The organism is Microbacterium sp. STRO-2N, from assembly GCF_057747775.1.
In genome coordinates, this window is the sequence record NZ_CM173223.1 from 1,075,900 (window position 1) to 1,523,543 (window position 447,644).

Sequence of the window (447,644 nt, forward strand, 5' to 3'; positions counted from 1 at the left end):
CCCCCCGGTCGCGGCGTACGTGCCTGCGAAGGCCCACGGCGACCTCGTCTACACCGCCGGACAGCTGCCGATGGTGTCGGGTGCGCTGCCCGCCACCGGCAAGGTCGGCGAAGGCGACGGCCTCGTGCCGGCCGCCGACGCCCAGGGCTACGCGCGCCAGTGCGCGCTCAACGCGATCGCGGCCGCCGCGGCCGCCGCGGGCGGGGTCGATCGCCTCACCGGCGTCGTCAAGGTCACCGGGTTCGTGGCGTCCGTTCCCGAGTTCACCGGGCAGCCCGGCGTCATCAACGGCGCGAGTGAGGTGCTCGGCGAGATCTTCGGCGATGCCGGACGTCACGCGCGCTCCGCGGTGGGCGTGCCGGTCCTCCCGCTCGACGCCCCCGTCGAGGTCGAGGTCGTCTTCTCCCTCGCCTGACGAGCACGACAGAGACGGATGCCGCGGCCCGGGGCCGCGGCATCCGTCGCCGTCTACTTCACCTGAGCCGAGATCACCGACATCACCGCGGTGTCGGCGAGGGTCGTAGTGTCGCCGACCTCGCGGCCTTCGGCGACGTCGCGCAGCAGGCGGCGCATGATCTTGCCGGAGCGGGTCTTGGGCAGCTCGCCGACGATGTAGACGTCGCGCGGCCGAGCGATGGGTCCGATCTGCTCGCCGACCCACTGTCGCAGCGTCTGTCCGAGGCCCTCGACCGGGTGCTCGTCGAGGTACGACTGCTTGATGATCACGAACGCGACGACCGCCTGACCTGTGGTCTCATCCGACGCGCCGACCACGGCGGCCTCGGCCGTGGCCTCGTGGGCGACGAGGGCGGACTCGATCTCGGTCGTCGACAGGCGGTGCCCCGACACGTTCATGACGTCGTCGACGCGGCCGAGCAGCCACACGTCGCCGTCGTCGTCGAGCCGTGCGCCGTCGCCGGCGAAGTAGTAGCCCTGCGCGCGGAACTTCTCCCAGTACGTCTCGACGAAGCGGTCGGGGTCGCCCCAGATGCCGCGCAGCATCGACGGCCACGGCTCGGTGACGACGAGCAGTCCGCCGTTGCCGCTGCCGACGTGCGTGCCGTCCTCGTCGACGACGTCGATCGAGATGCCCGGCAGCGGCACCTGCGCCGAGCCCGGCTTGGTCTCGGTGACGCCGGGGAGTGCCGAGATCATGATCGCGCCCGTCTCGGTCTGCCACCATGTGTCGACGATCGGCGCGGTCTTGCCGCCGATGACCTTGCGGTACCACATCCACGCCTCGGGGTTGATGGGCTCGCCCACCGAGCCGAGCAGGCGCAGCGACGACAGATCGAACTGCTTCGGGATGGCGCGGCCGAGCTTCATGAACGAGCGGATCGCGGTGGGCGCGGTGTAGAGGATCGTGACTCCGTACTTCTGCACGATCTCCCACCAGCGACCCGGATGCGGGGCATCCGGCGTCCCTTCGTACAGCACCTGCGTCGCGCCGTTCGCGAGGGGACCGTACGTCACGTACGTGTGGCCGGTGACCCAGCCGATGTCGGCCGTGCACCAGTAGACGTCGGACTCGGGGTGGATGTCGTGCACCACCTTGTTCGTGAAGGCCGCCTGGGTGAGGTAGCCGCCGGAGGTGTGCAGGATGCCCTTGGGCTTGCCCGTCGTGCCGGACGTGTAGAGGATGAACAGCGGGTTCTCGGCGGGGAAGGCCTGCGCCTCGTGCTCGGCGGGCGCCTGTGGCACGACGTCGTGCCACCACAGGTCGCGGCCCTCGGTCCACTCGACCTCGTTCTCGCCGCGCTTCACGACCAGCACGTGCTCGACGGTCTCCTGGGGGCCAGAGCCGTTGCGGTCGCCGAGCGCGAGGTCGACGGCGGGCTTCAGCGGCGAGACCTTGCCCTTGCGGTAGCCGCCGTCGGCGGTGATCACGAGCTTCGCGCCGGCGTCGTCGATGCGGGCGCGCAGACTGTCGGCCGAGAACCCGCCGAAGACGACGGAGTGGATCGCCCCGATGCGCACGACCGCGAGCATCGCCGCGACGGCCTCGGGGATCATCGGCATGTAGATCGCGACGCGATCGCCCTCGCCGATGCCGAGTCCCTCGAGCACGTTGGCGAGCCGCTTGACCTCATCGGTCAGCTCCGCGTAGGTGACGCGGCGCTCATCGCCGGGCTCGCCCTCCCACAGCAGCGCCACGCGATCCCCGAGCCCTGCCTCGACGTGGCGGTCGAGGCAGTTGTATGCGACGTTCAGCTCGCCGTCGGCGAACCACTTCGCGAACGGCGGGTTGGACCAGTCCAGCACCTCGGTGAAGGGCCTGTGCCAATGGAGCGCGCGGGCCTGGTCGGCCCAGAAGCCCTCGCGATCAGCTTTCGCCCGCTCGTACAGCTCCGCCGTCCCCACGGCGTCGCGGGCGAAGTCGGGCGCGGGCGCGAAGCGCCGCGTCTCGTCGAGGAGGTGATCGATCTGGCTGCTGGGCGCCTGATTGGTGCTCATAGGGAGCGCGCTCCTTTGCGGGCTGAGGGAGGACGGGATGGGATGCCGGGGCTCCGGCGAGTCTTTTCGGCAATGTACCCACGGCCGCCGGAAGTCGACTACCCCCGATAGTAGGTGGACGCGGAGTTCTTCGACTCGAGTGATATATCGGTGAGAATCCTCTCCTTTTCGTTTTGTACGGCGGCCTCCCTCGCATATGCTGTCCCCCGGCCGAACTTCGATTCTGGCATTGCGGCGCCCGACGTCACCCCCCGAATTCGGGCTCCGCGCGTGGCGGCATCCCATTCCCCCCATGGGATGCCGCCCTTTATTTTTGGGAGCGGTCTCGCGAGGCGGCATCGCCCCTCCTCCCCAACGTCCCGATCGCGGTGCTTTTCCACCGATCCGCGGCGTTCGCCTCGGCGATCCGCGGCCCGCTCCTAGCGTCGGACCATGTCCGCGCCGTTCGTCGTCCGCCCCCGGGATGGGGGTGCCGGCGAGCGCACGGTCACGCACGTGACGGATGCCGCGACCGCGGCGGTCGCTTCGCCCAGCGTGCGAGAGGCCACGGTGGCGAAGCCGTGGACTCCCGTGCCGCACGCACTGGGGCACAGGCCGCCCGGGTGGAACCGGGATGCCGCAGCGGACTCCGCGCCGGTTCGCGAGACTCGTGCGACGCGCCCCGTGCGCGAGGACCGGCATCCCGTGCTGGCGCCCTTCGTCGCCTACCTCGACGACCCCGAGGTGACCGACCTGTTCGTGAACGGTTCGGCCGGGCTGTTCGTCGATCGAGGGTCCGGTCCGCTGCGTGCATGCGAGTGGCGGGCGACGGACGAAGAGGTCCGCGACCTCGCGGTGGCGCTCATCGCGGCGGGCGGACGGCACATCGACGACGCGGCCCCGTGCGTCGACGTGAGGCTCGACGGCGGCATCCGCGTCCACGCCGTGCTGCCGCCGATCGCTCCCGCCGGGACGGCGATCTCGATCCGGGTGCCGCGACTGTCGAGCGCGGGGCTCGACGACCTGCGGGAATCCGGCATGTTCGATGCACCCACGCATCGGCACCTCGACGACGCGATCGCGGCTCGCCGCAACATCCTCGTCTCGGGAGCGGCGGGCGCGGGCAAGACGACGCTGCTCGCTGCGCTCCTTCGCCAGGCGCCCGCCCACGAGCGCATCGTCACCATCGAGGACGTCGCCGAGCTGCAGATCGCCCACCCCCACCACGTGCGGCTCGAGGCCCGGCAGCCGAACCTCGAAGGAGCGGGCGGCATCGGCCTCGCACGCCTGGTGCGAGAGGCGCTTCGGATGCGCCCCGACCGGCTCGTCGTCGGGGAGTGCCGCGGCGACGAGGTACGCGAGCTGCTGTCGGCGCTGAACACCGGTCACGACGGCGGGGCAGGGACCGTGCACGCGAACGGCCTGCGCGATGTGCCGGCGCGGCTCGAGGCGCTGGGCGCTCTCGCCGGGCTCGACGATCGGGCTCTCGCGCGGCAGGCGGCGACTGCGATAGACCTCGTGCTCCACGTGGAGCGCCGACGTGACGGAGCGAGACGTCTCGCCGCGGTCGGGCGCCCGATCGTCGACTCGAACGGGCGCCTCGCGATCGAGGAGGTGCCGTGGTCCGCCTCCTGAGAAGACCGGCGCCCCCCGATGACACCGAGGCGGCCGAGACCGTCCTGCGGCTCGCGGTGATGCTGCAGGCCGGTGTCGCGCCGGCGCCGGCGTGGCATCACCTCGCCGCAGCGCGCGACGCCGCCGCGCTGCGCGTCACCGCCTCGGTCGCGGACGGGATGCCGCTGCCCCGCGCGATCGCGGCGGCCGGGAGCGGGGCCTGGCGCGATGTCGCGGTGGCATGGCACGTCGCGACCACGGTGGGCGCGCCGCTCGCCGAGAGCCTGCGCGGGCTGGCCGCCGCGCTGCGGGACGCGGCCGAGGCCGCCGACGACGTGCGGGTGGCGCTTGCCGAGCCGGCGGGCACCGCGCGACTCATGGGATGGCTGCCGCTCGTCGCACTCGGCCTGGGCGCGGCGCTCGGTTTCGACACGTTCGGCACCCTGCTCGGGCATCCGGCGGGGATCGCGTGCCTCGTCGCCGGCGGCGCGCTGATCGTCGTGGCACAGCGGTGGACGACCCGCATGGTGCGGCGCGCCCGGGCCGAGAGCGGCGTGCCCGGACTGCACGCCGAGCTCATCGCGATCGCGCTGAGCGGCGGTGCGTCGATCGATCGTGCGACGGCCGTGGTCCGGGCGGCGCACGCCGCGGCCGGCCCGGTCGACGTCGGGGCGGAGGCTCTCGACGGCTCCGCCGGTTCCGACACCGACGTGGACGCGGTGCTCGCCCTGTCGCGCTCGGCAGGAGTGCCGGCGGTCGAGCTGCTGCGCGCCTCGGCGGCGCACGCCCGCCACCGCGCGCGAGTCGACGGACGCCTGCGGGCCGCACGTCTCTCGTCGCGCCTCCTGATCCCGCTGGGCGTGTGCACCCTGCCCGCGTTCCTGGTCCTCGGCGTCGCGCCGATGCTGCTGAGCGTCACCTCGACGATGTCGCTCTCGCTCTGAACCGCCGCCGGTCCGTCCGGCCCACCGACCGTGCCCGCACACACCTCGAACGAAACGGAGACTCCGATGTTCCCCTCGATCACCCCGTTCCTCCCTCGCGACCTGGGGCGTCGTCGCCCGGTCCCGGCTCTGACCCGTCGGCGCGCCGAGCGGCTGTTCGCCGCGCGCGGCGCCGACGAGGCCGCATTCGGCGACGACACCGGTGCCGCGACCGCGGAGTACGCGATCGCCACGATGGCGGCGGTCGCCTTCGCCGGCCTGCTCGTCGTGATCATGAGGTCGGACGAGGTGCGCGGCATCCTCACCGATCTCGTCCGTCGAGCGCTCACGGTGGCATGACCGGCCGGCGCGGGAGCGATGATCGCGGATCGGTCGTCGCCGAGTTCGCGGTCGCGCTCCCCGCGGTCGTCCTCGTCCTCGCGCTCGGCGTCGGAGCGCTGACGACGGCGTCACGCCACGTGCGGCTGCAGGACGCGGTGGCGGATGCCGCGCGCCTGAGTGCGCGGGGCGAGCCCGCGCAGCGCGCGCACGAGGCCGTCGCGGCGGCGGTGGCCGGGGCATCCGTCGACATCGCGCCTCGCGGCGATCTCGTGTGCGTCACGGCGTCCGCGGCCTCGATGCTGGGCCTGCGGATCTCGGCGACCGGCTGCGCGCTGGCGGGCGGCCTGTGAGGGTCGTGCGGCCGATGCGGCGGGCGTCCTGATGGCGGGCGCGGCGGCGTCGGTCGGTCTCGTCGCGGCCACCGCCGCCCTCGCGGTCGGACTGGCCGCGGTGGGTGCGGCCGCCGTCGCGGGTCAGCGCGTCGCAGCTGCGGCCGATGCGGCCGCGCTCGCCGCAGCCGACGCCGCGTCAGGCGCGGTCGCGGGCGTGCCGTGCGACCGAGCCGCCGAGGTCGCCGCGACTTCCGGGGCTCGCATCGAGGAGTGCGAGCTCGACGTCCTGGTCGCGACGGTGACCGTCGCGGTGCGGCTCGGACCGCTCACGGCGACGGCGTCCGCGAGAGCGGGACCGCCGCCCTGATCGCTCCTCACAGCCCCCGCACCGAGAAGCGGCGTGTATGGTGTGCGTCGAAGAAAGGACGCCCCCGTTGGCACAAGGCAAGAAGCTCGTCATCGTCGAGTCACCGACGAAGATGAGGTCGATCCAGGGCTACCTCGGCGAAGGCTACGAGGTGCTGAGCTCGGTCGGCCACATCCGCGATCTCGCGGATAAGAAGGACATCCCGGCCGACAAGAAGCAGGCGTACGGGAAGTACTCGATCGACATCGAGAACGGCTTCGACCCCTACTACGTCGAGAGCGACCGCGGCAAGAAGACCGTCGCGGAGCTCAAGCGCGCGTTGAAGGGTGCCGACGAGCTCCTGCTCGCCACCGATGAGGACCGCGAGGGCGAGGCCATCGCGTGGCACCTGCTCGAGACGCTCAAGCCCAAGGTGCCCGTCAAGCGCATGGTGTTCCACGAGATCACCAAGGGCGCGATCCGTGCGGCCGTCGAGCACACGCGCGAGCTCGACCTCGCGCTCGTCGACGCGCAGGAGACCCGCCGCATCCTCGACCGCCTGTACGGCTGGGACGTCAGCCCCGTGCTCTGGTACAAGGTGCAGCAGGGCACATCGGCCGGACGCGTCCAGTCGGCCGCGACGCGCCTGGTCGTCGACCGCGAGCGCGAGCGCATGGCGTTCGTGTCGGCGTCCTACTGGGACATCGAGGCGCTCGCCGCCCCGAACCGTCCGCAGGGCATCGACGACTCCTTCTCGACCCGGCTCGCGCGCGTCGACGGCGCCGTGCTCGCCCGTGGCACCGACTTCGACGACCGCGGTGAGCTGAAGAAGGCCGTGCTGGTGCTCGACGAGGCCCAGGTGCGCGAGCTCGCGACCGCGATCGAGGCCGCCGGCGAGGCATCCGTCACGAATCTCGAGTCCAAGCCCGGCACCCGCAGCCCGAAGCCCCCCTTCACCACCTCAACGCTGCAGCAGGAGGCCGGCCGCAAGCTCTCGATGAGCGCGAAGCACGCGATGAGCGTCGCCCAGCGGCTCTACGAGAAGGGGTTCATCACCTATATGCGCACCGACTCGACCGCGCTGTCGACGCAGGCCGTGCAGGCCGCCCGCGCACAGGCTGTCGAGATGTACGGCGACAAGGCGGTCCCGCCGAACCCCCGCACCTACCGCAACAACAGCAAGAACGCCCAGGAGGCGCACGAGGCGATCCGTCCGTCGGGCGAGTCGTTCCGCACGCCGGCTCAAGTGTCGGGTGAGCTCGACCGCGACGAGCTGCGGCTGTACGACCTCATCTGGAAGCGCACGATGGCCAGCCAGATGGCCGACGCGAAGTACGAGACGACGACCGTGACCCTCGAAGTCGCAGCGGGCGGGCGTCGCGCCGAGTTCACGGCATCCGGAACCGTGTACACGTTCAAGGGCTTCCTCGAGGCCTACGAGGAGGGCCGCGACGAGAAGCGCGGCGACGCCGACAAGACAGACGACCAGTCGCTGCCGGCGATGGCGGTGGGTGACGTGCTGCGGCTGCGGGATGTCGAGCCGAAGGGTCACGCCACCAGCCCGAAGCCCCGCTACACCGAGGCGAGCCTCGTGAAGGCGCTCGAAGAGAAGGGCATCGGCCGTCCTTCGACGTTCGCGAGCATCATCGACGTGATCCTGAACCGCGGCTACGTGACCAAGCGCGGGCAGGCGCTGATCCCGACGTGGCTCGCGTTCAGCGTCATCCGGCTGCTCGAGCAGCACTTCGCCGACCTCGTCGACTACGACTTCACCGCGGCGCTCGAAGACGACCTCGACGCGATCGCGCGCGGCGAGCAGAAGCGCCAGGACTGGCTGAAGGAGTTCTACTTCGGCTCCCAGGAGCAGGTCGGCCTCCGCAACATCGTCGACAACCTCGGCGAGATCGACGCGCGGGCGCTCAACTCCACGCCGATCGGCGACGTCGCGACGCTGCGGTTCGGCAAGTACGGGCCGTACCTCGAGGTGCCCGACAAGGAGAACCCGGATGCCGAGCCGCGGCGCGTCAACATCCCCGAGGATCTCGCCCCCGACGAGCTGACCCCCGAGCGCGCGCAGGAGCTCATCGACGCCCCCGTGGCGGGCGACCGCGTGCTGGGGGAGAACCCCGCCAACGGCAAGCTCGTCGTGGTCAAGGACGGACGCTTCGGTCCGTACGTGCAGGAGACCGACCCGCCCGCGGCCGAAGAGGTCGACGAGGAGACCGGTGAGGTCGTCGCCGTCGAGCCGGAGCCCGCGCCGAAGAAGCGCGGCGCGAAGAAGGAGGCGGCGCCCAAGCCGCGCACGGCGTCGCTGTTCTCCACGATGTCGGTCGACACGATCGACCTCGAGACCGCGCTGAAGCTGCTCGACCTCCCGCGCACCGTGGGGATCGACCCCGAGACCGAGACGCCCATCACCGCGCAGAACGGCCGATACGGCCCGTACCTCAAGAAGGGCACCGACTCGCGCACGCTGCAGAGCGAGCAGCAGATCTTCGACATCACGCTCGAGGAGGCGCTGGCGATCTACGCGCAGCCGAAGTACGGCGCGCGCGGCGCGAGCTCGGCGCTCAAGGAGTTCGAGGCCGACCCGGTCAGCGGCAAGCCCATCAAGCTCAAGGACGGCCGCTTCGGCCCCTACGTGACCGACGGCGAGACGAACGCCACGATCCCGCGCGGCGAGGAGGCGATGGAGGTCACGTTCGAGCGCGCCGTGCAGCTGCTCGCCGACAAGCGGGCGAAGGGTCCGGCCAAGCGCCCCACGCGACGCACCACCACGAAGAAGGCGCCGGCGAAGAAGTGACGACGGACGCTGGCCTGTTCATCACCTTGGAGGGCGGCGACGGCGTCGGCAAGACGACCCAGGCGGCGCTGCTGGAGGAGTGGCTGACGGATGCCGGACGCACCGTGGTGCGCACGCGCGAGCCGGGCGGCACCGAGGTCGGAGTGCTGGTCCGCGACATCGTGCTGCACCACCGGGGCGAGATCGCGCCGCGCGCCGAGGCCCTGCTCTACGCGGCCGACCGTGCCCACCATGTCGAGACGGTCGTGCGTCCCGCGCTCGCGCGCGGCGACGTCGTGATCCAGGACCGCTACCTCGACTCGTCCGTGGCCTATCAGGGCGCCGGCCGCATCCTCGGGCGCGACGAGGTGCGCGACCTGTCGCTGTGGGCGACCGAGGGCCTGCTTCCCGACCTCACGGTGCTGCTCGACCTCGATCCCGTCACGGCGCGCGCACGTCTCGACGCCGACGACAAGCCCTTCGATCGGCTCGAGGCCGAGCGCGAGAGCTTCCATGCGCGCGTGCGTGAGGAGTTCCTCGCGCTCGCCGCGGCCGAGCCGGGGCGCTTCCTCGTGCTCGACGCCGCGCGCCCGGCCGCCGAGCTCGGCGCCGCGGTGCGCGACCGGGTGCGGTCCCTCCTGTAGCCCTTGGCACGACGTCGCGTGCAGCATCCGTAGTGCGTCTGCTCGGGTGTCACGACACGCGGGGTGTGTTCGGTGATTCCGCGTGTTGCGCCACTCGAACGTTCGTGCGCGAGGCTCGGCGCGGGCTCGGGTGTCACGACACGCGGGGTGTGTTCGGTGATTCCGCGTGTTGCGCCACTCGAGCGTTCGACGTCTCTCGCGCGCGCTGCGGCGTCCGGGCCCGCCGTTAGGCTGGGCGGCATGGAAGCCGCCGCCCCCGTCGATCACATCGCGGTCCCGTGGGGTGCGGTATGGGGGCAGGAGGAGGCGGTCGCGGCGCTGCGCGAAGCGGCATCCGATCCGGCGTCCATGACCCACGCGTGGCTCATCACGGGCCCGCCGGGGTCGGGCCGCTCGACGCTCGCCTATGCGTTCGCGGCCGCGCTGATCGCCGAGCCCGGCGACGAACCCGCGATGCGGCAGGTGCTCGCGGGCACCCATCCCGACCTCACCGCGTTGCGCACCGAGGGCGTCATCATCTCGATCAAGGACGCCCGCGCGCTCGTGGAGCGCTCGTACTTCTCGCCGTCGCTCGGCCGGTATCGCGTCATCGTCATGGAGGACGCCGACCGCATGGCGGAGCGCACGTCGAACGTGCTGCTGAAGGCGCTCGAAGAGCCGCCCGAGCGCACGGTGTGGGTGCTGTGCGCGCCGAGCGACGCCGACCTGCTGCCCACGATCCGCTCGCGCGTGCGCACGCTGCGGCTGCGCGAACCCGACATCGACGACGTGGCGTCCCTCATCGTGCAGCGCACCGGCAGCGATCCGGCCGTCGCCGAGCAGTCGGCGCGGCACGCGCAGCGTCACATCGGCATGGCGCAGCGACTGGCGACGGATGCCGCGGCCCGCGCGCGCCGCGATTCCACGCTGCGCGCCGTGCTGAGCGTGCGCGGCGTGGGCGATGCGGTCGAGGTCGCCGGCGCGATCGTGGCCGCGGCGACCGACGACGCCAAGGCGCTCACCGCCGAGCGCGACGAGGCCGAGCGCTCGGGCCTGCTGCGCACGCTCGGCATCGCCGAGGGCGCCGCGGTGCCGCCGGCGGTGCGGTCGCAGCTGTCGGCCCTCGAGGACGAGCAGAAGCGCCGGGCGACGCGGAGTCTGCGCGACGGCATCGATCGCGTGCTCACCGATCTCGAGTCGATGTTCCGCGACGTGCTCATGCTGCAGTTCGGCCGCGACGCGGTCCTGATCAACCGTGAGCTCGAGCCCGAGCTGCGCGCCCTCGCGGCGGCGTGGTCGCCCGAGCGCACGCTCACCGTCGTCGACCGCATCGGCGTCACACGCGAGAACCTCGAACTCAACGCCGCGCCGCTGCTCGCCCTCGAGAGCATGCTCATCACCGTCGCAAGCGGAAGGACTCCGTGAACGCTTCCCGCCCCCGCCGCCCCCGGTCTCTGAGCCGACGCCCGCGCCTGTCGAAGGCCGCCTTCGTCGCGGCGCTGGCTGCGGCATCCGTCCTCCTGAGCGGCTGTCTCTACGCCGCGATCCCCGAGACGGCGCCGCGGCCGACGTCGAGCAAGCCGGCCGACACGTCGGACGTGCCGGCCGAGCTGATGCCGTACTACGGGCAGGAACTCGATTGGACCGACTGCGGCGGGTTCGACTGCACGACGGTGACGGCGCCCCTCGACTGGGCCGACCCTGCCGCCGGCGAGATCGAGCTGTCGGTGATCCGCAGCCGCGCCGAGGGGTCCGCCGAGCCCATCGGGTCGTTGCTGACCAATCCGGGCGGGCCGGGCGCGAGCGGCGTGGGCCTCGTCCGCGACTCGCTGTCGTTCGCTGTCGGCGACGCCGTGCGCGAGCGGTTCGACACGATCGGGTTCGACCCGCGCGGAGTGGGGGAGTCGACGTCGGTGCGCTGCTTCGACGCCGCCGACATGGACGCGTACCTGTTCGACATCCCCGAGAACGAGCGGGGGACGGATGCCTGGGCCGACGAGCTGCTGGATCGCCACGCCGAGTTCGCGCAGGCGTGCGACGACAGCAGTGACGGCATCCTGCCGTACATCACCACCGAGAACGCGGCGCGCGACATGGACCTGCTGCGCGCCGTGCTCGGCGACACCGAGCTGAACTACCTCGGCTACTCGTACGGCACGTTCCTCGGTGCGACGTACGCGAAGCTGTTCCCGGAGCGCGTGGGACGCCTCGTGCTCGACGGCGCGATCGACCCGTCGGTGTCGGGTCTCGATGTCGGAACGACGCAGGGGGTCGGGTTCGAGTCGGCGCTGCGCGCGTACATGGCGGACTGCCTCGACGACGACGAGTGCCCGTTCCGCGGCAGCGTCGACGAGGCCATGGCCGATCTGGGCACGCTGCTGGCGACCGTCGACCGCGACCCGATCCGCAATGCGGACGGCCGCATGCTCGGGGCCGATTCGCTCATGACCGCGATCATCTCGGCGCTGTACGCCCAGGACAGCTGGAGTTACCTCACGACCGCCCTCACCGGCGTGCTCGAAGGCGACGCCGAGATGGCGTTCCTCCTCGCCGACTTCTACTACAACCGCCAGGACGGCGCGTACCTCGACAACTCGACCGAGGCGTTCCGCGCGTACAACTGCATGGACTACCCCCTGGACTCGACGCCCGAGGAGGTCGCCGCCGCAGAGGCGCTGCTCGAGGCCGAGGCGCCGACGGTGGCGCCGTACTGGGCGGGCCCCGACCCGTGCGAGGAGTGGCCCTACCCCGCGACGGGAGTCCGCGAGCCGATCGCGGCCGAGGGCGCGGCGCCGATCGTGGTCGTCGGCACGACGAACGATCCCGCGACGCCGTACGAGTGGTCGGTGTCGCTCGCCGACCAGCTGTCATCGGGCGTGCTCGTCACCCGCGTGGGCGAGGGGCACACCGGCTACAACAAGGGCAACTCGTGCGTCGACGCGGCGGTCGAGACCTACCTGCTCGACGGCACGCCGCCCGAGGACGGCCTGCGCTGCGAGTGACGGTCGACGAGGGCAGCGGATGCCGAGCCGTCGTGGTTCGCGAGCACCCCGGAGACCCTGTAAGATCGTTGATCGTGCATCGCGCAAGCGAGGCGCGCCACCTTAGCTCAGTCGGCAGAGCGATTCACTCGTAATGAATAGGTCAAGGGTTCGATTCCCTTAGGTGGCTCAGAACCGGATGCGGCCGCTGCGGCGGCCGTTTTCCGTATTCGAAGGACGGTGGCCGCGGTGCACGAGACGATCGACGCCCTCGTCGAGATCTTCTCGTGGGTCGGCTTCGGAATCGGCGCGCTGCTGGCCGCGTTCGCCCTCCTCCTGCGTCTGCTCGACGGAACGTGGCTCCCCGCCCGCGCCGTGGTCGAGACCGTGCCGGACGGTCGCGTCGTGCGCTGGTTCGACGACGACGGCGGTGTCAACGAGGCGCTGCTCACTCATGAGCAGGAGCACGCGATCGGCGGCAAGGACATGGCCGACATCTTCTACCGTCGCGGAGTCCGGGACAGGATGCGGCTCACCCACGGCTCTCCGGCGGTCCGCGCGGTCGCGCTGCTCGCGGTCGGGCTGCTCGCTCTCGGCGTCATCGCGTCGACCGTGTCGCTGGTCCTGCTCTTCTTGCGCGGCTGATCGCGGCCGTCACGCGACGGCGAGCATGCCGCCTGCCACGAGGGCCAGCACGAGCCCGGTCCACTGCACGGCCGCGACCCGCTCCCGCAGCACGAGCGCCGCGAGGAGGATCGTGCCCGCGGGGTACAGCGCGGTGAGCGCCGAGACGATCGACAGATCGCCCGCACGGAGCGCGACGAGCATGAGGGCGTTGGCGGCGGCATCCGCGATCCCGCACACGACCGCGAGGGTCCATGCTCGGGCACGGGTCACGCGAAGTGACGTCTTCTCGGCGGCGTGCTCGAGGTCGGCATGGCCGGTGGGGGTCGCGCCGAGCGCCGGTCCCGACACCTCGAGCACGGATCCCGCCGGGCGACCGCGGCGCACTGCGGCGATGACCAGCACGCCGATCACGACCACAGTGACGACGACGCTGGTGGCACGGCCCATGATGAGCGGGACCAGTCCGCTCGCGGCATCCGTCTGGTCCACCACGATGAGGAAGGCGCCGATCGCGAGGCCCGCCCCCACCGCCATCATCAGACCTCGGGTGCTCGGGCGCACGATCTTCTCGCCCGGGATGAAGCCGACCAGCACAACGGCGACGAGGGCGACTCCGAGTCCGGCGTAGCCGACGGGCGCGAGCGCGTCGCCCTTCACGAGGAGTCCCCACAGCATCGGCGCGATCGCCGAGACGACGGCGGTGAGCGGCGACAGGATGCTCATCGGCCCGATCGCGAGGCACGCGTACAGGAGCGCCACCGCGATCACGCCGACGACGCCGGCGAGGACGCCCCACGCCGCGTCGGCGCTCGTCCACACGCCGCCGACGAGCGGCTGAGCGACCGCGAGGGCCGCCAGACCCGACGCTGCGGCCGCCGCCGTCACCACGATGGATCGGAGCCGTCGGGCGGCGAGCCCGCCGAGGAAGTCGGCGGAGCCGTAGACGAGGGCGCCGAGGAGCGCCAGAGCGGCAGAGACCATCGCGAACAGCATAGGGATGCCACCGACCGGGCAGGTCGCTAGATAAGTTAGCTATATGAGGTCTTCGCGCACGCGACGCCGTCCCTCCCGATGGCTGCGGATCGGCATCCCCGTGGGGCTCGTCCTCGTCTGGCTCGCCATGGGGTCCATCGGCGGACCGTATTTCGGCAAAGTCGACGAGGTGTCGACCAACGACCGCTCCTCGTTCCTGCCCGAGAGCGCCGACGCGACGCAGGTGAACGAGCGGCTGGCGGACTTCCAGGGCGACGAGTCGATCCCGGCCGTCGTCGTCGTCACCGGAGATCTCTCGCAGGACGACCTCGACGCGATGCAGACGCTCGCCGATGACATCGCCGAGCTCGACGGCGTGCAGGACGACGTGTCTCCGCCCATACCGTCCGACGACGGCGATGCGGCTCAGATCTTCGTGCCGATCGACTCGGCGGGAGAGGTCCGCGAGGTCGTCGAAGCGATCCGGGCGCTCGTCGCCGAGGATCTGCCGGCGGACCTGCAGGGTTGGGTCACGGGCCCCGCGGGCTTCACCGCCGATCTCGTGGCGGGGTTCCTCGGCATCGACGGGCTGCTCCTCGCCGTCGCCGTCGTCGCCGTGTTCCTGATCCTCGTGATCGTGTACCGCTCGCCCCTGCTGCCGGTGCTCGTGCTGACGACATCCGTCTTCGCCCTGTGCGTGGCGCTGCTCACGGTGTGGTGGCTCGCATACGCGGGCATCGTGGTGCTCAACGGGCAGGTCCAGGGCATCCTGTTCATCCTCGTGATCGGCGCGGCGACCGACTACGCCCTGCTGTACGTCGCACGGTTCCGTGAGGCGATCGCCGGGGGTCTGCAGCGATGGGATGCCACGATCGCGGCGTGGCGCGGATCGGTCGAGCCCATCCTGGCCTCGGGCGCCACGGTGATCGCGGGTCTGCTCTGCCTGCTGCTGTCGGATCTCGCCACCAACCGCGCCCTCGGCCCGATCGCGTCGATCGGGATCGCGTTCTCGATGCTGTCGGCGCTGACTTTCCTGCCGGCTCTCATGGCCCTGTGCGGACGCGCCGCCTTCTGGCCGTTCATCCCCAAGGAGCCGCTCGCTACGGTGCCCGATGACCCGACCCAGCCCGTGAAGGGACTGTGGCCACGCCAGGCGCGCTTCGTCGCCCGCCATGCGCGCGTCGTGTGGATCGTCTGCACGGTGGTGCTGCTGGCCGGCGCCGCCGGGATCACGCAGTTGAAGGCAGACGGCGTGCCCACGAGCGAGCTGGTTCTCGGCGCATCCGAGGCGCGCGACGGGCAGGACGTGCTCGCGGAGCACTTCGCCGCCGGATCCGGGTCGCCGGTGTACGTCATCGTCCCTGAGGCCGACCTCGCCCCCGCGGTCGAGGTGCTCGAGGGCTCCGACGGCGTCGAGTCGGTGGCGGTGGCATCCACGGAATCGCCGACCGGTCAGGCCGCCGTCGAGGTCGACGACGGGGAGGCGGTGCTCACGCCAGTCGGCCCGCCGGGCACACCGGCGCCGGAGCCGACGGTCGCGGACGGCGATGTCCTCGTGATCGGGACGCTGACGGATGCTGCGGACTCGCTCGCCGCGGAAGACACCGTTCGCGAGCTTCGCGCGGCGCTCGATGACGAGCTCGGGCCCGGCACGGCGATCGTCGGCGGCGAGACCGCGACCGACATCGACACCAACGACACCTCCACGCGCGATCGCACCCTGATCATCCCCGTCATCCTCGCGGTGGTCCTCGTGATCCTGATGCTGCTGCTGCGCTCGCTCGTCGCGCCGGTGCTGCTGATCGCCACGGTGATCCTGTCGTTCGGCACGGCCCTCGGCGTCAGCGCGCTGGTGTTCAACGGCTTGGGGTTCCCCGGCGCCGATCCCGCCGTGCCGCTGTACGGCTTCGTGTTCCTCGTGGCGCTCGGGGTCGACTACAACATCTTCCTCATGTCGCGCGTACGAGAGGAGTCCCTCGTCCACGGCACGCGCCCCGGCATCCTGCGCGGTCTCGTCGCCACCGGCGGCGTCATCACCTCGGCGGGGCTCGTGCTCGCGGCGACCTTCGCGGCCCTCGGCGTCATCCCGATCCTGTTCCTCGCGCAGATCGCGTTCATCGTCGCGTTCGGCGTGCTGCTCGACACCTTCGTGGTCCGCTCGCTCCTGGTGCCCGCCCTGTCGTACGACATCGGCCCGGCGATCTGGTGGCCGTCCAAGCTGTGGCGGCGTGACGACGCGAGCCATGAGTCCGCGTCGATCGGCTTCGAGACCGGCGGCGCGCCGGCGACAGCCGAGGCCACGGCCGGTGCAGGCGGAGTTGCGGCACGGCGCGGTGCGCTCCCTGCGGAGACGGCTCCCGGCCTGGTCGCCGACGATGGGCACCCGCTGACCCGCGAGGAGTACCGGCGTACCCTCGAATCATGAGCAAGGCACTGTTCATCGTCGACGTCCAGAACGACTTCACCGAGGGCGGTGCGCTCGGCGTAGACGGCGGTGACGCGGTCGCGCAGCGCATCTCGCAGTACCTGGTCACGCACGCCGAGGAGTACGTGGTCATCGTGGCGTCCCGCGACTGGCACGACGGCGACAAGGACAACGGCGGTCACTTCCATCCGCAGCCCGACTACGTCGACACGTGGCCCGTGCACTGCGTGAGCGGCACCGACGGGGCCGAGTACGATCCCGGTCTCGACGTCTCGCGCGTCACGCACCACGTCAAGAAGGGTCAGGGCCGGCCCGCGTACTCGCTGTTCGAAGGCACCACCGACGACGGGATCACGGTCTCGCAGCTCCTCGAGGAGCACGGTGTGGTCGACGTCGATGTGACCGGGATCGCGACCGACCATTGCGTGCGCGCCTCCGCCCTCGACGCGATCGAGCACGGCCGCCATGTGCGTGTGCTCACCGATCTCATCGCGGGCGTTGCGCCCGAGTCCAGCGACGCGGCGCTCGCCGAGCTCGCCCACGCCGGCGCCGAGCTCGCCGAGTCCGGTGTCAGCGCGAGTGACTGAGGCGTCCGCCGAGAGCGTCCGCATCGCGCTCGAGGCCGAGGCATCCGTCGACGAACGTGCCAAGATCCAGCGGCGCATGACCGACGATCGCATCGAGGTCATCGGCGTCCGCATGGGCACCGTCTTCGACATCGCGAAGGCAAATGGACGGATGCCTCTGGCCGAGGTGGAGCGGCTGCTCGAGTCGGACGTCTACGAGCTGCGGATGGTCGCGGTTTCGGTGCTGGACTTCAAGGCGCGAGCACGCGACGCCGACCGGCAGGCGCTGTACGACGTGTGGATGCGGCAACTCGACCACATCGACACGTGGGACTACATCGACCGTGCCGCGCCGCGCGTGGTCGGCTGGTACCTGCTCGACAAGCCGAGGGACGTCCTGTTCGACCTCGCCCGGTCGAGTGACCGCTGGCGTCGTCGCACCGCCATCACGGCGGCGTTCTGGATCATCCGGGCCGGCGACCTCGACGATCCGCTCGCGCTGTGCGAGATCCTCGCCGCCGATCCCGAGCGTCTCGTGCAGACCAACGTCGGCGTCGCGCTGCGAGAGATCGGGCGGGTCGACCCCGCACGTCTGGAGGACTTCCTGGAGCGGCGTGGCGGCGACCTCAGCGCCGCGACGTCGCGCACGGCACGAACGGCGCTCGCATGACCCGGGCGAGGCGCTAGCCTCGGATCCGTGACCGAGATCCACGCGCTGACCGCTGCCGACCGCGACGCGTGGCTGCCGCTGTGGCAGGGGTATCTCGAGTTCTACGAGGCGACGCTGCCGGGAGAGCAGACCGACCTGACCTGGAGCCGGCTGCTGGATCCGCAGTTCCCGATGTGGGGGGCGATGGCGACGGATGCCGAGGGCCGGGCCATCGGCTTGGTGCACTGGCTGACGCACCCCGCGACGTGGTCCGCCGGTCCCTACTGCTACCTCGAGGATCTGTTCGTCACTCCCGGCACCCGGGGGACCGGCGCAGGCCGGGCGCTCATCGAGCACGTCGCCGAGTGGGCTCGGGAGCGCGGATCCTCCAAGGTGTACTGGCTGACGCACGAGACCAACACCACGGCCCGTGCGCTCTACGATCGCGTCGCGACGCACACCGGCTTCGTCCACTACGAGATGGGACTCGATCGATGACGACCACGCCCGCCCGCTCCGGACGCCGCACCGGCGACCTCATCGCGACGCTTCTGCTGATCGGCCTCTCGGTCGGCACCGCCGTCGTGCTGTTCTTCAACGCGCTGCTGTGGGCGATGGGAGGCACCGACAACTCCGGCGCGATCGCGCTGGGCGGCTACCTGCCGCTCGTGTTCACGGTGCTCGGCGCGGTCGCCGGCATCGTCGCCCTCGCACGCCGCCGCACCGCGTTCTGGTATCCGCTCGTCGCACTCGCCTTGGGCGTCGTGGTGTGGCTGATCGCGGTGGCCATCGTCCGCTGAGCGACAGAGAGTGGGCCTTCCCGGAGGTTCTCAAACATCCGTCCGTCGTTGAAAACGTCGATTCGCCGTGTTCTCAGGGGGTCGGAGGGGCGTCGCCCGCGTGCGCGGGGGTCTGAGCGACACGATACGCGAGGTCCGGTGACGAAAGATCGGGTGCAGCCTCAAACACGGTTGAGCCCTTCGCGGCGCGCCGAGCGGCTGGCTGACTACCAGGCAGGTGCGCCGGCGCAGACGATCGCGGCGAAGTTCCGAGTGCATCGAGCCACCGTGTTCGAGGCTGCTCGCCGTGCCGATCTTCCAGCGCGGGAACCGGGCTTGTCTGCGCAGGACCGGGATCGCGCGCAGCGTCGCTCTACTGCACGGGTCTGACGCTGGCGCAAGTCGCGGCGCAGATGACGGTTGGCGTCGATACGGTGCGCGCCGCGGTGGTGGCCGCGGGCGGTCAGATTCGACCGAGAGGCCGTGTGCCTCGTCAACTCCGCGGTGAGCGAGCTGACTCGTGAGGATGCACGGATCAGGGCGGATTCGGTGAGACGAGGGGCAGCAAAGAGGGAGGCGGACGGTGGAGCCGGTGGCGATGATGACGTCGTCGAAGGTGACCGTCTGGGGCCGCCGGCGGTGAGGGCGACGCCAATAGCGCCGGAACCGTGGAAGGTGTCGTGGCCGTCGATCTCGGTGATGGTGTTCTTCTTCATCAGGAAGTGCACGCCCTTGACGCGCCCGTCGGCGACTTTGCGGGAGCGGTCGTAGGCGGCCTGGTAGTCGAAGGCGACCTCGCCTCGGATGCCGAACAGGTCGGACTGGTGGTGAAGGTATGGGCGAGTTCGGCGGGCCGATACGAGTTTCCATGCCGATCTCCCTTGACAAATTGATTGAGTGCACTCATGATTGAGTATGCTCGGATTGATTCGGGGAGGAACCTCCGCGAATCGGTCGGCAGCGGAATCAGGAGAGAGCGGTCATGACAGGGGCACAGCAGGCAACCAGTAACCGGCCGGTGCGTTTCGTTGACGCGCCGACCAGGGCCGCGGATGCCGCCGGTGCCACGGTGGTGTATCGCGAGCTCGGTTCCGAGCATGGCGGGGTGCCGTTGGTGGCGTTGACGCATCTGGGGGCGAACCTGGACGGTTGGGACCCGGAGTTGGTCGACCCCCTCGCGAAGCACCGGAGGGTGATCCTCCTCGGCTACCGCGGGGTGGGGGCGTCCACCGGGACGGTGCGGGACCGGTTCGAGGACATGGCGGCCGATACGATCGCCGCCATCCGCGCGCTCGGGCTTTCCCGGGTAAACCTGTTCGGGTTGTCGATGGGTGGCATGGTCGCCCAGGAGATCCTTCGCCAGGCTCCGGACCTGGTGCAGCGGGTGGTCCTCGTAGGCACCGGCCCGCAAGGCGGCCCAGGCCTGACCGTGATGACCGGAGTGACGGTGCGGGCGATCTTGCGGGGTGTCTTTACCCTCACGAACCCCACCACACTGTTGTTCTTCACCCGCACTCCTGCCGGCCGCCAGGCCGCGAAGACGTATCGGGGGCGGCTGAAGCTGCGTCGCACCGGGCGGGACAAGCCGGTCACCCCGGGTGTGTTCCGCGCCCAGTTGCGCGCCGTGAATCGGTGGGGCCATCAGACGCCACCGGCGTCGTCGTTCACAGGCCCGGTGCTGATCCTGCACGGCCACCGTGACCGGATGGTGCCGTCAGGCAACGCCGACGCACTCCTGGCCCGGTACCCGGAGGCAGACGTACGGGTCTTCGCCGACTCCGGCCACGGCGTCGCCTTCCAGAACCGTCACAGCGTCGCCGGCACGGTCGCCCGGTTCCTGCAGCGCTGACCAGAACCTCCCAGATTCAAGGAGAAAGAGCATCATGCGAGCGTTCGTGTTCGACAAGTACAAACAGCCCCTCCACGAGGCCGACGTCCCCGAGCCCACGGTCGGCGATCAGGACATCCTGATCCGGGTGGAGGCCGCGGGGCTGAACCATCTCGACGAGCGGCTGAGGGCAGGAGAGTTCAAGGCGATCCTGCCCTACAAGACCCCCCTCGCCCTCGGCCACGACCTCGCCGGCACCGTCATCCGCACCGGGTCGAACGTGACCGGCTTCACCGCCGGAGACCGGGTGTACGCCCGGCCGCGGGACTTCCGCATCGGCACCTTTGCGGAGCGCATCGCCGTCGACGAAACAGACGTCGCCATGGCTCCGACCTCGGTCAGCACCGTGGAGGCCGCGTCCCTGCCGCTGGTGGCCCTGACCGCATGGCAGGCCCTGGTGGAGAAGGGGAACGTGCAGCCAGGGCAGAGGGTGCTCATCCATGCCGGTGCGGGCGGGGTCGGATCGATCGCGATCCAGCTCGCCAAGCACCTGGGTGCGCAGGTCGCGACGACCGTGTCGGGCAAGAATGCGGACTTCGCCCGCGAGCTCGGCGCCGACGTGGTGATTGACTACCGCACGCAGGATTTCGAGACCGCGCTCTCCGGCTACGACCTCGTCCTGGACCCGCTCGGCGGGGACAACCTCACCAAGTCGCTCAAGGTCTTGAAGCGCGGCGGAAAGGCTGTCGGGATCTCCGGGCCACCCACCCCCGCGTTCGCGAAGGCCGTCGGCCTGAACCCGGTGCTGCGCCTGGCCATCACGGCTCTCAGCCGCAAGACCCGCGCACTCGCGAGGAAGCTCGGCGTGTCCTACGAGTTCCTCCTCATGCATGCCTCCGGCGACCAGCTGCGCCAGATCACCGAGCTCGTCGACGCCGGCGTCATCCGCCCCGTCGTCGGCGCGACCTTCCCCTTCGACCAGACCGTGCAGGCCCTCGCCTCGCTCGGCACCAGCAGGATCCGCGGTAAGGCGGTCATCACCGGCGCCGACCAGCCCGCATGACCCCTATCCGCCAGTCCGCTTTCCGAGCACACTCAGATCCTCAGGGAGCACCCTCATGAGCACCACCGAACCCGTCATCACGTCGTACGCCAAGGCACCGGCCAAGTCCGTCACCGTGGACGGGGACACCTTCGCCTACCGGGAACTCGGCCCGAAAGAAGAGATCCCCGTGATCTTCTTCGTCCACCTCGCCGCAACCCTGGACAACTGGGACCCGCGCATCATCGACCAGGTCGCGAAGACCCGCCACGTCATCACCTTCGACCAGCTCGGCGTCGGCGCCTCCTCCGGGCGGGTTCCCGACACCCTCGAAGAAGCCGCGGCCGACGCCCACCGGTTCATCACGAAGGGCCTGGGCTACGACAAGATCGACATCTTCTCCTTCTCGATGGGCGGCATGATCGCCCAAGACCTCGTCGTCGCTCACCCCGAGCTGGTGCGCAAGCTCGTGCTCACCGGCACCGGCCCGCGCGGTGGGAAGAACATCGACAAGGTCGTGGGCACCACCTACTGGGACATCTTCCGCTCCGTGGTCACCCGGTCCGACCCGAAGGAGTTCCTCTTCTTCAACCGCGACACTGCCGGCGAGCAGGCCGGCAAGGCGTTCGTCGAACGCCTCAAGGAGCGCACCCAGGACCGCGACAAGCCCATCAGCAACGCTTCGTTCAGCCGCCAGCTCAAAGCCATCCAGCGGTACGGGCGCTCGGCCCCCTCGGACCTGTCGGTCATCACCGGCCCGACCCTGATCGCCAACGGCGACAACGATCGCATGGTCCCCTCGGCGCTCTCCGAGGACCTGCACCGGCGCATCAAGGGCAGTGAGCTGATCATCTACCCGAACTCCGGCCACGGCGGCATCTTCCAGTACTGGCAGAAGTTCGCCCCGATCGCTGCGAAGTTCCTCACCGGCTGACCCACCGAGCCGTGACCCCGAAGGAGCCTTCATGACCGACACCACGCCGACAAAACCGGACGTCTCGAAGCACTTCACCTCCTCCATCCTGCTGTGGATGCGCACCGACAAGCCCCGCCAGGCCGGGGATGGACCGGTGGAAGGGCCCGCACTCAGGCATCATCGCCGCCACCCCCGGCCTGTTCGAGTACCGGCAAATCCACCTCGCCGAGCACAACCCCGGCCGCTGGCCCGACACCCCGGGAGTTGAGACCGCGATCCCCGCGGGCCGCCGGATCGACGGAATCGCGGAAGTCACCGTCGAGAACGCCCTCTCACCACTGGTAGGACGCAAGCGGACCGCGCTGGCCCTCGAGGACGAGGTCAACATCTTCCGTCGCACACTCCTCCACGCCGGCCTTCCCGGCAACTCACGCTGGTACGACGTCGCCCCCGGTCATATGCCCGACTCGCGGGCGATCATCTACCTGCGCCGCGGCGAGGACGAGGGCACGGTCGCGTTCCACAAGTTCCTCAAAAGGCAGCTCACGCCCGCCCTGATCGCCACCGGCGTCCTCACAGAGTTGCGCACGCAGGTATTCCTGCCGTGGAGCGATAAGACATGGGACACCCCAAACGTCGCCCACGACAACCCCACTGACCAGCATCTGCACGCCTCGGTCATCCTCGGATTCGGCGACGACAGTGCCCGCGACCGGTTCTATGCCGGCCACGCCCCGGATCTGTCGACGCTGCTGGCCCCGCACGTCGCCGCGATCCACGCCTACGACGTCACCGACGCGCTCACCTACGTCAAGGACAGGCAGAACCTCCCGCACTACGAGAACTGACGCCGCTCGCGCAGCTCACCACCATGTTCATCGGCAGATTGGCGGATGCGGCTCGGGCCGCGTCCGCCGATCCGTCTGCGGGCCGGGGCCCTCGACGCTGGCTCACCGTCACTGAGGTGTTTGCGGTCGATTGCCTTTTCGGACCTCGGCGGTCAGCAGGACGGCGACGGCGATGGCGAGCACGGTGACCGCGATCGCGGCGGCTCCGACGGCGGCGCGGAGGGAGATGGCGGTGGCGACTGCGCCGACGCCGATCGCCGTCGCGGCCTGCAGTGTGTAGGCGATGAGATAGAGGAAGGACAGGGTCGAGCCGCGGTGGTGTTGGGGGGCGAGTCGGTTGATGAGGCCGAGCCCACCGGTGAACGCCAGCGCGTAGGCGATGCCGCCGACGACGCACCACGCCAGGAACAGTGCGAGCGATTGGAGCGCGCTGGCGGCGGCCATCAGGGCGAGGCTGGCCAGCGTCAGTACCGCGCCGGTCCAGATGAGGGAATGGGCGTGGAATCGGGCGAGGAAGAGGCCGGCGATCCCGATGAACGCAGCGGAGGCGGCCAGCAGGATGCCGACGAGAGCGGTGTCGTCGGTGTGCGTGAATTGGTCGATCATGTGCGCGCCGAGGGAGAGGAAGATCGCCCCGACACAGTAAGCGAGACTGACCGAGAGCGTGGCGATGACGAACCCGATCCGGATCCCCGCGGGGACGAAGGGAGCCTGCGGTCGCCACCGGGCATTCGCCGACGGCTGGTCGTCGGGTGTGGCCAGCAGCGCCGCGGTAGAGGCGGCGGCGAGGGCGAAGAGGACGATATAGCTCCACACCAGCGGCAGAGGCAGATGCTCGGCGAGCACTCCGCTGAGAAGCAACGCCACGGTGAGGCCGGTCGCGGTGGCGACCGTGGCGGTGGTGCTCGCGAAGCGGGGGCTGTGTGTGGTGTTGTTCTCGATCAAGGATGCGGTGGCAGCCCCCATCGCAAGACCCGCCCCGGCCCCTTGCAGGACGCGGCCGACGTAGAGGAAGCCGACATGAGGTGCGAAAGCGAACACCAGCGCAGACACGCCGATGAGCGCGACACCCGTGATCATGACCCACCTGCGGCCGAACAGGTCGGACAGGTTGCCGAACAGCGGGAGCACCACGATCAGCGCCAGCTGATACGTCGCGAACACCGTCGTCACGACAACCGGAGTGAGATCCCACTTCGCGGCGTAGATCGGGTAGAGCACGCTCGGTGCGCCCGATGACCACAGCGCCAGAGCCAGGACCGACGCGGCAGCCCAGAACGCGCCACGCCGACCGAGACGCGTCACGCGGCAGGGTCCGGGCGGACGACGAGACAGGTGCTGGACGCGGTCGCGAGGACCCGTCCCTGGCTGTCGCGGATGTCGGCCTCCGCGAACACGGCACTGCGGCCCGTGCGGGTGACCCACCCGTGCGCGGTGACGGGGCCGGTGTCCGCGGTGATCGGACGCAGGAACGAGACCTTGATCTCCAGACTGGTGTATCCGACGCCGCCCGGGAGGGTGGAGTGCACGGCGCACCCGCACGCGGAGTCGAGGACGGTGGCGAAGAAACCGCCGTGCACCGACCCGATCGGGTTGTAGTGGGACTCGTCCGGAACCGCCGTCAGCACCACGTCACCCTCGGTCACGGCGACGAACTCGAGCCCGATGTGACTGCTGATCGGCGGGGCCGGCGCTTCGCCTGCGGCGACGGCCCGGAGCTGTTCGAGCCCGGATCGGGCGAACGGCGTCCGCTTGTCCCTGCCCGGGATGTGGTAGCGGATCGTGCGCGACCGCTCGGAATCTTCTTCGTGTGTCGTCATGATCGGAATCAGCGCGGCAGGATGGCTGCGACCTGGGCGCGGATGCTCGAGAGCAGATCGGGGACCGTCGAGTCGCTGTTGACGCTGGCCGCGAGTTCGAGGAATTGGATGGCCGAGATCACCCGGGCGAGCGTGGCCGCTTTCCCCGCGGCGATACTCGCCCGCTCGACGAGGATGTCGGCGACCGCTTCCTCCGTCTGCGCCACGATGGAAAGCGCTTCGGCATGGTGCGGTTCAGAGGGGTCACCGAAGACCATCTCCCGCAGGTAGGTGCGCCCGTTGTCCACCTGGACGCGATTGCACTCCGCGATCGGCGCGAGAAGCGCGAGCACCGCATCGAGCGCAGTGGACTCCCGCGCGGCGGCAGCGCGGCCGCGAGCCAGGGCGTCGACGTAGTGAGCGTTCTGCACTAGCAGGAGCAGCTCCCCCTTGGTCTTCGCGTACAGGAACAGCGTGCCGGTGCCGATGTCGGCTGCATCGGCGATCTGCTGCGTGGTGACCTCATCGACACCGTGTTTCGCGAACAGTTCGCTGGCCGCCGCGGTGATGCGCGCGAGCTTGGCCTGCTTCTGGCGCTCGCGTCGCCCGAGCGGCGGTGGCGCCACTGACATCGTGTTCCTCCCGGGAATAGACTCTGACTTAGCTCAGTTCTGAGTATAGTCACTGTTGTGTGGGCTCGAATGTGGTTTCCCTCATTCTGCCACGTCCGGCCAGACGCCCCGCGCCCGGCCGGCGGCGAAGTGACGCCCCTTCGATGTAAAGGAATGACACCCGTTATGGCCTCTCTGACCTCCCTCTGGCAGCCGTTCACCCTCGGACGTGTCGAGCTCCCGCACCGGCTGGCGCTGGCCCCGATGACCCGCAACCGCGCCAACCCCGACGGCACTCCAGGCGACCTCGCGGCGGAGTATTACGGTCAGCGGGCCTCACTCGGGCTGATCATCACCGAGGGCACGCAGCCGTCCGAAGACGGACAGGGGTACTTGAACACCCCCGGCATCTATACCCCCGAGCAGGTGGCGGGGTGGGCGAAGGTCGCCGATGCAGTGCACGAGAACGGTGGGCACGTGTTCATCCAGCTGATGCACGTGGGTCGCATCTCCCACCCCGACAACACCCCGCACCACCGTCAGCCCGTGGCCCCGTCGGCGATCTCCGCCGAGCAGGACATGTTCACAGCGGAAGGCCCGAAGAAGTCGCCCGTGCCGCGTGAGCTGAGCGTCGCCGGCATCCGGGGCGTGATCGGCGAGTTCCGTCACGCCGCCGCCTCTGCGATCGCCGCCGGAGCCGACGGGGTGGAGATCCACGCCGCCAACGGGTACCTGCTGCACCAGTTCCTCGCTCCCAACGCGAACCAGCGCACCGACGAGTACGGCGGGTCCATCGAGAACCGGGCCCGGTTCGTGATCGAGGTCGCCCAGGCTGTCGCCGAGGAGATCGGCGCGGACCGCACCGGCATCCGCATCTCGCCCGCCTTCCCGCTCGGCGGGCTCGACGAGGGCGACACCGAGGCGGTGCGCGCGCAGTACTGGTACCTCGTGAGCGAGCTCGCGACGCTGAACCTGGCCTATCTGCACGTGCATCACCTCGGCGACGACGAGTTGCTGCAGTCGTTCCGGGACGTGTGGCCGACCGCCGTCCTCGTCGTCCGGTACGGTCGCGACCGCGATGGCATCGCCGCGGACATCGACGCCGGGCTTGCAGACGTCGCGCCGCTCGGACGGTTCGCGCTCGCGAACCCGGATGTCGTCGAACGCCTGCAGCAGGACTCGCCGTTCAACGAGGTGGACCCGGCGACCCTGTACACCGGCGGCGCGCACGGGTACACCGACTACCCCGCCCTCACCCGCGTCTAACCCCGAGACACGGTCGGGGCAGGCGAACCCGACACCTCCCCGGCCGCTCCTTCGCCCATTCGACCATCACATATCAAGGAGATCCATCCCATGACTTCACTCAACGGCGCTGTCGTCCTCATCACCGGCGCGAACGGCGGCATCGGCCGCCACTTCGTCCGCGAAGCCCTCGCCCGAGGAGCCGCCAAGGTCTACGCCACCGCCCGCAACCCCCGCGAATGGGACGACGAGCGCATCGTGCCCCTCACCCTCGACGTCACCAACCCCGCCTCCATCCAGGCCGCCGTCGACCAGGCCCCCGACGTCACCGTGCTCATCAACAACGCCGGCGCCTCCGTCTCCTCCGCAGGCATCCTCGCCCATACCGACGAGGAGATCCGCCAGAACGTCGAGACCAACTTCCTCGGGCCCCTGTTCCTCGCTCGCGCCTTCGCCCCGACCCTCTCCGCGAAGGGCGGCAACACCGCCATCATCGATATCCACTCGGCGCTGTCGTGGTGGGCCGTCGCCGGCATCTACTCGGCGACGAAGGCGGCACTGTGGTCGGCGACGAACTCCCTCCGCCTGGAGCTGCTGCCCGCAGGCGTGCAGGTCGTCGGCGTGCACGTCGGATACGTCGACACCGCGATGGCCGCCCACGCGGAAGGTCCCAAGCTCGACCCGGCCGACCTCGTCACCCAGACCCTCGACGTCCTCGAGGCCGGCGGCTACGAGGTCCTCGCCGACGAGAACTCGGTACGGCTCAAGGCCGGTCTGTCCGCCCCCCTCGAAGCGGTCTACCCGCAGCTCGCCACCAACAAGTGACCCCTACGGGGAGGCCGCCGCACTTCGCGCCGGCCTCCCTGTCCCGTATTCCGCTATTCCGCGCGTGCAGTGCACACCACGACAAGGAGTCAACGATGACAATCTCGGACACCGCAGAACGATCCCCGCGCAACGCGACGCGAATCTCCGCAAGGCCCGCGACCTGAACGCCATCGTGAGCGGGGAGTTCGTGGACGCGGGCGAGTCCGCCCGCAAGGCCGCCGGCCCGAGCTGATGCGGATGATCGAGTACGTCAAGACGCACCCGGTCGCGTACTGCATCGTTCACAAGGTCGACCGGCTCGCCCGGAGCCGTGCGGACGACGTGGCGATCCACCTCGCACTCAAAGTGGCCGGGGTCATGCTCGTCTCCGCCACGGAGAACAACGACGAAACCCCGAGCGGGATGCTGCTGCACGGCATCATGTCCACGATCGCGGAGTTCTCCTCCCGCAACCTCGCCAACGAGGTCGCCAAGGGCATGACGCAGAAGGCCCCCACCGGCGGGACAGCGCCGAGGTCTGGTACCGGGTGCAGAACGTCCTCACCGCGCACCGGGTCTCCGGCGAGAAGACCCAGACGCACGAGCACTAGCTGAAGGCACGATCTGGTGCGGGGACTGCAGCTCCCGGCTCATGGTCACCCACGCCAAGAACCGCCACGGCAACGTCTACTCGAAATTCATGTGCGCCAGCCGCCACTCCAAGCGGACCGCCTGCACGCGCCAGGCCATGCCGATCCACGACATTGAGGGGAACATCAAGGACTACTACCGGAGCGTGCAGATTCCCGAGCACATCGTCACCGCGCTGCGCCACGTGCTCACCCACCAGTTCGATGACCTCCACGCAGCGAGCAGGCCGAACGACACACCCTCGCCGTGGAGCGCGAGAACCTCCGCGACGAACGGAGAAGCCTGCTGCACGCCCACAACGCCGGAGCCGTCCCGCTGGACCTACTCAAAGAGGAACAGGATCGCATCGCCCGCCGACTCGCCTTCCTCGACTCACGGATCGACGCCGGTCAGGTCGAGTACGACCAGGCCAAGGCCCGCTTGGAAGACTGCCTGGCTTTCGCTGGCGACGTGCATGCGATCTATATGAGCATTGGCGACTCGCTCCGACCCATATGCAACCAAGCGTTCTTCGACCGCATCAACGTCTACGAACTCGACGGCGGCGACATCGTGGATGCGGACCCAGGCGAGCCCTTCGACACGCCGCTGGACCCGTCACTCCACGCCGCAGCGCTGACCTACGAGGCTAGCTGCGTGCGGGAGAGGACGTAAAGCCCGCCGACGTCGCGGGTTTGAACATCCAATTTATGGTGGGCCCCGTGGGGCTCGAACCCACGACCCGCGGATTAAAAGTCCGATGCTCTACCGACTGAGCTAGAGGCCCTCGACCACCAAGCTTAACGGTCGGAGGGCGGGGATGAAGCCGCGCGCGAGGTCAGCCGTTGCGGCCGCCGTTGCCCTGGCCGCCGTTTCCGTTGCCGCCGTTGCCGTTGCCGTTGCCGTTGCCGTTGCCGTTGCCGTTGCCGGGGCCGCTGTTGTCGCCGTTGCCGTTGCCGTTGCCGTTGCCGGGGCCGCTGTTGTCGTCGCCGTCGTCGCCCTCGTCGTCGTTCACGACGGGCGGCGGGGCCTCTTCGGTCGGCGTCTCGCTCGGTATCACGGAGGGCACGACCGCCGGGGTCGAGGGTTCCGGGTCAGGCGTCGAGCCCGCCAGCGTCATCGCCCAGACGGCGGCCGCCAACGCGATCGCGGCGAGGCTTGCCACCACGAGCAGGGCGATGACTCGCCGTCGGCGGCGCGTGTCGTCCGGGGCTGCCGGGGGCGACCCGTCCATCGTCGATGCCGCCGCGGACCCCGTCATCCCCTCGACGGGGGTCGCATCGCCGCTCGCCGGTTCGCCGGACGTGCCCGCGGTGCGCCCCGCGACGTCGGCGCCCGCCGCGTGTGCGCCGGCCGCGGTCGCGCCGAGAGCGCCGGCACCGACCGTACCCGCGACTGCGGCAGGCAGCACCATCGTCGGCAGAGTCCGCACCTCGACCGCCTCAGTGGGGTGATCTACGGTCGTGGCATTCGGACTGCCGTCCGCGAGTCGCGTCGCGACGGTGGCCACGTCGAGCGCGGTCGGGCGATCGTCGGGGCGCGTCGCCGTCATCCCGCGCAGCAGGCCCTGCCAGACGGGGTCGAGCGTCTCGGGGATCGGGGGCGGGGAGACGAGCCGGGCGGTGATCGCGCCGATGCCCTCGGCATCCGCATACGGTCTCGTTCCGGTGAGAGCCTCGATCAGCATGATCCCGAACGAGTACACGTCCGACGGCGGCGCCGGCGGCGCGCCCTGCGCCTGCTCGGGCGCGATGTACGCGGCCGTGCCCATGACGAGCCCGGGGGTGGTGACGCGGGTGCTGTCGAGGAGGAACGCGATGCCGAAGTCGGCGAGCTTCGCGTGCCACGTCGGGCCCGGGAGCGGCGAGGGCCCGAGCAGCACGTTCGACGGCTTGACGTCGCGGTGGACGATGCCGGCGGTGTGCGCCACATGGAGCCCCTCCGCCACGTCGACGGCGATGCGCGCCACGTCGCGTTCGTCGATGGGTCCGCGCCGGATGAGGTCCCGAAGGGTGATGCCCTCGACGAATTCCATCGCGATGTAGCTGCCGTCGGCGTCCGAGATGCGGGCGTCGAACACGGTGACGATCGAGTGGTGGTTGAGAGAGGCGAGCACCCTCGTCTCGGCGCGAGCGCGCTCGAGCACGGCGTCGCCGTCGACGGGGCCGCGGAGCAGCTTCACGGCGATCGTGCGGTCCAGGTGGGTGTCTTCGGCGCGGTATACGCGCGCCATGCCGCCTTCGCCGATGCGCTCCTCGAGGCGATAGCGCCCGTCGAGCAGCTCGCCTGTGGAGATGTCATCGGCCTCGCGCAGGTCTGTCACTGTTCCCTCCCCGCTGCGAAGCGCCGTGTACGGGGGGTCGCGGCGCTTCGAGCTGGATTCCAACGTAGGCGGGCCCCTCTCCGGTGACACGCCCCTTGACGCCGGACGCGATCGGTGCAAACACCCTGCGTGCCGGGTAGGGCATGCTGGATGACATGGTCATCGAGGGCCTCGACGTACCGGACGACGGGACGACCCGCATCGATCGCGTGGGCGTGCTCCTCGGTCGCATCGCGCAGGGCGACGAGTCCGCGTTCGCCCGCCTGTACGACCTGCTCTCGCCGCGCGTCTTCGGGCTCGTCCTCGCGACGCTCGGCGACCGCCCGCGGAGCGAGCTGGTCCTGCAGGAGGTCTTCCTCGAGGTGTGGCGCGCCGCGGCGCGCTTCGCTTCGTCGAGCGAGCGCGGGCGTCCGTGGGTGCTCGCGATCGCGCAGCGCCGCGCCGCCGAGGCCGCTCGCGCGCAGCGCTCCGAGGGTGAGCCGCTGCATTGGCTGACGGATGCCGCGACCGCGGCCTCCGCGGCGGATGCCGCCGGCGATGTCGCGCCGCCGCTCACGATGCGGTCGAGCCTGCTCACGCAGATCGCCGCCGCTCCCCAGGTGCCGCCGACCCCGGCATCCGTCGCCGCGGCGGCGTTCGAGCAGGGTGAGGCGATACCGATCCCGCAGCGGGTCGTCGCGCCGAGTCGCCCCGACACGCCGATGGTGGAGCCCGCGCCGACGACCACGACGATCCAGGCCGTGTCGCGCCGCAACTGGACACGCGGAGTCGTCGGGCTCGCTGCGGCGCTGGTGGTGCTCGTCGGCCTCGGCTTCGCGGCGGCGACGGTGAACGAGATTCTGACGCGCCCGCCGGCACTCGCGGCACTCGACCGGATTGACGCTGCACCCGACTCGGTCACGGCGACCGCCGCGCTGGATCAGGGCGGCTCGGCGACCGCGCACTGGGCGCCGTCGCTCGGCGAAGCCGTGCTCGTCACGACGGACCTGGCCGATATCGGCGACGACGAGGTGCTCCAGGCCTGGTGGGTGCGCGACGGCGACTACGCACCCGCGGGCTCGTTCGATCCGGGACCCGACGGATCCGCCACGGTGCTGCTCGAAGGCGAGTGGCAGGAGGGTGTCGTGATCGCGGTGACCGTCGAACCGGAGGGCGGGACGCCCGAGGGGACCCCGACGGAGCGCCCGATCATCGAGATCCCCACGGGGTGACCCCGCCGCCTGATCGCACGCCACGGATCCCGCTAACGTGGTGCCGTGGCATCCGCCCCTCAATCCCCGAAGACCCTCGTGCACCTGCGGCGCGCGCGCGACCTCATCGACCGTGACTACGCCTCACCCCTCGATGTGCCGACCATGGCCGCGAAGGCCCTCATGTCGCCGGCGCACTTCTCGCGCGAGTTCAAGGCCGCGTACGGAGAAACGCCCTACGCGTACCTCATGACCCGTCGCATCGAGCGCGCGATGGCGCTGCTGCGGGGCGGCGCGACCGTGACGGATGCCTGCATCGCGGTCGGCGCGACCTCGCTCGGCTCGTTCAGCTCCACGTTCACCGAGATCGTCGGCGAGACGCCGAGCGCCTACCGGGCGCGCCCGCACGATGCGGCCGAGGCGATGCCGCTGTGCATCGCGAAGATCCTCACGCGGCCGACGCGCTACGCCTGACGGGGCGTGGCTGACGGGTTACGCGGACCGAGCAGGATCGGAGAAGCACCGTGGCGACGCTCGCCCTAGCGTTGATGTCATGACCAGCATCTCTCTCGCATACAGCCCCATCACCGTCGACGACGTCGACGCCGCGATCCCGTTCTACCGCGACGGACTGGGCCTCGAGATCGTCAACGACGTCTCGTACGACGGCCACCGGTGGGTGAGCTTCGGATTCGCGGGGCAGCCCGGCCTGTCGCTCGTCGTCTCCGACCCGGTCGCCGGCCGCTCGCCCGAGGACGGCGAGGCCCTCCAACGCCTCGTCGTAAAGGGCTCGGGTCCCGGACCCTACGTGTTCACGACCGACGACCTCGACGCGACCTTCGAGCGTCTGCGCGCCTTCGGCGCCGAGGTGCTGCAGGAGCCCATCGAGCAGGGCTGGGGCGCGAAGGACTGCGCGTTCCGCGACCCGTCGGGCAACCACATCCGCATCAACCAGGCCTGAGGCCGAGTCCCGTCATGTGCGTGCCATGGGCCGCAGCAACGCGCCGGCCGGCTCCCGTGCTCGCGGCGGCGGGTAGCCTGGAGCAGGTGAGCGAGGAGTCCAGGGAGTACCACAAGCCCGTCCGCCGGCCGGCCGAGCTCTTCGACCGGCTGTATTCGGCCGAGGACCCCGCGGAGGTGTCGCGGGTCGCGCACTCGACGGCGCACGCGCTGCTCGCTCGCGCCCGCACCGACCCCGATGGCGGCGTCGTCGACCGGCTCGTCGCCTTCACCGACCAGCACGGCATCGACGACATCGCCGAGCTGTGGTCGCGGTCGCCGGCCAAGACGCTGCCGGGCGCGCTGTGGCGGCTGTACCTGCTGCAGCTCATGATCCACGACGACCCGCACACAGCCGCGCTCCTCTACGAGCGCGGCCGCGCCGAGCTCCCGTCGGCCGACGAGGTCGTGGCGGGCGCGCCGTCGCCGGCCGGCCCGGACGAGCTCGTCGCGCTCGTCGACACGATCATGCGCGGCCTGTTCGAAGGGGACTTCGCGGTCGCCCTCGACCGCGCCGCGGCCTTCTGCCGCATCGAGGCCTCGGGCGCGACGCACGTCGCCGACGACTACGAGGCCACCGAGCCCGAGCGGGCGTCGTCGTTCACGACGCGGGCGCTGCGCCTCTCGGACTACGCCGCCGACCTCACCGCGTGCGCGGGGCTGTGGCGGCGCGAAGCTCTGAGCTGAGGCATCCCGGGCGGTCGTTGTGCCGTGGGAGCGGGTACGAAAGTGCCGGGCCGCAGAACGCCGCGGTGCTCGCGACCGCGGCGCGGTGAGAGGCATTCTGCCTGGAGTCGAGGGCGTGCGTCGGAAGCGGGTACGAAAGTGCCGGGCCGCAGAACGCCTCTCGGCGCAAGGCCGCTCGCAGCGGCAGAAGATGGAGCCCGGGGTTACTGCGGCCCGGCCATGACAGTCTAACGGAGTCGTCGGGAGGAGTATTCCCGCGCTCTAAGCTCGTGGCATGGCCTGGCGTTTCGCGCTCGTGATCGACCCTGCGGCATCCGACGACACCCGCACCGACTTCAGCGGCACCTTCACTCCGATCGACGTGGCGGCGCCGGCGCTGAGCGTGGGGGAGCTGAGCACCCAGCGAGGCGACGGCATCTTCGAGTCGATCGGCGTCGTCGACGGCCACGCGCAGGAGGTGGGGCCGCACCTCGACCGGCTCGCGCACTCCGCGGCGCTGTGCGACCTGCCGATGCCCCATCGCGAGCAGTGGCGCCAGGCGGTCGAGGTCGCGGCGGCGCACTGCCCGCCGCACGGCGAGGCGGTGATCAAGCTCATCCTCAGCCGCGGCGTCGAGCACGGCCCGACCCCGACCGCGTGGGTCACCGCCGCCGACGCGCCCGACAACACGCGCGTCCGCGAGCGCGGCATCCGGGTCGTGACGCTCGACCGCGGCTACGGCATCGACACGCCCGCGCGCGCGCCGTGGCTGCTGCTGGGTGCGAAGACGCTGTCGTACGCGGTGAACATGGCCGCGATCCGCGAGGCGCGGCGGCGCGGCGCCGACGACGCGATCTTCGTGAGCTCGGACGGGTTCGTCCTCGAGGCGCCCACGGCCTCGCTCATCCTCCGCGTCGACGGCCGCTTCGTCACTCCCGCCCCGAACGGCGGGATCCTCCACGGCACGACGCAGCTGAGCCTGTTCGCCCATCTCGCCCAGCAGGGCCACGAGATCGCGTACGAGATCATCCCGGTCGCGGCGTTGACGCAGGCGGATGCCGCATGGCTGGTGTCGAGCGTGCGCCTGACCGTGCCGATCACGGCCGTCGACGGCGTCGAGGTGCCGGTCGACGCGGAGTTGACGGCATCCTTCAACCGGTACCTGCTGAGCCCACGCGACTGAGCTGCCGCGACTGGGCGCTATCCGTGTCTCGATACGCTCGCCGGCGCTCGCTGCTCGGCAACTCGCTTCGGGCGTCCGCCCTCGGCGGTCAACCGAAGCGTCCGGAGACGTAGTCCTCGGTCGCCTGCACGGACGGCGTCGTGAAGATCGTCTTGGTGTCGTCGTACTCGATGAGCTTGCCGGGCTTGCCGGTGCCGGCGATGTTGAAGAACGCCGTCTTGTCGCTCACGCGCGACGCCTGCTGCATGTTGTGCGTGACGATCACGACGGTGTACTCGTTCTTCAGCTCGCCGATGAGCTCCTCGATCGCGTAGGTCGAGATCGGGTCGAGGGCCGAGCACGGCTCGTCCATGAGGATGACCTCGGGCGAGACGGCGATCGCCCGCGCGATGCACAGACGCTGCTGCTGGCCGCCCGAGAGACCCGACCCCGGCTTGTCGAGGCGGTCCTTGACCTCGTTCCACAGGTTCGCGCCGCGCAGCGACTTCTCGACGAGCGCATCGGCGTCGGACTTCGACATCTTCTTGTTGTTCAGCCGGACGCCGGCGAGCACGTTCTCGCGGATCGACATCGTCGGGAACGGATTCGGCCGCTGGAAGACCATGCCCACCTGGCGCCGTACGAGCACCGGGTCGACGTTCGGGCCGTAGAGGTTCTCGCCGTCCAGGAGCACCTCGCCCTCGACACGAGCGCCGGGGATGACCTCGTGCATGCGGTTGAGGGTGCGCAGGAAGGTCGACTTGCCGCACCCCGACGGGCCGATGAAAGCCGTGACGCTGCGCGGCTCGATCTCGAGCGCGACACCCTCGACGGCCAGGAAGTCGCTGTAGTAGACGTTGAGGTCGTTGACTTCGATGCTCTTGGACATGTTCCCTGTCAGTTCTTTCGGGTGGGGATGCTCAGCGGCCGAGCTTGGGGGAGAAGACCTTCGCGACGATGCGCGCGATGAGGTTCAGGAGCATCACGATGACGATGAGGACGAGCGCGGCGCTCCACGCCCGGTCGATGTAGGCCTGGGCGGGGATGCCCTGGTTCATGTACTGCGAGTACGCGAACACCGGCAGCGTCATCATGCGGCCGTTGAAGAGGTCGTAGTTCATGGACGTCGCGACGCCCGCGGTGAGCAGCAGCGGCGCCGTCTCGCCGATGACGCGCGAGATCGACAGCATCACGCCGGTGGTGATGCCGGCCATCGACGTCGGCAGCACGACCTTGGCGATCGTGCGCCACTTCGGCACGCCGAGCGCGTACGACGCCTCACGCAGCTCGTTCGGCACGAGTCGCAGCATCTCCTCCGTGGAGCGTACGACGACGGGGATCATCAGCACCGACAGGGCGATCGACCCCATGATGCCCATGCGGATGCCGGGGCCGAAGATGAGGGCGAAGACGGCGTACGCGAACAGGCCCGCGACGATCGAGGGGATGCCGGTCATCACATCGACGAGGAACGTGATGCCGCGTGCCAGGCGGCTGCCTGCGCCGTACTCGATGAGGTAGATGGCGGTGAAGATGCCGATCGGGATCGAGATGATCGCGGCGGCCACCGTGATGAGGAGCGTGCCCACGATCGCGTGGAGCGCGCCGCCGCCCTCGCCGACGACGTTGCGCATCGACGAGCTGAAGAACTCGGCAGACAGCCCCGCGATCCCGTTCACCAGCACGGTGACGGCAACCGACACGAGCGGGACCATCGCGATGCCGAAGGCGATGGTCACGACGCCGGTCACGAGGCGGTCGACGCCCTTGCGGCGGCCCTCCACGACGCTCGAGATCACGGTGACGAGCACGAGGTACAGGATCGCGCCGACGACGGCCCATCCGGCGAGGTTGAACGCCTCTCCGGCGGCGAGAGCCGGGATGGCGAAGACCACGGCGCTGATGAGGGCGCTCGCGACGAGGATCGCCCAGGGCGCCCACGTGGGAAGGCGCCCGCTCGTGAGACGCGGGCTCTCGCGGACGAACGACTGCTGTGGTGCCTGCGGGGGAGCGGTGGTCACGGTCATGTCAGTTCGCTCCCGAGAATTCCTTGCGGCGGCTGACGATCCATCGGGCGATGGCGTTGACCACGAAGGTGACGATGAAGAGGATGAGGCCCGTGGCGATCAGCACGTTGATGTTGACGCCGTACGCCTCGGGGAAGGTCAACGCGATGTTCGCGGGGATCGTGCCCGGGTTCTCCGACGTGAAGAGCTCGAAGGTCACGATGTTGGCCACCGAGAGCACCATCGCGACCGCCATCGTCTCGCCGAGTGCCCGCCCGAGGCCGAGCATCGACGCCGAGACGATACCGCTGCGGCCGAACGGGAACACCGCCATGCGGATCATCTCCCAGCGCGTCGCGCCGAGGGCGAGCGCCGCCTCTTCGTGGAGGACGGGGGTCTGCAGGAAGATCTCGCGGCAGATCGCGGTGATGATGGGCACGACCATGACCGCCAAGACGATCGCGGCGGTGAAGATCGTGCGGCCGGTGCTCGACACGGTGCCGCCGAAGAGGGGGAACCAGCCCATGTTCGCGTTGAGCCACGCGTACACCGGCTGGACGGCCGGAGCGAGCACGAGGATGCCCCACAGGCCGAAGACGACCGAAGGCACCGCGGCGAGCAGGTCGACGATGTAGCCGAGACCCTGCGCGAGACGACGCGGTGCGTAGTGCGAGATGAAGAGGGCGACCGAGACGGCGAGCGGCACCGCCATCAGGAGCGCGAGGAACGATGCCCAGACCGTTCCGAAGGCGAGCGGCCAGACGTAGTCCCAGAAGCTGCCGCTGAGCAGGCTCGCGTCCTCGCTCGTGGCGGCGAGGCCGGGGATCGACTGGACGATGAGGAAGATCGCGACGGCGGCGAGGGTGACGAGGATCATCACGCCGGCGCCGAGCGCGGTTCCCGAGAACCAGCGGTCGCCTGGCCGCTGCTTGACCTTGCCCGCGGCCGGGGCGGTCGTCGTCGTCATGGTGTCCTTCTGCTGGTCCGGGTTCTCGAAGGTGTACCCGGCCCGGTCCGAGGACCGGGCCGGGTACGACGGTATTACTCCGCGACGATGGTGTCGATCGCGGCGTTGACCTGCTCGCGCAGCGCGTCCGAGATCGGCGCCGAGCCGGCGGCCTCGGCGGCCGCGTCCTGGCCCTCGGGGCTCGCGATGTACTCCAGGTAGCCCTTGACGATCGGGGCGACCGACGCGTCGGCGTACTCCTGGCACGCGATCATGTAGCTGATCAGGACGATCGGGTACACGCCCGCCTCGGTCGAGGTGCGCTGCAGCTCGATGGCGAGGTCGGCCTCGCCGCGGCCCTCCTCGAACGGCGACGCGTCGACGATGGCGGCGGCAGCCTCGGGCGAGTACTCCACGAACTCCTCGCCGACCTGGACGGCCGCGGTCGACAGACCCTCCTCGGCAGCGCGCGACGCGTCGGCGTAGCCGACCGTGCCGTTGCCGCCGGCGACGGCCGACACGACACCCGAGGTGCCCTGCGCGGCCTCGCCGCTCGAGAGCGGCCAGACGCCGTCGGGCTCCGAGGTCCAGACGTCAGGGGCGGCCTGGAAGAGGTAGTCGGTGAAGTTCTCGGTGGTGCCCGAGTCGTCGGCGCGGTGCACCGGGGTGACCGGGAGGTCGGGCAGCGTCGCGTCGGGGTTCAGCGCGGCGATGGCCGGGTCGTTCCAGTTCGTGATGGTGCCGGCGAACAGGCCCGCGATGGTCGCGGCGTCGAGGTTGAGCGCGTCGACGCCCTCGATGTTGAAGATGACGGCGATCGGCGAGATGTAGGTCGGGAGCTCGACGATGCCCGAGCCGTCGACGCAGCCGTCGAAGGGGCCCTCTTCGATCTCTTCGACCGTGAAGGCGCGGTCCGATCCCGCGAACGGGAAGGCGCCGGCCTGGAACGACTCGCGGCCCGCGCCGGAGCCTGCTGGGTCGTAGTTGATGGTCACGTCGGGGTTGGCGGTCTGGAAGCCGGCGGTCCACGCCTGGACCGCGACCTCCTGCGACGAGGCGCCGCCGCCGGCGATCTCGCCGGAGAGGTTCGACTCGGGCGCTTCGGTGTTGCCGCCCCCGGGAGTCTCGTTCGAGGCGCAGCCGGCGAGGGCGAGGGCCGCGACTGCGGCGACAGCGCCCACCTGGGCGATGCGAGAGATCTTCACTGTGTGAATCCTTCACGTGTCAGGGATGGATGCCCGGATTTCGGGCTTCCGGGGCGAACCCGGTGCGGGGTTCGCTCTGAAACGTAGGCGCGGACTCTTAAGAGAGTGGGCTCAACGGGTGAACGGAAGGTGAACGAGCCCCAGCGAGCGTGTGGTGGCGTGCGACGATACAGGGTCGCCCGTTCACCCGGAGGCCTCAGATCTTCGGTATGTGCGTCTCGATCGCGACGATCCCCGACCCGGGTGTGTCGGCCGAGAGGTGCACGACCGAGAAGGCGGCGGGCTCGAGTGCCGACGCGCTGCCGAGGTAGGAGCCGCGCAGCGTGCCGGTCGCGAGGGCGATCTCGTTCAGGATGTCGGGCAGCACCGGTCCGTGACTGCACAGCACGGCGGGCTTGCGGGCGCGCACGCGCTCGCCGACGATCCGGCGCGGGTCGGACGTGCCCTCCTCCCACGCGTCCTGCCCGATGAGCTCGGTGGTCTCGATCTTGCGGCCGGTCGCGCTCGACAGCGGCACGATCGTCTTGACGCAGCGGGTGGCCGGGCTCGAGATGAGCTTGCGGGCGCCGAACGACGCCAGCGGCCCGACGATGGACTTCGCCTGCTTCTTGCCCCGCGGCGACAGCGGGCGCTCGGCATCCGTCCCGTTCCAGTCCTCGCGGTCGACGGCCTTCGCATGGCGCAGCACGATGATCGGGAAAGTGCGCAGCACCCCCTCCTCGACCAGGCGCACGAAGTTCTCGACGATCTCGACGTCGACCGGGTAGCTGAGCCGGGCGATCGCCTTCTTCGGGGTGACCCACTCCAGCGCCGCGATCTCGCGGTTCGGCACGAACGACGACGCCCGGATCGCGGCATCCGTCGCCTCGGCGGCCCAGTAGTGCACGATCTTGGTGCGCTTGCTGGGCAGCCGGTAGCGCGAGACCCCGACCGGCACGCCGAGCGAGACGCGGATGCCGGTCTCTTCGTGGATCTCGCGGGCCGCCGTCTCGGCGAGCATCTCGCCGGGATCGACCTTCCCCTTGGGGAGCGTGACGTCGCGGTACTTGGTGCGGTGGATGAGAAGGACGCGCAGCTTGTCGTCGACGACACGCCACACGACGCCCCCCGCCGCGTAGACGGCGGTCTCGGTCATCGCACCGCCCGCGCGCGTCGCCGGCGCTGCACGTTCGCCATGGTCTTGTCCTGCAGGTCGACGAGCGGCCGGCCGTCTTCGCCGACGTTGTGGCGCACCCACTCGCCGTCGGGGCCGAGGTGCCACGAACTGGTGCCCTCGCTCATCGCGAGGTCGAACAGGTCGCCGAGCTCCTTGACGTGGGCGGGCGACGACACGCGCACGAGCGCCTCCACCCGCCGGTCGAGGTTGCGGTGCATCATGTCGGCGCTGCCGATGTACACGACCGGGTCGCCGTCGTTGTGGAAGGCGAAGATGCGCGAGTGCTCGAGGTAGCGGCCGAGGATCGAGCGCACCGTGATGTTCTCGCTCATCCCCTCGACGCCGGGCTTGAGCGAGCAGATGCCCCGCACCCACACCTCGACCTTCACGCCGGCCTGGCTGGCGCGGTACAGCGCGTCGATGATCAGCTCGTCGACCATCGAGTTGACCTTGATGCGCACGCTCGCGGGCTTGCCGTCGAGCGCGTTGCGGCGCTCCTTCTCGATGAGGCGGAGCAGTCCCTTGCGCAGGTGCAGCGGAGCGACGAGCAGCCGCTTGAACTTCTTCTCGATCGCGTACCCGCTCAGCTCGTTGAACAGGCGCGTGAGGTCGCGGCCGACCTGGTCGTCGGCGGTGAACAGGCCGAAGTCCTCATAGATGCGGCTCGTCTTCGGGTTGTAGTTGCCGGTGCCGACGTGGCTGTAGCTGCGCAGGACGCCGTTCTCCTCCCGGATGACGAGCGCGAGCTTGCAGTGGGTCTTGAGGCCGACCAGGCCGTAGACCACGTGCACGCCTGCCTTCTCGAGCTTGCGGGCCCACACGATGTTGTTCGCCTCGTCGAAGCGGGCCTTGATCTCGACCAGCGCGAGCACCTGCTTGCCGGCCTCCGCGGCGTCGATGAGCGCCTCGACGATGGGGCTGTCGCCCGACGTGCGGTAGAGCGTCTGCTTGATGGCGAGCACGTGCGGATCCTTCGCGGCCTGCTCGAGGAAGGCCTGCACGCTGGTCGCGAACGACTCGTACGGGTGGTGGACGAGCACGTCGCCCTTGCGGATCGAGGCGAAGATGTCGGCGCGCTCGTTGTTGTCGCCGGGCTGGAACGCGAGTGCCGTCGTCGGCACATGCGGCTTGTACCGCAGGTCCGGGCGGTTGATGCGCGACAGGTCGAACAGGCCCCGCAGGTCGAGCGGTCCGGGCAGGCGGTAGACCTCCTGCTCGGTGATGTCGAGCTCCTTGAGGAGGAGGTCGAGCGTCAGCTCGTCCATGTCGTCGGTGATCTCGAGGCGGATGGGCGGGCCGAACCGCCGGCGCAGCAGCTCGGCCTCGAGCGCCTGGATGAGGTTCTCGGTCTCGTCCTCCTCGATCACGACGTCCTCGTTGCGCGTGAGGCGGAACGCGTGGTGATCGAGCACCTCCATGCCGGGGAAGAGGTCGTCGAGGTGGCTCGAGATGAGGTCCTCGAGCGGGAGGAGCCGCACGATGCCGTGGACGCGGGGGAGCTCGATGAAGCGCGGGAGCATCGGCGGCACCTTCAGGCGCGCGAACTCCTGCCGGCCGGTGCGGGCGTTGCGGATGCGGATCGCGAGGTTCAGCGACAGTCCGGAGATGTACGGGAAGGGGTGCGCCGGGTCGACCGCGAGCGGCATCAGCACCGGGAAGACCTGCGCCTGGAAGTAGTCGTACAGCCGCTCGCGCTCGTCCTCGTCGAGGGCGTCGTACGAGACGACCGAGATGCCGGCATCCGCCATCGCGGGCTTCACCAGCGTCGTCCACGCGTCCGCGTGGCGCACCTGCAGGCGGTGCGCCTCGGCCGAGATGTCGGCGAGCACGTCGGCGGGGGAGCGGCCGACGTTCGTCGGCACCGCGAGACCCGTGACGATGCGGCGCTTCAGGCCCGCGACGCGCACCATGAAGAACTCGTCGAGGTTGCTCGCGAAGATCGCGAGGAAGTTGGCCCGTTCGAGCACCGGGAGGTTGGGATCCTCGGCGAGCTCGAGCACGCGCTGGTTGAACGAGAGCCAGCTCACCTCGCGGTCGAGATAGCGATGATCCGGCAGCTGCGCGTCGAACTCCTCCGACTGGTCGAAGTCGTCGTCGTCCGCGTCGCCCAAGCCGGCGTCGAGCACCTCGGGTTCGATCATCCCCTCATCATTGCAGGGTCGAATGACCGGGGTGTGAACAGTCTGAACAGATGACCGGTGCCGATTCCGGCGGCATCCGGGGCGTCAGGCGTCGCTGCGCTCGCGCGGCGCGGGGATCTGGTCGTCCTCGTAGACGTTGAAGCGGTAGCCGACGTTGCGCACCGTGCCGATGAGCTGCTCGAGGTCGCCGAGCTTCGCGCGCAGGCGCCGCACGTGGACGTCGACGGTGCGCGTGCCGCCGAAGTAGTCGTAGCCCCACACCTCGCTCAGCAGCTGCTCGCGCGTGAACACGCGCGAGGGGTGGGTCGCGAAGAAGTGGAGGAGCTGGAACTCCTTGTAAGTGAGGTCGAGGGGCTTGCCGTGCACCTTGGCCGAGTACGAGGACTCGTCGATGGTGATGCCGGAGGTCTGGATGCGCGTGGAGACCTGCTCGGTGGTCTGGCGTCCGATCGCGAGCCGGATGCGGGCGTCGACCTCGGCGGGACCGGCGGTCATCAGGATGACGTCGTCGATGCCCCAGTCGGTCGACACCGCGGTCAGCCCGCCCTCGGTGACGATCAGCACGAGCGGCGCGTCGAGGCCGGTGGTGTTGAGGATCTTGCACAGCGACTTGGCGCCGACGAGATCGACGCGGGCGTCGACGAAGATGACGTCGGCGCTCGGCGCGTTCACGAGCTGGGCGGGCTCTGCGGGGATGAGACGCACGCGGTGGCTCAGGAGTTCGAGCGAAGGCAGGACGGGACCGCCTCCGTGCGTGGAACTCAGAACCAGGAGCTGTGCCAAGAGCGTCGCCTTCCGGGCGCGTGCGGGCGCGCCGTGCACCCAGTGTAGGGCGTGGGGCGAGGGCGCTCTGCTCGTGAGTCGGCCGGCAGGGGTCGGGCCGCGATGCGTCGGGCGCAGATCTGCGCGATGATAGCCACGTGGCCGTGCCAGAACTCGCTCCTCGCCGCACCTTCGGCGGCATCGTCGCCGTGTGGGTACTCGCGGCGGTCGTCGCGGTGGTCGTCGGCATCTTCGCGACCGCCGACTGGCAGGCGGCGTGGCTCGGAGTCGGTCTCGGCGGCTGCCTGATCGTCGCGTTCGCGGTGCAGCTGTGGTCGGGCCGCTCGCAGGGGTTCACCGAGCGGGTCGCGGCGAGCATCTTCGGGGCCGCCCTGGTGATGGGCGTCATCAGCCTCGGATTCGGGCTGGCCGCCGTCGTTCCCGGCTAGCCCCGCCCGGCGCGGGGGATGGTTCCCTCTATTAGACTGCTTCCATGGATCTCGTCGCGCTCGAACTGTTCTTCGTGGGCCTGCTCGGGCTGGCCATGCTCGCGATCGCCTTCGTGTCCGTGGTCGTCCTCAAGAACCTCTACCGCGGCCAGCGCTGACGGGCGTCTCGTGATCGAGCTGCCGACCGACCTCCCCGCCGAGCTGGTGCCGCTGTCGTGGCTCGTGGGCGTGTGGGAGGGCACCGGCGTGATCGACTACGGCGATCACGCCTATTCGGGCGAGTTCACGCACCGCGTGAGCTTCAGCCATGACGGCGGCGACTACCTGAACTACTCCGCGGAGGCGTGGCTGCACGGCGAGGACGGCGCTCGCACCCGCCTCGTCGCCGAGCTCGGCTACTGGCGACTCTCGCGAGCCGCGACCGACGCCGACCCCGGCCCCGGCCTGCTGCCACCCACGGCCGAGCCCGTCGCGCGGACCGTCGACGACATCGAGCAGCTCCGCAACAGCGAGGGCGGCTTCGACATCGAGGTCGCGCTGGTGCACGCGGACGGCGTCTCCGAGCTGTATCTCGGCCAGATCCGCGGCCCCCGCATCGACATCGCCACCGACGCCGTCGTGCGTCCGGCCGGCACGAAGGCGTACGCCGCCGCGACACGCATGTACGGGCTCGTCGACGCGCACCTGCTGTGGGCGTGGGACGTCGCCGCGCTGGGATTCGAGCTCGGCTCGCACGCGTCGGCGCGCCTCTCGCGGGTGGACTGATGAACAGCCCCTTCGCGGATCTGCCCGGTGCCGTCGTGGACGACACCGGGGTGCGTCACCTCGGCAGCCCGCTGGTCGAACAGCGCCGCCTCCACGACGGCGACGCCGTCGCGCCGCTCGGCGACCGCTCGGTCATCGCGGTGCCGGGCGAGGACCGCCTGTCGTGGCTGGACTCGCTCTCGTCGCAGGCGCTCGCGCGGCTCGAGCCCGGCGTGAGCACCGAGTTGCTCGTGCTGGATCCTCAAGGGCACGTCGAGCACGCGGCATCCGTCGTTGACGACGGCGAGACCGCATGGCTCATCGCCGACCGAGACGATGCGGCGGGTCTGCTGGACTGGCTGCGCAAGATGCGGTTCCGCCTGCGCGTGGATCCCCGCTCGGCCGACGAGGAGTTCGCGGTGATCGGCGGAACACCGAGTGCGCTCGGGAGCATCGTGCCCGCCGCCCCGGCCGGCGTGCCGCTGGTGTGGACGGATCCGTGGCCGGAGCCGACCGCCGGCGGGTACGCGTACGCCGCCGTCGACCCGCACCCGGGCTCGGAGCGATCGTGGGCCGAGGCGATCGTCACGCGCGACGAGGAGCGCCGCATCGCCGATGCCGCGGCGGCCGGCGGTATCCGGCTCGCGGGACTCGCCGCCGTGGACGCGCTGCGCATCGCGGCGTGGCGCCCGCGCTGGTCCGCCGACGTCGACGAGCGGGCGCTGCCCCACGAGCTGGACTGGCTCCGGACGGCCGTACATCTCGACAAGGGCTGCTACCGGGGTCAGGAGACCGTCGCGAAGGTCCACAACCTCGGCCATCCGCCGCGGCGGCTCGTGGCCCTGCAGCTCGACGGCAGCGACAGCGTGCTGCCCGAGCGCGGCGCGGCGGTGCGCGTCGGCGACGACGCGGTCGGCGTCGTGACCTCGGCCGCGCTGCACTACGAGGAGGGGCCGATCGCCCTCGCGATCGTGCGCCGCACGACGCCCGTCGACGCGGGGCTGACCGTCGACACCCCGGACGGCCCCGTGGCCGCTGCCCAGGAGGTCGTCGTTCCCCCCGATGCGGGGGCGACGGCGAACATCCCGCGGATCACGCGGTTGTCGCGCCGCCCGTCGGCGCAGCAGTAGGCGCGCGTGGACGGCGAGGCCGAGCCGGCTCCGGTCACCCGGCCCGTGCCGACGGGCTGGCGTGCGCGTGTTGACCTTCGGCCGAACATCGGGCGTCTGCGCGACTCGGCGATCGCGATCGTGCAGATCACGGTCGCTGCGACGGCCGCGTGGGCGTTCTGCCTCACCGTGCTGGGGCATCCCGCACCGCTGCTGGCAGCGACGGTCACCATCTCCAGCCTCGGACTGGTGCGCGACGCACGGCCTCGCCGGGTGCTCGAGACCGTGATGGGCATGCTGGTCGGCATCCTGGTCGCCGACGGCTTCGTGCTCGTCGTGGGGCCGGGCTGGTGGCAGCTGGCGCTCGCTCTCGGGGCGACCCTGCTCGTCGCACGGTTCCTCTCGTCGTACCCGCCGTTCGCGATCATGGCCGCGGTCCAGGCGGTCATCGTCATGTCGCTTCCTGCCGCCGAGCCTTGGAGCCGCTTGGTCGACGGCGCGGTGGGCGGCGTGGCCGCACTCGTCGTGACCGCGCTCATCCCGCGCAATCCGCGCCGCGAGGAGATGCGCGACGGCCGGGCGGTCTTCTCGGCGATGGATGACGCCGCTCGCACGATCGCGCAGGCCCTGCGCCGTGGCGACGCGATGCGCGCGGCGCGAGGGCTCGAGAAGGCGCGTGCCATCGCCGCTCGTGTCGACGACTGGCGCGCGTCGCTGGATTCCAGCCTCGCGGTGGCCGGTTTCTCGCCGTGGCTGCGCCCTCAGCGGGCGGAGCTGCGGCGTCACCGCGCGATGCTCGATGCCATGGATCTCGCGACCCGCAACCTGCGCGTGGTCGCGCGACGCGCGGTGTACCTGTGCGACGACGGCGAGCGGCGGCCGGTCCTGGCGGACCTCATCGCCGACCTCGTGCGCGGCGCCGGGCTCGTGGACGACAGCCTCGGCGACATCGCGCTGCAGCCGGCGGCGCGCGAGGCGGTCCGCGCTGTCGCGGTCCGGCTCGACCCGCTCGCCATCCTCCCGCACGGGTCGGTGAGCGAGCAGAACCTGATCACGGCGCTCCGTCCGCTCGCGGTCGACCTGCTCACCGCGACGGGCATGGCGCCGGCCGAGGCCCGCGCCGTGGTGCCACGGGTGTGATGCTCACGCGGGACTGACCGCGGCCCACGGCAGCGTCAGCTCGCCGAGCCGCCAGCGCGAGCGCTCCTGCAGCGGCCACCCGGCCGTCGTGAGCGCGGCCAGGGTCGTGCGCCAGCGGTGCTCGACGCCGAACGGCGATACGGCGGCAGTGCGCTCCCACTCGGTGTCCAGGGCGGCGAGCAGGCGGTGCACGCGCTCGCCGTGGACGTTCCGGTGGATGAGGGCTTTCGGCAGCCGCTCGGCGGCGATCGACGGATGCTGCAGCCCGGCGAGGCGGAGCGAGATCGTGAGCGTGCGCGGCGTGGCGTCGGGTCCGACGGCCACCCACGTCACGACGCGGCCGATCTCGTCGCACGTGCCCTCCACCAGGAGGCCCCCGGGCGCCAGCCGCCCGGCCATGGTCGCCCAGGCCTCGGCCACTTCGCCCTCGTCGTACTGGCGCAGGACGTTCATGGCGCGGATGACAGCGGGTCGTCGGCCTCCCGGGACCGGCACCTCGAATCCGCCCCGCGCGAACGACACACGTGAGTCGGCGGCGAACGTCGTGCCGCCCGCACGTACCTGATCGAGCTGCGCACGGGCACGTGCGACGCGCGCCGGGTCGATCTCGAGGCCGAGGACCTCGACATCGGGGCGCGCGCGCACGAGGCGCGCATACTGCTCGAAGGCCGTCACGCCGCTGGCGCCGTAGCCGAGATCGACGACGAGCGGGTCAGGCGCCCGGCGCAGCGCCGGGTGGCGTGCGATCCAGCGGTCCACGCGCCGCAGCCGGTTGGTGCCGGTCGTCCCGCGGGTGATCTGTCCGACCACCCGCCCGGGGACGGAGCGCGCACGAGCCATCCCCCTATCGTCGCACCGACGGGAGGCCCGTCCTGCCGCCGATATCATGGGGCGCATGACCGCGCCCTATACCCTGATCCTGCTCCGACACGGCCAGAGCGAGTGGAACAAGACCAACCAGTTCACGGGCTGGGTGGATGTCCGCCTCACCGACCAGGGCAAGGCCGAGGCTCAGCGCGGCGGCGAGCTGCTCGCCGAGTCCGGCATCCTGCCCGACGTCCTCCACACGTCCGTGCTGAGCCGCGCCATCCAGACCGCCGACATCGCGCTCGACGCTGCCGACCGGCTCTGGATCCCCGTGAAGCGCTCCTGGCGCCTCAACGAGCGCCACTACGGCGCGCTGCAGGGCAAGGACAAGGCGCAGACCCTCGAGGAGTTCGGCCAGGAGCAGTTCATGCTGTGGCGTCGCTCGTTCGACGTGCCGCCGCCGCCTCTTCCCGCCGACGACCAGTACAGCCAGGTCGGCGACCCGCGCTACGAGGGCATCGACGGCGAGGTGCCCGCCACCGAGTCGCTCAAGATCGTGATCGACCGCATGCTGCCCTACTGGCACGACGAGATCGTGCCCGATCTCGAGGCCGGCAAAACGGTGCTCGTCACAGCGCATGGCAACTCGCTGCGCGGCCTCGTGAAGCACCTCGACGGCATCAGCGACGCCGACATCGCCGAGCTCAACATCCCCACCGGCATCCCGCTCGTCTACCGCCTCGACGAGGACCTGAAGCCCATCGCGCCGGCGGAGTACCTCGACCCCGAGGCCGCCGCGGCGGGCGCCGCCGCCGTGGCGAATCAGGGCAAGGCCTGAATCGGCCTCAGAACATGAAACGAGCGGATGCCTCCCCCAGAGGCATCCGCTCGCTTCGTCTGTGCGGGCTCACTCCTGCGGCGGCACGATCGGGATCGCGTCGGTCGCAGCGGTCCACTCGCCCGTGGAGAGATACAGGACCTTCTTGGCCACCGAGACGGCGTGGTCCGCGAAGCGCTCGTGGTAGCGGCTGGCGAGGGTCGCGTCCACCGTCGCCGCCGCCTCGCCCTGCCAGCTGTCGCTGAGGACTTTCTCGAAGACAGACAGGTGCAACTCGTCGAGCTGGTCGTCGGCGTTGCGGATCGGGTCGATGTAGGTCAGGTCCTGCGTGCGCAGCAGCTCGGCGAGCTGGCGTGCGGCCTCGACATCGAGCTGTCCCATCTTCAGGAACGTGGACTTCAGCCCCTTGGGGATCGCGCGCTCGGGGAAGCGCATGCGCGTCAGCTGCGCGATGTGCTCGGCGATGTCGCCCATGCGCTCGAGCGACGCGCTCATCCGCAGCGCGCTCACGACGATGCGCAGGTCGCGGGCGACGGGCTGCTGACGCGCGAGGATCTCGATCGCCAGCTCATCGAGTGCGATCGCCTTCTCGTCGATGACGGCGTCGGACTCGATGACCTCCTCCGCGAGCGCCACGTCGCTCGTGCCGAACGCCCGCGTCGCCTTGTCGATCGCGACGGTGACCAGCTCGGCGATCTCGACGAGACGGCCCTGCACGTCCTCGAGAGACTGATGGAAGACTTCGCGCATAAGACGCACCTTTCCTGGTTTCGGGCAGGCATCGCCCCGGGCCCCGTGATTCTCGCCACCGAAGGTTAACGAACGGTGCCTTCGCGGTGAATAGTAGTCGGCGCCGCATCCGGGGTCGCCTCCGGCGGCGGGAGACCCCTTCGGCGTGCCCTTACGCTGTGTGCATGGACACGACGCAGCTCGCGCTGCTCGCCCTCCTCGCGGGGGTGGTCATCGGCAGCTCGATCTCGGCGGTCATCGTCGCCTCTCTGCGTGCACGCGACCGCGCGCGGGCCGACACGTCGCTGCACGTGCCCGAAGGCGTGCGCGAGGTGCTGCACGGCATGGACGATGCCGCGGTCGTCGTCGACGCGTCCTTCACGGTGCTGGCGGCCTCGGCGGCCGCGACGCCGTTCGACCTCATCGAGGGCGGCACCCTGCCCACCGACGATCTGCGCGCGGTGGCGCGCCGCGTCCGCTCGGCCGAGACCCCGGCCACGACCGAGACGATGCGTCTTCGGCGTGGCGCCCCTCCGGCGGAGCCGCGCCTGGTCGTGGTGCGTGCGACGCGGATCTCGCCGCGGCTGACGCTGCTCGTGCTGCGCGACATCACCGAACGAGAGCGCGTCGAAGAGATGCGCCGGGACTTCGTCGCCAACACCAGCCACGAGCTGAAGACCCCGGTCGGGGCGGTGAGCCTCCTCGCCGAGGCGATCGAGTCCGCGGCCGACGACCCGCCGCAGGTGCGCATCTTCGCCGCCCGGCTCTCGGCCGAGGCATCCCGGCTCGCGCTCCTGACGTCGCGCATCATGAACCTCTCGCGCCTGCAGGCGTCGGACGAGCTGACCGAGCAGGACGTCTCGATCGACGAAGCGGTCGCCTCGGCGCTGGACGCCCATGCGATCCAGGCCGACTCGGCGGGCGTCGAGGTCGTGCGCGGGGGAGTGCGCGGACTCTACGTGCGCGGAGACGCGCAGGTGCTGAGCGAGGCCATCGGGAACCTCATCGCCAACGCGATCGCCTACTCGCCGCAGGGGTCGAGCGTCGGCGTCGGCGTGAAGGCGGCCGACGGCATCGTCGAGATCGCGGTCACCGACCGCGGCATCGGCATCGCGGAGGGCGACCAGGACCGCGTGTTCGAGCGGTTCTACCGCGCCGACCCGGCGCGCGCCCGGCGCACCGGGGGCAGCGGACTGGGGCTGTCGATCGTGAAGCACGCCGTGCAGCGCCACGGCGGTGAGGTGAAGCTCTGGTCGCGCCCCGGCCGGGGCTCCACCTTCACGATCCGGCTGCCGCAGATCGAGGCGCCCGCCACCGACCCGACCCCCAAGCGCGGCCGCAAGAAGAAGCGCGCCACGGCGACGCCGGCCCGCGCCGTCACCACCACGCCAGCCGGCACGAACGGAGATCCCGCATGACCCGCGTCCTGATCGTCGAGGATGAGCCAGACCTCGCCGACCCCCTCGCCTACCTGCTCCGCCGTGAGGGCTACGACGTCGAGATCGCCGAGGACGGCCCGACCGCGCTCGCCTCGTTCCGCGAACGCGGGGCCGACATCGTGCTGCTCGACCTCATGCTGCCCGGGATGCCGGGGACCGAGGTGTGCCGGCAGATCCGCACCACGTCGTCGGTGCCCATCATCATGCTCACCGCGAAGGACTCCGAGGTCGACATCGTGGTGGGCCTCGAGCTGGGCGCCGACGACTACGTCACCAAGCCCTACTCGGCGCGTGAGCTGCTGGCCCGCATGCGGGCCGTGCTGCGACGCTTCTCGCAGCTGGACGCCGACCTCGAGGACCGGGTGCTGGAGGGCGGGCGCGTCGTGCTCGACATCGACCGGCACACGGTGGCGGTCGACGGCAGCGAGATCAACATGCCGCTCAAGGAATTCGAGCTCCTCGAGGTGCTCATGCGCAACGCCGGCCGCGTGCTCACCCGGGGCCAGCTCATCGACCGCGTGTGGGGGAGCGACTACTTCGGCGACACCAAGACGCTCGACGTGCACATCAAGCGCATCCGCTCGCGCATCGAGCAGAACCCGGGATCTCCCGAGATGCTCGTGACGGTCCGGGGACTCGGATACCGCTTCGAGGGCTGAGGGCTCAGGGGGCGAGCGGCGCGAGGTAGTCGAGCGTGCCGTCGAGGACGGGCACCGACGTGAGCTCGCCCTCGGCGTCGCCCGACTGGAAGAACGCGGCGATGTCGGCGCCCGGCGGCGTGTCGAGGTCTTCGATGAGGATCGGCTCCTCGCCGTCCTCCGCGCCGAGGCTCAACGTCGTGTTCGCGGGGACGCGCACGTCGAGCGAGACGCGGGATGAGCCCTCGCCGAACTCGATGCGCAGCGTGTGCGACTCGTCCGTCTCGTTGAGGAGCGCTGCGACGAAGTTGCCCTCCGAGCCGCTCTCGTTCGCGATGATCTGCGCATTGCGCACCTGCACGGGACCCGACTCGAAGACGTTCGTGCCCTCGGCGGCCGCGTAGCTGATCGTGGTGGCCTGCGGTGAGACCATGCTGCAGCCGGTGGTCCCGAGGACGAGCGCGGCTCCGATGGCGAGCGACGCGATGAGGCGCGAGTTCCTTGGATTGAGTGCCGCCGAGGAGACCTTGGCCGCCGGTGCAGTGTGGCGGTGTATCGAAATCACAGATCCTCCCAGGACGGACGACGGCTTCCTCAGCATTCTAGGGGGTGCCCTGCCGTCGCCGTGATCGTCGCGCGGCGGCGCGGCCGGCGGGAGGGCGGAGAACCTTAGCGTATTTCTCCTGTGGTATCCTGGAGGTTGCCGAAAGGACATAACTCCATGCTTTTTGAGGTTGGCGAGACGGTCGTCTACCCCCACCACGGGGCGGCAACGATCATCGAGGTCAAAGACCGGATCATCAAGGGCGAGACGAAGAAGTACCTGAAGCTCAACGTCACGCAGGGCGACCTGATCATCGAGGTCCCCGCTGAGAACGTCGATCTCGTCGGCGTCCGCGATGTCATCGGCAAGGAGGGTCTCGACAAGGTCTTCGAGGTGCTGCGCGCCCCCTTCACGGAGGAGCCGACCAACTGGTCGCGCCGCTACAAGGCCAACCTCGAGAAGCTCGCCTCCGGTGATGTCATCAAGGTCAGCGAGGTCGTCCGCGACCTGTGGCGCCGAGACCAGGACCGGGGTCTGTCGGCCGGCGAGAAGCGCATGCTCGCCAAGGCCAAGCAGATCCTCATCTCGGAGCTCGCGCTCGCAGAGAAGACCGACGAGGAGCAGGCGAGCGTCATCCTCGACGAGGTCCTCGCAAGCTGAACGGCCAGAGACGACGCCCCACGGGGCGTCGTTTCGCTTTGCGGGCACCGCGCCGCATCGTCCGCGCCGCGTCGCGCGCGCAGGCGTCCGGTGCGGTCGCGATAGCGTGAACGCGTGAGCATCACTCCCGTCCCGCGCGTCGGCGTCGTCGTCGTCGCGGCGGGCTCCGGCACCCGGCTCGCGGCCGGCGCGCCCAAGGCCTTCGTCGGCATCGACGGTCACACGATCCTGAGACATGCCTTGGCGCGCGTCTTCGCCGCCCCCACCGCGCAGGTCGTCATCGTCGCGCCGCCCGAGCGGCAGGGCGATGCGATGAGCGAGGCGCTCGCGGCGGCAGGCGACCGCCGCGATCTCGTGTCCGTCGTCGCCGGCGGCGCGACACGTCAAGCGTCCGTCGCCGCAGGACTCGCGGCGCTGTGGGCGGATGTCGAGCTCGTGCTCGTGCACGACGCGGCTCGCGCCCTCACCCCGCCCGAGGTGTTCGAGCGCGTCGTCTCAGCCCTCGACGGCGGTGCGGCCGGCGCCATCCCGGTGCTTCCGGTCATCGACACCATCAAGCGGGTCGCCGGCGACGAGATCCTCGCGGCCGTCGACCGATCCGAGCTCGCCGCCGCGCAGACGCCGCAGGGGTTCCGGCGGGACGTGCTCGATGCGGCATACGCCGCCGCGACAGAGGACTTCACCGACGACGCCGCCCTGATCGCGGCGTCCGGGCATGCCGTCGCGGCCGTGCCGGGGCATCCGCTCGCGTTCAAGATCACCACCGCTGCCGACCTCGAGCGTGCCCGCCACCTGCTGGCCGCCTCGACGGTTCCGGCCCCCGCTGCCGGTCTCCGGGCGCAGGCGGTGCCGCGCGTCGGGTTGGGCACCGACGTCCATGCGTACGGCGGCGATGGGCCGCTGTGGCTCGCGGGCCTGGAATGGCCGGGCGAGCGGGCGCTGTCGGGTCATTCCGACGGGGATGCCGTCGCCCACGCGATCGTCGACGCGCTGCTGGCGGCGGCCGGTCTCGGCGACATCGGCACGCATTTCGGCACGGACCATCCCGAGTACGCCGGCGCGCATGCGCACGCCTTCCTCGTCCGCACACTCGCTCTCGTCGGCGAGGCGGGCTGGCGGATCGGCAACGTGTCGGTGCAGGTGCAGGCGAACCGGCCGCGCTTCGCGGCCCGCCGCGAGGAGGCCGAGCGCGTGCTGTCGGAGGCGCTGGGGGGTGCGCCGGTGTCGATCTCGGCGACGACGACCGACGGGCTGGGCTTCACGGGCCGGGGAGAGGGCGTCGCCGCGTTCGCGGTCGCCGTCGTCGTGCCGGCCTGACCCGGGCGGTCACAGCAGGCGGGTCATGAAGACCGAGAACGGGTCCGGCGCGTAGTCCTCGAAGGGACCGCACGGCGCGAACCCCTCGCTCTCGTACAGACGCTGCGCCGGCACGAAGTCCTCGGTCGTGCCGGTCTCGAGCCACAGGCTCGACATGCCGCGGTCCCGTGCCCTGTCGACGATGTGACGAAGCAGCGCGCGGCCGACGCCGTGCCCGCGGAATCGGTCGTCGACGCGCATGGACTTGATCTCGCCGCGGTGCGCGTCGAGCGTCTTGAGCGCGCCGATGCCCGCGAGCTCCCCGTCGATCCACGCCGTCCAGACCGAGACGGCCGGATGCCGGAGCGCGTCGATGCCGAGCGCGTGGACGCTCTCGGGAGGCGAGGTGTCGTGCATGCCGGTGAGGTGGAACTCCACCAGTCGACGTGCGGCCTCGGCGGACAGGTCATCGGCGCGGATCTCGATCGTGGTCTGCATGTCGCGCCCCAGTGTGCCACCCGCCCGTTGCGGGCATGTTACGGCGCCGACCGCGTCATGCCTCGACCGCGAACGGCTTCGGGTCGTGGGGCGACCGCGAGCCCCACGCGAGCAGCGCGAGTCCCGCGGCGAGCACGGCCAGCCCGACGATCGCGAGCACCGAGAGTCGCTCGCCGAGCACGACGATGCCGAGGACGCTCGCGGTCAGCGGCTCGCCGAGCGTGAGGGTCGCGGCCGTCGCGGCGGTGAGGCCGCTGAGGCCCCACGTGAACAGCACGTACGCGACCGAGATCGTGGCCAGGCCCAGCCACAGCGCCATCGTGAGTCCGGCCGGTGCGGCCAGCCACGCCAGGTCGACGAAGGGGAGCGCGAGCGCGCTGATCACCGCCGAACTGGCGCCCATGCCGCCGACGACGGTGAACGGGTCCCACCCCTCGTCGAGCAGCCGCCGCTGCGCGTTCGCGATCACGGCGAAGGACGCGCCGGCGCCGATCGAGCCGAGCAGCCCGAGCGGATCGGTGCCGCCCGCACCGGACGCATCGCCCCCGAAGCCCAGCAGCACGACGCCGAGCGTCGCGAGCGCGGTCGCGCCCATCCACGTCGTGGTCGGCATCCGTCGCGTCAGCGCCCACTCGAGCAGCCCCGCGAGGATCGGGGCCGACCCGAGGGCCACCACCGTGCCGACGGCGACGCCGTTGCGGGCGGTGCCGAGGAAGAACAGCGGCTGGTACAGCGCCAGGCACAGACCGGTCAGCACCATGAGGGACAGAGGGCGGATGCCGGCCCTCGGCCGCACCGCGCCGGCCGGTCGCCTGCGGGCGTGCCGTGCAGCGAGGAGGAACGCGATCAGCGCGAGGCCGGTGCCGCCGATGACCATGCGCATCACGCCGATGGACAGCGGCGTCGTGCCGTCCGGGCCGAGCGCCTGCGAGGTTCCCGTCGTGCCGAACAGCACTGCGGCGGCGAGGACGGCGAGAACGTGCACGCTTTCCTTTCTACTGCCTCCTGTCCCCGAGTCCGTCCAAGGTCGGCCGGTAGGCTGGACCGGTGACGGTACAGCTCTATGACACCAAGGCGCAGGCCCTGCGCGACTTCGTGCCGCTTCACCCGGAGAACGTCACGATCTACGTCTGCGGGCCGACGGTGCAGTCGGGCCCGCACATCGGGCACCTTCGCGGAGCGCTGAGCTTCGACATCCTCCGTCGCTGGCTCACCCATCGGTTCGGACGCGTGACGTTCGTGCGCAACGTCACCGACATCGACGACAAGGTTCTCGCGAACGCCACCGACGGCGAGCCGTGGTGGGCGCTCGCGTACCGCATGGAGCTCGAGTTCACCCGCGCGTACACGGCGATCGGCATCCTTCCGCCCACGTACGAGCCCCGCGCGACGGCGTCCATCCCGCAGATGCAGGACATCATCCAGCGTCTGATCGACACCGGGCACGCGTACGCCGCGGCCGGCGACGTGTACTTCGACGTGCGGTCGTGGGCGGACTACGGATCGCTGACGCGCCAGAGTCTCGACGCGATGGAGCCCGCCGCCGACGCGGACCCCCGCGGCAAGCGGGATCCGCGCGACTTCGCGCTGTGGAAGGGCGCCAAGCCCGACGAGCCGGAGTCGGCGTCGTGGGACTCGCCGTGGGGTCCGGGGCGGCCCGGCTGGCACATCGAGTGCTCGGCGATGTCGCGCCGCTATCTCGGCGCCGAGTTCGACATCCACGGCGGCGGCCTCGACCTGCGCTTCCCGCACCACGAGAACGAGCTCGCGCAGTCCACCGCGGCCGGCGACCCGTTCGCGCGGTACTGGGTGCACAACGGCCTGGTGACCGTCGGCGCCCAGAAGATGTCGAAGTCGCTGTTCAACTTCGTGCTCGCCGAGGACGTGCTGCGCGAGCGAGATCCCCTCGTCGTGCGCTACGCGCTCGCCGCGGCCCACTACCGCTCGAGCCTCGACATCACCGCATCGACGTTCGATGAGGCCGAGGCCGCGATCGGGCGCATCCGCACGTTCCTCGAGCGGGCGCTGCGCACCCTGCGCGACGCGACCCACGACACGCGCGTGGATGCGACGGTGCCGGAGTCGTTCGCGGCCGCGCTCGACGACGACCTCGGAGTGCCCCAGGCGCTCGCGGTGCTCCACGAGACCGTGCGGGACGGCAACGCCGCCCTCGATGCCGGCGACCACGAGGCCGCGCTGCGCGCGTTCGCCGACGTCGCCGTCATGACGGGCATCCTCGGCATCGACCCTCTCGACCCGCACTGGCGGGCGACGGATGCCTCGGACCAGGCCCGCGCCCTCGACACGCTCGTGAAGACCATGATCGCCCAGCGCGCCGACGCGCGCGCCGCGAAGGACTGGGCCAGCGCCGACCGCATCCGCGACGCGATCGCGGCGGCCGGCATCGTCCTCGAAGATTCAGCAGACGGAACACACTGGAGTCTCAATGACTAAGCCTGGCCGCCCCGGCGCAAGCAAGGGCAAGAAGAAGGGCCCGACCAAGGGCACCGGCGGGAAGAACAAGCGCTCGCTCGAGGGTCGCGGGCCGACTCCCAAGGCGGAGGACCGCGCCTGGCATCCCGCCGGCAAGCGCAAGGCCGCGGCCGAGCGCTACGCGGCCGCAGGCGGCAAGGGCGCGCCGGGCTCGTCGCCGGGGCGCTCATCACGGGCCGCGAAGAAGGACGACGACACCGAGACGGTGACCGGTCGCAACTCGGTGCTCGAGGCGCTGCGGGCGAAGATCCCCGCGACGGCGTTCTACATCGCCCAGCGGGTCGAGATGGACGACCGCGTCAAAGAGATGCTGTCGATCGCGACCCACCGCGAGATCCCGGTGCTCGAGGTCACGCGCCCCGAGCTCGACCGCATGGCCGGGTTCGACGGCGTGCACCAGGGCGTCGCGCTCAAGGTGCCGCCGTACGAGTACGCCCACCCGCAGGATCTGCTGGAGCAGATCGTCGACAGCGGCCAGACGCCGCTGCTCGTCGCGCTGGACGGCGTGACCGACCCGCGCAACCTCGGCGCCATCATCCGCTCGACGGCGGCGTTCGGCGGACAGGGCGTGATCGTGCCGCAGCGCCGCTCGGCGAGCGTCAACTCCGCCGCGTGGAAGACCAGCGCCGGCGCCGCCGCGCGCATCCCGGTCGCCATCGCCGCCAACCTCACCTCGATGCTCAAGGAGTTCAAGAAGCAGGGCGTGTTCGTTCTGGGCCTCGACGGCGGCGGCGACGTGTCGCTCCCTTCGCTCGAGCTCGCCGACCGCCCGGTCGTCATCGTCGTCGGATCGGAGGGCAAGGGGCTCTCGCGCCTGGTGACCGAGACCTGCGACCAGATCGTGTCGATCCCGATCTCTGCAGCCACCGAGTCGCTGAACGCCGGGATCGCGGCATCCGTCGCCCTTTACCAGGTGTCGACGATGCGCTCGAAGGACTGATCCCTTTCGCCGTGAGGACGCATTCGCGGGAATGAATCCCACGCGTGCGCCCTTGCACCACGAGGAAACGTCTCAGATCGCCGAAAGGGAGAACATGGCTCGCATCGCTGTCATCGGAGGGACCGGATACGCCGGTCGTCACATCGTCGAAGAGGCGGTGAACCGAGGGCACCAGGTGCTCGCCATCGCACGTCGCATCCCGAGCGAGCGCCTCCGCGGCGCGACGTACATCGAGGGCTCGCTGACCGACGTGCCCGATCTGCTGGCACAGCTGCAGGGCGTGGACGTCGTCATCTCGGCCGTGGCGCCGCGCGGCGACATGGAGGGCCTCGTGCGCCCGAACCTCGTGGCGCTCATCTCGCTCCTCCCCGCCGACGTGCGCGTCGGCGTGATCGGCGGTGCCGGCGGCAGCCTCATCGCGCCCGGCGGCGAGCGACTCGTCGACCAGCCGTCGTTCACCGAGGAGTACAAGCCGGAAGCCCTCGAGGCCATCGGTGTGCTCGAGGACCTGCAGTCGGGCCCCTCCGACCGCGACTGGTTCTACATCCACCCCGCGGGCGGGTTCGGCGCGTTCAACCCGGGGGAGCGCACCGGCTCCTACCGCGACGGCGGCGACGTCCTGGTGACCGACGAGAACGGTGACTCGTTCATCTCGGGCGCCGACTTCGCGATCGCCGTGCTCGACGAGATCGAGAACCCCAAGCACTCGCGCGAGCGCTTCACGGTCGGCTACTGACGACCTGACGAGGGCGGCGAGGCGCCTCAGACGAGGTCGCGCCAGTCGATCTCGTCGTCCTCGTCGTCGATGATCGGGCTGCTCGACGTGATCACGGGCAGGGACATCGTCTCGGTGTTCGGGCCCATGAGCGTCGCTTCATCGCGGCGGTGGCGCAGCACGTCGTCGATGTAGCTCGCGAGCGCCTCCGCGAGCGGCACCGACTTGCCGTTGGCCTGCGACAGGTACCAGCGGTGCTCGAGCAGCTGGTGGAACACCTCGGCGGGCTCGAGCTTGGCGCGCAGGTCCCACGGGATCGCCTTCACGACCGGCTCGAAGACGCGTGTCAGCCATTCGTGCGCCGCCATGTCCTCGTCCTCGAAGCGTGAGATCCGCGCCCGGAACTCGTCGAGGTCGTTCAGCAGGCGCCGTGCCTGGTTCTCTTCGACGTCCAGCCCTGTCAGCCGCAGCAGGCGTCGCTGGTGGTGGCCGGCGTCGACGACTTTCGGCTGGATCGACACGCGGGTTCCGTCGGCCGTCGCCTCGATCGACATCTCGCCGATGTCGAATCCCAGGGCGTTCAGCCGTTGCACGCGCTCGGTGAGGCGCCACGCCTCGTCGGCCCGGAAGGTCTCCTTGTCGGTGAGCGCCGCCCACAGCGAGTGGTAGGACGACACGATGCCGTCGGCGATCGCGATGGCGTCGACGCCGCCCTCGAGCCGGCCGCCGGCCTCGAGGTCCATGATCTCGCCCGCGATGTTGGTGCGTGCCACATCGAGGTCGTGGGCGCGCTGACCCGGGGTCAGCCCGCTCTCGTGCAGCTCTCCGGTCTCGGCGTCGACGAGGTACGCCGCGAACGCGCCCGCGTCCCGGCGGAACAGGGTGTTCGACAGCGACACGTCTCCCCAGAAGAAGCCGACGTTGTGCAGCCGCACGAGCAGCGCCGCCAGCGCGTCGACGAGCCGCGTCGCGGTGTCGGGACGCAGCACCTGGGTGAACAGGGCGCGGTAGGGGAGCGAGAACTTCAGGTGCGCGGTCACCAGAGCCGCCGGGAGCGGCTCGCCCGCGGCATACGTCCGCCCCGCGATCACCGCCACGCGCTCGACGCACGGAGCGTCCAGACGCGCGAGGTTGCCGAGCATGTCGTACTCCCGGCGGGCCATCGCCTCGGTCGTCTCCTTGATCGCGACGACGCGGCCCGAGAGGTTGGCGAAGCGCACGAGGTGGCGTGAGATCCCCTTGGGCAGGTACACGATATGGCTCGACGGCCAGTCCGCGAGCGTCGTCGACCACGGCAGCGTGAGCAGGCCCGGATCCACGCTGCTGGCGGTGATGCTCAAGGCGTCGGGCACATGGACTCCGCAGGTTCAGGGGATGGGGACGAAAAGCGCGACGGCGCGGGGGGAGTCTCTCCCACCCGCGCCGTCGCGAAGGAACCGCTTACGCCGAGGCGATCGCCTTGTCGGTGAGGCGCTCGCCCGACTCGATGTCGAACACGTGCACGTGACCGGGCACCGGCGCGAGCGTGACCTTGTCGCCGGCGATCGGGTGACGGCGGCCGTCGACGCGAGCGACGATGTCGGTGCGCTTGCCGTTGACGTCGGTGTGGCCGTAGAGGTAGCCGTCCGCGCCGAGCTCCTCGACGAGGTCGACGACGACCTGCAGACCCTGGCCGTCCTCGGGAGCGACCTGGATGTCCTCCGGGCGGACGCCGATCGTGACCTCGGAGCCGTGCGCCTTGCCGAGAGTGTCGGCCTCGACGCCGACGACCCTGTCGCCGAACTGCACGCCGCCCTCGGCGATGTGCGCGGGGAAGAGGTTCATCGCGGGCGAGCCGATGAATCCGGCCACGAAGACGTTGTTCGGCTTCTCGTACAGGTCGCGCGGCGTGCCGACCTGCTGGAGGAGACCGTCCTTGAGCACCGCGATGCGGTCGCCCATGGTGAGCGCCTCGGTCTGGTCGTGCGTGACGTAGACGGTGGTGACGCCCAGGCGGCGCTGCAGCGACGCGATCTGGGTGCGCGTCTGGACGCGGAGCTTGGCGTCGAGGTTCGACAGCGGCTCGTCCATGAGGAACACCTGCGGCTGGCGCACGATCGCGCGGCCCATGGCGACGCGCTGACGCTGACCGCCTGAGAGGGCCTTCGGCTTGCGGGTGAGGTACTCCTCGAGGTCGAGCAGCTTGGCGGCCTCGAGGACGCGGGCGGCGCGCTCCTCCTTGCCGACGCCGGCGATCTTGAGCGCGAAGCCCATGTTCTCGGCGACCGTCATGTGCGGGTACAGCGCGTAGTTCTGGAAGACCATCGCGATGTCGCGGTCCTTCGGCGGGACGTCGGTGACGTCGCGGTCGCCGATCAGGATGCGGCCCGAGTTGACCTCTTCGAGGCCGGCCAGCATGCGCAGGGACGTGGACTTGCCACAGCCCGACGGGCCGACGAGGACGAGGAACTCGCCATCGGCGACCTCGAGGTTGAGCTTGTCCACAGCGGGGCGCGTGCCCCCGGGGTACAGGCGAGTTGCGTTGTCGAACGTGACGGACGCCATGTTCTCTTCTCCTTCACCGGCAGGTACGTGCCGGACGATCCGTAGTGATGGAATGAGCGGGGGCTCTCCCGCACGCCCGCCGTCGGGCGCACGAACAGTATGACACGGCGCGCGCGGAGGTTGCGTCTGGGCATTTCCCAGGGTGGCTGGCTAGCATCGTGACGTCCGCCTTCCCGTGCGGACCTGCCGGAAAACCGGCCCCCTTCCGTCCCGAGAGGTTCCATGTCGAGCGACGAGTCACAGAACGCCGCTGCCAGCGAGCGCCGCGACGCCGTGCGCGAGAAGGCGCAGCAGGTGAAGGCGCGACAGTCGCGCGCCCGCCTGATCCGCCGCACCACTCTGGGCGCCGTGGTCATCGCGGTCATCGCGGTCGTCGCCGTCGTCGTCACGTGGACGGTCTCGTCGAGCGCGTCGAAGCCCATGATGAGCCCGCAGAACGTCGTCGACGACGGCTTCATGGTCACCGGCGTCACCGGTGTCGGCATCACGTCCGGCGACAGCGAGACCGGCGGATCGGTGCAGGGCGCCGAGACCCCCATCGCCACCGCCCCGCCGGCCGAGGAGCCCGTGGCCACGCCGACCCCGACGCCGACCGACACCCCGGCCGTCGACATCCGCGTCTACGTCGACTACCTGTCGACCGGCTCCCGCGACTTCCAGGTCGCGAACGTGAAGCAGCTCACCGAGTGGGTCAACGAGGGCGCTGCGACGCTGACGTACTACCCGGTGGCGATGCTCACCGCGAAGTCGAACGGCACGAAGTACTCCCTGCGCGCGGCCGGCGCCTCGGCCTGCGTGGCGCAGCACGCCCCCGATTACTTCTTCGCGTTCAACCAGGCCCTGCTGACGCAGCAGCCGGAGGTCGACTCCGACGGCTACAGCGACAGCGAACTGGCGGCCCTCGCGATCGCGACCGGGCTCGACGGCGCCAAGGTCGTGCGCGCGTGCATCGAGGAGCAGTCCTACGCCTCGTGGGCGAAGCTGGCCACCGAGCGCGCACTGCAGGAGCTGCCCGACACCGACGGCATGGCGCTCACCGGCACGCCGATGGTTCTCGTGAACGGCAACCAGTACGTCGGGAAGCTCGACGACCCCAAGGAGTTCGCGCAGTTCGTGCTCACGATCGCGAGCGACGCGTACTACAAGGCGAGCCCGACGCCGACGCCCACCGTCGCCCCCTGATCGGGAGCCGGGCGGAGCGCCGGTAGACTGGGCGCTCTGCCGACTTGGCGCAATTGGTAGCGCACCGTACTTGTAATACGGGGGTTACGGGTTCGAGTCCCGTAGTCGGCTCCAGACAGTCCCGGCTCACTCCGCGGGTTCGAAAGTGATCGTCACGGGCGTGGCTCCGGAGGCGCGATCGAACACGAGGGTCCCCGTCACCCTCGCGGCTCCCGTCGTCGAGGGGCCGATCGACGCGGTGAAGGTCTCGCCTTCGCCGGAGCGGTTGAACTCGCCGAGCTCCCGGTCGAGCGGATCGAGCTGCGACGCGTCCCAGCCGAACTCCGGCGCGAGCGCTCGCAGGTAGTCGAGGGCGCCTGTCCAGCCCCGCACGACGTCCGGCCTCAGCGTCAGCGACACCAGTCGACCGCGCTGGGTGACCGCGGTGAGCGAGGCGATGTCGTCGAGCGCGTGCACTTCGTCTCCGGCCGCGACGAGAGCCCGGACCGGACGGCGGAACTCCGCCGACTTCTCGCCATCGGCCGGCAGCCCGAGGTCGGTCGCCGGCAATCCGCCCTCACCGACGCGCACGCGGACGACGCCCTCCACGTTGACGTAGTCGAAGCCGGCGTCGGTGAGCATGCTCGAGCCGTCCGATGCCTTCTGGTCGGCGGAGGCGGGCGGGTTCTCCTGCGTCCACCACGATTCCTGGACGGCGAGCGAGGCGACCACGACGACGCCGATCACGACGGCGAGGATCGTAGCGGGGAGCCACGCGAGAAGCGTGCGCGTGCGAGAGGAGATGGCCACGATCCAGCGTAACCGCGGCCGGTTCGGGGGCCCGCCCCGACCACGGCAGGATGGGACGGGTGACCGCACGCCGCACCTCCAACGCCCTGGCCCTCGGCGGTGCCGTCGCCATCGGCGTGATGACGGCGGTGCAGGCCCGGATCAACGGCCAGCTCGGCATCCGTCTCGACGACGGCTTCGCCGCCGCGGTGATCTCGTTCGGCTCGGGTCTGGTGATCCTGATCGCCCTCTCGGCCGCGCTTCCCGGGGGTCGTGCCGGGTTCGGCCGCCTGGTCGCGGGCATCCGCGAACGGCGGATCCCGTGGTGGATGCTGGCGGGCGGTGCCGCGGGCGCCCTCACGGTCGCCACGCAGGGCCTCGCGGTCGGGCTCATCGGCGTCTCGCTGTTCACGGTGGGCGTTGTGGCGGGGCAGACCGTGAGCGGGCTGCTGCTCGACCGGGCCGGATTCGGTCCGGCGGGCGTCGTGGCCGTCACCGTACCGCGGGTGCTCGGCGGCGCGCTCGCGCTCTTCGCGGTGAGCCTGGCGCTCGCGGGCGACGGGCTCGCCGGCGTGCCGCTGTGGATGGCGGCGCTGCCGGTGATCGCGGGCGCCGGCATCGCGTGGCAGCAGGCGACGAACGGGCGCCTGCGGCAGCGCGTGCAGACGCCGCTCACGGCGACGCTCGTGAACTTCACCGGCGGGACGATCCTGCTCGTGATCGCCGCCGCCGTGCACGTGGGCCTGGTCGGAGCACCGCGGGCGCTTCCCGCCGACCCGTGGCTGTACGCCGGCGGTGCGATCGGGGTCGTCTACATCGCGCTGGGTGCGGCCATCGTCCAGTACACCGGGGTGCTGCTGCTCGGCCTCGGGACCGTGGTCGGACAGTTGTGCACGTCGGTCCTGATCGACGCGCTGTGGCCGACGCCGGCGGGTCCGGGCTTCGCCCAGGAGCTCGCGATGGTCACGATCGCGCTGCTATCGGTCGTCGTGGCGGTGGTGCCGTGGCGCAGGCGCGCCCGCTGACGCTCAGGGCTTGGCGGGCTTCTTCGGCTGCGGCATCCGCGTGATCACCTTGCGCGCGTCGAGGGGCTTGCGGTGTCCGGGGCGCTCCCGCGACGGCTTGCCGCCGACATAGAGCCACCCCAGGAGCTCCTCGTTCTTCTCGAGCGCGTGCGCCTTGGCGACCGCCTTCGACCTCGTATAGTGGCCGGTCCTCCAGATGACACCCCAGCCGGCCTCGTCGAGCAGCAGGCTGAGCATGTGCGCGACGCCCGAGGCGACGGCCTCCTGCTCCCAGCGTGGCACCTTGCCGCTCTTGCGGTAGCTCGCAACGATCGCGATGAGCAGCGGCGCACGCAGCGGTTTCGTCGAGGCGTGCTTCTCGCCCTCGGCCTTCGCGATCGCGCGGCCCAGGCGTTCGCGGTCCTCGCCGCGGAGCTCGATGAGACGCCACGGCTGCAGTGACGAGTGGTCGGCGACCCGGCCGGCGGCCGACACGAGCTCGAGCAGCTCCTCGTGGCTCGGTGCCTCGTCGCTGACCTTGGACCACGAGCGGCGCGAGCGCACAGCCTCCAGAGCGCTCGCCATCACGCCTCGTCCGGGGCGGCCTCGCCCCGGCTCTCCTCGGCCGGCGTGAACTGCAGCGAGATCGAGTTCATGCAGTAGCGGTCGCCGGTCGGCGTGCCGAACCCGTCGGGGAACACGTGGCCCAGGTGCGAGCCGCAGTTCGCGCACCGCACCTCCGTGCGCACCATGCCGTGGCTGTCGTCCTCGAGCAGCTCGACGGCCTCGGGCCGCACCGACTCGTAGAAGCTCGGCCACCCGCAGTGCGAGTCGAACTTGGTGCCGCTGCGGAAGAGCTCGGCGCCGCACGCGGCGCACGTGTACAGGCCCGCGCGATCCTCGTCGAGCAGCTCACCGGTCCAGGGGCGCTCGGTGCCCGCCTGCCGCAGCACCGCGTACTGCTCGGGGGTGAGCTCGGCGCGCCACTGCTCGTCGGTCTTGTCGACGGCGTACGTCATGGATCCTCCTCGGTCCCTTCCATTCAACCCCAGTCCGCGCCGCGCGGGTCCGGTCCGGCTGGACGTTGCCCTTGAACGGCGGCGGTGCGGCAGGATGGCGGGATGCGCGAGACGGATGCCGCAGCCGCCGCCGACGCCGTCGTGCGCCGGTACGACCGCTTCGCCCGCGACGAGGCACCCGGCCGGTCCGCGCTGTACGCCGAGTGGGCACGCGGCGTCGCCGAAGAACCCGCGGTCGCCGCGATCCTGGCCCGCATCCCCGATAACCACCGCCAGCCTCCGCTGGTCTTCGCGGTGACCCGGATGCTGGGCGCTCCGGAAGGCCGGTTCGAGGGGTGGGCGGACTGGCTCCGCGAGAATGCCGATGCGGTGGTGGCCGAGGCATCCGTCCACCGCGTGCAGACCAACGAGCCGCAGCGCTGCGCCGTCCTGCTGCCTGCGCTCGCCACGGTGGACGGGCCGATCGCCCTCCTCGAGATCGGCGCGAGCGCCGGGCTGTGCCTCTACCCCGACCGGTACTCGTACCGGTTCCGCGGACCCTCGGGCGTGCAGGCGCTCGATCCGGCGGACGGCCCCGGCGAGGTCGTGCTCGAGTGCGAGGTGTCGGGCGATCCGCCGCTGCGCATGCCCGACATCGTCTGGCGCGCAGGAGTCGACCTGCAGCCGCTGGATGCCGCGGATCCCGACGACCGCCGGTTCCTCACGAGCCTGGTATGGCCGGGGGAGCCGGGGCGGGTCGAGCGCATCGAGGCCGCGCTCGGGGTCGTCGCGGCCGACCCTCCGCTGCTGCGGGCGGGAGACGCCTCCGATCCGCAGGTGCTGCGGCACGCGGCGGGACTCGCCCCCCGTGACGCGACGCTCGTCGTGACGACGCCCGGCGTGCTGCCGCACATTCCCCGCGCCGGCCGCGAGCGGCTGATCGCCACGGTGCAGGCGCTCGACGCCGTGTGGATCACGATCGACCCGCCGTCGCTGCACGAGGCGTGGGCTCCGCCCGTCGACGGCGCCGCGTGGGGCGGGTTCGTGCTCGGTCGCGACGCGGTGCCGCTCGCCGCAGTCGATCCTCTCGGCGCATTCGTCCATTGGCGCGCGTGGCGCACGGAGGGGACGGATGCCGCGGGCTAGCGTTGCCCCGTGCCCCTGACCGACCGCGACCGCGCCATCCTCGACTTCGAGGCCGAGTGGCGACGGCACGCGGGAGCCAAGGAAGAGGCCATCCGCGCGGACCTCGGGATGTCGCCTGCGCGCTACTACCAGCTGCTCGGCCGTCTCATCGACACCGCCGAGGCCCAGCAGCACGACCCCATGCTCGTCAAGCGACTGCGCCGCGTGCGCGACGAGCGCCTGCGCGAACGCGCCGGCCGGGCCGCCGACGCGCGCTGATCCCGCGCTCACGGGACGCACGGGTTTCGCCCGGTAGCATCGACGAGTGCCGAGATCGACCTTTCCCCGGGATCGCTTCGACGACCTTCCCGAGACGGATCGCGTCGGTGCGCACCGCGCAGAGAACCCGCGGATGCGCGGGTGGGTCGTGCTGCTGTGGGCGGCCCTCGCAACGGTCGTCCTCATCGCGATCGGGATCTTCGGCACGCTGCTGGCCTCAGGTCGCATCGACCTCGTGCCGACTCCCACGCCGACGGCGGCGCCCGAGCCCGAGGTGACCCCTGTCGTCGACACGAGCTACCAGGTGCAGATCCTCAACGCGACGCCCGAGGAGGGTCTCGCGACGCAGACCAAGGACATCATCGTGGGCGCCGGATGGGCGCCCGACAGCGTGCTGGCGAGCGGCGCCGGGTCGCAGGACTTCCCCGAGACCACGGTGTTCTACGTCAACCCCGAGGACGAGGCGGCGGCCGCGGGGCTCGCCGGGGTGATCGGCGGGGCCGCCATCGAGCAGAGCGAGGCGTACCAGCCGGTGTCGCCCGAGGTGAAGCAGCTCACCGTCGTGATAGGCCTCGACCGGACGGCCGCGGGCCCGTCTCCGACACCGACCCCGTAGCGGAGCGCCGGTGCGTGTTTCAGACCGGTAAACAGTTGTGTGCGTGCGTGTCAACAAGTGACGAATGCAGGACGCGGCGTGCGTCGGCCTGAATAGCATGAAGCCGAGTACCGCCGGCAACAGGAGATTCGCATGACGCAGGGCACCGTGAAGTGGTTCAACGCCGAGAAGGGATTCGGCTTCATCACCGTCGCCGACGGCGGGGACGTGTTCGTCCACTACTCCAACATCGACATGACCGGGTTCCGCGTCCTCGAAGAGGGCCAGACGGTCGAGTTCACTCTCGGGACGGGGCAGAAGGGTCCGCAGGCCGAGTCCGTGCGCGTCGTCTGAGCGCACCATCATGAGACGGGATGCCGGGAGGCGTCCCGTTTCGGTGCGTTTCGGCATCCCTCCCACGGCTTGCACTCGATAGGGTCGAGTGCCAGAATGATTTAGCACTCGTGATTGTTGAGTGCTAATACCCAAAGCCAACGTTCCGGAGGGACGACACACACATGGCAAAGATCATCGCTTTCGACGAGGAGGCCCGCCGTGGTCTCGAGCGCGGCCTGAACACTCTCGCCGACGCCGTCAAGGTGACGCTCGGCCCGCGCGGTCGCAACGTCGTGCTCGAGAAGAAGTGGGGCGCCCCCACGATCACGAACGACGGCGTCTCGATCGCCAAGGAGATCGAGCTGGACGACCCGTACGAGAAGATCGGCGCGGAGCTCGTCAAGGAGGTCGCCAAGAAGACCGACGACGTCGCCGGTGACGGCACCACGACCGCGACCGTGCTCGCCCAGGCGCTCGTGCGCGAGGGCCTGCGCAACGTCGCGGCCGGCGCGGACCCGATCTCGCTCAAGAAGGGCATCGAGAAGGCCGTCGCCGCCATCACCGCCGAGCTTCTCTCCAGCGCCAAGGAGGTCGAGTCCAAGGAGCAGATCGCTGCGACCGCCTCGATCTCGGCCGCTGACCCCGAGATCGGCGCGCTGATCGCCGAGGCCATCGACAAGGTGGGCAAGGAGGGCGTCGTCACCGTCGAGGAGTCGCAGACCTTCGGCACCGAGCTCGAGCTCACCGAGGGCATGCGCTTCGACAAGGGCTACATCAACCCCTACTTCGTCACGGACCCGGAGCGCCAGGAGGCGGTCTTCGAGGACCCGTACATCCTCATCGCGAACCAGAAGATCTCGAACATCAAGGACCTTCTGCCCGTCGTCGACAAGGTGATCCAGGACGGCAAGGAGCTCGTCATCATCGCCGAGGACGTCGAGGGTGAGGCGCTGGCCACGCTGGTGCTCAACAAGATCCGCGGCATCTTCAAGTCGGTCGCCGTCAAGGCCCCCGGCTTCGGCGACCGCCGCAAGGCGCAGCTGCAGGACATCGCGATCCTCACGGGTGGCCAGGTCATCACCGAGGAGGTCGGTCTCAAGCTCGAGAACGCCACCCTCGACCTGCTCGGCCGTGCGCGCAAGGTCATCGTCACCAAGGACGAGACCACGATCGTCGAGGGCGCCGGCGACGCCGCCGCCATCGAGGGCCGCGTGACCCAGATCCGCCGCGAGATCGACAACACCGACAGCGACTACGACCGCGAGAAGCTCCAGGAGCGTCTCGCCAAGCTCGCCGGCGGCGTCGCCGTCATCAAGGCGGGTGCGGCGACCGAGGTCGAGCTCAAGGAGCGCAAGCACCGCATCGAGGACGCCGTCCGCAACGCGAAGGCGGCCGTCGAGGAGGGCATCGTCCCCGGTGGTGGCGTCGCGCTCATCCAGTCGGGCAAGACGGCGCTGGACGGCCTGCAGCTCACGGGCGACGAGGCGACCGGCGCGAACATCGTGCGCGTCGCGATCGAGGCCCCGCTGAAGCAGATCGCCCTCAACGCCGGTCTCGAGCCGGGTGTCGTCGCCAACAAGGTGGCGGAGCTCCCCGCGGGCCACGGCCTCAACGCCGCCACCGGCGAGTATGGCGACCTGTTCGCGCAGGGCATCATCGACCCGGCCAAGGTGACGCGCTCGGCGCTGCAGAACGCCGCGTCGATCGCCGGCCTGTTCCTCACGACCGAGGCCGTCGTCGCCGACAAGCCCGAGAAGGCCGCGGCTCCGGCCGGCGACCCGACGGGTGGCATGGACTTCTGATCTGAAGTCCGGCGTCGCGTCATAGCGTCACACGAATGGCCCCTCCGCACGGAGGGGCCATTCGTCGTTCCGGGGGTCAGCGGAACAGGCTGGTCGCCGCCAGCTCGGTGTCGGCGTACTGGCGGCCGGCGGCCGACAGCGCGGCGTTGATGCCTGCGAGCGAATCCTCGACCTGGCGCTGCGTGGCCCGCCACTGGTCGACGACCCCGTGGAAGGCGATCGAGGCCGACCCCGTCCACGACGATTGGAGCTGCGTGAGCTGCGCGAGCATCGCGTTCGACTCGGCCTGCAGCCGGTCGATGGTGCCGCGCACGGCGGCGGTGGAGGCGAGGACGGCGTCGCTGTCGACGGAGAACACGGCCATGGGGGCTCCTTGCGCTGCAGGCGGGCGGCCGGATGCCGGAACCCGCGGTGGCTGCAACGCTAAGCGCCGCCCGTACACCGGTTGCGGCATCCGTCGTCATCTGTGCACAGCGGTGCGACGGCCTCGGCTGGGGAGGAGCGTCGGCTCACTCCGAGGCGTCGGCGAGACGCGGGAGCGGCTGCGTCGGGATGTCGAGGTGCTCGGCCGCATCGCGCGCGTCGGCGAGGGGGAGGGCGACGCGGAAGGTGGCGCCGCCACCCGGAGTGTCGACCACCTGCACCGCGCCGTGGAGCGCCTCGACGATCGACGCCACGATCGACAGGCCCAGTCCCGAGCCGCCGGTCTCGCGCGTGCGCGACGTGTCGGCGCGCCAGAAGCGCTGGAAGATCTTGTCCTTGATCTGGTCGGGCACGCCTTCGCCATGGTCGACGATCTCGATCCAGCCCATGCGGTCGCGGGCGTCGACGCCGATGCGCAGCTCGATGGGGGAGTCCTCGGTGGTGAACCGGCGCGCGTTGCCGAGGAGGTTCGCGACGACCTGGCGGACGCGGTTCTCATCGCCGAGCACGACGGGCTGGAGAGCCTCTGTCGCGGACGGGCTCTCGGGCGCCGGGAGCACCGACGGCAGCGCGTCGGGCCGGGCGCCGTCCGGCTGGAGCGCGGGGACGGGCTTGGGCCGCCGCCGGAGCAGTGACAGGGTGGCTCCGGCGCGCGCGATCGCCGACGTGTTCGGCGCGCGACGCTTCGTCTCCGCGCTCTCGGGCGAGGCGTCGTCGCGCGAGGCTTCCGCCGGGGGCTCGTAGACGGTGGTGTCGATGACGGTGACCGGGCGCAGCGGCGCCGTGGCCCGGACATCCATCGCGGCATCCCGCGCCACCGGCCGCAGGTCGACGGGGCCGATGACGACATCGCGCCGCTCGTCGAGGCGCGCCAGGGCCAGGAGGTCCTCGACGAGGAGGCCCATGCGGATCGCCTCCTTCTCGATGCGGTCCATCGATTGCGCGACGTCCTCGTCGCCCCGCACCGCGCCCATGCGGTACAGCTCCGCATACCCCCGCACGGTCACGAGCGGCGTGCGCAGCTCATGGCTCGCGTCGCCGATGAAGCGGCGCATCTGCCGCACCGTCGCGTCGCGCTGCGAGATCGCGGCATCCACGTGGTCGAGCATCGCGTTGATCGCGGTCTTGAGACGCCCGACCTCGGTCGTGGTGGGCTCGATGTCGGTCATGCGCTGGCTGAAGTCGCCGGCGGAGATGGCGTCGGCGGTCGACTCGACAGCTGCGAGGCTGCGGAAGGTGAGCGTCACGAGCCAGCGGGTGAGCACCGCTCCGCCGACCACGATGACGATCGCGAGGATGCTGTAGATGCCGATGTAGTTCGCGATCGTGCGGTTGACGGTGGTGAGCGGCACCGCGACCATCTGCGAGTAGAAGATCCCGGTGTTGGAGAGCTCCTGCACGCTCACCGTGGCGCGGAACTCCGTTTCACCGTCGGCCGACGGCAGCGTGTCGATCTCACCCTCCTTCGGCAGCGCGACATCGAGCGGGAAGCGGTCGGGGAACGTGGGCTGCGTCCCTCCACGGCCTCCCGCGGTCGCCACGAGCTCGCCGTCCTCGGGTTCGTAGACCGCCACGAAGTACTCGGTGGACGGCATGTTGTCGACGCGCTCGACGACGAGGCGCCCGTTCTCGACGCTCAGCTCGAGCAGCGCGCTCGCGGCATCCGTCCCCGCGAGCGCCTTGACCTGCGTGTCGACACCGTCCACGAGGGAGTTGCGCAGGAACGCCGCCGTTCCCACACCGGCGGCGAACAGGCCCACGGCCAGGAGCACGACAGTGACCCCGGTGACCTTCGCGCGCAGACTCGTGCCGCGCCACCACCGGGTGACCGCGTCGGGCTTGTGCGCCAGGTCGCCCCCTCTGCTCGGAACCGCGCTAGGCGGTCTTGCCCGCCTTCAGCATGTAGCCGAAGCCGCGCTTGGTCTGGATGAGCGGCTCCGACGAGTGGGGATCGATCTTACGTCGCAGATATGAGATGTAGCTTTCGACGATGCCGGCGTCGCCGTTGAAGTCGTACTCCCACACGTGGTCGAGGATCTGCGCCTTCGACAGCACGCGGTTGGGGTTGAGCATGAGGTAGCGCAGGAGCTTGAACTCGGTCGGGCTGAGGTCGATCGAGACGTCGCCGACCTGCACGTCATGGGTGTCCTGGTCCATCGTCAGCTCGCCTGCCCGGATGACCGACTCCTCGTCGGCCTGCATGGTGCGGCGCAGGATCGCCTGGATGCGGGCGACGATCTCGTCGAGGCTGAAGGGCTTGGTGACGTAGTCGTCGCCGCCGGCGTTGAGTCCGGTGATCTTGTCCTCGGTCTCGTCCTTGGCGGTGAGGAAGAGGATCGGCGCGGTGTAGCCGGCCCCGCGGAGGCGCTTGGTGACGCTGAACCCGTTCATGTCGGGCAGCATCACATCGAGGATGATGAGGTCGGGCTCCTCTTCGAGGACGGCCGAGATCGTCTGGGCGCCGTTCGAAACGGCCCTGACCTGGAATCCGGCGAATCGCAGGCTCGTGATCAGCAGGTCGCGGATGTTCGGTTCGTCGTCCACGACGAGGATGCGCGGTGCGGTCATGGGCCCATTATGTCGGCGGATCCGCCGGGCTCGCTGGATATCGGCGCCTCGGGCGGGATTTCTTCGCGTCCCGCCGCCCCCACGTGCACGCAGCAGCGCCCGGCGGCGGGTGCGAGGACGGGCGTCCGGGGGTCGCCGGTCGCGGCGCCGATTCCCCGCACCAGCTCGACGTTCGCGCCGCAGATGAGGGCGGTGTGGCGCGTGGCGAGGACGTGGAAGGGGCAGTTCTCGAGCACGAGGTCGCCGGATGCCTCGGCGCGGGGCGCATAGCCGCACGCCGTCAGCGCGGACTCGAGGTCGTCGTGGGCGGCGCCGATCGCGGTGCCGGCGGCGTACGCCTCGGTCGCGAGAGCCTCGCGCACCGGGATCCCCGCCTCGTCGGCACGCAGGGCGGCGGCGGCGAGCACGTCGCCGACGAGTTCGTAGTGGCGCTCGGGGATGCTCACCGACAGGTCGCCGGCCGCTGCGACGTACAGCTTCGCGGGGCGCCCGGCGCCTGGGCCGGTGCGGCCGGAGCGCCGGGCGTACGAGACGGTGAGGACTCCGGCATCCGCGAGCCGGTCGAGGTGGAACGCCGCCGTGGTGCGCGGGATGCCGAGGGCGTCGGCCGCCTCGTCGCGGCCGATGGCCCGTTCGGCGGCGAGGCGATAGAGGCCCCGCCGCACCGGGTCGGCCAGCGCCGCGACGGCGTCCGCGCGCTCGGGGATCAATGCGCTCATGTCGCCGAGTCTAACTCTAAAAACGAAAACCTTGACAAAAGAATGTGCCCGCTCTAGCGTCAGGGCCAGAGGAAGGGAGGCGCGATGGCGACCACGGCCGGCACTGCGGCTCTCCACGCCGTCCCCCACGACGCTCCGTTCGATCGTGAGCGCGCGATCTCGGCGGTCGTCGAGCTTCTCGCGGCGCTCGGGCACGACGCCGACGACGAGGACGACCTGGCCGACACGCCTCGGCGCGTCGCGGATGGGTTCATCGAGCTGCTGAGCCCGGCGCCGTTCGAGATGACGACGTTCCCCAATGACGACGGCTACGACGAGCCGGTGGTCGTGCGGGGCATCCCGTTCGTGTCGCTGTGCCGCCACCATCTGCTGCCGTTCCGCGGCATCGCGACGGTGGGGTACCTTCCGGCCGATCGGATCGTCGGGCTGTCCAAGCTCGCACGCGCCGTCGACCACCACGCCCGAGGACTGCAGGTCCAGGAGGCGCTCACGATGCAGGTGGCGCGCACGCTCGAGTCCGCCCTCGCGCCCCGCGGGGTCGGCGTCGTCATCGAGGCCGAGCACCTGTGCATGTCGGTGCGCGGCGTGCGTGCCGAGGGCGCCACCACGGTGACGGCGGCGTTCCGGGGCGAGCTGGCCCTCGACCCTGCGCTGCAGGCGCGCTTCACGGCGCCCGCTCGTGCGAACTGAACCGCCGTCCACGACAAGAGGAGCGAGCAGCCATGACGCACATGCTGATCATCGGGGGAGGCATGGCCGGCGGCACCGCCGCCGAGGCCCTGCGCGACGAGGGGTTCGACGGCGACATCACCGTCGTCGCGGCGGAGCCCCATCCGCCCTACCAGCGCCCTCCGCTGTCGAAGGGATATCTCGGCGGCGAGGAGAGCCTGGATGCCGTGCACCTGCACCCGTCCGACTGGTACGCCGAGCACGGCATCCGTCTGGTCACCGGTGTCGCGGCGACCGCCCTCCATCCCGCGGAGCACGCCGTGGAGCTGGCGGACGGCGCGACCCTGCGCTACGACGCGGTGCTGCTGGCCACCGGCGCTCAGCCCCGCGTGCTGCCGCTGCCGGGACACGAGCTCGAAGGTGTCATGACGCTGCGGCGCATCGACGACTCCGACGCGCTCGCCGCGGCGCTGCGCGAGGGCGGGAAGCGCCTGGCCGTGATCGGCGCCGGCTGGATCGGCATGGAGGCGGCGGCCACGGCGCGCGGCTTCGGCAACGAGGTCGTGATCCTCGAACGCGACCCGGTGCCGCTGCGCGCGGCCCTCGGCGACGAGATGGGGGAGGTGTTCCGCGCGCTCCACCTCGAGCACGGCGTCGACCTGCGCACGTCCGTCGGGGTCGAGCGGATCGTGGGCGACGACCGTGCGCGGGGCGTGGTGGTCGACGGTGAGACTCTCGACGCCGACCTCGTGCTGATCGGCGTCGGCGCCGTTCCCGACACCGCGCTCGCCGAGAGCGGGGGGCTCGAGCTCTTGAACGGGATCCTCACCGACGCGGCCCTGCGCACCAGCGCACCGGACGTCTATTCGGCCGGCGACGCCGCGAACCCGTTCCACCCCGTGTTGCAGCGGCACCTGCGCAGCGAGCACTGGGCGAACGCGCTGAATGCCGGCAAGGTCGCTGCGCGCTCGATGCTGCGGCTCCCGGCCGCGCTCTCGGACATCCCGTACTTCTACACCGACCAATACGACCTCGGCATGGAGCTGTCGGGCTACGCCCCGCTCATGACGGATGCCGAGGTCGTGGTCCGCGGCGACCGCGAGGCCCGTGAGTTCATCGCCTTCTGGGTCGACGACGGCCGCGTCGTGGCGGGCATGAACGTCAACGTGTGGGATGTGAACGAAGCCGTGCAGGCGCTCATCCGGTCGGGCGAGCGCATCGACCTCGAGCGGCTGCGTGATCCCGGGGCGCCCCTGGAGAACCTGCTGTCGTGACGATGCCGGCCACCGTGCTCGAGCTGCCCCGCGGCGCCCTCGACCTCACGCGGCACCTGGCCGTCATGGCCATCGTCAACCGCACGCCCGACTCCTTCTACGACCGCGGTGCGACGTTCGCGCTCGATGCGGCGGTGGCGGCAGGCGTGGCCGCCGTCGAGGCGGGGGCCGACATCGTGGATGTCGGGGGCGTGAAGTTCGCGCCGGGACCGCCGATTTCCGTCGAGGAGGAGATCGCCCGTGTCGTGCCCGTCGTGCGTGAGCTCGCCCCGCTCACGCGCGTGAGCGTCGACACGTTCGAGCCCGAGGTGGCGCGCGCGGCGATCGCCGCCGGCGCCGCGATCGTGAACGACACGACGGGTCTGCGCGACCCGCGCATGGCAGGCGTCATCGCGGACGGGGGCGCCGGCGTCGTGATCGCCCACAGCCTCGCGGCGCCGCGGACGCAGCACCCGCTTCCTCGGTACGACGACGTGATCGGCGATGTCGCAGGGTTCCTTCGCGAGCGGCGCGACGTGGCGCTCGAGCGCGGCGTTCCGGCCTCGCGCATCGTCCTCGACCCCGGGCACGACCTCAACAAGAGCACGCGCCAGTCGCTCGAGCTGACGCGGCGGCTCGGCGAGCTCGCCGGCCTCGGATCGCCGCTGCTCGTCGCACTGTCGAACAAGGACTTCGTCGGAGAGACCCTCGATCGCCCCCGGGACGAGCGGCTCGCGGGGTCGCTCGCCGCAGCGGTGTACTGCGCGCTGCACGGCGCGCGCGTCGTGCGCGCGCACAACGTCCGTGAGACGGTCGACGCGCTGCACATGGTCGAGGCGATCCTCGGATGGCGTGAGCCGGCGTACGAGATGCACAACACCAGACCCGAGGGGAACCACTGATGCCCACGCGCGAGGAGCTGTTGGCGGCGTACGCGCTGCCCGACCGCGCACACACCCGTGTGCGCATGAACTTCGTCGAGAGCGCCGACGGGGCCGTCACGCTCGGCGGCCGCAGCGGTGCCCTTGGCGGCGAGACGGACCGCGCGCTCATGCAGGTGCTGCGTACCATGGCCGACGTCGTGCTCGTGGGGGCGGGGACGGTGCGCGCCGAGGGGTACGGCGGGATCCGTGTCGGCGGTGCGGGCGTGGCATGGCGCCGCGACCACGGACTCGCCGACCAGCCGGTGCTCGCGATCGTGAGCGGCGGCCTGCGGCTCGAGCCGACCGACGACGTGTTCAGGAAGGCCGTCACGCCGCCGGTGGTCGTGACGACGGATGCCGCCGCCCGTGCCCGCGGCGGGCTCTTGGCACCCGTGGCCGAGGTGCTGGCGCGCGGCGAGGGATCCGTCGACGAGCCCGCCATGCTCGAGGAGTTCGCGCGGCGCGGCTGGAGTCAGGTGCTGTGCGAGGGCGGGCCGCACCTGTTCGGGTCGCTGCTGAAAGCGGGCGTGGTGGACGAGGTCTGCGTGACGCTGGCGCCGCGGTTCGTCGGAGGCGACGCCGGCCGCATCGTGCAGGGTGCGCGCGAGTCGGACCGCCGCTTCGCGCTCGCCGGGGTCCTGACCGACGATGAAGGGTTCGCCTTCCTGCGCTACGTCCGGGAGAACCGTCACTCCGCCTGAACGCGGCGTCAGGTCCCCGCGCGCGCCGGAATCCTCGACCTCTCCGGTCTCAACGGCGGATCGCGGCGGCGTCGTGGTCCGGCGGAGCGGCCCGCGAGGCTACGCCGCGAGGCAGCCGCGGATGGCGACGGCCACGCTCTCGCGCACCGGCGCGCCGGGGTCGACGCTCAATCGGTGCAGGACGATGCCGTCGCTGAACGCCATGAACGCGTGGAGAGCGACGTCGGGATGCTTCGCGCCCAGCGTCACGAGCAGCTGGCGTGACCACGCCTGCATGCCTTCGCGCTGTGCCCGCAGCGGCGCGAACAGCTCGGGGTCGGACGCCGCCTCCAGGAACAGCGCGTACCGCGCGCGCGTGCGCACCGCGTGGGGACCGGTCAGAAGCTCGACCGCCGAGCTGAAGACGTCGATGAACCCCTCGAGGTCGTCGAAACGCTGCGTCAGGACAGGCCCCAGGTCGCGCGTCTCCTGCTCGGCGATCCACTGACTCACGCCCGAAAGCAGCGCGGTGCGGGTGCGGAACCAGTTCGAGGTCGACCCCTTCGGCAATCCCGCCCGTTCGTCGACCCGGGCGTGCGTGAGCGCCCGGATGCCCTGCTCGCCGACGAGCGCGACCGCGGCGTCGAGGGCGCGTTCGCGAGTCGTCGTCACCCGGAGAGCGTAGCAGTCACACTATGATCGTAGTGACAGAATACTATGAACGTAGTACCCTCGGGGCCATGACCGAGACCACCGGCATCCGCTCGCGTACGGTCACCGCGAACGGGTTGCGCATGCACGTGACCGAGGAGGGCGCCGGTGCCCCGGTGCTGCTGCTTCACGGCTTTCCCGAGAGCTCCCGCGAGTGGGCGCGGGTCATGGCGACGCTCGCGCCGCGCGCACACCTGCTCGCGCCGGACCTTCGTGGCGCGGGACGCACCGACGCGCCTCCGGCGGGGTACGACACGGCGACGGTGGCGCGCGACATCATCGCGCTCCTGGACGGACTGGGCCTCGAGCGGGTCGACCTGGTGGCGCACGACTGGAGCGCGCTCGTGGGGTTCGACATGTGCCTGGAGCATCCCGATCGCATCCGCAGGTACGTCGCGATCGCCGTCCCCGCCCCTTACATCCGCATGAACCGCGCGCTCATGGCCGCGATGATGAAGGCGATGCCGCACCTGTGGTTCCAGTGGGCCATCGCCACTCCTGGGCTCGGGCCGGCGCTGCTGTCACGCGGACGGCAGCGCCTCGCGCACTGGCTGCTCCGCGGGTTCGAACGTCGACCCATGGATGATGCGGATGTCGCGGCCTACGTCGAGGCGCTGCGCGACCCCGCACGCGCGAAGGCGGCTTCCAAGCTGTACCGCGGTCTCATCCTCCCTGGCTTCATGAAGGCGGTGCGGGGTGCGTACCTGGGCCGCGTGCTGCACACGCCGACGCTCGTGCTGTTCGGCGCGGATGACGCGCTGCTGCCGAAGGACGCGCTGGAGGTCAGCGCGGAAGACGCGCCTCACACGACCGTGGAGTTCGTCCCCGGCGGAGCGCACTTCCTCGTCGACGACAATCCCGACGAGGTCGCGCGGCGCATCGCCCGGTTCCTCCTCGAGTGACGGTCGCACGTCAGGCCGCGAGGGAGTGGGCGTCCAAGATCGTGTAGGCGTACCCCTGCTCGGCGAGGAAGCGCTGGCGGTTCTGGGCGAAGTCCTGGTCGACGGTGTCGCGGGCGATGAGCGTGTAGAAGCTCGCGGTGTGATTCGACTGCTTGGGTCGCAGCAGGCGTCCGAGCCGCTGCGCTTCCTCCTGGCGTGAGCCGAACGATCCCGAGACCTGGATGGCGACGGATGCCTCGGGCAGATCGATCGAGAAGTTCGCGACCTTCGACACCACGAGCACCGAGATCTCGCCCACGCGGAACGCCTGGTAGAGCTCCTCGCGCTCGTCGACGGGCGTCTGGCCCGTGATCTTCGGCGCGTTCAGGGCCTCGGCGAGCACGTCGATCTGGTCGAGGTACTGGCCGATGATGAGGATCCGCTCGCCCTCATGCCTCTCGACGAGGCGGCGCACCACGCCGATCTTCGCGGGTGCGGTCGCCGCGAGCCGGTACCGCTCGTCGTCGGCGGCCGCGGCGTACTCGAGGCGGTCGCCCGCCGGGAGGTCCACGCGCACCTCGTAGCAGACGGCCGGCGAGATGAAGCCCTGCGCCTCGATCTCCTTCCACGGCGCGTCGAACCGCTTGGGCCCGATGAGGCTGAACACGTCGCCCTCGCGGCCGTCCTCGCGCACCAGGGTCGCGGTGAGCCCGAGACGGCGCCGCGCCTGCAGGTCGGCGGTGAGCTTGAACACCGGCGCCGGCAGCAGGTGCACCTCGTCATACACGATGAGGCCCCAGTCCAGAGCGTCGAGCAGCGCCAGGTGCGCGTACTCGCCCTTCCGCTTCGCCGTGAGGATCTGATACGTCGCGATGGTGACCGGCTTGATCTCCTTGGCCTGGCCGGAGTACTCGCCGATCTCCTCAGGGGTGAGCGACGTGCGCTTGAGCAGCTCGTCGCGCCACTGCCGGGCGCTCACGGTGTTCGTGACGAGGATGAGGGTCGTCGTCTTGGTCTCGGCCATCGCCCCCGCACCGACGAGCGTCTTGCCCGCGCCGCACGGCAGCACGACGACGCCTGAGCCGCCCTCGGTGAAGGTCTCGACGGCCTGGCGCTGGTACGGACGCAGGTGCCACCCGTTCTCGGCGAGGTCGATCGGGTGCGGTGTGCCCGGCGTGTAGCCGGCGAGGTCCTCGGCCGGCCAGCCGATCTTCAGCAGCTCCTGCTTGATGTGGCCGCGGGCCCAGGCGTCGACCACGAAGACACCGGGGGAGGGGTGGCCCACGAGGAGGGGCTGGATGCGCTTGTTCTTCGACACCTCGGCCAGCACCGCGGCATCCGTCGACCGCAGGATCAGCTCGCCGTCCTCGTTCCGCTCGATGACCAGGCGTCCGTATCGGCCGACGGTCTCGGCGATGTCGATCGACACCGAGGGCGGCACCGGGAACCGCGACCAGCGCTCGAGGGTGGCGAGCATGTCGTCGGCGTCGTGCCCGGCCGCGCGCGCGTTCCACAATCCCAGCCGCGTGATGCGGTACGTGTGGATGTGCTCGGGCGCGCGCTCCAGCTCGGCGAAGATCGCGAGCTCGTGGCGCGCGCTCTCGGCGTCGGGATGCGCGACCTCGAGCAGCACGGTGCGATCGCTCTGGACGATGAGGGGGCCGTCAGCCATAACGTGCCAGTCTACCGGGGGTGCCGGCGGTCCGGCGCCGTCGTCCGGACGGCGTCACCCGGCGTGCACGCTCACGATGCTCGAGACGGGCAGCGTGCGCTCGATGTCGGCGGCGCGGTCGCGGCCGCGCAGGCGCCCGCCGCCGAGGCCGGACGCCTCGAGCGTGAACGAACGCTCCGTGCCGTCGGGCATTCGCACCACCACGACGATCTCGGAGCGTGCGCGCACGGCCTGCTCGAGCTCTCGCTCGAGCCAGCCGGACTCTCCCTCGGTGCCGTGACCGCTGCGCAGCGTCGCGAGCAGGCGCGCGTACGTCTCGATGGGAGTGGCGGTCGGCTCGGAGACGGCCGCGGTGGTGCGGCGGTGCACCGACTCTGGTGCTCCCGACTCGTCGAGCGCGACGACGGGGTAGCGCGCGTCCGCGAGCGACCAGTACACGGCGTCGCGGGTGACGCGCGAGACGAGGTCGTGCCCGTCGGCCAGGAGCCCGAGCGGTCGCAGCGCCTGGTCGATGGCGATGGCGTCGAGCAGGCTCGCGTCGGGGCTCTCCACCCGGGTGCGCCCGGTGGCGCTGTCGCTGCGCACGCGCACCAGTCCGTGCCGGGCGGCCGTGCTCTCGATGAGGTACTCGAGGGGCTGCGGGATGCCGGTGAGGGACAGCGCCGACAGGAACTCGCGCACCGACGCCGCCGTCTCGCCCTCCGTCATGCCGGCACCGAGCGAGGCGGCGGTGAAGCGGTAGGTGGATGCCTGTGCCCGCGACTCGCGCACCGCCAGCGAACGCAGCCGCAGGTCGAGCGCGGGCGCGAGCGGACCGGGCGCGATCGCGGTGAGGTCGGCCTGCAGATAGACCCGGTCGATCTCGGTGGGAAGATACGGCGCCATGGTCGCGGCATCCGCCGTGTCACCCGCGCGGAGCGCCGCCGTCCAGGCGAACTCGGCGTCATCGTCGCCGAACAGACCCCACAGCACGCCGATACGCCGAAGGCGCGCCGCGCGCATGGGCCACTCGTCGTCGAGGGGGTACGCGTCAGCCCAGGTCGAGGGTGCGGCGAACCCGCCTTCGGAGGTGCGGATGCCGCTGGGCAGGGCCGCCCGGAACCCCTCGGCGATCACGGCCCACCGCCGCGGTGTCGAGGTCTCGAGCCACGACTCGCCCGCGCTCGTGACGACCCACTCGCGGTCGTGCGCGACGGCCAGCCCGGCGGCGGCTCCGGACGACAGCAGGTCTTCGAGATCGTCGACCGCCGCGATCGCGCCGGCCTCGGCGAGACGGCGGCGGTCCACGGCGCTGACGGAACCCGCACCGGTGCGCGCGAGCGGGCTGTGCAGGCACGTGAGCAGCACGTCGGCGAGCGACCCCGCGGTCGTGAACGCGCGCTCGGCGGCCGCAGCGGCCTCCACCGGAGCGGCGGCACGCGGGGCGGAGGGGGCGCCGGCGGCAGGCACGAACGCCTCCGGGCGGGCGGTCGCCGTGAGCGCGATCCGGTCGGCCACGGCGCCGAACGGCCGACCGTCGTCATCGACGAGCCCGAGCCTCATCGCAGGCCCGTCCGGCGTCGCCGCGCCGACGGCGAGGGCGGCGAGCTCGCGGCGCTCGAGCCGCGTCAGCGCCCGATCGAGCGACGACGGATCGAGCAGACCCTCGGCCGCATCGAAGAAGTCATGCCACCCGGCCTGCGGAGAGACGCCGCGGGCCGCGAGCGTCTCGGCGAGCGCGGCATCGCCGCGAGCGGCGAGCCACGTCGCGAGGGCGCGCGCGTCGGAGACCAAGCGGTTCAGCCCCCGCGGTTGGCCCGCGCCCTTCGCGCGAAGCTCATGATCAGCACCGTGAGCATGAGGACGAACGCCACGATCGGCGCGATGTAGACGAGCACGCCGATGAAGACCCAGATGCCGGTCTGCATGTCGGCGCCCGACGCGGTGCCGATCATGATCGCGAAGAAGCACACGATCGAGAGCACGAGCAGGCCCAGCGACATGAAAGCGAGGATGCGATCGATGCGGCGGACCGGTACATCGCCGGAGGTGTTCGTGCTCATCCGCTCCAGCCTACTCGCCGGTCGCCGCCTGGCGCCGCGCAGGTGCGGCTCGGCGGCGTGCGGGGTGCGGCGTGACGGTAGGCTACTGGCGTGGGGACGGACGATGTCTCCGCGTTCGTCATGCTCTGTTTCGCCCGCGATGATTCGCGCGGCGCCGTTTTCAGCGAGGTTCCGATGCCCACCGGCAAGGTCAGGTTCTACGACGAGGAGAAGGGGTTCGGCTTCATCACCTCCGATGAAGGCCAGGACGTCTTCCTGCACGCCACCGCCCTGCCCGCCGGCACACCCCCGCCCAAGGCGGGCACGCGGCTCGAGTTCGGCATCGCGGAGGGCAAGCGCGGCCCGCAGGCGCTGTCGGTCCGCGTCCTCGAGGCGCCGGTGAGTCTCGCGAAGCGCTCCCGCAAGCCCGCCGACGACATGGCGATCATCGTCGAGGACCTCGTGAAGCTGCTCGACGGCATCGGCGGCGACCTGCGCCGCGGCCGCTACCCCAGCGGCTCGCACGCCAAGAAGGTCGCCGCGGTGCTGCGCAAGGTGGCCGATGAACTCGACGCCTGATCCCGCCGAGTCCGGCGAGGACGTCGACGTGCCCGAGGCCGTCGGCGAGGTGGCGCCTGAGGTGCTGCCCGACCCCGCGCTGCTCGAGGCGCACGACCTCGCGCTCGCGGCACTGCGCGAGATCACGCCGGAGTCGACGATCGGCAACCCCGCGGGATATCGGGTGGAGGCGGACGGCGTGGTGTCGCTGCGCTTCGCCAACCGCCTCGCCGGCTACCCCGGCTGGTATTGGACCGTGAGCCTCGCTCGCGTCGAGGGCGCTGAGCCGACCGTCCTCGAGGTCGAGCTGCTGCCGGGCGACGGCGCGCTGCTGGCGCCCGACTGGGTGCCGTGGGCGGTCCGGCTGGCCGAGTATCACGCGGCGCAGGCGGCCCTCGCAGAGGCCGCGCGCTCCACCGCCGAGGGCGACGAGGACGCCGTCGACGTTCTCGACGCCGAGGACGATCTCGATGACGTCGACGACCTCGACGCCGCCGATTTCGACGACGACGGCTCGCCGATCCTGCACGCCGGCGACGTCGACGGCGTCGACATCGACGAGCTCGACGGAGCATCTGACGACGAGGATCTCGACGACGACGCGGACGACGATTCGGACGACGACGATCTCGACGACGAAGAAGACGACGACGACCTCGACGAAGAAGACGACGACCTCGACTTCGACGAAGACGATGACGACGACGAAGACGACTCCGACGACGAAGAAGACGACTCCGACGACGAAGAAGACGACTCCGACGACGACTCCGACGACGAAGAAGACGACTGACGCGTCCGCCGGGACCGCGCCGCGCTGAGCCGCTCAGCCGCGCTCGGCGGCGGCTCCGGGGGCTCCCACGACGGACGGTGCGGCTGCGGGGACCACGAAGCGCGCGCTCAGCAGCGCGTCGTCGCGTGAGGACGGTCCCACGAGCAGCTCGAACTCGCCGGGCTCGACGACGCGGCGGCCCGCGGCATCCACGATCGTGCAGTCCGCGATGGGGAGCGTCACCTCGACCTCCGCGGTCTCGCCCGGCTGCACGTCGACGTGCCGGTACGCCTTGAGCTCCTTGTCGGCCCAGCTGACCGACGTCACGCTGTCGCGCACGTACACCTGCACGACCTCGTGCGCCGGTCGTCTGCCGGTGTTGCGCACCGACACCCGGGCACGCACGACGTCATCCTCGTCGAGCACGTCGTCGACGAGTTCCAGGCCGGTGTACTCGACGGTCGAGTAACTCAGCCCCTCGCCGAAGGCGAATGCGGGACTCTGCGTGAGGTCGGCGTACCTGTCGCCGTGCTGTCCGCGGATCTGGTTGTAGTAGACCGGCAGCTGGCCCGCGTGCCGTGCGAACGAGATCGGAAGACGCCCGACCGGCTCGATGAGGCCCAGCAGCAGCTCCGCGATGGCCTGCCCGCCGCGCATGCCGGGGTTGGCCGCCCACACGAGGGCTGCGGCATCCGTCACCGCATGCGGCAGCACGTGCGGCTTCGACGCGAGCAGCACGACGATCATCGGCTTGCCGGTCGCCGCCAGCGCCTCGAGGAGAGCCCGCTGGCCCCCGAGGAGCTCGAGCGTCGCGGTCGAACGGCCCTCGCCGACGACCTCGATGCGGTCGCCCACGACGGCCACGACGTAGTCCGCCCGCTCGGCCGCCGCGACGGCCTCGCCGATCAGGGCGGCGTCGGGCGGTGCCGGCACGACCACCTGCGGTCGCGGCTGGCCGTCGGGGAAGAACGCGCCGGCCGGGTCCGGTTCGAGGGTCAGGATGCCGGCGCCCCGCGCGTGCTCGATGGTCCAGTCCGCCGGAGCATGGGCGCGCAGGCCGTCGAGCACCGTCGTGATCATCGCGCGCGGGTGACCGTCGGGCATCCAGTCCACCTGTCCCGACGACCCGGCCCAGTCGCCGAGCTGCGTCTGCGCGTCGTCGGCGAGCGGACCGACGACGGCGACCCGCCGCGGACCGGTGGCGGCGGGAAGCGCACGGCCCGCGGCATCCGGGACCAGACCTCCCGCCAGCGGGAGCGTGCCGTCGTTGCGCAGCAGCACCAGCGAGCGCCGTGCCGTCTCGAGATTCAATCGGGTGTGACCGGGCGCCGCGACCTGCTCGCGGATGCGTGCCGCGTCGGGCAGGCGCGGGTCCTCGAAGAGCCCGAGCTCGAACTTCAGCAGCAGGATGCGCGTCACCGCGCGGTCCAGCGCCTCCTCGGTCACGAGCCCCTGCTCGAGCGCTTCACGGGCACCGTCGAAGAAGCCCGGCGTGGTCATCACCATGTCGTTGCCGGCGGCGACCGCGGCCGCGGCGGCATGGGCGTAGTCGGGCTGCACGCGCTGCTCCCACACCATGCGCCCGACGTTGTCCCAGTCCGTGATGAGCGTGCCGGTGTATCCCCACTCGCCGCGCAGCACGTCGTTCAGGAGCCAGTCGTTGACCGTGATCGGCACGCCGTCGATGGACTGGTAGCCGAGCATGAAGGTGCGGCAACCCTCCTTCGCCACGCGTTCGAACGGAGGCAGGAACCACGAGCGGAGCTTGCGCTGCGACATGTCGGCCTCGCTCGCGTCGCGGCCGCCCTGCGTCTCGGAGTAGCCGGCGAAGTGCTTCGCGGTCGCGAGGATCGCGGTCGGATCGTCGGGCCCGGCACCCTGATAGCCGCGCACCATCGCGGAGGCCAGCTCGCCGATGAGGAACGGATCCTCGCCGAACGTCTCGTCCACGCGCCCCCAGCGCAGGTCGCGCGCGATGCACAGCACGGGCGAGAACGTCCAGTGGATGCCGGTGGCCGACACCTCGACCGCGGTGGTTCGGGCCACGCGCTCGACGAGGTCGGCATCCCAGGATGCGGCCATGCCGAGCTGCGTCGGGAACACCGTGGCGCCCTCCCAGAACGCGTGGCCGTGGATGCAGTCCTCGGCGACGAGCAGGGGGATGCCGAGCCGCGTCTGCAGCGTCAGCTCACGGGCGTGCAGCACCCGCTCGGGTGACGCGTGCAGGATCGAGCCCGCATGCATGCGCAGCACCTGCTCCTCGAGGTCGTCGCGCGCGTCGAGCTGCAGCATCTGGCCGATCTTCTCCTCGACCGTCATGCGGCCGAGGAGGTCGGCGATCCTGTCGGCGACGGACAGCGACGGATCGAGGTAGGGGAGGGTGGGGGTCACGCGTTCTCCTGGGTCTTCGCGTTCGTGCGCACGGCCGTGACGGTGTCGTTCACGTTCATGCCCTTCTTCTTCATCGCGCGGGCGCGCTCGCCGGCGGACCGCAGACGCGGGTTGACGTACTCGTCGATGCCGAAGTTGATGAGTGACAGCGCGACGCCGATCGCGGCGATGCACAGGCCCGGAGGCAGGAACCACCACCACTGACCCTGGCGGAACGCGCCCTGGGCGCTCGCCCAGTTGAGGATCGTGCCCCAGTTGTACGTGGTGACCGGGATGATGCCGATGTACGACAGGGTGGTGAGGCCGATGATCGCCGCCGTCACCGTGCCGACGAAGCTCGCGGCGATGAGTGCCATGAGGTTCGGGAGCATCTCGACGGTGATGATGCGGTGCAGCGGCTCGCCGTTGGCACGCGCGGCCAGCACGAAGTCGCGGCTGCGCAGAGACATCGTCTGCGCGCGGAGCACGCGCGCGCCCCACGCCCACCCGATGAGGCCCAGCACTCCCGCGACCAGGATGAGGGGCGGGTCCTCGAACATCGACGCCACGATGATGATGAGCGGGATGCCGGGGATCACGAGGAACACGTTGGTGAGCGCCGACAGACCCTCGCTGCGCCACCCACGGAGGTAGCCCGACGTGACGCCGACGACGATGGCGAGGACCGTGGCGATGATCGCCGCGAGGAAGCCCACCACGATGACGCCGCGGGTGCCGTGGATGACCTGGCTCAGCACGTCCTCGCCGATGTGGGTGGTGCCCAGCCAGTGCGCGGCCGACGGCGGCTGGAAGCGCGCCGTGTTGTCGACCTTCGTCGGCGAGTAGGGGGCGAGCACGTCGGCGAGGATCGCGACGAGCACGAAGAACCCGAGGATCGACAGGCCCGCGATCGACTTCCTGTTGCCGAACATCGCGAACGCAGAGCCCAGCTTCGACCAGAAGCCCGGCTTCTTGGGCGCGCCCGTTCCGCCGGACGGGCCGGTGCCCCGGATCGTGGCGGTCGCGGGCGTGTTCGCGGAGCGCTGCGCCGTGCTGTCGGTGACGATCGTGTCCATGCTCAGGCCTCCGTCTGGCGCGTGCGCGGGTCGAGGAATGCGTAGGCGATGTCGGCCAGGAGGTTCGCCACGAGGACCGAGATCGTGAGCACGAGGAACACGCCCTGCATGAGCGCGTAGTCCTTCGCGTTGGTGGCGTCGAGCAGCAGCTTGCCGACGCCGGGGTAGCTGAACACCACCTCCATCACGATCGTGCCGCCGACGATGAATCCGAGCGCCAGCGCGAAGCTCTGGATCTGCGGCAGCACGGCGTTGCGCGCGGCGTAGCGCCAGAGGACGCGGCGGTTCGGCATGCCCTTGGCCTGCGCGACCATGACGTAGTCCTCGTCGAGCACCGTGAGCATCATGTTGCGCATGCCGAGCATCCAGCCGCCGAGCGACGCGATGATGATCGTCGCCGCAGGCAGGAAGCCGTGGTGGATGACGTCTCCCACGAACTCCCACGACCACTCCGGGGTCACCCCGACGCCGTAGGCCTTGCCGATCGGGAACCAGCCCAGCGTCACCGAGAAGACCGAGATGGCGACCAGGCCGAGCCAGAAGTAGGGGATCGTGCTGAGGAAGGTGGTGATCGGGATGAGGGCGTCGAGCCGGCTGCCGCGGCGCCAGCCGACGATCGCGCCGCCGATGGTGCCGATCGCGAACGCGACGAGCGTCGCGAAGCCGACGAGGCCCACCGTCCAGATCAGCGACTGGCCGACCACCTCGGTCACCGGCCGCATGCCGTGCAGCAGCGAGATCCCGAGGTCGCCGCGAAGGAGCAGGCTCCAGTAGTCGAGGTACTGCTGCCACAGCGACGTGTCGGTGTCGAGCCCCAGCAGCGCGCGCAGCGCCTCGGCAGCCTCGGGCGTCACGTTGCGGTTGCGGGCGAGATACGCCGTCACCGCGTCGCCCTTCATCAGTCGCGGCAGGAAGAAGTTGATCGTGATCGCGGCCCAGAGGGTGAACAGATAGAACAGGGCGCGGTTGCCGAGGAAGCGCCACGGGATGCGCACGCGGGCCTTGACGACGCCGGTCGCCGTCGTGCCCGCCTCGACCGCGTCGAAGTCGGGGGCCGGGAGCTGGGGAGCGACAGCGCTCACTTCTCACCTCCGAGGATGCCTGCTGCGTGCGCGAAGTAGGTGTCCGGATCGGGCGATGCGGCGCGCAGCTCTTGGGTGTACGGGTTCTGAGGATGCAGGATCACGTCGTCGGCGGGACCGCGTTCGACGACCCGCCCCTGATTGAGCACGAGGATCTCGTCGCTGAAGTGCCGGGCCGTGGCGAGGTCGTGCGTGATGTACAGCACGCCCAGTCCCTCGTCGCGCTGGAGTTCTGCGAGCAGGTTGAGCACCCCGAGGCGGATCGACACGTCGAGCATCGAGACGGGCTCGTCGGCGACGAGCAGGTTGGGGCGCGATGCCAGCGCCCGGGCGATCGCGACGCGCTGGCGCTGACCGCCTGAGAGCTCGTGCGGCCGGCGGTCGATCACCGCGTCGGCGTCGAGGCGGACCCGGTTCAGCAGGCGGCGCACTTCGTCGTCGAGCTGGTCCTTCGGCACGACGCGGTCGAGCTGGAGCGGCCGCTGGATCGCGTAGCGGATGGAGTGGTACGGGTTGAGCGACGCGAACGGGTCCTGGAAGACCATGCGCAGCTGCTGGCGGTACGCGCGAAGGCCCTTGCCGCGGCGGGGGATCGGCTCGCCGTCGAGACGGACCTCGCCGCTCGTGGGCCACTCGAGCTGCGTGAGGATCTTCGCGATTGTCGACTTGCCGCTGCCGGACTGGCCGACGAGGCCGATCGTCTGGCCGGAGCGGAGCGTGAAGCTCACATCGTCGAGGGCCTTGATCTGGCCGGCACCCCGCAGGGAGTACACCTTGGTGACGGCGTCGAATTCGAGGACGGTCATCGGTGGACCACCCCCCTCGCTCCGGTGAGTCGTGGGAACGAGGCGAGGAGCGTGCGCGTGTAGTCGCTCCGCGGGTCGGTCCAGATGCGCTCTGCGGTGTCGAGCTCGATGATCTCGCCCTCGCGCATGATCGCGATGCGGTCGCTGATCTCGAGCAGGAGCGGAAGGTCGTGGGTGATGAAGATCACCGAGAACCCGAACTCGCGACGCAGGTGCGAGATCTGGCGGAGGATCTCGCGCTGCACGAGCACATCGAGGGCGGTGGTGGGCTCGTCCATCACCATGAGCTGCGGCCGGAGGGCGAGCGCCATGGCGATCATGACGCGCTGACGCATGCCGCCCGACAGCTCGTGCGGATAGGTGCGGGAGCGCTGCGCGCCGACCTTGACGAGCTCGAGCAGCTCGGCGACGGCGGCACGCCGTTGCGGGCGCGAGAGGTCGGGGCGGTGGACCTCGAAGACGTCCTCGAGCTGAGAGCCGATCGTGGCGACCGGATTGAGCGAGTTCATCGCGCCCTGGAACACCATCGAGATCTTGTCCCAGCGGAAGCGACGCATCTCCTCGGCCTCGAGGCCGTTGAGGTCGACGTCCTCGCCGGACGCGTCGTGGAAGACGACCGAACCGGTCGTGATCACGGCCGGCGGCTTGAGCAGGCGCTGGATGCCGTAGGCGAGCGTGGTCTTGCCGCACCCGGACTCGCCGGCGAGTCCGAGGATCTCGCCGCGCTCGAGCTCGAGGGTGACGTTCCTGACCGCGCGGACGGGGGGATCGACGTCGTAGACGATGGAGAGGTCGTGGACGGAGAGCAGCGGATCTCTCATCGGTGCTGGTTCGCTTTCGTGAGGACGATGTGCGGGCGGGACGGATGCCGCAGCAACTGTGCTGATGCGGGCGGGACGGATGCCGCAGCATCCGTCCCGCCTGCGGTGCGTCAATCGGCGGGCTGCAGCTTCGTGAGGATCTGCACGATCGCGGGCTGGGTCGGATCGGCGGACGCGTACTGGTCCTCCTCCGACGGCCATCCGACGTAGTTGCGGGTGTTGAACTCGCCCAGGAGCGGGTGCGCTCCGAGGGGGATCGCCGGCACGTTCTCGACGAAGGCCGTCTGCATCACCTCGAGCGCGGCCTGGCGGTCGGCGTCCGACGACGCGTTCGCGTAGGTGTTCAGCGCGTCTGTGACCACGGGATCGTCGAAGCGGCCGAAGTTGAACGCCGCCTTGCCGTCGACGATCCACTTCGGGTCCATCGTCGACGTGTACAGGCCGTACGCGTTGCCGGTGTCCTCGAGCCAGTGGATGATCGCCTGGAAGGTGCCCTCCTGGCGAGCCGCGTCCCAGCCGCCCCAGTCCGGCTGGTCGATCTTGACGTCGATGCCGAGGCCCTCCTTGAGCTCCTCGGCGATGAGCGCCTGCTCGGTGTTCCAGTCGCTCCAGCCCGCGGGCACGGAGATCGAGAACGTGACCGCCTCGCCGTCAGGGTCGATGAGCGTCTCGCCGTCCCACGTGTAGCCGGCGTCGGTGAGGATCTGACGGGCCTTGTCGATGTCGACCGAGTAGTTCTGCCCGGCATAGGCGGGGATGACCTCGTCCTCCAGCAGCGCGCCGAGTCCGGTCACGCTCCACACCGCCTCGCTCGCGCCCTCACGGGCGATGTCGACGTAGGCCTGTCGGTCGATCGTCCAGGCGAGGGCCTGGCGCAGCGCCGGGTCGTTGAACGGCTTGGTCTGCAGGTTCATGAAGAGCGTTCCCGCTCCCGCGGTGGGGGAGACGAGGAACTGGTTGTCGGGGTCGGCCGACAGGTAGCTGTCCTCGATCTGCGGGATGAAGGCCTGCGCCCAGTCCGCCTCGCCGGTCGCGAGCGCCGTCGTGAGGGCCGCGTTGTCGCCGTACGAGACGTAGTGCAGCTCGGGAACGGCAAGCTCTCCGCCCCAGTAGTCGGGGTTCGCCGTGAGGGTGACGGACTCGGTCGTCCAGGAGTCGAGCACGTACGGGCCGGTGCCGACGACCTGGCCCTCGCCCGTGAGCGGGTCGGTGTTGGGGTCTTCGATGTCCTTCCAGATGTGCTCGGGCACGATCTGGAAGTGCAGCACGCGAGCCTGCTGCGTGTACTTCGAGCTGTTGAAGTCGATGGTGACGGTGTCGCCGTCGACGCTCACGCTCTTGAGGTCCAGCGCGTTCGTGTCGTTGAGCTTGCCGTCGAGCACCTGGTTGAACGAGAACGCGATGTCATCGGCGGTGAAGTCCTCGCCGTCGCTCCATTTGACGCCGCTGCGGGCGACGGCGGTGAGCTGCGTGTAGTCGTCGTTCCACGTCACGGACTCGGCCAGCCACGGCGTTGTGCCGAGGTCGCCGGTCGGGTTGACGAGTGCGAGCGACTCGAAGATGACCTTGCCGTAGGCGTACTTCGAGGCGGACGAGTCGCCCAGGTACGGGTTGTTCGACTCGGTGGTGATCGCCCCGTCGGGCTTCGCGATGGTGAGTGCCGCGCCGGACGTGCCGGAGTCGTCGCCGCCACCGGCACAGCCGGTGAGCACCAGCGCCGCCGCGACACCGACGGCGGCGAGGGATGTTCTGAGCCTCATTGCTTCTCCTTGGAATGTGTGCACGACATCGTGTCTCCCGGGGGTGACGACGGCGTCAGGGTGATTGCCGGATCAACTTACAATCAAGTAAGTAATCTTTGCAACTATGCTTCATCCGCGGGGCGGAGAAGGCCTGCGGATAAACTCGCAGGCGCCGGTTCACGCCCGGAGACGCGCATGAGAAGGGGGCGGCCATGACTGGTCAGCGACGACAGCCGCGTTCGCGACCCGAGACCCTCGCCCGCCGGCGCGACATCCTCGATGCGGCGGTGGAGATCTTCGGCAGCAAGGGCTTCACCGGCGGCACCCTCCAGGAGATCGCCGATCAGGTGGGGATGACGCACGCCGGGATCCTCCACCACTTCGGCTCGAAGGAGCAGCTGCTCCTCGAGGTGCTGCAGCACCGCGACGAGACCGACGTCGCGGATCTCGAAGAGAAGCACATCCCCGACGGCATCGCCCTCTTCCGTCACCTGGTGCGCACCGCATTCGTCAACGCGCACCGCGCCGGCATCGTCCAGGCGTATGCCGTCCTGTCGGCCGAATCGGTCACCGACGCGCACCCCGGGCGCGAGTTCTTCGACAAGCGCTACCGGACCCTCCGGTCCGAGGTGGCCCACGCGTTCCAGGTCGTGTGCGCCGAGCACGGCGTCACCGAGCCCGCGACGGTGGGCCTCGCCTCCGCCAGCATCCTCGCGGTCATGGACGGCCTGCAGGTGCAGTGGCTGCTCGCTCCCGACGAGGTCGACCTGGCGCGCGCGTCGGAGTTCGCCATCGAGGCGATCGTGTCGGCGGTGCTCGCCCCGCAGCCCTCGCCTCTCGCCGAGCCCGCCTCGAGCGCGCCGGCCTGAGATCCAGCGGGCACCTCGTTCGAGGCATCCGCTCGATCCCGGCGGATCAGCCGAGCCGCTCGACCGTGTAGTCGATGCAGCGGATGAGCTGGCGCACGTCGTCCGGCTCGATCGACACGAACGTCGCGATGCGCAGCTGGTTGCGGCCGAGCTTGCGATACGGCTCGGTGTCGACGATGCCGTTGGCACGCAGGCTCTTCGCCACCGCCGCGGCATCCACCGACTCATCGAAATCGACGGTCACGACGACGGGGGAGCGGTCGGCGGGGTCGGCGACGAAGGGCGTCGCGAACGCGGAAGCCTCGGCCCAGTCGTACAGGGCCTGGGACGACTCGCGCGTGCGGGCGTCGGCCCACTGCAGCCCTCCGCTGGAGTTGATCCACGCGAGCTGCTCGTTCAGGAGGAACAGCGTCGTGAGCGCCGGGGTGTTGAGGGTCTGGTTCAGGCGCGAGTTGTCGAGCGCCTGCTTCATGCTGAGGAATTCCGGGATGTACCGGCCGGATGCCGCGACCCGCTCGATCCGCTCGATCGCGGCGGGCGAGACCAGGGCGAACCACAGGCCGCCGTCGGACCCGAGGTTCTTCTGGGGCGCGAAGTAGTAGACGTCGGCCTCATGTGCCGAGAAGTCGATGCCGCCCGCCGCGCTCGTCGCATCGATGACCGTGAGGGATCCTTCGTCGCCGTGCACGCGGCGCACCGGCGCGGCCACGCCGGTGGACGTCTCGTTGTGCGGCCAGGCGTAGACGTCGACGCCCTCCACCGGCTCGGGCGTGGTGCTCGTGCCCGCGGCGACCTCGCGGACGTCGGGAGCCTCCAGCCACGGCGCCTTCGCGGCTTTGGCGAACTTGCCCCCGAACTCGCCGAACACGAGGTGCTGGCTGCGCTTGTCGATGAGCCCGAACGCGGCGGCGTCCCAGAAGGCGGTCGACCCGCCGTTGCCGAGGATCACCTCATACCCCTCCGGCGTGCGGAAGAGCTCGCGCAGCCCCGCGCGCACGTGCCCGACGAGATCCTTGACCGGCGCCTGCCGGTGCGACGTGCCCACGAGGGCCGCCCCGCGACCCGCGAGCGCCTCGAGGTGGGCGGGGATCACCTTCGCCGGGCCGCACCCGAAGCGACCGTCGGCGGGCAGGATCTCCCGGGGCAGGACGACATGGGGCTGCGCGGTGTGGGACATGGCTCGATTCTAGGGAGCCGCGGTGCCGGGCTCTTCGTGCATGACGTGCGGTGACCGGGGTTCGAGACTGCGCTCCGCAGGATGAACCGCCCTCCGCAGGACGGATTCGCGTGGACGCCCGGCCCAGGTTGACTTCTCCTGCGCACGCCGTGGCGGCCGGCTCCTCCACATGCCGCCCACCGAACCACTTGTGCACCGTTCGCGGAACTCACGCCAGGTCGCGGGCCCGGGGCGACGAAAGTTCTGTTCATGGATGCACTTCTCGTGTTCGTACGCGGTGCCGGCGGCCTCGCTCGCACTTCCGCCGTGCGGGACGCCGGATTCCGCCGCGCCGCCGTCAGCGCCGCGGTGGCAGCAGGCCGGCTCGTGTCGCCCCGACGCGGGTGGATCGCAGTCCCCGATGCCGATCGCCAGCTCGTCGCGGCGGCTCGGGCCGGTGTCGTGCTGACCTGCATCACGAGCGCGCGTCGCCTCGGACTCTGGGTGCTCGCCGAGGATCGCCCGCACGTCGGCGCGCCGCCGACGGCCTCGCGCCTCGATCTGCCGAGGGCGAGGGTGCATTGGTGCAGTCCCGCCGTGCCCCGCCCGCCGGGGGCTCTTGAGGACGGCATCCTGAACACCCTCCTCATCGTCGCCACTTGCCAGCCGCACGAGGCCGCGCTCGCGATCTGGGAGTCGGCGCTGAACGGGGGCCTGGTGCAGAAGGAGGAGCTCGCGCGCCTTCCGCTGAAGCCCGCGGCCCGGCGGCTGCTCGAGTGCGCGGCGCCGTACTCGGACTCCGGACTCGAGTCGTTCATCGTGCCGCGGCTGGCATGGATGCGCTTGCCGATCAGGCCGCAGATCTGGATCCGAGGACACCGAGTGGACTTCCTCATCGGCGACCGGCTCGCTCTGCAGATCGACGGCGGGCACCACGTCGGGCGGCAGCGTGCCGAAGACGTCGCGCACGACGCCGCTCTGATGCTTCTCGGCTACCACGTCATCCGGGTGACGTACCCGCAGGTGGTCGACCGGTGGCACGAGGTCCAGGACCTGGTCATGCGCGCGGTCGCACAGGGGCTCCACCGTGTTGCGTGATGTGCGCTCCTCAGGCGAAGGGAGCCTCGACAGGATCGTTTCGCACGGGTCGTCCTGGGGAACGACATTTCTCCGGTGGACGGCCGGTCAACCCTGGCCCGCAGCGCCGGCGTCGGCGGCAGAAGATAGGCTGTCCTTGCCCCTTCTGACACCGAGGACACCGCGACATGACCGACCTGATCGACACCACCGAGATGTACCTGCGCACGATCCTCGAGCTCGAAGAGGAGAACATCGTTCCGCTGCGGGCGCGCATCTCGGAGCGCCTCGGCCACTCGGGTCCGACCGTGTCGCAGACGATCGGCCGCATGGAGCGCGACGGCCTCGTCGTGGTCTCCGAGGACCGCACGCTCGAGCTCACCGACACCGGCAGGCAGAAGGCCGTCGACGTGATGCGCAAGCACCGCCTCGCCGAGCGCCTGCTGTCGGATGTCATCGGCCTCGACTGGGCGTACGTCCACGAAGAGGCCTGCCGGTGGGAGCACGTGATGAGCGAGCAGGTCGAGCGACGGCTCGTCGAGCTGCTGGGGCACCCCACCGAATCGCCGTACGGCAACCCCATCCCGGGACTCGACCAGCTGGGCGACGTGCCCGCGAACGGTTTCGAGCAGGGTGTCGTCGGCCTGGTGCGGCGACTCAACGACGCGGGCGAGCCGATCAGCGGCACGGTCCGCCGGCTCGCCGAGCCCGCCCAGGTCGACCCCGAGCTGCTGCAGCAGCTGAAGGGCGCAGGCGTCGTGCCCGGCGCGAGCGGCGACTACCGCTACAGCGAGGGCTACGTGCTGGTGCAGATGCACGGGAGCGACGAGGGCCTCGAGCTTCCGATCGAGGTCGCGTCGCACATCTTCCTCGTCGACGAGGCGCGCTGACCGAGACGGTCGCCATTGTCCCTCCAGGGAGTTGCCAGGCGTGTGGCGTGACTTATTCGTTACCTTCGGGTAGCCTCAAGAAGTCCACCAGGCGAGAAGCCCGCCGACCGGACCCCGCGTGGATTGCCTCACCGGCTCGTCGTCCACACGTGGTGAAGCCCGCACATCGTGCCCCGACACCGAGTGCTGACGAGCCAGCGCCTCCTGGCGCAGAGGCGCCGGAGGACCAGTTTGGCTGAACATATCGAGTCGCACGCGAACGCGTCAGAGACCGCCGCGACGAGCCCCGCTCGTCGCGAGCGCCATCGCAAGACCCCCGCGCGGCGACCGCACAGCGGCGTGCCTGCGAACACCGCACCCACGGCATCCGTCGCGCGTTCCACCCCGCCCAAGAAGGCGGGTCGCGTCGCCAAGCCGCTGCGCAGTCTCGTGATCCTGAGCATGGTCGGCGGACTCGTCGCGACCGTGGCGATCCCCGCGTTCGCCTCCGGGTCGTGGCGCACCGAGGCCGAGGCCGTCACGCTTCAGCAGATGGCGGTGGATGACGCGCAGGAGTTCGTCGCCGCGTCCGACGCGACCTCGACCCAGCTCTCGCGTGAGAGCTACTCGGCCACCACGGCCGAGGAGATCGAGAAGAAGAAGGCCGAGGAGGCCGCCGCCGAGCGCGCCCGGCAGATGGCGAAGCTCGCCTCGGCGTCGTCGATCGGGACGAACATCGCGCTCACGTCGCCCGGAACCGGAGAGGTGCGCTGGCCCATCCTGAACTTCACCAAGGGCCGCGGCCTGTGGGACTCGGGGTATCACCAGGGCGTCGACCTGCTGGCCGGCTGCGGCACTCCGCTCTACGCGGCGGCCGCGGGCGTCGTCAAGATCTCGCAGGAGAGCCACGGCGGCTACGGCGTCGCGGTCACGATCGACCATGTCATCGGCGGCCAGCGCGTGAACACCCTGTACGGCCACATGACCTACGGCAGCCGCCAGGTGGTCTCGGGCCAGACGGTCGAGGCGGGCCAGCTCATCGGCCTCGTCGGCAGCACGGGCAGCTCGACCGCATGCCACCTGCACTTCGAGGTGCACATCAACGGCTCGGTCGTCGACCCGTGGGCGTGGCTGCAGACCAACGCCGGCTGAGCCCGTCGAGTCCTGAGCCCGAACCTTTCTGCTGACGCTCCCCGCACCCTTCCACCGGGTGCGGGGAGCTTCCGTTCGCCGACACGCTACGCGCCGTTCACGGCGGTTGCGACCCTCCTCCGCCGGACGTGCGTTAGCCTGAGAGCCGACGCTGAGAGAGCGGAGGGAGCCGATGGGCTGCACACCACGCATCCGAACCACGGATGCGCTCGGACGCCTCGTCCTTCGGCATTGCACGAGCGGATGCCGCGGCATTGCCGTGGCGCCAGGGCGCTGTCTGTGAGACAGCGCCTTTTTTCATGCCCCTGAGCCCTCGATCGTCGAACGATTCGAATCACCGGGAAGCCGTCCCGGCCGTTCGAGAGGATGATCAATGCGCACTCTGGTGCTGAACGCGGGCTATGAGCCGCTCGCCGTCGTGTCGTTCAAGCGGGCGCTCGTGCTCGTGATGAACGAGAAGGCCACCGTCGTGGAACACACCGAGACCGATCCGGTGTGGGGGACCAGACGCTCTTATCAACGCCCGGCCGTGATCATCCTGACGCGCTATGTGCGCGTGCCCGGGGGGCGTCACGTGCCGGTGACGCGGCGGGGTGTGCTGCGACGCGACAATCACCGTTGCGCCTACTGCGGCAAGGCGGCGTCGACGATCGACCACGTGCTGCCCCGTTCGCGCGGCGGCGCCGACTCGTGGGAGAACCTCGTGGCGTGCTGCCTGCGCTGCAACAACGTCAAGGGCGACCGGACGCCGCAGGAGATGGACTGGGAGCTGCGCTTCACGCCGCTGCCGCCGCGCGGCGGGCAGTGGACGGTCCGCGGCACGGAGCGCACCGACCCGCGCTGGGAGCCGTACCTCGCCCTCGCGGCGTGACATCGCTCGCGGGCGTCAGCGTTCGTCGAGGATCCGCAGCCAGCGGGTGAGGATCGACTCGATGGCCGAGGCATCCGTCTCACCGAGCTCCTCGAGGAGACGGTGCTCGTTCGCGAGGTGCGCGGAGAAGGCGCGGTCGATGAGGTCCTTCCCCTGCGGGGTGAGGCGCACCAGGCGACGGCGGGCGTCGGATGCCGCCGCCCGCCGCTCGACGAGCCCGCGGGCTTCGAGCCGGTCGACGCGCTTGGTGAGACCCCCGGTGGTCACCAGCGTGTGGTCGGCGAGCTCGCCGGCGGCCCGCTCATAGGGCTCGCCGGCGCGGCGGAGCGTCGCGAGGACGTCGAACTCGCCCTCGGTCAGGCCGTATTCGCCGTAGACGGCGACCAGCCGTTCGGTGAGCTCGAGGGCCACACGATGGAGGCGGCCGATGACGCCCTGCGGTGAGGGATCGAGGTCGGGCCGCTCCCGCCGCCACGCCTGCTGGATCTCGCCGACGCGGTCCAGCGGTGTGTGATGGGGAGCACTGTCGGCCATGCATTCAGCTTATCTTCCCGGTAAGATAAAGTGTCTTCCGTGGAAGATAAACGATGGGCCTGGATTCTCCTGACCGCGATCGCTCCGATCGCGTGGGGCAGCACGTACGTCGTCACGCGCCACCTGCTGCCCCCTGAGGCGCCGCTGTGGGGCGGCGTGCTGCGGGCGCTCCCCGCCGGGCTCGTCGTGCTGCTGATCGCGCGCCGGCTGCCGCGGGGATCGTGGTGGTGGCGGTCGCTCGTGCTCGGCACGCTCAACGTCGGCGGGTTCTTCGTCCTCGTCTATGTGGCCGGGCAGCGACTGCCTTCGAGCCTGGCCTCGACCCTCATGTCGGCATCCGCCGCGTGCATGATGCTCTTCGCGTGGCTGCTGCTGCACCGACGCCCGCGGCTCGCGGCCGCCCTCGGCGCGGCGATCGGGCTCGTCGGGGTAGTCGTGATGCTCGGCTTCGATGGCGGTGGAGCCGACCCGTGGGGCGTCGCCGCATCGCTCGGGGCGATGGTGGCGTCGTCGCTGGGATTCGTGCTGACCTCGCGCTGGGGCTCGGACGTGCCGGCGCTGCCGATGACGGCGTGGCAGCTGATCGGCGGGTCGGTCGTACTGATCCCCGCCGCGCTGGTCGTCGAGGGCGGCCCGCCGGCGCTCACGGTGTCGTCGGCGCTGGGCTTCGTGTATGTCACGCTCGTCGCGACGGCGCTGGCGTATGTCGCGTGGTTCGCGGGACTGCGTCATCTCTCGCCCGGTGTGGTCGGCCTGGTCGGCCTCCTCAATCCGGTCACGGGCGTCGTGCTGGGCGTCGCGATCGCGGGGGAGACGTTCGGGGTGCCGCAGGCGGTGGGGGTCGTACTCGTCCTCGCAGGGATCACGCTCGGAGCGATGCCTGCGCGGCGGGATCCCGAGGTCTCTCTCGGCGACCGTCGCAGGCTCGTGAACTCTCGAACATAACTGTCGGAAGAGGGCGGTATTCTCATTCCCTGCGGTTGAGGATCTAGAACATCTGTTCTAGCCTGTGGGAATGAGGGCGGTCGTGCAGCTCACAGCACAGCACGTGCAAGAGTCGGTCGAGCAGAACCCGGCGACCGAGGTCGCCCGGCTGCGGGCGCAGCTCGAGCGCGTGCAGGGCCGCCGGCTCGGCGCCCCGGTGCTGCCGGTGCTGCCCGCCCTCGCGTCGCTGCTCCCGGGGGGCGGGCTGCGCCCGGGTTCGGCCTACTCGATCCCGCGGTCGACCTCGTTGCTCCTGGCGCTGCTGGCGCAGCCCTCGCAGTCCGGGTCGTGGTGCGGGGTCGTCGGGATGCCGCGGCTCGGCGTCGAGGCCGCCGAGGGGATCGGGGTCGATCTGTCGCGGCTCGTGCTCATCCCCGACCCGGGCGCGCGCTGGCTCGCGGTGACCGCGACCGTGGCCGAGGTGCTGCCGGTGGTGGCGGTGCGTCCGTCGGGCCGTGCGGCCGATGGCGAGGTGTCGCGCCTGGCGGCACGGCTGCGCGACCGGGGCGCCGTGCTGCTCGTGCAGGGGCCGTGGCCGCAGGCCGAGGCCGTGCTCGACATCGGCGAGCCGGCGTGGGAGGGCGTCGGCCGGGGGCACGGGTATCTCGCGGCGCGCGAGGTGATGCTCACCTCCTCGAGCAGGCGGTGGCCGCGGTCCCGGCGCGCGCGGGTGCTGCTTCCGGATGCCGCGGGGCAGGTCTCCGCCGCGTCCGAGCGGGTGCGTCCCGTCGAGCGGCTGCGGCCGGTCGAGGGTCGCGACGCCGAGCTCCTCGCGTTCGAGGCCTCTCTCCCCGTCCACAGGGCGGTGGGGTGACATGATCCCCACGACACCCGTGCGGAGCCTGGTGCTGTGGCTGCCCGACTGGCCGATCACGGCGCTGCTTCGCGAAGAGGAGGCGGCAGCCACGCGACCCGATGCCTCGCGGGAGCGCCCGATCGCCGTCGTCGAGCGCAATCTCGTCGTGGCGTGCTCGGCGTCGGCGCGGGCTGAGGGAGTGCGGCGGGGGCAGCGCCGGCGCGACGCGCAGGCGCGCTGCTCTCGGCTGCGGGTGGTGGCCGCGGATGCCGCGCGCGATCATCGCGCGTTCGCTCCCGTCGTGTCGCTCGTCGAGAAGAAGGCGCCGGGGGTGCAGCTGGTGCGTCCGGGGCTCTGCGCGCTGCGCGCCCGTGGTCCTGCGCGATACTACGGCGGCGAGGCCGAGGCGGCGCGCGTGCTGATCGACGCGCTGCGCGAGCAGGGGTTCGACGACGTCAGGGCGGGGATCGCCGACGGTCCGTTCACGGCGGAGCAGGCGGCCACGAACGCGACGGCGCCGGATGCTCCCGTGTTCGTCGTGCCCGCCGGCGGTGCCGCGGGGTTCCTCGCGCCGCTGTCGGTGGCGGTGCTCGACGCGGGTCCCTCGCGTGCGGTCGACGACGCGGGCGACCTCGTGGGCCTGCTCGCGCGACTGGGGGTTCAGACCCTCGGCGGCTTCGCGGCGATGGACGCCGATCGGGTGCGCGAGCGTTTCGGTGATCGGGGGGTGCGGCTGCACGCGCTCGCCGCGGGCCGCGATTCTCGTCCTGTCGAGCCCCGCACCCCGCCGCCCGAGCTGCAGCGCGAGGTCGCGTTCGAGCCGCCGCTCGAGATCGCCGACCAGGTGGCGTTCGCGATGCGCGTGACCGCCGACGACTTCGTCGCGGGCCTGGGTGCGGTCGATATCGTCTGCACCGAGCTGCGCGTCGAGCTCGTCGGCGATCGGGGCGAGCGCAGCGAGCGGGTGTGGCTGCATCCGGGCTCGTTCGACGCGGCCGCCGTCGTCGACCGCGTGCGCTGGCAGCTGGCCGAAGACGTCGGCGCCGACGGCGGTGGCCTGCGCAGCGGGGTGACGCTGGTGCGGATCTCGCCCGAGGCGGTGGACGCGGCATCCCATCACGCCCCGGCGATCTTCGGGGGCGGACCCGAGGAGCGCGTGCACCATGCGCTGTCGCGCGTGCAGGCGATGCTCGGGCACCGCGGGGTGCTGACTCCCGCGATCGGCGGCGGGCGGTGGCTGGCTGAGCGGCAGGTGCTCGTGCCGTGGGGCGACCGGCATGAGCGCGATCGCAACCCGCGCGGCGCCGACAGTCTCGCAGCGCAGCGTGCGAGGCCGTGGCCGGGGAGCCTTCCGGATCCGCTGCCGGCGACGGTGTTCTCCGATCCGGTGCCGATCGACGTCCGGGCGCTCGGCGGCGAGCTCGTCGACGTCGACGAGCGCGGCAGCGTCTCGGCGGTGCCGGCGTTCCTCATCGAGGGCGGCCGGCGGCGGGCGATCGAGGCGTGGGCGGGACCGTGGCCGGTGGTCGAGAGGGGATGGGATGCCGCGCGTGCGCGTCGCGCGCACCGGTTCCAGGTCGTCGACGCCGACGGCGGCGCGTGGCTGCTGGTGTGCGAGGGCGACGCCTGGACGGCGGAGGCCGTCTATGACTAGGGGGCCGGGCTGATGGGCTTCAACAATCCCGGGGTGCCGTGGTCCGAGATGGAGCGCGTGCTGAGCGGCCGGAGTCGCCCCGACGCCCGGCCGGTGGGCGCCGACGGGGGCGACAGCCCGGCGTGGTCGCACAAGCGCGGACCGTATGTGCCGCCGAAGATCGAGCGTCCGGCTGAGACGATCCCGTACGCCGAGCTGCACGCGCACTCGTCGTTCTCGTTCCTGGATGGGGCGTCCTCTCCCGAGGAGCTCGCCGAGGAGGCGGAGCGCCTGGGGCTGCACGCGCTCGCGGTCACCGATCACGACGGCTTCTACGGCATCGTGCACTTCGCCGAGGCGGCCGAGGCGCTCGACCTGAAGACGGTCTTCGGCGCCGAGCTGTCGCTCGAGCTTCCGAAGCCGCAGAACGGCGAGCCCGACCCGGTCGGCGCGCATCTGCTCGTGCTCGCCCGCGGCGAGGAGGGCTATCACCGGCTCGCGGGTGCCATCACGCACGCACAGCTGCGGGGCGCCGAGAAGGGGCGTCCGGTCTACGACCTCGACGAGCTCGCGGCGCAGGGCGGAGGGCACTGGGCGGTCCTCACCGGGTGCCGCAAGGGAGCGGTGCGTCGCGCGCTGGCCTCGGCGCCGGGCAAGGCGGGGACGGATGCCGCGGCCCGCGAGCTCGACCGGCTGGTCGAGCTGTTCGGGCGCGATGCCGTGCATGTCGAGCTCATCGACCACGGCAACCCGCTCGACACGCGTGACAACGACGCGCTCGCGGGGCTCGCGCGCGAGCGCGGTCTGCCGCTCCTGGCGACGAACAACGTGCATTACGCGGTGCCGCAGCGCCAGCTGCTGGCGGCCGCCGTCGCCGCCGTGCGGGCGAACCGCGGCCTCGACGAGCTCGACGGCTGGCTGCCCGCGCACGCGGGGGCGCACCTGCGCTCGGGGGCCGAGATGGCGGAGCGGTTCGTCCGGTTCCCGGATGCCGTGGCCCGCACCGTGACGCTCGCCGACGAGCTCGCCTTCCCGCTGCGGCGCGCGAAGCCCGCACTGCCCAAGCAGAAGGTGCCCGAGGGGCACACGCCGATGTCGTGGCTGCGCACGCTCGTGTGGGAGGCAGTGCCCCGCAAGTACCCGGATCTGCGGGAGAAGGACCGCGAGCGCATCGAGCGGGAGCTCGGCGTGATCGAGATGAAGGACTTCCCGGGCTACTTCCTGATCGTCCACGGCATCGTGCAGGAGGCCCGGCGCCGAGGCATCCTGTGTCAAGGTCGTGGCTCCGCCGCCAACAGCGCCGTCTGCTACCTGCTCGACATCACCGCGGTCGACGCGATCTTCTACAACCTGCCGTTCGAGAGGTTCCTGTCGTCGCTGCGCGACGAGGAGCCCGACATCGACGTCGACTTCGACTCGGATCGCCGTGAGGAGATCATCCAGTGGGTCTACCAGGAGTACGGGCGGGATCGCGCGGCGCAGGTCGCGAATGTCATCCAGTACCGGCCGAAGAACGCCATCCGCGACATGGCGAAGGCGCTCGGGCATTCGCCGGGACAGCAGGACGCGTGGTCGAAGCAGGTGGAGGGCTGGGGCGCGCTCATCGAGACGGGCGCGGGGCACGACATCCCCGATCAGGTGATCGAGTTCGCCGGCGAGCTGCTGAAGGCGCCGCGTCACCTCGGCATCCACTCCGGCGGCATGGTGCTCACCGACCGGCCGGTGGGCGAGGTGGTGCCGATCGAGCACGCGCGCATGGAGAACCGCACGGTGATCCAGTGGGACAAGGACGACGCCGCGTGGATGGGCCTGGTGAAGTTCGACCTGCTGGGCCTGGGGATGCTGGCTGCGCTGCAGTACTGCTTCGACATGATCCGGGCGTCGACGGGGGAGGACTGGGAGCTCTCGACGATCCCGAAGGAGGAGAAGGCGGTCTACGACATGCTGTGCCGCGCGGATGCGATCGGCGTGTTCCAGGTCGAGTCGCGCGCGCAGATGGGGCTGCTGCCGCGTCTGCAGCCGCGCGAGTTCTACGACCTCGCGATCGAGATCGCGCTCATCCGCCCGGGGCCGATCCAGGGTGGGGCGGTGCATCCGTTCGTGCGGCGCAAGATGGGGCTCGAGCCGACGACGTATCCACACGAGAAGCTGAAGCCCGTGCTGGAGCGCACGCTCGGCATCCCGGTGTTCCAGGAGCAGCTCATGCAGATGGGCATGGTCATCGGGGGCCTCACGGGTGAGGACGCCGACCTGCTGCGGCGCGCGATGGGCTCGAAGCGGGGGATCGAGCGGATCGACTCCCTGAAAGAGAAGCTGTACGCGGGCATGGCCGAGAACGGCCTGGTGGGGGATGCCGCGGACGCGATCTACGCGAAGATCCAGGCGTTCGCGAACTTCGGGTTCGCCGAGTCGCACTCGCTGTCATTCGCACTGCTGGTGTACGCGAGCTCGTGGATCAAGCTGCACTATCCGGCCGCGTTCCTCGCGGGGCTGCTGCGGGCGCAGCCGATGGGCTTCTACTCGCCCGCGTCGCTCGTCGCGGATGCGCGCCGGCACGGCGTGGACGTCCGCCGGCCCGACCTGCACGCATCCGGGGTCGAGGCGCTGCTCGAGCCGGTGACCGATTCAGTGCCGACCGGCCTGGACTCGTGCCTCGACCGCCACCAGCCTCCGGTCGGAGAGTTCGACATCGACGAGCCCGACGAGACGGCGGCGCATCGCCGCGACGGGCGCTTCGCGGTGCGGCTGGGGCTCGCGGGCGTCAAGGGGATCGGCACGAAGGTGGCGGAGCGCATCGTCGCGGCGCGCGAGGCCGAAGGCCCGTTCCGCGACCTGCGCGATCTGGTGCGCCGCACGAGCGTGACCGCCGCGCAGCTCGAGGCGCTCGCCACCGCGGGAGCGTTCGAGTGCCTGGGGATCAGCCGTCGCGAGGCGATCTGGCTCGCGGGCTCCGCCGCGCAGGACCGGCCCGAGTTCCTGCCCGACTCGCTCATCGCGGTGCAGCCGCCGCTGTTCACCGACCCGAGCAGCTACGACATCCTCGCGGCCGACCTGTGGGCGACCGGTGTCTCCACCGACGACCATCCGATGACCCACTACCGCTCCGGGCTCGATGCGCGCGGAGTTCTCACCTCAGGAGAGCTGCGGGCGCACGAGACCGGAAGGCGCATCGAGGTCGCAGGGCTCGTGACGCACCGGCAGCGGCCGGCCACGGCATCCGGAGTCACCTTCATCAATCTCGAGGACGAGCACGGCCTCGTGAACATCGTGTGCTCGGTGGGGGTGTGGAACCGCTACCGCCGCATCGTGCGGGATTCGCCGGCGCTCATCGCGCGGGGGATCCTGGAGCGTTCACCCGAGGGGGTGATCAACATCGTCGCCGACCGGTTCGAGGATCTCCGCGTGGGCGTGCACCACCGTGCGCGCGACTTCCGGTGAGGCGCCGGTCGATCGGGCATCTGTCAGGCGCCCACCGACTCGCGGTCGCGCTCCCGCCCGCGGTCGCGATCCCGCACCAGCGAGGGCACGTGGTGGTCGATGAACGTCAGCACGACGGCGATCATGATGCCGATCACCAGCACGATCGCGGAGTTGCGGACCGACTCGGCGAACCCGATCGTATTCACGTCGAGGAACGGGTAGGGGTACCAGCCGGTGATGGCGCCGTGGACGAACGTGTAGACGAGCCACAGCAGCGGCCAGATGAAGGCGAGCGCGGTCGTGGCCCAGGTCGTGCGCGGGCGCGGCCCGAAGATCAGCCATCCGATGAGCGTCGCCCACGGCGAGATGTAGTGGAAGCCGATCGTCGCGACCAGGGCCCAGCCCTCGAGGTGGACGAGCGGCGCGAGGATCGTCTCGTAGACGAGGCCCGTGATGATGATGCCGAGCAGCGCGTCGAAGCGCAGCACGCGCCACAGCCTGCCGTCGCGGTGCACGTTCAGCGCGAGGGCGATCGAGGTGCCGAGCACGAACAGGTTGCTCTGGATCGTGAAGAAGCTGAACAGCCTCACCAGGCGCGTGCCCACGGGGCCGGTCGCGTTCTCGCCCGAGTTCGCGTCCTGGCCTCCCGTGAAGATCAGGATGATCTGGATGACGAGGGCGATCGCCACCACCACCGCGATCGATCCGTACCAGATCCGCGCGGCGCGCGCCCGGGCATCCGTGGTCTCAGCAGTCGCGGTCGTCGTATCCATCGGCATGGCCCCCCGGTCGTATGCGCCCGGGCACATGCTAGTGGGGCGTGGCGTAGGTGCAACAGGACCCGGCCGATAATGTATGCCGCATGGACGTCGTCTGGGTCGTCATCGGGGTGCTGCTGCTGCTCCTGACGCTCCTGGATGCGTTCCTCGCGGTGCTCAACTACGATGAGGCGGGCCTGTTCGTCGACCGGATCGTGCGGGCGCAGTGGATCGTGCTGCGCGCGCTCACCCGGCGCGTCGGGCGGCGATGGCGGCCGATGGTGCTCCGCCAGGTGACGGGGATCATCATCGTCGTCACGATCCTGTGGTGGGTCGCCGGGATCGTCCTGGGGTTCGCGTTCATCTACTTCGGCGCCTTGGGAATGACCGGCGCTCTGGTGACGTCGACGGGCGTCGAGCCGGACTTCTGGGGCGCGCTCTACCTGAGCCTCGGTCAGTTCTCGACGGTCGGCGTCGACAACATCGGGCCCGGTGCCGCCGTGATGAACCTGCTGACGGTGGCCGAAGCCATGATCAGCGTTCTGATGCTGTCGTTCATCATCACGTTCCTCGGGAGCGTCTACGGCGTCATCCAGTCCCTCCAATCGCTCTCGGCGAACTTCTTCCGCGCAGGACGCGGGATCACCGACCCGATCGAGACGCTGACGCCGTTCTTTCCGGACGGTCGCTCCCGAGGGCTCGACGGGCAGCTCGACTCGATCCTCGACTCGCTGAGCGAGTACGGCCACGGGCTCTCGCAGAACCGCGCCGCGTACTACTTCCAGAGCGGTCGCGACCAGTTCTCGCTTCCGTACTCGCTCTCCATGACCTCCGGTGTGATCGGCGCGCTGCGATGGGGGCTCCCCACCGGGAGTGACGCAGCGGCCGAGCCCGGCCTGATGCGGCTGACCGAGGTGTTCGAGGATTTCCGCGTGCGGCTGCAGCGCGCACTGCGCTGGTCGACGGGCCCGGTTCCGGCTCCTGTCACGGCTCCGCAGTTCGCGGACGCCGTCGCCGCGTTCGGGCACCCGGCGGCGGTCGGCGGCTTCGATCCCTGGGTGGTGCGATTCCTCACGATCGATCGTCGCATGGCGGCGCTCACGCGATCGGATGCCGCGATCGATGTCGGTGACGCGTACCGTCGCTACACGGCGTGGCTGCCGTTCGAGTTCCAGGCGCAGTCGCTGCTCGCCCTGGTGAGCCGCGACCTCGACTACCAGCCCATCTACCGCCGGATCGCGAGCACGCCCGACGGCGTGCCCATCGACGCCCCGGGCGGAGGCTACGAGCTCCTGCCGATGGACGTGGGCGCGACGCGCTCCGCAGACGCCGGCAGCGGGCCTCCGCGGCCGCGGGGATCGTGGCTTCGGCGGCGCGGCCTGTTCATCGATCCCGGGCTCGTGCGGCTCTCGAGCGCCGGGCGCACCATCGCCGGCGTCGTGGTCGCGATGGGCCTCGCCGGTGCGCTGTCGTCGGCCACCGGTGCGAACGTGCTCGCCGGGACGGTGCTGGCCGGGCTGATCGCGCTGTTCGCCTCGCCAGCGGCGATCGGCGCACCGCCGGGAACGCGCCGCTGGATCGGGCTCCTCGCCGTGGTGCCCACGGTCGTCGGGCTCACGATCGGAGCGGTGGTTCCGCACGACGCGCTCGCGACGGGGGCCGCGATGGCCGTGGTCGCGGCGGCGGCCGTGTGGCTACGCAGATTCGGCACACGGGCCGGGGGTCTGGGTCAGCTCGGATTCGTCGCGTACTACTTCGGGCTGATGCTCGACCTCGACCTCGCGAAACTCCCGGCCGCGCTCGCCGCGGGCGCGGTGGGATTGATATGCGGCTGGGCGGCAGGCCTGATTCCCGGGCCGTCGCCGCGCCGCCGCATCGATGCGGCGGTCGCCGCGATGAACCAGCGGATCGCGTACCTCCTCGACACTGCGATCGACCTCGTCTCGAGCGCGGGCTCCGACCGGCGTCTGGCGCGGACGCTACGCCGGCAGCAGGACGCGGTGCAGAGGACGGCGGCGGCGATCGCGGGGGACCTGGACGAGACGGATTCCGAGACCCGGCTCTCCGCGCAGGCTCGCGAGTTGCGCGTCCGGGTGTTCGCACTCCGTCTCGCCGCCGACGACCTCGTCTCGCTGGTTCCGCTCGCCGCGAGCTTCGCGATCACGATCGAGCAGCGCGCACGGCTGGCTGCCGACCTCGTGAGCGCGCAGACCTTCTTGGAATCGAGGCTCGCCGACGCAGGCTCGGCGCCGCCCCCACCGGCGCCGGTCGCGGCGACGGCCGTCGACGGGCCGATCGAGGCACGTCGAGTCGCAGCTGCGATCTTCGAGCTCCGCACGGCCGCGGGACAGCTGGATGCGGCGCGCAGCGGGAAGACGACGGAAGCCTCGACCGGTCAACCGCTCGCGCACGCCGACGTCGACAGCGTCGCCGACGAGGCCACCACACCGACTCCGGGGTCCACGTCATCGCGCCAGGCGATCCAGGCCGGGCTCTCGACGGGTCTGGCGCTCCTTCTGGGCAGCCTGGTCTCGACGAGCCACCAGTACTGGGCGGCGATGCCCGCGTTCTCGGTGGTGAGCGGTTCGGACGGCGAGACGCGGCTCAAGGCGACGCAGCGCGTCGTCGTCACCGTCCTTGGGGCGACGGTCGGATTCGGTCTCGCGATCCTCGCCGGCCACAGTCCGGCGGTCGCCATCCCGCTCCTCGTGGTGAGTGTGTTCTTCATCGCCTTCCTCCGGCCGGTCTCGTCGGTGTGGGCGGCGTTCTGGCAGACACTGCTGCTGGCCACCGTGTACGACGTGCTCGGCACGCTCCGCGTCGAGACCCTCCCCGTCCGGGTCGTCGAGACCCTCATCGGCGCGCTCGTGGCCGTCGCTGTGTCGGCGCTCGTGCTGCCCACCCGCACTCGAGCCCGCGTGCGCGACGCCATGGCCGACGTCTTGACGCGAGCGGCGGCCATCGTCCAGCAGGTCCTCGCCCGCGGCGCCGGCGACACGGCGGGCGGCGCTGCACGCATCGACGACGAGCTGCGCGACCTGGCGCGCAGCCTCACCGGGCTCGAGCAGGTGGCGCGCCCTCTCCGGAGCGCCGGCGGCTCGCTGAGGCGCACGGGGGTCGAGGCGCAGCTCTCGGCGCTGTGGTCAATCGTGTACGACGTGCGCCGGACCGCAGGAGACTTCGGAACCGGCCGCCCCGCGGGGATTCCCGTCGCCTTCGAGCGCCGCCTCGCGGCGGCGACCGCCGACAACTTCGCCGCGGCCCAGGCGGTGCTCGCGGGCGCGCTGCCGCGCCGGCTCCAGACGCTCGAAGACCTCGATCCCGATCGAGGGCTCTCCGACGAATCGCAGCTGTCGGCGCTCCGAGTTCTACGGCTCAACCAGGCCATACTCGCGCTCGTCGACGCCATCGCCCCGGGAACGGTCGCGGCCACCGGGACCACCCGCCCCGGCCTCGACACGAGCACTCCCGTAGGCGGGTCCGCGGCCACGCGCTGACGCCGGAGCCACCTCACTCGATCTGCGTGAAATCCGCGGGCCGTCCATCGTCCGGCCGAAATCGACGCGACGAATGCTTGCGCGGGACTGCAAGTCTCATGCCAGTATGACCCTGGGGGTCCCGAGGTCGGGGTGGCCGGGACGAGTTCCCCGCGACGCAGGAGTTGACATGGATCTGTCTCCACGCGAGATCGACAAACTGCTCATTTACCAGGTGGCGGAGCTGGCACGGCGCCGCCGCGACCGGGGGACGAAGCTCAACGTGAGCGAAGCCCAGGCGCTCGTCACCGAGGCGATCCTCGAGGGAGCCCGGGACGGCAAGACCGTCGCCGAGTGCATGGAGCTCGGCAAGACGGTGGTCACGGTGGACGAGTGCATGGCGGGCGTGCGCGAGCGCATCACGCTGCTGCAGGTCGAGGCGACGTTCCCTGACGGGACCAAGCTCGTCTCGTGCCACGACCCGATCGGCGGCTGACTCCGTGACCGCGGCTCCTGCCGCACGGGTGATCCTCGTCGGCGGGCACGAGAGCGCCGACGGCGCCGACCTCGCCCGGTTCGAGGACGCCGGTCGCATCGGCGTGAGCGCTCCCGGCCGGGCGCTGCACAACGCCGTCTCGGCGCACCTCGATGCGGGCGACACCGTCGTCGTGCTGCCGATGACGTTCGGCCGCAACCCCACCATGGTCGCCGATGCTGCGAAGACCCTCGCGTGGCTCGGCCCGCGGTATCCGGGTCGTCTCGCCCTGGCGGCGCCGTTCGGTCAGGCCGACCATCTCGTCGCGTGGCTGCGCACCGCCGCGAACCGAGCCCGCGCGGTCGATCCCGAGACGGCGCTCCTCGTCGTCGCGCCGAGCTCGAACGTCTTCGACGAGGCCGAGCTGCATCGTCTCGCCTACCTCGTCGCGGCCCACGGTGCGCTGCCCGACGTCGCGGTGGCGATCGCCGACGATTCCGCGGCGCTGTCGGCTCACGTGCACCGCGCGCGCCTCCTCGGCGCGCGTCGCGTCGCGGCGGTCCCGGCCGGCTTCGCGGTGGCGCTTCCCGAGACGGATGCCGAAGACCTGGGTCCGCTCATGAGTCACGCCGCGATCGACCGGGTGATCCGCACGCGGGTGCGCGACGCGCTCGCGGCGCTGGCCGCGGGTGTCGACGGCGTCGACGTCGGACTCGCCGCCGACCACGGTCACGGCTACGCCCACTCGCACGCGTTCGAAGAGAGCCAGCGGGGCCACGCGGGGCACCCGCACCCGCATCCGCACACCCACTCGCATCCCCATCCGCACACGCACGCCGACGGGACGGCGCACTCGCACACGCACGACGGCGCCCATGCCCGTGCCGGCAACTCCGCTCTCGTCCACGCGTACGACGGTCACGAGCACTGACAAGGCAGCCGGAGGAAGGAACACCATGGTCAGCAGGAAGCCGAAGTATCTCCACGGCGAAGACACCATCGAGATCAACGCCGGCCGCGCGTCCGCGACGCTGCGGGTCACCAACACCGGCGACCGCCCGGTGCAGATCGGATCCCACTTCCACTTCTTCGAGGTGAACCCGGCGATGAGGTTCGAGCGCGAGAAGGCGTGGGGCATGCATCTCGACATCCCGGCCGGCACCGGCGTGCGCTTCGAGCCCGGCGAGACGAAGGAGGTCACGCTCGTGGCCTTCGCCGGCGCGCGGCGCGTGGTGGGGTTCAACGGACTGGTCGGCGGCAGCCTCGACGCCGCCCAGACCAAGACCGCGGCGCTGCGGCGACTGACCGAGCGCGGCTTCGAGAACGGCGAGCCGGCGAGCAAGGCAGCGACCGCGTCGAACGAGAAGAAGGGCAGCAACTGAGATGGCCGTCATCCCTCGCAAGCAGTACACCGACCTCTTCGGACCGACGGTCGGCGACAAGGTCCAGCTGGCCGACACCAACCTCGTCATCGAGATCGAGAAGGACTACGCCGCCGACAGCTACGGCGACGAGATCGTCTACGGCGGCGGCAAGTCCGCCCGTGACGGCATGGGGGCGGATCCGCTGGCGAGCCAATCGCAGGGCGCCCTCGACCTCGTCATCACGAACGCCGTCGTGATGGACCCGATCATCGGCATCGTCAAGGCCGACATCGGCGTCAAGGACGGCCTCATCGTGGGCATCGGCAAGTCGGGCAACCCGCAGACCCAGCACGGCGTCGACCCGAAGCTGGTGGTGGGCCCCGGCACCGAGGTGATCGCGGGGGAGCACCTCATCGCCACCGCCGGCGCGATGGACCCGCACGTGCACTTCATCTCGCCGCAGCAGGCGTACGCGGCCCTCTCGAACGGCATCACGACGCTCTTCGGCGGGGGCACGGGGCCCACCGACGGCACCAACGGCACGACGTGCACGCCCGGGGCGTGGAACATCTACCGGATGCTGCAGGCCTGGGACGAACTGCCCGTCAACGTCGGCATCCACGGCAAGGGCAACGGCTCGCTGCCGCAGGCTCTCATCGAGCAGATCGAGGCGGGCGCGGGCGGACTGAAGGTGCACGAGGACTGGGGCAGCACGCCGGCCGCGCTGAGCCAGGCGCTGACCGTCGCCGACGAGTACGACGTCCAGGTCGCGATCCACACCGACAGCCTGAACGAGGCCGGCTTCGTGGAGGACACGATCTCGGCGATCGACGGTCGCACGATCCACACGTTCCACACCGAGGGCGCGGGCGGCGGGCACGCTCCCGACATCATCAAGATGGCCGGCCAGAGCAACGTGCTGCCGTCGTCGACGAACCCCACGCTGCCGTACACCGTCAACTCGATCGACGAGCTGCTCGACATGGTGATGGTCTGCCACCACCTGTCGTACGACAGCCCGGAGGACGTCGCGTTCGCCGACTCCCGCGTGCGCGCCGAGACGATCTCGGCCGAGACCGTGCTTCACGACCTCGGCATCATCTCGATGTTCTCGTCGGACTCGCAGGCGATGGGTCGCATCGGCGAGTCGGTGACGCGGGCGTTCCAGACCGCGCATCACTGCAAGGACAAGCGCGGCAAGCTTCCCGAGGACGCCGAGGGCAACGACAACTTCCGCGTGCTGCGGTACCTCGCGAAGGTCACCATCAACCCCGCCATCGCCCACGGCATCTCGGACTACGTCGGCTCGCTCGAGCCCGGCAAGATGGCCGACATCGTGCTGTGGCCGATCGACACGTTCGGCGCGAAGCCCAAGATGGTCATCAAGGGCGGTCTCATCAACTGGGCGCTCATGGGCGACCCGAACGCATCGCTGCCGACGCCGCAGCCGGTGTACTTCCGGCCGATGTTCGGCGCTCTCGGCCAGACGCTCCACCAGACGCGCGCGACGTTCGTGTCGAAGGTCTCGATCGAGAAGGGCGTTCCGCAGCAGCTCGGCCTCAAGAGCCGGATCCTCCCGGTGAAGGGCACGCGCTCGATCGGCAAGGACGACATGGTGCGCAACAACGTCGCGCCCGTCATCGATGTCGATCCCGAGACGTACAAGGTCACCGTCGACGGCGAGCCGGCCCATATCGAGCCTGCTCAGTCGCTGCCGCTGACGCAGCTCTTCTACCTCGTCTGAACCATGGCGGGAGTGCACGTGGAATCGCCGGTCGCCCGGCTGCTGGTGAGCCTGCAGCTGAGCGACTCGGCCTTCCCGAGTGGCTTCTACACGATGTCCCACGGGCTGGAGGGATTCCATCAGCAGGGACTCGTCGGCCGCGACAGCGTGTTCGAGGTGCTCGAGGATCTGCTCGTCGCGAGCATCGGGCCCGGTGACGCGACGGCGCTCGCACGCGCGCACGACGCGGCATCCGTTCGGGATTGGGATGCCGTCGCCGGCGTCGACTGCCTGCTCCACGCCTCCAAGCTCAACGCCGAGCTGCGCGTCGCCAGCACTCGCAGCGGCCGCCAGCTCGCCGACATCGCGGGCGAGGCGTTCGCGGACGGTCCCGGCGACGCCGACATCGCCGCGTGGGCGACCCGAGTGAAGGCGAAGCAGTCGCCGGGCTGCCAGCCCGTCGTGACGGCGGTCTGCTACGCCGCCACCGGGGTTCCGGTCGCCGAGGCCGTGGCGTCCGACCTGTTCGCGTTCGCGGTCAGCTTCGTGGGGGCAGCCCTCCGCCTGCGACTCACCGATCACCGCGGCGCCCAGGTGCTGCTTCGTCGCGTGCAGCCTGTGATCGAAACGGTCACCGCGGACGCGGTCGCCCGTCCGCTGCACGACCTGGGGGGCTTCGCCCCCGTCGCCGACATCATGTCGGCGGGCCACGAGCGCGCCGAGGCGCGCCTGTTCACCAGCTGAGCCGGCGTCACGCCGGCATGTCACGAGAGGAAGAGCGCATGAGCGACAACGTCCTGCGGATCGGGATCGGAGGCCCCGTCGGGTCAGGCAAGACGGCACTGACGGAGGCGCTCGTCCCGCTTCTGATCGCTGCCGGGCGCACCCCCGGCGTGATCACGAACGACATCTACACCCAGGAGGACGCGCACCACGTGCGGCGCGAGCTCGCCGGCATCCTCGACCCCGAGAAGGTCGTCGGCGTCGAGACGGGTGCCTGCCCGCACACCGCGGTCCGCGACGACCCCACGATGAACCTCGCCGCCGGCGAGGAGATGCTCGAGCGGTTCCCCGACATCGACACCCTCATCTACGAGTCGGGCGGCGACAACCTGACCCTCACGTTCTCGCCATCGCTGGCCGACGTCTTCGTGTTCGTGCTCGACACGTCGGAGGGCGAGAAGATGCCGCGCAAGCGCGGGCCGGGCATCACCGAGAGCGACATCCTCGTGATCAACAAGATCGACATCGCGCAATACGTGCGCACCGATCTCGGTGTCATGGAGCGCGACGCGCACGCCGTGCGCGGCGACCGACCCGTCGTGCTCACGAACTCGCTCGACGGCACCGGGGTCCGCGAGCTGCTCGAGACGATCATGGCCGTGTGGCACGCGTCGAGGGGCGAGCTGGTCGCGTGAGTGCCGTCGCGGCGCCGACGACAGGGCAGGATGCCGCGGCGCGTGCGCCCGGCGAAGAGCCGCTGTACGGCGGACCGCGCCTGCAGCCCGCGCACTTCGAACCCACCCATGTTCCGGTCGAGGTCGCCCGCTACGGCACCGACGCGCACACGTTGCCGGTGGGCAGCCCCGGCAAGGTGGGGGTGCTCGAGCTCGAGTTCGCCCTCCGTGGCACGGGCGAGGACCGGCGCACCGAGCTCGTGCGCCACTTCCAGAAGTCCCCGCTCCAGATCATGAGGCCGCTCTACTACAACGCGCGGCGGCCGGACATGCCCTACACGTACCTCATGACGACGGGCGGCGGCATCCTGCACAACGACCGCCACCGCATGGATCTCGTGTTCGGGCCCGGCACATCGGCGCACATCACCACGCAGGCGCACACCAAGGTGTACCGCATGGAGTCGGGGTATGCGACCTCGCTCGTCCACCTCGACGTCGCCGACGGCGCGTACGTGGAGTACCTGCCCGACCCGCTCATCCCGTATCGCGACGCCCGCTTCTATCAGCGCACCGCGGTGAGCCTTCATCCCCGGGCGACGCTGCTCCTCGGCGAGACGATCTACGCGGGTCGGCTCAGCCGGGGCGAGCGCAACGCGTACGCGGCCCTCGCGAGCGATCTCGAGGTCACTCGTCCGGGAGCCGCGGGGGAGCCGGTGGCGTTCGACCGGGTGCGGCTGGTTCCGCGGGCGGGCGAGGTCGGTGGCCGCGGCGTGCTCGGCGGACGCGACATCGTCTCGTCGCTCTACGCCTTCACGGGTCGAGTCCCCGCCCGCGTCGTGGCCGACACTCTGCACGACGCGGTGCAGCGGGCGGTCGACGCCGCGCCCGACCGGGCGGCGCGCGCCGGAGTGAGCGTGCTGCCGCACGACTGCGGGGCGTGGCTGCGGTACGTCGGCGACGACACGGTCACCTCGACGACGGTCCTCTCCGCGGCGGCCGCGGCGATGCACGAGCTCCTCACGGGGAACCCGGCGCCGGCGATCCGCAAATGAGGCGCGGCGTGGAGGGGCGGAAGGGAATGGACGCATGAGCGCAGTCACGGTCTCCGGGTGGCGCACGTGGGGGTACGGCCTCGTCCGGGGCTCGTCGCAGATCTTCTTCCAGCAGAACCTCGTGGCAGGGCTGCTGGTGCTGGCGGCGTTCGTCGTCGCGGACTGGCGGATGGCGCTGCTCGCCCTCCTCGGGGCGATCGGCGGGATGCTGGGCGGCCGGGCGGTCGGGTATCGGCGTGGCGACATCGCCGGTGGCATGCAGTCCTTCTGCGGCACGCTCGTCGGAGCCGCCGTCTTCGCAGCACTCGGCGGCGACGCATGGTGGTCGTACGCCCTGGCCTTCGTGGGCGGCCTCGCGACGGGCCCGGTGACGTGGCTCGTCGACGCGCTCTTCACTCGCACGGCGTTGAAGCGATACCGCCTGCCGTACACGACGGCGCCGTTCGTGATCGTCGCGACCGTGATCACGCTCGCCACGACCGCCCTCGCGGCGCCGGCCGCGGCATCCGATCTTCCTGATGACCCGCTCCCGGCGTTCCTGCTGTCGATCCTCACGAACGTGTCGCAGGTCGTGCTCATCGACAACCCGATCAGCGGCGCCCTCATCCTCGCCGCCCTGTTCGTGGCGGGCTGGCGAGTGGGACTGGCAGCCGTCATGGGCAGCGTGGTCGGCTCGATCATCGCCGTCGCGCTGGGGGAGTCATGGAGCGAGATCGCCAACGGGCTGGCGAACTACTCGGGCGTGCTCACCGCGATCGCTCTCGCCGTGACCTTCCTGCGCAGCTCCGTCGGCTCGTGGCTGTACGCGCTGCCGTGGATCGCGGTCACCGCCCTCGTCACTCTCCTCATGCACCGCGCGGGGGTCGTGACGTACACGTGGCCGTACATCCTGACGACATGGGTCGCCCTTGTCGTGGCGTTCTACATCCGCGGGCTCGTGCGCACGTCCTGAGGGACGGGGCGGATCCCGCCGGCGCCGGTGTGATCGTGGGTCTGCGGCAACCGGTGGTCCGGTGAACGGAACAGCAGCTGCAGGCGGCCGTCGCCCGCGCGCACGGGGTCGACGTGGATGCCGTACACGGGCTCGATCACCGAAGGGTGGAGCACCTCCTCCGCGGCGCCGGCCGCCGCGACGGCACCGCGGCTCAGCAGCACGAGCCGATCGCAGTACCGCGCGGCGAGGTTGAGGTCATGGAGTACGACGACCGTCGTCACCCCCAGCTCGCGCACGAGGGCGAGGATCTCGTGCTGGAAGTGGATGTCGAGATGGTTGGTGGGCTCGTCCATGAGCAGGTGCGACGCCTGCTGCGCCAGTGCCCGTGCGATGAGCACGCGCTGCCGCTCTCCTCCCGAGAGCTCGCCGACGTCGCGGTCCGCGAGATGCTCGGCGCCGACGCGGCGGAGCGCGTCCGCGGCGATGTCGAGGTCGGCGGCTGACTGGCGGCGCATCGCCCCGAGATGAGGGCTGCGGCCCAGGAGCACGGTTTCGGCGACCGACAGCGGGAGGTCGCCGTGGGATTCCTGGGTGACGACCGCGATCACCTGAGCGAGCTCGCGCGGCGCGTAGTCGCCGATCGGCACGCCGGCGATGCGGATGCTCCCGCGATCGGGGGTGAGCGCGCGGTACAGCGCTCGCAGCAGCGTCGTCTTGCCGCTGCCGTTCGGTCCGATCAAGCCGATGACCTCGCCGTCCTCGGCCGCCAGGGTGACGTCGCGCAGCACGGCGACGCCGTCGTAGGCGTGGCCGACGTCCTCGGCGGTGATCATGTGCCGAACCGCTCGACGATGAACTCCAGGCCCGTGACCGACAGCGGCGTCGGCGGCTCGGTGAAGTTGAAGAGCTGGGGGAGCACGTCGCCGTTCTGCAGCGCCCGCAGCGCCTCGCTGCCGGGCAGCTGCGCCACCTCGTCGACAGCCCCCTCCGCGTCGCCCTGGTGCAGCACCACGATGACGTCGGGGTCGCGGGCGACGAGCTCCTCGACGCTCACCTCGAACACGCGCTCCGCGGTGTCGGCGAAGACGTTCTCGAACCCCGCGGCCTCGAGCTGCGGCTGCGACATCGACGCGCGTCCGTAGGCGTAGAGCGGGCCGCCGCCGATCGACGGATACAGCACGGCGGCCGTCCGGGGCGCAGCATCCGCCGTCGCGTCTTCGACCGCCGCCACGCGATTCTTCAGGCTCGCCACGAGCGCTTCCGCCTCGTCCGACCGGTCGAAGACCGCCCCGAACATCAGGATCTGGTCGTACAGCGTCTCGAACGACGTGTCGCCCACGCCGGACGGGCAGTACACGGGCTGGATGAGCGTGTTGACGCCGCTGTCGCGGAGGCCCTCGCGCGTGATGCCCTCGGGGAGGCCGAGCGCGAGGTCGGGCTCGTGCGCGAGCACGACCTCGGTCGACATCGTAAGGTGACCCGACGCATCGATGTCGTCCGACAGCGTGTCGATCGCCTCGATGCGCCGGGTCAGGTCGGCGTCGTAGTAGCCGTCGGGGAATGAGCCTGCTCGCGCCACCACGCGGTCGAGCACTCCCAGCCCGTCGAGGATCGTCACGGCGGCGCTCTCGAGCAGGATCACGCGCTCGGGCGGTGCGTCGAAGACGACCTCCTCGCCGCAGTTCTCGACGGTGAGCGGGTAGGTGGTCCCACCGGGCTCGGGGTCGGCAGCCTGGGGAGCCGACGTCTGCGCGCACCCGGCCATCGTCAAGGTGAGGGCGGTCGCGGCGGCGACGGCCAGTGTTCGGCGGAGCGTTGTCACGGGTCTCCTCGGATCAGTGTCGGCGTGCGTACATGCGTCGGACCAGGATCAACAGGAACGGGGCGCCGACGAGGGCGGTGAGGATGCCGATCGGCAGCTCTCGCGGCGCCATGATCGTGCGGGCGAGGGCGTCGGCCCACAGCAGGAACAGCGCGCCGAGCAGGGCGGTGACGGGCAGCATGCGCGCGTGCACCGATCCGACGAGTCGCCGGGCGAGATGGGGGATCACGAGCCCGACGAAGCCGATGGCGCCGGCCGCGGCGACGAGCGCGCCGGTGCACAGCGAGACCGCCACGAGCAGTCCGACCCTCGTGCGGTCGGGCGAGACGCCGAGGGTGTGGGCGGTCTCGTCACCTGCCGCGAGTGCGTCGAGGCGGCGACCGCTCCACAGCAGCGCCGCCAGCGTGACGGCGACGACGACGAGCACGATCGCGAGCACCGCGTCCCAGCGGGCGAGAGCGAGCGAGCCCAGGAGCCAGAACATCACGGAGCGCGATCCCTCGGCCGAGTCCGACGCGAAGATGAGGAAGCTGGTCGCGGCCGAGAGGGCGTATCCGACGGCGACGCCCGACAGCAGCAGCCGCAACGACGACACCGCTCCGCCCGACCGTGCGATCGCGAAGACGAGGAGCGACGCGACGAGCGCGCCGACGAAGGCGCTCGCGGGCAGCGCGTATTCGCCGACCACCGCGCCGACGCCGAAGAGGATCGCGCCGGCAGCACCCGTCGACGCGCCGCTCGAGATCCCGAGCACGTACGGATCGGCGAGCATGTTGCGCACCATCGCCTGCAGCGCGGCGCCGCACAGAGCCAGGCCCGCCCCGACCGCGAGCCCGAGGAGCATGCGGGGGACGCGGACGTTCCACACGATCGCCTGTTCGGCCACCGTCCACGTCTCGGTCGCCGGAAGGCCGATCAGCTGGTGGCTCACGATCTGCGCGATCGTTCCTGGCGCGACAGGCACGGGCCCGATGCCGATGGTGACGAGGGCCGAAACGACGAGGGCGACGGCGAGGCCCACCGTCCACAGCGTCGCGCGGATGCGCGCGCGCCGGGCGGCGAGGATGAGCGTGACGGGCTCGCGCGAAGCGACCTCGTCGATCGTCGTCACGGCAGTCCCCCCGATTCGGCCCGCACGGTAACTGCGACGGTATCGCATGTAGCGCAAGCGGTGGGGAGAAATCTCCTGCCGTCACCGCTGCGGGTGCCACGATGAGAGGCATGGGCGCTTCGGCCGATCGACACGACCACGAGCAGCTGCACTCTCGCGCGGCCGCCGACGCCGTGAGTGCGGCGGTGGTCCGGCTGCGAGAGCGCGGCGAGCGCGTGACGGCGCCGCGCCGTGCCGTGCTCGAAGTGCTCGCGGGCCGCTCGGACCACCTCACCGCCGATGAGGTGTCGATACTGCTCGAGGGCACCGACGTGCACCGCGCGACGGTGTACCGCACGCTCGACGTGCTCGCTGCCGCGGGGGTCGTGTCCCACCGGCACCACGCGGGCGGCGCGACGCGCTACCATCTCGCGGCGGCCGCCGAGGGCGCCGAGCATCTGCACGGCCACTGCCGCGAGTGCGGGACCGTCGTCGTGCTTCCCGCCGACGCGCTCGCAGGCGCCGCCGCGCGTCTGCGCGAGGCCGCGAGCTTTCGGCTGGAGGCTGAACAGAGCACGCTGGTGGGGCTGTGTCGCGAGTGCGCTGAGAGTCGTTCTCCGTGAGGGGTGATGCGTCAACCCCCGAGGCCGCCGGCGCACCGCGACGCTAGGGTTTCGCCATGACCGCTCCCTCGCCGCACCAGCCTGAGCCCGGGCATCCCGCCGACGACGCGCTGCAGCTGATCAGCACTCGCGCGCTGCGCTCCGGGCTGCGCATCGCGCTCGCGGAGTCTCTGACGAGCGGCGCTCTCGCCAGTCGCATCGGTGCGGGCGAGCGGGCGTCGGAGTGGTTCGCGGGCGGGGTCGTGGCGTACCAGGTGCGCACGAAGCACGATGTGCTGGGCGTACCCGAGGACATCGACCCGTGTTCGGCGGAGTGCGCGGAGCTTCTCGCCGTCGGGGTCTGCCGGCTGACCGGCGCAGACATCGCTGTGTCGGCGACGGGTGTCGGAGGTCCCGAGCCCGAGGGCGGTCACGCTCCAGGCACGGTCTTCCTCGGGTGGTCCTCGAACGGCTCGAAAGGCCACCGCCTGCTGCGGTTGGACGGAGGGCCCGACCGTGTGCTCGCCGCGACCGTCACCGCCGCCGTCGAGTTGCTGGCCGACATCGTGGCGCACGTGCCGCCGCGCGAGGCTGGCTGACGGATGTCGGCGCCGGGGTTTACCGTGGCGACCGACGGATGCCGTGAAGGAGGTCGCCATGTCATCCAAGCTCGGCAACATCACCTTCTACGCCGACGACCCGGCAGCCCTGGCTCGATTCTGGAGCGCCGTGTTCGGCTACCCCGTACTGACGTGGGACGAGCAGCTCAAGAGCGAACTGCTCGCGTCGGGGCTCACCGAGGAGGACCTTGCGAAACGCGCGGTGGCGGAGGATCCGGAGGGCGTCGGGCCGCGGCTGTACTTCCACCACGCCGCCGAACCGAAGCGCGGCCGCAACCGTCTTCATCTCGACATCAGCGCGACGCCGGGCCGTGTTCCGACGAGGGAAGAGATCGATGCCGAACGGGACCGGCTGGTAGCGCTGGGAGCCGAGGTGGTGCGGGTCGTGGACCAGTCCTGGGGCCCGTGGCCCGAGTTCTACTACCAGATGCGCGACCCCGACGGGAACGAGTTCTGCCTGCAGTAGCCGCTGTCGGGCGGGGTGGTCAGCCGCCCGAACTCGGCGCGTCCGGGTCCTGGTCGGGGTCTTCGCCTTCGGCCTGGGACGGGTGGCCTGTCGGCGTCTGCTGCTGACGCTCCGGCATCCGGTCGGGGTCTCCGCCTTCGGCCTGACTCGGCTTGCCGCCGATCGACTCTGCGTCGCTTTCGCTCATGGTCGCTCCTCCGTCTGCGGATCGATGATGGTTCCGGTCGGCGCCGCGTCTTCAACGACGTGCCGCGCGCCGAGCTGGTCCGCGGTGCTGCGGCCGGCGTCGATCGCCTCCTCGCGGCTCGCATAGCTGCGGGACAGCTCGGGCCGGCCTTCGACGTGGTTCTCCCACTGGCCGCGGTTCGAGCGGGTGACGACGGTGTGCGGGCTGTCGTTCATGGCGTCCTCCGGTTCTGGATTCACGCGTATGGTCGCGCCGGCCATGGCGACGGTCGAGGGGGTTGACCGGGCGCGCGGCGGTGGTCGCGCGATGCTCGCTCTAGACTGGATGCCGCCTGCCTCTGTAGCTCAATGGAAGAGCAGCTCCGTCCTAAGGAGAGGGTTGGGGGTTCGAGTCCCTCCAGGGGCACAGTCTTTTTTTCTCCCTGACCAGGACTTTCTTCTCTGGTCAGACCACACAGAAGTCGTTTTTGCCCGCTTTTTGCCCGCATTCTGAAAATTTTCGGCAGTCCGAAAACGGCGCCTTCAACGGCCTGCGCGCGACGTTTGCGAGCGTCAGAATCGAGCGTTTCGGGCGAAATCGGCCTCGTCGAAACTGAGCAATCTGCTCTCTGCGGGTTACTGGGGACGGGCGTAGCGGGTCTGCGGTCCTGACGGCAGTGCCACCAACGGCATCTGGTCGTTCAGTCGCGTCGCGACGGCATCCAGATCGTCGTCGAAGAGATCGGCGTACGTGTCCAGCGTCATCGCCGCGGACGCGTGCCCGAGCATGCGTTGCACGGCCTTCACGTTCGCGCCCGAGCTGATTGCGAGTGACGCGGCGGTGTGCCGAAGGTCGTGAGGAGTGAGCCGCGGGATCGAAGGGTCGAACTCCTGCGCACGCCGGACCGCATTCGCGAACCATCCCTTGTTCCCCGAGTTGCGCATGTGATTGACCCCGTCGCCGAACAGCAGCCCCTCCGGCCCCTTGCCGGCGCACGCCTGCTCGATCATCGGAGCGAGACGCTCGGGGTACGGGACAGAGCGCTTCTCGTGCGTCTTGGGCGTGCCGACGTGGATCTGGTAGGCGATCATCACCGCGTTCTCCTCGATGACGAAGCGCCGACGCAGCCGGTTCACGCTACGGACCCGCAGCCCCGTCGCCTCGCCCCAGCGCAGGCCGGTGTACGCCAGCGTCAGGACAAGCGTCGGGTAGGCCGAGCACGCCGCCAGGGTGGCGACCTGGTCGTGCGAGAGATAGACGCGACGCTTGCCCGGCCCGTGCCGAGGCAGGTTGCGTACGTTGCGGGCCGGGTTGCTCGCCAGGCGACGATCGTCGATCGCGACGTCGAGGATTCCTGCGAGGACTCCCAGTGCTCGAAGGACGACCGTGCGTGACTTCTGCGTCGCGAGGTCGGACACCCAGTCCTGGACTTCCGAGCGGCGGATCGACGAGATCTCCCTGTCGGCCCAGACCGGAGCGACGTGGTTCTTCCATGCCCGCTCGAGCGTCATGTAGTACGAGGGCTTGGACATGGGCGGCTGCTTGGATCGCAGCCAGCTGTCTGCGAACATCCGCACCGGAACCCGCGACGTGGACGGGTCGATGTACTCGCCCTTCGACTTCGACACCGTGACCATCGACAGGTAGAGCTTCGCGTCGCGCATCGTCGTGAAGCCGCGCTTCTCCGCCTCGGTGCGATCCGGCTTGCGATAGCGCACGCGATAGCGGCGGCCCTTCGCCGATTCGTACGGGGTGATGCTGCCCACCTCGACCTCCGCTCGGTGCCGGCTCGACGGTCAGTATCGGGCCAGTGTCGGACACTCGTCGGGAGCCGTCAACGCGGTCGATCAGAGATGTGGACAGGTGTCGGTAGACGTCGTCAACTGGCGTTGGTGGAAGGGTGCCTTCCTCCGACGCCGAGAGTGTAGCGATCGGTCACGCCTCCGTTCTCGCCGCTCACTCCTTGCAGACTCCGCGCTGGCGCGCTCCGCTTAGCAGCCGTTCGACGACGAGCGCTGCGCCGCGCCCGAGCGCTCGTAGGAGCTGATTGTCGGAGCAAAGGCGAGGGCTGCGCCACGCCCGCGCGTCCATAATCAAGACTCGCGAACCGCTCGAATCCCCTCGCGAAGTCGATCGCGGTCGGACCGCACCGCTCGATTCGACGGCAGGCGAATGTGCCTACCGTGCACGTCTTGGAGGCCGGCAGTCGGGCAGTCGAAGTCCTCGAGCAGCTCATGCGACAGCTCGCCTTACACGGCATGAATCCGAGCACCATGCCAAATCGCTCGCGCAGCTGAGCCCGAGCGCGTTGGCGGCTCTGCGGGCCTCTCACTCGGTAGCGTAACGAGTGAGCATCGCGCGTGTGGCGGTTCTCGTGGACGGGGACGTTTCGCCGCTATCGGGGAACTGGCGAGAAGGCTTCGATGTGTGGGGTGTCGGCGGCAGACAGTAGCCTGGAGGACTTTCGCGCGTGAGACCGAGCAGCGAAGCAGATGAGGGGAGGAGTGGACGGATGAGCAGCTTTAGGATCGGGTCGGTAAGCGTCGAGGTGCTGGATGGTCAGCACCCAATTGCGGTCGTTCCACCGAGCCAGTGGCATGGTGACAGGCAGGAGCGGCCCGCCCATGCCGTGCTCGCCAACCTCAAGGCCGATGACGGTCTTCGCGCACAGGTCTCGCTTGTCCGCTGGGATGACAGCGACGAGACCTCGCTCGGCTTCGCCGAGCTTCTCGCGGGCCCGTCGGACTACGAGCGGCTGGAGGATGCCGGAGCGATCTCGCCGAAACTGGTCGGCGACAAGCTCGTCGCACGGATTCGGGCGCTGCGGTACGGGAAGGCCGGGCGAGCCACGGGCGCGGCCGTCGAGTGGTCGCAGATCGGCGAATGGGCTGGCGGCGACGCTCAGGCGTTGCTCGCCACACTCGGTGCGACGCGCACGGGGGCGTATGGTGTGCTGCTGCCGAGTGCGACGCGGTTCAAGGCCGAGCCCGCCATCGAGGTACCGCTCGCGGACCCGTCGGCGTTGTTCGCCGTATACGCGCTGACGCGCGTCGTGCCGATCATGACGGGGTACGGAAAACAAGCTGTGGAAGGCCCGAACGCATGAGCGGCGTCGACGTGTCCATCGCGCTGCCCGAGGACGAGACGCCTGGCGAACTCATCAAGGGCTACTTCACCCTCATGCGCGCGTTCGGCTGGGATCTCTATGTCACGAGCCACTTCAAGCTGCGGGACAGACTGGGGCCGCAGTGGTTCGCGGCGCGGATCAGCGAGCTGAAGAAATCGGACCCGAAAAACTGGCGACCGAACCACCGCTTCGAGCCGCAGGACCCCGGCGTGATACTGCGCGACTACGTCCACGAGCAGGACTCTCCGTATGTGAACGTGTTCGGCGGGCAGTTCCAGAAGCTGGCTGCGGCGAAGAAGATCCTCACGACGAGGAACACTTGGTTCCACTTCGGCGACGATCCGACGACCGGCCAGCTCGTCGAGGCGGCGAAGATCGTACGTGGATTCGTACAGTCCAGCGGGATGCACACCGCAGGACGCATCGGCGCCCTGATCGAGCGGCTGGACGACCTGCGTACCGGACGCTATCCGGCCGATACCCCGCCGAGTCCGGCGGCAACGGATCCTGTCGCTGCCGAGACCGCACCTCTGGACACGCCAGGGGACTTGCCTCGGCCGAGCATCGGCGGCACCTGGGTCGGCCCGATCCCGGACCTACGCTACCGCATGACCCGCGCCGGCGATGTCGTGCACCCCGACACGATGGAGTCCGTGCGCTCCAGGGTCACCGGCGACTTTGCCGACAAGGTGCGCGCCTGGACTGCTGTCGAGCCGCGTGGTCGCGAGCTGTGGATCGATGCCGACGGGGCCGTTGGCGGGTTCATCGGCGCAACGCCGCGTCTGCTCGGCTACCTCGGCCCCGACCCGGAGGGCGACATCGCCCGCGGGTTCTTCACCCCGCACTACTATGCCGTCGAAGGCGACGAGATCGCCGACCTCGACTCGGGTGAACGTCGCAAGCCGCCGTTCGCCGAGGCGCTTGCGGACGGTGCGACGCTTCGGGTGACAACGTATGGCGATGTCCTCGTAATTGGGGATATCAGTGGGTTGGCGCGCGTAGGTACGGTCAGGCCCGACGAGTGGTTCCCGGGGCACCTGGGCTGACACGAAAGAGATACACATGGCAACGCCCGACAGCTTCATCGTCGACAACACCAACGAAGACTGGAAGGCTCTCCAGTACGTGCGTGAGTGGTGCGACCTGAGTGAGGCGATCGACATCGCCACGGGACACTTCGAAATTGGCGCGTTCCTCGCCCTCGACGGCGCGTGGCAGAAGGTCGACCGCATCCGACTGCTCATCGGAGGGGAGACGAGCCGTACCACCGCCGACGCGGTCGCCGCCGCGCTCGACACATCGATCCAGGTCGAGCGACAGAGCGGAGACGCGTTCCTCACCGGGGTTGAGGGGGTGGTCGACGGCATTCGCTCGGGCAAGATCGAGATCCGCGTTTACAAGCCGAAGAAGTTCCACGCCAAGGCCTACATCACCCACGGCCGCCACCGCGTCGTCGGCTCGGCCGCACTTGTTGGCTCGTCGAACTTCACGCGGCCGGGGCTTACCCAGAACGTCGAGTTGAACGTGCGGTTCCAGGGCCCCGAGGTCACCGAGCTGCAGGAGTGGTATGAGGAGCACTGGCAGGCAGCCTCCCCGGTCAACTCTGAGCTGCTCGCCGTGCTCGAGTACACTGCGCGCGAGTTCACCCCGTTCGAGGTGTACACGAAGGCCCTGCACGCCCTGACTTCGGACGCCGACCCTACCGACAAGACCTGGGAGGAGTCGGAGTCGGTGATATACCCCCAGCTCGCCCCCTACCAGCGCGAGGCGTTCCATTCCCTCGTGGAGATGTCGAAGCTGTGGGGCGGCGGGTTCCTCACTGACGGTGTTGGCCTCGGGAAGACATTCGTGGGCCTCATGCTCACCGAGTATTACGCGGTGCGGCAGCGGAAGAATGTGCTCATCATGGCCACGAAGACCGGTCAGGATGCCGTGTGGAACCCCGAGATCAAAGACCGGCTTCCCGACCTGTATGGCGGCCAGTTCTCGAACGTGATCGTGAAGGCACACACCGATCTCACGACCAAGGCGGGTGCCGCGGAGATCGAGCACCTGGCGAAGCGCGCCGACGTCGTGATCATCGATGAGGCGCACAACTTCCGCAATCACGGCAAGTCACCCAGCGAGGACAATCCTTGGGGCTCGCGCTGGTGGCGCATGTACGAGATCTGTAAGGGCAAGACCGTATTCCTACTCACGGCCACGCCGATCAACAACACCTTCTTCGACCTCGTTCACCAGGCGGAGCTCTTCACCGGCGTCGACGAGGATGACCACTTCGCGAGCATCGGAGTGAACAGCCTCCGCAAGTACATCGTGAACCTCGAACGACCTTTCAAGCAGCTCGTGCCCGACCACACGACGATCGACCAGATCATGGCCGACGACAAGCTGTTCCAGTCGATCATTCACCAGAACTCCCGCCGCTACGCCGTCGACAGCGCCATGGTGGCCGGCGGTGCAGAGGTTGTCTTCCCCGAACCGCAGATCCCCCGCGCCGTGCCGTACTCGTTCGGTCTGCTGTACTCGCCGCTGTTCGCCGAGATTCAGGCGGCCTTCAGTCGCGCAAACCCGCTGTTCGTGTTGCCGATGTACTACCCGCTCGCGTTCTCCACTGACCCGAATGTCGACACGAGGCTGGAGAACCGGCAGAGGCAGGTCGTCGCTCTCATCCGCACGATCTTCCTCAAGCGGTTCGAGTCGAGCCTGGCCGCGTTCGCCGGCTCTTGCCTCGACCTGTCTGCCAAGGTGGTCAAATGGCTCGACGTGAACGTCAAGGGTGATACCGCCAACGAGACCCGGCTGGAGATGTGGCGCGCTGCGAATGAGCCAACGCTCCAGACGATCCACGATACCTACCGCCCCGGCATGGACGAGAACTGGCACGAGGAGGACCTCACCGAGGAGGAGCTCGACGAACTCGATTACAACCTCGTCGGCGGTGATTATCGGCTCGATGACATGATCGACGCCGCGTTCGACGACCTCGATCAGCTCGCTCGCTTCATGACGCTAGTGCTGGCCGGAGCGGGCTTGGACGACAAGTTTGCGAAACTGCGCACGCTGTTGATGGGGCCGTCAAAGTCGGAGAAGGCGGGCCTCGACACCGAGGTGTTCACACCCGAGTTCCAGACCCAGCCGGTTATCGTGTTCACCGAGTTCGCCGACACCGCCCGCTACTTGCACGAAGAACTCGTCAAGGCCGGGATGGCGGATGTCGACCGCATCGACGGCGGCCGCAAGGGCGACCGATACGCGATGATCAAGCGCTTCGCCCCGTTCTATAACAAAGTCGGCAAGGCCGAGCGCCAAGCTCAGGAACCGCTGCGCGTGCTGATTTCTACCGACGTGCTCTCCGAAGGCGTCAACCTCCAGGACGGCACGCTGCTCGTGAACTATGACATCCACTGGAACCCGGTGCGGCTCATGCAACGCATCGGCCGTGTCGACCGTCGCATGAACCCCGCCATCGAGACCGAACTCGTCAAGGAGCGCCCGAAAGCCAAGGCCACCCGTGGCAAGATCCAAATCCGCAACTTCCTACCGCCTAACGAGATCAACACCCTGCTGCAGCTCGTCGGACGCGTCGAAGGGAAGACGCTCATGATTTCCAAGACTCTCGGCATCCCCGGCGGCAAGCTGCTGGACGCCACGGACATTTTCGACGACGTGAAGGTGTTCCAGGCATTCAAGGACGAGTACATCGGCGACATCTCACCGCTGGAGGAGCTGCGCCTCAAGTGGCTCGAACTCGCCAAGGCCGACCCCGAGCTTGAAGCGCGCACCGAGCGTCTGCCCGACGGCATCTCGGTCGCGAAGGTCGGCAAGCCGAAGGGCGTGTTCATCTGCCGCCGAGTACCCACACTCACCAAGGTCGACGACGACAGCGAGCCGGCCTGGAGCCTGACACCCGGCCGGGTCGAGTGGGCGCTCAACACGGGCGACGAGGTCGAGCGCGGGCTGCTCGCGATCGACCACTCGATCAACGCCACCGTCGCCACACCGAGAGCGGCGTTCGGCGAGCGAGGGTCCGTGCACGCCTCGCTGCGCGAGTTCGAGCGCGCCGAGACCAAACAGCTGCGCAAGGACGTCCAGCTGCCGCTGGACGCACCCACACCTGAAACCCTGTGCTGGATGGAGATCGCATGACCGTCGACGACACCCGCCTGCGCGCCCTGCTCACGGCGGCGCCGAAGTCAACCGGCGACCTCTTCAACCTCCTTTACGAGGGTTTCGATTGGCCGATCTACGACACAACACTCGAACCCGACGACATCCTCATCGACTGGGCGCCCGAAGAACTGCACCTCAACCCCGACGAGGTGGCCAGGCTCGCCGCAATCTCGCAGATACCCCCGTTGACCACGAAGCAGAAGTTCGGCGCGTTCTACCTGCGATTCGAAGGCGGCCAGCTGCCGATTGGCGCGGTGCGCCGACTTGTGCAGCGGCTCGTCACGAGCAAGCGCGGTAAGGGTGGCGGGAAGCTGCCGACATGGAAGCTCAACGACCTGCTGTTCTTCTGCCACGCCGACGGCAGCCAGCCCGTCGTGCACGTCGTGAACTTCCAGGAGAAGGAGGGCAAGCGCATCTTGCGAGTTCTCACCTGGACCGACCGCCCCACCGATACCCGCCTCAACTTGCTCGCCCGCCGCGCGCTTGACGAACTGCTGTGGACGAGCGACGAAGGCCCTCGTGTCGTGACCGACCCATTGGCAGGCGTCGGGTTCGCCGGATACCGGGAGGGCATCAAGAGCGCGAAGGTGCTGTCACGCCGCATGGCCGAGGTCGCACAGGACGTGCGCGACGAGGTGAACGGCTTGCTCGCGGTCGAGACGGTCGACGGACCGATGCGCTCGCTGTACCGCAACGTGCGAGAGAAGCTCATCGGCGACATCACATCCGAGCGGTTCGCCGACGTGTACGCCCAGACGATGGTCTACGGCCTGCTCACCGCCCGTATCGCGCACCCCGAAGACTTCCAGGCCGACAAGGGGCTGTCGGTCATCACGTTCGACAACCAATTCCTCGACGCGATCTACTCACGCTTCCGTGACGAGACCGATGACGTCATTGATGTCGACGAACTCGGGCTCGCGGACCTCGCCGAGCAACTCGCCACCACGAATGTCGATGAGTTGTTGGCGGACTTCGGGGCCGACAATCAGCGCGACGACCCGGTGGTCTACTTTTACGAGGAGTTCCTCGCGCAGTACGACCCGCAGCAGCGCAAGGATCTCGGCGCCTTCTACACACCCAAGCCGGTCGTCCGCTACATCGTCAAGACAGTCGACGACGCGCTCAAGTCCTTCGGTCTGCCTCTGGGCGTCGCCGACTCGACAACATGGAAGGAATACGTCGAATCCCACCCTGACGTCGAGGTTCCCGCGGGTGCGAGCCCGAACGACGCCGTCGTGTCGATGTTCGACCCGGCGAACGGCACGGGGACCTTCATCGTCGAGTGGCTCGAACACGCGAAGCGCAATGCTGGACCGGCTGGCGCCGATGCCGCCCTGCAGCACGCGTCTGCAGTAGAGATCTCCCTCGCCTCCTATGCCGTCAGCCACCTCAAAGTGTCACTCGACCTCCCTGATGAGGTTCGGCAGAAGACGCGATTGCCGATCTACCTCGGTGACACTCTCGGAGTGCGTCGAGCGGCCGGACTTGAGGGACTCGACGATCCCATTGGCCATGAGGGACTCCTCGCAAACCAGGTGAAATACGACAGGCACCACACTGTCCTCATCGGCAATCCGCCGTACGACCGCGATGCCAGCAGTAAGGCCGGTTTCATCACTGCCTCGCTACAGGCCGGCAAGCGGTCGCTCTTTGATGACATTCTCGATGACGCGAAGGCCCACGTCATCTTCAGCCACACAAAGAGCCTGAATGATCTTTACGTCTACTTCTGGCGCTGGGCCATATGGAAGGTCATGGAGGAAAATGACGGTCCCGCTGTCGTCTCGATGATCACGTCATCGTCGTGGCTCGCCGGGCCAGGATTCCTTGGCCTCCGTCGCCTTGCTCGCGAGGTAGCCGACGAAATCACGGTAGTCGACCTCGGTGGAGCCGGCCGTGGAGCGCGTAAGGAAGCAAACGTCTTCGATATCCAGACACCGGTCGCGATTGTCACATTGACCCGGAAGGGCAAGGCTGATCGCTCGAAGCCCGCCAGCGCTCGGTACTACCGCATCCAAGGGACGCGACAAGAGAAGCTGGCGGCGGTCGTCGATCTGACCAGCGGAAAGAAGGTCGAGTGGATCTCGATCGAGTCAGATTGGTTCGCACCGCTTACGCCGCCGACTGGGGACGTAAGCTGGCTGAACTTCCCGGCAGTCGCTGACCTCTTCCCGTGGCAGCAGCCGGGTTGCATCTACGGCCGCACCTCACCCGTTGCCCCGAGCAAGGACGTCCTGGAGCGGCGATGGGCTCGATTCGTGTCCACCAAGGATGCACTCGATCGCGCGAAGTGTTTCAAGGCGTCCAGCACAGGTCGGAACATCAACACCAAGGTGGCCGGGCTCCCCAGGCTCGTCGATGAGCCAATTGGCGCACCACACCCGCCCATTGTCCGGTACGGCTACCGAGCCTTCGATCGTCAATGGGCCTTCGATGATCCGCGATGGGCAAAGACCGAAAGCCCGGCGCTCTGGCGATCCGTGACGCCGAAACAGATCTTCCTTGCTTCAAGGATGGCGAAATCGATGGGCGATGGACCCGCTGCCGCGGTGTCGACGGCGGTACCTGACTTTGCGTACTTCCGCGGCTCGGACGGTGGGAAGGACATAATCCCGCTCTACCGTGACGCGAAGGGCACGCCGAACGTTGACCCCGCGCTGCTCGCCAAGCTCACCGCAGTCCACCGGGAAGTGGACGCGAGAGCCGCCGAGGTCACCGTGGAGCGTCTCTTTTCGTACACCTTCGCGCTGCTCGCAGGGACTGACTACACGACCCGGTGGCACGACGAGCTTGAGACGCCCGGTCCGCGACTTCCGGTGACTGCGGATCCTGCACTGTTTGCCGAGGTCGCGGACTTGGGCGAACGGCTCATATCGCTGCAAACATTCGGCGAGCGGTACGGTTCTGGGCCGCTTGACCTCAGCGGCGTCGAGTGGACGGTCGAGCCGACGCGCCTGCCGGCAGCGAAAGCGGAACTTGCTTACGACACGAAGGACGGCGTGCTTCACGTCGCCGACGGCGCTCTCTTGGGCGTCTCGTCCGAGGTTTACCACTATTCCCTGAGCGGGATGGAGGTCATTCCGAAGTGGCTCGGATACCGGATGGCGAAGGCAACAGGCCGTGCAGCATCCAGTGCGTCTCCACTCGACGAGATTCGCCCGTCGGTCTGGTCGTCCGACTGGAGCCACGAACTCCGCGAGATTGTCGTGGCCATCCGTGAGACGCTCGTCCTGCGGCCTACAGGGATCTCTCTTCTCGACCGTGTCCTGGAAGGCCGCTTGATCGCTGCTTCCGAGCTCCCGCAACCGCCTGCTTGGATGCGTCAGCCCCCCACGTCGAAGGAGGCGTACGACGGCTTGTTCACTCTTGGAGACGCGCGCTGACTTCCTTCTTCGCGATCGATTTCTCCACGAGATTGAGGTGGGCCTTGATTAAACCCGCAGCCCCGTCGCTGAGCAACGACGAAGATGTCCTGATCAGACTGCGAATCGCAGATGCCACTTGCTTTCGCTGAGTTGGATTTCGCGGCACCTTGCCGTCGAGGATGGCATCAATCTGAGCGCGATAGCTATACACGAAGTTGTGTGTCGTGATACCGAGCTGAGCGGCGACCTCGGAGGCTCCGCATCCTGCGAGATAGCTCAGGCGATAGACGTCTCCCCGGCGCGTGGGATCGCGACGCAACAGCTCTGCCAGTTCCTCGCGAAACTGATGCTTGATACCCGCGAGGGTCTCACCTCGTTCCGACACTACGGCCCCAACGCTTCCCACGCGATCCCCGGCGTTTGTCGCGCCCACCGCGACGGTGGCCCACCCAACTCCGGCGCTGACTTCTGTTGCCCGCCAGCTTACTCGTCACTCGCGTATCGCCCCTCGGCCCGTCTGACCTTGCGATCGCGCACGAGCCGTCGCACTGTGGGATGAATCTGCGTAGGCGCTCGCGAGCACCTGTTCTCCCAAGGGGAACGCTCGCCGACGACCCCGCGTGTTGGCGGTCGTGTCATCCATCAGTACGCTCGCATCAATTGACCAGTGCGAGGCCGGCGGCCCGGGCCGCCGCGCGGGCGTGGCGTCTCGGGACCTACCCGCCCCGCGGGCACCGGGGGCTCAGCGTGGTCATATTCGTCCGGATGATGCCGGATGCCAGCGTGGGTCGACCATTCGCGGCGCACGATGATCGCGATCCGTGAAGCAGTCCCGATCCGATCGACGCGAAGCTTGGAGCAGTCGTCGCCATGCGCGCAGTCCCCGGCGAGGTCAAGCAGCTCAGCGGGCTCGAGAACCTTGCGTCGAGCGAGTAGCCCAGGCGACTTCGCTCACCACGACGAGGGGGTTCGGAAGCAGCTGCACGGTTCGCAGACGAGCCACTGCACGCAGGCACCCACGGTGGACGACGCCGTTTGAAACCGCATTGCTACAGCTACCTGCAACGCAGAAAAATCCCTGGATACCCGTGAAAACTCAGCCTACGCTGGCGCCATGCGCGGAGGCTTGGAGCGATGGAAGAGAGGCGTCGAGTCCCGCGGGGTCCGGCAGGCGATCTCGTACGCGCTCGAGGGCACGTGCGACGCCCACGTGCCCTACCCGACGGGCGCCGAAGCGCTCGAGGCGTATGGCGCAGCATCCGATTCAACCGTCTCTCGGTTCATCGTCGACAACGGCGTCATCACGACTGACCAACTTACGGCCGGCGGCCTTCGCGTTTGGCTCGCCGGGCACGACCCGGTCACGGGGGAGGAGCGCGGCCACCAGCGGCTGAGCCCCGACGCTGACCTGCTGCTCGACGGCACGCTCAACCACCCGAAGTCGTACAGCATCGCCGCACTGCTCCATCCCGAACTCGCAGCCGAGTTCGAAGCCCTTCAAGACCGGTTGCGGGACCGCATCCTGCTCATCTGGCAAACCGAGCTCAACGCACGCCGCGGGCACGGAGGGCTCATCCGCGAGGAGATCGCCCGCATCGAGGTCGTCGAGTTGCAGCACCGGCGCTCGCGCGCGCTCGACCCGCACATCCACCGGCACCTGTGGCTCAACATCAAGGTGCTCGGTGCGGACGGCAAGTGGTCAAACCTCGATTCGCGCGTCGCGATGAAGCTGCACACTGTGGTCAACGCCGAGGGCGAGCTTGCTGCCCGCACCGATCCGGCCTGGATCGCCGCGATCGCCCGGCACGGATACACGCTCGACCTCAATGGGGAGATCGCCGAGCTCGCTGGCGCCGTCCGACCCGTCTCGCGCCGGTCGGCGCAAATCGAAGCCAACCGCGCGCGCCTGATCGCGGAGTGGTCGGCAGCGCACGGCGGATCTGCGCCGAGCGTGGAGGTGCTGCAGCAGATCGATCGACGCGCGTGGGCGGTGTCGCGTCCGAACAAGCCAGCCGATCTCGATGAGGCGTCTTGGGAGGCGCGGGTCCGCGACGAGATCGCAGCGATCGATCCGCGTTTCACCACCCCGCGCGCACCCATTCCCGTTGCTGCGGTAGACCCGCACGCCGTCGACCTGGATCTGCTCGCTGCACAGGCGGTCGTCGACGCGGACGAACGGTCCACATCATGCGGCGGGAGGTTCAGCATTTTCGATATCCGCGCCGGCGCAATACGCGCACTCTCGCGCGCGGGCGTCGTGGCGGAGCGCGACCGGCTCGATGGCGTGATCGACGACATCACGGAGCGTGCCACGCGTTCCGTCTATCGGCTCGTTGCCGAGCCCCCGGCTCACGTCAAGGCGTTCATGGCGACCGAGACCGTGCGCGCCAAGGTGTGTCTCGCCGGCCGCTTGGACGTGCTCGCCCAAGCGGGGCGCTCCCTGCTGCCGGGGGAGCTCCACCAGCTCGCACCGAACGAGGATCTGTCGGCACTGGATGCGTCGCAACGCGTTGCCGCGTGCGCCATCGCTGGTACGGACGGGCTCGTGACGGTGACCGGCCCCGCCGGCGCGGGCAAGACGACGATGCTGCGCGCTGCGTTCGCGGCGCTCACGTCGCAACACCGACGGATGCTCGTCGTTGCTCCTACGCGAAAGGCGGCATCGGTGGCGTCTCGCGAGGTCGAGGCCGCGGCATCCAGTATTCATGCCCTGCTTTCGGACCATGGCTACCGATGGGGCACCAACGAGGCCGGCGCCAAGGTGTGGACCAGGCTTCGAGCGGGAGAAGTCGATCCCAGCACGGGCGCTGTATACGGCGGACCAACCCAGCATGTGTTGCGTTCTCGCGATCGGATCGTCGTCGACGAAGCCGGCATGGTCGACCTGCAGACGGCGAACGTCCTCGTGGAGCTCGCGATCGAGCAGGGCGTCGGGCTGGCGTTCGTGGGTGACACGCATCAGGCGTTGCCGGTCGGACACGCGGGAGCGATGGGTTCTGCGATCCGGCACGCGAACGCTGCGGTCGAGCTCGAGACGGTGCACCGGTTCCGCGATCCCGACTACGCGGCGCTCACTCTGCGGCTTCGGGATGCGGGTGATCGCGAGCGCGCGCTGGTGGTTGCGGGCGAGCTTGCCGAACGCGGTCACGTCGCTCGGGTCGATCATCACGAAGCGGCGCGTGGGCGGATGATCGACGCGTACTTCGAGTGGCACGCGCGCGGCAAGCGGGTCACGTTGGTTTCCGGTACCAACGCTGAGGCGGATGCGATCAACGACGCGATCCAGCAGCGGCGAGTCGATCAGGGCGAGCTCGACATCAGCGTCGCTGCGTGGGGAATCGGGCAGCAGCGCATCCTTGTCGGCGACACCGTCCAGACCCGGCGCAACGATCGGCTCACGGGGGTCGAGAATCGCGCGCAGTGGATCGTGCGGGGGATCCGCGACGAGTACCTGTCTCTCGTCTCCGTGAGCGACAGCGGCGAGGTGGCGCGTGTGTCCACCGAGTACGCGCGCGAGCACCTGCAGCTCGCGTACGCCTCTACCGTGCACGGCGCGCAGGGCGACACCGCCGACGCGTCGGTGGTCGGGCCCGATGTCGATGCCGCGGGACTCTACGTGGGCCTCACGCGAGGGCGGCTGAGCAACGTCGCGATCGTTGTCGCGCGTACGGATGCCGCGGCCCGCGAGTGTCTCGCCGAGTCGATGCAGCGCGGCACTCCGGAGTTGACGATGCAGGATGCTGTGCGCGCGGCCCAGGCGGAGATGCGGCGTGCGGCAAGGAGCCGGGAGGCGGCGATGGCTACCGCGCCGCTGGGCGGGTCGGCAAGTTCAGGACGCCGGATCGGGATGTAGCGGCGTTCGACACGTGGGGCGCTCAGCGGGAAGGCTTTCGGGTCGGCTATTCGGGCGAGGTCGCTGGTCGATGCGATTCATCGGGCCGGATCACGGTTCATCGCCTCATATCAGCGCGGTAGACGACCGGGCTGCGAGCGCCAATTCTCCGTTGAGCGGATCTCAATCTTGCTCGCTGCCGAATGCCGCCGACCAGCGCGGCCACTGCGGCGCCACTGACGAGAGACCGACACACCAAGCGAAGCGGTCTCGCAGATGAACGGAATACGACGGACACGATCGCACGAACCAGAGACTCGAGGCCCGCGAAGAGGACTGATTGCCGAGTCCAGCCCTTCCGCGGCCTCACGAGCGGCTTCGCGCCTCGGTTGCTCGCTTCGTTGAACGCGTCGGTATCCGACCACCGATGTGCTGCTGTAGCGAGTCAGCGCCCCTCGCGCACGGCGCGACGCCACTGATCTACAGCGTTTGTCTGACGTGCGGCAGTCCTCGCCAGGGCTCGATCTCGAGCGGCGTGACCCGATGCCTGGCGGGATTCGATCACGGACGCGGATCGCACCGAGTGCGAGTCACGCCGCGCTTCCATCGCCCTCAGTTCCTTGTTCAGCATCATCGCCGTCGTCCTCTCCGCTCGAGACTTCAGCTGCACTCGTCAGTTGCACGATGTTAATCGATGCATTCTGAGCGCCAGCATAGAACGCTTCGAGCTGCGGTAACAGCTCATACTCCTCAATATTCCGCACGGGCAGATCGAGGCCATCGCGCGCCTCGTCACGATCGATCACGTAACCGTGCGTCGGGTACCCGCGCACGAGCTGGGATACTCGCGCCCGTGCAGATGCGAAACCGTTTCGCTCGTGACGATAGGAGAGAAGACGGGCGCCATACTCAATCGCGACGTCAAGGCTCGTGCTCGCTGCGTTCACAGAGACCAGGTCAATCTGCTCGAGCAGCGGGCGAGCGAACTGCGCTGAGAAATCGAGGACGTGCTGAATGGTCTGCTCTCGTGTCAGAGCAGTCGACCGCAGTATTTCGCTGCCGGCCAGGACCGCGTTGGTAACCACCTGCCAGTACACGTTGTCGATCGTGTTCGCAGTGTCGAGATTTGAGCGCATCCGAACTTCACCCTCGCGACTCTCCTGGGTGTCGAGCGGTCCGAGTTCTGCGGCCGGCGCCATGAAGATGTTGTCGCCGGCAAGTGCGAGGAGCGTCGCCGCGCTTTTCGCATAGTCGACGACGACAAAGTTGACGATCTCGAATCGCGACCTGAGGTAGAGGCCCAGCTTGTATGCGGCGTGAGCGTCGCCTCCAGGTGAATCTAACCACACGTCGATTCGCGAACCGGGCTGCCTCCGTGCCTCAAGACCGCCTAGTCGTTGGATGACGTCCTGCACGAGCGGACGCATGAGTGAACCGCCAGGGCCAGAGCCCATCTGCAGCAGGATCAGGATGTCCCAGTCTGCTGGGGTCGCCGCCCGGACGTCGGCGTCGACATCAGCGTCGTCGCGTTCACCCAACGCTTCTCCATCGTCAGAGAGCCGACCGGCGGATTCTTCAGCTTCCTCGCCGAGCTCCACAACGACGGGGTCTTGGTCCTGCGGCACGTCGGCACCTGTCGCATCCGTCGCGTTGATCTCCGGTACCAGCTCTTCAGCAGGTGCAGTCGAGTCGTTCGGCATTGTGTCGGGCATCGTTTCCCCTCGTCGACATCAGACAAACGAACTGTATCGACAGCGCGCAGGGAACGGAAAACTGACGACCCGATTCCCCACCGCGGCGCCGCACAGCGGACCTCACGTACTTAAAGCACGGCGATTCGGGCCTACACGCAATCGGACGCGATGCGGAACACCTCGGAACCCGATGGACGAGGCCACGCCGTCCCACGGCGAGGCCTCACCTCTTGAAACGCTTCAGGACTGTTCCGTTCTCAGCTCTTCAGAGACCCAGCGCGACGCCGGCGTCTTTCGTTGTTCGCGATATTCAGCGAAGCAGGCCTCGGGCGCGCTGGATTCGTTCCCGTAGGCCCTCCTGAAACTCGTCGGTCTTGCTCACTGTCTCGATATGGCTGGAGATTGCAGCTCGGATCACGTCCGAGATGGGTCGGTTCTCGACGCTGGCGACAGTCTCGAGTTGCTCGGCCTGCTCGACCGAGAGGCGGATGGTCATAGCTTTCTGTTCCGACATTCCTCTATCTTGCCACCACGTAGGGTAGAGTGCAAGCCACCGTGGTTATGTGATACCGTGGTATCTCCGCAGTTCCCGAGCGTCCGAGGAGGACACCTTGAGCACGACCCCTGAATCTCGCGCAGCGAAGATCACTATCCACATCGACAAGCAGCCCTACAAGGTCAAGCCCGGCGTCACGCCGGTCGCGACGCTCCGTCAGCTTCCCGAGCCGCCGGTGCCTGCGGGCCGTGACATCTGGCTCGACATCAACGATGCCCAGGACGAGATCCTCGACAACGAGGGGAGCATCGACCTCGCCGACGGGATGCGGTTCTTCACCGAGATCGACGGGATCACGATCCGCATCGACCGCGTCGATTACGAGGTGTTCCAGCGGAAGATGACAGGCGCTGAGCTGCGTGCGCTTCCCAGCCCGGACGTCGCCGCGGACCGCGACCTGTGGCGGGACGTGCCGGACAAGCGCGACGTCAAGGTGCAGGACGAGGACATCGTCCGCCTCAAGGACGGGATGCGGTTCTTCACCGCCCCGGGCCGCATCAACCCGGGTGCGCAGTCGTGAAGCTGCCCGAACCGGACGTCGCCTTCCTCGAACGCGCGGGCATCCCGCACCGCGTGTTCGAGGAAGGCGGGATGCTCAACGTCGAGCTCCTCGACTTCCCCCTCCCGACCGGGCTCAACGCGCATCGCGCCAGCGTGCTGTTCCGCTTGTCGCCCAGCTACCCTGACACCCCGCCGGACATGTGGTGGATCATCCCGCACCTGACCCCGGTCGGCGGTGGGCGGATCCCCGCGACCGAGGTCATCGAGACGATCGATCAGCGCAGCTGGCAGCGCTGGTCACGCCATCTTGACCCCGCCGCGTGGCGATCGGGGATCGACGGGCTGGAAAGCTACGTGCGCCTGCTCCGCAACGAACTGAGCAGTGCCGCCGCATGAACATCACTCTCCGGCTCACCCAGACACTCCACGACCGGCTGCTGGCGATGGCGACAGGGCCGGTCGAGACCGGCGCTGTCCTAATCGCCCACCTCGTCCCCACCGGGAGCACCGGTGCCGTCCTGCTCGGCGCGGACCTCATCGACGTACCGGAAGACGCGTACGAGGTCCGCACCGACCAGTCCCTGCGGATCACGTCCGACGGATACGTGCACGCTCTCAAGACGGCGCGCGCAGAAGGCGCCGTGGCGATCTGGGTGCACTCGCACCCCGGAAACCACGCCATCCCCTGCCCGAGCCGACACGACCGGCTGGTCAACCACGAGCTCGAGGGACTCTTCGGAGACCGCACCGAGACAAATCAGTACGGGTACCTGATCGTCAGTCATGCTGACGGGGCGCTCACCTTCACCGGCGCGCTCACCGGGCCAGTCAGCGGACCCATCGAACTACTCTCCGCGATCGGAGGCCGGTGGCTGTTCCGCAGCAGCTACGACACCATCGGTCCGGGCGCACCGGACCTCTTCGACCGGAACATCCGCGCCTTCGGTGACGGTATCCAGACCGCGATCGGCCACATCACGGTCGCCGTCGTCGGGGCCGGCGGCACGGGCTCCGCCGCCGCCGAGCAACTCTGTCGGCTCGGCGTCAGGTCCTTCATCCTGATCGACCCGGACACCCTGTCCTCCTCCAATACCACCCGCGTCTACGGATCGACCCCAGCGGATCTCGGACGTGCGAAGGTCGACGTCCTCGGCGACCACCTTCAGCGCATCGCCGACGGCGTCCATGTCGAACGGATCCAAGGCACCGTCACCACCGAGTACGTCGCTCGCGCCCTGCCCCGTGCCGATGTCGTGTTCGGGTGCACCGACGACAACGCCGGGCGGCTGCGTCTGTCCCGGCTCCCCTACTACTACCTCACACCCCTCGTCGACTGCGGCATCCAGATCCACGCGGACGTCGACCGCATTATCTCGGGGATCTTCGGGCGCGTCACCACGCTCTATCCTGGTGCGGCCTGTCTCACCTGCCGAGATCGAATCGACCTGCGCCTCGCCGACGCCGAAATGCGCGCGGTCGACGAGCAACAGCGGCTGGAGAAGGAGGGATACGCGCCCGCCCTTCCCGGCGTGGAACCGGCCGTCGTCGCGTTCACGACGCTGGTCGCAGCAACCGCGGTCAGCGAGTGCCTCGAGCGTCTCGTCGGATACGGCGAGACCCCGAGCCCGACCGAGGTCATCCTCTACATCCACGACCGCTCGGTACGGGCCAACGTCGCAGGAATCCGCCCACGTCACTACTGCGACCCGTCCACCGCACGAGTCGGGACGGATCGCGACATGTTTCTGGGGTTGAATTGGGCGTCCTAAAACGGGTCCGCTACTGGCGGAGGTGGAAGGCAGATCTTCGCACCGCGTCCGCCGCCGACATCCCCGACCGCATCCCGGCACGCCATGCCGTGATCGTCGGAACGAAAGCACATCAGAAATGGCTGGTGTTCGACTGCCCGTGCGGATACGGCCACCGGGTCATGCTGAACCTCGACGGCAGCCACTACCCTCGATGGCGCATCACCAACGAGTACCCGATCACTCTGATCCCCAGCGTTGACGAACACAGTACCGCCGGGCACTGCCACTACATCGTGCGCGACGGCCGCATCCGATGGGTCGAAAGAAGGAACCGCGTATGACTCCCACCGAAGGCGCTCAGCAGAATGCCCCCTCCGAGGGAACCTCGCTCACACACGTCCCCACTCCCGTGGTCGCTCCCGCCCCTACCCCTGGACCCAGGACCCCCTCGAAGACTCCTCTCTACGAGGCGATGAACGCAGCGCGCTACATCCGGCAGTCGCTGGTCAAGCAGATCGAGCAGCTCACTGATACCACTCTCATCTGCTACGTGGCCCCTACGTCGGAGATCGACCGCCACGATGTCATCGCGATGGTCGACCTTCTCCACAACGTGGTCCCGGGCTCAGCGATCGACCTCCTGCTGCACTCGCCGGGAGGAAGCATCGATGCAGCGGAGAAGCTCATCGCTCTGATCCGCAAACGTGCGGGTACTGCGCGGGTCCGTGTCATCGTTCCGGACTACGCAAAGAGCGCCGCCACCCTCATGGCGCTCGGCGCTGACGCCATAGTCATGTCCGACTCATCCGAATTGGGTGTGATCGACCCCCAGGTCAGGATGCCCAACGACAACGGCCATCTGCAGACACTCTCGGCTCAGAGTTACCTCGACGCCTTCAACCTGCACGCCACAAATCTGAAGAACGATCCCGATGACCCGGTCGCGCGACTCATGCTGTCCAAGATGGAGCCGGCAACCGTTCGCAAGCTCGAGCGGATAACGGCCCGATCCCGTTCGATCGCGGAGGCGTTGCTCGGCACCGCCATGGTGAAAGACGAGGGAGAGGCAACCCGGATCGCCAACGAGCTCAGCGATACCAAGAAGTGGCACTCCCACGGCCAGATGATCTCCCACGAGACGGCCGCCAAGCTCGGCCTGTTCGTCACCTACCTCGCACCGCACGATCAGCTTTGGCAGCTCTACTGGCGTCTGTTCTGCTTGCAACTCACCGCCGCCGACGGTCCTGTCAAACTCTTCGAAGGCTCCTACGCATCGCTTGCGCTGTCTTGATCCCGAGGACGACGACTAATGCATCGCCTCCTCGAACACGTACAGGCCGCCGGCCTGAACCTTGCCGCTCGCATCCACGGGTTGCAAGTTCCCATTACCGGTCGTGCCCCCTCGAGGTCGTTCGAGAGGGCACGGAGTCACTTGGTCAGTGGACTCCTGACCGTACCGCACGTGGGTGGGAAAGGAGTATGCCGCATGGCCAAGTCGCAGAATCGCGTCACGAGCAAGGCGGTCGCGTCGAAGGCCTCGAAGGCCCTTAGCGACGGTCGATCATCGAGCCGGACGAAGAGCATAGCTGCCAGCGCGCTGTCTCAGCGCAAGAAGTAGCAGCGGCGGTGTTCTCGCAACGACCTGCGAGAACACCGCATATCTACCATCACCTGACGGAGAGACGCGCGCGCTGCCGCCTGTCTGAGGACCGATGCAGTGGCGTCGTGGCCCCGTCCTCACCATGGGTCTCGGAGATGTTGACAGATTCGCTCACGCGCTGAGCGTGGCCGCTAGAGCGATCCTGACCGGACACGTCGTCGAGGCGCGCAACGCCATCGGACCGATCGCCTTCGAACGATGGGAGGGGCAGCTCCGCTACGCAGCGTAGGCAGTCGAGCAGTGCAAGCCCGGTTCGGCGCCAGGGCGCTCGGAGTCGTATGTGCTCGGCCGATCCTTCGAGGCGGAGATAACACTGCGAGCGATGTCGGCACCGACCGATAGCGTGCTCTCTCCGGGACCATCGGCAGAGGACGAACTATGGCACGCAGAAGGGCCGAACCGCACATTCACAACGACGTGGACGTCACAACAGATCGACTGAACGACTTTGCCCTCGCAGGGCGATCCACTCAAGTCAACGTTCTGGCGAAGCTGCGTGCCCAGAGTGCCGACGACAGCGTCGCGACGCAGCTCAGTATCGCGAGCTTGGTCCTGGCAATCTTCGTCGTCATGGCAGCGCCACTCATCACGGTGCAGCCTGATCCAGCGCTCGCCTCGTCATGGTGGGCCAGGCTAATCCTGATAGTTGCGCTCGTCGGCGTATTGCTTCTGGCGCTGTCGCCGGCGGTATGGGACGCGGCGAAGGGTCATGTCAGACGTGAGCGCGCCGTCGTGTGGCTCGCCGCCTACGAGGATGAACTCGCACGCCGCCATCGTCTGCGTGGCCGGGCCGCGCGCCGCTGGCAGCGCGAGCACTAAGCGAACTCAGTCGTGCCGCCTCGGCGAAGTGGATCGCTGGAAGCGCGGTGCCCCGAGCGGACGCTCGACATTCCGCCCCGAGTCACACCTCTGCGCGCGATGCCCGCAAGCGGATGACGCCGTGCCGGTCGGCCGCTTAGGCGTTGGGCAGCACGGCTATCAGGCGTCGACGCCGAAGGCGCGTAGCAGCGGCACGCGGGGGATCATGCGGCGCGGGCCGAGTTGGACCGTGGGGATAGTTCCGCTCTCGATGCCGAGCTTGATCGTGCGGTAGTCGACGCCGACGAGCTTCGCGGCATCCTTCATCGTCAGTGCCAGAGAATCTTGTGACCGGTTCATTGTCGTGTCCTTCCGTGAGCCAGCAGTGTCACTCTCCATTCGTCGCAACGTACCACATGCGTGAGCCAAGATCGACAGTCTTCTTCGCGAATCCTCGATGACCTGGAATAGTGGGCTTCATGGCAGACGTCGAGGCGTATGACTTCAGCGACGAACGCATCGATCTCGGCAGTGGGGTGACACTGCCGAAGTCGTGGCACGCGCGCGTGTCCGGCGAGCAGGACGTGCCCGGCACCATCACCGTCCGCGTGGAGTGGGACAGCACGCTCGGACGCACCGCCGTCGTCTTCGCTGCCCTCGAGCGCGAAGCCGAGGGCGTCGACATCACCAGCCAGATGCTCCGCGAAGTGCGAACGCACTGGATCATGACGAGGTCAGCTCTCGATGTCGTCACCGTCGACGTCGGCACTGAGGATGGCGACGAGCTCGACCGTGTACCGGTGCGCGAGTTTCTCAGTCGCGTGCGGGCGCAGGGGGAGCGCGGGCCCATGGAGTCCCTCCACGCCGCGATCTCCGTGTATCGCGTCGCGACAGCGATCAGCTATCCGCCACTGAAGCTCGTCGCCGACACTCTCCAGATCAGCCAGAGCACCGCGACCCGCCTCATGAGTCGCGCGCGCGACTCGGGTCTGGCGCCCGAAGTCCGCATCCAGGAGCCGCGGCGCGCGCCGGCTGTCAACCCCTACAACCCGGGCGGGTCCTACGACCCCACGGCGCCCCACCACGGGCCTTCCCAGCCCGGAGGGCCTTCGATGGGCCGATGAGAGACGCGGTGGGGACGCCGTCTGTTCGCGACATGCCGTCAACGCGCCGCCGCGAGCTGGTTGAACATGTTGCTAAATGAACACCGATGCATCCAGCAAAGTGCCCAAAATGCGTGAGGCGGGATAGTGCTCGGAGCAGGTTCTCAAACGGCCGTTCGCCGCGTGGCCCGGAATCATGCCTCACGGCGGGCGATTTTTGCCCGCATTTTGCCCGCATCCTATTCGCTGCTGGTTGTTTTCGGACGTCGTCCGATGCCGCTCGACTCTCGAAAATCCGCGTAATTCCGCGGAAGTTGTCGTTTCGCGTCGCTATGCAAAATGCTCAAAACGTGTTCGAGTCCCTCCAGGGGCATCATCTTGTGCGAGCTGCAGCATGCCTATCAAGAAGACCGCGGAACCGGCCAGCAGGACCAGCCACACGGCTGGGTTTCAGCCGCTGATTCCCGTCTCGTCAGCGATGACGCCGTGGTTGTGGATCGCAACCGCGCCAGCACCCACGATCACGCCGAACAGGGTCACTCCGACTGCCAGCCAAGCCCTCATCTGCACCGCTTCATCTACATAGTCTGCTCGTCCGTCTGCATGACGGCAGTCGTTGATCGCGCGCGTTGGAAGACCGGCGCGTGTGCCGTCAGCGGACCATTCGAGCATCGGTGATCTTCGGCGCGTACGGATCGATCTGCTCGACACCGTCGACGCGAAACCCGTTGCGTTCGTAGAACGCGATGGCCCGTGGATTCTGCATTGCGACCCACAACATCGCGGGCTCGTCACCGAGGGCGTCCTCGAGCAGCGCCTGGCCGACGCCCGCTCCGTAGTAGGCCTCTCGCACGTAGATCGCATATAACTGACGCGATCGGGGTGGCTTCTCACCTGCTGTTCCGACGGAGGGACCGACCCACACGAATCCGATGATCGAGTGGTCACGTTCCGCGATTCGGACGGTCACATCATCCCGTGGGTTGCTCAGCACCTGCTCCCACATTCGACGGCGACCCGCGATGTACTCGTCGGAGAAATAGTCGTGGGGAAGCAGGTGTGCGTATGCCTCCTGCCAGGTCGACACATGGACGTCGGCGAGCGCGGTGGCGTCGCCCGCCACTGGAGTGCGGATCTTGAACGGCATGCGCTCATCGTTCCAGACGCGGCAACACGCGTGGTCTGGACTGCATGTTCAGCGACGACCCTGGGTGAGCCGAGCTGGGTCCAGCAGGGGTGAGGACATGAAGGCCTCGGCGCGCGATCGCTCCACAGACAGTAGCCCTACGGCTGATCGTGCCGCCGGCCACGAATGACCAACACTCCGGTGACGATCATGACGACGACCATCGATCCGATCCACATCCAGATGCTCGAGGGGATTCCGACGACGGAGTGCTGTGACGAGCCGCAGGTCGAAGTGCCGCCCTCGACACCGTCGGCGCACCACCCATAGGTGATGATCGGTGCGAACAGCACGCTGACGCCGAGCGCTGCGATTGCGCTCCACCACAGGGTGGCGACGGCGGGTCTTGGAGCGGCCATGGCATCCAGCAAATCAGTCCGCCGAGTGAATCAAACCGAATGTCACCGAGTTGTGACGGGCGGTCGTCTCCGCGCTCGTGCTCCGCGGAGCGATCCGTCATCCGGACAGCTCGGCTGCGCGGACCGCGTCCCCCTCTTCGGTGGAGGGTGCCGGCTCCCAGCGGAGCAGGTCGCCTGGCTGGCACTCGAGCACCTCACAGAGCGCATCGAGCGTCGCGAACCGCACGCCCCTGGCGCGGCCGTTCTTGAGGGCGGCCAGGTTCGCGGGCGTGATGCCGATTCGCTCGGCGAGGGTGCCCACGGCCATCTTGCGGCGCGCGAGCATCACGTCGACGTCGACGACGATCGGCATTCAGACCATCTCATTCAGCTCGGTGCGCAGTGCACTGGCCTCGGCTTCGCGTTCGATCGCCTGCCGCAGCAGGTTCTTCATCACGACGACCAGCAGTGCCATTCCGCCCAGCACGAGCGATGCGCCGCAGATCAAACCGACGATGCCCGGTGCGACCGAACCGGGCGCGAGCAGCACGGCCATCGCGAACGTGAGGACGGCGGCCGCCGCAATGGTCCAGATGATGATGTCGACGTACCGGAAGGACGATTCGGAGAACACCGAGCCCTTCCGCACCTTCGTGAGCAGCTGCCAGACGCAGACGGCGAACACCTGCATCGTCACGACTCCGAGCACGATCAGGGTGACGAAGGTGATGCGAGCCCACGGCACTTCGCCCGCCAGGTCGGCCCAGATCGCCGGCACGATGAATGTCTGCACCACGAGCGACCCCGCCAACGCCAACGCGATCACCACGCGCAACGCCAGAATCGTTGCTTTCCCCATCGGTCACTCCTTCTCGTAGAACAAGCGAAATCTATCGTTTTACGATGGATAATGCAAGTGAGACGATAGATCACACGGTACGAAGAGCGGCGCGTCCGCGGACTTCGGTGCGGTTCCATGCCTCCGACAGCGAGGCCTCGAGGTCGGTGTGCGCGAAGGTGAACCCCGCGCGCGTCAGCGTCTCGGGAGAGACCCAGCGGCTCTTGAGGATGAGCTCGGATTCGGTCCGCAGCGCCCACATGCCGATCTCCAGCATCCACCGCATCGTCGGAATCCCCACCGGCATGCCGACGATGCGGCGGAGGGTGCGCATGAGCGTGCGGTTGTCGGTGACGGCGGGCGCCACGACGTTGATCGGACCCGACAGCCCGTGATCGTCCCGGATGAAGCGGATCGCCGCCACGACGTCGTCGATGTGCACCCAGCTGAATCTCTGCCGACCGTGGGTGCGGTACCAAGGTGCGCGGTCGGGGCCGGTCGGGTGTGGCCCGATGCCGCGATAGCGGCGATGCGGAGGGCACCAGCCATCGAACTGCGTGCCACCCAGGCCGCAGCGGGCGATGCCGAGCAGCATCCGCGTCGCCGGTCCGTCGCCGAGGACGATGGCTGTGCGCAACGCGACGCGCCGGGTGCGGGGGAGGACCCCGGCGAAGAGCTCCTCCTCCCACGCGGTCGCGACATCCACGGAGAATCCCGTGCCGATCTCGCCCGTGGACTCGGTGTTCTCGTGGTCCGTCGAATGCCGGTAGATCGTCGCCGTCGATGAGTTCAGCCATACCCGGGGCGGCTCGTCGGCTGCCGCGATCGCCTCCCGGAGTGCCCGCGTCGTGCGCACCCGCGAGGCGAGGATCTCGTCGCGATTGCGGTCGGTGTATCGACAGTTCACCGACTTGCCGGCGAAGTTGAGCACGATGTCGGCGCCGTCCACGGCGCGGCGCAGCGCCTCGGCATCGTCCCACCGGATCGCGGCGTTCCGGCCGACGAGTCGAAGCGCGTAGCCGTCGGCGGTGAACGCTTCAGCGACCGCCGTGCCGATGAATCCGCTCGGACCCGCGATCACTGCAACCGGCCGTCGACCCTCATTCATGCCTTGACGGTACTACACTTCTGAACATGTTCAGAAAACGATCGGATGCCCCGACCGCCATCCCTGCGGGCAGGTCGGTCTATGAACGGGTACTCGGTGATCGCTTCGCCGAACTCGACCCACGATTGCGCGCGTACTTCGGCGCGGTTCCTGAAGGTCTCGACGGCTTCGGCGCCGGCGTGTTCGAACACGCGGGTCTGCGGACTCGGCTGCTGCGCCCCCTGTTCGCGTTGCTGGGGCGCTGGCACGTGGCGTTCGCGGAGTACGGCGCGATCGTTCCGTTCACGGTCCGGAACACGCCCGCATCCGACGGGTCGCTCCGTGCGGTGCGAACGTTCCGCTTTGCGACCGCGACTCGCGAGATGACCGACACGATGCGCGTCGTCGAGGGCAGGCTCGTCGATCGAGTGGGCGTGCGCGGCCGAGTCGAGGTCGAGCTCGACGTCTTCGTCGTCGGCGGTCAGGTGATCATGCAGTCTCGGCGGCTCGCGCTGCGCATCGCCGGTCTGCGGGTGCCACTGCCCGCGGTGGTGAGATTGCTCATCCGCGAGCGGGCGTTGTCAGGCCGCGAGGCCGCACAGCACGTCGATGTCCGGATGATGGCGCCGCTCGTGGGCGAGATCTACGGCTACCGCGGAACGTTCACCTACTCTCTGCAGGCGAGGATCGCCGAGCCGGACCGGATGGTGTCACCGTAGGCTGTCGCCGTGAGTGAGCCGCTGGACTCGGGCCCCTTCTTCCACGGGACGAAAGCCGACCTGCAGGTCGGCGACCTGCTCCGCGCGGGGTTCCGGTCGAACTACCGCCCCGAGGTGGTCATGAACCACATCTACTTCACCGCCCTCGTCGACGGCGCTGGGCTCGCGGCGGAGCTCGCACCCGGCGAACACGCCCCACGCGTGTATCTCGTCGAACCGACCGGACCCTACGAGGACGACCCGAACGTGACCGACAAGAAGTTCCCGGGCAATCCGACGCGGTCCTATCGCAGCACCGAGCCGCTGCGGATCGTCGGCGAAGTCGCGGACTGGCCGCGGCTGAGCGCGGAGGCGCTGCAGACCTGGCGCGATCGGCTCGCCGCACTCCGCGCCGACGAGCGCGGCGAGATCATCAACTGACACCGTCCGCGACGATGTCGTCGGTGTCCGGAAGACTGTCCCGCATGCCTGTCTTCGATCACCTCGGCATCACCGTCGACGACCTCGCCCGCGGCATCCGTCAATTCGATCCGGTGATGCGAGCGCTGGGATTCACACGTTACGACGCGGACGGCTCCGTCTCGTGGCACACCGACGATGAGACCGAGCTGATCCTCTTCCCGGCGCGAGAGGACGGCTCGGGTCCGCACGTGCACGGGCGGGTGGGGTGGCAGCACCTCGCGTTCGCCGTCGACTCCCGCGCCCAGGTCGACCGGTTGCACGACGTCGCGCTCGAGGCCGGCTGGACGGCAGTCCGCGACCCGAAGCTGTACCCGCGATTCAACGAGCGGTATTACGCCTCGTTCGTCGAGAACGCCGACGGCATCCGCATCGAGTTCATGTTCAATCCGCCCCGCGAGCCCGTCGGCGAGTAGGCCGCACGGACGAGCAGCCCCGCGCCGAAGCACGAGGCTGCTCGAGAGTGCCGGGGTTCGCGCCCGGGGTTCGCGACGTGCGTCAGCCCTGGGCCGCGAGCGCGAAGCGGACCGAGCCGTCCTGCGAGAGCTCGGCATCGAGGACGCGGTCCTCGAGCGCGACCGCCGCCCCTTCGTCGAGGAACACGCGAGCGCCGTCGGTCACGACGATCGTGTCGTGGGGAGCGGGGTCGGGCGCGACGCTCAGCTCGAAGCCGGTCTCTCCGCCGGTGTCGCGGATGCGCACTCCTCCGTCCTCGGCCTGCGGGACGCGGGCGACGATCTGCTTGACGGCCTCGGCGGCGGTCTGGGTCAGCGTGAGCATGCTGCTTCCTTTCCTTGGCTGTTCCGGACCGGCCACGATTCCGAGAACGACGGCCAGACGCAAGGCCAGCCGGTCATTCGGAGAGGATTCTCACGTTGCGCTTCGAGGATCTCAGCCTCGACGGCGACGGATGCCGTGCCCGCCCGTCCTGCGGATCGGGAAACTTCTGCGGTTCTTCTGCCGTGTCCGAGCGCAATACGGGGTCGTGCGGTAAGCACGTCTGAGAGGGTGGAGGCGTCGTCGCGAGCACCGAGGGAGGCGCTCGCGGTTCGTCGCTGCAGAGATCGACAGAAGATCCAGAGGACCGCATGACACGCATTGGCATCGTCGCCGAAGGCCCCGGAGAGAACCGGGTCGCCGCGACTCCGACCACCGTTCCCAAGCTCGTCGCGCTCGGCTATGACGTCGTCGTCGAATCCGGTGCGGGGCAGGCGTCGTCCTTCCCGGATGACGCGTACGCGGCCGCCGGCGCGACCGTCGTGGCCTCCGCGGAGGCGTGGGCTTCGCCGGTCATCCTCAAGGTGAACGCCCCGACCCGGGCCGAGATCGACCGGCTCGCCGACGGCGCGACGGTCATCGCGATGCTGAGCCCCGCGCTCCGCCCCGACCTTGTTCAAGCCCTCGCCACGCGTGGCATCACGGCGATCGCCCTCGACGCGGTGCCCCGCATCTCGCGGGCGCAGTCGATGGACGTGCTCAGCTCGATGGCGAACATCGCCGGGTACCGCGCGGTGGTGGAGGCGGCGCACGAGTTCGGGCGGTTCTTCACGGGCCAGGTGACGGCGGCGGGCAAAGTGCCGCCGGCGAAGGTGCTGGTCGCCGGCGCCGGTGTCGCGGGTCTCGCCGCGATCGGCGCGGCCTCGAGCCTCGGCGCGATCGTGCGCGCCACCGACCCCCGCCCGGAGGTGGCGGACCAGGTCGCGTCGATCGGCGGCCAGTATCTCGAGGTCGTCGTGCCCGACGAGGCGAAAGAGGTCTCGGCCGACGGGTACGCGAAGGCGACGAGCGAGGCGTACGACCGGCGCGCGGCCGAGATCTACTCGGAGCAGGCGGCCGACGTCGACATCATCATCACGACGGCGCTCATCCCGGGGCGCCAGGCCCCGCGACTCATCACGGCTGCGGACGTCGCGAGCATGAAGCCGGGCAGCGTCATCGTCGACATGGCCGCGGCACAGGGCGGGAACGTCGAAGGCTCGGTCGCGGGGGAGCGGGTCGTGACCGCGGGCGGCGTCGTGATCCTCGGGTACACCGACCTGCCCGGGCGCCTGCCGCAGCAGGCGTCGCAGCTGTTCGCCACGAACCTCGTCAACCTGCTGAAGCTCCTCACTCCCGCCAAGGACGGCACCGTCGCGCTCGACTTCGACGACGTCGTGCAGCGCACGGTCACCGTCGTCCGAGACGGCGAGGTGATGTGGCCGCCGCCGCCCGTGCAGGTCTCGGCGGCGCCCACGGCCGCGGCGAAGTCGCTCGCCGCGCCCGCTGCCGCCCCGAAGAAGCCGACGTCGTCCGCCGCCCGCGTGGGACTGATCGTGGCCGGCATCGCGACGCTGTTCGCGATCTGCGCGTTCGCTCCGCCACCCCTTCCACAGCACTTCCTCGTGCTGACTCTCGCGATCGTCGTCGGCTTCTACGTGATCGGGCACGTCGCCCACGCGCTGCACACGCCGCTCATGAGCGTCACGAACGCGATCTCGGGCATCATCGTCGTCGGGGCGATGGTGCAGATCACGGTGCCCGATCTGACGGTCCAGATCCTGGCCGCGATCGCCGTGCTCGTGGCGAGCATCAACATCTTCGGCGGCTTCGCCGTGACGCGCCGCATGCTCGCGATGTTCCAGAAGGGTGAGACCCGATGATCGCCGTCGCCGGGGCGGTCGCGGGGGCCGCCTACATCGTCGCCGCGCTGCTGTTCATCCTCAGCCTCGCGGGACTGAGCAAGCACGAGACCAGCCGTCGCGGCGTGACGTTCGGCATCGTCGGCATGGCGATCGCGCTCGTCGCGACGATCTGGCTCACCGCGGCGGCCGCGTGGGGCGAGCCGTCGGCCGTCGTCGGGCTCAGCCTTCTCGTCATCGCGGTGGTCGTAGGCGGCGCGATCGGGCTGTGGCGCGCGCGCATCGTCGAGATGACGGGGATGCCGGAGCTCATCGCCCTGCTGCACTCCTTCGTGGGCCTGGCCGCGGTGCTGGTCGGCTGGAACGGCGCTCTCTACGACACCGGGCTGGAGGGCGTCCTCGCCGACATCCATCACGCCGAGGTCTTCATCGGCGTGTTCATCGGCGGTGTCACCTTCACCGGATCGATCGTGGCGTTCCTGAAACTCTCTGCGCGGATGTCGTCGAGGCCGCTCATGCTGCCGGGCAAGAACGTGCTCAACGTCGGCGCGCTCGTGGCGTTCGTCGCGCTCACCGTCTGGTACGTCATCACACCCGAGCTGTGGCTGCTGGTGCTGGTGACCGCGCTCGCCCTCGCGCTCGGCTGGCACCTCGTCGCCTCGATCGGCGGCGGCGACATGCCCGTGGTCGTCTCGATGCTCAACAGCTACTCCGGCTGGGCCGCCGCGGCGGCCGGCTTCCTGCTCAACAACGACCTGCTCATCGTCACGGGGGCGCTGGTCGGCTCGTCCGGTGCGTACCTGAGCTACATCATGTGCAAGGCGATGAACCGGTCGTTCCTGTCGGTCATCGCCGGAGGCTTCGGAATCGAGGCGCCGCGCGGCGACGACGAGGAGCATGGCGAGCACCGCGAGATCGACGCCGAGAGCGCCGCCGACATGCTCACCGGCGCGAGCTCCGTCGTGATCACACCGGGATACGGCATGGCCGTCGCCCAGGCGCAGCACGGAGTCGCCGACCTCGTCACGAAGCTGCGGGAACGCGGAGTCGACGTGCGGTTCGGCATCCATCCCGTCGCCGGCCGCCTGCCCGGGCACATGAACGTCCTGCTGGCCGAGGCCAAGGTGCCGTACGACATCGTGCTCGAGATGGACGAGGTCAACGACGACCTCTCGCAGGTCGACGTCGTGCTCGTCATCGGCGCGAACGACACCGTCAATCCGGCGGCGGCCGAAGACCCGGGAAGCCCCATCGCGGGAATGCCGGTGCTGCGCGTGTGGGAGGCGCGGAATGTCATCGTGTTCAAGCGCTCGATGGCGTCCGGATATGCGGGCGTGCAGAATCCGCTGTTCTATCGCGAGAACACCCAGATGCTGTTCGGCGACGCGAAAGAGAAAGTCGACGAGATCCTCATGTATCTCGCCACCGACGTGAAAACCCCGAACCGCGCGTAAATGCTACGGGGCGGCGTATGTCAGTGCGCCGCCTCGTACGCTTCGAGGACGGATGCCGGGACCCGGCCCCGCTCCGACACCTTGTAGCCGTTCTGCTTCGCCCATTCGCGCACGCTGCTGTAGTCCTGCTGACCTGTGCGGCGGCGCCTGCGGCCCCCGTTGGACGACACTCCCGTGCTCACGCGGGACGACGACACCGGGCGCGCGGCCTTGGTGTACCGCTCCAGCGCCCCGCGGAGCGCGGCGGCATTCTCGGCGGTGAGGTCGATCTCATAGGCGACGCCATCGATCGAGAAGAGGACGGTCTCGCCTTCTCCGACTTCCAAAAGGGTCCCGTCGATGTCGTCGACGAGCTGATGCACGATTCTGCGAGCCATGAAAGGCACAATACGCGCAATCACCGAGCGCGACTATTGTGCAGTCGATTCATCACGGGATGTGCGCGGGAATATCGAATGCAAGAGAAGTCGAATTAGGGCAGCAGCCCGGCCCGTCGTGCTGTGACGACCGCCGCATGCCTCGTCGACGCGTCCAGCTTCGCCATCGCCGACTGGAGGTAGGACTTGACGGTGCCCTCGCGCAGTTCCAGCGTCGCGGCGATCTCGGCGTTCGTCGCCCCGAGGGCCGCGCACGCGAGCACGTCCACCTCGCGCGGCGAGAGCTTGACGTCGAGCTCGAGCGCCGGCTCGCGGGCGTCGTGCGAGATCGCGGCGAGGCGTCGTTCCAGGCGACCGAGGCGGGCCCGCAGCTGCGGATCGTCGACCACCGCCGCGATGCTCCGCAGCTCGGCGTGCGTCTGCCGCAGTTCCTCGAGTGCGGACGCCGGCATGCCCGACCCGACCCCGCTCGGCGGAGCGAACGAGAGCCTGCGCTGCACCTCTTCGCGCACCTGGAGCTCGCGCGCGAGCTCGTCAGCCACGGCGAACGCCGACCGTGCCACGACATCGCCGACCGGCACACCGGCCCAGGACCCGCAGTAGATGACGCCGCGCGCGCGGTCGCCGACGATCACCGGCACGGCGAAGAGGGTGGCGATGCCCTCGCCGAGCACCGCGCGGTCGTAGTCGTGCGTGATGCCGCGCGCGGAGCGGTAGTCCAACGCCAGGCGGGGGCGCTTCTCAACGAACGCGCGGCCACCGAGGCCCCGGGGCGCCTTCACCACGAGGCCCTCGAGACTGCGAGTGCGTGCGCCGTGGATGGAGGTGACGTGGATGGCGTCGTCGCGAGAGAGTCCTCCGAACGCCACGGGGAACCTCGTCCGCCGCACGAGGTCGGCGACGGCGCGATCGAGCACGTGGGCATCGGCATCCGCGATCGCGTTCGACACTGACAGCTGCGCGCCCACGAGTACCTGCTTCCGGGGGTGACGGCATCCTCGCCGGTTTTCGTAGCGTCGACACTACCACCGGGCCGCAGTGCGGCTCCGGGCCGCCGGCTGGTGCGCGCGGCCCGGGCGGAGCATCCGTCCGGGCCGCGCGGCGCGGACGGCCTACACGTCCTGCGCCTGCTCGAGGTCGATGAGGTACTGCTTCACCTCGGGCCGCCCGCCGTACTCGCCCAGCGAGCCGTCCGCGCGCACGACGCGGTGCACGGGCACCACGATCGAGAAGGGGGTCGTCGCGCAGGCCGTGCCGACCGCGCGCGCGGCGCGCGGGCTGCCGGCCGCGATCGCGACCTCGCCGTACCCCGCCGTCTCGCCGTACGGGATCTCGCGCACAGCCTCGAGCGCCGCCCGGGTGAACCCGCGGACGAGACGCCAGTCCAGCGGCAGATCGAACTCACGGCGCTCGCCGTCGAAGTACTCCTCGAGCTGCGAGACCGCCGCGTCGGTCACCGCCGCGCTGGCGGGGTCTGCGGCAGGATCGTCGGGCAGCGGCAGCGCCCGCAGCTGCAGCGCGGCGCGTTCGAGCTCGGGGTGCAGCGGTCCGTCGAAGGGGTGGAGCGACACGATGCCGTCGGCCGTCGTGACGATCAGGATGTCGCCGATCGGCGACGCGTGGACGCGGTAGCGGGGCGGAGCCTGCGAGGTCATGGCACCATCCTGGCTCGTGGCCGGGAGCCATGGCCCCGGGCGCGACACGACTGTGGGAAGTGCGTGTCATGGACCGCCTGGGGAGGAGCCGACGCGCGAGGGCTCCGCCAATACCGCGAAACTCAGGTCCATTGCAAGTGGCCTGGGCGTGTCGCGCTTAGGGTGGCTCGTGTGTGGCGAGGAGAACGGAGCGCCGTGGTCGGCGCAGAGGACGCCGTGCCCGGGTACGACGTGACCCCCGGCGACCTCGGGCTCGCCGAACCGGATGTCACCGTCGTCCATATCGCGGAGGCGGAGCGCGAACGACTGCGCGCGCAGTCCGCCGCCCTCGGCGGCCGCTCCACGCTGCTGCACTTCACCGATGCGGCGGACTCCGCCATCGAGATCACCAAGGCCCACCCCGGGAGCCTTCCGCAGTTCATCACGGGCCGCTCCACGCTCCTGTCGAACCTCTTCCGCGACGAGGTCGCCCTGCGCAACGCGCGCCTGGCCGCCGAACGCATCACGGCGAAGAGCCTCGAGCTGCGCACGACCCGCGGGCTCGACACCGTCCGGCTCGCCGTCGGCCTCGCGAACTGGCGCATCGGCGGACTCTCGTGCACGGCCCCCGTGCTGCTGCGGCCGCTGGCCATCCGACGGCACCAGGGGGACTTCGAGCTCAAGCTGCACGGCACGTTCTCGGTCAACCCCGAGCTCGTGCGCGCCATGCGCACGCACTTCGGCATCTCGATCGATGCCGGGGGACTGGCGGCGCTCGCCTACGACGGCGGCGTGTTCAAGCCGCAGCCGGTGATCGATCACCTCCGGGCGCTGACCGCATTCATCGACAGCTACGCCGTGAAGCCCCGCCTGCTCGTATCGAGCTTCGCCGACGTGGGCGGCCCGATGGCGGCCGACGCCGCCGACCTCGACCATCCCGTGCTCAACGCGCTCGCCGGGCACCCGGCCGACCGCGAGACGATCACGGTCCGGCGGGAGGCCCCCCAGCTCACGAGCCCCGACGAGCGTCCGCCGGCCGCCGACATGCTGCTGCTGGATGCCGACTCCGAGCAGGAGCGCGTGCTGGCCCGCATCGCCGCCGGGCAGTCCCTCGTCGTCCACACGCTTCCCGGCACCGGCGGCACGCAGACGGTCATCAACGCCATCGGCACGCTCGTGCGCGAGGGCAAGCGCGTGCTCGTGGTCAGCGCCCGTCGCTCCACGCTCGACGGAGTCCGCCACCGCCTGGCCGGCGTCGGACTGCCGGGCCTCGCGGTCTCTCCCGACCGGCTGCAGCGCGACCTGATCCGCGCCATCGGCCGCAACGAGAAGGCCGAAGCGCCGAAGGTCGCCGACATCGACGACGCGCTCGTCCGGCTGCGCGGAGTGCTGCGGGACTACCGCGCCGCGGTGACGTCACGGCATCCGTCGCTCGGAGTGTCGGTGCTCGACATCCTGCGCGCGCTCGCGGAGCTCGCCGAACGCACGCCGGCGCCGGCGACCGCCGCCCGTTTCGACGCCGTCGCCCTCGAGGCCCTCGCGACGACCCGCGCCGAGGCCGCCGCGAAGCTCGCGACGGCGGCGCGATTGGGCGAGTTCCGCTTCGGCCCCGACGACTCGCCGTGGTACGGCGTCACCTTCGCGACGGTGGAGGAGGCCCGTGCGGCCCACGCCCTGGCAGGCAAGCTCCATCGCAGCGACGTGCCGGGCCTGCTCGAGCGCGGCTACGAGCTCATCGGGCAGACGCGCATGCGTCCGTTCCAGACGATCGCCGAACTCGGCTCGTACCTGCGGCTGCTGCAGGGCATCCGCGACTCGCTCGACCGCTTCAGCCTCACGGTCTTCGAGCGCCCGCTCGGCGAACTGATCCAGGCGCACGCGCCGCGTCGCGACGCCCCCGACATGAGCGGCGCGAACCGCCGCCGGCTGCGGCGCCTCTCCCGGGAGTACCTGCGCCCCGGTGTGCACGTGCCCGACATGTACGAGGCGCTCGTGCGCATCCAGCAGCAGCGCACCGAGTGGCAGCGGTACGTCGACGCGGGTGTCACCCCGGAGCTGCCGCTCGGCCTCGCCGACGTCCAGGTGTCGTGGCAGCGGGTCGACGCCGAGCTCGCCGAGCTCGACGCCGTGCTCGGACGCACCGGAGCCGACCGGCTCTCGACTCTCCCTGTCACGCACCTCGTGCGCACCATCGCGGGCCTGGCAGCCGACTCCGACGTCTTCGACAACCTCAAGGAGCGCGCCACACTGCGCACCGAGCTCGCCGCGCTCGGGCTCGAGCCGCTGCTGCTGGAGCTCTCGGTGCGGCACGTTCCCGAGGACCAGGTCGCCGGCGAGCTGGAGTTCGCGTGGTGGCAGTCGGCTCTCGAGCTCCTGCTGCGCACCGACCGTGCCGTCCTGGGAGCCAACACCGCGGTCGTCGACCGGCTGGAGCGAGACTTCCGGCTCGTCGATGAGGCCCATGCCGCGGCATCCGGCCCGCTCCTCGCGGCCCACCTCGCGACCCAGTGGCGCATCGGGATCGTCGACCACGCTTCCGAGGCGTCGGGCCTCAAGGCGGCGCTCAAGCGCGGTGCGGTCACGCCCGCCGAGCTCTTCACCGTCGCCCCGTCGCTCTCGCGCACACTCGCGCCGGTATGGCTGGCGTCGCCCTATGAGGTGCCCCGGATCCCCGATCGTGCGGCGTTCGACGTGGTGGTGATGGCGGATGCCGGAGCCCTGTGCCTCGCCGAAGCCGCGCCCGCGCTGCGCCGGGCACGGCAGATCGTCGCATTCGGCGACCCGGTCACGCAGAAGCCGACCCCGTTCCGCGTCGCCGCGGGCAGCGGCACGGGTGCTGCCGTCCCGGGGAGCACGGCCGAGGTCGAGCTGGACTTCGAAGACGACGTGCCCTTCGACTCGACGAGCGTGTTCGAGCGGCTGGCCGAGCTGCTCCCCGTCGAGACGCTGACGCGCAGCTATCGAGCCGGCGGCGAGGATCTCGCGGCCCTCGTCAACGACGCGTTCTACGGCGGCGAGCTCGTCTCGCTGCCGTGGGCCGGTTCGTACCTCGGCCGCGGCAGCCTCGCGGTGGACTACGTCGAAGGCGGCCACGGCACTCCTGACCCCGTGACGGGGGCTGTCGAGAGCCCCGATGCCGAGGTCGCGCGCGTGGTGACGCTCGTGGTGGAGCACGCGGTCAACCGCGGCACCGAGTCCCTCATGGTCGTCACGGCGAGCGCGAGGCACGCCGAGCGCATCCGCGCCGCCGTCGAGGCGGCGTTCGCGGGGCGCTCCGACGTGGCCGATTTCGTCTCACGCGAGACCGCGGAGCCCTTCGCCGTGCTCACTCTCGAGGAGTCCGTCGCCGAGAGCCGCGATCGCGTGATCTTCTCGCTCGGCTTCGGCCTGACCAAGCACGGCCGCGTGCTGAGCGACTTCGGCGACCTGTCGACGCCCGACGGTGAACGTCTGCTCACGGTCGGGATGACGCGCGCCCGTCGCTCGATGGTGATCGTGTCGTCGATCCGACCGTCGGCGTTCGACGACGGACGCCTCGAGTACGGTGCCGCCACGCTCATGTCGATACTCGGCGGGCTCGCCGCCCGCGGGCGCGAGGCGCGGCTCGAAGACCTCGCCGATCCGCTGACCCTCGCGCTCGCCCGCGAGCTGCGGCGCGTGGGCCTGTCGGTGGACGTTCACTACCGCGGCCTGCTGCCGCTCGTCGCCCAGTACGACGGCAAGGCCGTGGTCGTCGAGAGCGACCCCGAGACGATCGGAGAGTCCCTGCGCGAGTCGCTGCGACTCCGCCCGCAGATCCTGCGGCGCCTCGGCTGGCACTACGTGCGCGTCCACTCGTTCGACCTGTACCGCGACCCCGCCGACGTCGCTCGGCGCATCGCCGACATGCTCGGCGTCCCGCCCGACGCTCCGCGCGTCGACCGCGAGACGCAGCCGATCGATGTCGTCGAGTGACCGTCAGCGCATCGAGCGGGTGCCGGGCTCACGCCGCGCGAAGCTGACGCCCGCTCCCGGCACGACCGCCGAGCCGACTCCCGCAGACGAAGAGGTCCCGGTCCCCACGCCCCCTCCACGCGGCGCTGGCGCGCCGCGCGGAGCCTCCGGGCGCGTGGGCCCAGCCTCGGCCGAGGCATCCGGGACCTCATCGGGACCGAACGACGAACGCCTGAAGCGCGACGTCCCGCCGCACTACTGACGTGAGGTCAGGACTTCTGCTTCTCGAGCAGGTCGCGGATCTGCACGAGGAGCTCCTGCTCGGTCGGCAGGGGCTCGGCATCAGCCGTGCCGGCGCCGGCCTTGGCGGCCTGGCGCTCCTTCCAGTGGTTCATCGGCACGACGAACACGAAGTACACGATGACGGCGACCGCGAGGAAATTGATGATCGCGCCGACGATCGCCCCGATGGCGAAGGTCGACGTGCCGCCCGACAGAGTCGGCACCTCCCACACCCAGCTGCTCAGGTCGCCCAGCTGGAAGATGACCCCGATCAGCGGGTTGATGAATCCCTCGACGAGTGCGTTCACGATCGCGGTGAAGGCGGCGCCGATGACGACTGCGACCGCGAGGTCGATGACGTTGCCTCGGAGGATGAACTCCTTGAATCCCTTGATCACGTGGTGTTCCTTCGCTGGCTCGGGCGCGTGACGGTCACGTCGCCGACGGTGCGGGCGAGGACTTCGCCTCGGTCTTCGATGATGTCGAAGCGGGCGAGGAGTCTCCAGCCGCCTTGCCGCCGGTACCGGAATCCGACGCGCCGGCACGCGAGTCGGTGCGGTAGAAGCCGGAGCCGTTGAACGTCACGCCGATCGAGCCGTACTCCTTGCGGAGCGCGCCCCCGCATTCGGGACACTCGGTGAGGGCGGGTTCGGCGAAGGACTGCACGGCGTCGAAGCGGTGGCCGCACTGCTTGCAGGCGTAGGCGTAGGTGGGCATGTCTCTCTCGGTGGTTCAGCGCCGAGTGGGCGCGAGGGTGATGGTGCGGGTGGGGGTCACGACCCCGGTCACGCGCTGGTCGTGGATGTCGCTGGGGACCTCGTCGACGAACTCGGAGTCGTAGACGACCGCGTAGACCGGCGGGCAGCGCTCCATCGACCCGAGCGTCTTGTCGAAGAAGCCACGGCCCCATCCGAGTCGCATGCCGGTGCGATCGACCGCGGCCGCCGGGATCACGAGCAGGTCGACGTCGTTCACCGCGATGGGCCCCAGCAGCTCGCCCACCGGCTCGGGGAGTCCGAACAGGCCCTCGGCGATGTCTCCCTCGGGCGTGGCGACCGCCCAGTCGAGCAGTCCGTCGGTCCGCGTGACGGGCAGCAGCACGCGGATGCCGCGGCCCACGGCATCCGTCACGAACGAGCGAGTGCCGGGCTCGGCGGGAGTCGACAGGAAGCACGAGATCGAACGGGCGTCGTGCTCGGCCACGAGCGCGTCGAGCTGCGCGTGGATGCCCGCCGCGGCCGCCTCTCGGGCCTGGTCCGACAGCAGCTGGCGGCGCTCGCGGAGCTCGGCGCGGAGCGCGCGCTTCTGGTCGGCGATGGCGTCGGACATGCCGTCGATTCTACGTCGCAGCGTTCCGAGGCCCGCCGCGCCTCGGGCGCGGAGCGGCATCGCCCCTACAATCGGGGAATGCCCCATTCTTCGATCAAGGCCGTCATCCCGGCCGCAGGTCTCGGCACCCGCTTCCTCCCGGCAACGAAGGCGATGCCGAAAGAGATGCTCCCCGTCGTCGACAAGCCGGCCATCCAGTACGTCGTCGAGGAGGCCGCGCAGGCCGGCATCGAAGACATCCTCGTGATCATCGGGCGCAACAAGAACGCGATCTCGAACCACTTCGACTCGGTGCCCGAGCTCGAGGAGAAGCTGAAGGACAAGGGCGACGACGATCGCCTGCGGCGAGTCGTCGCCTCGAGCGATCTCGCCGACATCCACTTCGTGCGGCAGGGCGAGCCCAAGGGACTCGGGCACGCGGTGCTGCGCGCCCGCGCGCACGTGGGTGACGCCTCCTTCGCCGTCATGCTCGGCGACGACCTCATCGACGAGCGCGACGAGCTGCTGACCACGATGATCGCCGAGCACGAGCGCACGGGTGCCGCCGTGGTGGCGCTCATGGAGGTCGACCCCGACCACATCCACATGTACGGCGTCGCGTCGGTGGAGGAGACGCCGGACGACGGCATCGTCACCGTCACGGGACTCGTCGAGAAGCCGAGCAAGGAGGACGCCCCCTCGAACCTCGCGATCATCGGGCGCTATGTGCTGTCGCCGAACGTGTTCGAGATCCTCGAGCGCACCGAGCCCGGGAAGGGTGGCGAGATCCAGCTCACCGACGCGCTGCAGGAGCTCGCTGCCGACCCCGACGGCCCCGGCGTGCGGGGCGTCATCTTCCGTGGCCGTCGCTATGACACCGGCGATAGGGTGGACTACATCAAGGCCATCGTGCAGCTCGCGACCGATCGCGATGATCTCGGTCCCGATCTGCGTCCCTGGTTCAAGGAGTTCGCGGCGAAACTCTGACGCCGCCCGTTCGAGGGGGTCATGTGGATCTGACGGCTCCCCGACGCCACGGGCCGGTGTCGATCAGGCTGGTGAAGCAGCGCGACGCCCGCGTGCTGCAGAACGAGCTGCTGTCCAACCGCGGCTGGCTGCGGCCGTGGGAGGCGACGAGCCCCGACGGCCCGGTGTCGTTCGACATGCGCATGGGCGTGAGGCGCCTGCTGCAGCAGTACCGCGACGGAGCCGGCGTGCCCTTCGTGATGGAGTACGAGGGTGAGATCGCCGGTCAGCTGAACGTGTGGGGCATCGCTCGCGGCTCGCTCGCCTCGGCGACGATCGGCTACTGGGTGAGCGAGCGGTTCGCGGGTCGCGGCATCACGCCGACCTCGGTGGCGCTCGCGACCGACGTGTGCTTCTCGGAGCTTCGGCTTCACCGCATGGAGATCTGCATCCGTCCCGAGAACCGCGCGAGCCTTCGTGTGGTCGAGAAGCTCGGGTTCCGTTATGAGGGGCTGCGGCGGCGGTTCATCCACATCGACGGCGACTGGCGCGACCACTATGCGTTCGCGCTGGTGCGCGAGGACGTGCCCGACGGCGTCCTGCAGCGGTGGATCTCGGGCCGCGCACCGCAGGATGCGGCGTCCGTGCCCCCATCCGACCGTCTGCACGCGTAGCGCAACACGCGAAGGGATGCCGGGGGTAGGGGCATCCGTCCCATACCGTGGTCTGCATGGGTGGGCAGGTGCTGGGCGGGGGAGTGATCGTCCTCGTCGCCGTGCTCCTGTGGCTGGTGTATCTGCTGCCGTCGTGGCACAGCCGGCGTCAGTTCGACGCGGCCGAACGCAACGCAGTGCGCCTGAACCAGGCGCTTCGCGTGCTCGCCGAGACGAGCGAGACGCCCGAGGAGGTGCGGCTCGAGCTCACCGCCCGCACGGCGGCGGCCCAGCAGCGCCTCGCCAAGCGCGCGCTCGCCGAACGCGAGCAGGCGGCGCTCGAGCGGGCCCGCGTCGACGCGGAGCGGGCGCGCACCGAACGCATCGCCGCCGAGGCCTCGGCCCGCGTCGACCTCGAGCGCGCTCGCGCCGAACGTGCGGCGGCCGAAGCAGCCGCCCGCGCAGAGGTCGCGGCGGCTCGCCTCGCCCCCGCTGTGCGCCAGGCTCGCGCGCGCCGGCGCCTGAGGTTCGTCGCGACGCTCGCCGGCATCGCCGGCATCGGCCTGCTCGGCTGGGGTGTGTACCAGACCCTCACGGTGGGCGCCCAGCTGCTGATGTGGATCGGCGCGCCGCTGGTGGCGGCATCCGCCCTCGTGCTGCACCGGATGTCTCGCGTGGCCACGCGCGCGGCCGTGAGGGCGACGGATGCCGCGCCCCGGCGCGTCGCGAGCGTGCAGGACGTCGAGCTCGAGCGCGAAGAGCGTGAGTGGGCTCCGCGCGAGCTGCCACGGCCCCTCACGGCGTCCGCGGGATCCCGCGCGGCAGCGGTGCTCGACGCCGAAGCCGCGCGTGCAGCGCTCCGGCAGGCGGCTCTGGCAGAGGCGATGCGCGAGCGGGCCGAGGCCCAGCGCCCGCCGTCTATCGACACCGCCCGCGTCGCCCGCGCGGCCGCGCCCGAGAGTGAGTTCTCGCGCATGGGATACGTCGACGACGCCGAGATCGAGGCCCACGTGCGAGGCCTGCTCGAGCGTCGCGCAGCAGGCCAGTAGCAGCCGCCCGCGAGGCGGTCCCGATTCGGAGGGGGCGCCGGGGCCGTGATATTGTTTCTGAGGTTCACGGGCCTGTGGCGCAGTTGGTAGCGCGCTTCGTTCGCAATGAAGAGGTCAGGGGTTCGAATCCCCTCAGGTCCACCGGATGCCCTGGGTCGCGGCGACGCGACTCAGGGCTTTTCTGCGGCCGGCGACGGTTCACCGGGGCCGCCCGGGTGCGCGAGATCGTACGCCCGCGCGACCTTCTGCGGCACCACCATGCGCCAGGCGTCGACGACGAGTTCTCGTGCCTCGGCGGGCTCCAGCGCGGCGAGCTCGGCGTGCACCCAGTGGAAGCGCATGTCGGACGCCGCCGGCAGCTGGAACTTGTGCGGCGAGCCGCCGACGAGGGCTGCGCGCTCCTCCTTGGGGAACGCGAACCCCATCACGCTCTCGTCGCGGGAGAAGGCGACGTAAACCAGCTGTCCGACGCGGAACTTCAGGCGGCCGTGCACGTACACCTCGTACGACCGCTCGAGCTCCGAGCCCAGCGGGCGGACGTCGTCGAGGTGCGCCATGGCGTGCCCGGTCAGTACTGCTCTTCCTCGGAGCAGATCGCCTCGAGCTCGGCGTAGTAGTCGGCGAGGGGCGGCAGGCCGACCTCCGCGCGGCGCGCGTCGACCGTGGCTTCGTCGCGGATCGGCGTGGCAGGGGTCGGACCGTCCTCGCCGCAGCCGACCTGCGTGCCGTACTCCTGGGGCTCGCCGGCGCCGACCGCGATGCGGTCGGCGAGGTAGGCGAGGTTGCCGGGCGATGCGTCGTCGGCCTCGACGGCGGCGCGGAGGTGTCGCAGGGCGAGCCGCTGGAACTCGGGGTCGTGGTCGGAGTGCTGCGCGATCGCCCACGCGGCGTCCTCGGCCTCCTCGCCGACGAGCGAGGAGGACGGCCAGCCGTGCTCGGCGATGATCTCGGCGAGCCGCTCGGTGCGCTCCTCGTCGGTCCCGCCGCCGCTGCCATCGCCTCCCGAAAGGCGGTCGGCTTGATCGGCGGCCAGCATCTCGATGAGCTCGTCGCGCAGGGCTTCGTCGATGCTCTCCGCGCGGACGTGCACGATCGCCTCAGGGGAGGCGCTCGCCTCGGAGCTCGGCTGCGCGCTCGCCGTGCGGGTAGCCGTGGGGCCGGCCTGCGGCATCCCGCACGCTGTCACGGCCGTCGCGATCGACACGACGACGCCCACCGCGACGACGCGCCGAAGCATCCGTGCTCCCATGGCTGAGTAGCGTACGCTCCGGGGCTCGCGAGCGGGGAGTCAGGCGGGACGGACCTCCGCGGCGGCCCGCGCGGCGGCAGGGAGTGCATCGACGATCCGGGCGACGGCGGCGTCGTCGTGGGCGGCCGAGACGAACCACGCCTCGAACACCGACGGCGGCAGCGAGACGCCCTGCTCCAGCATGGCCCGGAAGAACGGCGGGTAGCGGAACGCGTCCTGCGCCCTGACCGTGTCGTAGTCGACCGGCGCCTCGGCGGCGAACTGGATCGAGAACAGGTTGCCCGAGCGCTGCACCACGTGCGTCACCCCGGCCTCGGCGAGAGCGGATGCCACGGCGTCCGCGATCGTCGTCGCGGCGGCGTCGATGCGGGCGTAGGCGTCGGCGTCGAGGTGGTCGAGGGTCGTGCGACCGGCCGCGACCGCGAGCGGATTGCCGCTCAGCGTGCCCGCCTGGTACACCGGGCCGAGCGGCGCGAGCAGCTCCATGAGCGCGGCAGGCCCGCCGATCGCGGCGAGGGGGAGCCCGCCGCCGACGACCTTGCCGAAGGTGATCAGATCGGGGGAGAAGGGCACCGGGTCGATCCCGTACCAGCCGGCGGCGCCGACCCGGAACCCGGTGAGCACCTCGTCGAGGATGAGGAGCGCGCCGTTCGCGTGCGCGATGTCGGCGAGCGTCGCGTTGAACCCGTGCGCGGGCGGCACGATGCCCATGTTGGCCGGGGCCGCCTCGACGATGATCGCGGCGATCTGGTCGCCGCGCGCGGCGAAGACCTCGCGCACCGCGTCGACGTCGTTGTAGGGGATCACGAGCGTCTGCGCGGCGATCGCGGCGGGAACGCCCGCCGAGCCGGGCATCGCGAGCGTCGCCACACCCGAACCTGCCTCGGCCAGCAGTCCGTCGGAGTGGCCGTGGTAGTGCCCGGCGAACTTCACGACGAGGTCACGGCCCGTCGCACCGCGCGCGAGGCGGATCGCGGTCATCGTCGCCTCGGTGCCCGTCGACACCAGCCGCACGCGCTCCACCGGGTCCGCGACGCCGTCCCGCGTGACGCGCGCGGCGATGAGCTCCGCCAGCTCGGTCTCGCCCGGCGTGCTCGCACCGAAGCCCAGGCCGTGGGCCGCGGCATCCTGCACCGCCTTCACGACCGCGGGGTGGGCGTGCCCGAGGATCGCGGGACCCCACGACCCGACGAGGTCGACGTACTCGCGCCCCTCCACGTCGGTGACGTACGGTCCCGCCGCCGACACGAAGAAGCGCGGCGTCTCGTGCACCGAGCCGAACGCGCGCACCGGCGAGTTGACGCCGCCGGGCATCGCGCCCTGCGCGCGGGCGAACTCCTGGGCGTTGGTGGGGGTCATCGGATCCACTCCGCGAGTTCGAGGGCCCAGTACGTGAGCACGGCGTCGGCGCCGGCGCGACGGATGCCGATCACCGACTCCTCGACGGCCCTCCGCCGGTCGATCCAGCCGTGCGCGGCGGCGGCCTCGATCATGGCGTACTCGCCCGACACCTGATACGCCCACACCGGCACGGGGCTCGCGGCCGCGGCGTCGGACAGCACGTCGAGGTAGCTCATGGCGGGCTTGACCATCACGATGTCGGCGCCCTCGGCGAGGTCGAGCTCGACCTCGCGCGCGCCCTCGCGACGGTTCGCGGGGTCCTGCTGGTACGTGCGGCGATCGCCCTGCAGCGACGACTGCACCGCCTCGCGGAACGGGCCGTAGAAAGCCGACGCGTACTTGGCGGCGTATCCGAGAATCGGCGTGTTCCCATACCCGGCGCCGTCGAGCGCGTCACGCACCGCGGCGACCTGGCCGTCCATCATGCCGCTGAGTCCGAGGAGCTGCGATCCGGCCTGGGCCTGCGCCACGGCCATGTCGCGGTAGCGATCGAGCGACGCGTCGTTGTCGACGTAGCCGTTCGCGTCCAGCACGCCGCAATGGCCGTGGTCGGTGAACTCGTCGAGGCACAGGTCGGTCTGCACGACGAGCGCGTCGCCCGCTTCGGCGGCGGCGATTCGGGTGGCGACGTTCAGGATGCCGTCGGGATCCGTCGCGCCGGTGCCCGTGGCATCCTTGTGCTCCGGCACGCCGAACAGCATGACGCCGCCGATGCCGGCGGCCGCGGCATCCGCGATCGCACCCTTGAGCGACTCCGTCGAGTGCTGCACGACACCCGGCATCGACGAGATCGGCACCGGCTCGCTCGCGCCTTCGCGCACGAACATCGGCAGGATCAGCTCGGCCGGGTGCAGCCGCGTCTCGGCGACGAGGCGCCGCATCGCGGGCGACTGGCGCAGACGGCGGGGTCGGAGCGAGCCGGACCCTGGGGCTGAGACTTCCATCGTCACGGGCGGGCCTCCGTCAGGCCGGCGGCGCCGGCGTCCAGCAGTTCACGGGCGACGGATGCCGCGACCTCGCGCGACGGATCGCCCTCGTCGTCGGGCCACGAGGTGGCGTGCGACGACGTCAGCGCGGTGGTGCCGTCGAGGCTGTAGACGCTCGCCGAGAGCAGCAGCAGCCCGGCGTCGACGACGGCGCGCGCGCCGACGGGCGCCGAGCACCCGGCCTCGAGGAGTGCGAGCACCTCACGCTCGGCCTCGACCGCGGCGCGCGTCTCGGCGTGGTCGAGGGCACGCACGAGGTCTTCCTCGCCGCGGCGCACCTCGACCGCGAGAGCGCCTTGACCGGGGGCCGTCGGCCACGCGTCGGCGTCGAGGAACTCGGTCACGACGTCGGTGCGGCCGATGCGCGTGAGTCCTGCGGCGGCGAGGATGACGGCGTCCAGGTCTCCGCCGGCGACGCGGCCGAGGCGCGTGTCGACGTTGCCGCGGATGTCGACGACCTCGAGGTCGGGGCGGCGGGCGCGCAGCTGGGCCATGCGCCGCGGCGACCCGGTGCCCACGCGCGCGCCCGCAGGGAGTGTGGCGAGCGTGAGGCCGTCGCGGGCGCACAGGGCATCGCGGGGGTCCTCGCGCGGCGGCATCGCAGCGACGACGAGCTTGTCATGCGGCGCCGTGGGAAGGTCCTTGAGCGAGTGGACGACGACGTCGCAGCGGCCGTCCAGCAGCGCGTCGCGCAACGCGCCGGTGAAGAGGCCGGTGCCGCCCGCGCGCGACAGCGGCTCGTGGGACCGGTCGCCGTCGGTGGTGATCGTGACGAGCTCGGTCGAGATGCCGGTCGCGGCGGTGAGGTCGTCGGCGACCATGCCGGTCTGGGTGAGAGCCAGCGTGCTGCCGCGCGTGCCGATGCGCAGCGTGGTCACGCGAGCACCTCGGCGATCTCGTCGACGTTGATGCGCCGGCCGGTGAAGAACGGCACCTCCTCGCGCACGTGTCGGCGGGCCTCGGTCTGGCGCAGGTCGCGCATCAGGTCGACCAGGTCGACCAGCTCGGGCGCCTCGAGCGCCAGGATCCACTCGTAGTCGCCGAGGGCGAACGACGCGACGGTGTTGCTCAGCACGGAGCGATGCCGGGCGCCCTTGCGGCCGTGGTCGGCGAGCATCTGCCGCCGCTCGTCGTCGGGGAGGATGTACCAGTCGTACGACCGCACGAACGGGTACACGGTGAGCCACGCCTCGGGCTCCGTGCCCCGCATGAAGGCGGGCAGGTGGTTCGCGGTGAACTCCGCGTCGCGGTGGACGCCCATCGCGTTCCACACCGGCAGCAGCGAGTGCAGCGGCGCCGCTCGCCGCAGCGTGCGCAGCCCGGCCTGCAGCGCCTCGGGGGGCGTGCCCCGACCGTTCGTGCCGTGGAGCCACACCATCAGGTCGGCATCGGCACGCAGCGCCGACACGTCGTAGAAGCCGCGGACGGTGACGCCGGTCTGCTCGAGCTGGGAAACGACCTCCGGGAGGTGCCCGACGGGTGCGAGCCCGGGGCCGGTCGAGGTCCACTCAGGGTCTCGCTGGAACACCGCCCACAGGGTGTAGCCGAGGGTTTCGGGGGAGGAGGTCGCCGAGGCATCCGTCATGCTTCCATCCTCCCACGCGCCCATCCCGGCCGCCCCGCGGAGGGCGGTCTGGCGCCCGACGCTCAACGACCGGGAGTCGAACCGGCCAGGAGCGCCTCGGCGGTGCGTTCGGCGTGCGCGACGATGCCCGCGAGGCCCGAGCCCGCGACGGTCTCGCCGACGACCGTCGCGCCGGCCGGAACTGCGGATGCCGGAGCCGGCCGCACCCACGTCACGTGGGCCGTGTCGACGACGACAGGGAGCGCGACGCCGAGCAGCGCCTCGGCGTCGGCGCGGGCGGCGCCGAACGGGTCGGACGGGAGCACGTCGTACGACAGGCGCAGCACATGGCGTCCGGCGGCGGCCGCGCGCAGCCACGCCCACTTCGCAGTCGCGTGCGTCAAGGCGCGCGCACGGACCGGCGCTCCCTGTGCCACGAGCAGTCCGGTGCCGCGAGGCGCGGCATCGAGCTCGTCCTGCTCCACCACGAGGGTGACGAGGTCGATGCGCCGGCCCCGAGCGGCGGGGACGGTCACCCCGGGTGCTGCCACGACGACCGTCCCCGCGAGCCCGTCGAGGTCGTCGATGCGCGTGCCGAGCTGCACGTCGACCCCGTGCCGTTCGAGATCGGCGGCGAGCGCGGGGACGAGGCGATGCACGCCGCCGCGGATCCCCGCAACGGCCGAGCCCGGGGGAGCGGCCGCGCGCAGCCGCGCGACGGCCCCGCTCAGCGACCCCGCCTCGCGGACGGCGTCGGCGAGCCCCGGGTGCGCGCGCTCGACGGGCAGGTCGTCGGGATGCTGCGAATGGACGCCGTGCACGACGGGCGCGACCAGCCGATCGAGCACGCCCGCCCCGAGTCGCTCGCGCACGAGCGCGCCGAGCGAGACCGGGATGCCGCCCACGGGCGCCGCGTCGAGAGCGACGGCGCGCTCGGCGGCGCCGCGTCCGACGACGCGGACCACATCGGACGCGAGCGGGTCGGCCGGGATGCCGAGGAGCGCGGTCGCGGGCAGCGGCACGGCCTCGCCCTCGGCGGGCAGCAGCCAGGCCGGGCCGGGCGAGGGCTCGACGATGTCGCCCGCCATGCCCAGCTCGGCCAGCAGGCGCGCAACCGCCCCGCCGCGCACGGCGAAGCTCTCGGCCGCGGCATCCAGCCGGATTCCCGCGACGTCGTGACCGGCCACGGTCCCGCCGAGGCGACCGGATGCCTCGAACACCGCGACCGCGGCACCCGAGGCCGCGAGCCGCCGTGCGACGACGAGACCCGCCACGCCGCCGCCGACGACCGAGAAGTCAGGCATGCGAGTGGACGTACTCCACGATGCGCGTGAGCACGCTCGGGTCGGTGTCGGGCGGAACGCCGTGACCGAGGTTCACCACGTGAGCCCGTGCAGCGCGCCCGCGCTCCAGCACATCGGCGATGTGCGCCTCGAGCACGGGCCACGGGGCCTGCAGCAGCGCCGGGTCGATGTTGCCCTGGAGCGTGACGTCGGGCCCGACGCGACGGACGGCCTCGTCGAGCGGGAGCCGCCAGTCGACGCCGATCGCGTCGACGCCGATGCCGCGCATCGCCGCGAGCAGCTCGCCCGTGCCGACGCCGAAGTGCACGAGCGGCACCCCGAGCCCGCGCACGGGCTGGAGCGCGCGGGCCGAGAACGGCGCGACCCGCCCGGTGTAATCGGCGAGGCTCAGCGAGCCCGCCCACGAGTCGAAGAGCTGCCCGGCAGACGCGCCCGCCTCGATCTGGGCGGTCAGGAACGCGCCGGTGATCTCGGCGCACCACGTGAGGAGCGCCTCCCACGTGGCCGGGTCGGAGTGCATGAGCGCGCGCGTCTTCAGCTGCTCCTTCGACGGGCCGCCCTCGACGAGGTACGAGGCCAGCGTGTACGGCGCGCCGGCGAAGCCGATGAGGGGCGTCGTGCCGAGCTGGGCGACCGTCAGCGCGACGGCCTCGCGGATGGGGGCGAGGGCCCCGGGGTCGAGCGGGGGAAGAGCCGCGACATCCGCCGCCGTCCTCACCGGGTGCTCGAGCACCGGACCGCGCCCCGCGACGATGCGTACGTCGACGCCCGCGAGCTTCACCGGGATGACGATGTCGCTGAAGAAGATGCCCGCGTCGACGCCGTGACGGCGCACCGGCTGCAGCGTGATCTCGCTCGCGAGCCCGGGGTTCAGGCACGCGTCGAGCATGTCGGTGCCCACGCGCAGCTCGCGGTACTCGGGCAGCGACCTGCCGGCCTGGCGCATGAACCACACGGGACTGGTCTCGGGGCGCTCGCCGCGATACGCCCGAATCAGTGACGGCGGCGTGTAGCCCTCGGCGAGGGTGGGATGTGTGGGGTGGAGCGGCACGCACTCAACCTTAAGCGCCGATCCGGGGGTCCGCCCCCGCGTCAAGCGCCGATCCGGGGGTCCGCCCCCGCGCCGGGCTCCCAGTCACGTGCCTTAAGATGGGCGGGTGCTCCTCTGTCTGACCGCGAACCACCGGAACGCGAGCCTCGACATCCTGGAGCGTCTCTCGGTGGGCGCGCCCACCGCCACGCGCGCCCTCGTGCACGACGAGATCTTCGTGTCGGGCGCGGTCGTCCTGGCGACGTGCAACCGGTTCGAGGCCTATCTCGACATCGACGAGCCGCTCACCGGCGGCGAGGCCGTCGCGGTCGAGTCCGTCGTCGTGGCCATGGCCGAGGCATCCGGAGTTCCCGTCGACCACCTGCGCGCGTCGGTCGCCGTCCACCAGGGGGCGGATGCCGCGGCCCACCTGTTCGCGGTGACCAGCGGTCTCGAGTCGGTCGTGGTCGGCGAGGACGAGATCTCGGGCCAGGTGCGTCGCGCACTCGACGCCGCACGAGCCGAGGGCATGACCAGCAGCGAGCTCGAGCGGCTCTTCCAGAAGGCCACGCACACCAGCCGCGGCGTGCGCAATCGCACGCAGCTGCGCGGCGCCCACCGCTCGCTCGTGCGGCTCGCGCTCGAGCTGGCCTCCAGTCGCGTCGCGGATTGGGCCGACGCGCGGGTCGTCGTCGTCGGAACCGGCCGCTACGCCGCCCGCACCGTCGATGCGCTGCGCGCGCGCGGTGCCGGCGACATCCACGTCTTCTCGCCCTCGGGTCGCGCCGAGGCGTTCGCCGCGAAGCGCGGGCTCGTTCCCGTCACCGACTTCCGCGCGGCCGCGGCCGTCGCCGACGTCGTCATCACGTGCACCGCCGACGCCGTCGTGCACGCGGAGGCGTTCGCGCCGGGTCACCGGGTGCTCGTCATCGACCTCGGCCTGCCTCGCAACGTCGACCCCGAGGTCGGTCGCGTCGACGGGGTCGAACTGCTCGACCTCGAGACGATCCGCCTCCACGCGCCGCTCGCCGAGTTCAACGCCCACGCCGATGCGCGGGCCATCGTCGGCGATGCCGCGACGGAGTTCCACGCCGACCGTGCGGCGGGTCCGGCGATCACGGCGCTCCGCCGCGATGTGCTCAAGGTCGTCGACGACGAGATCGCGCGCGCCCGCGCTCGCGGCGCCGGCGACGATGTCGAGGCCGCGCTGCGCCACCTCGCCGGCGTGCTGCTGCACCGGCCCTCGGTGCGCATCCGCGAGCTCGCGGTCGAGGGGCGCCTCGACGAGGCGCAGGCGGCGCTCGAGCTGCTGCACGGGCTGTCGGTCGACGCGCCGGCCGATGCCGCGGACGAGACCGACTGGACCGCCACCGCCTGACGAGTCTCCGTCTCGCGTCGCCCATCCCTCTGCGAGACCACGATGTGGCGGAGAGGCATTGTGCGCGCCATCAGCGCAAGAGTTGCGAGCAGCTTGCAGATTCACGCAAGAATCCGACAAGATGTCGGGATTTCTTGATTTGCTCTCGTTCGGCGGCCTAGATTGACCCGAGCGGGCACCGATGCCCGATATACCCGGATGAATCGAGTCGAAGATGACACGACTCAGTGCTCTCGTCGCGGCGGTGGCCGCGGCATCCGTCGCCGTGATCAGTGTGGCGGGATCGCCGCCCGCTGTCGCAGCCCCGCCCGGATCGAACGCGACGCCACCCGTCGTGACCCGCGCGGCGCTGGATCCCGCGCTCGTCGAAGGACGAGGTGCCGACGTGCCGTTCCTCGAGCAGGAGGCCGAGAACGCCGTCACCGACGGCACGGTGATCGGTCCCGGTCGCGAGGCGTACACGATCGAGGCCGAGGCATCGGGCCGCTCGGCGGTGCGGCTGCTGCCCGGGCAGTACGTCGAGTTCACGCTGCCGGAGGCGGCGAACGCGCTCACCGTGCGCTACAGCATCCCCGATGCACCGGGCGGCGGCGGGCTCACGGCGCCGCTGTCCGTGGAGGTCGGACCGCACAGGCACACGCTCGAGATGACGTCGCAGTACGGCTACCTCTACAACCAGTACCCCTTCACGAACGACCCGGAAGCGGGACTGCTGCACCCGGACTGGTGGGTGCCGGAGTGCGCCTGCGTGCCGGGGACGCCCGAGGCGTTCGACCCGCCGAAGCCCTTCCGCCCGATGAAGTACTACGACGAGGAGCGCCTGCTGCTGCGCAAGGCGTACAAGGCGGGAGAGACGGTGCGGCTCACGGCGCCCGACGGCGTCGAATGGACCGTGATCGATCTCATCGACACCGAGCTCGTCGGCAAGCCCCACCGCGCACCCGGCGCCGCGAACGTGCTCGCGTTCGGCGCGGACCCGACCGGCCACCGCGACTCCGCGCCGGCGATCGAGGACGCGATCGCCGCCGCCCGCGCGGCCGGCACGAGCGTGTACCTGCCGCCGGGGACGTTCCGCGTGGACCGACACATCCAAGTCGACGACGTCACGATCGAGGGCGCCGGCCACTGGCACACGAAGATCAAGGGATCCGAAGTGGCCCTTGCCGAGCCCGCGTCCGACGGCTCGGTGCACACCGGCGTCGGCTTCTACGGGAAGGATGCGGCGGACGGCGGCAGCCAGGACGTGCACCTGCGCGGCTTCGCGATCGAGGGTGACGTGCGCGAGCGCATCGACACCGACCAGGTCAACGCGATCGGCGGCGCCTTCCACGACTCCTCGTTCACCGACCTGCACATCCAGCACACGAAGGTCGGGATGTGGTTCGACGGGCCGATGTCGAACGTCGTCGTCGAACGCAACGTCATCGTCGATCAGATCGCCGACGCGCTGAACTTCCACCTCGGGGTGACGGACTCCGTCGCCCGGCACAACTTCGTGCGCAACTCCGGCGACGACGGCCTCGCGATGTGGGCGGAGTCGCAGGGCGGCACCACGCCGACGAACGCCCGCAACGTCTTCGACCACAACACCGTGCAGACCCCGACGCTGGCCAACGGCATCGCGATCTACGGCGGCACCGACATCACCGTGTCAGGCAACCTCGTCGCCGACACCATCCGCGAAGGCAGCGCGCTGCACGCGGGCTCGCGCTTCGGCGCGCACCCGTTCGCGGGCACGCTCTCGTTCCAGGACAACACGACGGCGCGCGCCGGATCCCGCGAGCTGAACTGGAACATCGGCATGGGGTCGCTGTGGATCTACGCGCTCGAGGGCTCGATCTCGGGCATCCGCATCGCCGGCGATCACTACCTCGACAGCACGTACAACGCGATCATGCTGGTGTCGGAATGGGGCGTGAAGGACCTCTACTCGATCTCGGACGTCGCGTTCGCCGACGTGCGCGTCGACGGCACCGGCACGTCGGTGCTGAGCGCGCGCGTGAAGGGCGGCGCGTCGTTCGCGAACGTCGACGCCCGGAACGTGGGCGCCGTCGGCATCAACAACTGCGGGTCGTTCGGGTTCCCGCCGACCGGGTCGGAGTTCGGCGTCACCGACCTCGGCGGCAACGACGGCGGCGGTACGACCGGCCCGTGGATGGCGCCCTGGGTACTGCCGAACACGATCACGTGCAACGACCGTCCGTCCGTGGTCGCGCCGCCCGCGCCCTCGCCGTGGGTGCAGCCGTGAGCCATCCGCGGTGAGATGAGAGAACGGATGCCGCGTCCCGCGGCCGGGACGCGGCATCCGTCCTCCCTCGCGTCGAAGGCGCGGCGCCTGGCTCAGCCCGCCAGCTCGTGCAGCAGGAACGCGCCGAGGAAGCCCAGCGTCGCCCAGAGCCCGGTGAGCGCGTGCTGCTCGTCGAACGCCTCGGGGATCATCGTGTTGCAGATCATCGCGAGGAGGCCGCCCGCCGCGATCGTGGTGATCAGAGCGATGAGGTTGTCGGGCGCCGACTGGAACACGACGAACCCGGCGACGGATGCGACCACCGTCACGAGCGCGATCCCGCCCCACAGCAGAGCCACCGAACGACCGCTCGAACCGCTGCGCTTCAGGGCCGCCGTCGACCCCAGGCCCTCGGGGAAGTTGCTGATCGCGATCGCCGCCACGATCGGGATGCTGATGCCGCCCTGCAGCACCGACAGCCCCATCACGATCGACTCGGGGATGCCGTCGATCAGCGCGCCGATCGCGATGGCGACGCCCGTCCCCCCGGCGAGCTTCGCCCCGGCGCGTCGGGCGACGATGCTCGCGGGCTTCTCGCGTGCGGGCGTCACGGGGCGTGACACCAGCCAGTCGGCGACGATGTAGATGATCGCGCCGGCGAGGAATCCCGCGCTCGTCGGCAGCAGGCCGCCGATGTCTGCCGCCTCGGCCACGAGCTCGAACGCGAGGGTCGAGATCAGCACGCCCGCTCCGAGCGCCATGATCCCGGCGACGATCCGCTGCGGGATGTCGACGTACCAGGCCACCGCCGCGCCGACGAGCAGCGTTCCGCCCGCGATCAGGCCGCTCAGCGCCGCCAGCCACACGCCGTCCATGGCGCCAACCTAGCGCGAGCCCGTCCGCCGGCCCCCGCGCACATGCGAAAACACCAGTCGGTGACGGCGACACGCCGGCGACGGATGCCGCGGCACGGCGTGTCGTGCGACCGACTGGTGTCTTCGCACCGGGACCGGGGCGGCGTACGAGCCGCGGCCCCGGGAGTCCGCCTCAGACCGCGAGGGCCGGCTGGCGGCCGCCCGCGGCGAGACGCTCGGCCGCGAGACCCTCGGCCGCCTCGAGCGGCGTGACGCCGCGGGACGCCGCCTCGTCGAACACGCGGCGGACGGTGTCGCCGATGCGCGCGACCCGCTCCATGATCTCGCTGCGCGTGCCGAGCTTCTTGGCCTCGAGATCGAGGTAGATCACGCCGCCGGCGTTGACGACGAAGTCGGGCGCGTACAGCACGCCGCGCTGCGCGAGGCGCTCGGCGCCGCTGCGGTCGGCGAGCGGGTTGTTCGCGGGGCCGCACACAGCCTTGGCATCCAGCGCGTCGATGATCTCGTCGGTGAGCAGGCCGCCGATGCCGGCGGGCACGAACACGTCGGCGGGTACGAGGTGCTCCTCGCCCGGGGTGCACCAGTCCGCGCCGAGCTCGGTCGCGAGGTCGCGCTTGGCGGGATTGACGTCGGTGACCGTGAGGTGCGCGCCCTCGGCCGAGAGACGCACCGCGAGGCGGCTGCCGACCTGACCGAGGCCCGAGATCGTGATGCGGCGCCCCGCGACGTCGCTCGAGCCGGTGACGCGCTCGAGCGTCGCGCGCAGCGACTCGTACACGCCGAGGCTCGTCGGACCGGCGGGCTCGCCCGAGCCGCCCACGGCGTCCGGGAGCCCGACGACGTGCTCGGTGCGCTCGCTGACGACGAGCATGTCGTCGGTCGTCGAGCCGACGTCCTCGGCAGTGCGGTAGAGGCCGTGCAGCGACTCGACGGCGTCGCCGAGGTCGAGGAAAGCGGCCCGCCGCCGCTCGGCGTCGAGCGTGGTCCCCGGAGGGAGCGCGATGACCGACTTGCCGCCGCCGGCGTCGAGCCCCGCCGCGGCGTTCTTGAGCGTCATCGCGGCCGACAGGCGCAGGGCGTCGCCGAGCGCGTCGCTCCAGTGCGGGTACGTCCACAGGCGCGCGCCGCCGAGGGCGGAGCCGAGCACGGACGAGTGGAGCGCGACGGTGATGAAGAGACCGCTGCGTCGCCCGGTGATCACCTCCACCCGCTCGTGCGTGAATTCGGGCAGGGGCAGGGAGGGTGTTGCGTGCGTCATCGCGGGTCTTCCTTCGGCGGGCCTCGTGGGCAGTGCGCTGCGAACGCCGCGGCGTTGCGGCATCCGTCTCCATTGCACACCCCCGCGGCGGATTGTTCAACCGCCCCGCCGGCCGCTGCGCAGATTGCGCGATCCCGGCGGGGCGATGCAACAGGATGCCGACCGAATGCCCGCATCGATAGCATCGTCGGATGCCGGATGCCTACACCCACGGCCACCACGAGAGCGTGCTGCGCTCGCACCGGTGGCGCACCGCCGAGAACTCCGCCGCGTACCTGCTGCCGCACCTGAAGCCCGGGGTGTCGATCCTCGACGTGGGGAGCGGTCCCGGCACGATCACGGCAGACCTGGCTCGGCTCGTCGCGCCCGGTCGCGTCGTGGGGACGGATGCCTCGGCCGCCGTCGTGGCGCAGGCCGCGGCCGACCACCAGGCGCCGGGACTGGCGTTCGAGGTCGGCGATGCGTACGCCCTGCCGTATCGCGACGGCGAATTCGATGTGGTGCACGCGCACCAGGTGCTGCAGCACGTGGAGCGCCCCGTCGACATGCTGCGGGAGCTCGGCCGGCTCGCGGGCCCCGATGGAATCGTCGCGGCGCGCGATGTCGACTACCCCGGTGTGATCTGGTACCCGTTGATCCCCGCGCTCGACGAGTGGCTCGCGCTGTACCTGGTGACCCACCGCAGCGTCGCGGGGGAGCCCGCGGCTGGCCGGCGCCTCAAGGCCTGGGCCCGGGAGGCCGGTCTCGCCGACGTCCGCGCGACCGCGTCCCTGTGGCTCTTCGAGGACCCGGAGGATCGCGCATGGTGGGGAGGCATGTGGGCCGACCGGGTGCTGCAGTCGGCGTTCGCCGACGCCGCCCGGGCGACGGGCGCCGACGACGCCGTGCTGCACCGGATCTCGGACGGATGGCGCGAGTGGGCCGCGGCCGAGGACGGCTGGCTGCTGATGCCGCACGGCGAGATCATCGCGCACGGCACCGCCGGCGAGCGGTCCTAGGCTGGCGTCGTGACCGACACGCCTGCCCCCGCCGAGCTTCCCACCCGCAGCCGCCTCGTCCACGACTCCCTGCGTGCCGCAGGGATCCCGGGCGACATCGTCGTGCTGCCGGACGCCGCCTCCACCGCACCCCTCGCCGCCGCAGCGCTCGGGGTCGAGGTCGGCGCGATCGCCAACAGCCTCGTGTTCTGGAGCGATGGCGCGCCGCTGCTGGTCATGACGAGCGGCGCGCACCGCGTCGACACCGCCGCGCTCGCCGAGCGACTGGGACGAGCGAGCATCGCGCGCGCGACACCCGAGCAGGTGCGCGAGGCGACGGGTCAGGCGATCGGCGGGGTCGCGCCGACCGGCCACCCCGTGCCCCTCACCACGATCGTCGACGAGGACCTCGCCCGGTATCCCGAGATCTGGGCGGCCGGCGGCACGCCGCACACCGTGTTCCCGCTGACCTTCGACGAGCTCGTGCGCCTCACCGGCGGCACCGTCGCGAAGGTGGACTGAGCGCCCGAGCCCGGGTCAGCCGGCGCGCACGATCTCGCGGCACGTGATCGCCGCTGCCGCCGACCATGCCTGCGGACGGCACGCCGCCGGGTACGGCGTGGGCCCGGCCGGGTCGCCGGAGTGCAGCTCGGGCACGCGGTAACCGAAGCCCTCGGCTGCGGCGAGCAGGCCGGACACGACGTCGCGGGCCGGCTCGATCAGTCCCGCCCGCGCCATGCCCCACGCGCAGATCGCGGTGTCGTGCGTCCACACGCTGCCGCCATGGTACGAGAGCGGCCAGTAGCCGGCCGCATCCGTCGACATCGTGCGGATGCCGAACCCGCTCGACATCGTGGGTCCGACCAGCAGCCGCGCGACGGCGGCTTCGTCCTCGGGATCGAGCAGCCCGGTGCCGAGCAGGTGGCCGATGTTGCTGGTGAGGGTGTCGACGGGACGCTTGTCGCGATCGAGGGCGACCGCGGGATAGCGGCCCTCGGGAGTCTCGACCCAGAAGGCGCGGTCGAAGCGCGTGCGCAGCGTCGCCGCCCACTCGCGCAGCTCGGCCGGGGTCGGCACCGCGGCGCCGAGGCCGTCGTCCGCGGCCACATCGGCCGCGAAAGCCTCGAGCAGGTCGGCCCCGGAGAGCAGAGCCTCGTATGCGTACGCCTGCACCTCGCACAGCGCGATCGGTCCTTCGGCGAGCGTCCCGTCGCGCCACTGGATCGAATCGCCGGAGTCCTTCCAGCCTTGATTGGCCAGGCCGCGTCCGGTGCGGTCGATGTAGTCGAGGAATCCGTCGCCGTCGCTGTCGCCGTGGTCGAGGATCCACCGGAGTGCCCGCACCAGCGCCGGAAGCAGCGTCCGCACCTCCGGCTCCGGCATCCCGGCCCGCCACGCGTCGCCGAGCAGGCACACCCACAGCGGGGTGGAGTCGACGCTGCCGTAGTACCTCGGCGGGAGCGAGATGCCCTCGCCCGGCAGCTCGAGCGTGGTGGCGCGCAGCTCGTGCAGGATCTTGCCCGGCTCCTCGGCCGTCTCGGGATCGTCGGCGGAACCCTGCAGCCGCGCGAGCACGCGGAGCGTCGAGGCCGCGAGGGCGGTTCCCGTCGGGAGCGCCAGGCGCGCCGCCCACAGCGAATCGCGTCCGAACAGCGTGAAGAACCACGGGGCGCCCGCAGCGAAGAACTCGTCGCGCGGGTGCTCGGGCAGCGCGAGCCGCAGCGCGTCGAGATCGCCGAGCGCGACCTCGAGCCATCGGGCAAGGCGGGGCTCGCGCGCCGCGTCCGCCGCGAGCGCCCCGGAATCCCAGGGCGCCGGCGCGCCGGCCGCCTCCACGACCACGGTGTCGTCGTGCAGCTCGAGCTCCCACGAGACACCGGCAGAGCCGCCGGGCTCGACGCGCACCTCCCACGTCGCGACGATGCCGCCGCCCTCGACGACGGTCGCGGCGCCGGGGGAGCGGAGGACGAACGATCGCTCCCCGACGGATGCCTCGGCCGCGGTGTCTGTGAGCTCGACGTGACTGTCGCGCCTGCCTGGAACACCCGACTTCACCTCGTGCAGCCACGCGAAGTCCGGCTCCACGCGCAACGTGAGCCGCGCGGTGACCGGCTCGCTGAGCTTGGAGGCCACCGTCAGCGTCTCGCGCACGCGGCCCGGCGACACCACCCGCTCACGCAGGAGCCGCACCTTGGGGTCGGGGAGGGGGTCATCGAGACCACGCAGCAGTCCGCCGAACACCATGCGATCGGGTCCATCGGGAGCCACCGAGATCCATTCGACGGCGGAGCCCTCGCACGTCAGCTCGAGTGCGCGGACATGGCGGACATCGCCGTGGTACACGCCGTCGATCGCCGCAGCGCCGGCATCGCCGCTGCGGGCCGACCACACCTGCGTCGGCGCGCGGAAGGCGATCACCGCGTCACTGAGCAGCGGCTGGAGCGCAGGCGGGCGCGGCGGGGTCCCGGAATCGGGGGTCATTCTTTGACGGCTCCTTCACTGGCGTTCATGATGCGCCGCTGGAAGATGAAGAACATCACGGCCACCGGGATCGTCATGATGGCGGCGGCGGCGAGTTTGAGGGGGTACTGCGTCCCCTGGCTCAGCTGACCCGAGGCGAGCGATGCGACGCCCTTGGTCAGCGTCGTCAGCTCGGGGGACTGGGTCGCGACGATGAAGTGCGACAGCTCGTTCCACGACCCTTGGAACGACAGGATGATGATCGTGATGACGGCTGGGCGCGCCATCGGCAGCACGACCGACCAGAACACGCGGAACGCGCCGGCCCCGTCGATGCGTGCCTGCTCCTCGACCGACACCGGGATCGACTCGAAGAAGTTCTTCATGATGAACACGCCCGCCGCGTCGACGAGGAGCGGGAGGATCATGCCCGCGTACGTGTCGTAGATGCCGAGCTGGTTGATGACGAGGAACTTCGGGATGAGCAGCACGACCGTGGGCACGGCCATGACGGCCACGACCGCGGCGAAGACGACACCGCGACCCCGGAAGTGCAGGCGGGCGAGCGCGTAGCCGGCGAGCGAGCAGAAGAACACACGGCCGAGCGTCACGAAGATCGTGACGATGGTGGAGTTCGCGAACCAGACCGGGAAGTCGCTGCGCAGGAACAGCAGCTCGTACGCCGCGACGGACCACGTCTGCGGGATCAGTGAGACGGGATCGACGGCGGCCTCGGCATCCGTCTTGAAGGACGTCGCCACCTGCACGAGGAACGGATAGATGTAGACGAGCGCGACGGCGATCAGCAGCGCGTACAGTGCGATCTGCCAAACGAGGCTGCGGGCAGGTCCTCGTTGCCGCGTGGGCGCCGGCCGAGCGGCAGGCGCCGCCTGTGTGAGCACGCGCGTCTCGTCGAGAGTCGTGCCGGTCATCGTGCGGCCTCCTTCGCCGGCGACTGCTCCTTCGCCGGCAGCTGGTACTCGCGCGCGCGACGCCGCGAGACCGGGCGCTCTCGCAGCACCCAGCGCTGGAAGATCGTCAGCACGACGATGATCGCGAACAGGATGAAGGCGATCGCCGCGCCCTGTCCCCAGTCCTGCCCCAGGAAGGCCGCGGAGTACGACAGGTACGCGGGGGTCACCGTGGTCTTGCCGGGGCCGCCCTGCGTGCCGGTGTAGATCTGGTCGAACACCTGCCAGCATCCGATGAGACCGAGAGTCAGCACCGTGAAGAGCGTGGGCCGGAGCTGGGGGAGCGTGACGCGCCAGAAGCGCTGCCAGCCGTTCGCGCCGTCCATCATCGCGGCCTCCTGGATGTCGCCGCCGATGTTCTGCAGCGCGGCGAGGAACAGCAGCATGAACGTGCCGCTCGTCGTGAACACCGCCATGAGGATGAACGCCGTCATCGCCACCGACGGCCCGGCCAGCCAGTTCCACCACGACAGGCCGAGGAAGTCGTTCTCGGTGAGGAACGCCGGGCCGCTCGTGACGCCGACCGCGCCGAGCGCGTTGTGGACGATGCCGCTCGGATCCTGGAACCAGTTCGGGCCGTTGATCCCGATCCACGACAGGATCTCGTTCACCACGCCGGACGCCGAGAACAGGAACAGCCACAGCACGGTGATGGCCACGGAGCTGGTGACCGACGGGAAGTAGAAGGCGGTGCGGAAGAACCCGCGCCCCCGCAGGATCGCGCGATTGACGAGCACCGCGAGGAAGAGCGCCAGTGCCGTCTGCAGCGGAACGACCAGCAGCACGTACCACGCGTTGTTGCGCAGCGCCGTGCCGAAGTCCCGGGTCGGGAGACCGCCGTCGACGGTGATCGCGGCGTAGTTCTCGAATCCGACGAAGCTCACGTTCGCCGACAGCGGGCTCCCGCGCCCCGACCAGTCCGAGAAGCTGACCCACAGTGCCATGAGCACGGGCACGAGGAGGAAGACGCCGAGGATCACCAGCACCGGCAGCGTGAAGACCCAGCCGGCGAGCGCCTCCCCGCGCCGGATCCCCGAGCGGGGAGTCCGGGCGCGGGGAGGCGCTGCAGCGGTCGCGGTCATGGGTCAGCCGACGACCGCTTCGGTGTTCTCCTGCACGGTGTCGAGGATCTGCTGCGGGTCGCCCGTCTTCAGCCCCTCGAGCTGCGCGTTGAAGTCGCTGATCACCGCCGCGATGCCGTCGTTGGTGGGCACGCCCTTGGCGTAGTCCGCGCCCGCGAGGAAGGCGGCGAGCTCCGGGTTGTCGGCGGTCCACTGCTCGGCGGCCGACTGCACGGACGGCATCGGTCCGAACGCCTCCGAGAAAGCGAGCTGCTGCTCGGCGCTGGTCAGGTACTCGACCAGCTCCAGCGCTGCCTGCTGGTTGGGGCTGTCGGCGGCCATTCCCCAGCAGTTCGTGAACTGCATCGTGCCCTTGCCGGCGGGTCCCTCGGGCAGTTCCGCGACGACGTACTCGACATCCGGGAAGTCGTTCGTCATGGCGCCGGTGATCCAGTTGCCCTCGATCGTCATGGCCGACAGCTGCTTGCCGAACGCCTCTCCGCCCCAGCCCGCGCCGAGGTCGGACGAGTACGCGAAGCTGCCCGCGTTCATCTGCTCCTGGACGTAGGTCAGCGCCTCGACGTTCTCGGGGCTGTTCGCGACCGCCTGCGTGCCGTCGTCGCTCACGAGCTGTCCGCCCGCCTGCGCCATGAACGCGCCCAGGCGCTGGTACTCCGGGCCGAACGCGAGTCCGGTGACGCCGCCGGTCGTGAGGGTCGCCGCGACCGTCGCCAGCTCGTCCCACGTCGTCGGGATGTCGTCGTCGGTCAGGCCCGCGGCATCCCACAGTCCCTTGTTGATGACCAGCTGCAGGGTCGAGAAGTCCTTGGGTGCGCAGTAGAACTCGTCCTCGAAGGTGAAGTTCTGCACGAGCGACGGATAGAAGTCGTCGCTGTTCGAAAGGAGATCGCCGTAAGGCTGCAGTGAGCCGTTGCCGGCGTAACCGGCGAGGGCCTCTGTGGCGAGATAGAACAGGTCGGGCGGCGACCCGGCCGCGAAGCCCTGCGACAGCTGCTGGGGGAGGTCGTTGGCGGTCTGAACCTCGGCGTCGATGCCGGATTCCTCCGACCATGCGGCGACGGCGTCCTCGACCGCGGCCGTCTCGGCCTCTCCCGACGAGCCGATGAGGATCGACAGCGCGTCGTCGCTCGAGGTGAGCTCGCCCGGATCTTCGCCCGCCGGGGCGTCGTCGAAGCCGGAGCCGCACGCGGTCAGGCCGAGAGTCGTCGTGAGCAGGAGCGCGCCGGTGCCGAGGAGCGCGCGTCTGGTGTGCCGTGTCATGTGTCTCTTCTCCTTCGATGAGGCCACGCGATGAGCTGTCGCTCGCAGTGGTGCCCGGTCTTGATCGTTCAAAGGAGACCACGTAGTTTGAACGATCAAAAGAGGTGTGACGACCACGCTAGGAACTCCGGGCGACGGCTGTCAAGGGGCCGAGCGGCCCATAGGATAACGATTCGGACGACGCGAATCCGCGCACGCGGGCGCAGGAAGGACCGGTCGATGCCGAAGACGCCGACCGTCGAAGACGTCGCTCTCGCGGCGGGCGTCTCACGCCAGACGGTGTCGAACGTCATCAACACGCCGGCGATCGTGCGCGAAGAGACGCGCGAGCGCGTGCACCGGGCGATCGCCGATCTCGGCTACCGGCCGCACGCCGCGGCCCGGCGTCTGCGCACCAGGAGAAGCTCGACGATCGGCATCCACCTCGACCCGTATGCGGGCGGGATCTCGGGGGTCGTCCTCGATCGCTTCGTCCACGCCCTCACCGAGTGTGCCGGCGACCGGGGGATGCGCATCCAGCTGTACGCCGCGCGCACCCCCGACGAGGAGATCGAGCGCATGCGCGAGCTCACCGACGGCGGCGAGATCGACGCCGTCGTCATCACCGGCACGTTCCACGGCGATCCACGCACGCACTGGCTCGCCGAGCACGGCATCCCGTTCGTGTCGTTCGGCCGCCCGTGGGGAGAGGACGACGTCGAGGCTCCGGCTCACCTGTGGGTCGACGTCGACGGCGCGGCCGGTACGCACGCGGCCACCGAGCACCTCATCGGCGCGGCCGGCGACAGCATCGCGTTCCTCGGCTGGCCGTCCGGCTCGGGCACCGGCGACGACCGCGAGCGCGGCTGGCGGGAGGCCATGGCCGACGCCGGAACGCACGGCGCCCGCCTCGCGTGCGAAGAGAGCGTGGCGGCGGCTCGCCGGGTCGTCGGCGAGTTCCTCGATCGCACCGCCCGGGGCGGAACGATCCAGGGCGGGGCGGGTGTCGACGGGATCGTCTGCGTCAGCGACTCGCTCGCGATCGGCGCTCACCTGGCGGCGGCAGCGGCCGGGATGCCGCAGCTGCCCGTGATCGGCTTCGACAACACCCCGGCGGCCGAGGCCATCGGGCTCTCGAGCGTGGAGCAGCTCCCCGAGCGCGTCGCCGCCGGCGTCCTTGAGCTGCTCATGGGCGCGTCGGGCAGCGTCGTGGCGCCGCGCGCGGCCGAGTCGGGCGCTGCGCACGTGCTCGTCGAACCGCGGCTCGTGCTGCGCTGACTGCCTCCGCCATGCCGCGTCACCGCGGCGTCGGCACCTCGAATCGGAGCGTCGCCGCGAGCGGCGAGCCGTCGAGCAGGTCCGCGTTGCGCACGGCGCGGACGCGCCCGCCGGTGCGCAGCACTCTCGCCGCGATCTCGTCGACGAGCGGCGGCGCGTCCGGTGCGTCTCGGTCGAGGATGCGGCCGAATTCGTCGATCCGGCCGGTCACGTCGGACTCGAGGTCGAAGCGCAGCTCGTCGACCGCAGCGGATGCCGCGGCTGCGGCCACCTCGCTCAGCCGGGTCGTGGCGAGCCTCTGCGCGCGAAGGTTCCCGAAGTCCTCCTTCCACGCGGCGGTCTCGTCCTCGCGGAGGCGATCCAGCGCGTCGCGCGCGAGGCGTTCGATCTCGCGGTCGTCGAGCGACTCGGGATGTGCGTCGACGCCGTCCTCGAGCAGCTCGGGGTGCGTGTTCACCGCCCGATACGCGGGAGCCAGCTCCGTCGTCGCGGCGAGCAGGAGCGGCACGTGGCGGGGGACGATGCGCACCACCTCGTCCTGGACGGTGCGGCAGAACCGCGCCCGCTCGACGCGCTCGCCGGTGGCGCCGCGGGCGCGGTCGCGGTCCGCGTCGCCGTCGTTGTCGGCGTGGTGGAGCATGAGCTCATGGTCGTCGGGAAGCTCGAGCGGATGCTCGACCGGACCGTGATCGGGTCCGATCTCGGTCAGGCGCGCGAGACGCTCCGACAGCTGCAGCACGAAGATCCGCCACGGGTACGCGATGCTGCGCAGCAGTCGCGACGTGTCGAAGCGGTCGCTCACCGCGACCTTGTCGCCGACGCGGTCGGCGAGCCGGAAGGCGTCGAGCCGCTCCGGCGACGCGAACACGACGAGAGAGCGGGACTGGTGCGCCCAGAAGTCGTCGTCGTCGAGCACCGACGTGAGACGGTCTTCGACGGCACGCGCCGCGCCATGGGGCAGATCGTCGCGCTGCCGGACGCGGCGGAGGGCGTCGTCGATCGCGTCGCGCAACGCGATCCGCACGCGCTCGTGGTCCTGGGGCAGCGGCGACGACTCGAGCGCGATCGTCACGCTCGGCACGGCACGGTGGTCCATGAGGTCGAGCAGCTGGGCGTCGTCGGGAATGTCTGCAGGGAGCATGCGACGACGTTATGAGGCGCTCCGCGAACGACCCAGGGGGTTGCGGATGACGCGCGATCGGATTAGCCGGAGCGGCCGACTGCCGAGCCGGCCGACGGCGTCGCCCCGATGCGACGCCCGAGCTCGCGCGCCACGGCCGAGATCGCCGTGGCGATGCCGGCAGGGTCGCTTTCGTCGCCCGAAGCATAGGTGACGGCGATGGCGGCGACGGGCCACCCCACGTGGTCGAGCACCGCGACGCCGACGGAGGCGAGCCCCAGGGTCACCTCCCCGTCCTCGGTGGCGTGTCCGCGGGCGCGCACCTCGCGCAGCACTTCGCGCAGCTCACGGGGCCGCCGCGGGCCGCGACCGGTGCGATCCGAGAACGACGCCGCGTCGGGGTAGAGCGCTCGCACCTGCTCGCGTGGCAGCGCAGCGAGCATCGCCCGCCCGGTGGCCGTCAGGTGCGCGGGCAGCCGCACGCCGACGTCGGTGACCAGCGCGGGACGATGCGCCGCGCGTTCTTCGACGATGTACAGCACGTCGCGGCCGTGCATCACGGCCAGGTGCGCGCTCTCGTGCGTGCGGTCGACGAGGTCCGCGAGCACCGGGCGGCCGAGCCGCGCGAGCGGCTCCTGCCGCGCGTAGCCGCCGGCGAGCTCGAAGGCGGCGAGACCGAGTCCCCAGCGGCGGTCCTCGGGCAGGTGGACGACGAACTGGTGCTGCTGCAGCGCCGAGAGCAGGTGGTAGACGCTCGAGCGGGGGATGCCGAGCGCTGTGGCGATGGTGCGCGCGGGGACCGGCCCGCGCTGGCGGGCGAGGTACGACAGGATGCGCAGCGTCTGATCCGCCGCGGGCACCTGAGGGCGGACCTCGGTCGCGAAATCGTCTGGCATGGCAGACACAGGATGCCACGACTCGGTGTCGCGCGGGAGTCCAGCGGTGTGGAATCGAGGCATGAGCACTGTGCACGAGACCCGCGGGAGCACCGCGGTCATGGTCGGCGCCGTACCGCTGCGCCCGGAGGACGTCGTCGCGGTCGCGCGCCACGACGCCCGAGTGGAGATCGCCCCGGAGTGCCTCGAGCGCGTCGCTGCGGCGCGATCGCTCGTCGAGGGACTCGCCGACGACGCCCTGCCGCACTACGGCATCTCGACCGGCTTCGGCGCGCTCGCGACGACCTTCATCGCGCCCGAGCGCCGGCTGCAGCTGCAGGCGAGTCTCATCCGCTCCCACGCGGCTGGGACAGGTCCCGAGGTCGAGCGCGAGGTCGTGCGAGCCCTCATGCTGCTGAGGCTCCAGACTCTCGCGACGGGCCACACCGGCGTGCGGCCGGTCGTCGTCGAGACGTACGCGGCGATGCTCAACGCCGGCATCACCCCGATCGTCCGCGAATACGGCTCGCTCGGCTGCTCAGGCGACCTCGCGCCCCTGTCGCACGTCGCGCTCGCCGCGATGGGCGAGGGCGACGTGCGCACGGCCGGCGGCGACCTCGTGCCCGCCGCCGAGGCGCTGGCCGCGGCATCCGTCGCCCCTCTCGTCCTGCGTGAGAAGGAGGGGCTCGCGCTCATCAACGGCACCGACGGCATGCTCGGGATGCTGCTGCTCGCGCTCCACGACCTCTCGGTGCTGCTCGACACCGCCGACGTGGCGGCGGCGATGTCGGTGGAGTCGCAGCTCGGCACCGACGCCGTGTTCGCCGCCGACCTGCAGGCGCTGCGTCCGCAGGTCGGGCAGGCTGTGTCGGCGGCGAACCTGCGCGCGGTGCTGGCGGGCTCGCCCATCGTCGCGTCGCACCGCGACCCTGCCGTCTGCACGCGCGTGCAGGACGCGTACTCGCTGCGGTGTTCGCCGCAGGTGCACGGCGCAGCGCGCGACACCGTCGATCACGCGCGCCTGATCGCTTCGCGCGAGCTCGCCGCCGCCGTCGACAACCCCGTCATCACCGACGACGGTCGCGTCGAGTCCAACGGCAACTTCCACGGCGCGCCGGTCGCGTATGTGCTCGACTTCCTCGCGATCGCCGTCGCCGACGTCGCGTCGATCTCGGAGCGGCGCACCGATCGCGCGCTCGACCCCGCGCGCAGCAACGGACTGCCGCCGTTCCTCGCGCACGAGGTCGGCGTGGACTCGGGCCTCATGATCGCGCAGTACGCGGCGGCGGGGATCGTCTCGGAGCTCAAGCGGCTCGCGGTGCCGGCCTCCGTCGACTCCATCCCCTCGTCGGCGATGCAGGAGGATCACGTGTCGATGGGATGGGCCGCGGCACGCAAGCTCCGCCGCGCGATCGACGGCCTGGCGCGCGTGCTCGCGATCGAGGTCCTCACCGCAGCCCGCGCCCTCGACCTGCGCGCGCCGCTGCAGCCGGGACGCGCGACGGGCGCGGTGCGCGACCTGGTGCGCGGCGCCGGTGTGGACGGGCCGGGACCCGACCGCTTCCTGTCGCCCGAGATGGAAACGGTCGTGAGCCTGGTGGCCAGCGGTGCGGTGGCGGATGCCGCCCTCGAGAGCGGACGCGCCTGAGCAGCTCTCGTGCGCGGTCTGGCCGTCCGGCTAAGATGAACAGAGTTGTACAGGAAGGGGTCGCGATGCCCGCTGCAACCGCACCCGCGAAGCGCGCGGATGCGCGGCGCAACATCGAGGCCATCGTGGACGCGGCCACCGCGCTGCTGGCAGTCGACCCGGATGCCAGCGTGCAGGACATCGCGAAAGCCGCGGGCGTCGGTCGCGTGACGCTGTACGGCCACTTCGACTCGCGCACCGCTCTCATCACGGAAGTCGCCACGCGCGCCATCGCGCAGACCGAGGAGTCGCTGCGCGATCTCGACCTGGGCGGCGATCCCCGAGAGGCGATGGCGCTCCTCCTCGATGCCACCTGGCGCCTGACGCACCGCTTCGGCGCGATCGTCGTCGCGGCCGGGCAGGCGCTGCCGCCGGACGAGCTGCGGCGTGCCCATGAGGGGCCGGCGAAGCGGGTGCGGGCACTGCTCGAACGCGGCCGCCACGAGGGCCAGTTCCGCGTCGACATGCCGGTGGAGTGGCAGATCACCACGATCCAGGCCGTGCTTCACGCTGCCTCGGCTGCGATTCACCGCGGCGAGATCGCCGCCGAGGAGGCGCCGCGACTCGTCACGGAGACCGTGCTGGCCGCACTGGCGACACCCGCCCGCTAGCTCGCGGCGGCCGGTGCGCGACCCGGCGCCGCCAGCAGGGCGGCGAGGGCGGCGACTGCGGCGACGCCGACGGCGAACCAGAGCGCGAGGCTGTATGCACCGAGGGTGCTGCCGACGAGGGCGGCCGCCGCCACGCTCGAGACGGCCGAGACGCCCGTCGCGGCGCCGAACTCGTGCATCGTGCTGAGTGCGCCCGAAGCGATGCCGGCCTCGTGCGGGGCGACGGAGGTGAACATGCTCGTCGAGGCGGCGACGAACACCATGCCGATCCCGAACGCCGCGATGCTCATCGCGATCACCAGCACGGTCATGCTCGCGATCGCCGCCGCCGCCGCGAGTCCGACAGCGGTGATGACGAGCCCGAGCGTGGCGATCACGCGCACCCCGGACCGGGGGAGCGTCCGGCCCCCGAGCTGAGCGCCGGCGATGGTTCCGAGCGCGACCGGAAGGAACACGAGGCCGGCCTCGAGCGCCGAGAACGCGTGCACCCGCTGGAAGATGAACGAGCCGAGGAAGAACACGGCGATCATCAGCGCCGTGGCCACGAAGATCAGTCCGAGCCCCGTCACGACCGGTCGCCGGGTGAGCAGGCCGAGATCGATGAGAGGCGTGCGCGCCGCGCGCTGTCGCCACGCGAAGAGCGCGTATCCGATCGCGCCGCCGATGATGGGCAGCAGGACGACAGGGGTGAGCCAGCCCGAGTCTCCCGCTGAGACCAGTGCGTAGATCACCGAAGCCGTCGAGATGGTGACGAGGGCGGCGCCGATCCAGTCCAGTGTGCCGCCCGCTCCGGGAAGCCTCGGCACGGTGCGCTGGAGCGCGACGAAGAGGACGACTCCGATCGGGACGTTGATCCAGAAGACCCACGCCCAGCCGGGCCCGGCCGTCAGCAGCCCGCCGAGCAGCACGCCGAGCGCCGCGCCGGCGCCGCCCAGGGCGGACCAGACGCCGAGCGCCTTCGCCAGTTCGGCGCCCGCGAAGGTGCGCGCGATGACCGAGAGAGCCGCGGGCGACATCGCCGCCGCCCCGAGGCCCTGCAGACCGCGACCGATGAGAAGAGTGGCGGGGTCGGAGGCGAACCCGGTCAGCAGGGACGCGAGTGTGAAGACGGCGAGGCCGATGAGGACGATCCTGCGGCTGCCGAACACATCGGCCGCCTTCCCTCCGAGGAGCATCAGTCCGCCGAAGACGAGGGCGTAGATGCTCACGACCCACGTCAGCGCGCTGCGCGAGAGGTCGAGATCGGAGCCGATCTGGGGCAGCGCCAGCGCGACGACGGTGACGTCGATGATCAGCATGAGCTGGGCGATCCCGAGGAATGCCAGCATCTGCCAGCGGCGACGGTACTGCTCGGTCGCCGCGGGCGCTTCGCGAGGAGAGATCGACATGGGCTCCACCCTTCAAGGAACTCGAACACACCTGTACGAGGTGAAGCTAACATGAACACGCGTGTTCAACAAGTACCGGTCGGGCTCACGATTGCGGGTCCCACCGGAACATCGCCTTCGTCGCCATCGTCGCGCCGAGGCGCACGTAGAACCGGTGCGCGGCGTGGTTGTCGGCTCGTGCACCCCACGCGATCGTTAGCCGCTCGGGCGCCGCGAGCTCCGCGACGGCGTTCATCAGCCGGCGACCCACGCCGCGGTCTCGCGCCTCGGCGCGGACCCACAGGTCGTCGAGTGCGATGACGTCCCTCGCGGACCAGAGGTGGAGCCGCCGGATCGTCGAGACGTACCCCACCGGCCGGTCGCCGTCGAAGGCGAGCAACACCCTGACGTCCGGGCGCGCGAGCATGGACCTCCATTCCGCGGCGGTCGCCTGGACGTGGTCGCCTTGGTGGGCCGCGATCTCGCGCACCAGTGCGTCGACGAGCGGGGCATCGGCCTCCGTCGCCGGCCGGATCAGGATGCCGGCTGCCGCCGTCGCGCCGGGCACGCTCGGCGGGGTCGCCGGGGTGGCTGGGGGTGCAGGTTTCGGCATGACGGTCTTCCTTCCGGCTCCGACTTTCATGAACATTCATGTACGAGTTAGCGTGTCGCGCACACGCTAGCAATGTGAACAAGGATGTTCAAGATCGCTCGGGCCGTGCGGCGGCGACGCGGAGCCACGGGATCGATGCGTCCGGACGTGCCGCGGCACCGCGTGCGTCGCCGTCGCAGCGCACCACGACGGCCCAGTCCTCGAGCGACGTCCCTGCGCCCCGGAGGCGGTCCTGAAGCTTGCGGACCGCCTTCGCGCTCGGCGCGCCCTTCACCGACACGTGCGCCATGTGCGTCGCGGTGATCTCGCTCACCGCGCGAGTCAGGCCCCGCGGAAGCCCGAGGCGGCGGCCCAGTGCGAGCACGATCTCGGCGCCGCGCTCGGCGTGACCGTACGACGTGATCCGCCCGTCCCGCCGCCGGGTGGTGTCGGGCTTGCCGATGTCGTGCCAGAGTGCGGCGAGCACGAGCCGCTCGCGATCGTCGGGTTCGGCATCCGTCAGGACCGCGTGCAGCGCCGCAAGGTGTGCGGCCCACAGCGAGTGCACGAGCACGTCGCCCTCGGGGTGCCACGACGGATCCTGCGGCGTGCGCGCGAGGGCTGCGAGCTCGGGGATCTCGTCGATGAGTCCTTCGGTCCGGAGCCCGTCGGACGGCCTCACATGCTCGCGCAGCACGGTGCGCAGCAATCGGCCCCGTTCGGCATCGGTGCGGGGCGCGGAGGCCGTCATGGCTCCATTGCACCAAGGGCCGCGGATGGAGGCAAGGGGCTGTGTCTGGTATGCCAGACATGACTGCGCTGTATGCGGTTGTCGCCGTGCGCGCCGCTGTGTGGAATCGACTCATGACCACGATCGAGACCGACACGGCCGCTGCGCGGCCCGCTGTCCGAGCGCCGCGCGGCGCGGAGCGCACGGCCAAGAGCTGGGGCGCCGAAGCCGCCAAGCGCATGCTGATGAACAACCTCGACCCCGAGGTCGCCGAGCACCCGGAAGACCTCGTGGTCTACGGGGGCACCGGGCGCGCGGCGCGCAGCTGGGAGGCGTTCGACGCGATCGTGCGCACGCTCGACGAGCTCGAGCCGGATGAGACCCTGCTCGTGCAGTCGGGCAAGCCGGTCGGCGTCTTCCGCACGCACGAGTGGGCGCCGCGCGTGCTGATCGCGAACTCGAACCTGGTGGGCGACTGGGCGACGTGGCCCGAGTTCCGCCGTCTGGAGCAGCTCGGCCTCACCATGTACGGCCAGATGACCGCGGGCTCGTGGATCTACATCGGCACGCAGGGCATCCTGCAGGGCACGTACGAGACCTTCGCGGCCGTGGCCAGGTCGCTCGGCCGCGACGACCTGTCGGGCACGCTCACCCTCACCGGCGGCGCGGGCGGCATGGGCGGCGCGCAGCCGCTGGCCGTGACGCTCAACGGGGGAGCGGTGCTCATCGTCGACGTCGACGAGTCGCGCCTCGCGCGCCGGGTCGACCGCGGCTACCTCGACGAGTACACGACCGACCTCGACGCCGCGGTGGCACGCGTCGTTGCGGCGAAGGCCGCGGGCGACGCGCTGTCGGTGGGCGTCGTCGGCAACGCGGCCGAGGTGTTCCCCGAGCTGCTGCGCCGTCACACCGCGGGCGAGCTCGCGATCGACATCGTGACCGACCAGACGAGCGCGCACGATCCGCTCGCCTACCTTCCGCTCGGCGTGGCGTTCGAGGACTGGAAGGCCGAGGCATCCGCCGATCCCGAAGGATTCACGCGCCGAGCACGCGAGTCGATGGCCGCGCACGTGGCCGCGATGGTCGGGTTCCAGGATGCCGGCGCCGAGGTCTTCGATTACGGCAACTCCATCCGGGCGGAAGCGCAGCTCGGCGGCTACGAGCGCGCGTTCGCCTTCCCGGGCTTCGTGCCCGCGTACATCCGCCCCCAGTTCGCCGAAGGCCGCGGGCCGTTCCGCTGGGTTGCCCTGTCTGGCGACCCCGAAGACATCCGCAAGACCGACCGCGCCGTCATGGAGCTGTTCCCCGAGAACGCCGGGCTCGTGCGGTGGCTCGAGAAGGCCGGCGACGCCGTGCACTTCGAGGGACTCCCCGCGCGCATCTGCTGGCTCGGCTACAAGGAGCGTCACCTCGCCGGCCTGAAGTTCAACGAGATGGTCGCGTCAGGGGAGCTGTCGGGCCCCATCGTGATCGGCCGCGACCACCTCGACGCGGGCTCGGTCGCCTCGCCCTACCGCGAGACCGAGGCGATGGCCGACGGCTCGGACGCGATCGCCGATTGGCCGCTGCTGAACGCGCTGCTGAACACGGCGTCGGGCGCGGCCTGGGTGTCGATCCACCACGGCGGCGGCGTCGGCATCGGCCGCAGCATCCATGCCGGGCAGGTGACGGTCGCCGACGGGTCGCCGCTGGCCGCCGAGAAGCTTGAGCGCGTGCTCACCAACGACCCGGGCACCGGCGTCATGCGCCACGTCGACGCGGGCTACGAGCGCGCCGCGGAAGTCGCGCGCGAGCGGGGCCTGACGATCCCCATGCTCGACGCGTGACCCCTTCTCTCATGGCCGAGACTTCACCTCTGTACGGTTTGGCGCCGAATTCCGTGACATACGTGAAGTCTCGGCGAGGAAAGGACGCGATGAAGGGGCGGATGCTGTGAGCGCGACGCTGATCACGAACATCGGTGAGCTGACGACCAACGTCGCGCGCGACGGCGATGCGACCGGGACGGTCCGCGACGCCGCGGTGCTGGTCGAGGGCGACCGCATCGCGTGGGTGGGTGCGGCGAATGCGGCGACCCGCCGATCGCCGCAGCTCGAGGTCGTCGACGCCGGCGGCCGCGCCGTCATCCCGGGGTTCGTCGACAGTCACACGCACGTCGTCTTCGGCGGGGACCGCGCCGACGAGTTCGAGGCTCGCATGTCGGGCACGCCGTATGCAGCCGGCGGCATCCGCCGCACGGTCGCCGCCACGCGCGCCGCCGGCGACGAGGAGCTGCGCGCTCGCCTGGGCGGCTTCGTCGCCGAGCTTCACGCTCAGGGCACGACGACGTTCGAGATCAAGACCGGGTACGGGCTGAGCGTCGAAGACGAGGAGCGGCTCGCGCGACTCGCCGCCGAGGTGACGCCCGAGGTCACCTTTCTCGGCGCACACGTCGTGCCGGCCGAGTACGCCGAGCGGCGCGACGAGTACGTCGACCTCGTGTGCGACGAGATGCTGCGCGCCGTCGCTCCCCACGCCCGGTGGGTCGACGTGTTCTGCGAGCGCGGGGCGTTCACTCCCGACGAGGCCCGTCGAGTGCTCGCGGCCGGCGTCGCGCACGGACTTCAGCCGCGTGTGCACGGCAACCAGCTCGGGCCGGGCGAAGGGGTGCAGGTCGCGGTGGCGATGGATGCGGCATCCGTCGATCACTGCACGTACCTCGACGACGACGACGTCGCGGCGCTCGCCGGGAGCGAGACAGTCGCGACGCTGCTGCCGGGTGTCGAGTTCTCGACGCGCCAGCCGTACCCCGACGCTCGGCGCCTCATCGACGCAGGCGTCACGGTGGCCCTCGCGAGCGACTGCAATCCCGGCTCGAGTTTCACGAGCTCCATGCCCCTCATGATCGCGCTCGCGGTGCGCGAGATGGGCATGACGCCCGCAGAGGCGGTGTGGGCGGCCACCGCCGGCGGTGCTCGCGCCCTGCGCCGCGACGACATCGGGGCCGTCGCGCCCGGAATGCGCGCCGACCTCGTGCTGCTCGACGCGCCGACGCGCGTGCACCTCGCGTACCGGCCCGGCGTGCCGCTCGTGCGCGATGTCTGGGTCGGCGGTCGCTCGCTCTGAGACGGGCTCAGCGGGGCGTGTCGAGCGTCCACTCGTCGGGGTCGAGCGCGGTCGCGACGTCCCAGTCGTCGACGCGCCACGTGAACGTCGCGACGGCGCAGGTCGGCATGTGCCCGATGTCGTCGTCCGAGAGGTGCGCGGCCAGCACGCTCATGCCGGGGTCGTGCGCGACGACAACCACCGTCGGTAGCCGCGTCGCGGCGGCCGCCGCGAGCAGAGTGCGTGCGGGGGCGCCGTAGAGCTCGGGATCGGGCGACACCGGCACGCCGAGCTCGGCGGCGAACGCCTCGGCCGTCGTTCGTGCGCGCACGGCGGTGCTCGAGAGGATCGCATCGGGCCGGAGGCCCGTCTCGGCGAGCTGGCGCGCCATGCGGGGAGCGTCGCGCCGACCGCGGTCGTTCAGCGGCCGGTCGTGATCGTCGAGCGCGGGGTCGCCCCAGTCCGACTTCGCGTGCCGCACGAGCACCAGGGTCACCATCAGGCCACCGCCTTTCCCGCGAGCAGCTCGAGAACGCAGAGGGCCGCGAGGCGCACGGTGCGCCCGTCCGCGGCATCCGCGGTCGCGTCCACTTCGACGATGTCGGCGCTGCATACGCGCGGATCGGATGCCGTGGCCCGCACGAGTGCGCGCAGCTCCCACGCCGCGAGGCCGCCGGGCACCGACGCCGGGCATCCCGGCGCGACCGACCGGTCGCACACGTCGACGTCGATGTCGAGGTGGATCGCGCCGCCGTCCGCACCCGCGACGTTCAGAGCCTCGGCGACCACGTCTGCGGCGCCGCGGCGGCGCACCTCGTCGAGCGTGACGACCGTGATGCCGAGGTCGGTCGCGCGCTGCGCGTACGCCGCCGAGTTGGCGAAGTCGGCGATGCCGAGCTGCACGATGCGGCGCGGGTCGAGCCCCTCCTCGACGAGCCGGCGCACGGGGGAGCCGTTGGAGACCCCGTCGCGCAGGTCGAAATGCGCGTCGATCGTGATGAGTCCGCTCGCGCCCGCTCCCTGTGCCATGGCGTACGTGATCGAGTTGTCTCCGCCGAGCCCGATCGCGAGCCCGGCGCGCTCGCGCAGCGCGGCGACGGCGGCACGGACGGATGCCTCGCCCGCCGGCCCGTCGGGCTCGTCGATGTCGCCCGCGTCGGCGACGCGCAGCGCTTCGTTCAGGTCGAGAGGCGGCGGCCCGAGCAGCGTGGGGCTGTAGCGGCGCAGCGCCTCGCGCACGGCGGCCGGAGTGGCGTGCGCGCCGGTGGCCGAGAGCGACGTGCGGAACGCCGGGATGCCCAGGATCGCGGCATCCCAGCCGCCGTCGTCGATGGCGGGCCAGGCCCCCGCGCGCGGCCAGAGCGGGTCGTGGGAAAGCGTCACGGCTCGACGCTACCCGTCCGTCACGCCGGGACGTAGACCCGCGATCGCATCAGCCCAGCAGCGCGTGCGCGATCGAGAAGATCGCGAGGCCCGCGAGGGCGCCGACGATCGTGCCGTTGAGGCGGATGTACTGCAGGTCGCGGCCGACCATGAGCTCGATCTTCTCGGTCGTCTCGGCCGGGTCCCATCGCTCCACGGTGTCGGTGATGATCGACGCGATGTCGCTCCGGTAGCGGTCGACGAGGAAGACCACGGCATCGGTGACCCACGTGTCCACGCGGCGCTGGAGCGCGGCATCCGTGGTCAGCCGGTCGCCGATCTCGGCGAGAGCCTGGGATCCCCGGCGACGCAGCCCGCTGTCGGGGTCGGCGAGCGAGCGCAGGAGTCCGGATTTCGCCGTGTTCCAGGCCGCGGCGGCGAGTTCGCGCACGCGGGGGCTGTCGAAGACGGCGTGCTTGGCGTCTTCGAAGCGCCCGATGGTCGCGGGATCGTGCTGCAGGTTGTCGGCGAGGCGATCGAGGTAGCCGTCCACGGCGAGACGGGCGGGGTGCGCGGGGTCGGCGCGCACCGCCGCGACGAACTTCACGGCCTCGTTGTACACGGTGTCGTCGACGAGCCGCTGCGCGACCGACGGCAGCCACGACGGCAGCCGTCGCGACACGAGCCCGGTGAACGCTGCGTGATTCGCGTCGAGCCACACCGCGATCGTGTCGAGCGCCATGTCGACGGCGCCGTGGTGCGCGCCGGAGTCGACGATCCGCGCGAGCCACTCGCCGAGCGGAGGGCCCCACTCCGGCGCGATGAGATGCTCGCGTGCGAGGTCCTCGATGACGTCCTGCACGTCGTCGTCGCTGAGCGCACCGAGGACGTTCGCCGCCATGACGGACGCCTCGGCCGCGACCCGCTCGGCGTGTGCGGGTGTGCGCAGCCATTCGCCGAGGCGCGCGGCGATGTGCGTGGCCTCGAGCTTCGTGCGCACGACGTCGCCGCGCAGGAACTCGGTCTCGACGAACTCGCCGAGGTTGCGGCCGATCTCGTCCTTGCGGTTCGGGATGATCGCGGTGTGCGGGATCGGGATGCCCAGCGGATGCCGGAACAGGGCCGTCACCGCGAACCAGTCCGCGAGGGCGCCTACCATGCCACCCTCCGCTGCGGCGCGCACGTACGCCAGTGCCGGCACGTCCTGCTCGAAGGCGAACGAGACCGCGAACAGCGCGGCCATGAACAGCAGGGCGCCGAGCGCCACGCCCTTCATCACGCGCAGGCCGCGCCGGCGCTCCTGGTCGGCGGCGCTGAGCAGATGGGTGGGGGTCCGCGCCGTGCGGCGGATGCGCGTCGTGTCAGTCATCGAGCGGACCGAGCCATGCGGTCGCCACGGTGGAGTGCGCGGACTCGGGGTCGGACGGGTGGAAGAGGCCCGCGAGCACGTCGCGGTACAGGCGGCTGAGCTCGTTCGCCGTGAAGTACGACGATCCGCCCGCGACGAGAACCGCTTCGTCCACGATCGACTTCGCCGCCGTCACCGCCCGGTGCTTCACACCCGCGAGCAGCGAGAACCAGCGTGCACCGTGATCGGCGAGCGTGTCGACGTCGCGGGCGAGAGCCTCGATCTGCGGGGGCAGCGCGTCGTAGGCGAGCGCCATGCCGGCGATGCGCCAGCGGATGTCGGGGTCCTGACTGTACGCCTTGCCGGTCTTCTTCGACGTGCGCGTGCCGGCCGCGGCGACCGCGACGTCCAGGGCGCGGCGCGCGATCCCGGTGTACACCGAGGCGAGCAGCAGCTCGAACACGCTGAAGATGCCGAACACCAGGGGATCGGGGTTCGGCCCCGGCGCGAGACGGCGCACGACGCGATCCGCCGCGGCCACCGCGCCGTGCAGCTCGGTGGTACGCGACTGCGTTCCCCGCATGCCCAGCGTGTCCCAGTCGTCGCGCACCACGATGCGCCCGGTCTGCACCTCGGAGCGCGGAACGAACGCATAGACCATCTGCGGCGCGTCGGCGGAGGTCGTGTCGAGGCCGTGGAGCCCGAGCTGCGTCCAGACCGGCGCGAGCGACGTGAAGATCTTCGTGCCGGTGAATGCGTAGCCGCCGTCGGGCAGCGGGGCGGCATCCGTCCCGCTCCCGAACAGCACGAGGTCGTTGCCGGCCTCGCTGATGCCGAACGCGAACACCTCGCCGCCGACCGCACCCTCCTGCACGAACCGCAGCGCGTCGATGCCGCGGTCGGAGAGGACCTTCGCCACCCCGGTCCACACCAGGTGCATGTTGATCGCAAGCGCGGTCGCGGGCGCGGCGCCCGCGAGGCGCTGCTGGAGGACGGATGCCTCGGCGAGGCCCAGACCGCGTCCCCCGAGCGCGCGCGGCACGAGGATCGCGAGGTATCCGGCATCCTTCAGGTCTGCCAGGTCGTCGTCCGGGAACGTGTTCTCGCGGTCGTGGACCGCGGCTCGCTCGCGGAACCGCTCGAGCAGAGCGTCGGGCAGGATCTCGCGCGGATCGAATGCGGTCACCCCGCCATTCTTACGCCACGAATCGCAGCACGGCGCGTAGCGTCGCGAATCAGAGCGGCGTGCGGCTCACTCGAGCGCGCGCAGGAGCGCCGAGACGGTCGCGTCCGGAGCGTCCCGGTGCGGCGAATGCCCGGCGCCCTCGACGATCGACATCGTGAAGAGGCGGTTCTGCGCGACCACCCGCTCGGCGGGCTTGCCCGCGAAGATCGAGTACACCGACGGGTCGGAGGCGATCACGTGGGTGGGCACCTCGACGCGCAGCGCCGCGTCGCTCACGTCCCACACGCGGTTCTGCACGCTGGTCTGCTCGACCGCCCAGCGGCTCGCCTGCTGCGCCGACAGCGCCTTGAGCTCGACATCCTGCTCGTGCCACCGCGGGTGCTCCGCGCGCACCGCCTCCTGGCTCGGGTCGTCGAACGAGCGCGTCTGGCTGTCGCGCACGATGTCGCGGTCGCGGTCGGTGAGCGCGACCGCCGGGTCGATGAGGACGAGTCGGCGCGTCCAAGACGGGTCGCCCGCAACGGCGAGAACGGATGCCGCGCCCCCGAGCGAGTGTCCGATGACGAGGTCCCACGGCTCTGCGTCCGGGCTGGCGTCCGGTCGCGTCTCGGCCAGGTCGGCCGCGTAGGCCGCCAGCGTGTAGTCGAGGGTGCGCGGAGCCGTGCCGTGTCCGCGCAGGTCCACCGCATCCGCGCGCCATCCCACGTCGGCGAGGGCCGCGCCGTAACGCCACATCAGGGCGCCGTTCGACCCCAGTCCGTGGACGAGCAGAGCCCGGCGAGGAGCGGTCGGAGAGCCCCAGGACGACCGGGGGAGGGTGACGGGAGCGACCATGACGCCCAGCCTAGAAGCGACGCATGACCGGTTCCGTCCCCGAGACGACGGTTGGCACGATTTCGCGCCCGACTTGGCAGGTTCGGTTCCCGCGGCGGCGCGACGCGGTCGGTCGCTCGGCTCAGGCGAACTTCTCGAGCTCGTCGGCGATGCGACGCACGACATCGGCCGCGCAGTCGGCCTCGTGCTCGGGAAGGCTGTCGATGACCGCCACGATCGCGGAGTGGTGCGGCGCGAAGGAGTCGTCGACGCGCTGGACCGCGGCGTCCGTCGCCACCACGAAATGCGCTCGCCGGTCACTCGGGTGCTCGACTCGCCGCACGAAGCCGCGCGCCACCAGCCGGTCGACGACGTTGGTGACGGTCGCGCTCGACGTGTTGAGCATCACCATGAGGTCCTTGGGGCCGAAGTCGCGGTCGTCACGCCGCGCCTGCACGAGATAGCGCAGGGCGGTGAGGTCCATCGTCGAGAGCTCGGAGGACCGCTGCGCCTGCTCCATCTGATCACGTTCGGCCCGCCAGAGGTGGAGGATCGCCTCGGAGAGCCTCCGACCTGCCTCGGTCTTGGGCTGGTCGGCGTACAGGTGCTCGCTTTCGTGACGCACGACGGTCAGTGGCATGACATACCTCCGCGAAGCTTCGTAAGCCTCAGCATAATACACCACGGTTTAGGACAGACAGAGGGTTTCTTATTCACTAAGATACTTATACACTGTACTAGAAACTCACTGGACGAGATACAGTGAGTGAAAACGGGAGAAGGGAAGAGACATGGCGCACCTTTACTACGGTTCGGAGTCCGGTCCGGCCGAGATTCCCGACCGGATCCTGGCGCACGTGAAAGTCGTGGCGACCACCAAGCTTCGGCGCGGCGAGAGCTTCCTCCTCACCTGGCGGCACTGCGACGGCGAGGCGCCCGGCCGCACGTCCATCTGGATGCAGCCCTCGATCCCGCTGCGTTTCGTCTTCGCGAACCCGGACCCCGAGCCCCTCGATGGGGAGTACCTGCGGGATCTCGCGAATCAGGCGAACTCCAGCGGCGGCATCGTGCTCGACTGGGAGGACCAGGTGGCGGCGCTCGACGACCCGGCCCTCGCTCCTGTGTCTGCCGCTCAGGACTCGCGCAGTGGGGTGGGCCAGCTCGTCGCCGCGTGACGGTCCGAGAATGGAGACATGATCTCGACCGAACTGGCGACCGCGCTGCGTGACGCCGGCCTCGTGTGGCACCCGAGCTCGGGCGACCGGTTCCAACTGGACGAGCCCGAGTTCGAGGCCGACGTCTTCACGGTCAGCGAGATGACGATCGAGCCGCGCGAGTACCCCACCGGCAAGCTCCTCGCCTTCAACGGAACGACCGAGTGGGCCCTCGACTCGGTCGCGCTCGAGGATGCGCTATGGCTGCCGCACGAGCACCAGCTGCGCGAGCTGCTGCGCGGCGCGTTCCGGGCGCTCCGGCGGCTGCCCGACACGCACGAGGTCGAGATCGCCCTCCGTCGGTCCGAAGGAGCGGAGGACGTGCTCGTGTTCGAGCATCCCGAGCCGGCCGACGCGTACGCCCTGGCGGTGCTGGAGATGCTGCGCCGTGTCGCGTGACCTTCCGCGCGCTCAGCCGACGGTCTGCACCGGCTCCGTGTCGGGGATCGGGCTGGCGTCCCGATCGCGCAGATCGGGGAAGCCGCGCACGAACACGATCGCCACGACGAGGCCGATGACGGCGAAACCTGCCGCAGCCACGTACGCACCGCTCGGACCGATGTCGTCGATGAGGAACCCTGCGACTGCGGACCCCGCGGCCGCGCCGATGAGCTGACCCGTGGCGACCCACCCGAACGCCTCGGCGGTGTCGCTGAACTTCACGCTGGCCGACGTCATGGCGAAGAGCACCGCGAGGGCGGGCGCGATGCCGATGCCCGCCAGCACGAGGGTGCCGCTCAGCCACCACACGTCCAGCGAGACGATCGTCAGCGTGAGGCCGGCGGCGACGATGGCGAGGCGCCGCGCCATCGCCCACGGTCCGATCGGGATGTGCCCGAACGCGAGCCCCCCGGCCAGGCTCCCCACCGAGAACAGCGCGAGCACGATGCCGGCCTCGAGGCCACCGTGGTCGAACGTCGCCACGACGCCGGCCTCGACGGCCGCGCAGGCGCCGATGAGGAGGAACCCGACCACGGTCGCCAGGAGCACGGCGGGCTTCGCGAGCACCTTGCCGATGCCGCGCCGGCTGCGCGGGATGCGCACGCGCCCCACCTCGGGGGAGAGGATGAACCACGCGCCGCCGCCGAGCAGGATCACCACGATGAGCAGGAGCGCGGGCACCGTCCCGACCTGGGTCGCGACGAACGTGATGAGCACCGGGGCGATGATCCAGATGATCTCCTGCAGCGACGCGTCGAGCGAGAACAGCGGGGTCAGCTGGCGGGACGTCACCATCTTGGGGTAGATCGTGCGGACTGCAGACTGCACGGGCGGAGTCGAGAGCCCGCACACGAGGCCCAGGACCATGTAGCCCGGCAGCGGCAGTGCGAGGAGGGCGACCGCGGTGAGCGACGCCGCACAGACCAGGAGGGTCGTGGTGAGCACCCTGCGCATGCCCCAGCGGCCCATCCAGCGGCTGGTCACCGGCCCGGCGACCGCCTGCCCGATCGATGTCGCCGCCAGGACGAGGCCCGCCGCGCCGTACGAGCCGGTGACGGCCTCGATGTGCAGCAGGATCGCGAGGCTCGTCATGCCGTTCGGGAACCGCGCGGTGAGCTGCGCTGCGATGATGCGGCCGATCCCGGGAGTACGGAGGAGATCGCGGTAGCCGGCCACCACACAACGCTAATGCCTGGTCCACGCCGGCCGACACGCCGGGGGGCCACGCGACACGCCGCGACACGCCGTACGCGTCATCCACAGGCGGATCCGATGTCGGACCCCCGATCTAGCTTCGAGGCTGTGGATGGATGTGGCCGTGGCATGCGAATCCCGTGTGATCCAGGCGTTTTCCAGCCTTCGCCGACTGTGGATGAATCGGTGGAGAACCTGTGTTGTACATGGGGAGAGCGGTGGAAAATCACACGGATGTAACTACTACCCCTTGTGGTGCTATCGAATGTCGGTACCCATATGTAGTATTGGACTCCCGGTGGGGGGCCCGCTGGAGAAACATCCGGAAGTGACCGGAACGAAGTTGAGGGAGACGGAATCGAGATGGCGATCACGGTCTACACGAAGCCTGCGTGCGTCCAGTGCACGGCGACCTATCGAGCACTCGACTCGAAGGGGATCGAATACGAAGTCCACGACCTCTCCGAGGACCCTTCGGCCCTCGAGCAAGTGAAGGCGCTGGGTTATCTCCAGGCGCCGGTCGTCATCACCGATGAGGACCACTGGTCGGGCTTCCGCCCCGACAAGATCGACGAGCTCGCCGCGCGTCTGGCCTGACCATGTCCGCAGTCGTGGCGCAGCGCGTCGCGACGAGCGCGCCTCTCCTGGTCTACTTCTCGAGCGTCTCGGGCAACACCGCCCGATTCGTCGGGAAGCTGGGAGCCAGAGCGGTCCGGATCCCGCTGCACTCCACGGATCCGGCGCTCGTGGTCGACGAGCCCTACGTTCTCGTCACCCCGACCTATGGCGGAGGCCAGGGTCGGGGGCATGAGAAGGGTGCGGTTCCCAAGCAGGTCATCCGGTTCCTCAACGACGAGCGCAACCGGCGTCTCCTCCGCGGAGTGATCTCCGCAGGGAACACCAACTTCGGCGATGCCTTCTGCCTCGCCGGCGACATCATCAGCCGCAAGTGCAACGTGCCGCACTTGTACCGGCTCGAGGTATTCGGCACGCCAGAAGATGTGGAACGCGTGAACGCGGGATTGGAACGATGGTGGGAACTCTGACCGAGGCCGACTTCAAGACGGAGGCACGCTTCGAGGGCATGGACTATCACGCCCTCAACGCGATGCTCAACCTGTACGACGCGAACGGCAGGATCCAGTTCGACGCCGACAAGCGCGCTGCACGGGAGTACTTCCTGCAGCACGTCAACCAGAACACGGTGTTCTTCCACTCCCTCAAGGAGCGGCTGGACTACCTCGTCGAGAAGGAGTACTACGAGCCGGCGGTGCTCGAGAAGTACTCGTTCGAGTTCATCCAGCAGCTCAACGACTTCGCGTACGGCAAGAAGTTCCGCTTCGAGACGTTCCTCGGCGCGTTCAAGTACTACACGAGCTACACGCTGAAGACCTTCGACGGCAAGCGCTACCTCGAGCGGTTCGAAGACCGCGTCGTCATGACCGCTCTCGCGCTCGCCGACGGCGACGAGGCGCTGGCCACGTCGCTCGTCGACGAGATCATCTCGGGCCGCTTCCAGCCCGCGACGCCGACGTTCCTCAACGCCGGCAAGGCGCAGCGCGGCGAGCTCGTGTCGTGCTTCCTGCTGCGCATCGAAGACAACATGGAGTCGATCTCGCGCGGCATCAACTCGTCGCTTCAGCTGTCCAAGCGCGGTGGCGGCGTGGCGCTGCTGCTGTCGAACATCCGCGAGTCGGGCGCCCCGATCAAGCAGATCGAGAACCAGTCCTCCGGCATCATCCCGGTCATGAAGCTGCTCGAAGACAGCTTCAGCTACGCCAACCAGCTGGGTGCGCGTCAGGGCGCAGGCGCGGTGTACCTGTCGGCCCACCACCCCGACATCATGCGGTTCCTCGACACCAAGCGTGAGAACGCCGACGAGAAGATCCGCATCAAGACGCTCTCGCTCGGCGTCGTCGTCCCCGACATCACGTTCGAGCTCGCCAAGAACGACGAGGACATGTACCTGTTCTCGCCGTACGACGTGCAGCGCGTGTACGGCGTGCCGTTCGGCGACATCTCGGTGACCGAGAAGTACCGCGAGATGGTCGACGACCCGCGCATCAAGAAGACCAAGATCAACGCGCGCGAGTTCTTCCAGACCCTCGCCGAGATCCAGTTCGAGTCGGGCTACCCGTACATCATGTTCGAGGACACGGTGAACCGGGCCAACCCGATCAAGGGCCGGATCAACATGTCGAACCTGTGCAGCGAGATCCTGCAGGTCAACACGCCGACGACCTTCAACGAGGACCTGTCGTACGACCAGATCGGCAAGGACATCTCGTGCAACCTGGGCTCGCTCAACATCGCCCTGGCGATGGACGGCGGCGACCTGGCGCGCACGGTGGAGACCAGCATCCGCGCCCTCACCGCGGTCAGCGACCAGAGCCACATCCGCTCCGTGCGCTCGATCGAGGCCGGCAACGACCGCTCGCACGCGATCGGTCTCGGCCAGATGAACCTCCACGGCTACCTCGCTCGCGAGCACGTGTACTACGGCTCCGAAGAGGGCATCGACTTCACGAACATCTACTTCTACACGGTGCTCTTCCACGCGCTGCGCGCGTCGAACCGCATCGCGATCGAGCGCGGCGAGGTCTTCGACGGGTTCTGGGACTCGAAGTACGCGTCGGGGGAGTTCTTCGACAAGTACATCGACCAGGAGTGGGCGCCGGCGACCGACAAGGTCAAGGAGATGTTCGCCGGGCACCACATCCCCACGCAGGACGACTGGCGCGAGCTGAAGGCGTCCATCCAGACGCACGGCATCTACAACCAGAACCTGCAGGCGGTCCCGCCGACCGGCTCGATCTCGTACATCAACAACTCGACGTCGTCGATCCACCCGATCGCGGCCAAGATCGAGATCCGCAAGGAAGGCAAGCTCGGGCGCGTGTACTACCCGGCGGCGTTCATGACGAACGACAACCTGGAGTACTACCAGGATGCCTACGAGATCGGCTACGAGAAGGTCATCGACACGTACGCCGCCGCCACGCAGCACGTCGACCAGGGTCTCTCGCTGACGCTGTTCTTCAAGGACACCGCCACGACGCGCGACATCAACAAGGCGCAGATCTACGCGTGGCGCAAGGGCATCAAGACGATCTACTACATCCGCCTGCGCCAGATGGCCCTCGAGGGAACGGACATGAGCGAGTGCGTCTCGTGCACGCTCTGATGGTCTGACCTGGGATTTTGGAAAGAGAGAACATGAGCGAGAAGCTCCAGCTCCTGGATCATGTCCAGGCCATCAACTGGAACCGCATCCAGGACGACAAGGACCTCGAGGTGTGGAACCGCCTCGTGAACAACTTCTGGCTGCCCGAGAAGGTGCCGCTGTCGAACGACATCCAGTCGTGGAACACGCTCACCCCCGAAGAGCAGACCCTCACGATGCGGGTGTTCACCGGCCTGACGCTGCTCGACACCATCCAGGGCACCGTCGGCGCGGTGTCGCTGATCCCGGACGCGATCACGCCGCATGAGGAGGCCGTCTACACGAACATCGCGTTCATGGAGTCGGTGCACGCCAAGTCATACTCGTCGATCTTCTCGACGCTGTGCTCCACAAAGGAGATCGATGAGGCGTTCCGCTGGTCGATCGAGAACGAGAACCTTCAGAAGAAGGCTCGCATCGTCATGGAGTACTACCGTGGCGACGAGCCTCTCAAGCGCAAGGTCGCCTCGACGCTGCTCGAGTCGTTCCTGTTCTACTCGGGCTTCTACCTGCCGATGCACTGGTCGAGCCGGGCGAAGCTGACCAACACGGCCGACCTCATCCGCCTCATCATCCGCGATGAGGCCGTGCACGGGTACTACATCGGCTACAAGTTCCAGAAGGGACTCGAGACGGTCGACCAGGCCAAGCGCGACGACCTCAAGGACTACACGTTCTCGCTGCTGTACGAGCTCTACGACAACGAGGTGCAGTACACGCAGGACCTCTACGACGGTGTCGGCCTCACCGAGGACGTCAAGAAGTTCCTGCACTACAACGCCAACAAGGCCCTCATGAACCTGGGCTACGAGGCGATGTTCCCCTCGACGGTCACGGACGTGAACCCGGCGATCCTGTCGGCCCTGTCGCCGAACGCCGACGAGAACCACGACTTCTTCTCGGGGTCGGGCTCGTCGTACGTCATCGGCAAGGCCGAGGCGACCGAAGACGAGGACTGGGACTTCTGAGAACCGCATGATTCCGCGGAAGTAGCGCGTCCGCACGTGATGACAAGGCCCCCGGCCCGATCGCCCTCTCGGGGTGGTCGGTCCGGGGGCCTTGCCTGCCTTCGCCGTCAGGGAGGCGAGTGGAGCGGCGTCGTCGCCGAACCGCCACCGTCAGGTCCCTTGCCCACGCGGAAGGCGAGGATCGGTCATGGGCGCCCGCTCACGGTGACCGGTCCTCTTCGATCCGGATCCGGCGGCGTGGGAAGGGGGAGCGGCTACGCCGACACCGGCGGCATCGTTGGACGGATCCGGCCGCGCGGCTGAGCGCGTCATCCGTGATACTCATCCGTCGCTCCCCTCGGGTGCTTCACAGCGACCCGAGGGGAGCGACGTCGCTGGGGCGGAGGTATTGCGTCCCCAGATCGCTGCCCCTCCGTGCGCGGTCCCAGCCTGAGTGCCTCCCCAGGCGACCTCAGATCCGCATCGACAACGTAGCACGTCCCCCATATGGGGGACGTGCTGTCCGCGATGCTGTAAAGGAGAAGCTCACCGAAAGCTGAGCATCGCTGCGGGGCGGGCCACTCCGCGATGGAGATCGGAGTTCGGGCACTCATGCGGGGCGAGTCCGTGGTCGGCAGATCGACGAGTCGGCAGCCGTGGCACCAGAACCGCTGCCAGCCTCCTGGAGCGCCGCGCCGCAGACCCGACTGCAGCTCCACGATGTACGAGGTCCCGTCGGGCACCCGTATCTCTCCCAGGCGCGATCCACGCGTAGCTCTGAACCGATGACCGGGGGCGTCATCAGCGCCCGTCGAAACAGGTCCGACCAATCGGCGTGTCGAGATCCCTTTCCGGTCGACGTCGTCTGCGCGTTGATAGCGTCATCATGGGTGTCCCCAGCACCCACGGACGCGGTGTCCCCAACGCCGCTCCTCGCCGCGGAACTCGCTCGCCTTGGGGAGTGCGATAGCCGTGGCGGCCGGGTCTCGGTGTCCCCAGCACCGAGGCCCGGCCCTCTCTCCGACGTTCCGGACCGAGCGCGCGCGCACCTCGGTTGCTCTGATCCACGGCGGGTTGTTCGACATCGACGAGCAGTTCGATCCGCTGCTGCCTCGATGGTGAGCCTCCACCACGCGGTGGAGTTCTTGCGGCTGCGCGGCGGCGACATCAGCGGACGCTCCTCGACGGCGCCCCCGCTCCGGCGTGGGCCGACACGACGGGCTGAGCCGGACGCTCAGCGCCTCACCGAGGCGGTGACGGTGAACTTGCTGTTGCGTGCCACCTGACGTGTCGGCCCGACGAGGCGTTCGAGCGCCGGGCGGTAGCGCAGAGACGAGTTCCACACCGCCCAGAGCTCGCCGCCGCGCCGGAGCACGCGCGCCGCGTCGGCGAACATGCGTGGTGCGATTCCCTCATGCACGGCCGCGCCGGAGTGGAACGGCGGGTTGACCGCGACGAACGACGCGCCGGCATCGGGCTGCGACGCGAGCATGTCGTCTCGCACGACGTCGATCCGATCGCCGACGCCGTTCGCGTCGGCGGTCGCACGCGCCGAGGCGACGGCGGCTGCGGACTGATCGCATGCGACGACGCGGATTGCGGGATGCCTCATCGCGAGGGCGGTCGCGATGACGCCGGTTCCGCACGCGAGGTCGATCACAGCGCCGTCGGCGGGGATCGCCGGGGGGAGCTGCTCGAGCAGGAACCGCGTGCCGATGTCGATCGACGCGCCCGCGAACGCCCCGCCGAACGCGCACACCACGAGCCCGTCGTGCACGGCGCGCCGGGGTTCGGGATCGCGGCCGCCGTGCGGACCGCGCGCGACGAGCACGCGGGACTTATGGCGCGCATGCGTGACGTCGACCCGCTCGAAGTGCTGCCGCAGCACGTCGTTCATCGCGAGCGACATGTGCTTGACACGCCCGCCGGCGTACACGACGACCTCGCGCGAGGCGTGTGCGGCGATCAGTCCTGCGATGTCGCGCAGCGCGTCGAGCGAGCGGGGGAGCCGCACGAGCACGACCCGCGCGCCGTGAACGAGGTCCGCGGCCAGTGGCAGCGAGGCGTAGCGGTCGGCGAGATCGAACCGCTCTGCGTTCGTCGCGAGCGCCCGCTCACCGGTGAGGGCGTCCTGATGGACGCGGATGCCGTGACCGCCGTCCGCGGCCGCGCCCAGCGTCAGCGCGCCGTACGCGTCGCCGATGACCGCGACGGCGTCGCTCGCAGGGGCGCGCGACGACGCCGACTCGTCGAGGATCAGCCTGTCGGCGGCATCCGTCGCCACGAGGTCTGGCGCCTCGATGTCGGGCCAGCGCCGGAGCGCGTCGAGCGAGAAGGTCACGGCTCCACCGTAGATCGCCGTAACCCGGGAATATGACCGGAAGGAGCTGGTTGAACTTGATACGGCTGTACTCAAGTTCGTAAACTTGACAGTCCCTCACTCAAGTTCAGGAGAGATGGAATGCCCGAAGACTTCACCCCCTCCGCCGGTGACGACGCCAGCTCGTTCGACGAGTTCCTCGCGCGGTATCTCGCCGGCGAGCGCGCGCGCGTCGAGCGCTCGATCGACCTCAGCCGGTTCCTCGGCGCGCGCACGCAGCAGCTGCTGCAGCGCGCCGGCGCCTACGCGCTCGAGCGCGGCCAGCGGGAGCTCGACGCCCTGCACGTGCTGAGGATCCTCGCGGCCGAGGCTCCCGCCAAGGACGCCATCGAGCGCATCGGCGCCGACCCCCGCGGCATCGTGCGGGCGACCGAGGAGCGGCTCCCCGCCGCCTCGAGCCCCGCCGACGTCGACGGGGCGGTCGTGACGCCGTCGGTGCAGCGTGCGCTGTTCCACGCGTTCCAGGTCGCGCGCTCGTCGGGCTCGACCTACGTCGACCCCGAGCACCTCTTCTTCGCGCTCGTGCTCGCGCAGGATACGCCCGCCGGCCAGGTGCTGGCGCGCGCCGGCGTCACCGCCGAGGCCCTCACGCAGAGCGTGCGCGAGACGGTGTCGCCGGGCGGTGCTCCCGGAGCAGATGACGCGACGGATGCCGCGGCATCCGACACGCCCATGCTCGACACGTACGGCACCGACCTGACCGCACTCGCGGTGGCCGGGCGACTCGATCCCGTCATCGGGCGAGCCGACGAGATCGAGCAGACGATCGAGATCCTCAGCCGACGCACCAAGAACAATCCGGTGCTCGTCGGCGAGGCCGGCGTCGGCAAGACCGCGATCGTCGAGGGCCTCGCGCAGGCGATCGTCGACGGCGGCGTGCCCGAGCAGCTCGCCGGCAAGCGGGTCGTCGCGCTCGACCTTGCGGCGATGCTCGCAGGCACGCGCTACCGCGGCGACTTCGAGGAGCGCCTCACCAAGACGATGGACGAGATCGCCGAGCACCAGGGCGAGCTCATCGTGTTCATCGACGAGGTGCACACGGTGGTCGGCGCGGGCGGCGCCGGCGACGGCGGCATGGACGCCGGCAACATCCTCAAGCCCCGCCTCGCACGGGGCGAGCTGCACCTCGTGGGCGCGACGACGCTCAAGGAGTACCGCGTCATCGAGAAGGACCCTGCCCTCGAACGCCGGTTCCAGCCCGTGAAGGTCGGCGAGCCGTCCATCGAGGACGCCGTCCTGATCCTGCGGGGCCTGAAGTCCGCGTACGAGGACCACCACGGCATCGTGTACACCGACGAGGCGCTGCGCGCCGCCGTCGAGCTCAGCGACCGCTACCTTCCCGACCGCGTGCTGCCCGACAAGGCCATCGACCTCATCGACCAGGCGGGCGCGCGACTGCGCCTGCGTCTCGGCGCCCAGGTCGACGTGAGCGCGCTGATGGAGCGCCTGGCGACGCTGGAGGCCGACAAGAACGCAGCCGTCTCGGCCGAGCACTACGAGGAGGCCTCGCGCATCCGTGACGAGATCACCGACGTGCAGGACCGCCTCGAGCGCGCCACGAGCGGCGCAGCGGCCGGCGCGGCGACCGTCGGCAAGCCCGACGCGATCGTGGACGAGCCCGAGATCGCCGCGGTGATCAGCCGTGCCACGGGCATCCCGGTGAACCGGCTCACCGAGAGCGAGCGCGAGCGCCTCGCGACCCTCGAGGACGAGCTCCACGCGCGCGTCGTCGGACAGGACGACGCCGTGACCGCCGTCGCCAAGGCGGTGCGACGCAATCGCACCGGCATGGGCGACGCGCGGCGTCCGGTCGGGTCGTTCCTCTTCCTCGGCCCCACCGGGGTCGGCAAGACGGAGCTCGCCAAGGGCCTGGCGGCGAGCCTGTTCGACGACGAGGGAGCGGTCATCCGCTTCGACATGAGCGAGTTCGGCGAGCGGCACACCGTGTCGCGCCTGGTCGGAGCGCCTCCCGGATACGTCGGGTACGACGAGGCCGGGCAGCTGACCGAGCGCGTGCGCCGCAACCCGTACTCGATCGTGCTGTTCGACGAGATAGAGAAGGCCCACCCCGACGTGTTCAACCTGCTGCTGCAGGTGCTCGACGACGGGCGCCTGACCGACGGTCAGGGCCGCACGGTCGACTTCCGCAACACGGTGGTCGTGATGACCTCGAACCTCGGGTCGGAGTTCCTCGCGTCGCGCAGCGGCGCCATCGGCTTCATCGCCGACGGAGGCGGCGCGACCGGATTCGGATCGGAGAAGGACCTGCGCGACCGTGTGTTCGGCAAGCTCCGCGAGGCGATGCGGCCCGAGTTCCTCAACCGCATCGACGAGATCGTGCTCTTCCGCAAGCTCGAGAAGCCCCAGCTGCGCGAGATCGTGCGGCTCCTGCTCGGCGCGAGCGGGGGACGGCTCGCCAAGCGCGAGATCGCGTTCGAGGTCACCGAAGCGGCCGTGGACTGGCTCGCCGAGCACGGGTACGAGCCCGAGTACGGTGCTCGTCCGCTGCGCCGGCTCATCCAGCGCGAGGTCGACGACCGCATCGCCGACCTCTTCGTCACCGGTGCGCTCGCCGACGGCGGTGCGGTGACCGTGGATGCCGGGAGCGACGGCATCGTCGTACGCGCGGAGGCGCTCGCGACCGCCGCGTGACGCCGACGCACACGAAGGGCGCCATGCCGGAGGGCATGGCGCCCTTCGTCGTCTCAGGCGCCCAGCATCCGCTTCAGGGTCCGGGCGTTGCGGACGGCGTTCCCCCCGCCGTCGTTGTTGAAGTACGCGTAGACCTCGTGACCCGAGGCCTCCCACTCGCGGATGCGCCCGGCCCACCATTCCAGGTCGTCGTCGGAGTAGGAGCCGCCGTACAGCCTCTCGGGATCGGGGCCGTGCAGCCGCACATACACGAGCTCCGCGGTGGCACGCAGGATGCACGGCAGCCGTGCTCCGCTCATGACGCAGTACGCCGCGTCGTGGCGCTCGAGCAGGCCGAAGATCGACTCGTCGTCGGTCCACGACGGATGCCGGAACTCGACGACCGGCCGAGTCCACGCGGGCAGCGCCCCGAGGAACGCATCCAGGCGCTCGTCGTCGCGCTCCATCGCCGGGTGCAACTGGACGATCAGCGGTCCGCGTCGGCCGTCGAGGGCGTGCAGGCCACGCGTGATGCGCTCGATCCACACGTCGGGATCGCGCAGGCGCCGCGCGTGCGTCAGCCCGCGAGGCGCCTTCACCGCCATCTCGAAGCCTTCGGGCACACGTTCGCGCCACGAAGCGAATCGCGCGTCGGCAGGCCACCGGTAGAAGCTGCCGTTGAGCTCGACGGTGTCGAACTCGGCGACGTACTGGCCGAGCCAGGCGCGCTGGTCTCCGCGGTAGAGCACGCCACGCCAGTGCGGGTAGACCCAGCCCGAGGTTCCGATGCGCGCCATTGCTCCAGCGTGCAATGAGGCGGGACACGACGACACGGGCTTGCCGCTCGTGCGCGCGACCGCTAGGCATCGCACGTCGTGACGCACGGTCACACGCAGCGAAACACTGTGAAACGGAATTTCCGAATGGCGGTCGCGATTTGATCACCTGTGATGGTGACCACTGCAACTGTGTCCGCGCACGACGTCTGGCAGGACTGGAAGGCGTCGCGTCGTCGCGCGGTGACGGCGCCCGAAGGGGCTCTCTCGCTCGTGCTGACCCACTGGTCGCCCGCCGGCCGGCCCCCGATCGACGAGGACGAGGCGCGCGCGGGCCACCCCGCTGACGCCCGGTTCACGCGTCTGCAGCGTGCGGACCTCGACAGCGGCCTGACGCAGGAGGGCTACCGCATCTGGCGGCAGGACTCCCCGGCACAGCAGGCGTTCGAGGGGATCGAGTACTACGACTACGACCCTGCCTGGGTGATCCCGGGTCGGTTCCAGCTGGTCGACGAAGAGCGCGTCGTGCCGTTCGAGCACATCAAGGATGCCGGCGCCACGCGCGCGCTGCCGGTCTCGGGCGATCTCGTGTTCGAGGTGGACGGCACCGAGTACCGGCTCAACGCCTTCGACACCGTCTACGGCGGGACGGCCAAGCTCCAGCTCGTGTTCGGCGACCGCACCAACGGAGCAGAGAGCTACGGCGCCGGCAGGTTCCTCTTCCTGGACCACCCCGCCTCGGAGCGCGCGCTCGCGCCCGGCGACAGCATTCCGATCACGATCGACTTCAACCGGGCCATCGTGCCGCCCTGCGGGTTCTCGAACCAGATGAACTGCCCGCTGCCGCCGCTGCAGAACCGCCTGCCCTTCGCGCTCCGCGCCGGGGAGCGCCGCGTCCGCTTCGCCGACGGTTTCACGCTCTAGCCGGGCGCGGGGCCGACAGCGCCCCGCGCCCACCCTCGACCCGAACAACCCTGCTTCACCCGAACAGCAAAGGAACCGACGTGTCCTCACGCATACGACGTCTGGGAGTCGCCGCTGCGGCGCTCGCCTCCGCCGCCCTCGTCCTGGCCGGCTGCGCCTCCGGAGGCGCGCCTGCCTCGACCGGCGCGGCGGACGCTGCCGATCCGAACGCCGAGATCGTCGTGGGCTCGCAGAACGAGCCCACCAACCTCGACCAGATCTTCGGCGGCAGCTCGGGCGTGACGGAGGTGTTCACCGGCAACGTGTACGAGGGGCTGTTCAAGATCACTGACGACGCGACGGTCGAGCCCCTGCTGGCGGCTGAGACGGAGGTGTCGGAGGACGGCCTGGTCTACACCTTCACGCTGCAGGAGGATGCGACCTTCCATTCCGGCGACCCGGTCGACGCCGAAGCGGTCAAGTACAGCCTCGAGCGCTTCGTCAGCGAGGAGTCGATCGCCGCGCGCAAGCGCCAGCTGAGCGTCATCGACCACGTCGACGTCGTCGACGAGAAGGTCGTCGCGGTGACGCTGAAGCAGCCGTCCATCAGCTTCACGTACAACCTCGGCTACGTGTGGATCGTGAACCCCGCGGCAGGCGATCTCACCGCGACCGAGGACGGCAGCGGGCCGTACCGCCTCGCCGACTACCGCAAGGGCGACTCGATCACGCTGGAGCTGAACGACGAGTACTGGGGCGAGGCGCCCGCGAACGGCGGCGTGGTCTACCAGTACTACGCCGACCCGACGGCCCTGAACAACGCCCTGCTCACCGGGGCCGTCGACCTGGTGACGAGCCAGTCGAACCCCGACAGCCTGGGGGAGTTCGAAGCCGCGGGCTTCCAGATCATCGAGGGCACGTCGACGACCAAGGAGCTGCTGGCGTTCAACGACCGCGTGGCGCCGTTCGACCAGGTGGACGTCCGCAAGGCGGTGTACTCCGCGATCGACCGCGAGAAGCTGCTCGACGCGATCTGGGACGGCCGCGGCCAGCTGATCGGCTCGATGGTGCCGCCGTCGGAGCCCTGGTACATCGAGCTCGCCGACAACAACCCGTACGACGTCGAGCTCGCTGAGGAGCTGCTGGCCGACGCCGGCTACGCCGACGGCTTCACGTTCACGTTGGACACCCCCGACTCGGGCGTGCACTCCACCGTCGCCGAGTTCGTCAAGTCCGAGCTCGCGAAGGTCGGCATCACGGTCGAGATCAACGTGATCACCGACGATGAGTGGTACCAGAAGGTGTACACCGACAAGGACTTCCAGGCGACGCTGCAGGGCCACGTCAACGACCGCGACATCAACTTCTACGGCAACCCCGACTTCTACTGGGGCTACGACAACGCCGACGTGCAGACGTGGCTCGCCGACTCCGAGAAGGCGGCGTCGGTGGACGAGCAGACCGAGCTGGTGAAGAAGGCGAACCAGCAGATCTCGGACGACGCCGCGAGCGTGTGGCTCTACCTCAACCCGCAGCTGCGGATCGCGGCGGAAGGCATCAGCGGTGTGCCCGAGAACGGGCTCAACTCGCTGTTCTACGTGTACGGCATCGAGAAGGCGGCATCATAGGCCGGTATCTGCTCCGACGGACAGGATTGCTGCTGCTGGCCTTCGCGCTGGCGGCGACGATCCTGTTCGTCGTGCTGCGCGTGCTCGGAAACCCGGTGTTCGCGCTCATCTCCGTGGGGGCGACGGACGCCGACATCGCGGCTGCCGCCGCGCGTCTGGGTGTGGACCGCCCGATCTGGGAGCAGTACGCCGACTATCTGCGCCAGCTGGTCACCCTGGATCTCGGTCAGTCGTTCACCAATCGGCTCTCGGTGGGCGACGAGATCGTCCGGCGGCTGAACGTCACGCTGCCGCTGACGCTGCTGTCGTTCGTGTTCGCCGTCCTGATCGCGGTCCCGGTGGGCTTCTTCGCCGCCTGGAAGTCGCGCACGTGGTACGGCGCGACCTTCTCGGCGCTGTCGCAGCTCGGCGGCGCGGTGCCGGTGTTCTGGGTCGGCATCCTGCTCGTCGCCGTGCTGTCGCTCGGCTGGCGGCTCTTCCCCGCCGGAGGCTTTCCGCGGACCGACTGGCAGGATCCCGGCGCGGCGCTGTTCGCGCTCGTGCTCCCGGTGACAACGATCGCGCTCGTCGCCGGGAGCGACCTCGCCCGCTATGTGCGCAGCGCGACCCTCGACATCCTCGGTCAGCAGTACATGCGCGCCGCGAGGGCGACGGGGCAGAGCTTCGGCACGGCGCTGCGGCGGCACGGCGTGCGCAACGCCGTGGTGCCGGTCATCTCGATCCTCGCGATCATGCTCTCGACGACGTTCGTCGGAGCGGTCGTGATCGAGCGCGTCTTCGCTCTGCCGGGGCTCGGCGACATGCTGCTCGTGGGCATCAAGGAGCAGGACTTCCCCAGCGTGCAGGGCGTGCTGCTCTTCTCGACGGCGCTCGTGCTGCTGCTGGGCTTCGCCGCCGACATCATCCAGCGCATGATCGACCCGCGACTGCGCGGCTCGCTGTCGGGCAACCGGCGGATCGGGCCGACGCGCGCGGACGCGGTCGGAGCGGAGTCGGCCGCGTGACCGTGACGATCCCGACCGCCCCTGCCGTCTCCGCCGACACGACGGCGACGCCCGAGCGTCGCCCCCGCGTCCGCCGCTCCGTCAACCTCGCCGTCGGGGCCGTGCTGTTCGGCGCGATCGCGGTGGTCGCGCTCGTGTCGCTGGTGTGGACCCCGTTCAGCCTCGAGGACACCACCGGGGATCGCCTGATGCCCCCATCGGCGGAGCACTGGGCGGGCACCGATCGCCTCGGCCGCGACCTCTTCTCGCAGCTCATGGTCGGCGCCCGGCTCGCCCTCGTCGTCGGATTCGGTTCCGTGCTCATCGCCGCGGTCCTCGGCGTGACGCTCGGGCTGGTCGCCGCCATCGCGAACCGCTGGCTGGATGACGCGATCTCGAGTCTGCTCGACATCGCGATCGCGTTCCCGACGCTGCTGCTGGCGATGCTCATCGTCGCGTGGCGCGGAGCCTCGATGGACTCCGCGATCCTCGCGATCGGCCTGGCCGGTGCGGCCGTGATCGCGAGGCTCACCCGCATCACGACGACACGCGTGCTGGTGCAGGACTTCATCACGGCCTCTCGCACCTCCGGAACCGGGATGCTGCGGGTCATCGGGCTGCATGTGGTGCCGAACGTCTGGCCGACGCTCGTCGTGCCGCTCGCGCTGCAGTTCGGCGGGGCCGTCGTCGCCGAGGCGTCCTTGTCGTACCTGGGGCTCGGGTCTCCGCCGCCGAACGCGTCGTGGGGACGGATGCTGCAGGAGGCGCAGAGCACGGTGCTCGTCGCTCCGACGGCCGCCATTCTGCCTGGCCTCCTGCTCGTGGCCACCATCATCGGCATGAACCTGCTCGCCGACGGCCTCCGGGATGTCGTCGACCCCACCACCCGGAGCATCCGGTGAGCGCGCTCCTGAGAGTCGACGCTCTCGGAGTCGGGTACGAAGGCGCCGAGCCGCGGGATCTCGTCCACGAGGTGTCGTTCCGTCTCGACGGCGGCGAACGGCTGGGCATCATCGGCGAGTCCGGCTCGGGCAAGTCGCTGACGGCGCTCGCGATCCTCGGCCTGCTCGCGCATCCGCTGCGCGCGCGGGGGGGTGCGATGCTCGCCACGGACGGCGGTGAGGTGGATGTCGTCGCCGCCTCGCAGCGCCGGCTCGACCGCGTGCGGGGGTCGGTGGTCGGCGCGGTCTTCCAGGAGCCGCTGGCATCGCTGGACCCGCTCATGAGGGTCGGCAAGCAGCTCGCTTGGCCGCTCGCGCACCACCGGGGTCTGCGCGGGGACGCCCTGCGGAGTGCGGTGCTCGACGCGCTCGCCGACGTCCAGCTGCCGCATCCCGAGCGCATCGCCCGCGCCTACATCCACGAGATCTCGGGCGGACAGCGTCAGCGGGTCGCGATCGCGCTCGCCCTCGCAGCGGGTCCGCGTCTGCTCATCGCCGACGAGCCGACGACCGCACTGGATGTGACCGTGCAGGCGGGCGTGCTGGCGCTGCTGCAGCGAGAGGTCGAGGAGCGGGGGATGTCGCTGATCTTCATCAGCCACGATCTTCCGGTGGTGGCGGGCATCACCGACCGGGTGCTGGTGATGCGCGACGGCAGGCAGGTGGAGCTCGCCGATACGGCGACCCTGCTGACCTCGCCCGCCGAGGACTACACGCGCGCGCTGGTGTCGGCATCCCGCGAGCTCGAGGCGTTCCTGCCGGAGCGGACGGAGGGTGGGGCATGACGACGACGGAAGCGGTGCACACGGCGACTGCCGGGCCGCGCGGCCCGCTCCTGACGGCCGAGCGCGTGAGCTTTCGCTATCACCACGACGCCGCCGTGCTGCACGACATCGATCTGGCCGTCGCTCCGGGAGAGAGCGTGGGACTCGTGGGGGAGTCGGGCGCCGGCAAGACGACGCTGCTGCGTCTCCTGCTGGGCCTCGCCGCGCCGACCGAGGGCCGCATCCTGTTCGACGGCGCGCCGCTGGATCGCCGTGACCGGAGCGGGATGCGCCTGTTCCGCCGCGCCGTGCAGCCGGTCTATCAGGACCCGTTCTCCTCGCTGGACCCGCGGATGCGGGTCGGCGACTCGATCTCGGAGCCGATCCGCTCGCTGGGACTCGAGCTCGACCGCGCAGCCCGTGCTGCTCGCGTCGCGGAGCTGCTGCGCGCGGTCGATCTGCCCGCGGACGCGGCTTCGCGCTATCCCGACGCCTTCTCCGGCGGCCAGCGACAGCGCATCGCCATCGCGCGCGCTCTCGCACCGGGGCCCCGGCTGCTGCTGGCCGACGAGCCGGTGAGCGCACTGGACACGTCGGTGCGCATGACGGTGATCGAGCTGTTCCGGCGGCTCGCGCGCGAGCGCGGCATCGCGATGGTGCTCGTGTCGCACGATCTCACCATCGTCTCGGCGCTGTGCGCGAGGGTGGCGGTGCTTCAGGGCGGACGAGTGGTGGAGCACGGGACGACCGAGCAGGTGCTCTCGCGCCCGGCGCACCCGTACACGGCCCAGCTGCTGCAGGCGGTGCCCAGGCTGCCGGCGTTGTGAGGCCCTGAGCGCCCACGCCATGACGGCGCGGCTTCCGTGGTGTCGGTGCGTCCTGCCAGAGTGGACGCATGGCACGCATCGGCGCGATCTTCAACCCGTACACGCACTCTCCCGACGAGTTCCACGACGCCGTGCTCGCGGCCGAGGAGGGCGGAGTGCCCGAGCTGTGGGTGTGGGAGGACTGCTTCCGCCAGTCGGCCTTCGCCACGGTGGGCGCTGCACTCGCGTGGACCGACAGCCTCAAGATCGGCATCGGCATCGCGCCCATGCCGCTGCGCAATGTCGCGGCGACGGCGATGGAGATCGCGACGGTCGAGCGGCTGTTCCCCGGGCGCCTGCTGCCGGGCGTCGGTCACGGCGTGCTGCCGTGGATGGGCCAGGTCGGCGCCCGCGTCGCCTCGCCCCTCACGCTCATGCGCGAGTACGTGCCGGCGCTGCGGGCGCTGCTCGCGGGCGAGAAGGTCGACGCGAACGGCCGCTACGTGAAGCTCGACGGCGTGCAGCTGGACTACCCGCCGGCGTCGGCCCCGCGCGTGTACGCCGCCGCCGAGGGGCCCAAGACGCTGCGCCTGAGCGGTGAGGTCGCCGACGGCACCGTGCTCGACAGCGGTCACACGCCGGGTGAGCTGGCCGCATCCCTGGCCGCGATCGGCGAGGGGCGCGCCGAGGCGAGGCGCGAGGGCGCGCACGAGAGCATCGCGTATGTGGTGACGGCGTTCGGGACGGATGCCGAGGCCCGCGCCCGCGCGGACGTCGGCGACAAGCCCGATCCGCTCGAGCGCGCACTGTGGGGCGACCCGGCGCAGGTCGCCGAGGGCGCGCGGGCGTTCTTCGACGTCGGTGTCGACGAGGTCATCCTCCTGCCCGCTTCGCGCACCGACCTGCGCGAGTTCTACGCAGCCGCCGGCGAGGTGTCGAGGATCGTCGCCGCGCACGCCCCCGCCGCCGCGAGCGCGGGGTGACGGCGCTCCTGTCGGTCGGGATCGCGGCCGCCGCGGGGCCCGAACTCGCCGCGCGGCTCGCGCCGGTCCTGGAGCGCGGGGGACTGCACGCGCTGTGGGTGAACGACACACCCGGCAGCGACGCCCTCGCGGTGATCGCCGCGGCCGCCCGCGTGACGGAGCGGCTCGTGCTCGCGACCGGAGTGCTGCCGATGGACCGGCGCACGCCGAACGACGTCGTGGCCGAGGTCTCGCGGCTCGGGCTGCCGCGTGAGCGGCTCGTGCTCGGCATCGGATCGGGCTCGGCCACGCGCGGCGCCCTCGCCCGCGTCGAGCGGGCGGCGGCGGTGCTCCAGGACGCGCGCCCGGCGCGCGTGGTGGTCGGCGCGCTCGGGCCGAAGATGCGGCGACTCGCCGCCGAGGCGTCCGACGGCGTGCTGCTCAGCTGGCTCACGCCCGACGGTGCGTCGGCCCAGGCGGCCGAGGCGCACGCCCTCGCACCGTCGGCACACGTCGCGCTGTACGTGCGTGCCGCCGCCGATGCGGCGGCGGTGTCTCGGCTCGAGACGGAGGCCGGTCGGTACGCCGGTTACCCGCAGTACGCCGCGAACCTTGCACGGCTGGGGGTGCGCGCCGACGAGACCGTGATCCGTCCGGAGGGCCTCGGCGACGGCATCCGTCGCTATCGCGAAGGCGTCGACGAGCTGGTGCTGCGCGCGATCGTCGCGGAAGAGAGCACCGCCGCGTACGAGCGGTTCGTGCAGGCCGTGGCCGCCGCGGCAGCCACGGCCTGAGCGGCGCTATCGTCCGACGCGCGGAACCTCCACGTCGACCCACACGAGACGGTGGTCGCTGCTCGGGAACGGGAACACGCCGGTCAGCGCCGACAGCGGATCGGCCTGCACCGGCCAGAACACGCCGGCGCCCGCGATCCCGAGCGTGCGTGAGGGCAGCACGTAGTCGGCACGCAGGTTGCCGGGCGCCGTGTCGGCGAAGTCCGCCGTGTCGAGGCGTGGGTCGCCGAGGTGGGCAGCGTTCGCGCCGCCCTGCAGCACGGCCGCCTCGACGGCGCCTGCGGAGGCCGGCAGCGGGTCGACGATGCGGCGATTGTCGAGCAGCTGGTGGATCGCGGCATCCACCGAGTCGCCGTCGAGCGGGTCGGCGTTCTGGTCGCCCACGATCACGAACGACTCGGCCGGCGACAGGCCGCCGCGCCCGCCCTCGTCGTCGTAGATGTAGCGGCCCGCGCCGGGCGTGACGTAGTCGGCCCAGAAGCGGATCTCATCGTGGTTGCGGGTTCCGTTGCGGTCCTCGGCGCCGTCGAAGGTGGGCGGCGTCGGGTGCGACGCGAGCACGTGAACCGTCTGGCCGCCGACCTGCACGGGCACGTCCCAGTGCGATTTGCTCGACAGCCGGAACACGGCCAGCTCCTCGGGCGAGTACCAGTCCGAAGGCGCCTCGGTCGCCGGGTCGTCGGGCAGGAGTGCACCCGGCATGTCCTTCCACAGGAATTGCTGGAACGTGCGCACGTCGTCGGTCGCGATCGGGTGCTTCGAGAGCACCACCATGCCGTACTGCCCCTCGAACACGCCGAAGCCGAACGCGTCGTCCCCGCCCGCGACCACGCCGTTGTTGTTCAGGTCGAAGCCGCTCGGGACGCCGGTGTTCGACGGCGCCACGAAGGCGTACGGGTACTCGACGGCCTCGGCACCGTTCTGGCCCACCTCGAGGTAGTTGTCGCGGAACAAGTCGACGGCGACGCCGCCCTCGACGTAGTCGAACTCGTTCAGCAGCACGACGTCGGGGTTCGCACGCTGGATGATCTCGGCGACCGTACGCGCCTGCGCGTTCGCGCCGGTCGACAGGTCGGCGACGAGCTGTCCGGGCGCGTTGCGGTTCAGCGAGAGGTTGAAGGTCGCGACGCGGAGCGGCTCGTCCTGCACGGGGCGGGCGGTCGGCGCGGCTCCGGCGGTGGCGGCGGCGGGAACGGCAGCACCGGCGGCGACGAGCGCGGCGCCCGCTGCGACAGCGATCCAGCTTCGGGAACGGGGGGTCATGGGATCTCCTTCGTGGGGATGACGGTGACGCCGGGTCACGACGGCGTGATCGGCGCCACGCCCCACGGTAGGCGCGCCGGGTGACCAGCGGAAGAACGGGAGGCGAACCGGTCGGCCCTGACACTGTCGCCGGCCGGTGCGAGAATGCGGGGATGCTGCTGCAGGATCTCGTGACGGCGACGGATGCCGTGGCCTCGACGTCGTCGCGGCTGGCCAAGGTCGCCGCGCTCGCCGCCGCACTGCGCGAGCTCGGACCCGACGAGGTGGCGCCTGCGATCGGCTTCCTCACCGCCACCCCCCGGCAGGGGCGGCTCGGGGTGGGGTGGCGCAGTCTCACCAGGCTCGAGGTCGCGCACGCGGCGGAGCCGACGCTCACCGTGTCGGACGTCGACGCGGCGCTCAGCCGGCTCGCGGTGGCCGACGGGCCCGGGTCGGTGCTCGCCCGAACGGGCGAGCTCGAGGCGCTCGCCCGAGCCGCGACGGAGGCCGAGTGGGACTTCCTCGCCCGCGTCATGCTCGGCGAGCTGCGCACCGGAGCCCTCGAAGGCCTGCTCCTCGATGCGATCGCGAAGGCGTCGCAACGGGATGCTGCGACGGTGCGACGCGCGGCGATGCTCTCGGGCGATCTCGGCGCCACCGCCCTCGTCGCCCTCACCGGCTCTGCGGACGAGCTGGCCGCGATCGGGCTGGAGGTGGGCCGTGGCGTGCTGCCGATGCTCGCCTCGACCGCGGCGTCGACAACCGAGGCGCTCCAGACGCTCGGGGGAGCGGCATCCGTCGAATACAAGCTCGACGGTGCGCGTATCCAGGTGCATCGCGCCGGTCACGACGTGCGCGTGTTCACGCGCAGCCTCGCCGACATCACGCATCGCGTGCCCGAGATCGTCGAGGCGACGCGCGCCCTGGCGGCCGAGCGAGTGATCCTCGACGGCGAGACGCTCTCGCTCGACGAGGACGGCGGTCCGCGCCCCTTCCAAGACACCATGGCGCGCTTCGGGTCGCTCATCGCAGACGGCGACGTCACGGCAGCCGTGCTGCGGCCGTGGTTCTTCGACATCCTGCACCTCGACGGCCGAGACCTCATCGACGAACCGCTGTCGACGCGGCTCGACCTGCTCCAACGGGTCGCGGGCGATGCGCGGATGCCCGGCATCGTGACCGCGGACGCCGCGGCAGCGGAGGAGTTCTCGCGCGCCGCGCTCGCCGCCGGACACGAGGGCGTCATGGTGAAGGCGATCGACTCGCCGTACGCCGCCGGTCGCCGTGGCAAGAGCTGGCTCAAGGTCAAGCCCGTGCTCACGTTCGATCTGGTCGTGCTCGCCGTCGAGTGGGGCTCGGGACGACGCACCGGCCTGCTCTCGAACCTGCACCTCGGCGCGCGCGACCCCGATGGCGCCTTCGGCGAGCCGGGCGGTTTCGTCATGGTGGGCAAGACGTTCAAGGGCCTGACCGACGCCACGCTGCGATGGCAGACCGAGCACTTCCCGACGATCGAGACGCACCGCACGTCGTACGCCGTGCACGTCCGGCCCGAGACCGTGGTCGAGATCGCGATCGACGGCGTGCAGCGCTCGACGCGGTATCCCGGTGGCGTCGCCCTGCGCTTCGCGCGCGTGAAGGGCTACCGCCCCGACAAGCGCCCGGACGAGACCGACACGATCGAATCGCTGCGGACGCTGCTGCGATGACGCGCATCGTCGTGCTCACCGGCGCCGGGATCTCGGCCGAGAGCGGGGTGCCGACGTTCCGCGGAGCCGACGGGCTGTGGGAGGGGCATCGCGTCGAAGACGTCGCCACGCCTGACGCGTACGAGGCCGACCCCGACACGGTGCTCGCCTTCTACGACGTGCGGCGCCGCGCGGTCGCATCGGCGTCACCGAACGCGGCGCACCGAGCCCTGGCGCGGCTCGAGGGTGCGATCGGCGACGACCTGCTCGTCGTGACGCAGAACATCGACGATCTGCACGAGCGGGCCGGCACGCGCAACCTGGTGCACATGCACGGCGAACTGCGCCGCGCGCTGTGCGCAGCGTGCGGAGCGCGGCCCGAGTGGGAGGGCGATCTGATCCACCGGCCGCCCTGCCCCGAATGCGGCGAGCGGATGCTGCGCCCCGATGTGGTGTGGTTCGGCGAGATGCCGTATGGTCTCGACCGCATCGAGCAGGCGGTGGTCGCGTGCGACGTGTTCGTATCGATCGGCACGTCGGGTGCGGTGTATCCAGCCGCGGGCTACGCGGCGCTCGCCTCGGTCTTCGGCGCCCGCACGGTGGAGCTGAACCTCGAGCCCAGCGACGCGCTGATCCCCTTCGACGACGCCCGCACCGGCCCGGCGACCGCGCTCGTCCCCGCGTGGGTCGAGGAGGTGGTCTCCGCGCGCACGTGAGAGCGCCGGGCGGATGAGCCACCCGGCGCTCTCACGTGTCGGCGCGGCAGGCGCCGCTACGTCCTGCCGCCGCCGGACCGCAGCCGCGACAGGGCGTCGACGGTCGCGGCGAGGATCAGCACGCCGCCCGTGACGAGCAGGTTGATGCCCGCAGGCAGGTTGAGCAGACCGAGGCCGTTCGTGATGACCGCGATCACGAGGGCGCCGATCGCGGCGTGCATGAGGCGCCCGCGCCCGCCGAAGAGGCTCACGCCGCCGACGACCGCCGCGGCCACGCCCGACAGCACGATGTCGCGGCCGACCGTGGCGTCGACCGAGCCGACGCGCGCGACGCTCAGCAGCGCCGAGAAGACCGCGAGGCTCGAGCAGATGACGAACGCCCACCACTTGATCCAGCGCACCTTGACGCCCGAGCGCCTTGCCGCCTCGGCGTTGCCGCCGATCGCGTAGATGTACCGCCCGAACTTCGTGCGGTCGAGCACGAACGTGCCGATCCACAGGATCACGAGCACCACTGGAACCACGATCGGCACGCCCGCGACCTCGACGACCGACTGGCCGCGGTTCTGGTTCAGGACGTACACCACCACGCCGCCGATCACGGCGATCGCGGCGAGCTTGATCCACACCAGCGAGATCGCGCGGTTCGGGACCCCGGCGCGCGTGCGCCGGGCTCGGTCCCAGAACGACGTCGCCGCCGAGACGATCAGCATGATCGCGAGCATCGCCCAGCCGCCCCACACCGGGAGGTTGCCGTTCTGCAGCGCGATGAGCTCGGGCACCTGGAGGCGGAACAGCCCGCCGGGGCCGATGATCACGAGCGCGAGTCCCTGGAATCCGAGGAAGAGACCCAGCGTCACGACGAACGAGGGAATCCCGACCCTCGCGACGAAGAAGCCTATGAGCGCGCCGGTGAGGAACCCGAAGCCGAAGCCGATGAGGAGCGCCAGCGGCCACGGGATGCCGAACTGCGCGTTGAGCACGACGAAGAGCGCCATGCCCACGCCGCCCGTGACGCCGGCTGACAGGTCGATCTCGCCGAGCAGCAGCACGAAGACGAGCGCCATGCCGAGCACGACGAGCGTCGCAGCCTGGTTGAGCAGGTTCGCGAAGTTGCGCTCGGTGAGGAAGAAGGGGCTCAGGATCGAGAACAGGATGCCGAGCACCACGAGTCCGCCGACGGCCGGGAGCGCCCCCATGTCGCCGCCGCGCACGCGCTGCCACCACGCCTGAACCTGGTCGCCGAGCCCGCCCTCGACCCCGCTGCCGATGAGGTCGCTGGCGAAGGGGTCGGGCGCGGCCTCCGTCCGGGTCGCGTCGGTGCTCATTCCGCGCCTCCTTCGGTGCGAATCGTCTCGGTGCTCATGATCTCGACGCCGCCGAGTGTCTTGGTGCCGGTGATGTAGCCCACGACGTCGTCGCGGGTCGTCTCGCTCGTCGGGATCTGCGCGACCATCTGGCCGAGGTACAGCACGGCGATGTCGTCGGCGACCTCGAACACGTCGGCGAGGTTGTGACTGATGAGGATGACCGCGACGCCCTGCTCGGACAGCCGCTTGACCAGGTTCAGCACCTGCTCGGTCTGCGCGACACCGAGCGCCGCGGTCGGCTCGTCGAGGATCACCACGCGCGCCTTCTTGAGCACGGCGCGGGCGATCGCGACGGTCTGACGCTGGCCGCCCGACAGGCTCGAGACCTTCTGGCGCACCGACTTGACGGTGCGCACCGACAGCGAGCGGAGGGTGTCGGACGCGTCCTTCTCCATGCGGCCCTCGTCGAACGTACCGGCCGAGAGCTCCTCGCGGCCGAGGAACATGTTCTGGACGATGTCGAGGTTGTCGCACAGTGCGAGGTCCTGGTAGACGACCTCGATGCCGAGGCTCGACGCGTCGCGCGGCGCGTGCAGATCGCGGTGCTCGCCGTCGATGAGGACTTCGCCCTCGTCGTAGGGCTGCACGCCCGCGAGACCCTTGATGAGTGTGGACTTTCCGGCGCCGTTGTCGCCCACGAGCGCGGTGACGCGGCCCGGGTGGACCTTGAGGTCGACGCCCTTGAGGACGCTGACCGGGCCGAAGGACTTCTTGACTCCGACCAGCTGGATGATCGGCTCCGCGCCGAGCGCGGTTTCTGGGGCCATGGTGATGTCTGACATGCTCGCTTCCCTGCGATGTGCCGGTTGCGCCACGAGGGCGTCGCGCCTTCGACGACGCGACGCCCTCGCGGCTGTGAACCGAACGTTACTCGGTGACTCCGTACTGTTCGCAAGCGGCCATCACGTCGGGCGTGCAGACGTCGTCGTACGACGCGTCGCCGGCGGCGACGACGTCCTTGACCTGCTCCGGCCCGACCAGGACCGGCGTGACCTGGATGTACGGCGTGCCGTCCTCGAGCTCGGCATCCGTCTCCACGTCTTCGCCGCTCAGGAGCGCGATCGCGGTCTCGACCGCGGCGGCGGCCTCGTCGGCGACCGGCTTGTAGACCGTGGCGGTCTGCCAGCCGAGCAGGATGTTCTGCAGGCCCGCGACGTTCGCGTCCTGGCCCGACACGGCGACGCCGGTCAGGTTGTTGTCCTGCAGCACCTTGATGACGCCCGCGGCGTTGGTGTCGTTCGCGGCCCACACGCCGTCGACCTTGCCGCCGAGCGAGGTCAGCGCCTGCTCGAAGTTGGTCTGCGACTTGGCCTGGTCCCACGCCCCCGGGGGCTCCGCCGCGGGCACGACGCCCGCCTCGGACAGCACCTCGTCGGCGCCGTCGTGGAACATTGCGGCGTTGCCGTCGGTCGGGTCGCCGCCGATGTACACGACGACCGCGGTCGCCGGGTCCTTGCCTGCGGCCTCGAGGCCGTTCAGCACGGTCTGGCCCTGCAGGCGGCCGACCTCGACGTTGTCGAACGACACGTAGTAGTCGGCGCCGGCGAACGGGCGGTCGTACGCGATGACCGGGATGCCTTCGCCCTTGGCCTTGGCGGCCACGGCCTCGGCCGCGCCCTGGTAGTCGACGAGCAGCATGACGCCGCAGCCCTGCGTGAGCTGCTGGTCGGCGATGGTCGAGTACTTGTTGACGTCGCCCTGCGCGTTCTGGATGTCGGTCTCGAAGCCGGCGGCCTCCAGACCCTCCTCCAGGTACTTGCGGTCGAAGTTCTCCCAGCGCGGCGAGGACGCCGCGTCGGGCAGGATCACGCAGGCCCGGCCTGCAGCATCGCCGCCACCGTCGCCGCCGTCCGTCGGCGTGTTGCCGGTTCCGCCGGCACAGCCGGCGAGCATCACCGCAGCGGCGCCCGCGAGGGCGGCCACGGCGAGCAGAGAAGACTTCTTCATCTTTCGCCTTTCGTCATTGAAATGTGCGAGCCCCAGGACGATCCCCGGCGCACATCGCGCTGAATGCGATCCTGACGACATCGGTTCTTGGCGTCAAGTCTTGAACGTAACGCTTTGGCAACGCCGGGGATAGCTGAGGAACTGCCGCTTGCAATGAGCGGAATGCGCAAATACCTGCCGAGTATCGTGCAGAATGGCGGCCTCTGAGGGGTGATCGGGATTGCGAGTGACGTTCGTGTTTGGGCAGTGAAGGCAGAGCGCTCAGGCGCGACCGCTCGCGGCGCGCGTGCGCCGCGAGATCGAGTCCACGATCACGGCGAGCACCAGCACGACTCCGGTCACCATGAACTGCACCGACGAGTCCAGGGTCAGCAGGGTCAGCCCCGACGAGATGGACTGGATCACCACGATGCCGATGAGCGCCGAGTACGCCGATCCGCGGCCTCCGAACAGGCTCGTCCCGCCGATGACGGCCGCGGCGATGGCGTTGAGGTTCACATCGCCGGTGCCCGAGCTCTGATTCGCGGAGCCGAGGCGCGCGGCGGCGAGGATGCCGCCGAGCGCGGCGAGGGTCGAGCACATCGCGAACACCGAGAGGTAGATGCGGTCGACGCGGATGCCGGCGCGCCTGGCCGCCTCGACTGACCCGCCGACGGCGTACACCGAGCGCCCCCACCGCGTGCGCGTGAGCGCGAAGTTCATCGCGACGACGAGCACGAGGAACAGCACGAACATCACTCCGACGCCGCGGTACAGGTTGAGGTACCACGACGCCACGAGGAGGAACACGAGGAGCACCGCAGTGCGCACCGCGATCTCGGCATACCCCTGGCTGACGAGGTTGGCCGCGGCCCGGCGACGTGCGCGGCGCACGAGGGTGAGTGCGAACGCGCTCGCCGCGAACACGGCGACGACGTACGACGCCCACGCCGGCAGGAACATCTGCTGCGCGAACTGCACGATCCACGCGTCGAACGGGAACGCGATCGACCCCGTCTCGCCCAGCACCCACAGCTGCAGCCCGAGGAAGCCGAGGAGTCCCGCGAGGGTGATCACGAAGCTCGGCAGCCCGAAGCGGGTGAACAGGTAGCCGTACAGCAGACCGACGAGGCACCCGGCCGCCATCGCCGCGACGATGGCCAGCACGAGCGGCCACTGCAGCTGCATGAACGTCACGGCGAGCACAGCGGCCGCGAGCCCCGACACCGAGCCCACCGACAGGTCGATCTCGCCGATGAGCAGCACGAGCACCACGCCGAGCGCGATCGTGCCGATGGCCGCGCACTGCATCGTGAGGTTGCTGAGGTTCTCGCTCGAGAGGAACACCGGGTTCAGCAGCTGGAACACGGTCCAGATCACGACGATGCCGACCACGACGGGCACGGCGCCCAGATCGCCGCCGCGGATCCGCGACAGGAACGACGAGAGCCGCTCGCGCAGGCCCTGCGCGTTGAGCCGGCCGGCGTCGTCGGGCATCGCGTCTCCGGCGACGCGGCCGTCGCTGCGGGCGCTCATCGCGGCCCGTCTCCGCGATCGGGCCCAGGAGGGTTCCCGCGGCCCTCGGGCCCGCGCCGCGATCGCGTGCTCGGCATCCGGATCACCTTCCCGCCCGGCTCGTCCGCGTCGGGAGCGAAGGCGTCCTCGTCGTCGGTCACCGGCGTGGGCTCGGGCGCGGACGGCTCGACCCGCCGGAGCGCGGAGTGGTCGACGGCGCCCGTGATCGCCGCGATCAGCGTCTCGCTGGTGATGTCGGCGATGTTGTACTCGCCGTTGTTGCGGCCCAGGCGCAGCACCACCGCGCGGTCGGCGACGGCCATCACGTCGGCCATGTTGTGGCTGATGAGGATCACGCCGTGTCCGCGCTCGCGGAGCCGCTCGATGAGGTTGAGCACCTCGGCGGTCTGGGCGACGCCGAGCGCCGCGGTCGGCTCGTCGAGGATCACGATGCGGGGGTCGCCGATGAGCGAACGCGCGATCGCGACGGTCTGCCGCTGCCCGCCTGACAGCGACGCGACGGGCACGCGCACCGACGGGATCTTCGCCGAGAGCTCCCGCAGCAGCGTCCAGGTGCGCTGCTCCATGTCGACCTCGTCGAGGGTCGCGCCGTCGCGGAGCTCGCGCCCGAGCCACAGGTTCGCGACGACGTCGAGGTTGTCGCACAGCGCGAGGTCCTGGAAGATCGTCTCGATCCCGAGCTCCTGCGCGTCGGCGGGAGACTCGATGCGCACCGGCTCGCCGTCGAACTCGATGGTCCCGGCATCCGGCGGATGCACCCCGGCGAGCACCTTCACGAGCGTCGACTTGCCGGCGCCGTTGTCGCCGACGAGGGCCACGACCTCGCCCTCATGCACCCAGAAGTCGACGTCGGTGAGCGCCCTCACCGCGCCGAACCGCTTGCCGATGCCGCGCATGACGAGCACGCGCTCGCGCGACCGCCCCGACCGCGGGTGCGTCATCGACATGCTCACCTCGACTTCACTCGATCCCCGCAGCCTCGCACGCCTCGGCGTACGCCGGTGTGCAGATGTCGTCGACCGACCAGAACCCGTCGGCGACGACCGTCTCCAGGATGTTGTCGACCGTCACCGCGACAGGATCGAGCAGGGTCGCGGGGGTGCCCTGGATCTGCATCGGCGCGGTCACCTCCTCGCCGTGGAGGAGCGCCACCGCGACCTCGGCCGCGAGCTCCGCCTGCGGCTCGATCGCCTTGTACACGGTCATGTGCTGGTCTCCAGTGAGGATCCGCTGGATCGCCGAGAGTTCGGCATCCTGCCCCGTCACGATCGGAAAGGGCTCCACGTTCGCCGCCTTCAGCGCCGCGATCGCGCCGCCCGCCGTGGCGTCGTTCGCGGCGTAGACGCCCGCGACCGAGTCGCCGTGCTGCAGGATCTGGCCGGCCACCCACTCCTGTGCCTTCTCGGGATTCCAGCCGGGGGTGTCGTACTCGGCGAGCACGCGCAGCCCGCTGTCGTCGATCACCGTATGCGCACCCTCCTTGAACAGCGCCGCGTTGCTGTCGGTGGGCGAGCCGTTGACCATCAGGATGCCGCTGCCGTCGTCCGCGTCGCTCAGGGCGTCGACGAACGCGGTCGCCTGGAGCACGCCCACCTTCTCGTTGTCGAACGAGACGTAATAGGCGAGGTCGCCGCCCGCGATGAGGCGGTCGTACGAGATCACGGGCACCCCCTTCGCGTTGGCGGCGGTGACGATGCTGACCGCGGCGGTCGCGTCGACCGCCGAGATGACGAGCACGCCGGCGCCCGCCGCGAGGGCGGATTCCGCCTGCTGCTGCTGCTTGGCGGCGTCCTGGTCGGCGTTGGCGTACAGCACCTCGTAGTCGCCGAGCTCGGCGACGCGCGCCTCGAACAGCGGGCGGTCGAACGTCTCGTACCGTGCCGTCTTCGCGTCGGGCAGCAGCAGCGCGATCGTGTCGTCGCGCTGCGAGCTCGTACCGGGCTCGGGCGCGCCGGTGCAGGCGGCGAGCGCCCCCGCGGCGAGGACGACGACGGATGCCGCGGCGGCGGCGCGCCGCAGGCTCGGCAGGCGCCGCGGCCGTCGTCGTCGCGTGTCGGGCATCGGACGAGCCTACGCCGAGTAGGGCAGAGATGATGCCGCAAGATGCTGCGCGTCGACCGCGACGTGGTCGAGCGCGATCGCGATCGCACCGCGCGTCTCGGCCCATTCGCCGAACGATGCGCCCACGATCTCTGGCAGCCCGCCCGACGACGAGAGCGCGGTCCGCTCGAGCGAGTGGCGCATCGGCGCCATGAGGATCTCGCCGGCCTGGCCGAGCTCGCCGCCCACGACGATGAGCTCGGGGTCGAACAGGTTGCACAGGCTCGCCGCGGCGATGCCGATGTGGCGCCCGGCGTCGGCGATGACTCGCCGCGCACTGCCGTCACCCGCCTCCGCGGCATGCAGCAGGTCGCCGAGGCGGTGCATGCCTTCGCTCGGCGGGAACAGCGAGAGGAGCGCGGGGCCGCCGGCGTACGTCTCGAGGCAGCCGCGGTTGCTGCAGCGGCAGATCGGGCCGTTCTCGTCGAGCGTGACATGCCCGATCTGACCGGCCTTGCCGTTGACGCCGCGGAAGAGGTCGCCACCGACGACGAGCCCCGCGCTGATGGTGTGGCCCACGCGGATGAAGACCGACGACGCGGCCGCCCGCCCGTCGCCCTCGCGAGCTTCGGCGAGCCCACCGAGATTGGCTTCGCTGTCGACGTACACCTGCCGCCCGATGCGCGCCGACAGGCTCTCGGCGACGTCGACGCCCTCCCAGCCGCGCAGCAGCCCGGGGGTGGATACCATGCCGGTGCGCGGGTCGATGGGCGCCGGCAGTGCGAGGCCCACCGCCAGCAGGTCGGACAGGGATCCGCCGAGCGACTCCATCATGTCGCCGAGCAGCAGCGACAGGCGGTCGAGCTCGGAATCGTGGCGGTGGTCGAGGGGGAGCGGCAGCGACGACTGCGTCACGATGGTGCGCGCGGTGTCGGCGATCGCGATGTGCAGGTGCCGCGAGCTGTAGTGGACGCCCGCGACGAGGCCCAGCTGCCGCGCGAGCGACACCAGGGTGGCGCGTCGGCCGCTGGAGGTCGTGAACGAGGTGTGGAGCAGGCCCGAGGCCGTGAGCTCCTTGACGATGTTCGAGACCGTCGCGGGCGAGAGGCCGGTCGCGCCGGCGAGCTCGATCTGCGTCAGGCGGCCGTGGCGCTTGAGCGACTCGACGACACGCGCGCGATTCGCCTCGCGCAGCGAGGTCTGCGAGCCCGGCGGGGCGTTACGGCGTGCCACGACTCACACTGTACCGGACGGCTGTTTTCCCAGATCGGACGTGCTTCGAATCGGTTCGGCGGCTCAGCGGCGCGCAGGAGCGAGGCGGATGAGCACGATGTTGCCCGACTCGTCGACCTCGGCGACGTCGGGGTGCGCCTTGACGAACTCGCGGAAGCTCTTGTGGCCGAGCGCCTTCTCGCTGAACGACGGGTCCAGGCGCTTGATGAGGCTCTTCACCGCGGACGCGTGCTGCCATTCCACGTCGTCCTTGTCACTCTCCAGGCGCAGGGCGCGCTCGAGGAGGGATCCGGTCGGGTCGGCAGCGGCCTTGCGGGCGCGCCGACGCTGCGGCGCGGCATCCTTCCGCTCCGTCGTGGGAACAGCCACGCCCGGGAGCGCGTCGTACGAGTCGAACTGGTCGCACGCCGCCGCGAGCGACTTCGCGGTCGAGCCGGCCACCCCCACCCCGACGACGAAACGACCCAGGCGCTTGCATCGCTGGGCGAGCGGCACGTAGTCCGAGTCGCCGGCCACGATCACGACGTGCGTGAGATCGGGCAGGCGGAACATGTCTTCGACCGCGTCGACGGCGAGACGGATGTCGGCGCCGTTCTTCGCGTACGCGGCCGCCGGGAACAGCTGCACGAGGTCGACGGCGCGCGCGACGAGCTGCGAGCGGTACTCGGCGTTCACCGGCGCGGACCAGTCGGCGTACGCGCGCGTGAGCACCAGCGTGCCGAAGGACGTCGCGTAGTCGATGATCGCGCCGACGTCGATCGTGGCGGCCGTCAGGCGCTCGGCGATCTCGGGCTCCGCCGCGTCCGCGGCGATCTTCTGACGATCGCGGGCGTAGGAGTTCTTGCCGTGGACGCGGTCGTACCACGACATCACGATGTTGTCGAAGTCGAGATACACCGCGACGCGGGCGGTCTGCAGGTCGGCCATGTCACTCCTCTCCGGGGTAGCGCACGCCGACGAGGCTGCGCACCTCGTCGAGCGTCGCCATGATGGCCACGGTCTCGTCGATGGGAAGCACGTCGGAGTCGGTCCGGCCCTCTGCCAGGAACCGCTCGGCGGCGAGGGCCTGGTACTGCATCCCGCGGCCATCGATCTGCGAAACGTAGTCCTCGAGGACCGTGCCGTCGTGCGCGACGACGCGGAACGAGGTGGGCGTGTACCAGACGCGCGCGATGTCGATGCGGGCGTCGGTGCCGATGACGGAAGCCGTGTTGGGGCCTGCAGCGCGAGATGCCGACAGCGTGGTGGAGATCGCCCCGGACTCGTGCGCCATGATCGTCGCCACCTCGGTGTCGGCGCCCGTCTCGCCCAGCCGCGCGGACGCGACCACCGACAGCGGCGCGCCCAGCACATCCCACGCGAACGAGATCGGGTAGATGCCGAGATCGAGCAGCGCCCCGCCTCCGAGCTCCAGCGCGTTGAGGCGGTGGGCGGGGTCGCTCGAGATCCGCTGCGTGTGGTCGGCCGTCACGGCGCGGAGCTCGCCCAGGACGCCCGATGCGACGATCTCGCGGATGCGCGCCATGTGGGGCAGGTACCGCGACCACATGGCCTCCATCGCGAGCAGTCCGCGCTCGGCGGCGGCATCGCGCACGGCGGCAGCCTCGGCCGCGTTGAGGGTGAACGGCTTCTCCACCAGCACGTGCTTGCCCGCCTCGAGCGCGAGCAGGGCGTTCGCGGCGTGCATCGGGTGCGGGGTCGCGATGTAGACGATGTCGACGTCGGGATCGCCGACGAGGTCCTCGTACGAGCCGTGTGCGCGCGCGATGCCGAAGTCCGCTGCGAACGCCTCGGCGTTCTCGCGGCGACGCGAGCCGACGGCGACGACGTCCCGTCCTGCGGTGCGCAGATCACTCGTGAATGCCCGTGCGATGCCGCCCGGGCCCAGGATGCCCCAGCGAGGGGAGGAGCCAGTGGTCATGTGACCGAGGCTAGTCCTCCGACGCCGTTCGTCGCGCTCACGGCGATCGGGTCGAGGGCGCGCGCGAGGTCGTCGACCACGTCGCGCGGGTCTTCGAGGCCGATCGACAGCCGCACCGTGGTCGAGCCGATGTGGGCCTCGGCGAGCTGGGCGGGCGACAGGTGGCTGTGGGTCATCGAGGCCGGATGCGCCACGAGGCTGCGCGCGTCGCCGATGTTGGCGACGAGCTTTATCACCTGCAGCCGCGCGATGAAGGACTCCACGAGGAGGAAGTCGGCCTCGGCGTCGCCCGACGAGGGGAGGTCGAACGCGAACACCGAGCCGGCGCCGTGCGGAAGGTAGGCCGCTGCGCTGCCGTGCCACGGGCTGGACTCGAGGCCGGGGTGGTGCACGCGGGCGACGGCGGGATGCGCGGCCAGGAACCGTGCGACCTCCAGCGCGCTCGCGGTGTGGCGCGCCATGCGCAGGTCGAGCGTCTCGAGCCCCTGCAGCAGCTGGAAGGCGTTGAACGCCGACAGCGAGGGCCCCAGGTCGTGGACGTACTTCGTCTTGACCAGCGCGATGTACGGCGACCCGGTCTCGCCGAAACGATCGACGAGGCTGCCGTGGGGCACTCGCCGGTAGGTCTGCGTCAGCTGCGGCCACCGCTCGGGCTCGGCCGTGAAGTCGAACGTGCCGAGGTCGACCACGACGCCGCCGAGGGAGGTGCCGTGACCGCCGAGGAACTTCGTCGCAGAGTGCACGACGATGTCGGCACCGAAGTCCTTCGCGCGCTGCAGGTACGGCGTCGCGACGGTGTTGTCGATCACGAGCGGCACGCCTGAGCGGCGCGCGATCGCCGCGACGGCAGCGAGGTCGAGAACCTGGGCGATCGGGTTCGAGATCGACTCTGCGAACAGTGCGCGCGTGGTGGGGCGCACCGCCGCCTCCCATGCCGGGAGGTCGTCCTGGTCGACGAAGGTCACCTCGATGCCCCAGTCCGCGAACGTGTCCTGCAGCAGGTCGACCGTGCCGCCGTACAGCTGCCGCGACGCGACGATGTGCTCTCCCTGCTTCGCGAGCGCGAGCAGAGCCACTGCGACCGCGGCCTGCCCCGAGGCCACGCCGGCCGCGCCGATCCCGCCCTCGAGCTCGGCCACGCGCTTCTCGAAGACGAGCACCGTGGGGTTCGCGGCGCGGCTGTAGATGTTGCCGTCCTTGCGGAGTGCGAAGAGGTCGCGCGCGTCGCTCAGGGAGCGGAACTCGAACGCGTTCGACTGATGGATCGACGGAACGGCGGGGTTCTCGGCGACGCCGGGATCGTAGCCGGCCTGCACCTGGGCCGTCGCGAACGAGCGCGGGACGGCCGGGCGTGGCGACGGTGCGGGTTCGGGCGCGCGAGACATGCGACCCATTGTCGATCCCCGCGTCCCGTCGCGCCCGTTCGTGTGTCGAACTGTTGCGATGCGGCTTTCGACGGCCGCGAACGGGGAGGCCCTACGTGTCGCCGGCCGAAGGTTGTTGACGAGCCGGTATCACGTCGTGCCGACTCGGTGTCATGTTCGCGCAGCCTGGAGGTAGGTCAAGACGGCTCGGACGCGCCGGTTCTCTTCGATCGGGCCGAGGCCGAGCTTGGCGAAGATGTTTCCGATGTGCTTGCTCACCGCGGCGTCGGTGAGAGTGAGGATGCCGGCGATATCCGCATTCGACCGTCCATCCGCCATGAGCGCCAGCACTTCTCGTTCCCGCGTGGTCAGATTGTCGAGCGGTCCCGGTCGGGAGCCGCGGAGCAGGTGCTGCACCACGTCCGGGTCGATCACGGTTCCGCCCGACGCGACGGTTTCCAGTGCCGTCGCGAAGTCTCGGATGCGGTTCACGCGATCTTTGAGCAGGTAGCCGATCGCACCTTCGGGAAGGGTGAGCAGTTCGCGGGCGTACGTGTCGGCGATGTACTGCGAGAGCACCATGACCGGCTGGGTCGGGCGCAGGGTCCTGATCTCGAGGGCGGCGCGGAGCCCGTCGTCGCTGTTGCCGGGTGGCATCCGAACATCGGTGAGCACGAGGTCGGGCGGCTCGCCGGCGTCGGTGAGCTTCCCGAACGCGTCGAGCAGTTGAGGAGCGGTCTGCGCTGTCGCGGCGATGGCGTGGCCGAGCCGTTCCAAGAGAGCGGTCAGCGCTTCGCGCAACAGCGCGGAGTCCTCAGCGAGAAGCAGGCGCATGGTGCTCGCTGGGCTCCGTGAAGACCGGGAGGGTCATGTGCAGGGTCGTCGGTCCACCCTCGGGACTGACGATGGTGAACTGGCCGCCGAGGGTGTCTGTGCGCTCACGCAGTCCTCGCAGTCCGGTACCGGCGTGCTCGTCGGCTCCGCCGTGCCCGTTGTCGGTCACGGTCACCGTGAGCGCGTCGTCTTGGACGCGTGCGCGGACGGTCAGCCGGGTCGCGCCGGTGTGCTTGGCTGCGTTGCTGATCGCCTCGGTGACGAGATAGTACGTAGCCGTCTCGACGGACGAGGGGAGCCTGCCGAACTCTGCGACGTCGAGGCTGAGTGGGACCGGGGTGCGATCGGCCAGCTCGTCCAGCGCGGCGCGGAGTCCGTGATCGGTGAGGACGGCGGGGTGGATGCCGCGGACGGTGTTGCGCAATGTCGCCATCGCATGCTCGGCTTGGTCTTGTGCGGCGTCGAGCGCGTCGCGGGCCGGTCCGGTGTCGGTGCCACGCGCTGCGAGGTCGTCGAGTTCGAGGCTGACCAGGCCGAGCCGAGCGGCGAGGGTGACGAGTTCCTGCTGTACGCCGTCATGCAGGTCGCGTTCGATGCGCCGCCGCTCGGTCTCGAACGCCGCGACCAGCGCGGCCCTCGACTGGACGAGCCGTTCGACGTTGCGGGCGAGTTCTCGCTGCCGGGGACCGCACAGCAACCGCAGCAGCGATGCTTGCGCGGTGGCGAGCGCCGCGTTCAGGTAGGCGAACAGACACACCGCGAGCAGGGCGATCGGGATGACCGGCCACCAGTTGTCCGGACCCACGATGATGCCCACATCGGCGAACAAGTTGATGCGCGCAGGGCCGCTGGCTCCCGAGACCCCGACGAAGATGAACACGGCCAGGCAGAGTCCTTGGACGGACAGGATGGCCAGTGCGACCCAGCCGAGCACGAGGTCGAGCAGCAGCGCGGCCGTCTCCCGCCAGGTCGCCCCTTCGTTCACGCGAACAGCGAGCCAGATGTGACGCTGTTCCCGCGTGAGGGGAACGTGCCCGGATGCCTGGCGAGGAAAGCCGAGGAGGCGGGTGCGGCGGCGTTCGAGCGCACCGATGGCGATGCCCCAGAGCGGCAGAAGCAGCAGGGTCGCGATCGTGACCGGCAGCAGCGCCAACCCGATGGCAGCGCTCGCCAGCAGGTAGACGAGCGCGAGCCACGGCCATCGGCCGAACAGGAATCGCCATGGCCGACGCATCAGCGCGTGCCACACGGTTCCCGGTCTCATGTCCTCAACCCTACGGAGGCCGGAGCCCCGAGGCCCGGGCCTCTGTCGAAGAGTAGAGCGAGGTCTACCTCGGCTCTCCACCCTGCTCCATCGTGCTCGCCGCGACCGCCGGATCGAATGGAGGGCGTGACCGATCCGCTCATTCGTGCCGAGAACCTCCACATGACCTTCCCCGCAGCTGGGGCGAACGAGCCGCGCGTGCCGGTGCTGCGCGGGATCTCGCTCGAGGTCCAGCCGGGGGAGATGGTGAGCATCGTCGGCCCTTCCGGCTCCGGCAAGTCCACCCTGCTCTACTGCCTCTCCGGCCTCGAGCCGTACGACTCGGGCTCTGTCCGCCTGGCCGGGCGTGAACTCGGCACCCTCGGCCGTGGCGCCCTCGCCGCGCTGCGTCGCAAGCATGTCGGCTTCGTGTTCCAGTCCTATAACCTCATCCCGTCCCTGACTGCGAGGGAGAACATCGCCTTGCCCGCCCGCCTCGCGCGGCGGCGCGTCAGTGGCACGGATGTCGACCGGGCGCTCATCGAGGTCGGGCTGGCCCATCGTGGCGGGCATCGTCCCGGACAGCTCTCCGGTGGTCAGCAGCAGCGCGTTGCGATTGCTCGCGTGCTCGCCATGCGCCCGAACATCGTGTTCGCTGACGAACCCACCGGCTCGCTCGACACGGTCACCGGCGCCGACGTGCTGCAACTCCTTCGCGCATCGGCAGACGATGGCCGATCGGTCATCGTCGTCACCCACGACCTCGAAGCCGCAGCTCTCGCTGACCGCGTGCTCGTGCTGCGCGACGGCCTGATCCACAGCGAACTGCACCGGCCCACGCCGGAACAGGTGCTCGAAGCGATCACCCTCGCCGGGGCAGCCGCGTGATCCGGCTTGTCCTGTCGGACCTGACCGCGCATGCGCGCGTCTGGCTCGGCGTCCTGGCCGTGACCATCGCCACCGGTGCCGTGGGCGCGATCGCTGCCGGCCTCATCGAAACGGGGAGCGTCCACGGTGGCCGCGTCCAGGAAGGACTCGCCAGCACCAGCGCCGCCGTCATCTTGTTCACCGCCGTCACCGCGCTGATCGTGCTGAGCTCGACCGCGAATCTGACCGTCGCCCTGCAGCAGCGCGGTTACGCGCTGTGGCAGCTCGTCGGCATCCGGCCGACCCTCGTCGCGCTGGTCGTGCTCGCCCAACTCGGCATCGTCGGCGCCATCGGCGCGCTGGTCGGCTGCCTCGTCGCCATCCCCGTCTTTCCCAGCCTCTTCATGTGGTCGTTCCGCGAGTGGTCCGACATGCAGGGCATCAGCCTCCGACTGGGCACGATCAGCGTGCTCGTCGTGGTCGCGGCGATCACGCTCGTCGTGCTGCTCGGCGGACTCCGCGGTGCATGGCGCGCTAGCCGCACGTCGCCGATCGAAGCGCTGCGCGACCCCGAACCGCCGCGAGTCAGGATGGGATGGTTCCGCATCATCGTCACGGCTCTCATACTCGGCGGCACGATCACCCTCGCGGTGAACCTCGACGGCGACGCCTCGATCTCAGCGTTCTCGGGCCAAGCCGTCCTGCTCACCCCACTCATCGCGGCCGCTCTCGCCGCAGCGGGACCGCTCGTGTTCCCCTTGGTCCTCGGCGCGTGGACATCGCTACTGCCTCCGAGCGCATCGGCATCGTGGTTCCTGGCCCGCAACTCCGCTCGGTACCGACTCAGTCAGTCCAGCGCCGCGATCGCTCCGCTCATGGTTGCCATTGCCCTTGCCGGCGGCCTCTACACCACCGGTGCGACACTCGCAGCAGCCGAAGCCGTGCGTACCGGCAGCAGCGAGGGATTCGAGCTGGCCCCCGAGGGCGTCGTGGTCCTGCTCGGCGGCCCGCTCCTGCTCTCCGCCGTCGCCGCGGCAGCGGTCGTATTCATGTCCGGCCACGCGCGCGAGCGTGAGTTCGCCCTCGTCCAGGCCGCCGGCTCGACATTTGAAGGGATCACTCTCACCGCGCTCTGGGAAGCCGTGATCTACACCGTCACCGCCGCGCTGCTCGGCACCGCTGCCACAGTCCTCGGTGGCTTCATCATCGCCGCCGCGCTCTCCCTGCCTCTCCCCGTGGTGTCGTTCGCGACGCTCGGGCTGATCGCCGGCGGAGGTTTCGTGCTCATCCTCGCCGCGACCGTCGCTCCGACGGCAGCGGCGTTGAGGCACGACCTGCCCCGCACGCTGGCAGCCGAGTAGGACTCCCGCCTCCCATGCCTTCGCCTAGGGGACGAGCGTCACCTTGCCGTCCGTGCCCGATTCGACGGCACGATGCGCCTCGGCCGCGTCGATGAGCGGGAACGACGGGCCGAGCTCGACGTGGAACCGCCCGGCGGCGAGCAGCGCGAGCGTCACGGGCACCGCCTCGGCGCGCCACGCCTGCTGCTGCGGCGTCAGCGACACGGGCGAGCCGCCCGAGAACGCGCGGATACCGAGGTCCGCGGCATCCTTCCCTCTCACGAGGGTCACGATCCGCTGCCGATCGGCGACGAGGTCGAGCGAGGTCTGCAGGGCCTCGTCGGTGCCGATGGCGTCGACCGCGACGGTCACGCCCTGCGGCGCGGCGGCGCGCACGCGATCGATGAGCCCTTCGCCGTAGGCGACGGGCGTCGCACCGAGCGCGTGCACGGTGTCGGACCGGCGGTCCGACGAGGTCGCGACCACGGTCGCGCCCCACAGCACCGCGTACTGGATGAGCGCCTGGCCGACCGCTCCCGAACCGGCGTGCACGAGGAGCGTGTCGCCGGGGCCCACCGACAGCGACCGGAGCGCCTGGTACGCCGTGCCGACGGGGATGCCGAGTGCGGCGCCCTGCGCGGCGCTCACGTGCGGCGGACGCGGGTGCACCTGCGCCACTGTCGCGACGACGTCGGTGGCGTAGGCCCCGTGCACGCCCGCGAACACCACCGGGTCGCCGGGGCGGAAGCCGTCGACGTCGTCGCCCACCGCGGTCACGACGCCTGCGCCGTCGGCGCCCACGCGGCGCGGCTGCGTGATCGCGGCCGAGGCGCGCGCGCCGGAGCGCAGCTTCGCGTCGATCGGGTTCACGCCCGCCGCTTCGACCCGGATGACGAGCTCACCGGGGCCGGCGACCGGATCGGGGATCTCGATCGCGCGCAGGACCTCCGGTCCGCCGATCTCGGTGTAGGCGATCGCGATGCTCATGACGGGCGCAACCCGGGTTCGCGACGACGATATTCCCGCATCAGGCGGCCAGGGCCTTCTGGATGCGCGGGAGCGACACCGGCTCGGCTGTGCCGAGCGACTGCGCGAACAGGCTCACGCGGTACTCCTCGAGCAGCCACCGCGCGTGCACGAGCGAGGCGGGCGCGTCCACCTCCGGCGGGACGGTGCCGCCGGCTTCCGCGTACAGCGCCGTGGCGCGCTCGAACTCGGTCATGCGCTGGCGGTCGCGCCCCGGGTTGTCGGACAGCGTGCGCACCCGGTCGAGGGAGCCGCGCAGATAGCGGGGGAGGTGCGTCAGGCGCGCCGTGCCTGTGCGGGCGACGAATCCCGGGAACACCAGGCCCGCCACCTGCCCCTTGACGTCGTTGAGCGCGCCGAGGAGCGTGAGGGAGTTCTGATCGCGGATCGCCCGCTCGACGTCGCGGGCCGCGGTGAGGATCCGTGCGGTGAGCGACACCGTCTGGAACAGCTCGTCGACGACCGACGCCGAGAAGGCGTCGCGCACCGCCTCGAACCCGGCTCGCGTGCGCACCGCGGCATCCGGCGCGATGCGCGCGATGACGGCATCCGCCACCGCCACGCGCGCGTCCTCGATCAGCGCCTTCGCCGACGGGTAGGGGGATGCCGCCAGCGCCAGCTTCTCGGCGGAGGTCAGGTGCTCGAGCACATACGCCGTGGGCGATGCGACCGACAGCAGCACGAGCCGCCGGACGCCCGCACGGGTCGCACGCGCCGCGGCCTCGGGCGTGGACTCGATGCGGAGGGCCACCGACGTCCCCTCGTCGACGATCGCCGGGTAGCCGCGCACCACGCCGCCCGCCACGCGCGTGTCGACGATCTCGGGCAGGTCGCCGAACGACCAGTCGGTGAGGCCGGTGCGCTCGGCGAATCCCCCGGCTGCGCCCGTCGTCGGCGCCGCGCCCTCGGGCGCGCGCGGCGCCGGGCCCTTCTTCGCGCGCTCGGTCTGCTGTGCGCGCGGCGAGGTCAGCGAACGCGACACCGACGCGCGGACGCGATCGGCGAGCCGCTGCTGCAGCGCCGCGAGGTCGCGATCCGAGCCCACCGTCCGGCCGCGCTCGTCGACGGCCCGGAACGACAGCTGCAGGTGGCCGGGGACGCGCTCCATGTCGAAGTCCGCCGCCGTCACCGGCTGGCTCGCCACCCGCTGGATGCGCGCAGCCAGGGCGTCGCGCAGACTCGTCGCCGGGAGGCCGTCGCGGGCCTCGGGTCCCTGCCCGGCGAGGTCCTGCGCGAACGTCGCCGCCCAGTCCGCCGCCGGCACGACATGGCGCCTGATCGCCTTGGGAAGCGAGCGGATGAGCGCCGTGACGAGCTCGTCGCGCATTCCCGGCACCTGCCAGTCGAAGCCGTCCGGGCGCAGCTGAGCGAGGAGTGCGAGCGGCACGATCGCCGTGACCCCGTCGTCGGGCGCACCCGGCTCGAACCGGTACGCGAGCGAGAGCACCTGATCGCCCTGGCGCCACCGCGCCGGGAAGTCGCGCTCGTCGCCGCGCGACGCCTCGTCCACCAGGTCGGCCTCGGTCATGTCGAGCAGTCGCGGCGTGCGGGACGAGGCATCCCGCCACCAGGCCTCGAAGGAGCGCACGTCGAACACGTCGCGCGGGATGCGGGCGTCGTAGAAGCGGTACACCGCCTCGTCGCCCACGAGGATGTCGCGGCGGCGCTCGCGCTCCTCGACCTTCTCGAGGCGTCGGCGAAGTTCGAGGTTGCGACGCTCGAACGCCGTCAGGCTCTTGCCGAGGGCAGCGGAGTCCCAGTCGCCCTCGACGAGCGCGTGGCGAAGGAAGAGCTCCCGCGCGAACGGGCGGTCGAAGCGGGCCAGCTGCACGCGGCGGCGGGGGATGATCTCGACGCCGAACAGCGTGACCTTCTCGTAGGCGGATGCCGCGCCCGCCGTCTTCGACCAGTGCGGCTCGCTCAGCTGACGCTTGGCCAGATCGCCGGCGAGCGGTTCGGCCCATGCGGGGTCGATCGCGGCGACGGTGCGGGCGAAGAGCCGGCTCGTCTCGACCAGCTCGGCCGCCATGACCGCCTGCGGCCGCTTCTTCTTCAGTCCCGACCCGGGGAAGATCGCGAACCGCGCGCCACGCGCGCCGACGTACTCGGCCTTCGGCGGCCGGGCACCGCCGGGCGCGCGGCGGTCCTTCGGCGGCTGCAGCGTGCGCTCGTCCAGCACGCCGATGTGTGACAGCAGGCCCGACAGGATCGCCTTGTGGATCTCGTCGGGATCGGCGGTTCCGCCGCCGGCCCCGCGGGAGGCGCCCGCGAGCGAGCTGAGCTGACGGTGCACGTCGGCCCACTCGCGCACGCGCACGTAGTTGAGGTGCTCAGCGCGGCACAGCCGGCGGAAAGCGCTCGAGCCGAGTTCCGCCTGCTGCTCCTGCAGGTGGTTCCACAGGTTCAGCAGCGTGAGGAAGTCGCTCGCCGGGTCGGTGAACCGCGCGTGCAGACGGTCGGCCTCCTCGCGACGCTCCTCAGGCCGTTCGCGCACGTCCTGGATCGACATCCCCGCGACGATCACGAGCACGTCGTGCAGCACCCCGCCGCGCCGCGCCTCGACGATCATCCGCGCGAAGCGGGGGTCGATCGGCAGACGCGAGATCTCGCGGCCCAGCTCGGTCAGCCGCGGGCCGCGGTCGGTCTCGCCCCTCGGCCGGTCCTCGACCGCGCCGAGCTCCACCAGCAGATCGAACGCGGCCTTCACGCCCCGGGAATCGGGAGGCGTGAGGAAGGGGAACGACGAGATGTCGCCGAATCCGAGCGACAGCATCTGCAGGATGACCGACGCGAGGCTCGTGCGCAGGATCTCGGGCTCGGTGAACTCGGGGCGGGACTGGAAGTCCTCCTCCGCGTACAGGCGGATCGCCACACCGGGGCTGGTGCGCCCGGCTCGCCCGGAGCGCTGCTGCGCCGATGCCTGCGAGACGGGCTCGATCGGCAGGCGCTGGATCTTGCTGCGGTTGCTGTAGCGCGAGATGCGCGCGGTGCCCGTGTCGACGACATAACGGATGCCGGGCACTGTGAGGCTCGTCTCGGCCACGTTCGTCGCGAGGATCACGCGGCGGCGGACTCCCGCCACGCCGGAGCGCTCGAACACGCGGTGCTGCTCGGCCGATGACAGCCGCCCGTAGAGCGGCAGCACCTCGGTGGGCGCGACATCCTTCGCGTACATGCCGCGCACGGCATCCATCGCATCGCGGATCTCGGCCTCGCCGGGGAGGAACACCAGCACGTCGCCGGCGGGCTCCCGGTCGAGCTCTCGCAATGCCGCGGTGATGCCGTCGACGTCGTCGCCGCCGTTCTCGTCGCCGCCGCCCGCGCTCGACCGCGGGGGCCGAAAGCGGATCTCGACGGGATACGTGCGTCCCGAGACCTCGACGATCGGGGCGGGGTTGCCGTCGCGATCGGCGAAGTGGGCGGCGAAGCTCTCGGGGTCGATCGTGGCGCTCGTGACGATGACCTTGAGGTCGGGGCGCTTGGGCAGGATGCGCTTCAGGTACCCGATCAGGAAGTCGACGTTGAGCGATCGTTCGTGGGCCTCGTCGATGATGATCGTGTCGTAGCGGCGGAGCGTCCGGTCGCGATGGATCTCGTTGAGCAGGATGCCGTCGGTCATGAGCGCGATGCGCGTATCGGGCGAGACCTTGTCGGTGAAGCGGACCTTGTAGCCGACCACGCCGCCGAGGGGGACCTGCAGCTCTTCGGCGATGCGCTCCGCGATCGAGCGCGCCGCGATGCGGCGCGGCTGCGTGTGGGCGATGCGTGTGCGCCCGAGCTCCAGCGCGATCTTGGGAAGCTGTGTCGTCTTTCCCGACCCCGTCGCGCCCGCGACGATCACGACCTGGTGATCGCGGACGGCGCGCGCGATCTCGTCCCGCGCGGCGCTGACAGGCAGCTCGGGCGGATACGAGATGACGGCTTCGGGCGCGGGCATAGCCCTCCATCGTATGGCCACGCGATGATGCAAAGGTATTGACATAGAAGAGAACTTTGCAGTACAAAGTAGTCATGATCCAGAACGAAGTCCCCCGCTCGACCGACGACGAGCCGCTCGACCCGGCCGCGATGCTCGCGCTCGTCGAAGACCAGCGCCGCAGCGTCGTGGGTCAGATCGCCTCGTTCGTGCCCGCGATCCTCACCATGTGGGGGCTCGTGTGGCTCGTCGGCTTCGGCGCCCTCTGGCTCATCGACGGGCTGGCGCCTGCGTTCTCCCTTCCGCTCCGGCTCGCCGTCGCGATCTTCGTCGGGCTGCTCGTCGCCGCGATCGTCGTGTCGGCCGTGCTCGGCGCCCGGTCCGGCCGCGGGCGGCGCGGGAATCGCGGGGAGGCGTTCTCGGGGATCGTCTACGGCGTGAGTTGGGCGGTGGGCGGCGTCGCGATCGTCGGGTTCGCGCAGGGGCTGTCTTACAACGGGATGCCGGCCGGCCTCGCCACCGTGTTCTATCCGGTGGCATACGCCCTGTTCGCGGGGCTCATGTACGTCATGTCGGCCGCGCTGTGGCGCGCCGTGCCGATGCTCGTGCTGGGCCTGTGGACGATCGTCGTGGCGTTGGCCGCCCCCTTCTTCGGCGTGCCGACCCACTACCTGGTGCTCGCGCTCGGCTGCGGTCTCGGGTTCCTCGCCCTCGCGGTCGTGTCGTCCGTGCACCTGGCCCGCCTGCGCGGGCGTGCGACCGGCAAGGACCTCGGCCGTGGCTGATCTCGACCCCGTCATCCACGCGCAGGGGCGGCTGCGGATCATGGCGAGCCTGTCGACCCTGACCCCGGGGGAGCAGATCACGTTCCCCCGCCTGCAGGAGCTCCTCGACATGACGGCCGGCAATCTGTCCACCCACGCGCGCAAACTCGAGGAGGCCGGGTACGTCCAGGTCGAGAAGGCGCATCGCGGTCGGACCCCCGTCACCTACCTCGCGCTGACCAAGCAGGGCCGGCGCGCGTTCGAGGACTACACAGAGGCCCTGCGCTCCGTGCTGGGAGAACTGCCATGACGCTTGCCCGCTTCGATCACGCGACCCGCCGCTACGGCGACGTCGTCGCAGTCGACGACGTGACACTCGACCTCGAACCCGGCGTGCTCGTCGGGCTGCTGGGCCCCAACGGCGCCGGCAAGACCACGCTGCTCTCGCTGTTGCAGGGTCTTCGCCGTCCGACCTCGGGCACCGTGACCCTGTTCGGCGGCGACCCCCGCGATGCGCGCAACCGACGCGCGCTGGGATCCACGCCGCAGGAGACGGCGCTGCCCGAGACGCTCCGCGTCGGCGAGGTGATCGACTACGTCGGCGGTCACTTCGGCGACCGCGTCCCGACCGCCGACATCGCCTCGCAGTTCGGTATCGAGGGACTGCTCCGTCGGCAGTGCGGATCGCTCTCCGGCGGGCAGAAGCGCCGCCTCGCGGTGGCGCTCGCGTTCGTCGGCCGGCCGCGGTTGGTGCTCCTCGACGAGCCCACCACCGGCCTCGACGTCGACGCGCGCCGAACGCTGTGGGAGGCTATCCGCCATCAGCACGAGGCGGGCGCCACGGTCGTGGTGACCAGCCACTACCTCGAGGAGATCGAGGCGCTCGCGCAGCGCGTCCTCGTGATCGGCGACGGCGTCCTGATCGCCGACGACTCCGTCGAGCGCATCCTCGCCCGCGTGGGTGTCAGCCACGTGCGCGTGCGCACCACCGAGCCCGTGCGCCTCGCGCAGCTGCCGGGCGTGGTGCATCACCGCAGCGAAGACGACCGCGAGGTTCTCGCCGTAGACGACGCCGACGCGTTCGTGCGCGATCTCGTGGGCAGCGGCATCGACTTCCGCGACCTGACGGTGCGAGGCGCGACCCTCGAAGAGGCATTCCTCGCCCTCACCGGCGCCGACCGCTCGACGCGGGCCGGTGCGCCACCCTCGAACGCGGGGGCGATGACAGCCGCAAGCCAGGAGACACGATCATGACCGCGATGACGGCATCCGTCCCATCGGTGTGGCGCCTGACGCGCCTGCACGCCCGCTACCTGCTCCTCGAGACGCTGCGCGTTCCGATCGCCGTGATCGGCTCCCTGGTCTTCCCCGCCCTGGCACTGCTGTTCTTCGTCGTGCCGCAGCGGGCGGCCGCCGAGGATCCGGTGATCGCCACGTCGGCGGTCATCTCCCTGTCGGTGTTCGCCGTGATGTCGAACGCCCTGTTCAGCTTCGGACTGAACATCGCCGAGAGCCGCGAGAAACCGTGGGATCCGTACCTGCGAACCCTTCCCGCGCCGGGTCTCGCGCGCGTGCTCGCCCAGATCCTCTCCACCGGCGCGCTCGGCCTCGTCGCCGTTCTTCCCGTGATCCTCATCGGCGCGCTGTTCACGGCGGCGGAGGCGACCGTGCTCGCCGTCCTCGCCGGACTCGTCGCGCTCGCGGTCGCGTCGCTGCCGTTCATGCTGATCGGCACCGCGATCGGCTATGCGCTGCCCTTCAAGGCGGCGATCGCGGTGATCCAGATCGTCATGTTCGGCCTCGCGTTCATCGGGGGGCTGTTCCTGCCTCCGTTCCTCTTCGCCGACTGGCTCAACACCATCTCGATGTTCACGCCGTCGCGGCAGGCCCGCGAGTTCGTCATCTGGGCGGTCGCCGGCGGCACGCTGGAGTGGTGGGTCTGGTGCGGCATCGTGGCGTGGACGGCGGTCTCGCTGATCGCGGCGCTCCTGCTGTTCCGTCGCGACGAGGGCCGCCGCTACCGCTGACTCCGACCCCGGCGAGGGCGCTGCGCTCGTAGGCTGGAGGCATGACAGTCCCTGACGTGACCCTCAACGACGGCAACACCATTCCCCAGCTCGGCTACGGCGTCTTCAAGGTGCCGCCGGCCGACACGGAGCGGGCCGTCGCCGAGGCCCTCGAGGTGGGCTACCGCCACATCGACACCGCCGCGATCTACGGCAACGAGCAGGGCGTGGGCGCCGCGATCGCCGCGAGCGGCCTCGCACGCGACGACCTCTTCGTCACGACGAAGCTGTGGAACGACCGCCACCACGACGACGAGCCGCACGCCGCGATCCGCGAGAGCCTCGACAAGCTCGGGCTCGAGCGCGTCGACCTGTATCTCGTGCACTGGCCGACCCCCGCGAAGGACGACTACGTGCACGCGTGGGAGAAGATGATCGAGATCCGCGAGGCCGGACTCAGCCGCAGCATCGGCGTGTCGAACCACCTGGTCGCGCACCTCGAGCGCATCGTCGCGGCGACCGGCGTCGTTCCCGCCGTGAACCAGATCGAGCTGCACCCCGCGTACCAGCAGCGCGAGATCACCGAATGGGCGGCGGCGAACGACGTGAGGATCGAGTCGTGGGGCCCGCTCGGACAGGGCAAGTACGACCTGCTCGGTGCCGCGCCCGTCATGGCCGCCGCGGCCGCGCACGGCAGGACTCCCGCTCAGGCGGTCCTGCGCTGGCACCTGCAGAAGGGCTTCATCGTCTTCCCGAAGTCGGTGCGCCGCGAGCGCCTCGAAGAGAACCTCGACGTGTTCGGGTTCGAGCTCAGCGACGCCGAGATGGCCGCGATCGACGCGATGGATCCGGGCGACGGCTCGGGCCGCGTCAGCTCGCACCCCGATGAGGTCAACTGATCGTGAGGGCGTGATGCCATGAATCCTCGTCTCGCGGAGGCGACGAGCCCGTACCTGAGAGCCCACGCGGGCAATCCGGTCGCGTGGTTTCCGTGGGGCGAGGACGCGTTCGCGGTCGCGCGCGAGCGCGACGTGCCCGTCATGGTGTCGATCGGCTATTCGACGTGCCACTGGTGCCATGTCATGGCACGGGAGTCGTTCGAGGATGCCGAGACCGCTGCCGACCTGAACGCCGGGTTCGTCAGCGTCAAGGTGGACCGCGAGGAGCATCCCGAGGTCGACGCCGCCTACATGGCGGCGGCTGCCGCATTCTCGCGGAGCCTCGGCTGGCCGCTCACGGTCTTCGCGACGCCCGACGGCAAGCCGTTCTACGCCGGCACGTACTTCCCGCCCGAGCCGCGCGGCGGCATGCCGTCGTTCCGTCAGGTGCTCGCCGCGGTGCGCGAGGCCTGGACCGAGCGGCGCGGGGAGGTCGACACGACGGCGGATGCCGTGGTCACCGCCCTCGCCGACGCCCGCACCGCGGGCCCGCCCGCGTCGGGTGTGCCGACCGCGGACGGGATCGCCGCCGCGGCGCGCGCGCTCGCCGCGCGCGAGGATCCGCGCCACGGCGGGTTCGGCGACCCGGGCACGCACGCCCCGAAGTTCCCTGTGGCGACGGCGCTGCGCTTCCTGCAGGCGCGGGTCGTGCGCGAGCGCGCGCCCGACGCGGCTGCGGTCGCCGATCGCGCGCTCGCCGCGATGGCGGACTCCGAGCTGCGCGACCGGGTCGAGGGCGGCTTCTTCCGGTACGCGACCCGGCCGGACTGGACGGTGCCGCACTACGAGCGCATGCTCACCGACAACGCGCAGCTGCTCGATGTCGCCATGGACGCCGGGGCGATCGAGGTCGCGCGCGGCGTCGCGGCGTTCTTGACCGACGTGCTCCAGCAGCCGGGCGGCGGCTTCGGCGCTGCACAGGACTCCGAGTCGTGGATCGACGGCAGACGCAGCGAGGGCGGCTACTACGCGCGGGACGCCGCGGGCCGGGCGGGGCTCGAGCCCCCGGCGGTCGACGGCAAGGTCGTCACGGCGTGGAACGGTCTCGCGATCGGCGCGCTCGCGCGGGCAGGCGCGCGTGTCGCCGAGCCGGCGTGGGTCGAGGCTGCGCGATGGGCCGCCGACGCCGTGCTGCAGACGAACGTCGACCGGGACGGACGACTCGTGCGCGCATCGCTCGACGAGATCGCCTCGCGTGCGTCGGCGACGTTGGCCGACTACGGCGATCTCGCCGCCGGGCTCGTGGCGCTCGCGGTGGCCACGGGCGAGGTCGCCTACGCCGTCCGCGCGCGGGAACTGGTCGCGGCCTGCGTCGCCCCGGACGGCACGATCGCGGTGCCGGGCGGCGGCGATCCGGTGCTGTCTGCGCAGGGTGTCGGGGCGCCGGATGCCGCGTCCGATGCCGATGAGCCTTCCGGGGTGGCCGCGCTCGCCGACGCCGCGTGCGCGCTCTGGCTCGCAGACGGGAGCGAGGAGCACCGGGCACTTGCGGAGCGCCTCGTCGGATCCCACGCGCGCGCCGCGCTCGCACAGCCCCTCGCGTACGGCGCGCTGCTGCGCGTCGCCGCGACGCTCGCGGTCGCGCCGCGCCAGGTCGTCGTCGTCGCTCCGACGGCCGCGGACCCTCTCGCGGACGCGGCCCGCGGCATCCGTGCCGACGTCGTCGCCGTGGTCACGCCCGCCCAGGCGCAGGCGTGGACGGATGCCGGATTCTCGCTGTTCGCCGAGAAGTCGATGCGCGGCGACGCGGCGACCGCCTACGACTGCCGCGACTTCGCGTGCCGACTGCCGGTCACCGACCCCGCCGACCTCGTGGCGTGAGACCGGTCAGATCCAGCCCGGCATCCAGTTGTGCAGACGCCAGAAGTCGTACGGCACGTTCATCGCCGAGATGACCGGGTACCAGAAGGCGGACAGAGCGAGCGCGACGCCGAGGAACACGAGGACGAGGCGCTGACCGGTGAGCCGACGGTGCGCGCCGGCCCCGGGCGGCCCGGCGATGTCCTGCAGGGCGAACGTGAGCGCGAGCAGCATGAACGGCAGCGTGAGCACGGTGTAGAACTGGAAGACCGTGCGGTCGGGGAAGAAGAGCCACGGCAGGTAGGTGGCGGCGACGCCGGTCAGCACCAGCGCGTGGCGCCAGTCGCGCGCCACGACGAACCGATACGCCAGGTAGAGCACGGCCGCGACGCCGGCGTACCAGATGAGCGGGTTCGGGATGCTCGAGACGACCTCCGAGCAGCCGTTGGCTGCCCCGCATCCGTTCTCGCCGAAGGCATCGTGGTGGTAGTACATGCCTGTCGGTCGAAGCAGCAGCGGCCACTGCCACGCCGGGCTCTGATAGCTGTGGTCGGCGACGATCTGCGACGCCGCGTTGTACATCGTGACGTGGTTGATCCACAGGCTCTGCAGAGGCAGCGGGACCCAGGCGAACAGGCCCGTCGCCGGGGCGGCGTCGGCCGAGTGCCGGTCGTAGCCGCCATCGGTCACGAGCCATCCCGTCCAGGAGGCGACATAGACGACCAGCGCGATCGGCACGAAGAGCACGAACGTCACGGCACCCTGACGCACGGCGTCGGTGGGCCACAGCAGCACGCCCGCGCGTCGGCGAGCCAGGGCGTCTGTGACGACGAGGTACACGCCGAGCGCCGCGAGCACCCACACTCCCGACCACTTCACGGCGGTCGCGGCACCCAGGGCCGCGCCCGCCGCGACGATCCATGGGCGGTTCCACAGCACGGGCCCCCACCTCGGCGGCTCGTCGCCCGAGTACCTCGCCGCGACGGTCTGAGCGATCCGCGTCATCGTGCGTTCGCGATCGACCACGATGAAGAGCACCGCGAGCAGCACGAAGAACGTCAGAGGCGTGTCGAGCAGAGCGACGCGGCTCATCGAGATCGCCAGGCCGTCCACCGCCATGAGGAGGCCCGCCACGACCGCGAACGTCGTCGAGCGGGTCAGCCGCTTCGCGATCAGCATCAGCACCAGCACGGCCGCGGTGCCCAGCAGCGCTGTGGTGATGCGCCAGCCCCAGCCGGACTCGGGGCCGAGCACCATCATTCCGATCGCGATGATCCACTTGCCCAGCGGCGGGTGCACGACGAACGCCGGATCGGTCGAGAACGTGTCGACATGACCCGACAGGAAGCGCTGGTTGGCCTCGGACGGCCACTGCACGCCCTCCCAGTCGCCGAAGATGATCTGCTCGGTGGCGTCCGTCGGCCACGCGCCCTCGTAGCCCAGCCGCGACAGCGTCCACGCGTCCTTGACGTAGTACGTCTCGTCGAACTGGTTCATGAGGTCGTGCGCCGCGCCGAGGTTCCACACGCGCAGCACGCCGGCCAGCAGCACGACGAGCGCGGGACCGAGCCACGCGTACAGGCGCCGCGCGCGCCCGTCCTCGTTCACACGGTGCGCGAAGCGGTCGTACAGGCTCAGGCGTGCCGGGGGGAGGAGCGGTGCGGCGGGCGGTTCGGCGCTGTGCTGGTCGACAGCGGGCCGGGGGGCGTCCGTCACCCGGCCAAGTCTAGGCTGAGGGCGTGATCATCCTCGTCGCGACGCCCATCGGCAACCTGGGGGATGCCTCGCGCCGGCTCGTGCAGGCGCTCGAGGAGGCCACCGTCATCGCCGCCGAGGACACGCGCACGACACAGCGCCTGCTTGCCGGGCTCGGCGTGGCGAACCGCCCGCGCCTCATCGCGCTGCACGACCATAACGAGAAGGACCGCGCGCCCGAACTCGTCGAGCTCGCACGCAGCCAGGACGTCCTGCTGCTCAGCGACGCCGGCATGCCCACCGTCAGCGATCCGGGCTACGGCGTCGTGGCGGCGGCTGCGGCGGCGGGCGTCGCGGTGACGGCGATCCCGGGGCCGAGCGCGGTCGTGACCGCGCTCGCCGTGTCGGGCCTGCCGACCGACCGGTTCACGTTCGAGGGATTCGTCGGGCGCAAGCGGGGTGAGCGGCTCGCGGCGTTCCGCGCCCTGGCCGGCGAACCCCGCACGATGGTGTTCTTCGAGGCACCGTCCCGCGTCGCCGCGACCCTCGCCGACATGGCCGCCGAGTTCGGCGCAGACCGGCATGCGGCCGTGTGCCGCGAGCTGACGAAGCTGCACGAGGAGGTCGCGCGGGGGACTCTCGCCGAGCTCGTGGACTGGGCAGCGGCCGGTGTCCGCGGTGAGGTCGTGATCGTGGTGGCCGGCGCCGCCGCGCGCGCCGTCGCGTTCCCCGACGCCGTGACCCAGGTGCTCGAGCTCGTACGGACCGGCTCGCGCCTGAAGGATGCCGCCGCCGAGGTGTCGGCGCACACGGGGCACTCGAGCCGCGAGCTGTACCAGGCTGCGCTCGCCGTTCGCGGCTGAGTGTTACGAAGTCGCCGCCTCGGGAGCACGAGCGGGGGCCTCCTGTCACAGCGGAGGGCGCGGCATCCGCGCTGACTAGAATCTTCGAGTGACCTCCGGCCCTTCGTCCTTCTACATCACGACGCCGATCTACTACCCGAGCGACGTGCCTCACATCGGGCACGGCTACACCACCGTCGCGGTCGACACGCTCGCGCGCTGGCACCGCCAGGCGGGCGACGACACGTGGATGCTCACGGGGACCGACGAGCACGGCCAGAAGATGCTGCGTGCTGCGAGCGCGAACGGCGTGACGCCGCAGCAGTGGGTCGACAAGCTCGTGAGCGAGTCGTGGTTCCCGCTGCTGAAGACGCTGGACGTCGCCAACGACGACTTCATCCGCACGACCCAGGAGCGCCACGAGCGCAACGTGCAGGTGTTCTTCCAGGCGCTGTACGACCGCGGCTACATCTACGCGGGCGAGTACGAGGCGCTGTACTGCGTCGGCTGCGAGGAGTTCAAACCCGAGGCCGAGATCGTCGACGGCACCGGCCCCTTCGAGGGCCTGAAAGTCTGCGCGATCCATTCCAAGCCGCTGGAGCTCCTGCAGGAGAAGAACTACTTCTTCAAGCTGAGCGAGTTCCAGGACAAGCTGCTGGAGCTCTACAAGACCGACTTCATCCAGCCCGAGTCGGCGCGCAACGAGGTGGTGTCGTTCGTCAAGCAGGGGCTGAAGGACCTTTCGGTGTCGCGCTCGACGTTCGACTGGGGCATCAAGGTGCCATGGGACGAGTCGCACGTCATCTACGTGTGGATCGATGCGCTGCTCAACTACGCCACCGCCGTCGGCTACGGCACCGACCCCGAGCAGTTCGAGCGCCGCTGGCCCGCGTACCACGTCGTCGGCAAGGACATCCTCCGCTTCCACGCGGTCATCTGGCCCGCGATGCTGATGGCTGCGGGCGTCGACGTGCCGCGCGGCGTGTTCGCCCACGGCTGGCTGCTGGTCGGCGGCGAGAAGATGTCGAAGTCGAAGCTCACCGGCATCGCCCCGACCGAGATCACCGACGTGTTCGGATCGGACGCCTACCGGTTCTACTTCCTCTCGGCGATCGCGTTCGGGCAGGACGGATCCTTCTCGTGGGAGGACCTCTCGGCCCGCTACCAGGCCGAGCTCGCCAACGGCTTCGGCAACCTGGCGTCGCGCACGACGGCGATGATCGAGCGCTACTTCGAGGGTGTCGTGCCGCCGCCGGCCCAGTACCTCGAGGCCGACCTGCGGATCCAGAAGACGGTGGCGGATGCCGCGGCCGCCGCCGACGCCGCGATCGAGCGATTCCGCATCGACGAGGCGATCTCGTCGGTCTGGACGATCGTCGACGCGCTCAACCACTACATCACCGAGAACGAGCCGTGGGCGCTCGCGAAGGACGACGCCCAGCGGTCGCGGCTGGGGACGGTGCTGTACACGGCGGCGGAGGGCCTGCGGGCGCTCGCGGTGCTGCTGTCGCCGGTGATGCCGGAGTCGACCGAGAAGCTGTGGATCGCGCTCGGGGCCGCCGAGTCGCTCGGCCGCCTGCACGACCAACCGATCCGCGAGGCCGGCGCGTGGGGCGCTCTGAAGCCCGGCACGTCGGTGAACGGCCTGGCCCCGCTGTTCCCGCGCGTCGAGCAGCCGGTGTGACCCCGTCCCGGTGGATCGCGTCCCGCTTTCTCCCCTTCGTGTCCCACTTTCCGCCATTCCCGGGGCCGCCAGCGAGCGAAAGCGGGACACGGATGAGTGCGAGGAGAAGGCATGAGTGAACGGGCTGTACCGTACCCGGCCGGCGGTGCGGACCCATCGCAGTACGTCCGCGCCCGAACGCAGGATGGCAGGCGCGACGTGCGATGGCCCGAGCCGCCCGAGCCGCTCGCGGTGCCGGTGTACGACAACCACGCGCATCTCGAGATCGAGGACGGCGAGGTCGGACTCGCTCTCGACGAGCAGCTCGAGCGCGCCGGCGAGGTCGGCGTGATCGGCGTCGTGCAGGCCGGTGGTGACATCGACTCGAGCCGCTGGTCGGCGTGGGCTGCGGCATCCCACCCGCGTGTCCTGGCGGCGGTCGCGATCCACCCGAACGAGGCCCCGGCGTATGCCGCGACCGGGCGCCTCGACGAGGCGATCGCGGTCATCGACGAGCTGGCGGCCCAGCCTCGCGTGCGGGCGATCGGCGAGACCGGGCTGGACTTCTTCCGCACCGACGACGACGGCCGTCCGGCGCAGCTCGAGAGCTTCGAGGCGCACATCGCGCTGGCCAAGAAGCACGGCATCGCGATGCAGATCCACGACCGCGACGCGCACGACGCCGTGCTCGAGACCCTCGAGCGGGTGGGCGCGCCCGAGCGCACCGTGTTCCACTGCTTCTCGGGCGACGCCGAGATGGCGACGATCGCGGGCGAGCGCGGGTACTACCTGTCGTTCGCGGGCAACATCACGTTCAAGAACGCCCAGAACCTGCGCGACGCGCTCAAGGTGACGTCGCGCGAGCGCATTCTGGTCGAGACGGATGCCCCGTTCCTGACGCCGACGCCGCACCGCGGTCGCCCGAACGCGCCGTACCTGATCCCGGTGACCGTGCGCTTCATGGCCGCCGAGCTCGGCGTCGACCTCGACGAGCTGTGCGCGCAGCTCGCCGCGAACACGCTCGAGGTCTACGGCTCGTTCCAGGACTGAGCCGGCCGCCGTCGACCGAGCGCGGGCCGACACCTGCGCAGGACGTCAGCCGCCGATGCGGATTCCGACGCCTGCCGGCATCGAGAGGAGCACGTCCGCGAGGTCGCTCCAGAACCCGTGGCGCGCCGCCCGCGCGTCGAGCGGCTCGCGGTGTTCGTCCGTAGACGCGTGATCGTCTGCGCTGCGCAGTTCGTCGTACATCGGTCGGCCTTCCGTCGACGGGGTGGACCGGGGCGACCCACCCTCGACATGGCTACGATCGGCCACGGCGGGTTTCGACCGTTCCTGCGGGTTCCGTCTCCTCGTGCACTTTCTGCGCACGCGCTGTCGAATCGACGGGGTTCCGTTCGTAGCTGTCATGAGAGTCGCCGCAGCGACGCACCGGCCAGAGGAGGGCGAACCCGATGACGCGCGACGTCGACGCGGTGGTCACCCGCGTGCACCGTGAGGAGTGGGCGCGGATCATCGCGGGCCTGACCCGCCGCTACGGCGATCTCGACATCGCGGAGGAGTCGGCGGGGGAGGCGTTCGCGACCGCGGTCGAACGGTGGCCGCGCTACGGCGTGCCGCCGAACCCGGGGGCGTGGATCACCACGACCGCGCACCGCAAGGCGATCGACCGTCTGCGGCGCGAGGCCCGCCGCGACGAGCTGCAGCAGGAGGCGTTCATGCTGAGGGACGAGTCGCCCGCCGACCCGGTCGGCGCGGTCGAGGACGACCGGCTGCGGCTGGTGTTCACGTGCTGCCACCCCGCGTTGTCGATCGAGGCGCAGGTGGCGCTCACACTGCGCATCGTCGGCGGTCTCACCGTGGCCGAGATCGCGCACGCGTTCCTCGTGCAGGAGACGACGATGGGTCAGCGCATCAGCCGCGCGAAGGCGAAGATCCGGACCGCGCGCATCCCGTACCGCGTTCCCGAGCAGGAGGATCTGCCCGCCCGAGTCGACGGCGTGCTCGCCGTGCTGTACCTGATCTTCAACGAGGGGTACCTCGCCTCGGGCGCCGGCTCGGATCCGATCCGGCGCGATCTCACCGGGGAGGCGATCCGGCTCACGCGCCTCGTCCGCGACCTGCTGGCCGACGGATCTCCCGAGCGGGGCGAGACGACAGGGCTGCTGGCACTCATGCTGCTGACCGAGGCGCGCGCCGGGGCGCGGGTCTCGGGGGACGGCGAACTGGTGCGGCTCGACGAGCAGGATCGCGCGACGTGGGATCGTGCGCTGATCCGCGAAGGGCTCGCGCTCGTGGACGAGGGGGAGGATGCCGTCGCCCACGGCATCGGCAGGCTCGGTCGCTACGGGATGCTGGCCCGCATCAACGCCGTCCACGCCCGCGCGGCCCGTGCGCGGGACACGGAGTGGTCTCGGATCGTGGCGCTCTACGGGCTGCTCGAACGCGTCGATCCGAGCCCCGTCGTGACGCTCAACAAGGCGATCGCGGTGTCGGAGTTCGACTCGCCCGAGGTGGGCCTCGCCATGGTCGAGCGGCTCGGCGACGCACTCGGCGGGCACCACGCGTTCCACGCGGCCCGAGCCGAGCTGCTGCTCCGCGTCGGCCGCGTCGGCGATGCCCGCGCCGCATACGACCGCGCGATCGAGCTGGCGGGCAACACCGCCGAGGTCGCTCACCTGGCACGCCGTCGCGCCCGGCTCGCGGCATCCGTCTCGCACCATCCCGATCCACAAGGAGGACCATCGTGACTCAGCAGTACCTCGTGATCCACATGACCGACGCGTCCGGCTCGCAACTGGCGCAGGACGACGACCGGCGGATGCTGGAATCCTGGGCGAAGGAGGGCGAGGACGCCGGCCGGCTCGGCACGGGCGCACCGGTCGCGGGCGCCGAGCACGCGAAGTCCGTCGTCGTGCGAGACGGCAGCGTGCTCGTCACGGACGGGCCCTTCCCCGAGTTCAAAGAGTGGTTCGCCGGCTACGACCTCATCGAGGCGGATTCGATCGACGAGGCCGCGGCGTACATGGCGAAGCATCCCACCGCCGTGCTCGGGAGGATCCTGATCCTGCCCCTCGTCACGCTCCCGTGGGAGCACGACGCCTAGCGGTCGGGGGTCGAGCGGGCGGACCCCCGCGGCTTCAGTCGATCAGCGGGAACCCGCCGGCGCCCGGCTCGTCCTCGCGGCGGGTCTCCTCCGCTTCTTCGGCATCGAGCACCGGCTTGGCGGCCGCGATGTTCGAGATCGATCGCCACACCAGCGCGAGGGTGATCGCCGCCCCGGCGAACGCGAACCACCAGGGCGCCGTCAGTCCCCAGGTCTGCGCGAGGATGCCGCCGAGGAACTGGCCGATCACGAGTCCGCCGAAGACGCCCACCATGTTCACCGACGCGATGCGGCCCTGCAGCTGGAGCGGCACGAGGCGCTGACGGACGGTCGTCGAGATCGTGCCCCACACGAACGCGTACAGCCCGAATCCGAACATGAGGACGAAGGCGACCGCCGCCGACGTGGTGAACGCGAAGGCGAGGTGCATGAGCGCCTCGAGGGACAGACACACGCGCATGAGCGTCGCGAAGGAGATGTGACGCTCGAGCCAGCCGAAGCTCGCGATCGCGATCAAGCCGCCGATCGCCGACGCCGTCGTCAGCGCGCCGTACCCGACGGGACCCATATCGAGGTGCTCGGTCGCGTAGAGCACCAGCACGCTCCACGGCGCCGCCCACGTGACGTTGAAGGCGAGGATGATGATCACGAGCGTCCGCACCGGCGGGTTGCGGCGCAGCCAGCCGAGCCCCTCGCGGATCGCGTGGCTCTTGCTCCTGGGGGCTTCGGCATCGTGCCGCGGTATCGGCGTGCGGGCGATCCGCGAGATGAGGAGCACGGCGAGCGACACGCACAGCACCTGCAGCAGGAACGGCCAGAACGACCCCACAGCGAACAGGAACGCCCCGAGCGGGGGACCGGCGAGCTGGTTGCCGACGAGGTACCCGGCCTGCATGCGGGCGTTGCCGATGCCGAGATCGGTAGGACGCACGAGCATCGGCAGCAGCGTGCTCCCGGCCGAGTCGGCGAACACCTCGGCCGTGCCGTAGAGGAAGGCCGTGGCGAGCACGATCCACACGTTCGCGGTGCCCGTCACGAGGAACGCGACGAGTCCCAGCACGATCACTGCGCGGATGCCGTTCGCGAGCATGACCAGACGTCGCCGGTCGTGATGGTCGGCGACGGCCCCCGCGAGCAGCCCGAACAGCAGCCAGGGGAGGAACTGCATCATCGCGCCCGCGGCGACGAGAAGCGGCGACGACGTCATCGACGCGATGAGCAGCGGCGCCGCAGAAAGTGCGATTCCGTCGCCGAGGTTGCTGGTCCACGACGAGGCGAGCAGCCACCGGAAGTCCGTTCCGAGCCGGCGGGGTGCGATCAGTTCGCCGAGCGAGGGCATCCCGCCATCCTATGAGCAGACGGCGACGCCGGCGTCGCCGTGTCAGGCCGTCGGCGCGGCGGCCTTGCGCACGAAGAGGGTCTCGGTCTGCTCGATGTCCATGCCCTTGGTCTCGGGCACGCGCCACGCGACGTACACGAACGAGAGCGCCGCGAACACGGCGTACATGCCGTAGGTGAGCGGCAGCGACCACGCCGACATCGCGGGGAACGAGATCGTGATGAGGAAGTTCGCGATCCACTGCGCGCCGGCGGCGACGCCGAGCGCCTTGCCGCGGATGCGGCTCGGGAAGATCTCACCGAGCAGCACCCACACCAGCGGCCCCCACGACGCGCCGAAGCCGACGACGAACACGTTGGCGGCCACGAGCGCGATCGGACCCCACGGGGCGCCGAGCGACACGGCGCCCTCGGCATCCGTCGTCGCGAACACGAACGACAGCGCCATGAGGCCGAGCGACAGCGTCATCAGCACCGAGCCCGTCAGGAGGATCGGCTTCCGCCCGACGCGGTCGACGAGGAAGATCGCGACGAGCGTCACGAGCACGTTCGTGACCGACGTCAGCACGCTGATGGTGAACGAGTTGCTCTCGTCGAATCCGACGGACTGCCACAGGCTCGTGGAGTAGTAGAAGATCACGTTGATGCCGACGAACTGCTGGAACACCGACAGGATGATGCCGACCCACACGATGCGCTGCAGGCCGAGCACCGGGCCGCGGATCGAGACGCCCGCGTTGCGGCGGTCGGTCTCGATCGTGGTCTGGAGGTCGCGGATCGTGTGATCGAGGTCTGCGGGCGGCACGAGCCGCGCGAAGATCTCGCGGGCCTCGTCGATGCGGCCCTTCGCGATCAGGTAGCGCGGCGACTCGGGAACGGTGAACGACAGGATGCCGTAGACCGCGGACGGCACGACGCCGACGATGAACATCCACCGCCAGGCCTCGAGCCCGAGCCACAGCACGTTGTCGGCGCTGCCGGCCGTGTTCGCGAGCAGGGCGTCCGACAGCAGCGCCGAGAAGATGCCGATCGTGATCGCGAGCTGCTGCAGCGATGCGAGACCGCCGCGGATCTGTCGCGGCGCGATCTCGGCGATGTAGGCGGGCGCGACGACCGAGGCGATGCCGATGCCGAGGCCGCCGATGACGCGCCACGCGGCGAGGTCCCACGCGGCGAACGCGAGGCCCGAGCCGAGCGAGCTGACGAAGAACATGACGGCGCCGAGGAACATCACCCGCAGGCGGCCCCAGCGGTCCGAGAGGTTGCCGGCGATCACGGCGCCGACGGCGCACCCGAGCAGCGCGATCGCGACGACGAACCCGGTGATGACCTCGTTGAGCGCGAAGTCCTTCGAGATCGAGTCGACGGCGCCGTTGATCACCGACGAGTCGAAGCCGAAGAGGAAGCCGCCGACCGCGGCGGCGACCGAGAGGCCGATCGCGCGACGCCCGTAGGTGCTGCGCAGCGAGAAGGCGTCGGCGGGGATCGAGCCGGTCGTGTTCATGACGGTCACGCTAGCGGGCGTGCGGCGCGCGAGCGAGGGTCGTCGCCCGCGCGTCGGTACAGTGAACCCATGCCCGTGACACTCCTCGGCGCGGCCGAGATCCGCGCGCTGGCCGCCGAACTGGATGTCACGCCGACGAAGAAGCTGGGCCAGAACTTCGTCGTCGACGCGAACACCGTCCGCAAGATCGTGCATGTCGCCGAAGTCGCCCGGGGTGACCGCGTGGTGGAGGTCGGGCCGGGTCTCGGGTCCCTGACCCTCGCCATCCTCGAGGCCGGGGCATCCGTGACCGCCGTCGAGATCGACCACCGCCTCGCCGAGCGCCTGCCCGCCACGGCGGCCGCGCACGGCGTCGCCGATGGAGCGCTGACGGTGGTCGACGCCGACGCGCTGCGGATCACCGAGCTTCCCGGCGATCCGGCGGTGCTCGTCGCGAATCTGCCGTACAACGTCAGCGTGCCGGTGCTGCTGCACTTCCTGGAGACGTTCCCCTCGCTCGAGCGCGGCGTCGTCATGGTGCAGGCCGAGGTCGGGGAGCGGCTCGCCGCACCACCCGGGTCGAAGGTCTACGGCGCGCCGAGCGTCAAGGCGGCGTGGTACGGCCCGTGGCGCCTGGCGGGCACTGTGTCGCGTCAGGTGTTCTGGCCCGTCCCGAACGTCGACAGCGTGCTGGTGGGGTTCCGCCGCGACCCCGAGCCGCGCGGCGACGAGACGCTCCGCCGGCGGACGTTCCAGATCGTGGATGCCGCGTTCCAGCAGCGGCGCAAGATGCTCCGGCAGGCGCTGGCCGCGGTGCTCGGCGGCACGGCCGCCGAGGCATCCGTCATCCTCGAGCGTGCCGGCGTGGCCCCCACGGCCCGCGGCGAAGAGCTCTCGATCGACGACTTCGTGCGGATCGCGCGCGCGGCGTGACGCCGCGGCTTCATCTCCCGTTCACCGTGTTGCCAGGGTCGATGCGCGTCAGCGGGATAGCCTGCCGACAGATCCCGGCATGCGAGACGAGGAAGACGACACGATGCGCAGCGCGGAGTACCCCGCACCCGATCGGGTGCTGCTGCACCTGAGCGACACCCACCTGCGGGCCGAGGGTTCGCGGCTGTTCGACCTGGTCGACGGTGCGGACAGGCTCGCCCGCGCTCTTGAAGCGATCACGGACAGCGGCATCCATCCCGACGCGATCGTGTTCACGGGCGATCTCGCCGATCTGGGCGAGGCGGATGCGTATGCCGACCTGCGCTCGCTCGTCGAGCCGATCGCGGCGGGGCTGGGAGCGCCCGTGGTGTGGGTCATGGGAAACCACGACGACCGCGCCGCATTCCGAACGGTTCTGCTCGACGAGCCGGCGGACGCACGACCGGTCGACCGTGTGGACGAGTTCGACGGGCTGCGGCTGGTGACGCTCGACTCGACGGTGCCGGGTGCGCATCACGGGGAGGTCTCTGACGAGCAGCTGAGCTGGCTCGCCGACACCCTCGCGACACCGGCCCCCCTCGGCACGATCCTCGCCATGCACCACCCGCCCGTGCCGAGCGTGCTGCCCCTCGCAGCCAGCGTGGAGCTGCGCGATCAGGCTCGCCTCGCGCGCGTGCTGCGCGGCACCGACGTGCGCGCCATCATCGCCGGGCACCTGCACTACTCCACGTTCGCGACGTTCGCCGGCCTCCCGGTGTCCGTCGCATCGTCCACGTGCTACGCGCAGGATCTCACGGTGCCGACGGGGGGAACCCGCCCGCAGGACGGCGCCCAGGCGTTCAACCTCGTGCACGTGTACGACGACACGGTCGTGCACTCGGTCGTTCCGGTCGAGGTGCCGCGCACGCTCGAGCACATCGATGCCGTCGAGGCGCGCAGGCGCCTGATCGCCGCCGGTGTGCGACCTCTCAGCGCGACCCGGCGGGACGAGCGCTCGGATGCGCCGACCGAGCCGATAGCTCTGATTCGCTGAGGGCGTTCTCGTCAGGGCGCTCCCATGGTGCGCGTACTGGGAACATGCGCTCGAGGAGCCCGCGGATCGCACGCACGCGGATCTGCTCCGGCACCTCGGTCTCTCCGCCGTCGTTGAGGCAGAACATGTCGATGTCGGTGCGTTCGGCGAGGCGATCCATACGAGGCAGCGAGGCGGCCAGCGTCGTCTGGATGTACCGCACGCGGGGTCGCCGTGTGCTCACCGCGCGGCCGGTCATCAGGGCGTAGTAGTGGTACAGGCTGTTGGTGACCGAGATGTCGGTCGCGGAGCGGAACCGCGACGCCGCTGTGCGGGCGAAATCCGCGGGGAACTGCCGCTCCAGCTCGGCCATGACGCTCTTGCGCAGCGGCGCCGCGCAGTGCTCGAGATCGCGCACGATGGTGCGCCCGAAACGCTCACGCAACAGTGCGCGGTTCACCCGCAGACCGTTGTCGTGGCCGCTGCGGTGGGGTGCGGGGGCCCCCGCGCCGATGCGCACCTCGCACTCGACGAACTTCGTGACGCCGGCAGGTGTGAAGAACAGCTCCGGCTCGAGCAGCCGCCCGAAGAACATGTCGTCGTTCGAGTACAGGAAGTGCTCGGCGAGCCCGGGGATGCGGTGCAGCTGCGCCTCGACGGCGTGCGAGTTGTGGGTGGGCAGCGAGGAGGGGTCGGCGAAGAACTCCTCGCTGCGGACGATCGTGACACGCGGATGGTCGAGCAGCCATGCCGGCGCCGGGGAGTCGGTCGCGATGAAGATGCGACGCACCCACGGCGCGTACATGTGCACGCTTCGCAGCGCATAGCGGAGTTCGTCGACGTGGCGGTAACGCGCCGGAGCATCATCACCCTCGCCGACGACGTACTCCGCCATGCGAGCGGCGCGCTGCCGCTGGAAGTCGCTGGACGAGCCGTCGACCCACGAGAACACCATGTCGACGTCCTCGGTGAACTCGCTCGGCTGCGGGTCGAACATGCCGGCGATCGTGCGCCACACCCTGCCGTACCGCTCGACCGTGGTGTACGACAGATCTGCGCGCGGCGTCATCCGTCGTGTGAGGGCGTTGTCGCTCGGCGCCTCGACGATCTCGCCCTGCAGTCGCCAGAACTCCACGCGTGCTCCCAGCGACGATCCGTAGCGCAACGCTCCGTTGCGCGTGATCCTCGGCCGGTACACGCGCACCGCGGACGGCTCGGCGCCCGGGACGGCTGCCGTGCTGGCGAGTGCCGGCGGGCGGCCCTTCGCCTTGACGTACACCGGCTCGCGGTCGCACAACGCGCCGATCGCGGCGAAGGCGGCGTCGCGCGCGGCCACATCCACGACGAGGGCCGGCACGACCCGGTCGTGACGGATCAGCGTGACCTCGATGCCGGCGTCTTCGATGGCCGAGGCGACGAGGAGGAGATCGTCGATGCGGGCCTGCTGGGGAGTCACCGTGTCATGGATCACGTGCAGCGCTCCGTGATCCAGGACCACATCGCGGCGATCGAGCAGTTCCGACCACGGGTCAGGCTGCGACGGGACGACCGACAGAGAGGGCATCGAAACCTCCTTCACGACGAGGATGGGCAGTCCGGCGGGGGATGCCGGCGAGAAACGGGGCGCGGGAGCTCCGCGACGACCGGCCGGAGATCCGGACAACCGGTGTGGTCATACTAAGCACCTTCTATGACCAGGAGATTTCGGGGCGGGGGTCTTCCCAAGCCGGGCCTCGATGGTGTAGCGCTTCTGTTTCGGCCGCGGTGACCTGCGCTCCGCGCGCGACGTCGCTAGCCTGGACCGGTGACCGACCCGCAGCGCTACCGTTCCCGTGGTGGAGACCTCCACCGTCCCTACACCGCCTCTGACGACCGCTACGTCGGCTCCGACTTCCGCCGCGTGGGCACGTCGGGCCTGACCCTGCCGCCCGTGTCGCTCGGGCTGTGGTGGAACTTCGGCGACAACATCCCCTTCGAAAACCAGCGGGCGCTGCTGCGTCACGCGTTCGACAAGGGCATCACCCACTTCGACCTCGCGAACAACTACGGTCCGCCCTACGGCAGTGCCGAGACCAACTTCGGCCGCATGATGCGCGAGGACTTCGCCCCATACCGCGACGAGCTCATCCTGTCGTCCAAGGCCGGCTACGACATGTGGGAGGGTCCGTACGGCAACGGCGGCTCGCGCAAGTACCTGATCGCCAGCGCAGAGCAGTCGCTGAAGCGCATGAGCGTCGACTACGTCGACATCTTCTACTCGCACCGCGTCGACCCCGACGTGCCGGTCGAGGAGACGGTCGGCGCGCTGGACACGCTGGTGCGGCAGGGCAAGGCGCTCTACGTCGGCATCTCGTCGTACAGCGCCGAGCGCACGGCGGTCGCGGCATCCGTCGCCCGCTCGCTCGGCACGCCGCTCGTGATCCACCAGCCGGCGTACTCGATCCTCAACCGCTGGGTCGAGGACGGGCTGACGGGCGTGCTCAAGCAGGAGGGCATGGGCGCCATCGCCTTCACGCCTCTCGCGCAGGGCCTGCTGACCGACAAGTACCTCGGCGGCGGTCCCGCCGAGCGCGCGCAGCAGCGCGGATCGCTGCCGAACGGCACGCTGTCGGAGCAGGGACTGGCGACGCTGCGGGGCCTCGACGTCATCGCCAAGGAACGCGGTCAGTCGCTCGCGCAGATGGCGATCCAGTGGGTGCTGCGCGATCCGGTGGTCGCGTCGGCGCTCATCGGCGCGTCGCGGCCGGAGCAGCTCGACGAGAACCTCCGCGCCCTCGAGGGCCCTGCGTTCTCGACCGAGGAGCTCGAGCGCATCGACGCACTGTCGGACGGCATCGACGTCGATCTCTGGGCGGAATCGGCGAAGCGGTGAGCCAGGCTCTCGCCGCCGAGACGGTCCGTGTGCGGGCCCCCGGCAAGCTCAACCTCTTCTTCGAGGTCGGCGGCGTGCAGCAGGACGGGTACCACGACGTCGCGTCGGCATACCAGGCGGTGTCGCTCTACGAGGACGTGTGGGCCACGCCCTCCGACGAGTTCACCGTGGCGATCTCGGGCACGGTCGATGTGTCGGAGGTGCCCGCCGACGATCGCAATCTCGCGGTGCGGGCGGCGCGGCTCCTCGCGCAGCGCATCGGGTACGAGGGGGGCGTGCACCTCGACATCGTCAAGCACGTCCCGGTCGCAGGCGGCATGGGCGGCGGGTCGGCGGATGCCGCAGCCGCTCTCGTCGCGTGCGACGCGCTGTGGGGGGCCGAGCTGGGAGGGGCCGAGCTGCACAAGCTCGCGGCTCGGCTGGGCGCCGACGTGCCCTTCGCCCTCATGGGCGGCACGGCTGTCGGGACCGGCCGCGGCGACCAGCTCAGCCCGGCGCTGGCGAAGGGGCGCTTCGACTGGGTCGTCGTCCCGTCGAACGAGGGTCTGTCGACGCCCGAGGTGTACGCGCACCTCGACGCGCTCCGTGCGCGCCCCGACATCGCGGTGGTGCCCGGCACACCCGATGTCGATCCCGCGGTGCTGCACGCTCTGCGCGCCGGCGACCCGGTGGCCCTCGCCGAGCACACCCGCAACGACCTGCAGATCGCAGCGCTGTCGCTGCGACCCGAGCTGCGAGAGACCCTCGAGCTCGGCGAGAGTGCCGGAGCCCTCGCGGGCATGGTGTCGGGGTCTGGCCCTACGCTGGCTTTCCTGGCCGCCGACGCCGAGTCGGCGCTCGAACTTCAGATCACGCTGTCGGCCGCCGGGTACGAGGCGCTCCACGTGCACGGCCCGGTCGCCGGTGCGCGCGTGGTGCCCGCCTGACCGGTCGCCCCACGCCCTGCCGAGACAGTACGCACGAAGGAGAACGACGCGATGAGCACGCCCGAGACCACGGTTGAGAAGACCGTCCTGACGACGGCCGGTGAGGCCGAACGCGCCGCGTTCCGCGCCGGACCGGTCGACGAGCAGTCGCGGGAGCGGCTCGCCTCGGGCGGCCTGGACTACCGCCGCGTCGAGGTCGACGGCGACGCGTTCCCTTCGTGGCTCCAGGTCGTCGCGCGCGGCTTCCAGGACGGCGAGCGCAGCGCCGAGCAGGTCACGGCGTCGCAGGAGCGGAGCGGCTACCGCCGGGTGACCGGCGTCTACGATGCGGTCTCGCCGGTACCCGAGGCTCCGGTCGCAACCATCGCATCGTGGCTCGGCGAGCTGACGGTGCCCGGCGACGCGACGATCCCGTCGTGCGCGATCTCGGCCGTGACGGTCGCACCGACGCACCGGCGTCGCGGCATCGCGCGGGCGATGCTGGAGGGCGAGCTGCGCGCCGCCGACGCCGCGGGCATCCCGATGGCGATGCTGACCGTGAGCGAGTCGACGCTGTACGGCCGCTACGGGTTCGCCCCGGCCGCCCCGGCGGCTTCGTGGCGCATCGAGACCAAGCGCGCGCAGTGGATCGGCCCGCGTCCGGACGGCCGCGTCGATTTCGTGCCGCGCGAACGGCTGCGCGAGCTGCTGCCCGTCGTGCACGAGCGGGTGCGCATGCGCGTGCCCGGTGAGATCGACGTGCCTGCCGGTCACTGGGACAATATCGCCGGCACGCGTCCCGACGCCGAGAAGGCCGGAGACAAGCGCGCGGTGCAGTACGCCGACGCCTCGGGCGAGGTGCGCGGTCTCGCGGTGTACGCGGTGCGCGAGAACCACGACGACTTCACCAAGGCGACGGTCACCGTGCACTACCTCGTCGCCGAGACCGACGACGCGTACGCGGCCCTGTGGCGCTTCCTGCTCGAGCTCGACCTCGTGGCCGAGGTGCACGCGGGCGAGCTGTCGGTCGACGAGCCGCTGCTGTGGATGATCGCCGACCAGCGCGCGGCGACCGTGACCGTCCGCGATCACCAGTACGTGCGGATCCTCGACGTCCCGGCGGCGCTCGAGGCGCGCCGGTACGCGACGCCCGGTCGCCTCGTGCTCGACGTGGCCGACCCGCTCGGCATCGCCGAGGGCCGCTACCTGCTCGACGTCGCAGCCGACGGGTCGGCGGGGGTGACTCGGGTCACGGGCGGCGCGCCGGACGGCGCCGTCCAGGTGGCGCTCGGCATCACCGAGCTCTCGGCGGCCTACCTGGGTGGCGTGTCCCTCGCGACTCTCGCCGCCGCCGGTCGCGCGACGACGACGGATGCGTCGACCGCCGCCCGCATCCTGTCGTGGCACGTCGCGCCCCGCCTGAGCATCTGGTACTGACCCGCCGGCTGCTGCCCGCTCCTGCTCGCCCGGATGCGAAAACACCAGTCCGTCGCCCGACACGCCGGGCCTCGGCATCCGTCGTCGGCGTGTCGCGGTGGTCGGCTGGTGTTTTCGCAGCTGTCGAGGGCGAGCGGCGGCACGGCGGAGGATGCGATGCGCCTAGCCTTGAGGGGACATGGCACATCTGCTCGGGGCTGAAGCCCTGCACCTGGAGTTCCCGACGAAGGTCGTCTTCGACCGCGTCTCGCTCGGAATCGACGAGGGCGACCGCATCGGCGTCGTCGGCCGCAACGGCGATGGCAAGTCGAGCCTGCTCGCGATGCTCGCGGGCCGGCTCGAGCCCGACTCCGGGCGGGTCACGGTGCGCGGAGGCGTCCTCGTCGGCGTGCTCGACCAGGCTGACACCCTCGACGATCGGCTGACCATCGCCGAGGCCGTGGTCGGAGACCGCCCCGCGCACGATTGGGCCGGCGACGCCCGCACGCGCGACGTGATCGCGGGGCTTCTCGGCGACCTCGACTGGGACGGACCGGTCACGGGGCTCTCGGGCGGGCAGCGCCGCCGCGTGGCCCTCGCCGCGCTCCTCGTCGGCGACCACGACGTGATCTTCCTCGACGAGCCGACCAACCACCTCGACGTCGAGGCGATCGCGTGGCTCGCCGACCACATCAAGCGGCGCTGGCCCGCGAACCAGGGCGGGCTCCTCGTCGTGACGCACGACCGTTGGTTCCTCGACGAGGTCTGCACGGCGACCTGGGAGGTGCACGACCGCATCGTCGAGCCGTTCGAAGGCGGCTACGCGGCGTACATCCTGCAGCGGGTCGAGCGCGACCGGCAGGCCGCGGCGATCGAGGCCCGCCGCCAGAACCTCGCCCGCAAGGAGCTCGCGTGGCTGCGCCGCGGCGCACCGGCGCGCACGTCGAAGCCGAAGTTCCGCATCGACGCCGCGAACGCGCTCATTTCGGACGTCCCCGAGATCCGCGACAAGACCGAGCTGCAGTCACTCGCCGTCTCGCGGCTCGGGAAGGACGTCGTCGACCTCCTCGACGCGTCCGTCGCGTACGACGGCCGCGAGGTGCTGCATCCGGTCGAGTGGCGCATCGCGCCGGGGGAGCGCACCGGAATCCTCGGCGTCAACGGCGTGGGCAAGTCCACGCTCCTCGGGCTCGTCTCGGGCGACGTCGAGCCGACCTCGGGTCGCGTCAAGCGCGGCAAGACGGTCAAGGTCGCGACGCTGTCGCAGCGTCTCGACGAGCTCGAGGACCACCTCGACGACCCGGTGCGCGTCGTCATCTCGCGTCTGCGCACGACGTACACGTTCGGCGCGGGCACCAAGGCCCAGGAGCTCACACCCGGCCAGCTGCTCGAGCGGATGGGGTTTCAGAGCGCCCAGCTGTCGACGCCGGTGAAGGACCTCTCGGGCGGGCAGAAGCGGCGCCTGCAGCTGTTGCTGATCCTGCTCGAACAGCCCAACGTGCTGATCCTCGACGAGCCGACCAACGACCTCGACACCGACATGCTCGCCGCGATCGAGGACCTCCTCGACTCATGGCCGGGCACGCTCCTCGTGGTCTCGCACGACCGCTACTTCATCGAGCGCGTCACCGACCAGCAGTACGCGATCCTCAGCGGCCATCTGCGCCATCTCCCCGGCGGCGTCGACGAGTACCTGCGCCTGCGCGAGCGCGAGCGGTCGGCTCACGAGACCACGAAGGCTCAGGATGCCGCTGCTGCGGCATCCGTCCTGCCGGCGTCGTCGCTGACCGGCGCCGACCTGCGCGCGGCGCAGAAGGAGGTCACGGCGCTCGAGCGGCGCCTCGAGAAGCTCGAGGCCCAGATCGCCGCGGCGCGCACCGCGCTCGCCGACCACGACCAGTCCGACTACGTCGGCCTCGGCGCCGAGATGGCGAGGATCGCCGAGCTCGAGAGGGAGCGCGACGCGGTCGAGGAGCGCTGGTTCGAGCTCACCGAGCAGCTCGGCTGATCGGTCGCCCGCTCACGCGGTGGTGTCGAACCCGAGGCTGAGCTTGCGCAGGAGGCCTGCGAGGCGCTCGCGGTCGCTGCGCGACAGCGCGTCGAGCAGCAGGGCCTCGGCGTCGACGAGGCGCGTGATCGCGGCATCCACGCGGATCCTCCCCTCGTCGGTGAGGGTCACCAGGATGCTGCGGCCGTCGCCGGGATCGGCTTCGCGGCGCACGAGCCGGCGGCCGACCAGCCGGTCGATGCGGTTGGTCATGGTGCCGCTCGAGACCAGCGTCTGCTGCAGCAGCTGCTTGGGACTCAGCTGAAAGGGCTCGCCCGCGCGGCGCAGCGCCGACAGCACGTCCCACTCCCACGGCTCTAGGTCGCTGCGGCGGAAGGCGTCGCGACGCGCCCGGTCGAGGTGGCGCGACAGGCGGTCGACGCGCGAGAGCACGCCCAGCGGCGAGAAGTCGAGGTCGGGGCGCTGGCTCGTCCAGGCCTCCACGATGCGGTCCACCTCGTCGCCCTGGGCGCTCATCGACCGTGCCGTCATCCCCCCATTATGGTTCTGGCAGACTTGACGGGCGGCTTCCGGGTCTCCGGACGGCCGCGGTCCGCCGTGGTGTAATGGCAGCACGACAGCCTTTGGAGCTGTGAGGTCTAGGTTCGAGTCCTGGCGGCGGAGCATGACCGAGACCTCCTCATCCCGTCTGGCCGTCATCGTCCTCGCGGCAGGCCAGGGCACCCGCATGAAGTCGCGGCTCCCCAAGGTGCTGCACCCGATCGGCGGCCGACCGCTCGTGGGCCACGTGCTCGACACCGCGCTGGCCCTGGAGCCCGAGCGGGTCGTGGTGGTCGTGCGCCACGAACGCGACCTCGTGGCGGGTGCCGTGACGGAGGCCGCACCCGGCGTAGTCGTCGTCGACCAGGACGAGATCCCCGGCACAGGCCGCGCCGTCGAGGTCGCGCTCGACTCGCTCGACGCCGGATTCGAGGGGGACGTCCTGGTGCTCAGCGGCGATGTGCCGCTGCTCGAGGCCGACACGCTCGCGGCGCTGCTGCGCACCCACCGCGACGCCGCCGTCGCCGCGACGGTGCTGAGCGCCACCCTCGACGACGCCACGGGCTACGGCCGCGTCATCCGCGATGCCGACGGCACGGTGTCGCGCATCGTCGAGCAGAAGGATGCCACCGAGGACGAGGCATCCGTCACCGAGATCAACGCCGGGGTGTACGTCTTCCAGGCGCCCGCGCTGCGCGCGCACCTCGCGCTCGTAGGCACCGCGAACGCGCAGGGTGAGAAGTACCTCACCGACGTGGTGGCGCTGCTGCGCGCGTCGCGGCTCGCCGTGGCTGCTTCGCCGGCTCCGGATGCCGCAGCAGCCCTGGGCGTCAACGATCGCGTGCAGCTGGCGGAGGCGGCGCGACTGCTGAACGGGCGCACCGTGCGCCGCTGGCAGCTGGAGGGCGTGAGCATCCAGGACCCCGCGACGACGTGGATCGACGTGCGGGCGACGCTCGCACCCGACGTGACCGTGCTGCCGAACACCCACATCCTCGGGGCGACGACCATCGCCGAGGGCGCGACGGTCGGCCCCGACACGACTCTGGTCGACTGCGAGATCGGCGCGGACGCCGTGGTGCGGCGCACCGACGGGACCCTCGCGGTGATCGGCGTCGGCGCTTCGGTCGGCCCGTTCGCGTACCTGCGCCCCGGCACCTACCTCGGCGCGGACGGCAAGATCGGCACGTTCGTCGAGGTCAAGAACTCCACGATCGGCGAGCGCAGCAAGGTGCCGCACCTCTCGTACATCGGCGACACCACGATCGGCACCGGCGTCAACCTCGGCGCGGGGGCGATCACCGCCAACTACGACGACATCGCAAAGCACCGCACAGAGATCGGCGACGAGGTGCACACCGGCTCGCACAACGTCTTCGTCGCGCCCGTTAGGCTGGGGAACGGCGCGAAGACGGGAGCGGGGGCGGTCATCCGCAAGGATGTGCCCGCCGGCGCACTCGCTCTCAGCGTGGCCCCTCAGCGCAACGTCGAGGGGTGGGTCGAGAAGAACAGACCGGGTACGGGCGCTGCGGACCTCGCGGCGAAGGCTCGGTCCGCACAGAAGGCGGACGATGGGGCGCAAGAAGAAGACCGTTGAGCTCGACCGCGCGAACGACATCGCCCCCGGGCTCGTCGCCAAGACGAAGAAGCGCCTCGTCATCGCGCGAGGGAGCTCGCATCCCGAACTGGCTACCGAGGTCGCCGCGCAGCTGAGCACCGAGCTCGTGCCCACCGAGTACCGCACGTTCGCGTCGGGCGAGATCCTCACCCGGTTCGAGGTGTCGATCCGCGGCTGCGACCTCTTCCTCATCCAGAGCTTCGGACCGCCGGTCAACGAGTGGATGATGGAGACCCTCATCATGCTCGACGCGGCCAAGCGGGCGTCGGCGAAGCGCATCACCGTCGTCGCGCCGTACTTCCCGTACTCGCGGCAGGACAAGAAGGGCCGCGGTCGCGAGCCGATCAGCGCGCGCCTGGTCGCCGATCTGTTCAAGACCGCCGGCGCCGACCGGGTCATGAGCGTCGATCTTCACGCCGCGCAGATCCAGGGCTTCTTCGACGGCCCCGTCGACCACCTGTTCGCCAAGCCGGTGCTGCTGGAGTACTTCGAGCGCACGCTGAGCGCCGAGGACCGTGAGCGCCTCACGGTCGTCTCGCCCGACACCGGGCGCGTGCGCGTCGCCGATACGTGGTCGGACAGCCTGGGCGCGCCGCTCGCGATCATCCACAAGCGCCGCGACCCGAACGTCGCCAACCAGGTGACCGTGAACGAGATCGTCGGCGCCGTCGACGGCCGTGTCTGTCTTCTCGTCGACGACATGATCGACACCGGCGGCACGATCGTGAAGGCCGCCGAGGCGCTCAAGGCCAACGGCGCTGTCAAGGTGATCGTCGCCGCGACCCACGCGATCTTCAGCGATCCCGCTGCGCAACGCCTGCAGAGCGAGGCGATCGACGAGGTCGTCGTGACCGACACCATCCCGATCCCCGACGAGAAGCGCTTCCCGACGCTGACGATCCTGCCCATCGCGCCGCTGCTCGCGCGCGCGATCCACGAGGTGTTCGAAGACGGCTCGGTCACGAGCATGTTCGACGGGGCCGCCTGACGACCAGAAGACGGCGGGGACCACGCCGCGGCGGACGGGGACGGAGAGCGCATGACGCAGCCGCTGACAGAGGCCCGGCTCACCGTCGCCCGCCCATGGGCGCTCCCCGCGGACGACGTGCTCGCGCAGCTGGACGCCGACGCGTCAGGGCTCACGCGGGATGACGCGGCGCGTCGCCTCGACCTCGCGGGTCCGAACCGGCTCCCCGAGCCGGTGCGGAAACCCGCGATCCTGCGCTTCCTCGCGCACTTCAACGACACCCTGATCTACATCCTCCTGGGCGCTGCCGTCATCAAGGCCCTGATGGGGGACTGGCTCGACTTCTGGGTGATCATGGTCGTCGCGATCATCAACGCCGTCGTCGGGTTCATCCAGGAGGGCCGCGCCGAGAAGGCGCTCGCCGGGATCCGCGGGATGCTGTCGTCCGAGGCGAGCGCGCGGCGCGACGGCGGCTGGGTCACGGTGCCGGCAGCGGATCTGGTGCCCGGGGACGTGGTGCGCCTCATGCCCGGCGACAAGGTGCCGGCCGACCTGCGGCTGCTGCAGGCGTACCAGCTGCGCATCGACGAGGCGGCGCTGACGGGCGAGTCGGTGCCCTCGTCCAAGTCGACGGATCCCGTGGACCCCGACGCGGGCGTCGGCGATCGCCGTCCGATGGCCTTCTCGGGCACGATCGTAAGCGCCGGCCAGGGCCGGGGAGTCGTGACCGCGACCGGAGCCTCGACCGAGATCGGCCGCATCCAGAGTCTCGCCGACGAGGCGGGGACGCTCGCTACGCCGCTCACACGCCAGCTCGACGGCTTCGGCCGGATCCTGACCGTCGTGATTCTGGGGATGGCCGCGATCATGCTCATGATCGGGCGCTTCCTGCACGGGATGCCGTTCGACGAGCTGGTCTCGGCCGCCATCGGCTTCGCGGTCGCGGCGATCCCCGAGGGTCTTCCGGCGCTCGTCACGATCACGCTCGCGATCGGCGTGCAGCAGATGGCTCGCCACAACGCCATCACGCGCAAGCTGCCGGCCGTCGAGGCGCTCGGATCGGTGACGACGGTGTGCTCCGACAAGACCGGCACGCTCACGAAGAACGAGATGACCGTGCGGCGCATCGTCACGCCGGTCGGCGAGTACGACGTCACCGGCCTCGGCTACGTGCCCGAGGGCAGGATCGTCCCCGTCGACGGCGGCGACGCGCGCGGCGGGGATCTCGCCGCGATCCTCGCGGTGGCGACGCTGTGCAACGACGCGCACATCGTCCGCGGGGACGACGGAGCATGGAGCCTCGTGGGGGAGCCCACCGAGGGTGCGCTGAAAGTCGCGGCGATGAAGGGCGGGGTCGCCGGCACCGGGAGCCGCCGAGTCGCGGTGATCCCCTTCGACTCGGCGAACAAGCTGATGGCCACGCTCAACGAGGGGTCGACGGGCTCTCGCGGGCTGCTGGTGAAGGGCGCACCCGACCGGCTCCTCGAGCGATCGCTCACGCAGCGCGGTGCGAACGGGGCGGAGCCGCTCGACCTCGCGCGCTGGGACGCCGCGATCGCCGAGCTCAGCGCGCAGGGACTTCGCGTGCTCGCGGCCGCACGCAAGCCGGTGCGCGCCGACACCGAGTCGTTCGCGCTCGACGAGCTGGTCGACCTCGAGTTCCTCGGGGTATGGGGCATCGTCGATCCGCCCCGCCCCGAGGCCGTCCAGGCGATCGCGGACTGTCACACCGCCGGCATCCGCGTGAAGATGATCACGGGCGACCACGCCGGCACGGCGCTCGCGATCGCCCACGAGATGGGGCTGGCCGGCGCCGATGCCGAGGTGCTCACCGGCGTCGAGCTCGAGGCGCTCACGCAGGAGCAGCTCAAGGCGGTCGTGCGCGACGTCGACGTGTACGCGCGGACGAGTCCCGAGCACAAGATCCGCATCGTCCGAGCGCTGCAGTCCCACGGCGAGGTCGTCGCGATGACCGGGGACGGCGTGAACGACGCTCCTGCGCTCACGCGCGCCGACGTCGGCATCGCGATGGGCATCAAGGGCACCGAGGCGACCAAGGAGGCCGCCGAGTTCGTCCTCGCCGACGACAACTTCGCCACGATCCGCGATGCGATCGCCGAGGGCCGTCGCATCTACGACAACCTGCGCAAGTCGATCGTGTTCCTGCTGCCCACCAACGGCGCCCAGTCCCTCGTGATCCTCGTGGCCGTCGTCTTCGGGCTGGCGCTGCCGCTGACGAGCGTGCAGGTGCTGTGGGTCAACATGGTGACCGCGGTCACGCTCTCGCTCGCTCTGGCGTACGAGCCGGCCGAGCGCGGCATCATGCGCCGCCCGCCGCGACCGACCGGCGGACCCATCATCGACGGCCGCGAGCTCGGCTTCATCCTCGTGGTGTCGATCCTGATCGGCGGTGCGGCGATGGGCGTCTTCTACGGCGTCGCGGCGGCCGGCGCCGACATCGAGGTCGCGCGGACCGAGGCGGTCCTGATGCTGGCGTTCGGTCAGCTCGCGTATCTGTTCAACTGCCGCTTCCTGTCGCGTTCGAGCTTCACCGTCGACGTGCTGCGCGGCAATCGCGCCGTGTGGTGGTCGGCCGGCGCCTTGATCGTGCTGCAGCTGATCTACACATACGTGCCGTTCATGAACGTGCTCTTCGAGTCGCGGCCGCTCGACGCGGCATCGTGGATCCTGCCGCTCGCGGTGTCGGTCGTCGTCTTCCTCGCCGTCGAGGCGCTCAAAGCGGTGCTGCGTGCGCGGGGATCGAGGTCGCAGTCGACGGACACGCTCAAAGGCATCTCATAGGCGTGCTTGCGACCATGAGGTACGACGCATCGCGCCGCCCCCACGAGCCAGGAGGACCGTCATGATCCGCACCGCACTCGCCTCTCACCCCGCACGCGCCGCGGCCGCGCTCAGCGCCGTCGCCGGCGTCGCGCTGCTCGCGGGATGCGTGCCGACGGGCACCGCCGCCGAAGACACCTCGACGGGGTCGGGATCGGGACCCACGGACTCCACCGGTTCCGGGGCCGGCACGTACACCGACGGCACCTACACGGCCGACGGCTCGTATCAGACGCCCGAGTCGGTCGAGACGATCACCGTCACGGTCACGCTCCAGGACGACGTGATCACCGCCGTGGAGGTCGTGGGCGACCCGCAGAAGCGCGAGTCCGAGCAGTACCAGGGCGAGTTCATCGGCGGCATCGCGGAGGTCGTCGAGGGCCAGGACATCGACGACATCCAGGTCAGCCGCGTCGCGGGATCGTCGCTCACCAGCGGCGGCTTCAACGACGCGATCGAGAAGATCAAGGCCGAGGCGGCGGCCTGAGCCATGCCGGACGGTCCGGCTCCGTGGCGGTTCGGGGCGATCGGCACGACCTGGGAGATCGTCACCGACGCCCCGCTGGATGAGGTCGCACGGACCGAGATCCGCGCGGTCGTGGACGCCTTCGATCGCACGTGGTCGAGGTTCCGCGACGACTCGACGGTGCACGCGCTTGCACACGACCCGCAGGCCGTGCCCGCCCCGCCCGACGCGGCGCCCATGCTGGATGCCTTCGCGGCACTCTCCGACGCGACCCACGGCGCCGTGAACCCGCTCGTCGGCGCATCGCTCGAGCGTCTCGGCTACGACGCGGACTACTCGCTCCGCGACCACCGGGCCGACCAGGGCGCGCTGCCGGCACCCGGCAACTGGCGCGACCTCGTGACGTGGCGCGGCGGCACCCTCGAGGTGCGCGAGCCCGTGCTTCTGGACGTCGGCGCGATCGGCAAGGGGCGGCTCGTGGACCTGGTGCTCGCGGTGGTCGAGCGCGCCGCGCCCGGTGACGCCATCGTCGACGCCGGCGGCGATCTCGTCGTGCGGGGAGCTCCGCAGCGCATCGGGCTGGAGCATCCCTTCGACCCGCGTCGCGCGATCGGGGTGTGGGAGGTGGCGGATGCCGCGCTGTGCGCATCTGCCACGAACCGGCGTGCGTGGCCGTCGGCGACGGGAGCCTCGCTGCATCATGTGCTCGACGCGCGCACCGGGCTGCCGGTCCAAACGATCGCGGCGACCTGGGCGGTGGCGCGGGACGCGATGACGGCGGACGCCGTCGCGACCGCGCTGTTCTTCGACGGCGGCACGCGCCTCGCGCACGAGTGGGGCGTGGATTGGGTGCGCATGATGACCGACGGCCGCGTCGAGTGGTCGCCCGGATGCCGCGCCGAACTGTTCGTGCGAGGGGTTGTCGGACCCGGCACCTCGCGCGGTGCGCAACCGATGACCACCGCCCGGACCGACCCCGCTCCGTGACCGAATAGCCTGGAACCGTGACCGACTCCGCCGCACGGGTCGTCGCGGTGGCCCGCGACGACGAGCATCGATTCAGCAAACCGACGCGGGACAGCATCACGCTCCTCGCCGGGATCGGCGTCGAGGGCGACGCGCACGCGGGCACCACGGTGCAGCACCTCTCACGCGTGCGGCGGGACCCGACCGCGCCGAACCTGCGGCAGGTGCACCTCATTCACTCCGAGCTCTTCGACGACATGGCCCGTCGCGGCCACGCCGTCCCGCCCGGAGGACTCGGCGAGAACATCACGACGACAGGCGTCGACCTGCTCGGGCTGTCGCGCGGCACGCGCCTCGAGATCGGCGACGAGGCCGTGATCGAGATCACCGGACTGCGCAACCCGTGCGTCCAGATCAACGGCCTCTCGGACGGCCTCATGAAGGAGCTGGTGCACGTCGACGACGACGGCGAGACCGTGCGCCTCGCCGGCGTCATGTCGATCGTCCTGCAGGGCGGCGCCGTCCGTCCGGGTGACGGCATCCGTGTCATCGCGCCCTTCGGTCCCTACGAGCCGCTTCAGGCGGTGTGACGTGCTGAGCACCCTCACCGCGGCGTGGAACCGCGTCTTCGCCGTGCTCGGCCGCGTGTCGATGTACCGGCTGGTGTACCTCGCGCTCGCCACGCTCGCGGTCATCTCGCTGCTGCTGTCCTTCTTCGACCTGGTCGGTCCCGACCCGCTGCAGCTGGTCGCGACCCTCGTCGTGCTCGTCGTCGTGTGCGCGGGGGTGGATGCCGCGGCGCAGCGCGTGCTCGCACTGCCCTGGCGCGTCGAGTCCTCGCTCATCACGGCGCACATCCTGCTGTTCGTGCTGCGTCCGACGCTCGAGCTCACCGAGCTCGCGGGTGTCGCGATCGCGGGTGCGGTCGCCTCCCTGTCGAAGTACATCCTGGCCTGGCGTGGCCGCCACATCTTCAATCCGGCGGCGGTCGGCGCGACCGTGCTGACGCTGCTCAGCATCGCGTGGCCGGCGCTCGGCGCGTCGTCGTGGTGGGTCGGCACGCCCGCGCTCGCCGGCCCGGTCATCGTGCTGGGCGTCGCGGTGCTGGTGCGCACCGAGAAGCTGAGGGTCGTCGCCGGGTTCGTCGTGATCGCGGTCGCCGTCGCGGTCGTGCGCGTCTCGGTGCAGTATCAGGAGGCCGGGCAGGACATCGAGCTGCTCGAGATCCTGTGGCCCGTGCTGTGGTCGTCGCCGTTCCTGTTCCTCGGCGCGTTCATGCTGTCGGAGCCGCTCACGCTGCCGCCGCGCCGCTGGCAGCAGTTCACGGTCGCCGCCGTCGTCGGCGTCCTCGCGGGCTGGCCGATCCCCGTCGGCGACGTCACGCTCGGCCAGGAGCGCGCGCTCCTCGTCGGCAACCTCGTCGCGTTCGCCTTCGCGCTCCGCACGGCGGTGCGGCTGACGCTCGTCGCGCGGGCGCAGCCCACGCCTACGGTGCGCGAGCTGACCTTCCGCGTGCAGGACAGGCTGTCGTTCCGGCCCGGGCAGTACCTCGAGCTCGAGGTCCCGCACCGGCACCCCGATGCGCGCGGCACCCGCCGCGAGTTCAGCATCGCGTCGGCGCCCGAGGACCTGCCCCTGCTGAAGGTCGCGTTCAAGGACGGCGACGGCTCGAAGCCGCAGAGCTCGTTCAAGAAGGCGCTCGCCGTCGTGGGCGAGGGCGACCGGCTCGCGATCACCGGGGTGTGGGGCGACTTCCTGCTTCCGACCCGCGACACCGCGCCGCTCCTGATGGTCGCGGCAGGCATCGGGGTGACGCCGTTCGTGTCGCAGCTGCGCCACGCGCGCCTGGCGGGCCAGGACCGCGACATCGTGCTGGTCTACGTCGCGTCGGATGCCGGGGAGCTGGCGTATCGCGACGAGATCGAGGCATCCGGAGCCCAGGTGATCGTGTTCACCCGCAACCGGCCCGAGGACCTCCCCGCCCACTGGCAGTGGGCGAAGGGCGTGCGCCTCGATGCGGACGGTCTGCTGCGGGTGGTGCCCGACATCGCGGCGCGGCACGCCTACATCTCGGGCCCCGCGGCGCTGATCGCCGACCTCGCCCCCGCGCTCGAGCGCGCCCGCTCCATCACCACCGACGCCTTCAGCGGCTACTGATCCGGCGCGGGCGCCGGATCGGCCGGCCGCGCGGGCAGGCGCACCTCGAACGTCGTGTCGCCCGGCTCGCTCGCCACCGAGATCGAGCCGCCGTGCGCTTCGACGATCGCGCGGGCGATCGACAGCCCGAGGCCCGTCCCGCCGGTCTGCCGTGCGCGGGACTTGTCGCCCCGCGCGAATCGCTCGAACAGCTCCTCCTTGATCCTCGGATCGATCCCGGGCCCGTCGTCGTGCACGCGCAGGACGGCGCTGCCTCCCTCGCGCGTGACGCTCACCGTCACCGTCGTCCCCTCGGGGGTGTGCGTTCGCGCGTTGGCGAGGAGGTTCGCGGCGACCTGATGCAGGCGGCCGGTGTCTCCCGCGACCAGCACGGGCTCGTCGGAGATGTCGAGCACCCAGGTGTGCGCGGGGCCGGTGGGTCGCGCATCGGCGACGGCGTCGATCACCAGGTGCGTGAGGTCGACGGTTCCGAAGACGAGCTCCTGCCCCTCGTCGAGACGGGCGAGCAGCAGCAGGTCCTCGACGAGCGATGTCATCCGCAGCGACTGCGCCTGGATGCGCTCGAGGGATTCCTCGGTGTCCCCGATGGTCGCGGCGTCATCGCCGTCCTTGCCCGTTCCCTTGGAGCGGCCTCCGTCTCCCTGAGCCTGTCGGAGCGCGCGGAGGGAGAGCTCGGAGTACCCGCGGATCGAGGCGAGCGGCGTGCGCAGCTCGTGGCTCGCGTCGGCGACGAACGTGCGCATGCGCTCCTCGTTGCGCTGGCGCACGGCGAGCGAGTCGTCGACGTGGTCGAGCAGGGTGTTCAGGGCCTCACCCACGCGGCCGACCTCCGTGCGGGGGTCGGCCTGCGAGGACGGCACGCGCTCGGGAATCGACACGGCGCCGTGGTCGAGCGGCAGCCTCGCGACGCGCTCGGCGGTGTCGGCGACGGAGCGCAGCGGAGCGAGTCCGGCGCGGATCGTCCAGGCCGTCGCGGTCCCGAGGAGGATGAGGCCGCCGGCGGTGAGCAGGGCGATCGTGGTGAGCATCTGGGCGAGGGTCGTGGTGACGTCGGAGCGCGAGAGCCCGACGATCGCGAGGGAGTCGCCGATCGGCACCGGCTCGACGCGGAACGTTCCGACATCGTCGATCGACACGACGAGCTGGTCGCCCTGCTCCCGGCTGAGACCCACGCGCACCTGGTCGATCTGATCCTCGGTGAGCGCGACGACGCCGTCATCGGTCGTGACGGCCGCCGTCGGCGCGCTCGCCGGCGTCTGGACGGCGAGGAAGTACCCGGGCAGCTGCGGCTGCTCGGTGAGGATCTGCTCCGCCGGCAGCCCCGCCGCCACAAGCGACCGCAGGACGACGGACCTCCCCACCGCGGAGTCCACGCGGACCTCGAGCTGCGCTTCCAGCACCTGGCCGAGGATCGCGCTGGTCGCCACCGCGACGAGGACGAGGATGAACGAGGTGATCGAGACGACCGTCGCGATCAGCTTGCGCTGCAGCGTCCACGGCGCGCGCCGGGGAAGCGGGTGAGGGGTCTCCGCCGCCGCGGCGGGTCGGGCATCCGTCGCGGTCCTGCTCGCCGCAGCCTCCGGCGTCATTGCGGGGCCTTGATCATGTACCCGACGCCGCGCACGGTGTGGATGAGGGGCTCGCGGCCGGCGTCGATCTTCTTGCGCAGGTACGAGATGTACAGCTCGACGACGCTCGAGCGCCCGCCGAAGTCGTAGTTCCACACGCGGTCGAGGATCTGCGCCTTCGACACCACCCGGCGCTGGTTGCGCATGAGGTAGCGCAGCAGCTCGAACTCGGTCGCCGTCAGCTCGATCTCGTCGCCGCTGCGCTCGACCTCGTGGCTGTCCTCGTTGAGAGTCAGATCGCCCACGCGCAGGATCGGCTCGGCGCCGGCGGCGTGCGCGGTGCCGGCGCGGCGCATCAGGCCGCGCAACCGCGCGACGACCTCCTCGAGGCTGAACGGCTTCGTCACGTAGTCGTCGCCACCGGCCGTGAGACCGGCGACGCGGTCTCCCACGGCGTCCTTGGCGGTGAGGAAGAGCACGGGGACGTCGTCGCCCGACTGCCGCAGCCGCTGCAGCACAGCCATGCCGTCGAGGTCGGGCATCATGATGTCGAGCACCATCGCGTCGGGTCCGAAGTCGCGCGCCGCCTGCAGCGCCTCGAAGCCCGAGCCCGCCGTCCGCACCTCCCAGCCCTCCATGCGCAGCGCCATCGACAGCAGGTCGGTGAGCATCTGCTCGTCGTCGACGAAGAGGACGCGCAGCGCGGAGCCGTCGGGGCGGTGGAGAGCGGGCGCAGGGGTGGTCATGGGTCCCATTGTGGTGCCCTTCCTATGCGGTTCCTATGGAGCGCGCTATGCGTGCGCTGTGAACGCGGCGTGCGGGCGGCGGATGCCTCGGCTCATAACGTCCTCATAGCCCGTGCTGGCGCCGTCCATGAGGTCGCTTCGTAGGTTCCTGGCGACGGGCACCACGCCCGCCGGGAGGAGATCGGAAGAGACCGATGTACATGACCTATCTGCGGCGGGAACTCGCCGGCCGCAAGAAGCAGACGATCATCGTGGCCGCGGGCCTCGCGATCGCGATCGCACTGGTGATGATCGTGAACTCGCTCGCCGCCGGGGTGCGCGACGCGCAGGCCGAGGCGCTCGAGACGGTGTACGGAGTGGGCACCGACCTGACCGTCACCGGGGCGACGGCCGAGCCGGGCGAGCTGCGGGCGCAGACGTTCGAGTTCGGGGCGGACGGCGGTGAGACCGCCGATGACGGCACGACCGAGCTCAGCCAATCGCGACTGATCAGCGAGCCGTTCCGCACGACCCTCGACGCCGCCACCGCCGCCGCCGCCGCCGACGTCGACGGCGTGGCTGCGGCATCCGGCGCCCTCCTCCTCACCAACATGACGTTCTCGGGCGAACTGCCCCAGCCCCAGGACGACTCCGGGTCGACCGACATGGTGCAGCCGGCGCAGCCGAGTGAAGGCGGTCGCTTCGCGGGCGGCTCGTTCGACGTCGACTCGTTCACCGTCCTGGGCATCGATCCGTCCGGATCCGCCGTCGGACCGCTCTCGGCGGTCGAGGTCACGGACGGGCGCGGCCTCGAGAAGGGCGACGACGGCGAGCGCGTGGCGGTGCTCGACGCGACGTACGCGTCGACGGCCGAGCTCTCGGTCGGCGACTCGATCGAGGTCGGCGGCGAGCAGTTCGAGGTCGTCGGGATCGTCGGCTCCACGTCCGACACGGCCGACACCGCGGCGAACGTCTACATCCCGCTCGATGTCGCCCAGGAGCTGTCGGACCTCGGCGACGTCGTGTCGACCGTCTATGTGCAGGCGGACAGCTCCGACGCGATCGCGACGGTGCAGGAGGCGCTCGCCGACGAGTTCCCCGACGCGACCGTCAGCTCGCAGTCCGATCTCGCTTCGACCGTCTCGGGCTCGCTCGCCAGCGCCGCCGCGCTCATCACGAACCTCGGCACGTGGCTGTCGGTCATCGTGCTCGCGGTGGCGCTCGCCCTCGCCGTGCTGTTCACGCTCGCGGGCGTCACCCGTCGCACGCGCGAGTTCGGCACGCTCAAGGCGATCGGCTGGTCGAACGGCCGCGTCGTCGGCCAGGTGGCGGGGGAGTCGGTGGTGCAGGGGCTCATCGGCGGCGCCGTGGGCCTCGCCGTCGGCCTCGCGGCGATCGTGACGATCAACCTCATCGCGCCGACCATTCCGGCGGCGCCCGCTGCCGAGTCGTTCGGTCCCGGAGCGGGTGGCGGACCGGTCGGACCCGGCGGCGGTGCACTGGGCAGCGCTGTGACGCAGGTGTCGGGGCCGGCTGACGTCGTGCTGCAGGCGCCCGTCACGCCGTGGATCATCGCCGTGGCCGTCGCGATCGCCGTGATCGGCGGCCTCGTCGCGGGCGCCTTCGGCGGCTGGCGGGCCGCGCGGCTGAGCCCGGCCGAAGCGCTGCGATCGGTCGGGTGAGCGCCGTGACCGAACCGTCGCCCGCACCCGCGCCTGCGCTCACAGACACCGACGACACGACAGGAGAACGAGACATGACCATGATCGACATCGCGCCCGATCCCGCTCCGGATGCCGCGCCCGCGGCGCTCTACCGCCTCTCGGGCGTGACCCGCACTTATACGCAGAAGGGCCGCGTCGTGAAGGCGCTCGCGGGCGTCGACCTCGAGATCGCGGCGGGGGACTTCGTCGCGATCCAGGGCCCGACCGGCGGCGGCAAGTCGACGCTGCTGCAGCTGCTGGGCGCTCTCGACCGTCCCACGGCCGGCTCGCTGATGCTCGGTGACACCGACCTCGCGTCCGCGACCGGACGGCAGCTGGAGCGCGTCCGCGCGCACGAGGTCGGGTTCGTGTTCCAGGGCTTCAACCTCATCCCGACGCTGACCGCGCACGAGAACGTCGACATGGCACTCGAGCCGCTCGGCCTCGACCGCGCGGAGCGACGCGAACGCGTCGACGCCGCGCTCGCGCACGTCGGGCTGGACGAACGCGCCGACCACCGGCCCGGTGAGCTGTCGGGCGGTCAGCAGCAGCGGGTCGCGATCGCACGGGCGATCGTGAAGCGGCCGCGCGTGCTGCTCGCCGACGAGCCGACCGGGAACCTCGACGAGAGCATGCGCGACGAGATCCTGGCGGTGCTGCAGGCGCTCCATCGCGAGGGGCTCACGCTGATCGTCGTGACCCATGACTCCGCGGTCGCGCGGCGCGCGCGGCGTCGGCTGCGACTGGATCGCGGCACGGTGCGCGACCTGCTGCGCTGACGCTACCCGGCGGCGCGGGCGTGGGCCACGATGCGATCGAACAGCGCGTCGAGGCCCGCGTCCGCGCGCTGCGCGTCCGGATGCGCGTCGTAGTACTCGATGATGAGTCGTGCGCCTTCGTCGAAGGTGATCGTGGGCCGGAACTCCGGCACGAGTGCTGTGATCTTCGAGGTGTCGAACACGACGGAATGCGCCTTGTCGCCCAGGAGCCCGGGTCCGAGCTCGGGCTCGAACGCCGCGATCGTCTCGGACGCGACGTGCACGAGATCGGGCTCCGAGACGCCCGCGGCGTCGGCGAGCCAGCCGTAGATCTGGTTCCACGTCGGCGCATGAGAGCCGGTGATGGTGAAGGACTCCCCGATCGCCGCGGGGTTGGCCAGCAGCCCTGTGAATCCGACCGCGAAGTCGTCGCTGTGCGTGATCGTCCACAGGCTCGTGCCGTCGCCGTGCACGACCACCGGACGGCCCGCGCGCATGCGGGCGATGTCGGTCCAGCCGCCGAGAGTGGGGAGAAGCCGTTCGTCGTACGTGTGCGACGGGCGGACGATCGTGACCGGCACGCCGCCATCGCGGTACGCGGCCACCAGCAGGTCTTCGCAGGCGATCTTGTCGCGCGAGTACTGCCAGAACGGGTTGCGCAGCGGGGTGGACTCGGTCACGGGCAGACGACGGGGCGGCTTCTGGTAGGCGGATGCCGAGCTGATGAACACGTACTGGCCCGTGTTCCCCGCGAAGACGTCGAGATCGGCGGCGACGTGGTCCGGCGTGAACGCGAGGAACTCGGCCACGACGTCGAACTCGCGCCCGCCGAGCGCCGCCCGCACGGCACCGACGTCGCGCACGTCGGCCTGGAGGACCTGCACCTCGTCGGGCAGCGGACGTCGCGCAGTGCCGCGGTTGAGCACCGTGACCTCGTGGCCTTGGGCGACGGAGCGTCGCACGCACGCCGCGCTGATCGTGCCGGTGCCGCCGATGTACAGGATGCTCGCCATGGCGACGAGCCTACGGCGCGACGGGGGCGGGCGGCGGTTCCCCTCGCCTCGCTGACGGCGAACACACTCCCGGATGTCGGCGGCGGGTCCTATGTTTGCGGTCATGACCATCGACGAGCTCACGACCGCCATCGGCGGCACCGTCATCCGTCCGGGCGACCCCGATTGGGACGCCGCCCGCAGATTCCATTCCGGCATCGGCGAACCCGCCGTCGTCGTCCGTGCCTCGAGCGTCGACGACGTGAGGGGCGCCCTCCGCTACGCCGCCGCCGAGCGGCTCGACGTCATGGTGCGCAGCGGCGGCCACAGCGCGTGGGGCCAGGTCCCCGGCGGCGTCACCATCGACCTCTCGGCACTCGACGACGTCTCGGTCGACGGCACCCTGGTGCGCGTCGGCGGTGGCGCGCAGTGGGGCGCCATCGCACGCGCCCTGTCCGCCCACGGGCTCGGCCTCAGCTCGGGCGACACCGCGTCGGTCGGCGTCGGCGGCCTCACGCTCGGCGGCGGCATCGGCTGGATGGTGCGCGCGTGGGGCCTCGCCTCCGATCAGCTGGTCGGCGCCCAGCTCGTGACCGCACGCGGCGACGTCGTCGAGGTGTCGGCGTCGGCGCACCCCGAGCTGTTCTGGGCGCTGCGCGGCGGTGGCGGCAACTTCGGCGTCGTGACCCGGTTCGACTTCGAGGCGCACCCCCTCGACGGCGTCGTGCACGCCGTCTTCGGGATCGAGGGTGACGCCCGGCCGGCGCTGCGGGCCCTGCGCGAACTCATGAAGACCGCGCCGCGCGACCTCACCGCGACGTACATGGACGTGCCTCCGATGGATCCGAGCGCGCCCGCGGGAGCCACCATCACCGCGGTGTGGATCGGCTCCGACGAAGACGCCGCGCGCAGCGCCCTCGCCCCGCTGCGCGATGCACACGGCATCACGGAGCGCGCCTTCGGCGCGCAGCAGTACTTCGACATCCTGCTGCAGACGCCCGAGTTCGACCCCGAGCATCCCATGCCCGGATTCGTCGGGGGCAACACGCTGCTGCGCGAGCTCAGCGATGACGCCATCGACTGGCTGGTGACCTTCCGCGAGCAGAACCCCGCGTCCGTCGTGTTCCTCCGCTCGCTGGGCGGCGCATACGGCGACGTGGCCCAGGCCGACTCGCCCTTCCCCGCGCGGGACGCGACGTGGTTCGCGATGGCCGGCGCGTTCGACGTGCCCGGCATGCTCGACGACGAGAAGCGCGCCGAGGTGACGCGCGCGTGGGACGCCATCGAGGCGCTCGGCGCCGGCGTCTACGGCAACTTCACGACCTCGACCGACCCGTCGTGGGCCGAGCGGATGTATCCGCCGGAGACGATGGCGCGCCTGTCGACGATCAAGCGCGAATGGGACCCGGCCAACGTCTTCTGCCGCAACCACAACGTGCGGCCCGCGTAAGACGCGCGAGAACGCGACGACGGGCTCAGCATCGCATCGGCGATCGCTGAGCCCGTCGGGCTGTGTCAGTGGGTGTCTTCGGCTTCGATCTCGGTGCGGTCGCCGGACCAGAGGGTGTGGAAGGTGCCGGGCTTGTCGATGCGGCGGTAGGTGTGGGCGCCGAAGAAGTCGCGCTGGCCCTGGATGAGGGCGGCGGGGAGGCGTTCTGCGCGGAGACCGTCGTAGTAGGCCAGTGATGACGAGAACGCGGGGGCGGGGATGCCGGAGCTCGCCGACGTGGACACGATGCGGCGCCACGCGCCCTGTGCCCGGGTGAGCGCGTCGACGAAGTACGGCGCGGTCAGCAGCACGGGCAGCGCGGGGTCGGCGGCGTATGCGTCGGTGATGCGGTTGAGGAACTGGGCGCGGATGATGCAGCCGCCGCGCCAGATCTTCGCGATGGCGCCGAGGTCGATGTTCCAGCCGTACTCCGCGGCGCCGGCGCGGATCTCATCGAAGCCCTGACTGTAGGCGACGATCTTCGACGCGTACAGCGCGAGGCGCACGTCCTCGATGAACGCGTCGGCGTCCTCGACTTCGAGGTCCTCTTCCGCGCCGGGCAGGTCGCGGGAGACCTCGCGCTGCTCGGGGTGCGACGACAGCGAGCGGGCGAAGGTGGCCTCGGCGATGCCCGACACCGGCACGCCCAGCGACAGCGCGGTCTGCACCGTCCACGCGCCGGTTCCCTTCGCGCCGGCCTGGTCGACGATGACATCGACCAGCGGCTTGCCGGTGGCGGCGTCGACCTGACGCAGCACCTCGGCGGTGATCTCGATCAGGTACGACTCCAGCTCGCCACGGTTCCACTCCGCGAACACCTCGGCGATCTCGGCCGGGGTCTTGCCGGTGCCGCGGCGGATCAGGTCGTACGCCTCGGCGATCAGCTGCATGTCGGCGTACTCGATGCCGTTGTGCACCATCTTCACGAAGTGCCCGGCGCCGTCGTGGCCGACGTGCGTCACGCACGGCTCACCCTCCGCGACCGCCGCGATCGAGCGCAGGATCGGGCCCAGCGTGATCCAGGACTCGTCCGAGCCGCCCGGCATCAGCGACGGGCCCAGCAGCGCGCCCTCCTCACCGCCCGAGACACCCATGCCGACGAAGTTGATGCCGGTCTCGCGCACCGCCTTCTCACGGCGGATGGTGTCGGTGAACAGCGCGTTGCCGCCGTCGACGATGATGTCGCCCGGCTCGAACACCTGCACCAGCGCGTCGATCACGGCATCCGTGCCCGCACCGGCCTTGACCATGATCACCGCGGTGCGCGGCCTCACCAGCGACGCCGCGAACTCCTCATACGAGAACGCCGGCACGAAACCCGCCTCCGGGTGCACCGCGAGCAGCTCGTCGGTCTTCGACCGCGACCGATTGAACACCGCGACGGTGTTGCCCTCACGACTGGCCAGGTTGCGGGCCAGGTTCGACCCCATCACCGCCAGACCCACCACGCCGATGTTCGCCGTCGCCGTGACCACCCCGCCCGGACCCGCAGGCTCCGGCGTCGCACGAGCCACATCCTCCGGCGCCGGACCCGCCTCATGCGCCGTCGTCGCCTCATCCGGCGCCTGATCCTGGTCGGTCGAGATGTTCGTCTGGGCCGGTTCGCCGACAGGCGAGGAGTCGTTCGAAGACACGCATGCTCCTGAGATCGTGGGACACATCCAGCCTAGAGTCTGGCCCACGCGTGTTACGCCGCGTGGCCGGCTTCTCACGGCCGTGCACGAAGGAATGTGAGGGTAGCGTGGCAGCCGTGGCAGAGGCATCCCGGATCGTCGTGATGGGCCCGAGCGGGTCGGGCAAGTCCGTCGTCGGCGCCGTGCTCGCGACGCGGCTCGACGTGCCGTTCGTCGACGCCGACGACCTGCACCCCGACGAGAACGTCGCGAAGATGGCGGCCGGGACGCCGCTCACCGACGAGGACCGCGGGCCGTGGCTCGACATCGTGGCCCAGACGCTGCGGGATGCTGCTGGGGGAGCGGTCGTCGCGTGCTCCGCGCTCGCCCGCCGCTATCGCGACCGGATCCGTGCCGGGGCGCCTGACGCGGTGTTCGTCGAGCTCGAGGTGACGCCCGAAGAGCTCGCGCGCCGCATGAGCTCCCGCGAGCACTTCATGCCGTCGTCGCTGCTGGCCTCGCAGCTGGCCGCTCTCGAACCGCTCGAGCCAGACGAGCGGGGAGTGGTGGTCGCCAACGACCGGCCTCCGCTCGAGGTCGCGGACGAGGCGATCGCACGGTTGCGCGAACCGGCCGAGGCCTGAGAGTCGCGCCGCTGGGCGGCCTGCTCAGTCCTTTCGGTACGCCTGCCGGCCGAGGCCCCAGAACGCCAGCACCGTGCCGAGTGCGCCGATCGCCGCGATCGCGCCGATGAGCCACAGCAGCGCGTGAGACAAGAAGCCGTATTCCATGGGTTCCTCCGTCGGGCGGTTCGTGAGACGTCCGTTCCTCAGCGTACCGGCGTCGCTGGTAGACTCGTGTCGAACTTCGGCGAGGGATGCCTCGCGCCCGCGGGTCGCTGCGGGCTCAGGCATCCGTGATCGACGCGGTGAAGCAGGCCCGTTGGCTTCCTCACGCGTGCGCGTTCGAGTCGAGACAAACCCACATACCCCGGGCCCGCCACCGCGCAGCCCCACGATGAACGGGCATCCGTGCCCGGAGGAGAACCCCATGTCGACTGAACCCGACACCAAGGTCCAGGCCGAGCTTCGCGAGAACTTCGGCAAGGGCTTCGCCCGCCGCCTGCGCGCCGCCGGCAAGATCCCCGCCGTCATCTACGGCCACGGCACCGACCCCGTGCACGTCGCACTGCCCGGTCACCAGACCGCGCTGCTCATCCGCCGCGCGAACGCGGTGCTCGAGCTCGATGTGAACGGCACCCACCAGCTGACGCTCGTCAAGGACGTCCAGAAGGACCCGGTGCACCAGATCATCGAGCACATCGACCTCCTCGTCGTCAAGAAGGGCGAGAAGGTCCAGGTCGAGGTGCCGATCGTCGTCGTCGGCGAGCCCTTCGCCGGAACGATCGCGAACCTCGACGCGCAGACCATCGCCCTCGAGGTCGAGGCGACCCACATCCCGCAGCACATCGAGGTCGACGTCGAGGGCCTCGAGGACGGCACGCACATCACGGCCGCCGACCTGAAGCTGCCCACGGGCGCGACGCTGGTCGCCGACCCCGAGGTGCTCGTCGTCGCGATCTCGGTCCCGGCCGCCACGCTGGCTGCCGAGGAGGAGATCGCCGAGGCCGACGCCGAGGTCGCCGCCGAGCAGGCCGAGGCTTCGGAGGCCGCCGAGGCCCCCGAAGAGGGCGCGGCCGAGTAAGCGGCTCGAAGGCTGTCGACGAGGGGGTGCGGATGCCGCGCCCCCTCGTCCTGTCTCTGCGAGAGCCCGTTCGGGCAGGATGGACGACATGGCACAGGCGTGGCTGATCGTGGGTCTCGGCAATCCCGGACCCCGCTACGAACTGACCCGGCACAACGTCGGGCAACTCGTCGTGGACGAGCTGGCCGGGCGTCGCGGCGAGTCCTTCCGCGCGCACAAGGCGAACGCGCGCGTCGCCGAGACGTGGCTGCGCCCCGGCGGTGCCAAGCTCGTGCTCGCGAAGCCCAACACCTTCATGAACGTCTCTGGCGGCCCCGTCGCCGGACTCGCCAGGTTCTACGGCGTCCCGCCCGAGCATGTCGTGATCGTGCACGACGAGCTCGACATCCCGTTCGACACGATCAAGCTCAAAGCAGGCGGCGGTCACGGCGGCCACAACGGCGTGCGCGATGTCGCCAAGGCGCTCGACTCGAACGCCTTCGCGCGCGTACGCGTGGGCATCGGGCGCCCGACCGGGCGGCAGGACCCGGCGGACTGGGTGCTCGACCCCTTCGGGGCGAGCGAGCGCAAGAACCTGCCGATCCTCCTCGGCGACGCCGCCGATGCGGTCGAGCAGCTCGTCGATGAGGGGCTCCTCGCCGCTCAGCAGAAGCACCACGCGCCGCGCGTCTGATTCGCGCGGTCGCGGGATCAGCCGCCGACGCCGCTGCCGGCGGCGAAGCCCGCCGTGAGGAACCCCTGCACCACGAGGCCGAACACGAGCGGGCCGAGCGCGGCGATGACGACGGCGGCGATGCCGGCGCCGCGGCCGCGACGCGTCACGATCGCCACGATCCCGAGCACGAGAGCGGTGATGCCGAGCAGCGTGCCCGCCCAGAACGAGACCTCGCCCAGCAGCACCCAGTCGCGCACCGGGGTGAGGATCGACCAGTCGAAGTCGGCGTCGAGCGCGCGCATCGCGATCTCGCGGCCGGTGCCGAGGCCGATGTTGAAGCTCGCGAGCGCCGCGAAGACGCTCGCGCCGCCGGCGGCCAGGAGCGCCAGGAACAGGGCGACGACGCCCAGGGCCCTGCCACGCCGCGCTCGGGGGGCCGCGACGGCGGCAGGCGGGTATCCGGATGCCGCGCCCGGCGCCCCCGGGACGGCGGGGCCGGGCATGTACCCCGCTGGCGGCGCGTAACCCGGGGGAGGGGCGTACACGGCACCCTTCGCCCCCGGCCCGCCGATATGCGAGGCGGACGCGGGTGGGCCCGCGGGAGCTCCGAACGGCGCGGCTCCGGGCGGAGCCCAGGGCCCGGCCGCGGGCGGCGGTGTCTCTGGCTGCGCGGGGTCGGCACGCTCGGCGGGGTCGGTCACGGCATCATCCTAGGAGTCCGAGAGCCGGCGCGTCGGTGCCGCGACGTAGACTCGTGCGGTGACAGTTCCCGGGATAGTGCGCGCCCTCGAACAGGCTGAACCCTTCCGGGACGCGGTGGCCGCGGCATCCGTCGATGCCGACTTCTCGCTCGTCGAAGGACTCGACGCGCCACTGCTCGCGGCGCTGATCGAGCGCCGGCGCGCGGCGGGCCGGCCGCCGGTGATCCTGCTCGTCGCGCCGACGGGGCGGCGGGCCGAGTCGCTCGGCCCTGCCCTCGGCGCGCTCGTGCCGGGCGCCGAGGTGCTGCACTTCCCGGCCTGGGAGACGCTGCCCCACGAGCGCCTGAGCCCGAGCGCGGAGACGGTGGGCGCGCGGCTCGACATCCTGGCTCGCGTCGCCCGCTGGGACGCCGCCACGCCCCTCGTCATCACGGCGTCCGTGCGCGGCGCGATCCAGCCGCTGGCAGCCGGGCTCACCGACGTCCCGCCCGTCGAGCTCGCCGTGGGCGGGCGCGGCCATGATCTCGGCGATGTCTCCGCGCGGCTCGTCGAGCTCGCCTACCACCGCGTCGACATGGTGTCGCGTCGCGGCGAGTTCGCGCTGCGCGGCGGCATCCTCGACGTCTTCCCGCCGACGGCGCCGCACCCGTACCGCATCGAGTTCTTCGGCGACGAGGTCGACCAGATCCGGGCGTTCTCGGTCGCCGACCAGCGGTCGCTCGCCGGCGACGTGCCCGAGGTGATGCTGCTCCCGAGCCGCGAGCTGCTGCTCACCGATGCGGTGCGAGGCCGTGCGCGGCAGCTGCGCGACGAGTTCCCCGGCCTGTCGGCGATGCTCGAGAAGATGGCCGAGGGCATCCCGGTCGAGGGCATGGAATCGCTCCTGCCCGCAGTCGTCGACCGTCTGGTGACGCTCGTGGACTATCTGCCCGACGGGGCCGCCGTCGCGCTCGTCGAGCCGGAGCGCGCGGTCACGCGGGCGATCACGCTCGGCGAGACCAACCGCGAGTTCCTGGACGCCGCGTGGAGCGCCGCGACCGCGGGCGCGAAGACCCCGGTCGACCTCGGCGCAGGCGACTTCCTCACCCTCCCCGCCCTGCGCGACGCGACCCGTGAGCACGGCGGCGTGTGGTGGACGCTCAGCTCGTTCGACTCCGGAGAGGCGGATGCCGCGGCCGAAGGCCTGCTCGACACCGCCGACGACATCGACGTCGCACTCGAGGCGGCCGCGGCCATCCGCGTGCCCGGCAGTGCGGTGCCGTCCTTCCACGGCAACGTCGACGGCGCGACCGAGCACGTCGGCGCACTCCTCGCGGACGGCTGGCGCGTCGTGGTCGCCGCATCCGGAGCCGGTCTGGTGGAGCGTGCGCGCGATGTGCTCGCCGAGCGGGGGATCGCGGCCCGCAAGGTCGACGAGGTGCTGCACGCCCCCGAGCCGGGGGTCGCGCACGTCGTGCTGTGCGAGCTCGAGCGCGGCTTCGAGGTGCCGGACGCCAGGCTCGCGGTTCTCACCGAGTCCGAGTTCTACGGGCGCACCATCGGCGGCGACCAGCGCGTCGTCAAGAAGCTCGCGTCGCGGCGCAAGGCGGTCGTCGACCCGCTGCAGCTGAAGGCCGGCGACTACGTCGTGCACGCGACGCACGGCATCGGCAAGTTCGTCGAGCTGACGCAGCGCGAGGTCTCGACGGGCGGACGCAACGCGATCAAGAGCGTGCGCGAGTACCTCGTGCTCGAGTACGCGCCCTCCAAGCGCGGGTACCCCGGCGACAAGCTGTTCGTGCCGACCGACCAGCTCGACCTGCTGTCGCGCTACGTCGGCGGCGAGGCGCCCGCGCTGTCGAAGATGGGCGGCAGCGACTGGGCCCAGGCCAAGAGCCGGGCCCGAAGGGCCGTCCGCGACATCGCGGTCGAGCTGGTCAAGCTGTACTCGGCGCGCATGGCGGCGAAGGGGCACGCGTTCGGGCCCGACACGCCCTGGCAGCGCGAGCTGGAGGAGGCGTTCCCGTTCGCCGAGACGCCCGACCAGCTCCAGACCATCGACGAGATCAAGGCCGACATGGAGAAGCCGATCCCGATGGACCGACTACTGTCGGGCGATGTGGGCTTCGGCAAGACCGAGGTCGCCGTGCGTGCGGCCTTCAAGGCGATCCAGGACGGCAAGCAGGTCGCGATGCTGGTGCCGACGACCCTCCTGGTCAAGCAGCACCTCGAGACCTTCACCGAGCGGTTCGCCGGATTCCCGGTCAAGGTCAAGGCGCTCTCGCGCTTCCAGACCGACAAGCAGGCGCGCGAGGTGGTCGCGGGCCTCGCCGACGGCACCGTCGACATGGTCATCGGCACGCACCGCATCCTCACCGAGAACGTGCTGTTCAAGGACCTCGGCCTCATGATCATCGACGAGGAGCAGCGGTTCGGCGTCGAGCACAAGGACAAGCTGAAGAAGCTCAAGACGAACGTCGACATCCTCGCGATGAGCGCGACGCCGATCCCGCGCACGCTCGAGATGGCGGTCACCGGCATCCGCGAGATGTCGACGCTGCAGACGCCGCCCGAGGACCGGCATCCGATCCTCACGTACGTCGGTCCGCGCAACGACAAGCAGATCGCGGCCGCGATCCGTCGCGAGCTGCTGCGCGAGGGCCAGGTGTTCTTCGTCCACAACCGGGTGTCGTCGATCCAGCGCGTCGCCGCTCAGCTGGCCGAGCTCGTGCCGGAGGCGCGCATCGCCGTCGCGCATGGGCAGATGGGGGAGCACGCACTCGAAGAGGTCGTCGACGCGTTCTGGGAGCGACGGTTCGACGTGCTCGTCTGCACGACGATCGTCGAGACGGGGCTCGACATCTCGAACGCCAACACCATCATCATCGACCGTGCCGACAAGTACGGGCTGTCGCAGCTCCACCAGCTGCGCGGCCGCGTCGGTCGCGCCCGCGAGCGCGCGTACGCGTACTTCCTGTACGACGAGCAGAAGCCGCTCAGCGAGACCGCCGCCGACCGCCTCGAGACGATCGCGGTGAACAACGACCTCGGGTCGGGCATGCAGGTGGCCCTCAAGGATCTCGAGATCCGCGGTGCGGGCAACCTCCTCGGCGCCGAGCAGGCGGGCCACATCGCCGGCGTCGGCTTCGACCTGTACCTCCGGATGATCGGCGAGGCGGTGGCGACGTTCCGCGGCGAAGATACCGAAGGGCCGACCGAGCTGCGGCTCGAGCTGCCCGTGCAGGCGCGCATTCCCGAGTCGTACATCGACAGCGAGCGGCTGCGCCTCGAGGCGTACCAGAAGCTCTCGGCGGCGGCATCCGTCACGGCGAAAGACGACGCCATCGATCTCGTGGTCGAAGAGCTCACCGACCGCTACGGCGAGCCTCCCGCGGAGGTCGAGGGCCTGCTCGCCGTGGCGCGGCTGCGGCGTCGGGCCGGGCAGGCGGGGCTCGCGGATGTCGTCGCGATGGGCCCGAACCTGCGGCTCGCACCGGCGAGCCTGCCCGACTCGATGCGGGTCCGGCTGCAGCGGCTGTACCCGAAGGCGAAGCTGCTCTCGGGCGGTGAAGCGCTCGTGGTGCCCCTGCCCACCGCAGGCGGCGATCCGATGGCCGATGCCGACCTCATCGCGTGGGTCGCTCAGCTGCTGGAGCAGCTGTGGCCGCAGAAGAGCGAGACGCATGCCACGGCAGCCGGCGGCGCCGGCGCGCCGGCGGGAGTCGCCGAGCGCGAGGGTCCGGCTGCGGCGACGGCGTGACTCGGATCCCGCCGGTCAGAGCCAGTGCCGGCGCCGGAACACGAGGTAGAGCGTCGCGCTCGTCGCGGCCATGAGCGCCAGGGCCATGGGGTAGCCGAGCGGCCACTCGAGCTCGGGCATGTAGGTGAAGTTCATCCCGTAGATCGTGCCCACGAGCGTCGGGCCGAAGAGGATGGCCGCCCACGCTGAGATCTTCTTCACCTGCTCGTTCTGCGCGAGCGCCGTGTCGGTCTGCCGCTGAGTGACGAGCGTCGCGTGGACGGTGAGGGCGTTGTCGAGGATTGCGCGGAACGCCGTGATCTTGTCGATCGTGCGCAGCGCATGGTCGTGCACGTCGCGCAGCGCGGGCAGCAGCTCGGGATCGACGCCGTACTTGTCGGCACCGCGGAGAAGCGCGTCGAGCATCTCCGACAGCGGCGCGACGGCGCGCTGGAGCGACATCACCTCGCGTGCGAGGTCATAGATCCGCTTGGAGAGCGGGACCTCGCCGCCGCCCGAGAAGAGGGAGTCCTCGATCTCGTCGATGTCGTTCTCGACTCCCGCCGTGACGGGGACGTACTCGTCGACGACCTCGTCGAGGATCGCGTAGAGCACCGCCTCGGGCCCGAAGGCGAGGAGCTCGGGCTGACCCTCGAGGCGGCGCCGCACCCGTGCGAGGTCGGGGGACTCCGCGTGGCGGATGGTGACGACGAAGTCGGGTCCGACGAACACGTGGAGCTCGCCGAACTCGACCGTCTCTGTCTCGTCGATGTAGCGCGCCGGGCGCAGCACGACGAACAGGATGTCTCCGTATCGCTCCAGTTTCGCCCGCTGGTGCCCGCTGAGCGCGTCCTCGACGGCGAGCGGATGCAGTGCGAACTCGTCGGCGACCTGCGCGATCTCCTCGGGAGTCGGACGGAAGAGTCCGATCCACGCCATCCCGCCCTGGGCGCGCGTGTACTCGAACGTCTGCTGCAGGCTCTCCGGATTCTGGATCCGGTGACCGGCGACGTACACGCCGTTGTCGACGATGGGCATGGGCACCTCCCTGGGGCGACCCTAGATCACGCCCTGCGCGAGCATCGCGTGCGCGACGCGCTCGAAGCCCGCGGAGTTCGCTCCCACGACGTAGTCGCCGGGACGACCGTAGCGCGCCGCGGCGTCGAAGGCCGCATCGTGCACGTCCTTCATGATCGCCCGCAGCTTCGCCTCGCTGTCGTCGAAGCTCCAGCGCTGGCGGGCGGCGTTCTGGCTCATCTCGAGCGCGGACGTCGCGACACCGCCGGCGTTGGCCGCCTTGCCCGGGCCGAACAGCACGTCCGCCTCCTGGAAAGCCGCCACCGCGCCGGGCGTGGACGGCATGTTCGCGCCCTCGGCGACCGCACGCACGCCGTTCGCGATGAGCGTCCCGGCGTCGCTCTCGTCGAGCTCGTTCTGCGTCGCAGAGGGGATCGCGATGTCGACCGGGATCTGCCACGGCCGTGCGCCCTCGACGAATCGGGCGCCGGGGCGCCGGGCGACGTACTCCGAGATGCGGGCGCGCTCGGTCTCCTTGATCTGGCGCAGCAGGTCCACGTCGATGCCGGCGTCGTCGACGACGTAGCCGGAGGAGTCGGATGCCGTCACCGGCGTCGCGCCGAGCTGCCAGGCCTTCTTGATGGCGTAGATCGCGACGTTGCCCGATCCCGACACGCCCACGCGCGCTCCCTCGAGCGATGCGCCGCGCATCGCGAGCATCTCCTGCGCGAAGAAGACCGCGCCGTATCCGGTCGCCTCGGTGCGCACCTCGGCACCGCCCCACTGCACGCCCTTGCCGGTGAACATGCCGGACTCGTGGCGGTTGGTGATCTTGCGGTACTGGCCGAAGAGATATCCGATCTCGCGCGCGCCGACGCCGATGTCGCCCGCCGGAACGTCGGTGTGCTCGCCGAGGTGCCGGTAGAGCTCGCTCATGAACGACTGGCAGAAGCGCATGATCTCGGCATCCGATCGCCCATGCGGGTCGAAGTCGCTGCCGCCCTTGGCGCCGCCGATGCCCTGGCCGGTGAGGGCGTTCTTGAAGATCTGCTCGAAGCCGAGGAACTTGATGATCGACAGGTTGACGCTGGGATGGAATCGCAGCCCGCCCTTGTAGGGACCGAGCACCGACGAGAACTGAACGCGGAAGCCGCGGTTGACCTGCAGCCGGCCACTGTCGTCGACCCACGGCACGCGGAAGAGGATCTGCCGCTCGGGTTCGACGAGACGCTCCACGATGCCGCCGTCGACGAACTCGGGGTGCGCGTCCAGCACGGGCGCGATCGACTCCAGCACCTCGTGCACGGCCTGCTGGAACTCGGGCTCATGCGGATTGCGCGCCTGGACGGTGGCGTAGACGTCGCGCACGACGGCGGGAACGGCGGAGAGGGTCTCGGTCACGGTGGAGCTTTCTGGCCGGAGCGAACGGGGGTCCCGTGTCGGTGGAGCGTGCCCGCGGGTTCGCGGGAGGATGCGGACGGCGACGCGGATTGTGCGCGGCGGCCCGGGCTGCGCGACAGAGGCGCGACGACAGGGACGGGAACCACCAGCGTAGCGCGGCCTGCGATGCCGGCGACGACGTCGCCGCGCTACGCTGGCCCGCACGAGGAGGACCGATGCGCTTCGAGCACCTCGGGGCACAGCCCCGCATCCATCCCGACGCGGTCGTCGCGGCGACGGCGGTCATCAGCGGCGACGTCGAGATCGGCGCGGACTGCCAGATCCTGCACGGCGCGGTGGTCACCGCCGAGGGCGGCCCCATCACCCTGGGTGCGAACATCATCGTGATGGAGAACGCGCTCATCCGCGCCACCGCGACCAACCCGGTGCACATCGCCGACCACGTGCTGGTCGGGCCGATGGCGAGCATCTCGGGCGCTGTGATCGAGGAGGAGGTGTTCCTCGCGACGGGCACGCGCGTCTTCAACGGCGCGCACATCGGCGCGCGCAGCGAGGTGCGCATCAACGGCGTCGTGCATCTGCGCACGACCCTGCCGCCCGAGACGGTGGTGCCGATCGGCTGGGTCGCGGTCGGCGACCCGCTGCAGGTGCTGCCACCCGAACGCCACGACGACATCTGGGCGGCGCAGCGCGAGCTCGACTTCCCCGGCTACGTGTTCGGGCTCGACCGCGAGACCCCCGACCTCATGGTGCAGCTCACCGAGCGCTACGGGCGCAGCCTCGCGCGGCACGCCGACGACCGGCGCATCGACTGAACGGTCCCCACGGCCCCTTCCACACGCCGCTGGCGCGTTGCGCGGAGTCTCTGGCCGCGTGGGCCCGCCGCGCGGCTCGCGGCATCCTTCGCTCAGTCCCAGTGCAGACCGCAGTCGTGGCAGGCGAACTCGACGCGTTCGACCCAGCCACCGTCCGACTCGGCGCTGTCGAGCTCGGCGCGGCGGTCGAGGTCCACGGCGAACCAGCGCGGTTCGACCGCGCGCACCTCGAACGAGCCGCACGTGGGACATGCTTCGGCGACGATCATCCGTGCCATGCCGCCACGCTAACCCCGGCGCGCGGCATCCGTCGCAGCGACGCGCGTCAGCCGGTGTTCTGAAGGCCGGCTGCCACGCCCGAGACCGACAACAGCAGCAGTCGCTGCTGCTCGGGGTCGACGGGCGCGCCCTCGGGGGTGTCGCGCAAGGCGCGCAGGGCGCGCAGCTGCAGCAACGACAGCGCGTCGACGTAGGGGCTGCGCATCTTGACCGCGCGCTGCAGCACCGGCTTGCCCGCGAGGAGCTCGGTGCCGCCGGTCACCCGGATCACCCAGTCGCGCGTGAGGCGCATCTCGTCGCGTACGAGCTCGGCGAGGTCGTCGCGGTCGCCGAGCTCGAGGTACAGCCGCGCGATGCGGTCGTCGGCCTTCGCGAGGCTCATGCCGACGTTGTCGATGAGCGTGCGGAACAGCGGCCACTCGGCGTAGGCGCGCCGCAGCAGCGCCTCGTCGCCGACGGCGTCGAGCGCCGTTCCGAGACCGAACCAGCCGGCGAGGTTGATGCGCGCCTGCGTCCATGCGAACACCCACGGGATCGCCCGCAGGTCTTCGAGCGACTCCACCGACAGGCCGCGCCGCGCGGGGCGCGAGCCGAGTGCGAGCAGCCCGATCTCCTCCATCGGGGTGACGCGAGCGAACCAGGGCGCGAACCCCGGCGCCTTCACGAGCGAGAAGAAGCGCTCGCGGGAGGCGGCATCCATGGTCCTCGCGACGTCGGCGTACTCCTCGGCGGCCGCGCGGTTGCGCTCCTCGTTCGAGGGAGCCGAGGCCAGCAGGATCGCCGCCGCGACCTGGTCGATGTGCCGCATCGCGATGGCGGGGTCGCCGTACCGCGCGAAAATGACCTCGCCCTGCTCGGTCAGCTTGAAGCGGCCGTCGACCGAGTGCGGCGGCTGCGCGAGGATCGCGGAGTTCGCCGGCCCGCCCCCTCGGCCGAGCGCGCCGCCGCGGCCGTGGAAGAGCGTCAGCTCGATGCCCTGGCGCTGCGCCCATGCCGCGATCGCCGCCTGCGCCTCGTAGAGCGCGAGATTCGCGGCGACGGGTCCGACGTCCTTCGACGAGTCGGAGTATCCGAGCATCACCTCGAGCCGACGGCCCGTGGCCTGCAGGCGAGCCGCGAACTCCGGGTGCTCGACGATCTCGGCGAGGATGCGGGGCGCCGCCTGAAGGTCGGCGAACGTCTCGAACAGCGGGATGACGTCGAGCACCGGGGGCGTGCCATCAGGACCCACGGCGTAGCGGGCGAGACGGTGGACCGCGGCGAGGTCGTCGGCGGACCGCGTGAATGACACGATGTACCGGCCCGCCGCCCGGGGACCGTACCGCTCCTGCAGGAACGCGATGGTGCGGATCGTCTCGAGCACCTCTTCAGCGAGCTCGCTGCGAGGCGCGCCGGCTGCCGCGGCATCCAGCTCGGCGATCACCTTCGCGTGCACGGCGGAGTGCTGGCGCACCTCGAGCTCGGTGAGGTGGAAGCCGTACGTCTCGACCTGCCACAGCAGCTGCTGCAGGTGCCCGTAGGCCTGCCGCGGCGCGCCGCCCTGCACGAGCGAGTCCTGCACCACGCGCAGATCGGCGAGCAGCTGCTCGGGGTCGGTGTATGCGAGGTCGGCGTTGCGCAGCCTCGTCGCCTCGATCCGGCGAGCGAGGAGCAGCAGGATGCGCCGGTGCGGCTCGTCGGGCGAGCGCTTCGCGATCTCCTTCGCCGCGTCCTCGTCGGCGGCCTTGAGACGCTGCCACAGCGCCACGAGAGCGGGGCTCGGCGGAGTGGTGGCGGCGTCCAGCGTGAGAGTGCGCCCGACGCGGCTGGCGGTGCGCTCGAGGCCGAGCAGCACGTGCTCGGACGCGATCGCCGCTGCCTTGCGGGTGACGGATGCCGTCACGAACGGGTTGCCGTCGCGGTCGCCGCCGACCCACGATCCGATCCGCACGAACGGACGCACCACGGGTGCTCGGCTCCCCGCCGCCGGGCCCTGCAGCGCGTCGTCGACGCGGCGGTAGACGTGCGGCACCGCGGTGTAGAGGGTCTCGTCGAACACCGCCATCACCGCACGCACCTCGTCGACGGGCGACGGCTTCTCGGGGCGCAGCGGCGCGGTGCGCCACAGGGTGTCGACCTCCTCGAGCATGCGTCGCTCGGCGCGCCTCTGATCCGCGCCGTTGCGCACCGACGCGTCGTGCTCCTCCAGCAGGGCGGCCAGGCGCCGGATGCTGGACGACACGGCGCGACGACGGGCCTCGGTGGGGTGCGCGGTGAAGACCGGGTGGAAGCGCATGCTCTGCAGCCGCGTGAGCGCGCTGTCGTCGCCGATCTCAGCGGCCAGGCGCACGAACGCGGCGGCGACGGAGTCGGTGGCCTCCTCGCGGTCGGGACGCCCGTCGCGCTCCCGCAGGATGCGGACGCGCTGATGCTCCTCGGCGAGGTTCACGAGGTGGAAGTAGGCCGTGAACGCCCGAGCGACCTCGTCGGCCCGCTCGACCGTGAACGAGTCGGCGATCTCGGCGGCGCGCGCGAAGGCCTCGGGCGTCTCGTCGGTGTAGGCCTGGATCGTCGCGATGCGCAGCCGCTCGACGTCCTCGTACAGCCCCGGGGAGCCGCTCTCGCGCAGCACGCGTCCGAGGAGGGCTCCGAGCATGCTCACGTCGGCGCGCATGCGCTCGGGGATCTTCTGCTCGGCCTCGAAGCGCCCCACGAGGTCGATGGCTTCGGTGTGGGTCGGTTCGCGCATCGTTCCAGGCTAGCCGCGCCGCGTTTCGCCGATGTCACGTGTGACAGCGTGTGCCGGGGCCCGGCTCGCGGGGGGCTCGACGATAGACTCGACCACGGAGAGCCGGGAAGTCTGGTCGGCGCACCATCAGTCGACCCCGACCCACGGAAGGTCCTATGAAGCTCCTCCGCTCCGCACGCTTCCCGGCGATCATGCTCCTTCTCGCCGCGACGCTGGGGCTGATCGTCGCGAACTCGCCGCTGTGGCCGGCGGTCGACGGCGCGATGCACGCGTATCTCGGCATCCCCGGCGTCTTCGAGCTCAGCGTCTCGCACTGGATCAAGGACGGCCTGCTCGCCGTCTTCTTCTTCGTGGTCGCCGTCGAGCTGCAGTTCGAGCTGACGAGCGGTCAGCTCAACTCCGCGCGCAAGGCTCTGCAGCCGGCGATCGCGGCGGCAGGCGGTGTCCTGGTGCCCATCGCGATCTACCTCGTCGTCGCCGCGGGGTCCGACGCCGCCGACGGCTGGCCGATTCCCACGGCCACCGACATCGCCTTCGCGCTGGGCGTCCTCGCCGTGTTCGGCAAGGGACTGCCGCCGGCGCTTCGGATCTTCCTGCTCGCCCTCGCGATCCTCGACGACATCGTCGGGATCGTCTTCATCGCCGTGCTCTTCACGGACGGCGTCGACCTCCTGATGCTCGTGCTCGCAGCCGTCGCGGTGGTGCTGTTCGGCTTCCTGAGTCGTCAGCTCGACACCCGCGCCCGCGTGCCCGTCCTCGTCGCCCTTGTGGTCCTCGCCGCCGCGACGTGGGTGCTGGTGTACCTGTCGGGCGTGCACGCGACGATCGCCGGAGTCGCGCTGGGCCTCGCGATGGCTCAGCAGCCGGCGCTGCGCACGCGCCATGTGCTCGAGCCGTGGGTGAACGGCGTCGTGCTGCCCGTCTTCGCCTTCTCGGCTGCGCTCGTCATGATCCCCGCCGTGCCGCTGTCGCAGCTGTCGCCGGCGTTCTGGGGCGTCCTGGTGGCGCTCCCGGTGGGGAAGATCGTCGGCATCTCCGTGTTCGGCTGGTTCTCGCTGCGGCTACCCGGTCGCACCGGCGCGCCGGCGCTCCGCTTCACCGACCTTCTGGCCGCCGGCGCCCTGGGCGGCATCGGGTTCACCGTGTCGCTGCTGCTGTCGGAGCTCGCGTTCGGCGGCGAACCGGCGCTGCGCGACCAGGCGACCCTCGGCGTCCTCGCCGGTTCGGTGCTCTCGCTCATCCTGGCCGGCGGGCTCGTATCGTGGCGGGCATGGCATTACCGACGGCAGGCGGCGACGAGCGCCGCGAGCACCACGTGACCCCGCCCGGCGAGGATCGGCCGTCCGATCCGCTGCGCGAGGCGGCGGAGGTCATGCGCGCGGTGCGTGACCGGTGCGTGTGGACGCAGCAGATCGACCACCGCGCGCTCGTCCCGTACCTCGTCGAAGAGAGCGCCGAGCTCATCGACGCCGTCGAGGACGGCACGCGCGCCGAGCTGCGCGAAGAGCTCGGCGACCTGCTGTGGCAGGTGCTGTTCCATGCCGAGATCGCGTCGCGCGATCCCGACGACCCGTTCGACATCGACGACGTCGCCCGCGGACTGACCGACAAGATGGTGCGCCGGCATCCGCATGTCTTCGGCGACGCCGTCGCGACCACGCCCGAAGAGGTGCTGGTGCACTGGAACGCCGCCAAGGCCGCCGAGAAGAGCACCCGCACGAGCGTGCTCGATGGCGTGAGCGAACGGATGCCGAGTCTCGCGCTCGCCCAGAAGCTCGTGGGCAAGGCGGCCCAGCTCGGAGTCGCGGCGCCGGCGGGCGCGGCCCCGGCGTCCGAGGCCGAGCTGGGTGACGCGCTTCTGGCGCTGGTCGCGACGGCGCGGGCGAACGGGTGGGACGCCGAGCGCGCGCTGCGCGAGCGCCTGCGCGGACTCGAGGGAGACATCCGCGCGACTGAGGCTTCCCGCCGCGACGACATCAGGTGATGTCACCGGGGTAGGACGAGCGACGCGCAAACCTCCTCCGCCCGTGAGATCACCTGATCTCGCGACGCGCGTGGCCGGCTGAGCGGCCCGGGATGCCGCGGACGACACGACGGAATCGATCGGCAGCCCCGACCTGGAAAGATGGGTTCGTGGCATCCGTCAACCCGCCGCGCGGCATGCGCGACTTCCTCCCCGCCGACAAGGTCCGTCGCGAGCGCGTGCTCGCCGTCATCCGCGAGCGCTATCGCGCGCACGGGTTCGACGAGATCGAGACGCCGGTCATGGAGGAGTACGGGCGCCTGCACGCCGGCATCGGCGGCGACAACGAGAAGCTCGCGTACAACGTGCTCAAGCGCGGCCTCGACGCCGACGCGATCCGCGCGGCGGCCGACGATCCGGCGGCGCTGACCGACCTCGGCCTGCGCTACGACCTGACGGTGCCGCTCGCGCGCTTCTATGCCACGAACCGCGGGCAGCTGCCGACGGTGTTCCGCTCGGTCCAGATCGCGCCGGTGTGGCGCGCCGAGCGCCCGCAGAAGGGGCGCTACCGCCAGTTCATGCAGTGCGACATCGACGTCATCGGCGATCCTTCGTCCCGAGCCGAGGCGGAGCTCGTGGTGGCGACCCTCGACACGCTCGACGCGCTCGGACTCGAGGGCGGCTCTGTGCGGATCAACGACCGGCGGGCATTGGACTTCATGCTCGACACCTTCGGCTTCGCGCCCGAGGAGCGGCCCGGCGTGCTCATCACGATCGACAAGCTCGACAAGATCGGGCACGACGGCATCGTCGCCGAGCTGCGCGACCGCGGGGCGACGGCGTCGGCCGTCGACGCGTTCGAGGCGTTCCTGCGCCGCCCGATGACGATGGAGTACAACCCGTACGGCGAGCGACAGATCCGCAAGGCGCTTCCCGACGAAGCGCCCGATGACATCGTGGCCCACCTCGTCGGCATCGGCGAGGCCGTGGCCGCCGCACGCGCTTCGACGGGCTCAGCGACCGAGGCGGACATCCCGCTCGTCTTCGACCCGTTCCTGGTGCGTGGCATGGGCTACTACACCGGCACGATCTTCGAGCTCGCCCACCCGAGCGTCGAGTACTCGCTCGGCGGCGGCGGCCGATACGACGGCATGATCGGCCGCTTCCTCGGGCAGGACGTCCCCGCCGTGGGATTCTCCATCGGCTTCGAGCGCATCGTCGACCTCGTGCCGGAGCGGACGGATGCCGCGGCCCCGGCGGTCGTGCTCGTCCACGATCGCGACGTGCCCGAGGGGGAGCTGCTCGCCGTCAAGGCGGCGCTCGTGGCCGAGGGGTCGCGCGTGCGCCTCGAGCAGCGGACGAAGAACCTCAAGGCGCTGCTGGAGCGTGCCGCGTCCGACGGCTACACCGCGTTCGCGACCGTGTCGGCCGGTGCCGCGCGGGACGCGCTCGAGGTCAAGCCGCTCTCGTGAACCGCAGCCGAAGCGCGCGGTAGAGCACGCCGACCGCGACGACGCCGACTCCCGCGACGACGGACGGCCACGGCAGCGTGACCGCCAGCACGAGGCATCCGATCGCTCCCACGACCTGGAGTGCGCGCGGGTACCGGCGCGCCGGCGAGCCCTGCCGGAACGCCGCGACGTTCGCGACGAAGTAGTACAGCAGCACGCCGAACGACGAGAAGCCGATCGCCCCGCGGAGGTCGACGACGGAGACGAGCAGCAGGACGGCCGCCCCGACGGCGAGCTCGGCCCGATGCGGCACGTGCCACCGCGGGTGCACCGCCGAGAGATCGGTCGGCAGGTCGCGCTCGCGGGCCATGGCGAACGTCGTGCGGCTCACGCCGGCGATGAGGGCGAGGAGTGCCCCGAGCGACGCGGCGGTCGCGCCGATGCGGACCACCGGCTGCGCCCATGCCCAGCCCGACGCCGCGGCGGCATCGGCGACCGGCTCAGTCGATCCGGCGGTGCCCGCAGGTCCGAGCGTGCTCAGCACGGCGACGGCGACGATCGCGTAGACCGCCAGCGCGACGAGGAACGCCACCACGATCGCCCGTGGGATCACGCGCTGCGGGTCACGCACCTCCTCGCCCATCGTGGCGATGCGCGCGTATCCCGCGAACGCGAAGAAGAGTAGGCCCGCTGACTGGAGGATGCCGTAGCCGCCGCCGGAGGTCAGGGTCGCCGGGTCGAACCACGCGTCGGCGCGCGGCGCGGCGTACGTGGCGGCGACGGCCACCGCAAGCGCCAGCAGCACGACCACCACGATGATGCGCGCCAGGCGGGCCGTGCGCGTGATGCCGAACCAGTTCACGGCCGTGAGCGCGACGACCGCGCTGAGCGCGACCGGGCGCTCCCATCCGGGAGGGGCGGCGTACGCGGCGAACGTGAGCGCCATCGCCGCGCAGCTCGCGGTCTTGCCGATCACGAATCCCCAGCCCGCGACGAAACCCCACCATGGTCCGAGCTCGGCACGCCCGTAGGCGTACGTGCCGCCCGATGTCGGGTGCGCGGCAGCCAGCTGCGCCGACGACGTCGCGTTGCCGAAGGCCACGATCGCCGCGATCGCGAGGCCTACGAGCAGGCCAGTGCCCGCGGCATCCGCCGCCGGCGCCCACACCGCGAACACGCCGGCGCCGATCATCGCGCCCAGACCGACGAAGACCGCGTCTCCGAGGCCGAGGCGGCGCTGGAGGGAGGGGGTGGTCACGCGCGAACAATAGCGCGCCCGTGCGGACGGCGGGTGCCGCGGTTCCGCGAGCACGGCGGCGTCGGGCATGATCGACGCGTGACTCTGCGCATCCACACCGTTCTCGAGCCCTTCGGTCCCGCCACCGCGATCGAGCTCACCGACGCCCACGTCGACGAGCTCGGCGGCGGCAAGCGCGCCGCGGTCGTCGTCGGCATCGGCGAGCGCACCGCCCGCCTCCGTCTCGCGGTGATGGGCGGGCGCAACGTGATCGGCCTGTCGAAGGCGGTGCGCGCGCAGCTCGGCGTCGACATCGGCGACGAGGTCGACGCGACGATCGATCTCGATACGGCCGAACGCGAGGTCGAGGTGCCGGACGACCTGGCCGCGGCGCTGGCGGATGCCGGGGCACGAGCCGCGTTCGATGGGCTGACGTATTCACGGCGCAAGGAGATCGCGCGCTCCGTCGCCGAGGCCAAGCGGCCCGAGACTCGCGAGCGCCGCATCGCGGCCGCGGTCGCGGACCTCCTCGGGTCGTAGTCGGCTCCGAACCACGTTCGACACCCCCGCGACGGCATCCGTTCACCTGTGCCCGGTGTCATGACGGCATGTCCCGTTCGCGTGACACGACGCCGCGTGCCGTCCTGGTCGGCGTCCTCGGGCTCGCCCTCGGCGCCGCGCTGGTGCTGCTCGGCGGCCGCGCGATGCTGTCGCGACAGGCCGCGATCGCGCGCCGCCGGATCGGCAAGCCGCTGGGGGAGGAGGCGCTCGACGCCGACCGTGTGTGGCGCCGGCGCTTCGACGGCGAGCCGCTCGAGCTGGTCGTGCTCGGCGACTCGATCGCTGCCGGCCTCGGGGCGGAACGGCGCAAGGACACACTCGGCGCTCGCCTCGCGAAGGGCCTCGCGCGGCGGCTGCGCCGACCGGTGAGCCTGCGCACCGCCGCGATCGTCGGGGCGGAGTCGTCGCTGCTCGCCGAGCAGGTCGACGGCCTGCCCGCCGGCTACCGCCCCGACCTCGCCGTGATCGTCGTAGGCGGCAACGACGTCACCCACCGGGTTCCCGTGGCGACGTCGGTGGGTCACCTCGAGGTCGCGATCCAGCGCCTGCAGGCGCGCGGCGCGGCGGTGATCGTCGGCACGTGTCCGGACCTCGGCGCGCTGCGGCCGGTGCCGCAGCCGCTGCGGGCCCTCGGATCCCGGCTCTCGCGGCAGCTGGCCGACGCGCAGGCCGCGGCCGCGGAGCGCCTCGGCGCGCGGGCGGTGTCGCTTCGGCAGGCGGTGGGGCCGTTCTTCGTGACCCAGCCCGACGAGATGTTCAGTCTCGACCGCTTCCACCCGAGCGCCATGGGCTACCGCCGGACCGCCGAGGCCCTGCTCCCGGCGCTCCTCGACGCGCTCGAGAGTGAGTCCGCTCGCTGAATCCTCCACAGGAGATCGAGCCCTCCGCAGGACGTCTCGCGCACGAGCATCCGGCGGAAGGTCGAACCTCCTGTGGAGCGGGCGACGGCGTCAGCCCTGGCCGGCAGAAGCCGCCCACTCCGAGATGCGGGCCGTGCTCTCCTCCTCGGAGAGATCCTCCACGCGCGTCATGATCGACCACCGCACGCCGAAGGGGTCGCGGATGCTCGAGAAGCGGTCGCCCGACACGAACGCGGAGGGCTCCTCGCGCACCGTCGCCCCCGCCGCGACCGCACGTGCGGTCACGGCATCGACGTCGGGCACGTAGATGCCGACCGAGTAGCAGTCGTCCTCGCCCTCGGGTGCGGCGACCGTGCCGTACTGCGGGCTCGGCTCGCCGATCTCGAGCCGTCCGAGTCCGAAGTCGAGCCCCGCGTGGACCACGAGCCCGTCGAACTCGGTCACGTCGGTCACGCGCGCCCCGAAGACGTCGCGATAGAACTCGATGGCCGCCTTCGCGCGGCGGATGACGAGGTAGGGAGTCAGCGTGGTCGCCCCGTTCGGGCGACCGTCGGTCGTGTACCGGCCTGTCGCGCCGGTCGTGTGAATCGTGTTCATACCCGCCATGGTGGCGGGAGCCGTGTGCCGCAGGCTTGGAGATTCGCGACGACCTGCACGTCGGCGCCCGGGGTTACCCTGGCGTCCGTGACCGAGTCGGGGATCGACCGCGACCGCGGCGTGCTGTACCCCGAGCGGCTGCCGCGCTTCACGCGGCTCGAGCCGCCGGCCGAGGCATCCGCCCTCGTGTCGTGGTTCTGGATCCCGCAATGGGACCTGCCGGCGGGCGTCGAGTCGCGACAGCCCGTGCTCGCCTACCCGGCGGCGAACCTGGTCGTGGAACCGGACGCCGTGAGACTGTGGGGCGCGTCGACGCGCCTCACCGAGAGAGTGCTGCGGGGGAGCGGCTGGGGGGTCGGTGCGCTGCTGCGCCCCGCGGCACTGGCCCGGCTTCACGCCGCGCCCCGTGAGCTCGTGGATCGCGACACCGTGCTCGACGAGTCCGGTCTTCGTGCCTCCGTGACGGCGGCGATGCCGGATGTCGAGGCCGCGGCGGGCGTGCTCGCGGACCGGCTCGTCGCGCGCGTCGGCCCGCCCACCCCCGAGGGACGGCTCGCGAACGCGATGGCGGACCTGCTCATGACGGATTCCGACATCCTCCGCGTGGACGACGCGGCCGAGCGACTGCGCGTGTCGGTGCGGACGCTCCAGCGCCTCGCCCACCGCACGGTGGGCCTCTCGCCCGTGGCGATGATCCGTCGCCGGCGCCTGCAGGAGGCGGCCCGGCGTGTGCGGGAGGAGCCGGGCGTCGCCCTCGTAGAGATCGCGGCCGAGCTCGGCTACGCCGACCAGGCGCACCTCGCGAACGACTTCCGTTCGGTGCTCGGGTTCACCGCGACGGAGTACCGCGCAGATCACTGATGCGCCCCGCCGGTCACTCGCGAGCCTGTGTGATCCGCTTCTTCTCGCGCACGTAGACCTCGCGCCGGACTTTCGCGACGACGTCGCCCTCGGCATCCGTGATCTCGGTCTCGAACCATTCGAGCACCTTCGCGCCGCCCCGCGCCCGCACGCGCAGCTCCTGCGCCTTCTCCGAAGGCACCTCGAAGTGCGCCGTGAGCACGCCGCGGCCGGGCTTGAGGAACTCGATCTCGCCGCGGGTGTCCCACACAACGTAGTCGCGCCCGAGCTGGTGCATCACGAGCATGAAGTAGTACGGGTCGGTCATGGCCGACATCGAGCCGCCGAACGCCGTCTTGACGTAGTTGCGCGTGAAGACGTTCACGTGAAGCTCGACGGTCGCGCTGGTCCAGTCTTCGGCGAAGCGTCTCACGCGGATGCCGCTGAAGAGGTTGGGGATCCACAGGCTCATGCCGACGGCGAGGCGGCGGGGAGTCAGGCGCATGCGCATCAGCATGCCGAGCGCGTGGTGTCGCCGCACATCGGTTGGCGGGCGTGCACAATTGTTCTAGTTGTCATAGAATTAATGTGTGTTGTTGCGGATCGACCCCGAGAGCGAGACGCCGCTGTTCGCGCAGATCGCCGACTCGGTGCGGGCGGATGCCGCAGCCGGCCGTCTGCGGCCTGGAGAGCGCCTGCCCGCCGCCCGTGAGATCGCCGCCGCGCTCGCGGTCAACGTCCACACCGTCCTGCACGCCTACCAGGATCTCCGCGACGAGGGACTCGTCGAACTGCGTCGCGGCCGCGGCGCGGTCGTCACCGCGCAGGCCCTGGCGCTCGAAGAGCTCCACCACGACATCACCCGGCTCGTCGCGCGCGCTCGTGCCGCAGGCCTCTCGCCCGAAACCCTCGCCGCCCTCGTGAAGGAGACCGCCCGTGACCGCTGACCATTTTCGTTCCGCCGCCGCGGCGCCCGCCGCCGGGCAGCCTCGTGTCCCGTGGCGCGCGGTCGTCGCGTTCGTGGTGCTGGCCTGCGGGCTCGCGTGGCTCGTCGCCCTGCCGTTGTGGCTCGGAGACGGCCTCGCGTCGCCGACGGCGGGCCTTCTGCTGCCGCTCATGATGTTCACGCCCGCCGTGGCAGCGGTCATCGTGACCTGGGTGTTCCGCGCCCCGCCGCGCGAGCGCGCACGGTTCCTCGGGCTGTGGCCGCTGCGGCCCGCCGGACGGCTCATCCTGTTCCTGGCACTGGGCCTTGTCCTGCCCATCGTCGCGGTCGTCGCGACGGCTCTCGCGAGCGGGGCGCTGGGTCTCGTGCGTCTCGATCTCGTGGCGTTCTCCGGCTTCGCCGCCCAGGTCGCTGCCGTCGCCCCGCCGGGAGCGCCGGCAGTTCCGATCGCCGTCCTCGTCGTGGCGCAGTTCGCCGCGATCCCGATGGGTGCGTTCGTCAACAGCTTCCTCGCGTTCGGAGAGGAGCTGGGCTGGCGCGGATGGCTGCAGACGGTGCTGCTGCCCCTGGGCACGTGGCCCGCGATGCTGATCACCGGTGCGGTGTGGGGCCTCTGGCATGCGCCGGTCATCCTCCTCGGCTACAACTTCGGCCGCCCCGACGCGGTCGGCGTGCTGCTGATGGTCGGCGGGTGCATCGCATGGGGATTCCTGCTCGGATGGCTGCGGCTGCGCAGCGCCTCGATCTGGCCGGCCGTGCTCGCGCACGGGTCGCTCAACGCCGCCGGCGCCCTCGTCCTCGTGCTCGTCGCCGAGGGCGAGACGCCCGACCTCGCGTGGGTGGGTGCGCTGGGAGTCGTCTCCTGGGCCGTGCTCGCCGTGATCGTCGGCACGATCGCGGTGTTGCGGCAGTACCGCTCCGGGGCGGTGGCTCCTGCCGCCGGCTCCGTCCCCGCGCCCGTACCCGCCCCTGCTCCCGAAGGAGACGCCCGATGACCCGACCAGAACTCGCCGTCCGCCGATTCGCGCTCGTCGCGCTGTGGCTGCCTGCCGCGATCGTCGCGGTAGCGGTCGCGGTGCAGCTCGTGCTGCTGCCGCATGTACCGCCGACGGTCGCGATCCACTGGAACGCTGCGGGGGAGGCCGACGGGTTCGCTCCGGCGTGGACGCAGCCGATCGCCACCACAGTCCTCGGGCTCGGCATCCCGGTCCTCCTCGCGCTGACGACGCTCCCAGGCCTGCGCCGCGGAGAGCGCGGCACCACGTACCGGCTCCTGGGAGCGCTCGCCGCCGCGCTCTCGGCGTTCGTCGCCGTCGCCTTCACGGTGACGTTCGCGATGCAGGCCGGGCTCGAGGCATCCGCAGATGCCCCCGCGATCTGGCCGGCGCTCGTCGCGGCGCTGGTCACGGGCGTGCTCGCCGGCCTCGCCGGGTGGGCGCTGCAGCCCCGTCACGACGACGACTCGGCGGTGGCGCCGACCGCGGAGCCGGCGCTCAGCGTCGGTGCGACCGAGCGAGTCGCGTGGGTGCGCACCGCCGCCATGTCGACAGGCGCCGTCGCGGCGATCCTGCTCGGCGTGCTCGCCGTCGCGCTCGCCGCGATCATCGCCTGGGTGACCGGAGCCGCGACGGCGCTCGCGACGGTCCTGACGGTGGTCGCGGCCGTGATGCTCGTGCTCGCGGCGACGACCGTCGCGTTCCACGTCCGCGTCGACGACACCGGGTTGCGGGTGGCCTCGCTGTTCGGCATCCCGCGCTTCCACGTGCCGCTGGCAGATGTCGCGTCGGCCGCACGCGTGGAGGTGGACCCGATGGGCGAGTTCGGCGGCTGGGGCCTGCGCCTCGCTGCGCACGGGCGACGATTCGGCGTCGTGCTGCGCCGCGGCGAGGCGATCGAAGTCTCTCGCCGCAGCGGCAGGCGCTTCGTCGTCACCGTCGACGACGCGCACACGGGTGCGGCGCTGCTCGAGGGCCTCGTCGCCCGCGAGACCGCGCGGTCTTGACGCCCACCGAGGTGGCCGATTGGCTGAGGGCATGACCGACCTCACTCCCGACCTCTGGCGCCGCGTCGACGCCTACCTCACCGACACCCTCGTGGGGCACGAGCCGGGACTCGAGCAGGCCGTCGCCGACCAGAACCAGGCGGGACTTCCTCCGATCGAGGTCGCGCCGGTGAACGGGAAGCTCCTGCACCTGATCGCCCGGATCTCGGGAGCCCGGCGAGTACTCGAGATCGGCACGCTGGGCGCGTACTCCACGATCTGGCTCGCGCGCGCCGTGCCCGACGACGGCCGCGTCGTCACCATCGAGGCCGAGCCGCGCATCGCCGAGATCGCACGCGCCAACCTGGATCGCGCCGGCGTCGGCGCGAAAGTCGACATCCGTCTCGGGCGCGGCGCCGACGTGCTGCCGACGCTCGCGTCGGAGGACCCGTTCGATCTCGTCTTCATCGACGCCGACAAGGAGTCCAACACGATCTACCTCGACTGGGCGGCGCGCCTCGGTCACCCGGGCACGGTCGTCGTCGTCGACAACACCGTGCGCGGCGGCGAGGTCGCCAACCCCGCGACCGAGAATCCGCAGATCATCGGCGTGCAGCGCGGGCTCGAGATGCTCGGCCGCGATCCGCGGTTCGATGCGACGGCGCTGCAGACCCTCGACGCGAAGGGCTACGACGGCATCGCGATCGCCCTCGTCGTCTGAAACCGCCTCGGATCCCGGCATCCGGCATCACTAGACTCGGGGGCGGACCGACGATGCTCCGACGAACCACCCTCCACAAGCAAGGAGTCACCCTGTGGCACAGATCGAGGCTGTAGGCGCGCGCGAGATCCTCGACTCGCGCGGAAACCCGACCATCGAAGTGGAGGTGCTGCTCGACGACGGCATTGTCCAGCGTGCGGCCGTCCCCTCGGGTGCGTCGACCGGTGCCTTCGAGGCGTACGAGCTGCGCGACGGCGACAAGGGCCGCTATGGCGGCAAGGGCGTCCTCAAGGCCGTCGCCGCCGTCATCGATGAGCTCGGCCCGGCGATCGAGGGCGTCGAGGCGAGCGAGCAGCGCGTCATCGACGAGATCCTCATCGCCACCGACGGCACAGAGAACAAATCGCGCACCGGTGCGAACGCCATCCTCGGCGTCTCGCTCGCGGTCGCCAAGGCCGCCGCCGACTCGGCCGATCTGCCCCTCTTCCGCTATCTCGGCGGTCCGAACGCGCACGTGCTCCCGGTGCCGCTCTTCAACGTCATCAACGGCGGCGAGCACGCCGACAACGGCATCGACTTCCAGGAGTTCTTCCTGGCCCCGATCGGCGCCGAGACGTACGCCGAGTCGCTGCGCTGGGGCACCGAGGTCTACCACGTCCTCAAGGGCGAGCTGAAGGCCGCCGGCTTCGCCACCGGCCTGGGCGACGAAGGCGGGTTCGCCCCCGACCTGCCGAGCAACCGCGAGGGCCTCGACTTCCTCATGAAGGCGATCGAGAAGGCCGGGTTCACGCCGGGCGAGCAGATCGCCGTGGGCCTCGACGTCGCCGCGACCGAGTTCTTCAAGGACGGCGTCTACACCGTCGAGGGCAAGCCGTGGTCGGCCGAGCAGCTCACCGACTACTTCGCCGACCTCGTCGCGAACTACCCCGTCGTCACGATCGAGGACGCCCTCGCCGAGGACGACTGGGATGCGTGGAAGGCGCTCACCGACAAGATCGGCTCGAAGGTGCAGCTGGTCGGCGACGACCTGTTCGTCACGAACCCCACGCGCCTGCAGAAGGGCATCGACCTCGGCGTCGGCAACGCGCTGCTGGTCAAGGTCAACCAGATCGGCACGCTGTCCGAGACGCTCGACGCCATCTCGCTGGCGACCCAGAACGGGTACCGCTCGATGCTGTCGCACCGATCCGGCGAGACCGAGGACACCACGATCGCCGACCTCGCCGTCGCCGTCAACGCGGGTCAGATCAAGACCGGCGCGCCCGCCCGCAGCGAGCGCGTCGCGAAATACAATCAGCTTCTGCGCATCGAGGAGGAGCTCGGCGAGGCCGCGGTGTTCGCGGGCCGCGGAGCGTTCCCCCGGTTCAAGGGCTGATGCGCTGACAGCGTTCTGACGAGAGCAGCGTCGCGCAGCGGCGTACTGACGAGAGGGGGAGCCGTGGCGAAGACGACGGCTCCCCCTTCTCGTTCCCGCCGGGCCGGCAGCGCGCCGCGACGCCGGCCGCCGCGGCGGCCGGTCGACGTGCGTGAATGGCTCGGCGGCATCCGCCTGTCGGGCTTCATGGTCATCATGCTCGGCCTCGTGGTGCTGGCGGCGTTCGTGCTGGTGCCGACGATCGGCACGTACGTCGACCAGCGGCAGCGCATCGCCGCCCTCGAGGCGGCCGTGCAGCTCAGTCGCGAGGAGGTCGCCGAGCTCGAGTCGCAGCGCGACCGCTGGCGCGATCCCGCCTACATCACGACGCAGGCGCGGGAGCGGCTGTATTACGTCCGGCCCGGCGAAGTGGTCTACCTGGTCGACAACGACCTGCCGCCCGAGCTGGCCCCGCAGGAGCAGGGCCCGGTGAGCGAAGAGGTGCAGCAGACCCGCACCGACTGGATGTCGCAGCTGGTGCGGTCGGTCACCGAGGCGGGCCTCGCGCAGACCGTCGCCCCCGTGACGATCGGCGTCCCCGACCCCGGCTCGACACCCGCCCCGACGCCCTGAACCGGGGGGCGCGAGGCCGCGGCATCCGTCGACGTGCGGCCGGCTCGTGCGACGCCGGGGCACGCGGGCGATCCAGCCCCGTCCCAGCAGCCACCGGTACCCTGGCGACGTGACGACTCCGCCGTTCCCTCCCGTCAGCGAAGCCGACCTCGCCGTCCTGCACGATCAGCTGGGCCGGCCCGCCCGAGGCGTCGTCGGAATCGCCGCGCGATGCGTGTGCGGCAACCCCACCGTCGTGGCGACGTCGCCGCGGCTGCCCGACGGCACGCCGTTCCCCACGTTCTACTACCTGACGCATCCCGCTGCGACGGCCGCCATGTCGACGCTGGAAGCCGACCACGTCATGCCCGAGCTCGCCGAAGAGCTCGCCGATGAGGACATCGCAGCCGCCTACCGGCGCGCACACGAGGCGTATCTGCGCGATCGCGCGGCGTACGGCGAGGTCGAAGAGATCGACGGCATCTCGGCCGGCGGCATGCCCACGCGCGTCAAGTGCCTCCACGCCCTCGCAGGACACGCTCTCGCGGCCGGTCCCGGCGTCAACCCGATCGGCGACCTCGCCCTGGCGAGGTCGCCGTGGTCGCCGGACCGCTGCGTCTGCGCGCAACCGGGTACGGCCGGATGACGCGCCGCGGGTTCACGGCCGTCGCGGCGGCCGCGGCATCCGTCGCGGCCGTCCTGACGCTCGTCGCCTCCGCACCGGCGATGGCCGCGCCCGCGCCGGGGCCGACGGCACCGGCGCCCGGGGAGGATCCGGTCCGCGCCGCGGAGTACTGGCTCGCCGACTACGGCATCGAGACCGCATGGCAGACCACGCGCGGCGCCGGCGTGAAGATCGCGGTCATCGACACCGGCATCGCCAAGGGACCGGTGGAGTTCGACGGCGCGGTCGCCGGCGGCACCGACGTGTCGGGCATCGGATCCAAGGACGGTCGCACGCCGGTCGGCGCCGTCGACTCCGACCACGGCAGCTGGGTGGCCTCGCTCGCGGCGGCGCGGGGGACCGGCCCCGGCACCGGCATGATCGGCGTCGCGCCGGAGGCCGAGCTGCTCTCGGTGTCGGTCGGCTTCGGCTCGGCGGCGGCCCGTTCGTTCACGGACCAGATCGCCGACGCCATCCGCTGGTCGGTCGACCACGGCGCCGACGTCATCAACATGTCGCTCACGACCAACGTGCTGGACTGGCCGGAGAGCTGGGACGACGCGTTCCTCTACGCGTTCGAGAACGACGTCGTGGTCGTCGTGGCCGCGGGCAACCGGGCCAGCGGCACGACGCGCGTCGGGGCGCCGGCGACGATCCCCGGCGTGCTGACCGTCGCGGGCGTCGATCCGCAGGGTCACGCGAGCGTGGATGCCTCCACCCAGGGCATCACGATCGGCGTCGCGGCACCCAGCGAGAAGCTCATCGGCGTCTCGCCCGACGGACGCCTCGTGCAGTGGGACGGCACGAGCGGCGCGGCACCGATCGTCGCGGGGATCGCCGCGCTCGTGCGCTCCGCGCATCCCGACCTCGACGCGAACAACGTCATCAACCGCATCCTCGAGACCGCGCGACCGGCCCCCGGCACGACGGGCGTCCCCGATCCGCTCCTCTACGGCGAGGGACTGGTGGATGCCGCGGCCGCGGTCTCGGCATCCGTCCCGTCCGTCAGCGAGAACCCGATGGGCAGCCTCGAGGAATGGGTGCGGCTGTACCGGCGCGCGCAGAACCCCGAACTGCCGTCGGAACCGGTCCCGACGGTCGAGGTCCCGCCGCTGCCGCGCGCCGAGCCGGCGACCCCGGAGGAATCGCCGCTGCTTCCCGATCGCAATACGCTGCTGTATGGCACGCTGCCGCTCTCGGTGCTCACGGCGGCGGCTATACTGGTGGCGCTCGGCGTCACCGCAGCTGTCCGACGCATCCGATTGGCGTCCCGTGCGCCGAGCCGCTGACACAGGAGGAGTTCTCCACTCGTGACCAACACCGTGCCCAAGATCCTCATCGTCGGTGGCGGCTACGCAGGCTTCTACACGGCGTGGAAGCTGGAGAAGCACCTGCGCAAGGGCGAGGCCGAGGTGTCGATCGTCGATCCACTGCCCTACATGACGTACCAGCCGTTCCTCCCCGAGGTTGCGGCCGGCTCGATCGAGGCGCGCCACTCGGTCGTCGCGCTGCGCCGCCACCTCAAGCGCACGACCGTCATCGCGGCGAAGGTGACCGGCATCGACCACGCGAACAAGGTCGCGACGATCACGCCGATCGTGGGGGAGCCCTACGAGTTCGCTTACGACCAGATCGTCGTCACCGCAGGCGCCGTCTCGCGCACCTTCCCGATTCCGGGCATCGCCGACAACGCGATCGGGCTCAAGACGATCGAAGAGGCGGTCGCGATCCGCGACAAGCTGATGTCGAACTTCGACAAGGCCTCCGTCCTGCCCCCCGGCCCCGAGCGCGACCGGCTGCTGACCGTCGTCGTCGTCGGCGGCGGGTTCGCGGGCATCGAGGTGTTCGCCGAGCTGCGTTCGCTGGCCTCGTCGCTGGTCAAGAGCTATCCGCAGCTCACGTTCGACGACACCCACTTCCACCTCATCGAGGCGATGGGGCGCATCATGCCCGAGGTGTCGCTGAAGACGAGCGAGTGGGTGCTGAAGAACCTCGCCCAGCGCGGCGCCTCCGTGCACCTCGACACGCAGGTCACGGGCGCCATCGGGGGCAACGTCGAGCTCTCCACCGGCGAGGTCATCCCGACCGACCTGATCATCTGGACGGCGGGCGTCATGGCCAACCCGACGGTGGTCCGCGGCGGCGACCTCCCCGTCGAGGAGCGCGGCCGCATCCGCACGCGCGCCGACCTGCGCGTGGGCTCCGAGGACGAGATCGTCGAGGGCGCCTGGGCCGCCGGCGACGTGGCGGCCGTCCCGGACCTGTCGGGTGGAGGCGTCGGCGGCTACTGCGTGCCGAACGCCCAGCACGCCGTCCGCCAGGCCAAGCTCCTCGCGAAGAACCTCGTCGGCGTGCTGCGCGGCGAGCTGCCCCGCGACTACTTCCACAAGAACCTCGGCGCCGTCGCCGGCCTCGGCCTGTGGGTCGGTGTCTTCCAGTCCGGCAGGATCGCGCTCAAGGGACCGATCGCGTGGCTCGCGCACCGCGGCTACCACGGACTGGCGATGCCGTCGTGGGAGCGCAAGTGGCGCGTGCTGTGGGGCTGGTGGAACAACTTCTGGCTCGGGCGCGACCTCGTCAACCTGTCGACGGTCCAGAACCCGCGCTACGTGTTCGAGGAGTTCGCTGCGCGTCCGCGCCCGCCGCAGCCGGTCGAGGCCGCCGAGCCGGTCAAGAAGCCGGCGCCGCGTAAGAAGGCCGCCGAGAAGGTGGCCGCCGGCAGCTGATTCCAGCCGGATGCCGCGACCCGTCTGAGAGGATGGGTCGCGGCATCCGCGTTTCGTGAGGAAGGCGATCGCCCCCGTAGCCCAACCGGCAGAGGCAGGCGACTTAAACTCGCCACAGTGTGGGTTCGAATCCCACCGGGGGTACGCGACGCACCCTCGGCAGCGTCGGGCGTCGTGCCTTTCGGGCTCTAGGCTGGAGCGCATGCGCGCGCACCCGAAGCGGGCCGTATGAGCCTTGACCTGCTGTCCGTTCCCCCGGCGACGAAGCCGTGGGCCGATCCGGCGTCCTACTGGGGCGCCATGACCCGTGCCGTCGAGGCGGTGAGCGGCCCCGTCGCCGCGATCAGCCTCCAGGCGCTGCGCTTCAACGCGCTGGATCTCGTGGTCCGGGCCGGGGGAGTGCCGATCCGTGTCGCGAGCAAGTCCGTGCGCGTGCGTGAGGTGCTCGATGCTGTGCTGGCCGTCCCCGGCTATCGCGGCATCCTCGCGTTCACGCTGCCCGAGGCGCTATGGCTCGCAGAGAAGCATGACGACATCGTGCTGGGCTACCCCACCGTCGACCGAGCGGCGATCGCGGCGCTGGCCGCCGACGAGGCCGCCGCGGCGCGGATCACGCTGATGATCGACGACCTCGCCCAGCTGGATCTCGTGGACTCGGTCGTCGCACCCGGGAGCCGCCCCGTCATCCGCGTGGCGATCGACGCCGACGCGTCGTGGCGCGCTCCCGCGCTCGGGCACATCGGCGTGCTCCGCTCGCCGGTCCACGAAGCAGGCGAGGTCGCCGCGCTCGCGCGCGGGGTGGCCGCCCGCCCGGGATTCGCCCTCGTGGGTCTGATGATGTACGAGGCGCAGATCGCCGGCCAGGGGGATGCCACGGGCTCCGGGGACGCCGTCATCCGGTGGATGCAGCGCCGCTCTGCGGCCGAGCTCCTGGACCGTCGGGGCGCGATCGTCACCGCGCTGCGGGACATCGCCCCGCTCGAGTTCGTCAACGGCGGCGGGACGGGATCGCTCGAGGTCACGGCATCCGATCAGTCCGTCACCGAGCTCACCGCCGGAAGCGGCCTGCTGGCGGGGCACCTGTTCGACGGATACCGCGCCTTCGATCCCGCGCCGGCGGCCGCGTTCGCCCTGGAGGTGGTGCGCAAGCCCGCGCCCGACGTGGCGACGGTGCTCGGCGGCGGGTGGATCGCATCCGGTCCCGCGCTCGAATCCCGGCAGCCCCGGGCGGTGTGGCCGCAGGGCCTGCGCATGGCCCCCCGCGAGGGAGCGGGGGAGGTGCAGACCCCGCTGCGAGGCGACGCGGCCCGGGGGCTGCGCGTCGGCGACCGCGTGTGGTTCCGACACGCCAAGAGCGGTGAGCTCGCGGAGCGGGTCGAGCGCTATCACGTGGTCGACGGCGACGCCGTCGTCGGCATCGCCGACACCTATCGCGGCGAAGGCAAGGCGTTCCTGTGACGCGGCCGGGCGGCAGGTGGCAGAACTGGGGCCGCACAGAGGCGGTGCGGCCGCAGCGGGTCGAGTTCCCGCGCACGGTCGAGGCCGTCCAGCGTGCGGTGGTCGCGGCGGCGGCGCAGCGGATCCCGGTGAAGGCGGTCGGCGCGGGGCACAGCTTCACCGGCATCGCAGTCGCGCCCGGCGTGCTGCTCGAGCTGCGGGATCTCAGCGGACTGGTCTCGGTCGACGTCGAGCGATCGCGGGTCACCCTGCTCGCCGGCACACGCCTGCATCAGGTGCCGGCGCTCCTGGCGCCGTACGGGCTCGCGATGGAGAATCTCGGCGACATCGACCGGCAGTCCGTCGCGGGCGCGATCTCGACCGGCACGCACGGTACAGGCGCCAGGTTCGGAGGCCTCGCGACGCAGGTCGTGGGCGCGACCCTCGTCACCGCGACCGGTGATCTGCTGCGCGTCGACGACGATCACGACCCGGAGCTGCTGCCCGCGGTCGCGCTCGGACTCGGCGCGCTCGGCATCCTCGTCGAAGTGACGCTGCGCTGCGTCCCGGCGTTCGTGCTGCACGCCGTCGAGCGGCCCGAGGCGCTGGACGACGTGCTCGACGAGATCGAGGACCGCGTCGCCGGTGCGGACCACTTCGAGTTCTACTGGTTCCCGCACACCGACCGCGCGATGACCAAGACCAACACGCGCCTCCCCGAGAGTGCGCCCCGGCATCCGCTGTCGCCCGTCGGCAAGTGGATCGACGACGTCCTCGTCGGGACCGGCCTGCACCACGCGGCCTGTTCGGTGGGCAAGGCGATCCCGCCGCTCGTGCCGCCGATCAACCGCATCTCGGCGAAGGTGTGGGGCGATCGTGAATTCACGGATGCCTCGAACCGCGTGTTCGCGACCGCTCGCTCGGTGCGCTTCCGCGAGATGGAGTACGCGCTCCCGGCCGACAGCGTGCGCCCGGCGTTCGACGCGCTGCGCGCGCTGATCGACGACCGCGGGTGGCGCATCGGCTTCCCGGTCGAGGTGCGCTTCGCCGCCGCAGACGACCGCTGGCTCTCGACCGCCCACGGCCGCGCCTGCGCGTACATCGCCGTGCACCGGTACTGGCGCGAGGACCCCGCGGAGTACTTCGGCGCGGTCGAGCAGATCATGCTCGCGCACGGCGGCCGCCCGCACTGGGGAAAGATGCACACGTTGGACGCGTCGGTGCTGCGGGAGAAGTATCCGCGCTTCGGCGACTTCGTCGCGCTGCGCGACCGACTCGACCCGGACAGGCTGTTCCGCAACGCCTACCTCGACCGCGTGCTCGGTGGGTAACGGCTGAGAGTACCGTGCCCGGGACAGTGGCTTCGAAGTCGCCGTCGCTAGGATGAGGGAAACCTCGAACGGAGACTCGCCTATGGAATGGCTGATCGCAGTCATCATCGTGGTGGCGCTCATCGTCATCGCCGGCATCTACCTGTGGGCGACCTACAACTCGCTCGTGCAGCTGAACGTGCGAGTGGACGAAGCGTGGAGCGACATCACCGTTCAGCTCAAGCGCCGCGCCGATCTCCTGCCGAACCTGATCGAGGCCGTCAAGGGCTATGCCGCGCACGAGAAGGCCGTCTTCGAGAACGTCACGCGGGCACGCGCCGAGACGCTGTCGGCGGCGGGACCCGCTGACGCGGGTGTGGCCGAGGGACACATGCAGCAGGCGCTGAAGTCGCTGTTCGCGGTCGCCGAGGCCTACCCGCAGCTGCAGGCCAGCCAGAACTTCCTGCAGCTGCAGCAGGCAGTCGTCGACACCGAAGACAAGATCCAGGCCTCGCGTCGCTTCTACAACGGCGGCGTGCGGGAGCTGAACACCAAGATCAAGGTGTTCCCGAACAATCTGTTCGCGCGCAACCTCGGTTTCCACGAGCGCGAGTTCTTCGAGGTCATCGACGGCGCCGCCATCTCGGAGCCCCCGCGCGTCCAATTCTGATGCGGAAGGCGCGTGTCCGGAGCCCTCGCTAGCGTCGACGCATGCCGTACCAGCTGACGCGTGAGGAAGCGCGCCGGCTCGCGATCAGCGCCCAGCTGCTTTCCGCCGAGCGCCCCGCGGGCATCGTCGAGGCGATCGATGCACTCACGGTCGTCGGCATCGAGCCGACGGCCGCGATCGCGCCGAGCACGGATCTCATCCTGTGGAGCAGGCTGGGCTGGCCCTACCAGCCCGCCGACCTCACACGTCTGGTTGAGGAGGACCGCGCCGTCTTCGAGTGGGGCGGCTTCTACCGGACGATGACCGACCTTCCGCTGCTGATCCCCGACATGCGTACGAGACCGCAGTCCGCCCGTGCTCGGGAGTGGCTGAGCGCCAACGACCGCTTCCGTCGGGACGTGCTGGACCGGCTGCGAATCGACGGACCGCTGCGGCCCGCCGAGATCCCCGACACGGCCCAGGTCTCGTGGACGTCATCCGGGTGGACCGACAACCGCAACACCTTGCAGATGCTCGACATGCTGGTACTGCGCGGCGAGGTCGCCATCTCGCGGCGGGACTCGGCCGGGAGGCTCTTCGACCTCGCTGAACGGGTCTATCCCTCGGACCCGCTCGAGCTCACGCCGGAGGATGCCGCGCGCGAACGCGCCGAGCGACGGCTCGCGTCACTGGGCATCGCGAGGTCGAAGAGCGTCGCCCAGCCGATCGAGCCCATCGACGTCGGCGCGATCGGCGAGATCGCGGTCGTCGAGGGCGTCGACGGCACGTGGCGCATCGACCCCGGCTTGCTCGAGGCGATCGGGGGCTTCGCGCCGCGCACCGCGCTGCTGTCTCCCTTCGACCGGCTCGTGTTCGATCGCCGGCGGCTCGAGGAGCTCTTCGACTACGAGTACCTGCTCGAGATGTACACGCCCGCCGCGAAGCGGCGGTGGGGCTACTTCGCGCTGCCGATCCTGCACGGCGACCGGTTCGTCGGCAAGCTGGACGCGAAGGCCGATCGCAAGGCGGGCGTGCTTCGAGTGAACGCCGTGCACGAGGACGAGCCGTTCACCGACGACGTGGCCGGCGCCGTCGAGCGCGAGATCCGGGAACTCGCGAGATGGCTGGGCCTCGAACTGCAGGGCATGCCCGGCGCGTGAGCCGCGCACGCCCGCGACCGGTCATCGGACGCTGAGCACGGTCCGCTCGCCGTCGAGCGCGATCGTGCCACGCAGGGCCCAATCGTCGGCGCGGTACGTGAACGAGGCCGTGCTGCCGTCGCGCGTCATGCCGTGCGCCGTCGCGACCAGCACGCCGCCCGTCGCATCGAACGACCGTGCGTCGGCCGAGACCGCGACGGTCGGGTACTGCTCGATGCGGAAGGCGATCCGCTCGAGCGAGGCGAGGTCGGCCGCCCACGGCACGACGATGCCGCAGTGCTCGGGGACGGCTGCAGCCGGCTCGGCGCACGCTTCGGCGTACGCGTCGAGCTGCTCCTGCACCCGGGACGCGGCGTCCGGAGCGAGCGCTGCGGTGAGCGAGACGGTCGTCGGCTCCCCGGTGCCGACGGCGGCCTCGGCCGAGCCCTCCAGGATGCCGCGCGGCGCGGCTGCGACGGCGTACTCGCCAGGAAGCAGCGCGAGCGGCGTCGCCGTCGGTGCGAGCGCATCGCCCACGAGCACCCAGTCCAGTGGCACGCCGTCCCCGACCGCCGCGTCGACGGTCAGAGTGCCGGCCTGGTCGCCGACCAGGGTCCAGCCGGATCCGCTGCTCTCGAGCTCGAACCGGATGTCCTTGCGCGCACCGCCGAGCTCCGCCGAGGCGCGCACCTCGACGATCCCGTCGCCCTGCTCGGCCAGCTCGTCGATGCGCGGATCGGCAATGTACGCCGACGCGCCGAGGAACGCCTGCTCGAGAAGCTCCTCCTGCGTGTCGGGCAGCGGCTCCCGCATCGCCTGGACGCCACCGAGGTCGCCCGCCGCGAGAGCCGAGAGATACGAACGCGCGGCGTCCTCCGCGGACTGTCCGCGGGAGACCGCCCACCAGGCGAGGCCGCCGCCGGCGAGGACGACCACGCCGGCTGCGGCGATGCCGACGATGGCTGCTCGCTTCACCTCTCCACGCTAGCTGGCGAGCTCGGCCGGAGCGAGCTCCGCCGGCTCGTCGTCGGCGAGAGCCGCCGCCTGCGCGGGGCCGCCATCGTGACGGGCGGCGGCCGGCATCACGCGGGCGAGGTCATCGACCGCGTCGCCCCAGCGCGAGATCGACACCGACTCCAGCCCCTGCCACTGCGCGGCGAGCTCGAGCTGCTCGGCGAGCCGCGGTGCGGCATCCGTCGGCCTGCCGTGCTCCCACCACGCGGACTGCACGAGAAGCGTCGACGCACCGCGGTCGGCCTTCAGGTCCACGCGCCCGACGAGATCGTCGTCGATGAGCACCGGGAGCGAGTAGTACCCGTAGCGGCGCTTGGGGGCGGGCGTGTAGATCTCGATGCGGTACTCGAAGTCGAAGAGCCGCTCGGCACGGTCGCGGAACCACACCACCGGGTCGAACGGCGTCAGGACCGCTGCCGCCTCGATCCGCCGCGGCACGACGGCATCGCGATGCAGCCACGCCGCGGTCGGGCGGCCCGCCGACGTCCAGCCCGCGACGGTCACCGGCTGGAGTTCACGGGAGTCGGTGAGCTCGCGGATCGCGGCGAGCACCGCCTTGCGGTCGCGGATGCGCCAGTAGTCGGCGAGATCGCCCGCGGTCGCGACGCCGTACGCGCGGGCGGCCCGGCGCACGAGCTCGCGCACGGCGTCGTCGCGCGGCACGGGCGCGGCGAGGACGTCGGAGGGGATGACGTGCTCGGCGAGCGCGTACCTGCGCTCGAAGCCGCGCCGGCCCGCGATCGCGACCTCGCCGAACAGCCACATGTACTCGAGCGCGTGCTTGACGACGTCCCAGTCCCACCACGGCCCCCGCGCGCCCTTCTTGGCGTCGTGCTCGATCTGCGCGGGACGCAGCGGACCGCGCTCGGCCAGCTCGGAGCGGACCCAGTCGACGATCTCGCGATGCGTGTCGAACCACCCGCCGGGCTTCGAACCGTACTTGGCCCGCAGGTCGTCCATGCGGAAGCGGAAGAGGCCCCAGTCGGCGGCAGGGATGAAGGCCGCGACGTGCGCCCAGTACTCGACGTACGGTGCTCGGCGTGCGAACAGGAGGCGATCCAGTGCAGCGGTGTCGTAGACGCCGAGGCGCGAGAACAACGGCATGTAGTGGGATCGCGCGAAGACGTTGACGGAGTCGATCTGCAGCGTCCCCATGCGCGCGAGCGCGCCGTTCAGCTGACGCGTCCCGGCCGACGCGGGGCGGGGCTTGGCGAACCCCTGGGCGGCGAGGGCGATGCGGCGAGCCTCGGCGGCGCTGAGTGACGATCTCACGGGCGCCAGCCTAACCAGCGGCTCCGACATCCCGGGGGCCCGGCGTCCGCCCACGCATCACCGCGGCGGCATGCGACGCGCCTAGACTGGCGGGATGAGCGGCCCCGACGACAAGCCCCGCGGCTCGCTGTTCGACGCCATCCGCGACCGGAACCGCGTCGTATCGACAGATCTCTCGGGCTCGATCCCGCAGGGACTGCGCATCGCGACCGCCTACTCGTGGCGGTTCCTCGTCGTCGCCGCCGCGATCGGTGTCGCGATCTGGCTCGTGATCCAGCTCAAGCTGCTGGTCATACCGCTCCTCATCGGCATCCTCGTCACCGCGCTGCTGTGGCCGGCGTTCGCCTTCATGCTGCGTCACCGCGTCCCGAAGTGGCTCGCGATCCTCATCTCGATCCTGGGCACGCTCGCGATCGTGGCGGGACTCCTGTGGCTCGTCGGATGGCAGATCGCCCGCCAGTGGGAGTCGGTGCAGGCGAGCACCGTCACCGCGGTGGAGCAGTTCCGCCAGTACCTCATCGACGGTCCGCTGCACCTCACCGAGGAGCAGATCGACGGCCTGCTCGACCAGGGTTGGTCCTTCCTGCAGGAGCAGGCCGAGTTGCTGTGGTCGGGCGCCCTGGCGATCGGCACGACGCTCGGCCACGTCGCGACGGGGGCGATCCTGTCGCTCTTCATCCTGCTGTGCCTGCTCGCCGACGGCGCCGGCATCTGGCGCTGGACGCTGCGGCTCTTCCCGAAGAAGGCGCGACCCGCCGCCGACGGCGCCGGTCGCGCGGGGTGGACGACCGTCGTCAACTATGCCCGCACGCAGCTCCTCGTCGCCACGATCGACGCCGTCGGCATCGGGCTGGGTGCATTCCTGCTCCAGGTCCCGCTGGCCATCCCGGTCGCAGTGCTCGTCTTCCTCGGCGCCTTCATCCCGATCGTCGGCGCCGTCCTGACCGGGGCCGTCGCGGTGTTCCTCGCCCTCGTCTACAACGGACCGTGGATCGCGCTGTGGATGCTCGTCGTCGTGCTGGGCGTGCAGCAGCTGGAGGGTCACGTGCTGCAGCCGCTCCTCATGGGATCGGCCGTCAAGGTGCACCCGCTCGCCGTCGTCCTCGTCGTCGCGGGCGGTGCGATGATCGCCGGCATCCCGGGCGCGCTGTTCGCAGTGCCGATCGCCGCCTTCGTCAACGTCGTCGCCGTGTACGTCGCCCAGAAGGCCTGGAAGACGGGCGCGGAACCGTCCGGCGATCTCATCTGGAGCACCGTGCCCCGCACGAGAAGGGCCCGCGCATGACAGCCGCCGCCTCCCGCACCCGTCCCTCCTCGCCGACTCTCGCGGACTTCGAGGATGCCGCGGCCGTGCTCGAGGGCGTGATCTCCCACACGCCTCTCGAGGCGTCTCAGCACCTCTCGGAGATCCTCGGCGTCCCGGCGTATCTGAAGCTCGAGAACCTGCAGCGGACCGGGTCGTTCAAGATCCGCGGGGCGACCTACCGCCTGTCGCGGCTCACGCCCGAGGAGCGCTCGCGTGGCGTCGTGGCAGCCTCGGCCGGCAACCACGCTCAGGGCGTCGCCCTCGCGGCGAAGGCCCTCGGCATCCCGGCGACGATCTTCATGCCGCTCGGCGTGCCGGTGCCGAAGCTCCTGGCGACCCGCGGCTACGGCGCGGACGTGGTGCTGGAGGGCGCGACCGTCGAGACGCCGCTGCGTCTGGCGGCCGAGTTCGCCGAGCGCACCGGCGCGGTGTTCATCCACCCGTTCGACCACCCCGACGTGATCGCGGGGCAGGGCACGCTCGGCCTCGAGCTGATGGACGAGGTGCCCGGCCTCGACACCGTCGTGCTGGGCATCGGCGGCGGCGGCCTCGTCGCCGGAGTCGCAGCCGCCGTCAAGGCGCGCGCCGCGGCGGAAGGGCGCACCGTCCGCATCATCGGGGTGCAGGCCGAGAACTCCGCGGCCTACCCGGCGTCGCTCAAGGCGGGGCATCCGATCGAGGTGGCGACCAAGCCGACGATCGCCGACGGCATCGCGGTGGCACGGCCCGGCGACCTGCCCTTCGAGATCATCCGCGACCTGGTGGACGATGTCGTCACGGTGTCGGAGGACGACATCGCGCGCGCGCTCCTGGTGCTGCTGGAACGCGCCAAGCAGGTCGTCGAGCCCGCCGGCGCGGTCGGAGTGGCGGCGATCCTCGCAGGAAAGGTGACCGCGACCGGCCCCACCGTGAGCGTGCTCTCGGGCGGCAACATCGATCCGCTGCTGCTGCAGCGGGTCGTCGCGCACGGGCTCGCGGCATCCGGTCGCTACATGACGCTGCGGATCCCGCTGCCGGATCGTCCCGGGCAGCTCGCACGCGTGTCGGAGCTGCTCGCGATCGCCGGTGCCAACGTGATCGAGGTGCTGCACACCCGCCACGGGCAGGGGCTTCAGATCAGCGAGGTCTTCCTGCAGCTGAGCGTCGAGACGCGGGGCGAGGAGCACCGTGCGCACGTCATCGCCGTGCTCGAGGAGGCCGGGTTCACGCCGACCGTCGTGCCGGACTAGGGGGCATCCCGCGCCGGCTCGCCGTGCGGGGCCCGGTCACTGCCCGTTGTAGGTCTCGACCTTAACGATCTCGACGGTGATCTCGCGGCCGTTGGGCGCGGTGTAGGAGGTCTTCTCGCCCTCCTTGCGACCGAGGATGGCCTCGCCCAGCGGAGACGCCTCGCTGTACACGTCGAGCTCGGAGCCGGCCGCGATCTCGCGGTTGCCGAGCAGGAACACCTCTTCGCCGCCGGCGATGATCGCCGTGACGACGGTGCCCGGCTCGACCACGCCCTTGCTCTCGGGTGCCTCGCCCACCTTGGCGGTCTTCAGAAGCTGCTGAAGGGTCCGGATGCGGGCCTCCTGCTTGCCCTGCTCGTCCTTGGCGGCGTGGTAGCCGCCGTTCTCCTTGAGGTCGCCCTCTTCGCGTGCGGCTTCGATGCGCTTGGCGATCTCTTCGCGGCCCGTCGTCGAGAGGTGCTCGAGCTCCGCCGCGAGGCGGTCGTAGGCATCCTGGGTCAGGAAGGTCACGGGGGCGTCGTTCGACACGGCTGACTCCTTCGGTCGGCAGGGGACGGTCGATAAACCGAACGCCCCGGCTCACGGCCAGGGCGCGTATCGACTGCAGTCCCGACAGACTACGTCACCGCGCCGATTCGGGCAAAACCCCCGGGACTAGCCCGCGACGACCCAGCACGAGTTCACGAAGCCCGTCGTGGCCAGCGCGGTCGTCGGGATCGTCTCGCGGAAGGCCTGGGCGTGCGTCTCGGATGCCGGGATCTCGACGACCCGCCATCCCACGACGCCGTGCTCCTCGTCCTGCGCCTCGATCGCACAGGCGACGTCGCGGCCGGGGGGAGAGGTGATCTGGAATCCGAGCGACACGGAGTGCTCGTCGACGACCTCGAAGGACGTCGTGTCGGCGTCGACCGCCTCGAGGGTGCCCTGGACGATCGACCATCCGACGTAGCCGACGCCCGCCACGACGATGAGCGAGACGACCGCGAGCAGCCAGCGGCGCGCGGGGGAACGGCGGCGGCCGTACCGGTCGTCGAGCAGGTCCTGCGTCGTCATGCCTCTCCTGAGTCTCGGGCCATCCGCCGGAAGATTAGGCTGGACTCCAGGCTATGCGCTCCTGCGCTCGGCCCCGCACACCCCCGACGGCTCGCCCCGCGAGCAGAGCGAGGACACCCATGCACCACGCGCTCGCCGCACTGGTCCACGCCGCGGCGACCCCGTCGCCGACGCCGACGCAGCCCGATCCCGAACTCGTCACCCCCGGTGTGTGGGGCTTCGTCATCACCGCGCTCGTCGCACTCGCGGTCGTGTTCCTGGTGTGGGACATGATGCGCCGCATCCGGCGAGGGCGCGTGCGCGCCGACATCCAGGAGGAGCTGGATGCCGAAGAGCAGGCTGCTCGTGCCGTCGAGGCGACCGACGTCGACGACCAGAGCATCGACCCCCGCGACGACGAGCCGCCCGCGCGACGCTGAGCGGCGGCATCCATCGCCGTCGGCGCCTGTCGCGTCAGCCGGGCAGTCCGAGTGACGGCGAGAGGGGATCCAGCGCGATCAGCAGGCAGGCGGTCCAGTGGCACAGGAACGCCACGACGGTGCAGACGTGGAAGATCTCGTGGAAGCCGAAGTGACCGGGCCACGGGTTCGGGCGCTTGAGCGCGTAGACGACCGCGCCGGCCGTGTACAGCAGTCCTCCCACGATGACGAGGATCATCATGGCGGCGTTCGCGGCGAAGAGGTCGGGGAGGTACATGACGGCCGCCCACCCCAGCACCAGGTAGAGCGCGACGTAGAGCCAGCGCGGCGCGTGGATCCAGAACACCCGGAACAGGATGCCGAGCAGCGCGCCGCTCCACACCAGCACGAGGAGCAGCATCCCCTTCTCGGGCGGGAGCGCCAGCGTGGCGATCGGGGTATACGTCCCCGCGATGAGCAGGAGGATGTTCGCGTGGTCGATCCGCTTGAGGATCGCCTTCGTCTTCGGCTTCCAGTCGAAGCGGTGGTACATCGCCGAATTGCCGAACAGGAGCAGCGACGTCGCCATGAAGACGGCACACGCCCACTTCGCGGGCGCGCCCTGGGCGAGCACGATCAGCACGACGCCGGCGGCGATCGCCACCGGGAACGTGGCGGCGTGGATCCAGCCGCGCCACGACGGCCGGATCTCGGGCGCCGCCGCATCCACGGCGGCGGCGTCCATGAGCGGCAGCACGGGGACTTCGGGAGCGTCGGGGAGGCGGCGACGGCGGCTCATGTGCCCAGCGTAGGCCGCGACGCATGCCGAGTGGGGCACATGCGGACCGCGACGGATGCCACACCCGGTGCACCGCTAGGGACCCCGGCCGCGCCGAGGTAGCGTAGGCGTGTGGCGCGCGGATCGGCGAACGAGGGCAGAGGGCCCCTCTACCGCCTCTACATCAACCGGCTACGGCGCCGGCTCGACCCCGCGACGGTGCCCCGCCACGTCGCGATGATGATCGACGGCAACCGGCGCTGGGCGCGGCAGCTGGGCTACGAGTCCGCCGCGCACGGTCACCGGGCAGGCGCAGCCAAGATGCGGGAGTTCCTGCGCTGGTGCGATGACGTCGGCATACGCGTGGTGTCGCTCTACCTCCTCTCCAACGACAACCTCCGCAAGCGCGACTCCCGTGAGCTCTCGGACCTCATCGAGATCATCGCCGAGCTCGCCGACGAGCTCTCGCACGAGCGGGACTGGCGCGTGAAGCACGTCGGCCGCGCCGATGCGCTGCCGGAGGATCTCGCACGCGTGCTCGCCGACGCTGAGCGCCGCACCGCCGATCACCCCGGGCTGCACGTCAACCTCGCCGTCGGCTACGGCGGCCGCGGCGAGATCGTCGACGCCGTGCGCAGCATCATCGCCCAGCATCAGGTCGAGGGCGGGTCGCTCGAGGAGCTCGCGGCGAGCCTCACCCCCGAGCAGATCGGCGAGCACCTCTACACCGGCGGCCAGCCGGATCCCGACCTCGTCATCCGCACGTCGGGGGAGCAGCGCCTCAGCGACTTCCTGCTGTGGCAGTCCGCGCACTCGGAGTTCTATTTCGTCGAGGCGCTCGGGCCCGATCTCCGCGAGGTGGACTTCCTCCGTGCGATCCGCGACTTCGCGTCGCGTGACCGCCGGTTCGGGGGGTGACTGCCCGTCTGTCCCACACAGAGGTTCTCCTTCGTCGAGGCGCTCGGCCCCGATCTCCGCGAGGTGGACTTCCTCCGCGCGATCCGCGACTTCGCGTCGCGTGACCGCCGGTTCGGGGGGTGACTGCCCGTCTGTCCCACACAGAGGTTCTCCTTCGTCGAGGCGCTCGGCCCCGATCTCCGCGAGGTGGACTTCCTCCGCGCGATCCGCGACTTCGCGTCGCGTGACCGCCGGTTCGGGGGGTGACTGCCCGTCTGTCCCACACAGAGGTTCTCCTTCGTCGAGGCGCTCGGCCCCGATCTCCGCGAGGTGGACTTCCTCCGCGCGATCCGCGACTTCGCGTCGCGTGACCGCCGGTTCGGGGGATAGGCGCCGGCGAACGGCGGACGCGGGCGTTCTGCCAGAATGATCCGCGTGACGGATCTGGACTCGTATCTGGCGTCGTTCGATGGGGAACCGGGGTATCTGGACTGGGCCGCGTTCGGACCGCTCGCTCCCGTCGTGCGCGCCGAGGCGCAGGGCGACACCGAGCTGCTCGGCTCGGGGCGCCGCACGAGCATCGAACTCGTCGACGCCCATGTCGTGGAGGCTCGCGAACTCGCGGCCCGGCTCCTCGGAGCGGACGCCTCGCACGTGGCCCTGCAGCCCTCGACGACGTACGGGCTCATGCATGCCATCTACGGACTGACCGGCGGTCTGATGCTCGGACGCGGCGAGTTCCCGAGCCTCACCGTCGCCGCAACCCGCGCGGCGGACGCCCTGGGAGCGATCCAGCTGCAGTGGCTCGAGCCGGCGGACGGGCTGATCACGCCCGACCTGGTGCGCGAGGCGCTCACGGACGACACTCGCGCGCTGGCGGTGAGTCTCGTCGACTTCCGCACCGGCTACCGCGCCGACCTTCCCGCGCTCCGCGACGTCATCGGGGACCGGCTGCTCATCGTCGACGCCATCCAGGGCTTCGGCATGGTCGACGTCGACTATTCCGTCGCCGATGTGGTGTGCGGCCACGGCTACAAGTGGCTGCGCGCGGGCCGCGGTACCGGGTTCGCGTGGTTCGGCGACCGCGCCCTGGAGCGCATCGCGCCCGTCCTGTCCGGATTCCGGGGGGTCGAGGGCGATCTGCCCCTGGACGTCGTTCCTCCGCCCGCGCCTTCCGCGCAGGCGTTCGCGGTATCCGGCCACGACACGCTGGCGGCAGCACGACTCGCGGCGGCGCTGCGCGAGATCGTCGACGTCGGTGTGGCGACGATCGAGGCGGAGCTGGCCGCACGCACGGCCGATGTGATCTTCTTCGCCGACCGCTACGAGATCCCCGTCGTCACGCCGCGCGAGCCCGAGCGGCGTGCGGGCATCGTCACGCTGGAGCCCGCCGCGCAGGACGCCGCGCCCCTCGCGGCCTCGCTCGCCAATCACGGCCTGACCGTGACGACGCGGGCCGGGCGGATCCGCGTCGCCCCCCACGTGGGCACCGGTGCGGACACGCTGCGGCTGTTCGGCGACGCGCTCGCGGCCTTCTCGTCCACGCGCGTGTGGTGATTCCGGATGCCGCGGCTGCGGCATCCGGAATTCACCGTCGCGTCACATTCCCGTGCGTGTCGTGCGCACGGGATGTCGGCGGGGAGACGTACGTTCATCACATCGGGCAGAGCGCCCGGTCGAGTCGGCCTTCTGGATCGCGACTCGTGGCCCATGGTCGACTCGTGACTGCCGGGTTCTCCACCCGGGGCGGGAGTGGGTTGTGACCACACGAGCACCACACAAGCAGCGCAGTCAGGATCTCGAGCAGGTCGGGGAGCAGGATCAGCAGCTCCGCACCTATGTGCTCGACACGTCGGTGCTGCTGAGCGATCCGCGGGCGTTCTTCCGCTTCGCCGAGCACAACGTCGTGATCCCCGTCGTGGTGGTCACCGAGCTCGAGGGCAAGCGGCACGACCCCGAGATCGGGTACTTCGCGAGGCAGGCGCTGCGACACCTCGACGAGCTGCGCGTCGAGCACGGGCGGCTGGACTTCCCCGTCCCCGTGGGCGAGGGCGGCACGCTGCGCGTGGAGCTGAACAACACCGACGCCACCGTGCTGCCGTCGGGAATGCGCCTCGGAGACAACGACAGCCGCATCCTCGCCGTCGCGATGCACCTCGCCCAGGACGGGCAGGAGGTCACCGTCGTCTCGAAGGACCTCCCCATGCGCGTCAAGGCCGCCTCGCTCGGCATCACCGCCGAGGAGTACCTGGCCGAGCAGGCGATCGACTCGGGCTGGACCGGCATCGCCGAACTCGACGTGTCGGGCGACGACGTCAGCGACCTGTACGAGAGCGAGATCGCGGTCAGCGAAGACGTCCGCGGCCTGCCTGTCAACACCGGCCTCATCATCCACTCCGAGCGCGGATCGGCGCTCGGCCGCGTGGTCGGCGACGGCGAGTACCGGCTGGTACGCGGAGACCGCGAGGTGTTCGGCCTGCACGGGCGCTCGGCCGAGCAGCGCATCGCGATCGACCTGCTGCTCGACCCCGAGGTCGGCATCGTCTCGCTGGGCGGGCGGGCGGGAACGGGCAAGTCCGCGCTCGCGCTGTGCGCGGCCCTCGAGGCCGTGCTCGAGCGTCAGCAGCAGCGCAAGATCATCGTGTTCCGGCCGCTGTTCGCCGTCGGCGGGCAGGAGTTGGGGTACCTCCCGGGCGACCAGCAGGAGAAGATGAACCCGTGGGGACAGGCGGTCTTCGACACGCTCGGCTCGGTCGTGTCGAGCAATGTGCTCGACGAGGTCATCGAGCGCGGCCTGCTCGAGGTGCTGCCGCTGACGCACATCCGCGGGCGCTCGCTGCATGACGCGTTCGTGATCGTGGACGAGGCGCAGTCGCTCGAGCGAAACGTGCTCCTGACGGTGCTCAGCCGCATCGGCCAGAACTCGCGCGTCGTGCTCACGCACGACGTCGGTCAGCGCGACAATCTCCGCGTCGGACGCCACGACGGCGTCGCCTCGGTCATCGAGACGCTCAAGGGGCACGGCCTGTTCGGTCACGTCACGCTCGTCCGCTCCGAGCGCTCGGCGATCGCGGCGCTCGTGACCGAGCTCCTGGAGGCCGGGGAGCTCGCCTGACGATCACCCGATCGTGCGCGAGAGGGGCCGGGATGCCGCATCCCGGCCCCTCTCGTCGCCGCTTCACGACCGTCGCGGCACCGATTCGGTGCCGGTGCGCATGAAAGAAGTCTCATCGCTTCGCGGCGCTTCGCCGGTCGCGCGTCTGTCACCATGGTGGAGGAGCTATTTCCGGAGGGGGAACAACGTGGACGCACGCACGGGGCTCGTGTTCGGTGGCATGGCCACCGTCGCGGCGAGCGTCGCCGTCGTCTGCGCGGTCGCCCTGACGAACGCCGTCGCGTTGGCCGAGTCACCGGGATCGAGCGTCGCCTCGGCCCGGGTGCTGGTGCCCGCGGCGTCACCAGCGGGGGATCCCGCCTCCCCGACGACTGTCGTGGCGGAGTCTGCACCCGAGGCGGCGGCGCAGCCTGAGATCGTGGAAGCGCCCGCACCCATCGTCGTCGACGGCACCGACACCGACGACGGCACCGGCGCCGACACTGGCACCGGCGCCGACACCGGCGACGGCACCGAGGACTCCACCACCGTGGTCCCGCCCGCTCCGCAGGCTCCGGCCGCGCCCGAGACGCCCTCGAGTGCGAACGCCGCCGTCGAGGAGTCGGTGAAGGCGGGCACGTGGGAAGCGGTGCGCTCGTGGGCTCTCGCCCACGGCTGGTCGCAGGAGCGCATCGCGGAGTGGATCGCGCGGCTGGAACAGGAGCGCGCAGCAGCGGACCGCGATCGTCCCCGCGAGGACGACCAGCCGAAGCCGGACTCCCCGGACGCCGGGCTCGTCCCGCCGTCGGCCCCCGCCCCAGAACGTCCCGCGAACGCGGGCTCGACCGACCGCACGGAGTCCCCGGACTCCACCCGCGGCGGCGCGAAGAAGGATCGATCGCGCGACTCCCCAGACAGACGCGATCGGTAATCGGCCGGATCCCCCAGTCCGGCCTTTCCCAGCCCCCGGTGTCCCCCAACACCGGGGGCTTCTTCGCGCGCCGCTACAGACTCGCCGGGTGTCGCATCCGGGCTGCGGGGTCACTCCCAGCGGTAGCCGGCGCCCCGCACGGTGACGATGTGGTCCGAGCCGAGCTTGCCGCGCAGGTAGCGCACGTACACGTCGACGACGTTCGAGCCGGGATCGAAGTCGAGCCCCCACACGCGGCTGAGCAGCTGCTCGCGACTGAGCACGCGGCCGGGATTGCGCAGGAACTGCTCGGCGAGCGAGAACTCGCGCGCAGACAGATCGATCTCGCGCCCCGCGACGGTCGCCCGGCGGGCGAGGATGTCGAGGGTGACGTCGCCGTGCGAGATGGCCACGCCCTGCTGCGGGACGTTCTCGCGCAGCCGTGAGCGCACCCGCGCGAGGAGCTCTTCGAACGTGAAGGGCTTGGAGACGTAGTCGTTCGCACCTGCGTCGAGTCCTTCGACGGTGTCGCGGGTGCTCGAGCGGGCGGTGAGCATGATCACCGGGATGCCCGAGCCGCGCGAGCGCAGCTCGCGCAGCACCTCGAACCCGTCCATGGTCGGAAGCCCGACATCGAGCAGCACGAGGTCGCCGTCGCCGCGCAGCGCGGCCTCGAGGGCTTCGGCGCCGTCCTCGATGACGGTGGTCTCGTAGCCGGCGGCTTCCAGTCCGCGGCTGACGAACGCCGCGATGCGCGGCTCGTCCTCCACGATGAGGATCCTGGTCATCCTGATGCCTCCCGTTGCAGCACGACGTCGCCGGCCCGGACGGGAGCCGGCAGTTCCACCTCAGCGGGAGGCAGGTGAATGGTGAAGGTGGCGCCGCCGCCCGGGGTGTCGGTCACGGCGCAGTGGCCGCCGTGACCCTTGGTGATCGCGTCGACGATCGCAAGGCCGAGCCCCGAGCCGCCCACGGTCCGCTTGCCGTGCGCGCGATCGAAGCGGCGGAAGATGCGAACGCGTGCGCTCGCCGGGATGCCGGGCCCGTGGTCGCGCACCCAGAGATGCGTGCCATCCGCGTCGGTGGCGCTTCCGATCTCGATGGGGGAGCCGGCCGGCGTGTACTTGGCGGCGTTGTCGGCGAGCTGGAGCCAGGCCTGCAGCAGCCGGTCGGTGTCTCCGGTGACGATGCCGTCAGCATGCGCCTCGACCGTCCACACGTGCCCGGGGATCACGGCGACGAGCTCGCCGACGCGAGCGGTGAGCGACGCGACGTCGACCTTGTCCATCGTGTAGGCGTCGGCCTCCGCCGCCGCGAGCAGGTCGATGTCCTCGACGAGGCGCGCGAGCCGGTCCAGCTCCGCGATGCCGATGTCGCGCGCGGACGCGACGTCGGAGGCGTCGCGGGGGTCCATGAGCTCGAGGTGCCCGCGCACGATCGTGATGGGCGTCTTCAGCTCGTGACGGACGTCATCGAGCAGCTGCCTCTGCACGTCGACGGAGCCCTCGAGCCGGTCGAGCATCGAGTTGACGGTGCGCGAGAGGTCGGCGATGTCGTCGTTGCCGTGCGGCGAGAGACGCCGTGACAGGTCGTCGATCGAGATGGCGTCCGCCGTCTCGCGCAGGTGGCGGATGGGGGAGAGCAGGCGCCCGGTGACGAACCAGCCGACGACTCCGATCGCGGCGAGCACCGCGACGGCGGCGACCACGTACGTCGTCATCGCGAGGGTCACCGGCTGCAGCTCGGCGCCGAGGTCGATCGCACGGACGTACAGTCCCGGCCGCGGATCTCCGGGCATCGAGACCGGGATCGCGATGTACCGCAGCGTGCCCTGGTCGGTCACGGCGGTGCCGCTCTTGGCCGTTCCGTCGCCGGTCTCGGCGATGACCCGGTCGATGAGCTCGTCGTTGCGCGAGATGTCGAAGCCCGACAGCGTCTGCGGCACCCAGCGCGGAACCCCGTCGAGGAGAGCCACCGACGCCTCACCGCGCGCGGGCACGAGCCGGGCGACGACCGCCCGCAGGTACTCGTCGATCGACGCGAAGTCGTTGATGTCGAGCTCCTCGGTCGCGCGGTTCGCGCCGGCGCCCGCCTCTTCCACCTGCGGGTCGTCGGCGAAGTCCTGCAGCTGCTGCACCTGCGCGTTGAGCCGGGCGTTCACGGCCTCGATGGCCTGCTCGCGCTGGACGAGGAAGGTCACGCTCCCCACGATCGCCAGGCCCACGCACGCGACAGCGAGGATCGCCGCGAGGATCCTGACGCGTGCGGGTATAGGGCGGGGCGAGTGGGCCACTCCCTGATTATCCCGCCGCGACGGATCTTCCGGCACGCCAGACGCGATCAGCCCGGGTGCGTCATCGAGAGGAGGTCGAGCTTCTCGTCGAGCTGCTCGAGCGTCACCTCGCCGCGCTCCACGAATCCGAGGTCGATCACGGCCTCGCGCACGGTGATGCCCTTGGCGACCGAGTGCTTCGCGATCTTCGCCGCCGCCTCGTAGCCGATGAGCTTGTTCAGCGGCGTGACGATCGAGGGTGACATGCCCGCGTACGCGGCTGCGCGCTCGACGTTGGCCTCGAGGCCGTCGATCGTCTTGTCGGCGAGCAGCCGCGATGCGTTCGCGAGCAGCTCGATGGACTCGAGCACGGCGGTGCCCATGACCGGGATGGCGACGTTCAGCTCGAACGCGCCGGACGCGCCCGCCCACGCGACGGTGGCGTCGTTGCCGATGACCCGCGCGCACACCATGAGCGTCGCCTCGGGGATGACGGGGTTGACCTTGCCCGGCATGATCGACGAGCCGGGCTGGAGGTCGGGGATGTGCAGCTCGCCGAGGCCCGTGTTGGGCCCGGAGCCCATCCAGCGCAGGTCGTTGTTGATCTTCGTCAGCGAGACCGCGATCGTGCGCAGGGCGCCGGATGCCTCGACCAGCGCGTCGCGGTTGGCCTGGGCTTCGAAGTGGTCTTTCGCCTCGGTGATCGGCAGCTCGGTGTCGGCGACGATGAGCTCGATGACCCGCTGCGGGAAGCCGAGCGGCGTGTTGATGCCGGTGCCCACGGCGGTCCCGCCGAGCGGCACCTCGGCGACGCGGGGAAGGACTGCCTGCACCCGCTCGATGCCGAGACGGATCTGCCGGGCGTAGCCGCCGAACTCCTGGCCGAGCGTGACCGGGGTGGCGTCCATGAGGTGGGTGCGGCCCGACTTCACGACCTCCTTCCACGCCTCGGCCTTGGCCTCGAGAGCGACGGCGAGGTGGTCGAGCGCGGGGATGAGGTCGTCGATGATCTCCTGCGTCACCGCGATGTGGACCGACGTCGGGAAGACGTCGTTGGAGGACTGCGAGGCGTTGACGTGGTCGTTCGGGTGCACCGCGGCGCCGAGGGAGTGCGACGCGAGCGTGGCGAGCACCTCGTTCATGTTCATGTTGGACGACGTGCCGCTGCCGGTCTGATAGACGTCGATGGGGAACTGGTCGGCGAACTCGCCGGCGATGATGCGGTCCGCGGCGCCGGCGATGGCGTCGGCGATCGCCGCGTCGAGGGTGCCGAGCTCCTTGTTCGCGATGGCGGCGGCCTTCTTGATGCGGGCGAGCGCCGCGATCTGTGCAGGCTCCAGCGGGTCGCCCGAGATCGGGAAGTTCTCCACGGCGCGCTGGGTCTGCGCGGCGTAGAGGGCGTTCTTGGGCACGCGCACCTCGCCCATGGTGTCGTGCTCGATGCGGTACTCGGTGTCGGTCACGTCGTCGTTCCTCACATGTGGGTACAGGGTTCGGGAATTCTGGTTCAGACGGGCTCGGCGATCCCGACGACGACGTCGGGGACGGCGGTGCCTTCGCTGAGGCGGTAGTTCGCGCCCACGATGGCGAGGCGCCCTTCCGCAACCGCGTCGCTGATGAGCTCGGAGGAATGCAGCAGCTCCGCGACGGTGTCGCGCAGATGCTCGCGGCCGACCTCTTCCGCGTCGATCGTCTGCGGTGCGACGCCGTCCACGGTCGCCGCGCGCTGCACACGGCGCACCGCCGGCACGATGGGCGAGATGAGCCGCCAGATGTGCGGGGGCAGAGGCGCCGCGTCGGGGTCGGTGCTGTCGATCGCCGCCCGCACCGCACCGCACTCGTCGTGACCGAGCACGACGATGAGCGGAACCTCGAGCACGGCGACGGCGTACTCGAGGCTGCCGACGACGGAGTCCGAGATCACCTGGCCCGCGTTGCGCACCACGAAGAGGTCGCCCAGGCCCTTGTCGAAGATGATCTCGGCCGCCAGTCGCGAGTCGGAGCAGCCGAAGAGCGCGGCTCGCGGACGCTGACCGCCGGCGAGCTCGTGCCGCCGGTCGACGTCCTGTCGGGGATGACGAGGTTCGCCCGCCACGAAGCGCACGTTGCCGCGCTGCATCTCGCGCCACGCCTTGGCGGGCGCCGGCTCTGCATGGGTCGTCGGGTCGGTCACTCGGCCTCCTCGCGCAATACGGCGATGTCGTCGGCGACCGAGGCGGCGACGCCCTCGAGGGCGTCGGGCTCGGCGGCGCCGTAGATCAGGATGGTGTCGGCGCCCGCCGTCGTGGCGAGGGCGACCGAGACGTTCGCGGTGCGCGCGGGATCGAGCTCGTAGCGGTCCCACTCGACACCGTCGATGGTCACGGTGTCGACGGGCGCCGCTCCCGAGAGCACGCGCGCGGGCCACGACTCGTCAGCATCGAACCCCTGGGCGACGCGGAGGAATCCGCGCTCTTCCTCGTCGTCGGGCGCGTACACGATGGTCCATGTGCGCACCGCGCCGTCGCCTTCGAGCCGCGCGCTGTTGACGATCCAGTCGTCCGACATCTCGGGCGCGATCGCGAGGCGTCCCTCGGATTCGCCGATGCGTTCCGAGACCGCCGCGACGTCGATCGCCTCACGCGGAGGCGGCGTGCCGCGCGGGACGGCGAAGATGATGACGGCGACGACGGCCAGGGTGACCAGGAGGGCGGCGACGAGGTTGCGCGTGTTCTGGCTCGAGCGGTAGACGCGAGAGGACTCCGCCTTGCGCGCGGCGGCCTCCTCGGGCGTCTCGGGACGACCGAGCTCGGCGACGACACGCGGACCCCGGGCCATCACGCGTCCGCGCTCCCGCCCGGCTCGGCCGACGCACGGGCGGCTTCGAGGCGCCGCTTGGCGCCGACGAGCCATTCCTCGCAGCGCGCGGCGAGCGCTTCGCCGCGCTCCCACAGCGCGAGCGAGTGCTCGAGCGTCGGGGCGCCCTGTTCGAGCTCGGCCACGACGCGCACGAGCTCGTCACGCGCCTGTTCGAACGAGAGAGCCGCGACGTCGGTGGCGGCGCCGCTGGACTCGGTCATACCGGATATCTTAGTTCGGCTTCTCGGCGGGCCCGGCCGGGGCTTCGCTCGCCTCGGCGGACTGCCCGGCCCCCTCTTCCGCGACCTCGCCCTCGGAGCGCGCGGCGAACGAGCCGCGTCCGACGGTGACGACGACGGGAGTGGATGCCGGAGCCTGCGCCGCATCGCGCACGATGACGCCGTCCTCGAGGTGCGCGATGGCGTAGCCGCGGGCGAGTGTCGACGCCGGCGACAGTGCGCGGAGCGTGGCGCGCAGCTCGGCGGTGCGCCGGGCGCCGGCCTCGACGGCGCGGTCGATCCGGTCGCGGCCGCGCGCGGCCAGCAGCTCGATCTCGTGAGACCGCGTGGTGAGGAGCGTGTCGGGGGAGCGCAGCACCGGCCGGGAACGCAGCTGCTCGAGCTGCGCGATGTCGTGCGTGACGCGCTGCGTCAGGCGCATGGTCAGGCGTGCGCGCAGCTGCCCGACGAGGGCGCGCTGCTCGGCGACATCCGGCACCACTCGCTTGGCCGCGTCGGTCGGGGTCGAGGCGCGCAGGTCGGCGACGTCGTCGAGCAGCGGGTGGTCGTTCTCGTGCCCGATCGCGCTGACGACGGGAGTGGATGCCGCGGCGACGGCGCGCAGCAGGCGCTCGTCGCTGAACCCGAGGAGGCTCTGCGGGTCGCCGCCGCCGCGGGCGATGATGATGACGTCGACGTCGGGCGCGGCATCGAGCGCCTTGAGCGCGGCGATCGTCTCGGGCACGCAGCGGTCGCCCTGCACGGCCGCGTGCTTGGTGCGGAACGTCACCTGCGGCCAGCGCAGCTCGGCGTTGCGGTGCACGTCCTTCTCGGCATCCGAGTTCGCCCCGGTGATGAGCCCGATCACGTGCGGGAGGAACGGGATCGGCTTCTTGCGTGCGGGGTCGAAGAGGCCTTCGGCACGAAGCTGGGCTCGCAGGCGCTCGAGGCGCTCGAGCTGATCGCCGAGGCCGACGTGCCGCATGGCCGACACGGCGAAGGTGAAGTCGCCGGTCTTGACGAAGAAGTCCGCCTTGACGCACGCGATGACGTGGTCGCCGACCTTGAGGTCCGCGGGAAGCCGCTCGCGCGTCGAAGACCAGATCCGGAACGCGATGGTCGCATCGGTCGAGAGGTCCTTGAGGCGGCCGAACACGTTGCCGCCGCGCAGGTTCCACGTGGTGATCTCGCCCTCGACCCACACCGAGCCCCACGTCTGGATGAAGCCGCGGATGGTGTCGCCGAGCCGCGCGACGGACGTCGGAGCCTGCGAGGTCGAGTCGCGCGGCGCCACGGAGTCGGGCGGCGGCGGCTCGCCGGGGATCGCGGCGGCCTGGAACGTCGTCATGCGGTCCTCTCGTGCCCGGGCGGTGCAAGCCGGCACAGGGCCGGCGTCCAGGGGCCGCCCGTAGAATCGTCGGGTGAGCACCAGCACCCTGGGTACGACCCCCGTGAGCATGCCCGTCCCGCGCATCCCACGGCGGCGTCGACCGCTCCAGGATAACGCCGTGCCCGGACACAAGAAGGTGCTGCTGGCCTCCCCGCGCGGCTACTGCGCCGGGGTCGACCGCGCCGTCATCGCCGTCGAGAAGGCGCTCGAGCGCTTCGGCGCGCCGGTGTACGTGCGCAAGCAGATCGTCCACAACATCCACGTCGTCACCGAGCTCGAGCAGAAGGGCGCGATCTTCGTCGACGAGGTCGACGAGGTGCCCGAGGGTGCGCACGTCGTGTTCAGCGCGCACGGGGTGTCGCCGGCCGTCGTCAATGCGGCATCCGATCGCGGTCTTCGCGCCATCGACGCGACGTGCCCGCTCGTGACGAAGGTGCACCGCGAGGCCGTGCGCTTCGCCCGCGACGACTACGAGATCCTGCTCATCGGCCATGTCGGGCACGAAGAGGTCGAGGGCACGGCCGGCGAGGCGCCCGACCACGTCACGATCGTGAACTCGCCGGACGAGGCCGACACGATCGAGGTGCGCGATCCGTCGAAGGTGGTGTGGCTGTCGCAGACGACGCTCTCCGTCGACGAGACGATGGAGACGGTGCGGCGCCTGCGCGAGCGGTTCCCGCAGCTGCAGGACCCGCCCTCGGACGACATCTGCTACGCCACGCAGAACCGCCAGGTCGCGATCAAGAAGGTCGCCAAGGACGCCGATCTCGTGATCGTGGTCGGCTCGGCCAACTCGTCGAACAGCGTGCGCCTGGTCGAGGTCGCGCTCGAGTACGGCGCCAAAGCCGCGTACCGCGTGGACTACGCCGACGAGGTCGAGCAGGCCTGGCTCGAGGGCGTCCAGACGGTCGGCGTCACCAGCGGTGCGTCGGTGCCGGAGGTGCTGGTGCAGCAGGTGCTCGACGACCTCGCCGCCGCGGGCTATGGCGATGTCGAAGAGGTGCGCACAGCGGAGGAGGACCTGCAGTTCTCGCTTCCCAAGGAGCTGCGGACGGATGCCGCCGGCAGGCGCGACGACCGCGCGCTCGGCGGACGGAGCCGCTCGTGAGCGATGCCGCGTCAGAGCAGCAGCCCCATCCGCAGGGCGAGGCGCCGCGACCACGGCCGCAGTACGGCGAGTACGCGACAGCCGAGGAGCAGCGCGCCCGCATCCGCCGGCCCGACGCCACGCACGCGCTCGATACCGGTCAGCCGGTGATGTCGTCTGCCGAGCCGGCGCCCGCCGTGCCGGCAGCCGACGGCGCGGCGGGGGCGCCGCCCCGTCCGCGCACGGTCGACCGCATCGTCACGATCGCGCTGCTGGCGTACGGCCTGTTCACCGTGGTGTCGTCCTTCCCGGCGTTCCTCGACTACGCCGCGTATGCCGAGACGATGTTCGCCGTGGTGGGCGCGGACGCCGAGCTCGCCGACCCTGCCGCAGGACGGCCGTGGGGGATTGCGGCCGCGATCCTGCTCGCGGTGGGATGGATCGCCACCGCCCTGGTGTCGTGGTGGAGCCTGCGTCGTGGCCGCGTCACGTGGTGGATCCCGCTCGTCGCGGGCGTGGTCTTCACCTTCGCGGCCGGGATGCTGATGGTCGTGCCGCTCATGAACGACCCGGCCGTGTGGGACGCGCTGACCGGCACCCTGCGGTGACGCGCCCCCTGCGATGACCCGCACGCCCGCCTGAGACGAACGCCCGTCGAGGCACCATACTCGGGTGACAGGACGGGCGCGCGAGAAGGTGAACCCTGCGGCCTCGCGCCTCGTGTCTCCTGCGGGAGGTGACGGATGCCACGGCAAGCGCACGAGCGCGGCGATACCGCGGCCGCGCGCATCGGCCGGCGCGACGCGGAACGACTCGCCGAGCTGTACGACGCTCACGCGGCGCCGATCTGGCGCTACGTCGTGCACCTGACCGGAGATCGGGCCGGCGCCGACGACATCGTGCAGGAGACGCTGCTGCGAGCATGGCGGACACCGCGGATCCTCGCGCAGGACCCCGCGTCGACACGCTCGTGGATGTTCACGGTGGCGCGTCATCTCGTGATCGACGACGCGCGCAGCGCTCGCCGGCGGCGGGAGGTGGGCGTGGCGGACGTGCCCGAGAGGGCGACGACGGATGCCACTGACGCGCTGTTCGAGGCGATCCTCGTCGAGGAGGCGCTCGCCGCGCTGTCGGCCGACCACCGCGCCGTCGTCGTGCGGGCCTACTACCGAGGTCTGTCGGTCGCCGAGATGGCGTCGGAGTTGGAGATCCCCCAGGGAACCGTCAAGTCGCGCCTGCACTACGGGCTGCGCGCCCTGCGCCTGGCGCTGCAGGAGAGGGGAGTGACGCGATGAACCCGGATCACGTCGACTTCGCGGACTGGGACGCGGCGTATCTCGTGGGTGCGCTCAGTCCCGCCGACCGCAGGCGGTTCGAGGAGCATCTCGGAGACTGCGCGGTGTGCCGTGACGCGCTGGCCGAGCTCGCGCCCACCCTCGGACTGCTTTCGCGCGTCGCGCCCGACCGCGCCGAATCGCTGCTGGAGCCTGCCGGCGACGCCGTGGACGCGCCGGGGCCGGGTGCCCGCTCGGAATTCGTCGCGCGGGCGGCGCGAGAGGCGCGGCGCCGGCGCGTCCTGGGCTGGAGTGGCGCGCTCGCCGCGGCGTCGGCGGCCGTCGTGGTGATCGTGCTCGCGGTCACCTCGGCCATCGGTCCGACTCCGCGTTCGCAGGTCGTCGCGCTCGAGCCGGTCGCTGACGTGTCGATCACCGCGACCGTCGCGCTGAGCGACGTGGCGTGGGGGACTCGGCTCGAGATGGTGTGCCACTATCCGGACGACGCAGCCTCCGATGCTCCGCCCGAGGGCTGGTCCTACGTCCTCGTGGTGACCGCCGACGACGGCACCACGAGCGAGCTCTCGACGTGGCGGGCCCTGCCCGGCAGCACCACGAGGCTCGACGCCGGAACAGCTCTCGACCCCGACGAGATCGCCGCCATCGAGGTGCGCAGCATCGACGGGACCCGCGTGCTGCTGCGGGGGGAGCCGCCGTCCGGCGAGTGAGGATCGGCGGGCGCGCGGCGTGCGTAGGATGACGGGATGCCCCGCCTCGTCGCCGTCTGCGCCGTCCGGCAGCTGCGTCCCGACGCCGGTGCCGTCGGCGTCACCGCGATCGACAAAGGGCCCGTCGACGGAGCGGTGAGGATCGGCGCGTACGGCGTCTACGCCGACGTGCAGGCGGACCGCAAGCACCACGGCGGGCTCGACAAGGCGCTGTACGCCTATGCCGCCGAGGACGCGGCGTACTGGGAGGGCGAGCTCGGACGCCCCCTGCCGCCCGGCTTCTTCGGTGAGAACCTCCGCACCGAGGGCATCGACGTCAATGCCGCCCTCATCGGCGAGCGCTGGCGCATCGGCGACCGGGTCGAGGTCGAGGTCACCATGCCTCGCACGCCGTGCCAGACGTTCGCCCGGTGGGTGGGCGGCGACGACGAGCGCGGCTGGGTCCGCCGGTTCTCCGACGAGCGTCGGCTCGGCCCGTACCTCCGCGTCGTGACGACGGGTCGCGTGCGGGCGGGCGACGAGATCGCCGTGGTGCATCGGCCGGCCGGGGCGCCGACGATCCTCGACATCTATCGCGGGCCCTGACGCGCCCCACCCGGCGAGAATGACGGATGCCTCGGCCGCGAGGACCGAGGCATCCGTCTGCGAATCGGGTCAGGCGGCGAGGCTCTTGCCGTGCGAGCCGAGCTGCTTCGTCGCGTCGACGACGCGCGCGGCCATCGCCGACTCGGCGATCTTGCCCCACGCGCGCGGGTCGTACGCCTTCTTGTTGCCCACCTCGCCGTCGACCTTGAGGACGCCGTCGTAGTTCGAGAACATGAAGCCGGCGATCGAGCGGGTGAACGCGTACTGCGTGTCGGTGTCGATGTTCATCTTGACGACGCCGTTGGCGACCGCGAGCGCGATCTCCTCATCGGTCGAGCCGCTGCCGCCGTGGAAGACGAGGTCCAGCGGCTTGGGGCCGGTGCCGAACCGGGCGGCGATGCCCTCCTGGATCTCCCCGAGGAGCTCGGGGCGAAGCTTGACGTTGCCCGGCTTGTAGACGCCGTGCACGTTGCCGAAGGTGAGCGCGGAGATGTAGCGGCCGTTCTCGCCGAGACCGAGCGTCTCGACGGCCTTGGTGACGTCGGCGACCGTCGTGTACAGCGCTTCGTTCGAGCCCTCGTGCGCGACGCCGTCCTCCTCGCCGCCGACGACGCCGACCTCGATCTCGAGGATCGCGGCGATGTTCTTCATGCGGGGGAGCAGCTCCTGCGCGATCTGGATGTTCTCGTCGAGCGGCACGGCCGAGCCGTCCCACATGTGGGACTGGAAGATCGGATTGCGGCCGGCCTTGACCTCTTCCTCCGACGCCTCGATGAGGGGGAGGACGAAGCCGGGCAGCGCGTCCTTCGGGCAGTGGTCGGTGTGGAGGGCCACCGTGATGGGGTAGTTCTTGGCGACCTCGGTGGCGAACTTCGCGAACGCGAGGGCGCCGGCCGCGCGGGCCTTCACGGTGTGACCCGCGAAGTAGTCGGCGCCACCCGTCGTGACCTGGAGGATGCCGTCCGAACCGGCCTCGGTCAGGCCCTGCAGCACGGCGTTGATCGTCTGCGAGCTCGAGACGTTGATGGCGGGATACGCGAAGCCACCGGCCTTCGCGCGGTCCAGCATGTCGGCGTACTGCTCCGGGGTGGCGACGGGCATGGGGTGCTCCCTGTTCGTGGTGTGGGCTCGACGCGGAGAACGTTGCGTGCGTCAGGAGAACTCTACCGAAGGCCCTTCGAGGGCAGTGGATGCCTCCGGCCGGAGCCTGTGCGGAAACCCGGCGTCTCTGCGCGATGGGAAAGAACGGCGATTCCTTCGCGTCAGCGGACGTGAAGAAGAGGGGAGACTGTGCGCTTCGGTGGCTAGGCTGACCGCATGGTGAGCCTGACCGCGGACATGAGTCCCCTGCATCCCGACCGCAACCTCGCCCTCGAGCTGGTCCGCGCGACCGAAGCCGCCGCGATCCGAGCGGTGCCGTACATCGGCCGGGGCGACAAGGAGGCCGCCGACGGCGCCGCCGTCGACGCGATGCGCGCGTTCTTCACCACCGTCAACTTCGACGGCACCATCGTGATCGGCGAGGGCGAGAAAGACGCCGCGCCGATGCTCTACAACGGCGAGCGCGTCGGCAGCGGCCGGGGACCGCAGGCCGACGTCGCGGTCGACCCGATCGACGGCACGTCGCTCACCGCGGCGGGGCGAAACAACGCACTTTCGGTCATCGCGGTGTCCGACCACGGCACGATGCTCGACGCCTCGAGCGTCTTCTATATGGACAAGCTCGTCACGGGGCCCGCGGGAGTCGGCGTGGTCGACATCCGCCTGCCCATCGGCGAGAACATCCACCGGCTCGCGAAGGCGCTCGGCAAGCCCGTCGACGAGATCGTGGTGTCGGTGCTGCATCGCCCGCGCCACGAGCGCCTCATCGAGGAGATCCGGGAGGCGGGCGCCGGGACACGTCTCATGAGCGACGGCGACGTCGCCGGTGGCATCAACGCCGCCCGCCACAACGCCCGCACCGACATGTGCGTCGGCATCGGCGGCAGCCCCGAGGGCATCGTGACCGCGTGCGCCATCAAGGCGCTGGGCGGTCACATCCAGGGCCGCCTGTGGCCCCGCGACGACGACGAGAAGCAGCGAGGCATCGACGCCGGACTGAAGCTCGACGGGTACGTCTACGAGGCGGACGACCTCGTCAAGGGCAGCAACACGATCTTCGTCGCGACCGGCGTCACCGACGGCGCGCTCGTGGCGGGGGTGCGTCGCGAGGGCGGGTACGTCTACACCGAGAGCGTCGTCCTACGCGGAGCGTCGGGCACGTTGCGTCGCATCTCGTCGGAGCATCTCGTCTCGAAGTGGCTGTGACGACGCGCATCGCTCCGCGACATCACAGCCACGGAGGCCGCCGTTGTGATGACGTCGTGACCTCCAGCGGGCACGGGTCTGGCAGAATCGGTTCGAGTGTCGATCCAGACGCGAGAGTGTTCCACGCGAGGAGTTGACCATGTCCACGCAGCAGTCCGGCGACTCGCCGCAGCCCCAGACAGGGGCGCACGCGGTGGTCGCGAACGCAATCGACCCGGCGCGTCGCCCCGATGTGCTGCTTCGCGTGCGGCGCGACGAGGGCCACGAGATCAGCGCATGGTGGATGATCGGTGCGTTCGTCGTGGTCTCCGCCGCGGTGATCCTCCTGCTGGGGTTCGTGCCCGGCGGCGCCTGAGCAGTCGCGGTTCAGCCTCCGGTCAGTCGTCCGGCCCCGCGATACGCGCTCGCACGTCGCCGAGTTCCGCGACGGCCGCGGGCACGTCGAGCGTCTCGTCGAGCAGCTCGGGCGCAGTGAGGCGCCGCGGGCTCTTCTCGATCGGAGCCGGCTCCGACACGGCGTCGAGCTTCGTCACGTCGATGCCGGGGAACTTGCGGGCGCTCACGAGCACCCGCGTCTCGAGCGATCCCGCGAAGCGGTTGTAGCTGTCGACGGTCCGCTCGATCGCGCGCCGCAGGTCGTCGGCGTGGGAGGCCAATGAGCCGAGCCGCTCGTAGAGCTGGTTGCCGAGGTCGAACAGTGCGCGGGCCTCCTGCGAGACGTCCTGCTGCGTCCACGTGTACGCGACGGTCTTGAGCACCGCCCAGAGGTTGACCGGCGACGCGAGCGCGACGCGCTTTCCGAACGCGTAGTCGAGCAGGGAGGGATCCACTTCGAGAGCAGCCGCCAGCAGGGACTCGCTCGGCACGAAGCACACCACGAACTCGGGGCTCGACGACAGACCCGCCCAGTACCGCTTGCGGGCGAGCGCGTCGACATGCGCGCGCACGGCCTTGACGTGCCTGTCGAGCAACCCGCGACGGCGCGCGCCTTCGGAGCCCTGAGCGGTGAGCGGGATCGCGCTCGCCTCCAGGAACGCGTCGAGCGGCACCTTGGCGTCGACCGCGATCGCCTTGTCGCCGGGGAGCCGGATCACCATGTCGGGACGGCCGGCCCCGGCATCCGTCGTGATCGAGGCCTGCAGTTCGAAGTCGACGTGCTGCGTGAGGCCCGCCGCCTCGACGACCCGCCGCAGCTGGGTCTCGCCCCACACGCCGCGCGTGCTGCCCGAGCGGAGCGCGCTCGCGAGCGACTCGGTGGTGGCGCGGAGCGCCTCGTCGGACTCGTGCGCCCGGCGCAGCTGCTCGGCCAGCGTGCCGAACTGGGTGTGCCGGTCGCGCTCGAGCTCGTCGACCTTGGCATGCATCGCCGTGAGGGTCTCGTGCACCGGGGCGAGCGCACGCAGCACGGACTGCTCCCGCCGCTCGCGCTCTTCGCGCGCGGCCTGGTCGTGACGCGCCTGCGACGCCAGCTCGCGGTAGAGCGCGTGCTGGTGGTCGAGCTGGGCCTGCACGCCCTGCCGAGCCGCATCCGCCGCGGCGAGCCGTGCGCGCAGATCGGCGGTCTCGCGCGCCGCGCGTGCGGCGCCGCGGGCGAGGCCGGCCGTCCACCCCGCGACCGCACCGAGGACGAGCGTCGCGATCGCGATCACCGAGAGCAGGAGTGCGTCCATGGATCCAGCGTGCCCCCGACCCCCGACATCCGGGATCAGGCGACGGCGAACGAGACGGCCGGAGCGGCGGCGATCTCGATCTGCGACACCCGCACGCCGACGAGCTCGGCGAGGCCGCCGATGTCGTCGGCTCCGACGCGGCGCGCGGCGTCGATCATGACGTGCGCGCACGCGAGGGCGTCTGCGGTCGCGTTGTGGTGGGGGAAGTCGGCGAAGCCTGCCTCGGCCGCGACGAACGGCAGGCGGTACGACTCGAGCCGATAGACCTTGCGGGCGACCTGCAGACTGCAGGCGTAGCGGTACGACGGGCAGTCGTCGCCAGTCGCGTCGCACGCCCGCTTGATGACGGCCATGTCGAAGCCGGCGTTGTGCGCGACGAGGATGTCGTCGCCCGCGAACGCCGCGAGGTCCGCCAGTTGCTCGGTCCAGGTGGGGGCGCCGATCACGTCCTCGGCACGGATGCCGTGGATGCGCGTGTTCAGCTCGAAGAAGGCGTCATGCCCGGCGGGCGGCCGGATGAGCCAGCCCGTCTTGTCCACCACCTCGCCGCCCCGCACGCGCACGAGCCCGACCGCGCAGGCCGAGGCATTGCTGGAGTTCGCCGTCTCGAAGTCGATCGCGGTGAAGTCCAGGGGCACGACCTCAGACTCGCCCGGGCCTGCGCGAGAGGGGTGGAGGCGCGCCGCGAACGATCGCGGCTCGACAGCGTGCGGCCACGTCGGCATAGGCTCGGATCATGGCCAGTCGCGAGGAGATGTCGCTGTCGTTCGGCTCCGCCGCCCGTGCCTACGAGTCTGGGCGGCCGGACTATCCGCGCGAGGGGGTCGACTGGATGCTCGCGCCCGTCCGGCAGTACGACCGGGCGCTGCGCGTCGCGGACGTCGGCGCAGGGACCGGGAAGCTCACGCGCACGATCGCCGAGACCGGCGCCGAGGTCGTCGCGATCGATCCCGATCCGGACATGCTGGGGGCGCTCCGCGAGCACGTGCACGGCGTGCCGACCTTCGTGGGGACGGCCGAGCGGATGCCGCTGCCCGACGCGTCGCTCGATGCCATGCTGCTCGGGCAGGCGTGGCACTGGGTCGCCGTCGCCGCAGCGTCCGCCGAGGCAGGGCGTGTGCTGCGTGCGGGGGGAGTGCTCGGGCTGGTATGGAACATCCGGGACGAGTCGGTGCCGTGGGTCGCCGCGCTGAGCCGTGCCATGCACGGGAGCCACGCCGAGCGGATGCTCTCCGCGGACGGGGTGCGGGTCGGCGCGCCGTTCGACGGACTCGAGCAGCGCACGTGGAGCTGGACGCGCACGCTCACCCGCAGCGCCTTGATCGACATGGTGTCGTCGCGCAGCTACGTCATCACGGCGTCCGACGCCGAGCGGGGGGCGATCCTCGCGGAGGTCGGGCGGCTGTTCGACGAGCGTCGAGTGGTCGACGCCGCCGGCACCGAGGTCGTCGACCTTCCGTACACGACCCACGCCTACCGCGGCATCCGTCCCTAACCCGCGGCCTGCCGCGAAGCCCGGCGGGCCGGCCGGGCCACGCCATCTAGACTGGATGCCCGTGGCTCTCACAATAGGCATCGTCGGACTCCCGAACGTCGGCAAGTCGACCCTCTTCAACGCCCTGACCAAGAATCAGGTGCTCGCGGCGAACTACCCGTTCGCGACGATCGAGCCCAACATCGGCGTGGTCAACCTGCCCGATCCGCGGCTCGACACGCTCGCCGAGATCTTCCACTCGGAGCGCATCCTGCCGGCGGCGGTGTCGTTCGTCGACATCGCGGGCATCGTCCGCGGCGCGTCCGAAGGCGAGGGGCTCGGCAACCAGTTCCTCGCGAACATCCGCGAGGCGGACGCCATCGCGCAGGTCGTGCGCGGGTTCGACGACGACGACGTCGTGCACGTGGACGGCGCTGTGAACCCGCAGAGCGACATGGAGACGATCAACGCCGAGCTGCAGCTCGCCGACCTGCAGACCCTCGAGAAGGCGATCGCCCGCTTCGAGAAGGAGGTCCGCGGCAAGAAGACCGACCCGATCGTGCTCGAGACCGCGCTCGCCGCCAAGGACGCGCTCGAGCGCGGCGTGCTGCTGTCGGCGTCCGGCATCGATCTCGCCCCCATCAGGGAGCTGGGCCTGCTGACCGCGAAGCCCTTCATCTTCGTCTTCAACGTCGACGAGGCGGTGCTGACGGATGCCGGGAAGAAGGCGGCCCTCGAGGCGCTGGTCGCGCCGGCCAAGGCGGTGTTCCTCGACGCCAAGATCGAGTCCGAGCTCATCGACCTCGATCCCGAGGACGCGGCGGAGTTGCTGGCCTCGACCGGCCAGGAGGAGTCCGGCCTCGACCAGCTCGCACGCATCGGCTTCGACACGCTCGGACTGCAGACCTATCTCACGGCGGGGCCGAAGGAGGCCCGCGCGTGGACGATCGGCAAGGGCTGGAAGGCTCCGCAGGCCGCGGGTGTCATCCACACCGACTTCGAGAAGGGCTTCATCAAGGCCGAGGTGATCTCGTTCGACGACCTCGTCGCGACGGGCTCCGTGGCCGAAGCGCGTGCCAAGGGCAAGGCTCGGCTCGAGGGCAAGGATTACGTCATGCAGGACGGCGACGTCGTCGAGTTCCGCTTCAACGTCTGAGCGAGAGGACCCCCACACCGTGACCGAGACCCAGATCTTCGAGCCGGACGGCCGCGCGATCCCATACGCCGACGAGGGGAGCACGGGTCCCGCCGTGGTGCTGGTCCCCGCCCGCGGCCTCAACATCAGCTACCTGGGACCGCTGGCGCACGCGCTCGTGGAAGAGGACTTCCGCGTCGTCCGCGTGGGTCCGCGCCATCCCTCGACCGCCGCGGATGCTCGCGTCTCGATGCACGACCTCGCGCAGGACGTCGTCGACGTCATGGACCACATCGGGCTCGGCGGCGCATGGATCGGCGGGCACGCCTTCGGTGGCTCGGTCGCGCGCACCGTGTCGCTCGACCACCCGGAGCGCGTCGGCGGCGTGCTGCTGCTCGGCGTCGAGGGCGCGGACCAGACCGACGAGCTCGGCGCCGGCGGATCCGAGATCCCCGAGGGAGCGCGCGATGTCGAGGTCGACTCGATGCAGCGCGCGGCGCAGGAGGCGTCGCCCGAGATCGAGTGGTCCTCGCTCGCACCGGGTGTCCCGGTCCTGGTCGTCCAGGGCGCCGAGGACCGCCTCACCCCGCCCGCGAACGGCGAGCGCCTGCAGGCCTCCGCGCCGGATCGCGTCAGCGTGGTGAGCGTGGACGGCGCCGGCCACCTCTTCCCCGTGACCCACGTCGGAGCGACGGCGTGGCCGATCGAGGACTACCTCGACTGGGACTGATGCGGGTCCCGGCGATCGATCCGCCGCCGCCTTCGCCGGGCGCGTGATCGTCGAGCGGCCACGTCGTCGCGCGCGCCGCTGATTCGCTCGCCATCCCGGGCGGATGTCAGGATCGGCCCTCATCGGGCATTTCCTGGTGAGAGCCGGGTCGTGGGAACCCGCAGGGAGCGAGCAGCTGTGGACGGCCGCGGGGGATCGCCGCGAGGGCATGAGAGCATTGCCTTTCGGCTGTGGGTTCAGGACGGGTATGCGAGACGGGTTCGAGGCGCTGTACCGCGCGCACTACGAGGCGGTGCATCGTTTTGTGAACCGTCGACTCTCGGGGAGCGCCGACGACATCGTCGCTTCGACCTTCGAGCTGGCGTATCGCAAGCTCCCGACAGCCCATCCGCACCCGGTCGGCTGGCTGATACGCACCGCTGGGAACCTGGTGAAGGCCGAGCTGCGCCGCCAGGACCGCGAGCGCCGCGCGCTGCGGGATGTCGACCTGATGCGCGCCGCTCCCGGCGACGGCGGCGACCTCGACACGCTCGGGCACCTGCTCGAGCGGATGTCGCGGGCGCACCGCGAAGTGCTTCAGCTCACGTACTGGGACGGTCTCAGCGCGGCGGAGGCCGGGGTCGTGCTGGGGTGCTCCGAGCAGGCGGTGTGGAAGCGGCTCAGCCGGGCGAAGGCGGCGCTGCGCGCCGCGTGGCCGACTGAGAGCGACAGCGACAGAGAGGGGGCGGAGACCTATGCCTAGGCGCGACATCAGCGACGACGAGCTCGCACGCATGTTCCGCGCCCTCGACCCCGTCGATCCGGCGGCCGGACCGGAGCTCGAGGCGCGCAGGGAGCGCATCTGGTCCCGGATCGCCGAGCGGATCGACGCCGAGCCGCACGAGCGCGCGCGATCGCGGCGGCGAGCCCGGACGTGGTGGATCGTCTCGCTGCCGGCGGTCGCCGTGGCCCTCGTGGCATTGATCGTGGTGCTGGTCGTGAACCCGTTCGCGACCCCGACGCCGGCAGCCGCCGAGGGACTGCCGCCGCTCGAGTACGCGGCATCCGATCTGTCGCTTCCAGAGCGTCTCGACCGGGCGCGCGAGCAGCTCGCGCAGTCGCCGGGCCCGGCGGAGCCGGTTCGCGAGGCTACGGTCGTCGCGTGGTACTCGCACACGCAGATGGACGGGAATGACCGCGGCACCGTCATCTCGCCCGAGGTGGTGACCACGACGTGGGACGAGACGTATGCGATGCGGATCCACGTGACCGCCGGGCGCCCCTACGTCGCGGGCGACGATCAGCCGCCGACGCGCGCGGATCTGCCGGAGGAAGGGACCGTGCTGCGGGACGACGAGATCCCGAGCGAGATGAACCTCATGGACGGGACGCGGCCCATTCCCTTCCTGGTGGCGGGCAGCGGGGTCGACTTCTACCGGTCGTACGTCGCGGAGTCGATCGCCATGTACGGGGACGGCGGAGGCGCCGAGGCGCTGCGCGCCGTCGCAGATGTCGAGAACCACTGGACGCTCACCAACGGCCAGGAAGCCGATCTGCTGACGGTGCTGGAGGAGTACGACGGGATCGAGCTGCTCGGCGTCGCCCACGACCGCGCGGGCCGGGAGGTGTTCGGAATCTCGGCACGCTCGGCCACGGGCATGCACGACGAGGTGCTGCTGATCTCGACCGAGACCGGCCGCATCCTCGGCAGCGAGACGATCTATCTCGGCGATGACCCGGAGTTCCCCATCCCGACGGGATCGGTGATGAGCTACCAGATGTGGGGCCTCGGCGAGGACGGCCGCTGAGACGCGGGCGCACGTCGGCCCGCGCGTTAGCACCTCGGCCGGACGCCCGCAACAGCCTTCACGCAGGCCCGCGGCGCGCGCAGGGTGGGGGCATGGTGTTCCTCGGCTATCACGCATCGCACGAGCAGTTGCCGCCGTCCACCCTTCTCGCGTCGGTGCAGGACGCCGAGCGCGCGGGCTTCGACGGGGCGATGTGCTCCGACCACCTCGCCCCGTGGGGACTCGCCCAGGGCGAGTCGGGGTACACGTGGAGCTGGCTCGGCGCGGCGCTCGCCACGACGAACCTGTCGTTCGGCACGGTGACCGCACCGGGCCAGCGCTACCACCCGGTCGTGGCCGCCCAGGCCATCGCGACGCTCGCCGAGATGTTCCCCGGCCGGTTCTGGTGCGCGCTCGGCAGCGGCGAGGCCGTCAACGAGCACGTCACGGGAGACGCCTGGCCGCCCAAGCCCGAGCGCCAGGAACGCCTCGTGCAGGCCGCCGACGTCATGCGGCGGCTGATCGCCGGCGAGCGCGTCGACCACGAAGGCGCGTTCACCGTGCACGACGCGCGAGTGTGGTCGAGGCCCGCCGTGCCGCCGCCGTTCTTCGCGGCCGCCGCGTCCGAGCCCACGGCGGAGTGGGCGGCAGGGTGGGCCGATGGCGTGATCACGGTCGGCCACGACCCCGCGGTCGTCGGCCGCATCCTCGCCGCATATCGGGATGCCGGCGGCACCGGTCCCTGCGCCGTGCAGGTCCATGTCTGCCTCGCGCCGACGCGTGACGAAGCGCTCCGGACGGCCGCCGACCAGTGGCGCCAGGCGACCGTCCCCGCGGACCTCATGTGGGATGTGATGCAGCCGGAGGACTTCGACCGGCTCGCCGACCCGAACGACCTCGAAGGGATCGAGCGCGGCGTGCTCGTCGGCGCCGACGAACGCGAGATCGCGGATCGCCTCGCGGCGCTCACAGAGGCCGGCGCCGACCGGCTGTATCTGCACGAGGTCGCGAAGGACCAGCGTCACTTCCTCGACCGGGCGGGAGACGGGCTTCTCGAGGCGATCAGGGAGCTCGCGTGAAGCTCGGCGATGCCGGCGACGGTGACGGAAGACCGCGGTGATGTACTGCCTCGACCCGAGTGAGGGCGCCGGCCCCGTCCGGTCGGCGCCCTCGGCGCGGTCGTCGCGTCACTCCGAGATATCGGCGACCGTCTCGCCGGTGTCCTCGGGGGCCATCGCGAGCGCGATGTCGGCCTGACTGATGATGCCGACGAGGTCGTGTCCGTCGATCACCGGCAGCCGTCGGATCTGGTGGCGCTTCATCGTCTCGAGCGCCTCCTCGATGTCGTCGTCGGCTCCGATCATCACGGGCTTGCCCTGCGCGAGCTCGCCCGCGGTCATCGTGGACGGATCGCCCCCTTCGGCCAGACATTTCACGACGATGTCGCGATCCGTGAGCATGCCCTTGAGCCTGTCGTCCTCGCCGCAGATCGGCAGTGCGCCGACGTCGAGCGATGCCATCAGGCGCGCGGCGTCCACGAGCGTCTCGTTCTCGCGCACGCACTTCGGGGCGGGAGTCATGATGTCTCTCGCGACTGTCATAGATCTCTCCTTCCGGTCGTTCAGCGACCGTAGGCGCGCGGTCGCGCCGGGACCGAGGGGCTTGACACCGACAGGGTCGGCGCGTAGCCGCCCGATGCCGTGGCCGCGGCATCCGTCGCGTGTAGACGTGAGGCGGAGCAGGTGTCAACCCCCTGCGTCCCAGTGGTGAGCGTCGGGCACGCTCTGCGGAGGAGGTGCGCGATGCACGGCACGACGTGGTCCGGTCACGCAGGCGGATCGTGAGGGCGGTGATCTGGCAGGCCCGACGCGAGGTCGCGGTCGCGGAAGTGCCCGACCCCCGCATCGAGGAGCCGACGGATGCGATCGTGCGCATCACGTCGACCGCGATCTGCGGCTCCGATCTGCACCTCTACGAGCTGCTCGGCCCGTTCCTCGACCGGGGCGACATCCTCGGGCACGAGTCGATGGGCATCGTCGAGGAGGTGGGCCCCGAGGTGGCGGCGCTGCGCGTCGGGCAGCGGGTGGTCGTGCCCTTCAACATCGCGTGCGGCTCCTGCTTCATGTGCCGGCGAGGGCTGCAGTCGCAGTGCGAGACGACGCAGAACCTCCAGTACGGCACCGGGGCGTCTCTCTTCGGCTACACGAAGCTCTACGGCCAGGTGCCGGGCGGGCAGGCGGAGCTGCTGCGCGTTCCGCGCGCCGACTACAACACGATCCCCGTCGGCGTGGACCTGCCCGACGAGCGATATCTGTTCCTGAGCGACATCCTGCCGACGGCCTGGCAGGCGGTGGAGTACGCCGACCCGCCCGACGGGGGCACCGTCGTGGTCCTGGGACTCGGGCCGGTCGGTCAGCTGACCTCGCGCATCGCCGCCCACCGGGGATATCGCGTGATCGGCATCGACTCCGTGCCGGAGCGCCGGGAGATGGCGGCGCGCCACGGCATCGAGGCGTGGGAGGACGACGACGAGGTCGCGTACGTGAGCGAGTCCACGGACGGGCGAGGCGCGGATGCCGTCATCGACGCGGTCGGCATGGAGGCCCACGGCAGCCCTCTGGCCCACGCCGCGCACCGAGTCGCCGCCGTCATGCCCGACGCGATCGCGCGGCCCGTGATGCAGCGCGCCGGGATCGACCGCCTTGCCGCGCTCTACGCCGGCATCGACATGGTGCGACGCGGCGGGACGCTCTCGATCAGCGGCGTGTACGCCGGCGACGGCGACATCCTGCCGATGAGGACGATGTTCGACAAGCAGCTCACCGTGCGGATGGGCCAGTGCAACGTCAAGCGCTGGATCGACGACCTCATGCCGCTCGTCGAGGACGCTCGCGATCCGCTCGGCCTCGGCCATCTCGTGACGCACCGCGGTCGGCTCGAGGACGCGCCCGGGCTCTACGAGAAGTTCCAGAAGAAGGAGGACGGCTGCATCAAGGTCGTGCTCCGGCCCGGTGAGGCGCCGGCCTCGGGGGCGGAGGCCGGATCGACGGCGGCGCACACAGGGTGACGCGCGCGGATGTCAACCCCCTCCCACCGGACGCGCGCTTCGGAGAGGATCGGAACCAGGAGGTTCGCACATGAACCACAGGACCCCGCTCCACGGGACCGCCTCGCGAACCGGGCGCCGGGACACGGCGGCGACAGAGCATCCGCGCAACGACGAGCGGACCGCCGACGCCGATCGCGGCACCGAGGACGAGCGCGGTGGGGAACGCGCGGCGCGCGAGCGACTGTTCCAGCGCTCCCAGCCGATGCCGGCAGACCGGCACGAGTGACATGCACCAGGAGGAACCCATGCGATACGACGACGTGCATCAGCTCGTGCTCACGCCGTTGACCGAACGTTCGTGGCGGCTCTGCGACCGCAGCGTGGCGCGCAGCGACGCCGCCAGCGTCGTGGCCTACGTCGAGCTGCTCGACACCGGGATGTACGAGGCGATCTGGGTCTCGGTCGGGTTCGGCTCGACCCGGTACCCGTCGATGGAGGGACTCTTCCGCGCCGCCGTCCGGATGCTCGACCGCTCGCACAGCTCGGGCGCGCTCAAGCCGCAGCCGATCCCGCACCGCCCGCCCGCGCACGCGTGAAGCACCCCGCGCCCGCCGCGCCCGCGTGTCGGGCTCCGGTGGCAGGATGGGCGCATGCCTGAGTCCCCCGAAGTCGAGGCCCTCGCCGGATTCCTCGGCGAAGCGGCATCCGGTCGTGAGATCCGCGGTGTCGACGTGCTGGAGTTCCGCACGGTCAAGACGCGCGCGACGCCGCCGGCGGCCCTGGTCGGCAGGACGATCGCGGGAGCCGTCCGACACGGCAAGCACGTCGAGCTGAAGCTCGACGAGGGAAGTCTCGTCGTGTCGCTCGGCCGGCACGGGTGGATGCGCTGGCTCGTCGGCGGCGAGCCGGCGCCCGCCCCCGAAGCGCCGCCGGCCCTCGCCGCGCTCGAGCTGTCGGAGGCCACGACCCTGCAGGTGACGGATGCCGGCACCTGGGTGTCGCTCGGGCTCTTCGTCGTGGCCGACGCCGCCGAGGTGCCCGCCGTGACGAAGCTCGGACCGGATCCCGCCGACGCCGGGTTCGCGCAGGCCGACTTCGATACCGCTCTCGGCGGCCGACGCAAGCAGGTCAAGGCGATCCTGCAGGAGCAGGAGTCGCTCGCCGGGATCGGCAACGCGTACTCCGACGAGATCCTCCACCTGGCGCGCATCGATCCCGTCGCACACGCGGCCGCGCTGGGCGATGAGGAGCGCGAACGGCTCTTCGACGCGACGGTCATCACGATCCGCGAGGCGATCGAGGCGCGCCGCGGTGTCCCGATCGACCAGCTCAAGACCGCCAAGGTCGCGGCGATGCGCGTGCACGGCCGCGCAGGCGAGGCATGCCCGGTGTGCGGCGGCACGATCCGCGACTTCACGTTCTCGGGCACATCCGCGCAGTACTGCCCGACATGCCAGACCGGCGGCGTGGTGCTGTGAGCGGCCTGCTCAACGCGGGCCGCGGGTAGCATGGACGCCATGACGTCGTCGCCGCTTCCCGCCCCGATCACCCTCGCTCCCGTCTCCGACGAGAAGAACCTGCTCACCGTCGTCGAGTCCGCGGGCGCGTGCTGCGGCGGCGGCAGCTGCAGCATCGACTGACGCCCGAACACGCGCGCGATGACCGACGACGAGCTCCAGATCACGCCGCGCGTCGCGCGGATCCTCACGTCGGAGGAGTCCGTGTACGGGCTCATCCTGGTGTCGGGCATGATCGTCGTCAGCGGCACCGTCTCCGGAACGTCGCTCAACGCCCTCGTGACCGTGACCGTCACGGTCGTCGTGTTCTACCTCGCGCACGTGTATGCCGGCACGCTCGGCCGTCTCGCGGCCAGTGAGGGCAGCGCCGGGCTCGGCGCCAGCTTCAAAGCAGCCGCGCGGCACTCGCGCGGCATGCTGGCTGCGTCGATCGTTCCGCTCGTGATCCTGCTGCTCGGCACGACCGACCTCATCGACGACACCGTCGCCATCTGGTCGGCGCTCATCGCCAACACCGTGCTGCTGGGTGTGCTCGGCTGGATCGTGGTCGCGCGGTGGAGCACCCACTGGGTGCCGCGGCTGCTGAGCGCGCTCATCACCGCCGGCTTCGGCCTCGTGCTCATCGCGCTGAAGGCGTTCATCCACCATTGAGTGCGGCGCTGCTGTCGTCGGCCGGCGACAGCAGCGCGGCGACGAGCGCCGGTGAGAGCCCCGGGACGTCGTCGACCGGGACGGCGAGCGCCTGCAACGACCGGCTGAAGAAGTTCCGCACCGCCGCGGCCAGTGTGATGTCGACGATCTGGCGGTCGGTGAACCCTGCGTCGCGCAGGCGGCGGGTGTCGTCGTCGGTCATCGTGGCGGCATCCGTCGAGAGCTTCTCGGCGTATGCCATCACGGCGACGTCCGCCTCCTCGAGTCCTGCGCTGGTGTAGTCCCGTGCAAGCCGCTCGAGCTGGGCCTCGTCGAACAGGCCCGCGCGGAGGCTCTTGCGGCCGTGTGCGAGCAGGCAGTGCTCCGAGCCGATCGCCCGCGCGGCGGCGAGCGTCGCCAGCTCGTACGTGCGCAGGCCGATCGAGGGGACGATCGCGCGGATGAGCGCCTCGAACGCTTCGTGCGCCTCGGGGTTGACCGCCATCGCGCGCGTATGGGCGAAGACGAATCCGTCGCCATCGAGGTCGCCGCGGTACATGTCGGCGACATGGCCGGTCGCGCTGTCGATGTCAGGTGTTGAGACGATCATCGGGAATGCCTTCCGGTCGCGGTGGGAAGAGGCATCCAGAATGACGGATGCCTCACCCCTCGTCGAGGGGTGAGGCATCCGTCTGATACTGCGCGGGGCAGCGCGGCGTGGGCCGGATCAGTGACCGACCGGTGCCCCCATCGGCCGGTCCGCGGGCTTGCGGATGAGGAACGCGCCCACCAGCAGCGGCAGCGACAGGATCGCCGCGATGAGGAAGGCGGCGTGGGTGCCCGCCGCCTGGGCGGCCAGGTCTTCCGCGCCGGCGTCGGTGGCGGTGGCCGAGGCCGCCGACATGACGCCGAACATCAGCGCGATTCCGGCCGCGCCCGCGACCTGCTGCACGGTGCCGACGATCGCCGAGCCGTACGAGTAGAAGCGCGGCTGCAGCGAGGCGAGCGAGGCCGTGAACAGCGGCGTGAACGACATCGCGAGGCCGATCGACAGCACGGTCTGCGCAACGGCCACGACCAGCACCGGGGTCTCGGTCGTGAACGTCGTGTAGAACCACAGCAGAGCGCTGGTGATCACGGCGCCCGGGACGAGCAGCACGGTGGTGCCCCAGCGGTCGTAGATGCGGCCGATGACCGGGCCGAGGAAGCCCATCGCCAGCGCGCCGGGCAGGACGATCAGCCCGGTCACCAGCGCGTCCACCTCGAGAACGTTCTGCACGTAGAGGGGAACGACGGTGATCGCACCGAAGAACGCCATCGACATGATGGCCATCTGCGCGATCGACAGCGAGAAGTTCGCCGAGCGGAAGACCCGCAGGTCGAGCAGGGCGTCGTCCTTGCGCTGCAGCAGCACCTGCCGCCAGCCGAACAGTCCGAGAGCCACGACGCCGACCGACAGCGCGATGATCAGCGTGGTCGTCGAGGTCGCGGTCGCGGCGGCCGCGGCGGCTCCGTCACCGTGCCCGCCGGCGCCGAGCTGGCTGAGCCCGAACACGATGCCGCCGAAACCGAAGGCCGACAGGATCACCGAGAGCACGTCGATCGGAGCGTGCGTGGTCTCGCCGAGATTGTGGATCCAGCGGGCTCCGACGACGAGTGCGACGAGCGCGATCGGCAGCACCATGCCGAAGATCCAGCGCCACTCGAAGTTGTTGAGGATCGCACCGGCGACGGTGGGGCCGATGGCGGGAGCGAGCGAGATCACCACGCTGACCCGGCCCATCATGCGTCCGCGGATCGCGGCGGGCACGACCGTCATGAGGGTCGTCATGAGCAGCGGCATCATGATGGCGGTGCCGGATGCCTGCACCACGCGTGCGATGAGCAGCATGGGGAAGCCGGGCGCCAGGAACGCGATGAGCGTTCCCGTCGAGAACAGGCCCATCGCCGCCACGAACATCGTGCGCGTCGTGAAACGGCGCAGCAGGAAGCCCGTGATCGGGATGACGACGGCCATCGTCAGCATGAAGGCGGTTGTCAGCCACTGCGCGGCGAGCGCCGTGATGCCGAGGTCGGTGATGAGGTGCGGAATCGCGACACCCATCGTCGTCTCGTTGAGGATCGCGACGAACGCGGCCGCGAGGAGGAGCCAGATGACGCGGCTCTCCTCGGGGCGGAGCGCGGGTGCCGCGGGTGCGGCGGAGGAGGATACGGCGGGGATGCTGCCGGTTCCGGGTGTCGTTTCGATGGCGGCCATGGGTCGTCTCCTCGAGGCTCGGATGGGACAGCGAAGTGCCACCCCCCAGGATGGCAAGCCATCAGGATAACCGGGGGGCCCGACATCCCATTCCCGATCCGGTGAACGAATCGGGAAACCCGTGGCCCGCTGCCGCCGTCAGTCCTCCAGTGACTCCGCGTCGGCGGAGCGGTCCCACTTCTCGGTGCCGATCGCGTCCGTCGGGCGCGGCGTGGGCTCGCGCTCCTCCACGTCGCGGGGAAGCGGGTTCACGATCTCCTCGTGCGGGATCGCCTTCAGGGCGTCGATCTCCTCGCGAAGCTCGGCGAGATCGCTGCCGTCGTGTTCCGGGGAACCGCCAGTCGTGGTCATGGCCAAAGCCTAGCGTCGCCGGGCGTCGTTAGGCTGGCCAGGTGAGCATGCGCGCAGGCGGCGGGATGAGCCGTGGCGGCGGGGGCGGCGGCGGTCACCCGGGCTTCCGGCCCGTCGACACCGAGGCGCAGCGGCGCGAGAACGCCGAAGCCCCGCGCATCCCGAACCTCGGGCGCCGCGTCATCGCGCTCTTCCGCCCTTACGCGGGGTCGATCGTCGTCACCGGCATCCTGGTCGTCGTCGGCGCCGGCATCGCGGTGATCCCCGCCCTCCTCGTGCAGCAGATCTTCGACGACGCGCTCTTCCCGGTGGACGGGTCCGGGCCCGACCTGTCCTTGCTGTGGACGCTCGTCGCGGCCATGATCGGCCTCTTCCTCCTCTCCGCCGTCGTCGGCGTCGCGCAGACGTGGCTGACCTCCACCGTCGGCAACCGCGTGACCGGCGATCTGCGGGTGAAGCTGTTCGATCACCTGCAGGCGATGGAGCTCGCGTTCTTCACGCGCACCAAGACCGGCGTCATCCAGTCGCGTCTGCAGAACGACGTGGGCGGGGTGTCGGGCGTCTTGACGAACACCGTCACGAGCATCCTCGGCAACACCGTCACCGTCGTCGCATCGCTCGTCGCGATGATCATCATCGACTGGCGCCTGACGATCATCGCGGTCATCCTGATGCCCGGGCTGGTGCTCGTGCAGCGCCGCGTCGGGCAGGTGCGGGCGCGCATCGCGGGCGAGACCCAGGAATCGCTCTCGGAGCTCACCGCGATCACCCAGGAGACGCTGAGCGTGTCGGGCATCCTGCTGTCGAAGTCGTTCAACCGGCAGCGCGCCGAGTCCGCGCGCTACGCCGACGAGAATCGCAATCAGGTGCGCCTGCAGGTGCGCCGCGCAATGAGCGGGCAGGGGTTCTTCGCCGTCGTGCAGGTGCTCATGTCGAGCGTCCCGGCGATCATCTACCTCGTCGCGGGCTACTTCATCGTCGGCGGCAGCGACGCGATCACCGCGGGTACGATCGTCGCCTTCACGACGGTGCAGGCGCGGCTGCTCATGCCGCTCATGGGCCTCATGCGCGTCTCGCTCGACCTGCAGACCTCGGCGGCGCTGTTCGCGCGCATCTTCGAATACCTCGACCTCGTGCCGGCGATCCGCGACGCGCCGGACGCGCTCGACGTCGACGCGGCTCCGGGGCCGATCGGCCGCATCGAGTTCCGTGACGTCGTCTTCCGTTACCCGGATGCCGCGCCCGACGCGCGTCCGACGCTGCAGGGTGTCTCGTTCGTGGCCGAGCCGGGTCAGCACGTCGCGTTCGTCGGGCCGTCCGGCGCGGGAAAGACGACGGTGCTGTACCTCACGCCGCGCCTGTACGAGGCATCCGACGGCGCCGTCCTGTTCGCGGGCGAGGACGTGCGGCGGCTCCGGCTCGAGTCGATCATCGACCATATCGGCGTCGTGTCGCAGGAGACCTATCTCTTCCACGCGACGATCCGCGAGAACCTGCGTTACGCCAAGCCCGATGCGACGGATGCCGAGCTCGAGGCCGCGTGCCGGGCGGCCAACATCCACCACGTGATCGAGCAGTTCGAGAGCGGGTACGACACGATCGTGGGGGAGCGCGGCTACCGGCTCTCGGGAGGCGAGAAGCAGCGCATCGCGATCGCGCGCGTGCTGCTGAAGGACCCACCCGTGCTGCTGCTCGATGAGGCGACGTCGGCGCTCGACACCGTGTCGGAGCGGGTCGTGCAGGAGGCCCTGGATGCCGCTGCCCGCGGCCGCACCACCCTGTCGATCGCGCATCGGCTCTCGACCGTCATCGCCGCCGACGTCATCCACGTCGTCGAGGCCGGGCGGATCGTCGAGTCCGGCACCCACGCGTCGCTCGTCGCGCGCGGCGGGCTCTATGCGGAGCTGGCGGCGGAGCAGCTCGCGTCGTCTCGGATCCTCGAAGCCGAGGAGTCCGAGCCGCCGCCCGACCACCCCGACCGTCGCGCCGACCGGCCGCCGCGCGACCCTGCGGGCCCCGAGACCGCGGGTACGGGGGGCGGCGCCCAGCCGGGCGATTGGGCGCCGGCCGATCTCCCCGGAGCGTGAGTCACCACGGCCGCGCGGCCGCGAGCGCCGTTGCGGCCGGCTCGGCGAGGGCCGCGCCGTCGGCGCGCGCCGACAGCTCGCGCGCGAACGCCCCCAGCTCGCGACGGTACGCGGGGTCGGGATGCTCGTGGGCGAGCTCGACCAGCGGGGGCAGGTCCATCGCGAGGATCAGGCGCACGCGCGCTGTCACGGCGCGGGTCTGGCCCGCGGCCTCGAGCACGTCGATGCCGCCGGCGAGCGCCTCGAGGTAGTCGCGCATGACGGCGAGCTCGCCCTTGTGCTGCGTGATCGACGAGCCGTCGGCGCGCTCGCGCCACTCGACGACGACGTCGGGGATGACGTCGAACGCACGGGCTCGCGTGTACATCTGCTGCGCGATGATCTGGTCTTCGTACGCCTTGCCCACGGGGAATCGCAGACCCGCCCGCCGCCAGAAGTCCATGCGGCTGACCTTCGACCACGCCACGATGTTCCCCGACGCGTCGGGGTGGTGCTCGAGGGTCGTGCCAGTGCGCGCGGGATCGGTGGCGGCGCTGACCCACGGCTGGACGTGTCCCGCGGTGTAGCCGCCGGCGGTGTCGGGGCGCAGTCGCACATAGGCGCCGAGAGCGAAGTCGCTGCCGCTTCCGTCGAGGGTCGTGACGAGACGTTCGAGGGCGGTGGGGGTCATGCGGTCGTCGGCGTCGAGGAACGCGACGAACGGCGTGCGCACGCGGTCGAGACCGGTGTTGCGCGCCGCACCGAGCCCGGCGCGACGGGCGTGATGGACGACTTCGAAGCGCCGGTCCGCGGCGACGGCTTCGTCGAAGAGGGCGCCGGTGGCATCGGTCGATGCATCGTCGACCAGCACGGCGGTCCAGTCGGTCATCGTCTGCGCCCGCAGCGAGTCGAGCGCGTCGACGGTCCACTCCGCGACGTCGTACCCGGGCACGATGACGGTCACGGCGGCAGGCACGTACAGATCCTACGGTCGCCCGGCGGGTCCGGTCTCAGCGGCCGGCACCCGAGACCGCGGCGACGGATGCCGCAACCGCGTCCGCGACAGCATCCAGCGGGTCGCGCAGCGTATGCGGGAAGGTGAAGCGGACCGCCGTGCGGGCGAGGGCCGGGTCCACCCCCATCGCGACCAGCACGTGGGAGGCCTCGTCGCTGCCCGCCGCGCACGCGGAGCCGCTCGACGACACCACTCCGCGTCGCTCGAGCTCGAGCAGCACGGCCTCGCCGCTGGTTCCGGCGAACGTGAAGCTCGCGGTCCCCGGGAGTCGGTGCGCAGGGTCGCCGGTGAGCGAGGCCGACGGAACCGCCGCGAGCACGTGCGCGACGAATGTGTCACGGATCGCGGCCACACGGGCCGCGGACTCCGCGCGCTCGGCCTCGGCGAGCTCGAGCGCGGTCGCGAAGCCGACCGCACCCGCGACGTTCTCGGTGCCGCTGCGGCGTCCGCGCTCCTGTCCGCCGCCGTGCAGGACGGGTTCGAGCGGGACGCGACCGCGCACGCCGAGCACGCCGGTTCCCTTGGGAGCGCCGAGCTTGTGGCCGGCGAGCGAGATCGCGTCGTATGCGAGGTCGGCGGCGGACAGCGTGAGCCAGCCTGCGGCCTGCACGCCGTCGAGGTGCAGCGGGACGCGGCGCTCGCGGGCGACGGCGGCGAGGGCCGCGGCATCCTGCACGGTCCCGACCTCGTTGTTCGCGTACCCGACGCTGACGAGTGCGGTCTCGTCCCGCAGCGCGGCCGCAAGGTCGCCGGGCGACACCCGGCCGTGCCCGTCGACCTCGAGCAGTGTCAGCTCGAACCCGTGGAAGCGCACCAGGTAGCGCACGGATTCGAGCACCGATTCATGCTCGATCGGCGTGGTGACCACATGGCGCGCGCCGCGCTGTTCGAGCGCTGCGAGGGCGATGCCCTTGACCGCGAGGTTGTTCGCCTCGGTGCCGCCGGAGGTGAAGACGATGTCGCCGGCGCGCAGGCCGAGCACGCGTGCGACGCGGCGACGGGCGTCGTCGAGCGCGTCGGCCGCGGCCTCGCCGACGGTGTGATGGCTCGACGGGTTCCCGAACCACCGCGTGAGGTACGGCGTCATGGCCTCGAGCACCTCGGGGCGAACGGGCGTGGTCGCCGCGTTGTCGAGGTAGAGCATGCTCATGGCGGTGCCGTCGTCACGGTGCGTCGATGCGCACGTCGAGCCCGAGGTCGAGAGCGCGCGCGGAGTGCGTGAGCGCGCCGACCGAGATGACGTCGACGCCGGTCTCGGCGATCGCGCGGACGGTATCGAGGGAGACCCCGCCGGACGCCTCGACCACGGCGCGGCCGGCGATCTGGGCGACCCCGGCACGCAGCTCGTCCAGCGAGAAGTTGTCGAGCATGATGGTGCCGATCCCGGCCGCCAGCACGGGCTCGATCTGCTCGAGACGGTCGACCTCCACCTCGAGATGGGTGGTGTGGGGAAGACGGTCCTTCGCGGCGCTCAGCGCCGCCGTGATCGCCGCGGCCCACGCCTCGCCGCGCGCGCCGCGCGCGAGCACCGCGAGGTGGTTGTCCTTGGCCATCACCGCGTCCGACAGCGAGTGCCGGTGGTTGCGGCCGCCGCCGTCGCGCACGGCCTTGCGCTCGAAGGCGCGCAGGCCCGGCGTCGTCTTGCGGGTGTCGACGATGCGGGCGCGGGTGTGCGCGATCTCGGCCACGTACCGGCCGGTGAGAGTCGCGATGCCCGACATGCGCTGCGCGAAGTTGAGCCCGATGCGCTCGGCCGTGAGCACGCCGCGCGCCGGCCCGGTGACGACCGCGAGCACGGCCCCCGGCTCGAACCATTCGCCGTCCTCCACGACGAGCTGCACCTCGATGCGCGGATCGGTCAGCCGGAACGCCGCCTCGAACACCTCACCGCCCGAGAACACGCCCGGCTCGCGTGCGACGAGGTCGGCGCGCGCGAGGGCGTTCTCGGGCAGCAGGTACTCGCTCGTGACGTCGCCCCACGGCGCGTCCTCGTCGAGGGCGGCGGCGACGACACGGTCGATGTGGGCGCGGGTCAGCATGCCATGGCCTCCTGGGCGACGAGCGGGCTCTCGGCACCGGTGGCCGGCGCATCCGAGCGGTGGTGCGCGCCGACCGACTCGCGGCGCTCGCGGGCGGCGGCGACCAGGCGCTCGGCGACCAGCAGAAGGTTCTCGTCCTCGAGCTCGCGCTCGGTGCGCGCTGCGCGCTCCTGCGACCGCCATGCGGCGATCACGGATGCCGCGCGCCCGAGCCCGTCCTCGTCGCGGACGAGTCCCGCGTGCTCCCACATCAGCGCCTGCAGCGCTCGCCGCGAGAACCGCGCAGCGCCCAGCGGCTCGGTTGCCCCGGAGGTACGGGACGCGGGCGTGTCGGCGTGCATACGGGACAGGCGAACAGGAGAGGCCCAGGCGCCCGACGCGGCATCCGCGGCGATCACATCACCTGCACGGGCGCCGAACACCGCGCCCTCGAGCAGCGAGTTCGACGCGAGGCGGTTCGCACCGTGCACGCCGGTGCGCGCGACCTCGCCGACCGCGTAGAGACCGGGGACCGACGTACGACCATGCAGGTCGGTCGTCACGCCGCCCATCAGGTAGTGGGCGGCCGGCGTCACGGGGATGGGCTCGCGCGCCCAGTCGAGTCCGCGCTCGCGGACGGCGCGGTCGATGGTCGGGAAGCGCCGGGCGAGGAAGCCGGCGCGGGCAGCGGCATCCGAATGCCCTCCCGTGGTCGAGGCATCCTTCGCGACCAGGCGGGTCGCATCGAGGAACACGGGCCGCCCGTCCTGCTCCTCCATGCGCTGCGCGATCGCGCGGGCGACCACGTCGCGCGGCGCGAGCTCGCCGTCGGGATGCGCGTCGAACGCGAAGCGCCGGCCGTGCTCGTCGACGAGAGTCGCTCCCTCGCCGCGCACCGCCTCCGACACGAGGAACGACTCGCCCACCGCCAGCACCGTCGGGTGGAACTGGTAGAACTCGAGGTCGGTCACGGCGGCGCCGGCGCGGATCGCCGCCGCGATGCCGTCGCCCGTCGCGACCGGCGGGTTGGTGGAGTGCGCGTACAGCTCGCCGGCACCGCCGGTCGCGAGCACGACCGCGTCGGCAGGGACCACGACACGCCGCCCCGGCCGATCCGACGTCTCGCCGACGAGCAGCGTCACACCACGCACCCGCGCGCCGGCGTTCTCGCGAGACCGAGCAGTCTCGACGAGACCCGGGGCGTCGCCCCTTGTCTCGTCGAGACTGCTGTGGCTCGCGGGCAGAGGGGGCTCGCCGACGAGCAGGTCCACGAGGAACGCATGCTCGATCACCTCGACCTCGCTCGCGCGCAGGCGCGCGACGAGCGCCTTCTCGATCGCGGTGCCGGTGGCGTCGCCGCCGGCGTGCAGGATGCGGGGATACGAATGCGCGGCCTCGAGGCCCTTCACGAAGTCGCCGTCGTCGTCGCGGTCGAACGCGACGCCGAGGTCGATGAGCTCGCGGATGCGCGCCGGCCCTTCGTCGACGAGCACGCGCACGGCGTCGGGGTCGCTGAGCCCCGCGCCGGCCACGAGCGTGTCGCGGAGGTGATCCTCGGCGCGGTCGTCGTGGAACATCACGCCCGCGATGCCTCCCTGCGCGAAGCGCGTGTTGGCGTGCTCGAGCACGTCCTTCGTGACCAGGGTCACGGCGCAGCCGCGGTCGGCGGCGTGCAGCGCCGTGATGAGCCCTGCGATCCCTGAGCCCACGACGACGACCCGCGGCCCGTCGGGTCGACGGGTCATGACGCGTTCTCCCAGTCGGCCGCGGGCGCGGCCGGGGGCTTCGCGGCGAGCATGCGCTCGAGCGCCACACGCGCCGGCTCGGCGACGTCGGAGGGCACCACGATGCGGTTGCGCACCTGGCCGGCCACGAGTCCCTCGAGCACCCACGCGAGGTAGCCGGGGTGGATGCGGTACATCGTCGAGCACGGGCACACGACCGGGTCGAGGCAGAAGATCTCGTGCTGCGGGTGCTGGGCTGCCAGGCGCTGCACGAGGTTCACCTCGGTGCCGATCGCGAACGTCGTCGGCTCGGTGGCCGCCTCGATCGCCTTGCGGATGTAGTCGGTGGAGCCCGCTTCGTCGGCGGCGTCGACGACGTCCATCGGGCATTCCGGGTGGACGATGACCCGCACGCCCGGGTGCTCGGCCCGAGCCTTCTCGATCTGGTCGACCGAGAACCGGCGGTGGACTGAGCAGAACCCGTGCCACAGGATGACGCGGGCGTCCTCGAGGGCGTCGACGGATGCCCCGCCCAGAGGCCTGCGCGGATTCCACATCGGCATCTGCTCGAGCGGCACGCCCATCGCCTTCGCGGTGTTGCGGCCCAGGTGCTGGTCGGGGAAGAAGAGCACGCGGCGCCCGCGCTGGAACGCCCACTCGAGCACCGTGCGGGCGTTCGACGATGTGCAGACGATGCCGCCGTGACGGCCGACGAAGCCCTTGATCGCGGCCGAGGAGTTCATGTACGTCACGGGCACGACGGGGACCCTGCCTTCGGCATCCGTCGCCTCCATGTCGCCGTAGACGTCGGCCAGCTGCTCCCAGCAGTCCTCGACCTGGTCGATGTCGGCCATGTCGGCCATCGAGCAGCCGGCGGCGAGGTTCGGCAGGATGACGGCCTGCTCGGGTCGCGACAGCAGGTCGGCGGTCTCGGCCATGAAGTGGACGCCGCAGAACACGATCGCCTCGGCGCCGGGGTGCTCCAGGGCGGCGTTCGCCAGCTGGAAGGAATCGCCCACGTAGTCCGCGTGCCGCACGACCTCTTCGCGCTGGTAGAAGTGGCCGAGCACGACCACCCGGTCGCCCAGCGCCGCCTTCGCGGCGCGGATGCGCGCGTCGAGCTCGTCCTCCGAGGCCTCACGGTACTCGAGCGGCAGCTCGCCCTGACGCGGAGACCCCGTCGGGATGACGTCGCCCATCGACGACCCCGGTCCGTAGCCGGGCCGCGTGTCGAAGTCCCACGGGCCGACGGCGAGATCCGTCGTGCAGGTCTCGGCCGTCGAGCTGCCCGACACGATCGCCTGGATCGCGTGATCCACCGAGGCATCGAGGTCGGGTCGGGGCTGGAGGGTGATGTTGACGGCGGGCATGTCGGGCGCTCCGTTCGGGATTCGTCAGTCGCGGGCGACGAGCGGGCCGCGATCGGCGAGCTCGACGTCCTGGTTGTAGCGGTAGAGCCGCGCGGGGCGGTGGCTTCCGGTGCGGAAGCGGTCGGTGGGGATGAGCGTGCCGGAGTTCTCGACCTGACGGCGGAAGTTGGCCGGGTCGAGCCGCCGGCCGAGGATCGCCTCGTACACCTCGCGCAGCTCCGCCAGGGTGAACTCATCGGCGAGCAGCCCGTGCGCGATGCGGCTGTAGCCGACCTTGTTGCGCAGGCGCCAGAGCGCGTACTCGACGATCTGGTTGTGGTCGAACGCGAGCTGCGGCAGCGCCGCGGCATCGAACCAGCGGACGTTCTCGAACGCGTCGCCGTGGTCGCCGAGCCCGGTCGACGCGTCCGGACGGATCAGCGCCCAGTACACGATCGAGACGACGCGCGTGGGAGAGCGGTCGACGGCCCCGAACGCGTAGAGCTGCTCGAGATAGCTCGGTGCCAGCCCGGTCGTCTCGGCGAGCGTCCGGGATGCCGCGGCCTCGAGGTCCTCCGCGACGTCGAGCCACCCGCCCGGCAGCGCCCACTGGCCCTCGTGCGGATCGCGCGTGCGGCGCACGAGCGGCAGCACGACGCCCGCCGAGTCGCCACCGGGGAGGCGCCCGAGCGTGAAGATCACCGTCGACACCGCGACGCGGGTCGGCTCGGCGGCCGTCGCGGCGCTGGTGGGTGCAGGGCTGAAGACTGTTCTGGTCATGGTGACTCTAACTCTCGGTTCGATCATAGTGTCATCGTGACCAGAAGCCAAACGGGTGTCGTCACACGACCCGACCGGCGGGTGGCGCGCGGTCGTAGGGTCCTCCCAGGCTGGATGCATAACCTGGCCGCAGGTCTCGGGAGGAGTGCGGATGGTCGTCGTCGACGTGCTGGTCGTGCTCATCCTGGTCGGCGCGCTCGTGGCGGGCCTTCAGCGCGGTTTCTTCGCCAGCATCGGGACGCTCGTCGGCCTTGCCGCCGGCGCGTTCGCGGCGTACTGGCTGACACCGCTCGTGAGCTCGTGGGTCGGCTCGCCCGCCTGGCGAGGGCCTGTCGTGCTCGCGACAGCGATCGGCCTCGTAGGGGTCGGCGCCGCGGCAGGTGCAGCGATCGGCTCGGCCCTGCGCTCGGGCGCCGACCGGCTGAAGCTCCGGGGCATCGAGCGCTTCCTCGGGGGACTCGCGTCGGTCGTCGTCGCGACCCTCGCGCTCGCCCTCGTGACGCCGGCGATCGCCGTGGCCGGCATCCCGGTCGTCTCGTCCGCCGTCGCCTCGTCCACCGTCCTGCGGGGGATCGACGCGATCACGCCCGCCCCCGTCGACGCAGCGCTCGCAGAGCTCCGCGGCGCCGTGCTCGACGACGGTCTGCCGCGCCTCGGCGAGCTGCTCGGACCCGGCGTCGACCCCGCGCCACCGGTCGCCCTGGACGATCCCGAGCTGGAGCGCGCCGCGGCATCCGTCGCCCGCGTGTCGGGCACGGCCTATGCCTGCGGGCGCGGATCGACCGGGAGCGGGTTCGTCATCGCCCCCGATCGCATCGTGACCAACGCCCATGTCGTGGCGGGCGTCGACACGCCCCTCGTCGAGCTTCCGGGCGTGCCCGCGCGCGAGGGTCGCATCGTGTACTTCGACCCGGTCGACGACCTCGCCGTGATCGCCGTCGACGACCTCGGCGCCGAGCCGCTGCCGTTCACCTCCACGCTGCCGGCGGGCGCGGCGGCGGCGATCCAGGGTTATCCGCACGGCGGGCCGTTCACCATGGTGACGGCCGGCGTGCAGTCGACGGGCTCCGCGACGGTGCCCGACATCTACGGCGACTCCTGGAACCCGCGGGAGATCTACGCGCTCCAGGCCGAGGTGCGCCCGGGCAATTCGGGCGGTCCGCTGCTGACTGCGGACGGCACCGTGGCGGGGGTCGTGTTCGCGCGGGCGGAGCATGATGCGGCCGTCGGCTACGCGATGACGATGGCAGAGCTCACGCCGGTCGCCGCGCAGGCGCCGTCGCTCGCGGATCAGGTGTCGTCGGGTCGCTGCGTGGGATGACGCCCCGACGGGTATGCTGGCTGCCGCAAGTCAATACCGGCCAACGACCCGGGCGGGAGAGCCTCGGCAGCGACATCGCCGAGCACCGAAGGAGCAAGCCTCCCCGCCAATCTCTCAGGTACGCGTACCGTTCGGGTGTGGCCGACTCTGGAAAGTGATGCTCACGCATCCGCCGACGGTGAAACCCGGGTGTGCGCACACGGTGAAACTCTCAGGCCCATGACAGAGGGGGAGTTCACAGGCGCCGCCCGGCGTCTGCCCGCCCGCGACCGGGAGAACTCATGCCAGACCAGAGCTTGTCGGAGCCCCGCACGACGGTGCTCCACGATCGCCACGATGCGCTCGGCGCATCCTTCACCGACTTCGGCGGCTGGCTCATGCCCGTCCGCTACACCTCCGACCTCGCCGAGCACCACGCGGTGCGCACGGCGGCGGGGCTCTTCGACATCTCCCACATGGCGGAGTTCCTGGTCGAAGGGCCGGACGCCGGGAGGTTCCTCGACGACGCGCTGGCAGGTCGCCTCTCGACCATGCGCGCCGGCAAGGCGAAGTACTCGCTCGTGCTCGCGGAGTCGGGCGGCATCGTCGATGACGTCATCGTGTACCGCCTCGCCGACGAGCGGTTCCTCGTCATCGCGAACGCCGGCAACCGCGCCGCCGTGGCGACGGCGCTCGGACAGCGCTCCGACGCGTTCGCGGACGCGCATCCGGATGCCGCCGCCGCCGTCGACGACGTCACCGACGAGTACGCGCTGATCGCGGTGCAGGGCCCCGCGGCGCAGGGCATCGTCGCAGCGACGACGGCGATCGCAGAGGTGATGCCCGCGCTCACCGAACTCGGGTACTACGCGTGGTCGTCGGCTGTGTTCGACGGCGAGCCCGTCCTGATCGCGCGCACCGGGTACACGGGCGAGGACGGCTTCGAGCTGCTCGTGCCCACCCGGGCGGCGGGCGCGCTGTGGGACGCGCTCCTGGCCGCAGGCGAGCCGCGCGGCCTCGTGCCCGCAGGCCTCGCCGCCCGTGACACGCTGCGCCTCGAGGCGGGTATGCCGCTGTACGGCCACGAGCTGTCGCTCGACATCGTGCCTGCCCAGGCCGGACTCGGCCGGGTCGTGGCGGCGGACAAGGACGAGTTCGTGGGCAAGGCGGGACTCGCCGCCGTGGTCTCCTCCGACGCGCCGGTGCTCGTCGGGCTGGTGAGCGAGGGCAGACGGGCGGGGCGCGCCGGCTACAGCGTGTTCGCCGACGCGGATGCCGCCAACCCGGTCGGCGAGATCACCAGCGGTGCGCTCAGCCCGACGCTGGGGCATCCCATCGCCATGGCGTTCGTCTCGCCCGCCGTGCGAGAGCCCGGCACCACTCTCTTCATCGACGTGCGCGGAACCCGCATCCCCGCCACCGTGACCGACCTGCCCTTCTACCGGAGGAACTCATGACCGACCTCACCAGCCTCAAGTACACCGCCGAGCACGAGTGGGTCGCCCTCGAGGGCGACATCGCGACCGTCGGCATCACCGACTACGCGGCCGACAAGCTCGGCGACGTCGTCTTCGTCGAGCTGCCGGCCGCCGGGTCCGACGTGACGGCGGCGACCGTCGTCGGCGAGATCGAGTCGACGAAGTCGGTCGGCGAGCTGTACGCGCCGCTCACCGGCGAGGTCGTCGAGGTGAACGACGCGGTCGTCGACGACCCGTCGCTGGTCAACGCCGACCCGTTCGGCGAGGGCTGGCTCGTGAAGCTCCGCGTGGACGCGTCGGCCGTGGCCGACCTGCTCGACCGCGACGCCTACGTCGCGCTCACGGGCGGCGCCTGATGAGGGGCGGGTTCGCCGAGCGTCACATCGGGACGGATGCCGCGGCCCAGCGCACGATGCTGGACGCCCTGGGTTACGACACCGTCGATGCGCTCGTGCGCGCGGCGGTGCCGGCATCCATCCAGTCCCCGTCGCGCGCGACGAGCGACCTCCCGCCGGCGGCCACGGAAGCCGAGGCACTCGCCGAGCTGCGCGAGCTCGCCTCGCAGAACCGCACGGCCCGGCCGATGATCGGGCTCGGCTACTACGACACCCTGACGCCGTCCGTGATCGCGCGCAACGTGCTGGAGAACCCGTCGTGGTACACGGCATACACGCCGTACCAGCCCGAGATCTCGCAGGGCCGCCTCGAGGCGCTCATCAACTTCCAGACGATGGTGACCGACCTCACGGGTCTCGCCACCGCGAACGCGTCGATGCTCGACGAGGCGACCGCCGTCGTCGAGGGCATGCTCGTGGCCCGCCGCGCGTCGAAGGCCGCGTCGAACGTCTTCGTCGTCGACGCGGACGCGCTGCCCCAGACCAAGGCGCTGCTCGCGCACCGCGCGGCCGCCGTCGGCATCGAGCTGGTCGAGCTCGACCTCGCACACGGCGCAACGCTTCCCGATGAGGGGCTGTTCGGCGTGTTCGTGCAGTACCCCGGCGCCTCCGGCCGCGTGTGGGATCCCGCCGGCGTCGTCGACGCCGCTCACGTCGCGGGCGGCCTCGTCGTGGTCGCCGCGGATCTCCTGGCGCTCACGCTGCTGCGCTCTCCGGGGTCGCTGGGCGCGGACGTGGCGGTGGGCACCACCCAGCGCTTCGGCGTGCCCCTCGGATTCGGCGGTCCGCACGCCGGATACATGGCGGTGCGGCAGGGTCTCGAGCGACAGCTGCCCGGACGACTGGTGGGCGTCTCGCAGGATGCCGCGGGGCATCCGGCGTACCGTCTCGCCCTGCAGACGCGCGAGCAGCACATCCGTCGCGAGAAGGCGACGTCGAACATCTGCACGTCGCAGGTGCTCCTCGCCGTCATGGCATCGATGTACGCGGTGTACCACGGGCCCGACGGGCTCCGCACGATCGCGACGGACGTCGCGAAGAAGGCCGAGGCGCTCGCCGCGCAGCTGCGCTCGTACGGCCTGTCGCTCGCGTCGGACTCGTTCTTCGACACGGTCCGGGTGACCACCCCGGGCCCCTCGCGCCGGGTGGTGGAGCGAGCGCGCTCGCTCGGCTACCAGCTGTTCTGGGTCGACGACGCGACGGTCGGCGTGTCGGTCGACGAGACGACCACCGCCGCCGACCTCGCCGCCGTCGCGTGGGCGTTCGGCCTGCCCGAGGGGGAGTTCCTCGGCGGGGGAGACCAGGGTGAGCGCGTCGTCCGGTTCGCGGACGCCGAGCCTCTCGCCGGCGTCCCGTCGGCGCTCCGGCGGGTCGAGGAGTACCTGACGCACCCGGTCTTCAACACGCACCGGTCCGAGACGGCGATGATGCGGTACCTCAAGCAGCTCGCCGACCGCGACTACGCTCTCGATCGCGGCATGATCCCGCTCGGCTCGTGCACCATGAAGCTCAATGCCGCGACCGAGATGGCGGCGGTGTCGTGGCCGGAGTTCTCGCGCGTGCATCCCTTCGCCCCCGAGGACGATGTGCGCGGCTACCTCGCCATGATCGAGCAACTCGAGGTGTGGCTGGCCGAGGTCACGGGGTACGACGCCGTGTCGCTGCAGCCGAACGCGGGCTCGCAGGGCGAGCTGGCCGGACTCATGGCGATCCGCGGCTACCACCGCGCCAACGGCGACCTCGACCGCACGGTCTGCCTCATCCCGTCGTCGGCTCACGGCACGAACGCGGCGTCGGCGGTGCTCGCGGGCATGCGGGTCGTGGTCGTCGCGTGCGACGATCGCGGCAACGTCGACCTCGAGGACCTGCGCGCGAAGGTCGCCGCGCATGCCGATTCGCTCGCGGCCCTGATGATCACCTACCCGTCGACGCACGGCGTGTACGAGCACGACGTGCTCGAGATCACGCAGGCCGTCCACGACGCCGGCGGACAGGTGTACGTCGACGGCGCGAACCTCAACGCGCTGCTCGGCTACGCCCGCTTCGGCGACCTCGGCGGCGACGTCTCGCACCTGAACCTGCACAAGACGTTCTCGATCCCGCACGGCGGCGGCGGCCCGGGCGTCGGTCCCGTGGCGGCGAAGGCGCACCTCGCGCCGTACCTGCCATCGCATCCGTTCTCGCAGCGTGCCGATCATGCCGGGGGAGTGTTCGACGGCGGCCCCATCTCCGCCGCCCCGCACGGCTCGGCCGGCATCCTGCCGATCTCGTGGGCGTACGTGCGCATGATGGGCGCCGAGGGCCTGCGGGACGCCACGGCTGCGGCCGTGCTGGCCGCGAACTACGTCGCGTTCCGCCTGCGCGAGCACTACCCGGTGCTCTATACGGGCGAGGACGGCCTCGTCGCGCACGAGTGCATCCTCGACCTGCGGCCGCTGCGCGAGGCGACGGGCGTCTCGGTCGACGACGTCGCCAAGCGCCTCATCGACTACGGCTTCCACGCCCCGACCATGTCGTTCCCGGTCGCGGGCACCCTCATGGTCGAGCCGACCGAATCCGAGGATCTCGCCGAGATCGAGCGCTTCATCGAGGCGATGATCGCGATCAAGGCCGAGGCCGAGCGTGTCGCGGCGGGGGAGTGGCCGGCGGCCGACAACCCGCTCGTGAACGCCCCCCACACGGCCGAGTCCGTCGTCGTCGGCGACTGGGACCACCCGTACCCGCGAGAGATCGCCGTGTACCCCGTGCACGCGCTCGTCCGCACCAAGTACTGGCCGCCGGTGCGCCGGATCGACCAGGCCTACGGCGACCGCAACCTCGTCTGCGCGTGCCCGCCGATCGAGGCCTTCGCCTGAGAACCCGCGGGCGACGGATGCCGCGTGTCGTCGCTACGCGGCATCCGTTCCCGTGGGGGTCGGGGTCGGCGTCGGGAGCGGCGCGAAGACACCTGGCCACAGCGCGGCGGCGAGCGGGTAGCCGACGAACGCGACGACGTCGAGCAGCGTGTGTGCGATCACCAGGGGCATGACGCGCCCCCACCGCTGGTAGCACCAGCCGAACACGATGCCCATCGCGAAATTGCCGGCGATCGCGCCGAAGCCCTGGTACGCGTGGTACGCACCGCGCAGCGCCGCGGTCGAGAGGATGATCGTCCACGTCCCCCAGCCGAGGCGCCGCAGACGGTCGAAGAGGTACCCGATGAAGACGACCTCTTCGGTGAGGCCCGCGCGCAGCGCCGACAGCACGAGAAGCGGCACCGTCCACCATGCGGCGTCGAGCGGCGAGGCGACGACGGTGACCGTGATCCCCATCGCGCGCCCGGCCGCGTACAGCGCAAGGCCCGGCACGCCGATGACCGCGGCGAGCAGGATGCCGCGCCCGACGTCACCGCCGAACCGTGAGAAGTCCAGGCCGATGCGGCGGAACGCGCTCATCCCGGGCTCCCACAGCAGGTAGAGGACGAGCGCGACGAGCGAGAGGGCGAAGAAGATCGAGAGCAGCTGGTAGACGACATCCCACAGGACCTGCGCGTCGCGCGAGGGGTTCACCTGCGTCTGCTGCGAGCCGAGGGGCACCGGAGCCAGCAGCCGGCGCACGAGCGAGAGCACGGAGTAGAGGGCGGACTGACCGACCGAGACGGCGAGGACGATCCAGATCTCCCACGTCAGTCGCCGCCTGCCATCGCCGCTCAGCGAGGGGGTGGTCGTCGAAACCCTCCGATCCGAGAGGCGGTCCGGCACGGTCATCTTGTCAGATTGTCACACTTCGCTTCCATTGAGTTAAGGCTCTGTAACGTTTTCTCCGATCGTTTTGACCATCTCACACCCGGTGCTTATGGTTTTCCCATCCGCGCCCCCGTCCGGCCTTGGTCAGACGTGTGCGCACAACCCTGCACAGGAGGAACAGTGAGAATGAAGCGCATCTCGGCCGCGGTGGCGCTCACCGCGGCTGGCGCACTGGTGATCTCGGGTTGCGCCGCCGGTGGCGGCGACGACACGGGCGACGACTCCGGTCTCGTCGAGGGCTCGTCGATCACCGCAGCGTGGAACCAGGCGTTCTACTCGATGAACGGCAACACGTCGTTCGGCAACGCCACCGCCAACAACAACATCAATTACTTGGTGCTGGACGGCTTCAACTACTACAACAACACTCCCGAGCTGGTGCAGAACGAGTCGTTCGGCTCGTACGAGCTGGTCAGCGAGGACCCGCTGACGGTCACCTACACCATCAACGAAGGCCTGAAGTGGTCGGACGGCACGCCGATCGACGCGGCCGACATGATGCTGTACTGGGCCGCCGAGTCGCGTGCGCTTGACACCCCCGACTTCGACCCGGCCGAGTTCACCGACCCCGACACCGGTGAGTTCACCGACGCGTTCCCGACCGATGTCGTCTACTTCGACTCGGGTGCCACGCCGACGTCCGGCCTGGGTCTCGTGACCCAGACGCCCGAGATCGGCGAGGACGGCCGCTCGGTCACCATCACGTACGACCAGCCGTTCGTCGACTGGGAGCTCAACTTCGCGACGATGGGCGAGATGCTTCCCGCTCACATCGTGGCCAAGAAGGCCCTCGGCATCGAAGACAACGAAGAGGCCAAGCAGGCCCTGCTCGACGCCATCGAGAACAACGACGCCGCAGCGCTCGCTCCGATCTCGGCGTTCTGGAACTCGGGCTTCAACTTCACCTCGATGCCTGACGACCCCGACCTCGTGGTCGCCAGCGGCCCGTACATCATCAGCGACTACGAGGCCGACCAGTTCGTGACCCTCACGGCGAACCCGGAGTACGCGGGCGACAACACCGCCAACATCGAGGAGATCACGATCCGCTTCATCCCCGACCCGCTTGCCGCGGTTCAGGCGCTGGAGAACGGCGAGGTCGACATCATCCAGCCGCAGGCGACCGCCGACATCACGACGGCTCTCGAGGGCATCGACGGCATCACGGTGAACACCGGCCTCGGTGGCACGTACGAGCACGTCGACCTGCAGTTCGACCAGGGCAAGAACCCGGAGAACATCTTCTCGAACCCGCTCGTCCGCGAGGCGTTCATGAAGGTCATCCCGCGTCAGGAGATCGTCGACACGCTGATCAAGCCGATCATCGGCGACGACGCGATCCTGCGCAACTCGCAGCTGTTCGTGCCGGGTGCCGAGGGCTACGACGAGGCCGAGGCGAGCAACACGTCGGCCGACTACGCCGAGGTCGACATCGAGGGCGCCAAGGCGCTGCTGGCCGAGTCGGGCATCACCGACACGTCGGTCTGCATCCTCTACGCGTCGAACAACCCGCGTCGTGTCAACGAGTTCGCGCTGATCCAGGCGTCGGCTGCTGAGGCCGGCTTCAACGTCACCGACTGCGGCTCCGAGGACTGGGGCGGCCTGCTCGGCACGCCGGGCGCCTACGACGCCTCGCTGTTCGGCTGGCAGTCGACGAGCCTCGGTGTGACGAACTCGCTCCCGACGTTCGAGACCGGTGGCATCAACAACCTCAACTTCTACTCGAACGCTGAGGTCGACGAGATCGTCCAGCAGCTGAACGTCGAGTTCGACGAGCAGAAGAAGATCGACCTCCAGGTCGAGATGGACCGCCTGCTGTGGGAGGACTTCTACGGAGTCACCATCTTCCAGCACCCCGAGGTCACCGCTTTCAGCGACCGTGTGACGAACATCGACCCGTCGATCCTCGCTCCCACGATCTTCTGGAACGCGTGGGACTGGGAGGTCACGGACGGCGGCACTGAGGAGTAATCGCCGACGCGGTTCGCGCTGAGCTCACGCTCGGCTCAGACCGAGGTGGGGTGCAGGTCCCCGAGGGGACCTGCACCCTGCCGCGTTAGACTCCTCTCAGCGGTGGATACGGGGCCCGGCCGTCTCGCCGGTCCCGCCTCCTGCGCTGTTTCATCGATTGGCAGGCGGCCACAACATGGCTTCATTCATCATCCGGCGGTTGATCGCGTCGATCTTCGTGCTCTTCGCCGCGACATTCCTGATGTATCTGCTCGTGTCCTTCTCGGGAGACCCCCTCGAAGACCTGCGGCAGAGCAACGCACCGAACAAAGCCGAGCTCATCGAAGCTCGCACCAAGCTCCTCAACCTCGACGTCCCGCCCCCGCTTCGCTACTTCCTGTGGCTCGGCGGACTGTTCCGCGGCGACCTCGGGATCAGCATCCAGAACCAGTCGGTCAATGCGATGCTCGGGAACGCGATCACGTCGACGCTGACGCTGGTCACCACCGCCACGGTCGTGGCGATCGTCCTCGGCATCACCGTCGGAATCGTGTCGGCCCTGCGCCAGTACACCGGCTTCGACTACGGCGTGACGCTCATCTCGTTCCTCTTCTTCTCGCTGCCCATCTTCTGGGTCGCGGTGCTGCTGAAGCAGTACGGTGCGATCCAGCTGAACAACTGGCTGGGCGATCCGACGATCTCGGTCCCCGTGATCATCGGCGTGTCGATCGTCGCGGGCCTGATCTGGATGTCGCTCCTCGGCGGCAGGTGGCGGCGGCGTCTGATCGTGTTGGGCGTCTCGGCGGTCGCGACCGGTGCGGTGCTGACGTACCTCTCGGTCACGCAGTGGTTCGCCGATCCCAGCATCGGCATCGTCGTGTACGCGTTCCTGGCGCTCGGCATCGCCGTCGGCGTGACCGCGGTCTCGACAGGCCTGCGCAACCGCAAGGCGCTGTACGCGTCGCTCATCGTGGCGGCCATCGGCATCGCGCTGTACTTCCCGATGGTGAACTACATCCTCAACGGGATGACGCTGTGGTTCTTCCTGCTGCTGGCGCTGCTCGCCGTCGTGGTCAGCGGCGCGATCGGCTGGTTCATGGGGGCGCCCGACCGCGCCCCGGTCGTGCGCACCACCGCGATCGTCGGCTTCCTCGTGGCGGCGTTCATCGCCCTCGACAAGTACATGTCGTACTGGGAGGCGTACGCGAACTCCAGCCGCGTGCGCGGGCGTCCGATCGCGACCGTGGGTTCGTCGACGCCGGGCCTCGGCGGCAACTTCTGGGTGCAGGGCATCGACCTGTACACGCACCTGCTGCTGCCGACGATCGCGATCATCCTGATCTCGTTCGCGAGCTACACGCGGTACTCGCGGGCGAGCCTGCTCGAGGTCATGAACCAGGACTACATCCGCACCGCGCGGGCGAAGGGCCTGACGCAGCGCACGGTGGTCGTCCGCCACGCGTTCCGTAACGCCCTCATCCCGATCACCACCATCATCGCGTTCGACGTGGGAGCCATCATCGGCGGCGCGGTCGTGACCGAGACCGTCTTCGGCTGGACAGGCATGGGGCGGCTGTTCGTCACCGCCCTCGATGCCCACGACCCGAACCCGGTCATGGCGTTCTTCGTCGTGACCGGAACGCTGGCCGTCGTGTTCAACCTCATCGCGGACCTCGTCTACGCGGCCCTCGACCCGAGAATCAAGGTGGGCTGACATGAACACCACAATCGTCAACGAACCCGGCGAGCTCGAGACCCAGGCAACCGCCGAGATCTCGATCGAGCAGAAGGAGACGGAGGGCCTCAGCCAGGGCCAGATCGTCCGCCGGAGGTTCTTCCGACACCGTGCGGCACTCACCTCGATGATCGTGCTCGCGTTCATCGTGATCCTCGCGTTCACGTCCGTCGGTGTCGACCTGTGGGGCATCCGGATCCCCGGTTGGTGGCAGTACTCGTGGAACGAGATCCCCGACAAGGTCAACAACGGGGTCCCGACGATGAGCCTGTGGCCGCTGCAGGTCGGCGACCATCCGTTCGGACAGGACGAGGTCGGTCGTGACATCTTCGCCGTCGTCATGCGGGGTGCCCAGCAGTCGATCATGGTGATGGTGATCGCCGGCGTCGTCGCCACGATCATCGGCGTGGTCCTCGGCGCGATCGCCGGCTACTACGGCAAGCTGACCGACTCGGTGCTGATGCGCTTCACCGACATCATCATCACCATCCCGCTGATCGTCATCGGCGCGGTGCTGGGCAACATGCTCGGCAGCCTCGGCGCCGCTGTGCTCGGTGTCGTGATCGGCCTGTTCGCGTGGACGACCATGGCGCGCCTCGTGCGCGGCGAGTTCCTGAGCCTGCGTGAGCGCGAGTTCGTGGACGCGGCACGGGTCTCGGGCGCGCGGGACCGCCGGATCATCTTCCGGCACATCCTGCCCAACGCGGTCGGCGTCATCGTCGTGAACGCGACGCTCCTGATGGCGAGCGCGATCCTGCTGGAGTCGGCGCTGAGCTTCCTCGGCTTCGGTGTGCAGTCGCCCGACACGTCTCTCGGAAAGATCATCTCCGAGAACCAGGCGGCGTTCTCGACGCGCCCGTGGCTGTTCTGGTGGCCCGGCATCTTCATCATCGTGATCGCCCTGTGCGTGAACTTCATCGGCGACGGTCTGCGCGACGCGTTCGACCCGCGCCAGAAGAAGATGCCGAGCGAGCGCGCCATGGCGCGCGCCGGCCGCGCGAGCGGTCCGGTGGCGCCGATCGTCGATGCGACACCTGCGACGACGGGCGGCACCCACATGGTGGACGTCGGGATCCAGACCGCGTACACCGGCGACGACATCGTGGGCTTCAACGATCCGCGGCCCGAGGAGCCGGGCGACGTGCAGCACCAGCCGCTCGACCCGGAGCGATGACGTGACCGTGCTTGTTCTGCCGGCAGCGCCCGGGCTAGATCAGCAGACCGATCGCGGTGGCCGCGGCGAGCGCCGCGACCACCGCGACGGTGGCCCAGTGCCACGTCACGGTCGCCGCGTCCGGGTCCACGCCGCCGGCGAAGGCCCCGGCGTCCCGCAGCCGCTCCCAGCGGCCGCGGATCAGCTGGGCGAGGTTGCCGCTGGGCGTCGTGATCGCGTCGGCGGGGCGAAGCTCGCCGGCGCCGCCGTGCGCCGACTCGCCGACACCGTCGAAGTCCTTGGGCGCGAGCCCGAGGGTGCGGTGGCGGCCCGGCGCCGGCGCCGCCCATACCGACACGGCGCCGTCGACCGTCCGCAGCGTCAGCGAGTAGCGCGTATCGATCGCGACGATCGCCGGCCACGGGACGAAGTGCGTGCGCAGCACGTTCTCGACGGTGATGCCGTGCTCGGCGACCGTGAGGCTCGGACGCCAGAAGAGCGCCCACGCCAGCACGGCGACGAGCAGCACGGGCCACACGTAGCGCACGGCCGAAGCGGGCTCCGACCAGAACAGCGCGACGATGCCGAGCGCGCACACCACGACGGTCACGACAGCGAGGGTGCGGCCGAACACCGGCCGGTAGCGGACCTCCTGGAACGACATGACCTCAAGCTTTGCAGATGGGACACCACGAATGACTGACACGACGGGCATCGACGCCGGCATTGCGGCGTCGCGCGACGCCCTCCCCGAGACGATCCTCGAGGTCGACAACCTCGGGGTCGAATTCTGGGTCGAGGGCCAGTTCTACCCGGCCGCGATCGACATGAACTACCAGGTCCGCCGCGGCGAGGTGCTCGCCATCGTCGGCGAGTCGGGCTCCGGCAAGAGCACGAGCTCGATGGCTCTGCTCGGCCTGCTCCCCGAGAACTCGCGCGTCACCGGATCCATCAAGCTGCTCGGTCGCGAACTCCGCGGCGTCGACGACGCGACGCTGCGGTCGCTGCGGGGCAACGAGATCGCGGTGATCTTCCAGGAGCCGATGACCGCGCTGAACCCGGTGTACACGATCGGCTTCCAGATCATGGAGTCGCTGCGTTCGCACGACCGCAGCCTCGCTCCGTCGGAGGCCAAGGCGAAGGCGATCGAGCTGCTCCAGATGGTGGAGATGCCGAACCCCGAGCAGTCGTTCCTCAAGTATCCGCACCAGCTCTCGGGCGGGCAGCGGCAGCGCGCCATGATCGCGCAGTCGATCTCGTGCGATCCGCTCCTGCTCATCGCCGACGAGCCGACGACGGCGCTCGACGTGACGGTGCAGGCGGAGGTGCTCGACCTGCTGCGCAACCTCCACAAGCGGCTCGACTCCGCCATCATCCTCATCACGCATGACATGGGCGTGGTCGCCGACCTCGCCGACCGCATCATGGTGATGAAGAACGGCGTGGTCGTGGAGTCGGGCACCGTGGAGGGGATCTTCCACGACCCGCAGCACCCGTACACGCAGCAGCTGCTCGCGTCGGTCCCGCACCTGGGCCTCGGCGTGCTCGAGGACGCGGAACCCGGCCCCGACGTCATCGTGACCGAGACGTCGACCGTGCCGACGGTGTCGTCGATCCGCGAGCGCGCGTCCGAGGCCGCGGAGGCCGCCATCGAGACCCGTACACCGGTGCTCCAGTTCGAGGACGTCGCGATCGACTACCCCAAGCGCGGTCGCATTCCCGCTTTCCGGGCGGCCGAGCACATCGATCTCGCGATCTATCCGGGTGAGATCCTCGGCCTCGTCGGCGAGTCGGGATCCGGCAAGACGACGCTCGGTCGCGCCGCGATCGGCCTGCTGCCGATCGCCGAGGGCAAGCTCACCGCGGTCGGCACCGACATCTCGCACGCGTCGCAGAAGGATCTCTTCGCGATCCGCCGCCGGACCGGCATCGTGTTCCAGGACCCGGCGTCGTCGCTGAATCCGCGTATGCCGATCGGGCAGTCGATCGGCGAGCCGATCCTCCTCGCCGAGGTCGCGAAGGGCAAGGATCTCGACAAGCGGGTGGAGGAGCTGCTCAACCAGGTGGAGCTGCCGAGCTCGTACCGCAACCGCTTCCCGCACGAGCTCTCGGGCGGCCAGCGTCAGCGCGTCGGCATCGCCCGCGCGCTCGCGCTCGCGCCGGAGCTGCTCGTGGCGGACGAGCCGACGTCGGCGCTCGACGTGTCGGTGCAGGCGCGCTTCCTCGACCTGCTGCAGGAGCTCCAGCAGCAGCTGCAGTTCGCGTGCCTGTTCATCAGCCACGACCTCGCCGTCGTCGACATCCTGGCGCACCGCATCGCGGTGATGCACCACGGCAAGCTCGTCGAGACCGGCACGCGCGACGAGATCCTGCGCGGCGCGACCGACCCGTACACGCAGCGCCTGATCGCTGCCGTCCCGGTGCCGAACCCCGAGGAGCAGCGCGTGCGCCGCGAGGCGCGGGCGGCGCTCCTGCAGCGCACCGGGTCCACGGTGGGCTGACGCGCCGCCGTCGCCTGCGCGCACAGCGTCGGCACGTGCCGCCCGGGTCTCGACCCGGGCGGCACGTGCCGTTCCGGGGAGTGCTCAGACTGTCCCGGTAGACTGACGGATGCCGGCATCCCGGCTCTTCCCCGTACTCCAAGGATTCCCTCATGGCGCGCGCCCTCCGTCCGGACCTCCGCAACGTCGCGATCGTCGCCCACGTCGACCATGGCAAGACGACCCTCGTGGACGCCATGCTCCGCCAGACCGGCTCGTTCGGCGAGCACGCTCACGTCGAGGAGCGCGCGATGGACTCGAACGACCTCGAGCGCGAGAAGGGCATCACGATCCTCGCCAAGAACACGGCGATCACCTATAACGGCGTCCACACCGACGTGCCGGTGACGATCAACGTGATCGACACTCCCGGCCACGCGGACTTCGGTGGCGAGGTCGAGCGCGGCCTGTCGATGGTCGACGGCGTCGTGCTGCTCGTCGACGCCAGCGAGGGTCCGCTGCCGCAGACCCGCTTCGTGCTGCGCAAGGCGCTCGAGGCGAAGCTGCCGGTGATCCTGCTCGTCAACAAGACCGACCGTCCCGACGCTCGCATCGCCGAGGTCGAGGAAGAGGCGCACGACCTGCTGCTCGGGCTCGCGTCCGATCTGCACGAGGACGTGCCCGACCTGGATGTCGACGCCCTGCTCGACGTGCCGGTGGTGTACGCGAGCGGGCGCGCCGGCGCGGCATCCCGCACCCGGCCAGAGAACGGGTCGCTCCCCGACAACGACGATCTCGAGCCGCTGTTCGAGGCGATCCTCGAGCACGTGCCGGCACCCGCATACGACGACGAGGCGCCGCTGCAGGCGTGGGTGACCAACCTCGACTCCAGCCCGTTCCTGGGGCGCCTGGCGCTGCTGCGCGTGTTCAACGGCACGCTCAAGAAGGGCCAGACCGTCGCGTGGGTGCGTCACGACGGCACCACGAGCAATGCCCGCATCACGGAGCTTCTGAAGACGCGCGCCCTGGAGCGGTACCCTGCCGAGTCCGCCGGTCCCGGCGACATCGTCGCCATCGCGGGGTTCGACGACATCACGATCGGCGAGACGATCGCCGATCCCGACGACGTCCGCCCGCTGCCGCAGATCCACGTCGACGACCCCGCGATCTCGATGACGATCGGCACCAACACCAGCCCCCTGGTGGGCAAGGTCAAGGGCCACAAGCTGACCGCGCGCATGGTGAAGGACCGCCTCGACCGCGAGCTCGTCGGCAACGTCTCGCTCAAGGTCGTCGACATCGGCCGCCCCGACGCGTGGGAGGTGCAGGGCCGCGGTGAGCTGGCACTGGCGATCCTCGTCGAGAACATGCGCCGCGAGGGCTTCGAGCTGACTGTCGGCAAGCCTCAGGTCGTCACGCGCAAGGGCGAGGACGGCAAGGTGAAGGAGCCCTTCGAGCACCTCACCATCGATGCGCCCGAGGAGTATCTGGGGGCCATCACGCAGCTCATGGCGGCACGCAAGGGCCGCATGGACAACATGACCAACCACGGCACCGGCTGGGTGCGCATGGAGTTCATCGTTCCCTCGCGCGGCCTCATCGGCTTCCGCACGGAGTTCCTCTCGACCACCCGCGGCACGGGGATCGCGAACGCGATCTCGCACGGCTACGACGACTGGGCGGGCCACATCGTGACGCGCCAGAACGGGTCCATCGTCGCCGACCGCGCCGGTGTCGTCACCCCGTTCGCGATCATCGCGCTGCAGGAGCGCATGTCGTTCTTCGTGCAGCCGACGCAGGAGGTGTACGAGGGCATGGTCATCGGCGAGAACTCGCGCGCCGACGACATGGACGTCAACATCACCAAGGAGAAGAAGCTCACCAACATGCGCTCCTCGACCGCGGACTCGTTCGAGTCGATGACGCCGCCGCGTCAGCTCTCGCTCGAGGAGAGCCTGGAGTTCGCCCGCGACGACGAATGCGTCGAGGTGACGCCCGAGATCGTGCGCATCCGCAAGGTCGTGCTGAACGCGACAGAGCGGGGGCGTGCGACCGCGCGGCTGAAGCGTCAGGACGCGAACGCCTGAGCGGCCTCGAAGGGCACTGACGCGAACGCGTCATGATCTAACGGATGCCGCGACCCGGCGCCCTCGGCGGCGCGGGGTCGCGGCATCCGTCGTCGCTGGCGGGTCCGGCCGTGAGTGCGTTGCCGCATCCCTCGGCATGCGGCCGGGCCACCGGCCATCGTCCGGACCGGTCCCGCTGTCGCCGCCGCTCGCTACCATGACCTGGTGGATCCCGAGCTGCACTTCGACGACGCGCACAGCGCGGGCGAGGCGAAGCGCGCCACGCGCGAGGGGCTCGGGGTGGCGCTGGCCACGAGCGCGTACGGCATCTCGTTCGGGGCGCTGGCGGTGGCGTCGGGGCTCGACGTGTGGCAGACCTGCGTCCTGAGCCTCGTCATGTTCACGGGCGGGTCGCAGTTCGCCTTCGTCGGGATCGTCGGCGCCGGGGGACTGGCGGCCGCGCCGTCGGCCATCGCGTCCGCCGCCCTCCTGGGCGTGCGCAACGTCGCCTACGGGATCCGGATGTCGCCCGTCATCGGCGCCGGCTTCTGGCGGCGCGCGGCCGCGGCGCAGTTCACGATCGACGAGTCGACCGCGGTGTCGCTCGCACAGCGGAGCGCCCGGGCGCGCACCGTCGGATTCTGGGTCACCGGCATCGGCATCTACGTGGGCTGGAACCTCTCGACGCTCGCCGGCGCGCTGCTAGGCGATGTCCTCGGCGATCCCCGCGCGTACGGGCTCGACGCGGCCGCCGCGGCGGCATTCCTCGCGCTGCTGTGGCCCCGGCTGCGGGCGCGCCAGCCCATCGTCGTCGGCGTCGCGGCCGCGGTCATCGCCACCGTGCTCACCCCGGTGCTCATGCCCGGTCTTCCCGTCATCGTCGCCGCCGTCGTGGCGATCGTCGTCGGCTGGACCAACTGGCTCGGCTCGAAGGACGAAGCCGACGCCGCCGAGCCGACGGACGTCGCCGAGCGAGGAGGACTGCCATGACGATGTGGACGGCCGTGCTCGTGGCATCCATCGTCTGCGTGGCGCTCAAGACCGTCGGCTACCTCATCCCGCCGAAATGGGTCGAGGCGCCGCGTCCGCTGCGCATCGCCGACCTTCTCACCGTCGCGCTGCTGGCCGCCCTGGTCGCGGTGCAGACGCTCGGAGACGGGCAGGCGATCGTGGTCGACGCGCGCGTGCCCGCGATCCTCGTCGCGGCGGGACTCCTGCTGCTGCGTGCGCCTTTCCTCGTCGTGGTGGTCGCGGCGGCTCTCGTCGCAGCCCTCCTGCGGCTGTGGGGATGGGCGGCGTGAGCCGCCGTCGGCGCATGCACGGGGCGACGGGCTCCGCGTAGAGTCGTCGGGTGTCCGCATCCGTTCCCGCCCGCATCGCCACCTGGATCATCGCGCTCCTCGTCGGGCTCGTGTACGGAGCCGCAGGCACCATCGCACACGGCTACGCGCTGGGCTGGTTTCCGCTCGGCCTCATCCTCGCGGTCGTCGGCTGCGGCGCACTCCTGCTCGCCGTGCGGCTGCTGACGTCGGATCGATGGTCGACCCTCGCGACGGGTCTCGGCATGATGATCGCCACGCTGGTCTTCTCGGGCAGCGGCCCCGGCGGCTCTGTCGTCGTGCCGCAGACCGGGACGGCGATCACGTGGACGTTCGCAGTGCCGGTCCTCGTCGGGCTCGCGGTGGCCTGGCCGGAGCGGACCCGTCTCACGCGCTGACGGATGCCGCGTTCCCGGCGCCCCGCGCGGCCGTCGGGTGGGTCGGCCCGAACTAGACTGGCACTGTGACGTACGTGATCGCCCTTCCCTGCGTGGACGTCAAGGACCGCGCCTGCATCGACGAGTGCCCGGTGGACTGCATCTACGAGGGCGAGCGGTCGCTGTACATCCACCCGGACGAGTGCGTCGACTGCGGCGCGTGCGAGCCGGTGTGCCCCGTCGAGGCGATCTACTACGAGGACGACCTTCCCGACGAGTGGCAGGACTACTACAAGGCGAACGTCGAGTTCTTCGACGACATCGGCTCTCCCGGCGGCGCCGCCAAGGTCGGCGTCATCCACAAGGACCACCCGATCATCGCGGCGCTCCCGCCCCAGGAACACTGATCGTGGGGGTCGCGGACCTCGCCGACTACCCCTGGGACGCGGTGGCGCCGTACGCCGCCCGTGCCCGTGCGCACCCCGACGGAATCGTCGACCTCTCGATCGGCTCACCGGTCGATGCCACACCCGACCTCGTGGCCGACGCGCTGCGGGCGGCGACCGACGCCCACGCCTACCCGCAGACGGTCGGCACGCCCGCACTGCGCGCGGCGATCGCGCAGTGGTACGCGCGACGCCGCGGCGTCCCGGGCCTCGGCGCGGAGCACGTCCTCCCTACCGTCGGCTCGAAGGAGCTGGTGGCCCTTCTGCCGCTCCTGCTCGGCCTCGGCCCGGGCGACGTCGTCGTGCATCCCCGAGCCGCGTACCCGACGTACGAGGTCGGTGCGCGACTGGTGGGAGCGACGCCTGTGGCCGAGGAAGACCCGGCGCAATGGCCGGCCGCCACCCGGCTCGCATGGGTGAACTCGCCCGGCAACCCGGACGGGCGTGTGCTGGACGTCCCGGCTCTGCGCGCAGCGGCGTCACGCGCCCGCGAGCTCGGAGCCGTCCTCGCGTCGGACGAGTGCTACGCCGAGCTCGGATGGGACGCCCCCTGGGATGCCGAGCCGATCCCATCGGCGCTGGACCCGCGCGTGACCGGAGACGACGTGCGCGGCATCCTGTCGGTGTACTCGCTCAGCAAGCAGTCGAACCTCGCGGGTTACCGGGCGGCCTTCCTCGCAGGGGACCCGGGCCTCGTGGCTCGGCTGCTCACCGCCCGCAAGCACCTCGGGCTCATGCTGCCGCTGCCCGTGCAGGCCGCGATGGCGGCAGCGCTCGCCGACGACGCGCACGTCGCCGCGCAGAAGGAGCGCTACCGCCGCCGCCGCGACGTGCTCAAGCCTGCGGTCGAGAGCGCCGGGTTCCGCATCGACGCCAGCGAGGCCGGGCTCTATCTGTGGGCGACCGAGGGGCGCGACGCGTGGGACAGCCTCGGGCGGCTCGCCGATCTCGGGATCCTCGCCGGGCCCGGACACTTCTACGGAACCCATTTCCCGCACCACGTGCGGCTGTCGCTGACGGCGACCGACGAGCGCATCGCTGCGGCGGCCGCGCGGCTGAACGCGGCTTCCCCGCGCGCGGCCTGAGGATTCCTCCATCGGATGCCGGGTCCCTTTGGCCGTGTCCGCAGTAGGCGCGGCGGCGCACTAGGCTGTACAAGCGGCGACGCGGCATACCCCGTCCCGCTCCCCGCCCCGAAGCGGTCGCCGTCACGGCGCCGACCCGGCGGGACGACACCCCCGGCACGACCAGAAATCGCGAGGAGGCGCCGTGAGCGACGCGGGCACCCAGCAGGAGAAGGCCACCCTCACGATCGGTGAAACGACCGCCGAGTTCCCGCTGCTGCGAGGCACCGATGGCACTCCGAGCGTGGACATCTCCACCCTCACCCGTCAGACCGGTTACACGGCTCTCGACTACGGCTTCGTGAACACCGCCGCGACCAAGTCGGCGATCACCTACATCGACGGCGACCAGGGGATCCTCCGTTACCGCGGGTACCCGATCGAGCAGCTGGCGACGAACAGCACGTACCTCGAGGTGGCCTGGCTGCTCATCTACGGCGAGCTGCCGACGGCCGACGAGCTGGCGGCCTTCGATGACCGCATCCGCCATCACACGCTGCTGCACGAGGATCTCAAGCGCTTCTTCTCGGCGCTGCCGCACACCGCGCACCCGATGTCGGTGCTGTCGTCGGCGGTCTCGGCGCTATCGACGTACTACGAGCGCGAGTCCGACCCCAACAATCCCGAGCACGTGGAGCTCAACACCATCCGCATGCTCGCGAAGCTCCCCGTGATCGCGGCGTACGCGCACAAGAAGAGCATCGGCCAGGCGTTCCTCTACCCCGACAACACGCTCGGGTTCGTCGACAACTTCCTGAAGCTGAACTTCGGCGTCCTCAGCGAGACGTACGAGGTGGACCCGGTGATGTCGCGGGCGCTCGAGCGCCTGCTCATCCTGCACGAGGACCACGAGCAGAATGCGTCGACGTCGACTGTGCGGCTCGTCGGCTCGACCGGCGCGAACCAGTTCTCGTCCATCTCGGCCGGCATCAACGCGCTGTACGGCCCGTTGCACGGCGGCGCCAACGAGGCCGTGCTCGACATGCTCGGGCGCATCCTGGAGTCAGGTGAGAGCGTGGAGCGGTTCGTCGAGCGCGTGAAGAACAAGGAGGACGGCGTCAAGCTCATGGGCTTCGGGCACCGGGTCTACAAGAACTACGACCCGCGCGCCAAGCTCGTGAAGGAGTCCGCCGACGAGGTGCTCGAGGCACTCGGCATCAGCGATCCGCTGCTCGATCTCGCCAAGCAGCTCGAAGACATCGCCCTGAACGACGACTACTTCAAGGAGCGCCGCCTCTACCCGAACGTCGACTTCTACACGGGCGTGATCTACAAGGCGATGGGCTTCCCGACGCGCATGTTCACCGTCCTGTTCGCGATCGGGCGCCTGCCCGGCTGGCTCGCGCAGTGGCGCGAGGCCGCGAGCGACGCGCAGACGAAGATCGGCCGGCCGCAGCAGCTGTACATCGGCGCCGGCGAACGGAACTACCCCGGCGTGGCCTGAGCACGTCGGCCACCACCGATGAGAGAAGGCCCGGATCGAGTTTTCGATCCGGGCCTTCTCCCATCGCGCTGTCAGGCGTGCAGCGCCTCGTTGAGCGTCACGCCCACGCCCTCGCGCCGGACAGCCTCGACTGCGCCCGACACCGAGTTGCGGCGGTAGAGGAGCCCGTTGCGGCCCGACAGCTCCGCGGCCTTCACGGTCGGGCGCGAGCCATCGGCGTGCGGCGGCTCGTCGGCCAGCACGACCTTCGACCCCGCCGTGACGTACAGACCCGCCTCGACGATGCAGTCGTCGCCGAGCGAGATGCCGATGCCGGCGTTAGCGCCGAGCAGCGTGCGGGCACCGATCGACACCTTGTGGGCGCCGCCGCCCGAGAGCGTGCCCATGATCGAGGCGCCGCCGCCGATGTCACTGCCGTCGCCGACGACGACGCCCTGCGAGATCCGACCTTCGATCATGCTCTGCCCGAGGGTGCCGGCGTTGAAGTTCACGAACCCCTCGTGCATCACGGTGGTGCCGGGGGACAGGTAGGCTCCCAGGCGCACGCGCGAGGCATCTGCGATCCGGACGCCCGGCGGCGTCACGTAGTCGAGCAGGCGCGGGAACTTGTCGAGCCCCTGCACCTGGATCCCGTCGTGAGCCAGGAACGGGCGCAGGCGCGTGAGCGCGTCGGGGTGCATCGGGCCGGCATTCGTCCACGCGACGTTGGGCAGGTGACCGAAGATGCCGTCGAGGTTCACCTCGTTCGGCCGCACGAGCCGGTGCGAAAGCGCGTGCAGGCGCAGGTACGCGTCGGATGTCGACGCCGGCGGGGCGTCAAGGTCGACCTCGACGGCGACCACGTCGACGGTGACCGCGCGGCGGGCATCGGCGACGGCCAGCCGGTCGAGTTCGTCGGGCGGCAGCTGCGGATCGAAGCCGAGCGGGATCCGCCCCGCTTCGGGGGAGGGAAACCACGAGTCCAGCACGGTTCCGTCATCAGCGAGCGTCGCGAGTCCGACGCCCCATACCCATCGTTCTTCGGTCATGTCATCCACGCTAGCGTGGTCGGGGTTCGGCGTGTCTTCCGCGTGTTTCCGCGGGTGTCGGCGTGCGACACGCCCGGGGTGCTGGCCGGATTGGCCCGATCCGCTGATCGCACGTAAAGTATTACTTGTTCGCCCCAAAGGGGAGAGCGGAGAGGCTGAGGCCCCGCACCCCTCAAGTTGGAGAACGAACCCCGACCACAGATCCGGATGACGGATCGCCGCGCGAGCGGAGCGGTCGGAAACCTCGCCCTGGTGAGGCCCCGTCGGTTTGACGGAGCATCATGGGGTGGGGTATGGTTGTGAAGTTGCCCTTCTGGTTGGCTGCCTGTGTGGTGGTTGGTTGGTGGGTGCGTCCGATCCTTGAGAACTCAACAGCGTGCACTTGTCATATGCCAATTTTGTTCCTGCTGACCATTTTTTGGTTGGTGGGGGTCTTTTTTGGATCAATTCTATGGATGTCAGTTTGATATTCGTTTTTGGTCTGGGTTGAACTCGCATGGCTTTCACTGTTTTCCCGGTGGGGTTGTGCATCATTTTTTATGGAGAGTTTGATCCTGGCTCAGGATGAACGCTGGCGGCGTGCTTAACACATGCAAGTCGAACGATGAACCCGGGGCTTGCTCTGGGGGATTAGTGGCGAACGGGTGAGTAACACGTGAGCAACCTGCCCCTGACTCTGGGATAAGCGCTGGAAACGGCGTCTAATACTGGATATGAGCCACGATCGCATGGTCTGTGGTTGGAAAGATTTTTCGGTTGGGGATGGGCTCGCGGCCTATCAGCTTGTTGGTGAGGTAATGGCTCACCAAGGCGTCGACGGGTAGCCGGCCTGAGAGGGTGACCGGCCACACTGGGACTGAGACACGGCCCAGACTCCTACGGGAGGCAGCAGTGGGGAATATTGCACAATGGGCGGAAGCCTGATGCAGCAACGCCGCGTGAGGGATGACGGCCTTCGGGTTGTAAACCTCTTTTAGCAAGGAAGAAGCGAAAGTGACGGTACTTGCAGAAAAAGCGCCGGCTAACTACGTGCCAGCAGCCGCGGTAATACGTAGGGCGCAAGCGTTATCCGGAATTATTGGGCGTAAAGAGCTCGTAGGCGGTTTGTCGCGTCTGCTGTGAAATCCCGAGGCTCAACCTCGGGCCTGCAGTGGGTACGGGCAGACTAGAGTGCGGTAGGGGAGATTGGAATTCCTGGTGTAGCGGTGGAATGCGCAGATATCAGGAGGAACACCGATGGCGAAGGCAGATCTCTGGGCCGTAACTGACGCTGAGGAGCGAAAGGGTGGGGAGCAAACAGGCTTAGATACCCTGGTAGTCCACCCCGTAAACGTTGGGAACTAGTTGTGGGGTCCTTTCCACGGATTCCGTGACGCAGCTAACGCATTAAGTTCCCCGCCTGGGGAGTACGGCCGCAAGGCTAAAACTCAAAGGAATTGACGGGGACCCGCACAAGCGGCGGAGCATGCGGATTAATTCGATGCAACGCGAAGAACCTTACCAAGGCTTGACATACACCGGAACGCCCTAGAAATAGGGAACTCTTTGGACACTGGTGTACAGGTGGTGCATGGTTGTCGTCAGCTCGTGTCGTGAGATGTTGGGTTAAGTCCCGCAACGAGCGCAACCCTCGTTCTATGTTGCCAGCACGTAATGGTGGGAACTCATGGGATACTGCCGGGGTCAACTCGGAGGAAGGTGGGGATGACGTCAAATCATCATGCCCCTTATGTCTTGGGCTTCACGCATGCTACAATGGCCGGTACAAAGGGCTGCAATACCGTGAGGTGGAGCGAATCCCAAAAAGCCGGTCCCAGTTCGGATTGAGGTCTGCAACTCGACCTCATGAAGTCGGAGTCGCTAGTAATCGCAGATCAGCAACGCTGCGGTGAATACGTTCCCGGGTCTTGTACACACCGCCCGTCAAGTCATGAAAGTCGGTAACACCTGAAGCCGGTGGCCCAACCCTTGTGGAGGGAGCCGTCGAAGGTGGGATCGGTAATTAGGACTAAGTCGTAACAAGGTAGCCGTACCGGAAGGTGCGGCTGGATCACCTCCTTTCTAAGGAGCTTCTGGCACTCTTCGGGGTGTCCAGGCGCCAGATCACCACCGGATGTGTGGTGCTGGTTTGCTCATGGGTGGAACATATGACGAGGCTCCCGTTCGGGGGGTTCGGTGCTAGTACGTCGTCTTTCGGGGCGGCTGGAACGTGTCGGATCTGTCTGGGTGGGGGCTTGCACGCTGTTGGGTCCTGAGGGACCGGGCTTTACGCCTTTGGGACTTCTGGGCTCATCCTGTCGCCGGTGTTGTGCTGGTGTTGGGGTGGGTGCCGCCCGTACTTTGAGAACTACACAGTGGACGCGAGCATCTTAAAGAAGACGCTCTGCATGCTTTCGGGTGTGTGGGGTGTTGAATGTTCGATTCTTAATGGATCGGCTCATGTGATTTCAAGTCTTTAAGAGCAAACGGTGGATGCCTTGGCATCTGGAGCCGAAGAAGGACGTAGCAATCTGCGATAAGCCTCGGGGAACTGATAAGCAAGTTTTGATCCGAGGATGTCCGAATGGGGAAACCCCGCCAGGGCGCGTGCGTACCTGGTGACTCCCGCCTGAATATATAGGGCGGGTAGAGGGAACGTGGGGAAGTGAAACATCTCAGTACCCACAGGAAGAGAAAGCAACCGCGATTCCGTTAGTAGTGGCGAGCGAAACCGGAACAGGCTAAACCGAGTACGTGTGATATCCGGCAGGAGTTGCGTATTCGGGGTTGTGGGACTTTCCGTGCTGTTCTGCCGAGCAGCGAACGTGATGCGTCGATATAGGTGAACGGTCTTGAAAGGCCGGCCAGAGTGGGTGCCAGCCCCGTAACCGAAATGTCGGGTCGCAGCGTGGAGAGGATCCCAAGTAGCACGGGGCCCGAGAAATCCCGTGTGAATCTGTCAGGACCACCTGATAAGCCTAAATACTCCCAGATGACCGATAGCGGACAAGTACCGTGAGGGAAAGGTGAAAAGTACCCCGGGAGGGGAGTGAAATAGTACCTGAAACCGTTTGCTTACAAACCGTTGGAGCACCCCTGGTAGGTGTGACAGCGTGCCTTTTGAAGAATGAGCCTGCGAGTTAGCGATATGTGGCGAGGTTAACCCGGGTGGGGTAGCCGTAGCGAAAGCGAGTCTGAATAGGGCGATTCAGTCGCATGTCCTAGACCCGAAGCGAAGTGATCTATCCATGGCCAGGCTGAAGCGACGGTAAGACGTCGTGGAGGGCCGAACCCACTTAGGTTGAAAACTGAGGGGATGAGCTGTGGATAGGGGTGAAAGGCCAATCAAACTTCGTGATAGCTGGTTCTCTCCGAAATGCATTTAGGTGCAGCGTTGCGTGTTTCTTGCCGGAGGTAGAGCTACTGGATGGCCGATGGGCCCTACAAGGTTACTGACGTCAGCCAAACTCCGAATGCCGGTAAGTGAGAGCGCAGCAGTGAGACTGTGGGGGATAAGCTTCATAGTCGAGAGGGAAACAACCCAGACCACCATCTAAGGTCCCTAAGCGCGTGCTAAGTGGGAAAGGATGTGGAGTTGCTTAGACAACCAGGAGGTTGGCTTAGAAGCAGCCACCCTTGAAAGAGTGCGTAATAGCTCACTGGTCAAGTGATTCCGCGCCGACAATGTAACGGGGCTCAAGCACGCCACCGAAGTTGTGGCATTGACATTATTGGTAGGCCTTCGTGGTCCAGCCGTGTTGATGGGTAGGAGAGCGTCGTGTGGCGAGTGAAGCGGCGGGGTGACCCAGCCGTGGACGCCACACGAGTGAGAATGCAGGCATGAGTAGCGAAAGACGTGTGAGAAACACGTCCTCCGAAAGACCAAGGGTTCCAGGGTCAAGCTAATCTTCCCTGGGTAAGTCGGGACCTAAGGCGAGGCCGACAGGCGTAGTCGATGGACAACGGGTTGATATTCCCGTACCGGCGAAGAACCGCCCCAACCAATCCAGTGATGCTAAGTGTCCGAATCCCGGTGACGGATCCCTTCGGGGTGACGCGTCGGGCCTAGCACACGACCCTATGCTGGTGCGGTTAGCGTATTAACAGGTGTGACGCAGGAAGGTAGCCCATCCCGGGCGATGGTTGTCCCGGGGCAAGTGCGTAGGCCGAGAGATAGGCAAATCCGTCTCTCATACAGGCTGAGACACGATGCGGATGAAAAGTGGGTGATCCTATGCTGCCGAGAAAAGCATCGACGCGAGGTTCTAGCCGCCCGTACCCCAAACCGACTCAGGTGGTCAGGTAGAGAATACCAAGGAGATCGAGAGAATCGTGGTTAAGGAACTCGGCAAAATGCCCCCGTAACTTCGGGAGAAGGGGGGCCATCGGCGTATTAGGACTTGCTCCGAAAGCGTTTGGTGGCCGCAGAGACTAGTGGGTAGCGACTGTTTACTAAAAACACAGGTCCGTGCCAAGTCGCAAGACGATGTATACGGACTGACGCCTGCCCGGTGCTGGAAGGTTAAGAGGACGGGTCAGCCGCAAGGCGAAGCTCAGAATTTAAGCCCCAGTAAACGGCGGTGGTAACTATAACCATCCTAAGGTAGCGAAATTCCTTGTCGGGTAAGTTCCGACCTGCACGAATGGCGTAACGACTTCCCAACTGTCTCAACCGCGAACTCGGCGAAATTGCATTACGAGTAAAGATGCTCGTTACGCGCAGCAGGACGGAAAGACCCCGTGACCTTTACTACAGCTTGGTATTGGTGTTCGGTGTGGCTTGTGTAGGATAGGTGGGAGACTTTGAAGCGGATACGCCAGTATTCGTGGAGTCGTTGTTGAAATACCACTCTGGTCACTCTGGATGTCTAACTTCGAACCGTGATCCGGTTCAGGGACAGTGCCTGGTGGGTAGTTTAACTGGGGCGGTTGCCTCCCAAAAAGTAACGGAGGCGCCCAAAGGTTCCCTCAACCTGGTTGGCAATCAGGTGGCGAGTGTAAGTGCACAAGGGAGCTTGACTGTGAGACTGACAGGTCGAGCAGGGACGAAAGTCGGGACTAGTGATCCGGCAGTGGCTTGTGGAAGCGCTGTCGCTCAACGGATAAAAGGTACCTCGGGGATAACAGGCTGATCTTGCCCAAGAGTCCATATCGACGGCATGGTTTGGCACCTCGATGTCGGCTCGTCGCATCCTGGGGCTGGAGTAGGTCCCAAGGGTTGGGCTGTTCGCCCATTAAAGCGGTACGCGAGCTGGGTTTAGAACGTCGTGAGACAGTTCGGTCCCTATCCGCTGCGCGCGTAGGAAGTTTGAGAGGATCTGACCCTAGTACGAGAGGACCGGGTTGGACGAACCTCTGGTGTGCCAGTTGTACTGCCAAGTGCACCGCTGGTTAGCTACGTTCGGGATGGATAACCGCTGAAAGCATCTAAGCGGGAAGCCGGCCTCAAGATGAGACTTCCATACCCTTCGGGGTGAGAGGCTCCCAGCCAGACTACTGGGTTGATAGGCCAGATGTGGAAGCACGGCAACGTGTGCAGCTGACTGGTACTAATAAGCCGATGACTTGATAACACCCAACACTTCTGCGAGTGTTCGCGTCCACTGAGTGGTTCCCGATGTACGGTCGGGCAACCGCAACTGAACAACGACTTCATGTTGTGAACCTGAAACATCAAAAGAGTTTCGGCGGCCATAGCGAGAGGGAAACGCCCGGTCCCATTCCGAACCCGGAAGCTAAGCCTCTCAGCGCCGATGGTACTGCAGGGGAGACCCTGTGGGAGAGTAGGACACCGCCGGACACCCATTACACGGAATGGCCACCCAACGCAGGGTGGCCATTCCGCGTTAACAGCCGATTGTCTGAGGAATCAGCATCGGGGAGGATCGAGAAATGGCAGAGCACGAGTCGCGCGACGACGCTGAACGCAGACCCCGCGGCAGGCGTGACGACACGTCCTCGAACCGCAGCGATCGCAAGCCGTACGTGAAGCGGGATGGTGACCGCAAGCCGTACGAACGCCGTGACGCAGGCGATCGCAAGCCGTACGCCGCACACGACCGCGATCGCAAGCCGCACACGTCGCGTGATGCGGACCGAAAGCCTTATGTGAAGCGTGACGGCGACCGCAAGCCGTATCCGCGCCGTGACGACGAGCGCAAGCCGTATGCGAAGCGCGAGGGCGATCGTAAGCCGTACGCGCCGCGGGACGGTGACCGCAAGCCGTACGTCAGACGGGACGGCGACCGTCCGTACGAGAAGCGCGATGGTGACCGGAAGCCGTATGCGTCACGCGATGGTGACCGGAAGCCGTACGCGTCACGCGATGGTGACCGGAAGCCGTATGCGCCACGCGACGGTGACCGGAAGCCGTACGAGAAGCGCGACGGCGATCGCAAGCCGTACGCGTCACGGGACAGTGCGCGCAAGCCCTACGCGCAGCGCGATGGCGACCGCAAGCCGTACGAGCGGCGCGATGGCGACCCCAAGCCCTACGCCAAGCGCGACGGCGAGCGTCCGTACGCTCGCCGCGACGACGCTCGTGGCGCATCCGCGCGTGGGCCGCGGCCGACGCGGGGCGGTGCCAACCGCCCGGACCGCGAGGTCCGCGAGGGTGAGATCCGCCCTGTCCGGGCGCGCCATGACGATCCGATCATCCCGGAGGACGTCACGCCCGGCGATCTCCACCCGAGCGCGCGCAACGAGCTCAAGACGCTGAGCAGGGAGAACGCCGAACAGGTTGCGCGTCATCTGGCGATGGCATCGCAGCTCATCGACGAGGACCCCGAGCTCGCGCACCAACACGCGATCTCGGCATCCCGACGTGCCGGACGCATCGCTGTCGTCCGCGAGACCCTCGCGATCACGGCCTACGCGACCGGTGACTACGCCCTCGCCGTGCGCGAATTGCGCACATACCGGCGTATCTCCGGCAAGGACGACCAGATCGCCCTCCTCGTCGACAGCGAGCGGGGTGTCGGCCGCCCCGATCGCGCCCTCGAAGCCGGGCGCTCCGTCGATCGCTCGACGCTCGAGACGCCGGTACGCGTCGAGCTCGCGATCGCGATGTCGGGTGCCCGGCTCGACCAGGGGGAGCCCGAGCGCGCGCTGCTCGAGCTCGACATCCCCGAACTCGATCCCGATCGTGCCTACGAGTGGAGCCCGGCGCTCTTCGCGGCGCGCGCCACGGTGCTCGAGGAGCTCGGGCGCGAGGATGAGGCTGCGCAGTGGCGTAGGCGGGCGGTCGTGGCGGCCGAGGCGCTGGATGCCGCGTCGGGCTTCGGCGACCTCGAGACGGTCATCGTCGAAGAGGTCGAGGAGGAGGCCGACGAGCCCGAGGTCGCCGCAGAGTCCGCATCCGACGCCGCACCCGGAGCCGCGCGCGAGCCCGATGCCGCCACTCCCGCCGTCACCGACCGTGGCACGGAGCCCGACGCCGGCTCGGCGTCGGAGCCCGCCGAGCTCGCAGAGCCCTCGATCGCCGATGAGGTCGCGGAGCTGCTGGTCGAGGCCGGCGTCGACGAGCCGGCCGAGCACGACTCCGACGAGCCCGGCGAGCCCGACTCCGACGAGTCGGACGAGCACGGCGCGGCCGAGTCGGACGAGGCCGACCGCTGATGGGTCTGTTCGGACGGCGGTCGACGACCGCCGCCCCGCTCGACGGCGTGGACGTGGTGCTCGCCGACCTGGACGGCGTCGTCTATGCCGGCGCCGGCGCGTTGCCGCACGCCGTGGAGAGCCTCAACGCCGCGCGCGAAGGCAGGGCTCTCGGCTACATCACCAACAACGCTTCGCGAACGGATGCCTCGGTGGCCGCGCATCTGACGGAGCTCGGGCTTCCGACGACCGCTCGCGACGTGATCACGAGTCCTCAGGCCGCGATGCGACTGCTGAGCCGGCGCATCGCGCCGGGCTCGACCGTCCTCGTCGTGGGTGGTGACGGTCTGGTCGTCGAGGTCGAGAAGGCCGGATACGTGGTGACGCGCAGCGCGGAGGAGAATCCGGCGGCCGTCGTGCAGGGCTTCGCGCCCGAGGTGGGATGGACGCAGCTGGCCGAGGCCGCGTTCGCGCTGAAGGTGCCGGAGGAGGAGGGCGGCATCCCGTGGATCGCGACCAACACCGACTGGACCATCCCGCAGTCCCGCGGCGTGGCACCGGGCAACGGCACGCTCGTCTCCGCGGTGCACACGGCGGTGGGGCGTCTGGCCACGGTCGCGGGCAAGCCGGAAGTGCCGATCTTCGAGGAGGCGACCGCGCGGTTCGGCGCGCAGCATCCGCTGTTCCTCGGCGACCGGCTCGACACCGACATCCTCGGCGCCAACCGGGCGGGCATCGAGTCGGCGCTGGTGCTCACGGGCATCGACCGGCCGAAGCACGTGCTGGCGGCTCCGGAGGGCTCGCGGCCGACGTACATCCTGGCTGATCTTCGGGAGCTGCACGAGCCGTATCCCGAGGTGCACGTGAAGGACGGCATCGCCACAGTCCGCGGCGCTCGCGTCGCGATCGACGGGCCTGATGTCCGCATCGTGAGCGAGGGCGATCGTCCGATCGATCTCGTCCGGGCGGGTGCGGCCGCCATCTGGTCGACGGGCCGTGCGATCTTCGGCTTCCGAGTGCCCGAGCGGCTCTACGCGGATCCGTTCCACCGGCCGTGATCAAGGGCGGTGTCGTGTCGCGCCCGTATCCTGGGGGCATGGATCAGCCCAGCGAACGCGATGACGAGGCCGATGACCTGCTCTCGACGCTCGAGGTGATCGAGGCGCAGCCGCTCGCGACGCGAGCCGGGGCGTACGAGACGCTCCACGACACCCTCGCCCGGCGCCTCGAGGCGACCCCCGGCTCGCCGTCATGACGTCGCGCCTCGACGCCGCGCTGGCTGCTCGAGGATTGGCCCGCTCGCGCACGCACGCCGCGACCCTGATCGCCGAGGGGCTCGTGACCGTCGACGGTCGGCCCGTCGTCAAGCCGGCGACGCCGGTCGGCGACGGCAGCGTGCTCGAGGTCGCAGGCGGCGACCACTACGTCAGCCGGGCCGCGCACAAGCTCATCGCCGGGCTGGACGCGTTCGGCATCGACGTCCGCGACAGGCTGGCTCTCGACATGGGCGCATCGACCGGCGGATTCACCCAGGTGCTGCGCGAGCGCGGCGCCGAGCCGGTGATCGCCGTGGACGTCGGTCACGGGCAGCTGGCGGCATCCGTCGCCGACGACCCCGGCGTCGTGTCGGTCGAGGGCTTCAACGTGCGCCACATGACGCGCGACTCGCTCGCCGAGGCGACCGGCATCGACGCGGCGCCGTCGGTGATCACCGGCGACCTCTCGTTCATCTCGCTCGCACACGTGCTGCCGGCGGCTCGCGGCGTCGCCGCACCCGATGCGGATCTCGTGCTGCTCGTGAAGCCGCAGTTCGAGGTGGGCCGCACGGCGGTCAAGGGCGGTCTGGTGACGAATCCGGCGCTGCGTGCGGATGCCGTCGCGGGCGTGCTGTGGGCGGCGTGGGATGCCGGACTCGGCACGTGCGGCATCGTCTCCTCCCCGATCGTGGGAACGCACGGGAACTCCGAGTACATCGCACACCTCGCGCCGGGGCGGGGGAGCAATCCGACAGAATGGTTGGGCACTGTGAACCGACTGGCGGGGAGCCGATGAACAACTCCGATCCACGGGCCGACGCGCGGGCCGAGCGCAGCATCCTCGTGGTCGCGCACGCGCACCGGGCCGAGACGGTGGATGCGGCGGAGCGGGTCGTCACGGCACTGCGCGCCGCGGGAGCGCGGCCGGTGCTCGCCGCGGACGACAGCGAAGACGTCATCGCGGTCCGCCCGTCGTTCGCCGACATCGCGATCCTCGGTCGCGACGTGCCGGTCACCGACATCGAGCTGGCCATCGTGCTCGGTGGCGACGGCACGATCCTGCGCGCCGCCGAGCTGGTGCGCGACGGCACGGCACCTGTACTCGGCATCAACATGGGGCACGTGGGCTTCCTCGCCGAGATCGAGCGCGACGACATGGACGACGCCGTCCGCCGCGTGATCGAGCGCGACTACGACGTCGAGGAGCGGCTCGCGCTGCAGGTGCGCGTGAAGGACACCGTCGACTCGGTGATCTACGAGACATGGGCGCTCAACGAGGCGACCGTCGAGAAGGCGAGCCGTGAGCGCATGCTCGAGGTCGTCATCGAGATCGATGGGCGACCGCTGTCGACATTCGGTTGCGACGGGGTGGTCGTGTCGACCCCGACCGGCTCGACGGCGTACAACTTCTCGGCCGGCGGCCCCGTCATCTGGCCGACCGTCGAGGCGATCGCCGTCGTGCCGCTCTCGGCGCATGCGCTGTTCGCGGAGCCGCTCGTAGTGGGTCCGCAGCATTCGGTGGCGATCGAAGTGCTCGAGCACACGAACGGCACCGGCGTCCTGTGGTGCGACGGCCGGCGCTCCCACGACCTTCCGCCCGGCGCCCGCGTCGTCGTGCGCCGCTCCGATCGGCCCGTGCGTCTCGCGCGCCTGCATCCGGCGCAGTTCACCGACCGTCTCGTGCGGAAGTTCCGCCTGCCGGTCGAGGGGTGGCGGGGTCCGGCGGCGATCACCGCCGCGCTCCCGCTCACGTCCATGACCCCGGATGCCGCGGCTGCGGCATCCGACGCGCCCGCGGCTCGTCCGGCCGGGGAGGTCGCCCCGTGATCGAGGAGATGCGGCTGCGCGACCTGGGGGTGATCGCGGAGGCGACGTTGCCGATGGGGCCGGGGTTCACCGCGATCACCGGTGAGACCGGCGCGGGCAAGACCATGGTGGTGACCGGGCTCGGACTGCTCCTGGGCCAACGCGCCGATTCGGGGGCCGTGCGCGCGGGCGCCTCGCAGGCGACCGTCGACGGGGTGTGGATCGTGCCGGAGGACGGGGCGGTCGCGGAGCGCGTGCGCGAAGCCGGAGGCGACGTCGAGCCGATCGGCGACGGCCGCGCCGAGCTCTTCGTCGGACGCTCGATCTCGAGCGAGGGCCGCGGCCGCGCCTCGGTGGGCGGCCGCGCGGCTCCCGCCGGAGTCCTGGCGGACCTCGCCGATTCGCTCGTCGTCGTACACGGCCAGTCCGACCAGCTCCGGCTGCGTTCGGCGGCCGCACAGCGAGAGGCGCTCGACCGGTTCGGCGGCGATCCGGTGCAGGCCGCGCGCGGCGAGTATCGCCAGGCCTACGAGCGCTGGCGTGCGCTCGACCGCGAGCTCTCGCAGCTGACGTCCGATCGGGACGCGCGTGCGCGCGAGGCGGAGGAGCTGCGCACGCAGCTGGCCGAGATCGAGCAGGCGGCGCCGCAGCCCGGCGAGGACGCCGAGCTCTCCACGCGCGCTGAGCGGCTCGCGAACGCGGAGGAGCTGCGGCTGGCCGCGGCATCCGCCCACGACGCGCTGTCGGGCGACGGAGACGTGCCCGACGCGGGGTCGCTGCTGGCAGACGCGCGACGTTCGCTGGAACGCGTGCACGACCCAGTGCTCGAGGAGCTGGCCGCGCAGGTCGCCGACCTCGGCTATCGTGCGGCGGATGTCGCCGCAGCGCTCGCGGGCTATCTCGCCGATCTCGACGAGTCCGGCCCGCACGAGCTCGCCGCGGTGGAGGAGCGCCGGGCCGTGCTGGCCGCTCTCGTCCGTGCGCACGGCTCCCTGGACGCGGCGATCGACCTGCTCGATTCGGGTTCGGCGCGACTGGCCGAGCTCGACGACGACGGCGACCGCATCGAGAGGCTCACGAACGAGCGGGATGCCGCGGCATCCGCCCTCGACACCGCCGCCGAGACGCTCACCGCGGCGCGCACCGAAGCCGCCGCGCGGCTCGGCGCCGCCGTGACGGCAGAGCTGCGCGCGCTCGCGATGCCCGATGCGCGCCTCGAGGTGGCGGTGACCCCCGGCGCGGAGTCCGCGTCCGGGCGGGACGACGTCGCGATCCTGCTGGCTCCGCACCAGGGCGCCGAGCCCCGGCCGGTGTCGCGCGGTGCGAGTGGAGGCGAGCTCAGTCGCGTGATGCTCGCGATCGAGGTCGTGATCGCCGCGGTCGACCCCGTGCCGACGTTCGTCTTCGACGAGGTCGACGCCGGCATCGGCGGCGCCGCCGCGATCGAGGTGGGGCGGCGTCTGGCCCGCCTCGCGCAGTCGTCGCAGGTGATCGCGGTGACCCACCTCGCGCAGGTCGCGGCGTTCGCGGCCAACCATCTGACCGTCGTGAAGGCGAACGACGGCTCGGTCACGGCATCCGACGTCCGTCGCCTGGAAGGGGCGGAGCGCGAGGCCGAGATGGCGCGCCTGCTGTCGGGCATGCCCGACTCGGACGCGGCGCTCACCCACGCCCGCGAGTTGCTCAGCCTTCGCACTCAAGCCGACTGATAGGATAAAAGCCCGTGATGCAGACTTCTGGTTCTTCCCGCGGCGACTCTTCAGACGACACCACCAAGCACATCTTCGTGACCGGTGGTGTCGTCTCCTCTCTCGGCAAGGGCCTCACCGCCGCCAGCCTCGGGAACCTCCTGACGGCGCGCGGTCTGCGCGTGGTCATGCAGAAGCTCGACCCGTATCTCAACGTCGATCCGGGCACGATGAACCCGTTCCAGCACGGAGAGGTCTTCGTCACCGACGACGGCGCCGAGACCGACCTCGACATCGGCCACTACGAGCGATTCCTCGACATCGAGCTGAGCCAGGCGGCCAACGTCACGACGGGGCAGATCTACTCGCAGGTGATCGCGAAGGAGCGCCGCGGCGAGTACCTGGGCGACACGGTCCAGGTGATCCCGCACATCACCGACGAGATCAAGCGCCGCATGCGCCTGCAGGCCACCGAGGAGCCGCGCCCCGACGTCATCATCACCGAGATCGGCGGCACGGTCGGCGACATCGAGTCGCAGCCGTTCATCGAGTCGGCGCGGCAGATCCGGCACGAGCTCGGCCGAGGCAACGTGTTCTTCGTGCACGTGTCGCTGGTGCCGTTCATGGGCGCTTCGGGCGAGCAGAAGACCAAGCCGACCCAGCACTCCGTCGCGGCCCTGCGCTCGATCGGCATCCAGCCCGACGCGCTCGTGCTGCGCAGCGATCGCCCGGTCACCGAGTCCAACAAGCGCAAGATCGCGCTCATGTGCGACGTCGACGAGGGCGCGGTCGTGAACGCGGTCGACGTGCCGAGCATCTACGACATCCCCTCGATGCTGAACGCCCAGGGCCTGGACGAGTACATCGTCCGCGCCCTCGGCCTGTCCAAGGCCGCGGACGTCGACTGGTCGCGCTGGGAGCGCGTGCTGCAGGCCGTGCACAACCCCAAGCACGAGGTCACGATCGGCCTGGTCGGCAAGTACATCGATCTTCCGGATGCCTACCTCTCGGTCACCGAGGCGCTCAAGGCCGGCGGGTTCGCGCAGGAGACCCACGTCAACATCCGCTGGATCCCCTCGGACGAGTGCGAGACGCCGGAGGGCGCCGCGAAGGCGCTCGCACCACTGGACGGCATCGTGATCCCGGGCGGCTTCGGCATCCGCGGCATCGAGGGCAAGATCGGGGCGCTGAAGTTCGCGCGTGAGCAGGGCATCCCGACGCTCGGCATCTGTCTGGGCCTGCAGTGCATCGTGATCGAGTACGCGCGTCACGTCGCCGGCATCGCGGACGCGTCCTCGAGCGAGTTCGACCCCGACACCGAGCACCCGGTCATCGCGACGATGGAGGAGCAGGTCGACATCCTCGATCACGGCGACCTCGGCGGCACGATGCGCCTGGGACTCTATCCGGCCGACCTCCTCGAGGGCTCGATCGCGGCGGAGGTCTACGGCTCGAACCGCGCGTCCGAGCGCCACCGCCACCGTTACGAGGTCAACAACCGCTACCGCGATCGGATCGCGGAGGCGGGCCTGGTGTTCTCGGGGGTCAACCCCGACCTCGACCTCGTGGAGTACGTCGAGCTGCCGCGCGACGTGCATCCGTACTACATCGCGACGCAGGCTCACCCCGAGCTGCGTTCGCGCCCGACCGACGCGAACCCGCTGTTCCGCGGCCTCGTCGGCGCGGCGCTCGAACGTCACCGCTCGAGTGAGCTGTTCGATGTCGAGCCCTTCGAGCCCGCCGAGGAATCGGTGGCGTGACCGGCGAACGGATGCCGCAGCCCGGCGCCTCGACGGAGGCGGCGGGTGTGCTCGCCGACGAGCCGGTCGACGCGAAGGTCCTCGAGAGCGAGCGCGTCTACGAAGGTCGGGTGTGGGATGTCCGCAGCGACACGGTGTCGTACGGCGGTGGCCGGATCGTGCGCCAGTACGTCGACCATCCCGGCGCCGCGGCGGTGGTGGCGCTGGACGAGGACGACCGGGTGCTGCTGATCCAGCAGTATCGGCATCCGATCCGCCATCGCGACTGGGAGGTGCCCGCAGGACTCCTCGATGTGGACGGCGAGAGCCCCCTCCAGACCGCGCGTCGCGAGCTCGCCGAGGAGGCGGACCTCGTGGCGGAGTCGTGGGAGCCGCTCGTCAGCATCTTCACGACGCCGGGCGGCAACGACGAGATCGTGCATCTCTTCCTGGCGCGCGGGCTCTCGCCCGCAGGCGCCGTGCACGCGCGCGAGGACGAGGAGGCCGACATCCGTCTGGAATGGGTGCCTCTCGACGAGGCGGTCGCGGGCATCTTCTCGGGTCGGCTGCGCAACGGCATCATGACGGTGGGCGTGCTGGCCGCGCGCGAGCGCCTGCGCTCGGCGCGGGAGGCATCGGGCACCTGAGCAGAGGCGGCGGGAGGACGCATGCAGCTGGAACGAGCGGTGGACTCCTACCTGCGGCACGTCTCGATCGAGCGCGGCCTGTCGGAGAACACGGTGGCGGCGTATCGCCGTGACCTCGCCGGCTACGTGGCGTGGCTGCGCGAGCAGGGACTCGGTGACACGTCGGCGGTGACCGCCGAGGTCGTCGGCTCGTTCGTTGCGGACCGCGCCGCAGCGCGTCCGCCGATCGCTGCCTCCTCGCTCGCGCGGCTCCAGTCCTCGGTGAGGGGCCTCCACCGCTTCCTCGCGCGGGAAGGCGTCGAGACGGCCGACCCGGCGGCGCGCCTGCGCCCGCCCAAGCAGCCGCGCCGGCTTCCGAAGGCGCTGACCATCGAGCAGGTCGAGCAACTGCTGGATGCCGCGGGCCCGGCACCCGCGACGGTGCCCGCCGTGTCCGGTCCCGGTGCCGGGAATGAGACGGCGGGCGGAGCGGCGCCCGGCGACCTCATCGGCATGCGCGACCGCGCGCTGCTCGAGCTGCTCTACGCCACCGGCGCGCGCGTCTCGGAGATCGTGCAGCTCGCCGTCGACGACGTGAGCCATGGCGACGTGCTGCGAGTGCGGGGCAAGGGCTCCAAGGAGCGCATCGTGCCGGTCGGCTCGTATGCCCGTGCGGCGCTCGACGTGTACCTCACCCGCGCCCGCCCCGAGCTGTCGCGCCGGGGTCGTGCGACACCGAGGCTGTTCCTCGGGGCGCGTGGAGCTCCGCTGTCGCGGCAGAGCGCGTGGCTCGTCATCCAATCGGCCGCGGAGCGCGCGCACCTGACGGCGCATGTCTCGCCGCACACGCTGCGGCACTCGTTCGCGACGCATCTCCTGCAGGGCGGCGCCGACGTACGCGTCGTGCAGGAGCTGCTCGGACACGCCTCGGTGGCCACGACCCAGATCTACACATATGTGTCGGTGGACGCGCTGCGTGACGTGTACGCCACGTCGCACCCACGGGCCCGATGATCGATTTCGCCCCGTCTGCGATTCTCCGACAGACTGGGCGGCTGGGATCCCGCCGCACGGCGGGATCGACGTTTCACCCGGGGGACCGAATGAAGAAGACACCTGCCCGAATCGCGCTCGCGCTCGTCGCCGCCGCAGCGGCCGTCGCCTTGAGCGGCTGTTCCATCGTGGATCAACTCCTGCCCGCGGAGCAGCCGGTGCGCGACGCCGAGACCGGCGAGGTCACGGAGGAGGTCGACAACGCCGACGTCTTCGCGATCCGCGTCGGCGACTGCCTGAACACCTCGGACCTCGACACCACCGACGAGGTCAGCGACGTCCCGGTGGTCCCGTGCTCGGACCCGCACGAGGACGAGGTGTACCACGCCTACACGCTGGAGGACGGTGAGTATCCGGGGGAGGAGGCGATCGTCGCCGACGCCGACACCACGTGCGTCGCCGAGTTCGCGACCTTCATCGGACTCGCGTACGAGCAGTCGGTGCTGGACTACTGGCCGATGTATCCGACGGCAGGATCGTGGGAGAACGGTGACCGCGAGGTGCTGTGCGTCGCGTGGGATCCGTCTGGCGCGAAGGTCACCGGAACGCTCGCCGGAGCCGCGCGCTGATGGCCGTCGCGGCGCCCGGTCGACGGGCGCCGCGACCGTCCCCTCCTGCCGCCCGCGCGGCGCTTCGCCGAAGGATTCCGCCTAGAGCCGACTAGTATCGAGCGAGCACGAGGAAGCGGGAGCACGGTGGCTGACAGCAGGACGAAGACAGGGTCGGCGAAGACCTCGCAGTCCGAGGTTCCGATCGGACCGACCGGACGTCCCTATCACGGCTTCGCCACACCCCCCAAGCTCGACGGCCACGGACCCGCCCGCATCATCTCGCTGTGCAACCAGAAGGGCGGCGTCGGCAAGACGACGACCACCATCAACCTCGCAGCGGCGCTCGCCGGCTACGGGCGCAAGGTGCTCGCGGTGGACTTCGACCCGCAGGGCGCGCTGTCGGCGGGCCTCGGCATTCAGACGCACGAGATCCCGACGATCTACGACCTGCTGCTCGACGGGAAGCGCGACCCGTACGACGTCATCGTGCGCTCGCGCGTGGAGAACCTCGACGTCATCCCGGCGAACATCGACCTGTCTGCCGCCGAGGTGCACCTCGTGAACGAAGTCGCGCGTGAGCAGACTCTCTCGCGCGTGCTGCGCAGGATCGCGGGGGACTACGACGTCGTGCTGATCGACTGCCAGCCCTCGCTCGGGCTGCTGACGGTGAACGCGCTCACCGCGAGCCACGGTGTGATCATCCCGCTCGAGTGCGAGTTCTTCGCGCTGCGCGGCGTCGCGATGCTGATCGAGACCATCGACAAGGTGCGCGACCGTCTCAACCCCACGATCACGCTGGACGGCGTGCTCGCGACGATGTACGACCCGCGCACCCTGCACTCGCGCGAGGTGCTCGAGCGTGTGGTCGACGCCTTCGGCGACGACGTGCTCGAGACGGTGATCGGCCGCACGGTGAAGTTCCCCGACGCGTCGGTCTCCGGCATGCCCATCACCGAGTTCGCGCCCGAGCACGCCGCCGCGCAGGCCTACCTGCGACTGGCGCGAGAGCTGGTCGCCCGTGGCGCCGTCGCCTGACGCCTCGACGGGCTCGGCCGCCGGTGAGGCCACGGCGGAGGAACCGGGCTTCCGCGTTTCGCTGTCGAACTTCGACGGCCCCTTCGATCTGCTGCTGAACCTCATCTCGAAGCACGAGCTCGACATCACCGAGGTCTCGCTGTCGAAGGTGACCGACGAGTTCATCTCGTACCTGCGACAGCTGGGTCCCGACGAGGATCTCGACGAGGCATCCGAGTTCCTGGTCGTCGCGGCGACGCTGCTCGACATGAAGGTCGCGGGGCTGCTGCCCCAGGGCGAGCTCGTCGATGCCGAGTCGGTCGCGCTGCTGGAGGCGCGCGACCTTCTGTTCGCGCGGCTGCTGCAGTACCGCGCGTTCAAAGAGGTCTCGGCGTGGTTCGAACGGTGCCTGCGTCGCGAGGAGCGGCGGCACACGCGTTCGGTGCGCCTCGACGAGAAGTACCGCAACGCCGTGCCTGAGCTGGCCTGGTCGCTCAGCGTCGACGATTTCGCGGCGCTCGCACTCCTCGCGATGACGCCGAAGGAGATCCCGCGCGTCGGTCTCGACCATCTGCACGCGCCGCTGGTGAGCATCCGCGAGCAGGCGGCGATCGTGGTGACGCTGCTGCGGGATGCCGGGACTCTGACCTTCCGCGAGCTCATCGCCGGCGCGACCCAATCGGGAGTCGTGGTGGCGCGGTTCCTGTCGGTGCTCGAGCTCTACCGCCACGCCGCCCTCTCGTTCGAGCAGCTCGAGCCGCTCGGTGAGCTGACTCTCCGCTGGAGCGCCCAGCGGTGGTCCGACGAGAACCTCGCGACCCTGGGAGCCGACTATGACCGATGATTCGACAAGCTCACCCACCGCGGACGGGACGGACGCCGCCCCGCCCGCAGTCGACGCGACGGACGTCGCGCGGCGCCTCGAGGCGATCCTGCTGATCGTCGAGGAGCCGCAGAGCCTGGTGAGCCTCGCGGCGGCCGTCGGGGCGCCGGTCCCCGCGGTTCGTCAGGCGATCGAAGCCCTCGTCGACGACTACGACGGCCGCGCCGGCGGACCGGTGCGCGGATTCGAGCTGCGCGAGGTCGGCGGCGGATGGCGCCTGTACGTGCGGGAGGAGCTCGACGACCTCGTGAGCGAGTTCGTGGGCGGCCAGGCGCCGTCGCGGCTGTCGCAGGCGGCGCTCGAGACGCTCGCCGTGATCGCCTACAAGCAGCCGGTGACCCGCAGCCAGGTCGCCTCGATCCGCGCCGTGAACGTCGACTCTGTGGTGCGGACGCTGCTGGCCCGCGGGCTCATCACCGAGCTGTTCACGGATGCCGAGACCGGCGCGATCAACTACGGCACCACCGATGCGCTCCTGGTGCACCTCGGCATCAACTCCCTGGACGAGCTTCCCCACATCTCGCCGCTGCTCGACGGCGCCGACGAGGTCGCGGGCGACGTCTTCGACGAAAGGGCACGACGATGAGCGATCAGGAGCCGCTGGGATCCGGAGCGCCTGCGGAGGGCATCCGGCTGCAGAAGGCGCTTGCGAACGCCGGCGTCGCCTCGCGCCGCGTCGCCGAGCAGTACATCGTCGAAGGGCGGGTACGGGTCAACGGCACTGTCGTGACCGAGCTCGGCTCGCGCATCGACCCCGACCGCGACCTCGTCGACGTCGACGGCACGGCGGTGCAGCTCGATCAGTCCAAGCGCTACGTCATGCTCAACAAGCCCACGGGCGTCGTCAGCTCGATGAAGGACGACCGCGGTCGCCCCGACCTGCGCCGCTTCACGAAGGAGTGGCCGGAGCGGCTGTACAACGTGGGGCGACTGGATGCCGAGACCAGCGGCCTGCTCGTGCTCACGAACGACGGCGAGCTCGCGCACGTGCTCGCCCACCCGTCGTTCGGCGTGACGAAGGTGTACATCGCCAAGGTGGAGGGCCGCGTCACGCCGCAGACCATCCAGACGCTGGTGCGGGGGATCGACCTCGAGGACGGCCCGATCGCGGCCGACAAGGCGCGGCTGCTGTCCACCTCGGCCGAAGGCGGCGGGTCGCTCGTCGAGCTCACGCTGCATTCGGGCCGCAATCGCATCGTGCGACGCGTGATGGACGCGGTGGGGCATCCCGTCGTCGAGCTCGTCCGACGGCAGTTCGGTCCGCTCCACCTGGGAACACTGCCAGCCGGGCGGGCGCGCGAGTTGACTAAAGTAGAGCGCGGCGCTCTGCTGACTCTCGCGCGCCGTGACACCTCGTCCACTCAGGCGGGAGAGGGCGAACAGGAGACGTAAGTGACCGATTCCGCCGCGCGTGCCGTCCGCGACACCGCCGGCCTCGCTCCGCGCGTGCAGGGTACCGTGCGGATCGTGGGGGCCGGGCTGCTCGGCGCCAGCATCGGCCACGCGCTGAGCGCCCGGGGGATCGATGTCGCCCTCGACGACACCTCTCCGTCGCAGCTGCGCCTCGCTGTCGACTACGGTGCGGGCCGGCGCGCCGTCGACGGCGACGACCCGGCGCTGGTCGTGGTCGCGGTCCCGCCCGACGTGACCGCCGACGTCATCGAGCGCGAGCTCACCCGATTCCCGCGGGCGGTCGTGACGGACGTCGCGAGCGTCAAGCTCGAGCCGCTGCGCGTGCTGCGCGACCGCGGCGTCGACCTCACGCACTACATCGGCTCGCACCCGCTCGCCGGCCGTGAGCGTGGCGGAGCGATTTCGGCCCGTGCCGACATCTTCGTCGGACGTCCGTGGGTCGTGTGCCGCGACGAGGAGACGCCGTCGGCCGACCTCGCTCTCGTCGAGGCGCTCGCGCTCGACCTCGGCGCGACGCCGATCGAGATGTCGCCCGAAGACCACGATCGCGCGGTGGCCCTCGTCTCGCACGTGCCGCAGCTGGTCGCGAGCCTGCTCGCGGGCCGGTTCGTGGACGCGCCCGACGACAGCCTCCGGCTCGCGGGTCAGGGCGTGCGCGACACGACCCGGATCGCGGCATCCGCCCCCGAACTGTGGGTGCAGATCCTCGGCGCCAACGCGGAGCCTGTGGTCGACGTGCTCGACCGCCTCGCGGCTGACCTCTCGGCGGTGGCCGACGCACTGCGCTCGCCTGACGCACCCGGAGCCCGCCGCGCGGTGGCCGACACGATCCGCCGCGGAAACGACGGCGTCGAGCGTCTCCCCGGCAAGCACGGGCAGAACCGCCGCTTCGAGCAGGTCGTCGTGATGGTCGACGACACCCCCGGTCAGCTCGGCCGCTTGTTCGGCGAGCTCGGCGAGCTCGGCGTCAACGTGGAAGACCTGCGCCTGGAGCATTCGCCCGGCGCCCAGTTCGGCCTCGCCGAGATCAGCGTCGTCCCGAGCGCAGTGCGCCGGGCCGTGGACGGCCTCGAAGCGCGCGGCTGGAAGATTGCGAGCACCACCAATGACTGACCCGATCATCGTCGCGGTCGACGGTCCGGCCGGGAGCGGCAAGTCGAGCGTGTCGAAGCAGGCTGCGCGCCGCCTCGGCTACGGCTACCTCGACACCGGAGCCGCCTACCGGGCCCTGGCCTGGCACGCGCTCGAGCACGGCATCGACACGTCGGACGCGGCATCCGTCCTCGACGTCGCGAGCGACTTCGACTACGCGATCTCACTCGACCCCGACGCGTACTGGGTGCGGGTCGGCGGCACCGACGTGACCGACGCGATCCGCGAGCCCCGCGTGTCGGACGCGGTGAGCGGCGTCGCGCGTGTGCCCGCCGTGCGCCAGTCGGTCAACGCGCTCTTCCGCGCGCTCGTCGCCGGCTCGGGTCGCCCGGGCGTCGTCGTCGAGGGCCGCGACATCACGACCGTCGTCGCGCCCGACGCTCCGGTGCGCATCCTCCTCACCGCCGCGCCGGAGGTCCGGGCGGCACGCCGCAGCGCCGAGCTGACGACGCAGGATGCCTCGGCCGTCGCCGCGGCACTCCACCGGCGCGACGCCTCCGACTCGACGGTCGTCGACTTCCTCACCGCCGCACCCGGCGTCGCGGTCGTGGACTCGACCGACCTTGATTTCGACCAGACCGTGGACGCCGTGCTCGGCGTCGTCGACAAGACGCTCGGTGCGTCCGCGGATGGTCCCCTGCAGACAGGAGCCCGAGATGGCAGCTGACGACGACCGCTCCGAGTTCGAGGAGTACGAAGCCGGCGAGGACCACCTCGCCGAGAACCTCGCCGCGCTCGACGACGACCTCGCCGAACAGCGCGCGGCGGCGCTGCGCGCGGGCCTCGAGGACTACGACCTCGAGGCCGATGACCAGGACCTCCTGGAAGGGCTGGTCCGCGGAGACGACGGCATCGAGATTCTGCCGGCCCTTCCGGTGGTGGCGATCGTGGGCCGACCGAACGTCGGCAAGTCGGCGCTCGTGAACCGCATCCTCGGCCGCCGCGAAGCGGTGGTCGAGGACACACCCGGCGTCACGCGCGACCGCGTGACGTACAAGGCGGAGTGGATGGACCGCCGCTTCACCATCGTCGACACGGGTGGCTGGGAGCCCGACGCGAAGGGCATCGACCGCTCGGTCGCCGCGCAGGCCGAGGTCGCGATCGACCTGTCGGACGTCGTGATGTTCGTCGTCGACGCCATGGTCGGTGCGACCTCGACCGACGAGCACGTCGTGCGACTGCTGCGCAAGAGCGGCAAGCCGGTGTTCCTCGTCGCCAACAAGGTCGACGACGCACGCCAGGAGCCCGAGGCGGCGGCGCTGTGGAACCTGGGCCTCGGGGAGCCGCACCCGGTCTCGGCGATCCACGGGCGCGGCGTCGCCGACCTCCTCGACGAGGTCGTGAAAGTCCTGCCCGACGTCTCGGCCGTGGCCAAGAACGAGATCGGCGGTCCGCGCCGCGTCGCGATCCTCGGCCGCCCGAACGTCGGCAAATCGTCGCTGCTCAACAAGGCCGCGGGCGAGGAGCGCGTCGTCGTCAACGAGCTCGCCGGCACGACCCGCGACCCGGTCGACGAGCTCGTCGAGGTCGGCGGCAGGATGTGGCGCTTCGTCGACACGGCGGGCATCCGTCGTCGCGTGCACCTGCAGCAGGGAGCGGACTTCTACGCGTCGCTGCGCACGTCCGCCGCGCTCGAGAAGGCGGAGGTCGCCGTCGTCGTGCTCGACGTCACGCAGCCCCTCAGCGAGCAGGACGTGCGCATCATCGATCTCGTGCTCGAGTCGGGTCGCGCGCTCGTGCTGGCGTTCAACAAGTGGGACCGCCTGAACGACGACGACATGGACGGCATCGACCGCCGCCGCTATCTCGAGCGCGAGATCGAGCAGGACCTCGCGCACGTGGCGTGGGCGCCGCGCGTGAACATCTCGGCGCGCACCGGCCGGCACCTCGACAAGCTGGTGCCCGCGCTCGAGACCGCGCTCGAGTCGTGGGATCAGCGCATCTCGACGGGCAAGTTCAACGCGTTCCTGTCGGAGCTTGTCGCCGAGCACCCGCACCCCGTCCGCGGCGGCAAGCAGCCGCGCATCCTCTTCGGCACGCAGGCGGCGACGCGCCCGCCCACCTTCGTGCTGTTCACGACGGGCTTCCTCGACCCCGGCTACCGCCGCTTCATCCAGCGGCGCCTGCGAGAGCTCTTCGGCTTCGAGGGCACGCCGATCGTGATCAACATGCGCGTGCGGGAGCGCCGCCAGCGCTGACGGAGACGGTCTTCACGCGCCCTGCGCGGCCGGGCGCACCATCGCCGTGCGGCCCGGCTCGGCGAACCCGAACTGCCGGTAGAGGTCGTGCGCGTCGTCGGTGAACAGGGTCCAGCGCATGTCGCGGCCCGGACCGTCTTCGATCATGAGCTGCATTCTCGCTTGCCGAGGCCGCGTCCGCGGTGATCGGCCAGCACGAAGACATCGGCGAGGTACGCGAAGCCGACGCCGTCCGACACGGCGCGCGCGAACCCGACTTGCGCGCCCGTGTCGGTGCGGTAGGCGCCGACGACGCGCCATGCGGTGTCGAGCTGCGTCTCGATCTGCGCTCGCGTGCGCCAGCGGCCCCAGTAGGCCTCGGTCGACAGCCACTGCCAGACGATGTCGCGCTGGATGCGGGCGGGGTCGTCGTCGAGCTCGTAGTCCATCCCGCCATTCTGCTGGGTCGGCGCAGCCGCGATGGCGGGCCGCGCGCACAGGAGTGGACCGGGGGTCTGCGTCACGCGCGGTAGCGTGGGCGCCCCGATCTCGATGGGTGTGACAGGCTGACAGGGTGACGATCGAGCCTCCCGCCCCCGGCGAGCCGCGCCGCCCGCTCGGTCCGCGCGATCCCGGCGACGCGTGGGTCGTCTCGCCGACGGGCGAGCGCTACTGGGGTCGGTTCGGGGCCGCCGGCCTGCTCGCGATCGACCCGCACCAGGGCGTCCTGCTGCAGCACCGGGTCTCGTGGAGCCACTTCGGCGACACGTGGGCGTTGCCCGGCGGTGCGCGGCACGAGGGGGAGTCGGCGAACGACGGAGCGCTGCGCGAGGCCGCGGAAGAGGCCGGCGTGCCCGACGGCGCGATCCGCCCGCGACTGCTGAGCGTGCTCGACCTCGGATACTGGAGCTACACCACTCTCGTCGGAGACGTCGTGGTGCCGTTCGAGCCGACGATCAGCGACCCCGAGAGCCGTGAGCTCGCGTGGGTGCCGGTCGACGACGTGACGAGCCACGCGCTCCATCCGGGCTTCGCCGACTCGTGGGAGCGGCTGCGCGGCCTCGTGCCGGTGCGGCCCGCGGTCGTCGTCGACGCGGCCAACGTCGTCGGCTCCGTTCCGGACGGCTGGTGGCGCGATCGCGCCGGCGCGACGGACCGGCTGCTGCAGCAGCTCTCGGCCCTGGCCTCGGATGGCGTGCCGGCCGGAGCCCTCGAGCTCGCCGAGCACACGTGGTTCCCGGAATGGGTCGTGGTCGTCGAAGGGCAGGCGCGTTCGGTCGCGGATGCCGCGGGCGTCGAGGTCGTGCGGGCCGAGGCATCTGGTGACGATGCGATCGCCGCGCAGGCTCGGCGACTCGTCGACGCGGGCCGGGCGGTGACGGTCGTCACGAGCGATCGCGGGTTGGCGGAACGGGCGGTGCATGCGGGCGCCGCCGTCCGCGGCACCCGCTGGCTGCGCGACCTGCTCCCCGCCGGTCGTTGAGCGAGCAGAGCGTCAGTGCTCGTCGCGACCGCGAAGCCGGTCGATGTCGCGCCGCTCGCGCTTGGTGGGGCGGCCTGCGCCGCGATCGCGCACCGGCACGAATGCGGTGAGCTCGCGCGGCGGCGGGGGGAGGCGTGCGATCCTCCACGGCCTCGGCGGCTACCGCGGCACCGACGCGCTTGGAGATCGGCTTCTTCACGACCAGGATGCGGTCGAAGCCGCTGATGCGCACGCGCAGCTCATCACCTGGCCGCACCGGCTGAGCGGCCTTCGCGCGGTCGCCGTTGAGGCGTACATGCCCCGCGCGGCATGCGGTGGTCGCAGCCGACCGCGTCTTGTAGACCCTGACCGCCCACAGCCACGCGTCGACGCGAGCGGAGGCGGCGGCATCCGTCATGCGGGCACCTCGGCGGCGCGGCGGGCGCGGACGGCGACGAGCACTCCGGCGGCGATGAGACCCTGACCGGCGCAGTATGTGAGCATGACGAGCGGGCTCGTCCAGTCGGGCATCGCATCGGGAAGGAACAACCGGAACGCGAGCACCGAGTCGGAGGCGAGGAAGAACGCGCCGCCCCACGCGATGAGCGGATGGCAGCGCGCAGCGCCGGCGGCCGTCGCGCCGAGGACGAGTCCGTACACGGCGACCGGGACGAGGAGCGATCCGAGGCTCGGCCACAGCACTGCGAGCAGCACGACCCACCACACCGCGTATGCGGCCGACCACAGCGGCGGCCGTCGCGCCGCGAGCACGCGCCAGAAGAGCCAGATGTAGCAGACGTGGGCCAACCCGAACCACAGCAGCATCATCGGCACGGTGGGGAGCCCGGGGAAGAATGTCGCGGCGCCGTCGCCGAGCCACGACAGGCCCAGTGCGACCACGAGGAGCGTGTGAGCGGACGTCCACGGCCGGCCCCACGCACCCCAGACGACTGCGAGTGCCAGCAGCGGCATGAGTGCGAGCTTGGTCGGTGCGGCGACGGCTTCTGCGCCGGCGGCGAGGGCGCCGATGTGCACCGCCGACACGACGATGTACGGGGTGAACGCGATCCACAGCCGACGCATGATCCTCCTCGATGCGGGCCCGACACGGGTGCTCTCATCGTCGCATGGCGCGGACAGGCTTCCGCACTGCCTGTGCGCGACCCCGGATGCCTCAGGCCCGGGTCAGTGCGTGAGGTCGAGCGACACGATAGCGAGGTCGGGGCGCGGCCGCGCCACTTCGCGGAATCCCGCGGCCTGGAACGTCGACACGACGCCGTGGAACAGCTCGTTCGAAGTCTTCTTGCGACCGGCGACGGGGTCGATCGGATAGGCCTCGATCACGCGCGCGCCGCCCGTCCGGGCGTAGTCGATCGCGGCGCGCAGCAGCTCGTCGTTGAGTCCGGCGCGCCGGTGCTCGTTGCGCACGACGAAGCAGCTGACAGCCCACACGTCGGGGTCGTCCCAGGGCTCCTCGGATCCCGCGGTGAAGTTGCGGGTGCGCCCGAGGCGCACCTGCTTGGTGCGCGGTCCGACCCGCACCCATCCGGCCGGCTCGCCGTCGACATATGCCACGAGGGCGGGCGGCGGGCCGGCCTCGACCTCGTCGCGCAGCAGCTTCTCGCGCTGGTCCTTCGACGTGCTCTCCCACTCCTTGTTGGTGAGCGTCCACCACTGGCACTGACAGCTGCGGCCGTCGCCGCCGCCGCTCAGGGCGTGCTGGGCGTCGTCGAAGCGGTCGGCGGTGACGGGTTCGATCGTGATTTGCGGCATGCCGCGACGCTAACCGCCGTCACGGACACCGGCAAGCGTGGCGGGATGCCACGCCCGGGCGTCGCCGCGTTCGCGAGGCTCCCGCGGACCGGGTAGGATGGTCGAGTTGTCCACGCGCGAGCGGGGGCATCGGGATGTGGCGCAGCTTGGTAGCGCACTTGACTGGGGGTCAAGGGGTCGCAGGTTCAAATCCTGTCATCCCGACAGTGAAAGCCCCGGCAGATCCAAGGATCTGCCGGGGCTTCGTCGTGTCTCCAGGAGTTGACGTCGCGCGGAGCACCCGCGCCCTGGCGTGCGACCCGGCTGCGCCGCCCGGGCGTCCTGTCACGACAAGCGCGAGTGTGCGCCGGGAGCGACATCGACGCGAAAAAGCCCTTCAGGGTCGACTGCCCGGCGCACGGCATCCACCGTCGAGACCTGCGTCACGTCGAATGAGCGGGCGGGGCGGGTCCGCTCGCTGGCGAGTGTGGGCGCCGTGTAGCCCGTGTCCCACGAGGCGATCTCGGCGCGCTGATCGTCGATCGCGGCCTCTGCGGCCTCGCGACCAGGCTTGCCGTGGAGGGCGATCGCCAGCCATCCGAACGCGCCGCGGTAGTGTCCGACCACGCCCGAGCCAGCGGGGGCGGCGCTCAGCGCGCCTCCCAGTTGGCGCAGTTCTGCGATCCCTACCCCGGTGCCGGGGCGGGCCGCCGCCCCGATGAAGTCGGACACGACCCCGCGCGCCTGTTCCTCGTCGTCGGCATCGCGCATGCCGAGCAGCGCGTGGGCAGACGAATGTGAGGGCGAGAAGGGAGGGTCCATATGGGTGTGCGGCACTTCGAGGGCATCGGCCACCCGCCAGGTGTCCAGTCGCGGTGGTGCGATTTCGTGCAGCCGCGCGAGCAGGTCTCCTGCAGCCTTCCGCGCGGCGACGTCGTCGTCGACCGCGGTGCCGTCGATGACGAGCATCGGCCTGCCCGCCAGTCGCAGCGGCATGCCGGGGAGCGGAGGAAGGGTGAGGATCCGCAGTGACGTGGTGATGGCCGATGGCGCCGCAGTCGACCAGCGTGCCCACGCGTCCGCGACGGACGCCGCGTCATCGAGTTCCCACATGGCCGCGCCCGTCACGATCTCACCCGGCTCGAAAGCGCGCACCGTCACGGAGGTGACGACGCCGAAGCCCCCGCCCCCGCCTCGCAGCGCCCAGAAGAGCTCGGGTTCGTTGTCGCGGCTCGTCTCGACGAGGCGGCCATCGGCGGTCACGAGCTCGATGGAGTCGATCCAGTTCGCCGCGACCCCGGTGCGACGACCGTAGGCCGACAATCCCCCTCGGGTGAGGTAGCCGACGACACCGACGTGCCCCGACGACCCGTGAGGCAACGCCAATCGGTGACGATGTGCCAGGGGCACGGCGTCGCCCCACGCGCGGCCCGCGGGAATCCGGACGAGCCGCCGGTCCGGATCGACGGTGATCGGACCGCCGATCGCCACCTTGAGCAGTGCGCTGGACTCGAGGTCGGCCAGACCCGCAGCCGCATGGCCGGTGGAGTGCATCGCGACGCCCAGTCCTCGCGCACGAGCCGTTTCGATCGCAGCCCGCACGTCATCGACGCTGCGGACCGTGGCCGCAAGTGCCGGTCGCGGTGAGGCGCTGGAGTCGAACACCGATACGGCGTGGGCGTAGGTGCGGCCCTTCGAGGTCAGCGGAGCCGACATGGTTCTGCGGCGGCGCGGCAGCGTGCACGCGACCACGCCCAGGCCGAGAACCGCCGCGATCACCACAGCGGTGATGGCGCCGAAGCTCATGACAGCGAACGCGGCGACGAGGAGGAACAGCACGGGAACGACAGCGGGTCGGCTTCCAAGGTCGGGTCGCACGGGCACCGCGAAGACCGGCGTCCTGGGTCGGCGGCTCGTGTCCGGCGCCACCATCACTGCGACGCCGGCCCCGATCGAGATCGCGACCGTAGCCACCGGGCCCACGGCGCCGGCGAGCCCCCCGGCGATCGTCGACAAGACGCCCAGCGTGACGCTCGCGGCGCGCCCGATTCGGGCGTCGTTGCACAGAGCGGCAGCGGTCAGTGCGACCACCGCGGAACCGCCTCCCAGCAGCAGCCCGGCAACGCCGGGAACGGAAAGCGCATCCATCGCTGCGGCGGCGATCAGGAGCAGTGCGCCGACGAGGATGAACCGGCGACGGCTCCGTCGGTCGGATGCCTGCGCCCCCTGAACCAGCACGAGTGACAGTCCGACGAGGAAGGCGATCCCGTCCGCGAGAGCCGTTCCGACCGATGTGCTCGACGACGCGACGACCGCGGCACCCGTGGCTGCGAAGGCGAAGGAGGCCGCCGACGCGGCTGCGAGACGCGCCCGCCACGACGGCGGGGTCGACGGGGCGAACGCGCGCGGTGGCACGCGTTTCGTGGTGGTCAGGGACGGCGAAGACATGACTGTTCCATTTCTGTGGTGGTGGGTGTGATTTCAAGGGTCGCTCGTTCCCTATATCGACGTCCAACGGGTAATATCGCTCGTATTCATCGATGCCATCGATAGGAGCAACGTGGACGTCCGAATGCTGGAGGCATTCGTCGCCGTCACCGAGGCAGGCGGCTTCACCCGGGCCGCAGAGCGGCTGCATCTCGTGCAGTCCTCGGTCTCAGCCTCCGTCAAGTCCCTCGAGAGACAGCTCGGCTTCCGGCTGTTCGATCGGGGTACGCGAACGGTGGTCCTTACTGCTGAGGGGCGATCCTTCCTTCCCTACGCCAAGGCGGCGCTCGGCGGGATCACCGAGGCGAAGGAAGCCGCTTCGGCCCTCGTCGGCGGGGTCGCGGGGACGGTGGGAGTGGGGGTGCTCGCAATTCCCGACATGCTGGGCGTGGCCGACGCCGTCGCGCATCTCCACACGGAGCATCCGGGCATCCGCATCAACGTCCGCTCGACGCTCGGCGGCAGCACCGCTTTGCAAGCCGACGTCGTTGCGGGAGAACTCGACCTGTGCTTCGTCGTGCAGCCCATTCGGCACCCGCCAGAGCTCGTGGTGGAGCCACTCGTCGCAGGTCGCTATGTGCTCGCGTGCGGGCGGCAGGATCGTTGGGCCAGTCGGACCACACCACTCGAGCCGAACGAGCTCAACGGCGTCGACTTCGTGGAATTCCCGGCGGGCTTCAGTCTGCGCGAGGCGACCGATGACGAATTCCTCGCGCGAGGCGTCGTCCGCCGAGTGCAGGTCGAGGTGACCCACCTCGACCTGATCGCCTCCTACGTCGCGGCCGGGGTGGGTGTGGGAATCGTCACCGAGCAGGTGCTGCGTGCGCGCGCCGACCTGGTGCGCCTGGAAACGCCCTGGCTCGACATGCGCTGGACCGTCGCAGTGGCATGGTCGAGAGCACGTCGCCTGTCCCGCGCCGCCGAGACCTTCCTCGATCGCGTTCGAGAGAACTGTCGCCAGAGGATCGCCGCCGGAATCGTGGACCCGGTCCTCTGACTCCGGCGAACGTCACCGCGAGCATCTCGCCGCGCGGCACACTGCTTGGATTCACCGGACGTCGTACGTGAGGTGTGTCGCGTGCGGGCTCACGGTCACTGCTCGCTGCACGAGCGTCCGCTGCGTTCCCTCGGTGAACAGGGGAGTGCCCGCCCCGAACACCACCGGCGCGAGGTGCAGCGAGAGCGTATCGACGAGCCCCGCGGCGAGCGCCGAACCGATCAACTCACCACCGCCCATGAGCACGACGTCGAGGTCGTCGCCGCGCTGCCCCGACACGGCCTCGGCCCGCGTGCGCGCGGTCTCGATCGCCTCGGCGAGCCCGGTGGTGACGAACGTCCAGTCGAGGTTCGAGAGACGCACGTGGTCGGGCGCTGAGCTCGTCACGACGACGAACGGCGGCTTGCCGACCTCGCGCGCACCGTAGCCGACCTCGTCGCTCCAGCCCTGTGGGCTGTCGACGATGTCGAACAGCCGGCGGCCCATGACGACGGCTCCTGAGCGTTCCGTCGCCTGTGCGACCACTCGCTGATCGATGGGATCGTCCGAGAACGCCCATGTGTGCAGCGCCTCGCCGCCGTCGCCCAGGCCGTTGTCCGGCCCGGGGTTCGGGCCGGTGACGAATCCGTCGAGCGACATCGAGATGTCTGCCACCACCCGGGTCATCGTGCTCACCTCCCCGCGAGCAGCTCGTCGAGCTTCTCGTAGCCTTCGCTCATGCCGCGCTCCATGCCCTGCTCGATCATCGTGTCGAGCACCTCGCGTGACGGGAAGACCGAGTGGTCGACGAGCCGCGACCGACCGCCGGGGAGGGACTCGAACCGGATGATGTCGAGGCTCACTTCGTTCGGAGCACCCAGATACTCGAACGTCTGGATGATGAGCTCGTTCTCGACCACGGTGTGGAACACGCCGCGGAACGCGTAGACGTTGCCGTCGGCATCCTTCTGCTCGAAGGCGTACCCGCCGCCCGACCGGAAGTCCCAGTGGGTGACCTTGTTCTCGAGATCGCGCGGCCCGATCCACTTCGCGAACAGGTCGGCGTCGGCGTGCGCGCGGAAGACGGCGTCCGCCGGCGCCTCGAACTCGCGACTGATGTCGGCGTAGGACGTGCCGGGCTCGGCGTCGATGACCACGGGGTTGCTCATTGTTCCTTCTCCTTCTCTCGTGTGATGCGGGGGTGCTCGGCGAGCACCTCGTCGAGGCGCCGGTATCGGGCCTCGGTCTCGAGGCGGTAGCGGTCGATCCATGACGTCAGGCGTTCCAGGGCTGCCGGGTCGAGGTGAACTGGGCGTCGCTGCGCCTCGCGCGTGCGCCAGACGAGCCCGGCCGCCTCCAGCACGCTGATGTGCTTCGACACGGCCTGGAGCGTGATGGCGAACGGCTCGGCGAGCTCGCCGAGCGTCGCCGGCCCGCGGCTGAGCCGCGCGACGATCGCGCGGCGCACAGGGTCGGCGAGGGCGGCGAACGCCTTGTCGAGCTTCTCGTCGTCCACGCTCTATCCAATCGCTGAGTTGATCAACCAAATGATTGAATACTCTAAGCCCGGATGCAGCGAGCGTCAAGAGTGCTGGTGGTATAGCGAGCTAACTCGTACACTCGTGTCATGTTTACCGAAGATGGTGGGACGAGCACGACCGCTGAGCAGAGCGATCGCGGACGCCCATGGATCGCGCGGCGATGGCCGAGCCTCGCGGGGCTCGTGTTCGGCGGCGCGCTCGCGGCGGCCTTCTGGATCGGGTTCTCCACGACCGCGCAGGCGTCCCAGGTGCTCACGGCCGCCGGATTCGTCTATCTCGGCTCGGCGGCACTCGGCAGCCGTCGGGCAGCGTGGCCGCTGTTCGCCCTCACGTTCGTGGTGATCGGCGCGGGCTTCGCCCTCCCGGCGTTCGACCCCACGTGGGTGATCGTCGCCGCGGCCGTCGCCCTCGCCCTGTTCGGCCTGATGCGCGGTGCCTCCCGGCCGGGCTGGGGGATGCCGCTCCAGGCGCTCGCGATGGCGGTCATCGTCCTGGTCGCGCTCGGCGTCGCCTTCGCCGGCGATCGCGTCGCCGCGCTGTTGGTCGGAGTCGGGCTGCTGGTGCACGCGGGCTGGGACGCGCACCACCTGCGCACCCGGCGCGTGGTCGCGTCGTCGATGGCGGAGTTCTGCTGCGTCCTCGACACGGTGCTCGCCGTGACCCTGATCGTCGTGTCGCTGGTGCGCTGAGCCGGGTCGCGTAGCGCGACTCCGGGGGCATGGCAACCCCCTCGGCCACGTCGAACTCGCGCGCGACGCTGGAATCGGAGAGGAGTGTCACATGACTTTCGAACCAGAACAGGGTGCCGCGCCGACGAATCCCGCGGCGAGCGGAGCCGCGCACGAGGACCAGCACCTCGCCACGACGGATCACGACGTCATCCGTCAATGGGCCGACGACCGCCACGCGACGCCCGCGACGCTCGAAGGCGCCGAGCACGACGGACGTCTCGACGTCCTGCGGTTCGACTTCGGCTTCGGCATGGTCGAGGCCGAGGAGGAGGAGCTGCGCGAGGTGAGCTGGGACGACTGGTTCCGGACGTTCGACGAGCAGGGACTGAGCTTCGTCTACCACGAGACCCGCCCCGACGGATCGCGGTCGAACTTCTTCCGCCTCGAGAACCGCTGACCCTTCGGCGCGACCGGCCGGCGACCTCGCGTACGCGAGACTGGTCGCATGGGTTTCACGCGCGCCGAACTGGAGGGGTTCCGTGGGCGCAGCGTTCCCGACCTCGTCCCCGAAGACCCGAAGCTCGTGTTCGTGGGCATCAACCCGGGTCTGTGGACGGCGGCGACGGGTGTGCATTTCGCGCATCCCGGCAATCGCTTCTACCCGGCGTTGGTCGCGGCGGGCATCATTCCGCGGATGCCGCGCATCGGGGACGACGGCATGCCGGAGGCCGACCGGCGGATGTTCCTGGATGCCGGCATCGGCATATCGAACCTGGTCCACCGAGCCACCGCGCGTGCCGATGAGCTCTCACGCAGCGAGTTGCGCGCCGGGGCCGAGCGGCTGGTGACGGATGCCGAGGCGTGGCGCCCACGAGTGGTCGCCGTCGTCGGGCTCACGGCGTACCGTCAGGGCTTCGCGCGTCCGCGCGCTCTGGCCGGTCGCCAGCACGAGGGCCTCGGTGGGGCGGAGCTGTGGGTCGTCCCGAATCCGAGCGGGCTGAACGCCCATGACACGGTGGCCTCGCTCGCGGTCGCGTATGCTGTGCCGGCGCGCGCGGCGGGGGTCATCTCGTGACGTCGCCGCGGCGAGAGACCACGGCCCGGCGGACCCGGACCCGGAGGCTCGTCGCCATCGTCGCGCTCGCGGTCGTGATCGTGGCGGGCCTCGCCGTGCACGGCGGACTGCCCGACACGTCTGCGACCGACATCGCGGGCGACGCGCTCTACGCCGCTGCGGCGTATCTCGCGGTGATGGCGGTCGCGCCCCGCCTGCCCGTGCTCGCTGTCGGCGGCATCGCCGCCGCCTGGTGCGTGGGCGTCGAGCTCTTCCAGCTCACGGGGCTCCCGCTCGCGTGGGGCGCGACGTTCGCGCCCGTGATGCTCGTGCTCGGCACGGTGTTCGACCCGCGGGATCTCGTCGTCTACGTGCTGACCGTCGCGGTCGTGACCGCGGCCGACGCCGTGTGGTCCCGCGGCGGGAGCTGGAGGTAGCGGTCACGGCGCGGCATCCGGTTCCGGACCCTCGAACCGGTGCGCCTGCGCGCGGGCCCGCGCGATGACGCGGCCCCGCTGCGACGTCGCGAAGCGGTCGAGCATCGCCCGGAGCTCGGTCGCGTCGACGTCGGCGCCGAACACCTCGCCTCCGGGCTGCAGCATGATGCCGTCGGCGAGCGAGCCCGCGACGACGACGTCGAAGCCGAGGTCGTCGACGAGGCGTGCGACCGCGTCGACGTCGCGTGGGTCGTCGCCGGCGACCGCGATCGCCTTGCGTCCCGCCGTGCCTGCCGGCCGGGCCTCGTCGGCAAGATCCCGGTACGACATGTGATTGAACGCCTTGACGACGCTCGCATTCGGGAGGAACTCCTGCACGAGCTCGCTCGTCGAGACGAGCGGGCCGGCGAACTCCTCGCGGAGCCCGTCGACCTCCCACCAGTAGTTCATGGCGTCGATCACGAGCTTTCCCCGCAGCGCGTCGACCGGAAGCGTGCGGTACCGGGGGAGCGGCAGGGCAAGGACTACGGCATCCGCCTCACGTGCGACGGCGGATGCCTCGGCCGCGACGGCGCCGGGCGCCACCGCCGCGAGCTGCACGGTGATCCGTGCCGGGTCGCCGGATCCTGCGACGAGCACGCGGCGATCGGCCGCGAGGGCGAGCTGCGCCAGAACGATCCCCACCCTGCCGGCGCCGAGGATCCCCAGCGTGCTGATCGGCTGCGTCGCGCCGCCCCCGCTGTCATCCACCCCTCCAGGCTAGGGGCGGGGGCCGTGCTGTCAGCCGCTTGCGGTGCTTCCCGGCCGCGCCGACCATGGAGAGATGGGGGATGCCGGGGATCCGACGAGTGCGTCCGTGCGCGGTTCCGCCGCGTCGAGGCGGCGCCGTGCGATGGGCCGGGGCGCGGTCGCGGCGATCGTCGTCGTGGTCATCGCCGTCGTGGTCGGGGCGCTGCTGTGGCCGACCGCGTCCGCGACGACCGCGACCCCGGCAGCGACGCCCACGGCGACCGCACCGGCGTACCCGACCCGCGCGCCGACCGCCTCACCCAGCCCGACGCCCACGCCAACCCTGCAGGGCTTCGCCCCGAACACGGCCTCGTACGATCTCGGCGCGCTGCCGCAGGTCAACGTGTTCAGCGTCCTCGCTGGGCTCCCGGTGGACGATGCCCCGTTCGCTGCTCCGCTGCCCGAGCACGCCATCCCTCGCGGAGTCGGCGCGCCGGTGTGGGGCGACCCCTCCGGCGAGCCGGTCGGCTACCTGCCACGCGAGTTCCCGTACGGCGGCACTGTGGTCCCCGTCGTCCAGAAGCAGGAGCACTGGATCAAGGTGCTGCTCACCGGCCGGCAGGCGATCCCGTCCGCGGGCAACCCCGCGCAGACAGCCGGCTGGCTGCGGGTCGCCGATGTCGAGCTCGCGCCGGCCGCGACGAGCGTCGTCGTGAGCATCTCGGCTCGCACGATCGACATCGTCCGCGACGGTGTCGCCGAGCGCATCGCGACCGACTTCGCGTGGGGGACCGACCACACGCCGACGCCGCTGGGCCGCGCCTTCATCATGACGACGCGCGTGGTGCCGGAGTACTGGTACACCCGCGGGCACCCCATCGTCTACCTGTCGGTGCAGTCGCCGACGCTCGACGGGTTCGGGGGAGCGAATGTCGCCGTCACGGCCTTCCACTATCACGACGACCGCTCGGGCCCGATCTCGAACGGATGCCTCCGCGTCGACCCGGCCGCGATCGCCCGGCTCGCCGAGCTCCCGGAGGGCACGCCCGTGATCGTCAACCCCTGAGCGTGGGATGCTGGGAGTGTCCCCACGACCTCTCCGGAAGGATCCCCATGCAGCAGCGCGCACTCGGCCGCACCGGTCGCTCGGTGTCGGCCATCGGCCTCGGCACGTGGCAGCTCGGCGCCGATTGGGGTGCCGTCAGCGAAGAGGATGCGACGGCCGTGCTCGCGGCATCCGCCGACCAGGGCGTGACGCTGTTCGACACGGCCGATGTGTACGGCGACGGACGCAGCGAGTCGATCATCGGACGCTTCCTCGCGGGGCGTCCCGGGCACGGGATCACCGTTGCGACCAAGATGGGTCGCCGCCTGCCGCAGGAGCCCGACAACTACTCGCCCGAGAACTTCCGCGCGTGGACCGAGCGCTCCCGTCGCAACCTCGGCGTCGAGACGCTCGATCTGGTGCAGCTCCACTGCCCGCCGACCGCCGTCATCGAGGATGATGCGACGTACGACGCGCTCGACGCGCTGGTCGCCGACGGAACGATCGCCGCGTACGGCGTGTCGGTCGAGACGTGTGCGCAGGCGCTCGCCGCGATCGCCCGTCCGAACGTGACGAACGTGCAGATCATCTTCAACCCGTTCCGGCTGAAGCCACTCGACGACGTGCTGCCGGCGGCCGCCGCGGCCGGTGTCGCGATCTTCGCGCGCGTGCCGCTCGCCTCGGGCCTGCTGTCCGGTAGGTACTCCGTGTCGACCACGTTCGCCGAGAACGACCACCGCACCTACAACCGCCACGGAGAGGCGTTCGATCGCGGCGAGACCTTCTCGGGTGTCGACTACGAGGTCGGGCTCTCGGCGGCGGCCGAGCTCGCCGAGGCGCTGCCCGAAGGCGTGTCGCTGCCCGCCGCGACGCTCGCGTGGATCGCCGCCCAGACCGGCGTCACGAGCGTCATCCCCGGGGCCCGCAACGTGGCGCAGGCGACGTCCAACGCGGATGCCGCGGCCCTGCTCGGCGCCGACGTCGAGAGCGGCTTCGACATCGACGCGTTCGACGCCGTCGTCCGCGATGTCTACGACCGCGACCTCCGCGAGGCGATCCACCCGCTCTGGTGACACGCGTGCCTCGGCCCGGCGACGATCGCCGGGCCGAGGCATCCGTTCCGCCGTTATGGAGCGGGGTAGTCGACCACGAACTGCGGGGCGCCCGTGTTCGTGTTGTCGGCCTGGCCGCCGATGCCGTTCACCACGTGCTGGATCGTGCCGGCCGAGAGATTGACCGTCATGATGTGGTGCAGTTGCACGCCGGGCGTCTCGGGCACCGAGAACCCGTTCGCCGTGACGATCGACGGGTTGTTCTGGTTGAACACGTACACGCCGGCGCCGTCGAGGCGGTGCGTCGTGACGTCGTCGGCGACCTTGTAGCCGGGGTAGCCGAGGGTGCCGTCGGGCTGCGTCCAGTCCGCCTGCGTCGGCGGGTCGTACGGCAGCTCGTTCTGGTACAGGATGACGCGGCCGTCCTCGCCGTTCCACAGCGTGTTGTGCTGCTGGAAGTGCTCGACGAACAGGCCGGTCGCCGTCACGCCGTCGCCGTTCACGATGACGCCGTTGAGCCCGGTGTTGGTGTTCCACCGGTCGGTGTCGCCGTTCACGCCGTTCGTGAAGCCCTCGATGCCATGGTCGCCGCGCCACACCCAGGTGTGGTCGATCAGCACGTTGTCGGCGTTGATCTCGAGCGCCGTCGTGGTCCGGCCGATGTGCGGTCCGCCGACCCGGAAGTACACATCGCTCAGAGTGATGGGGTCGGCCGGGTCGAGCGCCTTGCCGCTGTCGGAGGCGCCGACGCGCAGCAGCACCGGCGAGAGCTCGGGCCCGGCGTCGATCGTGACGCCCGCGACGACGATGCCCTCGGCATCCTTCACCGCCAGCGGAACCGCGCCGCCCACCGCCGTGAGGGTCGCGTGCCCGAGGCCGAGCACGACCGTGCCGGGGCGCTTGACCTGGATGGTGCGGTCCACGTCGTACACGCCGGGCGTGAGGATCAGGTGCTGACCGCGCGCCAGCGCGTTGTTGATGTCTTTCACCGAGTCATCGGGCGTCGCGATGAAGAACTCGGTGATCGGGATGCTGCGACCCGCAGTCTCGCCACCGGCCCACGTCACGCCGCTCGAGTCGTGCTGCACGGCGGGCACGCGCACGTTGTAACGGCCTTCGTCGTCGACGTAGAGATACGGCTTCTCGCGGCTGACCGGCGTCTCGTCGATCGTCGTGTACGGCGGGTTCGGGAACGCGGAGTCGTCGGGAGCGCCGACGACGCCCGAGAAGACCTGATTCCAGACGGCATTCGACCACGAGGCGACCTCGCTGTCGCGGATGAGCCACTGCTGCTGTGATCCGTTGACGACGGCGGGCAGTCGCGAGTCGGCGATGAACCCGCCGCTGGCGTACTGGGGGCCGGCCGTGCAGTAGTCCATGAGCGACAGGGTTCCGCCCGATACGTCGAGCCGGCGCATCGAGACGGCCTGGGACACGGCCCAGAACTCGGCACTCTGCCGGCAGCCGTCCTGCCCGGCCTTGTCGATGTCGATCGAAAGGTTCGAGATGGTGCGCCAGAAGTTCACGAGCGCGAGGCAGTTGGCGGTGCCGCCGCCTTCGAGGCAGCGGTTGTAGACCTCGACCGCGCCGTGCACGGTGACATCCTCGGGCGACGCGCCGAGTCCTGCGATCTCGGTGTAGTAGCCGACCTTGACCTGGAGCGGGTCTTCGGCCGAGCCGTACTGTCCGGGCAGGAAGTACACCGCCTGGCGGTTCGTGCTCATCTCGGCGTCGACCTGCTGCGCGTGCAGGGCGTCGAGCTCGGCCTGGATCTCGGCGAGCGGGGTGTCGGGCGAGTAGATGGTGACGCTGGGGCCGAAGTCCGGCGCGTACGGGTCGACCGCGCGGGGCGGGGCGGCGATGGCCGGCGTCGCCAGCAGAGCGCTCGCGATGAGCGCGGCGCCGCCGGCGACGGCGCCCAATCGCAGGGCGCGACGGGGAACGGGTGCGGGCATGACAAGTCCTCTCCGTTGAGGTGGATGCGGCGGATGCCGTTACTTACTGGAATGTAACCAAATGTGGGAGCGGTCTCAAGCATGAGTTCCGGGGGCCGGGAGGCCGTCGCCTCACGAGGCTCGATGCTCGATCCGTCCGTGGCGGCAGGGTATCCCCGGCATGCGACAGCGCGGGAGTAGGGTTCTGCTGTGCCCCTCGTCCCTCGCATCGCGGTCGTGATCCCGTGTCGCGACGATGCCGGGTATCTCGATGCGTGCCTGGCCGCGCTCGCGGCCCAGACCCACCCCGCCGACCGCGTGATCGTGGTCGACAACGCGAGCGCGGATGCCTCGGCCGCCGTCGCGCGCCGCCACGGCGCCGAGGTGGTCTCCGAGTCCGCCATCGGCATCTGGCCCGCCGCAGCCCGCGGCTACGACGAGGCGATGGCGGATGCCGACATCATCGCGCGGCTCGATGCGGACTCACGCCCGCACCCGGACTGGATCGCGCGGCTGGTGCGTGCGTTCGTGGCTGACCCGTCGCTCGGCGTGCTCACGGGCGGAGCGGAGTTCTACGGCGGCACGCCCATGCAGAACTACCTCGGCGAGCGGTGGTACATCGGCGGCGGGCACTACTGGATCAAGAAGTGGCTGGGAATCCCGCTGGTGTTCGGCTCCAACTTCGCGATGCGAACGTCGGTGTGGGAGCGGGTGCGCGGCCAGGTCGATCGCGGCAACGCCCGCATCCACGACGACCTCGACCTGACGATCCGCCTCCGCGCCTCGGACGGCGTGCGCTACGACCCGCAGCTGCGCATGCCCGTGTCGGCACGGCCGGTGCAGACCCTGACAGGGCTGTCGCGGCGGATCGCGAAGGTGGCGACGACCTTCGCGGTGAGCTGGCCGGAGGGCGCCGCGTGGCGGCGGCGCGACCGGAGGGCGGATGCCGCGCCCGGCGCCGCCGGGACCGAATGGATCCCCGAGGGCGACGACTGGACACCCGAGTACGGGCGGTAGACCTCCCTCGAGTCGGCAGCGCCCGCTACGGTGGCGTGCATGCGTGAGCTCACCGAAGAGGCCGTGGTGGCGGCATCCGTCGATTCCGTCTGGCTGGACTTCACGCGGGGCGAGCGCCTCGCGGAGTGGATCTGGCCGCCGCGGTTCGAGACGACCGCGGTCGTCGAGCTGCGTGAGCTCGGCCCGTGGAAGGCGCGGTCCGAGGTCGCCGGTCTCGCCGTCGAGGCGACGGTGCTCACGTTCGACGCTCCGCGTGCCCTGCGGCTCGCGTGGCGGTGGGCGGGCGAAGAGCACTCGACGGACGTCGAGATCGCGCTCGAGCAGGCGGCGGATGCCTCGACCCGCGTCATCGTGCGGCACACGGGATTCGTGTCTGCCGAGGAGCGCGAGAGCCACGTCGAGGGCTGGTCGAACTGCCTGCAGCGCCTCGTCGACCGGTACGGCGGTGCACCGGGGGAGCGGCTGCAGTGAGGCGCGAGCGCAGCCCGGTGCCGGTGTCGTGACCGGGCGGTAGGGTCGGCGCCGTGATCATCGAGTTCGACTCGGACGTGTTCCGATGGGGTGCGCGTGAGGATTCGTCGTGGTTCTTCACGGCGGTGCCCCCGGAGCTCAGCGGAGACATCCGCGAGATCCCGCGGCCGTATCGGGGCTTCGGCTCGGTGCGCGTGAAGGCCCGCATCGGCGATTCCGAGTGGACGACGTCGATCTTCCCCGACTCGAAGAGCGGCTCGTACGTGCTGCCGCTCAAGAAGGCGGTGCGGGATGCCGAGAACCTCGTCGACGGGGGAGCGGTGGTCGTTCGACTCGAGGTGCTCGACGGATGATGCCGCTCCTGCGCACAATGCGTGGAGTGCTGAGGATTCGCTGACCAAGATCTGAGGAAGCGGACTTGACACAAACATGAGAACTCTCTCATGATTGTGCCCGGGAGCGGTTCCAAGGCGAGAGTCCGAACGCACCCAGCCTGATGCGACTGGGCGACTGGGCGAAAACGCGGTCCGGATCAGGGATGTCTGAATCACATGTCATCCTCGAGAAAGCGAGCCGCAACATGCGCGCAACCATCCGCAACTACATCCAGGCCGAGAAGGCACGTCGCGAGGAGTCCGGTGAGGCCGGCTTCTCGCTCATCGAGCTCATCGTCGTCGTCGTGATCCTCGGGATTCTGGCCGCCGTGGCCATCCCGATCTTCCTGAACATCCAGGGCCAGGCGAAAGACAACGCAGTGCAGACAGTGGCTGCGAACGGCGCATCTCAGGCCGCATCGGCGCTTGCGCAAGGTGATGACCCTTCGGCCGCCACGTTCTTCGGCAATCTCGAAACCACGGGTACCGACGCGATCTCCGTTGCGTATGCGGTCACTGACGCAACAAGCCCACTCGACACGTTCTGCGTCACCGCGTGGGGTGGCGGTTCGAAGTTCACCTCGGCGGCGCCGGCCGAGTCCGGCCCCGGCTGCTGATTCCCGTTTCAGCGAACGATCGGCCAGGTCCGGGCCCGCGGGGGCCGGGCCTGGCCGCACCATGATCGGCCGGGAGGTGATGTGGCCGTGTCACGCCACGAAGAGGGCTTCAGCCTCGTCGAGGTCATCATCGCGATGTTCCTCCTCGCGGTGCTGTCGCTCGCCGTTCTCCCGCTCATCATCCGCGCCAGCAGCCTGAGCACGGCGAACCAAGACACCGTGTCGGCCATCGGCGTGGCGAGCGCCCAGTTGAGTGCGGTCCGCGCCGCGTTCCCGAATGACCCTGACGAAACGGGCACGTGTGGCGACCTGGAGGACGCGGTAGCAGAGCTCGAGGCCGCTGCTGCTTCGCCAGGATTGAGCGTCGCGTTCGAATCGATCGACTGTGTCGGCGTCGCGGGGCCGGAGGCGGTGACCGTCGCCGTCGTGGTCGATGGGGATCGCACGTCTTCACGAGTGGAGCTGACGACGAGCGTGCTGGTGTCGGGTCCATGAACCTCCGCGACGATCAGGGCGTCACCCTCGTCGAGCTCATCGTCTACATCGTCGTCTCGGCGCTGTTCGCGGCGCTGCTCGCCACGATGTTCGCGCAGGGGCTCGCCGCGCAGACCCGTTCGACGGAGCGCGACCGAGCCACCGGCTACGCGAACGTCATCAGCACCTCGCTGGCCGGAATCCGCAACGCCACCGACGTTTCTGCGACGACGACCGTGGTGGTGGCGAGGATCATCACCGGGTCCGGCGACGTGACCTATCGGGGATGGGGACTCAGCCCTGACGGACGCTTCCGATACCGCGAATCCGATGTTCCCATCGCGTTGGACTCCGTCGAGGAATGGGGATTCCTGGCTTCGGGCCTCGGCACGGGCTCCGATCGTGTCGACGGGATGTTCGATTACTCCTCGACGGACCGCGTCCTCATCGTCGATCTCGTTGTCTCGGCCGGCAAAGCGCGGGTCGACCTCGAGAGCACGATCATCGCCCAGGCGCTCACGGAATCAGGAGGGACGTCATGACGAACTCGGATTCTCACGACAGGGTCGCCGCGCCGGATGGTGGCTCGACCATGATCTCGGCGCTCATCATCATGACCGTCCTCACCATCGGAGCGCTGGTCCTTTCTGTGGTCCTCGTCAACACGTCCGGCATGCTCGCGGACAGCCGCTCGTATGTGCAGTCGCGCGCCGCGGCCGACGCGGGCATCTCCGCGGCCGTCGCGCAGGCGATGTCCGAGCCGGACGTCTGCGCGATGTCGGTGCCGTCGAGCACCTCTGCGCCGAGGTACAGCGTCGCGGTCACGTGCGATGCGAGCGCGGGACGCGTGACATTCACCTCCACAGGCACCGGCGACGGGGGCGAGACGACCGTCACCGAAGCCGAGTACAAGTACACCGCGAGCGTGACGCCGGAAGGCGTGGCCGAGCTCGTATTCTTCAACTCCGGCTCGGATTCGGTGTACTTCACCAACCACGTGATGCCCGAGACCGCCGGCATGGCGACGATCCTCTTCCCAGGCGGGGGCGCCTTCGAATGCAAGACCACGGTGCCCGGGAACATCATCACCAAGGGATCGATCCTCGGGCAGTCCGGCTGCACGATCACCGGCAGCCTGTATGTCGGGGGCGCGAACCCCGTGACAGGAGGTAACGCGCTCTATCTCAACAACGGCGATCAGGTGCTCGGCAGCGCAATGGTCGTCGGGGACGTGCTTCTCGGCGGCTCACCCGCACGGATCGGCGGCACGCTGACGCTTCCGAGCACGGCATCGCTCACGGCGAACTGGCGCAAGCTCTCGGGGAATCCGACGTCGCATGCGCAGATCAACGGGGGTCAGGCAGGCGGAATCGTCTGGTCGCCGACGATCGGCACCCCGACGATGGAGCCATGGTTCGACTACGCGTACCAGCCCGCGGATTGGCCGGGCTATGACGTGGTGACGCTGACCGCGACGTCCACCCCCTACAACTGCACGAACTGGAAGGGAAGCGCGACCACCTTCTGGACTGCATACGTCTCGGGATTGACGAAGAACACTGTCATCGACGCGCGCGCCTGCCGTGGAGGAATGGACACGGCTCTGGGCGCGAACTCGACGGCGACACTCGGGGTCAACCTCGTGTTCCTGGCGAATGCCTACACGCTCGGGAATCTCAAGATCTCGGCGAAAGCCGGCACGGATCCGCAAGCGTGGTTCGTGGTTCCCGACCTGGTCGACGACAACCAGCCGACGTGCCCCGCGGCCGACAGCGCGAACTCCTGGGACTATCAGATCGAGACGGACGCGAGTGTGAACGTCACCGTGAACGCGATGATGTACACGCCGTGCAAGATCCGCATCGGGCACGGCGGCGTGTGGTCGGGTTCGATGTACGGAGGCACACTCGACGACGGCGGCGACATCAAGATCTACACCCATGCAATGGCATTGCCGGGGCAGTGGGGCTTCGGGCCCGGTGGAAGCGGGTCGGGGCCGACCACGACGTCACTCGGGGAGCTCGTCTCGCAGAGGGACGTCCAGGCACCTATAGGCGGTGCCCCATGACCGCCGTCTCGCCTGCGGTGCTCGCGGCGCTCCTCGTCCTCGCCGGGGTGCTGGGGCTCGTGATCGGGTCGTTCCTGAACGTCGTCGTGTATCGCGTGCCCGCCGGTATCCCGCTCACGCGCGAGAGCCGCTGCCCGCAGTGCGACGCGGCCGTGAAACCGTGGCAGAACGTGCCGGTCGTGTCGTGGCTCGTGCTGCGGGGACGGTGCGCAAGCTGCAAGGCCCGTATCTCGGCGCGTTACCCGCTCGTGGAACTCGCGACGGGCGCGGCATTCGTCGGGGTCGTGTGGGCCTTTCTCGAGGTGGCGGCCCCCGTTCGCGGATCGGAGACCGGCTGGGGTGCTTTCGCCGCGGTCGTCGTGGCGTACCTGTACTTCGCCTCGATCAGCATCGCCCTCACGCTCATCGACCTCGACACCCGCCGTCTACCGAACGCCATCGTGCTGCCGGGCTACCCAGTGGTCGGCATCCTGTTCACGATCGCCTGCCTGCTGGGCCTGCCGTGGGATGCGCTCCTCCGCGCCGCGATCGGGGGCATGATCCTCTTCGGGTTCTACTTCGTGCTCCGGCTCATCCGACCGGCGGGCATGGGCGGAGGCGACGTCAAGCTCGCCGGCATCGTCGGGATGTGCCTGGCGTGGCTCGGCTGGGCGCCGCTTGTCGTCGGGGCGTTCGCCGCGTTTCTCCTCGGTGGCGTCTTCGGCATCGCGCTGCTGATCGCGCGCCGCGCGGGGCGGCGGACCGCCATCCCCTTCGGACCGTGGATGCTCGCCGGCGCGTGGGTCGGCATTCTCGTGGGCGACACGATCGCCCGCTGGTACATCGGACTCTTCTTCGTCGCGTGATCCGCGGCGACATCATCGGAAAGGACAAGCCATGGCGCACAGCATCGTCGGGCTCGAGATCACCGAAGAGGGGGTGAGAGCGGCCGAGGTCAGCACCGGGCGTACGCCGACCCTGATCGCCAGCGGCTCCGTGCCGCTTCCTCCGGGAGCCGCGAAGGACTCCGAGATCTTCGACGCGGATGCGGTGGCACTCGCTCTGCGCCAGCTGTGGAGTCGCGCGGGCATCCGGGGGCGCCGGGTCGTGCTGGGCCTCGGCAGCCGGCGCATCCTGGTGCGCGAGCACACCGCTCCCGCGATGCGTCCGGACCTGCTCCGTCAGGCTCTGCCGTATCAGGTCCAGGATCTGCTTCCCGTGCCGCTGGAGCAGGCGGTGCTCGATTTCTATCCGGCGTCACAGGAGGGCGACCAGGTCGCTGGTCTGCTGGTGGCGGCGGTCGCCGAGACCGTCGAGCAGCTGATTGCGGCGGTCGCCAAAGCCAAGCTCACCGTCGACGTCGTCGACCTCGCGCCGTTCGGCCTGGCGAGGGCGATCGCGCGGGTGTCGGCCCCGAGCGAGTCGTTGGCCGCATTCCATCTCGGCGACCACACCAGCTATGTCGTCGTCGTCGAGGGCGGCATTCCGCGCTTCGTGCGCATCATCCCGGTCGACATCGTGACCCGGGCGGTGCGTGAGCGCGAACTCGCCGCGCTCGCCGCGACGGCGGAAGAGACCGTCCCGGCCGAGGCGGAGCTCGAGACCGTTCCCGCCGAGGCGCCGCTCGGCCGCCGCTCGCGGGCCGCGGCCCGAGCGCCGCGCCGCGCAGGCATGTCGGAGTCGGCGGTCGCCGACCTGGTCGGCCGACTGCGGAGCACGCTCGCCTTCTACGCCGAGCGGTCCGGCGGAGCGCCCATCCGCCGTGTTCTCGTCACTGGTGCAGGTGCGGCGGCGCCCGGCGTGACGGAGGCGCTCGCCGCGAGCCTCCCCGTGCCCGTCGAGTACCTCGGCGTCGCGCAGCTGGTCGCGGGCAAGCGCATGCCCACGGGCGAGGACGCGCTCGATCTGGTCGCGACGGTCGGCCTGGCGATGGGGGAGGCGCGCTGATGGCGACAGCGAATCCAGCGATCCAGACCTGGGGTGCGGCTCCGCGCGTCAATCTCATGCCCCGCGCCGAAACCGAGCGTCGTGAGCGGGTGAGGCTGGCGAGGCGCTGGATCGGCGCACTCGTCGGGGCGTTGCTGCTCGTGGTTGCGGCATCCGGCCTCGCCTTCGGGCTCCAGATCATCGCGACCCAGCGGCTGCTCGTGGAGCAGGCGCGTACGACCTCGCTCCTCGGTCAGCTCGCGGAGCTGGGAGACGTGCAGCGCGCGCTCGCTCTCGAAGCCGACCTGCAGACCTTTCGCGCAGACGCGATGGCCACCGACCTCCGGTGGAGCCCGTTGATCGCGACCGTCCAGCAGCAACTGCCCGCCGGCGTCTCGATCACAGGGTTCAGCCTGGCGCCGGGTCCTGCTCCGCAGGGGGAGGATCCGGCGGTCGAGGTCGGCGTCTCAGGAACGTTCACGCTCACCAGCGCGACACCGACCGAGATCGTGCCGCTGGTGCGGGCTCTCCGTCCCCTGCCGGGCGTGCTCGAAGCGGACGGCTGGCAGACGACCGCCGAGCAGGACGCGTATACGTACGAGATCCGCATCGCGCTCGATCAGTCTCGATACACCGGTGCGTACGCGCAGGAGGAGGCGGAATGAACATCCCCAAACAGCTCATCAACCTCCTCGGAGCCGTCGTCGTGATCGGTGTGATCGTCGCCGGCGTCGCCCTCATCGCCCTGCCGATGTACGGGTCGTCGCAGACGACGGATGCCTCGGCTCGCACCGTCGCGCAGACCAATGACGTGTACGACATCCAGGTGCAGACGCTGTCGGCGGAGCGCGAGCGCATGGACGAGACCACGGCCGATCTCGCGAACCTGCGTCGTCAGATCGCCGCGATCCCGCAGCTCGACGACGTCTTCGAGATCGTGATCGCGTCAGCCGCCGACACGGGTGCGACGATCACGAACGTCTCGGCGGGTGATCCAGAGGACTGGGCGCCTCGCGGGACTGCCGTCGGCGAGGCTGCTGCGGCCGCCGATACTCCCCCCGCGACCGAGCCGTCCGCGACCGCACCGCCGGCCGCCGCGGGAACGGATGCCGCGGCCGCCGACTCGAGCGCCGCTTCGGACGCCGCCGCGCCGCCCGCAGGCGATTCCCCGTGGCGGCAGGTCCCGCTCACGATCGTCGTGGAACTCGCCGACGCCGCGCAGGCCGCCGCGTTCATCGATGCGCTCGGCCGCGGTCCCCGGCTTCTGGCACCGATCGACGGAACACTCGACGAGGGCACGCTGACCGTCACCGCTCTGGCCTTCATCCGGACCGAGGAATGATATGACCTACGACTCGAACGCCCTGCCCTCGATGCTCGCGACCGCCGGAGCCGCGGGAGCCTCCGACGTCCACCTCACGGCCAACCACCCGCCGCTCATGCGCGTGAAGGGCGACCTCGCGTCGATCCCCGGGTTCACCGAGCCCACCGGCGCCAACTGGCTCGAGGGTGCGATCGGCGGACTCATGACGAACGAGCAGATCGCGGAGTTCCGTGAGTCGGGCGAGGTCGATCTGTCGTACACCGTGCCGGGCGTGGCCCGCTTCCGCGTGAACGTCTTCCGGCAGCTGGGCGATGTCGCCGTAGCCCTGCGGTTCATCCCCGACAAGGCGTTCTCCCTCGAGATGCTCGGCGTGCCGGCGGTCGCCCGCGATCTCGTGCTGAAACCGCGCGGACTGGTGCTCGTCACCGGCCCAACCGGGTCGGGCAAGTCGACGACGCTCACCGCGATGCTCGACATCGTGAACAGGACGCTGCCGGCGCACATCGTGACGGTCGAGGATCCGGTGGAGTTCCAACACACCAGCCGCATGTCGCTGATCCACCAGCGGGAGATCGGCAGCGATACCAGATCCTTCGCCGAAGCGCTGCGACGGGTGCTGCGCCAGGACCCCGATGTCATCCTCATCGGCGAGTTGCGAGACCCCGAATCCATCTCGACGGCGCTGTCGGCCGCCGAGACCGGCCACCTCGTGCTCTCGACCCTCCACACGCAGAGCGCCGCGAAGTCGATCAACCGCATCGTGGACGCCTTCCCACCCGATCAGCAGACGCAGGTGCGCACACAGCTCGGCGACACGCTGCAGGGCATCATCAGCCAGACCCTGCTGCCGATGGCGCACGGCGATGGACGCGTGATCGCGACCGAGGTGCTCATCAACACGCCGGCCATCGCGAACCTCATCAGGGAGGGACAGGTCAGCCAGATCTACTCGATGCTTCAGGCGGGCGGCAGCCTCGGCATGCACACGCTCGACCAGGACCTGAGGCGGCTCGTCGAGGACGGGAGCCTGTCGATGTCGCTGGCGAAGTCGTACGCGGCCGATCCGGCCTCGCTCGACCAGGCACGCGTGCGTCCGCGTGAGCTTCATGCCGACGCGTGGGCGGTGCACACGCCCGAACCGGCGTCGACGGGATGGGGGCACTGATGGCCCTCAGCCAGGAGTACGCCTACCGCGCGGTCGACGGCACCGGCGGTGCGATCGTGAAGGGCACGCTCGAGGCTCCGAGCGAGGGCGCCGTCACCGCCAAGCTGCGCGCGCAGGGCATGACCCCCCTCCACGTGACTCCCGCATCGAAGACGGGGCTGAACCGGGATATCTCGATCCCGGGATTCGACAAGCGCGTCAAGGTCGGCACGCTCGCGGTGTTCTCCAAGCAGATGGCGGGGCTCATCAACGCCGGGCTTCCGCTCATGCGCACCCTCGGCATCCTCATCGAACAGGCCGAAGACAAGAAGCTGCAACGCGCGCTCATCGGCGTGCACAGCGGTGTCGAGTCGGGGTCGTCGTTCTCGGCCGCGCTGTCGGCCTACCCCGAGGTCTTCCCACCGCTGATGATCAGCATGGTCCGCGTGGGTGAGATGGGCGGCTTCCTCGGACAGTCGCTCGCAACCGTCGCCGAGACGTACCAGGGCGAGGCTGAGCTGCAGGGCAAGATCAAGTCCGCGACGACGTACCCGATCATCGTGTTCGTCATCGCGATCCTCGGCGTGATCGCGATGGTCACCTTCGTCGTCCCCATCTTCGAGGGCATGTTCACCAACCTCGGCTCGGAGCTGCCGATTCCGACCCAGATCCTCGTGACGCTGTCGGACAGTATGATCTGGCTGCTTCCGCTCCTGATCGTCGCGGGAATCGCGGTGTGGCTGTGGTGGGTGCGCAACCGGCGGTCCGAGAAGGTGCGACGTGCCGTGGACCCTCTCAAGCTCAGACTGCCCGTCATGGGACCGCTCGCCACCAAGATCGCCGTCGCGCGGTTCACGCGGAGCCTCTCGATGATGCTCAACGCGGGTGTCCCGCTGGTGCAAGCGCTGTCGATCGTCGGCTCGGCGTCGAACAACTGGAAGATCGAACAAGCGGTGCGCGAGATCCAGGAGTCGGTGAGGCAGGGGCGTTCGTTCTCAGCACCACTGGCCAAGGCGGCGGTGTTCCCGCCGATGGTGGCGCAGATGACGGCGGTCGGCGAGGAATCGGGCACGCTCGCCGACATGCTCGCCAGCATCGCGGACTTCTACGAGAACGAGGTCGAGACGGCCACGTCGCAGCTCACGGCCTCCATCGAGCCGATTCTGATCGTCGGCATCGGCATCATCATCGGCGGCATGGTCGTCTCGCTCTACATGCCGATCTTCTCGATCTACGGTGAGTTGGGGCAGTCCGGGCAGTGACGCCGACGGTCAGATCGCGACACGCATGATCTCGTCGACCGTGGTGATTCCCTGCGCCACCTTGCTGAAGCCGTCGTCGCGGAGCGCGACCATCCCCTCGGCGATGGCGAGCTGACGCATCTCGGTACCGGTCGCACCCGCCACGACGAGTTGCTCCATCCCCTCGCTGAGCGTCATGACCTCGTGCAGAGCCACGCGCCCGCGGTACCCCGTGCCCGAGCAGGCCGAGCATCCGACGGCGCGGTACAGTTGCGGCAGGTCGGCCGGATCGTGCGGGAAGCCGACCGAGCGCAGCGCCTCCACGTCCTCGACGTAGGGCGCGCGGCAGTTCATGCACAGGCGCCGCGCGAGACGCTGGGCGACCACTGCTGACAGTGCGGTGCCGACCAGGAAGGGCTCGCAGCCGATTTCGACGAGGCGCGTCAGCGCGCTCGGCGCATCGTTCGTGTGCAGCGTCGAGAGCACGAGGTGGCCGGTCAGCGCCGCCTCGATGGAGATGCGCGCGGTCTCGGTGTCGCGGATCTCGCCGACGAGCACGACATCTGGGTCGGAGCGCAGGATCGATCGCAGCGCCGCCTGGAATGTGAGCCCCGCGCGCTGGTTGACCTGTACTTGACTGATGCCTTCGATGCGGTACTCGACCGGATCCTCGACGGTGATGACGTTGATCTGCGAGCTGGCCACTGTGCGCAGCGCGGTGTAGAGCGTCGTCGACTTGCCTGAACCCGTCGGCCCGGTCACCAGCACCATGCCGTGCGGTCGCGTGATGGCGTGCTGGAATCGCTTCTCATTGATCGCCGAGAACTGCAGCTGCGACATCTCGAGCGCGGTGCCGGAGTTGTCGAGGATCCTCATCACGATCTTCTCGCCCCATACGGTGGGAAGCGTCGCCACACGCAGGTCGACCTGGCGGTCTTCGTGGCGAACCGACAGGCGGCCATCCTGCGGGCGGCGCCGCTCGGCGATGTCGACGTTCGCCATGATCTTCAGGCGGGAGATCACGCCATCCTGGATGGCGCGGTCGGCGCGCTGCATCTCGTGCAGCACGCCGTCGATGCGGTACCGGACGGCCAGGTGCCGTTCGCCGGGCTCGATGTGGATGTCGCTCGCGCGGTCGCTGATCGCCTGTGTGATGAGCAGGTTCACGAACCGCACTATCGGTGCATCGCCGGACTGGTCTTCGAGCGATTCGGTGCTCGCCGGCCCCGCATCGATCGCGGCGCTCTCGCCGATCTGCTCCGACAGATCACTCAGCTCCTCGTCGGAGCGGAGGAAGCGCGAGAACGTGGCGGCGAGGGCGTCGGCGGCGACCACGACCGGAACGATGTTGAGATCGGTCGCCGTTGCGAGATCGTCGAGGGCGATCAGGTCGCTCGGGTCGAGCATGCCGATCGTGAGCTGTCGCCGCCCACGCGCGATCGGGATGACCTGATAGCGGCGGCAGAGCGCTGCGGGGACGAGCGCGATGATGTCGGGGTCGAGCTCGGCCGTGGCGAGATCGACGAATGGCCGGCCGGACTGCTCGGCGATCGCCTCGGCGATCTGGGTCTCGGTGGCGAGACGGGCGGTGACGAGCTCGTGGCGCAGCTCGGGTCCGTCGCCCGCGCGGGCCACGACGTCCGACATGTCGTGCGCATCGACCACGCCGGTGCGCACGAGCGTCTGCGCCAGTCCTCTCACAGGGCTCCTTCCCACGCTCATCATAGGTTCTGGGGGCGCGGCGGCGCCCTGGGCGTCCGGGGAATCCGAGGGCCCCGACCGCGACCTGAGCACTTCGTCGGCACCCGCTCCCGTGATCCGCGCCTCGCTCGTGATGCTCCCGTGGGCATACGACGGCCCGCACGTCAAGGCGGAACGGTGCTGACCGCCCGCTCGGTATCGTTGCGCCATGGCGGACCTGATCGCGAAAGTCACGGCGCGGGCGCTCTCGCTGCGTATCGTCCGCGTGTGGCTGCACTACGCGGAGCGCCGCGGCCCCATGCTGTCCGACAGCATCACCTACCGAGCACTGTTCTCGGTGTTCGCGGGGGTGCTCCTCGGCTTCTCGTTCGCGGCGATCTGGCTGAGCGACAACCCCGACGCTTGGGCATCGCTGGTGTCGGCCGTGGATGCCGCGATCCCGGGTCTCGTCGGAGAGGACGGGCTCATCGACGTCACGGACATCCAGGCACCGGCCGGGTTCACCCTCACCGGCGTGATCGCGCTCGTGGCCCTCGTAGGCGCCGCGATCGGCGCGATCGGATCGCTGCGCGCAGCGCTGCGGACCCTGGCCGACCGCATCCACGACGACGTCTTCTTCGTGTGGGTGCTGCTGCGCAACCTCCTGCTCGCGATCGCGATCGGCGGCGGGCTCGTGCTCTCGGCGGGCGCGACGTTCGTCGGCACCTCGTTCGTCGGGGCGGCGCTGGACTGGGCGGGGATCGGTCGGAGCACACTCGCAGACCTCGCGACGCGCGGCGTCTCGCTCGTCGTCGTGTTCGCCCTCGACATGGCCCTCGTCGCGCTGGCGTTCGTTGCACTGAGCGGCGTCCGCGCAAGCGCCCGCTCTCTGTGGTCGGGCGCCTTCCTCGGCGCCCTCGGCCTGACGGTGCTGCAGCAGCTGTCGGGACTGTTCGTGAGCGGAGCGGGAGCAAACCCCCTGCTCGCGTCGTTCGCCGCCCTGATCGCGCTGCTGGTGTGGATGAACCTGTCGGCACAGGTGATCCTCATCGCCGGCACGTGGGTCATCGTCGCCGAACGCGAGCGTGTCGACCGCGTGCGCGAACGCCATGGCGCCCCGACGTTCGCGATCCGCCGTGTGCGTCGAGCCGAGGACGCCGTCGCCGTCGTGACGGAGGAACTGCGCCTCGCGCGCAAGGACGCCGATGCCGAGAGGGCGAAGTCATGACCACCGTGCCCGTGTACACCGTGGACCAGGTGCGTATCGCGGAGTCGCCGCTCCTCGCCGCCGGGCAGCCGCTCATGGCGCGTGCCGCCGCGGCGCTCGCCGAGGTCGTCCGCGGGGAGTACGAGGACGGTCACCTGCCCGTCGCCTCCGAGGGCGAGCCGCCGCGCGCCCTGCCCACGACCCACGCCAAGCACCTGCTCGTGCTGGCGGGCAGCGGCGACAACGGCGGCGATGCGCTGTACGCCGCGGCGCACCTGGCCGACGAGGTCGACGTGGACGTGCTCGCCGTCGGCGTGCGCGTGCACGAGGCCGGGCTCGCGGCGGCGCTCGGCGCCGGGGCGCGGCGCGTCGAGATGCCCGCCGTGCGAGAGGCGGCGACCGACTACGACCTCATCCTCGACGGCATCCTCGGTCTTGGCGCCGTGGATCCCGCGCTCCGCGGCAACGCCCGTGACGCGGTCGAGGCACTGCTGCCCGCGGTCCGGGCGGGGCGCTCGCGCGTCATCGCCGTCGACCTGCCGAGCGGCCTCCAGCCCGACACCGGAGCCGCGGGGGATGCCGTGCTGCCGGCATCCGTCACCGTCACGTTCGGCGCGGTCAAGGCCGGGCTCGTCCGCGGGCGTGGGCCCGAGCTCGCCGGCGAGCTGGTGCTCGCCGACATCGGCCTCGGCTCGGAGCTCGAGGGCTTCCGGCCGGTCGGCGAGACGTCCGTCTCCCGCATCGTCACGGCGCCCGCCGGCTGAGGCGAGCGGCGGTCGCGGCCGCCGCGGCGATCACGGCACCCGTGATGAGCAGCTTCTTCGCACCCATGACGCACCTGGTCTCGGTCGGTGGAGGCGGCCGGTGTCGGGAGGGCGCCACCGCGGTCCGCGCGAAGGGCCTGGTCAGCGGCCGTAGCGCTCGACGAACGTCTGCAGCATGCGGCTGGGGTGCGACACCGGTGCGCGACGGACGGCCGCGAGCGTCACCTCGAGCTCGTGAGCGGCGAAGTATCCGTGGTCGGCATACGCGTGGATCCGCGTGGTGATGCCGTCGACATCCAGCTCGGGGTGGAACTGCGTCGCATAGACGTTCGCGCGCACCTTGAACATCTGCACCGGGCAGCCGGGCGACGAAGCCAGCAGCGTCGCCGTCGGCGGCAGCGACGAGATCGCCTCCTTGTGCCCGACGAACGCCTCGAACGTCGGCGGCATCCCGGCGAGCAGCGGATCGGATGCCCCGGCCTCGGTGAGCGTGACCGGCACGACGCTGATCGGCTCGGAGTAGGTGCGGTCGATGACCGCGCCCTGGTGGGCGCCGAGCGTGCCCACGCCATAGCAGGCGCCGAGGAACGGGAAGTCGCGGGCGACGACCTCGTCGAGCAGCGAGGCGAACTCCGCCTCCACCCGCCGCTGCGCCGAGGACTTGCCCTCGGGCGGATCGGAGGCGTTGAACGGACCTCCGCCGACGAAGATCCCCGACAGGGCATCGAGGTCGAGCTGCGGCATCGGCCCCGCCTCGAGACGCACGCGCACGAGGTCCCGCTCATCGAGCCCGGTGTACCGCAGGAACAGCGCGTACTCCTCGTCGGCGGGGACGTCCTCCGCTCGCGTCGCGAGGAGGACGAACGGCTTCACCCGGGTCACGACGCGTAGGTCACGAGGCCGAGCTCGACCGGCGAGACGAGCTGCGGATGCGACGGCACGACCCGCACGGTGTAGCCGAACGTTCCGGTCACCGTCAGCGGCAGCGACCCGGTGAACGTCGTGATGCCCTCGACCGGCGGTCCGGCGGGTGAGAGCCGGTGCACCGAGTGGTCGCCCGCGAGCGCGTCGTCCTCGTCCGTGCGTCCGTAGGCCAGCTCCACCGCGACGTCGTCCGTCGACAGGCCGTCGAGCCGCACGTCGGCGCGCACCTCGAGCGTGTCGCCGGCCTGCGCCTGCTGCGGGATGCCGGAACTGTCGACGCTCGCGATCGACACGCGGCCCCACGCATCCTTCACCCGTGTGACGAAGGCGGCGAGCTCTTTGGCCTCAGCGAAGCCGTCGGCGCGCAGAGCCACGTCGTGGGCCGCCGCCGGGACGTACAGCCGCTCGACGTACTCGCGCACCATGCGGTCGCTGGTCGCCTTCTTGCCGAGCTCGGTCATGGTGTGGCGCACCATGCGCAGCCAGCCGGTCGGGATGCCGCTCTCGCGCTCGTAGAACCTCGGCACGAGCTGGTGCTCGATGAGGTCGTACAGCGCCGACGCCTCCGCGTCGTCGCGCTCCTCGTCGTTCGAGGCGGTGTCGGCCGTGGGGATCGCCCAGCCGTTCTCGCCGTCGAACCACTCGTCCCACCAGCCGTCGAGGATCGAGAGGTTCAGCGCGCCGTTGAGCGCGGCCTTCATGCCGCTCGTGCCGCACGCCTCGAGCGGGCGCAGCGGGTTGTTGAGCCAGACGTCGCAGCCCGGGTACAGGTCCTTCGCGAGCGTGATGTCGTAGTCGGGGAGGAACACGATGCGCCCACGCACCCTCGGGTCGCGGCTGAAGCGCACCAGCTGCTGGATGAGGATCTTGCCCGAGTCGTCGGCGGGGTGCGACTTGCCGCCGATCACGATCTGCACCGGGCGCTCCGGGTCGGTGAGCAGGCGCGTGAGACGCTCGGGGTCGCGCAGCATCAGGGTCAGCCGCTTGTAGGTGGGCACGCGCCGCGCGAAGCCGATCGTGAGCACCTCGGGGTCCAGCAGGTCCTCGACCCACGAGGGCGTGACGCCCGATCCGTTGGCGACGGTCCCCACGCCCCCTCCACGCGCCGCCGGCGCGTCGCGCGGAGCCTCTGGGCGCGTGGGCCCAGCCGCGACCCGGCGCCGTGCCTCGGCCACCAGCTCGCCCTTCATCTGCTGGCGCACGCCCCACAGCTCGGCGTCGCTGACCGCACCACGGTCGGTCCAGTCGTGCGTGTCGGTGTAGGCGTCGCCCCACACCCGCTCGCTCAGCGCCTTGAGCGCGGGATGCACCCAGGTCGGCGCGTGCACGCCGTTTGTGATCGAGGTGATCGGCACCTCGTCGGTGTCGACGCCGGGCCACAGCATCCCGAACATGCCGCGACTGACCTCGCCGTGCAGCAGTGAGACGCCGTTCGCGTGCTGCCCCAGGTGGAGCCCGAGCACGGCCATGTTGAACACGCCCTGGTCGCCGCCGTCCCACGTCTCGAGGCCGAGCGCGATGGCACGCCCGGCGTCGAGCCCGCGGAAGAGCCCGCTCGCGAGGTGGTCGGCGATGAGGTCGCGTGAGAATCGGTCGATGCCCGCCGGCACCGGGGTGTGCGTCGTGAAGACCGTGCCCGCGCGCACCTGGGCCAGTGCCTCGTCGAAGCTCAGCCCGTCGCGCGTGATGAGCTCCGACATCCGCTCCAGACCCTGGAACCCGGCGTGCCCCTCGTTGGTGTGGTAGACGTCGGGGGCGGGGCGCCCGGTGATCTCGCTGAACGCGCGCACCGCGCGCACCCCGCCGACGCCGAGCAGCAGCTCCTGCAGCAGCCGGTGCTCGCCGCCGCCGCCGTACAGCCGGTCTGTCACGCGGCGCAGCTCGTCGGAGTTCGACGGCGTCTCGGAGTCGAGGAGGAGCAGCGGGATCCGGCCGATGTCGGCGACCCACACGCGCGCGTGCAGCCGGCGGTCGCCGGGAAGGTCGAGCGCGATCTCGACGGGTGCTCCGCCGGCACCGCGGAGGAGGGTCAGGCCGAGCCCATACGGGTCGAGGAGCGGATAGCTCTCGCGCTGCCAGCCGTCGTCGCCGATCGACTGGCGGAAGTAGCCGGCGCGATAGAAGAGGCCGACGCCCGTGAGCGGCACGCCAAGGTCGGACGCGCTCTTGAGGTGGTCGCCCGCGAGGATGCCGAGGCCACCCGAGTACTGGGGCAGGGAGCCGTCGACGCCGAACTCGGGGGAGAAGTACGCGATGTGCATCGGCTTCGGGCCCTCGAGTCGCTGGTACCAGCGCTCGCCCTCGAGGTACGCGGTGAGGCGATCGTCCTCCTCGCGCACGCGCGCCACGAAGCCGCCGTCCTGTGCGAGCTCGTCCAGCCGCTGCTGGCCGAGCGCGCCCAGCATGCGAGCGGGGTTCTCGCCGATCGCGTCCCACAGCGCCGGGTCCATCGACGCGAAGAGTGCGTGCGTCGAGCGGCTCCACGACCAGCGCCAGTTCGAGGCGAGGCGGTCGAGCGGGGCGAGGGATTCGGCGAGGACGGGACGGACGGTGAACGTTCGGATGGCCTTCACGCTCGCGATTCTAGGCGCACCGGCTGGAAGCGCTTGCACCGGGGGCCTCGCGGCACGCGAGGCCCAAGCCCGCTGCGATTCGCGCGGCCGGGTCTACGCTGGGCACATGGCCATCGCACGACTGCACGGGGGTCCGCTCGACGGACAGATCGTCCCGCTGGACCCGACCGTGAACGACTCGTACATCGTCCCCTACGGGGAGGGACAGCTCGTCTACCGCCGCGACGGCGGCGAGAGCAACACCGGCGCCGACGACGGTCCCACCGAGGTGCGCTTCGAGTACGTCGAGTCCACCGAAGACATCGACCCGAACCCGGACGGGCGTGACGGCTGACCCCGGCGCCGCGGCGCCCTCGCGCTCGGTCGAGATCGAGCTGAAGTTCGACGTCGACGACGGCACCGCTCTGCCGGACTGGTCGGCGGTCCCGGGTGTCGCCTCGGTGACGGCCGGTGAGAGGCGCGAGCTCGACGCCGCGTACTACGACGACGATGAGCGCTCGCTCGCGCAGGCCGGTTACGCTCTGCGCCGCCGCACCGGCGGGCCCGACGCGGGCTGGCACATCAAGGGACCGCGCGGCGCCGATGGCGGTCGCGTCGAGCTGCAGTGGCCGCTCGGCGAAGCGGACGCCATCCCCGAGGCGGTGCGTGCGGAGCTTTCGGCGGTGACGGATGCCTCGTTCCGCCCGCTCGCCCGCATCCAGAACTCGCGCACCGTGTACTTCCTGCTGGACGAGTCAGGACGGGTGATCGCCGAGTTCGCCGACGACGCGGTGCGCACGCGCGACGAGCGCTCCGGCATTGAGCGCGCATGGCACGAATGGGAGGTCGAGCTCGGCCCCGGCGCGCCCGCCGATCCGGCGCAGCGCGCGGCGTTCTTCGCGGCTGTCGAGCAGGCCGCACGCGCCGCGGGCGCCCGGCCCGCGGCATCCGATTCGAAGCTCGCGCGAGCGCTCGGCCACTGAGACGACGAAGCCCCCGGGATCCGACGATCCCGGGGGCTTCTGTCGTGCGGCGTCAGAGGTTGATCATGTGACCCGCGAGGCCGTGGAAGGCCTCCTGCACCGCCTCGGACAGGGTCGGGTGCGTGTGGACGTTGCGGGCCGCCTCGAGCGCGGTCAGGTCCCACTTCTGCGCGAGCGTGAGCTCGGGGAGCAGCTCCGAGACGTCCGGTCCGATCAGGTGGCCGCCGAGGAGCTCGAGGTGCTCGCCGTCCGCGATGAGCTTGACGAAGCCGATGGCCTCGCCGAGGCCGTTGGCCTTGCCGTTCGCCGAGAACGGGAACTTCGCGACCTTGACGTCGTAGCCGGCGTCGCGCGCCTGCTGCTCGGTGAGGCCGAATGACGCGACCTGCGGCGAGCAGAACGTCGCGCGCGGCATCATGCGGTAGTCGCCGAGGGTCATCGTCTCCGCCTTGCCGATCGTCTCGGCCGCGACCACGCCCTGCGCCTCGGCGACGTGAGCCAGCTGCAGCTTCGCGGTGACGTCGCCGATCGCGTAGATGTGCGGCACGTTGGTGCGCATGTGGTCGTCGATGTCGATGGCGCCGCGCTCGGTGAGCTTCACACCGGTGTTCTCGAGGCCGAAGCCCTCGACGTTCGCCGCGAAGCCGATCGACATCAGCACCTTGTCGGCGTCGATGGACTGCGCCTCGCCGCCGGCCGCCGGAGTGTACGTGACCGTGACGCGATCGCCGTGGTCGGTGACCGTCTCGACCTTGGTCGAGGTGAGGATGTCGACCCCGTACGACTTGTACTGCTTCGTGATCTCCTTGGAGACGTCGGCGTCCTCGTTGGGGAGCGCGCGGTCGAGGAATTCGATGATCGTCACCTTGACGCCGTAGTTCGCCATGACGAAGCCGAACTCCATGCCGATCGCGCCGGCGCCGACGATGACGATGGACTTCGGAAGCTCGCGGGCGAGGATCTGCTCCTCGTACGTCACGACGTTCTCGCTCAGCGTGACACCGGGGAGCAGTCGCACCTTCGACCCGGTCGCGATGATGGCGTTGTCGAACGTGACGTCCTCGGAGGTGCCGTCGGCCTTGGCCACCCGGATGGCGTTGGGCCCGGTGAACGTGCCTCGCCCCTCGTACTCGGTGACCTTGTTCTTCTTCATCAGGTAGTGGATGCCCTTGACGTGCGTGTCCGCCACCTTGCGGCTGCGATCCCACGCGACACCGAAGTCGAAGTGCACATCGCCCGAGATGCCGAACAGCTCAGCCTTGTGGTGGAACTGGTGCGCAAGGTCGGCGTTCTTCAGCAGAGCCTTCGAGGGGATGCAGCCGACGTTGAGGCAGACACCGCCCCAGTACTTCTCTTCGATGATCGCGACCGTGAGGCCGAGCTGGGCGGCACGGACGGCCGCGACGTACCCGCCGGGGCCCGCGCCGAGGATGGCGACGTCGTAGTGAGGCATGTCTGAAAGCCTAGTGGGCGGCAGGAGGCTCGGAGCCGGGCAGCCCGTCGTCGCCCGGCGTGCGGTCACCGCCGTCCGCGGGCTGCCGATC

Annotated in this window: 429 protein-coding genes, 8 tRNA genes, 3 rRNA genes, 3 pseudogenes and 1 riboswitch (2 of these 444 only partly in view); of the genes and pseudogenes, 273 read left to right on the top strand and 170 right to left on the bottom strand. The window is 70.4% G+C overall.

The window, feature by feature from the left end:
- Positions 1-415, top strand: the 3' portion of a protein-coding gene (locus tag AC3ANN_RS04820; protein ID WP_488339861.1) for a RidA family protein. 53 nt of this gene lie to the left of the window's left edge; the window shows 415 of its 468 coding nt (coding positions 54-468); the start codon falls outside the window, past its left edge; it ends in the stop codon at positions 413-415.
- 53 nt (positions 416-468) lie between these two features.
- On the opposite strand, the gene acs is transcribed toward AC3ANN_RS04820, so the two are convergent.
- Positions 469-2,454 carry an acetate--CoA ligase gene (gene acs / locus AC3ANN_RS04825; RefSeq protein ID WP_488339862.1) on the bottom strand — a complete coding sequence of 662 codons (1,986 nt, stop codon included), beginning with the start codon at positions 2,452-2,454 and terminating at the stop codon, positions 469-471.
- A gap of 432 nt (positions 2,455-2,886) precedes the next feature.
- On the opposite strand from acs, the gene AC3ANN_RS04830 reads away from it, so the two are divergent.
- The 11 genes from AC3ANN_RS04830 (at position 2,887) to AC3ANN_RS04880 (ending at position 13,021) form a co-directional block, all read left to right on the top strand.
- Complete coding sequence (locus AC3ANN_RS04830) at positions 2,887-4,068, top strand: TadA family conjugal transfer-associated ATPase (RefSeq protein WP_488339863.1); 1,182 nt, start codon at positions 2,887-2,889, stop codon at positions 4,066-4,068.
- Positions 4,069-4,127: 59 nt separating this feature from the next.
- Positions 4,128-4,991 carry a type II secretion system F family protein gene (locus AC3ANN_RS04835; protein ID WP_488340779.1) on the top strand — a complete coding sequence of 288 codons (864 nt, stop codon included), beginning with the start codon at positions 4,128-4,130 and terminating at the stop codon, positions 4,989-4,991.
- Between the two features lie 66 nt (positions 4,992-5,057).
- Positions 5,058-5,330 (top strand): DUF4244 domain-containing protein, encoded by a 273-nt coding sequence (locus AC3ANN_RS04840; RefSeq protein ID WP_488339864.1) that lies wholly within the window; start codon positions 5,058-5,060, stop codon positions 5,328-5,330.
- A complete protein-coding gene (locus tag AC3ANN_RS04845) occupies positions 5,327-5,662 on the top strand; it encodes a TadE family type IV pilus minor pilin (RefSeq protein WP_488339865.1) in 336 nt (111 codons plus the stop codon). The genes AC3ANN_RS04840 and AC3ANN_RS04845 overlap by 4 nt, the downstream gene beginning before the upstream one ends.
- A gap of 31 nt (positions 5,663-5,693) precedes the next feature.
- Complete coding sequence (locus tag AC3ANN_RS04850; RefSeq protein ID WP_488339866.1) at positions 5,694-6,011, top strand: helicase; 318 nt, start codon at positions 5,694-5,696, stop codon at positions 6,009-6,011.
- Between the two features lie 67 nt (positions 6,012-6,078).
- On the top strand, positions 6,079-8,793 hold the full coding sequence (topA, locus tag AC3ANN_RS04855; RefSeq protein WP_488339867.1) for a type I DNA topoisomerase: 2,715 nt from the start codon (positions 6,079-6,081) through the stop codon (positions 8,791-8,793).
- Entirely contained in the window at positions 8,790-9,416 is a 627-nt protein-coding gene (tmk, locus tag AC3ANN_RS04860) for a dTMP kinase (protein WP_488339868.1), read from the top strand. Before topA ends, tmk begins: the two co-directional genes overlap by 4 nt.
- 240 nt (positions 9,417-9,656) lie before the next feature.
- Positions 9,657-10,820: a DNA polymerase III subunit delta' gene (locus AC3ANN_RS04865; protein WP_488339869.1), complete on the top strand. Its 1,164-nt coding sequence runs from the start codon at positions 9,657-9,659 to the stop codon at positions 10,818-10,820.
- The gene (locus AC3ANN_RS04870; RefSeq protein WP_488339870.1) at positions 10,817-12,397 is read left to right on the top strand and encodes an alpha/beta hydrolase; all 1,581 of its coding nucleotides are present in this window, start codon (positions 10,817-10,819) and stop codon (positions 12,395-12,397) included. Before AC3ANN_RS04865 ends, AC3ANN_RS04870 begins: the two co-directional genes overlap by 4 nt.
- 96 nt (positions 12,398-12,493) lie before the next feature.
- Positions 12,494-12,566, top strand: a tRNA-Thr gene (locus tag AC3ANN_RS04875).
- Between the two features lie 59 nt (positions 12,567-12,625).
- Positions 12,626-13,021 (top strand): hypothetical protein, encoded by a 396-nt coding sequence (locus AC3ANN_RS04880; protein WP_488339871.1) that lies wholly within the window; start codon positions 12,626-12,628, stop codon positions 13,019-13,021.
- 9 nt (positions 13,022-13,030) lie between these two features.
- On the opposite strand, the gene AC3ANN_RS04885 is transcribed toward AC3ANN_RS04880, so the two are convergent.
- On the bottom strand, positions 13,031-13,984 hold the full coding sequence (locus tag AC3ANN_RS04885; protein ID WP_488339872.1) for an EamA family transporter: 954 nt from the start codon (positions 13,982-13,984) through the stop codon (positions 13,031-13,033).
- Between the two features lie 55 nt (positions 13,985-14,039).
- On the opposite strand from AC3ANN_RS04885, the gene AC3ANN_RS04890 reads away from it, so the two are divergent.
- The 10 genes from AC3ANN_RS04890 (at position 14,040) to AC3ANN_RS04935 (ending at position 23,028) form a co-directional block, all read left to right on the top strand.
- Positions 14,040-16,400: an MMPL family transporter gene (locus AC3ANN_RS04890; RefSeq protein WP_488339873.1), complete on the top strand. Its 2,361-nt coding sequence runs from the start codon at positions 14,040-14,042 to the stop codon at positions 16,398-16,400.
- On the top strand, positions 16,397-16,987 hold the full coding sequence (locus tag AC3ANN_RS04895) for an isochorismatase family protein (protein ID WP_488339874.1): 591 nt from the start codon (positions 16,397-16,399) through the stop codon (positions 16,985-16,987). The genes AC3ANN_RS04890 and AC3ANN_RS04895 overlap by 4 nt, the downstream gene beginning before the upstream one ends.
- Positions 16,980-17,636 (top strand): DNA alkylation repair protein, encoded by a 657-nt coding sequence (locus AC3ANN_RS04900; RefSeq protein WP_488339875.1) that lies wholly within the window; start codon positions 16,980-16,982, stop codon positions 17,634-17,636. The genes AC3ANN_RS04895 and AC3ANN_RS04900 overlap by 8 nt, the downstream gene beginning before the upstream one ends.
- A gap of 27 nt (positions 17,637-17,663) precedes the next feature.
- Positions 17,664-18,113 carry a GNAT family N-acetyltransferase gene (locus AC3ANN_RS04905; protein ID WP_488339876.1) on the top strand — a complete coding sequence of 150 codons (450 nt, stop codon included), beginning with the start codon at positions 17,664-17,666 and terminating at the stop codon, positions 18,111-18,113.
- Positions 18,110-18,415, top strand: a complete 306-nt coding sequence (locus tag AC3ANN_RS04910) for a hypothetical protein (protein WP_488339877.1) — start codon at positions 18,110-18,112, stop codon at positions 18,413-18,415. The genes AC3ANN_RS04905 and AC3ANN_RS04910 overlap by 4 nt, the downstream gene beginning before the upstream one ends.
- A 659-nt stretch (positions 18,416-19,074) precedes the next feature.
- Complete coding sequence (locus AC3ANN_RS04915; RefSeq protein ID WP_488339878.1) at positions 19,075-19,287, top strand: hypothetical protein; 213 nt, start codon at positions 19,075-19,077, stop codon at positions 19,285-19,287.
- 89 nt (positions 19,288-19,376) lie between these two features.
- On the top strand, positions 19,377-20,243 hold the full coding sequence (locus AC3ANN_RS04920) for an alpha/beta fold hydrolase (protein ID WP_488339879.1): 867 nt from the start codon (positions 19,377-19,379) through the stop codon (positions 20,241-20,243).
- A gap of 34 nt (positions 20,244-20,277) precedes the next feature.
- Complete coding sequence (locus AC3ANN_RS04925; protein ID WP_488339880.1) at positions 20,278-21,285, top strand: NADP-dependent oxidoreductase; 1,008 nt, start codon at positions 20,278-20,280, stop codon at positions 21,283-21,285.
- A 55-nt stretch (positions 21,286-21,340) separates the two neighbouring features.
- On the top strand, positions 21,341-22,198 hold the full coding sequence (locus AC3ANN_RS04930) for an alpha/beta fold hydrolase (protein ID WP_488339881.1): 858 nt from the start codon (positions 21,341-21,343) through the stop codon (positions 22,196-22,198).
- A 128-nt stretch (positions 22,199-22,326) separates the two neighbouring features.
- Entirely contained in the window at positions 22,327-23,028 is a 702-nt protein-coding gene (locus AC3ANN_RS04935; protein WP_488339882.1) for a strictosidine synthase, read from the top strand.
- A 108-nt stretch (positions 23,029-23,136) separates the two neighbouring features.
- Here the strand turns inward: AC3ANN_RS04935 and AC3ANN_RS04940 are convergent, their stop codons facing one another.
- Genes AC3ANN_RS04940 through AC3ANN_RS04950 form a run of 3 tightly spaced genes read right to left on the bottom strand, consistent with a single transcriptional unit; the run spans position 23,137 to position 25,459 of the window.
- Positions 23,137-24,333 (bottom strand): MFS transporter, encoded by a 1,197-nt coding sequence (locus AC3ANN_RS04940; RefSeq protein WP_488339883.1) that lies wholly within the window; start codon positions 24,331-24,333, stop codon positions 23,137-23,139.
- Entirely contained in the window at positions 24,330-24,848 is a 519-nt protein-coding gene (locus tag AC3ANN_RS04945) for a PaaI family thioesterase (protein ID WP_488339884.1), read from the bottom strand. Before AC3ANN_RS04945 ends, AC3ANN_RS04940 begins: the two co-directional genes overlap by 4 nt.
- Before the next feature lie 8 nt (positions 24,849-24,856).
- Positions 24,857-25,459 carry a TetR/AcrR family transcriptional regulator gene (locus AC3ANN_RS04950; RefSeq protein ID WP_488339885.1) on the bottom strand — a complete coding sequence of 201 codons (603 nt, stop codon included), beginning with the start codon at positions 25,457-25,459 and terminating at the stop codon, positions 24,857-24,859.
- 165 nt (positions 25,460-25,624) lie between these two features.
- Between AC3ANN_RS04950 and AC3ANN_RS04955 the strand changes: the two genes are divergently transcribed.
- From AC3ANN_RS04955 to AC3ANN_RS04975, 5 genes and pseudogenes are all read left to right on the top strand, one after another.
- Entirely contained in the window at positions 25,625-26,704 is a 1,080-nt protein-coding gene (locus AC3ANN_RS04955) for an alkene reductase (RefSeq protein ID WP_488339886.1), read from the top strand.
- 90 nt (positions 26,705-26,794) lie between these two features.
- Entirely contained in the window at positions 26,795-27,508 is a 714-nt protein-coding gene (locus AC3ANN_RS04960; RefSeq protein WP_488339887.1) for an SDR family oxidoreductase, read from the top strand.
- A 240-nt stretch (positions 27,509-27,748) separates the two neighbouring features.
- Positions 27,749-28,105, top strand: coding sequence for a recombinase family protein (locus AC3ANN_RS04965; protein WP_488339888.1), 357 nt, complete (start codon positions 27,749-27,751; stop codon positions 28,103-28,105).
- A 37-nt stretch (positions 28,106-28,142) separates the two neighbouring features.
- Positions 28,143-28,220, top strand: a pseudogene (locus tag AC3ANN_RS04970) (hypothetical protein); the annotation flags it as partial.
- A gap of 167 nt (positions 28,221-28,387) precedes the next feature.
- Positions 28,388-28,795, top strand: a complete 408-nt coding sequence (locus AC3ANN_RS04975) for a hypothetical protein (protein ID WP_488340916.1) — start codon at positions 28,388-28,390, stop codon at positions 28,793-28,795.
- 36 nt (positions 28,796-28,831) lie between these two features.
- Here the strand turns inward: AC3ANN_RS04975 and AC3ANN_RS04980 are convergent.
- A tRNA-Lys gene (locus tag AC3ANN_RS04980) sits at positions 28,832-28,907 on the bottom strand.
- A 51-nt stretch (positions 28,908-28,958) separates the two neighbouring features.
- Positions 28,959-30,443 (bottom strand): serine/threonine-protein kinase, encoded by a 1,485-nt coding sequence (locus AC3ANN_RS04985; protein WP_488339889.1) that lies wholly within the window; start codon positions 30,441-30,443, stop codon positions 28,959-28,961.
- Between the two features lie 143 nt (positions 30,444-30,586).
- Here AC3ANN_RS04985 and AC3ANN_RS04990 point away from each other — a divergent pair, with 143 nt between their 5' ends.
- The 5 genes from AC3ANN_RS04990 to AC3ANN_RS05010 all read left to right on the top strand — a co-directional run bounded on the left by AC3ANN_RS04990 (position 30,587) and on the right by AC3ANN_RS05010 (position 34,481).
- Entirely contained in the window at positions 30,587-31,654 is a 1,068-nt protein-coding gene (locus tag AC3ANN_RS04990) for an anti-sigma factor domain-containing protein (protein WP_488339890.1), read from the top strand.
- Positions 31,655-31,699: 45 nt separating this feature from the next.
- Positions 31,700-32,107 (top strand): helix-turn-helix transcriptional regulator, encoded by a 408-nt coding sequence (locus AC3ANN_RS04995; RefSeq protein ID WP_488339891.1) that lies wholly within the window; start codon positions 31,700-31,702, stop codon positions 32,105-32,107.
- Positions 32,108-32,186: 79 nt separating this feature from the next.
- On the top strand, positions 32,187-32,594 hold the full coding sequence (locus AC3ANN_RS05000) for a VOC family protein (protein ID WP_488339892.1): 408 nt from the start codon (positions 32,187-32,189) through the stop codon (positions 32,592-32,594).
- Positions 32,595-32,680: 86 nt separating this feature from the next.
- Positions 32,681-33,319, top strand: a complete 639-nt coding sequence (locus AC3ANN_RS05005) for a DNA-directed RNA polymerase subunit beta (RefSeq protein WP_488339893.1) — start codon at positions 32,681-32,683, stop codon at positions 33,317-33,319.
- Between the two features lie 274 nt (positions 33,320-33,593).
- Positions 33,594-34,481, top strand: coding sequence for an aminodeoxychorismate lyase (locus AC3ANN_RS05010; protein ID WP_488339894.1), 888 nt, complete (start codon positions 33,594-33,596; stop codon positions 34,479-34,481).
- A gap of 88 nt (positions 34,482-34,569) precedes the next feature.
- Here AC3ANN_RS05010 and pstB read toward each other — a convergent pair whose 3' ends face one another.
- The 7 genes from pstB to AC3ANN_RS05045 all read right to left on the bottom strand — a co-directional run bounded on the left by pstB (position 34,570) and on the right by AC3ANN_RS05045 (position 42,697).
- Positions 34,570-35,349: a phosphate ABC transporter ATP-binding protein PstB gene (pstB, locus tag AC3ANN_RS05015; RefSeq protein ID WP_488339895.1), complete on the bottom strand. Its 780-nt coding sequence runs from the start codon at positions 35,347-35,349 to the stop codon at positions 34,570-34,572.
- 31 nt (positions 35,350-35,380) lie between these two features.
- Positions 35,381-36,487, bottom strand: coding sequence for a phosphate ABC transporter permease PstA (pstA, locus tag AC3ANN_RS05020; RefSeq protein WP_488339896.1), 1,107 nt, complete (start codon positions 36,485-36,487; stop codon positions 35,381-35,383).
- 1 nt (position 36,488) lies between these two features.
- Positions 36,489-37,433, bottom strand: a complete 945-nt coding sequence (pstC, locus tag AC3ANN_RS05025) for a phosphate ABC transporter permease subunit PstC (RefSeq protein ID WP_488339897.1) — start codon at positions 37,431-37,433, stop codon at positions 36,489-36,491.
- A 74-nt stretch (positions 37,434-37,507) separates the two neighbouring features.
- Entirely contained in the window at positions 37,508-38,617 is a 1,110-nt protein-coding gene (gene pstS, locus AC3ANN_RS05030) for a phosphate ABC transporter substrate-binding protein PstS (protein WP_488339898.1), read from the bottom strand.
- A gap of 196 nt (positions 38,618-38,813) precedes the next feature.
- Positions 38,814-39,752, bottom strand: a complete 939-nt coding sequence (locus AC3ANN_RS05035) for an NUDIX hydrolase (RefSeq protein WP_488339899.1) — start codon at positions 39,750-39,752, stop codon at positions 38,814-38,816.
- Positions 39,749-41,914, bottom strand: coding sequence for an RNA degradosome polyphosphate kinase (locus AC3ANN_RS05040; RefSeq protein ID WP_488339900.1), 2,166 nt, complete (start codon positions 41,912-41,914; stop codon positions 39,749-39,751). The genes AC3ANN_RS05035 and AC3ANN_RS05040 overlap by 4 nt, the downstream gene beginning before the upstream one ends.
- 84 nt (positions 41,915-41,998) lie before the next feature.
- A complete protein-coding gene (locus AC3ANN_RS05045) occupies positions 41,999-42,697 on the bottom strand; it encodes a winged helix-turn-helix domain-containing protein (RefSeq protein ID WP_488339901.1) in 699 nt (232 codons plus the stop codon).
- 137 nt (positions 42,698-42,834) lie between these two features.
- Here AC3ANN_RS05045 and AC3ANN_RS05050 point away from each other — a divergent pair, with 137 nt between their 5' ends.
- The 4 genes from AC3ANN_RS05050 (at position 42,835) to AC3ANN_RS05065 (ending at position 46,118) form a co-directional block, all read left to right on the top strand.
- A complete protein-coding gene (locus AC3ANN_RS05050; RefSeq protein WP_488339902.1) occupies positions 42,835-43,125 on the top strand; it encodes a hypothetical protein in 291 nt (96 codons plus the stop codon).
- Between the two features lie 168 nt (positions 43,126-43,293).
- Positions 43,294-43,890, top strand: coding sequence for a nitrobindin family protein (locus AC3ANN_RS05055; protein WP_488339903.1), 597 nt, complete (start codon positions 43,294-43,296; stop codon positions 43,888-43,890).
- Complete coding sequence (ygfZ, locus tag AC3ANN_RS05060; protein WP_488339904.1) at positions 43,890-44,999, top strand: CAF17-like 4Fe-4S cluster assembly/insertion protein YgfZ; 1,110 nt, start codon at positions 43,890-43,892, stop codon at positions 44,997-44,999. The genes AC3ANN_RS05055 and ygfZ overlap by 1 nt, the downstream gene beginning before the upstream one ends.
- Before the next feature lie 6 nt (positions 45,000-45,005).
- Positions 45,006-46,118 (top strand): FUSC family protein, encoded by a 1,113-nt coding sequence (locus AC3ANN_RS05065; RefSeq protein ID WP_488339905.1) that lies wholly within the window; start codon positions 45,006-45,008, stop codon positions 46,116-46,118.
- 3 nt (positions 46,119-46,121) lie between these two features.
- Here the strand turns inward: AC3ANN_RS05065 and AC3ANN_RS05070 are convergent, their stop codons facing one another.
- Positions 46,122-46,958: a class I SAM-dependent methyltransferase gene (locus AC3ANN_RS05070; protein WP_488339906.1), complete on the bottom strand. Its 837-nt coding sequence runs from the start codon at positions 46,956-46,958 to the stop codon at positions 46,122-46,124.
- Between the two features lie 55 nt (positions 46,959-47,013).
- On the opposite strand from AC3ANN_RS05070, the gene AC3ANN_RS05075 reads away from it, so the two are divergent.
- Positions 47,014-47,763: a phosphoglyceromutase gene (locus AC3ANN_RS05075; protein WP_488339907.1), complete on the top strand. Its 750-nt coding sequence runs from the start codon at positions 47,014-47,016 to the stop codon at positions 47,761-47,763.
- A gap of 69 nt (positions 47,764-47,832) precedes the next feature.
- Here AC3ANN_RS05075 and phoU read toward each other — a convergent pair whose 3' ends face one another.
- Positions 47,833-48,513: a phosphate signaling complex protein PhoU gene (gene phoU, locus AC3ANN_RS05080; RefSeq protein WP_488339908.1), complete on the bottom strand. Its 681-nt coding sequence runs from the start codon at positions 48,511-48,513 to the stop codon at positions 47,833-47,835.
- 164 nt (positions 48,514-48,677) lie between these two features.
- Between phoU and AC3ANN_RS05085 the strand changes: the two genes are divergently transcribed.
- On the top strand, positions 48,678-49,910 hold the full coding sequence (locus tag AC3ANN_RS05085) for a sensor histidine kinase (RefSeq protein ID WP_488339909.1): 1,233 nt from the start codon (positions 48,678-48,680) through the stop codon (positions 49,908-49,910).
- On the top strand, positions 49,907-50,590 hold the full coding sequence (locus AC3ANN_RS05090; protein ID WP_488339910.1) for a response regulator: 684 nt from the start codon (positions 49,907-49,909) through the stop codon (positions 50,588-50,590). The genes AC3ANN_RS05085 and AC3ANN_RS05090 overlap by 4 nt, the downstream gene beginning before the upstream one ends.
- Positions 50,591-50,594: 4 nt before the next feature.
- On the opposite strand, the gene AC3ANN_RS05095 is transcribed toward AC3ANN_RS05090, so the two are convergent.
- On the bottom strand, positions 50,595-51,134 hold the full coding sequence (locus AC3ANN_RS05095; protein ID WP_488339911.1) for a DNA modification methylase: 540 nt from the start codon (positions 51,132-51,134) through the stop codon (positions 50,595-50,597).
- Positions 51,135-51,290: 156 nt separating this feature from the next.
- On the opposite strand from AC3ANN_RS05095, the gene AC3ANN_RS05100 reads away from it, so the two are divergent.
- Positions 51,291-51,773: a CarD family transcriptional regulator gene (locus AC3ANN_RS05100; RefSeq protein WP_127820162.1), complete on the top strand. Its 483-nt coding sequence runs from the start codon at positions 51,291-51,293 to the stop codon at positions 51,771-51,773.
- Positions 51,774-51,887: 114 nt separating this feature from the next.
- Entirely contained in the window at positions 51,888-53,090 is a 1,203-nt protein-coding gene (gene ispD / locus AC3ANN_RS05105) for a 2-C-methyl-D-erythritol 4-phosphate cytidylyltransferase (protein WP_488339912.1), read from the top strand.
- Positions 53,091-53,099: 9 nt separating this feature from the next.
- Here the strand turns inward: ispD and AC3ANN_RS05110 are convergent, their stop codons facing one another.
- Together AC3ANN_RS05110 and AC3ANN_RS05115 are read right to left on the bottom strand one after the other, a co-directional pair.
- On the bottom strand, positions 53,100-53,567 hold the full coding sequence (locus AC3ANN_RS05110) for a GNAT family N-acetyltransferase (protein ID WP_488339913.1): 468 nt from the start codon (positions 53,565-53,567) through the stop codon (positions 53,100-53,102).
- A gap of 55 nt (positions 53,568-53,622) precedes the next feature.
- On the bottom strand, positions 53,623-54,552 hold the full coding sequence (locus AC3ANN_RS05115) for a DMT family transporter (RefSeq protein WP_488339914.1): 930 nt from the start codon (positions 54,550-54,552) through the stop codon (positions 53,623-53,625).
- 62 nt (positions 54,553-54,614) lie between these two features.
- Here AC3ANN_RS05115 and cysS point away from each other — a divergent pair, with 62 nt between their 5' ends.
- The 3 genes from cysS (at position 54,615) to AC3ANN_RS05130 (ending at position 57,736) form a co-directional block, all read left to right on the top strand.
- Complete coding sequence (gene cysS / locus AC3ANN_RS05120; RefSeq protein WP_488339915.1) at positions 54,615-56,021, top strand: cysteine--tRNA ligase; 1,407 nt, start codon at positions 54,615-54,617, stop codon at positions 56,019-56,021.
- On the top strand, positions 56,014-57,000 hold the full coding sequence (rlmB, locus tag AC3ANN_RS05125; RefSeq protein ID WP_488339916.1) for a 23S rRNA (guanosine(2251)-2'-O)-methyltransferase RlmB: 987 nt from the start codon (positions 56,014-56,016) through the stop codon (positions 56,998-57,000). Before cysS ends, rlmB begins: the two co-directional genes overlap by 8 nt.
- A gap of 94 nt (positions 57,001-57,094) precedes the next feature.
- Complete coding sequence (locus AC3ANN_RS05130; protein WP_488339917.1) at positions 57,095-57,736, top strand: NAD(P)-dependent oxidoreductase; 642 nt, start codon at positions 57,095-57,097, stop codon at positions 57,734-57,736.
- Positions 57,737-57,762: 26 nt separating this feature from the next.
- Here AC3ANN_RS05130 and AC3ANN_RS05135 read toward each other — a convergent pair whose 3' ends face one another.
- Both AC3ANN_RS05135 and AC3ANN_RS05140 read right to left on the bottom strand, forming a co-directional pair.
- Positions 57,763-59,067 carry a DUF4032 domain-containing protein gene (locus AC3ANN_RS05135; protein ID WP_488339918.1) on the bottom strand — a complete coding sequence of 435 codons (1,305 nt, stop codon included), beginning with the start codon at positions 59,065-59,067 and terminating at the stop codon, positions 57,763-57,765.
- A gap of 88 nt (positions 59,068-59,155) precedes the next feature.
- Positions 59,156-60,259 carry an ABC transporter ATP-binding protein gene (locus tag AC3ANN_RS05140; RefSeq protein WP_488339919.1) on the bottom strand — a complete coding sequence of 368 codons (1,104 nt, stop codon included), beginning with the start codon at positions 60,257-60,259 and terminating at the stop codon, positions 59,156-59,158.
- A 222-nt stretch (positions 60,260-60,481) separates the two neighbouring features.
- Between AC3ANN_RS05140 and AC3ANN_RS05145 the strand changes: the two genes are divergently transcribed.
- Both AC3ANN_RS05145 and AC3ANN_RS05150 read left to right on the top strand, forming a co-directional pair.
- On the top strand, positions 60,482-61,441 hold the full coding sequence (locus tag AC3ANN_RS05145) for a DsbA family protein (RefSeq protein ID WP_488339920.1): 960 nt from the start codon (positions 60,482-60,484) through the stop codon (positions 61,439-61,441).
- A 38-nt stretch (positions 61,442-61,479) separates the two neighbouring features.
- Positions 61,480-61,555 (top strand) — tRNA-Thr (locus AC3ANN_RS05150).
- Between the two features lie 12 nt (positions 61,556-61,567).
- Here the strand turns inward: AC3ANN_RS05150 and AC3ANN_RS05155 are convergent.
- A complete protein-coding gene (locus AC3ANN_RS05155) occupies positions 61,568-62,230 on the bottom strand; it encodes a hypothetical protein (protein ID WP_488339921.1) in 663 nt (220 codons plus the stop codon).
- Between the two features lie 50 nt (positions 62,231-62,280).
- Here AC3ANN_RS05155 and AC3ANN_RS05160 point away from each other — a divergent pair, with 50 nt between their 5' ends.
- A complete protein-coding gene (locus AC3ANN_RS05160; RefSeq protein WP_488339922.1) occupies positions 62,281-63,234 on the top strand; it encodes a DMT family transporter in 954 nt (317 codons plus the stop codon).
- A 3-nt stretch (positions 63,235-63,237) separates the two neighbouring features.
- Here the strand turns inward: AC3ANN_RS05160 and AC3ANN_RS05165 are convergent, their stop codons facing one another.
- Both AC3ANN_RS05165 and msrB read right to left on the bottom strand, forming a co-directional pair.
- Positions 63,238-63,798 carry a nitroreductase family protein gene (locus tag AC3ANN_RS05165; protein ID WP_488339923.1) on the bottom strand — a complete coding sequence of 187 codons (561 nt, stop codon included), beginning with the start codon at positions 63,796-63,798 and terminating at the stop codon, positions 63,238-63,240.
- Complete coding sequence (gene msrB, locus AC3ANN_RS05170) at positions 63,798-64,232, bottom strand: peptide-methionine (R)-S-oxide reductase MsrB (RefSeq protein WP_488339924.1); 435 nt, start codon at positions 64,230-64,232, stop codon at positions 63,798-63,800. Before msrB ends, AC3ANN_RS05165 begins: the two co-directional genes overlap by 1 nt.
- A gap of 102 nt (positions 64,233-64,334) precedes the next feature.
- On the opposite strand from msrB, the gene AC3ANN_RS05175 reads away from it, so the two are divergent.
- From AC3ANN_RS05175 to groL, 5 genes are all read left to right on the top strand, one after another.
- Positions 64,335-65,357, top strand: a complete 1,023-nt coding sequence (locus AC3ANN_RS05175; protein ID WP_488339925.1) for a DUF2332 family protein — start codon at positions 64,335-64,337, stop codon at positions 65,355-65,357.
- Between the two features lie 9 nt (positions 65,358-65,366).
- On the top strand, positions 65,367-65,615 hold the full coding sequence (locus AC3ANN_RS05180; protein ID WP_488339926.1) for a DUF3263 domain-containing protein: 249 nt from the start codon (positions 65,367-65,369) through the stop codon (positions 65,613-65,615).
- Between the two features lie 46 nt (positions 65,616-65,661).
- Entirely contained in the window at positions 65,662-66,231 is a 570-nt protein-coding gene (locus AC3ANN_RS05185; RefSeq protein ID WP_488339927.1) for a LytR C-terminal domain-containing protein, read from the top strand.
- 132 nt (positions 66,232-66,363) lie between these two features.
- A complete protein-coding gene (locus AC3ANN_RS05190; RefSeq protein WP_488339928.1) occupies positions 66,364-66,564 on the top strand; it encodes a cold-shock protein in 201 nt (66 codons plus the stop codon).
- A 164-nt stretch (positions 66,565-66,728) separates the two neighbouring features.
- The gene (gene groL, locus AC3ANN_RS05195; protein WP_488339929.1) at positions 66,729-68,348 is read left to right on the top strand and encodes a chaperonin GroEL; all 1,620 of its coding nucleotides are present in this window, start codon (positions 66,729-66,731) and stop codon (positions 68,346-68,348) included.
- 76 nt (positions 68,349-68,424) lie between these two features.
- Here the strand turns inward: groL and AC3ANN_RS05200 are convergent, their stop codons facing one another.
- The 4 genes from AC3ANN_RS05200 to AC3ANN_RS05215 form a co-directional block, all read right to left on the bottom strand.
- Positions 68,425-68,712, bottom strand: coding sequence for a WXG100 family type VII secretion target (locus AC3ANN_RS05200; protein WP_488339930.1), 288 nt, complete (start codon positions 68,710-68,712; stop codon positions 68,425-68,427).
- A gap of 145 nt (positions 68,713-68,857) precedes the next feature.
- Entirely contained in the window at positions 68,858-70,543 is a 1,686-nt protein-coding gene (locus AC3ANN_RS05205) for a sensor histidine kinase (RefSeq protein ID WP_488339931.1), read from the bottom strand.
- A gap of 103 nt (positions 70,544-70,646) precedes the next feature.
- Positions 70,647-71,339, bottom strand: coding sequence for a response regulator transcription factor (locus AC3ANN_RS05210; RefSeq protein WP_106816784.1), 693 nt, complete (start codon positions 71,337-71,339; stop codon positions 70,647-70,649).
- Positions 71,336-72,058 carry a helix-turn-helix transcriptional regulator gene (locus tag AC3ANN_RS05215; protein ID WP_488339932.1) on the bottom strand — a complete coding sequence of 241 codons (723 nt, stop codon included), beginning with the start codon at positions 72,056-72,058 and terminating at the stop codon, positions 71,336-71,338. The genes AC3ANN_RS05210 and AC3ANN_RS05215 overlap by 4 nt, the downstream gene beginning before the upstream one ends.
- Before the next feature lie 84 nt (positions 72,059-72,142).
- Here AC3ANN_RS05215 and folE point away from each other — a divergent pair, with 84 nt between their 5' ends.
- From folE to AC3ANN_RS05235, 4 genes are read left to right on the top strand one after another with little or no spacing between them, the layout of a single operon-like run.
- Positions 72,143-72,748: a GTP cyclohydrolase I gene (gene folE / locus AC3ANN_RS05220; RefSeq protein WP_488339933.1), complete on the top strand. Its 606-nt coding sequence runs from the start codon at positions 72,143-72,145 to the stop codon at positions 72,746-72,748.
- A gap of 32 nt (positions 72,749-72,780) precedes the next feature.
- Positions 72,781-74,001: an NAD(P)/FAD-dependent oxidoreductase gene (locus AC3ANN_RS05225; protein ID WP_488339934.1), complete on the top strand. Its 1,221-nt coding sequence runs from the start codon at positions 72,781-72,783 to the stop codon at positions 73,999-74,001.
- 2 nt (positions 74,002-74,003) lie between these two features.
- The gene (folP, locus tag AC3ANN_RS05230; protein ID WP_488340780.1) at positions 74,004-74,882 is read left to right on the top strand and encodes a dihydropteroate synthase; all 879 of its coding nucleotides are present in this window, start codon (positions 74,004-74,006) and stop codon (positions 74,880-74,882) included.
- A complete protein-coding gene (locus AC3ANN_RS05235; protein ID WP_488339935.1) occupies positions 74,882-75,604 on the top strand; it encodes a pyrimidine reductase family protein in 723 nt (240 codons plus the stop codon). Before folP ends, AC3ANN_RS05235 begins: the two co-directional genes overlap by 1 nt.
- Positions 75,605-75,703: 99 nt before the next feature.
- Here the strand turns inward: AC3ANN_RS05235 and AC3ANN_RS05240 are convergent, their stop codons facing one another.
- Entirely contained in the window at positions 75,704-76,255 is a 552-nt protein-coding gene (locus AC3ANN_RS05240) for a TetR/AcrR family transcriptional regulator (RefSeq protein ID WP_488339936.1), read from the bottom strand.
- 68 nt (positions 76,256-76,323) lie between these two features.
- Here AC3ANN_RS05240 and AC3ANN_RS05245 point away from each other — a divergent pair, with 68 nt between their 5' ends.
- Positions 76,324-77,196 (top strand): alpha/beta fold hydrolase, encoded by an 873-nt coding sequence (locus AC3ANN_RS05245; RefSeq protein ID WP_488339937.1) that lies wholly within the window; start codon positions 76,324-76,326, stop codon positions 77,194-77,196.
- Between the two features lie 10 nt (positions 77,197-77,206).
- Here the strand turns inward: AC3ANN_RS05245 and AC3ANN_RS05250 are convergent, their stop codons facing one another.
- The 3 genes from AC3ANN_RS05250 to AC3ANN_RS05260 are packed head-to-tail and all read right to left on the bottom strand — an operon-like array spanning position 77,207 to position 80,889.
- A complete protein-coding gene (locus tag AC3ANN_RS05250; RefSeq protein WP_488339938.1) occupies positions 77,207-78,847 on the bottom strand; it encodes a DNA repair helicase XPB in 1,641 nt (546 codons plus the stop codon).
- A 54-nt stretch (positions 78,848-78,901) separates the two neighbouring features.
- Positions 78,902-80,620: a helicase-associated domain-containing protein gene (locus AC3ANN_RS05255; RefSeq protein ID WP_488339939.1), complete on the bottom strand. Its 1,719-nt coding sequence runs from the start codon at positions 80,618-80,620 to the stop codon at positions 78,902-78,904.
- Positions 80,621-80,625: 5 nt separating this feature from the next.
- The gene (locus AC3ANN_RS05260) at positions 80,626-80,889 is read right to left on the bottom strand and encodes a multidrug ABC transporter ATPase (RefSeq protein ID WP_488339940.1); all 264 of its coding nucleotides are present in this window, start codon (positions 80,887-80,889) and stop codon (positions 80,626-80,628) included.
- Between the two features lie 174 nt (positions 80,890-81,063).
- Between AC3ANN_RS05260 and AC3ANN_RS05265 the strand changes: the two genes are divergently transcribed.
- Positions 81,064-81,447 carry a cold-shock protein gene (locus tag AC3ANN_RS05265; RefSeq protein ID WP_488340781.1) on the top strand — a complete coding sequence of 128 codons (384 nt, stop codon included), beginning with the start codon at positions 81,064-81,066 and terminating at the stop codon, positions 81,445-81,447.
- Positions 81,431-82,219 (top strand): DUF3027 domain-containing protein, encoded by a 789-nt coding sequence (locus AC3ANN_RS05270; protein WP_488339941.1) that lies wholly within the window; start codon positions 81,431-81,433, stop codon positions 82,217-82,219. Before AC3ANN_RS05265 ends, AC3ANN_RS05270 begins: the two co-directional genes overlap by 17 nt.
- A 33-nt stretch (positions 82,220-82,252) precedes the next feature.
- On the opposite strand, the gene AC3ANN_RS05275 is transcribed toward AC3ANN_RS05270, so the two are convergent.
- The 6 genes from AC3ANN_RS05275 to AC3ANN_RS05300 form a co-directional block, all read right to left on the bottom strand.
- On the bottom strand, positions 82,253-84,589 hold the full coding sequence (locus AC3ANN_RS05275) for an exo-beta-d-1,3/1,6-glucosidase (RefSeq protein WP_488339942.1): 2,337 nt from the start codon (positions 84,587-84,589) through the stop codon (positions 82,253-82,255).
- Complete coding sequence (locus AC3ANN_RS05280; protein ID WP_488339943.1) at positions 84,586-85,644, bottom strand: ABC transporter permease; 1,059 nt, start codon at positions 85,642-85,644, stop codon at positions 84,586-84,588. Before AC3ANN_RS05280 ends, AC3ANN_RS05275 begins: the two co-directional genes overlap by 4 nt.
- A gap of 2 nt (positions 85,645-85,646) precedes the next feature.
- Positions 85,647-86,726: an ABC transporter permease gene (locus AC3ANN_RS05285; protein ID WP_488339944.1), complete on the bottom strand. Its 1,080-nt coding sequence runs from the start codon at positions 86,724-86,726 to the stop codon at positions 85,647-85,649.
- A complete protein-coding gene (locus AC3ANN_RS05290; protein ID WP_488339945.1) occupies positions 86,723-87,532 on the bottom strand; it encodes an ABC transporter ATP-binding protein in 810 nt (269 codons plus the stop codon). The genes AC3ANN_RS05285 and AC3ANN_RS05290 overlap by 4 nt, the downstream gene beginning before the upstream one ends.
- Positions 87,529-88,353, bottom strand: a complete 825-nt coding sequence (locus AC3ANN_RS05295; RefSeq protein ID WP_488339946.1) for an ABC transporter ATP-binding protein — start codon at positions 88,351-88,353, stop codon at positions 87,529-87,531. Before AC3ANN_RS05295 ends, AC3ANN_RS05290 begins: the two co-directional genes overlap by 4 nt.
- A 110-nt stretch (positions 88,354-88,463) precedes the next feature.
- Positions 88,464-90,113: an ABC transporter substrate-binding protein gene (locus tag AC3ANN_RS05300; RefSeq protein WP_488339947.1), complete on the bottom strand. Its 1,650-nt coding sequence runs from the start codon at positions 90,111-90,113 to the stop codon at positions 88,464-88,466.
- 194 nt (positions 90,114-90,307) lie between these two features.
- Here AC3ANN_RS05300 and AC3ANN_RS05305 point away from each other — a divergent pair, with 194 nt between their 5' ends.
- Positions 90,308-90,964, top strand: a complete 657-nt coding sequence (locus AC3ANN_RS05305) for a TetR/AcrR family transcriptional regulator (RefSeq protein WP_488339948.1) — start codon at positions 90,308-90,310, stop codon at positions 90,962-90,964.
- A 46-nt stretch (positions 90,965-91,010) separates the two neighbouring features.
- Here the strand turns inward: AC3ANN_RS05305 and serC are convergent, their stop codons facing one another.
- Positions 91,011-92,141: a phosphoserine transaminase gene (gene serC, locus AC3ANN_RS05310; protein ID WP_488339949.1), complete on the bottom strand. Its 1,131-nt coding sequence runs from the start codon at positions 92,139-92,141 to the stop codon at positions 91,011-91,013.
- Positions 92,142-92,390: 249 nt separating this feature from the next.
- Between serC and AC3ANN_RS05315 the strand changes: the two genes are divergently transcribed.
- From AC3ANN_RS05315 to AC3ANN_RS05330, 4 genes are all read left to right on the top strand, one after another.
- Positions 92,391-93,218: an endonuclease domain-containing protein gene (locus AC3ANN_RS05315; protein ID WP_488339950.1), complete on the top strand. Its 828-nt coding sequence runs from the start codon at positions 92,391-92,393 to the stop codon at positions 93,216-93,218.
- Between the two features lie 167 nt (positions 93,219-93,385).
- On the top strand, positions 93,386-94,087 hold the full coding sequence (locus AC3ANN_RS05320) for an iron-dependent transcriptional repressor DtxR (protein ID WP_488339951.1): 702 nt from the start codon (positions 93,386-93,388) through the stop codon (positions 94,085-94,087).
- Between the two features lie 183 nt (positions 94,088-94,270).
- Positions 94,271-95,218: a M23 family metallopeptidase gene (locus AC3ANN_RS05325; protein ID WP_488339952.1), complete on the top strand. Its 948-nt coding sequence runs from the start codon at positions 94,271-94,273 to the stop codon at positions 95,216-95,218.
- A 373-nt stretch (positions 95,219-95,591) separates the two neighbouring features.
- Complete coding sequence (locus AC3ANN_RS05330; protein ID WP_488339953.1) at positions 95,592-96,089, top strand: HNH endonuclease; 498 nt, start codon at positions 95,592-95,594, stop codon at positions 96,087-96,089.
- 15 nt (positions 96,090-96,104) lie between these two features.
- On the opposite strand, the gene AC3ANN_RS05335 is transcribed toward AC3ANN_RS05330, so the two are convergent.
- Complete coding sequence (locus tag AC3ANN_RS05335; RefSeq protein ID WP_488339954.1) at positions 96,105-96,623, bottom strand: MarR family winged helix-turn-helix transcriptional regulator; 519 nt, start codon at positions 96,621-96,623, stop codon at positions 96,105-96,107.
- 39 nt (positions 96,624-96,662) lie between these two features.
- On the opposite strand from AC3ANN_RS05335, the gene AC3ANN_RS05340 reads away from it, so the two are divergent.
- The 4 genes from AC3ANN_RS05340 to AC3ANN_RS05355 all read left to right on the top strand — a co-directional run bounded on the left by AC3ANN_RS05340 (position 96,663) and on the right by AC3ANN_RS05355 (position 103,474).
- Positions 96,663-97,568 (top strand): DMT family transporter, encoded by a 906-nt coding sequence (locus AC3ANN_RS05340; protein WP_488339955.1) that lies wholly within the window; start codon positions 96,663-96,665, stop codon positions 97,566-97,568.
- A 70-nt stretch (positions 97,569-97,638) separates the two neighbouring features.
- A complete protein-coding gene (locus tag AC3ANN_RS05345; RefSeq protein WP_488339956.1) occupies positions 97,639-98,421 on the top strand; it encodes a hypothetical protein in 783 nt (260 codons plus the stop codon).
- A 1-nt stretch (position 98,422) separates the two neighbouring features.
- A complete protein-coding gene (locus AC3ANN_RS05350) occupies positions 98,423-100,057 on the top strand; it encodes a DNA polymerase Y family protein (RefSeq protein WP_488339957.1) in 1,635 nt (544 codons plus the stop codon).
- A gap of 12 nt (positions 100,058-100,069) precedes the next feature.
- Positions 100,070-103,474 (top strand): error-prone DNA polymerase, encoded by a 3,405-nt coding sequence (locus AC3ANN_RS05355; RefSeq protein ID WP_488339958.1) that lies wholly within the window; start codon positions 100,070-100,072, stop codon positions 103,472-103,474.
- Positions 103,475-103,497: 23 nt separating this feature from the next.
- Here the strand turns inward: AC3ANN_RS05355 and AC3ANN_RS05360 are convergent, their stop codons facing one another.
- Complete coding sequence (locus AC3ANN_RS05360; protein WP_488339959.1) at positions 103,498-104,229, bottom strand: Pr6Pr family membrane protein; 732 nt, start codon at positions 104,227-104,229, stop codon at positions 103,498-103,500.
- An 89-nt stretch (positions 104,230-104,318) separates the two neighbouring features.
- On the opposite strand from AC3ANN_RS05360, the gene AC3ANN_RS05365 reads away from it, so the two are divergent.
- From AC3ANN_RS05365 to AC3ANN_RS05405, 9 genes are all read left to right on the top strand, one after another.
- Complete coding sequence (locus tag AC3ANN_RS05365; RefSeq protein ID WP_488339960.1) at positions 104,319-107,711, top strand: FUSC family protein; 3,393 nt, start codon at positions 104,319-104,321, stop codon at positions 107,709-107,711.
- 169 nt (positions 107,712-107,880) lie between these two features.
- Positions 107,881-108,186, top strand: a complete 306-nt coding sequence (locus AC3ANN_RS05370; protein ID WP_488339961.1) for an urease subunit gamma — start codon at positions 107,881-107,883, stop codon at positions 108,184-108,186.
- A 4-nt stretch (positions 108,187-108,190) separates the two neighbouring features.
- Positions 108,191-109,096: a sirohydrochlorin chelatase gene (locus AC3ANN_RS05375; RefSeq protein WP_488339962.1), complete on the top strand. Its 906-nt coding sequence runs from the start codon at positions 108,191-108,193 to the stop codon at positions 109,094-109,096.
- Positions 109,097-109,121: 25 nt separating this feature from the next.
- Positions 109,122-109,547, top strand: coding sequence for an urease subunit beta (locus AC3ANN_RS05380; RefSeq protein ID WP_488339963.1), 426 nt, complete (start codon positions 109,122-109,124; stop codon positions 109,545-109,547).
- 1 nt (position 109,548) lies between these two features.
- Positions 109,549-111,273, top strand: coding sequence for an urease subunit alpha (gene ureC / locus AC3ANN_RS05385; RefSeq protein WP_488339964.1), 1,725 nt, complete (start codon positions 109,549-109,551; stop codon positions 111,271-111,273).
- Between the two features lie 18 nt (positions 111,274-111,291).
- Positions 111,292-111,996, top strand: coding sequence for an urease accessory protein UreF (locus AC3ANN_RS05390; RefSeq protein ID WP_488339965.1), 705 nt, complete (start codon positions 111,292-111,294; stop codon positions 111,994-111,996).
- 38 nt (positions 111,997-112,034) lie between these two features.
- The gene (ureG, locus tag AC3ANN_RS05395; RefSeq protein WP_488339966.1) at positions 112,035-112,670 is read left to right on the top strand and encodes an urease accessory protein UreG; all 636 of its coding nucleotides are present in this window, start codon (positions 112,035-112,037) and stop codon (positions 112,668-112,670) included.
- Positions 112,667-113,704, top strand: a complete 1,038-nt coding sequence (locus tag AC3ANN_RS05400; RefSeq protein ID WP_488339967.1) for an urease accessory protein UreD — start codon at positions 112,667-112,669, stop codon at positions 113,702-113,704. Before ureG ends, AC3ANN_RS05400 begins: the two co-directional genes overlap by 4 nt.
- A gap of 34 nt (positions 113,705-113,738) precedes the next feature.
- Complete coding sequence (locus AC3ANN_RS05405) at positions 113,739-114,656, top strand: urea transporter (protein WP_488339968.1); 918 nt, start codon at positions 113,739-113,741, stop codon at positions 114,654-114,656.
- Here AC3ANN_RS05405 and AC3ANN_RS05410 read toward each other — a convergent pair.
- The 3 genes from AC3ANN_RS05410 to AC3ANN_RS05420 are packed head-to-tail and all read right to left on the bottom strand — an operon-like array spanning position 114,626 to position 117,571.
- Entirely contained in the window at positions 114,626-115,471 is an 846-nt protein-coding gene (locus AC3ANN_RS05410) for an ABC transporter ATP-binding protein (protein WP_488339969.1), read from the bottom strand. The two genes, AC3ANN_RS05405 and AC3ANN_RS05410, sit on opposite strands and share 31 nt — an antisense overlap.
- Entirely contained in the window at positions 115,468-116,460 is a 993-nt protein-coding gene (locus AC3ANN_RS05415) for an ABC transporter substrate-binding protein (protein WP_488339970.1), read from the bottom strand. The genes AC3ANN_RS05410 and AC3ANN_RS05415 overlap by 4 nt, the downstream gene beginning before the upstream one ends.
- Positions 116,461-116,473: 13 nt before the next feature.
- Entirely contained in the window at positions 116,474-117,571 is a 1,098-nt protein-coding gene (locus tag AC3ANN_RS05420) for a FecCD family ABC transporter permease (RefSeq protein ID WP_488339971.1), read from the bottom strand.
- Positions 117,572-117,681: 110 nt separating this feature from the next.
- Between AC3ANN_RS05420 and AC3ANN_RS05425 the strand changes: the two genes are divergently transcribed.
- From AC3ANN_RS05425 to AC3ANN_RS05435, 3 genes are read left to right on the top strand one after another with little or no spacing between them, the layout of a single operon-like run.
- Complete coding sequence (locus AC3ANN_RS05425; RefSeq protein ID WP_488339972.1) at positions 117,682-118,173, top strand: Fur family transcriptional regulator; 492 nt, start codon at positions 117,682-117,684, stop codon at positions 118,171-118,173.
- Between the two features lie 56 nt (positions 118,174-118,229).
- The gene (locus tag AC3ANN_RS05430; protein WP_488339973.1) at positions 118,230-118,751 is read left to right on the top strand and encodes a CinA family protein; all 522 of its coding nucleotides are present in this window, start codon (positions 118,230-118,232) and stop codon (positions 118,749-118,751) included.
- A 58-nt stretch (positions 118,752-118,809) separates the two neighbouring features.
- Complete coding sequence (locus AC3ANN_RS05435; RefSeq protein WP_488339974.1) at positions 118,810-119,238, top strand: VOC family protein; 429 nt, start codon at positions 118,810-118,812, stop codon at positions 119,236-119,238.
- 19 nt (positions 119,239-119,257) lie between these two features.
- Here the strand turns inward: AC3ANN_RS05435 and AC3ANN_RS05440 are convergent, their stop codons facing one another.
- Both AC3ANN_RS05440 and AC3ANN_RS05445 read right to left on the bottom strand, forming a co-directional pair.
- Positions 119,258-119,425 (bottom strand): hypothetical protein, encoded by a 168-nt coding sequence (locus AC3ANN_RS05440; RefSeq protein WP_488339975.1) that lies wholly within the window; start codon positions 119,423-119,425, stop codon positions 119,258-119,260.
- A complete protein-coding gene (locus AC3ANN_RS05445; protein ID WP_488339976.1) occupies positions 119,422-119,685 on the bottom strand; it encodes a DUF2188 domain-containing protein in 264 nt (87 codons plus the stop codon). Before AC3ANN_RS05445 ends, AC3ANN_RS05440 begins: the two co-directional genes overlap by 4 nt.
- Positions 119,686-119,758: 73 nt before the next feature.
- On the opposite strand from AC3ANN_RS05445, the gene AC3ANN_RS05450 reads away from it, so the two are divergent.
- Positions 119,759-119,830, top strand: a tRNA-Arg gene (locus tag AC3ANN_RS05450).
- Between the two features lie 209 nt (positions 119,831-120,039).
- Here the strand turns inward: AC3ANN_RS05450 and AC3ANN_RS05455 are convergent.
- Positions 120,040-121,170 carry a tyrosine-type recombinase/integrase gene (locus tag AC3ANN_RS05455; protein ID WP_488339977.1) on the bottom strand — a complete coding sequence of 377 codons (1,131 nt, stop codon included), beginning with the start codon at positions 121,168-121,170 and terminating at the stop codon, positions 120,040-120,042.
- Positions 121,171-121,916: 746 nt separating this feature from the next.
- Here AC3ANN_RS05455 and AC3ANN_RS05460 point away from each other — a divergent pair.
- Genes AC3ANN_RS05460 through AC3ANN_RS05475 form a run of 4 tightly spaced genes read left to right on the top strand, consistent with a single transcriptional unit; the run spans position 121,917 to position 130,090 of the window.
- Complete coding sequence (locus AC3ANN_RS05460) at positions 121,917-122,510, top strand: hypothetical protein (RefSeq protein WP_488339978.1); 594 nt, start codon at positions 121,917-121,919, stop codon at positions 122,508-122,510.
- Positions 122,507-123,577 carry a hypothetical protein gene (locus AC3ANN_RS05465; protein WP_488339979.1) on the top strand — a complete coding sequence of 357 codons (1,071 nt, stop codon included), beginning with the start codon at positions 122,507-122,509 and terminating at the stop codon, positions 123,575-123,577. The genes AC3ANN_RS05460 and AC3ANN_RS05465 overlap by 4 nt, the downstream gene beginning before the upstream one ends.
- A 16-nt stretch (positions 123,578-123,593) precedes the next feature.
- Positions 123,594-126,680, top strand: coding sequence for a helicase-related protein (locus AC3ANN_RS05470; RefSeq protein WP_488339980.1), 3,087 nt, complete (start codon positions 123,594-123,596; stop codon positions 126,678-126,680).
- Complete coding sequence (locus tag AC3ANN_RS05475) at positions 126,677-130,090, top strand: type ISP restriction/modification enzyme (protein ID WP_488339981.1); 3,414 nt, start codon at positions 126,677-126,679, stop codon at positions 130,088-130,090. The genes AC3ANN_RS05470 and AC3ANN_RS05475 overlap by 4 nt, the downstream gene beginning before the upstream one ends.
- Here the strand turns inward: AC3ANN_RS05475 and AC3ANN_RS05480 are convergent.
- Positions 130,068-130,457: a hypothetical protein gene (locus tag AC3ANN_RS05480; protein ID WP_488339982.1), complete on the bottom strand. Its 390-nt coding sequence runs from the start codon at positions 130,455-130,457 to the stop codon at positions 130,068-130,070. The genes AC3ANN_RS05475 and AC3ANN_RS05480 overlap by 23 nt on opposite strands.
- A gap of 729 nt (positions 130,458-131,186) precedes the next feature.
- Here AC3ANN_RS05480 and AC3ANN_RS05485 point away from each other — a divergent pair.
- On the top strand, positions 131,187-133,925 hold the full coding sequence (locus AC3ANN_RS05485; protein ID WP_488339983.1) for an AAA family ATPase: 2,739 nt from the start codon (positions 131,187-131,189) through the stop codon (positions 133,923-133,925).
- 569 nt (positions 133,926-134,494) lie between these two features.
- Here AC3ANN_RS05485 and AC3ANN_RS05490 read toward each other — a convergent pair.
- Together AC3ANN_RS05490 and AC3ANN_RS05495 are read right to left on the bottom strand one after the other, a co-directional pair.
- Positions 134,495-135,616, bottom strand: a complete 1,122-nt coding sequence (locus AC3ANN_RS05490; RefSeq protein ID WP_488339984.1) for an SDH family Clp fold serine proteinase — start codon at positions 135,614-135,616, stop codon at positions 134,495-134,497.
- Positions 135,617-135,908: 292 nt separating this feature from the next.
- The gene (locus AC3ANN_RS05495) at positions 135,909-136,094 is read right to left on the bottom strand and encodes a hypothetical protein (RefSeq protein WP_488339985.1); all 186 of its coding nucleotides are present in this window, start codon (positions 136,092-136,094) and stop codon (positions 135,909-135,911) included.
- Between the two features lie 115 nt (positions 136,095-136,209).
- Here AC3ANN_RS05495 and AC3ANN_RS05500 point away from each other — a divergent pair, with 115 nt between their 5' ends.
- The 6 genes from AC3ANN_RS05500 (at position 136,210) to AC3ANN_RS05525 (ending at position 140,885) form a co-directional block, all read left to right on the top strand.
- Complete coding sequence (locus tag AC3ANN_RS05500) at positions 136,210-136,674, top strand: multiubiquitin domain-containing protein (protein WP_488339986.1); 465 nt, start codon at positions 136,210-136,212, stop codon at positions 136,672-136,674.
- On the top strand, positions 136,671-137,051 hold the full coding sequence (locus AC3ANN_RS05505; protein WP_488339987.1) for an E2/UBC family protein: 381 nt from the start codon (positions 136,671-136,673) through the stop codon (positions 137,049-137,051). The genes AC3ANN_RS05500 and AC3ANN_RS05505 overlap by 4 nt, the downstream gene beginning before the upstream one ends.
- Positions 137,048-138,424: a ThiF family adenylyltransferase gene (locus AC3ANN_RS05510; RefSeq protein WP_488339988.1), complete on the top strand. Its 1,377-nt coding sequence runs from the start codon at positions 137,048-137,050 to the stop codon at positions 138,422-138,424. Before AC3ANN_RS05505 ends, AC3ANN_RS05510 begins: the two co-directional genes overlap by 4 nt.
- Positions 138,412-138,747: a ubiquitination-like system serine protease family protein gene (locus AC3ANN_RS05515; RefSeq protein WP_488339989.1), complete on the top strand. Its 336-nt coding sequence runs from the start codon at positions 138,412-138,414 to the stop codon at positions 138,745-138,747. Before AC3ANN_RS05510 ends, AC3ANN_RS05515 begins: the two co-directional genes overlap by 13 nt.
- 131 nt (positions 138,748-138,878) lie before the next feature.
- Complete coding sequence (locus AC3ANN_RS05520) at positions 138,879-139,697, top strand: SDH family Clp fold serine proteinase (RefSeq protein ID WP_488339990.1); 819 nt, start codon at positions 138,879-138,881, stop codon at positions 139,695-139,697.
- A gap of 747 nt (positions 139,698-140,444) precedes the next feature.
- On the top strand, positions 140,445-140,885 hold the full coding sequence (locus tag AC3ANN_RS05525; protein ID WP_488339991.1) for a hypothetical protein: 441 nt from the start codon (positions 140,445-140,447) through the stop codon (positions 140,883-140,885).
- A gap of 159 nt (positions 140,886-141,044) precedes the next feature.
- Here the strand turns inward: AC3ANN_RS05525 and AC3ANN_RS05530 are convergent, their stop codons facing one another.
- Complete coding sequence (locus tag AC3ANN_RS05530; protein WP_308870012.1) at positions 141,045-141,224, bottom strand: helix-turn-helix domain-containing protein; 180 nt, start codon at positions 141,222-141,224, stop codon at positions 141,045-141,047.
- 119 nt (positions 141,225-141,343) lie between these two features.
- Here AC3ANN_RS05530 and AC3ANN_RS05535 point away from each other — a divergent pair, with 119 nt between their 5' ends.
- Positions 141,344-141,988 carry a hypothetical protein gene (locus tag AC3ANN_RS05535; RefSeq protein ID WP_488339992.1) on the top strand — a complete coding sequence of 215 codons (645 nt, stop codon included), beginning with the start codon at positions 141,344-141,346 and terminating at the stop codon, positions 141,986-141,988.
- 429 nt (positions 141,989-142,417) lie between these two features.
- On the opposite strand, the gene AC3ANN_RS05540 is transcribed toward AC3ANN_RS05535, so the two are convergent.
- The 6 genes from AC3ANN_RS05540 to AC3ANN_RS05565 form a co-directional block, all read right to left on the bottom strand.
- Positions 142,418-142,639 carry a hypothetical protein gene (locus AC3ANN_RS05540; protein WP_488339993.1) on the bottom strand — a complete coding sequence of 74 codons (222 nt, stop codon included), beginning with the start codon at positions 142,637-142,639 and terminating at the stop codon, positions 142,418-142,420.
- Entirely contained in the window at positions 142,620-143,114 is a 495-nt protein-coding gene (locus AC3ANN_RS05545; RefSeq protein ID WP_488339994.1) for a GNAT family N-acetyltransferase, read from the bottom strand. Before AC3ANN_RS05545 ends, AC3ANN_RS05540 begins: the two co-directional genes overlap by 20 nt.
- A 137-nt stretch (positions 143,115-143,251) precedes the next feature.
- Positions 143,252-143,512 (bottom strand): hypothetical protein, encoded by a 261-nt coding sequence (locus AC3ANN_RS05550; protein ID WP_488339995.1) that lies wholly within the window; start codon positions 143,510-143,512, stop codon positions 143,252-143,254.
- Positions 143,513-143,609: 97 nt separating this feature from the next.
- Positions 143,610-143,864 carry a helix-turn-helix domain-containing protein gene (locus AC3ANN_RS05555; RefSeq protein ID WP_488339996.1) on the bottom strand — a complete coding sequence of 85 codons (255 nt, stop codon included), beginning with the start codon at positions 143,862-143,864 and terminating at the stop codon, positions 143,610-143,612.
- Positions 143,865-144,350 carry a DUF2975 domain-containing protein gene (locus tag AC3ANN_RS05560; RefSeq protein WP_488339997.1) on the bottom strand — a complete coding sequence of 162 codons (486 nt, stop codon included), beginning with the start codon at positions 144,348-144,350 and terminating at the stop codon, positions 143,865-143,867. It lies immediately after the preceding gene.
- Positions 144,351-144,420: 70 nt separating this feature from the next.
- A complete protein-coding gene (locus AC3ANN_RS05565; RefSeq protein ID WP_488339998.1) occupies positions 144,421-145,437 on the bottom strand; it encodes an epimerase in 1,017 nt (338 codons plus the stop codon).
- 26 nt (positions 145,438-145,463) lie between these two features.
- On the opposite strand from AC3ANN_RS05565, the gene AC3ANN_RS05570 reads away from it, so the two are divergent.
- Genes AC3ANN_RS05570 through AC3ANN_RS05580 form a run of 3 tightly spaced genes read left to right on the top strand, consistent with a single transcriptional unit; the run spans position 145,464 to position 147,010 of the window.
- Complete coding sequence (locus AC3ANN_RS05570; protein WP_488339999.1) at positions 145,464-146,135, top strand: DUF4166 domain-containing protein; 672 nt, start codon at positions 145,464-145,466, stop codon at positions 146,133-146,135.
- Between the two features lie 9 nt (positions 146,136-146,144).
- A complete protein-coding gene (arr, locus tag AC3ANN_RS05575; RefSeq protein WP_488340000.1) occupies positions 146,145-146,555 on the top strand; it encodes an NAD(+)--rifampin ADP-ribosyltransferase in 411 nt (136 codons plus the stop codon).
- Positions 146,556-146,599: 44 nt separating this feature from the next.
- Positions 146,600-147,010 carry a VOC family protein gene (locus AC3ANN_RS05580; protein ID WP_488340001.1) on the top strand — a complete coding sequence of 137 codons (411 nt, stop codon included), beginning with the start codon at positions 146,600-146,602 and terminating at the stop codon, positions 147,008-147,010.
- 82 nt (positions 147,011-147,092) lie between these two features.
- On the opposite strand, the gene AC3ANN_RS05585 is transcribed toward AC3ANN_RS05580, so the two are convergent.
- On the bottom strand, positions 147,093-147,374 hold the full coding sequence (locus AC3ANN_RS05585) for a Fe-S cluster assembly protein HesB (RefSeq protein WP_127820181.1): 282 nt from the start codon (positions 147,372-147,374) through the stop codon (positions 147,093-147,095).
- 308 nt (positions 147,375-147,682) lie between these two features.
- On the opposite strand from AC3ANN_RS05585, the gene AC3ANN_RS05590 reads away from it, so the two are divergent.
- Together AC3ANN_RS05590 and pntB are read left to right on the top strand one after the other, a co-directional pair.
- Complete coding sequence (locus AC3ANN_RS05590; RefSeq protein ID WP_488340002.1) at positions 147,683-149,233, top strand: Re/Si-specific NAD(P)(+) transhydrogenase subunit alpha; 1,551 nt, start codon at positions 147,683-147,685, stop codon at positions 149,231-149,233.
- Positions 149,230-150,666, top strand: a complete 1,437-nt coding sequence (pntB, locus tag AC3ANN_RS05595) for a Re/Si-specific NAD(P)(+) transhydrogenase subunit beta (protein ID WP_488340003.1) — start codon at positions 149,230-149,232, stop codon at positions 150,664-150,666. Before AC3ANN_RS05590 ends, pntB begins: the two co-directional genes overlap by 4 nt.
- A gap of 20 nt (positions 150,667-150,686) precedes the next feature.
- On the opposite strand, the gene AC3ANN_RS05600 is transcribed toward pntB, so the two are convergent.
- The 3 genes from AC3ANN_RS05600 to AC3ANN_RS05610 form a co-directional block, all read right to left on the bottom strand.
- Positions 150,687-151,043 carry a histone-like nucleoid-structuring protein Lsr2 gene (locus AC3ANN_RS05600; protein ID WP_488340004.1) on the bottom strand — a complete coding sequence of 119 codons (357 nt, stop codon included), beginning with the start codon at positions 151,041-151,043 and terminating at the stop codon, positions 150,687-150,689.
- A 95-nt stretch (positions 151,044-151,138) separates the two neighbouring features.
- Entirely contained in the window at positions 151,139-152,011 is an 873-nt protein-coding gene (locus AC3ANN_RS05605; RefSeq protein ID WP_488340005.1) for a LuxR C-terminal-related transcriptional regulator, read from the bottom strand.
- Positions 152,012-152,155: 144 nt separating this feature from the next.
- On the bottom strand, positions 152,156-152,698 hold the full coding sequence (locus AC3ANN_RS05610; RefSeq protein WP_488340006.1) for a methylated-DNA--[protein]-cysteine S-methyltransferase: 543 nt from the start codon (positions 152,696-152,698) through the stop codon (positions 152,156-152,158).
- 195 nt (positions 152,699-152,893) lie between these two features.
- On the opposite strand from AC3ANN_RS05610, the gene AC3ANN_RS05615 reads away from it, so the two are divergent.
- Entirely contained in the window at positions 152,894-156,631 is a 3,738-nt protein-coding gene (locus AC3ANN_RS05615; RefSeq protein ID WP_488340007.1) for an AAA family ATPase, read from the top strand.
- Between the two features lie 248 nt (positions 156,632-156,879).
- On the opposite strand, the gene mscL is transcribed toward AC3ANN_RS05615, so the two are convergent.
- Genes mscL through AC3ANN_RS05630 form a run of 3 tightly spaced genes read right to left on the bottom strand, consistent with a single transcriptional unit; the run spans position 156,880 to position 158,221 of the window.
- Entirely contained in the window at positions 156,880-157,290 is a 411-nt protein-coding gene (gene mscL, locus AC3ANN_RS05620; RefSeq protein WP_488340008.1) for a large conductance mechanosensitive channel protein MscL, read from the bottom strand.
- Positions 157,291-157,324: 34 nt separating this feature from the next.
- The gene (locus AC3ANN_RS05625) at positions 157,325-157,609 is read right to left on the bottom strand and encodes an FmdB family zinc ribbon protein (RefSeq protein WP_488340009.1); all 285 of its coding nucleotides are present in this window, start codon (positions 157,607-157,609) and stop codon (positions 157,325-157,327) included.
- Positions 157,610-157,624: 15 nt separating this feature from the next.
- The gene (locus tag AC3ANN_RS05630; RefSeq protein WP_488340010.1) at positions 157,625-158,221 is read right to left on the bottom strand and encodes a 5-formyltetrahydrofolate cyclo-ligase; all 597 of its coding nucleotides are present in this window, start codon (positions 158,219-158,221) and stop codon (positions 157,625-157,627) included.
- Between the two features lie 78 nt (positions 158,222-158,299).
- Here AC3ANN_RS05630 and galU point away from each other — a divergent pair, with 78 nt between their 5' ends.
- The 4 genes from galU (at position 158,300) to AC3ANN_RS05650 (ending at position 161,009) form a co-directional block, all read left to right on the top strand.
- A complete protein-coding gene (gene galU, locus AC3ANN_RS05635; RefSeq protein WP_488340011.1) occupies positions 158,300-159,187 on the top strand; it encodes a UTP--glucose-1-phosphate uridylyltransferase GalU in 888 nt (295 codons plus the stop codon).
- 23 nt (positions 159,188-159,210) lie between these two features.
- Positions 159,211-159,840, top strand: a complete 630-nt coding sequence (locus AC3ANN_RS05640; RefSeq protein WP_488340012.1) for a GNAT family N-acetyltransferase — start codon at positions 159,211-159,213, stop codon at positions 159,838-159,840.
- Positions 159,841-159,896: 56 nt separating this feature from the next.
- Positions 159,897-160,868: a large exoprotein gene (locus tag AC3ANN_RS05645; protein ID WP_488340013.1), complete on the top strand. Its 972-nt coding sequence runs from the start codon at positions 159,897-159,899 to the stop codon at positions 160,866-160,868.
- A 68-nt stretch (positions 160,869-160,936) separates the two neighbouring features.
- Positions 160,937-161,009: transfer RNA gene (locus AC3ANN_RS05650), tRNA-Ala, on the top strand.
- 29 nt (positions 161,010-161,038) lie between these two features.
- Here AC3ANN_RS05650 and AC3ANN_RS05655 read toward each other — a convergent pair.
- The 8 genes from AC3ANN_RS05655 to hemE form a co-directional block, all read right to left on the bottom strand.
- Positions 161,039-161,425 (bottom strand): MmcQ/YjbR family DNA-binding protein, encoded by a 387-nt coding sequence (locus tag AC3ANN_RS05655; RefSeq protein WP_488340014.1) that lies wholly within the window; start codon positions 161,423-161,425, stop codon positions 161,039-161,041.
- A gap of 11 nt (positions 161,426-161,436) precedes the next feature.
- Positions 161,437-162,117: a DUF6624 domain-containing protein gene (locus AC3ANN_RS05660; protein ID WP_488340015.1), complete on the bottom strand. Its 681-nt coding sequence runs from the start codon at positions 162,115-162,117 to the stop codon at positions 161,437-161,439.
- Between the two features lie 39 nt (positions 162,118-162,156).
- A complete protein-coding gene (gene hemL / locus AC3ANN_RS05665; protein WP_488340016.1) occupies positions 162,157-163,476 on the bottom strand; it encodes a glutamate-1-semialdehyde 2,1-aminomutase in 1,320 nt (439 codons plus the stop codon).
- Positions 163,473-164,399, bottom strand: a complete 927-nt coding sequence (gene hemB, locus AC3ANN_RS05670) for a porphobilinogen synthase (protein WP_488340782.1) — start codon at positions 164,397-164,399, stop codon at positions 163,473-163,475. The genes hemL and hemB overlap by 4 nt, the downstream gene beginning before the upstream one ends.
- A 65-nt stretch (positions 164,400-164,464) precedes the next feature.
- Positions 164,465-165,382 (bottom strand): hydroxymethylbilane synthase, encoded by a 918-nt coding sequence (hemC, locus tag AC3ANN_RS05675; RefSeq protein WP_488340017.1) that lies wholly within the window; start codon positions 165,380-165,382, stop codon positions 164,465-164,467.
- A complete protein-coding gene (hemQ, locus tag AC3ANN_RS05680) occupies positions 165,379-166,089 on the bottom strand; it encodes a hydrogen peroxide-dependent heme synthase (protein ID WP_488340018.1) in 711 nt (236 codons plus the stop codon). Before hemQ ends, hemC begins: the two co-directional genes overlap by 4 nt.
- A gap of 62 nt (positions 166,090-166,151) precedes the next feature.
- Positions 166,152-167,372, bottom strand: a complete 1,221-nt coding sequence (locus AC3ANN_RS05685; RefSeq protein WP_488340019.1) for a protoporphyrinogen/coproporphyrinogen oxidase — start codon at positions 167,370-167,372, stop codon at positions 166,152-166,154.
- Complete coding sequence (hemE, locus tag AC3ANN_RS05690; RefSeq protein WP_488340020.1) at positions 167,365-168,423, bottom strand: uroporphyrinogen decarboxylase; 1,059 nt, start codon at positions 168,421-168,423, stop codon at positions 167,365-167,367. Before hemE ends, AC3ANN_RS05685 begins: the two co-directional genes overlap by 8 nt.
- 106 nt (positions 168,424-168,529) lie before the next feature.
- On the opposite strand from hemE, the gene AC3ANN_RS05695 reads away from it, so the two are divergent.
- Both AC3ANN_RS05695 and AC3ANN_RS05700 read left to right on the top strand, forming a co-directional pair.
- A complete protein-coding gene (locus AC3ANN_RS05695) occupies positions 168,530-169,780 on the top strand; it encodes a glutamyl-tRNA reductase (RefSeq protein ID WP_488340021.1) in 1,251 nt (416 codons plus the stop codon).
- A 214-nt stretch (positions 169,781-169,994) separates the two neighbouring features.
- A complete protein-coding gene (locus AC3ANN_RS05700; protein WP_488340022.1) occupies positions 169,995-172,028 on the top strand; it encodes a glycosyl hydrolase family 28-related protein in 2,034 nt (677 codons plus the stop codon).
- Between the two features lie 92 nt (positions 172,029-172,120).
- Here AC3ANN_RS05700 and AC3ANN_RS05705 read toward each other — a convergent pair whose 3' ends face one another.
- Positions 172,121-172,882 carry a ZIP family metal transporter gene (locus AC3ANN_RS05705; RefSeq protein WP_488340023.1) on the bottom strand — a complete coding sequence of 254 codons (762 nt, stop codon included), beginning with the start codon at positions 172,880-172,882 and terminating at the stop codon, positions 172,121-172,123.
- A gap of 172 nt (positions 172,883-173,054) precedes the next feature.
- The gene (locus tag AC3ANN_RS05710; RefSeq protein WP_488340024.1) at positions 173,055-174,140 is read right to left on the bottom strand and encodes a Glu/Leu/Phe/Val dehydrogenase family protein; all 1,086 of its coding nucleotides are present in this window, start codon (positions 174,138-174,140) and stop codon (positions 173,055-173,057) included.
- 191 nt (positions 174,141-174,331) lie between these two features.
- Here AC3ANN_RS05710 and AC3ANN_RS05715 point away from each other — a divergent pair, with 191 nt between their 5' ends.
- Both AC3ANN_RS05715 and AC3ANN_RS05720 read left to right on the top strand, forming a co-directional pair.
- Positions 174,332-175,138, top strand: a complete 807-nt coding sequence (locus AC3ANN_RS05715; RefSeq protein ID WP_488340025.1) for a methyltransferase domain-containing protein — start codon at positions 174,332-174,334, stop codon at positions 175,136-175,138.
- Between the two features lie 9 nt (positions 175,139-175,147).
- Positions 175,148-175,639: a YbaK/EbsC family protein gene (locus tag AC3ANN_RS05720; protein ID WP_488340026.1), complete on the top strand. Its 492-nt coding sequence runs from the start codon at positions 175,148-175,150 to the stop codon at positions 175,637-175,639.
- Between the two features lie 15 nt (positions 175,640-175,654).
- Here AC3ANN_RS05720 and AC3ANN_RS05725 read toward each other — a convergent pair whose 3' ends face one another.
- From AC3ANN_RS05725 to AC3ANN_RS05740, 4 genes are read right to left on the bottom strand one after another with little or no spacing between them, the layout of a single operon-like run.
- On the bottom strand, positions 175,655-177,598 hold the full coding sequence (locus AC3ANN_RS05725; RefSeq protein WP_488340027.1) for a glycogen debranching N-terminal domain-containing protein: 1,944 nt from the start codon (positions 177,596-177,598) through the stop codon (positions 175,655-175,657).
- Positions 177,595-178,509 carry a carbohydrate ABC transporter permease gene (locus AC3ANN_RS05730; RefSeq protein ID WP_488340028.1) on the bottom strand — a complete coding sequence of 305 codons (915 nt, stop codon included), beginning with the start codon at positions 178,507-178,509 and terminating at the stop codon, positions 177,595-177,597. The genes AC3ANN_RS05725 and AC3ANN_RS05730 overlap by 4 nt, the downstream gene beginning before the upstream one ends.
- On the bottom strand, positions 178,506-179,630 hold the full coding sequence (locus AC3ANN_RS05735; protein ID WP_488340029.1) for a carbohydrate ABC transporter permease: 1,125 nt from the start codon (positions 179,628-179,630) through the stop codon (positions 178,506-178,508). The genes AC3ANN_RS05730 and AC3ANN_RS05735 overlap by 4 nt, the downstream gene beginning before the upstream one ends.
- Before the next feature lie 3 nt (positions 179,631-179,633).
- The gene (locus AC3ANN_RS05740) at positions 179,634-180,890 is read right to left on the bottom strand and encodes a sugar ABC transporter substrate-binding protein (RefSeq protein WP_488340030.1); all 1,257 of its coding nucleotides are present in this window, start codon (positions 180,888-180,890) and stop codon (positions 179,634-179,636) included.
- 219 nt (positions 180,891-181,109) lie between these two features.
- Between AC3ANN_RS05740 and AC3ANN_RS05745 the strand changes: the two genes are divergently transcribed.
- The gene (locus AC3ANN_RS05745; protein WP_488340031.1) at positions 181,110-182,147 is read left to right on the top strand and encodes a LacI family DNA-binding transcriptional regulator; all 1,038 of its coding nucleotides are present in this window, start codon (positions 181,110-181,112) and stop codon (positions 182,145-182,147) included.
- 19 nt (positions 182,148-182,166) lie between these two features.
- On the opposite strand, the gene AC3ANN_RS05750 is transcribed toward AC3ANN_RS05745, so the two are convergent.
- Positions 182,167-183,288, bottom strand: a complete 1,122-nt coding sequence (locus tag AC3ANN_RS05750) for a baeRF11 domain-containing protein (RefSeq protein WP_488340032.1) — start codon at positions 183,286-183,288, stop codon at positions 182,167-182,169.
- 62 nt (positions 183,289-183,350) lie between these two features.
- Positions 183,351-184,163, bottom strand: a complete 813-nt coding sequence (locus AC3ANN_RS05755; protein WP_488340033.1) for an IclR family transcriptional regulator — start codon at positions 184,161-184,163, stop codon at positions 183,351-183,353.
- A gap of 61 nt (positions 184,164-184,224) precedes the next feature.
- Between AC3ANN_RS05755 and hutH the strand changes: the two genes are divergently transcribed.
- Entirely contained in the window at positions 184,225-185,790 is a 1,566-nt protein-coding gene (gene hutH / locus AC3ANN_RS05760; protein ID WP_488340034.1) for a histidine ammonia-lyase, read from the top strand.
- 65 nt (positions 185,791-185,855) lie between these two features.
- Positions 185,856-186,440, top strand: coding sequence for a TetR/AcrR family transcriptional regulator (locus tag AC3ANN_RS05765; RefSeq protein WP_488340035.1), 585 nt, complete (start codon positions 185,856-185,858; stop codon positions 186,438-186,440).
- Here AC3ANN_RS05765 and AC3ANN_RS05770 read toward each other — a convergent pair.
- The 3 genes from AC3ANN_RS05770 to AC3ANN_RS05780 form a co-directional block, all read right to left on the bottom strand.
- On the bottom strand, positions 186,437-187,828 hold the full coding sequence (locus AC3ANN_RS05770; RefSeq protein WP_488340036.1) for an MFS transporter: 1,392 nt from the start codon (positions 187,826-187,828) through the stop codon (positions 186,437-186,439). The genes AC3ANN_RS05765 and AC3ANN_RS05770 overlap by 4 nt on opposite strands.
- Before the next feature lie 85 nt (positions 187,829-187,913).
- A complete protein-coding gene (locus AC3ANN_RS05775; RefSeq protein ID WP_488340037.1) occupies positions 187,914-188,420 on the bottom strand; it encodes a GNAT family N-acetyltransferase in 507 nt (168 codons plus the stop codon).
- An 88-nt stretch (positions 188,421-188,508) separates the two neighbouring features.
- On the bottom strand, positions 188,509-189,150 hold the full coding sequence (locus AC3ANN_RS05780; protein ID WP_488340038.1) for an HD domain-containing protein: 642 nt from the start codon (positions 189,148-189,150) through the stop codon (positions 188,509-188,511).
- A 113-nt stretch (positions 189,151-189,263) separates the two neighbouring features.
- On the opposite strand from AC3ANN_RS05780, the gene hutU reads away from it, so the two are divergent.
- Together hutU and hutI are read left to right on the top strand one after the other, a co-directional pair.
- Positions 189,264-190,955, top strand: a complete 1,692-nt coding sequence (gene hutU / locus AC3ANN_RS05785) for a urocanate hydratase (RefSeq protein WP_488340039.1) — start codon at positions 189,264-189,266, stop codon at positions 190,953-190,955.
- Between the two features lie 106 nt (positions 190,956-191,061).
- Positions 191,062-192,234, top strand: a complete 1,173-nt coding sequence (gene hutI / locus AC3ANN_RS05790; protein ID WP_488340040.1) for an imidazolonepropionase — start codon at positions 191,062-191,064, stop codon at positions 192,232-192,234.
- Between the two features lie 7 nt (positions 192,235-192,241).
- On the opposite strand, the gene AC3ANN_RS05795 is transcribed toward hutI, so the two are convergent.
- The 6 genes from AC3ANN_RS05795 to AC3ANN_RS05820 all read right to left on the bottom strand — a co-directional run bounded on the left by AC3ANN_RS05795 (position 192,242) and on the right by AC3ANN_RS05820 (position 197,562).
- On the bottom strand, positions 192,242-192,712 hold the full coding sequence (locus AC3ANN_RS05795; RefSeq protein ID WP_488340041.1) for a SixA phosphatase family protein: 471 nt from the start codon (positions 192,710-192,712) through the stop codon (positions 192,242-192,244).
- Positions 192,712-193,596: an agmatinase family protein gene (locus AC3ANN_RS05800; RefSeq protein ID WP_488340042.1), complete on the bottom strand. Its 885-nt coding sequence runs from the start codon at positions 193,594-193,596 to the stop codon at positions 192,712-192,714. The genes AC3ANN_RS05795 and AC3ANN_RS05800 overlap by 1 nt, the downstream gene beginning before the upstream one ends.
- A 49-nt stretch (positions 193,597-193,645) precedes the next feature.
- Positions 193,646-194,944 carry a DUF445 domain-containing protein gene (locus AC3ANN_RS05805; RefSeq protein ID WP_488340043.1) on the bottom strand — a complete coding sequence of 433 codons (1,299 nt, stop codon included), beginning with the start codon at positions 194,942-194,944 and terminating at the stop codon, positions 193,646-193,648.
- Entirely contained in the window at positions 194,937-196,109 is a 1,173-nt protein-coding gene (locus tag AC3ANN_RS05810) for an acyl-CoA dehydrogenase family protein (protein ID WP_488340044.1), read from the bottom strand. Before AC3ANN_RS05810 ends, AC3ANN_RS05805 begins: the two co-directional genes overlap by 8 nt.
- Before the next feature lie 66 nt (positions 196,110-196,175).
- Positions 196,176-196,943, bottom strand: a complete 768-nt coding sequence (locus AC3ANN_RS05815) for an alpha/beta fold hydrolase (RefSeq protein ID WP_488340045.1) — start codon at positions 196,941-196,943, stop codon at positions 196,176-196,178.
- A 121-nt stretch (positions 196,944-197,064) separates the two neighbouring features.
- Positions 197,065-197,562 carry a MarR family winged helix-turn-helix transcriptional regulator gene (locus AC3ANN_RS05820; protein ID WP_488340046.1) on the bottom strand — a complete coding sequence of 166 codons (498 nt, stop codon included), beginning with the start codon at positions 197,560-197,562 and terminating at the stop codon, positions 197,065-197,067.
- A 151-nt stretch (positions 197,563-197,713) separates the two neighbouring features.
- On the opposite strand from AC3ANN_RS05820, the gene AC3ANN_RS05825 reads away from it, so the two are divergent.
- A complete protein-coding gene (locus AC3ANN_RS05825; RefSeq protein WP_488340047.1) occupies positions 197,714-198,097 on the top strand; it encodes a DUF7882 family protein in 384 nt (127 codons plus the stop codon).
- Between the two features lie 18 nt (positions 198,098-198,115).
- Complete coding sequence (locus AC3ANN_RS05830; protein WP_488340048.1) at positions 198,116-198,535, top strand: pilus assembly protein CpaE; 420 nt, start codon at positions 198,116-198,118, stop codon at positions 198,533-198,535.
- Between the two features lie 12 nt (positions 198,536-198,547).
- On the opposite strand, the gene AC3ANN_RS05835 is transcribed toward AC3ANN_RS05830, so the two are convergent.
- On the bottom strand, positions 198,548-199,753 hold the full coding sequence (locus tag AC3ANN_RS05835; protein ID WP_488340049.1) for an MFS transporter: 1,206 nt from the start codon (positions 199,751-199,753) through the stop codon (positions 198,548-198,550).
- 381 nt (positions 199,754-200,134) lie between these two features.
- On the opposite strand from AC3ANN_RS05835, the gene nrdH reads away from it, so the two are divergent.
- Genes nrdH through nrdF form a run of 4 tightly spaced genes read left to right on the top strand, consistent with a single transcriptional unit; the run spans position 200,135 to position 203,962 of the window.
- Positions 200,135-200,368: a glutaredoxin-like protein NrdH gene (nrdH, locus tag AC3ANN_RS05840; RefSeq protein WP_127818343.1), complete on the top strand. Its 234-nt coding sequence runs from the start codon at positions 200,135-200,137 to the stop codon at positions 200,366-200,368.
- Positions 200,369-200,370: 2 nt separating this feature from the next.
- Entirely contained in the window at positions 200,371-200,817 is a 447-nt protein-coding gene (gene nrdI / locus AC3ANN_RS05845; RefSeq protein ID WP_488340050.1) for a class Ib ribonucleoside-diphosphate reductase assembly flavoprotein NrdI, read from the top strand.
- Positions 200,802-202,955 carry a class 1b ribonucleoside-diphosphate reductase subunit alpha gene (gene nrdE / locus AC3ANN_RS05850; RefSeq protein ID WP_488340051.1) on the top strand — a complete coding sequence of 718 codons (2,154 nt, stop codon included), beginning with the start codon at positions 200,802-200,804 and terminating at the stop codon, positions 202,953-202,955. The genes nrdI and nrdE overlap by 16 nt, the downstream gene beginning before the upstream one ends.
- Before the next feature lie 32 nt (positions 202,956-202,987).
- Complete coding sequence (gene nrdF, locus AC3ANN_RS05855) at positions 202,988-203,962, top strand: class 1b ribonucleoside-diphosphate reductase subunit beta (RefSeq protein ID WP_488340052.1); 975 nt, start codon at positions 202,988-202,990, stop codon at positions 203,960-203,962.
- A 1,213-nt stretch (positions 203,963-205,175) separates the two neighbouring features.
- Here the strand turns inward: nrdF and AC3ANN_RS05860 are convergent.
- A complete protein-coding gene (locus AC3ANN_RS05860) occupies positions 205,176-206,282 on the bottom strand; it encodes a class I SAM-dependent methyltransferase (protein ID WP_488340053.1) in 1,107 nt (368 codons plus the stop codon).
- A 120-nt stretch (positions 206,283-206,402) separates the two neighbouring features.
- Between AC3ANN_RS05860 and AC3ANN_RS05865 the strand changes: the two genes are divergently transcribed.
- The gene (locus tag AC3ANN_RS05865; RefSeq protein WP_488340054.1) at positions 206,403-208,973 is read left to right on the top strand and encodes an ATP-dependent Clp protease ATP-binding subunit; all 2,571 of its coding nucleotides are present in this window, start codon (positions 206,403-206,405) and stop codon (positions 208,971-208,973) included.
- A gap of 53 nt (positions 208,974-209,026) precedes the next feature.
- Here the strand turns inward: AC3ANN_RS05865 and AC3ANN_RS05870 are convergent, their stop codons facing one another.
- The gene (locus AC3ANN_RS05870) at positions 209,027-209,749 is read right to left on the bottom strand and encodes a DUF72 domain-containing protein (RefSeq protein ID WP_488340055.1); all 723 of its coding nucleotides are present in this window, start codon (positions 209,747-209,749) and stop codon (positions 209,027-209,029) included.
- A 153-nt stretch (positions 209,750-209,902) separates the two neighbouring features.
- On the opposite strand from AC3ANN_RS05870, the gene AC3ANN_RS05875 reads away from it, so the two are divergent.
- From AC3ANN_RS05875 to AC3ANN_RS05910, 8 genes are all read left to right on the top strand, one after another.
- Entirely contained in the window at positions 209,903-210,652 is a 750-nt protein-coding gene (locus AC3ANN_RS05875; protein WP_488340056.1) for a DUF1684 domain-containing protein, read from the top strand.
- A gap of 80 nt (positions 210,653-210,732) precedes the next feature.
- Complete coding sequence (locus AC3ANN_RS05880) at positions 210,733-212,259, top strand: ABC transporter substrate-binding protein (protein ID WP_488340057.1); 1,527 nt, start codon at positions 210,733-210,735, stop codon at positions 212,257-212,259.
- An 8-nt stretch (positions 212,260-212,267) separates the two neighbouring features.
- Positions 212,268-213,263, top strand: a complete 996-nt coding sequence (locus tag AC3ANN_RS05885; protein ID WP_488340783.1) for an ABC transporter permease — start codon at positions 212,268-212,270, stop codon at positions 213,261-213,263.
- On the top strand, positions 213,260-214,144 hold the full coding sequence (locus AC3ANN_RS05890; RefSeq protein WP_488340058.1) for an ABC transporter permease: 885 nt from the start codon (positions 213,260-213,262) through the stop codon (positions 214,142-214,144). Before AC3ANN_RS05885 ends, AC3ANN_RS05890 begins: the two co-directional genes overlap by 4 nt.
- Positions 214,141-214,968 (top strand): ATP-binding cassette domain-containing protein, encoded by an 828-nt coding sequence (locus AC3ANN_RS05895; RefSeq protein WP_488340059.1) that lies wholly within the window; start codon positions 214,141-214,143, stop codon positions 214,966-214,968. The genes AC3ANN_RS05890 and AC3ANN_RS05895 overlap by 4 nt, the downstream gene beginning before the upstream one ends.
- The gene (locus tag AC3ANN_RS05900; RefSeq protein ID WP_488340060.1) at positions 214,965-215,774 is read left to right on the top strand and encodes an ABC transporter ATP-binding protein; all 810 of its coding nucleotides are present in this window, start codon (positions 214,965-214,967) and stop codon (positions 215,772-215,774) included. The genes AC3ANN_RS05895 and AC3ANN_RS05900 overlap by 4 nt, the downstream gene beginning before the upstream one ends.
- A 68-nt stretch (positions 215,775-215,842) precedes the next feature.
- Positions 215,843-216,736 (top strand): LLM class flavin-dependent oxidoreductase, encoded by an 894-nt coding sequence (locus AC3ANN_RS05905; RefSeq protein ID WP_488340061.1) that lies wholly within the window; start codon positions 215,843-215,845, stop codon positions 216,734-216,736.
- Positions 216,733-217,509, top strand: coding sequence for an LLM class flavin-dependent oxidoreductase (locus AC3ANN_RS05910; RefSeq protein ID WP_488340062.1), 777 nt, complete (start codon positions 216,733-216,735; stop codon positions 217,507-217,509). The genes AC3ANN_RS05905 and AC3ANN_RS05910 overlap by 4 nt, the downstream gene beginning before the upstream one ends.
- Before the next feature lie 6 nt (positions 217,510-217,515).
- Here AC3ANN_RS05910 and AC3ANN_RS05915 read toward each other — a convergent pair whose 3' ends face one another.
- Positions 217,516-218,772 carry an endonuclease/exonuclease/phosphatase family protein gene (locus tag AC3ANN_RS05915; protein WP_488340063.1) on the bottom strand — a complete coding sequence of 419 codons (1,257 nt, stop codon included), beginning with the start codon at positions 218,770-218,772 and terminating at the stop codon, positions 217,516-217,518.
- Between the two features lie 152 nt (positions 218,773-218,924).
- Here AC3ANN_RS05915 and AC3ANN_RS05920 point away from each other — a divergent pair, with 152 nt between their 5' ends.
- Positions 218,925-220,460 carry an ATP-dependent DNA ligase gene (locus AC3ANN_RS05920; RefSeq protein WP_488340064.1) on the top strand — a complete coding sequence of 512 codons (1,536 nt, stop codon included), beginning with the start codon at positions 218,925-218,927 and terminating at the stop codon, positions 220,458-220,460.
- Positions 220,457-221,155: an NAD-dependent deacylase gene (locus tag AC3ANN_RS05925; RefSeq protein ID WP_488340065.1), complete on the top strand. Its 699-nt coding sequence runs from the start codon at positions 220,457-220,459 to the stop codon at positions 221,153-221,155. Before AC3ANN_RS05920 ends, AC3ANN_RS05925 begins: the two co-directional genes overlap by 4 nt.
- Before the next feature lie 56 nt (positions 221,156-221,211).
- Here AC3ANN_RS05925 and AC3ANN_RS05930 read toward each other — a convergent pair whose 3' ends face one another.
- The 12 genes from AC3ANN_RS05930 to AC3ANN_RS05985 all read right to left on the bottom strand — a co-directional run bounded on the left by AC3ANN_RS05930 (position 221,212) and on the right by AC3ANN_RS05985 (position 234,643).
- Positions 221,212-222,483 carry a sugar ABC transporter permease gene (locus AC3ANN_RS05930; protein WP_488340066.1) on the bottom strand — a complete coding sequence of 424 codons (1,272 nt, stop codon included), beginning with the start codon at positions 222,481-222,483 and terminating at the stop codon, positions 221,212-221,214.
- Positions 222,480-223,307 carry an ATP-binding cassette domain-containing protein gene (locus tag AC3ANN_RS05935; protein WP_488340067.1) on the bottom strand — a complete coding sequence of 276 codons (828 nt, stop codon included), beginning with the start codon at positions 223,305-223,307 and terminating at the stop codon, positions 222,480-222,482. Before AC3ANN_RS05935 ends, AC3ANN_RS05930 begins: the two co-directional genes overlap by 4 nt.
- Before the next feature lie 85 nt (positions 223,308-223,392).
- Positions 223,393-224,472 carry a sugar ABC transporter substrate-binding protein gene (locus AC3ANN_RS05940; RefSeq protein WP_488340068.1) on the bottom strand — a complete coding sequence of 360 codons (1,080 nt, stop codon included), beginning with the start codon at positions 224,470-224,472 and terminating at the stop codon, positions 223,393-223,395.
- Between the two features lie 261 nt (positions 224,473-224,733).
- A complete protein-coding gene (locus AC3ANN_RS05945; protein WP_488340784.1) occupies positions 224,734-225,948 on the bottom strand; it encodes a sugar ABC transporter permease in 1,215 nt (404 codons plus the stop codon).
- 35 nt (positions 225,949-225,983) lie between these two features.
- Complete coding sequence (locus AC3ANN_RS05950; protein WP_488340069.1) at positions 225,984-226,934, bottom strand: ATP-binding cassette domain-containing protein; 951 nt, start codon at positions 226,932-226,934, stop codon at positions 225,984-225,986.
- Between the two features lie 13 nt (positions 226,935-226,947).
- Positions 226,948-228,048 (bottom strand): sugar ABC transporter substrate-binding protein, encoded by a 1,101-nt coding sequence (locus AC3ANN_RS05955; RefSeq protein WP_488340070.1) that lies wholly within the window; start codon positions 228,046-228,048, stop codon positions 226,948-226,950.
- A 9-nt stretch (positions 228,049-228,057) separates the two neighbouring features.
- Entirely contained in the window at positions 228,058-229,260 is a 1,203-nt protein-coding gene (locus AC3ANN_RS05960; RefSeq protein ID WP_488340071.1) for an ROK family transcriptional regulator, read from the bottom strand.
- Positions 229,261-229,323: 63 nt separating this feature from the next.
- Positions 229,324-230,187 carry an NYN domain-containing protein gene (locus tag AC3ANN_RS05965; RefSeq protein WP_488340072.1) on the bottom strand — a complete coding sequence of 288 codons (864 nt, stop codon included), beginning with the start codon at positions 230,185-230,187 and terminating at the stop codon, positions 229,324-229,326.
- 1 nt (position 230,188) lies between these two features.
- The gene (locus AC3ANN_RS05970) at positions 230,189-231,181 is read right to left on the bottom strand and encodes a Gfo/Idh/MocA family protein (protein WP_488340073.1); all 993 of its coding nucleotides are present in this window, start codon (positions 231,179-231,181) and stop codon (positions 230,189-230,191) included.
- Entirely contained in the window at positions 231,178-232,566 is a 1,389-nt protein-coding gene (locus AC3ANN_RS05975; protein ID WP_488340074.1) for an O-acetylhomoserine aminocarboxypropyltransferase/cysteine synthase family protein, read from the bottom strand. Before AC3ANN_RS05975 ends, AC3ANN_RS05970 begins: the two co-directional genes overlap by 4 nt.
- Before the next feature lie 150 nt (positions 232,567-232,716).
- On the bottom strand, positions 232,717-233,379 hold the full coding sequence (locus AC3ANN_RS05980) for a response regulator (RefSeq protein WP_488340075.1): 663 nt from the start codon (positions 233,377-233,379) through the stop codon (positions 232,717-232,719).
- Positions 233,360-234,643, bottom strand: a complete 1,284-nt coding sequence (locus AC3ANN_RS05985) for a sensor histidine kinase (RefSeq protein ID WP_488340076.1) — start codon at positions 234,641-234,643, stop codon at positions 233,360-233,362. The genes AC3ANN_RS05980 and AC3ANN_RS05985 overlap by 20 nt, the downstream gene beginning before the upstream one ends.
- Positions 234,644-234,760: 117 nt before the next feature.
- On the opposite strand from AC3ANN_RS05985, the gene AC3ANN_RS05990 reads away from it, so the two are divergent.
- Together AC3ANN_RS05990 and AC3ANN_RS05995 are read left to right on the top strand one after the other, a co-directional pair.
- Positions 234,761-235,510 carry an ABC transporter ATP-binding protein gene (locus AC3ANN_RS05990; protein ID WP_488340077.1) on the top strand — a complete coding sequence of 250 codons (750 nt, stop codon included), beginning with the start codon at positions 234,761-234,763 and terminating at the stop codon, positions 235,508-235,510.
- Complete coding sequence (locus tag AC3ANN_RS05995) at positions 235,507-236,850, top strand: FtsX-like permease family protein (protein WP_488340078.1); 1,344 nt, start codon at positions 235,507-235,509, stop codon at positions 236,848-236,850. The genes AC3ANN_RS05990 and AC3ANN_RS05995 overlap by 4 nt, the downstream gene beginning before the upstream one ends.
- 24 nt (positions 236,851-236,874) lie before the next feature.
- Here the strand turns inward: AC3ANN_RS05995 and AC3ANN_RS06000 are convergent, their stop codons facing one another.
- Positions 236,875-237,816 (bottom strand): quinone oxidoreductase family protein, encoded by a 942-nt coding sequence (locus AC3ANN_RS06000; protein WP_488340079.1) that lies wholly within the window; start codon positions 237,814-237,816, stop codon positions 236,875-236,877.
- Between the two features lie 40 nt (positions 237,817-237,856).
- The gene (hrpA, locus tag AC3ANN_RS06005) at positions 237,857-241,792 is read right to left on the bottom strand and encodes an ATP-dependent RNA helicase HrpA (protein ID WP_488340080.1); all 3,936 of its coding nucleotides are present in this window, start codon (positions 241,790-241,792) and stop codon (positions 237,857-237,859) included.
- 74 nt (positions 241,793-241,866) lie between these two features.
- Here hrpA and AC3ANN_RS06010 point away from each other — a divergent pair, with 74 nt between their 5' ends.
- The 6 genes from AC3ANN_RS06010 to AC3ANN_RS06035 are packed head-to-tail and all read left to right on the top strand — an operon-like array spanning position 241,867 to position 247,300.
- Complete coding sequence (locus tag AC3ANN_RS06010; protein ID WP_488340081.1) at positions 241,867-242,556, top strand: hypothetical protein; 690 nt, start codon at positions 241,867-241,869, stop codon at positions 242,554-242,556.
- Positions 242,549-242,845 carry a winged helix-turn-helix domain-containing protein gene (locus AC3ANN_RS06015; RefSeq protein WP_488340082.1) on the top strand — a complete coding sequence of 99 codons (297 nt, stop codon included), beginning with the start codon at positions 242,549-242,551 and terminating at the stop codon, positions 242,843-242,845. The genes AC3ANN_RS06010 and AC3ANN_RS06015 overlap by 8 nt, the downstream gene beginning before the upstream one ends.
- Positions 242,842-243,789, top strand: a complete 948-nt coding sequence (locus AC3ANN_RS06020; RefSeq protein WP_488340083.1) for an ABC transporter ATP-binding protein — start codon at positions 242,842-242,844, stop codon at positions 243,787-243,789. Before AC3ANN_RS06015 ends, AC3ANN_RS06020 begins: the two co-directional genes overlap by 4 nt.
- Positions 243,786-244,562 (top strand): ABC transporter permease, encoded by a 777-nt coding sequence (locus AC3ANN_RS06025; RefSeq protein ID WP_488340084.1) that lies wholly within the window; start codon positions 243,786-243,788, stop codon positions 244,560-244,562. Before AC3ANN_RS06020 ends, AC3ANN_RS06025 begins: the two co-directional genes overlap by 4 nt.
- A 41-nt stretch (positions 244,563-244,603) precedes the next feature.
- Positions 244,604-245,440, top strand: coding sequence for an aldo/keto reductase (locus AC3ANN_RS06030; RefSeq protein WP_488340085.1), 837 nt, complete (start codon positions 244,604-244,606; stop codon positions 245,438-245,440).
- Positions 245,441-245,458: 18 nt separating this feature from the next.
- A complete protein-coding gene (locus tag AC3ANN_RS06035; protein WP_488340086.1) occupies positions 245,459-247,300 on the top strand; it encodes a thioredoxin domain-containing protein in 1,842 nt (613 codons plus the stop codon).
- Between the two features lie 6 nt (positions 247,301-247,306).
- Here AC3ANN_RS06035 and AC3ANN_RS06040 read toward each other — a convergent pair whose 3' ends face one another.
- On the bottom strand, positions 247,307-248,995 hold the full coding sequence (locus AC3ANN_RS06040; RefSeq protein ID WP_488340087.1) for a dolichyl-phosphate-mannose--protein mannosyltransferase: 1,689 nt from the start codon (positions 248,993-248,995) through the stop codon (positions 247,307-247,309).
- 23 nt (positions 248,996-249,018) lie between these two features.
- On the opposite strand from AC3ANN_RS06040, the gene rsmI reads away from it, so the two are divergent.
- The 3 genes from rsmI to AC3ANN_RS06055 all read left to right on the top strand — a co-directional run bounded on the left by rsmI (position 249,019) and on the right by AC3ANN_RS06055 (position 252,529).
- Entirely contained in the window at positions 249,019-249,837 is an 819-nt protein-coding gene (rsmI, locus tag AC3ANN_RS06045; protein WP_488340088.1) for a 16S rRNA (cytidine(1402)-2'-O)-methyltransferase, read from the top strand.
- 88 nt (positions 249,838-249,925) lie between these two features.
- The gene (gene metG, locus AC3ANN_RS06050) at positions 249,926-251,500 is read left to right on the top strand and encodes a methionine--tRNA ligase (RefSeq protein WP_488340089.1); all 1,575 of its coding nucleotides are present in this window, start codon (positions 249,926-249,928) and stop codon (positions 251,498-251,500) included.
- 111 nt (positions 251,501-251,611) lie between these two features.
- A complete protein-coding gene (locus AC3ANN_RS06055) occupies positions 251,612-252,529 on the top strand; it encodes a TatD family hydrolase (protein ID WP_488340090.1) in 918 nt (305 codons plus the stop codon).
- A 45-nt stretch (positions 252,530-252,574) separates the two neighbouring features.
- Here the strand turns inward: AC3ANN_RS06055 and AC3ANN_RS06060 are convergent, their stop codons facing one another.
- On the bottom strand, positions 252,575-252,730 hold the full coding sequence (locus tag AC3ANN_RS06060; RefSeq protein WP_488340091.1) for a hypothetical protein: 156 nt from the start codon (positions 252,728-252,730) through the stop codon (positions 252,575-252,577).
- Positions 252,731-252,933: 203 nt separating this feature from the next.
- Between AC3ANN_RS06060 and AC3ANN_RS06065 the strand changes: the two genes are divergently transcribed.
- Positions 252,934-254,229, top strand: a complete 1,296-nt coding sequence (locus AC3ANN_RS06065) for an RNA polymerase sigma factor (RefSeq protein WP_488340092.1) — start codon at positions 252,934-252,936, stop codon at positions 254,227-254,229.
- Positions 254,226-254,585: a YciI family protein gene (locus tag AC3ANN_RS06070; RefSeq protein ID WP_488340093.1), complete on the top strand. Its 360-nt coding sequence runs from the start codon at positions 254,226-254,228 to the stop codon at positions 254,583-254,585. The genes AC3ANN_RS06065 and AC3ANN_RS06070 overlap by 4 nt, the downstream gene beginning before the upstream one ends.
- A gap of 34 nt (positions 254,586-254,619) precedes the next feature.
- On the opposite strand, the gene AC3ANN_RS06075 is transcribed toward AC3ANN_RS06070, so the two are convergent.
- The gene (locus tag AC3ANN_RS06075) at positions 254,620-255,924 is read right to left on the bottom strand and encodes an MFS transporter (protein ID WP_488340094.1); all 1,305 of its coding nucleotides are present in this window, start codon (positions 255,922-255,924) and stop codon (positions 254,620-254,622) included.
- A gap of 42 nt (positions 255,925-255,966) precedes the next feature.
- Positions 255,967-257,427, bottom strand: a complete 1,461-nt coding sequence (locus tag AC3ANN_RS06080; protein WP_488340095.1) for a sugar porter family MFS transporter — start codon at positions 257,425-257,427, stop codon at positions 255,967-255,969.
- A 69-nt stretch (positions 257,428-257,496) separates the two neighbouring features.
- On the opposite strand from AC3ANN_RS06080, the gene rsmA reads away from it, so the two are divergent.
- Together rsmA and AC3ANN_RS06090 are read left to right on the top strand one after the other, a co-directional pair.
- Positions 257,497-258,339 (top strand): 16S rRNA (adenine(1518)-N(6)/adenine(1519)-N(6))-dimethyltransferase RsmA, encoded by an 843-nt coding sequence (gene rsmA, locus AC3ANN_RS06085; RefSeq protein ID WP_488340096.1) that lies wholly within the window; start codon positions 257,497-257,499, stop codon positions 258,337-258,339.
- Positions 258,340-258,442: 103 nt separating this feature from the next.
- Positions 258,443-259,372 (top strand): phosphodiesterase, encoded by a 930-nt coding sequence (locus tag AC3ANN_RS06090; RefSeq protein ID WP_488340785.1) that lies wholly within the window; start codon positions 258,443-258,445, stop codon positions 259,370-259,372.
- On the opposite strand, the gene AC3ANN_RS06095 is transcribed toward AC3ANN_RS06090, so the two are convergent.
- The gene (locus tag AC3ANN_RS06095; protein ID WP_488340097.1) at positions 259,308-260,915 is read right to left on the bottom strand and encodes a stealth family protein; all 1,608 of its coding nucleotides are present in this window, start codon (positions 260,913-260,915) and stop codon (positions 259,308-259,310) included. The two genes, AC3ANN_RS06090 and AC3ANN_RS06095, sit on opposite strands and share 65 nt — an antisense overlap.
- 240 nt (positions 260,916-261,155) lie before the next feature.
- Between AC3ANN_RS06095 and mgrA the strand changes: the two genes are divergently transcribed.
- The 4 genes from mgrA to AC3ANN_RS06115 all read left to right on the top strand — a co-directional run bounded on the left by mgrA (position 261,156) and on the right by AC3ANN_RS06115 (position 266,552).
- Positions 261,156-262,223 carry an L-glyceraldehyde 3-phosphate reductase gene (mgrA, locus tag AC3ANN_RS06100; RefSeq protein WP_488340098.1) on the top strand — a complete coding sequence of 356 codons (1,068 nt, stop codon included), beginning with the start codon at positions 261,156-261,158 and terminating at the stop codon, positions 262,221-262,223.
- The gene (locus tag AC3ANN_RS06105; protein ID WP_488340099.1) at positions 262,220-263,149 is read left to right on the top strand and encodes a 4-(cytidine 5'-diphospho)-2-C-methyl-D-erythritol kinase; all 930 of its coding nucleotides are present in this window, start codon (positions 262,220-262,222) and stop codon (positions 263,147-263,149) included. Before mgrA ends, AC3ANN_RS06105 begins: the two co-directional genes overlap by 4 nt.
- Before the next feature lie 51 nt (positions 263,150-263,200).
- Positions 263,201-264,565, top strand: coding sequence for a GNAT family N-acetyltransferase (locus AC3ANN_RS06110; RefSeq protein WP_488340100.1), 1,365 nt, complete (start codon positions 263,201-263,203; stop codon positions 264,563-264,565).
- 178 nt (positions 264,566-264,743) lie between these two features.
- Positions 264,744-266,552: an ABC-F family ATP-binding cassette domain-containing protein gene (locus AC3ANN_RS06115; RefSeq protein ID WP_488340101.1), complete on the top strand. Its 1,809-nt coding sequence runs from the start codon at positions 264,744-264,746 to the stop codon at positions 266,550-266,552.
- Between the two features lie 12 nt (positions 266,553-266,564).
- Here AC3ANN_RS06115 and AC3ANN_RS06120 read toward each other — a convergent pair whose 3' ends face one another.
- A complete protein-coding gene (locus tag AC3ANN_RS06120; protein ID WP_488340786.1) occupies positions 266,565-267,068 on the bottom strand; it encodes a MarR family winged helix-turn-helix transcriptional regulator in 504 nt (167 codons plus the stop codon).
- A gap of 75 nt (positions 267,069-267,143) precedes the next feature.
- Between AC3ANN_RS06120 and AC3ANN_RS06125 the strand changes: the two genes are divergently transcribed.
- The 8 genes from AC3ANN_RS06125 (at position 267,144) to AC3ANN_RS06160 (ending at position 276,107) form a co-directional block, all read left to right on the top strand.
- Positions 267,144-267,215, top strand: a tRNA-Gln gene (locus tag AC3ANN_RS06125).
- Position 267,216: 1 nt separating this feature from the next.
- The gene (gene glmU, locus AC3ANN_RS06130) at positions 267,217-268,689 is read left to right on the top strand and encodes a bifunctional UDP-N-acetylglucosamine diphosphorylase/glucosamine-1-phosphate N-acetyltransferase GlmU (RefSeq protein ID WP_488340102.1); all 1,473 of its coding nucleotides are present in this window, start codon (positions 267,217-267,219) and stop codon (positions 268,687-268,689) included.
- On the top strand, positions 268,664-269,698 hold the full coding sequence (locus AC3ANN_RS06135; protein ID WP_488340103.1) for a ribose-phosphate diphosphokinase: 1,035 nt from the start codon (positions 268,664-268,666) through the stop codon (positions 269,696-269,698). Before glmU ends, AC3ANN_RS06135 begins: the two co-directional genes overlap by 26 nt.
- Positions 269,699-269,749: 51 nt before the next feature.
- Positions 269,750-272,479, top strand: a complete 2,730-nt coding sequence (locus AC3ANN_RS06140; protein WP_488340104.1) for a cation-translocating P-type ATPase — start codon at positions 269,750-269,752, stop codon at positions 272,477-272,479.
- A 61-nt stretch (positions 272,480-272,540) separates the two neighbouring features.
- Positions 272,541-273,005 carry an FMN-binding protein gene (locus AC3ANN_RS06145; RefSeq protein WP_488340105.1) on the top strand — a complete coding sequence of 155 codons (465 nt, stop codon included), beginning with the start codon at positions 272,541-272,543 and terminating at the stop codon, positions 273,003-273,005.
- 3 nt (positions 273,006-273,008) lie between these two features.
- Positions 273,009-273,971 (top strand): FAD:protein FMN transferase, encoded by a 963-nt coding sequence (locus AC3ANN_RS06150; RefSeq protein ID WP_488340106.1) that lies wholly within the window; start codon positions 273,009-273,011, stop codon positions 273,969-273,971.
- 17 nt (positions 273,972-273,988) lie between these two features.
- Complete coding sequence (locus AC3ANN_RS06155) at positions 273,989-274,540, top strand: MOSC domain-containing protein (protein WP_488340107.1); 552 nt, start codon at positions 273,989-273,991, stop codon at positions 274,538-274,540.
- Position 274,541: 1 nt separating this feature from the next.
- The gene (locus tag AC3ANN_RS06160) at positions 274,542-276,107 is read left to right on the top strand and encodes an FAD-dependent oxidoreductase (protein WP_488340108.1); all 1,566 of its coding nucleotides are present in this window, start codon (positions 274,542-274,544) and stop codon (positions 276,105-276,107) included.
- Here the strand turns inward: AC3ANN_RS06160 and AC3ANN_RS06165 are convergent.
- Both AC3ANN_RS06165 and AC3ANN_RS06170 read right to left on the bottom strand, forming a co-directional pair.
- Positions 276,101-277,696, bottom strand: a complete 1,596-nt coding sequence (locus AC3ANN_RS06165) for a sensor histidine kinase (RefSeq protein ID WP_488340109.1) — start codon at positions 277,694-277,696, stop codon at positions 276,101-276,103. The genes AC3ANN_RS06160 and AC3ANN_RS06165 overlap by 7 nt on opposite strands.
- Positions 277,693-278,421, bottom strand: a complete 729-nt coding sequence (locus AC3ANN_RS06170; RefSeq protein ID WP_488340110.1) for a response regulator transcription factor — start codon at positions 278,419-278,421, stop codon at positions 277,693-277,695. Before AC3ANN_RS06170 ends, AC3ANN_RS06165 begins: the two co-directional genes overlap by 4 nt.
- A 194-nt stretch (positions 278,422-278,615) precedes the next feature.
- On the opposite strand from AC3ANN_RS06170, the gene AC3ANN_RS06175 reads away from it, so the two are divergent.
- Positions 278,616-280,082 (top strand): ABC transporter permease, encoded by a 1,467-nt coding sequence (locus AC3ANN_RS06175; protein ID WP_488340111.1) that lies wholly within the window; start codon positions 278,616-278,618, stop codon positions 280,080-280,082.
- Between the two features lie 74 nt (positions 280,083-280,156).
- A complete protein-coding gene (locus tag AC3ANN_RS06180; RefSeq protein WP_488340112.1) occupies positions 280,157-280,882 on the top strand; it encodes an ABC transporter ATP-binding protein in 726 nt (241 codons plus the stop codon).
- Positions 280,883-280,884: 2 nt separating this feature from the next.
- Here AC3ANN_RS06180 and AC3ANN_RS06185 read toward each other — a convergent pair whose 3' ends face one another.
- Positions 280,885-281,874, bottom strand: coding sequence for an SDR family oxidoreductase (locus tag AC3ANN_RS06185; protein WP_488340113.1), 990 nt, complete (start codon positions 281,872-281,874; stop codon positions 280,885-280,887).
- A gap of 103 nt (positions 281,875-281,977) precedes the next feature.
- Between AC3ANN_RS06185 and AC3ANN_RS06190 the strand changes: the two genes are divergently transcribed.
- Positions 281,978-283,303 (top strand): FAD-binding oxidoreductase, encoded by a 1,326-nt coding sequence (locus AC3ANN_RS06190; protein ID WP_488340114.1) that lies wholly within the window; start codon positions 281,978-281,980, stop codon positions 283,301-283,303.
- A gap of 65 nt (positions 283,304-283,368) precedes the next feature.
- On the opposite strand, the gene gndA is transcribed toward AC3ANN_RS06190, so the two are convergent.
- Positions 283,369-284,817: an NADP-dependent phosphogluconate dehydrogenase gene (gene gndA, locus AC3ANN_RS06195; protein ID WP_488340787.1), complete on the bottom strand. Its 1,449-nt coding sequence runs from the start codon at positions 284,815-284,817 to the stop codon at positions 283,369-283,371.
- Positions 284,818-285,119: 302 nt separating this feature from the next.
- Here gndA and AC3ANN_RS06200 point away from each other — a divergent pair, with 302 nt between their 5' ends.
- Positions 285,120-285,599, top strand: a complete 480-nt coding sequence (locus tag AC3ANN_RS06200) for a gluconokinase (RefSeq protein WP_488340788.1) — start codon at positions 285,120-285,122, stop codon at positions 285,597-285,599.
- Between the two features lie 24 nt (positions 285,600-285,623).
- Here AC3ANN_RS06200 and AC3ANN_RS06205 read toward each other — a convergent pair whose 3' ends face one another.
- On the bottom strand, positions 285,624-285,746 hold the full coding sequence (locus tag AC3ANN_RS06205) for a hypothetical protein (RefSeq protein ID WP_488340115.1): 123 nt from the start codon (positions 285,744-285,746) through the stop codon (positions 285,624-285,626).
- A gap of 259 nt (positions 285,747-286,005) precedes the next feature.
- Between AC3ANN_RS06205 and AC3ANN_RS06210 the strand changes: the two genes are divergently transcribed.
- Complete coding sequence (locus tag AC3ANN_RS06210) at positions 286,006-286,659, top strand: 50S ribosomal protein L25/general stress protein Ctc (RefSeq protein WP_488340116.1); 654 nt, start codon at positions 286,006-286,008, stop codon at positions 286,657-286,659.
- Between the two features lie 88 nt (positions 286,660-286,747).
- Positions 286,748-287,332 carry an aminoacyl-tRNA hydrolase gene (gene pth / locus AC3ANN_RS06215; RefSeq protein ID WP_488340117.1) on the top strand — a complete coding sequence of 195 codons (585 nt, stop codon included), beginning with the start codon at positions 286,748-286,750 and terminating at the stop codon, positions 287,330-287,332.
- 17 nt (positions 287,333-287,349) lie between these two features.
- Here the strand turns inward: pth and AC3ANN_RS06220 are convergent, their stop codons facing one another.
- Entirely contained in the window at positions 287,350-288,015 is a 666-nt protein-coding gene (locus AC3ANN_RS06220; protein ID WP_488340118.1) for a hypothetical protein, read from the bottom strand.
- Between the two features lie 58 nt (positions 288,016-288,073).
- Between AC3ANN_RS06220 and mfd the strand changes: the two genes are divergently transcribed.
- The gene (gene mfd, locus AC3ANN_RS06225) at positions 288,074-291,754 is read left to right on the top strand and encodes a transcription-repair coupling factor (RefSeq protein WP_488340119.1); all 3,681 of its coding nucleotides are present in this window, start codon (positions 288,074-288,076) and stop codon (positions 291,752-291,754) included.
- A gap of 15 nt (positions 291,755-291,769) precedes the next feature.
- Here mfd and AC3ANN_RS06230 read toward each other — a convergent pair whose 3' ends face one another.
- A complete protein-coding gene (locus tag AC3ANN_RS06230; protein ID WP_488340120.1) occupies positions 291,770-292,771 on the bottom strand; it encodes a magnesium and cobalt transport protein CorA in 1,002 nt (333 codons plus the stop codon).
- Positions 292,772-292,792: 21 nt separating this feature from the next.
- Positions 292,793-294,151 (bottom strand): NADP-specific glutamate dehydrogenase, encoded by a 1,359-nt coding sequence (gene gdhA / locus AC3ANN_RS06235; protein WP_488340121.1) that lies wholly within the window; start codon positions 294,149-294,151, stop codon positions 292,793-292,795.
- A 215-nt stretch (positions 294,152-294,366) separates the two neighbouring features.
- Here gdhA and AC3ANN_RS06240 point away from each other — a divergent pair, with 215 nt between their 5' ends.
- The gene (locus AC3ANN_RS06240) at positions 294,367-294,966 is read left to right on the top strand and encodes a gamma carbonic anhydrase family protein (protein ID WP_488340122.1); all 600 of its coding nucleotides are present in this window, start codon (positions 294,367-294,369) and stop codon (positions 294,964-294,966) included.
- 92 nt (positions 294,967-295,058) lie between these two features.
- Here the strand turns inward: AC3ANN_RS06240 and AC3ANN_RS06245 are convergent, their stop codons facing one another.
- On the bottom strand, positions 295,059-295,244 hold the full coding sequence (locus AC3ANN_RS06245) for a hypothetical protein (RefSeq protein ID WP_488340123.1): 186 nt from the start codon (positions 295,242-295,244) through the stop codon (positions 295,059-295,061).
- A 47-nt stretch (positions 295,245-295,291) separates the two neighbouring features.
- On the bottom strand, positions 295,292-297,973 hold the full coding sequence (locus AC3ANN_RS06250) for a phosphoenolpyruvate carboxylase (protein WP_488340124.1): 2,682 nt from the start codon (positions 297,971-297,973) through the stop codon (positions 295,292-295,294).
- Positions 297,974-298,128: 155 nt separating this feature from the next.
- Here AC3ANN_RS06250 and nhaA point away from each other — a divergent pair, with 155 nt between their 5' ends.
- From nhaA to hisS, 3 genes are all read left to right on the top strand, one after another.
- Complete coding sequence (gene nhaA, locus AC3ANN_RS06255; RefSeq protein WP_488340125.1) at positions 298,129-299,292, top strand: Na+/H+ antiporter NhaA; 1,164 nt, start codon at positions 298,129-298,131, stop codon at positions 299,290-299,292.
- A 53-nt stretch (positions 299,293-299,345) separates the two neighbouring features.
- Positions 299,346-299,957 carry a nucleoside triphosphate pyrophosphohydrolase gene (locus tag AC3ANN_RS06260; protein WP_488340789.1) on the top strand — a complete coding sequence of 204 codons (612 nt, stop codon included), beginning with the start codon at positions 299,346-299,348 and terminating at the stop codon, positions 299,955-299,957.
- A gap of 176 nt (positions 299,958-300,133) precedes the next feature.
- Positions 300,134-301,408 carry a histidine--tRNA ligase gene (hisS, locus tag AC3ANN_RS06265; RefSeq protein ID WP_488340790.1) on the top strand — a complete coding sequence of 425 codons (1,275 nt, stop codon included), beginning with the start codon at positions 300,134-300,136 and terminating at the stop codon, positions 301,406-301,408.
- Here the strand turns inward: hisS and AC3ANN_RS06270 are convergent.
- Positions 301,392-302,645 carry an APC family permease gene (locus AC3ANN_RS06270; RefSeq protein ID WP_488340126.1) on the bottom strand — a complete coding sequence of 418 codons (1,254 nt, stop codon included), beginning with the start codon at positions 302,643-302,645 and terminating at the stop codon, positions 301,392-301,394. The two genes, hisS and AC3ANN_RS06270, sit on opposite strands and share 17 nt — an antisense overlap.
- 78 nt (positions 302,646-302,723) lie before the next feature.
- Here AC3ANN_RS06270 and AC3ANN_RS06275 point away from each other — a divergent pair, with 78 nt between their 5' ends.
- Together AC3ANN_RS06275 and AC3ANN_RS06280 are read left to right on the top strand one after the other, a co-directional pair.
- A complete protein-coding gene (locus AC3ANN_RS06275; protein WP_488340127.1) occupies positions 302,724-303,164 on the top strand; it encodes a YdeI/OmpD-associated family protein in 441 nt (146 codons plus the stop codon).
- Positions 303,165-303,232: 68 nt separating this feature from the next.
- Positions 303,233-304,045 (top strand): SGNH/GDSL hydrolase family protein, encoded by an 813-nt coding sequence (locus AC3ANN_RS06280; protein WP_488340128.1) that lies wholly within the window; start codon positions 303,233-303,235, stop codon positions 304,043-304,045.
- A 90-nt stretch (positions 304,046-304,135) separates the two neighbouring features.
- Here the strand turns inward: AC3ANN_RS06280 and AC3ANN_RS06285 are convergent, their stop codons facing one another.
- The gene (locus AC3ANN_RS06285) at positions 304,136-304,642 is read right to left on the bottom strand and encodes a VOC family protein (RefSeq protein WP_488340129.1); all 507 of its coding nucleotides are present in this window, start codon (positions 304,640-304,642) and stop codon (positions 304,136-304,138) included.
- An 87-nt stretch (positions 304,643-304,729) separates the two neighbouring features.
- On the opposite strand from AC3ANN_RS06285, the gene AC3ANN_RS06290 reads away from it, so the two are divergent.
- Positions 304,730-305,503 carry a helix-turn-helix domain-containing protein gene (locus AC3ANN_RS06290; protein ID WP_488340130.1) on the top strand — a complete coding sequence of 258 codons (774 nt, stop codon included), beginning with the start codon at positions 304,730-304,732 and terminating at the stop codon, positions 305,501-305,503.
- A gap of 13 nt (positions 305,504-305,516) precedes the next feature.
- Here AC3ANN_RS06290 and AC3ANN_RS06295 read toward each other — a convergent pair whose 3' ends face one another.
- Entirely contained in the window at positions 305,517-305,987 is a 471-nt protein-coding gene (locus AC3ANN_RS06295; RefSeq protein WP_488340131.1) for a PaaI family thioesterase, read from the bottom strand.
- A gap of 85 nt (positions 305,988-306,072) precedes the next feature.
- On the opposite strand from AC3ANN_RS06295, the gene AC3ANN_RS06300 reads away from it, so the two are divergent.
- The 14 genes from AC3ANN_RS06300 to AC3ANN_RS06365 all read left to right on the top strand — a co-directional run bounded on the left by AC3ANN_RS06300 (position 306,073) and on the right by AC3ANN_RS06365 (position 319,042).
- On the top strand, positions 306,073-306,429 hold the full coding sequence (locus AC3ANN_RS06300) for a GntR family transcriptional regulator (RefSeq protein ID WP_488340132.1): 357 nt from the start codon (positions 306,073-306,075) through the stop codon (positions 306,427-306,429).
- Complete coding sequence (locus AC3ANN_RS06305; protein ID WP_488340133.1) at positions 306,419-307,423, top strand: CPBP family intramembrane glutamic endopeptidase; 1,005 nt, start codon at positions 306,419-306,421, stop codon at positions 307,421-307,423. The genes AC3ANN_RS06300 and AC3ANN_RS06305 overlap by 11 nt, the downstream gene beginning before the upstream one ends.
- On the top strand, positions 307,420-308,430 hold the full coding sequence (locus AC3ANN_RS06310) for a DUF1648 domain-containing protein (RefSeq protein WP_488340134.1): 1,011 nt from the start codon (positions 307,420-307,422) through the stop codon (positions 308,428-308,430). Before AC3ANN_RS06305 ends, AC3ANN_RS06310 begins: the two co-directional genes overlap by 4 nt.
- 31 nt (positions 308,431-308,461) lie before the next feature.
- The gene (locus AC3ANN_RS06315; RefSeq protein ID WP_488340135.1) at positions 308,462-309,130 is read left to right on the top strand and encodes an O-methyltransferase; all 669 of its coding nucleotides are present in this window, start codon (positions 308,462-308,464) and stop codon (positions 309,128-309,130) included.
- A 94-nt stretch (positions 309,131-309,224) separates the two neighbouring features.
- Entirely contained in the window at positions 309,225-310,505 is a 1,281-nt protein-coding gene (gene eno / locus AC3ANN_RS06320) for a phosphopyruvate hydratase (protein WP_488340136.1), read from the top strand.
- 147 nt (positions 310,506-310,652) lie between these two features.
- The gene (locus tag AC3ANN_RS06325) at positions 310,653-311,117 is read left to right on the top strand and encodes an FtsB family cell division protein (RefSeq protein WP_488340137.1); all 465 of its coding nucleotides are present in this window, start codon (positions 310,653-310,655) and stop codon (positions 311,115-311,117) included.
- 109 nt (positions 311,118-311,226) lie between these two features.
- A complete protein-coding gene (locus AC3ANN_RS06330) occupies positions 311,227-311,742 on the top strand; it encodes a DUF501 domain-containing protein (protein WP_488340138.1) in 516 nt (171 codons plus the stop codon).
- Positions 311,739-313,049: a S8 family peptidase gene (locus AC3ANN_RS06335; protein WP_488340791.1), complete on the top strand. Its 1,311-nt coding sequence runs from the start codon at positions 311,739-311,741 to the stop codon at positions 313,047-313,049. The genes AC3ANN_RS06330 and AC3ANN_RS06335 overlap by 4 nt, the downstream gene beginning before the upstream one ends.
- A gap of 33 nt (positions 313,050-313,082) precedes the next feature.
- Complete coding sequence (locus AC3ANN_RS06340) at positions 313,083-314,486, top strand: NAD(P)/FAD-dependent oxidoreductase (protein ID WP_488340792.1); 1,404 nt, start codon at positions 313,083-313,085, stop codon at positions 314,484-314,486.
- Positions 314,487-314,556: 70 nt separating this feature from the next.
- Positions 314,557-314,630, top strand: a tRNA-Leu gene (locus AC3ANN_RS06345).
- A gap of 84 nt (positions 314,631-314,714) precedes the next feature.
- Positions 314,715-315,944, top strand: a complete 1,230-nt coding sequence (locus tag AC3ANN_RS06350; RefSeq protein WP_488340139.1) for an alanine racemase — start codon at positions 314,715-314,717, stop codon at positions 315,942-315,944.
- Complete coding sequence (locus AC3ANN_RS06355; RefSeq protein ID WP_488340140.1) at positions 315,941-317,254, top strand: D-arabinono-1,4-lactone oxidase; 1,314 nt, start codon at positions 315,941-315,943, stop codon at positions 317,252-317,254. Before AC3ANN_RS06350 ends, AC3ANN_RS06355 begins: the two co-directional genes overlap by 4 nt.
- An 82-nt stretch (positions 317,255-317,336) precedes the next feature.
- Complete coding sequence (locus AC3ANN_RS06360) at positions 317,337-317,903, top strand: LemA family protein (RefSeq protein WP_488340141.1); 567 nt, start codon at positions 317,337-317,339, stop codon at positions 317,901-317,903.
- Positions 317,904-317,944: 41 nt separating this feature from the next.
- Positions 317,945-319,042, top strand: coding sequence for a DNA glycosylase AlkZ-like family protein (locus tag AC3ANN_RS06365; protein ID WP_488340142.1), 1,098 nt, complete (start codon positions 317,945-317,947; stop codon positions 319,040-319,042).
- 21 nt (positions 319,043-319,063) lie between these two features.
- On the opposite strand, the gene AC3ANN_RS06370 is transcribed toward AC3ANN_RS06365, so the two are convergent.
- Positions 319,064-319,996, bottom strand: coding sequence for a hypothetical protein (locus AC3ANN_RS06370; RefSeq protein WP_488340143.1), 933 nt, complete (start codon positions 319,994-319,996; stop codon positions 319,064-319,066).
- Between the two features lie 9 nt (positions 319,997-320,005).
- Positions 320,006-321,307, bottom strand: coding sequence for a winged helix-turn-helix domain-containing protein (locus tag AC3ANN_RS06375; protein WP_488340144.1), 1,302 nt, complete (start codon positions 321,305-321,307; stop codon positions 320,006-320,008).
- A gap of 94 nt (positions 321,308-321,401) precedes the next feature.
- Between AC3ANN_RS06375 and AC3ANN_RS06380 the strand changes: the two genes are divergently transcribed.
- Together AC3ANN_RS06380 and ilvA are read left to right on the top strand one after the other, a co-directional pair.
- Positions 321,402-322,592: an AI-2E family transporter gene (locus AC3ANN_RS06380; RefSeq protein WP_488340145.1), complete on the top strand. Its 1,191-nt coding sequence runs from the start codon at positions 321,402-321,404 to the stop codon at positions 322,590-322,592.
- The gene (ilvA, locus tag AC3ANN_RS06385; RefSeq protein WP_488340146.1) at positions 322,589-323,842 is read left to right on the top strand and encodes a threonine ammonia-lyase; all 1,254 of its coding nucleotides are present in this window, start codon (positions 322,589-322,591) and stop codon (positions 323,840-323,842) included. Before AC3ANN_RS06380 ends, ilvA begins: the two co-directional genes overlap by 4 nt.
- Positions 323,843-323,878: 36 nt before the next feature.
- Here ilvA and greA read toward each other — a convergent pair whose 3' ends face one another.
- Together greA and AC3ANN_RS06395 are read right to left on the bottom strand one after the other, a co-directional pair.
- On the bottom strand, positions 323,879-324,370 hold the full coding sequence (gene greA / locus AC3ANN_RS06390) for a transcription elongation factor GreA (RefSeq protein ID WP_488340147.1): 492 nt from the start codon (positions 324,368-324,370) through the stop codon (positions 323,879-323,881).
- Positions 324,371-324,496: 126 nt separating this feature from the next.
- Entirely contained in the window at positions 324,497-324,895 is a 399-nt protein-coding gene (locus tag AC3ANN_RS06395) for a DUF4307 domain-containing protein (RefSeq protein WP_488340148.1), read from the bottom strand.
- Between the two features lie 119 nt (positions 324,896-325,014).
- Here AC3ANN_RS06395 and AC3ANN_RS06400 point away from each other — a divergent pair, with 119 nt between their 5' ends.
- Positions 325,015-325,314, top strand: a complete 300-nt coding sequence (locus tag AC3ANN_RS06400; RefSeq protein WP_488340149.1) for a hypothetical protein — start codon at positions 325,015-325,017, stop codon at positions 325,312-325,314.
- 34 nt (positions 325,315-325,348) lie between these two features.
- On the opposite strand, the gene trhA is transcribed toward AC3ANN_RS06400, so the two are convergent.
- A complete protein-coding gene (gene trhA / locus AC3ANN_RS06405) occupies positions 325,349-326,092 on the bottom strand; it encodes a PAQR family membrane homeostasis protein TrhA (protein WP_488340150.1) in 744 nt (247 codons plus the stop codon).
- A 111-nt stretch (positions 326,093-326,203) separates the two neighbouring features.
- Between trhA and AC3ANN_RS06410 the strand changes: the two genes are divergently transcribed.
- The 5 genes and pseudogenes from AC3ANN_RS06410 to AC3ANN_RS06430 all read left to right on the top strand — a co-directional run bounded on the left by AC3ANN_RS06410 (position 326,204) and on the right by AC3ANN_RS06430 (position 330,993).
- Positions 326,204-326,989, top strand: coding sequence for an isoprenyl transferase (locus tag AC3ANN_RS06410; RefSeq protein WP_488340151.1), 786 nt, complete (start codon positions 326,204-326,206; stop codon positions 326,987-326,989).
- A gap of 147 nt (positions 326,990-327,136) precedes the next feature.
- Positions 327,137-327,235: pseudogene (locus tag AC3ANN_RS06415) on the top strand (isoprenyl transferase); the annotation flags it as partial.
- 159 nt (positions 327,236-327,394) lie between these two features.
- Positions 327,395-328,525, top strand: coding sequence for an aminotransferase class V-fold PLP-dependent enzyme (locus AC3ANN_RS06420; protein WP_488340152.1), 1,131 nt, complete (start codon positions 327,395-327,397; stop codon positions 328,523-328,525).
- A 202-nt stretch (positions 328,526-328,727) separates the two neighbouring features.
- A complete protein-coding gene (gene phoH2, locus AC3ANN_RS06425; RefSeq protein ID WP_488340153.1) occupies positions 328,728-330,083 on the top strand; it encodes an RNA 5'-3' helicase PhoH2 in 1,356 nt (451 codons plus the stop codon).
- Between the two features lie 187 nt (positions 330,084-330,270).
- A complete protein-coding gene (locus AC3ANN_RS06430; RefSeq protein ID WP_488340154.1) occupies positions 330,271-330,993 on the top strand; it encodes a hypothetical protein in 723 nt (240 codons plus the stop codon).
- Positions 330,994-331,103: 110 nt separating this feature from the next.
- Here the strand turns inward: AC3ANN_RS06430 and AC3ANN_RS06435 are convergent, their stop codons facing one another.
- The 7 genes from AC3ANN_RS06435 to xseA all read right to left on the bottom strand — a co-directional run bounded on the left by AC3ANN_RS06435 (position 331,104) and on the right by xseA (position 337,648).
- Positions 331,104-331,760 carry a response regulator transcription factor gene (locus AC3ANN_RS06435; protein ID WP_488340155.1) on the bottom strand — a complete coding sequence of 219 codons (657 nt, stop codon included), beginning with the start codon at positions 331,758-331,760 and terminating at the stop codon, positions 331,104-331,106.
- Positions 331,757-333,172 (bottom strand): sensor histidine kinase, encoded by a 1,416-nt coding sequence (locus AC3ANN_RS06440; protein ID WP_488340156.1) that lies wholly within the window; start codon positions 333,170-333,172, stop codon positions 331,757-331,759. The genes AC3ANN_RS06435 and AC3ANN_RS06440 overlap by 4 nt, the downstream gene beginning before the upstream one ends.
- A 140-nt stretch (positions 333,173-333,312) precedes the next feature.
- A complete protein-coding gene (locus AC3ANN_RS06445) occupies positions 333,313-334,707 on the bottom strand; it encodes a class II fumarate hydratase (protein WP_488340157.1) in 1,395 nt (464 codons plus the stop codon).
- A 44-nt stretch (positions 334,708-334,751) separates the two neighbouring features.
- Positions 334,752-335,363: a carbonic anhydrase gene (locus tag AC3ANN_RS06450; protein ID WP_488340793.1), complete on the bottom strand. Its 612-nt coding sequence runs from the start codon at positions 335,361-335,363 to the stop codon at positions 334,752-334,754.
- A gap of 50 nt (positions 335,364-335,413) precedes the next feature.
- The gene (locus AC3ANN_RS06455; RefSeq protein WP_488340158.1) at positions 335,414-336,061 is read right to left on the bottom strand and encodes a DUF4245 family protein; all 648 of its coding nucleotides are present in this window, start codon (positions 336,059-336,061) and stop codon (positions 335,414-335,416) included.
- Entirely contained in the window at positions 336,061-336,303 is a 243-nt protein-coding gene (locus tag AC3ANN_RS06460) for an exodeoxyribonuclease VII small subunit (protein WP_488340159.1), read from the bottom strand. The genes AC3ANN_RS06455 and AC3ANN_RS06460 overlap by 1 nt, the downstream gene beginning before the upstream one ends.
- A gap of 10 nt (positions 336,304-336,313) precedes the next feature.
- The gene (xseA, locus tag AC3ANN_RS06465) at positions 336,314-337,648 is read right to left on the bottom strand and encodes an exodeoxyribonuclease VII large subunit (RefSeq protein WP_488340160.1); all 1,335 of its coding nucleotides are present in this window, start codon (positions 337,646-337,648) and stop codon (positions 336,314-336,316) included.
- 109 nt (positions 337,649-337,757) lie between these two features.
- Between xseA and AC3ANN_RS06470 the strand changes: the two genes are divergently transcribed.
- The 5 genes from AC3ANN_RS06470 to AC3ANN_RS06490 all read left to right on the top strand — a co-directional run bounded on the left by AC3ANN_RS06470 (position 337,758) and on the right by AC3ANN_RS06490 (position 341,364).
- The gene (locus tag AC3ANN_RS06470; protein ID WP_488340794.1) at positions 337,758-338,798 is read left to right on the top strand and encodes a 4-hydroxy-3-methylbut-2-enyl diphosphate reductase; all 1,041 of its coding nucleotides are present in this window, start codon (positions 337,758-337,760) and stop codon (positions 338,796-338,798) included.
- On the top strand, positions 338,795-339,385 hold the full coding sequence (locus AC3ANN_RS06475; protein WP_488340161.1) for a DUF6264 family protein: 591 nt from the start codon (positions 338,795-338,797) through the stop codon (positions 339,383-339,385). Before AC3ANN_RS06470 ends, AC3ANN_RS06475 begins: the two co-directional genes overlap by 4 nt.
- Before the next feature lie 135 nt (positions 339,386-339,520).
- The gene (locus AC3ANN_RS06480; RefSeq protein ID WP_488340162.1) at positions 339,521-340,072 is read left to right on the top strand and encodes a sigma-70 family RNA polymerase sigma factor; all 552 of its coding nucleotides are present in this window, start codon (positions 339,521-339,523) and stop codon (positions 340,070-340,072) included.
- Positions 340,069-340,779: an anti-sigma factor family protein gene (locus AC3ANN_RS06485; protein ID WP_488340163.1), complete on the top strand. Its 711-nt coding sequence runs from the start codon at positions 340,069-340,071 to the stop codon at positions 340,777-340,779. Before AC3ANN_RS06480 ends, AC3ANN_RS06485 begins: the two co-directional genes overlap by 4 nt.
- A 36-nt stretch (positions 340,780-340,815) precedes the next feature.
- On the top strand, positions 340,816-341,364 hold the full coding sequence (locus AC3ANN_RS06490; protein ID WP_488340164.1) for an MOSC domain-containing protein: 549 nt from the start codon (positions 340,816-340,818) through the stop codon (positions 341,362-341,364).
- Positions 341,365-341,433: 69 nt separating this feature from the next.
- Here AC3ANN_RS06490 and fbaA read toward each other — a convergent pair whose 3' ends face one another.
- Positions 341,434-342,465, bottom strand: coding sequence for a class II fructose-bisphosphate aldolase (fbaA, locus tag AC3ANN_RS06495; protein WP_488340165.1), 1,032 nt, complete (start codon positions 342,463-342,465; stop codon positions 341,434-341,436).
- A gap of 216 nt (positions 342,466-342,681) precedes the next feature.
- Here fbaA and glpX point away from each other — a divergent pair, with 216 nt between their 5' ends.
- Positions 342,682-343,671, top strand: coding sequence for a class II fructose-bisphosphatase (gene glpX / locus AC3ANN_RS06500; RefSeq protein WP_488340166.1), 990 nt, complete (start codon positions 342,682-342,684; stop codon positions 343,669-343,671).
- Positions 343,672-343,810: 139 nt separating this feature from the next.
- Entirely contained in the window at positions 343,811-344,026 is a 216-nt protein-coding gene (locus tag AC3ANN_RS06505; protein ID WP_488340167.1) for a UDP-N-acetylmuramyl pentapeptide phosphotransferase, read from the top strand.
- A gap of 22 nt (positions 344,027-344,048) precedes the next feature.
- Here AC3ANN_RS06505 and AC3ANN_RS06510 read toward each other — a convergent pair whose 3' ends face one another.
- Both AC3ANN_RS06510 and AC3ANN_RS06515 read right to left on the bottom strand, forming a co-directional pair.
- Positions 344,049-345,341, bottom strand: coding sequence for a DNA recombination protein RmuC (locus AC3ANN_RS06510; RefSeq protein WP_488340168.1), 1,293 nt, complete (start codon positions 345,339-345,341; stop codon positions 344,049-344,051).
- 35 nt (positions 345,342-345,376) lie between these two features.
- Complete coding sequence (locus tag AC3ANN_RS06515) at positions 345,377-345,979, bottom strand: 3'-5' exonuclease (RefSeq protein WP_488340169.1); 603 nt, start codon at positions 345,977-345,979, stop codon at positions 345,377-345,379.
- Positions 345,980-346,077: 98 nt separating this feature from the next.
- Between AC3ANN_RS06515 and AC3ANN_RS06520 the strand changes: the two genes are divergently transcribed.
- The 6 genes from AC3ANN_RS06520 (at position 346,078) to AC3ANN_RS06545 (ending at position 351,525) form a co-directional block, all read left to right on the top strand.
- Positions 346,078-346,836, top strand: a complete 759-nt coding sequence (locus AC3ANN_RS06520; RefSeq protein ID WP_488340170.1) for a class I SAM-dependent methyltransferase — start codon at positions 346,078-346,080, stop codon at positions 346,834-346,836.
- 61 nt (positions 346,837-346,897) lie between these two features.
- Positions 346,898-347,971 (top strand): redox-regulated ATPase YchF, encoded by a 1,074-nt coding sequence (gene ychF / locus AC3ANN_RS06525; protein ID WP_488340171.1) that lies wholly within the window; start codon positions 346,898-346,900, stop codon positions 347,969-347,971.
- Positions 347,972-347,990: 19 nt separating this feature from the next.
- Positions 347,991-348,680, top strand: coding sequence for an alpha/beta fold hydrolase (locus AC3ANN_RS06530; protein ID WP_488340172.1), 690 nt, complete (start codon positions 347,991-347,993; stop codon positions 348,678-348,680).
- 247 nt (positions 348,681-348,927) lie between these two features.
- On the top strand, positions 348,928-349,422 hold the full coding sequence (locus AC3ANN_RS06535) for an RNA polymerase sigma factor (protein ID WP_488340173.1): 495 nt from the start codon (positions 348,928-348,930) through the stop codon (positions 349,420-349,422).
- On the top strand, positions 349,415-350,467 hold the full coding sequence (locus AC3ANN_RS06540; protein WP_488340174.1) for a hypothetical protein: 1,053 nt from the start codon (positions 349,415-349,417) through the stop codon (positions 350,465-350,467). The genes AC3ANN_RS06535 and AC3ANN_RS06540 overlap by 8 nt, the downstream gene beginning before the upstream one ends.
- A gap of 92 nt (positions 350,468-350,559) precedes the next feature.
- The gene (locus AC3ANN_RS06545; protein WP_488340175.1) at positions 350,560-351,525 is read left to right on the top strand and encodes a TIGR03885 family FMN-dependent LLM class oxidoreductase; all 966 of its coding nucleotides are present in this window, start codon (positions 350,560-350,562) and stop codon (positions 351,523-351,525) included.
- A gap of 108 nt (positions 351,526-351,633) precedes the next feature.
- On the opposite strand, the gene AC3ANN_RS06550 is transcribed toward AC3ANN_RS06545, so the two are convergent.
- Positions 351,634-352,047, bottom strand: coding sequence for a CBS domain-containing protein (locus AC3ANN_RS06550; protein WP_488340176.1), 414 nt, complete (start codon positions 352,045-352,047; stop codon positions 351,634-351,636).
- A gap of 239 nt (positions 352,048-352,286) precedes the next feature.
- Between AC3ANN_RS06550 and AC3ANN_RS06555 the strand changes: the two genes are divergently transcribed.
- The 6 genes from AC3ANN_RS06555 to AC3ANN_RS06580 all read left to right on the top strand — a co-directional run bounded on the left by AC3ANN_RS06555 (position 352,287) and on the right by AC3ANN_RS06580 (position 355,663).
- The gene (locus AC3ANN_RS06555; RefSeq protein WP_488340177.1) at positions 352,287-353,513 is read left to right on the top strand and encodes an alcohol dehydrogenase catalytic domain-containing protein; all 1,227 of its coding nucleotides are present in this window, start codon (positions 352,287-352,289) and stop codon (positions 353,511-353,513) included.
- Between the two features lie 70 nt (positions 353,514-353,583).
- The gene (locus AC3ANN_RS06560; RefSeq protein WP_488340178.1) at positions 353,584-353,781 is read left to right on the top strand and encodes a hypothetical protein; all 198 of its coding nucleotides are present in this window, start codon (positions 353,584-353,586) and stop codon (positions 353,779-353,781) included.
- Positions 353,782-353,800: 19 nt separating this feature from the next.
- Positions 353,801-354,091 carry a hypothetical protein gene (locus AC3ANN_RS06565; RefSeq protein ID WP_488340179.1) on the top strand — a complete coding sequence of 97 codons (291 nt, stop codon included), beginning with the start codon at positions 353,801-353,803 and terminating at the stop codon, positions 354,089-354,091.
- 54 nt (positions 354,092-354,145) lie between these two features.
- Entirely contained in the window at positions 354,146-354,973 is an 828-nt protein-coding gene (locus AC3ANN_RS06570; protein ID WP_488340180.1) for a DNA-formamidopyrimidine glycosylase family protein, read from the top strand.
- Between the two features lie 39 nt (positions 354,974-355,012).
- On the top strand, positions 355,013-355,135 hold the full coding sequence (locus AC3ANN_RS06575) for a hypothetical protein (protein WP_488340181.1): 123 nt from the start codon (positions 355,013-355,015) through the stop codon (positions 355,133-355,135).
- Positions 355,136-355,153: 18 nt separating this feature from the next.
- The gene (locus AC3ANN_RS06580) at positions 355,154-355,663 is read left to right on the top strand and encodes a hypothetical protein (protein ID WP_488340182.1); all 510 of its coding nucleotides are present in this window, start codon (positions 355,154-355,156) and stop codon (positions 355,661-355,663) included.
- Here AC3ANN_RS06580 and AC3ANN_RS06585 read toward each other — a convergent pair.
- The 3 genes from AC3ANN_RS06585 to AC3ANN_RS06595 form a co-directional block, all read right to left on the bottom strand.
- The gene (locus tag AC3ANN_RS06585; RefSeq protein WP_488340183.1) at positions 355,650-356,252 is read right to left on the bottom strand and encodes a carboxymuconolactone decarboxylase family protein; all 603 of its coding nucleotides are present in this window, start codon (positions 356,250-356,252) and stop codon (positions 355,650-355,652) included. The genes AC3ANN_RS06580 and AC3ANN_RS06585 overlap by 14 nt on opposite strands.
- 117 nt (positions 356,253-356,369) lie before the next feature.
- The gene (locus AC3ANN_RS06590) at positions 356,370-357,899 is read right to left on the bottom strand and encodes a DHA2 family efflux MFS transporter permease subunit (protein WP_488340184.1); all 1,530 of its coding nucleotides are present in this window, start codon (positions 357,897-357,899) and stop codon (positions 356,370-356,372) included.
- Positions 357,900-358,037: 138 nt separating this feature from the next.
- Positions 358,038-358,250 (bottom strand): hypothetical protein, encoded by a 213-nt coding sequence (locus tag AC3ANN_RS06595; protein WP_488340185.1) that lies wholly within the window; start codon positions 358,248-358,250, stop codon positions 358,038-358,040.
- 65 nt (positions 358,251-358,315) lie between these two features.
- Here AC3ANN_RS06595 and AC3ANN_RS06600 point away from each other — a divergent pair, with 65 nt between their 5' ends.
- Positions 358,316-360,337 (top strand): ABC transporter ATP-binding protein, encoded by a 2,022-nt coding sequence (locus tag AC3ANN_RS06600; RefSeq protein WP_488340795.1) that lies wholly within the window; start codon positions 358,316-358,318, stop codon positions 360,335-360,337.
- Position 360,338: 1 nt separating this feature from the next.
- On the opposite strand, the gene AC3ANN_RS06605 is transcribed toward AC3ANN_RS06600, so the two are convergent.
- The 6 genes from AC3ANN_RS06605 to AC3ANN_RS06630 are packed head-to-tail and all read right to left on the bottom strand — an operon-like array spanning position 360,339 to position 367,202.
- A complete protein-coding gene (locus AC3ANN_RS06605; protein WP_488340186.1) occupies positions 360,339-361,292 on the bottom strand; it encodes a glycosyltransferase family 2 protein in 954 nt (317 codons plus the stop codon).
- Positions 361,293-361,326: 34 nt separating this feature from the next.
- Positions 361,327-362,475 carry a cysteine desulfurase family protein gene (locus tag AC3ANN_RS06610; RefSeq protein WP_488340796.1) on the bottom strand — a complete coding sequence of 383 codons (1,149 nt, stop codon included), beginning with the start codon at positions 362,473-362,475 and terminating at the stop codon, positions 361,327-361,329.
- 19 nt (positions 362,476-362,494) lie between these two features.
- Positions 362,495-363,370: a carboxylating nicotinate-nucleotide diphosphorylase gene (gene nadC, locus AC3ANN_RS06615; protein WP_488340187.1), complete on the bottom strand. Its 876-nt coding sequence runs from the start codon at positions 363,368-363,370 to the stop codon at positions 362,495-362,497.
- Positions 363,364-365,094 (bottom strand): L-aspartate oxidase, encoded by a 1,731-nt coding sequence (nadB, locus tag AC3ANN_RS06620; RefSeq protein ID WP_488340188.1) that lies wholly within the window; start codon positions 365,092-365,094, stop codon positions 363,364-363,366. Before nadB ends, nadC begins: the two co-directional genes overlap by 7 nt.
- Entirely contained in the window at positions 365,091-366,443 is a 1,353-nt protein-coding gene (gene nadA / locus AC3ANN_RS06625; RefSeq protein WP_488340189.1) for a quinolinate synthase NadA, read from the bottom strand. Before nadA ends, nadB begins: the two co-directional genes overlap by 4 nt.
- A gap of 24 nt (positions 366,444-366,467) precedes the next feature.
- Positions 366,468-367,202 (bottom strand): NUDIX hydrolase, encoded by a 735-nt coding sequence (locus AC3ANN_RS06630; protein ID WP_488340190.1) that lies wholly within the window; start codon positions 367,200-367,202, stop codon positions 366,468-366,470.
- Between the two features lie 151 nt (positions 367,203-367,353).
- Here AC3ANN_RS06630 and AC3ANN_RS06635 point away from each other — a divergent pair, with 151 nt between their 5' ends.
- The 4 genes from AC3ANN_RS06635 (at position 367,354) to gcvP (ending at position 373,230) form a co-directional block, all read left to right on the top strand.
- Positions 367,354-368,523: a MarP family serine protease gene (locus AC3ANN_RS06635; RefSeq protein WP_488340191.1), complete on the top strand. Its 1,170-nt coding sequence runs from the start codon at positions 367,354-367,356 to the stop codon at positions 368,521-368,523.
- A gap of 43 nt (positions 368,524-368,566) precedes the next feature.
- A riboswitch (glycine riboswitch) is annotated at positions 368,567-368,663 on the top strand.
- Positions 368,664-368,804: 141 nt separating this feature from the next.
- On the top strand, positions 368,805-369,959 hold the full coding sequence (gene gcvT, locus AC3ANN_RS06640; protein ID WP_488340192.1) for a glycine cleavage system aminomethyltransferase GcvT: 1,155 nt from the start codon (positions 368,805-368,807) through the stop codon (positions 369,957-369,959).
- Positions 369,956-370,336 (top strand): glycine cleavage system protein GcvH, encoded by a 381-nt coding sequence (gene gcvH / locus AC3ANN_RS06645; RefSeq protein WP_488340193.1) that lies wholly within the window; start codon positions 369,956-369,958, stop codon positions 370,334-370,336. Before gcvT ends, gcvH begins: the two co-directional genes overlap by 4 nt.
- The gene (gcvP, locus tag AC3ANN_RS06650) at positions 370,336-373,230 is read left to right on the top strand and encodes an aminomethyl-transferring glycine dehydrogenase (protein WP_488340194.1); all 2,895 of its coding nucleotides are present in this window, start codon (positions 370,336-370,338) and stop codon (positions 373,228-373,230) included. Before gcvH ends, gcvP begins: the two co-directional genes overlap by 1 nt.
- A gap of 33 nt (positions 373,231-373,263) precedes the next feature.
- Here gcvP and AC3ANN_RS06655 read toward each other — a convergent pair whose 3' ends face one another.
- Positions 373,264-374,121: a CPBP family intramembrane glutamic endopeptidase gene (locus tag AC3ANN_RS06655; protein ID WP_488340195.1), complete on the bottom strand. Its 858-nt coding sequence runs from the start codon at positions 374,119-374,121 to the stop codon at positions 373,264-373,266.
- Between the two features lie 165 nt (positions 374,122-374,286).
- Between AC3ANN_RS06655 and AC3ANN_RS06660 the strand changes: the two genes are divergently transcribed.
- The 3 genes from AC3ANN_RS06660 (at position 374,287) to AC3ANN_RS06670 (ending at position 379,019) form a co-directional block, all read left to right on the top strand.
- Positions 374,287-376,131 (top strand): ABC transporter family substrate-binding protein, encoded by a 1,845-nt coding sequence (locus AC3ANN_RS06660; RefSeq protein WP_488340196.1) that lies wholly within the window; start codon positions 374,287-374,289, stop codon positions 376,129-376,131.
- Between the two features lie 175 nt (positions 376,132-376,306).
- Positions 376,307-377,824 (top strand): ABC transporter permease, encoded by a 1,518-nt coding sequence (locus AC3ANN_RS06665; RefSeq protein ID WP_488340197.1) that lies wholly within the window; start codon positions 376,307-376,309, stop codon positions 377,822-377,824.
- Between the two features lies 1 nt (position 377,825).
- Positions 377,826-379,019 carry an ABC transporter permease gene (locus AC3ANN_RS06670; protein ID WP_488340198.1) on the top strand — a complete coding sequence of 398 codons (1,194 nt, stop codon included), beginning with the start codon at positions 377,826-377,828 and terminating at the stop codon, positions 379,017-379,019.
- Positions 379,020-379,053: 34 nt separating this feature from the next.
- On the opposite strand, the gene AC3ANN_RS06675 is transcribed toward AC3ANN_RS06670, so the two are convergent.
- Positions 379,054-379,662 carry a PH domain-containing protein gene (locus AC3ANN_RS06675; protein ID WP_488340199.1) on the bottom strand — a complete coding sequence of 203 codons (609 nt, stop codon included), beginning with the start codon at positions 379,660-379,662 and terminating at the stop codon, positions 379,054-379,056.
- Between the two features lie 31 nt (positions 379,663-379,693).
- On the opposite strand from AC3ANN_RS06675, the gene AC3ANN_RS06680 reads away from it, so the two are divergent.
- The 8 genes from AC3ANN_RS06680 to AC3ANN_RS06715 all read left to right on the top strand — a co-directional run bounded on the left by AC3ANN_RS06680 (position 379,694) and on the right by AC3ANN_RS06715 (position 388,254).
- Entirely contained in the window at positions 379,694-381,499 is a 1,806-nt protein-coding gene (locus tag AC3ANN_RS06680) for a dipeptide ABC transporter ATP-binding protein (protein WP_488340200.1), read from the top strand.
- 152 nt (positions 381,500-381,651) lie between these two features.
- Entirely contained in the window at positions 381,652-383,565 is a 1,914-nt protein-coding gene (gene typA / locus AC3ANN_RS06685) for a translational GTPase TypA (protein WP_488340201.1), read from the top strand.
- A 204-nt stretch (positions 383,566-383,769) separates the two neighbouring features.
- Positions 383,770-384,534 carry an AzlC family ABC transporter permease gene (locus tag AC3ANN_RS06690; RefSeq protein WP_488340202.1) on the top strand — a complete coding sequence of 255 codons (765 nt, stop codon included), beginning with the start codon at positions 383,770-383,772 and terminating at the stop codon, positions 384,532-384,534.
- Positions 384,531-384,845, top strand: a complete 315-nt coding sequence (locus tag AC3ANN_RS06695; RefSeq protein ID WP_488340203.1) for an AzlD domain-containing protein — start codon at positions 384,531-384,533, stop codon at positions 384,843-384,845. Before AC3ANN_RS06690 ends, AC3ANN_RS06695 begins: the two co-directional genes overlap by 4 nt.
- Positions 384,846-384,895: 50 nt before the next feature.
- On the top strand, positions 384,896-385,261 hold the full coding sequence (locus tag AC3ANN_RS06700; RefSeq protein ID WP_488340204.1) for a DUF6113 family protein: 366 nt from the start codon (positions 384,896-384,898) through the stop codon (positions 385,259-385,261).
- A 65-nt stretch (positions 385,262-385,326) separates the two neighbouring features.
- A complete protein-coding gene (gene fdxA / locus AC3ANN_RS06705; protein WP_488340205.1) occupies positions 385,327-385,647 on the top strand; it encodes a ferredoxin in 321 nt (106 codons plus the stop codon).
- Positions 385,648-385,649: 2 nt separating this feature from the next.
- Positions 385,650-386,771, top strand: coding sequence for a succinyldiaminopimelate transaminase (gene dapC, locus AC3ANN_RS06710; RefSeq protein WP_488340206.1), 1,122 nt, complete (start codon positions 385,650-385,652; stop codon positions 386,769-386,771).
- A gap of 184 nt (positions 386,772-386,955) precedes the next feature.
- Positions 386,956-388,254 carry a citrate synthase gene (locus AC3ANN_RS06715; protein ID WP_488340207.1) on the top strand — a complete coding sequence of 433 codons (1,299 nt, stop codon included), beginning with the start codon at positions 386,956-386,958 and terminating at the stop codon, positions 388,252-388,254.
- 71 nt (positions 388,255-388,325) lie between these two features.
- Here the strand turns inward: AC3ANN_RS06715 and dapD are convergent, their stop codons facing one another.
- A complete protein-coding gene (dapD, locus tag AC3ANN_RS06720; protein ID WP_488340208.1) occupies positions 388,326-389,282 on the bottom strand; it encodes a 2,3,4,5-tetrahydropyridine-2,6-dicarboxylate N-succinyltransferase in 957 nt (318 codons plus the stop codon).
- Positions 389,283-389,818: 536 nt separating this feature from the next.
- On the opposite strand from dapD, the gene AC3ANN_RS06725 reads away from it, so the two are divergent.
- From AC3ANN_RS06725 to der, 20 genes are all read left to right on the top strand, one after another.
- Positions 389,819-391,343 (top strand): 16S ribosomal RNA (locus tag AC3ANN_RS06725).
- Between the two features lie 384 nt (positions 391,344-391,727).
- Positions 391,728-394,834, top strand: a 23S ribosomal RNA gene (locus tag AC3ANN_RS06730).
- Positions 394,835-394,944: 110 nt separating this feature from the next.
- Positions 394,945-395,061: ribosomal RNA gene (gene rrf, locus AC3ANN_RS06735) — 5S ribosomal RNA — on the top strand.
- Together the 16S, 23S and 5S rRNA genes form the textbook arrangement of a ribosomal RNA operon.
- Before the next feature lie 92 nt (positions 395,062-395,153).
- On the top strand, positions 395,154-396,878 hold the full coding sequence (locus AC3ANN_RS06740; protein WP_488340209.1) for a primosomal protein: 1,725 nt from the start codon (positions 395,154-395,156) through the stop codon (positions 396,876-396,878).
- The gene (locus tag AC3ANN_RS06745) at positions 396,878-397,915 is read left to right on the top strand and encodes an HAD-IIA family hydrolase (RefSeq protein WP_488340210.1); all 1,038 of its coding nucleotides are present in this window, start codon (positions 396,878-396,880) and stop codon (positions 397,913-397,915) included. The genes AC3ANN_RS06740 and AC3ANN_RS06745 overlap by 1 nt, the downstream gene beginning before the upstream one ends.
- A gap of 38 nt (positions 397,916-397,953) precedes the next feature.
- A complete protein-coding gene (locus tag AC3ANN_RS06750) occupies positions 397,954-398,112 on the top strand; it encodes a hypothetical protein (protein WP_488340211.1) in 159 nt (52 codons plus the stop codon).
- Entirely contained in the window at positions 398,109-398,909 is an 801-nt protein-coding gene (locus AC3ANN_RS06755) for a TlyA family RNA methyltransferase (RefSeq protein ID WP_488340212.1), read from the top strand. Before AC3ANN_RS06750 ends, AC3ANN_RS06755 begins: the two co-directional genes overlap by 4 nt.
- Complete coding sequence (locus AC3ANN_RS06760) at positions 398,906-399,940, top strand: NAD kinase (protein ID WP_488340213.1); 1,035 nt, start codon at positions 398,906-398,908, stop codon at positions 399,938-399,940. The genes AC3ANN_RS06755 and AC3ANN_RS06760 overlap by 4 nt, the downstream gene beginning before the upstream one ends.
- The gene (gene recN, locus AC3ANN_RS06765) at positions 399,937-401,628 is read left to right on the top strand and encodes a DNA repair protein RecN (RefSeq protein ID WP_488340214.1); all 1,692 of its coding nucleotides are present in this window, start codon (positions 399,937-399,939) and stop codon (positions 401,626-401,628) included. Before AC3ANN_RS06760 ends, recN begins: the two co-directional genes overlap by 4 nt.
- 17 nt (positions 401,629-401,645) lie before the next feature.
- Entirely contained in the window at positions 401,646-403,367 is a 1,722-nt protein-coding gene (pyrG, locus tag AC3ANN_RS06770; protein WP_488340797.1) for a CTP synthase, read from the top strand.
- The gene (locus AC3ANN_RS06775; RefSeq protein WP_488340215.1) at positions 403,364-403,993 is read left to right on the top strand and encodes an NUDIX domain-containing protein; all 630 of its coding nucleotides are present in this window, start codon (positions 403,364-403,366) and stop codon (positions 403,991-403,993) included. The genes pyrG and AC3ANN_RS06775 overlap by 4 nt, the downstream gene beginning before the upstream one ends.
- A 21-nt stretch (positions 403,994-404,014) precedes the next feature.
- A complete protein-coding gene (gene xerD, locus AC3ANN_RS06780; protein ID WP_488340216.1) occupies positions 404,015-404,986 on the top strand; it encodes a site-specific tyrosine recombinase XerD in 972 nt (323 codons plus the stop codon).
- 89 nt (positions 404,987-405,075) lie between these two features.
- Positions 405,076-405,594 (top strand): septum formation family protein, encoded by a 519-nt coding sequence (locus AC3ANN_RS06785; RefSeq protein ID WP_488340217.1) that lies wholly within the window; start codon positions 405,076-405,078, stop codon positions 405,592-405,594.
- Positions 405,595-405,720: 126 nt separating this feature from the next.
- On the top strand, positions 405,721-406,611 hold the full coding sequence (locus AC3ANN_RS06790) for a ParA family protein (RefSeq protein WP_488340218.1): 891 nt from the start codon (positions 405,721-405,723) through the stop codon (positions 406,609-406,611).
- The gene (locus tag AC3ANN_RS06795; protein WP_488340219.1) at positions 406,595-407,434 is read left to right on the top strand and encodes a segregation and condensation protein A; all 840 of its coding nucleotides are present in this window, start codon (positions 406,595-406,597) and stop codon (positions 407,432-407,434) included. The genes AC3ANN_RS06790 and AC3ANN_RS06795 overlap by 17 nt, the downstream gene beginning before the upstream one ends.
- Entirely contained in the window at positions 407,424-408,059 is a 636-nt protein-coding gene (gene scpB, locus AC3ANN_RS06800; protein WP_488340220.1) for an SMC-Scp complex subunit ScpB, read from the top strand. Before AC3ANN_RS06795 ends, scpB begins: the two co-directional genes overlap by 11 nt.
- The gene (locus tag AC3ANN_RS06805) at positions 408,056-408,865 is read left to right on the top strand and encodes a pseudouridine synthase (RefSeq protein WP_488340221.1); all 810 of its coding nucleotides are present in this window, start codon (positions 408,056-408,058) and stop codon (positions 408,863-408,865) included. Before scpB ends, AC3ANN_RS06805 begins: the two co-directional genes overlap by 4 nt.
- Positions 408,866-409,999, top strand: coding sequence for a prephenate dehydrogenase (locus AC3ANN_RS06810; RefSeq protein WP_488340222.1), 1,134 nt, complete (start codon positions 408,866-408,868; stop codon positions 409,997-409,999).
- Positions 409,992-410,705, top strand: coding sequence for a (d)CMP kinase (gene cmk / locus AC3ANN_RS06815; RefSeq protein ID WP_488340223.1), 714 nt, complete (start codon positions 409,992-409,994; stop codon positions 410,703-410,705). Before AC3ANN_RS06810 ends, cmk begins: the two co-directional genes overlap by 8 nt.
- Entirely contained in the window at positions 410,695-412,236 is a 1,542-nt protein-coding gene (gene der, locus AC3ANN_RS06820) for a ribosome biogenesis GTPase Der (protein ID WP_488340224.1), read from the top strand. Before cmk ends, der begins: the two co-directional genes overlap by 11 nt.
- A gap of 12 nt (positions 412,237-412,248) precedes the next feature.
- On the opposite strand, the gene AC3ANN_RS06825 is transcribed toward der, so the two are convergent.
- A complete protein-coding gene (locus tag AC3ANN_RS06825) occupies positions 412,249-412,383 on the bottom strand; it encodes a hypothetical protein (RefSeq protein ID WP_488340225.1) in 135 nt (44 codons plus the stop codon).
- Positions 412,380-412,739 (bottom strand): GNAT family N-acetyltransferase, encoded by a 360-nt coding sequence (locus AC3ANN_RS06830; RefSeq protein WP_488340226.1) that lies wholly within the window; start codon positions 412,737-412,739, stop codon positions 412,380-412,382. The genes AC3ANN_RS06825 and AC3ANN_RS06830 overlap by 4 nt, the downstream gene beginning before the upstream one ends.
- Positions 412,740-412,789: 50 nt before the next feature.
- On the opposite strand from AC3ANN_RS06830, the gene AC3ANN_RS06835 reads away from it, so the two are divergent.
- Positions 412,790-413,698 carry an NUDIX domain-containing protein gene (locus AC3ANN_RS06835; RefSeq protein WP_488340227.1) on the top strand — a complete coding sequence of 303 codons (909 nt, stop codon included), beginning with the start codon at positions 412,790-412,792 and terminating at the stop codon, positions 413,696-413,698.
- A gap of 12 nt (positions 413,699-413,710) precedes the next feature.
- Here AC3ANN_RS06835 and AC3ANN_RS06840 read toward each other — a convergent pair.
- From AC3ANN_RS06840 to AC3ANN_RS06850, 3 genes and pseudogenes are all read right to left on the bottom strand, one after another.
- Positions 413,711-414,095, bottom strand: a pseudogene (locus AC3ANN_RS06840) (RNA-binding S4 domain-containing protein).
- Positions 414,092-414,760, bottom strand: coding sequence for a lysoplasmalogenase family protein (locus tag AC3ANN_RS06845; RefSeq protein WP_488340228.1), 669 nt, complete (start codon positions 414,758-414,760; stop codon positions 414,092-414,094). Before AC3ANN_RS06845 ends, AC3ANN_RS06840 begins: the two are co-directional and overlap by 4 nt.
- Positions 414,761-414,862: 102 nt before the next feature.
- Positions 414,863-415,450, bottom strand: coding sequence for a GNAT family N-acetyltransferase (locus AC3ANN_RS06850; protein ID WP_488340229.1), 588 nt, complete (start codon positions 415,448-415,450; stop codon positions 414,863-414,865).
- A 130-nt stretch (positions 415,451-415,580) separates the two neighbouring features.
- On the opposite strand from AC3ANN_RS06850, the gene AC3ANN_RS06855 reads away from it, so the two are divergent.
- A tRNA-Pro gene (locus AC3ANN_RS06855) sits at positions 415,581-415,654 on the top strand.
- Between the two features lie 120 nt (positions 415,655-415,774).
- On the opposite strand, the gene AC3ANN_RS06860 is transcribed toward AC3ANN_RS06855, so the two are convergent.
- Positions 415,775-417,877, bottom strand: coding sequence for an FAD-binding oxidoreductase (locus AC3ANN_RS06860; RefSeq protein WP_488340230.1), 2,103 nt, complete (start codon positions 417,875-417,877; stop codon positions 415,775-415,777).
- A gap of 112 nt (positions 417,878-417,989) precedes the next feature.
- Between AC3ANN_RS06860 and AC3ANN_RS06865 the strand changes: the two genes are divergently transcribed.
- The gene (locus tag AC3ANN_RS06865; RefSeq protein ID WP_488340231.1) at positions 417,990-418,913 is read left to right on the top strand and encodes a LysR family transcriptional regulator; all 924 of its coding nucleotides are present in this window, start codon (positions 417,990-417,992) and stop codon (positions 418,911-418,913) included.
- 51 nt (positions 418,914-418,964) lie between these two features.
- On the opposite strand, the gene AC3ANN_RS06870 is transcribed toward AC3ANN_RS06865, so the two are convergent.
- The 3 genes from AC3ANN_RS06870 to AC3ANN_RS06880 are packed head-to-tail and all read right to left on the bottom strand — an operon-like array spanning position 418,965 to position 420,408.
- Positions 418,965-419,579 (bottom strand): dihydrofolate reductase family protein, encoded by a 615-nt coding sequence (locus tag AC3ANN_RS06870; protein ID WP_488340232.1) that lies wholly within the window; start codon positions 419,577-419,579, stop codon positions 418,965-418,967.
- Positions 419,580-419,584: 5 nt separating this feature from the next.
- Complete coding sequence (locus tag AC3ANN_RS06875; RefSeq protein ID WP_488340233.1) at positions 419,585-420,061, bottom strand: SRPBCC family protein; 477 nt, start codon at positions 420,059-420,061, stop codon at positions 419,585-419,587.
- Entirely contained in the window at positions 420,058-420,408 is a 351-nt protein-coding gene (locus AC3ANN_RS06880; RefSeq protein ID WP_488340234.1) for an ArsR/SmtB family transcription factor, read from the bottom strand. The genes AC3ANN_RS06875 and AC3ANN_RS06880 overlap by 4 nt, the downstream gene beginning before the upstream one ends.
- Before the next feature lie 111 nt (positions 420,409-420,519).
- Here AC3ANN_RS06880 and AC3ANN_RS06885 point away from each other — a divergent pair, with 111 nt between their 5' ends.
- The 4 genes from AC3ANN_RS06885 to AC3ANN_RS06900 all read left to right on the top strand — a co-directional run bounded on the left by AC3ANN_RS06885 (position 420,520) and on the right by AC3ANN_RS06900 (position 422,595).
- On the top strand, positions 420,520-421,122 hold the full coding sequence (locus AC3ANN_RS06885) for a hypothetical protein (RefSeq protein WP_488340235.1): 603 nt from the start codon (positions 420,520-420,522) through the stop codon (positions 421,120-421,122).
- A gap of 91 nt (positions 421,123-421,213) precedes the next feature.
- Positions 421,214-421,561: a hypothetical protein gene (locus AC3ANN_RS06890; RefSeq protein WP_488340236.1), complete on the top strand. Its 348-nt coding sequence runs from the start codon at positions 421,214-421,216 to the stop codon at positions 421,559-421,561.
- Between the two features lie 48 nt (positions 421,562-421,609).
- Positions 421,610-422,179: a mismatch-specific DNA-glycosylase gene (locus AC3ANN_RS06895; RefSeq protein WP_488340237.1), complete on the top strand. Its 570-nt coding sequence runs from the start codon at positions 421,610-421,612 to the stop codon at positions 422,177-422,179.
- Positions 422,176-422,595 carry a DUF2809 domain-containing protein gene (locus tag AC3ANN_RS06900; protein WP_488340238.1) on the top strand — a complete coding sequence of 140 codons (420 nt, stop codon included), beginning with the start codon at positions 422,176-422,178 and terminating at the stop codon, positions 422,593-422,595. Before AC3ANN_RS06895 ends, AC3ANN_RS06900 begins: the two co-directional genes overlap by 4 nt.
- A gap of 3 nt (positions 422,596-422,598) precedes the next feature.
- Here AC3ANN_RS06900 and AC3ANN_RS06905 read toward each other — a convergent pair whose 3' ends face one another.
- Positions 422,599-423,345 (bottom strand): NADPH-dependent F420 reductase, encoded by a 747-nt coding sequence (locus AC3ANN_RS06905; RefSeq protein WP_488340239.1) that lies wholly within the window; start codon positions 423,343-423,345, stop codon positions 422,599-422,601.
- A 106-nt stretch (positions 423,346-423,451) separates the two neighbouring features.
- Between AC3ANN_RS06905 and AC3ANN_RS06910 the strand changes: the two genes are divergently transcribed.
- Both AC3ANN_RS06910 and AC3ANN_RS06915 read left to right on the top strand, forming a co-directional pair.
- A complete protein-coding gene (locus tag AC3ANN_RS06910) occupies positions 423,452-424,390 on the top strand; it encodes a L,D-transpeptidase (protein ID WP_488340240.1) in 939 nt (312 codons plus the stop codon).
- A 47-nt stretch (positions 424,391-424,437) separates the two neighbouring features.
- Positions 424,438-425,442, top strand: a complete 1,005-nt coding sequence (locus AC3ANN_RS06915; RefSeq protein WP_488340241.1) for an aldo/keto reductase — start codon at positions 424,438-424,440, stop codon at positions 425,440-425,442.
- Between the two features lie 53 nt (positions 425,443-425,495).
- On the opposite strand, the gene AC3ANN_RS06920 is transcribed toward AC3ANN_RS06915, so the two are convergent.
- On the bottom strand, positions 425,496-427,376 hold the full coding sequence (locus tag AC3ANN_RS06920; protein ID WP_488340242.1) for an adenylyl cyclase: 1,881 nt from the start codon (positions 427,374-427,376) through the stop codon (positions 425,496-425,498).
- A 189-nt stretch (positions 427,377-427,565) separates the two neighbouring features.
- Between AC3ANN_RS06920 and AC3ANN_RS06925 the strand changes: the two genes are divergently transcribed.
- From AC3ANN_RS06925 to AC3ANN_RS06985, 13 genes are all read left to right on the top strand, one after another.
- On the top strand, positions 427,566-428,372 hold the full coding sequence (locus tag AC3ANN_RS06925) for a glycosyltransferase family 2 protein (RefSeq protein ID WP_488340243.1): 807 nt from the start codon (positions 427,566-427,568) through the stop codon (positions 428,370-428,372).
- A 39-nt stretch (positions 428,373-428,411) separates the two neighbouring features.
- Positions 428,412-428,843: an SRPBCC family protein gene (locus tag AC3ANN_RS06930; protein ID WP_488340244.1), complete on the top strand. Its 432-nt coding sequence runs from the start codon at positions 428,412-428,414 to the stop codon at positions 428,841-428,843.
- Positions 428,844-428,896: 53 nt separating this feature from the next.
- On the top strand, positions 428,897-429,196 hold the full coding sequence (locus AC3ANN_RS06935) for a DUF1905 domain-containing protein (RefSeq protein ID WP_488340245.1): 300 nt from the start codon (positions 428,897-428,899) through the stop codon (positions 429,194-429,196).
- A 227-nt stretch (positions 429,197-429,423) separates the two neighbouring features.
- Positions 429,424-429,834 carry a type II secretion system protein gene (locus AC3ANN_RS06940; RefSeq protein ID WP_488340246.1) on the top strand — a complete coding sequence of 137 codons (411 nt, stop codon included), beginning with the start codon at positions 429,424-429,426 and terminating at the stop codon, positions 429,832-429,834.
- Positions 429,835-429,921: 87 nt separating this feature from the next.
- A complete protein-coding gene (locus tag AC3ANN_RS06945; RefSeq protein ID WP_488340247.1) occupies positions 429,922-430,329 on the top strand; it encodes a prepilin-type N-terminal cleavage/methylation domain-containing protein in 408 nt (135 codons plus the stop codon).
- The gene (locus AC3ANN_RS06950) at positions 430,326-430,850 is read left to right on the top strand and encodes a pilus assembly FimT family protein (RefSeq protein ID WP_488340248.1); all 525 of its coding nucleotides are present in this window, start codon (positions 430,326-430,328) and stop codon (positions 430,848-430,850) included. Before AC3ANN_RS06945 ends, AC3ANN_RS06950 begins: the two co-directional genes overlap by 4 nt.
- On the top strand, positions 430,847-432,376 hold the full coding sequence (locus AC3ANN_RS06955) for a hypothetical protein (protein WP_488340249.1): 1,530 nt from the start codon (positions 430,847-430,849) through the stop codon (positions 432,374-432,376). Before AC3ANN_RS06950 ends, AC3ANN_RS06955 begins: the two co-directional genes overlap by 4 nt.
- Positions 432,373-433,221 carry a prepilin peptidase gene (locus tag AC3ANN_RS06960; RefSeq protein WP_488340250.1) on the top strand — a complete coding sequence of 283 codons (849 nt, stop codon included), beginning with the start codon at positions 432,373-432,375 and terminating at the stop codon, positions 433,219-433,221. Before AC3ANN_RS06955 ends, AC3ANN_RS06960 begins: the two co-directional genes overlap by 4 nt.
- A gap of 31 nt (positions 433,222-433,252) precedes the next feature.
- Positions 433,253-434,302 (top strand): pilus assembly protein PilM, encoded by a 1,050-nt coding sequence (pilM, locus tag AC3ANN_RS06965; RefSeq protein WP_488340251.1) that lies wholly within the window; start codon positions 433,253-433,255, stop codon positions 434,300-434,302.
- On the top strand, positions 434,302-434,946 hold the full coding sequence (locus AC3ANN_RS06970) for a hypothetical protein (RefSeq protein ID WP_488340252.1): 645 nt from the start codon (positions 434,302-434,304) through the stop codon (positions 434,944-434,946). Before pilM ends, AC3ANN_RS06970 begins: the two co-directional genes overlap by 1 nt.
- Complete coding sequence (locus tag AC3ANN_RS06975; protein WP_488340253.1) at positions 434,943-435,623, top strand: hypothetical protein; 681 nt, start codon at positions 434,943-434,945, stop codon at positions 435,621-435,623. The genes AC3ANN_RS06970 and AC3ANN_RS06975 overlap by 4 nt, the downstream gene beginning before the upstream one ends.
- Position 435,624: 1 nt before the next feature.
- Positions 435,625-436,770: a type IV pilus twitching motility protein PilT gene (locus AC3ANN_RS06980; protein WP_488340254.1), complete on the top strand. Its 1,146-nt coding sequence runs from the start codon at positions 435,625-435,627 to the stop codon at positions 436,768-436,770.
- Complete coding sequence (locus AC3ANN_RS06985; protein WP_488340255.1) at positions 436,770-438,011, top strand: type II secretion system F family protein; 1,242 nt, start codon at positions 436,770-436,772, stop codon at positions 438,009-438,011. Before AC3ANN_RS06980 ends, AC3ANN_RS06985 begins: the two co-directional genes overlap by 1 nt.
- Before the next feature lie 9 nt (positions 438,012-438,020).
- On the opposite strand, the gene AC3ANN_RS06990 is transcribed toward AC3ANN_RS06985, so the two are convergent.
- Positions 438,021-439,691, bottom strand: coding sequence for a GspE/PulE family protein (locus tag AC3ANN_RS06990; RefSeq protein WP_488340256.1), 1,671 nt, complete (start codon positions 439,689-439,691; stop codon positions 438,021-438,023).
- 208 nt (positions 439,692-439,899) lie between these two features.
- Between AC3ANN_RS06990 and AC3ANN_RS06995 the strand changes: the two genes are divergently transcribed.
- Positions 439,900-440,898: a YihY/virulence factor BrkB family protein gene (locus AC3ANN_RS06995; protein ID WP_488340257.1), complete on the top strand. Its 999-nt coding sequence runs from the start codon at positions 439,900-439,902 to the stop codon at positions 440,896-440,898.
- The gene (locus AC3ANN_RS07000) at positions 440,895-441,641 is read left to right on the top strand and encodes an NAD(P)H-hydrate epimerase (RefSeq protein ID WP_488340258.1); all 747 of its coding nucleotides are present in this window, start codon (positions 440,895-440,897) and stop codon (positions 441,639-441,641) included. The genes AC3ANN_RS06995 and AC3ANN_RS07000 overlap by 4 nt, the downstream gene beginning before the upstream one ends.
- Positions 441,642-441,782: 141 nt before the next feature.
- Here the strand turns inward: AC3ANN_RS07000 and AC3ANN_RS07005 are convergent, their stop codons facing one another.
- Positions 441,783-442,514, bottom strand: a complete 732-nt coding sequence (locus AC3ANN_RS07005) for a glutamine amidotransferase (RefSeq protein ID WP_488340798.1) — start codon at positions 442,512-442,514, stop codon at positions 441,783-441,785.
- 5 nt (positions 442,515-442,519) lie between these two features.
- Entirely contained in the window at positions 442,520-445,138 is a 2,619-nt protein-coding gene (gene glgP / locus AC3ANN_RS07010) for an alpha-glucan family phosphorylase (RefSeq protein ID WP_488340259.1), read from the bottom strand.
- Positions 445,139-445,244: 106 nt separating this feature from the next.
- Here glgP and AC3ANN_RS07015 point away from each other — a divergent pair, with 106 nt between their 5' ends.
- Together AC3ANN_RS07015 and AC3ANN_RS07020 are read left to right on the top strand one after the other, a co-directional pair.
- A complete protein-coding gene (locus AC3ANN_RS07015) occupies positions 445,245-445,472 on the top strand; it encodes a response regulator (RefSeq protein ID WP_488340260.1) in 228 nt (75 codons plus the stop codon).
- The gene (locus AC3ANN_RS07020) at positions 445,462-446,100 is read left to right on the top strand and encodes a CYTH domain-containing protein (RefSeq protein WP_488340261.1); all 639 of its coding nucleotides are present in this window, start codon (positions 445,462-445,464) and stop codon (positions 446,098-446,100) included. The genes AC3ANN_RS07015 and AC3ANN_RS07020 overlap by 11 nt, the downstream gene beginning before the upstream one ends.
- Positions 446,101-446,152: 52 nt before the next feature.
- Here AC3ANN_RS07020 and lpdA read toward each other — a convergent pair whose 3' ends face one another.
- Both lpdA and AC3ANN_RS07030 read right to left on the bottom strand, forming a co-directional pair.
- Positions 446,153-447,553, bottom strand: a complete 1,401-nt coding sequence (lpdA, locus tag AC3ANN_RS07025; protein ID WP_488340262.1) for a dihydrolipoyl dehydrogenase — start codon at positions 447,551-447,553, stop codon at positions 446,153-446,155.
- Positions 447,554-447,563: 10 nt separating this feature from the next.
- Positions 447,564-447,644, bottom strand: the final stretch of a protein-coding gene (locus AC3ANN_RS07030) for a copper resistance CopC family protein (protein ID WP_488340263.1). Its footprint extends 609 nt past the window's final position; only the last 81 of its 690 coding nucleotides appear in the window; its start codon lies beyond the right edge, outside the window; its stop codon occupies positions 447,564-447,566.

Excerpts from the sequence above, each read along its gene's own strand:
- AC3ANN_RS06210 (WP_488340116.1), top strand. The coding sequence starts at position 286,006 with ATGTCGACTGAACCCGACACCAAGGTCCAGGCCGAGCTTCGCGAGAAC.
- typA (WP_488340201.1), top strand. The coding sequence starts at position 381,652 with ATGGCGCGCGCCCTCCGTCCGGACCTCCGCAACGTCGCGATCGTCGCC.
- nhaA (WP_488340125.1), top strand. The coding sequence starts at position 298,129 with ATGAAGCTCCTCCGCTCCGCACGCTTCCCGGCGATCATGCTCCTTCTC.
- AC3ANN_RS06240 (WP_488340122.1), top strand. The coding sequence starts at position 294,367 with ATGCGCTTCGAGCACCTCGGGGCACAGCCCCGCATCCATCCCGACGCG.
- AC3ANN_RS04990 (WP_488339890.1), top strand. The coding sequence starts at position 30,587 with ATGCTGGATGACATGGTCATCGAGGGCCTCGACGTACCGGACGACGGG.
- AC3ANN_RS05550 (WP_488339995.1), bottom strand. The coding sequence starts at position 143,512 with ATGGCCGCTCCAAGACCCGCCGTCGCCACCCTGTGGTGGAGCGCAATC.
- fbaA (WP_488340165.1), bottom strand. The coding sequence starts at position 342,465 with ATGCCCGTCGCCACCCCGGAGCAGTACGCCGACATGCTGGACCGCGCG.
- AC3ANN_RS06090 (WP_488340785.1), top strand. The coding sequence starts at position 258,443 with ATGCGCAGCGCGGAGTACCCCGCACCCGATCGGGTGCTGCTGCACCTG.
- AC3ANN_RS06365 (WP_488340142.1), top strand. The coding sequence starts at position 317,945 with ATGCCGTACCAGCTGACGCGTGAGGAAGCGCGCCGGCTCGCGATCAGC.
- AC3ANN_RS06010 (WP_488340081.1), top strand. The coding sequence starts at position 241,867 with ATGATCCAGAACGAAGTCCCCCGCTCGACCGACGACGAGCCGCTCGAC.
- AC3ANN_RS06550 (WP_488340176.1), bottom strand. The coding sequence starts at position 352,047 with ATGACAGTCGCGAGAGACATCATGACTCCCGCCCCGAAGTGCGTGCGC.
- AC3ANN_RS06065 (WP_488340092.1), top strand. The coding sequence starts at position 252,934 with ATGACGCGCGACGTCGACGCGGTGGTCACCCGCGTGCACCGTGAGGAG.
- AC3ANN_RS05335 (WP_488339954.1), bottom strand. The coding sequence starts at position 96,623 with ATGGCCGACAGTGCTCCCCATCACACACCGCTGGACCGCGTCGGCGAG.
- AC3ANN_RS05295 (WP_488339946.1), bottom strand. The coding sequence starts at position 88,353 with ATGAGAGATCCGCTGCTCTCCGTCCACGACCTCTCCATCGTCTACGAC.
- AC3ANN_RS05090 (WP_488339910.1), top strand. The coding sequence starts at position 49,907 with ATGACCCGCGTCCTGATCGTCGAGGATGAGCCAGACCTCGCCGACCCC.
- AC3ANN_RS06080 (WP_488340095.1), bottom strand. The coding sequence starts at position 257,427 with ATGAACACGACCGGCTCGATCCCCGCCGACGCCTTCTCGCTGCGCAGC.
- AC3ANN_RS06460 (WP_488340159.1), bottom strand. The coding sequence starts at position 336,303 with ATGACCGAGTCCAGCGGCGCCGCCACCGACGTCGCGGCTCTCTCGTTC.
- AC3ANN_RS06075 (WP_488340094.1), bottom strand. The coding sequence starts at position 255,924 with ATGCCCTCGCTCGGCGAACTGATCGCACCCCGCCGGCTCGGAACGGAC.
- gcvT (WP_488340192.1), top strand. The coding sequence starts at position 368,805 with ATGCCAGACCAGAGCTTGTCGGAGCCCCGCACGACGGTGCTCCACGAT.
- AC3ANN_RS05075 (WP_488339907.1), top strand. The coding sequence starts at position 47,014 with ATGACCGCGCCCTATACCCTGATCCTGCTCCGACACGGCCAGAGCGAG.
- AC3ANN_RS05715 (WP_488340025.1), top strand. The coding sequence starts at position 174,332 with ATGCCGGATGCCTACACCCACGGCCACCACGAGAGCGTGCTGCGCTCG.
- AC3ANN_RS06535 (WP_488340173.1), top strand. The coding sequence starts at position 348,928 with ATGCGAGACGGGTTCGAGGCGCTGTACCGCGCGCACTACGAGGCGGTG.
- AC3ANN_RS05580 (WP_488340001.1), top strand. The coding sequence starts at position 146,600 with ATGCCTGTCTTCGATCACCTCGGCATCACCGTCGACGACCTCGCCCGC.
- AC3ANN_RS05590 (WP_488340002.1), top strand. The coding sequence starts at position 147,683 with ATGACACGCATTGGCATCGTCGCCGAAGGCCCCGGAGAGAACCGGGTC.
- AC3ANN_RS06485 (WP_488340163.1), top strand. The coding sequence starts at position 340,069 with ATGAACCCGGATCACGTCGACTTCGCGGACTGGGACGCGGCGTATCTC.
- cmk (WP_488340223.1), top strand. The coding sequence starts at position 409,992 with ATGACTGACCCGATCATCGTCGCGGTCGACGGTCCGGCCGGGAGCGGC.
- AC3ANN_RS05865 (WP_488340054.1), top strand. The coding sequence starts at position 206,403 with ATGCCCGAAGACTTCACCCCCTCCGCCGGTGACGACGCCAGCTCGTTC.
- AC3ANN_RS06985 (WP_488340255.1), top strand. The coding sequence starts at position 436,770 with ATGGCCCTCAGCCAGGAGTACGCCTACCGCGCGGTCGACGGCACCGGC.
- folE (WP_488339933.1), top strand. The coding sequence starts at position 72,143 with ATGGCGACCACGGCCGGCACTGCGGCTCTCCACGCCGTCCCCCACGAC.
- AC3ANN_RS05470 (WP_488339980.1), top strand. The coding sequence starts at position 123,594 with ATGGCAACGCCCGACAGCTTCATCGTCGACAACACCAACGAAGACTGG.
- AC3ANN_RS06980 (WP_488340254.1), top strand. The coding sequence starts at position 435,625 with ATGACCTACGACTCGAACGCCCTGCCCTCGATGCTCGCGACCGCCGGA.
- AC3ANN_RS05820 (WP_488340046.1), bottom strand. The coding sequence starts at position 197,562 with ATGCCACTGACCGTCGTGCGTCACGAAAGCGAGCACCTGTACGCCGAC.
- AC3ANN_RS05510 (WP_488339988.1), top strand. The coding sequence starts at position 137,048 with ATGAACATCACTCTCCGGCTCACCCAGACACTCCACGACCGGCTGCTG.
- AC3ANN_RS06635 (WP_488340191.1), top strand. The coding sequence starts at position 367,354 with ATGGTCGTCGTCGACGTGCTGGTCGTGCTCATCCTGGTCGGCGCGCTC.
- AC3ANN_RS05070 (WP_488339906.1), bottom strand. The coding sequence starts at position 46,958 with ATGGCTCGTGCGCGCTCCGTCCCCGGGCGGGTGGTCGGACAGATCACC.
- AC3ANN_RS06115 (WP_488340101.1), top strand. The coding sequence starts at position 264,744 with ATGGCACATCTGCTCGGGGCTGAAGCCCTGCACCTGGAGTTCCCGACG.
- AC3ANN_RS05110 (WP_488339913.1), bottom strand. The coding sequence starts at position 53,567 with ATGCAGACCACGATCGAGATCCGCGCCGATGACCTGTCCGCCGAGGCC.
- AC3ANN_RS04850 (WP_488339866.1), top strand. The coding sequence starts at position 5,694 with ATGGCGGGCGCGGCGGCGTCGGTCGGTCTCGTCGCGGCCACCGCCGCC.
- AC3ANN_RS05900 (WP_488340060.1), top strand. The coding sequence starts at position 214,965 with ATGACGACGACGGAAGCGGTGCACACGGCGACTGCCGGGCCGCGCGGC.
- AC3ANN_RS06670 (WP_488340198.1), top strand. The coding sequence starts at position 377,826 with ATGAACACCACAATCGTCAACGAACCCGGCGAGCTCGAGACCCAGGCA.
- AC3ANN_RS04845 (WP_488339865.1), top strand. The coding sequence starts at position 5,327 with ATGACCGGCCGGCGCGGGAGCGATGATCGCGGATCGGTCGTCGCCGAG.
- AC3ANN_RS06025 (WP_488340084.1), top strand. The coding sequence starts at position 243,786 with ATGACCGCGATGACGGCATCCGTCCCATCGGTGTGGCGCCTGACGCGC.
- gcvP (WP_488340194.1), top strand. The coding sequence starts at position 370,336 with ATGAGGGGCGGGTTCGCCGAGCGTCACATCGGGACGGATGCCGCGGCC.
- AC3ANN_RS06000 (WP_488340079.1), bottom strand. The coding sequence starts at position 237,816 with ATGAGCATCGCGATCGCCTACACCGAGATCGGCGGACCGGAGGTCCTG.
- hemQ (WP_488340018.1), bottom strand. The coding sequence starts at position 166,089 with ATGACGGATGCCTCGGCGACCTCCTCCCCCGAAACCCTCGGCTACACC.
- AC3ANN_RS05725 (WP_488340027.1), bottom strand. The coding sequence starts at position 177,598 with ATGACCCCCGATTCCGGGACCCCGCCGCGCCCGCCTGCGCTCCAGCCG.
- AC3ANN_RS06450 (WP_488340793.1), bottom strand. The coding sequence starts at position 335,363 with ATGCAGCGCGGCAACGTGCGCTTCGTGGCGGGCGAACCTCGTCATCCC.
- AC3ANN_RS05000 (WP_488339892.1), top strand. The coding sequence starts at position 32,187 with ATGACCAGCATCTCTCTCGCATACAGCCCCATCACCGTCGACGACGTC.
- AC3ANN_RS05600 (WP_488340004.1), bottom strand. The coding sequence starts at position 151,043 with ATGGCTCGCAGAATCGTGCATCAGCTCGTCGACGACATCGACGGGACC.
- folP (WP_488340780.1), top strand. The coding sequence starts at position 74,004 with ATGCCGGCCACCGTGCTCGAGCTGCCCCGCGGCGCCCTCGACCTCACG.
- AC3ANN_RS05300 (WP_488339947.1), bottom strand. The coding sequence starts at position 90,113 with ATGAGGCTCAGAACATCCCTCGCCGCCGTCGGTGTCGCGGCGGCGCTG.
- AC3ANN_RS05730 (WP_488340028.1), bottom strand. The coding sequence starts at position 178,509 with ATGACCGGCACGACTCTCGACGAGACGCGCGTGCTCACACAGGCGGCG.
- rsmA (WP_488340096.1), top strand. The coding sequence starts at position 257,497 with ATGCCCGTGACACTCCTCGGCGCGGCCGAGATCCGCGCGCTGGCCGCC.
- AC3ANN_RS06420 (WP_488340152.1), top strand. The coding sequence starts at position 327,395 with ATGATCCGCGTGACGGATCTGGACTCGTATCTGGCGTCGTTCGATGGG.
- AC3ANN_RS06350 (WP_488340139.1), top strand. The coding sequence starts at position 314,715 with ATGAGCCTTGACCTGCTGTCCGTTCCCCCGGCGACGAAGCCGTGGGCC.
- AC3ANN_RS07000 (WP_488340258.1), top strand. The coding sequence starts at position 440,895 with ATGACCACCGTGCCCGTGTACACCGTGGACCAGGTGCGTATCGCGGAG.
- AC3ANN_RS06335 (WP_488340791.1), top strand. The coding sequence starts at position 311,739 with ATGACGCGCCGCGGGTTCACGGCCGTCGCGGCGGCCGCGGCATCCGTC.
- groL (WP_488339929.1), top strand. The coding sequence starts at position 66,729 with ATGGCAAAGATCATCGCTTTCGACGAGGAGGCCCGCCGTGGTCTCGAG.
- AC3ANN_RS06190 (WP_488340114.1), top strand. The coding sequence starts at position 281,978 with ATGACCATCGACGAGCTCACGACCGCCATCGGCGGCACCGTCATCCGT.
- AC3ANN_RS05210 (WP_106816784.1), bottom strand. The coding sequence starts at position 71,339 with ATGACCGCACCGCGCATCCTCGTCGTGGACGACGAACCGAACATCCGC.
- AC3ANN_RS05560 (WP_488339997.1), bottom strand. The coding sequence starts at position 144,350 with ATGGGGAAAGCAACGATTCTGGCGTTGCGCGTGGTGATCGCGTTGGCG.
- AC3ANN_RS05490 (WP_488339984.1), bottom strand. The coding sequence starts at position 135,616 with ATGCCCGACACAATGCCGAACGACTCGACTGCACCTGCTGAAGAGCTG.
- AC3ANN_RS05250 (WP_488339938.1), bottom strand. The coding sequence starts at position 78,847 with ATGGCTGACGGCCCCCTCATCGTCCAGAGCGATCGCACCGTGCTGCTC.
- AC3ANN_RS06035 (WP_488340086.1), top strand. The coding sequence starts at position 245,459 with ATGAATCCTCGTCTCGCGGAGGCGACGAGCCCGTACCTGAGAGCCCAC.
- AC3ANN_RS05610 (WP_488340006.1), bottom strand. The coding sequence starts at position 152,698 with ATGACCTCGCAGGCTCCGCCCCGCTACCGCGTCCACGCGTCGCCGATC.
- AC3ANN_RS06400 (WP_488340149.1), top strand. The coding sequence starts at position 325,015 with ATGCACCACGCGCTCGCCGCACTGGTCCACGCCGCGGCGACCCCGTCG.
- AC3ANN_RS05085 (WP_488339909.1), top strand. The coding sequence starts at position 48,678 with ATGGACACGACGCAGCTCGCGCTGCTCGCCCTCCTCGCGGGGGTGGTC.
- AC3ANN_RS05975 (WP_488340074.1), bottom strand. The coding sequence starts at position 232,566 with ATGTCTCGCGCGCCCGAACCCGCACCGTCGCCACGCCCGGCCGTCCCG.
- AC3ANN_RS06170 (WP_488340110.1), bottom strand. The coding sequence starts at position 278,421 with ATGACCACCCCTGCGCCCGCTCTCCACCGCCCCGACGGCTCCGCGCTG.
- AC3ANN_RS06655 (WP_488340195.1), bottom strand. The coding sequence starts at position 374,121 with ATGACCGTGCCGGACCGCCTCTCGGATCGGAGGGTTTCGACGACCACC.
- AC3ANN_RS06590 (WP_488340184.1), bottom strand. The coding sequence starts at position 357,899 with ATGGCCGCCATCGAAACGACACCCGGAACCGGCAGCATCCCCGCCGTA.
- AC3ANN_RS04930 (WP_488339881.1), top strand. The coding sequence starts at position 21,341 with ATGAGCACCACCGAACCCGTCATCACGTCGTACGCCAAGGCACCGGCC.
- AC3ANN_RS05545 (WP_488339994.1), bottom strand. The coding sequence starts at position 143,114 with ATGCCGTTCAAGATCCGCACTCCAGTGGCGGGCGACGCCACCGCGCTC.
- pstB (WP_488339895.1), bottom strand. The coding sequence starts at position 35,349 with ATGTCCAAGAGCATCGAAGTCAACGACCTCAACGTCTACTACAGCGAC.
- AC3ANN_RS06940 (WP_488340246.1), top strand. The coding sequence starts at position 429,424 with ATGCGCGCAACCATCCGCAACTACATCCAGGCCGAGAAGGCACGTCGC.
- AC3ANN_RS06960 (WP_488340250.1), top strand. The coding sequence starts at position 432,373 with ATGACCGCCGTCTCGCCTGCGGTGCTCGCGGCGCTCCTCGTCCTCGCC.
- AC3ANN_RS06930 (WP_488340244.1), top strand. The coding sequence starts at position 428,412 with ATGCGTGAGCTCACCGAAGAGGCCGTGGTGGCGGCATCCGTCGATTCC.
- AC3ANN_RS06755 (WP_488340212.1), top strand. The coding sequence starts at position 398,109 with ATGACGTCGCGCCTCGACGCCGCGCTGGCTGCTCGAGGATTGGCCCGC.
- AC3ANN_RS05905 (WP_488340061.1), top strand. The coding sequence starts at position 215,843 with ATGGCACGCATCGGCGCGATCTTCAACCCGTACACGCACTCTCCCGAC.
- AC3ANN_RS05915 (WP_488340063.1), bottom strand. The coding sequence starts at position 218,772 with ATGACCCCCCGTTCCCGAAGCTGGATCGCTGTCGCAGCGGGCGCCGCG.
- AC3ANN_RS05370 (WP_488339961.1), top strand. The coding sequence starts at position 107,881 with ATGGATCTGTCTCCACGCGAGATCGACAAACTGCTCATTTACCAGGTG.
- AC3ANN_RS06860 (WP_488340230.1), bottom strand. The coding sequence starts at position 417,877 with ATGTCTTCGCCGTCCCTGACCACCACGAAACGCGTGCCACCGCGCGCG.
- AC3ANN_RS05755 (WP_488340033.1), bottom strand. The coding sequence starts at position 184,163 with ATGCCAGACGATTTCGCGACCGAGGTCCGCCCTCAGGTGCCCGCGGCG.
- AC3ANN_RS05770 (WP_488340036.1), bottom strand. The coding sequence starts at position 187,828 with ATGTCGATCTCTCCTCGCGAAGCGCCCGCGGCGACCGAGCAGTACCGT.
- AC3ANN_RS06145 (WP_488340105.1), top strand. The coding sequence starts at position 272,541 with ATGATCCGCACCGCACTCGCCTCTCACCCCGCACGCGCCGCGGCCGCG.
- rlmB (WP_488339916.1), top strand. The coding sequence starts at position 56,014 with ATGACTAAGCCTGGCCGCCCCGGCGCAAGCAAGGGCAAGAAGAAGGGC.
- AC3ANN_RS06380 (WP_488340145.1), top strand. The coding sequence starts at position 321,402 with ATGAGCGGCCCCGACGACAAGCCCCGCGGCTCGCTGTTCGACGCCATC.
- AC3ANN_RS05035 (WP_488339899.1), bottom strand. The coding sequence starts at position 39,752 with ATGACCGAGACCGCCGTCTACGCGGCGGGGGGCGTCGTGTGGCGTGTC.
- AC3ANN_RS05430 (WP_488339973.1), top strand. The coding sequence starts at position 118,230 with ATGACCGCTCCCTCGCCGCACCAGCCTGAGCCCGGGCATCCCGCCGAC.
- AC3ANN_RS05330 (WP_488339953.1), top strand. The coding sequence starts at position 95,592 with ATGCGCACTCTGGTGCTGAACGCGGGCTATGAGCCGCTCGCCGTCGTG.
- AC3ANN_RS06745 (WP_488340210.1), top strand. The coding sequence starts at position 396,878 with ATGGGTCTGTTCGGACGGCGGTCGACGACCGCCGCCCCGCTCGACGGC.
- ureG (WP_488339966.1), top strand. The coding sequence starts at position 112,035 with ATGAGCGACAACGTCCTGCGGATCGGGATCGGAGGCCCCGTCGGGTCA.
- AC3ANN_RS05345 (WP_488339956.1), top strand. The coding sequence starts at position 97,639 with ATGAGGGCGGTCGTGCAGCTCACAGCACAGCACGTGCAAGAGTCGGTC.
- AC3ANN_RS05630 (WP_488340010.1), bottom strand. The coding sequence starts at position 158,221 with ATGTCCGACGCCATCGCCGACCAGAAGCGCGCGCTCCGCGCCGAGCTC.
- AC3ANN_RS06180 (WP_488340112.1), top strand. The coding sequence starts at position 280,157 with ATGACCATGATCGACATCGCGCCCGATCCCGCTCCGGATGCCGCGCCC.
- ygfZ (WP_488339904.1), top strand. The coding sequence starts at position 43,890 with ATGAACAGCCCCTTCGCGGATCTGCCCGGTGCCGTCGTGGACGACACC.
- AC3ANN_RS05190 (WP_488339928.1), top strand. The coding sequence starts at position 66,364 with ATGACGCAGGGCACCGTGAAGTGGTTCAACGCCGAGAAGGGATTCGGC.
- AC3ANN_RS06565 (WP_488340179.1), top strand. The coding sequence starts at position 353,801 with ATGCGATACGACGACGTGCATCAGCTCGTGCTCACGCCGTTGACCGAA.
- AC3ANN_RS06570 (WP_488340180.1), top strand. The coding sequence starts at position 354,146 with ATGCCTGAGTCCCCCGAAGTCGAGGCCCTCGCCGGATTCCTCGGCGAA.
- AC3ANN_RS05540 (WP_488339993.1), bottom strand. The coding sequence starts at position 142,639 with ATGCTCGAATGGTCCGCTGACGGCACACGCGCCGGTCTTCCAACGCGC.
- AC3ANN_RS05985 (WP_488340076.1), bottom strand. The coding sequence starts at position 234,643 with ATGAGACCGGGAACCGTGTGGCACGCGCTGATGCGTCGGCCATGGCGA.
- xseA (WP_488340160.1), bottom strand. The coding sequence starts at position 337,648 with ATGACGACGTTCCAGGCCGCCGCGATCCCCGGCGAGCCGCCGCCGCCC.
- AC3ANN_RS04890 (WP_488339873.1), top strand. The coding sequence starts at position 14,040 with ATGAGGTCTTCGCGCACGCGACGCCGTCCCTCCCGATGGCTGCGGATC.
- AC3ANN_RS06395 (WP_488340148.1), bottom strand. The coding sequence starts at position 324,895 with ATGACGACGCAGGACCTGCTCGACGACCGGTACGGCCGCCGCCGTTCC.
- AC3ANN_RS05270 (WP_488339941.1), top strand. The coding sequence starts at position 81,431 with ATGAACTCGACGCCTGATCCCGCCGAGTCCGGCGAGGACGTCGACGTG.
- AC3ANN_RS06280 (WP_488340128.1), top strand. The coding sequence starts at position 303,233 with ATGTCCCGTTCGCGTGACACGACGCCGCGTGCCGTCCTGGTCGGCGTC.
- AC3ANN_RS05475 (WP_488339981.1), top strand. The coding sequence starts at position 126,677 with ATGACCGTCGACGACACCCGCCTGCGCGCCCTGCTCACGGCGGCGCCG.
- AC3ANN_RS06825 (WP_488340225.1), bottom strand. The coding sequence starts at position 412,383 with ATGATCGAAGACGGTCCGGGCCGCGACATGCGCTGGACCCTGTTCACC.
- AC3ANN_RS06665 (WP_488340197.1), top strand. The coding sequence starts at position 376,307 with ATGGCTTCATTCATCATCCGGCGGTTGATCGCGTCGATCTTCGTGCTC.
- AC3ANN_RS06560 (WP_488340178.1), top strand. The coding sequence starts at position 353,584 with ATGAACCACAGGACCCCGCTCCACGGGACCGCCTCGCGAACCGGGCGC.
- AC3ANN_RS05525 (WP_488339991.1), top strand. The coding sequence starts at position 140,445 with ATGGCACGCAGAAGGGCCGAACCGCACATTCACAACGACGTGGACGTC.
- AC3ANN_RS06890 (WP_488340236.1), top strand. The coding sequence starts at position 421,214 with ATGACTTTCGAACCAGAACAGGGTGCCGCGCCGACGAATCCCGCGGCG.
- AC3ANN_RS05530 (WP_308870012.1), bottom strand. The coding sequence starts at position 141,224 with ATGAACCGGTCACAAGATTCTCTGGCACTGACGATGAAGGATGCCGCG.
- AC3ANN_RS05585 (WP_127820181.1), bottom strand. The coding sequence starts at position 147,374 with ATGCTCACGCTGACCCAGACCGCCGCCGAGGCCGTCAAGCAGATCGTC.
- AC3ANN_RS05040 (WP_488339900.1), bottom strand. The coding sequence starts at position 41,914 with ATGATCGAACCCGAGGTGCTCGACGCCGGCTTGGGCGACGCGGACGAC.
- AC3ANN_RS06760 (WP_488340213.1), top strand. The coding sequence starts at position 398,906 with ATGAACAACTCCGATCCACGGGCCGACGCGCGGGCCGAGCGCAGCATC.
- AC3ANN_RS05930 (WP_488340066.1), bottom strand. The coding sequence starts at position 222,483 with ATGAGCACCGACGCGACCCGGACGGAGGCCGCGCCCGACCCCTTCGCC.
- AC3ANN_RS05775 (WP_488340037.1), bottom strand. The coding sequence starts at position 188,420 with ATGCCGAAACCTGCACCCCCAGCCACCCCGGCGACCCCGCCGAGCGTG.
- AC3ANN_RS04895 (WP_488339874.1), top strand. The coding sequence starts at position 16,397 with ATGAGCAAGGCACTGTTCATCGTCGACGTCCAGAACGACTTCACCGAG.
- AC3ANN_RS06260 (WP_488340789.1), top strand. The coding sequence starts at position 299,346 with ATGCGCGCGGTGCGTGACCGGTGCGTGTGGACGCAGCAGATCGACCAC.
- AC3ANN_RS06540 (WP_488340174.1), top strand. The coding sequence starts at position 349,415 with ATGCCTAGGCGCGACATCAGCGACGACGAGCTCGCACGCATGTTCCGC.
- hutH (WP_488340034.1), top strand. The coding sequence starts at position 184,225 with ATGAGCACTGTGCACGAGACCCGCGGGAGCACCGCGGTCATGGTCGGC.
- AC3ANN_RS06975 (WP_488340253.1), top strand. The coding sequence starts at position 434,943 with ATGAACATCCCCAAACAGCTCATCAACCTCCTCGGAGCCGTCGTCGTG.
- AC3ANN_RS06845 (WP_488340228.1), bottom strand. The coding sequence starts at position 414,760 with ATGCGTCGGCTGTGGATCGCGTTCACCCCGTACATCGTCGTGTCGGCG.
- AC3ANN_RS06360 (WP_488340141.1), top strand. The coding sequence starts at position 317,337 with ATGGAATGGCTGATCGCAGTCATCATCGTGGTGGCGCTCATCGTCATC.
- AC3ANN_RS06435 (WP_488340155.1), bottom strand. The coding sequence starts at position 331,760 with ATGACCAGGATCCTCATCGTGGAGGACGAGCCGCGCATCGCGGCGTTC.
- AC3ANN_RS05130 (WP_488339917.1), top strand. The coding sequence starts at position 57,095 with ATGGCTCGCATCGCTGTCATCGGAGGGACCGGATACGCCGGTCGTCAC.
- AC3ANN_RS06230 (WP_488340120.1), bottom strand. The coding sequence starts at position 292,771 with ATGCCCATCGTCGACAACGGCGTGTACGTCGCCGGTCACCGGATCCAG.
- AC3ANN_RS05445 (WP_488339976.1), bottom strand. The coding sequence starts at position 119,685 with ATGGCCGGCGCGACCATACGCGTGAATCCAGAACCGGAGGACGCCATG.
- AC3ANN_RS06870 (WP_488340232.1), bottom strand. The coding sequence starts at position 419,579 with ATGACCCGGGTGGTGGCAGACATCTCGATGTCGCTCGACGGATTCGTC.
- AC3ANN_RS06680 (WP_488340200.1), top strand. The coding sequence starts at position 379,694 with ATGACTGACACGACGGGCATCGACGCCGGCATTGCGGCGTCGCGCGAC.
- AC3ANN_RS04885 (WP_488339872.1), bottom strand. The coding sequence starts at position 13,984 with ATGGTCTCTGCCGCTCTGGCGCTCCTCGGCGCCCTCGTCTACGGCTCC.
- AC3ANN_RS05555 (WP_488339996.1), bottom strand. The coding sequence starts at position 143,864 with ATGCCGATCGTCGTCGACGTCGACGTGATGCTCGCGCGCCGCAAGATG.
- AC3ANN_RS05965 (WP_488340072.1), bottom strand. The coding sequence starts at position 230,187 with ATGGCCGACCTGCAGACCGCCCGCGTCGCGGTGTATCTCGACTTCGAC.
- AC3ANN_RS05215 (WP_488339932.1), bottom strand. The coding sequence starts at position 72,058 with ATGAGCGCATTGATCCCCGAGCGCGCGGACGCCGTCGCGGCGCTGGCC.
- AC3ANN_RS04945 (WP_488339884.1), bottom strand. The coding sequence starts at position 24,848 with ATGACGACACACGAAGAAGATTCCGAGCGGTCGCGCACGATCCGCTAC.
- AC3ANN_RS04835 (WP_488340779.1), top strand. The coding sequence starts at position 4,128 with ATGCTGCAGGCCGGTGTCGCGCCGGCGCCGGCGTGGCATCACCTCGCC.
- AC3ANN_RS05625 (WP_488340009.1), bottom strand. The coding sequence starts at position 157,609 with ATGCCCACCTACGCCTACGCCTGCAAGCAGTGCGGCCACCGCTTCGAC.
- scpB (WP_488340220.1), top strand. The coding sequence starts at position 407,424 with ATGACCGATGATTCGACAAGCTCACCCACCGCGGACGGGACGGACGCC.
- AC3ANN_RS06630 (WP_488340190.1), bottom strand. The coding sequence starts at position 367,202 with ATGACCAGAACAGTCTTCAGCCCTGCACCCACCAGCGCCGCGACGGCC.
- lpdA (WP_488340262.1), bottom strand. The coding sequence starts at position 447,553 with ATGCCTCACTACGACGTCGCCATCCTCGGCGCGGGCCCCGGCGGGTAC.
- AC3ANN_RS06695 (WP_488340203.1), top strand. The coding sequence starts at position 384,531 with ATGACGATGTGGACGGCCGTGCTCGTGGCATCCATCGTCTGCGTGGCG.
- hutU (WP_488340039.1), top strand. The coding sequence starts at position 189,264 with ATGACCACGATCGAGACCGACACGGCCGCTGCGCGGCCCGCTGTCCGA.
- AC3ANN_RS06885 (WP_488340235.1), top strand. The coding sequence starts at position 420,520 with ATGTTTACCGAAGATGGTGGGACGAGCACGACCGCTGAGCAGAGCGAT.
- nadA (WP_488340189.1), bottom strand. The coding sequence starts at position 366,443 with ATGCCCGCCGTCAACATCACCCTCCAGCCCCGACCCGACCTCGATGCC.
- AC3ANN_RS06175 (WP_488340111.1), top strand. The coding sequence starts at position 278,616 with ATGTACATGACCTATCTGCGGCGGGAACTCGCCGGCCGCAAGAAGCAG.
- AC3ANN_RS05410 (WP_488339969.1), bottom strand. The coding sequence starts at position 115,471 with ATGATCACCGCCGAGGACGTCGGCCACGCCTACGACGGCGTCGCCGTG.
- hemL (WP_488340016.1), bottom strand. The coding sequence starts at position 163,476 with ATGACCCCCACCAACGCCCAGGAGTTCGCCCGCGCGCAGGGCGCGATG.
- AC3ANN_RS05780 (WP_488340038.1), bottom strand. The coding sequence starts at position 189,150 with ATGACGGCCTCCGCGCCCCGCACCGATGCCGAACGGGGCCGATTGCTG.
- AC3ANN_RS06545 (WP_488340175.1), top strand. The coding sequence starts at position 350,560 with ATGGTGTTCCTCGGCTATCACGCATCGCACGAGCAGTTGCCGCCGTCC.
- AC3ANN_RS05660 (WP_488340015.1), bottom strand. The coding sequence starts at position 162,117 with ATGGGAGCACGGATGCTTCGGCGCGTCGTCGCGGTGGGCGTCGTCGTG.
- AC3ANN_RS06585 (WP_488340183.1), bottom strand. The coding sequence starts at position 356,252 with ATGATCGTCTCAACACCTGACATCGACAGCGCGACCGGCCATGTCGCC.
- AC3ANN_RS06200 (WP_488340788.1), top strand. The coding sequence starts at position 285,120 with ATGGGCCCGAGCGGGTCGGGCAAGTCCGTCGTCGGCGCCGTGCTCGCG.
- AC3ANN_RS05815 (WP_488340045.1), bottom strand. The coding sequence starts at position 196,943 with ATGGTCGCTCCCGTCACCCTCCCCCGGTCGTCCTGGGGCTCTCCGACC.
- nadC (WP_488340187.1), bottom strand. The coding sequence starts at position 363,370 with ATGCTGACCCGCGCCCACATCGACCGTGTCGTCGCCGCCGCCCTCGAC.
- AC3ANN_RS06310 (WP_488340134.1), top strand. The coding sequence starts at position 307,420 with ATGACCCGACCAGAACTCGCCGTCCGCCGATTCGCGCTCGTCGCGCTG.
- serC (WP_488339949.1), bottom strand. The coding sequence starts at position 92,141 with ATGTCCCACACCGCGCAGCCCCATGTCGTCCTGCCCCGGGAGATCCTG.
- AC3ANN_RS05485 (WP_488339983.1), top strand. The coding sequence starts at position 131,187 with ATGCGCGGAGGCTTGGAGCGATGGAAGAGAGGCGTCGAGTCCCGCGGG.
- AC3ANN_RS05260 (WP_488339940.1), bottom strand. The coding sequence starts at position 80,889 with ATGAGCACGAACACCTCCGGCGATGTACCGGTCCGCCGCATCGATCGC.
- AC3ANN_RS06785 (WP_488340217.1), top strand. The coding sequence starts at position 405,076 with ATGAAGAAGACACCTGCCCGAATCGCGCTCGCGCTCGTCGCCGCCGCA.
- AC3ANN_RS05520 (WP_488339990.1), top strand. The coding sequence starts at position 138,879 with ATGAACGCAGCGCGCTACATCCGGCAGTCGCTGGTCAAGCAGATCGAG.
- AC3ANN_RS05870 (WP_488340055.1), bottom strand. The coding sequence starts at position 209,749 with ATGGCGCGCATCGGAACCTCGGGCTGGGTCTACCCGCACTGGCGTGGC.
- AC3ANN_RS05235 (WP_488339935.1), top strand. The coding sequence starts at position 74,882 with ATGCCCACGCGCGAGGAGCTGTTGGCGGCGTACGCGCTGCCCGACCGC.
- AC3ANN_RS05465 (WP_488339979.1), top strand. The coding sequence starts at position 122,507 with ATGAGCGGCGTCGACGTGTCCATCGCGCTGCCCGAGGACGAGACGCCT.
- AC3ANN_RS06250 (WP_488340124.1), bottom strand. The coding sequence starts at position 297,973 with ATGCGCGAACCGACCCACACCGAAGCCATCGACCTCGTGGGGCGCTTC.
- AC3ANN_RS05010 (WP_488339894.1), top strand. The coding sequence starts at position 33,594 with ATGGCCTGGCGTTTCGCGCTCGTGATCGACCCTGCGGCATCCGACGAC.
- AC3ANN_RS06095 (WP_488340097.1), bottom strand. The coding sequence starts at position 260,915 with ATGCCCTCTCTGTCGGTCGTCCCGTCGCAGCCTGACCCGTGGTCGGAA.
- AC3ANN_RS06020 (WP_488340083.1), top strand. The coding sequence starts at position 242,842 with ATGACGCTTGCCCGCTTCGATCACGCGACCCGCCGCTACGGCGACGTC.
- AC3ANN_RS05740 (WP_488340030.1), bottom strand. The coding sequence starts at position 180,890 with ATGACACGGCACACCAGACGCGCGCTCCTCGGCACCGGCGCGCTCCTG.
- AC3ANN_RS06595 (WP_488340185.1), bottom strand. The coding sequence starts at position 358,250 with ATGACCACGACTGGCGGTTCCCCGGAACACGACGGCAGCGATCTCGCC.
- AC3ANN_RS05735 (WP_488340029.1), bottom strand. The coding sequence starts at position 179,630 with ATGACCGCGACCGCTGCAGCGCCTCCCCGCGCCCGGACTCCCCGCTCG.
- AC3ANN_RS06600 (WP_488340795.1), top strand. The coding sequence starts at position 358,316 with ATGAGCCGTGGCGGCGGGGGCGGCGGCGGTCACCCGGGCTTCCGGCCC.
- AC3ANN_RS05425 (WP_488339972.1), top strand. The coding sequence starts at position 117,682 with ATGGGCGCTTCGGCCGATCGACACGACCACGAGCAGCTGCACTCTCGC.
- AC3ANN_RS06135 (WP_488340103.1), top strand. The coding sequence starts at position 268,664 with ATGGGGCGCAAGAAGAAGACCGTTGAGCTCGACCGCGCGAACGACATC.
- acs (WP_488339862.1), bottom strand. The coding sequence starts at position 2,454 with ATGAGCACCAATCAGGCGCCCAGCAGCCAGATCGATCACCTCCTCGAC.
- pntB (WP_488340003.1), top strand. The coding sequence starts at position 149,230 with ATGATCGCCGTCGCCGGGGCGGTCGCGGGGGCCGCCTACATCGTCGCC.
- AC3ANN_RS05655 (WP_488340014.1), bottom strand. The coding sequence starts at position 161,425 with ATGGCGCACCTCGACGACGTCCGCCCGCTGGGCTCGGAGCTCGAGCGG.
- hrpA (WP_488340080.1), bottom strand. The coding sequence starts at position 241,792 with ATGCCCGCGCCCGAAGCCGTCATCTCGTATCCGCCCGAGCTGCCTGTC.
- AC3ANN_RS05140 (WP_488339919.1), bottom strand. The coding sequence starts at position 60,259 with ATGGCGTCCGTCACGTTCGACAACGCAACTCGCCTGTACCCCGGGGGC.
- AC3ANN_RS04925 (WP_488339880.1), top strand. The coding sequence starts at position 20,278 with ATGCGAGCGTTCGTGTTCGACAAGTACAAACAGCCCCTCCACGAGGCC.
- AC3ANN_RS06580 (WP_488340182.1), top strand. The coding sequence starts at position 355,154 with ATGACCGACGACGAGCTCCAGATCACGCCGCGCGTCGCGCGGATCCTC.
- AC3ANN_RS05165 (WP_488339923.1), bottom strand. The coding sequence starts at position 63,798 with ATGGCGAGCGCTCTGGAGGCTGTGCGCTCGCGCCGCTCGTGGTCCAAG.
- AC3ANN_RS06315 (WP_488340135.1), top strand. The coding sequence starts at position 308,462 with ATGACCGACCTCACTCCCGACCTCTGGCGCCGCGTCGACGCCTACCTC.
- AC3ANN_RS06055 (WP_488340090.1), top strand. The coding sequence starts at position 251,612 with ATGAGTGAACGGGCTGTACCGTACCCGGCCGGCGGTGCGGACCCATCG.
- AC3ANN_RS05350 (WP_488339957.1), top strand. The coding sequence starts at position 98,423 with ATGATCCCCACGACACCCGTGCGGAGCCTGGTGCTGTGGCTGCCCGAC.
- AC3ANN_RS06750 (WP_488340211.1), top strand. The coding sequence starts at position 397,954 with ATGGATCAGCCCAGCGAACGCGATGACGAGGCCGATGACCTGCTCTCG.
- AC3ANN_RS05875 (WP_488340056.1), top strand. The coding sequence starts at position 209,903 with ATGGTGACCACTGCAACTGTGTCCGCGCACGACGTCTGGCAGGACTGG.
- AC3ANN_RS06805 (WP_488340221.1), top strand. The coding sequence starts at position 408,056 with ATGAGCGATCAGGAGCCGCTGGGATCCGGAGCGCCTGCGGAGGGCATC.
- AC3ANN_RS06455 (WP_488340158.1), bottom strand. The coding sequence starts at position 336,061 with ATGGCCCGGGGTCCGCGTGTCGTCGCCGAGCTCGGTCGTCCCGAGACG.
- glmU (WP_488340102.1), top strand. The coding sequence starts at position 267,217 with ATGACCGAGACCTCCTCATCCCGTCTGGCCGTCATCGTCCTCGCGGCA.
- AC3ANN_RS05570 (WP_488339999.1), top strand. The coding sequence starts at position 145,464 with ATGTTCAGAAAACGATCGGATGCCCCGACCGCCATCCCTGCGGGCAGG.
- AC3ANN_RS05830 (WP_488340048.1), top strand. The coding sequence starts at position 198,116 with ATGATCTCGACCGAACTGGCGACCGCGCTGCGTGACGCCGGCCTCGTG.
- AC3ANN_RS05245 (WP_488339937.1), top strand. The coding sequence starts at position 76,324 with ATGACCGAGACCACCGGCATCCGCTCGCGTACGGTCACCGCGAACGGG.
- AC3ANN_RS05710 (WP_488340024.1), bottom strand. The coding sequence starts at position 174,140 with ATGACGCACGCAACACCCTCCCTGCCCCTGCCCGAATTCACGCACGAG.
- AC3ANN_RS06610 (WP_488340796.1), bottom strand. The coding sequence starts at position 362,475 with ATGCTCTACCTCGACAACGCGGCGACCACGCCCGTTCGCCCCGAGGTG.
- AC3ANN_RS06110 (WP_488340100.1), top strand. The coding sequence starts at position 263,201 with ATGAGCACGCCCGAGACCACGGTTGAGAAGACCGTCCTGACGACGGCC.
- AC3ANN_RS05795 (WP_488340041.1), bottom strand. The coding sequence starts at position 192,712 with ATGGTGACCCTGGTGCTCGTGCGGCACGCGAAGTCGGACTGGGGCGAC.
- AC3ANN_RS04910 (WP_488339877.1), top strand. The coding sequence starts at position 18,110 with ATGACGACCACGCCCGCCCGCTCCGGACGCCGCACCGGCGACCTCATC.
- AC3ANN_RS05940 (WP_488340068.1), bottom strand. The coding sequence starts at position 224,472 with ATGAAGAAGTCTTCTCTGCTCGCCGTGGCCGCCCTCGCGGGCGCCGCT.
- AC3ANN_RS06295 (WP_488340131.1), bottom strand. The coding sequence starts at position 305,987 with ATGCGCCTGACTCCCCGCCGCCTCGCCGTCGGCATGAGCCTGTGGATC.
- AC3ANN_RS05225 (WP_488339934.1), top strand. The coding sequence starts at position 72,781 with ATGACGCACATGCTGATCATCGGGGGAGGCATGGCCGGCGGCACCGCC.
- AC3ANN_RS06875 (WP_488340233.1), bottom strand. The coding sequence starts at position 420,061 with ATGAGCAACCCCGTGGTCATCGACGCCGAGCCCGGCACGTCCTACGCC.
- AC3ANN_RS05265 (WP_488340781.1), top strand. The coding sequence starts at position 81,064 with ATGCCCACCGGCAAGGTCAGGTTCTACGACGAGGAGAAGGGGTTCGGC.
- galU (WP_488340011.1), top strand. The coding sequence starts at position 158,300 with ATGCCCCATTCTTCGATCAAGGCCGTCATCCCGGCCGCAGGTCTCGGC.
- pstC (WP_488339897.1), bottom strand. The coding sequence starts at position 37,433 with ATGACGACGACGACCGCCCCGGCCGCGGGCAAGGTCAAGCAGCGGCCA.
- AC3ANN_RS05685 (WP_488340019.1), bottom strand. The coding sequence starts at position 167,372 with ATGCCTGACTTCTCGGTCGTCGGCGGCGGCGTGGCGGGTCTCGTCGTC.
- AC3ANN_RS05280 (WP_488339943.1), bottom strand. The coding sequence starts at position 85,644 with ATGGACACGATCGTCACCGACAGCACGGCGCAGCGCTCCGCGAACACG.
- der (WP_488340224.1), top strand. The coding sequence starts at position 410,695 with ATGGCAGCTGACGACGACCGCTCCGAGTTCGAGGAGTACGAAGCCGGC.
- AC3ANN_RS05825 (WP_488340047.1), top strand. The coding sequence starts at position 197,714 with ATGGCGCACCTTTACTACGGTTCGGAGTCCGGTCCGGCCGAGATTCCC.
- pstA (WP_488339896.1), bottom strand. The coding sequence starts at position 36,487 with ATGACCGTGACCACCGCTCCCCCGCAGGCACCACAGCAGTCGTTCGTC.
- nrdH (WP_127818343.1), top strand. The coding sequence starts at position 200,135 with ATGGCGATCACGGTCTACACGAAGCCTGCGTGCGTCCAGTGCACGGCG.
- AC3ANN_RS04950 (WP_488339885.1), bottom strand. The coding sequence starts at position 25,459 with ATGTCAGTGGCGCCACCGCCGCTCGGGCGACGCGAGCGCCAGAAGCAG.
- AC3ANN_RS06575 (WP_488340181.1), top strand. The coding sequence starts at position 355,013 with ATGACGTCGTCGCCGCTTCCCGCCCCGATCACCCTCGCTCCCGTCTCC.
- pth (WP_488340117.1), top strand. The coding sequence starts at position 286,748 with ATGGCACAGGCGTGGCTGATCGTGGGTCTCGGCAATCCCGGACCCCGC.
- AC3ANN_RS05460 (WP_488339978.1), top strand. The coding sequence starts at position 121,917 with ATGAGCAGCTTTAGGATCGGGTCGGTAAGCGTCGAGGTGCTGGATGGT.
- AC3ANN_RS06920 (WP_488340242.1), bottom strand. The coding sequence starts at position 427,376 with ATGCCCGCACCCGTTCCCCGTCGCGCCCTGCGATTGGGCGCCGTCGCC.
- AC3ANN_RS06150 (WP_488340106.1), top strand. The coding sequence starts at position 273,009 with ATGCCGGACGGTCCGGCTCCGTGGCGGTTCGGGGCGATCGGCACGACC.
- trhA (WP_488340150.1), bottom strand. The coding sequence starts at position 326,092 with ATGAGCCGCCGTCGCCGCCTCCCCGACGCTCCCGAAGTCCCCGTGCTG.
- ureC (WP_488339964.1), top strand. The coding sequence starts at position 109,549 with ATGGCCGTCATCCCTCGCAAGCAGTACACCGACCTCTTCGGACCGACG.
- AC3ANN_RS06470 (WP_488340794.1), top strand. The coding sequence starts at position 337,758 with ATGCCCGTCCCGCGCATCCCACGGCGGCGTCGACCGCTCCAGGATAAC.
- AC3ANN_RS05925 (WP_488340065.1), top strand. The coding sequence starts at position 220,457 with ATGACGCGCATCGTCGTGCTCACCGGCGCCGGGATCTCGGCCGAGAGC.
- AC3ANN_RS05750 (WP_488340032.1), bottom strand. The coding sequence starts at position 183,288 with ATGCTCCCTGCAGACATTCCCGACGACGCCCAGCTGCTCGACCTCATG.
- AC3ANN_RS06285 (WP_488340129.1), bottom strand. The coding sequence starts at position 304,642 with ATGAACACGATTCACACGACCGGCGCGACAGGCCGGTACACGACCGAC.
- AC3ANN_RS05935 (WP_488340067.1), bottom strand. The coding sequence starts at position 223,307 with ATGTCAGACATCACCATGGCCCCAGAAACCGCGCTCGGCGCGGAGCCG.
- AC3ANN_RS06915 (WP_488340241.1), top strand. The coding sequence starts at position 424,438 with ATGCAGCAGCGCGCACTCGGCCGCACCGGTCGCTCGGTGTCGGCCATC.
- AC3ANN_RS05950 (WP_488340069.1), bottom strand. The coding sequence starts at position 226,934 with ATGTCGATGACGCACCCGCGGTCGGGGCGGTCGCGCGAGCGCGTGCTC.
- phoU (WP_488339908.1), bottom strand. The coding sequence starts at position 48,513 with ATGCGCGAAGTCTTCCATCAGTCTCTCGAGGACGTGCAGGGCCGTCTC.
- AC3ANN_RS05945 (WP_488340784.1), bottom strand. The coding sequence starts at position 225,948 with ATGCCCGACGACGCCGGCCGGCTCAACGCGCAGGGCCTGCGCGAGCGG.
- AC3ANN_RS05290 (WP_488339945.1), bottom strand. The coding sequence starts at position 87,532 with ATGACCGTCCTCGAATTCGACGCCGTCACCAAGGTGTACTCCCTGCGG.
- AC3ANN_RS06060 (WP_488340091.1), bottom strand. The coding sequence starts at position 252,730 with ATGTACGACGAACTGCGCAGCGCAGACGATCACGCGTCTACGGACGAA.
- AC3ANN_RS05160 (WP_488339922.1), top strand. The coding sequence starts at position 62,281 with ATGGGACGGGTGACCGCACGCCGCACCTCCAACGCCCTGGCCCTCGGC.
- AC3ANN_RS06660 (WP_488340196.1), top strand. The coding sequence starts at position 374,287 with ATGAAGCGCATCTCGGCCGCGGTGGCGCTCACCGCGGCTGGCGCACTG.
- nadB (WP_488340188.1), bottom strand. The coding sequence starts at position 365,094 with ATGACCCGTCGACCCGACGGGCCGCGGGTCGTCGTCGTGGGCTCAGGG.
- AC3ANN_RS05380 (WP_488339963.1), top strand. The coding sequence starts at position 109,122 with ATGGTCAGCAGGAAGCCGAAGTATCTCCACGGCGAAGACACCATCGAG.
- hemB (WP_488340782.1), bottom strand. The coding sequence starts at position 164,399 with ATGCGGCGCCTCGTCGCCGAGACGCGGCTGCACCCGGCCGAGCTGATC.
- nrdF (WP_488340052.1), top strand. The coding sequence starts at position 202,988 with ATGAGCGAGAAGCTCCAGCTCCTGGATCATGTCCAGGCCATCAACTGG.
- AC3ANN_RS05305 (WP_488339948.1), top strand. The coding sequence starts at position 90,308 with ATGACTGGTCAGCGACGACAGCCGCGTTCGCGACCCGAGACCCTCGCC.
- AC3ANN_RS05765 (WP_488340035.1), top strand. The coding sequence starts at position 185,856 with ATGCCCGCTGCAACCGCACCCGCGAAGCGCGCGGATGCGCGGCGCAAC.
- glpX (WP_488340166.1), top strand. The coding sequence starts at position 342,682 with ATGGTGAGCCTGACCGCGGACATGAGTCCCCTGCATCCCGACCGCAAC.
- dapD (WP_488340208.1), bottom strand. The coding sequence starts at position 389,282 with ATGACCGAAGAACGATGGGTATGGGGCGTCGGACTCGCGACGCTCGCT.
- AC3ANN_RS05440 (WP_488339975.1), bottom strand. The coding sequence starts at position 119,425 with ATGAGCGAAAGCGACGCAGAGTCGATCGGCGGCAAGCCGAGTCAGGCC.
- AC3ANN_RS07015 (WP_488340260.1), top strand. The coding sequence starts at position 445,245 with ATGGCCATCGCACGACTGCACGGGGGTCCGCTCGACGGACAGATCGTC.
- AC3ANN_RS06955 (WP_488340249.1), top strand. The coding sequence starts at position 430,847 with ATGACGAACTCGGATTCTCACGACAGGGTCGCCGCGCCGGATGGTGGC.
- AC3ANN_RS06205 (WP_488340115.1), bottom strand. The coding sequence starts at position 285,746 with ATGGAATACGGCTTCTTGTCTCACGCGCTGCTGTGGCTCATCGGCGCG.
- AC3ANN_RS05495 (WP_488339985.1), bottom strand. The coding sequence starts at position 136,094 with ATGACCATCCGCCTCTCGGTCGAGCAGGCCGAGCAACTCGAGACTGTC.
- nrdI (WP_488340050.1), top strand. The coding sequence starts at position 200,371 with ATGTCCGCAGTCGTGGCGCAGCGCGTCGCGACGAGCGCGCCTCTCCTG.
- AC3ANN_RS05980 (WP_488340075.1), bottom strand. The coding sequence starts at position 233,379 with ATGCGCCTGCTTCTCGCTGAGGACTCCGCGCTGTTGCGCGAAGCGCTG.
- AC3ANN_RS06995 (WP_488340257.1), top strand. The coding sequence starts at position 439,900 with ATGGCGGACCTGATCGCGAAAGTCACGGCGCGGGCGCTCTCGCTGCGT.
- AC3ANN_RS05315 (WP_488339950.1), top strand. The coding sequence starts at position 92,391 with ATGGATGCACTTCTCGTGTTCGTACGCGGTGCCGGCGGCCTCGCTCGC.
- AC3ANN_RS04865 (WP_488339869.1), top strand. The coding sequence starts at position 9,657 with ATGGAAGCCGCCGCCCCCGTCGATCACATCGCGGTCCCGTGGGGTGCG.
- AC3ANN_RS06505 (WP_488340167.1), top strand. The coding sequence starts at position 343,811 with ATGTCCACGCAGCAGTCCGGCGACTCGCCGCAGCCCCAGACAGGGGCG.
- AC3ANN_RS06740 (WP_488340209.1), top strand. The coding sequence starts at position 395,154 with ATGGCAGAGCACGAGTCGCGCGACGACGCTGAACGCAGACCCCGCGGC.
- AC3ANN_RS06850 (WP_488340229.1), bottom strand. The coding sequence starts at position 415,450 with ATGCCGCAAATCACGATCGAACCCGTCACCGCCGACCGCTTCGACGAC.
- AC3ANN_RS05405 (WP_488339968.1), top strand. The coding sequence starts at position 113,739 with ATGAGCGCAGTCACGGTCTCCGGGTGGCGCACGTGGGGGTACGGCCTC.
- AC3ANN_RS05700 (WP_488340022.1), top strand. The coding sequence starts at position 169,995 with ATGACACGACTCAGTGCTCTCGTCGCGGCGGTGGCCGCGGCATCCGTC.
- AC3ANN_RS06520 (WP_488340170.1), top strand. The coding sequence starts at position 346,078 with ATGGCCAGTCGCGAGGAGATGTCGCTGTCGTTCGGCTCCGCCGCCCGT.
- AC3ANN_RS04920 (WP_488339879.1), top strand. The coding sequence starts at position 19,377 with ATGACAGGGGCACAGCAGGCAACCAGTAACCGGCCGGTGCGTTTCGTT.
- AC3ANN_RS06675 (WP_488340199.1), bottom strand. The coding sequence starts at position 379,662 with ATGTCGTTCCAGGAGGTCCGCTACCGGCCGGTGTTCGGCCGCACCCTC.
- AC3ANN_RS05645 (WP_488340013.1), top strand. The coding sequence starts at position 159,897 with ATGGGTGGGCAGGTGCTGGGCGGGGGAGTGATCGTCCTCGTCGCCGTG.
- AC3ANN_RS05145 (WP_488339920.1), top strand. The coding sequence starts at position 60,482 with ATGTCGAGCGACGAGTCACAGAACGCCGCTGCCAGCGAGCGCCGCGAC.
- hisS (WP_488340790.1), top strand. The coding sequence starts at position 300,134 with ATGCGCGACTTCCTCCCCGCCGACAAGGTCCGTCGCGAGCGCGTGCTC.
- AC3ANN_RS04960 (WP_488339887.1), top strand. The coding sequence starts at position 26,795 with ATGACTTCACTCAACGGCGCTGTCGTCCTCATCACCGGCGCGAACGGC.
- pilM (WP_488340251.1), top strand. The coding sequence starts at position 433,253 with ATGGCGCACAGCATCGTCGGGCTCGAGATCACCGAAGAGGGGGTGAGA.
- AC3ANN_RS06030 (WP_488340085.1), top strand. The coding sequence starts at position 244,604 with ATGACAGTCCCTGACGTGACCCTCAACGACGGCAACACCATTCCCCAG.
- AC3ANN_RS05970 (WP_488340073.1), bottom strand. The coding sequence starts at position 231,181 with ATGACCACTGGCTCCTCCCCTCGCTGGGGCATCCTGGGCCCGGGCGGC.
- AC3ANN_RS05955 (WP_488340070.1), bottom strand. The coding sequence starts at position 228,048 with ATGCCCGACACGCGACGACGACGGCCGCGGCGCCTGCCGAGCCTGCGG.
- AC3ANN_RS06970 (WP_488340252.1), top strand. The coding sequence starts at position 434,302 with ATGGCGACAGCGAATCCAGCGATCCAGACCTGGGGTGCGGCTCCGCGC.
- AC3ANN_RS06140 (WP_488340104.1), top strand. The coding sequence starts at position 269,750 with ATGACGCAGCCGCTGACAGAGGCCCGGCTCACCGTCGCCCGCCCATGG.
- AC3ANN_RS05365 (WP_488339960.1), top strand. The coding sequence starts at position 104,319 with ATGGACGTCGTCTGGGTCGTCATCGGGGTGCTGCTGCTGCTCCTGACG.
- AC3ANN_RS06895 (WP_488340237.1), top strand. The coding sequence starts at position 421,610 with ATGGGTTTCACGCGCGCCGAACTGGAGGGGTTCCGTGGGCGCAGCGTT.
- AC3ANN_RS05175 (WP_488339925.1), top strand. The coding sequence starts at position 64,335 with ATGCGCGAGACGGATGCCGCAGCCGCCGCCGACGCCGTCGTGCGCCGG.
- AC3ANN_RS05355 (WP_488339958.1), top strand. The coding sequence starts at position 100,070 with ATGGGCTTCAACAATCCCGGGGTGCCGTGGTCCGAGATGGAGCGCGTG.
- AC3ANN_RS05745 (WP_488340031.1), top strand. The coding sequence starts at position 181,110 with ATGCCGAAGACGCCGACCGTCGAAGACGTCGCTCTCGCGGCGGGCGTC.
- AC3ANN_RS05705 (WP_488340023.1), bottom strand. The coding sequence starts at position 172,882 with ATGGACGGCGTGTGGCTGGCGGCGCTGAGCGGCCTGATCGCGGGCGGA.
- AC3ANN_RS05100 (WP_127820162.1), top strand. The coding sequence starts at position 51,291 with ATGCTTTTTGAGGTTGGCGAGACGGTCGTCTACCCCCACCACGGGGCG.
- AC3ANN_RS06185 (WP_488340113.1), bottom strand. The coding sequence starts at position 281,874 with ATGGCGAGCATCCTGTACATCGGCGGCACCGGCACGATCAGCGCGGCG.
- AC3ANN_RS06480 (WP_488340162.1), top strand. The coding sequence starts at position 339,521 with ATGCCACGGCAAGCGCACGAGCGCGGCGATACCGCGGCCGCGCGCATC.
- AC3ANN_RS05535 (WP_488339992.1), top strand. The coding sequence starts at position 141,344 with ATGGCAGACGTCGAGGCGTATGACTTCAGCGACGAACGCATCGATCTC.
- AC3ANN_RS04935 (WP_488339882.1), top strand. The coding sequence starts at position 22,327 with ATGGACCGGTGGAAGGGCCCGCACTCAGGCATCATCGCCGCCACCCCC.
- AC3ANN_RS04840 (WP_488339864.1), top strand. The coding sequence starts at position 5,058 with ATGTTCCCCTCGATCACCCCGTTCCTCCCTCGCGACCTGGGGCGTCGT.
- msrB (WP_488339924.1), bottom strand. The coding sequence starts at position 64,232 with ATGACGTACGCCGTCGACAAGACCGACGAGCAGTGGCGCGCCGAGCTC.
- AC3ANN_RS06120 (WP_488340786.1), bottom strand. The coding sequence starts at position 267,068 with ATGAGCGCCCAGGGCGACGAGGTGGACCGCATCGTGGAGGCCTGGACG.
- AC3ANN_RS06490 (WP_488340164.1), top strand. The coding sequence starts at position 340,816 with ATGCCCCGCCTCGTCGCCGTCTGCGCCGTCCGGCAGCTGCGTCCCGAC.
- AC3ANN_RS04955 (WP_488339886.1), top strand. The coding sequence starts at position 25,625 with ATGGCCTCTCTGACCTCCCTCTGGCAGCCGTTCACCCTCGGACGTGTC.
- xerD (WP_488340216.1), top strand. The coding sequence starts at position 404,015 with ATGCAGCTGGAACGAGCGGTGGACTCCTACCTGCGGCACGTCTCGATC.
- AC3ANN_RS05360 (WP_488339959.1), bottom strand. The coding sequence starts at position 104,229 with ATGGATACGACGACCGCGACTGCTGAGACCACGGATGCCCGGGCGCGC.
- AC3ANN_RS05990 (WP_488340077.1), top strand. The coding sequence starts at position 234,761 with ATGGAGGGCGTGACCGATCCGCTCATTCGTGCCGAGAACCTCCACATG.
- nrdE (WP_488340051.1), top strand. The coding sequence starts at position 200,802 with ATGGTGGGAACTCTGACCGAGGCCGACTTCAAGACGGAGGCACGCTTC.
- AC3ANN_RS05435 (WP_488339974.1), top strand. The coding sequence starts at position 118,810 with ATGTCATCCAAGCTCGGCAACATCACCTTCTACGCCGACGACCCGGCA.
- pyrG (WP_488340797.1), top strand. The coding sequence starts at position 401,646 with ATGCAGACTTCTGGTTCTTCCCGCGGCGACTCTTCAGACGACACCACC.
- AC3ANN_RS06165 (WP_488340109.1), bottom strand. The coding sequence starts at position 277,696 with ATGACGCCGGAGGCTGCGGCGAGCAGGACCGCGACGGATGCCCGACCC.
- AC3ANN_RS05565 (WP_488339998.1), bottom strand. The coding sequence starts at position 145,437 with ATGAATGAGGGTCGACGGCCGGTTGCAGTGATCGCGGGTCCGAGCGGA.
- AC3ANN_RS04965 (WP_488339888.1), top strand. The coding sequence starts at position 27,749 with ATGATCGAGTACGTCAAGACGCACCCGGTCGCGTACTGCATCGTTCAC.
- AC3ANN_RS05805 (WP_488340043.1), bottom strand. The coding sequence starts at position 194,944 with ATGACTGACACGACGCGCATCCGCCGCACGGCGCGGACCCCCACCCAT.
- ilvA (WP_488340146.1), top strand. The coding sequence starts at position 322,589 with ATGACAGCCGCCGCCTCCCGCACCCGTCCCTCCTCGCCGACTCTCGCG.
- AC3ANN_RS06950 (WP_488340248.1), top strand. The coding sequence starts at position 430,326 with ATGAACCTCCGCGACGATCAGGGCGTCACCCTCGTCGAGCTCATCGTC.
- AC3ANN_RS05200 (WP_488339930.1), bottom strand. The coding sequence starts at position 68,712 with ATGGCCGTGTTCTCCGTCGACAGCGACGCCGTCCTCGCCTCCACCGCC.
- AC3ANN_RS06245 (WP_488340123.1), bottom strand. The coding sequence starts at position 295,244 with ATGGCACGGATGATCGTCGCCGAAGCATGTCCCACGTGCGGCTCGTTC.
- gcvH (WP_488340193.1), top strand. The coding sequence starts at position 369,956 with ATGACCGACCTCACCAGCCTCAAGTACACCGCCGAGCACGAGTGGGTC.
- AC3ANN_RS04830 (WP_488339863.1), top strand. The coding sequence starts at position 2,887 with ATGTCCGCGCCGTTCGTCGTCCGCCCCCGGGATGGGGGTGCCGGCGAG.
- AC3ANN_RS05320 (WP_488339951.1), top strand. The coding sequence starts at position 93,386 with ATGACCGACCTGATCGACACCACCGAGATGTACCTGCGCACGATCCTC.
- AC3ANN_RS06510 (WP_488340168.1), bottom strand. The coding sequence starts at position 345,341 with ATGGACGCACTCCTGCTCTCGGTGATCGCGATCGCGACGCTCGTCCTC.
- AC3ANN_RS05920 (WP_488340064.1), top strand. The coding sequence starts at position 218,925 with ATGCTGCTGCAGGATCTCGTGACGGCGACGGATGCCGTGGCCTCGACG.